The sequence below is a fragment of the Pseudomonas sp. BNK-7 genome (assembly GCF_048072025.1).
GTDB classification, from domain to species: Bacteria; Pseudomonadota; Gammaproteobacteria; order Pseudomonadales; family Pseudomonadaceae; genus Aquipseudomonas; species Aquipseudomonas danubii.
The window spans coordinates 6056830-6501615 of sequence record NZ_CP182252.1 but is presented as its reverse complement, the minus strand read 5'-3'; the positions used below and the strand labels follow the sequence as shown (position 1 = coordinate 6501615).

The 444786-nt window shown below is 61.4% G+C and carries 420 protein-coding genes, 9 tRNA genes, 8 pseudogenes and 2 riboswitches (2 of these 439 cut by a window edge); of the genes and pseudogenes, 232 read left to right on the top strand and 205 right to left on the bottom strand.

Annotation, left to right across the window (positions count from 1 at the left end; translation table 11 throughout):
- The 5 genes in view from ACMGF8_RS29340 to ACMGF8_RS29320 are tightly spaced (at most 14 nt apart) and all read right to left on the bottom strand, a layout consistent with a single transcriptional unit that may run on beyond the window.
- On the bottom strand, nt 1-71 hold the 5' end (the start) of the coding sequence (locus ACMGF8_RS29340) for a sensor histidine kinase (RefSeq protein WP_102860459.1). The gene continues 1702 nt to the left of window position 1, outside the view; only the first 71 of its 1773 coding nucleotides appear in the window; the start codon lies at nt 69-71; its stop codon lies off the left edge, out of view.
- Nucleotides 68-1195, bottom strand: a complete 1128-nt coding sequence (locus ACMGF8_RS29335) for a GNAT family N-acetyltransferase (RefSeq protein ID WP_102860460.1) — start codon at nt 1193-1195, stop codon at nt 68-70. The genes ACMGF8_RS29340 and ACMGF8_RS29335 overlap by 4 nt, the downstream gene beginning before the upstream one ends.
- Before the next feature lie 14 nt (nt 1196-1209).
- Nucleotides 1210-2076 (bottom strand): alpha/beta hydrolase, encoded by an 867-nt coding sequence (locus ACMGF8_RS29330; protein WP_102860461.1) that lies wholly within the window; start codon nt 2074-2076, stop codon nt 1210-1212.
- Nucleotides 2073-3467: an aspartate aminotransferase family protein gene (locus tag ACMGF8_RS29325; RefSeq protein ID WP_102860462.1), complete on the bottom strand. Its 1395-nt coding sequence runs from the start codon at nt 3465-3467 to the stop codon at nt 2073-2075. The genes ACMGF8_RS29330 and ACMGF8_RS29325 overlap by 4 nt, the downstream gene beginning before the upstream one ends.
- Complete coding sequence (locus tag ACMGF8_RS29320) at nt 3460-4155, bottom strand: HAD-IB family phosphatase (RefSeq protein WP_102860463.1); 696 nt, start codon at nt 4153-4155, stop codon at nt 3460-3462. The genes ACMGF8_RS29325 and ACMGF8_RS29320 overlap by 8 nt, the downstream gene beginning before the upstream one ends.
- Nucleotides 4156-4384: 229 nt before the next feature.
- Here ACMGF8_RS29320 and ACMGF8_RS29315 point away from each other — a divergent pair, with 229 nt between their 5' ends.
- Nucleotides 4385-5155, top strand: a complete 771-nt coding sequence (locus tag ACMGF8_RS29315) for a MipA/OmpV family protein (protein WP_416758099.1) — start codon at nt 4385-4387, stop codon at nt 5153-5155.
- Nucleotides 5156-5224: 69 nt separating this feature from the next.
- Here ACMGF8_RS29315 and ACMGF8_RS29310 read toward each other — a convergent pair whose 3' ends face one another.
- The 14 genes from ACMGF8_RS29310 to ACMGF8_RS29245 all read right to left on the bottom strand — a co-directional run bounded on the left by ACMGF8_RS29310 (nt 5225) and on the right by ACMGF8_RS29245 (nt 19565).
- Nucleotides 5225-5626 carry an EamA family transporter gene (locus tag ACMGF8_RS29310; RefSeq protein WP_025129629.1) on the bottom strand — a complete coding sequence of 134 codons (402 nt, stop codon included), beginning with the start codon at nt 5624-5626 and terminating at the stop codon, nt 5225-5227.
- Between the two features lie 31 nt (nt 5627-5657).
- On the bottom strand, nt 5658-6032 hold the full coding sequence (locus tag ACMGF8_RS29305; RefSeq protein WP_115580793.1) for a transporter: 375 nt from the start codon (nt 6030-6032) through the stop codon (nt 5658-5660).
- Complete coding sequence (locus tag ACMGF8_RS29300) at nt 6029-6949, bottom strand: arginase (RefSeq protein WP_102880757.1); 921 nt, start codon at nt 6947-6949, stop codon at nt 6029-6031. Before ACMGF8_RS29300 ends, ACMGF8_RS29305 begins: the two co-directional genes overlap by 4 nt.
- Nucleotides 6950-7126: 177 nt before the next feature.
- Nucleotides 7127-7456 carry a GlpM family protein gene (locus ACMGF8_RS29295; RefSeq protein ID WP_180988516.1) on the bottom strand — a complete coding sequence of 110 codons (330 nt, stop codon included), beginning with the start codon at nt 7454-7456 and terminating at the stop codon, nt 7127-7129.
- Between the two features lie 26 nt (nt 7457-7482).
- Nucleotides 7483-8808: a sigma-54-dependent transcriptional regulator gene (locus ACMGF8_RS29290; protein ID WP_102860468.1), complete on the bottom strand. Its 1326-nt coding sequence runs from the start codon at nt 8806-8808 to the stop codon at nt 7483-7485.
- Nucleotides 8805-10706 carry a sensor histidine kinase gene (locus ACMGF8_RS29285; RefSeq protein WP_102860469.1) on the bottom strand — a complete coding sequence of 634 codons (1902 nt, stop codon included), beginning with the start codon at nt 10704-10706 and terminating at the stop codon, nt 8805-8807. The genes ACMGF8_RS29290 and ACMGF8_RS29285 overlap by 4 nt, the downstream gene beginning before the upstream one ends.
- Nucleotides 10707-10838: 132 nt before the next feature.
- Entirely contained in the window at nt 10839-11573 is a 735-nt protein-coding gene (locus tag ACMGF8_RS29280; RefSeq protein WP_102860470.1) for an amino acid ABC transporter ATP-binding protein, read from the bottom strand.
- Complete coding sequence (locus ACMGF8_RS29275) at nt 11570-12241, bottom strand: amino acid ABC transporter permease (RefSeq protein WP_025129635.1); 672 nt, start codon at nt 12239-12241, stop codon at nt 11570-11572. The genes ACMGF8_RS29280 and ACMGF8_RS29275 overlap by 4 nt, the downstream gene beginning before the upstream one ends.
- On the bottom strand, nt 12241-12987 hold the full coding sequence (locus ACMGF8_RS29270) for an amino acid ABC transporter permease (RefSeq protein ID WP_102860471.1): 747 nt from the start codon (nt 12985-12987) through the stop codon (nt 12241-12243). The genes ACMGF8_RS29275 and ACMGF8_RS29270 overlap by 1 nt, the downstream gene beginning before the upstream one ends.
- Nucleotides 12988-13178: 191 nt before the next feature.
- Nucleotides 13179-14093 carry a glutamate/aspartate ABC transporter substrate-binding protein gene (locus ACMGF8_RS29265; protein ID WP_102860472.1) on the bottom strand — a complete coding sequence of 305 codons (915 nt, stop codon included), beginning with the start codon at nt 14091-14093 and terminating at the stop codon, nt 13179-13181.
- A 363-nt stretch (nt 14094-14456) separates the two neighbouring features.
- A complete protein-coding gene (glpD, locus tag ACMGF8_RS29260; protein ID WP_110594910.1) occupies nt 14457-15995 on the bottom strand; it encodes a glycerol-3-phosphate dehydrogenase in 1539 nt (512 codons plus the stop codon).
- Between the two features lie 288 nt (nt 15996-16283).
- Nucleotides 16284-17039 (bottom strand): DeoR/GlpR family transcriptional regulator, encoded by a 756-nt coding sequence (locus ACMGF8_RS29255; RefSeq protein ID WP_011063123.1) that lies wholly within the window; start codon nt 17037-17039, stop codon nt 16284-16286.
- Between the two features lie 95 nt (nt 17040-17134).
- Nucleotides 17135-18640 (bottom strand): glycerol kinase GlpK, encoded by a 1506-nt coding sequence (gene glpK / locus ACMGF8_RS29250; protein WP_102860474.1) that lies wholly within the window; start codon nt 18638-18640, stop codon nt 17135-17137.
- Nucleotides 18641-18716: 76 nt separating this feature from the next.
- Nucleotides 18717-19565 carry an MIP/aquaporin family protein gene (locus ACMGF8_RS29245; protein ID WP_102860475.1) on the bottom strand — a complete coding sequence of 283 codons (849 nt, stop codon included), beginning with the start codon at nt 19563-19565 and terminating at the stop codon, nt 18717-18719.
- A gap of 370 nt (nt 19566-19935) precedes the next feature.
- Here ACMGF8_RS29245 and ybaK point away from each other — a divergent pair, with 370 nt between their 5' ends.
- Nucleotides 19936-20406, top strand: a complete 471-nt coding sequence (gene ybaK, locus ACMGF8_RS29240) for a Cys-tRNA(Pro) deacylase (RefSeq protein ID WP_102860476.1) — start codon at nt 19936-19938, stop codon at nt 20404-20406.
- A 120-nt stretch (nt 20407-20526) separates the two neighbouring features.
- The gene (locus ACMGF8_RS29235) at nt 20527-21309 is read left to right on the top strand and encodes a PhzF family phenazine biosynthesis protein (RefSeq protein WP_102860477.1); all 783 of its coding nucleotides are present in this window, start codon (nt 20527-20529) and stop codon (nt 21307-21309) included.
- A gap of 82 nt (nt 21310-21391) precedes the next feature.
- Here the strand turns inward: ACMGF8_RS29235 and ACMGF8_RS29230 are convergent, their stop codons facing one another.
- Nucleotides 21392-22501 (bottom strand): ABC transporter ATP-binding protein, encoded by a 1110-nt coding sequence (locus tag ACMGF8_RS29230; protein WP_102860478.1) that lies wholly within the window; start codon nt 22499-22501, stop codon nt 21392-21394.
- Nucleotides 22498-23418 (bottom strand): ornithine carbamoyltransferase, encoded by a 921-nt coding sequence (gene argF / locus ACMGF8_RS29225; protein ID WP_102860479.1) that lies wholly within the window; start codon nt 23416-23418, stop codon nt 22498-22500. The genes ACMGF8_RS29230 and argF overlap by 4 nt, the downstream gene beginning before the upstream one ends.
- Nucleotides 23419-24112: 694 nt before the next feature.
- Between argF and ACMGF8_RS29220 the strand changes: the two genes are divergently transcribed.
- Both ACMGF8_RS29220 and grxD read left to right on the top strand, forming a co-directional pair.
- Nucleotides 24113-26221 carry a molybdopterin oxidoreductase family protein gene (locus tag ACMGF8_RS29220; RefSeq protein WP_416758091.1) on the top strand — a complete coding sequence of 703 codons (2109 nt, stop codon included), beginning with the start codon at nt 24113-24115 and terminating at the stop codon, nt 26219-26221.
- Nucleotides 26222-26317: 96 nt separating this feature from the next.
- On the top strand, nt 26318-26656 hold the full coding sequence (grxD, locus tag ACMGF8_RS29215; protein WP_075121425.1) for a Grx4 family monothiol glutaredoxin: 339 nt from the start codon (nt 26318-26320) through the stop codon (nt 26654-26656).
- A gap of 81 nt (nt 26657-26737) precedes the next feature.
- On the opposite strand, the gene bfr is transcribed toward grxD, so the two are convergent.
- Together bfr and ACMGF8_RS29205 are read right to left on the bottom strand one after the other, a co-directional pair.
- A complete protein-coding gene (gene bfr / locus ACMGF8_RS29210) occupies nt 26738-27211 on the bottom strand; it encodes a bacterioferritin (protein WP_025129649.1) in 474 nt (157 codons plus the stop codon).
- A 212-nt stretch (nt 27212-27423) separates the two neighbouring features.
- Entirely contained in the window at nt 27424-27642 is a 219-nt protein-coding gene (locus ACMGF8_RS29205; protein ID WP_102860481.1) for a bacterioferritin-associated ferredoxin, read from the bottom strand.
- 322 nt (nt 27643-27964) lie between these two features.
- Between ACMGF8_RS29205 and ACMGF8_RS29200 the strand changes: the two genes are divergently transcribed.
- Nucleotides 27965-28567: a peroxiredoxin gene (locus ACMGF8_RS29200; RefSeq protein WP_007922432.1), complete on the top strand. Its 603-nt coding sequence runs from the start codon at nt 27965-27967 to the stop codon at nt 28565-28567.
- 77 nt (nt 28568-28644) lie between these two features.
- On the opposite strand, the gene rnt is transcribed toward ACMGF8_RS29200, so the two are convergent.
- Together rnt and pyrC are read right to left on the bottom strand one after the other, a co-directional pair.
- Complete coding sequence (rnt, locus tag ACMGF8_RS29195; protein ID WP_102860482.1) at nt 28645-29316, bottom strand: ribonuclease T; 672 nt, start codon at nt 29314-29316, stop codon at nt 28645-28647.
- Nucleotides 29313-30359: a dihydroorotase gene (gene pyrC, locus ACMGF8_RS29190; protein ID WP_102860483.1), complete on the bottom strand. Its 1047-nt coding sequence runs from the start codon at nt 30357-30359 to the stop codon at nt 29313-29315. Before pyrC ends, rnt begins: the two co-directional genes overlap by 4 nt.
- A 157-nt stretch (nt 30360-30516) precedes the next feature.
- Here pyrC and ACMGF8_RS29185 point away from each other — a divergent pair, with 157 nt between their 5' ends.
- The 3 genes from ACMGF8_RS29185 to ACMGF8_RS29175 all read left to right on the top strand — a co-directional run bounded on the left by ACMGF8_RS29185 (nt 30517) and on the right by ACMGF8_RS29175 (nt 33784).
- Nucleotides 30517-31431 (top strand): flagellar protein MotY, encoded by a 915-nt coding sequence (locus tag ACMGF8_RS29185; RefSeq protein ID WP_102860484.1) that lies wholly within the window; start codon nt 30517-30519, stop codon nt 31429-31431.
- A 129-nt stretch (nt 31432-31560) separates the two neighbouring features.
- Nucleotides 31561-32778 carry an argininosuccinate synthase gene (locus ACMGF8_RS29180; RefSeq protein WP_102880745.1) on the top strand — a complete coding sequence of 406 codons (1218 nt, stop codon included), beginning with the start codon at nt 31561-31563 and terminating at the stop codon, nt 32776-32778.
- A gap of 379 nt (nt 32779-33157) precedes the next feature.
- Nucleotides 33158-33784, top strand: coding sequence for a response regulator transcription factor (locus ACMGF8_RS29175; protein ID WP_102860486.1), 627 nt, complete (start codon nt 33158-33160; stop codon nt 33782-33784).
- 138 nt (nt 33785-33922) lie between these two features.
- On the opposite strand, the gene ACMGF8_RS29170 is transcribed toward ACMGF8_RS29175, so the two are convergent.
- The 8 genes from ACMGF8_RS29170 to metG form a co-directional block, all read right to left on the bottom strand.
- The gene (locus ACMGF8_RS29170; protein WP_102860487.1) at nt 33923-34102 is read right to left on the bottom strand and encodes a PA3496 family putative envelope integrity protein; all 180 of its coding nucleotides are present in this window, start codon (nt 34100-34102) and stop codon (nt 33923-33925) included.
- 107 nt (nt 34103-34209) lie between these two features.
- Complete coding sequence (gene nth / locus ACMGF8_RS29165; RefSeq protein ID WP_416758085.1) at nt 34210-34848, bottom strand: endonuclease III; 639 nt, start codon at nt 34846-34848, stop codon at nt 34210-34212.
- Between the two features lie 7 nt (nt 34849-34855).
- Nucleotides 34856-35452 (bottom strand): Rnf-Nqr domain containing protein, encoded by a 597-nt coding sequence (locus tag ACMGF8_RS29160; protein ID WP_207166460.1) that lies wholly within the window; start codon nt 35450-35452, stop codon nt 34856-34858.
- Nucleotides 35445-36056: an RnfABCDGE type electron transport complex subunit G gene (locus ACMGF8_RS29155; protein WP_102860489.1), complete on the bottom strand. Its 612-nt coding sequence runs from the start codon at nt 36054-36056 to the stop codon at nt 35445-35447. The genes ACMGF8_RS29160 and ACMGF8_RS29155 overlap by 8 nt, the downstream gene beginning before the upstream one ends.
- Nucleotides 36057-36058: 2 nt before the next feature.
- The gene (locus ACMGF8_RS29150; RefSeq protein WP_416758083.1) at nt 36059-37045 is read right to left on the bottom strand and encodes an RnfABCDGE type electron transport complex subunit D; all 987 of its coding nucleotides are present in this window, start codon (nt 37043-37045) and stop codon (nt 36059-36061) included.
- A complete protein-coding gene (gene rsxB, locus ACMGF8_RS29145; RefSeq protein WP_102860491.1) occupies nt 37032-38237 on the bottom strand; it encodes an electron transport complex subunit RsxB in 1206 nt (401 codons plus the stop codon). The genes ACMGF8_RS29150 and rsxB overlap by 14 nt, the downstream gene beginning before the upstream one ends.
- The gene (locus ACMGF8_RS29140) at nt 38234-38815 is read right to left on the bottom strand and encodes an Rnf-Nqr domain containing protein (protein ID WP_102860492.1); all 582 of its coding nucleotides are present in this window, start codon (nt 38813-38815) and stop codon (nt 38234-38236) included. The genes rsxB and ACMGF8_RS29140 overlap by 4 nt, the downstream gene beginning before the upstream one ends.
- 128 nt (nt 38816-38943) lie before the next feature.
- Nucleotides 38944-40995, bottom strand: coding sequence for a methionine--tRNA ligase (gene metG, locus ACMGF8_RS29135; protein WP_102860493.1), 2052 nt, complete (start codon nt 40993-40995; stop codon nt 38944-38946).
- Nucleotides 40996-41157: 162 nt separating this feature from the next.
- Here metG and apbC point away from each other — a divergent pair, with 162 nt between their 5' ends.
- Nucleotides 41158-42252 (top strand): iron-sulfur cluster carrier protein ApbC, encoded by a 1095-nt coding sequence (apbC, locus tag ACMGF8_RS29130; protein WP_047305860.1) that lies wholly within the window; start codon nt 41158-41160, stop codon nt 42250-42252.
- Nucleotides 42253-42330: 78 nt separating this feature from the next.
- On the opposite strand, the gene ACMGF8_RS29125 is transcribed toward apbC, so the two are convergent.
- Nucleotides 42331-43089 carry an SDR family oxidoreductase gene (locus ACMGF8_RS29125; RefSeq protein WP_102860494.1) on the bottom strand — a complete coding sequence of 253 codons (759 nt, stop codon included), beginning with the start codon at nt 43087-43089 and terminating at the stop codon, nt 42331-42333.
- A 165-nt stretch (nt 43090-43254) separates the two neighbouring features.
- On the opposite strand from ACMGF8_RS29125, the gene ACMGF8_RS29120 reads away from it, so the two are divergent.
- The 9 genes from ACMGF8_RS29120 (at nt 43255) to ACMGF8_RS29080 (ending at nt 51069) form a co-directional block, all read left to right on the top strand.
- On the top strand, nt 43255-43986 hold the full coding sequence (locus tag ACMGF8_RS29120; RefSeq protein ID WP_102860495.1) for a HugZ family protein: 732 nt from the start codon (nt 43255-43257) through the stop codon (nt 43984-43986).
- Between the two features lie 66 nt (nt 43987-44052).
- A complete protein-coding gene (locus ACMGF8_RS29115) occupies nt 44053-44529 on the top strand; it encodes an FxsA family protein (protein ID WP_207166458.1) in 477 nt (158 codons plus the stop codon).
- 250 nt (nt 44530-44779) lie between these two features.
- Nucleotides 44780-45073, top strand: a complete 294-nt coding sequence (locus ACMGF8_RS29110; protein WP_011063093.1) for a co-chaperone GroES — start codon at nt 44780-44782, stop codon at nt 45071-45073.
- A 49-nt stretch (nt 45074-45122) separates the two neighbouring features.
- Entirely contained in the window at nt 45123-46766 is a 1644-nt protein-coding gene (gene groL, locus ACMGF8_RS29105; RefSeq protein ID WP_047288866.1) for a chaperonin GroEL, read from the top strand.
- A 528-nt stretch (nt 46767-47294) separates the two neighbouring features.
- Complete coding sequence (gene colR, locus ACMGF8_RS29100; RefSeq protein ID WP_102860496.1) at nt 47295-47978, top strand: two-component system response regulator ColR; 684 nt, start codon at nt 47295-47297, stop codon at nt 47976-47978.
- Nucleotides 47968-49248: a sensor histidine kinase gene (locus ACMGF8_RS29095; protein WP_207166457.1), complete on the top strand. Its 1281-nt coding sequence runs from the start codon at nt 47968-47970 to the stop codon at nt 49246-49248. The genes colR and ACMGF8_RS29095 overlap by 11 nt, the downstream gene beginning before the upstream one ends.
- Before the next feature lie 198 nt (nt 49249-49446).
- The gene (locus ACMGF8_RS29090) at nt 49447-50127 is read left to right on the top strand and encodes a class I SAM-dependent methyltransferase (protein WP_207166456.1); all 681 of its coding nucleotides are present in this window, start codon (nt 49447-49449) and stop codon (nt 50125-50127) included.
- A gap of 4 nt (nt 50128-50131) precedes the next feature.
- Nucleotides 50132-50842: a lipopolysaccharide kinase InaA family protein gene (locus tag ACMGF8_RS29085; protein WP_102860498.1), complete on the top strand. Its 711-nt coding sequence runs from the start codon at nt 50132-50134 to the stop codon at nt 50840-50842.
- 2 nt (nt 50843-50844) lie between these two features.
- Nucleotides 50845-51069 (top strand): hypothetical protein, encoded by a 225-nt coding sequence (locus ACMGF8_RS29080; protein ID WP_102860499.1) that lies wholly within the window; start codon nt 50845-50847, stop codon nt 51067-51069.
- Nucleotides 51070-51127: 58 nt separating this feature from the next.
- Here ACMGF8_RS29080 and ACMGF8_RS29075 read toward each other — a convergent pair whose 3' ends face one another.
- The 10 genes from ACMGF8_RS29075 to ACMGF8_RS29030 form a co-directional block, all read right to left on the bottom strand.
- Nucleotides 51128-54151, bottom strand: coding sequence for a multidrug efflux RND transporter permease subunit (locus ACMGF8_RS29075; protein ID WP_102860500.1), 3024 nt, complete (start codon nt 54149-54151; stop codon nt 51128-51130).
- Nucleotides 54152-54164: 13 nt separating this feature from the next.
- Nucleotides 54165-55316, bottom strand: a complete 1152-nt coding sequence (locus ACMGF8_RS29070) for an efflux RND transporter periplasmic adaptor subunit (protein ID WP_115580780.1) — start codon at nt 55314-55316, stop codon at nt 54165-54167.
- Between the two features lie 124 nt (nt 55317-55440).
- The gene (locus ACMGF8_RS29065) at nt 55441-56538 is read right to left on the bottom strand and encodes a DUF1513 domain-containing protein (RefSeq protein ID WP_416760399.1); all 1098 of its coding nucleotides are present in this window, start codon (nt 56536-56538) and stop codon (nt 55441-55443) included.
- Between the two features lie 2 nt (nt 56539-56540).
- Complete coding sequence (locus ACMGF8_RS29060) at nt 56541-57605, bottom strand: imelysin family protein (RefSeq protein ID WP_102860502.1); 1065 nt, start codon at nt 57603-57605, stop codon at nt 56541-56543.
- A 44-nt stretch (nt 57606-57649) separates the two neighbouring features.
- Nucleotides 57650-59074 (bottom strand): di-heme oxidoredictase family protein, encoded by a 1425-nt coding sequence (locus ACMGF8_RS29055; RefSeq protein WP_416758075.1) that lies wholly within the window; start codon nt 59072-59074, stop codon nt 57650-57652.
- 189 nt (nt 59075-59263) lie between these two features.
- Nucleotides 59264-60604 carry an imelysin family protein gene (locus ACMGF8_RS29050; RefSeq protein ID WP_102860504.1) on the bottom strand — a complete coding sequence of 447 codons (1341 nt, stop codon included), beginning with the start codon at nt 60602-60604 and terminating at the stop codon, nt 59264-59266.
- Between the two features lie 164 nt (nt 60605-60768).
- The gene (locus ACMGF8_RS29045; protein WP_102860505.1) at nt 60769-62820 is read right to left on the bottom strand and encodes a putative bifunctional diguanylate cyclase/phosphodiesterase; all 2052 of its coding nucleotides are present in this window, start codon (nt 62818-62820) and stop codon (nt 60769-60771) included.
- Nucleotides 62821-63123: 303 nt separating this feature from the next.
- Nucleotides 63124-63720, bottom strand: a complete 597-nt coding sequence (locus ACMGF8_RS29040; RefSeq protein ID WP_011063080.1) for a superoxide dismutase — start codon at nt 63718-63720, stop codon at nt 63124-63126.
- A 176-nt stretch (nt 63721-63896) separates the two neighbouring features.
- Nucleotides 63897-64499, bottom strand: a complete 603-nt coding sequence (locus ACMGF8_RS29035) for a LysE/ArgO family amino acid transporter (protein ID WP_102860506.1) — start codon at nt 64497-64499, stop codon at nt 63897-63899.
- A 2-nt stretch (nt 64500-64501) separates the two neighbouring features.
- Entirely contained in the window at nt 64502-64906 is a 405-nt protein-coding gene (locus ACMGF8_RS29030; RefSeq protein ID WP_416758072.1) for an ACT domain-containing protein, read from the bottom strand.
- A gap of 110 nt (nt 64907-65016) precedes the next feature.
- Between ACMGF8_RS29030 and ACMGF8_RS29025 the strand changes: the two genes are divergently transcribed.
- The 4 genes from ACMGF8_RS29025 to ACMGF8_RS29010 all read left to right on the top strand — a co-directional run bounded on the left by ACMGF8_RS29025 (nt 65017) and on the right by ACMGF8_RS29010 (nt 68918).
- Nucleotides 65017-65916, top strand: a complete 900-nt coding sequence (locus tag ACMGF8_RS29025; RefSeq protein ID WP_102860508.1) for a LysR family transcriptional regulator ArgP — start codon at nt 65017-65019, stop codon at nt 65914-65916.
- 97 nt (nt 65917-66013) lie between these two features.
- Nucleotides 66014-67006, top strand: a complete 993-nt coding sequence (locus ACMGF8_RS29020; protein ID WP_416758070.1) for an NAD-dependent epimerase/dehydratase family protein — start codon at nt 66014-66016, stop codon at nt 67004-67006.
- A 106-nt stretch (nt 67007-67112) separates the two neighbouring features.
- Nucleotides 67113-67949, top strand: coding sequence for an ATPase (locus ACMGF8_RS29015; protein WP_115580777.1), 837 nt, complete (start codon nt 67113-67115; stop codon nt 67947-67949).
- Nucleotides 67950-68069: 120 nt separating this feature from the next.
- Nucleotides 68070-68918: a cache domain-containing protein gene (locus ACMGF8_RS29010; protein ID WP_416758068.1), complete on the top strand. Its 849-nt coding sequence runs from the start codon at nt 68070-68072 to the stop codon at nt 68916-68918.
- Nucleotides 68919-68950: 32 nt separating this feature from the next.
- Here the strand turns inward: ACMGF8_RS29010 and ACMGF8_RS29005 are convergent, their stop codons facing one another.
- Nucleotides 68951-70405 (bottom strand): MDR family MFS transporter, encoded by a 1455-nt coding sequence (locus tag ACMGF8_RS29005; RefSeq protein ID WP_416760397.1) that lies wholly within the window; start codon nt 70403-70405, stop codon nt 68951-68953.
- 465 nt (nt 70406-70870) lie between these two features.
- On the opposite strand from ACMGF8_RS29005, the gene ACMGF8_RS29000 reads away from it, so the two are divergent.
- On the top strand, nt 70871-71785 hold the full coding sequence (locus ACMGF8_RS29000) for a helix-turn-helix domain-containing protein (RefSeq protein WP_207815862.1): 915 nt from the start codon (nt 70871-70873) through the stop codon (nt 71783-71785).
- Here the strand turns inward: ACMGF8_RS29000 and ACMGF8_RS28995 are convergent.
- Entirely contained in the window at nt 71778-71954 is a 177-nt protein-coding gene (locus ACMGF8_RS28995; RefSeq protein ID WP_162884084.1) for a hypothetical protein, read from the bottom strand. The two genes, ACMGF8_RS29000 and ACMGF8_RS28995, sit on opposite strands and share 8 nt — an antisense overlap.
- 125 nt (nt 71955-72079) lie before the next feature.
- Nucleotides 72080-72985 (bottom strand): LysR family transcriptional regulator, encoded by a 906-nt coding sequence (locus ACMGF8_RS28990; protein ID WP_102860515.1) that lies wholly within the window; start codon nt 72983-72985, stop codon nt 72080-72082.
- A 114-nt stretch (nt 72986-73099) separates the two neighbouring features.
- Between ACMGF8_RS28990 and ACMGF8_RS28985 the strand changes: the two genes are divergently transcribed.
- On the top strand, nt 73100-73984 hold the full coding sequence (locus tag ACMGF8_RS28985) for an MBL fold metallo-hydrolase (protein ID WP_416758064.1): 885 nt from the start codon (nt 73100-73102) through the stop codon (nt 73982-73984).
- Nucleotides 73985-74053: 69 nt separating this feature from the next.
- Nucleotides 74054-74668 (top strand): NAD(P)-dependent oxidoreductase, encoded by a 615-nt coding sequence (locus tag ACMGF8_RS28980; protein WP_416758062.1) that lies wholly within the window; start codon nt 74054-74056, stop codon nt 74666-74668.
- A 116-nt stretch (nt 74669-74784) separates the two neighbouring features.
- Here the strand turns inward: ACMGF8_RS28980 and ACMGF8_RS28975 are convergent, their stop codons facing one another.
- On the bottom strand, nt 74785-75666 hold the full coding sequence (locus ACMGF8_RS28975) for a LysR substrate-binding domain-containing protein (protein WP_416758060.1): 882 nt from the start codon (nt 75664-75666) through the stop codon (nt 74785-74787).
- Nucleotides 75667-75819: 153 nt separating this feature from the next.
- On the opposite strand from ACMGF8_RS28975, the gene ACMGF8_RS28970 reads away from it, so the two are divergent.
- Both ACMGF8_RS28970 and ACMGF8_RS28965 read left to right on the top strand, forming a co-directional pair.
- Nucleotides 75820-77457, top strand: a complete 1638-nt coding sequence (locus ACMGF8_RS28970) for a 5-guanidino-2-oxopentanoate decarboxylase (protein ID WP_102860518.1) — start codon at nt 75820-75822, stop codon at nt 77455-77457.
- Entirely contained in the window at nt 77454-78902 is a 1449-nt protein-coding gene (locus ACMGF8_RS28965) for an aldehyde dehydrogenase family protein (protein ID WP_102860519.1), read from the top strand. Before ACMGF8_RS28970 ends, ACMGF8_RS28965 begins: the two co-directional genes overlap by 4 nt.
- A 25-nt stretch (nt 78903-78927) precedes the next feature.
- Here ACMGF8_RS28965 and ACMGF8_RS28960 read toward each other — a convergent pair whose 3' ends face one another.
- Nucleotides 78928-79857 (bottom strand): AraC family transcriptional regulator, encoded by a 930-nt coding sequence (locus ACMGF8_RS28960; protein WP_102860520.1) that lies wholly within the window; start codon nt 79855-79857, stop codon nt 78928-78930.
- A 328-nt stretch (nt 79858-80185) separates the two neighbouring features.
- Between ACMGF8_RS28960 and ACMGF8_RS28955 the strand changes: the two genes are divergently transcribed.
- Both ACMGF8_RS28955 and ACMGF8_RS28950 read left to right on the top strand, forming a co-directional pair.
- Nucleotides 80186-80551 carry a putative quinol monooxygenase gene (locus tag ACMGF8_RS28955; RefSeq protein WP_060844457.1) on the top strand — a complete coding sequence of 122 codons (366 nt, stop codon included), beginning with the start codon at nt 80186-80188 and terminating at the stop codon, nt 80549-80551.
- A 9-nt stretch (nt 80552-80560) separates the two neighbouring features.
- Nucleotides 80561-80833 (top strand): hypothetical protein, encoded by a 273-nt coding sequence (locus ACMGF8_RS28950; protein ID WP_060840761.1) that lies wholly within the window; start codon nt 80561-80563, stop codon nt 80831-80833.
- A gap of 9 nt (nt 80834-80842) precedes the next feature.
- On the opposite strand, the gene ACMGF8_RS28945 is transcribed toward ACMGF8_RS28950, so the two are convergent.
- On the bottom strand, nt 80843-81472 hold the full coding sequence (locus ACMGF8_RS28945; RefSeq protein WP_060844456.1) for a flavin reductase family protein: 630 nt from the start codon (nt 81470-81472) through the stop codon (nt 80843-80845).
- Nucleotides 81473-81636: 164 nt separating this feature from the next.
- On the bottom strand, nt 81637-82089 hold the full coding sequence (locus ACMGF8_RS28940; RefSeq protein WP_250329549.1) for a heme utilization protein: 453 nt from the start codon (nt 82087-82089) through the stop codon (nt 81637-81639).
- A gap of 385 nt (nt 82090-82474) precedes the next feature.
- On the opposite strand from ACMGF8_RS28940, the gene ACMGF8_RS28935 reads away from it, so the two are divergent.
- Complete coding sequence (locus ACMGF8_RS28935) at nt 82475-83230, top strand: hypothetical protein (RefSeq protein ID WP_102860523.1); 756 nt, start codon at nt 82475-82477, stop codon at nt 83228-83230.
- A 98-nt stretch (nt 83231-83328) separates the two neighbouring features.
- On the opposite strand, the gene ACMGF8_RS28930 is transcribed toward ACMGF8_RS28935, so the two are convergent.
- From ACMGF8_RS28930 to ACMGF8_RS28915, 4 genes are all read right to left on the bottom strand, one after another.
- Entirely contained in the window at nt 83329-84651 is a 1323-nt protein-coding gene (locus ACMGF8_RS28930; RefSeq protein WP_047305837.1) for an MFS transporter, read from the bottom strand.
- A 286-nt stretch (nt 84652-84937) separates the two neighbouring features.
- Nucleotides 84938-86272, bottom strand: a complete 1335-nt coding sequence (locus ACMGF8_RS28925) for a sigma-54-dependent transcriptional regulator (RefSeq protein WP_110651394.1) — start codon at nt 86270-86272, stop codon at nt 84938-84940.
- Complete coding sequence (locus ACMGF8_RS28920; RefSeq protein WP_102860525.1) at nt 86266-88032, bottom strand: ATP-binding protein; 1767 nt, start codon at nt 88030-88032, stop codon at nt 86266-86268. The genes ACMGF8_RS28925 and ACMGF8_RS28920 overlap by 7 nt, the downstream gene beginning before the upstream one ends.
- A 153-nt stretch (nt 88033-88185) precedes the next feature.
- Nucleotides 88186-89709 (bottom strand): fumarate hydratase, encoded by a 1524-nt coding sequence (locus ACMGF8_RS28915; protein ID WP_102860526.1) that lies wholly within the window; start codon nt 89707-89709, stop codon nt 88186-88188.
- A 337-nt stretch (nt 89710-90046) separates the two neighbouring features.
- Here ACMGF8_RS28915 and ACMGF8_RS28910 point away from each other — a divergent pair, with 337 nt between their 5' ends.
- Genes ACMGF8_RS28910 through ACMGF8_RS28900 form a run of 3 tightly spaced genes read left to right on the top strand, consistent with a single transcriptional unit; the run spans nt 90047 to nt 92862 of the window.
- Nucleotides 90047-91153 carry a sensor domain-containing diguanylate cyclase gene (locus tag ACMGF8_RS28910; RefSeq protein WP_207166448.1) on the top strand — a complete coding sequence of 369 codons (1107 nt, stop codon included), beginning with the start codon at nt 90047-90049 and terminating at the stop codon, nt 91151-91153.
- Nucleotides 91146-92084 (top strand): iron-sulfur-binding ferredoxin reductase, encoded by a 939-nt coding sequence (locus tag ACMGF8_RS28905; protein WP_102860528.1) that lies wholly within the window; start codon nt 91146-91148, stop codon nt 92082-92084. The genes ACMGF8_RS28910 and ACMGF8_RS28905 overlap by 8 nt, the downstream gene beginning before the upstream one ends.
- 28 nt (nt 92085-92112) lie before the next feature.
- Complete coding sequence (locus ACMGF8_RS28900) at nt 92113-92862, top strand: enoyl-CoA hydratase-related protein (RefSeq protein WP_102880705.1); 750 nt, start codon at nt 92113-92115, stop codon at nt 92860-92862.
- 83 nt (nt 92863-92945) lie between these two features.
- Here the strand turns inward: ACMGF8_RS28900 and pyk are convergent, their stop codons facing one another.
- A complete protein-coding gene (gene pyk / locus ACMGF8_RS28895) occupies nt 92946-94397 on the bottom strand; it encodes a pyruvate kinase (protein ID WP_016963242.1) in 1452 nt (483 codons plus the stop codon).
- Between the two features lie 157 nt (nt 94398-94554).
- Here pyk and ACMGF8_RS28890 point away from each other — a divergent pair, with 157 nt between their 5' ends.
- On the top strand, nt 94555-94929 hold the full coding sequence (locus ACMGF8_RS28890) for a hypothetical protein (protein WP_102860530.1): 375 nt from the start codon (nt 94555-94557) through the stop codon (nt 94927-94929).
- 219 nt (nt 94930-95148) lie between these two features.
- Nucleotides 95149-95508, top strand: coding sequence for a PilZ domain-containing protein (locus ACMGF8_RS28885; protein ID WP_102860531.1), 360 nt, complete (start codon nt 95149-95151; stop codon nt 95506-95508).
- Between the two features lie 16 nt (nt 95509-95524).
- Here the strand turns inward: ACMGF8_RS28885 and ACMGF8_RS28880 are convergent, their stop codons facing one another.
- The 6 genes from ACMGF8_RS28880 to ACMGF8_RS28855 are packed head-to-tail and all read right to left on the bottom strand — an operon-like array spanning nt 95525 to nt 102291.
- A complete protein-coding gene (locus tag ACMGF8_RS28880) occupies nt 95525-96856 on the bottom strand; it encodes a DUF58 domain-containing protein (RefSeq protein ID WP_416758051.1) in 1332 nt (443 codons plus the stop codon).
- 13 nt (nt 96857-96869) lie between these two features.
- On the bottom strand, nt 96870-97895 hold the full coding sequence (locus ACMGF8_RS28875) for an AAA family ATPase (RefSeq protein WP_102860533.1): 1026 nt from the start codon (nt 97893-97895) through the stop codon (nt 96870-96872).
- The gene (locus tag ACMGF8_RS28870; protein ID WP_102860534.1) at nt 97892-99055 is read right to left on the bottom strand and encodes a DUF4350 domain-containing protein; all 1164 of its coding nucleotides are present in this window, start codon (nt 99053-99055) and stop codon (nt 97892-97894) included. Before ACMGF8_RS28870 ends, ACMGF8_RS28875 begins: the two co-directional genes overlap by 4 nt.
- The gene (locus ACMGF8_RS28865; protein WP_416758049.1) at nt 99052-100602 is read right to left on the bottom strand and encodes a DUF4129 domain-containing protein; all 1551 of its coding nucleotides are present in this window, start codon (nt 100600-100602) and stop codon (nt 99052-99054) included. Before ACMGF8_RS28865 ends, ACMGF8_RS28870 begins: the two co-directional genes overlap by 4 nt.
- A complete protein-coding gene (locus ACMGF8_RS28860; RefSeq protein ID WP_102860536.1) occupies nt 100589-101569 on the bottom strand; it encodes a stage II sporulation protein M in 981 nt (326 codons plus the stop codon). The genes ACMGF8_RS28865 and ACMGF8_RS28860 overlap by 14 nt, the downstream gene beginning before the upstream one ends.
- Nucleotides 101566-102291 carry an RDD family protein gene (locus tag ACMGF8_RS28855; protein ID WP_115580766.1) on the bottom strand — a complete coding sequence of 242 codons (726 nt, stop codon included), beginning with the start codon at nt 102289-102291 and terminating at the stop codon, nt 101566-101568. Before ACMGF8_RS28855 ends, ACMGF8_RS28860 begins: the two co-directional genes overlap by 4 nt.
- 185 nt (nt 102292-102476) lie before the next feature.
- On the opposite strand from ACMGF8_RS28855, the gene sbcB reads away from it, so the two are divergent.
- Nucleotides 102477-103904 carry an exodeoxyribonuclease I gene (sbcB, locus tag ACMGF8_RS28850; RefSeq protein ID WP_115580765.1) on the top strand — a complete coding sequence of 476 codons (1428 nt, stop codon included), beginning with the start codon at nt 102477-102479 and terminating at the stop codon, nt 103902-103904.
- Between the two features lie 104 nt (nt 103905-104008).
- Here sbcB and mvaT read toward each other — a convergent pair whose 3' ends face one another.
- Nucleotides 104009-104383, bottom strand: a complete 375-nt coding sequence (gene mvaT, locus ACMGF8_RS28845; protein WP_102860539.1) for a histone-like nucleoid-structuring protein MvaT — start codon at nt 104381-104383, stop codon at nt 104009-104011.
- Nucleotides 104384-104729: 346 nt separating this feature from the next.
- On the opposite strand from mvaT, the gene purU reads away from it, so the two are divergent.
- Complete coding sequence (purU, locus tag ACMGF8_RS28840) at nt 104730-105578, top strand: formyltetrahydrofolate deformylase (protein ID WP_102860540.1); 849 nt, start codon at nt 104730-104732, stop codon at nt 105576-105578.
- Between the two features lie 67 nt (nt 105579-105645).
- Nucleotides 105646-105816, top strand: coding sequence for a hypothetical protein (locus tag ACMGF8_RS28835; RefSeq protein ID WP_207166443.1), 171 nt, complete (start codon nt 105646-105648; stop codon nt 105814-105816).
- A gap of 95 nt (nt 105817-105911) precedes the next feature.
- Here ACMGF8_RS28835 and ACMGF8_RS28830 read toward each other — a convergent pair whose 3' ends face one another.
- Together ACMGF8_RS28830 and ACMGF8_RS28825 are read right to left on the bottom strand one after the other, a co-directional pair.
- Complete coding sequence (locus ACMGF8_RS28830) at nt 105912-106676, bottom strand: methyl-accepting chemotaxis protein (protein WP_371826169.1); 765 nt, start codon at nt 106674-106676, stop codon at nt 105912-105914.
- 93 nt (nt 106677-106769) lie between these two features.
- Nucleotides 106770-107801, bottom strand: a pseudogene (locus tag ACMGF8_RS28825) (cache domain-containing protein); the annotation flags it as partial.
- A gap of 194 nt (nt 107802-107995) precedes the next feature.
- Between ACMGF8_RS28825 and ACMGF8_RS28820 the strand changes: the two are divergent.
- Nucleotides 107996-109483: a helicase HerA-like domain-containing protein gene (locus ACMGF8_RS28820; RefSeq protein WP_102860542.1), complete on the top strand. Its 1488-nt coding sequence runs from the start codon at nt 107996-107998 to the stop codon at nt 109481-109483.
- Between the two features lie 15 nt (nt 109484-109498).
- Here the strand turns inward: ACMGF8_RS28820 and ACMGF8_RS28815 are convergent, their stop codons facing one another.
- The gene (locus tag ACMGF8_RS28815) at nt 109499-109954 is read right to left on the bottom strand and encodes a DUF721 domain-containing protein (protein ID WP_102860543.1); all 456 of its coding nucleotides are present in this window, start codon (nt 109952-109954) and stop codon (nt 109499-109501) included.
- Between the two features lie 322 nt (nt 109955-110276).
- Between ACMGF8_RS28815 and secA the strand changes: the two genes are divergently transcribed.
- The 3 genes from secA to ACMGF8_RS28800 all read left to right on the top strand — a co-directional run bounded on the left by secA (nt 110277) and on the right by ACMGF8_RS28800 (nt 115419).
- Complete coding sequence (gene secA / locus ACMGF8_RS28810) at nt 110277-113018, top strand: preprotein translocase subunit SecA (protein WP_102860544.1); 2742 nt, start codon at nt 110277-110279, stop codon at nt 113016-113018.
- Between the two features lie 120 nt (nt 113019-113138).
- Nucleotides 113139-114356: a bifunctional glutamate N-acetyltransferase/amino-acid acetyltransferase ArgJ gene (gene argJ, locus ACMGF8_RS28805; RefSeq protein WP_416758044.1), complete on the top strand. Its 1218-nt coding sequence runs from the start codon at nt 113139-113141 to the stop codon at nt 114354-114356.
- Nucleotides 114357-114474: 118 nt separating this feature from the next.
- Nucleotides 114475-115419: a Nudix family hydrolase gene (locus ACMGF8_RS28800; RefSeq protein ID WP_416758042.1), complete on the top strand. Its 945-nt coding sequence runs from the start codon at nt 114475-114477 to the stop codon at nt 115417-115419.
- A 110-nt stretch (nt 115420-115529) separates the two neighbouring features.
- On the opposite strand, the gene ACMGF8_RS28795 is transcribed toward ACMGF8_RS28800, so the two are convergent.
- The 3 genes from ACMGF8_RS28795 to ACMGF8_RS28785 are packed head-to-tail and all read right to left on the bottom strand — an operon-like array spanning nt 115530 to nt 119113.
- Nucleotides 115530-116111 carry a cob(I)yrinic acid a,c-diamide adenosyltransferase gene (locus tag ACMGF8_RS28795; RefSeq protein ID WP_416758040.1) on the bottom strand — a complete coding sequence of 194 codons (582 nt, stop codon included), beginning with the start codon at nt 116109-116111 and terminating at the stop codon, nt 115530-115532.
- 2 nt (nt 116112-116113) lie between these two features.
- Complete coding sequence (locus ACMGF8_RS28790; RefSeq protein ID WP_102860548.1) at nt 116114-118150, bottom strand: ATP-binding protein; 2037 nt, start codon at nt 118148-118150, stop codon at nt 116114-116116.
- 45 nt (nt 118151-118195) lie between these two features.
- A complete protein-coding gene (locus ACMGF8_RS28785; RefSeq protein WP_115580764.1) occupies nt 118196-119113 on the bottom strand; it encodes a putative 2-dehydropantoate 2-reductase in 918 nt (305 codons plus the stop codon).
- A 143-nt stretch (nt 119114-119256) separates the two neighbouring features.
- Here ACMGF8_RS28785 and ACMGF8_RS28780 point away from each other — a divergent pair, with 143 nt between their 5' ends.
- Both ACMGF8_RS28780 and ACMGF8_RS28775 read left to right on the top strand, forming a co-directional pair.
- The gene (locus ACMGF8_RS28780; protein ID WP_102860550.1) at nt 119257-119742 is read left to right on the top strand and encodes a YajQ family cyclic di-GMP-binding protein; all 486 of its coding nucleotides are present in this window, start codon (nt 119257-119259) and stop codon (nt 119740-119742) included.
- A gap of 136 nt (nt 119743-119878) precedes the next feature.
- Complete coding sequence (locus ACMGF8_RS28775; RefSeq protein ID WP_102860551.1) at nt 119879-120718, top strand: mechanosensitive ion channel family protein; 840 nt, start codon at nt 119879-119881, stop codon at nt 120716-120718.
- A 278-nt stretch (nt 120719-120996) separates the two neighbouring features.
- Here ACMGF8_RS28775 and ACMGF8_RS28770 read toward each other — a convergent pair whose 3' ends face one another.
- Nucleotides 120997-122337, bottom strand: coding sequence for an OprD family porin (locus ACMGF8_RS28770; protein ID WP_102860552.1), 1341 nt, complete (start codon nt 122335-122337; stop codon nt 120997-120999).
- Nucleotides 122338-123267: 930 nt separating this feature from the next.
- On the opposite strand from ACMGF8_RS28770, the gene ACMGF8_RS28765 reads away from it, so the two are divergent.
- Nucleotides 123268-123693: an HIT family protein gene (locus ACMGF8_RS28765; protein WP_102860553.1), complete on the top strand. Its 426-nt coding sequence runs from the start codon at nt 123268-123270 to the stop codon at nt 123691-123693.
- Nucleotides 123694-123696: 3 nt separating this feature from the next.
- Nucleotides 123697-123903 carry a SlyX family protein gene (locus ACMGF8_RS28760; protein WP_102860554.1) on the top strand — a complete coding sequence of 69 codons (207 nt, stop codon included), beginning with the start codon at nt 123697-123699 and terminating at the stop codon, nt 123901-123903.
- Between the two features lie 66 nt (nt 123904-123969).
- Here the strand turns inward: ACMGF8_RS28760 and ACMGF8_RS28755 are convergent, their stop codons facing one another.
- Nucleotides 123970-124575, bottom strand: a complete 606-nt coding sequence (locus ACMGF8_RS28755; protein ID WP_102860555.1) for a cold-shock protein — start codon at nt 124573-124575, stop codon at nt 123970-123972.
- 464 nt (nt 124576-125039) lie between these two features.
- Here ACMGF8_RS28755 and ACMGF8_RS28750 point away from each other — a divergent pair, with 464 nt between their 5' ends.
- The 27 genes from ACMGF8_RS28750 to nadA all read left to right on the top strand — a co-directional run bounded on the left by ACMGF8_RS28750 (nt 125040) and on the right by nadA (nt 153009).
- Nucleotides 125040-125513: a Dps family protein gene (locus ACMGF8_RS28750; RefSeq protein ID WP_011063023.1), complete on the top strand. Its 474-nt coding sequence runs from the start codon at nt 125040-125042 to the stop codon at nt 125511-125513.
- A 188-nt stretch (nt 125514-125701) separates the two neighbouring features.
- Nucleotides 125702-125923 carry an FmdB family zinc ribbon protein gene (locus ACMGF8_RS28745; RefSeq protein ID WP_010457489.1) on the top strand — a complete coding sequence of 74 codons (222 nt, stop codon included), beginning with the start codon at nt 125702-125704 and terminating at the stop codon, nt 125921-125923.
- 95 nt (nt 125924-126018) lie between these two features.
- Nucleotides 126019-127794 carry an aspartate--tRNA ligase gene (gene aspS, locus ACMGF8_RS28740; RefSeq protein WP_011063022.1) on the top strand — a complete coding sequence of 592 codons (1776 nt, stop codon included), beginning with the start codon at nt 126019-126021 and terminating at the stop codon, nt 127792-127794.
- 112 nt (nt 127795-127906) lie between these two features.
- A complete protein-coding gene (locus ACMGF8_RS28735) occupies nt 127907-128653 on the top strand; it encodes a YebC/PmpR family DNA-binding transcriptional regulator (RefSeq protein ID WP_102860556.1) in 747 nt (248 codons plus the stop codon).
- A gap of 129 nt (nt 128654-128782) precedes the next feature.
- The gene (gene ruvC, locus ACMGF8_RS28730) at nt 128783-129307 is read left to right on the top strand and encodes a crossover junction endodeoxyribonuclease RuvC (protein ID WP_416758035.1); all 525 of its coding nucleotides are present in this window, start codon (nt 128783-128785) and stop codon (nt 129305-129307) included.
- A 114-nt stretch (nt 129308-129421) separates the two neighbouring features.
- Nucleotides 129422-130030, top strand: coding sequence for a Holliday junction branch migration protein RuvA (ruvA, locus tag ACMGF8_RS28725; RefSeq protein ID WP_123726120.1), 609 nt, complete (start codon nt 129422-129424; stop codon nt 130028-130030).
- Complete coding sequence (ruvB, locus tag ACMGF8_RS28720; protein ID WP_011063018.1) at nt 130031-131089, top strand: Holliday junction branch migration DNA helicase RuvB; 1059 nt, start codon at nt 130031-130033, stop codon at nt 131087-131089. It abuts the gene before it with no gap.
- Between the two features lie 138 nt (nt 131090-131227).
- On the top strand, nt 131228-131695 hold the full coding sequence (ybgC, locus tag ACMGF8_RS28715; RefSeq protein WP_102860558.1) for a tol-pal system-associated acyl-CoA thioesterase: 468 nt from the start codon (nt 131228-131230) through the stop codon (nt 131693-131695).
- Complete coding sequence (gene tolQ, locus ACMGF8_RS28710) at nt 131685-132380, top strand: protein TolQ (RefSeq protein WP_011063016.1); 696 nt, start codon at nt 131685-131687, stop codon at nt 132378-132380. Before ybgC ends, tolQ begins: the two co-directional genes overlap by 11 nt.
- 13 nt (nt 132381-132393) lie before the next feature.
- Nucleotides 132394-132846 (top strand): protein TolR, encoded by a 453-nt coding sequence (gene tolR / locus ACMGF8_RS28705; protein ID WP_011063015.1) that lies wholly within the window; start codon nt 132394-132396, stop codon nt 132844-132846.
- Complete coding sequence (gene tolA / locus ACMGF8_RS28700; protein ID WP_102860559.1) at nt 132846-133907, top strand: cell envelope integrity protein TolA; 1062 nt, start codon at nt 132846-132848, stop codon at nt 133905-133907. Before tolR ends, tolA begins: the two co-directional genes overlap by 1 nt.
- 17 nt (nt 133908-133924) lie before the next feature.
- Complete coding sequence (gene tolB, locus ACMGF8_RS28695) at nt 133925-135205, top strand: Tol-Pal system beta propeller repeat protein TolB (RefSeq protein WP_170001676.1); 1281 nt, start codon at nt 133925-133927, stop codon at nt 135203-135205.
- Nucleotides 135206-135258: 53 nt separating this feature from the next.
- The gene (pal, locus tag ACMGF8_RS28690; RefSeq protein WP_003227510.1) at nt 135259-135756 is read left to right on the top strand and encodes a peptidoglycan-associated lipoprotein Pal; all 498 of its coding nucleotides are present in this window, start codon (nt 135259-135261) and stop codon (nt 135754-135756) included.
- Nucleotides 135757-135762: 6 nt separating this feature from the next.
- Complete coding sequence (ybgF, locus tag ACMGF8_RS28685; protein WP_115580762.1) at nt 135763-136584, top strand: tol-pal system protein YbgF; 822 nt, start codon at nt 135763-135765, stop codon at nt 136582-136584.
- Between the two features lie 167 nt (nt 136585-136751).
- Nucleotides 136752-137399, top strand: coding sequence for a 7-carboxy-7-deazaguanine synthase QueE (gene queE / locus ACMGF8_RS28680; RefSeq protein WP_102860562.1), 648 nt, complete (start codon nt 136752-136754; stop codon nt 137397-137399).
- 1 nt (nt 137400) lies between these two features.
- Nucleotides 137401-138102 (top strand): 7-cyano-7-deazaguanine synthase QueC, encoded by a 702-nt coding sequence (gene queC / locus ACMGF8_RS28675; protein WP_102860563.1) that lies wholly within the window; start codon nt 137401-137403, stop codon nt 138100-138102.
- Nucleotides 138103-138165: 63 nt separating this feature from the next.
- Nucleotides 138166-138241 (top strand) — tRNA-Lys (locus tag ACMGF8_RS28670).
- Between the two features lie 450 nt (nt 138242-138691).
- A complete protein-coding gene (locus ACMGF8_RS28665) occupies nt 138692-139930 on the top strand; it encodes an aspartate aminotransferase family protein (protein WP_416758029.1) in 1239 nt (412 codons plus the stop codon).
- A 21-nt stretch (nt 139931-139951) separates the two neighbouring features.
- Nucleotides 139952-142852: an AMP-binding protein gene (locus ACMGF8_RS28660; RefSeq protein WP_416758027.1), complete on the top strand. Its 2901-nt coding sequence runs from the start codon at nt 139952-139954 to the stop codon at nt 142850-142852.
- Nucleotides 142833-143768, top strand: a complete 936-nt coding sequence (locus tag ACMGF8_RS28655) for a DMT family transporter (protein WP_102860566.1) — start codon at nt 142833-142835, stop codon at nt 143766-143768. The genes ACMGF8_RS28660 and ACMGF8_RS28655 overlap by 20 nt, the downstream gene beginning before the upstream one ends.
- Nucleotides 143769-144236: a GNAT family N-acetyltransferase gene (locus tag ACMGF8_RS28650; protein ID WP_102860567.1), complete on the top strand. Its 468-nt coding sequence runs from the start codon at nt 143769-143771 to the stop codon at nt 144234-144236. It begins immediately after the preceding gene.
- A 113-nt stretch (nt 144237-144349) separates the two neighbouring features.
- Nucleotides 144350-145558 (top strand): Coenzyme F420 hydrogenase/dehydrogenase, beta subunit C-terminal domain, encoded by a 1209-nt coding sequence (locus ACMGF8_RS28645; RefSeq protein WP_243433818.1) that lies wholly within the window; start codon nt 144350-144352, stop codon nt 145556-145558.
- Nucleotides 145555-146898, top strand: coding sequence for a 3-phosphoshikimate 1-carboxyvinyltransferase (locus ACMGF8_RS28640; protein ID WP_102860569.1), 1344 nt, complete (start codon nt 145555-145557; stop codon nt 146896-146898). The genes ACMGF8_RS28645 and ACMGF8_RS28640 overlap by 4 nt, the downstream gene beginning before the upstream one ends.
- Nucleotides 146898-147908 (top strand): zinc-dependent alcohol dehydrogenase, encoded by a 1011-nt coding sequence (locus ACMGF8_RS28635; RefSeq protein ID WP_416758024.1) that lies wholly within the window; start codon nt 146898-146900, stop codon nt 147906-147908. The genes ACMGF8_RS28640 and ACMGF8_RS28635 overlap by 1 nt, the downstream gene beginning before the upstream one ends.
- Before the next feature lie 4 nt (nt 147909-147912).
- Nucleotides 147913-150981: an AMP-binding protein gene (locus ACMGF8_RS28630; protein WP_416758022.1), complete on the top strand. Its 3069-nt coding sequence runs from the start codon at nt 147913-147915 to the stop codon at nt 150979-150981.
- A complete protein-coding gene (locus tag ACMGF8_RS28625; RefSeq protein WP_416758020.1) occupies nt 150978-151619 on the top strand; it encodes a thioesterase domain-containing protein in 642 nt (213 codons plus the stop codon). Before ACMGF8_RS28630 ends, ACMGF8_RS28625 begins: the two co-directional genes overlap by 4 nt.
- A 331-nt stretch (nt 151620-151950) precedes the next feature.
- On the top strand, nt 151951-153009 hold the full coding sequence (gene nadA / locus ACMGF8_RS28620) for a quinolinate synthase NadA (RefSeq protein WP_102860573.1): 1059 nt from the start codon (nt 151951-151953) through the stop codon (nt 153007-153009).
- A 63-nt stretch (nt 153010-153072) separates the two neighbouring features.
- Here the strand turns inward: nadA and ACMGF8_RS28615 are convergent, their stop codons facing one another.
- The 12 genes from ACMGF8_RS28615 to arcD (ACMGF8_RS28560) form a co-directional block, all read right to left on the bottom strand.
- Entirely contained in the window at nt 153073-153558 is a 486-nt protein-coding gene (locus tag ACMGF8_RS28615) for an RDD family protein (protein WP_102860574.1), read from the bottom strand.
- A gap of 96 nt (nt 153559-153654) precedes the next feature.
- A complete protein-coding gene (locus tag ACMGF8_RS28610; protein ID WP_007977299.1) occupies nt 153655-153867 on the bottom strand; it encodes a cold-shock protein in 213 nt (70 codons plus the stop codon).
- A gap of 392 nt (nt 153868-154259) precedes the next feature.
- Entirely contained in the window at nt 154260-155384 is a 1125-nt protein-coding gene (gene gcvT, locus ACMGF8_RS28605) for a glycine cleavage system aminomethyltransferase GcvT (RefSeq protein WP_102860575.1), read from the bottom strand.
- A gap of 40 nt (nt 155385-155424) precedes the next feature.
- Complete coding sequence (locus ACMGF8_RS28600) at nt 155425-156801, bottom strand: L-serine ammonia-lyase (RefSeq protein ID WP_102860576.1); 1377 nt, start codon at nt 156799-156801, stop codon at nt 155425-155427.
- 180 nt (nt 156802-156981) lie between these two features.
- Nucleotides 156982-159837 (bottom strand): aminomethyl-transferring glycine dehydrogenase, encoded by a 2856-nt coding sequence (gene gcvP / locus ACMGF8_RS28595; RefSeq protein ID WP_416758017.1) that lies wholly within the window; start codon nt 159835-159837, stop codon nt 156982-156984.
- 10 nt (nt 159838-159847) lie between these two features.
- On the bottom strand, nt 159848-160231 hold the full coding sequence (gcvH, locus tag ACMGF8_RS28590; RefSeq protein ID WP_102860578.1) for a glycine cleavage system protein GcvH: 384 nt from the start codon (nt 160229-160231) through the stop codon (nt 159848-159850).
- A 433-nt stretch (nt 160232-160664) separates the two neighbouring features.
- A complete protein-coding gene (locus tag ACMGF8_RS28585) occupies nt 160665-162173 on the bottom strand; it encodes a sigma-54-dependent transcriptional regulator (RefSeq protein WP_416758015.1) in 1509 nt (502 codons plus the stop codon).
- A gap of 125 nt (nt 162174-162298) precedes the next feature.
- Entirely contained in the window at nt 162299-162658 is a 360-nt protein-coding gene (locus ACMGF8_RS28580; RefSeq protein WP_102860580.1) for a DUF5064 family protein, read from the bottom strand.
- A gap of 71 nt (nt 162659-162729) precedes the next feature.
- Nucleotides 162730-163659: a carbamate kinase gene (gene arcC / locus ACMGF8_RS28575; protein WP_102860581.1), complete on the bottom strand. Its 930-nt coding sequence runs from the start codon at nt 163657-163659 to the stop codon at nt 162730-162732.
- A gap of 88 nt (nt 163660-163747) precedes the next feature.
- On the bottom strand, nt 163748-164758 hold the full coding sequence (locus ACMGF8_RS28570) for an ornithine carbamoyltransferase (RefSeq protein ID WP_015636749.1): 1011 nt from the start codon (nt 164756-164758) through the stop codon (nt 163748-163750).
- Nucleotides 164759-164835: 77 nt separating this feature from the next.
- Entirely contained in the window at nt 164836-166092 is a 1257-nt protein-coding gene (arcA, locus tag ACMGF8_RS28565; protein WP_102860582.1) for an arginine deiminase, read from the bottom strand.
- 52 nt (nt 166093-166144) lie between these two features.
- On the bottom strand, nt 166145-167572 hold the full coding sequence (arcD, locus tag ACMGF8_RS28560; protein ID WP_102880672.1) for an arginine-ornithine antiporter: 1428 nt from the start codon (nt 167570-167572) through the stop codon (nt 166145-166147).
- Nucleotides 167573-168023: 451 nt separating this feature from the next.
- On the opposite strand from arcD (ACMGF8_RS28560), the gene arcD (ACMGF8_RS28555) reads away from it, so the two are divergent.
- Complete coding sequence (arcD, locus tag ACMGF8_RS28555; protein WP_115580750.1) at nt 168024-169451, top strand: arginine-ornithine antiporter; 1428 nt, start codon at nt 168024-168026, stop codon at nt 169449-169451.
- Nucleotides 169452-169459: 8 nt separating this feature from the next.
- On the opposite strand, the gene ACMGF8_RS28550 is transcribed toward arcD (ACMGF8_RS28555), so the two are convergent.
- From ACMGF8_RS28550 to gap, 9 genes are all read right to left on the bottom strand, one after another.
- Nucleotides 169460-170815 carry a CoA transferase gene (locus ACMGF8_RS28550; protein ID WP_416758010.1) on the bottom strand — a complete coding sequence of 452 codons (1356 nt, stop codon included), beginning with the start codon at nt 170813-170815 and terminating at the stop codon, nt 169460-169462.
- Between the two features lie 108 nt (nt 170816-170923).
- Nucleotides 170924-173068, bottom strand: a complete 2145-nt coding sequence (locus ACMGF8_RS28545) for a methyl-accepting chemotaxis protein (protein WP_115580748.1) — start codon at nt 173066-173068, stop codon at nt 170924-170926.
- Between the two features lie 225 nt (nt 173069-173293).
- Nucleotides 173294-173707, bottom strand: a complete 414-nt coding sequence (locus ACMGF8_RS28540) for a YbaN family protein (protein WP_416758007.1) — start codon at nt 173705-173707, stop codon at nt 173294-173296.
- Between the two features lie 117 nt (nt 173708-173824).
- Complete coding sequence (locus ACMGF8_RS28535; RefSeq protein ID WP_102860588.1) at nt 173825-174433, bottom strand: biliverdin-producing heme oxygenase; 609 nt, start codon at nt 174431-174433, stop codon at nt 173825-173827.
- Nucleotides 174434-174545: 112 nt separating this feature from the next.
- The gene (locus ACMGF8_RS28530; protein ID WP_416758005.1) at nt 174546-177164 is read right to left on the bottom strand and encodes a TonB-dependent receptor; all 2619 of its coding nucleotides are present in this window, start codon (nt 177162-177164) and stop codon (nt 174546-174548) included.
- A 119-nt stretch (nt 177165-177283) separates the two neighbouring features.
- Nucleotides 177284-178255 carry a FecR family protein gene (locus ACMGF8_RS28525; protein ID WP_102860590.1) on the bottom strand — a complete coding sequence of 324 codons (972 nt, stop codon included), beginning with the start codon at nt 178253-178255 and terminating at the stop codon, nt 177284-177286.
- A gap of 113 nt (nt 178256-178368) precedes the next feature.
- Nucleotides 178369-178887, bottom strand: a complete 519-nt coding sequence (locus ACMGF8_RS28520; RefSeq protein ID WP_102860591.1) for an RNA polymerase sigma factor — start codon at nt 178885-178887, stop codon at nt 178369-178371.
- Nucleotides 178888-178960: 73 nt separating this feature from the next.
- Nucleotides 178961-179425, bottom strand: a complete 465-nt coding sequence (locus ACMGF8_RS28515) for a methylglyoxal synthase (RefSeq protein ID WP_102860592.1) — start codon at nt 179423-179425, stop codon at nt 178961-178963.
- A gap of 15 nt (nt 179426-179440) precedes the next feature.
- Nucleotides 179441-180445, bottom strand: a complete 1005-nt coding sequence (gene gap / locus ACMGF8_RS28510; protein WP_102880664.1) for a type I glyceraldehyde-3-phosphate dehydrogenase — start codon at nt 180443-180445, stop codon at nt 179441-179443.
- A gap of 223 nt (nt 180446-180668) precedes the next feature.
- On the opposite strand from gap, the gene edd reads away from it, so the two are divergent.
- The 11 genes and pseudogenes from edd to ACMGF8_RS28455 all read left to right on the top strand — a co-directional run bounded on the left by edd (nt 180669) and on the right by ACMGF8_RS28455 (nt 194079).
- Nucleotides 180669-182495 (top strand): phosphogluconate dehydratase, encoded by a 1827-nt coding sequence (gene edd / locus ACMGF8_RS28505; RefSeq protein ID WP_102860594.1) that lies wholly within the window; start codon nt 180669-180671, stop codon nt 182493-182495.
- Nucleotides 182492-183450 (top strand): annotated as a pseudogene (locus ACMGF8_RS28500) (glucokinase). Before edd ends, ACMGF8_RS28500 begins: the two are co-directional and overlap by 4 nt.
- Nucleotides 183451-183537: 87 nt before the next feature.
- Nucleotides 183538-184269 (top strand): response regulator, encoded by a 732-nt coding sequence (locus ACMGF8_RS28495; protein ID WP_102860596.1) that lies wholly within the window; start codon nt 183538-183540, stop codon nt 184267-184269.
- Complete coding sequence (locus ACMGF8_RS28490) at nt 184259-185728, top strand: ATP-binding protein (RefSeq protein WP_102860597.1); 1470 nt, start codon at nt 184259-184261, stop codon at nt 185726-185728. Before ACMGF8_RS28495 ends, ACMGF8_RS28490 begins: the two co-directional genes overlap by 11 nt.
- A 226-nt stretch (nt 185729-185954) precedes the next feature.
- On the top strand, nt 185955-187214 hold the full coding sequence (locus ACMGF8_RS28485; protein ID WP_416758001.1) for an AGE family epimerase/isomerase: 1260 nt from the start codon (nt 185955-185957) through the stop codon (nt 187212-187214).
- Between the two features lie 116 nt (nt 187215-187330).
- Entirely contained in the window at nt 187331-188623 is a 1293-nt protein-coding gene (locus ACMGF8_RS28480) for an ABC transporter substrate-binding protein (RefSeq protein WP_416757999.1), read from the top strand.
- Between the two features lie 122 nt (nt 188624-188745).
- Nucleotides 188746-189654: a carbohydrate ABC transporter permease gene (locus ACMGF8_RS28475; RefSeq protein WP_102860601.1), complete on the top strand. Its 909-nt coding sequence runs from the start codon at nt 188746-188748 to the stop codon at nt 189652-189654.
- Nucleotides 189647-190492, top strand: coding sequence for a carbohydrate ABC transporter permease (locus tag ACMGF8_RS28470; RefSeq protein ID WP_102880657.1), 846 nt, complete (start codon nt 189647-189649; stop codon nt 190490-190492). The genes ACMGF8_RS28475 and ACMGF8_RS28470 overlap by 8 nt, the downstream gene beginning before the upstream one ends.
- 3 nt (nt 190493-190495) lie before the next feature.
- Complete coding sequence (locus ACMGF8_RS28465; protein WP_250329531.1) at nt 190496-191656, top strand: ABC transporter ATP-binding protein; 1161 nt, start codon at nt 190496-190498, stop codon at nt 191654-191656.
- An 88-nt stretch (nt 191657-191744) separates the two neighbouring features.
- Nucleotides 191745-193094, top strand: a complete 1350-nt coding sequence (locus ACMGF8_RS28460) for a carbohydrate porin (protein WP_250329530.1) — start codon at nt 191745-191747, stop codon at nt 193092-193094.
- Between the two features lie 130 nt (nt 193095-193224).
- Nucleotides 193225-194079, top strand: coding sequence for a D-hexose-6-phosphate mutarotase (locus tag ACMGF8_RS28455; RefSeq protein WP_115580741.1), 855 nt, complete (start codon nt 193225-193227; stop codon nt 194077-194079).
- Between the two features lie 29 nt (nt 194080-194108).
- Here the strand turns inward: ACMGF8_RS28455 and ACMGF8_RS28450 are convergent, their stop codons facing one another.
- The gene (locus ACMGF8_RS28450) at nt 194109-194969 is read right to left on the bottom strand and encodes a MurR/RpiR family transcriptional regulator (protein WP_170001736.1); all 861 of its coding nucleotides are present in this window, start codon (nt 194967-194969) and stop codon (nt 194109-194111) included.
- Between the two features lie 225 nt (nt 194970-195194).
- On the opposite strand from ACMGF8_RS28450, the gene zwf reads away from it, so the two are divergent.
- The 3 genes from zwf to ACMGF8_RS28435 are packed head-to-tail and all read left to right on the top strand — an operon-like array spanning nt 195195 to nt 198047.
- Nucleotides 195195-196664: a glucose-6-phosphate dehydrogenase gene (gene zwf / locus ACMGF8_RS28445; protein WP_102860606.1), complete on the top strand. Its 1470-nt coding sequence runs from the start codon at nt 195195-195197 to the stop codon at nt 196662-196664.
- Nucleotides 196651-197364 carry a 6-phosphogluconolactonase gene (gene pgl, locus ACMGF8_RS28440; protein WP_207166425.1) on the top strand — a complete coding sequence of 238 codons (714 nt, stop codon included), beginning with the start codon at nt 196651-196653 and terminating at the stop codon, nt 197362-197364. Before zwf ends, pgl begins: the two co-directional genes overlap by 14 nt.
- Before the next feature lie 17 nt (nt 197365-197381).
- On the top strand, nt 197382-198047 hold the full coding sequence (locus tag ACMGF8_RS28435) for a bifunctional 4-hydroxy-2-oxoglutarate aldolase/2-dehydro-3-deoxy-phosphogluconate aldolase (RefSeq protein ID WP_102860608.1): 666 nt from the start codon (nt 197382-197384) through the stop codon (nt 198045-198047).
- A 114-nt stretch (nt 198048-198161) separates the two neighbouring features.
- On the opposite strand, the gene ACMGF8_RS28430 is transcribed toward ACMGF8_RS28435, so the two are convergent.
- Together ACMGF8_RS28430 and ACMGF8_RS28425 are read right to left on the bottom strand one after the other, a co-directional pair.
- A complete protein-coding gene (locus tag ACMGF8_RS28430; protein WP_207166424.1) occupies nt 198162-199352 on the bottom strand; it encodes an aminotransferase class V-fold PLP-dependent enzyme in 1191 nt (396 codons plus the stop codon).
- Between the two features lie 13 nt (nt 199353-199365).
- Nucleotides 199366-199602 (bottom strand): DUF3820 family protein, encoded by a 237-nt coding sequence (locus tag ACMGF8_RS28425; protein WP_025126856.1) that lies wholly within the window; start codon nt 199600-199602, stop codon nt 199366-199368.
- Between the two features lie 229 nt (nt 199603-199831).
- Here ACMGF8_RS28425 and ACMGF8_RS28420 point away from each other — a divergent pair, with 229 nt between their 5' ends.
- The 4 genes from ACMGF8_RS28420 (at nt 199832) to ACMGF8_RS28405 (ending at nt 203514) form a co-directional block, all read left to right on the top strand.
- A complete protein-coding gene (locus tag ACMGF8_RS28420) occupies nt 199832-200299 on the top strand; it encodes a ferritin-like domain-containing protein (RefSeq protein ID WP_102860610.1) in 468 nt (155 codons plus the stop codon).
- Between the two features lie 156 nt (nt 200300-200455).
- Nucleotides 200456-202444, top strand: coding sequence for an FUSC family protein (locus ACMGF8_RS28415; RefSeq protein ID WP_416757993.1), 1989 nt, complete (start codon nt 200456-200458; stop codon nt 202442-202444).
- Entirely contained in the window at nt 202431-202637 is a 207-nt protein-coding gene (locus ACMGF8_RS28410) for a DUF1656 domain-containing protein (RefSeq protein ID WP_102860611.1), read from the top strand. The genes ACMGF8_RS28415 and ACMGF8_RS28410 overlap by 14 nt, the downstream gene beginning before the upstream one ends.
- Before the next feature lie 10 nt (nt 202638-202647).
- Nucleotides 202648-203514 (top strand): HlyD family secretion protein, encoded by an 867-nt coding sequence (locus tag ACMGF8_RS28405; protein ID WP_207166422.1) that lies wholly within the window; start codon nt 202648-202650, stop codon nt 203512-203514.
- Nucleotides 203515-203595: 81 nt separating this feature from the next.
- On the opposite strand, the gene ACMGF8_RS28400 is transcribed toward ACMGF8_RS28405, so the two are convergent.
- Together ACMGF8_RS28400 and ACMGF8_RS28395 are read right to left on the bottom strand one after the other, a co-directional pair.
- Nucleotides 203596-204066, bottom strand: a complete 471-nt coding sequence (locus ACMGF8_RS28400; protein ID WP_011062855.1) for a MaoC family dehydratase — start codon at nt 204064-204066, stop codon at nt 203596-203598.
- A 50-nt stretch (nt 204067-204116) separates the two neighbouring features.
- Nucleotides 204117-205061: an alpha/beta hydrolase gene (locus ACMGF8_RS28395; protein WP_102860613.1), complete on the bottom strand. Its 945-nt coding sequence runs from the start codon at nt 205059-205061 to the stop codon at nt 204117-204119.
- Nucleotides 205062-205274: 213 nt separating this feature from the next.
- Between ACMGF8_RS28395 and fadD2 the strand changes: the two genes are divergently transcribed.
- Together fadD2 and fadD1 are read left to right on the top strand one after the other, a co-directional pair.
- The gene (gene fadD2 / locus ACMGF8_RS28390) at nt 205275-206963 is read left to right on the top strand and encodes a long-chain-fatty-acid--CoA ligase FadD2 (RefSeq protein WP_102860614.1); all 1689 of its coding nucleotides are present in this window, start codon (nt 205275-205277) and stop codon (nt 206961-206963) included.
- Nucleotides 206964-207302: 339 nt separating this feature from the next.
- Entirely contained in the window at nt 207303-208991 is a 1689-nt protein-coding gene (gene fadD1, locus ACMGF8_RS28385) for a long-chain-fatty-acid--CoA ligase FadD1 (protein ID WP_102860615.1), read from the top strand.
- 67 nt (nt 208992-209058) lie between these two features.
- On the opposite strand, the gene ACMGF8_RS28380 is transcribed toward fadD1, so the two are convergent.
- Nucleotides 209059-209436 (bottom strand): hypothetical protein, encoded by a 378-nt coding sequence (locus ACMGF8_RS28380; RefSeq protein ID WP_102860616.1) that lies wholly within the window; start codon nt 209434-209436, stop codon nt 209059-209061.
- Between the two features lie 212 nt (nt 209437-209648).
- On the opposite strand from ACMGF8_RS28380, the gene ACMGF8_RS28375 reads away from it, so the two are divergent.
- From ACMGF8_RS28375 to def, 3 genes are all read left to right on the top strand, one after another.
- Complete coding sequence (locus tag ACMGF8_RS28375) at nt 209649-209840, top strand: CsbD family protein (protein ID WP_102860617.1); 192 nt, start codon at nt 209649-209651, stop codon at nt 209838-209840.
- Between the two features lie 186 nt (nt 209841-210026).
- Entirely contained in the window at nt 210027-210971 is a 945-nt protein-coding gene (locus ACMGF8_RS28370; protein ID WP_102860618.1) for a YihY/virulence factor BrkB family protein, read from the top strand.
- Nucleotides 210972-210973: 2 nt separating this feature from the next.
- Nucleotides 210974-211513 carry a peptide deformylase gene (gene def, locus ACMGF8_RS28365; protein WP_102860619.1) on the top strand — a complete coding sequence of 180 codons (540 nt, stop codon included), beginning with the start codon at nt 210974-210976 and terminating at the stop codon, nt 211511-211513.
- Nucleotides 211514-211522: 9 nt separating this feature from the next.
- Here def and ACMGF8_RS28360 read toward each other — a convergent pair whose 3' ends face one another.
- Both ACMGF8_RS28360 and gstA read right to left on the bottom strand, forming a co-directional pair.
- Nucleotides 211523-211948: a GNAT family N-acetyltransferase gene (locus tag ACMGF8_RS28360; RefSeq protein WP_102860620.1), complete on the bottom strand. Its 426-nt coding sequence runs from the start codon at nt 211946-211948 to the stop codon at nt 211523-211525.
- A 323-nt stretch (nt 211949-212271) separates the two neighbouring features.
- Nucleotides 212272-212874, bottom strand: a complete 603-nt coding sequence (gstA, locus tag ACMGF8_RS28355; protein WP_102880644.1) for a glutathione transferase GstA — start codon at nt 212872-212874, stop codon at nt 212272-212274.
- Nucleotides 212875-212971: 97 nt separating this feature from the next.
- Here gstA and ACMGF8_RS28350 point away from each other — a divergent pair, with 97 nt between their 5' ends.
- The 3 genes and pseudogenes from ACMGF8_RS28350 to ACMGF8_RS28340 all read left to right on the top strand — a co-directional run bounded on the left by ACMGF8_RS28350 (nt 212972) and on the right by ACMGF8_RS28340 (nt 215676).
- Nucleotides 212972-213832, top strand: coding sequence for a LysR family transcriptional regulator (locus ACMGF8_RS28350; protein WP_416757986.1), 861 nt, complete (start codon nt 212972-212974; stop codon nt 213830-213832).
- A gap of 527 nt (nt 213833-214359) precedes the next feature.
- Nucleotides 214360-215136, top strand: a pseudogene (locus ACMGF8_RS28345) (PAS domain-containing protein); the annotation flags it as partial.
- Between the two features lie 48 nt (nt 215137-215184).
- Nucleotides 215185-215676, top strand: coding sequence for a methyl-accepting chemotaxis protein (locus tag ACMGF8_RS28340; RefSeq protein ID WP_416760394.1), 492 nt, complete (start codon nt 215185-215187; stop codon nt 215674-215676).
- A gap of 63 nt (nt 215677-215739) precedes the next feature.
- Here the strand turns inward: ACMGF8_RS28340 and ACMGF8_RS28335 are convergent, their stop codons facing one another.
- From ACMGF8_RS28335 to ACMGF8_RS28320, 4 genes are all read right to left on the bottom strand, one after another.
- Nucleotides 215740-216246, bottom strand: coding sequence for a hypothetical protein (locus ACMGF8_RS28335; RefSeq protein ID WP_102860624.1), 507 nt, complete (start codon nt 216244-216246; stop codon nt 215740-215742).
- A 182-nt stretch (nt 216247-216428) separates the two neighbouring features.
- Nucleotides 216429-217172, bottom strand: a complete 744-nt coding sequence (locus ACMGF8_RS28330) for an NAD-dependent epimerase/dehydratase family protein (RefSeq protein ID WP_102860625.1) — start codon at nt 217170-217172, stop codon at nt 216429-216431.
- A gap of 32 nt (nt 217173-217204) precedes the next feature.
- A complete protein-coding gene (locus ACMGF8_RS28325; protein ID WP_305948649.1) occupies nt 217205-217837 on the bottom strand; it encodes a glutathione S-transferase family protein in 633 nt (210 codons plus the stop codon).
- A 100-nt stretch (nt 217838-217937) separates the two neighbouring features.
- Nucleotides 217938-218369 carry a PACE efflux transporter gene (locus ACMGF8_RS28320; protein ID WP_102860627.1) on the bottom strand — a complete coding sequence of 144 codons (432 nt, stop codon included), beginning with the start codon at nt 218367-218369 and terminating at the stop codon, nt 217938-217940.
- Between the two features lie 123 nt (nt 218370-218492).
- Here ACMGF8_RS28320 and ACMGF8_RS28315 point away from each other — a divergent pair, with 123 nt between their 5' ends.
- Nucleotides 218493-219410 (top strand): LysR family transcriptional regulator, encoded by a 918-nt coding sequence (locus ACMGF8_RS28315; RefSeq protein ID WP_416757982.1) that lies wholly within the window; start codon nt 218493-218495, stop codon nt 219408-219410.
- Here the strand turns inward: ACMGF8_RS28315 and ACMGF8_RS28310 are convergent.
- Nucleotides 219407-220336 (bottom strand): LysR family transcriptional regulator, encoded by a 930-nt coding sequence (locus ACMGF8_RS28310; protein WP_207166418.1) that lies wholly within the window; start codon nt 220334-220336, stop codon nt 219407-219409. The genes ACMGF8_RS28315 and ACMGF8_RS28310 overlap by 4 nt on opposite strands.
- 66 nt (nt 220337-220402) lie before the next feature.
- Here ACMGF8_RS28310 and ACMGF8_RS28305 point away from each other — a divergent pair, with 66 nt between their 5' ends.
- Entirely contained in the window at nt 220403-221023 is a 621-nt protein-coding gene (locus tag ACMGF8_RS28305; protein WP_250329520.1) for a LysE family transporter, read from the top strand.
- A 6-nt stretch (nt 221024-221029) separates the two neighbouring features.
- Here the strand turns inward: ACMGF8_RS28305 and ACMGF8_RS28300 are convergent, their stop codons facing one another.
- Complete coding sequence (locus ACMGF8_RS28300) at nt 221030-222061, bottom strand: LacI family DNA-binding transcriptional regulator (protein ID WP_102860631.1); 1032 nt, start codon at nt 222059-222061, stop codon at nt 221030-221032.
- Between the two features lie 215 nt (nt 222062-222276).
- On the opposite strand from ACMGF8_RS28300, the gene ACMGF8_RS28295 reads away from it, so the two are divergent.
- Together ACMGF8_RS28295 and ACMGF8_RS28290 are read left to right on the top strand one after the other, a co-directional pair.
- Nucleotides 222277-222810 (top strand): gluconokinase, encoded by a 534-nt coding sequence (locus ACMGF8_RS28295; protein ID WP_102860632.1) that lies wholly within the window; start codon nt 222277-222279, stop codon nt 222808-222810.
- A gap of 84 nt (nt 222811-222894) precedes the next feature.
- Complete coding sequence (locus tag ACMGF8_RS28290) at nt 222895-224247, top strand: GntP family permease (protein WP_047305702.1); 1353 nt, start codon at nt 222895-222897, stop codon at nt 224245-224247.
- A gap of 209 nt (nt 224248-224456) precedes the next feature.
- Here the strand turns inward: ACMGF8_RS28290 and alaC are convergent, their stop codons facing one another.
- Nucleotides 224457-225668, bottom strand: coding sequence for an alanine transaminase (gene alaC / locus ACMGF8_RS28285; RefSeq protein ID WP_047305701.1), 1212 nt, complete (start codon nt 225666-225668; stop codon nt 224457-224459).
- Nucleotides 225669-225947: 279 nt separating this feature from the next.
- On the opposite strand from alaC, the gene ACMGF8_RS28280 reads away from it, so the two are divergent.
- The 9 genes from ACMGF8_RS28280 (at nt 225948) to ACMGF8_RS28240 (ending at nt 235616) form a co-directional block, all read left to right on the top strand.
- Nucleotides 225948-226610, top strand: a complete 663-nt coding sequence (locus ACMGF8_RS28280; RefSeq protein ID WP_110594805.1) for a LysE family translocator — start codon at nt 225948-225950, stop codon at nt 226608-226610.
- A gap of 69 nt (nt 226611-226679) precedes the next feature.
- Nucleotides 226680-227168 carry a GyrI-like domain-containing protein gene (locus ACMGF8_RS28275; protein ID WP_102860634.1) on the top strand — a complete coding sequence of 163 codons (489 nt, stop codon included), beginning with the start codon at nt 226680-226682 and terminating at the stop codon, nt 227166-227168.
- A 254-nt stretch (nt 227169-227422) separates the two neighbouring features.
- Entirely contained in the window at nt 227423-227521 is a 99-nt protein-coding gene (gene kdpF, locus ACMGF8_RS28270; RefSeq protein ID WP_016968152.1) for a K(+)-transporting ATPase subunit F, read from the top strand.
- Nucleotides 227505-227675 (top strand): hypothetical protein, encoded by a 171-nt coding sequence (locus ACMGF8_RS28265; RefSeq protein ID WP_162884082.1) that lies wholly within the window; start codon nt 227505-227507, stop codon nt 227673-227675. The genes kdpF and ACMGF8_RS28265 overlap by 17 nt, the downstream gene beginning before the upstream one ends.
- 13 nt (nt 227676-227688) lie before the next feature.
- On the top strand, nt 227689-229395 hold the full coding sequence (gene kdpA, locus ACMGF8_RS28260; RefSeq protein ID WP_102860635.1) for a potassium-transporting ATPase subunit KdpA: 1707 nt from the start codon (nt 227689-227691) through the stop codon (nt 229393-229395).
- 9 nt (nt 229396-229404) lie between these two features.
- Nucleotides 229405-230088, top strand: coding sequence for a K(+)-transporting ATPase subunit C (gene kdpC, locus ACMGF8_RS28255; protein WP_250329519.1), 684 nt, complete (start codon nt 229405-229407; stop codon nt 230086-230088).
- 12 nt (nt 230089-230100) lie between these two features.
- Complete coding sequence (kdpB, locus tag ACMGF8_RS28250; RefSeq protein WP_102860637.1) at nt 230101-232173, top strand: potassium-transporting ATPase subunit KdpB; 2073 nt, start codon at nt 230101-230103, stop codon at nt 232171-232173.
- A gap of 60 nt (nt 232174-232233) precedes the next feature.
- Nucleotides 232234-234927, top strand: a complete 2694-nt coding sequence (locus tag ACMGF8_RS28245) for a sensor histidine kinase (protein WP_102860638.1) — start codon at nt 232234-232236, stop codon at nt 234925-234927.
- Nucleotides 234924-235616, top strand: a complete 693-nt coding sequence (locus ACMGF8_RS28240) for a response regulator (protein ID WP_102860639.1) — start codon at nt 234924-234926, stop codon at nt 235614-235616. Before ACMGF8_RS28245 ends, ACMGF8_RS28240 begins: the two co-directional genes overlap by 4 nt.
- On the opposite strand, the gene ACMGF8_RS28235 is transcribed toward ACMGF8_RS28240, so the two are convergent.
- Nucleotides 235595-235747, bottom strand: coding sequence for a hypothetical protein (locus tag ACMGF8_RS28235; RefSeq protein ID WP_162884081.1), 153 nt, complete (start codon nt 235745-235747; stop codon nt 235595-235597). The two genes, ACMGF8_RS28240 and ACMGF8_RS28235, sit on opposite strands and share 22 nt — an antisense overlap.
- A gap of 221 nt (nt 235748-235968) precedes the next feature.
- Between ACMGF8_RS28235 and ACMGF8_RS28230 the strand changes: the two genes are divergently transcribed.
- Nucleotides 235969-236466: a GNAT family N-acetyltransferase gene (locus ACMGF8_RS28230; RefSeq protein ID WP_115580727.1), complete on the top strand. Its 498-nt coding sequence runs from the start codon at nt 235969-235971 to the stop codon at nt 236464-236466.
- A gap of 94 nt (nt 236467-236560) precedes the next feature.
- Here ACMGF8_RS28230 and ACMGF8_RS28225 read toward each other — a convergent pair whose 3' ends face one another.
- A complete protein-coding gene (locus ACMGF8_RS28225) occupies nt 236561-237046 on the bottom strand; it encodes a GNAT family N-acetyltransferase (RefSeq protein WP_102860641.1) in 486 nt (161 codons plus the stop codon).
- A gap of 183 nt (nt 237047-237229) precedes the next feature.
- On the opposite strand from ACMGF8_RS28225, the gene ACMGF8_RS28220 reads away from it, so the two are divergent.
- The 4 genes from ACMGF8_RS28220 to ACMGF8_RS28205 all read left to right on the top strand — a co-directional run bounded on the left by ACMGF8_RS28220 (nt 237230) and on the right by ACMGF8_RS28205 (nt 239850).
- Nucleotides 237230-237664: a YybH family protein gene (locus ACMGF8_RS28220; protein WP_102860642.1), complete on the top strand. Its 435-nt coding sequence runs from the start codon at nt 237230-237232 to the stop codon at nt 237662-237664.
- Nucleotides 237665-237731: 67 nt separating this feature from the next.
- Nucleotides 237732-238076 (top strand): YciI family protein, encoded by a 345-nt coding sequence (locus tag ACMGF8_RS28215; protein ID WP_102860643.1) that lies wholly within the window; start codon nt 237732-237734, stop codon nt 238074-238076.
- A 26-nt stretch (nt 238077-238102) separates the two neighbouring features.
- A complete protein-coding gene (locus tag ACMGF8_RS28210) occupies nt 238103-238594 on the top strand; it encodes an SRPBCC family protein (RefSeq protein WP_416757973.1) in 492 nt (163 codons plus the stop codon).
- Nucleotides 238594-239850 (top strand): RNA polymerase sigma factor, encoded by a 1257-nt coding sequence (locus ACMGF8_RS28205; protein WP_102860645.1) that lies wholly within the window; start codon nt 238594-238596, stop codon nt 239848-239850. The genes ACMGF8_RS28210 and ACMGF8_RS28205 overlap by 1 nt, the downstream gene beginning before the upstream one ends.
- Before the next feature lie 42 nt (nt 239851-239892).
- On the opposite strand, the gene ACMGF8_RS28200 is transcribed toward ACMGF8_RS28205, so the two are convergent.
- Nucleotides 239893-240747, bottom strand: a complete 855-nt coding sequence (locus ACMGF8_RS28200) for a LysR family transcriptional regulator (protein WP_102880623.1) — start codon at nt 240745-240747, stop codon at nt 239893-239895.
- 89 nt (nt 240748-240836) lie between these two features.
- On the opposite strand from ACMGF8_RS28200, the gene ACMGF8_RS28195 reads away from it, so the two are divergent.
- The 5 genes from ACMGF8_RS28195 to ACMGF8_RS28175 all read left to right on the top strand — a co-directional run bounded on the left by ACMGF8_RS28195 (nt 240837) and on the right by ACMGF8_RS28175 (nt 244942).
- Complete coding sequence (locus ACMGF8_RS28195; protein WP_102860647.1) at nt 240837-241271, top strand: multidrug/biocide efflux PACE transporter; 435 nt, start codon at nt 240837-240839, stop codon at nt 241269-241271.
- A gap of 183 nt (nt 241272-241454) precedes the next feature.
- Complete coding sequence (locus tag ACMGF8_RS28190) at nt 241455-242063, top strand: paraquat-inducible protein A (RefSeq protein WP_102860648.1); 609 nt, start codon at nt 241455-241457, stop codon at nt 242061-242063.
- Entirely contained in the window at nt 242063-242677 is a 615-nt protein-coding gene (locus ACMGF8_RS28185; protein ID WP_110651437.1) for a paraquat-inducible protein A, read from the top strand. The genes ACMGF8_RS28190 and ACMGF8_RS28185 overlap by 1 nt, the downstream gene beginning before the upstream one ends.
- Nucleotides 242670-244361: an intermembrane transport protein PqiB gene (locus ACMGF8_RS28180; RefSeq protein WP_102860650.1), complete on the top strand. Its 1692-nt coding sequence runs from the start codon at nt 242670-242672 to the stop codon at nt 244359-244361. Before ACMGF8_RS28185 ends, ACMGF8_RS28180 begins: the two co-directional genes overlap by 8 nt.
- Nucleotides 244358-244942 (top strand): PqiC family protein, encoded by a 585-nt coding sequence (locus ACMGF8_RS28175; protein WP_102860651.1) that lies wholly within the window; start codon nt 244358-244360, stop codon nt 244940-244942. The genes ACMGF8_RS28180 and ACMGF8_RS28175 overlap by 4 nt, the downstream gene beginning before the upstream one ends.
- A gap of 247 nt (nt 244943-245189) precedes the next feature.
- Here the strand turns inward: ACMGF8_RS28175 and ACMGF8_RS28170 are convergent, their stop codons facing one another.
- Entirely contained in the window at nt 245190-246107 is a 918-nt protein-coding gene (locus ACMGF8_RS28170; protein ID WP_102860652.1) for a LysR family transcriptional regulator, read from the bottom strand.
- A 211-nt stretch (nt 246108-246318) separates the two neighbouring features.
- Here ACMGF8_RS28170 and ACMGF8_RS28165 point away from each other — a divergent pair, with 211 nt between their 5' ends.
- From ACMGF8_RS28165 to ACMGF8_RS28140, 6 genes are all read left to right on the top strand, one after another.
- Entirely contained in the window at nt 246319-247077 is a 759-nt protein-coding gene (locus tag ACMGF8_RS28165) for a 5-oxoprolinase subunit PxpA (protein WP_102860653.1), read from the top strand.
- A gap of 94 nt (nt 247078-247171) precedes the next feature.
- Complete coding sequence (locus ACMGF8_RS28160) at nt 247172-247414, top strand: acetyl-CoA carboxylase (protein ID WP_102860654.1); 243 nt, start codon at nt 247172-247174, stop codon at nt 247412-247414.
- Between the two features lie 10 nt (nt 247415-247424).
- Entirely contained in the window at nt 247425-248798 is a 1374-nt protein-coding gene (locus ACMGF8_RS28155) for an acetyl-CoA carboxylase biotin carboxylase subunit (RefSeq protein WP_250329514.1), read from the top strand.
- Complete coding sequence (locus ACMGF8_RS28150; protein WP_102860656.1) at nt 248795-249667, top strand: 5-oxoprolinase subunit B family protein; 873 nt, start codon at nt 248795-248797, stop codon at nt 249665-249667. The genes ACMGF8_RS28155 and ACMGF8_RS28150 overlap by 4 nt, the downstream gene beginning before the upstream one ends.
- Complete coding sequence (locus ACMGF8_RS28145) at nt 249664-250638, top strand: biotin-dependent carboxyltransferase family protein (RefSeq protein WP_102860657.1); 975 nt, start codon at nt 249664-249666, stop codon at nt 250636-250638. Before ACMGF8_RS28150 ends, ACMGF8_RS28145 begins: the two co-directional genes overlap by 4 nt.
- A gap of 111 nt (nt 250639-250749) precedes the next feature.
- A complete protein-coding gene (locus ACMGF8_RS28140) occupies nt 250750-252072 on the top strand; it encodes a purine-cytosine permease family protein (protein ID WP_102860658.1) in 1323 nt (440 codons plus the stop codon).
- A 21-nt stretch (nt 252073-252093) separates the two neighbouring features.
- Here the strand turns inward: ACMGF8_RS28140 and ACMGF8_RS28135 are convergent, their stop codons facing one another.
- The gene (locus tag ACMGF8_RS28135) at nt 252094-253701 is read right to left on the bottom strand and encodes an inorganic phosphate transporter (protein WP_102860659.1); all 1608 of its coding nucleotides are present in this window, start codon (nt 253699-253701) and stop codon (nt 252094-252096) included.
- Between the two features lie 241 nt (nt 253702-253942).
- Nucleotides 253943-254965: a transporter gene (locus tag ACMGF8_RS28130; RefSeq protein ID WP_115580721.1), complete on the bottom strand. Its 1023-nt coding sequence runs from the start codon at nt 254963-254965 to the stop codon at nt 253943-253945.
- 170 nt (nt 254966-255135) lie between these two features.
- On the opposite strand from ACMGF8_RS28130, the pseudogene ACMGF8_RS28125 reads away from it, so the two are divergent.
- Together ACMGF8_RS28125 and ACMGF8_RS28120 are read left to right on the top strand one after the other, a co-directional pair.
- Nucleotides 255136-255930, top strand: a pseudogene (locus tag ACMGF8_RS28125) (methyl-accepting chemotaxis protein); the annotation flags it as partial.
- A gap of 165 nt (nt 255931-256095) precedes the next feature.
- Nucleotides 256096-256863: a methyl-accepting chemotaxis protein gene (locus ACMGF8_RS28120; RefSeq protein WP_416760392.1), complete on the top strand. Its 768-nt coding sequence runs from the start codon at nt 256096-256098 to the stop codon at nt 256861-256863.
- 81 nt (nt 256864-256944) lie between these two features.
- Here the strand turns inward: ACMGF8_RS28120 and ACMGF8_RS28115 are convergent, their stop codons facing one another.
- On the bottom strand, nt 256945-257262 hold the full coding sequence (locus tag ACMGF8_RS28115; RefSeq protein WP_416757966.1) for a PepSY domain-containing protein: 318 nt from the start codon (nt 257260-257262) through the stop codon (nt 256945-256947).
- A gap of 155 nt (nt 257263-257417) precedes the next feature.
- Between ACMGF8_RS28115 and ACMGF8_RS28110 the strand changes: the two genes are divergently transcribed.
- Nucleotides 257418-258329 (top strand): sterol desaturase family protein, encoded by a 912-nt coding sequence (locus ACMGF8_RS28110; RefSeq protein WP_207166406.1) that lies wholly within the window; start codon nt 257418-257420, stop codon nt 258327-258329.
- On the opposite strand, the gene ACMGF8_RS28105 is transcribed toward ACMGF8_RS28110, so the two are convergent.
- Both ACMGF8_RS28105 and ACMGF8_RS28100 read right to left on the bottom strand, forming a co-directional pair.
- On the bottom strand, nt 258307-258987 hold the full coding sequence (locus ACMGF8_RS28105; protein WP_102860663.1) for a helix-turn-helix domain-containing protein: 681 nt from the start codon (nt 258985-258987) through the stop codon (nt 258307-258309). The two genes, ACMGF8_RS28110 and ACMGF8_RS28105, sit on opposite strands and share 23 nt — an antisense overlap.
- The gene (locus tag ACMGF8_RS28100; protein WP_207166405.1) at nt 258988-260115 is read right to left on the bottom strand and encodes a glycerophosphodiester phosphodiesterase; all 1128 of its coding nucleotides are present in this window, start codon (nt 260113-260115) and stop codon (nt 258988-258990) included.
- 245 nt (nt 260116-260360) lie between these two features.
- Here ACMGF8_RS28100 and ACMGF8_RS28095 point away from each other — a divergent pair, with 245 nt between their 5' ends.
- The gene (locus tag ACMGF8_RS28095) at nt 260361-260696 is read left to right on the top strand and encodes a DUF2025 family protein (RefSeq protein WP_102860665.1); all 336 of its coding nucleotides are present in this window, start codon (nt 260361-260363) and stop codon (nt 260694-260696) included.
- A 46-nt stretch (nt 260697-260742) separates the two neighbouring features.
- Here the strand turns inward: ACMGF8_RS28095 and ACMGF8_RS28090 are convergent, their stop codons facing one another.
- Together ACMGF8_RS28090 and ACMGF8_RS28085 are read right to left on the bottom strand one after the other, a co-directional pair.
- The gene (locus ACMGF8_RS28090; protein WP_115580718.1) at nt 260743-261066 is read right to left on the bottom strand and encodes an antibiotic biosynthesis monooxygenase family protein; all 324 of its coding nucleotides are present in this window, start codon (nt 261064-261066) and stop codon (nt 260743-260745) included.
- Nucleotides 261063-261782 (bottom strand): CTP synthase, encoded by a 720-nt coding sequence (locus ACMGF8_RS28085; RefSeq protein WP_416757962.1) that lies wholly within the window; start codon nt 261780-261782, stop codon nt 261063-261065. The genes ACMGF8_RS28090 and ACMGF8_RS28085 overlap by 4 nt, the downstream gene beginning before the upstream one ends.
- 62 nt (nt 261783-261844) lie before the next feature.
- Here ACMGF8_RS28085 and ACMGF8_RS28080 point away from each other — a divergent pair, with 62 nt between their 5' ends.
- Complete coding sequence (locus tag ACMGF8_RS28080; RefSeq protein WP_416757960.1) at nt 261845-262738, top strand: LysR family transcriptional regulator; 894 nt, start codon at nt 261845-261847, stop codon at nt 262736-262738.
- Nucleotides 262739-262745: 7 nt separating this feature from the next.
- Here the strand turns inward: ACMGF8_RS28080 and ACMGF8_RS28075 are convergent, their stop codons facing one another.
- The 5 genes and pseudogenes from ACMGF8_RS28075 to ACMGF8_RS28055 form a co-directional block, all read right to left on the bottom strand.
- Nucleotides 262746-263285 (bottom strand): DUF1003 domain-containing protein, encoded by a 540-nt coding sequence (locus ACMGF8_RS28075; protein ID WP_416757958.1) that lies wholly within the window; start codon nt 263283-263285, stop codon nt 262746-262748.
- A gap of 88 nt (nt 263286-263373) precedes the next feature.
- Nucleotides 263374-263814 (bottom strand): annotated as a pseudogene (locus ACMGF8_RS28070) (methyl-accepting chemotaxis protein); the annotation flags it as partial.
- A 105-nt stretch (nt 263815-263919) separates the two neighbouring features.
- Nucleotides 263920-264693, bottom strand: a pseudogene (locus tag ACMGF8_RS28065) (PAS domain-containing protein); the annotation flags it as partial.
- A gap of 357 nt (nt 264694-265050) precedes the next feature.
- Nucleotides 265051-266121 (bottom strand): diguanylate cyclase, encoded by a 1071-nt coding sequence (locus tag ACMGF8_RS28060; RefSeq protein ID WP_416757956.1) that lies wholly within the window; start codon nt 266119-266121, stop codon nt 265051-265053.
- A 172-nt stretch (nt 266122-266293) separates the two neighbouring features.
- Complete coding sequence (locus ACMGF8_RS28055) at nt 266294-266902, bottom strand: TetR/AcrR family transcriptional regulator (RefSeq protein WP_102860671.1); 609 nt, start codon at nt 266900-266902, stop codon at nt 266294-266296.
- A 203-nt stretch (nt 266903-267105) separates the two neighbouring features.
- Between ACMGF8_RS28055 and ACMGF8_RS28050 the strand changes: the two genes are divergently transcribed.
- Both ACMGF8_RS28050 and ACMGF8_RS28045 read left to right on the top strand, forming a co-directional pair.
- Nucleotides 267106-268164: an MBL fold metallo-hydrolase gene (locus ACMGF8_RS28050; RefSeq protein WP_207166402.1), complete on the top strand. Its 1059-nt coding sequence runs from the start codon at nt 267106-267108 to the stop codon at nt 268162-268164.
- An 87-nt stretch (nt 268165-268251) separates the two neighbouring features.
- On the top strand, nt 268252-268809 hold the full coding sequence (locus ACMGF8_RS28045) for an AAA family ATPase (protein ID WP_102860673.1): 558 nt from the start codon (nt 268252-268254) through the stop codon (nt 268807-268809).
- Here ACMGF8_RS28045 and ACMGF8_RS28040 read toward each other — a convergent pair.
- Both ACMGF8_RS28040 and ACMGF8_RS28035 read right to left on the bottom strand, forming a co-directional pair.
- The gene (locus tag ACMGF8_RS28040; protein ID WP_102860674.1) at nt 268791-269108 is read right to left on the bottom strand and encodes a transcriptional regulator; all 318 of its coding nucleotides are present in this window, start codon (nt 269106-269108) and stop codon (nt 268791-268793) included. The genes ACMGF8_RS28045 and ACMGF8_RS28040 overlap by 19 nt on opposite strands.
- A gap of 106 nt (nt 269109-269214) precedes the next feature.
- Nucleotides 269215-270006: an AraC family transcriptional regulator gene (locus tag ACMGF8_RS28035; RefSeq protein WP_102860675.1), complete on the bottom strand. Its 792-nt coding sequence runs from the start codon at nt 270004-270006 to the stop codon at nt 269215-269217.
- A 113-nt stretch (nt 270007-270119) separates the two neighbouring features.
- On the opposite strand from ACMGF8_RS28035, the gene ACMGF8_RS28030 reads away from it, so the two are divergent.
- A complete protein-coding gene (locus ACMGF8_RS28030; RefSeq protein ID WP_102860676.1) occupies nt 270120-270938 on the top strand; it encodes a sulfite exporter TauE/SafE family protein in 819 nt (272 codons plus the stop codon).
- A gap of 228 nt (nt 270939-271166) precedes the next feature.
- On the opposite strand, the gene ACMGF8_RS28025 is transcribed toward ACMGF8_RS28030, so the two are convergent.
- The 3 genes from ACMGF8_RS28025 to ACMGF8_RS28015 form a co-directional block, all read right to left on the bottom strand.
- Nucleotides 271167-272147 carry a hypothetical protein gene (locus ACMGF8_RS28025; RefSeq protein WP_416757952.1) on the bottom strand — a complete coding sequence of 327 codons (981 nt, stop codon included), beginning with the start codon at nt 272145-272147 and terminating at the stop codon, nt 271167-271169.
- Between the two features lie 169 nt (nt 272148-272316).
- Complete coding sequence (locus ACMGF8_RS28020; protein ID WP_011062780.1) at nt 272317-273564, bottom strand: ribonucleotide-diphosphate reductase subunit beta; 1248 nt, start codon at nt 273562-273564, stop codon at nt 272317-272319.
- A gap of 750 nt (nt 273565-274314) precedes the next feature.
- Complete coding sequence (locus tag ACMGF8_RS28015) at nt 274315-274578, bottom strand: DUF2790 domain-containing protein (protein ID WP_016968107.1); 264 nt, start codon at nt 274576-274578, stop codon at nt 274315-274317.
- 411 nt (nt 274579-274989) lie between these two features.
- Here ACMGF8_RS28015 and acs point away from each other — a divergent pair, with 411 nt between their 5' ends.
- The 14 genes from acs to astE all read left to right on the top strand — a co-directional run bounded on the left by acs (nt 274990) and on the right by astE (nt 291025).
- Nucleotides 274990-276945, top strand: a complete 1956-nt coding sequence (acs, locus tag ACMGF8_RS28010) for an acetate--CoA ligase (RefSeq protein WP_016968106.1) — start codon at nt 274990-274992, stop codon at nt 276943-276945.
- Between the two features lie 613 nt (nt 276946-277558).
- Nucleotides 277559-278335 carry an ABC transporter substrate-binding protein gene (locus ACMGF8_RS28005; RefSeq protein WP_102860678.1) on the top strand — a complete coding sequence of 259 codons (777 nt, stop codon included), beginning with the start codon at nt 277559-277561 and terminating at the stop codon, nt 278333-278335.
- A 92-nt stretch (nt 278336-278427) separates the two neighbouring features.
- Nucleotides 278428-279117, top strand: coding sequence for an ABC transporter permease (locus ACMGF8_RS28000; RefSeq protein ID WP_016968104.1), 690 nt, complete (start codon nt 278428-278430; stop codon nt 279115-279117).
- Complete coding sequence (locus ACMGF8_RS27995) at nt 279114-279812, top strand: ABC transporter permease (RefSeq protein ID WP_102860679.1); 699 nt, start codon at nt 279114-279116, stop codon at nt 279810-279812. The genes ACMGF8_RS28000 and ACMGF8_RS27995 overlap by 4 nt, the downstream gene beginning before the upstream one ends.
- A 1-nt stretch (nt 279813) precedes the next feature.
- Nucleotides 279814-280926, top strand: coding sequence for a succinylglutamate desuccinylase/aspartoacylase family protein (locus ACMGF8_RS27990; protein ID WP_110594762.1), 1113 nt, complete (start codon nt 279814-279816; stop codon nt 280924-280926).
- A gap of 23 nt (nt 280927-280949) precedes the next feature.
- Complete coding sequence (locus ACMGF8_RS27985) at nt 280950-281714, top strand: ABC transporter ATP-binding protein (RefSeq protein WP_011062773.1); 765 nt, start codon at nt 280950-280952, stop codon at nt 281712-281714.
- A gap of 112 nt (nt 281715-281826) precedes the next feature.
- Nucleotides 281827-282807, top strand: coding sequence for a transcriptional regulator ArgR (argR, locus tag ACMGF8_RS27980; RefSeq protein ID WP_102860681.1), 981 nt, complete (start codon nt 281827-281829; stop codon nt 282805-282807).
- A 411-nt stretch (nt 282808-283218) separates the two neighbouring features.
- The gene (locus ACMGF8_RS27975) at nt 283219-284439 is read left to right on the top strand and encodes an aspartate aminotransferase family protein (RefSeq protein WP_416757946.1); all 1221 of its coding nucleotides are present in this window, start codon (nt 283219-283221) and stop codon (nt 284437-284439) included.
- Between the two features lie 132 nt (nt 284440-284571).
- Entirely contained in the window at nt 284572-285591 is a 1020-nt protein-coding gene (aruF, locus tag ACMGF8_RS27970) for an arginine/ornithine succinyltransferase subunit alpha (protein ID WP_102860683.1), read from the top strand.
- Nucleotides 285592-285676: 85 nt separating this feature from the next.
- On the top strand, nt 285677-286702 hold the full coding sequence (gene astA, locus ACMGF8_RS27965; RefSeq protein WP_016968175.1) for an arginine N-succinyltransferase: 1026 nt from the start codon (nt 285677-285679) through the stop codon (nt 286700-286702).
- Nucleotides 286699-288168 (top strand): succinylglutamate-semialdehyde dehydrogenase, encoded by a 1470-nt coding sequence (astD, locus tag ACMGF8_RS27960; RefSeq protein WP_162884154.1) that lies wholly within the window; start codon nt 286699-286701, stop codon nt 288166-288168. Before astA ends, astD begins: the two co-directional genes overlap by 4 nt.
- 142 nt (nt 288169-288310) lie before the next feature.
- The gene (gene astB, locus ACMGF8_RS27955) at nt 288311-289657 is read left to right on the top strand and encodes an N-succinylarginine dihydrolase (RefSeq protein WP_416757943.1); all 1347 of its coding nucleotides are present in this window, start codon (nt 288311-288313) and stop codon (nt 289655-289657) included.
- Nucleotides 289658-289714: 57 nt separating this feature from the next.
- Nucleotides 289715-290002, top strand: coding sequence for a topoisomerase II (locus ACMGF8_RS27950; protein ID WP_102860686.1), 288 nt, complete (start codon nt 289715-289717; stop codon nt 290000-290002).
- Between the two features lie 12 nt (nt 290003-290014).
- Nucleotides 290015-291025, top strand: a complete 1011-nt coding sequence (gene astE / locus ACMGF8_RS27945; RefSeq protein ID WP_416757941.1) for a succinylglutamate desuccinylase — start codon at nt 290015-290017, stop codon at nt 291023-291025.
- Between the two features lie 63 nt (nt 291026-291088).
- On the opposite strand, the gene ACMGF8_RS27940 is transcribed toward astE, so the two are convergent.
- On the bottom strand, nt 291089-291598 hold the full coding sequence (locus ACMGF8_RS27940) for a 6,7-dimethyl-8-ribityllumazine synthase (RefSeq protein ID WP_102860688.1): 510 nt from the start codon (nt 291596-291598) through the stop codon (nt 291089-291091).
- Nucleotides 291599-291719: 121 nt separating this feature from the next.
- Nucleotides 291720-291890: riboswitch (FMN riboswitch) on the bottom strand.
- A gap of 221 nt (nt 291891-292111) precedes the next feature.
- Here ACMGF8_RS27940 and ltaE point away from each other — a divergent pair.
- From ltaE to mgtE, 8 genes are all read left to right on the top strand, one after another.
- A complete protein-coding gene (gene ltaE, locus ACMGF8_RS27935; protein WP_102860689.1) occupies nt 292112-293116 on the top strand; it encodes a low-specificity L-threonine aldolase in 1005 nt (334 codons plus the stop codon).
- Between the two features lie 146 nt (nt 293117-293262).
- Nucleotides 293263-295887 carry an alanine--tRNA ligase gene (gene alaS, locus ACMGF8_RS27930; RefSeq protein WP_416757939.1) on the top strand — a complete coding sequence of 875 codons (2625 nt, stop codon included), beginning with the start codon at nt 293263-293265 and terminating at the stop codon, nt 295885-295887.
- Nucleotides 295888-295984: 97 nt separating this feature from the next.
- Nucleotides 295985-297226 carry an aspartate kinase gene (locus tag ACMGF8_RS27925; protein ID WP_102860691.1) on the top strand — a complete coding sequence of 414 codons (1242 nt, stop codon included), beginning with the start codon at nt 295985-295987 and terminating at the stop codon, nt 297224-297226.
- A 188-nt stretch (nt 297227-297414) separates the two neighbouring features.
- On the top strand, nt 297415-297603 hold the full coding sequence (gene csrA / locus ACMGF8_RS27920) for a carbon storage regulator CsrA (protein ID WP_002554426.1): 189 nt from the start codon (nt 297415-297417) through the stop codon (nt 297601-297603).
- Nucleotides 297604-297665: 62 nt separating this feature from the next.
- Nucleotides 297666-297756 (top strand) — tRNA-Ser (locus tag ACMGF8_RS27915).
- A 107-nt stretch (nt 297757-297863) separates the two neighbouring features.
- A tRNA-Arg gene (locus ACMGF8_RS27910) sits at nt 297864-297940 on the top strand.
- A 72-nt stretch (nt 297941-298012) separates the two neighbouring features.
- Nucleotides 298013-298089 (top strand) — tRNA-Arg (locus tag ACMGF8_RS27905).
- Between the two features lie 405 nt (nt 298090-298494).
- Complete coding sequence (gene mgtE, locus ACMGF8_RS27900) at nt 298495-299937, top strand: magnesium transporter (protein WP_102860692.1); 1443 nt, start codon at nt 298495-298497, stop codon at nt 299935-299937.
- Between the two features lie 111 nt (nt 299938-300048).
- Here the strand turns inward: mgtE and ACMGF8_RS27895 are convergent, their stop codons facing one another.
- On the bottom strand, nt 300049-300375 hold the full coding sequence (locus tag ACMGF8_RS27895) for an Arc family DNA-binding protein (RefSeq protein ID WP_016968184.1): 327 nt from the start codon (nt 300373-300375) through the stop codon (nt 300049-300051).
- 378 nt (nt 300376-300753) lie between these two features.
- Here ACMGF8_RS27895 and phnN point away from each other — a divergent pair, with 378 nt between their 5' ends.
- Nucleotides 300754-301335 carry a phosphonate metabolism protein/1,5-bisphosphokinase (PRPP-forming) PhnN gene (gene phnN, locus ACMGF8_RS27890; RefSeq protein WP_250329504.1) on the top strand — a complete coding sequence of 194 codons (582 nt, stop codon included), beginning with the start codon at nt 300754-300756 and terminating at the stop codon, nt 301333-301335.
- Here the strand turns inward: phnN and ACMGF8_RS27885 are convergent.
- Together ACMGF8_RS27885 and ACMGF8_RS27880 are read right to left on the bottom strand one after the other, a co-directional pair.
- Entirely contained in the window at nt 301310-301489 is a 180-nt protein-coding gene (locus ACMGF8_RS27885; protein WP_102860694.1) for a PA3371 family protein, read from the bottom strand. The two genes, phnN and ACMGF8_RS27885, sit on opposite strands and share 26 nt — an antisense overlap.
- 23 nt (nt 301490-301512) lie before the next feature.
- On the bottom strand, nt 301513-301752 hold the full coding sequence (locus tag ACMGF8_RS27880) for a hypothetical protein (protein ID WP_305948674.1): 240 nt from the start codon (nt 301750-301752) through the stop codon (nt 301513-301515).
- Nucleotides 301753-302046: 294 nt separating this feature from the next.
- On the opposite strand from ACMGF8_RS27880, the gene ACMGF8_RS27875 reads away from it, so the two are divergent.
- A tRNA-Arg gene (locus tag ACMGF8_RS27875) sits at nt 302047-302123 on the top strand.
- A 15-nt stretch (nt 302124-302138) separates the two neighbouring features.
- On the opposite strand, the gene ACMGF8_RS27870 is transcribed toward ACMGF8_RS27875, so the two are convergent.
- Genes ACMGF8_RS27870 through ACMGF8_RS27860 form a run of 3 tightly spaced genes read right to left on the bottom strand, consistent with a single transcriptional unit; the run spans nt 302139 to nt 306365 of the window.
- Nucleotides 302139-302798, bottom strand: coding sequence for a DUF1266 domain-containing protein (locus ACMGF8_RS27870; protein ID WP_250329484.1), 660 nt, complete (start codon nt 302796-302798; stop codon nt 302139-302141).
- 7 nt (nt 302799-302805) lie between these two features.
- Nucleotides 302806-304047 carry a hypothetical protein gene (locus ACMGF8_RS27865; protein ID WP_416757934.1) on the bottom strand — a complete coding sequence of 414 codons (1242 nt, stop codon included), beginning with the start codon at nt 304045-304047 and terminating at the stop codon, nt 302806-302808.
- Nucleotides 304038-306365, bottom strand: a complete 2328-nt coding sequence (locus ACMGF8_RS27860) for a hypothetical protein (protein ID WP_416757932.1) — start codon at nt 306363-306365, stop codon at nt 304038-304040. The genes ACMGF8_RS27865 and ACMGF8_RS27860 overlap by 10 nt, the downstream gene beginning before the upstream one ends.
- A gap of 527 nt (nt 306366-306892) precedes the next feature.
- On the opposite strand from ACMGF8_RS27860, the gene ACMGF8_RS27855 reads away from it, so the two are divergent.
- The 4 genes from ACMGF8_RS27855 (at nt 306893) to ACMGF8_RS27840 (ending at nt 312204) form a co-directional block, all read left to right on the top strand.
- On the top strand, nt 306893-308497 hold the full coding sequence (locus ACMGF8_RS27855) for a tetratricopeptide repeat-containing response regulator (RefSeq protein ID WP_102860699.1): 1605 nt from the start codon (nt 306893-306895) through the stop codon (nt 308495-308497).
- On the top strand, nt 308494-309183 hold the full coding sequence (locus ACMGF8_RS27850; protein ID WP_416757930.1) for a sensor histidine kinase: 690 nt from the start codon (nt 308494-308496) through the stop codon (nt 309181-309183). Before ACMGF8_RS27855 ends, ACMGF8_RS27850 begins: the two co-directional genes overlap by 4 nt.
- 335 nt (nt 309184-309518) lie before the next feature.
- Nucleotides 309519-310760, top strand: coding sequence for a glutamine synthetase family protein (locus ACMGF8_RS27845; RefSeq protein WP_416760390.1), 1242 nt, complete (start codon nt 309519-309521; stop codon nt 310758-310760).
- A 73-nt stretch (nt 310761-310833) separates the two neighbouring features.
- Nucleotides 310834-312204, top strand: a complete 1371-nt coding sequence (locus tag ACMGF8_RS27840) for an MFS transporter (protein ID WP_102860702.1) — start codon at nt 310834-310836, stop codon at nt 312202-312204.
- A gap of 57 nt (nt 312205-312261) precedes the next feature.
- Here ACMGF8_RS27840 and ACMGF8_RS27835 read toward each other — a convergent pair whose 3' ends face one another.
- From ACMGF8_RS27835 to flgA, 4 genes are all read right to left on the bottom strand, one after another.
- Nucleotides 312262-313008, bottom strand: coding sequence for a flagellar brake protein (locus ACMGF8_RS27835; protein WP_102860703.1), 747 nt, complete (start codon nt 313006-313008; stop codon nt 312262-312264).
- 96 nt (nt 313009-313104) lie between these two features.
- Nucleotides 313105-313572 (bottom strand): flagella synthesis protein FlgN, encoded by a 468-nt coding sequence (locus ACMGF8_RS27830; protein WP_102860704.1) that lies wholly within the window; start codon nt 313570-313572, stop codon nt 313105-313107.
- A gap of 48 nt (nt 313573-313620) precedes the next feature.
- Nucleotides 313621-313938: a flagellar biosynthesis anti-sigma factor FlgM gene (gene flgM, locus ACMGF8_RS27825; RefSeq protein WP_102860705.1), complete on the bottom strand. Its 318-nt coding sequence runs from the start codon at nt 313936-313938 to the stop codon at nt 313621-313623.
- Between the two features lie 151 nt (nt 313939-314089).
- Nucleotides 314090-314851: a flagellar basal body P-ring formation chaperone FlgA gene (gene flgA, locus ACMGF8_RS27820; protein ID WP_102860706.1), complete on the bottom strand. Its 762-nt coding sequence runs from the start codon at nt 314849-314851 to the stop codon at nt 314090-314092.
- A 75-nt stretch (nt 314852-314926) separates the two neighbouring features.
- Between flgA and ACMGF8_RS27815 the strand changes: the two genes are divergently transcribed.
- From ACMGF8_RS27815 to flgE, 6 genes are all read left to right on the top strand, one after another.
- Nucleotides 314927-315859, top strand: coding sequence for a chemotaxis protein CheV (locus tag ACMGF8_RS27815; RefSeq protein WP_102860707.1), 933 nt, complete (start codon nt 314927-314929; stop codon nt 315857-315859).
- Nucleotides 315860-315903: 44 nt separating this feature from the next.
- The gene (cheR, locus tag ACMGF8_RS27810) at nt 315904-316731 is read left to right on the top strand and encodes a protein-glutamate O-methyltransferase CheR (protein ID WP_011062744.1); all 828 of its coding nucleotides are present in this window, start codon (nt 315904-315906) and stop codon (nt 316729-316731) included.
- A gap of 252 nt (nt 316732-316983) precedes the next feature.
- The gene (gene flgB, locus ACMGF8_RS27805) at nt 316984-317391 is read left to right on the top strand and encodes a flagellar basal body rod protein FlgB (RefSeq protein WP_102860708.1); all 408 of its coding nucleotides are present in this window, start codon (nt 316984-316986) and stop codon (nt 317389-317391) included.
- A 3-nt stretch (nt 317392-317394) separates the two neighbouring features.
- On the top strand, nt 317395-317838 hold the full coding sequence (flgC, locus tag ACMGF8_RS27800; RefSeq protein WP_102860709.1) for a flagellar basal body rod protein FlgC: 444 nt from the start codon (nt 317395-317397) through the stop codon (nt 317836-317838).
- A gap of 15 nt (nt 317839-317853) precedes the next feature.
- A complete protein-coding gene (gene flgD / locus ACMGF8_RS27795; RefSeq protein WP_102860710.1) occupies nt 317854-318585 on the top strand; it encodes a flagellar hook assembly protein FlgD in 732 nt (243 codons plus the stop codon).
- A gap of 29 nt (nt 318586-318614) precedes the next feature.
- Nucleotides 318615-319958: a flagellar hook protein FlgE gene (flgE, locus tag ACMGF8_RS27790; RefSeq protein ID WP_207166389.1), complete on the top strand. Its 1344-nt coding sequence runs from the start codon at nt 318615-318617 to the stop codon at nt 319956-319958.
- 340 nt (nt 319959-320298) lie between these two features.
- Here flgE and ACMGF8_RS27785 read toward each other — a convergent pair whose 3' ends face one another.
- Nucleotides 320299-323193 carry a ribonucleoside-diphosphate reductase subunit alpha gene (locus ACMGF8_RS27785; RefSeq protein WP_102860712.1) on the bottom strand — a complete coding sequence of 965 codons (2895 nt, stop codon included), beginning with the start codon at nt 323191-323193 and terminating at the stop codon, nt 320299-320301.
- Nucleotides 323194-323950: 757 nt separating this feature from the next.
- Between ACMGF8_RS27785 and ACMGF8_RS27780 the strand changes: the two genes are divergently transcribed.
- Nucleotides 323951-324673 carry a response regulator gene (locus tag ACMGF8_RS27780; protein ID WP_102860713.1) on the top strand — a complete coding sequence of 241 codons (723 nt, stop codon included), beginning with the start codon at nt 323951-323953 and terminating at the stop codon, nt 324671-324673.
- On the top strand, nt 324670-326280 hold the full coding sequence (locus ACMGF8_RS27775; protein WP_102860714.1) for an ATP-binding protein: 1611 nt from the start codon (nt 324670-324672) through the stop codon (nt 326278-326280). Before ACMGF8_RS27780 ends, ACMGF8_RS27775 begins: the two co-directional genes overlap by 4 nt.
- Here the strand turns inward: ACMGF8_RS27775 and ACMGF8_RS27770 are convergent.
- Complete coding sequence (locus tag ACMGF8_RS27770; RefSeq protein WP_102860715.1) at nt 326249-327019, bottom strand: 4'-phosphopantetheinyl transferase family protein; 771 nt, start codon at nt 327017-327019, stop codon at nt 326249-326251. The genes ACMGF8_RS27775 and ACMGF8_RS27770 overlap by 32 nt on opposite strands.
- A gap of 221 nt (nt 327020-327240) precedes the next feature.
- Between ACMGF8_RS27770 and ACMGF8_RS27765 the strand changes: the two genes are divergently transcribed.
- From ACMGF8_RS27765 to ACMGF8_RS27755, 3 genes are all read left to right on the top strand, one after another.
- The gene (locus ACMGF8_RS27765; protein WP_102860716.1) at nt 327241-327843 is read left to right on the top strand and encodes a hypothetical protein; all 603 of its coding nucleotides are present in this window, start codon (nt 327241-327243) and stop codon (nt 327841-327843) included.
- A gap of 119 nt (nt 327844-327962) precedes the next feature.
- Complete coding sequence (locus ACMGF8_RS27760; protein ID WP_102860717.1) at nt 327963-328640, top strand: response regulator; 678 nt, start codon at nt 327963-327965, stop codon at nt 328638-328640.
- Nucleotides 328637-329983, top strand: coding sequence for an ATP-binding protein (locus tag ACMGF8_RS27755; RefSeq protein WP_102860718.1), 1347 nt, complete (start codon nt 328637-328639; stop codon nt 329981-329983). Before ACMGF8_RS27760 ends, ACMGF8_RS27755 begins: the two co-directional genes overlap by 4 nt.
- 12 nt (nt 329984-329995) lie before the next feature.
- Here ACMGF8_RS27755 and ACMGF8_RS27750 read toward each other — a convergent pair whose 3' ends face one another.
- Nucleotides 329996-330994 carry an AraC family transcriptional regulator gene (locus ACMGF8_RS27750; protein ID WP_102860719.1) on the bottom strand — a complete coding sequence of 333 codons (999 nt, stop codon included), beginning with the start codon at nt 330992-330994 and terminating at the stop codon, nt 329996-329998.
- Nucleotides 330995-331327: 333 nt separating this feature from the next.
- Here ACMGF8_RS27750 and ACMGF8_RS27745 point away from each other — a divergent pair, with 333 nt between their 5' ends.
- Together ACMGF8_RS27745 and ACMGF8_RS27740 are read left to right on the top strand one after the other, a co-directional pair.
- Complete coding sequence (locus ACMGF8_RS27745; protein ID WP_115580697.1) at nt 331328-332659, top strand: dicarboxylate/amino acid:cation symporter; 1332 nt, start codon at nt 331328-331330, stop codon at nt 332657-332659.
- A 147-nt stretch (nt 332660-332806) separates the two neighbouring features.
- A complete protein-coding gene (locus ACMGF8_RS27740; protein WP_416757921.1) occupies nt 332807-333988 on the top strand; it encodes a CaiB/BaiF CoA transferase family protein in 1182 nt (393 codons plus the stop codon).
- 33 nt (nt 333989-334021) lie between these two features.
- Here the strand turns inward: ACMGF8_RS27740 and ACMGF8_RS27735 are convergent, their stop codons facing one another.
- On the bottom strand, nt 334022-334516 hold the full coding sequence (locus ACMGF8_RS27735) for a SprT family zinc-dependent metalloprotease (RefSeq protein ID WP_102880572.1): 495 nt from the start codon (nt 334514-334516) through the stop codon (nt 334022-334024).
- 149 nt (nt 334517-334665) lie between these two features.
- On the bottom strand, nt 334666-335268 hold the full coding sequence (locus ACMGF8_RS27730) for a Yip1 family protein (protein WP_102860723.1): 603 nt from the start codon (nt 335266-335268) through the stop codon (nt 334666-334668).
- 293 nt (nt 335269-335561) lie between these two features.
- Here ACMGF8_RS27730 and ttcA point away from each other — a divergent pair, with 293 nt between their 5' ends.
- Complete coding sequence (gene ttcA / locus ACMGF8_RS27725; RefSeq protein ID WP_416757918.1) at nt 335562-336386, top strand: tRNA 2-thiocytidine(32) synthetase TtcA; 825 nt, start codon at nt 335562-335564, stop codon at nt 336384-336386.
- Nucleotides 336387-336445: 59 nt separating this feature from the next.
- Here ttcA and ACMGF8_RS27720 read toward each other — a convergent pair whose 3' ends face one another.
- The 7 genes from ACMGF8_RS27720 to arsC form a co-directional block, all read right to left on the bottom strand.
- On the bottom strand, nt 336446-337981 hold the full coding sequence (locus ACMGF8_RS27720; protein WP_102860725.1) for an ArnT family glycosyltransferase: 1536 nt from the start codon (nt 337979-337981) through the stop codon (nt 336446-336448).
- Between the two features lie 103 nt (nt 337982-338084).
- On the bottom strand, nt 338085-339836 hold the full coding sequence (gene arnT / locus ACMGF8_RS27715) for a lipid IV(A) 4-amino-4-deoxy-L-arabinosyltransferase (protein WP_416757916.1): 1752 nt from the start codon (nt 339834-339836) through the stop codon (nt 338085-338087).
- Nucleotides 339837-340077: 241 nt separating this feature from the next.
- Nucleotides 340078-340743 (bottom strand): histidine phosphatase family protein, encoded by a 666-nt coding sequence (locus tag ACMGF8_RS27710; protein WP_115580694.1) that lies wholly within the window; start codon nt 340741-340743, stop codon nt 340078-340080.
- A 433-nt stretch (nt 340744-341176) separates the two neighbouring features.
- Entirely contained in the window at nt 341177-341848 is a 672-nt protein-coding gene (locus ACMGF8_RS27705) for a DNA-3-methyladenine glycosylase I (protein ID WP_102860728.1), read from the bottom strand.
- 125 nt (nt 341849-341973) lie between these two features.
- Nucleotides 341974-342396, bottom strand: coding sequence for a DUF2069 domain-containing protein (locus ACMGF8_RS27700; RefSeq protein ID WP_102860729.1), 423 nt, complete (start codon nt 342394-342396; stop codon nt 341974-341976).
- Nucleotides 342389-342994 carry an NAD(P)H:quinone oxidoreductase gene (gene wrbA / locus ACMGF8_RS27695; protein WP_416757913.1) on the bottom strand — a complete coding sequence of 202 codons (606 nt, stop codon included), beginning with the start codon at nt 342992-342994 and terminating at the stop codon, nt 342389-342391. The genes ACMGF8_RS27700 and wrbA overlap by 8 nt, the downstream gene beginning before the upstream one ends.
- On the bottom strand, nt 342991-343344 hold the full coding sequence (arsC, locus tag ACMGF8_RS27690) for an arsenate reductase (glutaredoxin) (RefSeq protein WP_102860731.1): 354 nt from the start codon (nt 343342-343344) through the stop codon (nt 342991-342993). Before arsC ends, wrbA begins: the two co-directional genes overlap by 4 nt.
- A gap of 139 nt (nt 343345-343483) precedes the next feature.
- Here arsC and ACMGF8_RS27685 point away from each other — a divergent pair, with 139 nt between their 5' ends.
- Entirely contained in the window at nt 343484-343948 is a 465-nt protein-coding gene (locus ACMGF8_RS27685; protein WP_115580693.1) for a TlpA disulfide reductase family protein, read from the top strand.
- Nucleotides 343949-344019: 71 nt separating this feature from the next.
- Here ACMGF8_RS27685 and ACMGF8_RS27680 read toward each other — a convergent pair whose 3' ends face one another.
- The 4 genes from ACMGF8_RS27680 to ACMGF8_RS27665 all read right to left on the bottom strand — a co-directional run bounded on the left by ACMGF8_RS27680 (nt 344020) and on the right by ACMGF8_RS27665 (nt 348755).
- On the bottom strand, nt 344020-344424 hold the full coding sequence (locus tag ACMGF8_RS27680; RefSeq protein WP_102860733.1) for an META domain-containing protein: 405 nt from the start codon (nt 344422-344424) through the stop codon (nt 344020-344022).
- Nucleotides 344421-344858 carry a hypothetical protein gene (locus ACMGF8_RS27675; protein WP_102860734.1) on the bottom strand — a complete coding sequence of 146 codons (438 nt, stop codon included), beginning with the start codon at nt 344856-344858 and terminating at the stop codon, nt 344421-344423. The genes ACMGF8_RS27680 and ACMGF8_RS27675 overlap by 4 nt, the downstream gene beginning before the upstream one ends.
- A gap of 90 nt (nt 344859-344948) precedes the next feature.
- Nucleotides 344949-345938, bottom strand: a complete 990-nt coding sequence (locus tag ACMGF8_RS27670; protein WP_102860735.1) for a 2-hydroxyacid dehydrogenase — start codon at nt 345936-345938, stop codon at nt 344949-344951.
- A 63-nt stretch (nt 345939-346001) separates the two neighbouring features.
- The gene (locus ACMGF8_RS27665) at nt 346002-348755 is read right to left on the bottom strand and encodes a response regulator (RefSeq protein WP_102860736.1); all 2754 of its coding nucleotides are present in this window, start codon (nt 348753-348755) and stop codon (nt 346002-346004) included.
- A gap of 218 nt (nt 348756-348973) precedes the next feature.
- Here ACMGF8_RS27665 and ACMGF8_RS27660 point away from each other — a divergent pair, with 218 nt between their 5' ends.
- From ACMGF8_RS27660 to ACMGF8_RS27630, 7 genes are all read left to right on the top strand, one after another.
- Entirely contained in the window at nt 348974-349696 is a 723-nt protein-coding gene (locus tag ACMGF8_RS27660; protein ID WP_102860737.1) for a response regulator transcription factor, read from the top strand.
- The gene (locus ACMGF8_RS27655; protein WP_102860738.1) at nt 349683-351038 is read left to right on the top strand and encodes a sensor histidine kinase; all 1356 of its coding nucleotides are present in this window, start codon (nt 349683-349685) and stop codon (nt 351036-351038) included. Before ACMGF8_RS27660 ends, ACMGF8_RS27655 begins: the two co-directional genes overlap by 14 nt.
- Before the next feature lie 116 nt (nt 351039-351154).
- Nucleotides 351155-352057, top strand: coding sequence for a cysteine synthase CysM (gene cysM / locus ACMGF8_RS27650; RefSeq protein ID WP_102880559.1), 903 nt, complete (start codon nt 351155-351157; stop codon nt 352055-352057).
- Nucleotides 352057-353409, top strand: a complete 1353-nt coding sequence (gene rlmD / locus ACMGF8_RS27645) for a 23S rRNA (uracil(1939)-C(5))-methyltransferase RlmD (protein ID WP_102860740.1) — start codon at nt 352057-352059, stop codon at nt 353407-353409. The genes cysM and rlmD overlap by 1 nt, the downstream gene beginning before the upstream one ends.
- Before the next feature lie 122 nt (nt 353410-353531).
- Nucleotides 353532-355775, top strand: coding sequence for a GTP diphosphokinase (gene relA / locus ACMGF8_RS27640; RefSeq protein WP_102860741.1), 2244 nt, complete (start codon nt 353532-353534; stop codon nt 355773-355775).
- Nucleotides 355776-355799: 24 nt separating this feature from the next.
- Entirely contained in the window at nt 355800-356633 is an 834-nt protein-coding gene (mazG, locus tag ACMGF8_RS27635) for a nucleoside triphosphate pyrophosphohydrolase (protein ID WP_102860999.1), read from the top strand.
- A gap of 26 nt (nt 356634-356659) precedes the next feature.
- A complete protein-coding gene (locus tag ACMGF8_RS27630; RefSeq protein ID WP_060840548.1) occupies nt 356660-357199 on the top strand; it encodes a DUF2058 domain-containing protein in 540 nt (179 codons plus the stop codon).
- A 102-nt stretch (nt 357200-357301) separates the two neighbouring features.
- On the opposite strand, the gene ACMGF8_RS27625 is transcribed toward ACMGF8_RS27630, so the two are convergent.
- The 4 genes from ACMGF8_RS27625 to purM form a co-directional block, all read right to left on the bottom strand.
- Entirely contained in the window at nt 357302-357490 is a 189-nt protein-coding gene (locus ACMGF8_RS27625) for a hypothetical protein (protein ID WP_011062706.1), read from the bottom strand.
- A gap of 284 nt (nt 357491-357774) precedes the next feature.
- Nucleotides 357775-358488, bottom strand: a complete 714-nt coding sequence (locus ACMGF8_RS27620) for a DUF3108 domain-containing protein (protein ID WP_102860742.1) — start codon at nt 358486-358488, stop codon at nt 357775-357777.
- Between the two features lie 8 nt (nt 358489-358496).
- Nucleotides 358497-359147 (bottom strand): phosphoribosylglycinamide formyltransferase, encoded by a 651-nt coding sequence (gene purN / locus ACMGF8_RS27615; protein WP_416760388.1) that lies wholly within the window; start codon nt 359145-359147, stop codon nt 358497-358499.
- A gap of 11 nt (nt 359148-359158) precedes the next feature.
- On the bottom strand, nt 359159-360217 hold the full coding sequence (gene purM, locus ACMGF8_RS27610) for a phosphoribosylformylglycinamidine cyclo-ligase (protein WP_102860743.1): 1059 nt from the start codon (nt 360215-360217) through the stop codon (nt 359159-359161).
- A gap of 370 nt (nt 360218-360587) precedes the next feature.
- Here purM and ACMGF8_RS27605 point away from each other — a divergent pair, with 370 nt between their 5' ends.
- The 6 genes from ACMGF8_RS27605 (at nt 360588) to ACMGF8_RS27580 (ending at nt 365896) form a co-directional block, all read left to right on the top strand.
- Nucleotides 360588-361637 carry a DUF2066 domain-containing protein gene (locus ACMGF8_RS27605; protein ID WP_102860744.1) on the top strand — a complete coding sequence of 350 codons (1050 nt, stop codon included), beginning with the start codon at nt 360588-360590 and terminating at the stop codon, nt 361635-361637.
- A gap of 38 nt (nt 361638-361675) precedes the next feature.
- Nucleotides 361676-362749, top strand: coding sequence for an AI-2E family transporter (locus ACMGF8_RS27600; RefSeq protein ID WP_102860745.1), 1074 nt, complete (start codon nt 361676-361678; stop codon nt 362747-362749).
- A 215-nt stretch (nt 362750-362964) separates the two neighbouring features.
- Entirely contained in the window at nt 362965-363669 is a 705-nt protein-coding gene (hda, locus tag ACMGF8_RS27595; RefSeq protein ID WP_007898944.1) for a DnaA regulatory inactivator Hda, read from the top strand.
- A gap of 223 nt (nt 363670-363892) precedes the next feature.
- Entirely contained in the window at nt 363893-364513 is a 621-nt protein-coding gene (locus tag ACMGF8_RS27590; protein WP_102860746.1) for a C40 family peptidase, read from the top strand.
- Between the two features lie 164 nt (nt 364514-364677).
- Nucleotides 364678-365211 carry a C40 family peptidase gene (locus tag ACMGF8_RS27585; protein ID WP_092311761.1) on the top strand — a complete coding sequence of 178 codons (534 nt, stop codon included), beginning with the start codon at nt 364678-364680 and terminating at the stop codon, nt 365209-365211.
- A gap of 22 nt (nt 365212-365233) precedes the next feature.
- The gene (locus ACMGF8_RS27580; protein WP_102860747.1) at nt 365234-365896 is read left to right on the top strand and encodes a class I SAM-dependent methyltransferase; all 663 of its coding nucleotides are present in this window, start codon (nt 365234-365236) and stop codon (nt 365894-365896) included.
- Nucleotides 365897-365898: 2 nt separating this feature from the next.
- On the opposite strand, the gene ACMGF8_RS27575 is transcribed toward ACMGF8_RS27580, so the two are convergent.
- Both ACMGF8_RS27575 and ACMGF8_RS27570 read right to left on the bottom strand, forming a co-directional pair.
- Nucleotides 365899-367218, bottom strand: a complete 1320-nt coding sequence (locus ACMGF8_RS27575; RefSeq protein ID WP_102860748.1) for a PQQ-dependent sugar dehydrogenase — start codon at nt 367216-367218, stop codon at nt 365899-365901.
- 70 nt (nt 367219-367288) lie between these two features.
- Nucleotides 367289-367870, bottom strand: a complete 582-nt coding sequence (locus ACMGF8_RS27570) for a hypothetical protein (protein WP_102860749.1) — start codon at nt 367868-367870, stop codon at nt 367289-367291.
- Between the two features lie 170 nt (nt 367871-368040).
- Nucleotides 368041-368274, top strand: a riboswitch (cobalamin riboswitch).
- A 79-nt stretch (nt 368275-368353) separates the two neighbouring features.
- Here ACMGF8_RS27570 and cobO point away from each other — a divergent pair.
- The 14 genes and pseudogenes from cobO to ACMGF8_RS27500 all read left to right on the top strand — a co-directional run bounded on the left by cobO (nt 368354) and on the right by ACMGF8_RS27500 (nt 379666).
- Nucleotides 368354-368965, top strand: a complete 612-nt coding sequence (cobO, locus tag ACMGF8_RS27565) for a cob(I)yrinic acid a,c-diamide adenosyltransferase (protein ID WP_102860750.1) — start codon at nt 368354-368356, stop codon at nt 368963-368965.
- Nucleotides 368966-368975: 10 nt separating this feature from the next.
- The gene (locus tag ACMGF8_RS27560) at nt 368976-370316 is read left to right on the top strand and encodes a cobyrinate a,c-diamide synthase (protein WP_207166377.1); all 1341 of its coding nucleotides are present in this window, start codon (nt 368976-368978) and stop codon (nt 370314-370316) included.
- Nucleotides 370309-370959 (top strand): 5,6-dimethylbenzimidazole synthase, encoded by a 651-nt coding sequence (bluB, locus tag ACMGF8_RS27555; protein WP_102860752.1) that lies wholly within the window; start codon nt 370309-370311, stop codon nt 370957-370959. The genes ACMGF8_RS27560 and bluB overlap by 8 nt, the downstream gene beginning before the upstream one ends.
- The gene (gene cbiB, locus ACMGF8_RS27550) at nt 370956-371864 is read left to right on the top strand and encodes an adenosylcobinamide-phosphate synthase CbiB (protein WP_102860753.1); all 909 of its coding nucleotides are present in this window, start codon (nt 370956-370958) and stop codon (nt 371862-371864) included. The genes bluB and cbiB overlap by 4 nt, the downstream gene beginning before the upstream one ends.
- Nucleotides 371857-372849: a threonine-phosphate decarboxylase CobD gene (gene cobD, locus ACMGF8_RS27545; RefSeq protein WP_416757901.1), complete on the top strand. Its 993-nt coding sequence runs from the start codon at nt 371857-371859 to the stop codon at nt 372847-372849. The genes cbiB and cobD overlap by 8 nt, the downstream gene beginning before the upstream one ends.
- A complete protein-coding gene (locus ACMGF8_RS27540) occupies nt 372846-374297 on the top strand; it encodes a cobyric acid synthase (RefSeq protein ID WP_207166374.1) in 1452 nt (483 codons plus the stop codon). The genes cobD and ACMGF8_RS27540 overlap by 4 nt, the downstream gene beginning before the upstream one ends.
- 35 nt (nt 374298-374332) lie before the next feature.
- Nucleotides 374333-374854, top strand: coding sequence for a bifunctional adenosylcobinamide kinase/adenosylcobinamide-phosphate guanylyltransferase (gene cobU, locus ACMGF8_RS27535; RefSeq protein WP_102880546.1), 522 nt, complete (start codon nt 374333-374335; stop codon nt 374852-374854).
- The gene (gene cobT / locus ACMGF8_RS27530; protein ID WP_207166373.1) at nt 374851-375906 is read left to right on the top strand and encodes a nicotinate-nucleotide--dimethylbenzimidazole phosphoribosyltransferase; all 1056 of its coding nucleotides are present in this window, start codon (nt 374851-374853) and stop codon (nt 375904-375906) included. The genes cobU and cobT overlap by 4 nt, the downstream gene beginning before the upstream one ends.
- Complete coding sequence (cobC, locus tag ACMGF8_RS27525; protein WP_102860758.1) at nt 375903-376478, top strand: alpha-ribazole phosphatase family protein; 576 nt, start codon at nt 375903-375905, stop codon at nt 376476-376478. Before cobT ends, cobC begins: the two co-directional genes overlap by 4 nt.
- Before the next feature lies 1 nt (nt 376479).
- Entirely contained in the window at nt 376480-377211 is a 732-nt protein-coding gene (locus ACMGF8_RS27520; protein ID WP_102860759.1) for an adenosylcobinamide-GDP ribazoletransferase, read from the top strand.
- Nucleotides 377212-377281: 70 nt separating this feature from the next.
- The gene (locus ACMGF8_RS27515; RefSeq protein ID WP_102860760.1) at nt 377282-377686 is read left to right on the top strand and encodes a MarR family winged helix-turn-helix transcriptional regulator; all 405 of its coding nucleotides are present in this window, start codon (nt 377282-377284) and stop codon (nt 377684-377686) included.
- Between the two features lie 52 nt (nt 377687-377738).
- Nucleotides 377739-378940: pseudogene (locus ACMGF8_RS27510) on the top strand (MFS transporter).
- On the top strand, nt 378937-379059 hold the full coding sequence (locus ACMGF8_RS27505) for a hypothetical protein (RefSeq protein WP_258008952.1): 123 nt from the start codon (nt 378937-378939) through the stop codon (nt 379057-379059). The pseudogene ACMGF8_RS27510 and the gene ACMGF8_RS27505 overlap by 4 nt, the downstream one beginning before the upstream one ends.
- Nucleotides 379060-379114: 55 nt before the next feature.
- Nucleotides 379115-379666: a glutathione peroxidase gene (locus ACMGF8_RS27500; protein WP_102860762.1), complete on the top strand. Its 552-nt coding sequence runs from the start codon at nt 379115-379117 to the stop codon at nt 379664-379666.
- An 88-nt stretch (nt 379667-379754) separates the two neighbouring features.
- On the opposite strand, the gene ACMGF8_RS27495 is transcribed toward ACMGF8_RS27500, so the two are convergent.
- From ACMGF8_RS27495 to ACMGF8_RS27485, 3 genes are all read right to left on the bottom strand, one after another.
- Entirely contained in the window at nt 379755-381041 is a 1287-nt protein-coding gene (locus ACMGF8_RS27495) for an OmpP1/FadL family transporter (protein WP_102860763.1), read from the bottom strand.
- A gap of 144 nt (nt 381042-381185) precedes the next feature.
- Complete coding sequence (locus ACMGF8_RS27490) at nt 381186-381668, bottom strand: hypothetical protein (RefSeq protein ID WP_102860764.1); 483 nt, start codon at nt 381666-381668, stop codon at nt 381186-381188.
- Between the two features lie 271 nt (nt 381669-381939).
- Nucleotides 381940-382164 carry a hypothetical protein gene (locus ACMGF8_RS27485; RefSeq protein WP_102860765.1) on the bottom strand — a complete coding sequence of 75 codons (225 nt, stop codon included), beginning with the start codon at nt 382162-382164 and terminating at the stop codon, nt 381940-381942.
- A gap of 880 nt (nt 382165-383044) precedes the next feature.
- On the opposite strand from ACMGF8_RS27485, the gene ACMGF8_RS27480 reads away from it, so the two are divergent.
- Together ACMGF8_RS27480 and rmuC are read left to right on the top strand one after the other, a co-directional pair.
- Complete coding sequence (locus tag ACMGF8_RS27480; RefSeq protein WP_102880537.1) at nt 383045-383368, top strand: sel1 repeat family protein; 324 nt, start codon at nt 383045-383047, stop codon at nt 383366-383368.
- Between the two features lie 176 nt (nt 383369-383544).
- Nucleotides 383545-384911, top strand: a pseudogene (gene rmuC, locus ACMGF8_RS27475) (DNA recombination protein RmuC).
- A gap of 12 nt (nt 384912-384923) precedes the next feature.
- Here the strand turns inward: rmuC and ACMGF8_RS27470 are convergent.
- Nucleotides 384924-388397 carry a PAS domain-containing hybrid sensor histidine kinase/response regulator gene (locus tag ACMGF8_RS27470; RefSeq protein WP_102860768.1) on the bottom strand — a complete coding sequence of 1158 codons (3474 nt, stop codon included), beginning with the start codon at nt 388395-388397 and terminating at the stop codon, nt 384924-384926.
- A gap of 133 nt (nt 388398-388530) precedes the next feature.
- A complete protein-coding gene (locus ACMGF8_RS27465; RefSeq protein ID WP_162884080.1) occupies nt 388531-388680 on the bottom strand; it encodes a hypothetical protein in 150 nt (49 codons plus the stop codon).
- 272 nt (nt 388681-388952) lie between these two features.
- On the opposite strand from ACMGF8_RS27465, the gene ACMGF8_RS27460 reads away from it, so the two are divergent.
- The 3 genes from ACMGF8_RS27460 to ACMGF8_RS27450 all read left to right on the top strand — a co-directional run bounded on the left by ACMGF8_RS27460 (nt 388953) and on the right by ACMGF8_RS27450 (nt 392480).
- Nucleotides 388953-389264: a cupin domain-containing protein gene (locus tag ACMGF8_RS27460; RefSeq protein ID WP_102860769.1), complete on the top strand. Its 312-nt coding sequence runs from the start codon at nt 388953-388955 to the stop codon at nt 389262-389264.
- Nucleotides 389265-389370: 106 nt separating this feature from the next.
- Nucleotides 389371-390522: a TDT family transporter gene (locus ACMGF8_RS27455; protein ID WP_207166372.1), complete on the top strand. Its 1152-nt coding sequence runs from the start codon at nt 389371-389373 to the stop codon at nt 390520-390522.
- Nucleotides 390523-390605: 83 nt separating this feature from the next.
- Nucleotides 390606-392480: an MFS transporter gene (locus tag ACMGF8_RS27450; protein ID WP_416757895.1), complete on the top strand. Its 1875-nt coding sequence runs from the start codon at nt 390606-390608 to the stop codon at nt 392478-392480.
- A gap of 63 nt (nt 392481-392543) precedes the next feature.
- Here the strand turns inward: ACMGF8_RS27450 and sugE are convergent, their stop codons facing one another.
- The 3 genes from sugE to rdgC form a co-directional block, all read right to left on the bottom strand.
- Nucleotides 392544-392861, bottom strand: coding sequence for a quaternary ammonium compound efflux SMR transporter SugE (sugE, locus tag ACMGF8_RS27445; protein WP_016967450.1), 318 nt, complete (start codon nt 392859-392861; stop codon nt 392544-392546).
- A gap of 106 nt (nt 392862-392967) precedes the next feature.
- A complete protein-coding gene (locus ACMGF8_RS27440) occupies nt 392968-393945 on the bottom strand; it encodes a bile acid:sodium symporter family protein (RefSeq protein WP_416757892.1) in 978 nt (325 codons plus the stop codon).
- Nucleotides 393946-394020: 75 nt separating this feature from the next.
- Nucleotides 394021-394941: a recombination-associated protein RdgC gene (rdgC, locus tag ACMGF8_RS27435; RefSeq protein ID WP_016967448.1), complete on the bottom strand. Its 921-nt coding sequence runs from the start codon at nt 394939-394941 to the stop codon at nt 394021-394023.
- 160 nt (nt 394942-395101) lie between these two features.
- Here rdgC and ACMGF8_RS27430 point away from each other — a divergent pair.
- The 4 genes from ACMGF8_RS27430 to ACMGF8_RS27415 all read left to right on the top strand — a co-directional run bounded on the left by ACMGF8_RS27430 (nt 395102) and on the right by ACMGF8_RS27415 (nt 395632).
- Nucleotides 395102-395177 (top strand) — tRNA-Val (locus ACMGF8_RS27430).
- A gap of 19 nt (nt 395178-395196) precedes the next feature.
- Nucleotides 395197-395273, top strand: a tRNA-Asp gene (locus ACMGF8_RS27425).
- A gap of 187 nt (nt 395274-395460) precedes the next feature.
- Nucleotides 395461-395536, top strand: a tRNA-Val gene (locus tag ACMGF8_RS27420).
- 19 nt (nt 395537-395555) lie between these two features.
- Nucleotides 395556-395632, top strand: a tRNA-Asp gene (locus ACMGF8_RS27415).
- Between the two features lie 140 nt (nt 395633-395772).
- Here the strand turns inward: ACMGF8_RS27415 and ACMGF8_RS27410 are convergent.
- Together ACMGF8_RS27410 and ACMGF8_RS27405 are read right to left on the bottom strand one after the other, a co-directional pair.
- A complete protein-coding gene (locus tag ACMGF8_RS27410) occupies nt 395773-396942 on the bottom strand; it encodes a catalase family protein (protein ID WP_102860773.1) in 1170 nt (389 codons plus the stop codon).
- Nucleotides 396939-398747, bottom strand: coding sequence for a di-heme-cytochrome C peroxidase (locus ACMGF8_RS27405; RefSeq protein ID WP_102860774.1), 1809 nt, complete (start codon nt 398745-398747; stop codon nt 396939-396941). Before ACMGF8_RS27405 ends, ACMGF8_RS27410 begins: the two co-directional genes overlap by 4 nt.
- Before the next feature lie 267 nt (nt 398748-399014).
- Here ACMGF8_RS27405 and ACMGF8_RS27400 point away from each other — a divergent pair, with 267 nt between their 5' ends.
- The 5 genes from ACMGF8_RS27400 (at nt 399015) to ACMGF8_RS27380 (ending at nt 401722) form a co-directional block, all read left to right on the top strand.
- Entirely contained in the window at nt 399015-399728 is a 714-nt protein-coding gene (locus ACMGF8_RS27400; protein WP_102860775.1) for an FKBP-type peptidyl-prolyl cis-trans isomerase, read from the top strand.
- Between the two features lie 291 nt (nt 399729-400019).
- On the top strand, nt 400020-400475 hold the full coding sequence (locus ACMGF8_RS27395) for a YkvA family protein (RefSeq protein ID WP_102880528.1): 456 nt from the start codon (nt 400020-400022) through the stop codon (nt 400473-400475).
- 114 nt (nt 400476-400589) lie between these two features.
- On the top strand, nt 400590-400931 hold the full coding sequence (locus tag ACMGF8_RS27390; protein WP_102860777.1) for a helix-turn-helix domain-containing protein: 342 nt from the start codon (nt 400590-400592) through the stop codon (nt 400929-400931).
- The gene (locus ACMGF8_RS27385) at nt 400928-401299 is read left to right on the top strand and encodes a hypothetical protein (protein WP_003179080.1); all 372 of its coding nucleotides are present in this window, start codon (nt 400928-400930) and stop codon (nt 401297-401299) included. The genes ACMGF8_RS27390 and ACMGF8_RS27385 overlap by 4 nt, the downstream gene beginning before the upstream one ends.
- Complete coding sequence (locus ACMGF8_RS27380) at nt 401300-401722, top strand: sel1 repeat family protein (protein ID WP_102860778.1); 423 nt, start codon at nt 401300-401302, stop codon at nt 401720-401722.
- Here ACMGF8_RS27380 and ACMGF8_RS27375 read toward each other — a convergent pair.
- Nucleotides 401667-403499 (bottom strand): bifunctional diguanylate cyclase/phosphodiesterase, encoded by a 1833-nt coding sequence (locus ACMGF8_RS27375; RefSeq protein WP_207166370.1) that lies wholly within the window; start codon nt 403497-403499, stop codon nt 401667-401669. The two genes, ACMGF8_RS27380 and ACMGF8_RS27375, sit on opposite strands and share 56 nt — an antisense overlap.
- A 135-nt stretch (nt 403500-403634) precedes the next feature.
- The gene (locus ACMGF8_RS27370; RefSeq protein WP_416757887.1) at nt 403635-405719 is read right to left on the bottom strand and encodes a carboxy terminal-processing peptidase; all 2085 of its coding nucleotides are present in this window, start codon (nt 405717-405719) and stop codon (nt 403635-403637) included.
- A 138-nt stretch (nt 405720-405857) separates the two neighbouring features.
- Here ACMGF8_RS27370 and ACMGF8_RS27365 point away from each other — a divergent pair, with 138 nt between their 5' ends.
- The gene (locus ACMGF8_RS27365; protein WP_102880524.1) at nt 405858-406820 is read left to right on the top strand and encodes a zinc-binding dehydrogenase; all 963 of its coding nucleotides are present in this window, start codon (nt 405858-405860) and stop codon (nt 406818-406820) included.
- A 122-nt stretch (nt 406821-406942) separates the two neighbouring features.
- Here the strand turns inward: ACMGF8_RS27365 and ACMGF8_RS27360 are convergent, their stop codons facing one another.
- The 6 genes from ACMGF8_RS27360 to ACMGF8_RS27335 all read right to left on the bottom strand — a co-directional run bounded on the left by ACMGF8_RS27360 (nt 406943) and on the right by ACMGF8_RS27335 (nt 412262).
- Nucleotides 406943-407596, bottom strand: a complete 654-nt coding sequence (locus ACMGF8_RS27360) for an HAD family hydrolase (RefSeq protein ID WP_416757885.1) — start codon at nt 407594-407596, stop codon at nt 406943-406945.
- Nucleotides 407597-407636: 40 nt separating this feature from the next.
- Nucleotides 407637-408626, bottom strand: a complete 990-nt coding sequence (locus ACMGF8_RS27355; protein ID WP_102860783.1) for an ABC transporter ATP-binding protein — start codon at nt 408624-408626, stop codon at nt 407637-407639.
- Nucleotides 408623-409423 (bottom strand): ABC transporter permease, encoded by an 801-nt coding sequence (locus ACMGF8_RS27350; protein ID WP_102860784.1) that lies wholly within the window; start codon nt 409421-409423, stop codon nt 408623-408625. The genes ACMGF8_RS27355 and ACMGF8_RS27350 overlap by 4 nt, the downstream gene beginning before the upstream one ends.
- Nucleotides 409410-410255, bottom strand: a complete 846-nt coding sequence (locus tag ACMGF8_RS27345) for an ABC transporter permease (RefSeq protein ID WP_110594666.1) — start codon at nt 410253-410255, stop codon at nt 409410-409412. Before ACMGF8_RS27345 ends, ACMGF8_RS27350 begins: the two co-directional genes overlap by 14 nt.
- Nucleotides 410252-411058 (bottom strand): alkaline phosphatase family protein, encoded by an 807-nt coding sequence (locus ACMGF8_RS27340; RefSeq protein WP_115580672.1) that lies wholly within the window; start codon nt 411056-411058, stop codon nt 410252-410254. The genes ACMGF8_RS27345 and ACMGF8_RS27340 overlap by 4 nt, the downstream gene beginning before the upstream one ends.
- Nucleotides 411059-411194: 136 nt before the next feature.
- Nucleotides 411195-412262: an ABC transporter substrate-binding protein gene (locus tag ACMGF8_RS27335; protein ID WP_102860787.1), complete on the bottom strand. Its 1068-nt coding sequence runs from the start codon at nt 412260-412262 to the stop codon at nt 411195-411197.
- 363 nt (nt 412263-412625) lie between these two features.
- Here ACMGF8_RS27335 and ACMGF8_RS27330 point away from each other — a divergent pair, with 363 nt between their 5' ends.
- Nucleotides 412626-413339 (top strand): UTRA domain-containing protein, encoded by a 714-nt coding sequence (locus tag ACMGF8_RS27330; protein WP_102860788.1) that lies wholly within the window; start codon nt 412626-412628, stop codon nt 413337-413339.
- A 39-nt stretch (nt 413340-413378) separates the two neighbouring features.
- On the opposite strand, the gene ACMGF8_RS27325 is transcribed toward ACMGF8_RS27330, so the two are convergent.
- The 7 genes from ACMGF8_RS27325 to minC all read right to left on the bottom strand — a co-directional run bounded on the left by ACMGF8_RS27325 (nt 413379) and on the right by minC (nt 420067).
- Nucleotides 413379-415535 carry a mechanosensitive ion channel family protein gene (locus ACMGF8_RS27325; protein ID WP_102860789.1) on the bottom strand — a complete coding sequence of 719 codons (2157 nt, stop codon included), beginning with the start codon at nt 415533-415535 and terminating at the stop codon, nt 413379-413381.
- Nucleotides 415536-415614: 79 nt separating this feature from the next.
- Nucleotides 415615-415821, bottom strand: a complete 207-nt coding sequence (locus ACMGF8_RS27320) for a hypothetical protein (RefSeq protein ID WP_102860790.1) — start codon at nt 415819-415821, stop codon at nt 415615-415617.
- 83 nt (nt 415822-415904) lie between these two features.
- Nucleotides 415905-417194 carry a M18 family aminopeptidase gene (locus ACMGF8_RS27315; protein WP_077934615.1) on the bottom strand — a complete coding sequence of 430 codons (1290 nt, stop codon included), beginning with the start codon at nt 417192-417194 and terminating at the stop codon, nt 415905-415907.
- A 140-nt stretch (nt 417195-417334) separates the two neighbouring features.
- On the bottom strand, nt 417335-417970 hold the full coding sequence (locus tag ACMGF8_RS27310; protein ID WP_102860792.1) for an RluA family pseudouridine synthase: 636 nt from the start codon (nt 417968-417970) through the stop codon (nt 417335-417337).
- 92 nt (nt 417971-418062) lie between these two features.
- A complete protein-coding gene (gene minE, locus ACMGF8_RS27305) occupies nt 418063-418317 on the bottom strand; it encodes a cell division topological specificity factor MinE (RefSeq protein ID WP_007898843.1) in 255 nt (84 codons plus the stop codon).
- Nucleotides 418317-419129, bottom strand: coding sequence for a septum site-determining protein MinD (minD, locus tag ACMGF8_RS27300; RefSeq protein ID WP_011062650.1), 813 nt, complete (start codon nt 419127-419129; stop codon nt 418317-418319). Before minD ends, minE begins: the two co-directional genes overlap by 1 nt.
- 200 nt (nt 419130-419329) lie before the next feature.
- Nucleotides 419330-420067, bottom strand: coding sequence for a septum site-determining protein MinC (gene minC, locus ACMGF8_RS27295; protein WP_102860793.1), 738 nt, complete (start codon nt 420065-420067; stop codon nt 419330-419332).
- A 122-nt stretch (nt 420068-420189) separates the two neighbouring features.
- On the opposite strand from minC, the gene ACMGF8_RS27290 reads away from it, so the two are divergent.
- Nucleotides 420190-421122, top strand: a complete 933-nt coding sequence (locus ACMGF8_RS27290) for a lipid A biosynthesis lauroyl acyltransferase (protein ID WP_102860794.1) — start codon at nt 420190-420192, stop codon at nt 421120-421122.
- Nucleotides 421123-421172: 50 nt separating this feature from the next.
- Nucleotides 421173-422330 (top strand): patatin-like phospholipase family protein, encoded by a 1158-nt coding sequence (locus ACMGF8_RS27285; protein WP_102860795.1) that lies wholly within the window; start codon nt 421173-421175, stop codon nt 422328-422330.
- Nucleotides 422331-422374: 44 nt separating this feature from the next.
- Here the strand turns inward: ACMGF8_RS27285 and denD are convergent, their stop codons facing one another.
- Together denD and ACMGF8_RS27275 are read right to left on the bottom strand one after the other, a co-directional pair.
- Complete coding sequence (gene denD / locus ACMGF8_RS27280; RefSeq protein ID WP_102860796.1) at nt 422375-423349, bottom strand: D-erythronate dehydrogenase; 975 nt, start codon at nt 423347-423349, stop codon at nt 422375-422377.
- 16 nt (nt 423350-423365) lie between these two features.
- Nucleotides 423366-424676 (bottom strand): MFS transporter, encoded by a 1311-nt coding sequence (locus ACMGF8_RS27275; RefSeq protein ID WP_102860797.1) that lies wholly within the window; start codon nt 424674-424676, stop codon nt 423366-423368.
- A 167-nt stretch (nt 424677-424843) separates the two neighbouring features.
- Between ACMGF8_RS27275 and ACMGF8_RS27270 the strand changes: the two genes are divergently transcribed.
- Nucleotides 424844-425623, top strand: coding sequence for a FadR/GntR family transcriptional regulator (locus ACMGF8_RS27270; protein WP_222933647.1), 780 nt, complete (start codon nt 424844-424846; stop codon nt 425621-425623).
- 78 nt (nt 425624-425701) lie between these two features.
- On the opposite strand, the gene ACMGF8_RS27265 is transcribed toward ACMGF8_RS27270, so the two are convergent.
- From ACMGF8_RS27265 to puuE, 7 genes are all read right to left on the bottom strand, one after another.
- Complete coding sequence (locus ACMGF8_RS27265) at nt 425702-426487, bottom strand: outer membrane protein OmpK (RefSeq protein ID WP_207166366.1); 786 nt, start codon at nt 426485-426487, stop codon at nt 425702-425704.
- Nucleotides 426488-427124: 637 nt separating this feature from the next.
- Nucleotides 427125-428483 carry a nucleobase:cation symporter-2 family protein gene (locus tag ACMGF8_RS27260; RefSeq protein WP_102860799.1) on the bottom strand — a complete coding sequence of 453 codons (1359 nt, stop codon included), beginning with the start codon at nt 428481-428483 and terminating at the stop codon, nt 427125-427127.
- Between the two features lie 172 nt (nt 428484-428655).
- The gene (locus ACMGF8_RS27255; RefSeq protein WP_110594654.1) at nt 428656-429969 is read right to left on the bottom strand and encodes a urate hydroxylase PuuD; all 1314 of its coding nucleotides are present in this window, start codon (nt 429967-429969) and stop codon (nt 428656-428658) included.
- Nucleotides 429970-430020: 51 nt separating this feature from the next.
- The gene (locus tag ACMGF8_RS27250; protein ID WP_102860801.1) at nt 430021-430524 is read right to left on the bottom strand and encodes an ureidoglycolate lyase; all 504 of its coding nucleotides are present in this window, start codon (nt 430522-430524) and stop codon (nt 430021-430023) included.
- Nucleotides 430525-430620: 96 nt separating this feature from the next.
- Nucleotides 430621-431616, bottom strand: coding sequence for an allantoicase (gene alc, locus ACMGF8_RS27245; RefSeq protein WP_102860802.1), 996 nt, complete (start codon nt 431614-431616; stop codon nt 430621-430623).
- A 100-nt stretch (nt 431617-431716) separates the two neighbouring features.
- Nucleotides 431717-432232 (bottom strand): 2-oxo-4-hydroxy-4-carboxy-5-ureidoimidazoline decarboxylase, encoded by a 516-nt coding sequence (uraD, locus tag ACMGF8_RS27240; protein WP_102860803.1) that lies wholly within the window; start codon nt 432230-432232, stop codon nt 431717-431719.
- Nucleotides 432229-433155, bottom strand: coding sequence for an allantoinase PuuE (gene puuE, locus ACMGF8_RS27235; RefSeq protein WP_110594650.1), 927 nt, complete (start codon nt 433153-433155; stop codon nt 432229-432231). Before puuE ends, uraD begins: the two co-directional genes overlap by 4 nt.
- Before the next feature lie 425 nt (nt 433156-433580).
- On the opposite strand from puuE, the gene uraH reads away from it, so the two are divergent.
- The gene (gene uraH / locus ACMGF8_RS27230; protein WP_102860805.1) at nt 433581-433934 is read left to right on the top strand and encodes a hydroxyisourate hydrolase; all 354 of its coding nucleotides are present in this window, start codon (nt 433581-433583) and stop codon (nt 433932-433934) included.
- 146 nt (nt 433935-434080) lie between these two features.
- On the opposite strand, the gene ACMGF8_RS27225 is transcribed toward uraH, so the two are convergent.
- The 3 genes from ACMGF8_RS27225 to ACMGF8_RS27215 all read right to left on the bottom strand — a co-directional run bounded on the left by ACMGF8_RS27225 (nt 434081) and on the right by ACMGF8_RS27215 (nt 436856).
- Nucleotides 434081-434707 (bottom strand): LysE family translocator, encoded by a 627-nt coding sequence (locus ACMGF8_RS27225; RefSeq protein ID WP_102860806.1) that lies wholly within the window; start codon nt 434705-434707, stop codon nt 434081-434083.
- Between the two features lie 63 nt (nt 434708-434770).
- Nucleotides 434771-436120, bottom strand: a complete 1350-nt coding sequence (locus tag ACMGF8_RS27220; RefSeq protein ID WP_102860807.1) for an NCS2 family permease — start codon at nt 436118-436120, stop codon at nt 434771-434773.
- Nucleotides 436121-436412: 292 nt separating this feature from the next.
- Nucleotides 436413-436856: a MarR family transcriptional regulator gene (locus tag ACMGF8_RS27215; RefSeq protein WP_102860808.1), complete on the bottom strand. Its 444-nt coding sequence runs from the start codon at nt 436854-436856 to the stop codon at nt 436413-436415.
- An 82-nt stretch (nt 436857-436938) separates the two neighbouring features.
- Between ACMGF8_RS27215 and ACMGF8_RS27210 the strand changes: the two genes are divergently transcribed.
- Together ACMGF8_RS27210 and ACMGF8_RS27205 are read left to right on the top strand one after the other, a co-directional pair.
- The gene (locus ACMGF8_RS27210) at nt 436939-438105 is read left to right on the top strand and encodes a PLP-dependent aminotransferase family protein (RefSeq protein WP_102860809.1); all 1167 of its coding nucleotides are present in this window, start codon (nt 436939-436941) and stop codon (nt 438103-438105) included.
- A 10-nt stretch (nt 438106-438115) separates the two neighbouring features.
- Nucleotides 438116-438718 (top strand): glutathione S-transferase family protein, encoded by a 603-nt coding sequence (locus tag ACMGF8_RS27205; RefSeq protein ID WP_102860810.1) that lies wholly within the window; start codon nt 438116-438118, stop codon nt 438716-438718.
- A gap of 55 nt (nt 438719-438773) precedes the next feature.
- On the opposite strand, the gene ACMGF8_RS27200 is transcribed toward ACMGF8_RS27205, so the two are convergent.
- From ACMGF8_RS27200 to ACMGF8_RS27180, 5 genes are all read right to left on the bottom strand, one after another.
- Nucleotides 438774-439145: a glutathione S-transferase N-terminal domain-containing protein gene (locus tag ACMGF8_RS27200; protein WP_102860811.1), complete on the bottom strand. Its 372-nt coding sequence runs from the start codon at nt 439143-439145 to the stop codon at nt 438774-438776.
- 101 nt (nt 439146-439246) lie between these two features.
- Complete coding sequence (gene folE / locus ACMGF8_RS27195; RefSeq protein WP_011062625.1) at nt 439247-439792, bottom strand: GTP cyclohydrolase I FolE; 546 nt, start codon at nt 439790-439792, stop codon at nt 439247-439249.
- 77 nt (nt 439793-439869) lie between these two features.
- Nucleotides 439870-440427: a Smr/MutS family protein gene (locus ACMGF8_RS27190; protein ID WP_060840489.1), complete on the bottom strand. Its 558-nt coding sequence runs from the start codon at nt 440425-440427 to the stop codon at nt 439870-439872.
- 74 nt (nt 440428-440501) lie between these two features.
- The gene (locus ACMGF8_RS27185; RefSeq protein ID WP_102860812.1) at nt 440502-440822 is read right to left on the bottom strand and encodes a hypothetical protein; all 321 of its coding nucleotides are present in this window, start codon (nt 440820-440822) and stop codon (nt 440502-440504) included.
- Nucleotides 440823-440951: 129 nt separating this feature from the next.
- Complete coding sequence (locus ACMGF8_RS27180) at nt 440952-441542, bottom strand: cysteine hydrolase family protein (RefSeq protein ID WP_016962781.1); 591 nt, start codon at nt 441540-441542, stop codon at nt 440952-440954.
- Nucleotides 441543-441783: 241 nt separating this feature from the next.
- Between ACMGF8_RS27180 and prmB the strand changes: the two genes are divergently transcribed.
- A complete protein-coding gene (prmB, locus tag ACMGF8_RS27175) occupies nt 441784-442692 on the top strand; it encodes a 50S ribosomal protein L3 N(5)-glutamine methyltransferase (protein ID WP_102860813.1) in 909 nt (302 codons plus the stop codon).
- Nucleotides 442693-442744: 52 nt separating this feature from the next.
- Here the strand turns inward: prmB and ACMGF8_RS27170 are convergent, their stop codons facing one another.
- Complete coding sequence (locus ACMGF8_RS27170; RefSeq protein ID WP_102860814.1) at nt 442745-443536, bottom strand: hypothetical protein; 792 nt, start codon at nt 443534-443536, stop codon at nt 442745-442747.
- Nucleotides 443537-443634: 98 nt separating this feature from the next.
- Nucleotides 443635-444588 (bottom strand): alpha/beta hydrolase, encoded by a 954-nt coding sequence (locus ACMGF8_RS27165; protein ID WP_102860815.1) that lies wholly within the window; start codon nt 444586-444588, stop codon nt 443635-443637.
- Nucleotides 444589-444730: 142 nt separating this feature from the next.
- Between ACMGF8_RS27165 and aroC the strand changes: the two genes are divergently transcribed.
- Nucleotides 444731-444786: the 5' end (the start) of a chorismate synthase gene (gene aroC / locus ACMGF8_RS27160; protein WP_102860816.1), read on the top strand. 1036 nt of this gene lie beyond the right edge of the window; only the first 56 of its 1092 coding nucleotides appear in the window; the start codon lies at nt 444731-444733; the stop codon falls past the right edge of the window.

Genomic DNA, 444786 nt, shown 5'->3' with positions numbered 1-444786 from the left:
ACCAGCTTGCGCTGCAGGCTCCAGCGGGAGATGGCAAAAGGGCGGGGCGGGCGACGATCTTTTCTGGTCATGTACTTTCGCTTATTGCAGCAGCCATGGCGGGGTCGGAGCGATCCGGACGGACAAAGCGTTTTATCACCTTGAGCAGGGCATTGAGCAAGGGATTGCGATGCCTGAAAAACAACATGTTACCGGTGAACTGGCAACCCAGGCGCAACTTGCTGGCGTAACCGGCCTGACCACACTCGTACAGGGGAATGTGCTGCTGGATACAGTAGTCGACGTTGGCCAGCCAACTGCGGAAGTACAGATTGTGCTCACGGGTGACGTTCAAGTCGTGGGCGAAGAATTTGTCGATCAGCCGATGCTGGTCGATGAGTACCAGGTTGAAGGCCACCAGTTGGTCCTGGACCCAGTACAGGACGCAGGCGGCGCGCTGGTCCAGTTGTTCGAGAATGCCGGTGAAATAGGCCGCCGGCAGGCGCTCGAACTGCAGGTCGCTGCGTTCCAGGGTGGCTTCGTAGAGGCGCATGATGTCGGGCAGCACGTCGTCGATCTGCCGCCGCCACTCGATGCGCGGCGCCGGGGCGCGCAGCTTGCGCCGCAGGTCCTTGCGAGTGGACTTGCCCAGGGTGCCAAGATAGGCGTCGATCGAGGCGAAGGGCACCGGCAGCAGCGCGCTGGGCAGGCTCGGCATCGCCTGCAGGCCGGCGGCCCGGCAACTGGCGGCCCATTGCGGGTCGCTGCTGGGGGCATCCTTGACCGCCATCAGGCCGATGCCGAAGTTGTCGGCGTCACGCCGGGCCAGTTGCAACAACTGCTCCAGCAACGCCTGACGACGTTCCAGGGGAACATGGCTGGCGGTGCCGGCACTGCACTGTTCGGCCACGGGCGAGCCGATGGCGTACAGGCGCAGTTCCAGGGCACCTGGCCACTGGCGTGCCAGGCGTTCGGTGAAGCGTTTGGCCAGGCCGGAGACCGTGGTGTCGAGCCGATACTGAGTCGTGAAGGCCGGCGCCACCGCCACCAGGGTCGAGCCCTCGTAGATCGCCAGGTAGCGCCAACGGAAATCGGCGATGGCGGCTTTTTCCACGGCCAGGTAGTAGTCCCAATCCTCCAGGGCGTCTGGAAAACAGTCATTCCAGGCGCTGCGTTCAATGGCCTGGATGGTGGAATAGGCTTGGGCGGTAATCACGTCTCTTCCTTAAGTCATGCCAGCTGGCGGTAGTCTTCGCGCACCGCAGGTGCAACCACTCGCTGCTCGATGAAGTCCACGCTCAACTCGATCACCCGCTGGTATTGCAGGTCCACGGTGATCATGTGATAGCAGTTGTCCAGGAGGATCTTGGTCACCGGGCCGCCGAGTTTGCGCTCCACGTAGTCGGCATTCCACGGACTGGTGATGTCGTCCTCGCTGGAGTGCAGTACCAGGGCCGGGGTCATGATCGAAGGCATGCGTTTCTTGACCACGGCGTTCATCCGGTGCAACTCGCGCACCGTCACGCCCTCCATGGTCAAGAGGCCCGCATCGCTGCTCTGGCCGGCTTTCATCTGTTTCTCGACAATGGCCCGCAGGCGTTCGTTCTTGATGCCGTAGGGCGGCTTTTCCTCGAAGCGGCAGATGTGCACGCCGAAGGGAATCTTCATCAGCAACGGGGTGAGGAACGCCAGCTTGTTGATGCTCCAACCGTCGTACTTGAGGGTGGTGGAATACATCAGCAGGCCGCTGATCTGCCCCGGATGCTCGGACGCCAGGTACATGGACATCACGGCGCCCATGGACAGACCGCCGACGAACACTTGCTCGTGACGCTGTTGCACGCCGACAAAGGTCTTGCGCACGCCCTCGTACCAGTCCTGCCAGCCGGTGGCCTGCAGGTCGCTGTTGTCCCCGCAGTGCCCGGGCAGGGTCGGAACGTACACCGTGCACGTTCCGTCCTTGGCCAGGCCCTGGGCCACCCGACGGAGTTCCGTCGGGGTGCCGGTCAGGCCGTGGATCAACAAGACCCCGACCGGACCCGTGCCGAGAACGAAGCCGGCGTCGCCTTCGCCCAGATCGATCTCAGCGGCGCTCATCGCTTCATGGCCCGATCCAGCAGGCGGTCCAGCAGTGCGATGCCCAGGTCGATTTCCGCGTAGCTGATTTCCAGCGACGGGGCCAGGGTGATGACGTTCTTGTAGTAGCCGCCCACGTCGAGGATCAGGCCCAGGCGCTGGCCGTCGATCTCGATGTCGCCCTTCATGCCTTCCTCGACCATGAAGTCCAGGGTCGCCTTGTCCGGGGTGAAACCGTCGGTGGTGCAGATTTCGCAGCGCAGCGCCAGGCCCAGGCCGTCGACATCGCCGATGATCGGGTAGCGCTTCTGCAGGTCTTGCAGGCCGGCCAGGAAGTACTTGCCCTTTTCCATGACCATCGCGCCGTAGTCGATCTCGCTGGTCATCTTGAACATTTCCAGGCCCACGGCGGTGCCCAGCGGGTTGGAGGCGAAGGTGGAGTGAGTCGAGCCTGGCGGGAATACGCCCGGGTTGATCAGCTCTTCACGGGCCCAGATGCCGCCCAGCGGGTTGAGGCCGTTGGTCAGCGCCTTGCCGAACACGATCACGTCGGGTTGGACGTCGAAGTGTTCGATGGACCACAGCTTGCCGGTGCGATAGAAGCCCATCTGGATTTCGTCCACCACCATCAGGATGCCGTGCTGGTCCAGCACCTGCTTGAGCTCGCTGTAGAAGTTCATCGGCGGGATCACGTAGCCGCCGGTGCCCTGGATCGGCTCGACGTAGAAGGCGGCGTATTCGCTCTGGCCGACTTTCGGGTCCCACACGCCGTTGTATTCGGTCTCGAACAGGCGGGCGAACTGCTGCACGCAGTGGCTGCCGTACTCTTCCTTGGTCATGCCTTTAGGGCCGCGGAAGTGGTACGGGAACGGGATGAACTGCGCGCGCTCGCCGAAGTGGCCGTAGCGGCGACGGTAGCGGTAGCTGGAGGTGATCGACGAGGCGCCCAGGGTACGACCGTGGTAGCCGCCTTCGAAGGCGAACATCAGGCTCTTGCCGTTGGTGGCGTTACGCACCACTTTCAGCGAGTCCTCGACCGACTGCGAACCGCCGACGTTGAAGTGCACGCGACCGTCGAGGCCGAACTTCTTCTTGGCGTCCACGGCAATCATTTCCGACAGCTCGATCTTGCCTTTGTGCAGGTACTGGCTGGCAATCTGCGGCAGGGTGTCGATCTGTTGCTTGAGGGCATTGTTCAGGCGCGGGTTGGCGTAGCCGAAGTTCACCGCCGAGTACCACATCTGCAGGTCGAGGTAGGCCTGGTCGCTGGTGTCCCAGACGTAGGAACCTTCGCAGCGGCTGAAGATGCGCGGGGGTTCGATGTAGTGAACGGTATCGCCGTAGGAGCAGTACTTGGCTTCTTTTTCCAGAAGGATCTGGTCTTCGGCGGTCGCGATGCGGATATCAGACATGGTGGAAGAGTTCCTGGGTTTCAAGGGAGAAATGGGTCGCGTTGGCCGCGTTGTTCGGCAGTTTTGCCAACAGCGCCGGCAGTTCGGCGAAGGAGTCGAACCGAGCGTGAGGAATCTTGTTGCGTTCGCAGTAGTCGGCCAGGCGATCCTTGGCGAAGACGAAGTCGGCGGTGGTTGCCACGCACATGTCAGACTGGCCATCACCGATCACCAGCACGCGTTTGCCCCGTGGCGTGGATTTGCACTTGCAGTTGCCGGAGGCGGCGCGGCAGGCGTCGCTGGCGTAGGGAAAGTCGATGCGCCAGCTGTTGTGGTCGACCTGGCGCAGGCGGTTGGCGAGGATCGGCAGCAGGGTCACGTAGTTGCGTGCCAGGATGCGGGCGATGCCTTGCTCGATGCCGTCACTGACCACTTCAATGGAGGCGCCCAGGCCGATCACGTGATCGACGAAGTCGGGGAAGTCCGGGTCGATTTCGACACTGTCGAAGTAGCCCAGCAGTTCGGCGGGCGAAGCCTTGACCAGGGCCAGTTGGCGACTGAGGCATTCTCGGGAGCCGATGTGACCGTCCAGCCATTCCTGTTCTATGCCTTCCCAGCTCGGGTCGGCGAAGCGTTGGAGAACGTTATCGATCACGTCGGCGCGGGAGATGGTCCCGTCGAAGTCACATACGATATGCCAGTGCATCATCTGCTGTTACCTGTTGAATAAGAGCGCTGTTTGCGCTTGCGACAGGGGTAGAGCAGGGACTGTGCCAAGTTGCGAAAACCCAGCAGGGCTGGGCCTCTGGCGAGGGCGGCGGGAGATTTGTAGCGTTCTTGCTACAAATTTTGTAGGTCGCTACAAACAACATCAGTGCTTGCGTTCCAGGGGCGCTCTGATGATTGATGCGCGCATGTTCAGACAAGGAAACTCATTCATGCCTCGGCTTTCTTCCCCTGCTTTGCTCGCCGGTCTGCTGTCGCTGACCGTTGCCTGTAGTGCCTTTGCCGATTCCGACATCACGGGCGAACTCGGTCTGGGTGTCGGCTACCAACCCCATGACCCCACGGGCAGCCGCTATGAGACTGTGCCGCTGCCGTACCTGGATCTGGACTGGGGCGATGTCAGCCTCAGTACCGACGACGGCCTGACCTGGGATGCGTTCAAGGGCAATGGTTTCAGCGCCGGCCCCTATCTCAACTACCTGCAGGGACGTAACGCCGATGGTGAGCTGCGCGGCTTGCGGGATGTGCGCGACATGGCCGATGTCGGGGCTTTCGTGCAATACGCCCCGGACGACTTCTGGCGGGTGTTCGCCGCCGTGGGCCAGGCCGTCGGCGGTGCCGGTGGCCAGGGCGGCATGCTGGGCAAGATCGGAGGGGAGATCGGCTATCCCTTGGGCATGGGCATCATCGGCAGCAATAACCTGACCCTGCACTTTGCCGACGCCCGCCAGAGCCAGACCTTCTTTGGCGTCAACGCCAAGGAAGCCCTGGCTTCGGGCATTGATCGCTACAGTGCCGGCGGTGGCCTGCAGAACTTCAGCCTGAGCCAGAACATCCAGGTGCCGCTGGGCAACAACTGGTCGCTGGTGGCCAGCGCCAGCTGGATCCGTCTGGTCAACTCCGCAGCGGACAGCTCCATTGTTCGTCAGCGGGGCGAAGTCAACCAGGGCCAGGTGCAGACCGCCGTCAGCTACAAGTTCTGAGGCGCGTTGCCGCAGGTCGCCCCCGGCCTGCGCAGCCCTCACCTCCCTGGGGCATTCGGCAGAGGGCCCTCAGGCCTCCTCGCCCTCGGCCAAGAGGGCAATCCCGCCGATGATCACCAAGACCCCGACCCAGTGCAGCAGGCTGATCTGTTCGCCCAGGCCCAGCCAGGAGCCCAGCAGCACCACGACAAAGACCAGGGAGCTCAAGGGGAAGGCCAGGGACAGGCTGCTGCGACGCAAGATCAGCATCCACACGAAAAACGCGCCGATATAGCAGGCAATTGCCAGCAACACGCCCGGATTGACGGCTACCGCCGCCAGCCATTGCAGGTTGAAATCCATCTGCCCCAATTGGTCGCCGCCAACTTTGGTAGCGATCTGGCCGGCGCTCTCGAAGCCGATCAGCAGGGCCCAGAGCACGATGGTGCCCAGACGCTCGTGCAGCCAGCCGTGGGAGGTGTTCGAACTCATGAAAGGTTTCCTTCTATTCGTTGAATAAGGCTCAGGTACTGGCCACGCACACCAGCATCACTCCGGCGGTGATCACCAGCGTGCCCATCCAGCGCCGACGGCTGACGGTCTCGCCCAGCACCACCTTGCCCGCCAGCACCACGCCGCAATAGGCCAGGGCCGCAGCCGGAAACAGCAGGCTCAGAGGGGCCCGGGACAGGGCTTCGAGCCAGACGAAAAACTCGATCACATAGGCCCCGATACCGCACCAGAGCAGGGGCGCGTTGAATACCTGGCCCCAGAAGGCATTCAGGCGAAAGCCGCCTTCCAGCTCCGGCAGGCGGTCCAGGCCGAGCTTGAAACAGAGCTGGCCGATGACGTCCAGCACAATGGAAAAAGCGACTAGCAGAACAACGGTCAAGGTCACGGGAACAGCTCCTCGAACAGCGAGATCAGGGCTTCATTGGTCACTGAGTTGCGCAGCAGGTCGTCCTGGCTCCAGCGCTCGGCCGGAGGTTGGTCCGACTTGGCTTCCCAGCGTTTGAAGGCATTGCTGAAGGCGGGTTTGGCGAACTCGCCGCAGACATCGATGCCCAGCACCCGCTTGCGCGCCGCCAGCTCGCGTATCGCTTGCAGCAAGTGGGTCAGGCGCATGCCGCCCTGGTCCCAGTTGGTGGCGGCGTCTTCGCTGGCCAGCACGTCCTTGTCGATGGTGATCCACACCGCTGCGGTGGGCAGGCTGTCGATCATTTGCGCGAGGAAGGCGGCCCAGTCCTGGTCCGCCAGATTGCGCCAGTGCAGGTGATTTTCCTGTTGCTGGTGCCCGGCGCCATCGCCGACCCGGCCCCAGACCTTGGACGGCGCGTGCTGCCAGGGAAACAGCTGCAGCTTGCCGTGCTTCAGGGCGCCGAGGTTGCCGCCTCGCAGTTGCGGGTTGTGCAGGTCTTCACTGCAGGGGCCCAGGGTGACAATGCGCTGGATATTGGGCAGCTGCAGCGCCCGGTTGACCCAGGAGCCGCAGTGCCGGCGGGGGGCGAAGCGCACCCAATCCGGGTGATTGTCGAAGTGGATCAGGCTGATCGGTTCGGGCAGATCGTAGAGAAAGGCCGGGGTCAGGTGGTGATAGTCGCCGGAGCCGACAAAGAAGATTTCCGGTTGCGGGCCGCTGTGCCGGGGGCGTTGGCCCAGGCGTTCGCGGAAATGACGGTAGGTGCGTTCGGTGGACCAGAGTCGCAGCTTGGGGCCCAGGTCCAGCAGGTCCAGGCGTCGCGCCTGGCCGCTTTTCAGGCGCCGGACTATGGGCTCCTGGGCGGTCAGGCTGTGGTCGAGATCTAAGATGTTCAAGGTGTTCTTTACCCATGGCAGCGCCCTCCAGAAAACTGCGTGATCAGGCGAAAACGCAGGCTGGGCGGGCTTTACAGGGTAAATGCAAGGGTCGGGCCAGGGTCGTGGCCAGGTTGCCGGCGAGAGACCGCGGCGCAGGCTTGGCGAGCAAGCTCGTTCCTACGGGAATGCTAGGGCTCAGGCGTGGAGGCGGACCCAGACGCTGACCAGCAGGGTGGCGGCAATCAACCAGGCCACGGCGGCCACCGCCAGGGAGGCTTCCAGGCGCAGGCGATCGACCATTACATAGAGCGTCGCCAGGTAGACGAAGTAGGGAATGATCGACCACATGCCGAACAGGATGGTGGTCTTCAGGTCATCCAGAGAACGGCCCTTGCCGACGATGTAGTGGGCAATCAGGGCAAAGGTCGGGAACAGCGGCACCAGGCCGGCGATGTAGTAGTTCCGGGTTTTGGCCAGGGCCGCCAGAATCACCACCACCGCCGCGCCCAGGGCGGCCTTCAACAATAGATCCATGAGTCCTCGCGCTTGGGTCAGTGGTTCAGGCCGTACTTCTTGACCTTGTCGAACAGGGTGGTCTTGGCCATGCCCAGTTCCTGGCTGGCCTGGGTCAGGTTGCCACCGCTGCGCTGCAAGGCATCGTTCAGCAGGTTGCGTTCAAAGGCTTCCACCGCTTCGGCGAAACCCAGGCCCTGGGCGTTGCTGCTGCCGGACTTCTTGAACGCCGGCAGACCGAGGGCAAAGCGCTCGGCGACGTTGCGCAACTCGCGCACGTTGCCCGGCCAGTCGTGGCTCATGAGGGTCGACAGGGTCTGGTTGTCCAGCTCTGGCACGGTGCGGTCGAAACGCAGGGACGACTGCTGCAGGAAGTGTTCGAACAGTTGCAGGATGTCCTCGCGGCGTTCGCGCAGGGGCGGTAGTTCCAGGGTCACCACGTTGAGGCGGTAATACAGGTCGCTGCGAAATGCCTTGGCCCGGCTCAGTTCGTCCAGGTCCGACTTGGTGGCCGCGATCACCCGGCAATCCACGGCCACGCTCTGGTTCGAACCGAGGCGCTCCAGGGTCCGCTCCTGCAGTACCCGCAGCAGCTTGATCTGCAGATTGATCGGCATGCTTTCCACTTCATCAAGGAACAGCGTGCCTTGGTGGGCGTGTTCGATCTTGCCGATACGGCGCTTGCCGGCGCCGGTGAAGGCGTTGGCCTCATGGCCGAAGATTTCACTTTCGAAGAGGTTTTCCGGCAGGCCGCCGCAGTTCAGGGCGACGAACTGTTGTTGGTGGCGGCGGCTGAAGTCGTGCAGGCAACGGGCGACCAGTTCCTTGCCGGTACCGGTTTCGCCCTCGATCAGCACGTTGGCCGAAGTGTCGGCGACGTTGGCGATCAGCTCCCGCAGGTTCTGCATGGCCGGCGAGCGGCCGATGATCCGTCCCTCCAGGGAAGTGCGTTCGGCCAACTGGCGGCGCAGGGCGGTCACTTCCCGGGCCAGTCCCCGTTGTTCCAGGGCGCGGCGGGCCACGTCCACCAGACGCTCGGGAGAAAAGGGTTTCTCCATGAAGTCGTAGGCGCCTTTCTGCATTGCCCCCACGGCCATGGAAATATCCCCGTGACCGGTGATCAGCACCACCGGCAGGCTGCGATCCCGGGCCTTGAGTTGGGTCAGCAGTTCCAGGCCATCGATGCCCGGCAGGCGGATATCACTGACCACGATGCCGGGAAAGTTCTCCCCGACCTGGGCCAGGGCTTCTTCGGCGCTGCCCACGCCGATGCAGGGAATGTCTTCCAGGGCCAGGGCCTGTTGGCAACCCAGCAGGACATGGGGGTCGTCTTCGACGATCAGCACGGTCAGCTCGTTGTTCATATCGGCTCGGCTTGATTGGGGCTTGCCAGGGGCAAGCTGAGGACAAAGGCGGTGCCGCCGCTTGCCGGATGTTCCACACCCAGGCTGCCGCCGGTGGCGGCGGCGAGGCTGGCGGACAGGGTCAGGCCCAGCCCCAGGCCCTGTTCGCCGGGTTTGGTGGTGAAGAAGGGTTCGAACAGGTGCTTGCGCGCCTCAAGATCGATGCCATGGCCGTTGTCGCGGACCCGCAGGCGATACTTGCCGTCGCCGGGTTCGCCTTCCAGCCACAGTTCCGGCGCCGGCTGCGCCTGCATGGCGTCCAGGGCATTGCCGATCAGGTTGACCAGGATCTGCTCCAGGCGGGTCTGGTCGATCTGCAGGGTCTGTTCGCTGAAGTCGCGGTGCAGTTGCAGGGGCAGGGGTTCGATGCGGGCGTTGAGAATCTGCAGGGCGGCGTCCACTGCCTTGTCCAGGCTGGCCTGGCCCTGGTCGTCGCCGCGGCGGGCGAAGGAGCGCAGGCTGGCGGTGATGCGGCCCATGCGGTCGATCAGTTCATTGATGGTCTTGAGGTTGGCGCTGGCGGTGTCCAGGGCGCCGCGCTCAAGAAAACGCACGGTGTTGCCGGACAAGGTGCGCAACGCCGCCAGCGGCTGGTTCAGCTCGTGGGCGATGCTGGTGGACATCTGGCCGATGGCCGCCAGCTTGCCGGCCTGGACCAGTTCGTCCTGGGCCCGGCGCAGGGTCTCTTCGGCCTGGCGGCGTTCGCGGATCTGCCCCTTGAGGCGCTCGTTGCTGGCCCGCAGGTCGGCGGTGCGTTCGGTGATCCGCCGCTCCAGCTGGCTGTTGGCTTCCTGCAGGGCTTCTCGGGCGGCCAGGCGGGTGGCGATGACCTTGCGCCGTTCATTCCAGGCGATCAGCAGGAAGGCCACCAGGGCAAACGCCACGGCCACTAGGATGCCCTGGTTGATGGCTTCCCGGCGCAGGTCCTGCAACGGGGTGAGCAGGGTGAAGTTCCACGGGGTGTCGCTCAGCGGCCGGGTCTGGGACAGGTAGCTGATGGCCTTGTCGTCGGATACCAGTTCGGTATTGGCGGGAAATGTCAGCTTCTCCACGCCTTCGGCCAGGCGTTCCCGGGCCAGGGGTTCCAGTTCGTTGAGGGGGAACCAGTAGTACTGCAGGCTGCGGGCCAGGCGTTCCTTGGTGTCGTCGCTGAGCGGGCGGACCGACTTGAGCCGGCGCGCCGGGTCGCTGGAGAGAATGATGATGCCGTTCTCGTCACTGACGAAGGCTTCCAGGCGGGCCCTTTGCCACCGTTCCTCCAGGGCCTCCAGGCGCACTTTGACCACCGCCACGCCAATGATCTTGCCGTGTTCTTCCAGGCCGTGGGCCAGGTAGTAGCCGGGCTCGCCGCTGGTGCTGCCGATGCCGTAGAAACGTCCGGGCTGGCCACGTACGGCGTTCTGGTAGTAGGCGCGGAAGGACAGGTCTTCACCCAGGTAGCTGTCGACATCGCGCCAGTTGCTGGTGGCCAGCACCCGGCCGGTGGTGTCCATGACATAGATGGCCCGGCTGCGGCTGCGCCGATTCAGGCCTTCGAGGTATTGGTTGACGGTTTGCCGGTGCTCCGGCGAGGGATCGGCCAGCAGCCTGGAGACACTGGACTCCAGTTCCAGGAGGCTGGGCAGATAGGTGTATTTGCTGATCTCGCTTTCTACGGCGCGGGCGTGCAGTTCCAGCTGGCGTTCGCCATTTTCACTGAGGCTGCGAATGCCATTGTGTTCGCTGATCCAGAAGCCGACGTAGCCCAGGCCGATCATCAGCAGGATGACCAGGGGCGGCAGGAACAGGTGACGGATCAGGCGGGGTTTCACGGCGAGTGATGGCGGCGCGGCGCGATAGAGAGTGGGGTCGCATTTCATCACAGATGCCTTGGGTCAACCACTGTGCGGTGTCCATAGGAGCCGGCCGGCCGGCAAAACGGGCGAACCTGGCGATAGGGGAGCCCGGTGCGTCCCCTTCGCCGGCCAGCCGGCTCCTACAGAAGCACAGGTTTAGTGCTGCAGGATCTTCTCGAGGAAGTGCTGGGCACGTTCGGAGCGGGCGCTGATGTCACCGAAGAATTCCTCTTTCTGGCAGTCTTCGATGATCTGGCCCTTGTCCATGAAGATCACCCGGTTCGCCACTTTGCGGGCAAAGCCCATTTCGTGGGTCACGCACATCATGGTCATGCCTTCCTGGGCCAGTTGCACCATCACGTCCAGCACCTCGTTGACCATTTCCGGGTCCAGGGCCGACGTAGGTTCGTCAAACAGCATGACGATCGGGTCCATGGCCAGGGCGCGGGCGATGGCCACACGCTGTTGCTGGCCGCCGGACAACTGGCCCGGGTGCTTGTGGGCATGGGCGGAGAGGCCGACGCGATCCAGCAGTTGCAGGCCTTTCTTGGTGGCCTCTTCCTTGCTGCGGCCCAGGACCTTGATCTGCGCGATGGTCAGGTTCTCGGTGATGGTCAGGTGCGGGAACAGCTCGAAATGCTGGAAAACCATGCCCACCCGAGAACGCAGTTTCGGCAGGTTGGTCTTCGGGTCGGCGATGGAGGTGCCATCGACCACGATGTCGCCCTTCTGGAAGGGTTCCAGGGCGTTGACGCATTTGATCAGGGTGGATTTGCCCGAGCCGGACGGCCCGCAGACCACCACCACTTCGCCTTTCTTGACCTCGGTGCTGCAATCAGTCAGCACCTGGAAGTCCCCATACCACTTGTTGATGTTCTTGATAGAGATCATACGGCGAACCTTTTTTGCAGACGCTTGACCAGCAGCGAGGCGGCAAAGCTGATTGTGAAATACACCAGACCGGCAACGATCAGGAATTCATTGGAGCGGCCGATGATGTCGCCGCTGGAACGCGAGGCGTTGAGGAAGTCCACCAGGCCCACGGTGTACACCAGGGAGGTGTCCTGGAACAGGATGATGCTCTGCTGCAGCAGCAGCGGAGTCATCTTGCGGAACGCCTGAGGCAGGATGATCAGGCGCATGGTCTGGCCGTAGCTCATGCCCAGTGCCTGGGCAGCGCCCATCTGGCCCTTGGGAATGGACTGCACGCCGGCACGGACGATTTCGCAGAAGTACGCCGCTTCGAACATCATGAAGGCCACGATGCAGGAGGTGAACGCACCGATCGGGGTGTCTTCGCCGGTGATCCAGCGCAGCACGAACGGCACCGCAAGGTAGAACCAGGTGATCACCAGCAGCAGCGGAATCGAGCGGAAGTAGTTGACGTAGGCACCGGCCAGGTTCGACAGCAGCTTGTTGTGGGACAAGCGCATCAGTGCCAGCAAGGTGCCGAGGATGATCCCGCCCACCACGCCCATGACCATCAGCTTGAGGGTCATCAGCATGCCGTTCCACAGGCCGGGAATGGCCGGGATGATGCCCGAGAAGTCGAATTCCATTATTTACCTCCCACGGAGATCAGGCCGGGGACCGATACTTTTTTCTCGACCAGGCGCATCAGCAGCATCAGGCTCATGTTCAAGGTGAAGTAGATCAGGGTAGCCAGGGTGAAGGCTTCGAACAGGTTGGCCGAGAACTCGGCGGTCTGCTTGGTCTGGGCCAGCAGTTCCATCAAGCCGATCAGCGACGCCACGGAGGAGTTCTTGAAGACGTTGAGGAATTCCGAGGTGAGCGGCGGAATGATGATCCGGTAGGCCTGGGGCAGCAGCACGTTCCAGTAGATCTGCGGCAGCGAGAAGCCCATGGCGCGAGCGGCGGATTCCTGGCCACGTGGCAGCGCCTGGATGCCGGTACGCACCTGCTCGCAAACCCGTGCGGCGGTGAACAGGCCCAGGCACACGACAACGCTCAGGTAGGCCGAGGTGGTCGGGTTGAGGTCCTGCTTGTACCACTCCTGGAGGTTGGCCGGCAGCAGATCCGGCACCAGGAAGTACCAGATGAACAGCTGCACCAGCAGCGGCACGTTACGGAAAATCTCCACGTAGACCGTGGCAATGCCCGACACCAGACGGTTCGGTATGGTGCGCATGACGCCCAGGATCGACCCCAGCAGCAGCGCGATGATCCAGGCCACCACGGCGATGGCGATGGTCCAGCCCAAACCGCTGATGAACCAGTCGAGATAGGTCTCGCTGCCCACACCGGTGGACTTGAAGAATACGCCCCAGTCCCAGTTGTAATTCATTAGGGTTACCCCTCAGATCGTTCGATGTACAAGCACCCGCCTGGGGACGTCCGTTCCCGCCTGATCATGACGATCAGGCACACACGAGCGGCTCGACAACCACCGGTTCGAGTGTTTCCAAAAAATGCCAGCAGGTAGTGACAGACTCCCGAAGGGGCGGCGCCCCTTCAGGAGATAAGGTTAGTCAGGAATCAGGACTTCTTGTCGTCAGCCGCTTTGTCGGTCGGGTTGGCGATCAGGGCCTTGAGCTCGTCGCTCATCGGGAACATCAGGTTCAGGCCTTTTGGCGGAATCGGCGATTGGAACCATTTGTCGTAGATCTTGTTGATTTCGCCCGACTTGTAGGTGGCGACGATGGCGTCATCCACGGCTTTCTTGAACGGGGCATCGCCCTTGCGCACCATGCAGCCGTAGATTTCGTAGGACTGAGGAGTACCGGTCACGGCCCAGTCGGCAGGCTTCTTGGCCTTGGCCATTTCACCGGCCAACAGCGCGTCGTCCATCATGAAGGCCACGGCGCGGCCCGATTCCAGCATCTGGAACGACTCACCGTGGTCCTTGGCGGAGATCACGTTCATGCCCATCTGCTTGTCGGCGTTCATCGCCTTGAGGATGCGCTCGGAAGTGGTGCCAGCGGTGGTCACCACGTTCTTGCCTTTGAGGTCAGCGAAATCTTTGTAGGTCGAGTCCTTTTTGGACAGCAGACGGGTACCGATTTCGAAGATGCCGACGGAGAAGTCGACCTGTTGCTGACGTTCCACGTTGTTGGTGGTGGAACCACACTCGACGTCGACGGTGCCGTTCTGCACCAGTGGGATACGGGTCTGGGAGGTCACCAGGTTGTACTTGACCTTGAGGTCAGGCATGTCGAGGTCTTTCTTGATCGCTTCGACGATTTTCAGCTGGATGTCGTGGGAGTAGCCCACTGGCACGCCGGAAGCGTCAGCGATGTAGGAAAACGGAATGGAAGCGTCGCGATGTCCGAGGGTGATGGTGCCGGATTCTTTGATTTTCTTCAGTGTGCCGGTGAGTTCGGCTGCGAAAACTGGAGTGCTAATCAGAGCGGCAGCGATAGCTGCGCCCAACAGATGGGGAACGATGCGCATCAATATTTCCTCGACATTTGTTTTTTTTATGAAGCCAGTTCGACGGCTCTTTTATACAGCGAATGCCTTGACGGCTCCTGTTGTGTTGGCACGACAGGCATTCGTCGCACAGTGTAGAGCATGAGTCGTGCCAGACCCATTGTTCATGGTCAACGTCTTGATTTTAAAGGCTATTAAATATTTGTTGCGAAGGTTTTAGCTGCGGATTATCCGGTTATCCGAATCATTTTCGGTGCTGCGTTCGGAAAACCGAATGCGCATCCGGCACTCGTAGGAGCCGGCGTGCTGGCGAAACGTTCAATGCGTCGCCCACAAAAAAGCCCCTGAACCTTAGGCAGCAGGGGCTTTGTCTGTCTTGGCTGCTCAGGCGGCCTTGATCTTGCCGCGGTTGTGCTCGACCTTCTGCAAGTAGTCTTCCAGTTGCTGCTGTTGCGCCACGGTGGTGAACAGGCCGAGTTTGCTCCGGCGCCAGAGGATGTCCTGGGCTTTCAGCGCCCATTCTTCCGCGCACAGATAATCCACTTCACGCGTATAGAGGCCGCCACCCAGGTGCTCGCCCAGGTCGCTGAGGCTGTGTACGCCCTCCAGCAGGCGCCAGGTGCGGCTGCCATAGGTGCTGGCCCAGCGCTGGGCGATCTGGCTGGGCACCCAGTCGAATTTCTTGCGGATGGCTTCTGCCAGGGCCTGTGGCGTGCTCATGTTCTCGCCGCCGGGCAGGGTGGCTGTGGCAGTCCAGCTGGGCTTGGCCTGCTTGAAGTAAGGCGCCAGTTGCGCCATGGCCGATTCCGCCAGCTTGCGATAGGTGGTCAGCTTGCCGCCGAACACCGAGAGCAGCGGAGCTTCCTCGCCAGTGCCGGAAAGGGCCAGGGTGTAGTCGCGAGTCACCGCCGAAGGGTTGTCGGATTCGTCGTTGCACAGTGGGCGAACCCCGGAGTAGCTGTGCTGGATGTCGCTGCGGCTCAGTTGCTTCTTGAAGTGCGCATTGACCACTTGCAGCAGGTAATCGGTTTCCGCTTCGGTAATCGCTACCTTGGCCGGATCACCGGTGTATTCACGGTCGGTGGTGCCGATCAGGGTGAACTGATCGAGGTAGGGAATGGTGAAGACGATGCGCTGGTCTTCGTTCTGCAGAATGTGTGCGTGCTCGCCTTCGTACAGCTTGGGCACGATCAGGTGGCTGCCCTGGATCAGGCGGATGCCGTAAGGCGACTCCAGTTTCAGGTCATCCTTGATGAACTTGGCGACCCAGGGGCCGGCTGCGTTCACCAGGGCTTTGGCGCTGATGGAGAACAGGCTGCCGTCGGCACGCTCCAGTTCCAGCTGCCACAGGCCCTTGCTGCGCCGGGCGCTGACGCAACGGGTCTGGGTATGCACGTGGGCGCCGTGCTCCCGAGCGGCCATGGCATTGAGCACCACCAGGCGGGCATCGTCGACCCAGCAATCGGAGTATTCGAAGCCTTTGGTGATCTCGGCCTTCAGGGCGCTGTCGGCGCCGAACTTCAGGCTGCGCGAGCCGGCGAGTTTTTCGCGCTTGCCCAGGTGGTCATACAGGAACAGGCCGGCACGAATCATCCAGGCCGGGCGCAGGTGCGGCCGGTGCGGCAGGACAAAGCGCATGGGCTTGACGATGTGCGGGGCCTTGGCCAGCAGCACTTCACGTTCGGCCAGGGCTTCGCGCACCAGGCGGAACTCGTAATGTTCGAGGTAGCGCAGACCGCCGTGGATCAGCTTGCTGCTGGCCGACGAGGTGTGGCTGGCCAGATCGTCTTTTTCGCAAAGGAACACGGACAAGCCGCGACCTGCCGCATCCGCGGCAATTCCAACACCATTGATCCCACCGCCGATGACGGCGATATCGTAAACCTCGGAGAGAGGGCGCGCGGGCAAGGTAGAAGTGGGCATCGACAGGCCTCGTGTTGCTTTGATATTTGAATTCGAACATTAATGTTCATTTTCGAAAATACTAGCGCATAAAGAAGGGCGTATCCAGCAAGTTTCGATTGAAAAAACTGATCGAAATGCCCTGAAAGGAAAGTTTACGAACATTAACGAGGGGTAACTGTAGTCGCTGCCGCGGGCTTTGACTGTGTGCGAGTGATCGGCCGTGTCGATTCCGAAAACGATGCAGCCCTTGCTGGGCGGCGTTCGGACACAGCCGGATCCGGGAGGGGGAGGAGGGGGAGGAGGGGGTCAGACCACTTCGAGGCGGATCTTGTGCTGGTTGAGCAGTTGGGTCAGGGCCGGTACCGGTTGCTGGTCGGTGACCAGGCAGTCGATCAGGCTGATGGGCCCCAGGCGGATCATGGCATTGCGCCCGAACTTGCTGGAGTCGGCGGCGAGGATCACTTGTCGGGCGTTGGCGATGATCGCCTGGGATACCCGTACTTCCTGATAGTCGAAGTCCAGCAGGCTACCGTCTTCGTCGATACCGCTGATGCCCACCAGGGCGAAATCCACTTTGAACTGATTGATGAAGTCGACGCTGGCCTGGCCGACCACGCCGCCGTCACGGCGCACATTGCCGCCAGTGAGCAGCACATCGAAATCGTCCTTGGCGCTGAGCATCGAGGCCACGTGCAGGTTGTTGGTGATGATCTTCAGGTGGCTGTGGTTGAGCAGGGCGCGGGCGATGGACTCGGTGGTGGTGCCGATGTTGATGAACAACGAGGCGTGATCGGGGATCTGCGCGGCAACGGCTTCACCGATGCGTTGCTTTTCGTCGCGCATCTGGTCGGCGCGCATGGCGTAGGCGGTGTTTTCGACGCTGGAATCATAGGCGGCGCCGCCGTGATAGCGGCGCAGCAGATTGGCTTCCGCCAGTTGGTTGATGTCGCGGCGGATGGTTTGCGGGGTAACAACGAACAGCTGGGCCAATTCCTCGATGCTGACGTACCCGCGTTCGCGGACCAGATCGAGGATTTGTTGCTGACGGGGAGGCAGATTCATGGGGCTTCCTTTGGGCTGCCGTGCAAAATTTGCCCATGATGCCGCAGGAATCCCCTCCCGACCAGTTACAAGCGGTTACCAATCCACGGCTTGGCTTATTTGGCCTCGTCGTGGGGTTCCCAGTCGCGGGTGCGGCTCACCGCTTTCTTCCAGCCTGCATACAGGCCTTCTTTTTCCTCTTGCGCCAGCTGTGGTTCGAACTCGCGCTCGATCACCGCTTTGCCTCGCAGCTCTTCCAGGCTGCCCCAGAAACCGCAGGCCAGGCCCGCCAGGTAGGCCGCGCCCAAGGCTGTGGTTTCGCGCATTTGCGGGCGCTCCACCTGAGTGCCGAGAATGTCCGCCTGGAATTGCATGAGGAAGTTGTTGGCCACTGCGCCGCCGTCAACCCGCAGGGCTTTCAGGCGTTCGCCGGAATCCTGCTGCATGGCGTCGAGCACGTCGCGGGTCTGATAGGCAATGGACTCCAGGGCGGCGCGGATGATGTGGTCCACGCGTACGCCACGGGTCAGGCCAAACAGCGCGCCGCGGGCGTAGGGGTCCCAGTAGGGAGCGCCCAGGCCGGTAAAGGCGGGTACCAGGTACACGCCGTTGCTGTCCTTGACCTTGCCGGCGAAGTATTCGGTGTCATGGGCGTCGTTGATGATTTTCAGTTCATCACGCAGCCACTGCACAGTGGAGCCGCCGTTGAACACTGCGCCTTCCAGGGCATAGGCCACTTCGCCGCGGGGGCCACAGGCGATGGTGGTGAGCATGCCGTGCTGGGACTTCACCGCCTTGTCGCCGGTGTTCATCAGCAAGAAGCAACCCGTACCGTAGGTGTTCTTGGCCTGGCCTGGTTCGACGCACATCTGGCCAAACAGCGCGGCTTGCTGGTCGCCGGCGATACCGCCGATGGCGATGCCACTCTTGGTACGGCCGTAGATTTCCGACGAGGACTTCACCTCCGGGAGCATCTCCCGCGGGATGTCCAGCACTTCCAGCATCTTCGCGTCCCACTCCAGAGTGTGGATGTTGAAGAGCATGGTGCGCGAGGCGTTGGTGTAGTCGGTGACGTGGGTCTTGCCGCCAGTGAATTTCCAGATCAGCCAGCTGTCGATGGTGCCGAACAGCAGTTCGCCGCTACGGGCGCGCTCACGGCTGCCTTCGACATTGTCGAGGATCCACTTGAGCTTGGTGCCGGAGAAGTAGGGGTCGGTGACCAGGCCGGTGGTGTCGCGGATGTAGTCTTCCAGGCCGTCGCGCTTGAGCTGCTGGCAGATCTCGGTGCTGCGGCGGCACTGCCAGACGATGGCGTTGTAGATCGGGCGGCCGGTGGTCTTGTCCCAGACCACTGTGGTTTCACGCTGGTTGGTGATGCCAATGGCAGCTACCTGATCGTGATGCAGGCCGGCCTGTGCCAGGGCCTCCACCATCACCGCGCTCTGGGTGGCGAAGATTTCCATCGGGTCATGTTCGACCCAGCCGGCCTGAGGGTAATGCTGGGCGAATTCACGCTGGGCAGTGCAGACCACGTTGGCATCGCGGTCGAAAATGATCGCCCGGGAGCTGGTCGTACCCTGATCAAGGGCAATGATGTAGTTCTTATTCTGAATGTCGGTCATGTCGATTGCCTTGGACGAAATAAGGGAGTGAGAACAGGCGCGTGATCGATTTGGGCAGGATCACGCGCCGCGAGAATCAAGAAACTTTGACTTTGCCCTCTATGGCCGGTTCGGCCTCGGAGGCAGCAACAGCGCTGGGCAGATGCCGGGCAATCAGCCCGCGATAGGCCGCAGCACCGAGGCAGGCCCCCAGAATCGGGGCAAAGATCGGTACCAGGAAATACGGAATGTCACGGCCGCCGGTGAAGGAGATTTCACCCCAGCCAGTCATGAACGTCATCAGTTTAGGGCCGAAGTCCCGTGCCGGGTTCATGGCGAAGCCGGTCAGGGGACCCATTGCGCTGCCGATCACGGCAATCAGCAGGCCGATCAGCAGCGGCGCCATCGGGCCGCGAGGCAGGCCGTTGTTGTCATCGGTCAGGGACATGATCACGCCCATGAGAATCGCTGTGATCACCACTTCCACCAGGAACGCCTGGGCAGTGGACAGTGCCGGGTTGGGGAAGGTGGAGAACACCGAGGCCAGTTCCAGGCTGGCCTGGGAGCCACGGATCATTTGGTGGGATTGTTCGAAATCGAAGAATAGGTTGCTGTACAGCGTGTAAACCAACAGCGCCGCGCAGAAGGCGCCGGCGACCTGGGCCAGGATATAGAAGGGCAGTTTGCGTTTATCAAAGTCGGCGAACAGCCACAGAGCGATACTCACGGCCGGATTCAGGTGCGCGCCGGAAACCCCGGCAGTCAGGTAGATCGCCATGCTCACGCCGATCCCCCAGATGATGCTGATTTCCCACAGACCGAAGCTGGCGCCCGCGACCTTGAGGGCGGCGACACAGCCGGTGCCGAAGAAGATCAATAGCGCAGTACCCAGGAACTCGGCCATGCATTGGCCCGATAGCGACGGTTGTTGCAGAGCAGTTGTCATTGTGAACCTCGATTTTTGTTGTTGTCTGGCGCTGCTGCAAAAGGCATGGAGCGCGACTTCCAACGAAGACGGAATCCCCATTCCGGCCTCGTCTTGCTACTGGGTGCAACCTTGGATCTACCGCAGGATATTCAGAAACGAAAAAATATAGACAAGAAACACCGCTGTCAAAGGTCGAAAGTGAACGATTGGTCATTTTATAGATATCAATCAGATGAATGATCCTGGGTGGCAGTCTCGGGAGTGACAGAGAACGTTGTGCTGGCAGCTCTCAGGGTGCGTTATCAAGGCTTGGAATAGAGCCTTTTGTTGATGAATGACCTAAAATTCAGCCGCTCGGTTTTGCCTTTTCGTCCCCCTTGGAGCTGCCATGACCCCTGCACTGGACCTGCTGAAAAAAGTTCGCGCCGAACATCGCATTCACAGTTACGAACATGACCCCAAGGCAGCGTCCTACGGCCTGGAGGCGGCGGAGAAGCTCAATCTCGATCCGGCGCAAGTGTTCAAGACCCTGCTGGCCAGCAGTGAAAAGGGCGAATTGCTGGTGGCGGTGGTGCCGGTCGTCGGAAGTCTTGACCTGAAGGCCCTGGCCCATGCTGCGGGGGTGAAGAAGGCTGAGATGGCTGATCCGGCTGCTGCCCAACGTGCCACCGGTTATCTGCTGGGGGGCATCAGTCCGCTGGGGCAGAAAAAACGACTGCGGACCTTTATCGACAACAGTGCCCAGCCGTTGGCCAGTATTTTCGTCAGTGCCGGTCGCCGTGGCCTGGAGGTGGAGTTGGCGGCGGCCGTGCTGGCCGAGCACACCCAGGCGAAGTTCGCCGACATCGGTCGCTCTTGAGCCCAGGCGTCGGCAGCGGCCCGGGCTGCTGCTGTATGCCGGAAAATCTTCCCTTCTGTGTCTGTCGGGTTCCTTGTTCCGGGCCTCATGCTGGCGGCCGACTATCCAAGGAGCACAGTTATGCCGCTTGAGTTCCAACAGATCGATGCCTTCAGTGATCGCCCCTTTGCCGGCAATCCGGCCATGGTTTACCGGCTTGATGCGTGGCTTGACGAGGCGCTGATGCAGCAGATCGCCGCCGAGCACAACCTGGCGGAAACCGCTTTTGTGGTGCGTGAGGCGCAAGGCTGGCGAATCCGCTGGTTTACTCCGACCACTGAAGTACCTCTGTGCGGGCATGCCACCCTGGCCAGTGCTTATGTGTTGTTCGAGGTCTACGACGAGCCGACGCAACGCATCGATTTTCAGAGCCGTTCCGGGCCCTTGAGTGTCACCCGCGAAGACGGGCTGCTATGGCTTGATTTCCCTTTGCGCAGCCCCAGCAGCCAGGCTGGGCTGGAAGACGTGGCGCAGATACTGGGTGCCCGAGTCATCGAGCTGCTGGGCGCCAATGAGCTGTTGGCGGTGCTGGAGTCGGAGCAGGCGGTGCGCGATTGCCAGCCGGATATGGCTGCGTTGGCGAAGCTGCCCTGGCCTGGAGTGATTGTCACGGCGCGTGGAGACCGGCATGACTTTGTCTCGCGGTATTTTGCCCCGGCCATTGGCATCGACGAGGACCCGGTGACCGGTTCGACCCATTGCTGCCTGACGCCTTACTGGGCACGGCAATTGGATAAACAGCAGTTGAGCGCTTATCAGTGTTCGGCGCGAGGTGGAGCCTTGTTCTGTCGGTTGGAGGGAGAGCGGGTGAAGATCGGTGGCCATGCGCGGCTGATTGCCAGCGGACATTTGCACCTGGAATGACTGTGCCGGGTGTTTCGCCGTCAAGCCGGCTCCTACAGTTCGTTGCGATCTTGTAGGGGCCGGTTGGCCAGGGGAAGCGTTATCAGTGCGCGCTGCTGTAGCGGCGTACCCCTGATTCACTGTGTGGAATCTGCGCGGCGGTGCTGCCCGAGGCTTGGAATAGCACCAGGTGTTCTGCGGCGACCCGAATCCCTACATCCGCTCCAACCTGATGATCGGCATGGCTGGGGAAGATCGACTCCAGCAGGCTGCCGGTTGGCAGTTGCAGGCGATACAGGGTCGAGGCACCGAGAAAGGTCTTGCCGACGATCCGCGCTTTCAGAGCGCTGTCCGGCGCATAGACGATATCGTCGGGGCGCAGCAGTACGTCCACCGCTCCACCGGACGGCCAGGTGTAGGCGCGGTTGCCCTGCAGCACACCCAGTTCGGTCTGCACCGATTCCGGGCTGCTCAACTGGCCGCGAATGAAATAGCCCTGGCCAATGAAACTGGCGACAAAGGGCGTCTGCGGCTCGTGATAGAGGTTGTAGGGGGTATCCCACTGTTCCAGGCGGCCTTCCTTGAACACCCCGACCTGATCGCTCACGGCAAAGGCTTCTTCCTGGTCGTGGGTGACCAGGATGGCACTGGTACCCCGAGCCTTGAGGATGTCGCGCACCTCATGGCTGAGCTTGCGGCGCAATTCACCATCAAGATTGGAGAAGGGCTCGTCCAGCAACAGCAATTGGGGTTCCGGTGCCAGGGCGCGGGCCAGAGCCACCCGTTGCTGTTGGCCGCCAGACAGTTCGTGGGGGAAGCGCTGACCGAGGTTCTTCAGGTTGACCAGTTCCAGCAATTCAGCGACCACACGGTCTTTCTGTGGGTGCTTGCGAATGCCAAAGGCAATGTTGTCCGCCACACACAGGTGTGGGAACAGGGCGTAGTCCTGGAACACCATGCCGATCCGGCGTTTCTCCGGCGCCAGGGTGAAGCCGGCGCTGGAGATGGTTTCGCCGGCCAACTGGATCTCGCCCTCGTGTACGGGCTCGAATCCGGCGATGGCCCGCAGGGTGGTGGTCTTGCCGCAGCCGGATGAACCCAGCAGGCAGCCGATATCACCGGCATTGAGGTGCAGATTGAGGTTCTGCACCACCCGTTGGTCCTGATAGCCGCATGCCAGATTGCGCAGGTTGAGCAGTAATGGCTGGCTCATGCGTGGTGGTACGCCGGCTCGACAAGAAACTCGAGCAGGGCCTTTTGCGCATGGAGACGGTTTTCCGCCTGGTCCCAAGCCACCGAACGTGGGTCGTCCAGCAGGTCGAGGCTGATTTCCTCGCCGCGGTGGGCGGGCAGGCAATGCATGAACAGTACGTCCGGCGCGGCCAGGTCGAGCAGGGCGCGGTTTACCTGGAATGGCGCGAACAGCTTGAGGCGCTTGGCGGTTTCCTCTTCCTGGCCCATGGAGGTCCAGACGTCGGTGCTCACCAGGTGGGCGCCGGTCACCGCTTCGCGAGGATCGCGGACGATGGTCACGCGATCGCCGGCCAGAGCGACAAACTCCGGGTTGGGCTCGTAGCCTTCAGGGCAAGCGACGCGCAGTTGGAAATCGAACTGCATGGCCGCTTCTATATAGCTGTTGCACATGTTGTTGCCATCGCCGATCCAGGCCACTGTCTTGCCTTGGATCGAGCCGCGATGTTCAAGGAAAGTCTGCATGTCCGCCAACAGTTGGCAGGGGTGCAGGTCATCGGACAGGCCGTTGATCACCGGTACCCGGGAGTTGGCCGCAAATTCGGTCAGGGTGCTATGGGCAAAGGTACGGATCATCACTGCGTCGAGCATGCGCGACATGACGATGGCGCAGTCGCCGATGGGCTCGCCGCGTCCCAGTTGGGTATCCCGTGGCGAAAGGAAGATGGCCTGGCCGCCCAGTTGGATCATGCCGGCTTCGAAAGACAGTCGGGTACGGGTCGACGACTTCTCGAAAATCATGCCGAGCACACGATTTTTCAAGGGCTCGAAGAGTACGCCGCGGTTACGCAGGTCCTTCAGCTCGATGCCTCGACGAATCACACTGACCAGCTCTTCGGGCGTGCAATCCATCAGGGAGAGAAAGTGCCTTGCGCTCATCATTAACTACCTTTTTGCAACGGACCGCAGATTCTCAAAGCCTTGTTTAATCGAACAACGGGCTGGACCTGCGGCGAAAGCCGCACGGGGCGACGAAATAGGGGAAGGCGCGATCTTATAATTAAATGTCGCGTCTTACCAATAGTGCTACGGCGATTACGGGCATGAGAGGTCAGGACGCGATTGCGCTGACGCTTTTGAGACCAGTTTCCAGACAGCAGCCGGGCATTTGTACACTGCCCTGGCGCGCCTTGGCAATCCAGCGGGGCGCCGGCTGTTCGCTTGCAGTCGTTTTCTGACCTGTGGGCCGAGGTCGCTGCCATGGGCATGCCGAGAGGGTGTCAGTCTGAAACATTTCCTAATGCAAAGTACTGCGGATACCCAGGCGAATCTGCGGCCGGGATAGATGCGCGATGGAATCCAAGGAGCAGCAACTGATGGCGCTTTTGGGGGAGGACATGGCCCGGACGCTCACTGACATGACCGCCTCAGTGACAGCCCTTTTTTGAATTGCTGCTCAATTGCTGCCGATGGCCTGCCGCGCTTGGCACCGAACTGACAGCTCTGATCATGGCTGGGGCTGATGGCCCTGAATTCATGGGGCGAACGTCGCTGGTGTCAACAGCGGTCAGCCGCCATAGTTTTTGCTTCCAGCGGCCCCCTATGGGTTGCCTTCAAACAATAGAGACTGGCCATGACCAAGACTCTCCATCACCGTGCCTGCCACTTGTGCGAAGCGATCTGCGGCCTGACCCTGGAAGTCACCGAGGAAGAGGGTGGCGCTCCGCGCATTACCTCGATCAAGGGGGACGCTCAGGACAGCTTCAGTCGCGGCCACATCTGCCCCAAGGCTGTGGCCCTGCAGGATATTCAGAATGACCCCGATCGCCTGCGTCAGCCGGTGCGGCGCGTGGGCAATGAATGGCAGCCGATCGAGTGGGACGAGGCTTTCGCCCTGGTAGCCGAAAGGCTGGCGAGCATCCAGCAGCATCATGGCAATAATGCGGTGGCGGTCTATCAGGGCAACCCCAGCGTTCACAACTACGGGCTGATGACCCACAGCAACTACTTCCTTGGCCAGCTCAAGACCCGTAACCGTTTCTCGGCCACGTCGGTCGACCAGTTGCCCCAGCACCTGACCAGCTACCTGATGTACGGCCACGGTCTGCTGCTGCCGATTCCGGACATCGACCACACCGACTTCATGCTGATCCTCGGCGGCAATCCCTTGGCGTCCAACGGCAGCATCATGACGGTGCCGGACGTGGAAAAGCGTTTGAGGGCAATCCAGGCTCGTGGTGGCAAGGTGGTGGTGATCGATCCTCGGCGCAGTGAAACGGCGGCCATGGCCGATCAGCATCTGTTCGTCCGTCCTGGAGGCGATGTGGCCTTGCTGTTTGGCCTGTTGAGCACGATTTTTGAGGAAGGGCCGATTCGCGACAGTCATCTGCAAGTCGATGGATTGGCAGAGGTGCGCCAGGCGATTTCCCCCTTCACCGCAGAGGCCATGAGCCCGCTGTGTGCGATTGCGGCGCAGCAGATTCGGCAGTTGGCCCGGGAGTTCGCCTCGGCGGAGCGAGCGGTCTGTTATGGACGCATGGGGGTTTCGACCCAAGCCTTCGGTACGTTGTGCCATTGGTTGCTGCAACTGCTCAATCTGATCACTGGCAACCTTGACCGGGTAGGTGGGGCCCTGTGTACCGAGCCGGCGGTGGATCTGGTAGCGGCGACTTCGGGGGGGCATTTCAACCTTTGGCAGAGTCGGGTTTCCGGGCTTCCGGAGTATGGCGGCGAGCTGCCTGTATCGGCCCTGGCCGAAGAGATGCTCACTGAGGGCGAGGGACAGGTTCGGGCATTGATCACCGTGGCAGGCAACCCGGTGTTGTCCACACCCAATGGCCGGCAGTTGGAGCAGGCACTGGACGGGTTGGAGTTCATGCTCAGCATCGACTTGTACATCAATGAAACGACCCGTTATGCCGACTTGATCCTGCCGTCCACCTCGGCTCTGGAGAACGATCACTACGACACCACGTTCAATCTTCTTGCAGTACGCAATGTCAGTCGCTTCAACCGGGCGATCCTGCCCAAGCCTGCGGGTGCGCTGCACGACTGGGAGATCTTTGTCGGCCTGGCCAAAGCGTTTGCCGCGAAAACCGAACAACCGCTGAAGCCGACCATCCCCCCTGCGCAGATGATTGACATGGGTTTGCGAGCCGGTGCCTACGGCGATGCATCGCCGCTCAAACTGTCCTTGGCAACACTGGACCAGTATCCCCACGGTATTGATCTGGGGGCGCTGCAGCCGAATCTGGCGGCCCGCTTGAAAACCGAGAATCGGCGGATTCAGGCGGCGCCAGCGCCGATCATGGCGGATCTGGCGCGATTTGCCGCCTTGAGCGTGCCGCCGTTGGATGAGTTGCTGCTGATTGGCCGTCGCCATGTACGCAGTAACAACTCGTGGATGCACAACTATCACCGCCTGGTGAAGGGCAAGCCCCGTCACCAGTTGCTGATGCACCCGGATGACCTGGCCAGTCGCGGGCTGAATGACGGTCAGCGGGTGCGAATCAGCTCTCGGGTCGGTGCGGTGGAGGTAGAGGTGCTGGCCAGCACTGAAATGATGCCGGGGGTGGTGAGCTTGCCCCATGGTTGGGGGCATGGGCGCCCAGGGGTGCAACTGAACATTGCCATGGAGCAGCCCGGTTGCAGCGCCAATGACCTGACCGATGAGCGTCAGCTTGATGCGTTGTCTGGGAATGCGGCGTTGAACGGGGTGCCAGTCAAGGTGGAAGCGGCCTGAGATGTCTGTCGGAGAGGCCGAGCAGGGCGCTCAGGTTTCCGTTACAATGCGCCACCGTGCCGACAACAGCGTCGGAAAGTTCAGCCGAGGTGTTCCATGGATATCATCGAAACTATTAAAGAGCAGATTGCCAACAACACCATTCTGCTTTACATGAAAGGCTCGCCGAATGCCCCGCAGTGTGGCTTCTCCGCGAAAGCCGCCCAGGCCGTAATGGGCTGTGGTGAGAAGTTCGCTTATGTGGACATCCTGCAGAACCCGGAAATTCGCGCCAACCTGCCCAAGTACGCCAACTGGCCGACCTTCCCACAGCTGTGGGTGGCAGGTGAGCTGGTCGGTGGTAGTGACATCATGGCTGAGATGTTTGCCAACGGTGAATTGCAGACTCTGATCAAGGACGCAGCCGAAAAAGCCGCGGCCAAGACTGAAGCCTGACGCGAATATATCCGCGTAATAAAAAGCCCCGCCTCTCTTTCGAGGGCGGGGCTTTTTATTGCTTGAGTATTACGAGTTAAGTTACTCGTCACCCATTTGCGATTGCAGATAGTTCTCGATGCCGACTTTATCGATCAGGCCCAATTGGGTTTCCAGCCAGTCGATGTGTTCTTCTTCGGATTCAAGAATATCTTCCAGCAGTTCACGGCTGCCGAAGTCGCTCACCGACTCACAATGGGCGATGGCTGCCTTGAGGTCTGCATGGCCAGTGCGTTCGATACGCAGGTCGCACTCGAGCATTTCCTTGGTGTGTTCGCCGATGTGCAGCTTGCCCAGGTCCTGAACGTTCGGCAGGCCTTCGAGGAAGAGAATGCGCTTGATTAGCTTGTCCGCATGCTTCATCTCGTCGATGGACTCGTGATACTCGTGCTTGCCCAGCTTGTTCAGGCCCCAATCTTCATACATGCGTGCATGCAAGAAGTACTGATTGATCGCGACCAGTTCATTGGCAAGGATTTTATTGAGATGCTGGATGACTGTAATGTCGCCTTTCATGATGGGGTCCTGCCCTTTAATTAGTGGAATAAGGACAGAGTCTGAGCCGCGCAAACATTACTGTCAAACCTAAGTTATTGAATAATATATGAAAATTAATCGGAATAAGAATGTTTGTGTTCCGCGTTTTGACCCTAAGCGATTGAATTACAGGCATAAAAAAACCGGACGCTAGGTCCGGTTGTTTAAAACAGTGCTATTTATCCGAGAAATCAGGCGACATTAAATTCCACTGGATAGGGAATTGCTGCCTGGCTGCTCTGCAGTTCGGTCAGGGTCTCGCGGACCACTTGCTTGGCCAGGCATGCGCATTTACCACATTGGCTGGCGACGCCGGTTGCCTGACGCACATCGCGGTAGCTGCAGCAACCTTCATAGATGGCTTCGCGAATTTGTCCGTCGGTGACACCGGTGCAGAGGCAGACATACATAGGATGAGAACCGTCGCTGGTTAGGGCTCAATTGCGATGGATCTTAATGTTAACGAGAATGATAGTCAAAGTGGTTTCGGCGACCTTTGTTGCAGTTTCCTACCAGGGTGACGAACGGTTTTGTTCGCGATAGTGACAGATGATTCGCATTTTTCGCTTTGTGAGCCGGGCTGATGAAAAACCGTTGAGGACAGCTCAAAGACGCGGTGTATGATGGCCGGTCCTTGCGAAGCGGGGTCAGGTCAAGGAGCTGTCGCATCCGCGTGGCAGACTCAAGGCCAATCCCCTTCTTCATTACTACGTCCACACCAGGAGATATCCAATGAGCGTACTCGTAGGCAAACAAGCCCCTGACTTCACCGTACCGGCCGTTCTCGGCAATGGCGAAATCGTTGACAGCTTCACCCTGTCCTCGGCCATCAAAGGCAAATACGGCCTGGTGTTCTTCTATCCACTGGACTTCACCTTCGTTTGCCCGTCCGAGCTGATCGCCCTGGACCACCGCATGGCTGACTTCAAGGCACGCAACGTGGAAGTGATCGCTGTTTCGATCGACTCGCACTTCACCCACAACGCCTGGCGTAACACCCCGATCAATGCCGGCGGCATCGGTCAGGTTCAATACATCATGGCGGCTGACATGAAGCACGACATCGCCAAGGCCTACGACGTTGAGTCCGAAGGCGGCGTGGCTTTCCGTGGCGCGTTCCTGATCGACGACAAAGGCGTTGTTCGTTCGCAGATCGTCAACGACCTGCCACTGGGCCGTAACATGGAAGAGCTGATCCGTCTGGTTGACGCTCTGCAATTCCACGAAGAGCACGGCGAAGTTTGCCCTGCCAACTGGAAAAAAGGTGACAAAGGCATGACCGCTTCGCCAGAAGGCGTTGCTGCTTACCTGAGCGAGAACGCTGGCAAGCTGTAAGCCAGGCGTCACGCATAAAAAAACCGGCCTCAGGGCCGGTTTTTTTATGCAGGCAATTCAACCCGACGAAGAATTGATCAGTCGTCGAAATCCTGCCAGCCGCCCATTTGTTTCCAGCGGTTGACGATGCCGCAGAACAGCTCGGCAGTCTTCTCGGTGTCGTAACGGGCCGAGTGAGCCTCGCGACCGTCGAAGTCGATATCCGCACTCTGACAGGCCTTGGCCAAAACGGTCTGTCCATAAGCCAGGCCAGCCAGGGTGGCGGTGTCGAAGCTGGAGAACGGGTGGAACGGGTTGCGCTTCATATCCAGGCGCGCCACAGCGGCGTTGAGGAAGCCCAGGTCGAAACTGCTGTTGTGGCCCACCAGGATGGCGCGTTTGCAGCCATTGGCTTTCAGCGCCTTGCGCACCCCACGGAAAATATCGGTCAGTGCAGTTTCCTCGCTGACGGCCATGCGCAGCGGGTGGTCGAGCTTGATCCCGGTGAACTCCAGGGCCGCGGCTTCGATGTTCGCGCCTTCAAAAGGCTCGACCCGGAAGAAATAGGTGTGTTCCGGGAACACGAAGCCTTTTTCATCCATGCCGATAGTGGTGGCGGCAATCTCCAGCAGGGCGTCGGTGGCCGAGTTGAAGCCGCCGGTTTCAACGTCGACGACTACCGGCAGGTAACCGCGAAAACGAGCGGCCATCGGGTGTCGAGGGCCGCCGCCGTTACCTTCTTGTTCGTCGTCGAAATGGTCGTCACTCACGAGTGATCCTCCAGCAGGCGCCAGCGCAGTTTTTCACCGGCGCGCAGCGGAATGACAGTCAGCTCACCGAACGGCAGGCTGGCGGGGGCGGTCCATTCTTCACGAACCAGGGTGATGCGATCGGTGTTGGTCGGTAGACCGTAGAAGCGCGGGCCGTTGAGGCTGGCAAAGGCTTCCAGTTTGTCCAGGGCATTGCGCTGTTCGAACGCTTCAGCATACAGCTCGATCGCGGCATAGGCGCTGTAGCAGCCGGCGCAACCGCAAGCGGCTTCCTTGGCGTGCTGGGCATGAGGCGCCGAGTCGGTGCCGAGGAAGAACTTCTCGCTGCCACTGGTGGCCGCATCCAGCAGAGCTTCCTGGTGGGTGTTGCGCTTGAGAATCGGCAGGCAATAGAAGTGCGGGCGAATACCGCCCACCAGCATGTGGTTGCGGTTGTACAGCAGGTGGTGCGCGGTGATGGTGGCGCCGACGTTGGCCGAAGCCTCCTTGACGAACTGCACGGCTTCGCCGGTGGTGATGTGTTCGAACACCACTTTCAGGCTGGGGAAGCGCTCGACCACGCGACGCATATGCTCGTCGATGAAGATTTTCTCGCGGTCGAAGACGTCGACGTCGCCGCGGGTCACTTCACCGTGAATCAGCAGCGGCAGGCCAACTTCGGCCATCGCTTCGAGCACCGGGAAGATCTTGTCGATGCTGGTCACGCCCGAGTCCGAGTTGGTGGTCGCGCCGGCCGGGTACAGCTTGGCGGCGTGCACGAAACCGCTGGCCTTGGCTGCGTGGATCTCGTCCGGCTGGGTGCGGTCGGTCAGGTAGAGCACCATCAGCGGCTCGAAGCGGCTGCCGGCCGGGCGCGCAGCTAGAATACGCTGGCGATAGGCGTCGGCTTCCACGGCGTTACGCACCGGAGGTACCAGGTTGGGCATGATGATGGCGCGGCCAAAGGTGCGCGCGACATCTGCGACTGTATTGGGCAACACGGCACCATCGCGAAGATGAATATGCCAGTCGTCGGGACGCAGCAGGGTCAGGCGGTCGGACATTGGAGGTTCCAGGCGGGTAAAACTCGGGGGGAATGCTACCGGAAAAGACTCTTCCAGGCACTCGCTATCAAGTTTTGCGACGAGCAACCGATATCCCGAAGGTATGGCGTATTAACGCCTGTCGATTTTTCTGTTGTACACGTCAGTGGAGCCTCCCGTGCGCCAGCGTTATCTAGCCTTGCTCAGTGTGTTTGCCAGCCTGCCCGCGATGGCTCTCACTTTCCAGACCCGTCTGGAGAGCATTGAGTGGACGGTCGAAGGTGACAAATTCGAGTGCCGCTTGATCCAGCCCGTCACCGATTTCGGTTCCGGCGAATTCGTTCGCCGCGCCGGTGAGCAGGCGATTTTTCGCCTCAAGAGTTTCAACCCGATGCAGGCAGGTGGCTCGGCGACGCTGCTTGCGGCCGCGGCGCCCTGGCAGCCGGGGCGTGGCGACATCAACCTCGGGGCGGTCAAGGCCGGCACGGATGGGGTGCTGTACAACAGCAATCAGATGCAGGCCGGTCGCCTGATCATCGGTTTGCTGGAAGGGCGTAGTCCGGTGGTCCGGCATTTTTCCCGCGAGGGTGGGGTTTCCGAGGTGCGCCTGCTTCCGGTGAAATTCAGCAAGGCCTACAGCGACTATCAAAGCTGCATGACCAAACTGCTGCCGATGAACTACGAACAGGTGAAACAGGGCGAGATCGGGTTCCCGGGAGGCGGTATCGAACTCGATGCTCGGGCCAAGGCGAAGTTGCAGGTGATGGTGGATTTCATCAAGGCCGATCCGACGGTCAATCACGTCGAACTGGATGGCCACTCTGACAATAGCGGCAATCGCTTGACCAACCGCGACCTGTCCCGCCGCCGGGCCTTGGCGGTGATGGAGTTCTTCAAGGCCAACGGTTTGGCGGAAAACCAGATTGTGGTGCGCTTCCATGGTGAGCGTTATCCCCTGGCTCCCAACACCAATCCTGCCAACCGAGCGAAGAATCGCCGGGTCAATGTGCATCTGGAACGGGTCGCCCCCACCGAAAAACCGGCTCCGGCGCCTCAGGCCACCTCCGGTTCCAGCGCTGCGGCGACTTCCTGATACGGCTGTCGTCGTCGCGCGCTCGACATAATCTGTCGCTTGGTCGTCATAAGCTGTCGCGCCTCTGTAAATTATCCTCGTGGATCGGTAGACTCGACGGCTTTCCGTACAACCCCGTGGAGTGATGGCATGGCGGACGTAAACAAGGTCGTTCTGGCGTATTCGGGCGGCCTGGACACTTCGGTGATCCTCAAGTGGCTGCAGGATACTTACAACTGTGAAGTAGTGACTTTCACTGCTGACCTGGGCCAAGGCGAAGAGGTCGAGCCGGCCCGCGCCAAGGCGCAAGCCATGGGCGTCAAAGAGATCTACATCGACGATCTGCGCGAAGAGTTCGTGCGTGATTTCGTTTTCCCGATGTTCCGCGCCAACACCGTCTACGAAGGCGAGTACCTGCTGGGTACTTCCATCGCTCGTCCGTTGATCGCCAAGCGTTTGATCGAAATCGCCAACGAGACTGGCGCGGATGCCATTTCCCATGGCGCCACCGGCAAGGGCAACGATCAGGTGCGTTTCGAGCTGGGCGCCTATGCCCTCAAGCCAGGGGTCAAAGTGATCGCCCCTTGGCGTGAGTGGGACCTGCTGTCCCGCGAGAAACTGATGGACTACGCCGAGAAGCACGGTATCCCGATCGAGCGTCACGGCAAGAAGAAATCGCCGTACTCGATGGATGCCAACCTGCTGCACATTTCCTATGAAGGCGGCGTGCTGGAAGACACCTGGACCGAGCACGAAGAAGACATGTGGCGCTGGACCGTCTCCCCGGAGAAGGCTCCTGACACCCCACAATACCTGGAGCTGACCTACCGCAACGGTGACATCGTCGCCATCGACGGCGTGGAAATGACTCCGGCTACCGTGCTGGCGACCCTGAACCGCATCGGTGGTGAACACGGCATCGGTCGTCTGGACATCGTCGAGAACCGTTACGTGGGCATGAAGTCCCGTGGCTGCTACGAGACCCCGGGTGGCACCATCATGCTGCGCGCCCACCGCGCCATCGAGTCCATTACCCTGGACCGCGAAGTGGCTCACCTCAAAGACGAGTTGATGCCCAAGTACGCCAGCCTGATCTACACCGGCTACTGGTGGAGCCCTGAGCGTCTGATGCTGCAACAGATGATCGACGCCTCCCAGGCCCATGTGAACGGTGTAGTGCGCCTGAAGCTGTACAAGGGCAACGTGATCGTTACCGGCCGCAAGTCCGATGAGTCGCTGTTCGACGCCAACATCGCCACCTTCGAAGAAGACGGTGGTGCTTACAACCAGGCGGACGCAGCAGGCTTTATCAAGCTCAACGCATTGCGCATGCGCATCGCTGCAAACAAGGGCCGGACCCTGGTCTGATACCTTGAGTTGCTAAAAGAACCCCGCGATAAGCGGGGTTTTTTTTTGCTTCTGATTAATGGTGCCTACGGGCAGAGGCTGAGTAGGGCAGTTGATTGAACGAAGAAGTGCTATTGAGTGCAGTTTGTTAATCACCCTCTCGCTGCTGAAAGTGCTGCCTGATGATGTGTCTTTTAGTACAAAAAGTAGCTGCTCTAGCGATTAATCTTAAGCACTTTTCCAGTTAAGCGACCTTTATCTAAATTTTTTTGTAAGGTAAATCGGTATTGTTTGTAAGGATCGTCCTCGTAGGGTCGTAGCCCCTGGTAGCACGGTGTCAGAGTCAATTCTCTGGGGTATTGTGCGGGCTCTAAAAAACTCTAAGGACTTGGATGGACCTATGAAAAGAGTATTGATCGTGGATGATCATCCTGTTATTCGCCTGGCTGTGCGCATGTTGATGGAACGCCATGGTTTTGAAGTAGTAGCAGAAGCAGATAACGGCACGGATGCTTTAAAGTTGGCTCTTGAATATGTTCCCGATATTTTGATTTTGGATATTGGTATCCCACAACTTGATGGGCTTGAAGTTATAACCCGCCTGATGTCCAGAGGCATGCCGATCAAGATTCTAGTGTTGACTCTGCAAGTTCCCGGACCCTTTTCCATGCGTTGCATGCAGGCCGGGGCCGCCGGCTACGTGTGCAAGCAGCAGGACATTACCGAACTGATCAGTGCGGTGCGGGCGGTGCTGGCAGGTTACAGCTACTTTCCCAACGAGGCGTTGCACACCTTTCGTTCCAGTCAGGGCATCAGCAGCGAGGAAGAAATGATCGAGCTTCTTTCAGGGCGTGAGTTGATCGTATTGAAGCAGCTCACCAATGGCATGAGTAACAAGGAAATCGCCGAGGGCTTGTGTTTGAGCAACAAGACCGTCAGCACTTACAAGCGGCGGTTGTTGGCCAAGCTCAATGCTCGTTCATTGGTTGACCTGATCGAATTTGCCCAGCGCCATCAGTTGGTATGAGTGTGGGTGACTGAAGCGACAGCCTTGAATGGAGCAATCTGCTAATTAGGAACGGACCGGTCATGCCGAGGGGCTGACCGGTCGAGTTTCAGGGCGAGAGAGGCACAAAAAAACCTCCGTCTGGAGGTTCTTTTGTGACTAGAGGTCAAAGTCGTAATCGGCCAGTTGTTTCTGCAGCCGTCGTTCTTCCAGAAGATTGTCGATGGTTCTGCGCTTGCTCAGATTGGTTTTCGCCACCTCGACCACCGGTTCAGCATCGTCTGTGTCTGCTGCGATGAAGTCTTCTTCCACGTCCAGTTGTTCTTTGCCAGTGCTCATAAGGTCAACTCCAGGCTAAGACTGCCATTGGCGCTCCTTATATCGATATTCTCCTGGCGGGTAAAAAAGATTTTTTCAATCGACTCATCAACAAAATCAATGCTGCCTCAATCGTCAGAAGTCTTTTGCTTGTACTCGCACAGGTCTTCGATTCGACAGCTACCGCAACGTGGCTTACGGGCCAGGCAGACGTAGCGACCGTGAAGGATCAGCCAGTGATGGGAGTCCAGCAGAAACTCCTTGGGTACAAACTTCAGCAGTTTTTTTTCCACTTCCACTACATTCTTGCCCGGGGCCAGCCCGGTGCGGTTGCTGACCCGGAAGATGTGGGTGTCCACAGCCATGGTCAATTGCCGGAAAGCGGTGTTGAGGACCACGTTGGCGGTCTTGCGGCCGACGCCGGGCAAGGCTTCCAGCTCCTCCCGGGTCTGTGGCACTTCACTGTTGTGGCGTTCCACCAGCAGGCGGCAGGCCTCGATGACGTTCTTGGCCTTGCTGTTGTACAGGCCAATGGTCTTGATGTATTCGGACAGTCCCTCGACCCCCAGTGCATGGATAGCTGCCGGTGTATTGGCCACGGGGAAGAGTTTGGCGGTCGCCTTGTTGACCCCGACGTCGGTCGATTGCGCCGAAAGAATCACCGCGATCAGCAACTCGAACGGCGAGGAGTAGGCCAGTTCGGTTTTTGGTTCGGGGTTGTCTTCGTGAAGTCGGCGAAATATTTCCAGGCGTTTGGCGGCATTCATCGGTGGTTCATTTCCTCGAAGACGGTCGGTTGAAGGATGAAGAGGTGGTCCAGGCCCGCTTTGCCGCCAGCAGCAGGCCAAGCAGGATAAAACCCCCAGGGGCCAGAGTCAGCAGGTGCAATCCGCCTTGGGGCAGCAACACCCAACCGGCGCTATTACCGGGCAGGCCGGCGAGCCAGCCTAGATGGCTGCCCAGGGCGCCGGTGCCCAGCAATTCGCGCAGCGCGCCCACCAGCGCCAGCGCGCCACAGAAACCTGCAGTTAGGCGTAGCCGGTCGCGGTGCTGGAAGAAGCCCGCCTGTTCCAATATCACGCATTGCAGGGGCAGCAGGCCCAGGTACAGGCTCAACTGCTGGTGTAACTCATAACTCCAGGCTTGCACCGCCAGCCACAGCCAACTGCCGAGAGTGGCGGCGAGCAACAGGCTGGCCAGCCACTGCTGACGGCTTTGCAAATGTGGCCGCAGCAGGCCCATGCCGGCCCCGAAGGTCCCGATCAGCAGCGTGGACGCCAGAGCCAGGCCCAGGGCCTTGACCCAGGAATCCGTGGCCCCGATCAACGGCGTCAGCATCAGCAGGCCCGGCAATGACAGTGGCTTACTCATCGGCGGCTCCCGAAAGCAGTTGCTGACGATGCTCATCGAAGTAGCGCAGGGCATCGTGCAGGGCGCTGATCACCGCGCGGGAGGTGATGGTGGCGCCGGCGATCTGATCGAACTGGCCATTGTCCTTTTTCAGGGCCCAGGCAGCATCGTCCGGGGACGTGCGGGATGTGCCGGAAAACCCCTGCAGCCAGGCGTTGGGCTGTTCGGCGATGCGGCCTCCCAGGCCTGGGGTTTCATCCTGCTTGAGCGTCTTGCTGCCCAGCAGGCGGCCATGGCTGTCGATGGCGATCAGCAGCTCGATGGGGCCTGCGTAACCGTTCACTCGAGTGCGTAGCAGCACGGCACTGGGCTGACCCGCGCGGGTGGCCAGGTAGCCATCCAGCAAGCGGCTGTTGTCCAGTTGCACATCCCTCAAGGGCAGTGGTTGCTCCAGTGGCTGGTTGTCGTAGCTTGCCGCAGGCAGCAGGTCGAGTAACTTGCGGGCCTGCAACGCCCGTTGCTCGGCGGCGATGCGCGGTGCGCCAGCGTATTGCAGCCACAGGGTGGCGCCCACGCCGAGAACGCCGAGCAGCACCAGCAGGAGCAGACCTCGCGCGCTCTTCATGCTCAAGCTTTCTCCTGTTCCGAGAGGCACAGGCGTTCCAGCCCCGGTACCGCCAGATTCATCAGCAGTACGGCGAAGGCAACGCCGTCGGGGCAGCCGCCCCAGGTGCGGATCAGGTAGGTCAGCAGGCCGACGCCGACGCCGAACAGCAGCCTGGCTTTCGCTGCCTTGGGGCCGGACACCGGTTCGGTGACGATAAAGAATGCGCCCAGCATGCTGGCGCCGCTGAGCAGGTGAAACAGCGGTGAGCCATGGGAGTCGGAGCCCGAGCCGTTCCAGCACAGCAGGCTGATGACAAAGAGGCTGCCCAGCATGCCCACGGGCGCCTGCCAACTGATGACCCGTTGCTGCAGCAGAAACAGCCCCCCGGCAAGAAACCCCAGGCTGATCCATTCGGCGCCACGGCCGCCGAAGTGACCGAAAGCGGGGTTGCCGGCAAAGAGTTCGTCGAGGGTCAGGCTCTTGTTGATCCGCAAGCTGTCCAGTGCCGTGGCTTGAGCCCAGGCGTCCGCATGCAGGCCGTCCGCGACACCGAATACCTGTTGCAGGCCGCCGAGCAAGTCCATGGCGTGGGGCGCAGGCCAATGGGTCATCGACTGGGGAAAACACAACAAGGCCAGGGCGTAGCCGAGCATGGCCGGATTGAACGGGTTCTGGCCCACACCGCCGTACAAGTGCTTGCCCAGGACAATGGCGGCGGCGGCCGCGCTCAGCGGCAGCCACCAGGGGCAGTAAGCTGGCAAGGCCAGGGCCAGTAGCGTGGCGCTGACCAAGGCACTGCCATCGCCTAGGTTGGGCGGCAGCGGGCGTCTTCTGAGGTACAGGACCAGGGCTTCCATGGCCAGGGCGCCGCTGACGGTCAGCAGCAGATTGAGCAGCACGCCCCATCCGTACAGCCACAGCATCACCAACAGGCCCGGCAGCGTGGCCAGCAGCACTCGCTGCATGGCCTGGCGCAGGCGTTGGTCGACGCCGTCAGCTATCAGCATGGGCCTTCACCTGGCGCTCGGCCTCGTGCAAGCGTGCCTGAGCCTGGGCCAGCTGTTCTGCTCGGGTGTCGGGCTGGCGCTGTAGTTTGTTCAGATCGGCGCGGGCGTAGGCCAGTTCGGTTTTCAATTGCCGCAGCTGTGGATCGATCGGGCGTTTTTCGATGCGAGTCAGTGTCGGCGCCGGTTTCGCACTGGCGTCCTCGGCCGCATGCAGGGCCTGTTCGGCCGCCGCCAGGGCTGCGCTCAGGGTTTCCAGTTCAGCACTGGACGCTTCAGCCGCCTGAGCTTTCTTCAGTTCGGCGCGGCGCGTCGCCAACTGGATCTTCGCGCGCTTGAGCTCAGCATCCTTGGCCTCTGGCGGCGGAGCAGGGGGCGCCTGGGACTCCAGCTGGGCCAAGGCCTGCTCGGCGGTTTCGAACTGACGCTGCAGGACGATCAATTGCATTTGCTGCTCGAAGGTCGGTGGATGGCCGAAAGCCTTGAGCGACTTGTGCAACTGGGCCCGGCTCATGGCCAGCTCGATCTTGGCTTTCTTCAGTGCTGCATCGGCCGCCGCGGCCTTCTGCGCACGGACCCGTTCGATGGCGGCCTGCACCGGGTTCTGGCTGTTGTCAGTGGTTTGCGCGGCTCGTTGTGCGCGGGCCTGGCGCTCGGCCAGGCGCCGGGCTTCTTCCCGTTGCAAGCGTTCGTTGCGTTGTTCGAAGCGTCGTCGCGCCTGCTCGCGCTTGCGGCTGCGGGCTTGCAGCTGCTCGGGGCTGGTGGCCTGGCCGCCGACGATCGGTACCACCTTGCTCTCGGGCAGCGGCAGCATATCGATACAGTCCACCGGACAGGGCGCCACGCACAGGTCACAGCCGGTGCATTCGTCGACCAGCACGGTATGCATCAATTTGGCCGCGCCGACGATGGCGTCCACTGGACAGGCCTGGATGCATTTGGTGCAGCCGATGCATTCGGCCTCGCGAATATAAGCGATCTGGGCCGGAGCTTCGCCGCGGCTGCGATCCAGCTCCAGCACCGGTAGCTGCAGGAGTTGCGCCAGGCCGGCGATGGTTTCCTCGCCGCCGGGTGGACACTTGTTGATGGCCTCGCCGTTGGCGATGCCCTGGGCGTAGGGTTTGCATCCGGGGTGGCCGCACTTGCCGCACTGGGTCTGGGGCAGGAGGGCATCGATGCGTTGAATCAGACTCATGTTTTGATCAGTCCGTTGAAGCCGAAAAACGCTACTGCCAGCAGGCCGGCGCTGATCAGGTCGATCGGCAGGCCGCGCCAGGGCAGGGGAATATCGTTGTTGGAGATACGCTGGCGCAGATCGCTGAACAGGCTCAGTACCAGCCAGAAGCCCAGTCCGGCCCCCAGGCTCATGGCGCTGAGGGTCGCCAGCCCGAGGTTTTCCCCAGTGGCGATCAGCAGCAGGCCGAGCGCACTGGCATTGCCCAGCAGTAGCGGCCAAAGGCCGTCGAATGGAACATTGGGCAAGGCCCGGGATAGCAACCGCAATAGCGGTTTGATCAGCAGCACGCTCAGGGGCAGCCAGAGAAACAACTGCAAGGATTCCAGCCCCCAAGGCAGCAGCACGCCACGATAAAGGACATGGCCGAGCACGCAACTGACCAGCATCAAGACCGTGGTCGCCAGGCCCAGCGCGTGGATCCGCTGCCGAGTGCTATCGGCTGGGGCCTGCAGCAGCGGATCGACGCCCAGCGGCCACTGCAACACGAAGTTGTTTATCAGGGCGGTGCTGACAAGGGCGAGGAGGAAGTGGGTCATGGTTGGGCCGGTACGGGCAGGCGGTCTCTCAAGAGTAGGCAAACTCCGGCGCGGGCGCAGGGCCGCCAGATATGCAAATCCCCCCGTTGCGCCGGGCACAACGGGGGGACGGGGTCCAGCCTGCAGCCTTACTTGATCCGCTGGCCCGGCTTGGCGCCGCTGTCCGGGCTCAGCAGGTAGATCTCTTCACCGCCAGGGCCGGCGGCCATCACCATGCCCTCGGAGATGCCGAATTTCATTTTCCGCGGCTTGAGGTTGGCGATCATCATGGTCAGGCGACCATCGAGCTTGGACGGATCCGGGTAGGCGCTCTTGATTCCGGAGAACACGTTGCGCTGCTCATCACCGATATCCAGGGTCAGGCGCAGCAGCTTGTCGGCACCTTCCACGGCTTCGGCCTTGACGATCAAGGCGACGCGCAGGTCGATGGCGGCGAAGGTGTCGAAGTCGATTTCCGGCGACAGCGGATCCTTGGCCAGTTCGCCGTTGCCTGCTGGCGCGGCTGCGCCGGTGTCGGTCTGGCTGGCGGTCAGGTCTTCTTTCGAGGCGTCGGTCATGGCTTGTACTTTTACCGGGTCGATCCGCGTCATCAGCGGCTTGAATTCGTTGAGTTGATGGTTGGCCAGCAGGTGCAGGTGATCGTTCCAGGTCAGCGGTGCAACGTTGAGGAACGCCTCGGCATCGGCGGCCAGCAGCGGCAGCACCGGCTTGAGGAAAATCACCAGCTGGCGGAACAGGTTGATACCGGTGGCGCAGATGGCCTGCACCTCGGCTTGCTTGCCTTCCTGCTTGTTCAGCGACCATGGGGCCTTGTCGGCGATCCAGGCGTTGGCGCGGTCGGCCAGGGCCATGATTTCGCGCATGGCACGGGCAAAGTCGCGGGCTTCATAGGCGTCGGCGATGCTTGGCGCGGCAGCCAGGAAGGCCTCGGTCAGCTCGGGGGCGGCATTGCTGTCGACCATCACCCCGGCATTGCCTTTGTGGATGAAGCCGGCGCAACGGCTGGCGATGTTGACCACCTTGCCCACCAGGTCGGAGTTGACCTTCTGCACGAAGTCTTCGAGGTTCAGGTCCAGGTCGTCGACGCCACGGCCCAGCTTGGAGGCGTAGTAGTAGCGCAGGTATTCCGGCGACAGGTGCTCCAGGTAGGTGCGGGCCTTGATGAAGGTGCCGCGGGACTTGGACATCTTCTGGCCATTGACCGTCAGGTAGCCGTGGACGTTGATGCCGCTCGGCTTGCGGTAGCCGGCGCCTTCAAGCATGGCGGGCCAGAACAGGGCGTGGAAGTTGACGATGTCCTTGCCGATGAAGTGGTACAGCTCGGCGGTGGAATCCTTGCCCCAGAACGCGTCGAAATCCAGCTCCGGACGACGGTTGCAGAGGTTCTTGAAGCTGGCCATGTAGCCGATTGGTGCGTCCAGCCACACGTAGAAGTATTTGCCCGGCTCGTCCGGGATCTCGAAGCCGAAGTACGGCGCGTCGCGGGAGATGTCCCACTGCTGCAGGCCGGCATCCAGCCATTCGGCGATCTTGTTGGCCACGGCGTCTTGCAGGGTGCCGCTGCGGGTCCAGCTTTGCAGCATCTGCTGGAAGTCCGGCAGCTTGAAGAAGAAGTGCTGGGAATCCTTGAGCACCGGGGTGGCGCCGGAGATCGCCGACTTTGGATCTTTCAGGTCGGTCGGGGCGTAGGTGGCGCCGCATTTTTCGCAGTTGTCGCCGTACTGGTCCTCAGTGCCGCACTTCGGGCAGGTGCCCTTGATGAAGCGGTCGGCCAGGAACATTTTCTTTTCCGGGTCGAAATACTGCGTGATGGAGCGCGTGGCGATGTGCCCGGCGTCCCGCAGCTTGAGGTAGATCTGGCTCGACAGCTCACGGTTTTCCTCGGCGTGGGTCGAGTGGAAGTTGTCGAAGTCCACCAGGAAGTCGGCAAAGTCGGCGCTGTGTTCGGCCTGGACGTTGGCGATCAGTTGCTCCGGGGTGATGCCTTCCTTTTCCGCGCGCAGCATGATGGCCGAGCCGTGTGCGTCGTCGGCGCAAACATAGATGCATTGGTTGCCGCGATGCTTCTGGAAGCGCACCCACATGTCGGTCTGGATGTACTCAAGCATGTGGCCAAGGTGGATGGAACCATTGGCATAGGGCAGGGCGCTGGTGACGAGGATCTTGCGTGGCTCGGACATGGGGCTCGGCTACTTGATGAAACGGAGGTCGGCCACTATAAAGCGCCAGCGCGGATTTTTCACCCTTCCGGGTACATTGTGCACAGCAAGCTTTCTCGCCACGAAGGAGTCGGCGGCGTAGGATAGCCGCCTGATTTTCCAGTCTTGTTATCGGAGTTGCCCATGAGCGCCGTCAATCGCGCAGCGGTGGAAGCCGTCCTTCGCCAATACACCGACCCTTACCTGAACCAGGACCCGGTCAGCGCCGGCTGCGTGCGCGACATCGACGTCCAGGGCGACCGGGTCACGGTCCGCATGGAACTGGGTTATGCCGCCGGCCTGTTCAAGAGCGGCTGGGCGCAGATGCTGCAACTGGCCATCGAGGGCCTGGACGGTGTGAGCTCGGCCAAGGTCGAGATCACCAGCGTGATCGCCGCGCACAAGGCCCAGGCGCAGATCCCGGGCCTGGCCAACGTCAAGAATGTGGTGGCGGTGGCGTCCGGCAAGGGCGGCGTGGGCAAGTCCACCACCGCGGCCAACCTGGCCCTGGCCCTGGCCCGGGAAGGCGCCAAGGTGGGGATTCTCGACGCTGATATCTATGGTCCGAGCCAGGGCATCATGTTCGGCATTGCCGAAGGCACCCGGCCGAAGATCAAGGACCAGAAGTGGTTCGTGCCCATCGAGTCCCATGGGGTCGAGGTCATGTCCATGGCTTTCCTCACCGACGACAACACGCCGATGGTCTGGCGCGGCCCGATGGTCTCCGGCGCCTTGCTGCAACTGGTGACCCAGACCGACTGGGGCAATCTCGATTACCTGGTGATCGACATGCCGCCGGGCACTGGCGATATCCAACTGACCCTGGCGCAGAAAGTCCCGGTGGCCGGTGCCGTGATCGTCACCACGCCGCAGGACCTGGCGTTGCTGGATGCGCGCAAGGGCGTGGAGATGTTCCGCAAGGTCAACATCCCGGTGCTGGGCGTGGTGGAGAACATGGCGGTGCACATCTGCTCGAACTGTGGCCATGCCGAGCATCTGTTTGGCGAAGGCGGTGGCGAAAAGCTGGCCAGTCAGTACGATGTTGAACTGCTGGCTTCGTTGCCGTTGTCGATGCTGATCCGCGAACAGGCCGATGGTGGCAAGCCGACGGTGATCGCCGAGCCTGAAAGCCAGATCGCCATGGTCTATCAGGAACTGGCGCGGCATGTCGGCGCGCGCATCGTGTTGCAGGAAGCCGCGGCGCCGGCGATGCCCAGCATCACTGTCAGCGATGACTGAATCGCCGCGCTTCTTATAGGTGCCGGCACCCCCCAAGAAAAAGCCCGATGTGCAAACATCGGGCTTTTTCTTGGGGGCTCAGACTCGCAGGCCGCCGTCCATTTCCAGGATGCGTCCGGTGTAATAGTCGTTCTCGAAGATGTACGCCGCCGAGTGGGCGATCTCTTCCGGCTTGCCCATGCGTTTGAGGGGAATCCCCGAGGTCATCTTCTCGAGGGCTTCAGGCTTCATGCCCAAGGTCATCTCGGTTTCGATAAAGCCCGGGGCAATACCGGCCACGCGGATGCCATAGCGCGCCAGTTCCTTGGCCCAGGTCACGGTGGCCGCCGCGACCCCGGCCTTGGCCGCGGAATAGTTGGTCTGGCCGATATTGCCAGCGCGCGAGATTGACGAGATGTTGATGATCGCGCCGCTGTTGTTCAGCTCGATCATTTTTGCCGCCACTTCACGGGTGCAGAGGAATACCCCGGTCAGGTTGACGTCGATCACTGCCTGCCACTGGGCCAGGCTCATCTTGGTCATCTCGCCGTCCTTGACCTTGACCAGCAGGCCGTCGCGCAGGATCCCGGCATTGTTGATCAGGCCGTGGATGGCGCCGAAGTCCTCGGCGACCTGGGCCACCATATGGTTGACCTGTTCTTCATTGGCGACGTTGCACAGATAGGCTCGGGCTTCTACGCCATGGGCCTTGCAGGCCGCGACCGCCTGGTCGAGTTTTTCCTGGTTCAGGTCCACCAGGGCCAGCCGTGCGCCCTTGGCGGCGAAATACTCGGCCATGGAGCGGCCCAGACCTTGGCAACCGCCGGTGATAATGATTACTTTGTCAGTGAGTTGCATTCGCATGTCCCGCTAGCAGGTCTTGAGGGGTGGTCCTTTTGGGGGAACCTCGGCTGGCTGCCGGACCTGGCCTGGCTGCAGAAGAGAATTGCCCCGTTGGCGTAGCTGGAACAATGCTCCAGGCGCCCGTCCGTTTTCGACGGATTCTAAAGAAGGAGTCATAAAGTGAGCGTTGAAGCTGCCAAGAATGCACGAGAATTGCTGCTCAAGGAATACCGCGGCGTGTTGTCGACGCACTCCAAGGCCATGCCGGGTTTTCCCTTTGGGTCCGTAGTGCCTTATTGCCTGGATGCCGAGGGGCGACCGCTGATTCTTATCAGCCGCATCGCCCAGCACACCCACAATCTGCAGAAGGATTCCAAGTGTTCGCTGCTGGTGGGCGAGCGCGATGCCGACGACGTGCAAGCAGTGGGGCGCCTGACCTACCTGGCCGAAGCCGAGAAGCTTGAGGACCAGGACGCCATCGAGGCCGCCGCCGAGCGCTACTACCGCTATTTCCCTGAATCCCAGAACTACCATAAGGCCCATGACTTCGATTTCTGGGTGCTCAAGCCCGTGCGTCACCGCTATATCGGCGGTTTCGGCGCCATTCACTGGGTGGATCAAGTGGCCCTGGCCAACCCGTTCGCCGGCAAGGCCGAGCTGAGCATGGTGGAACATATGAACAGCGACCACGCCAAAGCTATTGCCCACTATGTGGAGTTGGCCGGACTGCCGCACAGCGAGCCCGCGCAACTGGCCGGAATCGACAGTGAAGGCATGCACCTGCGCATTGGCCAGGCTCTTTACTGGCTGCCATTTCCAAGCCTTTGCAACACGCCGACACAAGTGCGCGAAGCCCTGGTTTTTCTGGCCCACGCCGATCAATGGCCGAAAAATCCGGCACCGGGTGCTTGAATTCACGAATTGGCGACGTCATTTACGGTCTACTGGAAGGCATTCTTCCGCAGAGGAAACCATTTGATGCGCCCTTTTCTGTTGCTCCTTTTACTGTTCCCGGTGCTGGAGCTGTTCGTCTTCGTCAAGGTCAGCGCGGCCATCGGGTTTTTCCCGGCACTGCTGCTGATCATTCTCGGTTCGATGCTCGGTGTGCTGGTGTTGCGCGTGGCCGGTCTGGCCACGGCACTGCGTGCTCGTGAAAGCCTCAATCGCGGCGAGCTGCCGGCTCAGCAGATGCTCGAAGGGCTGATGCTGGCCCTGGGTGGCGGCCTGCTGATCCTGCCGGGGTTCATCAGCGATGTATTCGGCCTGCTGATGCTGCTCCCTATCAGTCGTCGTCTGCTGGCCAATAAAATGCGCCAGCGTGCCGAGGAGCAGGCCCTGCGCCAACGCGCCTTTGCCGATGACATGCGTGCGGCCCGTGGCGGCCCGGCGCCGCAACAGCCGTTGGGCCGTGAGCCCAATGTCATTGAAGGTGAGTTCGAGCACCGAGATTCTTGATAACTGGCCTCAAACACACGGCACCTTCGGGTGCCGTGTTCGTTTTAACCCGGGTGATGTAAAAAATTTCATCAGCCAGCCCTTGTAATAACCTTATGCGCCCTTATGTAACGGTCACCGCAAGGTTTCTGGTGCTGACACCAGACAGACTTCCGCGGCTCGCTCGCGAGCCGCACCCGGCAAAGCCGGATTTGCTAACCCGCCGGTATCGACACCGGCCGTTGAAAACCACAATTAGGAGAGATCGACAATGAAGCTTCGTCCTCTGCATGACCGCGTCGTCATCCGTCGCAGCGAAGAAGAATCGAAAACTGCTGGCGGCATCGTTCTGCCTGGTTCGGCTGCTGAAAAACCTAACCGTGGCGAAATCGTCGCTGTAGGTACCGGCCGTGTGCTGGACAACGGTGAAGTACGTGCGCTGGCCGTGAAAGTGGGTGACAAAGTGGTGTTTGGCCCGTACTCCGGCAGCAACACCGTGAAAGTCGATGGCGAAGATCTGCTGGTAATGGCTGAGAACGAGATTCTCGCCGTTATCGAAGGCTGATTTCCCACGTATTTCCCCGCTACTACACAGTATTTAAGGAATATCGATCATGGCTGCTAAAGAAGTTAAATTCGGCGATTCCGCCCGCAAGAAAATGCTCACTGGTGTCAACGTTCTGGCTGACGCAGTAAAAGCGACCCTGGGCCCGAAAGGCCGTAACGTGATTATCGAGAAGAGCTTCGGCGCTCCGACCATCACCAAGGACGGCGTTTCCGTAGCCAAAGAAATCGAGCTGAAAGATCGCTTCGAAAACATGGGCGCGCAGCTGGTCAAAGACGTTGCCTCCCGTGCCAACGATGACGCTGGCGACGGCACCACCACCGCCACCGTTCTGGCTCAGTCGATTGTCAACGAAGGCCTGAAAGCCGTCGCTGCCGGCATGAACCCGATGGACCTGAAGCGCGGTATCGACAAGGCCACCATCGCCATCGTCAAAGAGCTGAAAGGTCTGTCCAAGCCATGCGCTGACTCCAAAGCCATCGCTCAGGTCGGCACCATCTCCGCCAACTCCGACAACTCCATCGGCGACATCATTGCCGAAGCCATGGAAAAAGTCGGTAAAGAAGGCGTGATCACCGTTGAAGAAGGCTCGGGCCTGGAAAACGAACTGTCGGTTGTAGAAGGCATGCAGTTCGACCGTGGCTACCTGTCGCCTTACTTCATCAACAAGCCGGACACCATGGTCGCCGAACTCGACGGCCCGCTGATCCTGCTGGTGGACAAGAAGATCTCCAACATCCGCGAAATGCTGCCAGTGCTGGAAGCCGTTGCCAAAGCCGGCCGCCCACTGCTGATCGTGGCTGAAGACGTTGAAGGCGAAGCCCTGGCGACTCTGGTTGTGAACAACATGCGTGGCATCGTCAAAGTCGCTGCCGTCAAGGCACCGGGCTTCGGCGACCGTCGCAAGGCCATGCTGCAGGACATCGCCGTTCTGACCGGCGGTACCGTGATCTCCGAAGAGATCGGCCTGAGCCTGGAAAGCACCACCCTAGAGCACCTGGGTAACGCCAAGCGCGTGATCCTGTCCAAAGAAAACACCACCATCATCGACGGTGCTGGCGTTGAAGCGGACATCCAGGCTCGTGTGACCCAGATCCGTCAACAAGTGGCCGACACTTCGTCCGACTACGACCGTGAAAAACTGCAAGAGCGTCTGGCCAAGCTGTCCGGCGGCGTTGCAGTGATCAAGGTTGGCGCTGGCTCCGAAGTTGAAATGAAAGAGAAGAAAGCCCGCGTTGAAGACGCCCTGCACGCGACCCGTGCAGCCGTCGAAGAAGGCGTGGTACCTGGCGGTGGCGTAGCCCTGATCCGTGCTCTGCAAGGCATCAAGGACCTCAAAGGCGACAACGCCGATCAGGACGTGGGTATCGCTGTTCTGCGTCGCGCTATCGAAGCCCCACTGCGTCAGATCGTTGCCAACTCCGGCGACGAGCCAAGCGTGGTGGTGGACAAGGTCAAGCAGGGCGCTGGTAACTTCGGTTACAACGCTGCCACCAGCGAATACGGCGACATGATCGAAATGGGCATCCTGGACCCAACCAAGGTGACCCGTTCCGCGCTGCAAGCTGCATCGTCCATCGGCGGTCTGATCCTGACCACCGAAGCCGCTGTTGCTGAAATCGTGGAAGACAAGCCGGCCGCTGGCGGTATGCCAGACATGGGCGGCATGGGTGGCATGGGCGGCATGATGTAAGCCAGCCTTACCCCCGCACTGAAAAAGCCCCGCCGGTGAAAACCGGCGGGGCTTTTTTGCGCCTGAAATTGAGGGGCGCCTGTCGGTGCCGCCTCTGGCATGGACTGAGAATGGCCAGGCCCTTGCTGTCGAACAGTCCCAGGTGTTGGTGGTTGCCCACCAGGACCGCAGTGGCCGTGGGGTGTCTTGCAACAGCTCCAGGACGCTCGATTCGTCGTTCAGGTTCAACAACCCAACAGCGCTGGCACGGCGAACATCCAGTGAGTTCTGGCCAATGAAACGCATTGGCTCTTTCTGCTCGGCGGGCAAGCCAGGAAGTGCTGTTCCTGTCTGTTTCTGGTCGGCAAACGGTCGGCAGTCTGGGCTTGCCCCTGTAGTCAGGTTGTGAGCCAGCGGTGAAAAATTTGTTAAGCCATTGAAGGGGGCAAAAGTGCCCCAGGATCGGTCAGACAAGGCTGGCGGCGAGTCGGACTTGGCCTTAAGCTGCGCGAGCCAAGACGGCCCTAACTGTGTGCGGAGAGAGTGCCGATGCGAATTCTACTGGTCGAAGACAACCGCGATATTCTCGCCAACCTGGCGGATTACTTGGGACTCAAGGGCTATACCGTGGACTGCGCCCAGGATGGTCTGTCGGGGTTGCACCTGGCTGCCACCGAGCATTACGACCTGATCGTGCTCGACATCATGCTGCCAGGGATCGACGGCTACACCCTGTGCAAGCGCCTGCGCGAAGATGCCCGGCGCGATACCCCAGTGATCATGCTCACGGCCCGCGACCAGTTGGATGACCGGCTTCAGGGCTTCAAGTCCGGGGCCGACGACTATCTGCTCAAGCCATTTGCCCTGTCCGAACTGGCCGCGAGGATCGAGGCGGTGATGCGCCGTGCCCAGGGCGGTGGTCGTCGAGCGCTGCAGGTCGGTGACCTCAGTTATGACCTCGATACCCTGGAAGTCACCCGCGAAGGGCGTCTGCTCAAGCTCAACCCGGTGGGCCTCAAGCTGCTGGCAGTGTTGATGCAAAAGAGCCCCCATGTGTTGCGCCGGGAAATCCTCGAAGAGGCCCTGTGGGGCGATGACTGTCCGGACAGTGACAGCCTGCGCAGCCATGTCCACCAACTGCGCCAGGTGATCGACAAGCCGTTCGCCAAGCCGTTGCTGCACACCGTGCACGGTGTCGGCTATCGGTTGGCCGAGGGCCGTGATGGAGTTTAAGCAGAGCCTTGCCCAGCGCATCATCATCGCCTTTGCCTTGATGAGCGCACTGGTGGCGGGGGCTTTCGCCATGGGCATCGTGGCGACCGTGCATCTGGTGGAGGAGAAACTCATCTCCGCCGGCCTTGGCGGCGATCTGCAACGCCTGTTGCTGATGGATAACGTTGCCGACTGGAATCACCGCCCCGAGCCCGACCAGCTGTTCTACTACAGTGGCGGGCGCGGCGACTTCGAGTTGCCCAAGGACCTGAGGCATCTGGACCCGGGCTTCCATGAAGTGTTTCGCGAGCAGCTGTCCTATCACGCCATGGTTGAAGTGGTGGATGGCCGGCGTTATGTGCTGCTGCAGGATCAGAGTGATTTCGAAGAGCGCGAGCGGGTGCTGTTCGCGGTGGTGCTGGTGGGCTTTGTCCTCAGCCTGGCGCTGGCGGTGTTCCTGGGTTGGGTCTTGGCGCGTAGGGTGATGGCACCGGTGGTTCGTCTGGCTCGCCAGGTCCGTCACCGCGATCAATTGCTGGGCCTGGCCCCGCCCCTGGCGCCGGATTATGCGGCGGATGAGGTGGGCGAGTTGGCGATCGCCTTCGATGCGACGCTGGGACGTTTGCGCCAGGCTTTGAGCCGTGAGCGCCTGTTCACCAGTGATGTCAGCCATGAACTGCGCACGCCGCTGATGGTCCTGGCCACGTCCTGCGAGCTGCTCCTGGAAAACCCTGGGCTTGATCCCCGTGGACGATCCCAGGTCGAACGTATTGCCCGGGCCTGCGAAGAAATGCGTGAGCTGGTGCAGACGTTCCTGATGCTGGCCCGGGCCCAGCGGGAAGATGCCAGTATGTCGCCGCAGCTGACGTTGACCCAGGTGGCCAATGACCTGATCGGAGTGTGGCGCGAATCCATCGAAGCCAAGGGTATCGAGCTGATCTTCGAACCGGGGCAACCGGGTGAAACTCGCTACAACGCCACCTTCCTGCATGCGGTGATGGGCAACCTGTTGCGCAATGCCTTGCACTACACCGAACAGGGATTCATTCGCTTGAGCCTGGCGGCGGATGGATTTGTCGTCGAGGACAGCGGCGTGGGCATTCCCGAGGAAAAGCGCGAGGCGATGTTCCAGCCCTTTGTCCGTGGCGATGAAAAACGCGGTGAGGGCCTGGGGCTGGGCTTGTCCCTGGTCCAGCGCATCTGCGAGAACCAGGGCTGGAGCGTCACTCTCAGTACCATGACCCCCAATGGCTGTCGTTTTCACGTTCAGCTCCCCCCTTCCAAGGCTTGAATACTCTTGCCAGGCCCTGTTTTGCAGGGCCACTCGCTTGTCGATTTTTCTTCTGAAGTGGCCCCAGGCCATTGCCTGCTGCCTGTAAAACTCTGAAATATTTCATCGTTGGACGGTACGAAGTTTTCACAAGGGGATGACCTGTCGCTGACACGTCGCTGCCTAAGGTGGCGTCATCAGTTGCAGGAGACTTTGATGATGGCGACACCGATCAAGCTGGAATTTTCCGACAAGTACGATGCCCAACATGCGCAGCAATACCTGCTCAAGCACCAGCAAGGACTGGCGCGACAGTTGTCCCACAAGCGTGATGAACAATTGGCTCGCGCTGCGCTGGCCCTGGCTGGAGAGCCGGGCCTGGTGCTGGACCTGCCCTGTGGCGCGGGCCGTTTCTGGCCGCTGCTGACCGAAAAGGCCAATCGAGTCATTGTTGGCGCTGACTATTCAGCGGCTATGCTCAGCACCGCTACGGTGGCGCAACCGGCCGACGTGGTGAAACGGGTACGAGCCTTGCAGACGTCAGCGTTTGCCATCGATTTACCGGACAACGCTGTGGACTGCATTTTTTCCATGCGGTTGCTGCACCACATCGGCGAGGTCGAGCATCGGATGGCGCTGCTACGGGAGTTTCAGCGGGTCACCCGTGACAGCGTGATTATCTCGCTATGGGTCGATGGCAATTTCAAGGCCTGGAAGCGCAAGCGTATGGAGCGCAAGCGGCTTTCCGAAGGTGGGCAGGAGGGTTACCAGAATCGTTTCGTGTTACCGGCGGCTACGGTCGAAGAAGAGTTCAGGCAAGCCGGTTTTCGTGTCCAGGAGCATCTGGACTTCTTTCCGCTCTACGCCATGTGGCGAGTCTACGTATTACGCAAGAGGTAAGAGGATGGCTGTTGAATGTGCTTCGGAAATGGATGCCGTGCCCACAGATTGCTTCGAATACTTCTGGGACCAACAAGGTGAATGGGTCGAGCAACCCAATAAGCGTCGAGGCGGTGAGAGCGGCGTGCAGCGCCTGATCAGCGGCGGTCGTCTGCTCTATGCCAAGCGACAGATCGGGCATATTCATCGCAGTTTTCTGCATCCTTTTGGTCGTCCGACCGTCCTGCGTGAGCGTGATGCCCTGCAAAGCCTGCGTTCGCTGGATATAGAGGTGCCAGAACTGGTGTTCTGCGGCGCCCGGCGCGGCCCCGAGCACCAGTGGCAGGCCCTGCTGGTGACCGCTGCGCTCGACGGTTTCGTGGAAATCGATAACTGGTATGCCGCAGGTGAGCGTGAACGCCACGGCGAAGTTTTGCACGAACGAGTGTTGCAGACACTGGCGCAGACGCTGGCGCGCATGCACAAGGGCCGTTGGCAGCATGGCTGCCTGTATTCCAAACATGTTTTCGTGCGAGTAGATGGCGAGGGCGAGCAGGCCCAGGTGAGGATTGCATTGCTGGATTTCGAGAAGTGCCGTCAGCGCCTGAGCAGCCGCCGGGCCGCGGCCCACGACCTCAAGCAACTGCGCCGCCATTCGTCGTGGAATGACACCGACTGGCAAAAGCTCTACTACCTTTATAGAACGGTGTTTGGCAGCCCCATCAAAGGTTTATAGCTATGAAGCTAGAAATTGCACGAGGTTTGTTCCTGGCAGGAGCCTTGGCAGTTGCTTCCTTGGCCATGGTTGTCTGGGAGCAGCCGCGAACGCAGGTTCTCAGCGCCGCTCAGGGTGAACATTGCCCATTGCCACGGGTGGCCAAGAGCTCGGTGGCGGTCAAGCCGGATCATGAACTGCTGCTGTTCATGTTCGGCATGAGCCAGGCGTTGAAACCCCAGAGTTGAAGACCTGAAACTGCCACCTGAAGGCCTCGCATTGCGAGGCCTTTTGTTTGTCCCCAGCTCAGGCGTCCGGCTTGGCCAGCAGGGTGTAGATGCAGGGGAGGACGAAGAGGGTGAACAGGGTGCCGATGGACATGCCTGTGGCAATCACCGTGCCGATATCGAAGCGGCTGACTGCTCCGGCACCGCTGGCCAGGATCAGTGGCACCATGCCGAACACCATCGCCGCTGTGGTCATCAGCACTGGGCGCAGGCGAATGGACGCGGCTTGCTCCACCGCCTGTCGGGCGCTGAGTCCCTGGTCCCGGCGCAGTTGGTTGGCGAATTCGACGATCAGGATCCCATGCTTGCTGATCAGGCCGATCAGCGTCACCAGGCCGACCTGGGTGTAGATGTTCATGCTCGACCAGCCGAGAAACAGCGGGATCAGGGCGCCGCAGATCGACAGCGGCACGGTCACCAGAATCACCACCGGGTCGCGGAAGCTTTCGAACTGCGCCGCCAATACCAGGAAAATGATCGCCAGGGCCAGGCCGAAGGTGACCCAGAGCGCGCTGCCTTCCTGGACGTACTGGCGGGCAGCGCTGGCATAGTCGAACGCATAGCCGGCGGGGGCCTCCTGCGTGGCGATCTGGCGCATGGTGTCGATGGCTTCGCCCATGCTGACCACGGGCACACCGGAAATGGTCGCGGCATTGAGTTGCTGGAACTGGTTCAACTGCCGAGGGCGGGCGCGGTCGCTGACTTTGATCAGGGTCGACAGCGGCAAGGCCTCCCCCTTGCTGTTCTTCACGTAGTAGTTGTTCAGCCAGTCAGGGTTGTCCCGATAGGCGCGCTCCACTTGGGCGATCACTTTATAGCTGCGGCCGTCGATGGTGAAACGGTTGATTTCCGCCTCGCCGAGCAAGGTCGCCAGCGTACCCCCCAGGTCCTGCATGGTAACGCCCATCTGCGCCGCCTTGGCCCGATCGATGTCGACCACTACCTCGGGCTTGTCGAAGGCCAGGTCAATGTCGACAAAGGCGAACTTCCCCGACTCCATGGCGCGTTTCTTTACCCGGTTGGCCACCTCCAACAGGGACTCGTAATCGTTGGGGGTGTTGATCACGAAGGCAAAGGGCAGGCCCTCGCCGGTGCCGGGCAAGGCTGGCAGGTTGAAACCGAAGACTTGCAGGCCGGCAATGCCTGCCAGTTTCTCCTGGACCTGAGGCAGGATTTGCATCTGGGTCTGTTGGCGCTGGTTCCAGGGCTTGAGCAGGAAGCCGCCGATCCCTGACTGCACTCCGTTGAAACCGTTGATCTGGAATGAGGAGTAGTACTCGGGGAACTCCTTGAAGATCGCCAGGAACTCATCGGTGTAGGCATTGAGGTACTCCAGGTTGGCCGGTTGCGGCGCCGTGGCCAGCATGAAAACGATGCCCTGGTCTTCGTCCGGTGCCAGCTCCGCCTTGGTGAACTTGAGCAGCAGGGGAATCAGGCACAGCACGATCAGTGCGAACACCAGTACGACGGGGCGGGTATCAAGGGTGCCGTGGAGCAGGCGCTGGTAGCGCTGCTTCAGGCTGTCGAAAATCCGGTCCAGGCGATGGGACAGGCCGCTGGGGTTTTCCTCGCGGCGCAGCAACAGTGCACACATCATCGGTGACAGGGTCAGGGCGACGATCCCGGAAATCACCACGGCCCCGGCCAGCGTCAGGGCGAACTCCTTGAACAGGGCCCCGGTGAGTCCTTGGAGAAAACCAATGGGGGCGTAAACCGCCGCCAGAGTGATGGTCATCGATACCACCGGCATGGCGATTTCCCGCGCTCCTTCGATGGCCGCGTCCAGGGGGGACTTGCCCTCTTCGATGTGCCGATGGATGTTCTCCACCACCACGATGGCGTCGTCCACCACCAGGCCAATGGCCAGGACCATGGCCAGCAAGGTCAGCAGGTTGATCGAGTAGCCCATCAACTGCATGAAGAACATCACGCCGATCATCGACAGTGGAATGGTCACCACCGGGATCACCACCGAACGCAAGGCGCCAAGAAACAGGAACACCACCACAATCACGATCAATACTGCCTCGAACAGGGTCTTGAGCACCTCGTCGATGGAGGCCTGGATAAACAGCGTGGCGTCATAGGCAATGTCTAACTTGAGGGTCGGGGGTAGTTGCGCTTCCAGTTCCGGGAGCAGCTTGCGCACCTCCTTGATCACGTCCAGAGGGTTGGCTCCGGGGGTGGCCTTGATGCCGATGTAGACCGAAGGGACGCCGCCGAAGGAGCTGATGGCGTTGTAGTTTTCCGCCCCCATTTCCACCCGCGCCACATCCTTGAGCAGGACCCGGCTGTCGCCATCGGTTTTCAACGGGATAGCGGCGAACGCCTCGGCGGATTTCAGTTCGGTGTTGGCATTGATACTGGTGACGACGTACTCGCCCTTGACCTCGCCGGCGGCGGACAGAAAATTGTATTGGCGCACGGCATTGCTCACGTCGCTGGCCGCCAGGCCATAGGCCGCCAGCTTCACCGGGTCCAGCCACAGGCGCATGGCAAACACCTGGTTACCGAGGATCTCCGCCTCGGCCATGCCCGGCAGGGTCGCCAGCTTGGGTTGGATCACGCGCGACAGGTAGTCGGTGATCTGTGGGTTGTTCAGTTGCGGGCTGGAGAAGCTGATGTACATCAGCACCGAGGCGTCGGCTGCTTCTTTGCTCAACACCGGGTCTTCGGCTTGCTGGGGCAGCTTGTTCTTGACCTCGTTGGCCTTGGCCAGCAGTTCGGTGAACAGGCGGTCGCTGTTAGAGCCGATCCGGGCGTAGATCGAGATCACCGAGAAGTTCTGCCGGCTCACCGAGGTCATGTAGTCGATGCCTTCGGCGCTAGCCAGGCTCTGCTGCATGGGTTGGGTGATATAGCCCTGGATGGTTTCGGCATTGGCCCCGGGGTAGGCGGTGGTCACCGTGATCAGGGCGTTCTCCATCTGCGGGTACTGGCGCAAGGGCAGCTTGCTCCAGGCCTGGAACCCCAACAGCACAATCAGCAGGCTGACCACGGTCGCGAGCACCGGGCGGCGAATGAACGGATCGGTAAAGGCCATGGGGATTCCTTGATCAGTCGGCGCGGGGCTGGCTGTTCGGCTGTTCCGGTTGCAGCTTGTCCGGAGTGATGCTGATGTCGGCGCCGTTATCCAGTTTGATCTGACCGGCACTGACCACCTGTTCGCCCTTTTTCACGCCCTTGTTGATCATCACCAGGCCGCCGCGATGCTCGCCCGTGTCGACGAAGCGCCGCTCGGCGACCAGCAGCGGCTGGCCCTTGGGGTCTTTCTCCAGGCTGCCGTCGGCGGCTTTCTTTTGCGTTACCACATACACCGAGTTGCCGTAGAGGGTGTAGGTGAGGGTGCTTTCCGGCACCACGACCTTGAGCTGCGGATCGGGGAGCAATACTTGCAGGTCGGCGAACATGCCTGGCAGCAAGCGGCCTCCGGGGTTGGCCAGGGTGGCGCGTACCAGCACGTTGCGGGTGCTGTTCTCGACCTTGGGGTTGATGGCGCTGATGCTGCCGGGGAACGACTCTCCGGGGAACGCCGCAACGCTGAGTTCCACGGTCTGTCCCAGGCGGATCTTGGGCACCGATTGTTCCGGGATGTAGAAGTCCACGTACAGGCTGCTCAGGTCCTGCAGGGTGGCGATCACCGTACCGCTGGCCAGGAAGTCGCCGATATCCACCTGGCGGATGCCGATCGTGCCGGCAAAGGGGGCGAGAATGCGTTTCTTGGCCAGGGAGGCCTTGAGCTGGTTGACCGTGGCCTTGTTTTTTTGCAGCTGTGCCGAGAGTCGGTCGTACTCGCCCTTGGAAATCGCCTGGCTGCCCACCAGTTGGCTGCCGCGTCCGAAATCCAGCTGGGCCAGGCCGAGGTCGGCCTGGGCGGTTTCCAGCAGGGCGCTTTCCACCGCGCTGTCCAGGGTCAGCAACGGCTGGCCGGCCTTGACCTGCTGCCCGGATTCGAACTGCAGGTCCTTGACCGTACCGGCGACTTCCAGGCTGAGGTTGACCCCTTGCAGGGCCTTGAGGCTGCCGACACTGGGCAGCCGGCTTTGCCAGGGGCGCTCGTCGGCGGTAATCACCGCCACGCTGATGGGCGGCTTGGGGGCCGAGTAGACCTGGACCATCTTGTAGATCGAAAACGCCTTGTAGCCGGCCAGCAACAGCACGACCAACAGGACCACACCCAGCATGATCAGCATGCGGCGACGCAGCATATTCCGCTTCCTTGGAAAGCCCGGTAAACAAGCCCGGTAGACATTACTCCGAGTCGCGTGCGGGTTCCAGATGAGCGTCCTGTCGTTCAGCGAAGCTCCCGGCGCCAAGGCCGGGGAGGTTTTTTCAGATCAGATGCAGATGGTTGTCCCAGAGCCCTGCGGGCAGATCCAGCGGCTTTGCCACAATCTGTGTCTGACGACAGTCGTAGAAGCGGCAACGGCCTTGTCCCGACGTCACCACGAAACCGTCGGCCACGGCGCCGACCCCGGCACAGTCTGGCAGGGGCGCATCGACCCGCACTGCGCCGCTGTCCAGGTCCCAGATGAAGAAACGGTTGCCCCGGGGGGCGGTCAGGGCCACCAGGCGCAGGTCGCTGTGCACCGCGACGCTGGCGGTGTAGTGCCCCATGGCTTGCAGCTGCTGTTCGGGCACCGGGAAGGCCGCGAAGGGCTGGCCCGGACGCTTGATTGCCAGGAGTTCCGAGGGCTCGTGGGCGGTGCCCATGAACTGCTGGCCGGTGACGATGGTGCCGTCGCTGGCGATGCCCATGTGGCGCACGCTGTTCATCTGCTGGGCCAGGGTTTCCTTGCTCAACAGGGTGCCGTCGCGCTGCATCAGCACCAGGCTGGGCTCCATGGCATCGAGGTTCATCTCCACCCGGCTCTCGGCTTCAGTGCGGATGCCGCCATTGGCTACCACCAGGGTTTCACCGTCGGGCATCCACGACACCTGGTGCGGGCCGATACCGTGGGTGGACAGCTCAGCGCTGTGCACCAGACGCTCGCCTTCGAAGCGATACACCCCGAGCAGGCCGCGGCCGGGGTCCCGGGTGTCGTTCTCGGTGGCGTACAACCACTGGCCATCCTTGTGGATCACCGCGTGACCGTAGAAGTGCCGGTCAGGTTGTGAGGTCACGGTCTGCAGCAGCGCGCCGTTGCGCAGGTCGATCAGGTAACTCTCGGTGCCCGGGCGCCGGGCCACGAACAGGGCGATCGGCAACTGCGGGTGATTGATGATGTCATGGCAACGCTGGCCGACCTGGGTGGCAAACACCTGTTTACCGTCCAGCTGATAACCGACGGCGTAATGCTTGCCGTCACCATCGTCCCTGGCCGAAAGCAGCAAGGGCTGTTTGCCCTTTTGCTTGAACAGCGTCCAGCCGCCCAAGGTCACCGCACTGAGCAGCAGGCTGCCCAGAACCAAAGCCTGACGTCGCAGCATCATCAGTCACCGTCGTTGGCGTTGAAGCCCAGTTGGATACCCAGCGCCTTGGCCAGTTCGCCTTCGTGCAGGCGGTGGACCACGTTGAGGCTGTCGTACAGATCATTGAGCTGCTGGCGCCCGGCGTCGTCACCGAGCATTTCGGTCAGCGAGCGCTGGGTGCTGGCGAAGAGTTTCAGCGAGGCGGCGTATGCAGCGTCGATCTTGTCGGCCAGGGGCTTCTGATCGGCTGGCAACAGGCCGCGCAGGCCCTTGTTGTCGACTCCGGCCCAGACCGTCTGAGCCGCGCTGAGGCTGGCCTCAAGGCCTTGCAGGGACGACTGGCTGCGCCAGGCGTCGGCCTGGAACGGCTGAGGAATGCCCTTGGTCTGGCGGCCCATCGGCGTGCCGAGCTTCTTCTTCAGGGTATCCAGGGCAGTGACCTGGACCCGCAGCAAATCAGCGATGGCTTCATGGGAGTCGGCGTAGCGCTGGTTGGGGAACTTGCTCATCTGCGCGAGCATGCCGTCGTTGGTATTCCAGCCCGCCAGGATTTCTTCCGCCAGTTGTTTCTGACGTTCACCGATGGCGGTCAACAGTGGGCAGTAGCGAGCTTTCTGTGCGCTGTCGGCCATGTCGATCTTGCTGTCGAACAGGATGTACTCGTAAGCCGACAGGCCTTGCACCACCACACTGGACTTGGCCAGGGCCGCGGCATCGATCTGCGCATTGGCGCTGACCAGTTGTTCGACCTGGCGGCCTACCAGGTTTTTCTTGTCCGGCCAGAACTGCACTTGCCAGGCGCGGTTGCCCTCGGCCAGCGGGCCGATCAGCAGCGGTTGTAGCTCGGCCCAGGCCTTTTGTGCGTGGAGGAAGTCGGCACGGGCAGTGTCCAGGCTTTCCTTGCCTTCGCAGAAGGCCAGGGCGCTGATGGCCAGTTGGCGGTCAGCGTCGACCCAACGGCTGTAGGTCGGCAGGATCACCTGCTTGGCGATAGCGGCCGAGGTCACGGCTTGTGGGTCCTGGGGCGAGCAGGCGCCCAGGGCGAGTGCGGCAAGGCTGGTGAACAGCAGTTTGGGGCGGAACATGTTCGGGCTCCCTTTGTTGTGGAGAAAGCAGATGAGACGAATGTTTATAGCGAATTCAAAAAGGCCAGCAGCGCGGTACGCTGCTCGGCATTGAAGGCGAGAACCTGTTGCTTCGCGCCCTCGGCTTCGCCGCCATGCCACAGCACCGCCTCCATCAGGTTGCGGGCGCGGCCGTCATGCAGGAACTGGGTGTGGCCACTGACGGTTTCCGTCAGGCCGATGCCCCACAGGGGCGCAGTGCGCCAGTCGCGGCCACTGGCCTTGAACTCGGTGCGGTGGTCCGCCAGGCCCTCCCCCATGTCGTGCAGCAGCAGGTCGCTGTAGGGGCGTATCACCTGATTGGCCAATTCGGGTTCGGCGGCGTTGGCCGCAGTGGTGAAGCTTGGGGTGTGGCAAGACTGGCAGCCGGCCTGGAAGAACAGGTTCTTGCCGGCCAGGACCTGGGGCGAATCGACATCGCGGCGCGCCGGTACCGCCAGGTTGCGAGTGTAGAACAGCACCAGGCGCAGGATGTTGTCGCTGACCTCCGGCTCACCGTCCGGACCATTGCCGTTGGGGGCCTGCTTGCAGGCGGTTTGCGCGTCGGTGCAGTCATCGAAGGGCCTCAGGCGGGTGGTCAGGCCCATATCACCAGAGAACGCGTGAACATTTTGTTGATTGAGGTTGGGTTGGCCGGCTTTCCAGCCAAAACGCCCGAGTACGGTCTTTTGCTGGGCGTCATCCCAGACCCAGTTGGGTCGTCCGGCAATGGCCTTATTGCCGGCAGCGGGCCGAGCGTTGGCCAGAATTGCCGCTTCGGGAATGGCCTCCAGCAACCCCAGGCCGATCATCGGCGGCGCCACTCGGGCGGAGAACTGCGTCTCGGGGTGCATTGGGCCGTAGCCCAGGTCCGTGATCTGCAGCCTGGGTTTGCGCAACTCCACCTGGGTGCCGTCCTTGAACCGTACGGGCAGCGGATCGTATTCGACCCGTACCCGGCCTTCGGGGGCGACTCCGGGAATCGCCATGTCTTGCAACTGGCCGCCATACACCGGTTCCGGCACCACGCCGACCTGCTCAATGACCTTGGCGTAGGCCGGGGTATCCGGAATCGACAGGCGCACCAGCATCGACACCGCGTTCAGCGCATCCGGCGCGGGCGGATGGCCGCGGCCGTCCTTGACGTGGCAGTTCTGGCAGGCATTGGTGTTGAACAGCGGGCCGAGGCCGTCACGGGCGGTGGTGGTGGAAGGGGCGATCACCCAGGGGTTGCGGAAAAAACTGTTGCCGACGCTGAAGTCCAGGCGTCGGGTCGGTGGCAGGTTGGCCGATGGCAGGGAGAAGGCATTGCGATCGGCCTTGTTGACCGTGGTCGCGCCGCCGGCCCGGGCTTCTCCTGGTTCGGCCTGGGTAAAGCGCGGAGCGTCATCGCAGGCACTCAGGCTCAAGGCCATGAGTAGAGCGGACCAGCGAAGCAGCGACGGGGGCATCGGACATCCTGCAAGACGAGCAAAACAAGGGCGCAAAGTCTAACAGGGCCGCCTGGATTGAATAAGAGGAATTATCGTTTGGTTTGATTCAGGACAAGCTTGCCAGGAAGCGTCCAGGCGCCTGAAACGGAGCGCCACGGGCACAAAAAAGGCGACCCGCAGGTCGCCTTTTGGCTGAAGCCGCGCTGATCAGAACTCGTGATCGGCGTTGTCCGGGTTCAGGTCGCTGATGCCCAGCTTGCCCGCAGCCTGTTCGATCGAGCCGGTCTGCTTGACCAGGGCGGCGATGGCGTCGCGCACGATCTGGTTGCCGGATTCGTTGCCCGCCGCGATCAGTTGGTCGTAGTGCTCACCCTTGTTGGCGTGGTCGACCATGACTTGGATCTTGGCTTCGGTGGCGGCCAGGTCGGCTTTCAGGGCGGCGTCGGCTGCCGGGTCGGCCTTGGCCACCAGGGACGACAGACTGGCGCCGGTCATCTTGCTGCCGTCGACACGGGTGTACTCGCCCAGATAGACGTTGCGGATGCCCTTGGCATCGTAGAAGTGCGAGTTGTGGGTGTTGTCGCTGAAGCAATCCTGCTCATCTTCAGGGGAGTTGGCTTCCAGGGATACCTTCATCCGCTCGCCCGCCAGTTCGCCCAGGGAAAGGCTGCCCATGCCGAACAGCATCTTGCGCAGGCCGGTCTCGGCCGGTTCGGCTTCCAGGGTGGCGCGGTAGTTGTCGGCCACATCCGGCTTCCAGTTGCCGACCATTTCTTCCAGGTCGTTGACCAGCAGTTGGGTCACGGCCTTCAGGTAGGCGCGACGACGCTCGTTGTGGCCGCCGGTGGCACCGGCACCTTCCAGGTAGTCGGAAGCAGGGCGGGCGCCGGCGCCAGGGCCGGTGCCGTTCAGGTCCTGGCCCCAGAGCAGGAATTCGATGGCGTGGTAGCCAGTGGCGACGTTGGCCTCGGCACCACCCAGTTCGTTCAGGCTGGCGAGGGTTTCCGGGGTGATGTCTTTCACGTCGACCTTGTCTTCGCCGACCTGGATCTGGGTGTTGGCGATGATGTTGGCGGTGGCGCCCGGGTTGCCCAGTGCGTGCTCGTAGCTCTTGTCGACGTAGTCGATCAGGCCTTCGTCCAGTGGCCAGGCGTTCACCTGACCTTCCCAGTCATCGATGATGGTGTTGCCGAAGCGGAACACTTCGCTCTGCAGGTAAGGCACGCGAGCGGCAACCCAGGCAGCCTTGGCGGCTTTCAGGGTTTCGTCGTTGGGCTTGGCGAGGAAGGCATCGATGGCGGTTTGCAGGGTTTTCGCGGTGGATTCGGAGTCGCTGTAAACGGCGAATACCATGTCGGCGTAATGTGCGACTACAGCCTTGGCCGCGGCTTCGTCGACCTTGCCGGCAGCGTCAGTGGCTGGGGTGGCAGTGCTGGCGGCCGGGGTCGGCGCTTGAGCGGCAGCCTTGTCGTCTTTGCCTTCGCCGCAGCCGGCGAGGGAAATAGCGATGGCCAACAGACTGGCGGTAGCCAGAGGCATACGAATCATGGCGAACATCCTGCTTCGAGAGGGGGAGTGGACGGCGCTGGGGGGCGCGCAAAACTGCAACATAATGCGAAAGATTTGCATTATGTGTAAAGGGTCGCGCTTGTAAATATTTCTTATTCAGAAGGGGACTGCGCCAGGTCAAGCCGGCCAGTGCTCTGTTTAGGTCAGAGGATCACCGCGTTGCTGCGCTGCGCCTGTTTCAGGTAGGCGCTCAACTCCCGCGCCGGCAGGGGTTTGCTGTAGTGATAGCCCTGACCCTCATGGCAGCCTTCGGAGATGATGTAAGCCTCCTGTTCAGCCGTTTCCACGCCCTCGGCGATCACCTGCATGCCCAGGCTTTTACCCAGCTGGATGATGGCGCGCACGATGGTCGCATCGTCGTCGTCATCCAGCAGATCCTGGACGAAGCTCTTGTCGATCTTGATCTTGTCCAGGGGCAGGCTTTTCAGGTAACTCAGGGACGAATAACCAGTGCCGAAATCGTCGATGGCGATCAGCGCTCCGGAGCGTCGCAGGCTCAGCAGATGCTGGGCGGCGGTGCTGATGTCTTCCATCAGGCCGGTTTCGGTGACTTCCAGTTCCAGGCTGCGCGGTGGCAGGCGGTAGATCTGCAGCAGGTTGTTGACCACCCGTGGCAGTTCGGCGTGGTGCAGTTGCACCGTGGACAGGTTGACCGCCATACGCAGGTCGCTGAAGCCCATGTCGTGCCATTCGCGCAGTTGACGGCAGGCCTGATCCAGGACCCATTCGCCGATGGCGATGATGGTGCCGTTCTGCTCCGCCAGGGGAATGAACAGGTCCGGCGGCACCAGGCCGTGTTCCGGGTGTTGCCAGCGAATCAGCGCCTCGACTCCCACCACCCGGTGGTCGCGATAGCTGATCTGTGGCTGATAGACGAGGAAGAACTGCTCCCGGGTCAGGCCTTCACGCAGGTCCTTCTCCAACTCCCGGCGCCGACGCATTTCGCTGTCGACGCTGGCGATATAGAACTGATAGCGATTGCGTGACCGGCTCTTGGCCAGTGTCATGGTCTGTTCGGCTTTTTGCAGGAGTTTTTCCGTGCTGTCGCCGTCTTCCGGGAACAGGGTGATGCCGATGGTGGCGCGCAGGCGGATTTCCTGATGATCGAGGGCGAAGGTGGCCTCCAGGTCGTCGAGGATGCTTTGTGCCAGCTCTGCGGCTTCATAGGGTTGTTCGATATCGGCCTGGACCAGGGCGAACTGATCGCCACCCAGGCGAGCCAGGGCGCCGAGGCGGCCACTGTGGCCACGCAGGCGATCGGCCAGGGCCAGCAGCAGTTGGTCGCCGGTCTGGTAGCTGAACTGTTCGTTGATGCCCTTGAAGTCATCCAGGCCGACACACAGTACTGCCACCCGGCGTTGCAGGCGTCCGGCGTCCACCAGGATCTTGTCCAGTTGCTGCTGCAGTTGCTGACGGTTCGGCAGGCCGGTCAGGAAGTCGTACTGGGCCATGCGCAGCAGGCTGTTTTCCGCTTCGTGGCGCAAGTGGGTGTTGCGCTCGATGGAGGCCAGCAACTGGTTGGCGGTGATGATCCAGATTCCCAGTTCGTTTTTTTCGTGCCCCTTGAGCAGTGGCAACTGGTGTTCGCTGGGGCGGTCGGGATTGATGGTAGTCAGGTGCTCGATGATTCGTGACAGCGGTTTGGTCAGCAACCAGTGATAGACCAGGTACAGCACCAGTGCCATGGCCAGGGCGCGCAGGACGCCGGAGATGAAGATGATCACCGAGTTGATGATGAAGCCCTGGCCGTAGGTAGCGGTGTCGAGGGTGATGCTCAGGTCGCCGTAATACTCGCTGTAGGGGCCGCGGCCCACCAACTGGGTGGTGAAGGTGCGTTCCTGGCCAAGAATCAGATCGGTGAGCCAGCGACTGGAAGAATGCTGCAGCTCGCGGGACTTTTCCGCGAGCATGGTTTCATTGGGGTGGCCAATGGAGGCCATGCGCACCGCATCATCCTGGAACAGGCCTTCAATGACTTGCATGCCCATTTCCCGGTCCAGGCTGTAGACCGCCTGTGTCGATGGGTCGCGAAACATGTCGAGAATGCGCTGGGCGTCGTTAGCTACCGCCTGCCGAGTCTTGTAGGCATCGAAGACGATCTGGGCACAGCTCAGGACTACGCCCACTATGAGTGCCGACAGCAGCACAACCCGGAGCAACTTCACCGACAAGCTGTTTTTGAGTTCCAGCTTCAAAGGGCTATTCCTTGTTCCGTGCGCGTAGCGTCAAGTTGCCATGAGTATTGGCAATCCCGTGTTGGCCGTCAAAGTGACATTAAGGCCGAGAACAGGACGTCTGCGGGCCAGGCCCGGGTGATCAGATTCAGGATTGCTCTTGCTGTGGATAGTGTGTCGGTAGCGACGCCTTGCAACTTGAGGGGCGGCGTTGATTTTTACATCAGATGAATCTTAGCGTCTCGGCTGGGTGGGACAAGATGCCGGCTTTGTCAGAGGCAAAAAAAACCCGGCCAGGCCGGGTTTTTTGCACTGCAAACGGACTTAAGCGACGAAGTTCTTGCCTTCGAACTGCTCAGCCACGAATTTCCAGTTGACCAGGTTCCAGAACGCTTCGACGTATTTAGGACGAACGTTGCGGTAGTCGATGTAGTAGGCGTGTTCCCAGACGTCGCAGGTCAGCAGCGGAGTGTCGCCGCTGGTCAGCGGGTTGCCGGCGCCGATGGTGCTGGCCAGGGCCAGGGAACCGTCAGCCTTCTTCACCAGCCAGCCCCAGCCGGAACCGAAGGTGCCAACGGAAGTCTTGGTGAATTCTTCTTTGAACTTGTCGAACGAACCGAAGGCTGCGTTGATGGCCTCGGCCAGAGCGCCGGTAGGTTGGCCGCCGGCGTTTGGCGCCAGGCAGTTCCAGTAGAAAGTGTGGTTCCAGACCTGGGCTGCGTTGTTGAAGATGCCGCCCGAAGAGGTTTTGACGATCTCTTCCAGAGTCTTGCCTTCGAACTCGGTGCCTGGCACCAGGTTGTTCAGGTTCACGACGTAGGTGTTGTGGTGCTTGTCGTGGTGGTATTCCAGGGTTTCCTTGGAAATGTGCGGCTGCAGGGCGTCGTGTGCATAGGGCAGCGGCGGCAATTCGAAAGCCATGATGATTCTCCTAATCAGGTCAGTTGCGGTGAGCGCAAGGCCGATCACGGGCGGCCAGACAAGCGCCGGGGAGTTTGTACTCTTTGCGGCGCAGGGTTCGGATCATAGCACCGGGGGTGCGGCTTAACCACGCAACAACTGTGTGGGATAGAGGTTCCAGAGCCTTTTGGAATAAGTCACGCAGCGCTGATCAGCTGGAACGCCACGCTGAACATCATCACCGCCACCAGCAGGTCGAGCATCCTCCAGGTACTGGGGCGAGCCAGCCACGGAGCCAGCCAGGCGGCGCCCAGGGCCAGGGTGAAGAACCACAGCAACGAAGCGCTGGCGGCCCCCACCACGTAAGCGCCGGGCTCGGTTTGTTGCGCCCCCAGTGAACCGATCAGCAGCACGGTATCCAGGTAGACGTGGGGGTTGAGCAGGGTGACCGCCAGGGCACTGAGCATGACAGCCCGCAGCGAACGCACGGTCTGGCCTTCGCCCTGTTGCAGGCTTTGTTTCGAGCAGGCCCGGCGCAGGGCCTGGGCGCCGTACCAGATCAGGAACGCCGCGCCGCCCCAGCGCGCCACGGCCAGCAGCATCGGGCTCTGGGTCAGGATGGTGGCCAGGCCGAACACCCCGGCCGCCACCAACAGGGCATCGCAGGTCACGCACAGTGCCGCCACCGGCAAGTGGTGTTCACGGCGCAGGCTCTGAGCCAGGACGAAGGCGTTTTGCGTGCCGATGGCCATGATCAGGCCGGCGGCCACCAAGAGACCGTTTACATAGCTTTGCCACATGATTACTGCTCCTCGCCGGCGGCCAGTTTTTGCAGAGCCTGCATGGCTCGCCGGGCATCCGCCTGACCGACAAACAGGTGGTCGTGGTAGTAGCCGGCGATCACGTTGCAACTGATTCCGGCCTGGCCCAGGGCGCCAGCGAAGGCCGCTGTCAGGCCCACGGCTTCAAGGGCCGAATGCACGTTGAGGGTGATCCAGGCCGCCACGTAATCGAAGGCCAGACCCAGGCGCTCGGCCTGTTGGCGCGGGAGGATAACCGTCAGTCCCTCGCGTTCGCGAAAGCTGCCCAGCACTTCGCAGTCCTGCAGCAGGCCGGGGTCAGTGAGGGAACAGAACACGTACTCGCCGTCGTTGAGCTGTGGGCTCATGCTGCGTAGCAGGGTAGCGAGGGAGGTTTCACCAGCCATGAACAAAATCCTTGAGCGAAGAAGCATTACAGAGGCTTTACGCTGGCTATTTTCTCGTTCCAGGCGGTATAAGAAAAACCAATAGTGCTGATCACTCATTAGGAAAAATGATGTTCGACTACAAGTTGCTCTCTGCCCTGGCCGCGGTGATCGAACAGGCAGGATTCGAACGGGCGGCCCAGGTGCTGGGATTGTCGCAGTCGGCCATTTCCCAGCGCATCAAGCTACTGGAGGCCCGGGTCGGGCAGCCGGTGCTGGTGCGGGTGACGCCACCTTCGCCCACGGAAATCGGGCGCCGCCTGCTCAACCATGTGCAGCAGGTACGCCTTCTGGAGCGGGACCTGCAAAGCCTGGTGCCGGCCCTGGACGAAGAAGGCTTGCCGGAGCGCCTGCGTATTGCCCTCAACGCCGACAGCCTGGCCACCTGGTGGGCCGAAGCGGTGGCTGACTTTTGCGCCGAACATCACTTGCTCCTGGACCTGGTGGTGGAGGACCAGACGGTGGGCCTCAAGCGCATGCGCGCCGGCGAAGTGGCGGCTTGTGTCTGCGCCAGCGAGCGTCCGGTGGCCGGGGCCCGCAGCCTGCTGCTGGGGGCCATGCGTTACCGCGCCCTGGCCAGCCCGGCGTTCATCGCCCGGCATTTTCCCCTGGGCGTGCGCGCCGAGCAGTTGGCTCGGACCCCGGCGTTGGTGTTCGGCCCCGACGATTTCCTGCAGCATCGCTATTTGGCGTCCCTGGGGGTCGATGGCGGTTTCGAACATCATTTGTGCCCATCTTCCGAGGGCTTCATCCGTCTTGCCGAAGCTGGGCTGGGCTGGGGGCTGGTGCCCGAACTGCAGGTTCGCGAGCAACTGCAGCGAGGCTTGCTGGTGGAGCTTTTACCGGATAAACCCATCGATGTGCCGCTGTACTGGCATCATTGGCGCAACGGCGGACAATTGCTGGGCTTGTTGACCGAGCACCTGGCACGTTTATCCGCACAATGGCTGGTGCCTTGGGAGCAGCCATAAGCGTCAAGCGACAAGCTGCCAGTGCACAGCTTGCGCTTCGACTTTCAATGCGCGGCTTGTAGTTCGTAGCTCGTCACTGCTTTGTTTAGGAATATTCATGAAAATTCTGGTTACCGGCGCAAGCGGCTTCATCGGCGGGCGCTTTGCTCGTTTTGCCCTTGAGCAGGGCCTGGAGGTCCGGGTCAACGGCCGTCGCGCCGAAGCGGTGGATCATCTGGTGCGCCGTGGCGCCGAGTTCGTCCAGGGCGATTTGAACGATGCGGGCCTGGTGCGCGAACTCTGTCGCGATGTCGATACCGTGGTGCATTGCGCCGGTGCGGTGGGCTTGTGGGGGCGTTATCAGGATTTCCATCAGGGCAACGTGCTGGTCACTGAGAATGTGGTCGAAGCCTGCCTCAAGCAACGGGTCCGGCGCCTGGTGCATCTGTCCTCGCCGTCGATCTATTTCGATGGCCGTGATCACCTGGGGCTGACCGAAGAGCAAGTGCCCAAGCGTTTCAAGCACCCCTACGCATCCACCAAGTACCTGGCCGAGCAGAAGGTTTTCGGTGCCCAGGAGTTCGGGCTGGAGGTCATTGCGTTGCGGCCGCGTTTTGTCACCGGTGCCGGCGACATGAGTATCTTCCCGCGGTTGTTGAAGATGCAGCGCAAAGGTCGCCTGGCCATCATCGGCAACGGCCTGAACAAGGTCGACTTCACCAGTGTGCACAACCTCAACGAGGCCCTGTTCAACAGCCTGCACGCCAGTGGCTCGGCCCTGGGCAAGGTCTACAACATCAGCAACGGTGCGCCGGTGCCGCTGTGGGACGTGGTCAACTATGTGATGCGCCAGATGCAGGTGCCGCAAGTCACCCGCTATCGCTCTTTTGGCCTGGCCTATAGCGTGGCGGCGCTCAACGAGGGGCTCTGCAAGCTCTGGCCCGGCCGTCCTGAACCGACCTTGTCGCGCTTGGGGATGCAGGTCATGAACAAGGACTTCACCCTGGATATCAGCCGGGCCCGGCATTACCTCGGCTATGAGCCCAAGGTCAGCTTGTGGGCCGCTCTGGATGAGTTCTGCAGTTGGTGGAAGGCTCAGGACATAAGCTGAAATCAAAGACTGAACCCGGTTTGCCCGGGCCGGTCCATTGGCCGGGTGAATTAGCGGTTTATACTCGCCGCATTCAGCCATCACCGCGGTTCACAAAGGTTGCCCCATGCGTAACGATGCACACGATGACTTCGATGACGTTCCAAGTCTGCGCGCCGATCCCCTCGATGACGATGTCTTTCCTACCACCAGCGCTGCCCGTGAGCGCACCACCGTGCATTCGCGCAGCGCTCCGGTGGCCAAGGTCAAGGGGCCCAGTACCGGACCATTGTGGGCATTGGTGGGGGCGTTGTTCTTTGCCTTCATCGGTCTTGCCTGGTGGAGCTTCCAGCAGATTTCGCTGATGGAGCAGCAACTGGTGGCGACCCAGGAAAGCTTCGCCAGGATCAGTGAAGAGGCCGCCGGCCGTCTGCAGGACATCTCCGGCAAGGTAGTGGCCAGCCAGACCAATGTCACCACTGACAGCGAAGCCTTGAAGCTGCAGATCAAACAGTTGGAAAGCCGGCTGCAGGATCAGAGCCGACAACAGCAGGGCGTGGCCGGGCAGGCGACTGACCTGGACAAGCGCCTGGCGCAGATGACAGCCCAGACTGCCGAGCAGCAGGCGGCCAACGTGCAGTTGCAGGCCCAGGTGAAAGCCTTGAGCGCTGAACTGGCGAGCCTCAAAGGCGTCCAGGCGGACGCCGGCAAGCTCGATAGCCAGCTCAAGAGCTTGAATGCCGACCTTGCCGCATTGAAAAAACAGGGCAACCCGAGCGCTGCCATCGAGCGACTGGAGCAGGAGCTGGTGGTACTCAAGAGTGAGCAGGACAATCGTCCCGCTGCCCAGAGCGGAGCCAGCACCGCCGAGTTCGATGCGTTCCGTGGCCAGGTCACCCGCAACATCAATACCCTGCAAAGCCAGATCCAGAACCTGCAGCAGCAGATCAATACCCGTCCTTGAGTGGTCAGGCCCTCCCCGCGCACGGCGTGGGGGGCTGTTCGGCCAAAGTGTGCTGAATGTTCACCCATATTGCGCAGCCGTCTACGCTCTTCAAACGTCATCAGGAACGAGGAGCGAGCGATGAGGCTGTTGCAGAAAAATACCTGGCTGGGATGGTTGTTATTGCTGTGCGTGGGTTCGTTGCATGCGGCGGTACCGGCGGCCGATGACGGTGTGGCGGCCCGGGCGCTGCTGGAAAAAGCCCTGCGCTATTACCACGACCAGGGTGACAAGGCGTTTGCGGCCTTCAGCCGCCAGGGTGAGTTTGTCGACCGTGATCGTTATGTGTTCGTGGTGGACACCCGGGGCGTGATGCTGGCCAGTGGCGGTCCTTCGTCGGCATTGATTGGCCGAGATGTTTCCGAAGTCCTGGGGCCGGATCTGCGCAAGGCGTTCAAGGACGCCCTGAGGATTCCCGAGGCCAATGGCATCCAGCAAGCCGAATACCGCTGGCAGAACTGGGCCGACGGCAAGATCGAACGCAAGCATGTGTACTTCCAGCGTATCGGCGAACGCATCCTGGCGGTGGGGTATTACCTGCCTCGGGCCTCGGCCGAGCAGGCCAAGGCGCTGCTGGATCGAGCGGCCACGGCCTTGGGCGGCGATCAGCCGGGTACGCTCAAAGCCATCAATGACTTGCGTGGCGGGTTTCTCGAAGACGATCTGTATGTGTTCGTGGTGGACCTCGACAGCCACCGCTATCTGGCCCATGGCACCAACCTGCGCCTGCTCAATACCGATTTTGGCAAGATCAAGGACCCAGAGGGCAAGCCGGTTGGGGAGCCGATCCTGGCGCTCATGGCAGGCCAGGATCAGGGGGAATACGAGTACCGCTGGAAGAACCCGGTGACGGGCAAGGTCGAGGACAAGCATGCCTACTTGCGCAAGGTCGGAAAGCTGCTGGTTGCCGTGGGGTACTACAGCCCTTGAATCCTGAGCGCTGGCCCCTGCCAGCATCAGGATCAATGCGCCTTGTCTTCACGGCCCCGTAACAGGCGATTGGGCATGGCAATCGCCGCCGCCAGCCCCAGCAGGGAAACCGCGGCACTGACCAGCAGCAGGTGCTGGAAGGTCAGCAGCAACTCGTTGCGCAATGCGTCGCGCGCAGGGCCAGGCGCGGCGTTCAGGCCTTGCAGCAAGGCATTGCCGGAATGCCCCTCGCTCATCAGCCCTGTGCCACTCAGATGCGCCAGGCTGGAATCCTGCAACAAGGCCAGCAGCAAGGCCGACATCAGCGCCACCCCCACCGCGCCGCCCAGGGCGCGAAACAGGTTGGTGGTGCTGGTGGCGACACCGATATCCCGTTGCTCCACCGAGTTCTGGGTGCCCACCAGGGAGGTAGGGAACTGCATGCCGCCGGCGATCCCGCAGAGCAACATGAACAGGCTGCTCAGCAGGACCTCCTGGGGCGGCACCAGGGCTATGCCGAGAATCGACACCGGCATCAATAGCGCGCCGCCCAGGATCATCGGCTTGTAGCGTCCGGTCACCGAGGTCAGGCGTCCGGCGCAATAAGCGCCCATGGGCAGGCCCATGGCCAAGGGCAGCAGGTGCAGGGCGGCACTGTCAGCCCCGGCCCCGGTGATGCTTTGGAAACGCAAGGGCATCAGCACGATCAGCGAGATGGCCTGGAAACTGGTGAAGAAAATCGTGCACCAGCACAGCAGCGCATTGCGATTGGCAAACAGGTGCATCGGCAGCAGGGGCTCCCGGGCCCGGCGCTCATGCCAGACGAACAGGGCCAGGACGATGCAGCCGATAGCCAGCAGGTCGAGCACTTCGGCGCTGCGCCAGGAGTGGCCCTGGCCCACTTGGGTGATGCCCAGCAGCAGGGCGCTCAGGCCGATGATCAGCAACACAGTGCCGAGGTAGTCGATGATCGGCTTGCGCTGGGGCACCGGCAGCCCTACCAGGGTGCGGTGTGCCACCCACCAGGCACCCAGTCCCAGGGGCAGGTTGACCAGGAATACCCAGCGCCACGACAGAAACTCGGTCATGTAGCCGCCCAGCACCGGGCCGGCGACACTGGCCACCGCGTACATGCTGCTGAAGTAGCCCTGATAGCGGCCGCGCTCCCTGGGCGGGACTATGTCGCCGATGATGGCCTGGCTCACCGAGATCATGCCGCCGGCGCCGATGCCCTGAAAGATCCGCGCCAGCACCAGTTGTTCCATGTTCTGCGCCAGGCCGCAGAACAGCGAGGCCAGGGTGAACAATCCCATGCCGAACAGCATCAGCCGACGCCGGCCATACAGATCGCCGAGCTTGCCGTAGATCGGCACTGCCACGGTCATCGCCACCATGTAGCCGGAGATGACCCAGGCCAGCAGGCTGACATCCTTGAACTGAGCGGAAATGGCCGGCATGGAGACCGCGACGATGGTCTGGTCCAGGGCGCCGAGAAAGATCGCCAGCATCAGGGCGATCAGCACGCTGCGGATGGCCGGTTTGGGCGGGCCAGGCTGTTGGCGGTGAGTCACGAAAAAACCTGCAGGCAGTGATTGATCCGTAGCGGCAAGGCTGGCGGGAATGGGCGTCAGTGTACTCGATAGGGTGCTATCGGATAGCGCTACAAGGAAGAGCACGGCGTTTTTTCATGAAGGTTTTCAAGGGGGGAGGTTGTGCCAAAGCGCCTTGGATTCACCGCTCTCGAAAAGCTTTGTGGCACTTGGTGTTGATGTGTAATGGGACGCATTCTGTATAGTGTGCGCTCGGTGCCGGCTCCCTGAATCCTGGCTGTACGAGTGTTTATTTGTGTTGCCGGTGCTTGCGTTTTTCCTGGCTGAACCCGTCAATGGGTCGATGAAATCTGGCGGTTACCTGAGCTTTTTTTCAGCGGTGCAATTCTCCCCCCCTGTTACTCTGAGGCCTGGACTGTAGTGATGAACAAGCCTGCCCTTGCTGCCATTCCCGTGTTCAAACTCTATGGCGAGAGCCTGGAGTGGCCCACCCCGGATCTGCTCCATTGCGAGTCCATCAGTCAACGCAGCCGTGAGCACCAGTGGGAAATAAAACCCCATCGGCATGCCGACCTCGGCCAATTGCTGTTTGTCTTCCGAGGGCAGGCCGAACTGGAGGTCGAAGGCCTGCGGACTTTGTTGAACGAACCGATGATCCAGGTGTTGCCGCCGTTATCGGTCCATGGCTTTCGATTTTCCGAGGATGTCGAAGGTTATGTCGTGACTCTGGCGGCGCCGCTGTTGAGCCATTTGCAAGCTCAGTTGGGGCGTTCGGAAAATACCCTGACCACGTCTTGCAGCTACCCGGCCCGGGAGGATGCGCAGTACCTGAACGGTTTGTTCAGTGCCTTGCAGAATGAGTATCAAGGGCAGCAGCCGGCTCGGGAAATGCTCATGCACGCCCTGGTGAGCATGATTGTGGTCTGGATTGGTCGTCAGGCACTGCAGCGCAGCAGTTCCAGTCAGCGTCCCCAGCGGGCCCGGGAATATTTCAACGGTTTTATCCAGTTGGTGGAGGCCCACTACCGCGAGCATGTGAAGGTCGAGGACCTGGCTCACAAGCTGGGCATCTCCGTATCGCACCTCAACGGCACCTGCCGCGAGCTGGCCGGGCAACCGGCGCTGCAGATCATGCACGAGCGTCAACTGCTGGAGGCCAAGCGCCTGCTGACCTACACCGGGATGACCATCTACGAGATTTCCGATGACCTGGGCTTTTCCGATCCCACCAATTTCACCCGGCTGTTCCGACGCCGCGAGGGGATTTCGCCCAAGGTGTTCCGCGACCGGCTCAAGGCCGATCAGGCGGGGGGGCCTGGGGCGTTGCCGCTCACCTGAGGGCGTTCAAGGTGGCGTTGTGGGGAATGCAGCGTTCCAGGTTGCAACTGGCGTAGTTGCGCTGTTGCATGCGGGCCTGCTCGACGCGATAAGCGGCGGTACCGTATAGCGCCAGGGTCATGGTGCAGGTCATGAAGATGGCCAGGTACCTTCTTGTCTTGACGTTCATGGCAACGACCTCTGAACCAATACCCCGTGTTTTCAGGGGCACTGATATCAGCATAGGTCAGTTGCGGGGGCTTGCCAGGCCGCTGCCCAGCCTGTTTGGCGAGGTATTGAACCGCTGGATCGTGTCTACAGCCCCACATCCCAGAGCGGTTCCTGGGGAAACCTGAGCACCAGGAAATCCAGCATGCTGCGCAAGGTCGCCGGCATGTGCTTGCGCGAGGCGTAGACCGCATACATGTTCATCGTGCGGGGTTCGGCATGGGGCAGCAGGCGCACCAGTTCTCCCCGCTTGATGTACTCCCCGGCCTGGTAGCTGGGCAGCATGGCGATGCCGGCGCCGGCCACTGTGGTGCGCAGCAGGGTACTGGCTTCGTTGGCGCTGATATTGCCCTGTACCGGTACTGACACCTGCTCGCCGTCTTGTTCGAAATGCCACAAGCTTTTGCCGAAGTAGGAGTGGGTCAGGCAGTTGTGCTGGCTCAAGTCCTCCACCCGTTGTGGCGCCGGGTGCTCCTGGAGGTAGATCGGTGAGGCGCAGATCACCGAGCGACAGACGGTCAGGCGTCGGGCGATCAGGTTCGGGTCCAGGTCGTTGCTGGTGCGGATCGCCAAATCGATACGCTCATCCACCAGGTTCACCGTGCGATCTAGCATCTGCAGATCGATGCTCACACCGGGGTAACGCTTGACGTAGTCGGCCATCGCCTCCGCCAGTTGTGACTGGCCGAAGGAGGTGCTGACGCTGATGCGCAGCAGCCCGCGGGGCGCATCGTCAGGCTCGCCCACCGCAGCCTGCATATCGTTGGACAGCTCCAGCATCTGCCGACAGCGGGGCAGGATCTCGCCGCCGGCCGCGGTCAGGCTGAGCTTGCGCGTGGTGCGGTGCATCAACCGGGCACCGACCCAATCCTCCAACTCCGCCAGATAACGTGAAACCACCGGCCGTGAAAGGTCCAGGTGGTCGGCGGCGGCCGACTGGCTGCCCAGGTCCACAACGGTGACAAAGACCCGCATTGCTTGGAGACGATCCATGATTTGCCCGCTTTCAGAAACAAACTATGTTCAAGCATCGCATTTTTTGTAACGAGTCTGGCAACTAAGCTTTGTCCACTTCCAACCAAGCCAACAGATGCTGGAGCTGCCCTCATGATCGGATTCACCTCTTTTAAACGCCTGCTGCTGGCCACCGCCACCCTGGGTTTTGCCGCCCATGCCGCAGCCGCCGAGCCCAGCCTGAAGCTGGATGTCTACAACCCGGGGGCCAATGCCATCTTCCCGGTGACCTCGGTACTGGTCAGCGGCAAGAAGGACGCGATCCTGGTGGATGCCCAGTTCGGCAAATCCCAGGCCCAGCAACTGGTGGAAAAGATTCGTGCCAGTGGCAAGCACTTGACCACCATCTACATCAGCCACGGTGATCCGGACTACTACTTCGGCCTCGACACCCTGACCAAGGCTTTCCCTGATGCCAAGGTTGTTGCCTCACAACCCACAGTGGATCACATCAAGGCCACGGTGGATGGCAAGCTGGCGTTCTGGGGCCCGAAAATGGGCGCTGACGTTCCGGCCAAGACCATCGTGCCCGGCGTACTCAAGGGCCACAGCCTGACCCTGGAAGGGCAGAAGCTCGAAGTCATCGGCCTGGACGGCAAGCAACCGGATCGCAGCTTTGTCTGGATTCCGTCGATCAAGGCGGTGGTCGGTGGCGTGGTGGTCGCGGAAAACATCCACGTATGGATGGCCGATACCCAGACCCCGCAGTCTCACCAGGACTGGCTGAGCACCCTGAAGACCATTGAGGGCCTGAACCCCAAGACCGTGATTCCCGGGCACTTCCTCGGCGACAGCGCACGCTCCCTGGCCCCGGTGCACTTCACTGCGGACTACATCAAGGCCTTCGATGAAGAGACGGCCAAGGCCAAGGACTCCGCTGCGCTGATCGCGGCCATGAAAAAGCGTTACCCGGACCTGGGCGAAGACAGTTCCCTGGAACTGAGCGCCAAGGTTGCCAAGGGCGAAATGAAGTGGTGAAACCGGTTTGACCCGCTCCCTTCGGGGAGTGGACGCCTCTGTACTCTCTTAGCCAACTGGAGACATGTCATGAGCAAAATCGCAATCATTGGTGCCACCGGCCGTGCCGGTAGCCAACTGTTGGAAGAGGCCCTGCGTCGCGGTCACGGCGTCACCGCCATCGCCCGCAACACGGCGAAGATCGGCCAGCGTGCCGGCGTACTCACCCGCGCAGTGGATGTGGCCGACAGTGCTGCATTGCAGGCGGCGGTAGCCGGCCACGACGTGGTGATCAGTGCCGCGCATTTTTCCACCATCCCGGCCAATGCCATCATCGACCCGGTGAAAAAGGCCGGGGTCAAGCGTCTGCTGGTGGTGGGCGGTGCCGGTTCGCTGCTGCTGCCCGGTGGCGGCAAGGTCATCGACAGCCCCGGTTTCCCGGAGGAGTACAAGGCCGAGGCCAGCGCCGGTGGCGTGTACCTGGATACCTTGCGCAAGGAGCAGGATCTGGACTGGACGTTCCTCTCGCCATCGGCGGAGTTCGTTGAGGGTGAGCGCACCGGGCAGTTCCGCCTGGGCCAGGACGATCTGCTGGTCAGTGCCCAAGGTCGCAGTTGGATCAGCTTCGCCGACTACGCCATCGCCATGCTCGATGAAGTGGAGAAGCCGGCCCACCGCCGCCAGCGCTTCACCGTCGGTTACTGATTAGCGGCCGATTGCCCCGGTAGCCGCCTGCCGTTGGCGGCTATCGGGGAGTTCCGATCAGTGTTGAAGGCCCTCGCGGGCCTTTTTGCTGTCTGCCGGCATCAGGGTTTTCTCATTCAGCGCTGTTTGGCCTGTTCCACCAGCCAGTCCAGCAGTTCCTGCAAGGCCGCCGCAGGCCCTGGGTGCTCCGGGTAGACCAGATAGTACGCCTGGCCCGTCGGGATCTTCAGTTCAAAAGGCATGACCAGCCGTCCGGCACTCAGGTCGTCGCCAATCAACGCCCAGTCGCCAATCGCCACGCCCGTTCCCTGGGACGCCACGGACATCGCCAGGTCCAGGGTCTCGAAATGCTGACCCTTGCCCAGGGTATTGAGTGGCGTGCCGGCGGCTTTCAACCAACTTTGCCAGTCCCGTTGATCGTGGGAGGGATGCAGCAGCAAGTGCTGTTGCAGGTCCGCCGGGTTCTTGAGGGGCACCGGGCCCTCCAGCAGCGGTCGCGAGCAGACCGGCGTCAGTTGTTCATTGAACAGGTGACGCGAACCCAGGGTCGGGGACGGCGGGGCTCCGTACATGACGGCGGCATCGAAGGGTTCGCGGCTGAAATCCACGCCGTGCTGAATGGTAGTGGTCAGTTGCACCGGTACATCCGGGCGCTCCCTCTGCCACTGCAGCAGCCGGGGCAGCAGCCAGCGCATCACACAGGTCGGAGCCTTGAGGCGCAGGTTGCGGCTCTGCCCACCGATGTCATCCACCGCGCCATTGATCAGTTCGAATACCTGCTGCATCCGCGGCAACCATTGCGCCCCTTCGTTAGTGAGGCTCAAGCCCCGGGCATGGCGCTGGAACAACGGATAACCCAGATGGCTTTCCAGGCCGGCAATTTGTCGGCTCACCGCTCCTTGGGTGATGTGCAACTGCTCGGCAGCGCGCGTGAAATTGCAGCACTGGGCGGTGACCAGAAAGGTGTGCAGCGCGGGCAGGGGAGGCAAGCGTTTCATGGGCAGCCAAGGCATGACGTGAGGACATGGCTAGTATGACTTTTTATCCATTGTTGCGGCTACAGCCTCACCGTTCCAATAGCCCTCCCGGCGTCTGCTGAGTTTTTCAGTCGGCAGTCAGTCGGGTTTTCCACCAATAAGAAGGGCGATGAGATGGCGACGTGCGGCGAAGTACTGGTCAAGTTACTTGAAGGTTATGGGGTTGAGCAGGTGTTCGGCATTCCCGGGGTGCATACCGTCGAGTTGTATCGCGGTCTGGCCCGCTCGCCCATCCAGCATGTCACCCCGCGCCATGAGCAAGGCGCCGGTTTCATGGCCGACGGCTACGCCCGCACCAGCGGCAAGCCCGGCGTGTGTTTCATCATCACCGGCCCCGGCATGACCAACATCACCACCGCCATGGGCCAGGCTTATGCGGACTCGATTCCCATGCTGGTGATCTCCAGCGTGCAGACCCGCAGCCAGCTGGGTGGCGGGCGCGGCAAGCTCCATGAGTTGCCGAACCAGAGTGCGCTGGCCAGCGGCGTGGCGGCGTTTTCCCATACCCTGATGAGCGCCGATGAATTGCCAGTGGTGCTGGCCCGGGCTTTTGCCCTGTTCCAGGCTGGACGCCCACGTCCGGTGCATATCGAGATTCCTCTCGATGTACTGGTTCAGGATGCCGATCATCTGCTGGCCAGCGAGCCGGTAACCGTTGCCCGTGCCGGTGCCGCCCCGGACGCTGTCGCCCGGATGAGTCAGCTGCTGGCGACGGCCAAGCGCCCGCTGATCCTGGCCGGTGGCGGCGCCATTGATGCGGCTGCTCCCCTGACCCGTCTGGCGGAACTGCTGCAGGCTCCGGTGGCCCTGACGATCAACGCCAAGGGCATGTTGCCGTCGGCCCACCCGCTGCTGATTGGCTCCACCCAGTCATTGGTGGCAACCCGTGCCCTGGTGGCCGAGGCCGATGTGGTGCTGGCCATCGGCACTGAACTGGCGGAAACCGATTACGACGTGACCTTTGCCGGTGGCTTTGAAATTCCCGGGGCCTTGCTGCGGATCGATATCGATGCCGATCAAACGGTGCGCAACTACCCACCGAAAGTGGCACTGGTGGCCGATGCCGGGAACGCAGCCCAAGCCCTGCTGGCAGAGCTGTCCCGGCACACCTTGAGCGAGCGCAGCAGCGACTGGGGCCAGGCCCGCGCCGCGGCCTTGCGCAGCGAACTCGAGAACCTGTGGGACACGCCGACCCGGGCCCAGACCCTGTTCCTGGAAACCGTGGTCCAGGAGTTGCCGGAGATCGTCCTGGTGGGCGATTCCACTCAGCCGGTGTACAGCGGCAACCTGACGTTCAATCCTGAGCAGCCGCGGCGCTGGTTCAACTCGTCCACCGGCTACGGCACCCTGGGTTATGCCTTGCCGGCCGCCATCGGCGCCTGGCTCGGGGGCGCTTCCCAGTCCAGCTCGCGGCGGCCGGTGGCTTGCCTGATCGGCGATGGCGGCTTGCAGTTCACCCTGGCGGAACTGGCCTGCGCCGTGGAAGCACGCACGCCGATCATCGTCCTGCTGTGGAACAACCAGGGTTATGAAGAGATCAAGAAATACATGGTCAATCGGGCCATCGAGCCAGTAGGCGTCGACATCTACACCCCGGATTTCATTGCCGTGGCCAAGGGCCTCGGGTGCGCAGCCGAGCGCATCGACAGTGTCGAACAATTGCGTGCGGCCCTGCGCATGGCCGTTGATCGCCAGGGACCGACCTTGATTGAAGTTGATCAGAATCGCTGGACTCAAGGAGCACAGGCATGAGTTCGCCGCACCTGTTGAACGGTGTGTACATCGACGGCCAATGGTCGGCAGGCAGTGAGCACCTGCAGGTGATCAACCCGTCCACCGAGGCGCCCTTGGCCTGGGTGGCGGGCGCCGGACCGCAAGCCGTGGATCAGGCGCTGCAAGCCGCTACGGCGGGGCTTGCCCGCTGGGCACAAAGCAGTGGCGTCGAACGTGCCGCCGTGCTGCGCAAGATCGCTGCCGGTGTGGCCGAACGCCGGGAGCGGCTGATGCACCTGCAGTCGAGCAACAACGGCAAGCCGCAGTTCGAGGCGGCGATGGATGTGGACGATGTCATTGCCACCTTTGAGTATTACGCCGGGCTGGCCGAGGAGCTGGACGCGACCCAGGATGCGAATGTGCCGCTGCCCAGTGAGGATTTCAGCGCGCGCCTGCGTCGTGAGCCTTGTGGCGTGGTCGGGCTGATCGTGCCGTGGAATTTCCCCATGGTCACCACGGCCTGGAAGTTGGCGCCAGCCCTGGCCGCCGGTTGCAGCGTGGTGCTCAAGCCCTCGGAAGTCACCCCGCTGCCGGAGCTGGAACTGGCGGCGATCATCGCCGAAAGCGGCTTGCCCAACGGGGTGTTCAACCTGGTCTGCGGGACGGGCCTGGCGGTCGGTGCGCCTTTGGCGGCGGACCCGCGAGTGGCGAAGATTTCCTTCACCGGCAGTAATGCGGTGGGCGTCCAGGTCATGCAGCGGGCAGCGGAAACCGTCAAGGGCGTGAGCCTGGAACTGGGGGGCAAGTCATCCTTGCTGGTGCTGGCGGATGCCGACCTTGACCTGGCGGTGGAGCTGGCCTGTGGCGGTGGCTTCTTCAATGCCGGGCAGATGTGCTCCGCCACCAGCCGGGTACTGGTCGCCGACGAGCTGGCCGATGAATTCCTCTTGCGGCTCAAGGCCCGGGCTGAAGGCATTCGGGTGGCCGACCCGTTCGACCCTGAGGTGGTCATGGGCGCCCTGGTGAACCAGGCGCAATACCACAGAGTGCTGGCGCACATCGATCGTGGTCTGAATGTCGGTGCCAAGCTGGTGTGTGGCGGCGGCCGCCCGGCCGGGCTGCAGCAGGGCTTTTTCATCCAGCCCACGGTGTTCACCGAGGTGCCGCTGGACAGTGCCCTGTGGCGTGACGAAATCTTTGGCCCGGTGCTCTGTGTGCGCAGTTTCAGCAGCGAGCAAGAGGCGATCGAACTGGCCAATGACAGCGAGTTCGGCCTGGTGGCCAGTGTGGTGGGGGCGGACGTGGACAATGCCGAGCGGGTGGCCAATGCCCTGCAGGCCGGCCTGGTGTGGATCAATGCACCCCAGGTGATCTTTCCCCAGACTGCCTGGGGCGGCTACAAGCAGAGCAGCATCGGCCGCGAGCTGGGCCCCTGGGGCTTGCAAGCCTTCCAGGAGCTCAAACACGTAATCCGCGCGCTGTAGCCGCCGGCTTGCCGGTGACCCCGGGTTACCCGCCAACCCGCAGGCGCGCCATGTCCCGCAAGGGCGGCGCGCCAAACAGTCGGCTGTACTCACGGCTGAACTGAGACGGGCTTTCATAGCCGACTCGATACCCCGCCGCCGAAGCTTCCAGACCTTCGGCCAGCATCAAGCGCCGGGCTTCCTGCAGACGCAGCTGTTTCTGGTACTGCAAGGGACTCATGGCGGTCATCGCCTTGAAGCGGTGGTGCAGGGTCGACACGCTCAGGTTCACTTCCCGGGCCAGGTCATCGATGCGCAACGGCTGCACGAAATTGCCGTTGAGCCACTTGATGGCCTGGTTGACCCGGTGCCCCTGGCTGTTGGCGGTGGCGATCTCGTACAGACGATGGCCCTGGGGGCTGCGCAGCAGGCGATAGAGAATTTCCCGACGCACCAGCGGCGCGAGCATGGCGATGTCTTTCGGGGTGTCCAGCAGGCGGGTCAGGCGCAGCACGGCGTCCAGCATCGCCGGGTCCAGGCGCTCTACGTACAGGCCCCGTCCAGTGGGCCGGGCAGGCACCCCCAGCGGTCCGGCGTCGGCGATCAGTGCATTGATTTCCCCGGGGTCGATGTCCAGGCGCAGGGCCAGGATCGGCTCTTGCGGCGAAACGATCGCCACCTTGCCGCTCAGTGGCACGGAAACCGACACCACCAGGTAATTCAGCGGGTCGTAGTTGTAGCTTTCATCGGCTAGGCGCACTTCCTTGCGGCCCTGGGCCATGATGCACAGCGCCGGTTGCGCCAGCACCGAGCCGAAGTGATGGGAAGTGCTGTGACGCGAGACGAACAGCGAGTCGATGGCGGTGGCGTAGCTGCCGTCTTCGGTGGTGTTGCGCGCAATGATCGCGGCCAGTTCCACGCGCTGGCGTTCCATCTCCGGAGCCAGGGGCGGCGGCAGGGTATCCAGTGATGACATGGGGCGCCTCGGGGTGTTTGCAGTCGGCACAGCTTAAGTTTGTGCAAGAGTCGCGGGTAGGCGAATCCTGCGTAAAACTTGCCTGATCCTGCTGCTTGCGCGCGGGATAGACAAGAGGCGCCGACGCCCGGGCGCGTCACTTGCTTGAAACGCCGCTGTAACGCTTTTGCCCCATGCCGCCGCCCAAGCGATGGAGAAAGCGGCTGGTCGCAGGATTGGGCAAATCAACGGCAGAAATCGACTAACGCGCGAAAGGGCCCGCCCCGTATCGTTGATCCTGTCGCAGCCCGTCCCCGGCTGCCTCGACAACACCCTGGGAGGGTCGCACATGTCCACGCATATTCCCGTCAGTCACATGGCCTTTGTCCGAGCCCGGGCCGGGCGTTCCAAGGAACTGGGTGCGCGCTTGAGCAGCCTGATCGAACCGTCGCGCCAGGCCAGCGGTTGCCTGCACTTCGCCCTGCAGCATTCGCAGTGCGATGCCGACCTGTGGCTGGTGTCCGGTTTCTGGAGCAGCCAGCAGGCGATGACCGCCTATTTCAGCTCGCCGGCCATGGCGATCTTTGCCGAGCTGGTGCAGGACCTGGTGGTCAACAGCCTGGATTTTCATACCTTCAGTACGGTGTCGGCGCTGCAAGCCCATGGCGAATACCCCCAACTGCAGCGTGCACCGCTGCACAAGCTGGCCAGTTGAAGGTTTAGAATGGCCGACTTTTCATTGGCCAGGACTTGCAACATGGCACGCAAAGAGTTTGCACATTACGAAGCCGTTTCCGCGGTGGTTCCGGGGGAGGGCGGATACAGCGCCGCCATCGCCGTCAAAGCCCTCGGAGCATCGGGCGCCCCGCGCTTTCACAAAGTCCTGGATGAGCAGAGGTTCAAGACTGCCCATGACGCCGACCAGGCTGCCGCACAACAACTCGAACAACTGGCCGATGTCGATCAGGACGGCGAATTGAGCTGGAAAGCCGACTGATTCGCCGCGCTACTTGACCGCCCCCGGGCGGTGCATCTTGAACAACGCCTCCGGCCCCAGTTGGAAGTAATCCGCCGGTCCGCCGCCGCGCAGAATCGGTTCTGCCGCGGCGGTGTCGTAGATCCCGTCCTTGAGCAGCCACTTGGCGATATGCACGGCGACCACCTCGCCGAGGATCAGCCAGCTCGGCACCAGCTCTTTGTCCGCCCGTTGCAATTGAATGATCTGGGTGACCTTGCACTCGAAGGACACCGGGCTCTCGGCGACCCGCGGCACACTGATGACCTTCGACGCCACGGGCGTCAGGCCGGCCAGGGCGAACTCGTCGACCTCGGGCGCAACCGCGGCGCAGCTCTGGTTCATCTGCTCGGCCAGTGGCCGGGTGGCCAGGTTCCAGGCGAATTCTCCGGTGGCCTCGATGTTGTTCAGGCTGTCTTTGCGCCCGACGCTGGAGAACCCAATGATCGGCGGAATGTAGTTGAAGGCATTGAAGAAGCTGTAAGGCGCCAGGTTCAGCCGGCCTTGTGCATCCTGGGAAGAGATCCAGCCGATGGGACGCGGGCCGACGATGGCATTGAACGGGTCATGGGGCAGACCGTGGCCCAGGGCGGGTTGGTAGAAGTGGATATCGTCGGACATGGCTCAAGGTTCCTGCTGTGGGGCGAGTGAAGGGCGCCATAGTGCAGTGCGCTCTGGTCGAATTCCAGCGTCCGGGCCTCGGTTGATCCAGGAGGCGCACGATTTTCCCCGGCTAGAAAAGACTAAGCCCGGCCGAAGCCGGGCTGTGGTGTCAGGTGAGTCGATCAACTGATGGTGGCGGAACCGGTGCGGTCGTAACCGTCGGCAGCGAAGGTAGCGGAGCCGGTGCGGTCGTAGCCGTCTTCAGCAAGGGTGGCTGAACCGGTGCGGTCATAGCCATCGGCAGCGAAGGTGGCGGAGCCGGTGCGGTCGTAGCCGTCTTCAGCAAGGGTGGCGGAACCGGTGCGATCGTAACCGTCGGCGGCGAGGGTGGCGGAACCGGTGCGGTCATAGCCGTCGGCAGCGAAAGTAGCGGAACCGGTGCGGTCGTAGCCATCGGCAGCGAAGGTGGCGGAACCGGTGCGGTCGTAGCCATCGGCAGCGAAGGTGGCGGAACCGGTGCGGTCGTAGCCATCGGCGGCGAGGGTGGCGGAACCGGTGCGGTCGTAACCGTCGGCAGCGAAGGTATTGGCAGCCAGTACCGACAGGGTCAGGGCGAGGATCAGTTTGGTTTTCATGGCGGTGTCTCCGGGTTCGTTGAGGTGTTTGCGTTGGGCTTGATGTGAATCCTACTCCGATAAAGTTGATTAAAAAGCGCAAATAAATGCTTATTAAAATCGAATTTATCGATGTGTATAGGGGCGTCACTCACCGCCGATCAGCGCATTCAGGCCTCATTACAGATACGCACCAAGTCGCAACTTGGATTCAGTAGCAGCCTAAGGAGCCGGCATTAACTGACCGTTAATGGCTCAGTCCATGGGGCAGGAAAGGATTAAAAAACCATCAACGGTTTTTTCATTCGGCCCCGACCTATTTTTCACCCCCGAGCCTTCAGCCTTCGCGCAGGCCTGCAACCCACGACAGGCCATTTTGAATGCGACCCTTGGAGCTCCTTGATCAATGAACAAACTTCCCCAGATCACCCTGGCCTTCTGGGTCATGAAAATCTGCGCGACAACCTTGGGGGAAACCGCCGGTGATCTGCTGTCGATGACCCTCAATGTCGGTTACGCCATCAGCTCGATGATCCTGATCAGCGTGTTCCTGCTGATCCTGGTCACCCAGCTGTGGTCCAAGACCTACAACCCGGTGCTGTACTGGATGGTGATTCTCTCCACCAGTACCGCCGGCACCACCCTGTCGGACTTCATGGACCGCACCCTGGGCCTGGGCTATGCCAGTGGCTCGCTGATCCTGATCGGGATGCTGCTGGCGATCTTCGCCGCCTGGCGCCTGAGTGGCGACTCGCTGAACGTCAACAGGATCCAGACCTTTCGCGGCGAGCTGTTCTATTGGATGGCGATCCTGTTTTCCAACACCCTGGGCACCGCCCTGGGCGATTACCTGGCGGACGATTCGGGGCTGGGTTTTGCCGGCGGCGCGTTGCTGATCGGCTCGACCATTGCCGTGGTGGTCCTGCTCAAGTACCTCACCCGGCTCTCGTCGGTGCTGCTGTTCTGGGTGGCCTTCGTGCTGACTCGGCCGTTCGGCGCCACCCTGGGCGATTTCCTCACCAAGCCCCATGAAAAGGGCGGGTTGGATTTCGGCACCATCGGCTCGTCAGCGGTACTGGCGGGGATTCTGCTGGTGATGATTGTCGGCGCGGCCTGGGCCCAGAACCGCTACGCGCGCCAGGGCGCCGCCGAACTCTCCTGAGCCACACCCACTTTCTGTAGGCGCCGGCTGGCCGGCGAAAGCCTCCCCCACAGATCGCGAAAAAAGCGCCCGGGCCTTGCACCCGGGCGCTGTGGTTTTCAGTCGGTCTCGATCCGCGAATGCTTGCGGGTGTCCTTCATGGTCGCGTAGACCAGCAGCGAACAGGCAATACAGGCGGTGACGTACCAGTAGTAGCCGGTTTCCATGCCGATGCTCTTGAACCACAGGGCGATGTATTCCGCAGTGCCGCCGAAGATCGATACGGTCAGCGCGTAGGGCAGGCCCACGCCCAGGGCACGGATTTCAGTGGGGAACAGCTCGGCCTTCACCACCGCGTTGATCGAGGTGTAGCCACTGACGATGATCAGTGCCGCCATGATCAGGAAGAACGCGCCCCACCAGGTCTGGATGGTGTGCAGGGTGGTGAGGATCGGCACGGTGAACAGGGTGCCGAGGATGCCGAAGGCGATCAGGATCGGCCGCCGGCCCACCTTGTCCGAGAGTGCACCGATCACCGGCTGCAGGCACATGAACAGGAACAGCGTGGCGGCAGAAATGGTGGTGGAGTCGGAAATGCTCATGCCGACGGTGTTCACCAGGTATTTCTGCATGTAGGTGGTGTAGGTGTAGAAGGCCAGGGTGCCGCCCATGGTCAGGCCGACCACGGTCATCAGTTCCTTGGGATGACGCATCAGGGTGCGCATCAGGCTTTCTTTGGGCTTCTCTTTCTTCTTGGTGAAGGACTCGGTTTCTTCCATGCCGCGACGCAGGTACAGGGCCACGACCGCACACAGGGCGCCGATGCCGAACGGAATCCGCCAGCCCCAGGATTGCAGCTCCTCGGTGGTCAGAATGTTCTGCAGCACGATCAGTACTCCCAGGGCGATGAGCTGACCGGAGATCAGGGTCACGTACTGGAAGCTGGAGAAGAAGCCGCGACGTTCCTTGGTCGCCATCTCGCTGAGGTAGGTGGCCGAGGTGCCGTATTCACCGCCCACCGACAGGCCCTGCATCAGGCGCGCCAGCACCAGCAGGATGGGGGCGCCGACGCCGATGGTTTCGTAACCCGGGGTCAGGGCGATGATCAGCGAGCCGAAGCACATCAGCAGCACCGAAGCCATCAGCGCGGCTTTACGGCCTTTGCGGTCGGCGTACAGGCCCATCAGCCAGCCACCGATCGGGCGCATCAGGAAGCCCACGGCGAAGATCGCGGCGGTGTTCAGCAGTTGCGCGGTGGTGTCGCCCTTGGGGAAGAAGACTTTGGCGAAGTACAGCGAGAATGCCGCGTAGACGTACCAGTCGTACCACTCGACCATGTTGCCCACGGAACCGCTGAAGATCGACTTCAGGCGGCTGGCGGTGGTCTTTTCGGTGGCGGATGCAGCCGCCGACCCGGCAGGCAGGGTATTAGAGATATCCATGACGGACCCTTCTATTCATTGTTTTTGTGGAGCGCGCGCAAGCGCAGCCTGCTGGGGCTGTAGCAGGACCTGTGCCAAGGACAAGAGGCCCGGGCTAGAGGGGTTTGATCGGTGGTGATGAGCGGAAATCCGCCTATGGGTGCCTGTGGGGTAGGCGGGAAATTGCCGAAAGGTGCGCGGCACCTGGGAGGCGTGTTCGGGCGGCTTGCCGTTTGCGGGTATGGGTGGGGCTACACCTGGCTTGAGGGCCTGTTCGCCGGCAAGCCGGCTTCTACAGGGACGAGGGTTATGGGTCTTTGAGGAACATTTCCCGGGTCAGGCCGTGACGCTGCATTTTTTCATTCAGGGTCCGGCGCGGCAGTTGCAGTTCGTTGAGCACGGCCTTGATCTCGCCCTTGTGGCGAGTCAGGGCAGCGCGCAGGCACTGGGCTTCGAAGGCTTCTTGCTGCGCGGCCAGGGATTGGCCGGCTTCGAGGACTTCGGCCTCCGGCTCCCCGAGGCCCAGCACCTGACGCTCGGCGGCGTTGGCCAGTTCGCGCACGTTGCCCGGCCAGTCGTGACTGAGCAGGCGGCTCAACTGGGCGCCACTCAAGGGCGCGACGCTGCGCCCCAGGCGCTCGGCGGCGGCCTGGGCGAAGTGTTCGTAGAGCTGTGGAATATCCTCGCGGCGCTCACGCAGTGGCGGCAGGCGCAGTTCGGCCACGGTCAGGCGATAGGCCAGGTCTTCGCGAAAGCGTCCGGCCCGGGCCTCCTCCAGCAGGTCGGGCTTGGTGGCGGCGATCACCCGCAGGTCGACCTTGATGCTCTGGTTGGAGCCCAGGCGTTCCAGTTTCTGCTCCTGCAGCACCCGCAGCAGCTTGACCTGCTGGGCCAGGGGCATGCTTTCGATCTCGTCGAGAAACAGCGTGCCGCCATGGGCGTACTCCAGCTTGCCGATGCGCTTGCCCTGGGCGCCGGTGAAGGCGCCGCTTTCATGGCCGAACAACTCGGCCTCGAACAACTGCTCGGGTATCGCTGCGCAGTTCAGGGCGACAAAGGGCTTGCCGGCCCGGGGACCGAAGTCGTGCAGGCAGCGGGCGATCAATTCCTTGCCGCTGCCGGTTTCACCTCGGATCAGCACATTCACGGGCAAGGCGGCCAGATCCAGTACCTGGCGGCGCAGGGTCTGCAGGGCCCGGGACATGCCGAGCAGGGTGGCGTCGAGCTTGGCCCGGCTGTCAGCCTGCTGGTGCAGGCGACGGTTTTCCAGGACCAGGCGGCGTTTGTCCAGGGCCCGGCGCAGGCTGCTGAGCAGGGTGTCGGGGCTGAAGGGTTTTTCCAGGAAGTCATAGGCACCGTCGCGCATGGCCTCGACCGCCATGGGCACGTCACCGTGACCGGTCAGCAGGATGATCGGCAGGTCGGGGTCCAGGCGCTGGACCTGGGCCAGCAGCTCCAGGCCGCTGATACCGGGCATGCGCACATCGCTGAGGATCACCCCGGGGAAGTTCTTCGGCAGTTGCGCCAGGCAATCCTCGGCGCGACTGAACAGCTGGACCTCGAATCCCGACAGGCTCAGCCATTGTTCGACGGCGGTACGGATGCTGGCCTCGTCATCCACCACGATTACCGAGTTCAGCATTGGATGTGCGCTTCCAGATCGATGGGCAGGCTGAGGGTGAACACCGCGCCCTGATTCTGGTTGGCGGCGCTCAAGCGTCCCCCCAGTTCATGGACGATGGCGTAGGACACGGCCAGCCCCAGGCCCAGGCCATCACCCACCGGCTTGGTGGTGAAGAACGGGTCGAACACGCTCAGCAGGTGCTCTTCGGCGATCCCGCCGCCGTTGTCGGCGACCCGCAGTTGCCACAATTGGTCCTCGGCCTCGAGGCTGATCTGCAGGTGCTTTTCAGGCTTGTTGTGCATGGCGTCGAGGGCATTGCGCAGCAGGTTGATCAGCACCTGCTCCAGGCGGATGGCATCACCGCGAACCCAGGCCGGGCGGGTCAGGTGCAGCTCGATCTGGATGTCTTCGGCACGCAGCCGGGTTTCCAGCAGCTGCAGCGACTGGTCCACCACCGCGGCCAGATCCAGGCGTTCGCGCAGGCCGCTGGGGCTCTTGCGGGCGAAGGTCTTGAGGTGGCTGGTAAGGGCGGCCATGCGGGTCAGCATGTCGTCCAATGGTCGCAGGGCTTTGTAAGCCTCATCCACCCGGCCGTGATCCAGCAGCAGCCGCAGCGTGGCAAGCTGCATGCGCTGGGCGGTCAGGGGTTGGTTGATTTCATGGGCCAGGGCCGCGGACATCTGCCCCAGGGCGGCCAGCTTGGCCGATTGCACCAGGCCTTCCTGGGCGGTGCGCAGATCCCGAGTGCGTTCCTGGACCAACTGTTCCAGCTCTTCACGGTTGCGCTGGCGGATTTTCCCCAAGCGCCAGCGTTGGCTGAGGAACAGCAACAGGAACACCAGGGTCAGCCAGGCACCGGCGGCCGCCAGCCCGGCATTGCGGCTTTCCTCGAAAGCGCTGGCCGGCTTGCGCAGCAGGTGCAGGGTCCAGCCTTCGGCGGTCAGCGGCAGGGATTCCCAGAGATAGTTGGCCACGCCCTCGGGGCCTTCGACCTGGACCAGTCTGCTGTTGTCGTCGAATGTTTGCAGGGTCGTATGTTGCAGCGCCGTCAGCGGTTGCTTGTCGTACTGGCGGGTCAGCTTGATCTCCGCCAGGTCGTTTGCGGACAGCGGTTGCAACTGCCGGTAACGCCAGCCGGGCTGGTTGGCGATAAAGATGATGCCTCGGGCGTCGCTCACCAGCAGGGTGTCGTTGCCCTGGCTCCATTCATGCTCCAGTTCGGGGAACTCCAGCTTGACCACCATGGCCCCGAGGAAGTCCTCGTTGTCGGCCTTGACCGCGCTGGAGAGGAAATACCCCGGAATGCCGCTGGTGACGCCCACGGCGTAGAAACGCCCGCTGCCCTGGCTGCGGGTCTGCTTGAAGTAGGGGCGAAAACCATAGTTGTGGCCGACATAGCTGCTGGGCAGTCGCCAGTTGCTGGCCGCCACGGCCAGGCCTTCATGGTTCAGCAGTTCCAGGGTCGAGGAGCGGGCGGCGCCATTGATCTTTTCCAGTTTGCGGTTCAGTGCATCCTGGGTGTCTGCCGTCACCGGGCCCTGAAGTGCCGAACGCAGTTCCGGGTCCAGGGCCAGCACCGCTGGCAGGGCGCGATAGCGTTCGATCAGGGTGTGCAGCGAGTTGGCGTACAGCCCTAGCTGTTCATTGGCTCGTGCGGCATCCTCTACCAGCGTCTGGCGTTCGGCGTGGCGCATGGCCAGGCCGGCGCTGATGACGGTGCCAGCGAGAATAACCAGGATATAGAACGTCAAGCGGATAGGGCGAGAGATCTGGGCCATGAGTCGGGGCAGGCTGCAATGGGGGCGGGAACGATAGCATGAGCGACGGGTGGAACGTTGATCGCCGACAGTGTCGCGAAAGGGCGCGGCATAAAAAAAGCGACGGGCTGTTGTCTCAACAGCACCGCCGCTTTGGCCAAACGTTAGAAGGGCTTACTGCACTTCTACCGCCAGGCTGTCACTGATCTTTTTCTGCCAGATGGCGGGACCGGTGATGTGGACCGACTCGCCCTTGCTGTCGACGGCGACAGTCACTGGCATGTCCTTGACCTCGAACTCGTAGATCGCTTCCATGCCCAGTTCGGCGAAGGCCAGGACCTTGGACTTCTTGATCGCCTGGGCCACCAGGTAGGCGGCGCCGCCGACGGCCATCAGGTACACGGCCTTGTTGTCCTTGATCGCGTCGATGGCGGTCGGGCCACGCTCGGACTTGCCGATCATGCCCAGCAGGCCGGTCTGCTCGAGGATCTGCCGGGTGAACTTGTCCATCCGCGTGGCAGTGGTCGGGCCGGCCGGGCCCACCACTTCGTCGCCCACCGGATCAACCGGGCCGACGTAGTAGATGAAGCGACCCTTGAGGTCTACCGGCAGGGTTTCACCCTTGTTCAGCATCTCCACCATGCGCTTGTGCGCCGCGTCGCGGCCGGTGAGCATCTTGCCGTTGAGCAGCACGGTCTCGCCCGGCTTCCAGCTTTGCACGTCTTCCGGGGTCAGGGTGTCGAGGTTGACCCGACGTGCCGACGGACCGGCTTCCCAGACGATTTCCGGGTAGGCGTCCAGAGGTGGCGCTTCCAGTGCGGCCGGGCCGGAACCGTCGAGCACGAAGTGCGCGTGACGGGTGGCGGCGCAGTTGGGGATCATGCACACCGGCAGGGAGGCGGCGTGGGTCGGGTAGTCCATGATCTTCACGTCGAGCACCGTGGTCAGGCCACCCAGGCCCTGGGCGCCGATGCCCAGCTGGTTGACCTTCTCGAACAGCTCCAGGCGCATTTCTTCGATGCGGTTGGACGGGCCGCGAGCCTTGAGCTCGTGGATGTCGATGGACTCCATCAACACTTCCTTGGCCATCACCGCAGCCTTCTCGGCGGTGCCGCCGATGCCGATGCCCAGCATGCCCGGTGGGCACCAGCCGGCACCCATGGTCGGTACGGTCTTGAGGACCCAGTCGACGATGGAGTCGGACGGGTTGAGCATGGCCATCTTCGATTTGTTCTCGGAGCCGCCGCCCTTGGCCGCCACGTCCACTTCCACGGTGTTGCCGGGAACGATGGAGTAGTGGATCACCGCCGGGGTGTTGTCCTTGGTGTTTTTCCGAGCGCCTGCCGGGTCGGCCAGGATGGAAGCGCGCAGGACGTTTTCCGGCAGGTTGTAGGCGCGACGCACGCCTTCGTTGATCATGTCGTCCAGGCTCATGGTGGCGCCGTCCCAGCGCACGTCCATGCCCACGCGAACGAACACGGTGACGATCCCGGTGTCCTGGCAGATCGGCCGGTGGCCGGTGGCGCACATGCGCGAGTTGATCAGGATCTGTGCCATGGAGTCACGAGCGGCCGGCGATTCCTCGCGCAGGTAGGCCTCGTGCATCGCCTGGATGAAGTCCACGGGGTGGTAGTAGGAAATGAACTGCAGGGCGTCGGCAACGCTCTGAATCAGGTCGTCTTGCTTGATCACGGTCATGAGTCGCGCTCCTCTAAAAGACGGGAACATTTAATAAGGTGGCTGCAGCAGGGTGTATCGGTCGGTTGCAGACACCTTCTAAGGCACGCCGGACAGACAACTGGCGCGACGCTAAAAAGGCGCGGCAGTATACCGCGCCTGGGGGCCCGGCACACCCGCCAGCCGGGCAAACGAAAGTCGCCCATCGGGTGGGCACTGTTCTTGCGTGAATCAGCGGCAAAACCGCAGAACACGGCTTAAAATTTGGATAGTCATTTGCCGGGCGCAGCACTAAAGTTGCAACTGGCCTGCAGGGTAGGAAACTCTTTAAGCCTCCTTTCTCACGGTGAGTCAACGATTGACCCATAAAGCCATCCAGAGCTTGTTATTCAAGCGCTTCACCATTGCTGCGGGCACCTACGGACTGATCCTGCTGCTGTTCTGGCTGGCGGTTCTCGCGGGGCACTATCGCGCCTCCACCAGCAGTGCGCTGTTGGCCTCGGGGTTGGTGTTGGCCACTCAGGGCCTGCTGTGCTGGGTGTTCATCAGCGGGCGCAACCTGCGCTTTGCCGATCCCAGCCTGACTGAAGTCCAAGTGGTCCTGGGCATTGCCTGGCAGACTTGGCTGATCGCCCACCTGGATCAGGCCCGGGGCGCTTTCCTGGTGTTCTATATCCTGCCGCTGCTGTTCGGCCTGTTTCATTTATCCCGTCGGGCCTACCTGCGTTGCGCGGCGCTGATCTTCTTCTGTTTTGCCGGGGTCAACCTGTGGGACGGCTATCGCTTTGTCCTCGAGGATCCCCAACTGGCGGCGCTGCAACTCTGTGTGCTGCTGGTGATGCTGGTGTGGATGTGCCTGTACGCTGCCTATGTCCAGGCGTCGCGTTCGCGCATGCGGCAACGGCGTTTTGCCTTGCAGGCCCATCAGGACACCCTGCGGGGGATGATGCGGCAACTGGAAGATCTGGTGGCTACCGATGAGTTGACCGGGCTGTTCAATCGCCGGCACTTCCTGCGTATCGCCAGCCGTGAGTTGCAGGCCATGGACCAGGAACAGATGCATGGGCTGGCGCTGATCGACCTGGATCATTTCAAGCGCATCAACGATCTTCACGGCCATGCGGCAGGCGATCAGGTGCTGCAGGCGTTCGCCGCGGTGGCCACGGCCTGCCTGCGGGACGGTGATGTACTGGCCCGCTACGGCGGTGAGGAGTTTGTGGTGCTACTGCCCGACTGTGATGCCGAGCGCCTGACCTCTTGTTGCGAGCGTCTGCGCCTGGCCTTCATGGAGGTGCAATTGGTGGGCCTGAATGTGCGTGACCTGAGCCTGTCGGCAGGGATGACCCTGCTGCAGGCCGGCGATGATCTGGACAATGCCCTGCAACGCGCCGATCAGGCGCTGTACCGGGCCAAGCGCGACGGCCGCAATCGTTGTTCCGCCGCCTGGGAAAACCTCGATGCCTGAATTGACCGTGGGCAGCCGGCGCTGGACAGTGGCACCGGCAAGCAACCTGCTGGATGCCTTGAATCAGGCCGGTGTGGCGGTGCCCTACAGTTGTCGCGCCGGCAGTTGTCATGCCTGCCTGGTGCATTGCGTCCAGGGCCTGCCCAACGACAGTCGGCCGGATGCCCTGAGCGATGAACAGCGCCGCCGTGGCTGGCGCCTGGCCTGCCAGTGCCAGGTGGTGGAGGACCTGCAGGTCGAGACGTTCGATCCGTTGCGCGATGGCCGGCCGGCCCAAGTGGTCGGGCTCGACTGGCTATCGCCCACAGTCCTGCGCTTGCGTCTGCAGCCTGAGCGGCCATTGCGTTATCGCGCCGGCCAGCACCTGGTGCTGTGGACCACCAGCCAGATCGCCCGGCCGTATTCCCTGGCCAGTCTGCCGGAAGAGGACCGCTTCCTGGAGTTTCATCTGGACTGCCGGCATCCGGGACAATTCAGCGACGCCGCACGCCAGTTGCAACTGGGCGACCCGATCCGCCTGGGCGAGTTGCGCGGCGGCGCCTTGCACTACGATCCGGACTGGCAGCAGCGACCGCTCTGGCTGCTGGCCTCGGGAACCGGCCTGGCGCCCTTGTTCGGGGTGTTGCGCGAAGCCCTGCGTCAGGATCACCAAGGCCCTATCCGCATCATTCACCTGGCCCATGACGCCACCGAACATTACCTGGCCAAACCCTTGGCAGCCCTGGCAGCGAACCGTCCCCAGCTGAGTGTGGAGCTGTGGCAGGGCGCGCAGCTGGCGACGGCCCTGGCGCAACTGCGACTTGTTTCCCGGCAAACCCAGGCCTTACTCTGCGGGCACCCCGACAGTGTCGAGGCCTTTGCCCGACGCCTGTACCTGGCGGGGCTGCCGCGCAATCAACTGCTGGCCGATGTGTTCCTGCCCCGTGGTTGAGCGCTGATTTTTCCAGAGCGAGATCTTCATGACCGATGCCATCGAGCTGCAACGCGAGGGCGGGCTGCTGACCCTGCGCCTGAACCGCCCCGACAAGAAAAACGCCCTGACCCGTGCCATGTACAGTCGTCTGGCGCAAGCCCTGGCCGAGGCGGACGCCGATCCGCAAATCAATGCCCTGCTGATCTGCGGCAGCAGTGAATGCTTTACCGCCGGCAACGACATCGCCGACTTCCTGCAACAGCCGCCCAGGGACCTCGACAGCCCGGTGTTCCAGTTCATGCGCAACCTGCTCGATTGCCGCAAGCCGGTGGTGGCTGCGGTGGCCGGCGCGGCCGTGGGCATTGGCACCACCTTGTTGCTGCATTGCGATCTGGTCTATGTCAGCCGTGATGCACGATTGCGCATGCCGTTCGTCAACCTCGGGCTGTGCCCGGAATTTGGCTCGAGCCTGATCCTGCCGCGCTTGCTGGGACAGGCCAAGGCCGCTGAGTTGTTGCTGCTCGGCGAAGGCTTCAGTGGTGAACAGGCGGCGGCCTGGGGCATTGCCACTGCGGCCCTGGGAGATGGCGCGGCAGCCCTGGCCAAAGCCAGGGAGGCGGCATTGCGTTTCAGCCAACTGGCGCCGGAGGCGGTGCAGGTGAGCAAGCGCCTGATGAAGGCTCCCTATCGTGAGCAACTGCGCCAGGTAATAGAAGAAGAGGGCGCGCAGTTCACTCAGCGCCTGCGTTCACCAGAAGCCATCGCCGCCTTGTCGGGTTTTTTCGCCAAAGGCTAACACCTGTCGCTACAGGGAAGGACGGACACAAAAAAGCCCCGGGGTTTCCACCTCCGGGGCTTTTGCGTTCAGCAAGCCAGGGCTCAGACCATCGGGTCGCCAACGTGCAGGATCTTCATGCCATTGGTGCCGCCGGTGGTGTGGTAGCTGTCGCCCTTGGTGAGAATCACCCAGTCGCCTTTCTCTACTACGCCGCGCTTGAGCAACTCGTCGATCGCAGCCTGGCTGACTTGCTCAGGCGGCAGGGAAGCCGGGTCGAACGGGATGGTGTAGACGCCGCGGAACATGGCTGCACGCGCCTGGGTTTCACGGTGCGGGGAGTAGGCATAGATCGGCACCGAGGAACGGATGCGCGACATGATCAACGGGGTGTAGCCGCTTTCGGTCAGGGCGATGATCGCCTTGACGCCAGGGAAGTGGTTGGCGGTGTACATAGCGGCCAGGGCGATGCTCTGGTCGCAGCTTTCGAACACCTTGCCCATGCGGTGGCTGGAGGTCTTGCTGGTGGGGTGCTTTTCCGCACCGACACAGATCCGCGCCATGGCCTGGACCGCTTCCAGCGGGTAGGCACCGGCGGCGCTTTCTGCCGAGAGCATGACCGCGTCGGTGTAGTCGAGCACGGCGTTGGCCACGTCGGACACTTCGGCACGGGTCGGCATCGGGTTCTGGATCATCGACTCCATCATCTGGGTCGCGACGATCACTGCCTTGTTGTGGCGGCGCGCGTGAAGAATGATTTTCTTCTGGATGCCCACCAGCTCGGCGTCGCCGATTTCCACACCCAGGTCGCCACGGGCCACCATCACGGCGTCACTGGCGTTGATCAGGCCGTCGAGGGTTTCGTCGTCGGCCACGGCTTCGGCGCGTTCGATCTTGGCCACCAGCCAGGCCGTACCACCGGATTCGTCACGCAGTTTGCGCGCGTATTCCATATCGGCGGCGTCGCGAGGGAAGGACACGGCCAGGTAGTCGACCTGCATTTCGGCCGCCAGCTTGATGTCGGCCTTGTCTTTCTCGGTCAGGGCCGGAGCGGTCAGGCCGCCGCCACGACGGTTGATGCCTTTGTGGTCGGACAGCGGGCCGCCCACGGTCACCACGCAATGCAGCTCGGTGGCGGTGGCGGTTTCCACGCGCATCACCACGCGGCCATCGTCCAGCAGCAGTTCGTCATTGACGCCGCAGTCCTTGACCAGGTCCGGGTAGTCGATGCCGACGATGTCCTGGTTGCCTTCGGTCAGCGGGTGCACGGTGGAGAAGGTGAACTTGTCACCGATCTTCAGTTCGATACGCTTGTTGGCGAATTTGGCGATACGGATTTTCGGGCCTTGCAGGTCGCCGAGGATGGCCACGAAGCGGCCGTGCTTGGCGGCCAGGTCGCGGACCAGTTGGGCGCGAGCCTTGTGCTCGTCCGGAGTGCCGTGGGAGAAGTTCAGACGGGCAACATCCAGGCCCGCGAGAATCAACTGTTCGAGAACTTCCGGCGAGTTACTGGCCGGGCCAAGGGTGGCAACGATTTTGGTACGACGAACGGACATGCACGGACTCCTGAGTTCAAGCGCAACGAGAGGCTACTATGCTCCGAAGTTGTAGTCATTGTTCGTTTGCACTACTTATTGCTTTGTTTGTTTACCGCAACAACCTTGAAGATTTTTGCCGATGAGTCGATACACTGCACAAGACAGGAGATACCCCATGCGATTCGTACTCATTGCTATCTTGGCCGTCAGTGTTGTCGGCTGCACCCGCTGGTCCATGAACCATCATTTGAATAACGCCTACCGCGCTTATGACCGCGGCAACTGCGAGAGCGTGATGCTCGAGTTGAGCCAGGTCGACCGCAACAGTCGTGCGCGGCCTTACATCCAGCCGGAAGTGTCGATGCTGCGCGGGCAATGCCTGGAGCGGCAGAAGTTGTTCGTCGATGCGGCGCAGACTTATCAGTTCATCATTACCCAGTACCCCAGCAGCGAATACGCCTACCGTGCCCGTGCGCGCCTGGACACCTTGCAGCAACTGGGGCATTACCCGGCAAACGGTGCAGCACAAGTTCGCCGTACAGCGTTGTAAGCGATACCGGTCAGGGGCAGTGTAATTGCCCCTCGCGCTTGAGCTAACATTTGTACAGGTTGTTCGAACACTGCACGGTTCCTGCCTGGCGCAGTGGCGTTGAAATCCTTGTGAAGATTTTCCTCGCACCTCGAATCCGGGAGAACGAGCCGCTACTCAAGGCCCGTTCCGAAGCACTAGTGCGGTCATGCTTAATGACCTTTCATAGCGATACCCAGCATGTTCACGGAACCTCGGATCGAGCGGCATCAACTGCCGTCTTACTTGAAAGTCTTCAACCGGTTTACCGACAAGCCTGTCGGTTACCTGGGCAATATTTCCGCTGACGGGCTGATGTTGATCAGCCAGTTGCCGATGCTGATCGGTGCCGAGTTCGAGCTGCGGGTGAAAGTCCCCGGCAGTGATGGACAGACGCAGTTCATCGATTTCAGCGCCTGTTGCCTGTGGTGCCATGAGGACCTGACCCCTCACCAGTACGACAGCGGTTTCAGCCTGCTGCGGGCGACCGCCGAATTCGCTGAACTGGAGCAGGCCTTGCGGCACTACTTCAGCTTCCATCCGTTGCAGACATCGGCCTGAATGTCGCGGTAGCCCACTACAGGCTGCCGGCTTTCTTCCAGCTCAGATACCGGCTGACCAGCTCCGCCCCCAGCTCGCCTGGACGGGCGTCGAGCAGGGCGATGCCGTGGGCGCTCAGGCGTTCATGCAGTTCGGCCCGGCTATTGAGGTAGTTCACGGCGGCACTGTAGATCAGCGCCTCGGGCAAGGTCTGCACTGGGCTTTGGCGCAACTGATCGAGCACTTCCTCGCGCAGGCTGGCCACCAGTACCCGGTGCTGGCGGCTGATGCGTTTGACCGCAGTCAGCAACTCCTGGTCGTCTTCATCCCGCAGGTTGGTGACCAGTACCACCAGCGCCCGACGCTTCTGCCGCGCCAGCAATTCACTGGCTGCAGCCTGGTAGTCGGCTGGACGCTGGCTGGTGTCCAGGTCGTAGACGCCGTTAAGCAGCACACTCAGTTGGGCCGAGCCCTTGACTGGCGCAAGGTAGCGCGAGCGCTCTCCGGCAAAACTGTAGAGGCCCACGGCATCCCCCTGGCGCAGCGCGACATAGCTGAGCAGCAGGCAAGCGTTGAGGGCATGGTCGAAGTGCGCCAGCTCACCGTCCTGGCTGCGCATGCGGCGTCCGCAGTCGAGCATGAAGATGATCTGCTGGTCGCGTTCGTCCTGATACTCCCGGGCGATGGGTGTGCGCTGGCGGGCGGTGGCTTTCCAGTCGATCTGCCGCAGGCTGTCGCCTTCGCGAAACTCCCGCAGTTGATTGAACTCCAGGCCCAGCCCGCGGCGTTGCAACTGGCGCACCCCGAGTTGGCTGAGCCAGTTGTCCACTGCCAGCAACTGCGCGCCATAGAGGCGGGCGAAGTCCGGGTAGACCCGGGAGCTGTCGTGGACCTTCAACCGTCGTCTGGCGCTCCACAGACCCAAGGGGCTGGGCAGGCTGACTTCACACTGGTGGAAGTTGAAATGCCCTCGTTGCAGCGGTCGCACGCTATACCCCACTCGGCTGACCTGGCCCGGCTCCAGGCTCACCGATTGTGGCAGGTGCTCAAAGCTCAAGCCCTGGGGCGGATGGTCGAACAGTTGCACCTCAAGCGCTTGCCGATAAGGGTGGCGGATCTCCAGTTGCACTTCGCTCCAGCGTCCCAGGGGCAGGCTGCCGGGCAACTGACGCTGTATATCGGGCGAGGCCAGGCGCGACAAGCGCAGGACATCCAGCAGCGCCAGCAGCAACAGCGCCAGCAACAGGCCCCAGGCGATCGAGTCCAGGCGCGGCAGCGCCTCGATACCCAGGGCTCGCACCGCTCCCAGGAGGATGTACAGGCCGGTCAGGGTGCCCAGCCAGATCAGCAACAGACGAGTCGGCTTCATCAGTGTGGGCGGCTCATAGGCGCGGTGCCGGAATCTGCTCGAGCATCTGCTTGAGCACCTGTTCCACCGACAGCCCTTCGATATCCAGCTCCGGAGCGACCCGTACCCGATGCCTTAGCACGGCCAGGGCGCAGCCCTTGATGTCATCCGGGATCACGAATTCGCCGCCCCGCAGCAGGGCCCGGGCCCGGGCTCCGCGCACCAGGGCAATGGAGGCACGCGGGCCAGCGCCCAGCGTCAGTCCCGGCCAGCTGCGGGTGGCCCGGGCCAGGCGCACGGCATAGTCGAGCACCTGTTCGTCCAGGGGCAGTTCACTGGCGATGCGCTGCAGGGCCAGCACGTCCTTGGCCTGGAGCACGGTACGCAGGGGCTGTACATCAAGCATGTCGGCGCGGGTCGAGCGAGCCACCTGGCGAACCATGTTCAGTTCCTCCTCGGCGTCCGGGTAGTCCATCCGCAACTTGAGCATGAAACGGTCCAGTTCGGCTTCCGGCAGCGGGTAGGTGCCTTCCTGCTCGATGGGGTTCTGGGTCGCCAGGACCATGAATGGCTGGGCGATGGGCAGGGCCCGGCCTTCCAGGGTCACTTGGCGTTCCTGCATGGCTTCCAGCAGCGCGGCCTGGGTCTTGGCTGGGGCGCGGTTGATTTCGTCCGCCAACAGCAGATTGGTGAACAGCGGACCCTTGCGCAGTTTGAACTGTTCGGTCTGCAGGTCGTACACCGCGTGGCCGGTGACATCGCTGGGCATCAGGTCCGGGGTGAACTGGATTCGTGCAAACTCTCCGCCAAAGCAGCGGGCCAGGGCCCGTACCAGCAGCGTCTTGCCCAGACCAGGGACGCCTTCGAGCAACACGTGGCCACCGGCGATCAGCGCCGTCAGCACATCATCGATCACGGCCTCCTGGCCGATCACCACCTTCTGCAGTTCCTGGCGCACCGCCTGCGCCAGCTGGCTGGCCCGCTGGCGCTGCTGGGCCGCATGGACCTGGGGCTGAGGCGCCTCGGAGGAGTCAAGGGATTCGACGGGTTGTTCGCTCATAGGGCATTCCTGAGAGTTTGCAGGTGGGCGACCTGGTGGCTGAAATCAGCACCGGAAAGGCGCTGCCCGGACACCGGTTGCAGGGCTTGGCGCACAGCATCGACAGGCTGCTGGCTGAGCAGGGCGAGCACGTCCCACTGGGCTTCGGGTTCCAGTTGTTCGAAACCCGGATGGCGACGTCGTGCCCGGCGCCGGATATCCAGTTGCAGGGCCTGCAGCAGTGGGCCCTGGCCGCCATGGCGCAGGATGAAGTCGGCACTGGCGCGCAGGTGCTCCCGCAGTTGACGCCGGGCCTTGGGCGGCGGTGCCAGCAACGGCCCCTGGCGGCTACCGGCCTGCCACAGCCACAGGCCGATCAACAGGGCCAGGGCTACCAACGCTTGGGGAAAATAGCGCCAGAGCAATTGCCACAGGCTCGGGTGGTCGGTGTTGAACAGCAGGGTCACGGCCGTATCGGTATTGAGGTACCACAGCAGCCAGGCGTTGTCGTACAGGCCGATGGCCGGGGTTTTCCAGATGTCGGCGTCGGTCAGCACGGTGACCGAGCCCTGGCCGTAGTCGAGCTGGATCATGTGGGTGGCCACGCCGCTGTTGGCCCAGGACTGGGCCAGGCTGTCCGGGTCGTCCAGGTGGAAGGCGGTGTCGAAGCCGATGTAGGCCGGGGCCTGTTCGTCTTCCAGATAGACTTTGGTCAGCTTTGGAAAGGCGTCGTTGGCTTCCTGTTCCGGCGGCTCCTCGAGGTCTTCACTGAGCTGTTGATGGATCTGCACCCGATCCAGCAGCAAGTCACCGCTTTGCTGAGTGTCATCGTCCCACAGGGCTTCGGCGACAAAGATCAGTCGGCCACCGGCACGGGCCCAATCCAGCACCTGGTCGGCCTGGCGCGGGCTCATGTTGGAGCGCTCCCCCAGCAACAGCAGGCTGTTGCCGGCGGGCTTCAAGGTGGCCAGTACTTCCAGGCCGTTGGCGTGATCGACCTTGAGGCCGCGTTCGCGCATAAACAGCTCGGCGGCCAGGTAGGGATTGGCGCGGGCTTCGGGCGACGGGCCGTGATCGACGAGTTCCTGATAGGGCGTGGCGTGGCGGTACAGGTAGTAGCCGGCGGCTCCCAGTACCAGGATCAGCAACAGGGCCAGGCTGCCCCATAGATAGCGCTTCATGCTGGAGCTCCTGGGCCGAACAGACTGCGCCAGGCGTCGCACAGTTGCGGCTGCAGATCGGCGCCGGGAACCCGGTGACCGTAGGCCATGTTCTGCCAATGCTCCGTCAGTTCGCGGCTGAAGGCCTCCAGGGGCGGTTGTTGCAAGGCCTTGATCCGCTCCAGTACCTGGCCTTCGGTATCGGCCACGCTCAGGGGCAGATGAAAGTCTTCCAGCAGGCGACTGAGCAGTGCCCTGTAAAGCAGGCCCAGGGCCTCCCGGGGCTGGCTGGACCAGAGTTCCTCGGCGCGGGCGGCCACATCGGCAGGCAAGGTTTCGCTGCTGACATCCAGGCCGAACAGTTGCTGTGGGATCGCGGCGGGGCGTTTCTTGCGCGTTAGCGGACGGCGGCTGACAAAGGCTCGCAGCCAATCGCGGTAGCGCCAGATCAGCCAGCCCAGGGCCCCTAGCAGCAAGGCCCAGAGGAGGATTTCCAGGCCCTTGGCGAGGCTGCCGAAACTGTTGTTGTCGAGGTTCTCAAGCAGGCTCTTGAGCCAGCCCGGCGGCTTGCCCTTGGCGTCTTTCTTCTGTGCCTGCTCTTCGCCGAAGCGGTAGCGGGTGACCGACTCCTGGTTCTTGAACGGCGGCTTTTCCAGGATGCCCTGGATGCTGTCCTTCGAGGCTTTGCTGGTCAGCGGTTGCTGCAGCAGTCGTGGCGCTTCGGGGCCGGCCACGGAAGTGCTGGGGGTGGCTGCCCAGATCGATGCGCCCGGCATCGCCAGCATCAGGCCGGTCACCAGCAGCAGCGCCGTGACGCCCGCCAGACGCTGGCGCAGGCGACGGAAAACCAGTTCGATGTCCCAGGCCTCGAGCTCGGTGCGGCGGTTGAGGTACAGGCTGAAGCCACAGGCCACGTAGATGGGCTCCCAGATCACCAGGACCAGAGCGTAGAAGGCGTTGGTCAGGTGTTCCAGCCAGAACCAGTCCTGCTGGGCGGCGATGACCAGGCTCTGCCAGTTCCAGTCCAGTTCGATCTGTTGTGGCAGCAGCAGGTAGAACAGCACCATCAACCCGATCCACAAGGCGCCTTCCAGGTGCATGCCGATCAGGGTCAACCAGCGTGCGGCCCCGGCATTGCGCTGCAGCAGGACCGCCAGGCGTTGTTGCCGGGCATCGCCACTCAGGCCTTCAAGTTGCACCACCGGCATGACAAAGCTGCGGCTCATGCTGAAGCGGCGCCAGGTCAGGCTGGCCAGCAATTGTGGCTTGAGCAGGCGTGGCCACTGCCTCAACGCCTCTGCCAGGCTTGGGGTTTCACCGAACAGGGCTTTGGAGAGGATGAACAGTGGCAGGCGTTCGAAGGCCGGTTTCAGCCACCAGAACAACAGCACTGCCAAGGATGGGGATTGCCACAGCAGCAGGCTCAGCAGGGCAAACACCGGCAGGCTGACGATGGCCCAACTGGTCATCAGCAGGCGCCGGTGACGCTGGCTCAGCAGTATCCCCAGGTCCATGGCTTCCCAGGGGTTGCGTGGGCGGATCGTCACGCTGGCGTCACTCAGGCGCATGGGATTCACGTCCGGCCAGGGTCAGGTACGCCACCACCAGGCTCCACAGGGCGGCGCCGACGCTGTATTTGATCCAGGGCGCAGGCCAGGTCATGGAGGACCAGTAGGCTTCGATAAAGGCCGCGATCAGCAGGAATACGATGACCCCGTAGACCAATTGCACGCTTATCCGCGCTGCCTGCAACAGGGCTTCGCCGCGGCTCAGGCGACCGGGGGCGATCAGGGCCCAGCCCAGTTTCAACCCGGCCGCACCGGACAGGGCAATGGCGCTCAGCTCGAAGGCGCCATGGCCGATGACGAAGGGCCAGAAGGTCTGGCCGAAGCCGATCTGGGTCAGGTGGCCAGCGATGGCGCCGATCATCAGGCCGTTGAAAAACAGGAAGAACACACTACCCAGGCCAAACAGCAGGCCGCTGGCGAAGGTCTGAAAGGCGATGCCGATGTTGTGCATGATGTAGTAGCCGAACATCACCCAGTCCTGGCTAGAGGCGCGTTCGGCGACCCGTCCCAGGCGTCCGTCGGTGGGCTCGTACATGCTCTGCATTTCCGACACCTGCTCCGGGCTCACCAGGCTATAGACCAGTTCGGGGTAGAGGTACACCAACAGGCCGATACCCAGCAGGCTGCCGAAGAACAGCAGGCTGGCGATCAGCACCAGGCGCCACTCCTGGCGCACCAGACGCGGAAAACCGGCCAGTATGAAGCCCAGGACGTTGGCGCTGATGGCGGTGCGCTGTCGGTACAACTGCTGATGGCCGCGCAATGCCAACTGCTGCAATGGATCGATCAGGTAACTGCTGTAACCGCGCTCCTGGGCCAGGGCCAGGTGCTGGCACAGGCGGCGGTAGTCCTGGATGAAGTTCTGGCAGTCCTCGGCTTTGACCCGGCGTCGCTCCAACTGGTCCAGCAGATGCTCGAACTGTTGCCATTGCGCCTGATGACGGTTCTCAAAAAGGCTTTGTTTCATGTCGTTCCCAGAAAACCGCGGGCGATGCCGTTGAGTTCGGCAGTGGCCTGGGCGGTGGGTACATGCAGCGGTTGCGCGAGGATCGCCGCCAGTTCCCGGGTGCGCTCGGCCGACAGTTGATTCTGACGTTCGGCAAACTCGAGAATCGCCCGTTGTTCGTTCAGGCTCAGGGCAAAAGGCGCGGAGCGGGGGACGGCAGGTGGCAGTTCCGGTCGCTTGACCGACTGCTCGCGATAGATCACCAGGGTGCCGGCGGCCAGGTCGCCCAGGCGCTTGAAGGTCGGATGCTGCAGGCAACTGATCGCGCCAAGGAAGTAGCCGAACGGCAACATGTCGGCAAAACGCAGCAGGTTGCGGGTCAGGGAGGCGCTCCAGCCAATGGGGGTGCCATCGTCCTGAACCACTCGCAGTCCCATTATTTGCTTGCCGGGAGAGCGGCCCTGGTTCAGCACCTCGAACAGCACCATGTACCACCAGCTGATCAGGAAAAGCAGGATCGAACCGAGACCGATGCCGATTTCGCCGAAAAAGCCCAGCACAATGAACAGCAGGCCCAACACCAGCCCGCGGATGCCCAGATCGAGGGCAAACGCCAGGGTGCGGACCAGCAATCCCGCCGGTCGCAGCGGCAGATCGATGCCCTCGGGGGTTTCGACCTGATACCGCGTATCCAGTGGCGGGTGCAGCGATGCGTTCCTTGGCGTTGCTGTCGTCTCAAGCATGGGCAACTTAGGGGCTTGGCCTGGTAGAGAAAAATCCAGCGCAGATGCTAGCAGTGTCCGAGGGGCAAACGACATCATTAACTGCGAATTCAACGTGGCGCTCTGTGTGCCGCCGGTTCGCGCGGCTGGCCCTGGGGATGCTTGAGCGCCTAGACTGCGGCGGTCTTTCAGTTCAGGAACAGGCCGTGACTTCCCTCTTTTGGTACGACTACGAAACCACCGGCATCAATCCTCGCAGCGATCGCCCGTTGCAAGTGGCCGGTATTCGCACCGATCTGGCGCTCAATGAGATCGACGAACCGGTCAACCTCTACTGCCAGCCCAGCGACGATATCCTGCCGCACCCGGTGGCCTGCATGATCACCGGCATCACCCCGAGCCGGCTGGCGGCGCAGGGTTTGAGCGAGGCGGATTTCATGACCCGGGTGCACGGGCAACTGGCGCGCCCTGGGACTTGCGGCGTTGGCTACAACACCTTGCGTTTCGACGATGAAGTGACCCGCTACAGCCTGTACCGCAATTTCTTCGATCCCTATGCCCGTGAATGGCAGGGTGGCAACAGCCGCTGGGACCTGATCGATGTGGTGCGTACGGCCTACGCTCTGCGTCCTGAGGGGATCGTCTGGCCGCAGGAGCAGGGGCAGGTGACCCTCAAGCTGGAACGCCTGACCGCTGCCAATGGTATCGATCACGGCCAGGCCCACGATGCACTGTCCGATGTCCGCGCCACCATTGCCTTGGCGCGTCTGATTCGCGACAAGCAACCCAAGCTCTATGACTGGCTGTTTCAACTGCGCAGCAAGCAGCGGGTGATGGATCAGATCCGCCTGCTGCAGCCTCTGGTGCATATTTCCGGGCGTTTCTCTGCGGCCCGGCACTACATCGGGGTGGTGCTGCCCCTGGCCTGGCACCCACGCAACCGCAATGCGCTGATCGTTTGTGATCTGCATCTGGATCCGCAGGGGCTGCTGGATCTGGATGCCGAAACCTTGCGTCAGCGTTTATATACGCGGCGCGAAGATCTTCTGGACGGTGAGCTGCCAGTGCCGTTGAAACTCATCCATATCAATCGCTGCCCGGTAGTGGCGCCCTTGAATGTCTTGCGTGTGGAGGATCAACAACGGCTGCACTTGGACATGGAGCAGTACCAGCGCCGTGGCGTGCTTTTGACTGAGGCCCAGGAAGTTTGGCGGGATAAACTTTCGGTAATTTATGGTCCTGATGAGTTCGCGGCCAGCGAGGACCCGGAGCAACAGTTGTACGACGGCTTTATTGGTGATCGCGACCGGCGTTTGTGTGAGCAAGTGCGTGAGGCTGATCCGTTGCATTTGGCCCAGCAACAGTGGCCATTTGATGATGAGCGCTTGCCTGAATTGCTCTTTCGCTACCGTGCCCGCAACTTTCCAGAGACATTGGATAAAACTGAGCAAGAGCGTTGGCGCGGGTTCTGTCAGCAGCGTTTGCTTGACCCGAAACTCGGCGCGCCCAATACCCTGGAAAGTTTTGCTCAGGGACTTGAGCAATCGTTGTTAAGTGCTGATCCGAAGCAGCGCCAGGTGCTGGATGAGTGGCGTGAGCATGTTCGGGCCCTGGCTGGGCGCCTGGCTCTTTGAAGGATGGCTCCGGCTCTGGAACAGGTTGCCTGGGCATAAAAAAACGCCAGCGGGCTGGCGTTTTTTAATCGGACTGCAGGAGCCCGGGCGCTCACTGGCAAGGCTTAGCCCAGCAGGGTTGCCCAGCCTTCAACCACATCGCCGCCCCACTTGGCTTTCCACTCTTTCAGAGTTTTGTGGTTGCCACCTTTGGTTTCGATGACTTCACCGTTGTGCGGGTTTTTGTACTGTTTAACTTTACGAGCACGCTTGGTGCCGGTGGTTTTTACTGCGGCGCGTGGTGCTTTAACTTTCGAGTCCGGATCCAGCAGGGCGATGATGTCGCGCAGGGACTTGGAGTACTCGCCCATCAGGCTGCGCAGTTTGCCTTCGAATTCCAGTTCGGTTTTCAGTTTGTCGTCTTGGGACAGGTTTTTCAAACGTGCTTGCAGTTCTTTAATGGCTTCTTCTGTAGCACGGTATTCGTTGATCAGGGACATGTGGACTACCTTATTGAGCGCTGAGTGGCTGGGTGACAATGTCGCAATAATAGTCAGAGAGTATGTGCAAGTAAACATAATACCGCTGTTTTATTTGTCTCTCTTAGTGTGTTTAGACGTAAAAATCATTTCGGTATTTAATAGGTCGAAGGGTTCAACTGCGCTATTCACAAACTAGTTGTGCGCTATTGGCAAGTGTCGGTATCTGTCGTTGCAGTGGCTGTGGATTAGGCTTTTCAAGCGGCGATTGCCAATCTAATCAAGGCCCGGCGCGCAATGGATACTGCAGTTTTTTCGCGCAGTGGCTAGAATGGCGACCTTTGCGAAGTTCTGGAGTTTCCCCCTCATGCGCACCTTTCGGTTGGTGATTTCTTGCCCTGACCGCGTTGGCATCGTTGCCAAAGTCAGTAACTTTCTGGCCTCCCATAACGGTTGGATCACCGAAGCGAGCCATCACTCGGACAACCTCAGTGGCTGGTTCTTCATGCGCCACGAGATTCGTGCCGATTCCCTGCCTTTTGGCCTGGAGGCTTTTCGCGAGGCATTCGCGCCGATCGCCGAAGAGTTCTCGATGGACTGGCGAATCACTGATACCGCCGAGAAAAAGCGTGTGGTGCTCATGGCCAGTCGCGAGTCCCATTGCCTGGCCGACTTGTTGCACCGCTGGCACAGCGATGAGCTGGACTGTGAGATCGTCTGTGTGATCTCCAACCACGATGACCTGCGCAGCATGGTCGAGTGGCACGGTATTCCTTATCACCACGTACCGGTCAATCCCCAGGACAAGGAGCCGGCTTTCGCCGAGGTCTCGCGTCTGGTCAAACAGCACGACGCCGAAGTGGTGGTGCTGGCGCGCTACATGCAGATCCTGCCGCCGGCGTTGTGCAGCGAATATGCGCACAAGGTGATCAACATCCACCACAGCTTCCTGCCGTCCTTCGTCGGTGCCAAGCCTTACCACCAGGCTTCCCTGCGTGGGGTGAAGCTGATTGGCGCCACCTGCCACTACGTCACCGAAGAACTGGACGCCGGTCCTATCATCGAGCAGGACGTGGTACGGGTCAGCCACAGCGACAGCATCGAGGACATGGTGCGTTTCGGTCGTGATGTGGAGAAGATGGTCCTGGCCCGCGGCCTGCGCTACCACCTGGAAGACCGTGTGCTGGTGCACGGCAACAAGACCGTGGTGTTCTGATTGAAAAAAACCAGGAGCGGGGGTTCAATATCCCGCTCCTGGTTCTGTAAATCACGAGGTCAGCCCGATGACCGATCCACTGGATAAAGCCACTTCCCAGGCCCCCGCCACCCTCGGCGAGGGGTGCTTGAGCCGCTATGACCCCGATGAACTTGATGCCGATGACGGCACCGAGTTTCCGGGGGCCGCCCAACTGTGGGAAGAGTTGCAGCAGGAGCCAGCGCCGCAGCCGCAGTGAGTGGTTCGCCGGCAAGCCGGCTTCTATTCAAAGCTTGGCAATCGGCTCCCCGCGTAGGAGCCAACTCGCCGGTGAAAGGGCCCTGAGGCCCGTCATCAAATCCTGAAACTGCCTACCAGATGCTTCAAGCGCGCTGCTTGCTGTTCCAGATCGGAGCAGGCCCGCAGTGTCGCCTGGAGGTTTTCCACGCCTTCCTGGTTCAGCGTATTGATTTCGGTGATGTCCATGTTGATGGACTCCACCACCGAAGTCTGTTCTTCGGTGGCGGTGGCCACCGACTGGTTCATGCCGTCGATTTCACCAATGCGCTGGGTCACGCTGTTCAGGCGTTCTCCTGCCTGGTTGGCGATCTCCACGCTGTCCTGGCTGTGACGCTGGCTGTTGCTCATGGTGCTCACCGACTCGCGGGCGCCCACTTGCAGTTCCTCGATCATGGTCTGTACCTGCTGCGCCGACTCTTGGGTGCGGTGCGCCAGGTTGCGCACTTCGTCGGCAACCACGGCAAATCCGCGGCCGGCCTCACCTGCACGGGCGGCTTCAATGGCGGCGTTGAGTGCCAGCAAGTTGGTCTGTTGGGAAATGCTGGTGATGACTTCGAGAATCTGCCCGATGTTCACGGTCTTGCTGTTCAGGGTCTCGATGTTGCTGCTGGAGGCGCTGATCATGTCCGACAGCTGGTTCATCGCCTGGATGCTGCGATCCACCACCTGCTGGCCGTCTTCAGCCAGGTTGCGGGCGTCGCTGGCCTGTTGCGAGGCCTGGGCGGCATTACGGGCGATTTCCTGGGCCGCGGCCCCCAGTTGATTGATCGCAGCGGCGACACTGTTGGTGCGACTGGCCTGCTCATCGGAGTTGAGCATCGATGAGTTGGAGGCGCTGACCACCCGCAGGGCTACTTCGTTGACATGTTCGGTGGCCGAGGAGACTTCGCGGATCGAACCGTGGATACGTTCGACAAAACGGTTGAAGGCGGTACCGAGGATGCCGAATTCGTCCTGGTTGTGGATGTTCAGGCGGCGGGTCAGGTCGCCTTCGCCATCGGCAATGTCTTGCATGGCGCGGGTCATCACATGCAGGGGCTGCATGAGCAGGCGAATCAGCAGGCCCAGCAGGGCGATGGTCAGGGCCACGGCGGTCAGGGTGGCGATCAGGGCCGAGGTACGGAATTCGCTGAGCATGGCGAAGGCCTTGTCCTTGTCCACCGACAGGCCGATGTACCAGTTCACCGAAGACAGGCCCTTGATCGGGGTGAAGGTGACGATGCGGGTTTTGCCGTCGACGCTGACCTCACTGAGCTCGCTGCTGATGCGCGGGGTGTCCTGGGGATAGACGTCCTTGAGATTCTTCATCACCAGGTTCTTGTCCGGGTGCACCAGGATCTTGCCGTCGGCGCTGATCAGGAAGGCGTAGCCCATGCCGTCGAAGTCCAGGGCGTTGATGCTGTCGGCAATCACCTGCAGGCTGAGGTCGCCGCCCACTACACCAACACGCTGGCCGGCCTTGATCACGCTGTCGACAATGGAAATCACCAGTTGGCCGGAGGCCAGGTCGATGTAGGGTTCGGTCAGGGCCGAGCCATTGGTGCTCTCCGCACTCTTGTACCAAGGGCGTGCGCGAGGGTCGTAGCCGTCGGGCATCTTGCTGTTGGGGCGGATGATGAAGGTGCCATCCTTGTTACCCAGGTAAGCCCCCATGAAGGTTGAGCTCACGGACTTCTGTTCCAGCAGATTGCTGACATTGGTCGGGTCGGGGTTCAGCGCTACCGATTGCGAGATGTTCTCGATCAGCAAGGCGCGACCGGCGAGCCAGGTCTGAATATTTTTTGCCGTAACGTCGCCCATTTCCTGAAGATAGTTGTCCAGATCATCACGAATGGCGTTGCGTTGCAGGTAATCGTTGTAGAGCGTGAATAGCGCAAATGCAGCTATGACGATCAGCGAGGCGGCAAGCAGGATCTTGTGGCTGAAGCGCAGATTTTTGTTCATGGCTTGGTGTGTCCGCTAAGGTCTTTGAGTCCAGGGCATCGGGTTGGAAAAGCGCGCAGAATGGGCGGTGTTATAAGTAAGCTGATATCTCCATCTATCCCAAAGGAATTACCTGACCTTTATTTCAGATACTTCTGATCCATCATTTCTTCATATCGACCGTGTAAGGCCAAAGCTTAACCAGGGGTGACAAAATGCCTGATTTATCGCAACTCGTTATCGGTGCCGACCTTGGTGGTCAGCCGATCGCTCAGGCCATGCGCCTGGCCAACCGCCATGGCCTGGTGGCGGGCGCCACCGGCACTGGCAAGACCGTGACCTTGCAACGCCTGGCCGAGGCCTTCAGTGACGCCGGGGTGGCGGTGTTCGCTGCGGATATCAAAGGCGATTTGTGCGGGCTGGGGGCGGCGGGCAATCCACAGGGCAAGATTGCCGAACGGATCGCCGGTATGCCGTGGCTTGAGCATAAGCCTCAGGCGTATCCGGTAACGCTGTGGGATATCCAGGGGCAGTCCGGTCATCCCTTGCGTACCACCTTGAGCGAAATGGGCCCATTGTTGCTGGGCAGCCTGCTTGAACTCACCGACAGCCAGCAGTCTGCGCTGTATGCCGCGTTCAAGGTGGCGGACCGTGAAGGGCTCTTGTTGCTGGATTTGAAGGATCTCAAGGCGCTGCTCAATCACCTCAAGGACAACCCTCAACTGCTGGGAGATGACGCGGCGCTGATGACCACAGGTTCCAGTCAGGCGCTGTTACGGCGCTTGGCGACCCTGGAGCAGCAAGGGGCGGAAGCTCTGTTCGGCGAGCCTGCGTTGCAACTGGAAGACATTCTGCAACCGGCGGCCGATGGCCGTGGGCGGATTCATCTGCTCGATGCCAGCCGTCTGGTGCACGAGGCACCGAAAGTCTATGCGACCTTCCTTTTATGGCTGCTGGCTGAGTTGTTCGAGCAACTGCCGGAACGCGGTGATGCGGACAAGCCTGTGCTGGCCCTGTTTTTCGACGAGGCCCACTTGCTGTTCGCGGGCACTCCCAAGGCTTTGCAGGATCGACTGGAACAGGTGGTGCGACTGATTCGTTCCAAGGGGGTGGGGGTTTATTTCGTAACCCAATCGCCAGGGGATCTGCCGGACGATGTGCTGGCTCAACTGGGCCTGCGTATTCAGCATGGCTTGCGGGCGTTCACCGCCAAGGAGCAGAAGTCGTTGCGGGCTGTGGCCGATGGTTTCCGTCCGAACCCGGACTTTGATGCACTGGCGGTGCTCACTGAGCTGGGTATCGGCGAGGCGCTGGTGGGTACTCTGCAAGACAAGGGCACGCCGGAGATGGTCCAGCGCGTGTTGGTGGCGCCTCCGCAATCGCGAGTCGGACCTTTGACCGAGGCTGAGCGCAAGGCCCTGATCGCCAGTTCGCCGTTACAGGGGCGTTATGACAAGCCTATCGATCGTGAGTCTGCCTATGAGGTGTTGATGGGGCGCAAGGACCTGGCGCCTGAAGCGCAGGCGACACCCGACAAGCCTGGCGCTGAAGAACCGAGCCTGGCTGATCGGGCGGGTGAGTTCCTTGGCACGGCGGCCGGGCAGGCGTTGAAGTCAGCCATGCGTCAGGCGGCCAATCAGTTGGGCCGGCAATTGGTCAGGGGGCTGATGGGGTCGTTGCTGGGTGGCAGCAAGCGCCGCTGAAGCCTGGCGTCTGGGTCAGCCCCGTGGTTTGGCGTGGCTGGCCAGGCGCTCCAAGGCGGCACGCAGATTGGGATCAGTGATGCCTTCGGCTGTGGCCTGGATGGTTTCGGCGGCGTTGTTCGACAGATCCATGGTGTGCCCCACTGCGCCCTGTTGAACCGTGGGTGGCTGGACCTTGAACAGGATGCGCGTGAGGTTGCTGAACTCGTTGAACTCCTGCAATTGGCGCTGCAGGCGTTTTTGCTGATAGCGCAGGCGCGTAGCCCAGTGGCCATCGGTGACGATCAGCAGCAAGCTGCCTTCTCGCCAGGAGGCAACGTGGCAATGTTCGCGAGCAGCCGGTTGCAACTGGCTCTCCAGCAGGCGCTGCAGATGCGCCAGGCGCTGGGCGTGGCCGAGTATGGCTTTGAGTGGCTTGGCTTCGCGAAGAAGAACGGCAGGCGCGCGTGCCGTAAGAGGGCGAAATGCCATGATCAGAAACCTGAAGTTACAGAGGCGTCATGGTAGCAGAAAGCGCCCGGGGCACCGCTCTCATTGCTTTTTCGTACTTTGACTACTTTCTGGCGCTTTGCTGATCGTAATCATTAAGTTCTGTGGTCAATGGGCTTGAAGTTCGGCAAAAAGCCCTTATTTTAGGTGAGCCCCGTCACAGCGCTGTGCCAGCATCGTGGAATAACGCCACTTTCCTCACCATCGTTTCCGGGTAGAATGCTCGTTCGCATGCGGCCATGAGGGCTGCTCGGGCGACTCACGGGGCCGCCCTCCAACCCTATGTGTGGAAGATCCTGCCGATATGTTTGCGCCTTTGTTAAAGAAACTTTTTGGAAGCAAGAACGAGCGTGAAGTCAAACGCATGCTCAAGACGGTACAAATCGTCAATGCCTTCGAAGAGCAAATGGTGGCCCTTTCGGACGATCAATTGCGTGCCAAGACTGCCGAGTTCAAGGCCCGTATCGCCAAGGGTGAAACCCTCGACAAACTGCTTCCCGAAGCCTTTGCGGTCGCCCGTGAAGCCGGAAAGCGCGTCATGGGCATGCGTCACTTCGATGTGCAGTTGATCGGTGGCATGACCTTGCATGAAGGCAAGATCGCCGAGATGCGTACCGGTGAAGGCAAGACCCTGGTGGCAACCCTGGGCGTCTACCTCAACGCACTGTCCGGCAAAGGCGTGCACGTAGTGACGGTGAACGACTACCTGGCTCGCCGTGACGCCAACTGGATGCGTCCGCTTTATGAATTCCTCGGCCTGACTGTTGGCGTGGTCACGCCGTTCCAGCCGCCGGAAGAAAAGCGCGCCGCCTACGCCGCCGACATCACCTACGGCACCAACAACGAATTCGGTTTCGACTACTTGCGCGACAACATGGCTTTCAGCATGGAAGACAAGTTCCAGCGCGAGCTCAATTTTGCCGTGATCGACGAAGTCGACTCGATCCTTATCGACGAAGCCCGTACCCCGTTGATCATCTCCGGTCAGGCTGAAGACAGTTCCCGCCTGTACACCGAGATCAACAAGCTGATCCCGCGTCTCGAGCAGCACATCGAGGAAGTGGAAGGCCAGGTCACCAAGGCTGGTCACTTTACTGTCGACGAGAAGACCCGTCAGGTCGAACTCAACGAAGCCGGTCACCAGTTCATCGAAGAAATGCTGACCCAGGTCGGCCTGCTGGCGGAAGGCGAAAGCCTGTACTCGGCGCACAACCTGGGCTTGTTGACTCACGTCTATGCCGGCCTGCGTGCCCACAAGCTGTTCAATCGCAACGTCGAATACATCGTCCAGGATGGCCAAGTGGTCCTGGTGGACGAGCACACCGGCCGGACCATGCCGGGGCGTCGCCTGTCCGAAGGCCTGCACCAGGCCATCGAAGCCAAGGAAAACCTCAACATCCAGGCCGAGAGCCAGACCCTGGCCTCGACCACTTTCCAGAACTACTTCCGTCTGTACACCAAGCTGTCCGGCATGACCGGCACCGCCGACACCGAAGCCTTCGAGTTCCATCAGATCTACGGCCTGCAGGTGATGGTGATTCCGCCGAACAAGCCGCTGGCTCGTAAGGACTACAACGACCTGGTGTTCCTGACCGCGGACGAGAAATACGCCGCGATCATCAATGACATCAAGGAGTGCATGGCCCAGGGCCGTCCGGTGCTGGTGGGTACTGCGACCATCGAAACTTCCGAGCACATGTCCAACCTGCTCAACAAGGAAGGCATCGAGCACAAGGTCCTGAACGCCAAGTTCCACGAGAAGGAAGCGGAAATCATCGCCCAGGCCGGTCGCCCGGGGGCCTTGACCATCGCCACCAACATGGCCGGTCGTGGTACCGACATCCTGCTGGGTGGTAACTGGGAAGTGGAGGTCGCCTCTCTGGAGAACCCGACGCCTGAGCAGATCGCCCAGATCAAGGCCGATTGGCAGAAGCGCCACCAGCAAGTGCTGGAGTCCGGTGGCCTGCAGGTAATCGCTTCCGAGCGTCACGAGTCGCGCCGTATCGACAACCAGCTGCGTGGTCGTGCCGGTCGTCAGGGTGACGCCGGTTCCAGCCGTTTCTACCTGTCCCTGGAAGACAGCCTGATGCGTATCTTTGCCTCTGACCGGGTGAAGAACTTCATGAAAGCGTTGGGCATGCAATCCGGCGAGGCGATCGAGCACCGCATGGTGACCAACGCCATCGAGAAGGCTCAGCGCAAGGTGGAAGGCCGTAACTTCGACATCCGTAAGCAATTGCTGGAGTTCGACGACGTCAACAACGAACAGCGTAAAGTGATCTATCACATGCGCAATACCTTGTTGGCTGCAGACAACATTGGCGAAACCATCGCCGATTTCCGCCAGGACGTGCTCAACGCCACCGTCAGCGCGCATATTCCGCCGCAATCGCTGCCCGAGCAGTGGGACGTGGCCGGTCTGGAAGAGTCGATCCAAAGCGGTTTCGGTGTAAGCCTGCCGATCCAGCAGTGGCTCGACGAAGACGATCACCTGTACGAAGAAACCCTGCGCGAGAAGCTGCTCAACGAGTTGATCGCCGCGTACAACGAGAAAGAAGACCAGGCCGGTGCCGAAGCGCTGCGTTCTTTCGAGAAGCAGATCGTACTGCGGGTACTGGATGACTTGTGGAAAGACCACCTGTCCACCATGGACCACCTGCGCCACGGTATTCACCTGCGCGGTTATGCGCAGAAGAACCCGAAGCAGGAGTACAAGCGCGAGTCCTTCACCCTGTTCTCCGAGTTGCTGGATTCCATCAAGCGCGACTCGATCCGCGTCCTGTCCCATGTGCAGGTTCGTCGCGAAGATCCGGCAGAGGAAGAGGCACGCCTGCGTCAGGAAGCCGAGGCACTGGCTCAGCGCCTGCAGTTCGAACACGCCGAGGCTCCGGGTCTGGATCAGCCGCAAGCGCAGGAAGAAGGGGTTGATGTCGATGTCGCCCTGGCTACCGCGCCGGTGCGCAACGAACAGAAACTGGGACGCAACGAACTGTGCTACTGCGGTTCGGGCAAGAAGTACAAACACTGTCACGGCCAGATCAACTAAGATCCTCGCCAGACACTGAAACACCCGCGCCGTGACGGCATCCGCCGTCGCGGCGTTTTTCCATTTGCAACACCGTCTTTTGAGACGACGGTGCAGACACCTGATAAGAGGAGCGCATTCATGGCTGTTGGTCTTGGTCCTTTGCCTACGTTGCACCCGGTTGCCGGTTTTGAGCTCGGTATCGCTTCGGCCGGCATCAAGCGCCCCGGGCGCAAGGATGTGGTGGTCATGCGCTGTGCCGAAGGCTCTACCGTAGCCGGTGTGTTCACGCTCAACGCGTTCTGCGCCGCGCCGGTGATTCTGGCCAAGCAGCGTGTGCAGGGGGCGGTGCGTTATCTGCTGACCAACACCGGTAATGCCAACGCCGGTACCGGCGAGCCGGGCCTGGCTGCTGCCACCCGCACTTGCGCCAAGCTGGCGGAGCTGGCCGGCGTCGATGCCAGCGCTGTGCTGCCGTACTCCACTGGGGTGATTGGCGAACCGCTGCCGGTAGAGAAAATCGAGGGGGCTCTGCAAGCCGCACTGGATGACCTGTCCGTGGACAACTGGGCGGCTGCGGCCACCGGGATCATGACCACTGACACCTTGCCCAAGGGCGCCAGCCGCCAGTTCCAGCACGATGGCGTGACCATCACCGTGACCGGTATCAGCAAGGGGGCGGGGATGATCCGTCCGAACATGGCCACCATGCTCGGCTACATCGCCACCGATGCCAAAGTCTCCCGGGAAGTGCTGCAGAACCTGTTGCTCGACGGTGCCAACAAGTCTTTCAACCGCATCACCATCGACGGCGATACCTCCACCAACGATTGTTGCATGCTGATCGCTACCGGTCAGGCCAAGCTGCCGGAAATCACTAAGGCCGAGGGCCCGCTGTTCGCTGCCCTGAAGCAGGCGGTGTTCGAGGTGTGCATGGAGGTGGCCCAGGCCATCGTCCGTGATGGCGAAGGTGCAACCAAGTTCGTCACCGTTGAAGTCAACGGCGGTGGCACTCACCAGGAATGCCTGGACGTGGGCTACACCGTGGCTCACTCGCCGCTGATCAAGACCGCCCTGTTCGCCTCCGATCCGAACTGGGGCCGCATTCTCGCCGCCGTCGGCCGTGCTGGCGTAGCGGATCTGGATGTCAGCAAGATCGATGTGTTCCTCGGTGAAGTCTGCATTGCCAGCCGTGGTGCGCGTGCTGCCAGCTACACCGAGGCCCTGGGCGCGGCCGTGATGCAGCAGGAAGAAATCACCATTCGCATCGAATTGGGACGTGGTGCGTGCAGCGAAACCATCTGGACCACTGATCTGTCTCACGAGTACGTGAAGATCAACGCGGAATACCGCACTTAAGCACCTCTCCGGCGACGCTGCTCCAGCCACTGTGGGAGCCGGCTTGCCGGCGAAGCGCGCATCTCAACGCCTGGTCCGTAAGGGCCAGGCCCAATGCCTGATCAGAGGAAACAGTGCGGTGAAACGAGTACATGTGGCTGCGGCCGTCATCCGGGATGCCAGCGGCAAGATCCTGATTGCCCGGCGTGCCGATACTCAGCATCAAGGTGGCCTGTGGGAGTTTCCCGGAGGCAAGGTCGAGGCTGGCGAAGCGGTACAAACCGCGCTGGCCCGCGAGCTGCAGGAAGAGTTGGGTATCGTCGTACAGACGGCGCGCCCACTGATCAAGGTGCAGCACGATTACCCGGATAAACAGGTGTTGCTGGATGTCTGGGAGGTTTCGGCATTCAGCGGCGAGCCTCACGGCGCCGAAGGCCAGCCCTTGGCCTGGGTCAGCCCTCGTGAGCTGGCCGATTATGAGTTCCCCGCGGCCAATCAGCCGATTGTCGCTGCAGCGCGTTTACCCGCTCACTACCTGATTACCCCAGAAGGCCTGGAAACTCCGACCTTGCTGCGAGGCATGCAGAAGGCCATTGCCCAGGGCAGCAAGCTGATTCAGTTGCGCGCCCCTGGTGGCTACGATCCGCGGTACCGCGATCTGGCGGTGGACGCAGTGGGCCTGTGTGCGGGCAAGGCACAGTTGATGCTCAAGGGGCCTTTCGAGTGGCTGGGGGATTTTCCCTCCGCCGGCTGGCACATTACTGCGGCGCAATTGCGCAAGTACGCCAGCGCGGGGCGGCCTTTTGGCAAGGATCGCTGGCTGGCCGCCTCCTGCCATAACGCTGAGGAGCTGTCCCTGGCGCAGCAGATGGATGTGGATTTCGTGACCTTGTCCCCGGTGCAGCCGACCCAGACTCACCCCGATGCCCAACCCCTGGGCTGGGAGCAGGCGCAGCAGTTGCTCAGTGGTTTCAACAGGCCTGCCTATCTGCTGGGAGGCGTGGGGCCTGCCGAGTGCCGGCAAGCCTGGGAAGCCGGTGCTCAAGGTGTTGCCGGTATCCGTGCCTTCTGGCCCCAGGACTGAAGGCACCCTCTGTGGCAGTGTTGGCTAGCGGCTGTCTATGGCGCTGGCTTGCCAGCGCATCGTCGGCCGTTGCCCAAGGCCCGTGGTCCTGATCGCCGGCAAGCCTGCTCCTACGCGGAGGGTTTGGCGGCGGCCTGCCAGAGGATTTCGGCGATGCCCTGGCGCTTGGCAATCAGGCGCGCCGCGACAAACAGCAAGTCCGACAGGCGATTGATGTAGGCCAGTCCCACTCCCTGCAAGGGTTCCACGGCATTCAGGTGTTGGCAGCGACGCTCGGCGCTGCGAGCCAGGCTGCGGCAAACATGGGCCTGGGCGATCAGTGACGAACCACCGGGGAGGATGAAGTTCTCCAGGGGGCCCAGCTCTTCATTCCAGATATCGATGGCCGCCTCAAGACGCTCCACCTCGGCTTCATTGAGGGCTTGATACACCGGCATTGCCAGTTCGCCCCCCAGATCGAACAGCCGGTGCTGACAGGGGGCCAACACCTCGATGATTTCCTTGAAGCCCTGGCAGGTATCAGCCTGCTCTTCCAGGCCGGCCAGGAGCAGTCCCAACTGGCTGTTCAAGGTGTCGACTTCACCGATGGCTTCCACTCGAGGATGATCCTTGGCAACCCGGCGGCCGTCTCCGAGTCCGGTTTCGCCTTTGTCGCCGGTGCGGGTGTAAATCTTCGACAAGCGAAAACCCATGCTTAATTCTCCAGTGGTAGGGGTTCTTGAATCTGGGGCTGGCTGCTGGCCAGGGGCAGGCGCAAGGTAAAGCAGGTGCCTTGGCCCCGGGTCGATTGCACTTCCATTTGCCCCTTGTGATTGTTGGTGATGATGAAGTACGACACCGACAGTCCGAGTCCGGTGCCCTGGCCGATCTCCTTGGTGGTGAAGAAGGGCTCGAAGGTGCGTTTGCGCACGCTTTCGCTCATGCCGACACCGTTGTCTTCCACCTGGATTTCCGCCCAGGGCGGATTCAGCTTGGTGCGCAGGATGATACGACCGGGTTCGCTGTCGTCCTCACGCTGGTGAATGGCCTGGGCGGCGTTCTTCAGCAGGTTGAGCAACACTTGCTCCAGCTCGTTGGCGGTGCCGGGCACGGGCCCCAGGTTCGGGTCGAACTGACGGATAATCGCCTGCCCCTTGAAGTCGAAGCCTATGGCCAGGTCAAAGTCATTGCTGGCGATTTCCACCGCCTGATCAATCAGTGCCGGCAGATCGCAGGGGGCCATCTGGCGATTGCTGCGCCGGCTGAAACTGAGCATGTGAGTGACGATCTTGGCGGCGCGGGCCCCGGCTTGTTGAATACCATCGAGCAACTGCGGCACTTCGCGGCTTTCCAGATAGTGGTTGACGGTTTGCAGTTCGACGCCGATCTGCTGCGCGTGTTCCAGGTTCTTGGGCAGATCGGGAGACAGCCGGCGACGAATGTTCTGCACGTTGTGCAGGATCGCTCCCAAAGGGTTGTTGATCTCGTGGGCCATGCCGGCCGCAAGACCACCCACCGACAGCATCTTCTCTGATTGCACCATCATTTCTTCCAGGGACAGGCGCTGGGTGATGTCGTCGATCCGAATCACCACGCCGCGACCGGCGCCGCCCATCAGTGGGTAGAAGGTCAGGGCGTAGTGCTTGGCTTCCTCATCCTTGAACCAGGTCACCCGCTCGACCTTGGTGACGGTGTGCTGCTCGACGGTTTCCTTGAGTTGCGGCAGGAACGGCTTGAGGGGTTCGAAGGCGAGGAAGATCGGCTGGTTCAGGGCTTCGTCCAGGCGAGTGCCGGACAGGGCACTGGCTTCCTGGTTCCATTGGGTGACGTACAACTGCTCATCCAGGGCGATCAGCGCCGAGGGCATGGAGTCGATGATGCTGTTGAGATAGTTCTGGAAGCCGGTGAGTTTCTTCTCGATCTTGCTGCGCACCTGTACTTCCAGTTCCAGCTTGCGGTTGGTATGGCGGGTTTCCTCCGCCAGCCCCTGGGCTTGATCGTAGGCGGCCTGGGAGTCGTCCCGGGCACGTTTGAGCTGTTGTTCCCGGGCTTCGATGCGCGACAGCATGGTGTTGAAGGCTTCCGCCAGGCTGCCGATTTCATCGTGGTTGCCTCGGGAGGCGCGCAGAGAGTAGTTCTCTTCGCGAGTCACCTGGCGCGAAAGCACCTCGAGCTGGTGAATGGGCTGGGTGATCAGGCGCTTGATCTGCCGGGCGATGATCAGCCACAGCAACACGCTGAAAATCAGGATCCCCAGGCTTGCGGTGAGGGTGCCGGTGTAGAACGCCATCGGCAGTTCGCTGGTGGCCACCAGCAGCAGATGGCCAGGCGCCTGGCCCGGGCGGGGCAGGGCAATCACTTGGTTGCTGCGAAATTCGGTCAGTTGCCAGGCTTCGATGTGCCGGTAACGTTCGGGCAGCTTGAGGTGTTCACCGTGTTGCAGTTGGGCCAGGCGCATGCCCTTGCCGTCATAGAGAGCGGCCGCCCGCAGGGGGGTATAGCTGTCCAGCTCGCTGAGCAGCTTTTGCGCGTCCTCGGGAGAGTTCAGGGCCTGTGCCGCCAGGGCCGGGTTGGACACCAGCCGACCGATGGTCTGTAGCGCCTGGGGCGCCATGCTTTCCTGGGATATCCAGTAAGCGGCGCTGATAAAGGTCAGGTTGGCGACCAACAGCACGGTGGTCAGCAGGACAAGCAGGGCAGCCAGGAGCTTTTGGCCCACGGGCAGGTTTTCAAGACGCTGGCGCAATGGCATCGGCTGTATCGCTGGAAATGAGCAAGTGGGCAGCGTAGCCGCTGCTCAGTCGCTGGGCAATCCGAGTAAACGCAGGTGACTCACCAGACGTTGCTGCAACTGTTGCAGATGAGGCAGTTGCAAGCGGTGACGGGCGGCGGCCTGGCAGGCGTAGCCCAGTAAATAGCTGATTTCGGTCCGCCGTTGACTGGCCACATCCTGATGCATCGAGGAGTAGTTGGCAGCGGTGGCCTGGATGACCCGCTCCACCTCCTGCTGCAGGTTCTGCGCCGCAGTAGGTTGGCCGCAGCATTGCAGCAACTCGCTCAGCTCGGCGCACAAGGTTGCCACTTCGCATTGGTGTTGCTGCAGGCCGCCGTTGCGACAGTCGTGCAGCACCGTCAAAGGATTGATCGCACAATTGAGCGCCAGCTTGCGCCAGAGTCGGGTCAGTATCTGGGTGCTCCATTCGTGGGGGATGCCACTGCTGCTCAACTCATCCAGCCAGATCGGCGGGGTAGGGTGGCCTGAGTCGCCCAGCCAGGTGTAGCCATGGCCGGCGAAGACTACTCGCCAGTCACCGTCGCGAAATGCGCCTTCGGTGCTGGAGGCGGCAATGCAGCGCGCTTGGGGCACTCTGGCGGCCACTGCGTCCTGGCTGCCCAGGCCATTTTGCAGCAGGATCAATTCGGCTCCCTGGGCCAGGCGGGGGGCGATGCTTGCTACCGCGGCTTCGGCGTCGTAGGCCTTGCACGCCAGCAGCAGGCGATGGATGGGGGCGGTGCCATCGCAGGTTTCCCCGGGTATGGCCTGCAAGCTGCTTTGGCCCTGCTCCACCAGGGTCAGGCCGCCTGCCGCCTGATAGGCCTGCAGGCGTGACTGATCGCGCAGGATCAGGCGCACGGGCAAGCCGGCGCGGGCCAGGCGGGTGGCCCACAAGGTGCCGAGGCTGCCGGCGCCGAGAACATGCCAGGTCGTGGACATCAAGTTTTCGCTCTGTTTCGCAGCCCCGCAAAGGGCGCGCGGTGAAGGAGTGGAAAGACCCGTTATAATGAGCGCGGATTTTAACCGCAAGCCGGGCGTGTTCGATGTTTTGAACAGCGCCCCTTTTTATTTGGAGAGATTACATGCCGTCGTTTGACGTGGTATCCGAACTGGACAAGCACGAAGTCACCAACGCGGTGGAAAACGCCGTCAAGGAACTGGATCGCCGTTATGACCTCAAGGGCAAGGGCAGCTTCGAGTTCAAGGACAAGGAACTGACTGTCAACCTGACCGCCGAAGCTGAATTCCAGCTTGAGGCCATGATCGAGATCCTCAAGCTGGCCCTGGTCAAGCGCAAGATCGACGTGCAGTGCCTGGAGGTCAAGGACGCTTTTGCCTCGGGCAAGGTGATGAAGCAGGAAGCCGTATTAAAGGAAGGCATCGATAAAGAGCTGGCGAAGAAGATCGTCGCCCATATCAAGGATGCCAAGCTGAAAGTGCAGGCGGCGATTCAAGGCGAGCAGGTACGGGTTACCGGCAAGAAGCGCGACGACCTGCAAGAGGCCATCGCTGCTCTGCGTGCCAAGGAATTCGGCATGCCGCTGCAGTTCAACAACTTCCGCGACTGACCCACTTCTCCGGGAACCTCTAGAGCTTTTTGGCGTCCGAGGCCGGAGCTATGGCAGAAACGATTGAGCTCCAGGTGAGCCGGTCGTTCTGCCGGTCAGTCATGCACGCCGCAACCCCGGGAATCTGGAGAGATAGATGGATTTGAACGCTGAAGTAGACAACCTGGTCCGGGCTTCCCAAGCCTGGATTCCCATGATCATGGAATACGGCAGCCGGGTGCTGCTGGCGGTCATCACCCTGGCCATCGGCTGGTGGCTGATCAACAAACTGACTCATAAAGTGGGCAAGCTGCTGGCGCTGCGCAATGCTGACCTGGCGTTGCAGGGTTTTATCAGCAGCTTGGCCAACATCATTCTCAAAGTGCTGCTGATCGTCAGCGTGGCCTCGATGATTGGTGTCGAAACCACCTCTTTCGTTGCCGCGATCGGTGCTGCCGGTCTGGCGATCGGCCTGGCCTTGCAAGGCAGCCTGGCGAACTTCGCCGGCGGGGTGCTGATCCTGCTGTTCCGCCCATTTCGTATTGGCGACTTCATTGAAGCCCAGGGCATCAGTGGTAGCGTGGACAGCATTCAGATCTTCCATACCGTGTTGCGTACCGGTGACAACAAGACGGTGATCGTGCCTAACGGCAACCTGTCCAACGGCATTATTACCAACTACAACCGTCAGCCGACCCGCAAGGTAGTGTTCGACGTGGGTGTGGACTACGACGCGGATCTGCAGAAAGCCCGCGAGGTGCTGCTGGAGTTGGCGAAAGACGAACGTGTGCTGGCCGATCCTGCACCGGTAGCTGTGGTGTCCACTCTTGGAGACAGCGCGATTACCCTGTCGCTGCGGGTTTGGGTCAAGACTGAGGACTACTGGGACGTAATGTTCCAGTTCAATGAACTGTCCCGTGATCGCTTGAAGGCAGCTGGAATCGATATTCCCTTCCCGCAGCGAGTGATTCGTGTGGTTCAGGAAGCCGCTGTGTAGTAAGTCAGTTTCAAAAGTTGGCCGTACAGTCAACTAATGCTGTTCAAGACAGGGGGCTATCGGCCCCTTGTTGGTTTCAGGGGGCGGCCATTGATAGCTATCAAGTTGTAACCAGTATCAGCGAACATCAACTATTGATGTCTGTTTTCTTAGTTAGCTTGCTATTAAGTTTGCTGTTCGTCGTCAGTGCTTTTGCAAGCATAAAAAACCGCCGCCCTGATTCAGGACGGCGGTCTTTATTTTAACTGCGTGTTAGCGTACTCAGCTGAGCACTGAAATTACAAGATGCTCAGTGGGTACTCAACGATCAGGCGCAGGTCGTTCAGGTTGTCGTAGTTAGTCGCGCGGTAGTCGCTGTTGGTGCCACGATAGATCGCGTTACGCAGACGGAAGGACAGGTCCTTGGCCGGGCCTTCCTGAAGTACGTACTTGGCTTCTACGTCCCATTCGTGCTCTTTACCATCGCTGGAGTCAGCAACGGTAACGTTGCTGCCACGAATGTAGCGGGTCATGAAGCTCAGGCCTGGTACACCAAAGGAGGCCATGTTCAGGTCGTAGCGCGCCTGCCAGGATTTCTCATCTTCACCAACGAAGTCGGAGATCTGCACGGAGTTGGCTACGTAAACGGTACCGCCACCGTCGACGCCGTAGTTGTAGCCGGTTTTACCAGCGGACTGCTGGAAGGCCAGGGTGAACTTGTGGGCTTCGATGCTATAGGCGGCTGCCAGGCTCCAGACGCGGTTGTCCAGGTCGCCGGCCAGCTTCTTGCCGTCGTCCTTGCTGCGGTAGCCGTTGAAGTCGAAGTTCAGCGACTGTTTGTCGCTCAGCGGCAGGGTGTAGTTGACGTTGACGTACTGCTTCTTCCAGTAGTCTTCAACGTCGGAGGCGTGCACGGCGAAAATGAAGTTCTCAAGACCCGAGTAGGTGAAACCAGCGATGTTCGCTGCGCTCAGCCCTGGGTTTTGCTTGCCTGTGACACGGCTGCGACCGTTGATGCTGTCACGGCCCATGCCAGTTTGCGCGCTTAGAGCGGTGAAGCGACCGGCGCTCAGTTCCAGACCTTTGATCTCGTTGCTGGTGATCAGGGTACCGGTGGCGACTTCAGGCAGCAGGCGGCCGTCGTCGGTGGTGAAGACTGGGCTGGATACGAACTGGTTGCCGTATTTCAGAACGGTGTCGGAGATGCGGAATTTCGCTGCTGCGCCCAGTTTGGACTGGGTGTTTTCCGGTTCGCCGGAACCATTGGTGGCGAACAGACCGTTACCGGCACGACCTGCGCCGCCGTCGAGTTTCACGCTGCCCATGGCCATGGCATCGACACCAACACCGACGGTGCCTTGGGTGAAGCCGGATTGATAGTTGAGCAACTCGCTGATGCCGGTGTCTTGACGGTAGCCGCTGGTTTTATCGTCCGTGCCAGTGGTGTAAGTACCGTTACCACGACGTACGTTGCCCACGCCGTCTTTATAGTCACGGTTCATGTACATCGCACGGGTTTTCGCGGTCAGGGTGCTGTCTTCGATAAAGCCCTTTGCGTCGTCCTGGGAGGACGCGATTGCGAACTGCGAGGTGCCTGCTGATACAGCCAGGGCGATCATGCTCCACTTCATCACGCGCATCGTGATTTGCTCCTTTGGTTTTAGAAGAGTACTGCCGTCCCACCTGTTTTATTATCTGGGCGGCTCTTTCTTTTTGTGTCGGCGCAAACTTATATCACGCTGACAATGTTGGCGATACTTGCCTATCTATCCTTTCAGCTTCTTTACGACCCTGTCGCAAATTGCTCGATTGGTGTCGCAATTCTGCAGCCAGTCTGTATTCGGACCAACAACTTATGCAGTGTTCTTCGAAGCAATATCACGAGGAATTGAGCCCCCCATGTACACACTCTACAAAGCACCGCGGGGCAACCCTGCCACTATTATTATGAGTCTGTGACGGGCCACTTCGGGTGGTCCGCCGCAGACAATGTCGGGTTGAATGCAACAAGCGTGCACAAACCGATTTTGCCCCGTGTTTTTTCTGCTGGGCGGCATGCTGACCTGTAAAAACCGCATAAAATCGCTCTTCCAAGCGTCTTTTTGTTTGGCTTGACGCCATGCTCTTCCTGGTGCAGGGCTGTGCAATAAGTTGCACAGCGTGCCAAAACGTTACCGCCGCACACTGCAAAGTGAGTAGACGGCGGATGCTTGAGGATTCCAGCGTAGACCGTCTGTACGATTCTGGTGCAAAACTTTTGCAACGCTGTGCACGGTTCATACAGTCATGGGCAAGTAGGGTGAGGAACATCAATGGCTTGGCCAGTCACTTTTCGGGTGTTTCCTGTGCCTTGTACGCAAATGGTGCGAAGCGCCGGAAAGTGTCCTGCTGTGGGGCGTGGCTCTTGCATTGAGGTGGCTCCTTGCCAAGTGGTGCGGGGGCGCTATCCGGGCTCAGGCTCATTGATCATGAAGCCCGATGCATTCGCAGGTATGCTGCGCGTCTGTCGCCTGGCCAGTGCCGTTGATGCTGAAAACCAGGCTGGAATGAGTTGAGCGGGAGTAAGCGCGGTGTTCACTTTAGATTCACGGCTGCAACAAGACACATTGCCCATCGGGGATTTCCCCCTCTGCCGGTTGTTGCTGTCCAATGATGCAAACTATCCCTGGTTCATCCTGGTACCACGTCGGGAAGATATCAGTGAGTTGTTTCAGCTGGATGTCACCGACCAGCAGCAACTGTGGCGGGAAACCACGGCTCTGGCTGAAGTGCTCAAGGACGCCTTCGACGCCGACAAGATGAATGTGGCGACCCTGGGTAATGTGGTCAGCCAGTTGCATATGCATGTGATCGTGCGTAAGCGTGATGATGCCGCCTGGCCCGCGCCGGTTTGGGGCAAGCATCCGGCCAAGCCTTATAGTGCGCAGCAGGTTGAGGCGATCCGTGATCGGTTGCGGGTGGTGTTGGCCGATGATTTCCAGTTTCTGGAGGACTGAGCTATGAGTCTGGAAGAACGTGTAACCGATCTGGAGAGCCGTCTGGCGTTCCAGGATGACACCATTCAAGCCTTGAACGATGTGCTGGTATCGCAACAGAAGGTTGTGGAACGCCTGCAGCTGCAGATGAGTGCCTTGCTCAAGCGTCAGGAAGAAATGGTCGGGCAGTTCGAATCTTTCGAGGAGGAGGCGCCGCCGCCACATTATTGAGGGAGAGCAGGTGTCTTTGATGCATAAAAAAACCGCGCCTTGGCGCGGTTTTTTTGTGGGCGTGGATCAGCGGCGTGGCAATGCGGCGATGACATCTTCGGCTTGCAGGCCCTTGTCGCGGTTCATCACCGAAAACTCTACGCGCTGGCCTTCTACTAGGACACGGTGGCCTTCTCCGCGAATGGCGCGAAAGTGCACGAAGATATCGTCCCCGGAGTCCCGGGAGATAAAGCCGAAACCCTTGGAGGTGTTGAACCACTTCACGGTGCCGGTATCGCGATTGCTCATGTCGTAAGTAGGCGCGGTGGAGGCCGCCGGTGAGGACTTGTAAAAGCTGATGGCCAGATGCAGGGCCACGGCGAGCACGGCGATCAACAAACTGGCCAGGACTGCCGGTTGGCCGCCAATGACAGGCATGGGTGCCAGCAGTGTGAGGGTTTGCAGGACCACAACCAGCACCAGCAGGGCACTGACCAGGTTCTGCAGATGATGGCGCGAGCCTTTGTTCCAGTAAGGGATAACTGGAGCGAGGATCAGGTTGAGCAGGCCGAAAAGGGCCAGGTAAATAGCATCGGGTTGTTGCAGGTAGGGAATTGCGTCGGATCTAAGGCTCGGAATCAAGGACAGCAGCAGAGCTGCAATGCCTGTCAGCAGGTGGACTATTTTCAACATTTTGATTAACTCACGTTAAGAAGGAAGCACAAGGAAGAGCTGATTACGCACGGTTCGCTTCTGAACAAATAGGTGAGGCGGTGGTTACGTACGCGGTGTCAGCCTATGCGCGCTGGCCGAAGAAATAGGCAACAGCGACACGGGCTCTATTTAACAGCAAAGCCCAGGCCTTCTCAAATCAGCAGCGGCACGTTGGCGGGGGGCGCAAATGCCGTGGCTCAGGCGGTGGGTTCGCAGTATTGGGCAAAGGCCTGTTCTAGACGGATGGCAGAGGGTTTTCCAAGGAACGTCGGTTTTTCCCCGCTGTCGAAATCGGCTCGAACTCAAGGCTTAAACGCCTTGGCTGGGCCGCGAGACAATCCACCGCAGGCTGATCGACGATCCTGGTCGGCGAGCGAGCAGTACTCTTGCTAGAGTGGTCCGGCAGCTGATTGGGTGAATCCATCCCGTTAACGGAGAGAAACATGGCAATTGATATCGGTATCAGCGAAGAAGATCGTAAATCCATCGTCGACGGCCTTTCCCGTCTGCTTTCGGATACCTACGTGTTGTACCTGAAAACCCATAACTTCCATTGGAACGTCACCGGTCCACAGTTTCGTACTCTGCACCTGATGTTCGAGGAGCAATACAACGAACTGGCCCTGGCCGTCGACCTGATTGCCGAACGTATCCGTGCCTTGGGCTTCCCGGCTCCGGGTGCCTATTCCATTTATGCCCGACTGTCCTCGATCAAGGAGGAGGAGGGCGTGCCGGCGGCTGAAGAAATGATCAAGCAGCTGGTGGCCGGTCAGGAAGCGGTAACCCGCACCGCCCGCGGCATCTTTCCGTTGCTGGACAAGGTCAGTGATGAACCGACAGCGGATCTGCTGACCCAACGTATGCAGGTGCATGAAAAAACCGCATGGATGCTGCGTTCTCTGCTGGAAAATCGTTAAGCCTGTAATCGCGAATGGCGCCCCGGGCGTCATTCGCGCCTTTTCACAGCGTCCGCTATCTATATGGTCATACGGCTGCACAGGGCCGATTTAATGGATATAATCCCGCTCTTTGCTAAGTAGCCCGAGCTTTGGCGTGGGCTCTGGCTGTAGTTCAAGCAGTAATCTGGATCGCCGAGACGCCCCCCATGCCCATGTACGACTACCAATGCGCTTCCTGTGGTCATCAGTTGGAAGCCATTCAAAAGATCAGCGCCGCGCCGCTGGTCGACTGCCCTGCCTGCCAGGCGCCTGAGCTGAAAAAGATGCTGTCCATGCCTGGTTTCCGCCTCAGCGGTACCGGCTGGTATGAAACCGACTTCAAGACCGGCTCCAAGAAGAATCTGGCCGGTGGCGACAAAGCTGACTAAGTTGAACGACACGCGCGAGTTCTTGCACTATCCGGCACCTTGAGGTGCGCAAGGCCTCCATCGAATTTCGAATTACGAGAAGTGAAACCACTACCATGATGCGCAGCCATTATTGCGGCCAACTGAACGAAAGCCTGGAAGGTCAGGAAGTAACCCTTTGCGGATGGGTCCACCGTCGCCGTGACCATGGCGGAGTGATTTTCCTCGATATCCGTGATCGTGAAGGTCTGGCCCAGGTGGTGTTCGACCCGGACCGCGCTGAAACCTTCGCCGCCGCCGACCGCGTGCGCAGTGAATACGTAGTCAAGATCACCGGCAAGGTGCGTCTGCGCCCGGCCGGTGCCGGCAACGCCAACATGGCTTCGGGCATGATCGAAGTCCTGGGCTACGAGCTGGAAGTGCTGAACGAAGCGGAAACCCCGCCGTTCCCGCTCAACGAATACTCCGACGTGGGTGAAGAAACCCGTCTGCGCTATCGCTTTATCGACCTGCGCCGTCCGGAAATGGCCGAGAAGCTGCGTCTGCGTTCGCGCATGACCACCAGCATCCGTCGCTACCTGGACGAGAACGGTTTCCTCGACGTGGAAACCCCGATCCTGACTCGCGCCACTCCGGAAGGCGCCCGCGACTATCTGGTGCCGAGCCGTACCCATGCCGGCAGCTTCTTCGCCTTGCCGCAATCGCCACAGCTGTTCAAGCAACTGCTGATGGTGGCTGGCTTCGACCGCTACTACCAGATCGCCAAGTGCTTCCGTGACGAAGACCTGCGTGCCGACCGTCAGCCTGAGTTCACTCAGATCGACATCGAGACCAGCTTCCTCGACGAAAAAGACATCATGGGCCTGACCGAAGGCATGATCCGCAACCTGTTCAAGGAAGTGCTGGGTCTGGAGTTCGGCGAATTCCCGCACATGACCTTTGAAGAAGCCATGCGTCGCTACGGTTCCGACAAGCCGGACCTGCGCAACCCGCTGGAACTGGTGGACGTTGCCGACCAGCTCAAGGAAGTGGAATTCAAGGTGTTCAGCGGCCCGGCCAACGATCCGAAATGCCGTATTGCCGCCCTGCGCGTTCCTGGCGGAGCGAGCATGCCGCGCAAGCAGATCGACGATTACACCAAGTTTGTCGGCATCTACGGTGCCAAGGGCCTGGCGTACATCAAGGTCAACGAGCGCGCCAAGGGCGTTGAAGGCCTGCAGTCGCCGATCGTCAAGAACATTCCGGAAGCCAACCTGAACGTGATCCTCGATCGCGTGGGTGCGGTCGACGGCGACATCGTGTTCTTCGGTGCCGACAAGGCCAAGATCGTCAGCGAAGCCCTGGGCGCGCTGCGCATCAAGCTCGGTCACGACCTGAACCTGCTGACCTGCGAATGGGCACCGATGTGGGTGGTCGACTTCCCGATGTTCGAAGAGAACGACGACGGCAGCTTCACCGCCTTGCACCACCCGTTCACCGCGCCGAAGTGCTCGCCTGAAGAGCTGGAAGCCAACCCGGCTACCGCTCTGTCGCGCGCCTACGACATGGTCCTGAACGGCACCGAGCTGGGGGGCGGTTCGATCCGTATCCACCGCAAGGAAATGCAGCAAGCGGTATTCCGCCTGTTGGGCATCAGCGAAGCGGAACAGGAAGAGAAGTTCGGCTTCCTGCTGGACGCCCTCAAGTACGGCGCGCCGCCGCACGGTGGCCTGGCCTTCGGTCTGGACCGTCTGGTGATGCTGATGACCGGCGCCCAGTCGATCCGTGAAGTGATCGCCTTCCCGAAAACCCAGAGCGCGGCCTGCGTCATGACTCAGGCACCGGGTCTGGTGGATGCCAAGGCTCTGCGCGAGCTGCACATCCGTCTGCGTGAACAGCCTAAGGCTGAATAAGCCGGCCCGATAAGGCGCACCTTCGGGTGCGCTTTTTCTATGGGTCGAGTTTTTGTTGCCCGTACCCGCCAAGTGGCACGGGCGATGTTTCAAAGAGAATTTGGAGCAAGTTATGGCAGGTCATTCCAAGTGGGCGAACATCAAGCACCGCAAAGAGCGTCAGGATGCCAAGAGAGGCAAGATCTTCACCAAGTGGATTCGTGAGCTGACTGTTGCCGCCCGCCAGGGCGGTGGCGATCCGAACTCCAATCCACGCCTGCGCCTGGCCCTGGACAAGGCCCTGGGCGCCAACATGAGTCGCGACATCATCGATCGTGCCATCGCCCGTGGCACCGGCGCTGCCGGCAGCGACGACGTGGTCGAGCTGACTTATGAAGGTTACGGCCCCAACGGCGTGGCGGTGATGGTCGAATGCATGACCGACAACCGCAACCGTACAGCGGCTGCTGTTCGTCATGCCTTCAGCAAATGCGGCGGCAATCTGGGCACCGACGGTTCGGTGGCCTATCTGTTCGAGCGCAAGGGGCAGATCACCTTCGCCGAAGGTGTCGATGAAGACGCGCTGATGGAAGCGGCGATGGAAGCCGACGCCGACGACGTGGTCACCAACGAAGACGGTTCCATCGACGTGTTCACCTCGTTCGCCGGTTTCTATGGCGTGCGCAATGCCCTGGAAGCAGCAGGTTTCACTGCTGCGGACGCAGAAATCGTCATGCTGCCCACCACCAGTGCCGAACTGGATCTGGAAGGTGCGGAAAAGGTTCTCAAGCTGATCGACATGCTGGAAGACCTGGATGACGTGCAGAACGTCTATTCCAACGCCGATATTCCTGAGTCGGTTGCCGAGCAGCTCGGCTGATTCAACTGCACTAACCTTGAGGCCGGATGTGCGAAGCCGCGAGTGTTACGCGGCGGGGTGCCTCCGGCTTCTGCCTTTTCGCTGTTCCGGTCGTGGCCGGCAAGCCTCTTTATTCAAGCAGCAGGCGTTATGACTCTTATTCTTGGCATCGACCCCGGTTCGCGCATTACCGGCTATGGCGTGGTTCGAGACACGGGGCGCGGCTGTGTGTACGTGGCCTCCGGTTGCATCCGTACCGGCGCCGGCGAATTGCCCGAACGGCTGCAGATCGTCTATCGCGGTGTTCGTGAGGTCATCCAGACCCACGGTCCGGTGACCATGGGGATCGAGAAGGTGTTCATGGCGCGCAATGCCGACTCGGCGCTGAAGCTCGGTCAGGCACGTGGCGCGGCGATTGTCGCCGGCGCCGAAGAAGGACTGGAGATTGCCGAGTACACCGCCACCCAGGTCAAGCAGGCCGTGGCCGGTACCGGCGGCGCCAATAAGGAACAGGTGCAAATGATGGTCATGCACCTGCTCAAATTGACCACCAAGCCGCAGATCGATGCCTCGGACGCCCTGGCCATCGCCATCTGTCACGCCCACACCCGTTCCAGTCTGCTGCCTCATGGGCTGGGAACGGCACGCAGTCGTGGCGGTCGCTTGCGTCTCTGATAGCATCAGCGCAGTCATTTTAGGAGTGGAGCGTTGCGCGGCCGAGTCCCCGGCCCGCACGCTTGCTCTGTGAGTCGCCAGCTGCGGGCTGGCCATCGCCTAAGGATCTGAAACGTGATTGGACGCTTGCGCGGCACTCTGGCTGAGAAACAGCCGCCGCACCTGATTCTTGATGTAAATGGGCTGGGGTATGAAGTCGAAGTGCCGATGACCACCCTGTATCGCCTGCCGTCGGTCGGCGAACCCCTGACCTTGCACACCCATTTGGTCGTCCGCGAGGATGCGCAGTTACTCTACGGCTTCGCCAGCAAGCGCGAGCGAGACTTTTTCCGCGAGTTGATCCGTCTCAACGGTGTGGGCCCGAAACTGGCCCTGGCCTTGATGTCCAGCCTTGAGGTGGATGAGCTGGTGCGTTGCGTGCAGGCCCAGGACACCTCGGCCTTGACCAAGGTGCCCGGGGTCGGCAAGAAAACCGCCGAGCGCTTGCTGGTGGAGCTCAAGGACCGCTTCAAAGCCTGGGAAGCCGTACCGAGCATGTTTGCCCTGGTGCCGAACCAGCCGGATGCGCCGGTGCCGGTGGCCAGCGCCGAGTCGGATGCGGTCAGTGCGCTGATCTCCCTGGGCTACAAGCCGCAGGAAGCCAGCAAGGCGGTCTCCGCGATCAAAGACAAAGGCTTGAGCAGTGAAGACATGATCCGCCGAGCCCTGAAGGGAATGATTTAAGTGATTGAAGCTGACCGTCTGATCGCCGCCACGGGCCCCCGTGAGCGCGAGGAAATCCAGGACCGGGCGATTCGTCCAGTCAGTCTGGCCGACTATATTGGCCAGCCTAGCGTGCGCGAGCAGATGGAGCTGTTCATCCAGGCGGCCCGCGGGCGCAACGAATCTTTGGATCACACCTTGATCTTTGGCCCTCCGGGGCTGGGCAAGACCACCCTGGCCAACATCATCGCCGAGGAAATGGGGGTATCGATCAAGAGCACTTCCGGCCCGGTGCTGGAGCGCCCCGGTGATCTGGCGGCGCTGCTGACCAATCTTGAACCCCATGACGTACTGTTTATCGACGAGATTCATCGGCTGTCGCCGATCGTCGAGGAAGTGCTGTACCCGGCCATGGAGGACTTCCAGCTCGACATCATGATCGGCGAAGGCCCTGCGGCGCGCTCGATCAAACTGGACCTGCCGCCGTTCACTCTGGTGGGGGCGACCACGCGTGCGGGGATGCTGACCAACCCGTTGCGCGATCGTTTCGGTATCGTCCAGCGCCTGGAGTTCTACAGCACGGCGGATCTGGCGACCATTGTCAGTCGTTCCGCCGGCATTCTCGGCTTGCCGTTGGACCCGGAGGGCGCCTTCGAGGTGGCTCGGCGTGCCCGGGGTACTCCGCGGATCGCCAATCGGCTATTGCGCCGGGTGCGGGATTTTGCCGAAGTGCGAGCCAAGGGCCATATCACCAAGCCGATCGCTGATCTGGCACTGAACCTGCTGGACGTTGATGAGCGTGGCTTCGACCACCAGGACCGGCGTCTACTGCTGACCATGATCGAGAAGTTCGACGGTGGCCCGGTAGGGGTCGACAGCCTGGCTGCGGCCATCAGCGAAGAGCGTCATACCATCGAGGATGTGCTGGAACCGTACCTGATCCAGCAGGGCTACATCATGCGTACCCCTCGTGGTCGTGTGGTGACCCGGCATGCGTACCTGCACTTCGGTCTAAACATTCCGTCACGAATGGGGGACATGCCCGTGGTAGACGAATTCCTCGATGCCGTGGACGATTAGTAACCCGCGCCTTGTCGATTTATTCGGGGTTTGTGCTGTCCTAGGGACTGGCGTCGTTAAAACTTCACGAAAAGTCGTTCAAGAATGAAAAAACAGTTGCCTGGCCGGATTGGCAACCTGAGGAGTAAGCACTAGAGTATGCGCGCGCAAAACGGGCTTGAGCCGTTCGCACATCGTTGTCGCGTTTATTACGAGGACACCGATGCTGGCGGCATCGTGTATTACGTTAATTACCTTAAGTTTATGGAGCGGGCTCGAACCGAGCGGCTACGACACTTGGGCTTTGCCCAATCGCAGCTGGCAGGGGAGAACCTGTTATTCGTCGTGCATTCCAGCGAAGCGCGTTATCACGCGCCGGCGCGACTGGACGACGAGCTTCTGGTCAGTGCCCAAGTCACCGAATTGAACCGGGTCAGCCTGCGCTTCACTCAGCAGGTCAGGCGATCCACGGATAATGCGCTGCTCTGTGAAGGGCAGTTTTTGGTGGCCTGTGTGCGCGCCGACACTTTCAAACCCCGCGCCATTCCAGACGCTCTGCGTACGGCCTTTGCCGACGAGAGCAGCGCGGGTACACACTCAGAGCAGGAGATAAAGCGTGGAAGCTAACGTCGTCGACCATTCCTCCATGTGGAGCCTGGTCAGCAATGCCAGCGTTGTAGTGCAGTTGGTAATGCTGACCCTGGTTGCCGCATCGGTGACTTCATGGATCATGATCTTTCAGCGCAGCAACCTGCTGCGCGCCGGTCGACGTGCCCTGGAGAGCTTCGAAGAGCGCTTCTGGTCCGGTATCGACCTGTCCAAGCTGTACCGTCAGGCGGGCAGCAACCCTGACCCGGATTCGGGCGTAGAGCAGATCTTCCGTGCCGGTTTCAAGGAGTTCTCCCGTCTGCGCCAGCAACCAGGCGTCGATCCTGAAGCGGTCATGGAAGGCGTGGCCCGCGCCATGCGTGTAGCGATTTCCCGCGAAGAAGAAAAGCTCGAACAGAGCCTGCCGTTCCTCGCCACCGTCGGTTCGGTCAGCCCGTACATCGGTCTGTTCGGTACTGTCTGGGGGATCATGAACTCCTTCCGCGGCCTGGCTCAGGCACAGCAAGCGACCCTGGCCACTGTGGCCCCGGGTATCGCCGAAGCCCTGATCGCTACGGCCATCGGCCTGTTCGCGGCCATCCCGGCGGTGATCGCCTACAACCGTTTCGCCGCTCGTGGCGAGACGCTGATCAGCCGCTACTACACCTTCGCCGACGAGTTCCAGGCGATCCTGCACCGTAAAGTGCACACCAGCGAAGAGTGAGCAGGTAAACCCAATGGCCCGAGTTCGCCACAAACGCAAGCCGGTTGCCGAGATGAACGTGGTGCCCTACATCGACGTGATGTTGGTACTGCTGGTTATCTTCATGGTGACCGCGCCGATGCTCAACCAGGGCGTGAAAGTTGATCTGCCCAAGGTTTCCAGTGAAGCCTTGCCCCAGGACAACAACACCCAGGTACTGACCATTTCGATCAAGGCTGACAAGACCTACTACTGGAACCTTGGCAGTGAAGTCGACACCGAAAAGCAACAGGACAAGGCGATGACCTTGCCGCAGATGACCGACGCGGTGACCAAGATCATCCGTGCCGGCAACGAAGGCGGCAAACACACCCAGGTGTTCATTCGCGGTGATAAATCCGTCGACTACGGCGCCGTGATGGGTGCCATGGGCGGCCTGCAGAAAGCCGGAGTCGGTAACGTTGGCTTGATTACCGAGGCGCCCTGATGCACCAACAGCGAGAGCCGTCCGCCTCGGAAAGCTACTTCTGGCCTAGTGTCTGGGCAATCGCCCTGCACGTGCTGGTGTTTGGCATGCTGTTCGTCAGCTTCGCCATGACCCCGGAATTGCCCCCGGCCAAGCCGATCGTCCAGGCGACCCTGTATCAGCTGAAATCCAAGAGCCCGGCGACCACCCAGACCAATCAAAAAATTGCGGGTGAGGCGAAGAAATCCGCCGCGCGTCAGACCGAAGCCGAGCAGTTGGAGCAGAAGAAGGTCGAGCAGGAAGAGATCAAGGCTGCGGAACAAAAGAAAGAAGAGGCTGCTCAAAAGGCCGCGGAAGCGAAAAAGGCCGATGAAGCCAAGAAAGCTGACGAGGCGAAGAAGGCTGATGAAGCCAAGAAAGCTGCGGAAGCCAAGAAGGCTGAAGAGAAGCAATTGGCTGATGTAGCCAAGAAGAAAGCCGAAGAAGAAGCCAAGAAAGCCGCGGAAGAAGAGGCCAAGAAAAAGGCCGCTGAAGAAGCGAAGAAGAAAATCGTCGAAGACGCGAAGAAGAAAGCCGCGGAAGACGCGAAGAAAAAAGCTGAAGCTGACGAGGCGAAGAAAAAGATCGCTGAGGATGCGAAGAAAAAAGCTGCTGCCGACGCCGCGAAGAAAAAGGCCCAGGAAGCAGCGCGCAAATCTGCCGAAGAGAAAAAGGCTCAGGCCCTGGCAGACTTGCTATCCGATACGCCGGAGCGTGAAGCCACGAAGTCGGATGAGGTGGGGGACAGTGTCGCGGGCAGTTTCGATGACCTGATTCGTATCCGTGCAGCGGAAGGCTGGGCTCGTCCTCCTTCGGCGCGCAAGGGCATGACGGTGGAACTGCGGATCGGCATGTTGCCTGATGGCACGGTGACTACGGTTAGCGTGATCAAGTCCAGTGGTGATGGTCCGTTCGACGCTTCGGCGGTGGCGGCAGTCAAGAATATTGGGCGTTTGACAGAAATGCAGGGTTTGAGTCCGAAGGACTTCGCTCCCTATCGTTCATTCAAGATGACATTCACACCTGAGGATCTAGCCTTGTGAGAAACCTTCTTCGAGGAATGCTTGTCGTTATTTGCTGTATGGCAGGGATAGCGGCAGCGGATGAAAAAAACATTCTGGTCACCAGCGGCAGTGATCGGGCCACTCCGATCGCGGTAGTGCCGTTTGGCTGGCAGGGCGGTAGCGTGCTGCCGGACGACATGGCGCAGATCATCGGTGACGACCTGCGCAACTCGGGTTACTACGCACCTATCCCCAAGCAGAACATGATCAGCCTGCCGACCCAGGCCAGCGAAGTCATCTTCCGTGACTGGAAAGCCCTGGGCGCGCAGTACGTGATGGTCGGCAGCATTGTTCCAGCGGGTGGTCGCCTGCAGGTGCAATACGCACTGTTCAACGTCGCCACCGAGCAGCAAGTGCTGACCGGTAGCGTGTCGGGCAGCGTCGATCAGTTGCGTGACATGTCGCACTACATTTCCGATCAGTCCTTTGAAAAGCTCACCGGCATCAAGGGCGCGTTCTCGACGCGCCTGCTGTATGTGACGGCTGAGCGCTTTTCGGTGAACAACACCCGTTACACCCTGCAGCGTTCGGACTACGACGGTGCGCGGGCCGTGACTCTGTTGCAGTCCCGCGAGCCGATTCTGTCGCCGCGTTTTGCTCCGGATGGCAAGCGCATTGCGTACGTGTCGTTCGAGCAGAAGCGTCCGCGCATCTTCGTCCAGCACATCGATACCGGGCGTCGTGAGCAGATCACCAACTTCGAAGGCTTGAACGGTGCACCTGCCTGGTCGCCTGATGGCAGCCGCCTGGCATTCGTGCTGTCCAAGGATGGCAACCCGGATATCTATGTGATGAACATGGCATCCCGGCAAATCAGCCGTGTCACCAGTGGCCCGGGCATCAATACCGAGCCGTTCTGGGGCAAGGATGGTTCCACCATCTATTTCACATCCGACCGTGGCGGCAAGCCGCAGGTCTATAAAAGCAATATCAACGGTGGTGGCGCCGAGCGTGTGACCTTTATTGGTAACTACAACGCCAACCCGAAACTTTCTGCTGACGAAAAGACCCTGGTAATGATTCACCGCCAGGATGGTTTCACCAACTTCCGGGTGGCGGCTCAGGATTTGCAGCGCGGTAGCGTAAAAATCCTTACAGACACCAACCTTGATGAGTCAGCTACTGTTGCGCCCAACGGCACCATGGTAATCTACGCCACCCGCCAGCAGGGCCGGGGAGTCTTGATGCTCGTGTCCATTAATGGACGTGTGAGGCTCCCGCTTCCTACCGCTCAAGGCGAAGTCAGAGAACCGTCCTGGTCCCCTTACCTGAACTGACGCGGCGCTACAATGTTTCACTTAACACACTGGGGTTCATTAGGAGTTTCACGATGGAAATGTTGAAGTTTGGTAAGTTTGCTGCGCTGGCTCTGGCCATGGCTGTGGCTGTAGGTTGCTCCTCCAAAGGTGGCGACAACGCCGGCGAAGGCGCTGTTGATCCAAACGCTGGTTACGGCGCTAACACTGGTGCTGTTGATGGCTCCCTGAGCGAAGAAGCTGCTCTGCGCGCAATCACCACCTTCTACTTCGAATACGACAGCTCGGACCTGAAGCCAGAAGCCATGCGCGCTCTGGACGTTCACGCCAAAGACCTGAAAGCAAACGGCGCTCGCGTTGTTCTGGAAGGCAACACCGACGAACGTGGTACTCGTGAGTACAACATGGCTCTGGGCGAGCGTCGTGCGAAAGCCGTTCAGCGCTACCTGGTTCTGCAGGGCGTTTCCCCTGCACAGCTGGAGCTGGTTTCCTACGGTAAAGAGCGTCCAGTTGCTACTGGCCACGACGAGCAGTCCTGGGCTCAAAACCGTCGCGTCGAACTGCGTAAGTAATTCGTCATGCGAACGTGCCGTCGTGCTGTAACTATTTTGGCTCTCAGTCTCACGCCGCTTGTGGCGTGGTCTGCGGTTCCTGTGGTCGATAACAACTCCGGCTATAACAATAGCGGGAGCAGTTATCCGCCAGCGGGTTATGGCACGAACGGCGCCTATGCCGGGGGAGGGGTTTCGACCCCTGTCTCGGCACAGGGCGAGCTGTTCCAGCAACTGCAGCAAATGCAGGAGCAGATTGCACGGCAGCAAGGTGTGATCGAAGTTCTGCAAAATGATGTAGCGCGCATGAAGCAAGAAAGCCTGGAGCGATACCAGGATCTTGATCGGCGCATAGGAAGCGGTGTTGCACCTGCCGCGACTCCTGAGAATTCTTCTACCGGTGGCGATAGCAATGCCGCCGGTGCCGCCGGCGCTGCTGCCCAGGCACCAGCTGCCAGCAGCGAACCCGGTGATCCGGCCAAGGAAAAGCTCTATTACGATGCTGCCTTCGACCTGATCAAAGCCAAGGATTTCGACAAGGCGAGCCAAGCTTTCTCGGCATTCCTGCGCAAGTACCCCAACAGTCAGTACGCCGGCAATGCCCAGTACTGGCTGGGTGAAGTGAACCTGGCCAAGGGCGATCTGCAAGGCGCAGGTCAGGCGTTCGCCAAGGTTTCCCAGCTGTATCCCAAGCACGCCAAGGTGCCGGACTCGCTGTACAAGCTGGCTGATGTAGAGCGCCGCCTGGGTCATACCGACCGGGTCAAAGGCATTCTGCAGCAGGTGGTAGCCCAGTATCCGGGCACTTCCGCCGCTCAGTTGGCACAACGGGATCTGCAACGCATGTAAATGCGTTGGCGGCCGTTACAAGAAACCCGCGCTTGCCGCGGGTTTTTTCGTTAGAATCCATGCCCTTTTTTCTGAAACACGCTTCCTGGGATCTGCGCGATGGCGGGGTTCCTTGAAGTGCCTGACGGAGGCGGACAGCCTGTTTAGCTGTTACGCCCGTGGCGACTATGCAAGACACATTGAGAATCACCGAAGTTTTCTACTCGTTGCAGGGGGAAACTCGGACTGCCGGGCTGCCCACGGTTTTTGTGCGCCTGACCGGTTGTCCGTTGCGTTGCCAATACTGCGACAGTGCCTACGCCTTCAGCGGCGGCACCCTGCGTACTCTCGACAGCCTGCTGGAGCAGGTTGCCGATTTCCGTCCGCGTTACGTCTGCGTCACCGGCGGCGAGCCGTTGGCCCAACCCAATGCCATTCCCTTGCTCAAGCAGCTGTGCGATGCCGGTTATGAAGTGTCGCTGGAAACCAGCGGCGCCCTGGATATCTCGGCCGTGGATCAGCGCGTCAGTCGGATCCTTGATCTGAAGACGCCGGGCTCCAAGGAAGCTCATCGCAATCGCTACGAGAACATCGAGCTGCTGACCGCCAACGATCAGGTCAAGTTTGTCATCTGTTCCCGCGAGGACTATGACTGGGCCGTGTCCAAGCTGATCCAGTACGGCCTTGAGCGACGTGCCGGCGAAGTGCTGTTTTCGCCGAGCCATCACGACCTGAATGCACGGGACCTGGCGGACTGGATCGTCGCTGACAACCTGCCGGTACGCCTGCAATTGCAGCTGCACAAATACCTTTGGAATGATGAGCCGGGGCGCTGACATGACTGAGCAAGCACAGAACCAAACCTTGACCGAAAAGCGTGCAGTGATCCTGCTCTCCGGTGGCCTGGACTCGGCCACCGTGGTGGCCATGGCCCGCGCCGAAGGCTACCGCTGCTACACCATGAGTTTCGATTACGGCCAGCGCCATCGTGCCGAGTTGCACGCTGCCGAGCGCGTGGCGCGGGATCTGGGCGTGGTGGAGCACAAGGTGATTGGCCTGAACCTCAACGGTATTGGCGGCTCGGCACTGACTGACAGTTCCATTGATGTGCCGGAAACTCCCGGTGAAGGTATTCCGGTGACTTATGTGCCGGCACGTAACACTGTATTCCTGTCCCTGGCCCTGGGCTGGGCGGAAGTCCTGGAGGCGCGGGATATCTTCATTGGCGTCAACGCCGTGGATTACTCCGGCTACCCGGATTGCCGTCCCGAGTTCGTCGAAGCGTTCGAGCGCATGGCCAATCTGGCGACCAAGGCCGGTGTCGAAGGGCAGGGCTTCCGTATCCAGGCGCCTCTGCAGAACCTCAGCAAGGCCGAGATCATCAAGGCCGGGGTGCGCCTGGGAGTGGATTACGGGCTGACGGTTTCCTGCTACCAGGCGGACGACAGGGGGCATGCGTGCGGTAAATGTGACAGCTGCCGTCTGCGTGCGGAGGGCTTCAATGCAGCCGGTATCAGCGATCCAACACCTTATTTTTGATTTTTTTCACATAGGGTGTTGAATTCCCGTTAGAAATCAGTATTATACGCGCCACCACACAGCGGGTCGTTAGCTCAGTTGGTAGAGCAGTTGGCTTTTAACCAATTGGTCGTAGGTTCGAATCCCACACGACCCACCATATTTGGCGGTTTAGAAAATCCGGAAGGCCCACGCAAGTGAGGATTTCCGGGTTTTTTTTTGCCTTGCAAAAATGTCCCTGCCGCGCTGCGATGGTTCAACTCACCAGCTCCCCCCACGACTCAAAGCCCCGTGTTTCTATAAAGACTGGCCTTTTGCCGGTAGCCCCACTCCTCCCTAAAAACCTTGATAAATTCAGGGGCTTTATCTGAATTCCCACTTTTTTTCAGTGGTTATCGCTTTAAATTCGAAATAAGTGCGGGTCTCGTTGACAGTGCAAATGCCTCCCGCGTAAATCTTGCCGCCATTGCCGACAGGGGTTGCGTCCCTGGCAAGGAGAACACGTACCAGGGTCGGTAACTTCGCAACCAGCAGGGCTTTGCCCTGCCTGCACGAATCTGCCCCTGAGTATGTGTGTGAGTCACAAGCCCGGCTTACTCAAGGTGACAGGATGTTCACAGAAGCGGTTGCAATATCCGTTAAGCGCAGCGCCCCCTCCAGCCCTTCCGTTGTTCGTGGCAAGGGATGCTTTCTTTACGATGAGCAGGGCAAATCCTTTCTCGACATGTCCGGTGGCAGCGGCGCCGCCAACCTGGGTTATCAGCGCGATGACCTGGTCGAGGCCCTCAAGCGTCAATCCGAACTGCTGATTCATACCGGCTGGAATATCGACAACCCGCAGCGCCATGAAGTGGTGGCCAAGCTGGAGGGCCTGGTGCCCTACGCGCAAGCTTCGGTGTTTGCCGCGGTCACCGGTGCCGAGGCGATCGAGGTAGCGCTGAAAATCGCCCGCGCCGCTACCGGACGCCCGGGTGTGATGTATTTCCATAATTCCTTCCATGGCAAGACCCAGGGCGCCTTGTCGGTGACCTCCAACCGCGGTTTTCGCAAGCACCTGGCCGGTAGCGACAGCCTGCAACTGACCGCCCTGGCCCTGGATTATGACGCCGACCAGGATCCGGCCCGAGCCGCCTTGTGGCGCGAGCAACTGGCCGAGGATCTGCGCCAGGCGCAGCAGGCCAATCGCTTGCCGGCGGCGCTGATCATCGAACCGATCCAGGCGGCGGAAGGCATGTACCCGGTGCCCCTGGCGTTGCTCGAAGCGATTGTCGAACTGGGCAAGACCTTCGGCGTGATCACCATCTTCGATGAGATCTACACCGGTTTCGGTCGCACCGGGACCCCATTTTTCAGCAACCCGCAGCTACTGCCGGACTTGCTGGTCCTGGGCAAGGCCCTGGGCAACGGCCTGCCGATTTCTGCAGTGGTGGGCCGCCCGGAGTTGGTGGACTGCCTGGGGTATGCCGAGCATTCCTCCACCTTCACCCTGATGCCCCTGGCCTGCGCCGTGGCCTCCAAGGTGCTGGACATCTATCACCAGGAACAACCCTGGGAGTGGGCGGCGAGCAACGGCGCCTATCTGCGCCAGGCCCTCGAGGAACAGGGGGCGCAGGATGCGCGTTTGGTCAATGTGCGCGGTCGCGGCCTGATGCTCGCCTTCGATTTCGAGGGCCAGGGTCAGGGCGGTGATGTACTGGCCCTGCGCAACCGCCTGCTGGAGCACGGCGTGATCGTGCGCACCGGCGGACGCAATCCGGCGACGGTCAAGCTGACCCCGCCACTGAGCATCTCCCGGCAGGAAATCCAGGCATTCATGCAGACGCTGCAGGGCGTTTGCCGCTCCCTCTAATAACAACAAGGCAGGGATATCATGTTGCAGGCTTTTGCTCGCATGGCGGGTACCGATGTTGCAGGAATCATTGATGTCCAGGGCAGCCTTGGTTTTGCCGAGCTAGACCGGTTGCGCGAGGCCGTCAGTGCCGAATTGGAAGGGTTGCAGCAGCCGGTGGTGGCGTTGTATGCCAGCCATGGCCGGGCCATGTATGCGGCGCTGATCGCGGCCCTGTCCAGCGCCCGGCGCGTGGTGTTCATTGACCCGGCGAGCAACCTGGACGAACTGGCGCCGGTGCTTGAGCGCCTGGGCGTGAACCTGGTCCTCAATGGCACGACGCGGCCCGGCGCGCAACTGAGCGCCTCCTTGCCGGTGCTCGACCTGCAGCAGCTGCAGCCCCGGCCCGTAGCCCCTGGCCGTGCATACCCGCTGCGCTGCCAGGAGTACGTGATCTTCACCAGCGGCTCCACCGGTGAGCCCAAGGCCATAGTGCAGCGCATCGAGGCCCTGGGTCGGCACATCGACAACTACATCGGCTATGTCGGTATCGGCCCTGGGCAGCGTGTCCTGCAACTGGCTTCCGCTGGTTGGGATGCCGGCCTGATGGACATCTTTGCCAGCCTGAAGACCGGCTCCACCCTGTGCAGCCTCAATCCCCGGGAACATGACTTCGCCGCCGTCGAGGCGATGATCGCCGAGCACGACATCGACGTGCTGCACATGACCGTGCCCTACCTGCGAGCCTTCTACAGCGACGCCAGCGCCACTTACGCCCGGCCCAAGCGGTTGGTGATCGGTGGCGAGATCATCCACCCCTCGGACATCCAGCGTTTCAACCAGGCCTTTGCGCCAGGTTCGCAATTGTTCAACGCCTACGGACCGACCGAGTGCACCACCGCGCTCTACGCCAGGATCGATCAGGGGCAGCCCCTGCAGGACCCGACCTGGGCCCTGGATCGTCCGGTGGAGGGTGTAACCCTGGAGATTGCCCAGGAGCCGGGGCAGCCCTATGGCGAGGGCGTGGGTGAATTGCTGCTCTATTCCTCCCTGATTGCCCGGCGCCTGGACCCGGCCAGCGGGTTGATCGTCGAGCTGACCCAGCCCAGCCCCACGGACCCGCAGCGCTCGTGCTACGCCACCGGCGATCTGGCGTGCCGCCTGCCTGATGGCGCCATTCGCCTGCTGGGGCGCAAGGACTCCATCGTCAAGGTCAACGGGCAGAAGGTCAGCCTGGTTCAGGTGGAGTCGGAGCTCAAGGCCCTGGCCCAGGTGCAGGAAGCCTGTGTGATCGCCCATCAGGCGGGGGATAACGTGGCCCTGGTGGCCTTTGTCATTGCCCGCGACGCCAGCCTCGACGAAGACCTGCTGCGTCAGGCCGCCAGGGCCGCGCTACCGGCGCACAGGGTGCCGGCGCGGTTCATGCTGGTGGAGCGTTTCGCCCTGAACCGCAATAACAAGATCGACCGGCAGGCGCTCGCGCAACTGGCCGCCAGTGCCATGGCACCAACGTCAACAGAGGCCGCATCGGAGCCTTTGTGGCAGGCCATCGGCCAGGTGCTCGGCGGGCAGAGTGCGGACCCGGCCAGGAGTTTTATCGACAATGGCGGTGATTCGCTGCGGGCCTTGCAGGTGGTCGCCACGCTGAAGAGAAAAGGTCTGGTGCTGGACCTGGAAGAGCTGCTGTCGGATCAGGCGCTGGGGCAGTTGCAGCTTCAACCGGCGAAGGCCAAGGCCCGTCCCGGGGTTTCCCGAGCACAGGCCATCGGCTTGCCCAATCGACGTTTTCTGCTCAGCCGCGGGATCAGCGACCTGGACCACTGGAACCAGGCCCTGGTGCTGGATATCGCCGCGGGCGAGGAGCCAGGGCGGGTCAGCCAGGCGTTGCGGGCGATATTCAGCCATCACTTCATCGAGCACGGCGTGCAGGACCTCGGCTTGCTGCCCGCCACGACGGACCTGCAACAGGCCGTGGCCCAGACCTGCGCGACCATCTCCCTGAGTCAGGGGCAGCACTTGTGTTTCAGTCAGCAACAGGACGCCGATGGCCACCACCTGATCATTGCCGGGCATCAGTTCCAGGTCGATCGGTACTCCTGGATGCTATTGGTTTCCGAGCTGGACGAATGCTTGGTACGGGGCCTGGAGTGCATGCAGCGCTGGGCTCGGCCAACGGCTTTCGAGGAGTGGCAGCAGACCTACCAGCGTGAGCATGCCGCTGCTACCCATGAGGCGTTCTGGGAGGCGCTGCCGTGGAGCCGCTGCGGGCCGTTGACGGCGCAGCAGCCCGAGTTTCCCCGGCGCGAGGCCTTTGGGCGGGTAGAACTGTCTTTGGGCCCGGTCCGCGACCTGCCGCAGTGGGCCCAGGGCGTTGCCGAGACCAGCCAGCTGTTGCTGGCGGCGATCCTTCGCGTCATGAGCCAGGGCGACGACAACCCGTTCCAGAAAGTCCATGTGCTGGATCACGGCCGGGCCCTGGACAAGAGTGGCGCCGAGCTCAACAGCGTGTTCGGTTGGCTGACGGTGATCTACCCCCTGGTGTTGCAGATCACCAGCCTGGACCTGCAGGCGATTGCTGGCGTAATCAAGGCCAGCCAACAGGCCAGCCAGGGGATCGCCCACAGTTTCGGCAACCGCTATTTCGCCACGCCCGAGGCCGAGCGGCTCAAGGGGCTGTTCGATTGTGGCTACAGCTACAACTTCCTCGGCGCCGTGGAGAACGAACCCGGGGCCCGGGTCGGCGTGCATCCCTTGAGCCTGCAGTTGATGCAGGGCAGCCCCAGCCATCACCTGGAGTTCACCGGCTACCTGGCTGCGGGCGAGCTGTTGCTGAAAATCGATTACGACCCGCAGGTCTTCGGCGCCGAGCGCCTGGAGTCGTTGTTGAGCGGGATCGTCACTGCCTTGAACGAGAGAAACCTCCATGAACGCCATGCTCGATAACAACAAGAAACCTCGTTCACTGGTTGCCGTGCTGATGTTTCTCGGTTGCCTGCTGATCTGGTCCACCAACTGGATCGCCATCTCACTGCAGGTGGAGCGCAGCGACGTCGGCTCGTCGCTGATGCTGCGCTTCCTGATCGCCTATGGCGTGCTGTGGTTGTGGCAACGGCTGTTCGCCGGCCCCCGGCAACCGGTGGCACGCAAGGCCTACCTGCTGATGGCCACGGTGGGGGCGGTGTACTTCTATGCCGGCATTGGCCTGGCCTACCTGGCCACTGCCTACCTGGGCGCTGCGCAGATGGCCTGCCTCAGCGCCTTCGTGATTTTCTTCATCATCGGTCTCAAACGGGTGTTCCTGCATGTGCCGGTTGCCTTGCACAACCTGCTCGGCGCAGTGGTGTGCATTGCCGGGCTGGGGGTGTTCATGCTTGGCGATCCGGGACGGCCGCTGTCGCTGGCTGGGGTGGCTCTGGGGCTGACGTCCTTTCTGGCGGTGGCCATCGCCTCGGTGCTTTCCGAACATATCCAGAAGACCTTCCAGCTCGGCACCTTGCACATCAACAAGGTCGCGTCCGGCTGGGCCTGCGCCCTGTACGCCATCAGCCTGCTGCTCAGCGGCCACAGGCTGCAGCTGCCCGCAACCCTGGTCGACCTCGGCATCCTGCTGTACCTGGGGGTGGTGTGCTCGGCATTGGTGTTCGTGCTGTTCATCGACCTGATCAAGCGCATGGGCGCCGAGAACGCCGGCTACGTCGGCGTGCTGTACCCGATCGGTGCCAGCTACCTGTCGGCGTGGCTGGGGGAGACGCCCCTGAGCCTGCACCTGATGCTCGGCAGTGCCCTGGTGATGTTGGGCAGCCTGATCAACTTCAAGTTTCGCTACCACCCCGCCCCCAAGAAAGTGGAGTTCAGCTGAATGAGCAATGTACGGATACGCCAGGCAACCACGGACGATCTGATCGGTATTTTCGAGGCCCACCGCAACTCGGTAGAGCGCCTGTGCACCTCTGAATACAGCGATCAGCAGATCCGCATGTGGCTCGATGGGCGCTCGCCGGAAACCTACCGCGAAGCCGTGGAAAAGGGCTTGTTGTGGCTGGCCGAGGGCGAGCAGATCGAAGGTTTCGTCGAGCTCGACGGCAACGAGATCAGCAAGTTGTTCATGCGTGGCGACGGTGCCAGGCGCGGTATCGGCAGCCGCCTGCTGGAGGTGGCACTCGCTCGACTGCGGGCCAGCGGTGCCCGCTCCGCTTACCTGGAGGCGACTCTGACGGCCGAAGGCTTCTATGCCCATCACGGCTTCCAGAAGATCGGCGAAGGTACTTTCAGCCGGGGCAACAGCCCGGTCTCCATCGAAATCATCAAGATGGAACGCCCGCTTTGAGCTGACCGTCAGCGGCCCCTTCAGCACTGCAGGTTCTGCCCGCCCCTGATTCGCAGGGGCGCGGCCGGCTGCACCCGGAAAACGGCACACGAGGCTTGTCCAAGATGACAGGGATGTTATTGAAACTAACGGTGCTCGATCAGAATCTGTGTGCCGGTTGCGGCGCTTGTGCCCTGGTGTGTCCAGAGCAGGTGATCAGCTTCGACCCGGATCGGGTGGTGCCCTTGCTGGAGGGCATCGGCGACAGTTGTGGAACTTGCACCGAGTGCCTGGCGGTGTGTCCGGGGTTGCAGCCGGATACCGATCGCGCCGAGCTGGAGTTGTTCGGTCGTACCCGCCGCGCTGATGAGCGCTGGCTGGGAATCAGTCGCCACGCCATCGGCGCGCGCTCCACCGATCCGCAGATTGTCCGGCGCTCGGCCAGCGGCGGCACCGCCACCACCTTGTTGCTGACTGCTCGGGACCACTTCGGCGTGGACCTGACCCTGACCATGGGCCGTCACCCCGAGCAGGGCTGGCGCAGTGCCCCGCAGCTGGGCAGCGCCGCACAGGCGATCATCAACAATGCCCAGTCCACCTACCAGTTGGCGCCTTACCTGAATGCCCTGCGTGAAGTTTACGAACAGCAGCCCAAGGCACGCATCGCCCTGGTGGGGCTGGCTTGCCACGTGCAGGCGATCCGCAAGTTGCAGCGTCGGGACACGGCCATCGGCCACTGGGCCCGCAGCCAGATCGTTTGCGTGATCGAGACCGCCTGTTCCTCCAACACCTTGCCGGCCGGCACCCGCAGCATCATCAGCGAAGTGCTGGGGCAGGACCCGCAACAGGTCCGCGGCATCAAGTACCGCGAAGGCGATTACCCCGGGCGCCTGCAAGTCACCCTGCTGGACAGCCAGACCTTCGGCATCGATTTCTGGGAAATCCTCGGCAAGCTCAAGGACAACAAGACCTTTCGCTGCCTCAGTTGCGGTGACTGGATGAGCGGGCTGGCCGACGTCAGCGTCTGTGACGGCGACCCGAACATTTTTGAAGCCAGCCTCAACGGCTCCCAGGAGCAGAAACACGGCCGTGCGCTGATCCGTACCGAAAGGGGCCAGGCCCTGGTGGACAGTGCGATCGCCCACGGCCGGCTGGAAAGCTGGGGCGTCGACCTGAGTGGCTTCAACCTCGGCCTTGAACGCAAGAAGAATCGCCGACGCTTCTACGAAACCCAGCCGCTGGTGCTGCCCGCCGGCCCCGGCGTGGGCGACTCCTTCGACGACGAAGCGCTGGTGGACGACGCCGAACTGATCAACCCCGCCAAGTACAGGAGTACCCCATGATCGATTATCCGGACCGGCCCATCGATTTCACCCTGGACCGTGAACAGCAGGTCTGGGCCAACATCGACGACTACTTGCCGTCGGACAAGTCCATCAGCCACCGGATGATCCTGTTCGCTGCACTGGCTCGGCACCCGGTGCGCCTGCGGGACCTGAACCGGGGCAAGGCGGTGACCCTGTTGCTCGATGCCCTGCAGCAACTGGGCCTTGAGGTCACGCCGGGGCAAGCGCCACAGAGCCTGGAGATCAGCGGTGAGTTCGCCCAGGCAACCCATGATCGGCGGGTCGACCTGGGGCCCTCCAGCGCTGCGGCGCGGCTATTGATCGGGATGCTGGTGGGGCTCAATGTGCCGTGCATCGTCGACGGCGACGAGACCCTGCGCAATCGTCCCTTCGACTGGATCGTCGAGCCCTTGAACCAGATGGGTGCCCACCTGGAGTACCTGGGCCGGCCGGGAGCGCTGCCAATCCGCATTCATCAGGCGTCGTTCCAGGGCGGTGCGGCGCAGATCCGGATTGGCAGCGCCCAGGCCATCAGCACCTTGCTGTTTGCCGGGGTCGCGGCACGCAAGCCGATGTCGATCCGTTACCCGGTGGTGGCCCGGGATCACACCCAGCGCATCATCAACAGTTTTGGCGACTGGCTGCAGGACGAGCAACTGCAGATCCACTATCAGCCCCGTGACTGTGCAATCCCCACCGAGATCAGCGTGCCCCGCGACCCATCGGCCATTGCCTATCCCGCGGCGTTGTTCCTGCTGTGCAACCGCCACCAGGAGCAGCAGTGCCTGAGCTTCGACAACCTGTGCCTGAACCCGACGCGCCTGGGCTTCTTCAACTGGCTGCTGGCCTGCGGCTTCAACCTGACGCTGGAAGTGGACAGCATTCGCCATGGCGAGCCGGTGGGGCGTCTGCTGCTGCGCGGCGGTGGCCGACCCAGGGCCCACGACTTGCGCGACAAGCATCAGTTCCACGCGATGATCGACGAGGTGCCGCTGGCCCTGGCCATCAGTTGCGTGCTGCCGGGAAGTGCGACCTTCAGTGACCTTTACGAACTGACCTTCAAGGAGTCGGATCGGATCGCCGCCACCCGCAGCATGCTCAACGCCCTGGGCCTGGACTATCGGGTCGAGGGCTACGACGTGCAGGTGTCGGGCGGGCAGACACCGCGAGTGCAGGGGGCGATCCCGACCTTCGGCGATCATCGCCTGTCGATGACTGCCCATGTGCTACTGCTGGCCCACGGGCTCAAGGCCACCATCCTCGAAGGGCATTGCTACCAGACTTCCTTTCCAGGGTTCGCCCAATGCCTGGATCGCCTGACCGGACGGGAGGCCTGATGCGCGCCGATTGCTACACACTCACCGCCTGTGGCGCCAATGGCGTGATCGCCCTTGAGGCGCCGCTCGCCGCACTGGCGGCCACCGAAGTGCGGGTGGCGGTGGACTATTCCATGGTCAGTCCGGGGACCGAGCGCCACTACCTGCAGCAGGTTCGCGAGACGGGCGAGCAGTTGCCACTGGGCTATTGCGCGGTCGGGCTGGTTCACGCAGTGGGGGCCAAGGTTGCAGGCTTGCAACCGGGGGACCGGGTGGTGGCCATGGGCTGGAAGATCGCCACCCATTCCAACTGGATCCAGGTGCCGCAGCGCCTGGTGTGCAAGGTGCCGCCGTCACTGACTCAGGACCAGGCGATTCTCGCCACCCTGGGCGCCACGGCCGTGCATGCGGTGGACCGTGCGCAATTGCAGGCGGGGGAACAGATCCTGGTGGTGGGCATGGGCCTGGTGGGCAAGATGCTCGGCCTGGTGGCGGCCTGTCATGACGCGCGGATCTGGGTGGCCGACCTGAACCCGGCCGCCATCGATCCGGGCCTGCCGGTGCGGGTGCTCGACCTGCTGGCCGAGCCTGGGGTGATGGCCGGGCGCTTCACCCGGATCTTCCTGTGCATCGACGGCGATATCAGCGCCCTGTTCCCGCGCTTGCTGGCGCTGCTCGATCCGCAGGGCAACGGGCAAACCCGTTCGCGGCTGGTGAATGTCGGGCGAGTCAGCCTGACCCTGGAGCTCTCGCCGCAAATGGGCAACATCGACATCGTCAACGTTTCCCGCTGCGGTAACGGTTATCGCGACGACGCCTACCATCATGGCCTCAAGAATGTGCAGTGTCCGGCGGGGGAGGCCAGTGTGGAGCGCAACATCGCGCGCTGCCTCGACTACCTGGTGGCCGGCAAGGCCTGGTTGGAGCACTTGCAACGTGTCGAGATGAATCTGGACAAGGCGTTGCAGACCTACAACTCAGAGGCGTTCTTCGCCCCTGGAATCAACCTGATCAAGCACAGGGACGATTAACGGCATGGGCCATCTATCTATTGCTTCGCGCCTGGATGAAGTCTTCGCTCGCCACGCCACGGACACCGCACTGAGCTGCAACGGCGCACGGCTCAGCTACCGAGAGCTGGAGCAGCGCTCGGCCGCTGTGGCGGCGCGGCTGCTGGGCCTCGGCCTGTCGCCGGGCAGCACCCTGGGCCTGGAAGTGGAGCGTTCGATCGAGCAACTGGTGCTGCTGGTGGGCATGGTCCGGGCAGGCCTGTCGTACTGCTATCTGGACCGCAGCAATCCGCCCCAGTGGAACCAGTCGGTCTGTGAGCGCAGCGGCGTGCATTGGCGCATCACTCAGGAGGCTGCCGGTGGCCCCGGGTATCTGGCATTGGGGCCATTGCTGGCGCCGCCGGACGAGCGGCCGTGCTGGCCACAGCTAACCGGTGCCGAGCCGGTGTACGTGAACTTTTCCAGCGGCACTACCGGCGCACCGAAGATCATTCCCTGCACCCATCGCGGGGTGTTGGGCTTTTGCGACCGCCCGCGACACTTTCCGTTGCAGCCGGGTTTTCGCATGCTCTATGCCTCGAACCTGACCTTCGATGCCTCGCAGTTCGAGATCTGGACTGCGCTGCTCAATGGCGGCGAGCTGCATATTCATGTCCCCGGTCCGCTGACCCTCGGGCACCTGCGGCGTTACATCCATGACGCCGGGGTCGACAGCCTGTGGCTGACCTCGACCCTGTTCAACACCTTCATCGACATCGATCGCGACTGGCTGCGGGGTGTCCAGCGGCTGATGGTCGGCGGTGAGGTGCTGTCCGCGGGGCATATCCAGCAGGCCTATGCCGCCGCCGACGGGCTGACGCTGTACAACGGTTATGGCCCCACGGAAAACACCATGGGCACCTGTGTCTATGCCATTCCCCGGGACTTTGACAGCACCCAGGAGATTCCCATCGGCCATGGCGTGGACGATGCTGTCTTGCTGCTGGTGCGGGCCGACGGGCAGGAATGCGATGTGGATGAGCCCGGTGAATTGCTGATTGCCGGAGATGGGCTGTCCCCCGGTTATCTTGGGGACGCCGCGCTGACCCGGGAGCGCTTCATCGAACGGCCGTGGCAGGGCCAGACGCTGCGTTGCTACCGCAGCGGTGATCTGGTTTCCCGCGATGGCCAGGGGCTGTATCACTTTCACGGCCGCAGCGATGACCAGATCAAGTTGCGTGGCCAGCGCCTGTCGTTGACTGAGGTGGCTGCGGCCTTCAAGCGTTATCCGGGAATGCTCGACTGTGCGGTGCTGCTGGATGATCTGGGGAGCGAGGCGCAGTTGCTGCTGGTGTACCTGCAAGCCCCCGGTGTCGAGCCTGGGGCGCTGGCCGAGTATGGTCGGCAACGCCTGCCGCCGTTCATGCTGCCGCAGCGCTTTGTCGGGCTTGAACGCTTTCCCCTGCGGGCGTCCGGCAAGCTGGATATCGCTGAACTGAAGCAGCGCCTGTGCGGCGAGCATCGGCCCCGGGACGTGGACGATTCGGCAGCGGGGCGTTTTCTCGCGTGCTTTGGCGTGTTGGCTCATGACCGTCAGCGCAGTTTCTTCGACAACGGAGGCAACTCACTGGGGGCAATCAAGCTGGTGGATACGGTGAACCGGCACCTGGGCCGGGAGGGCCTGGGCCTGGAGCAGTTCTACCGCATGAGCAGCCTGCAGCAGTTGCTGGACTGGCTGCAGGCGCAGCCCATTTTGGCGTCGTTGCTGGAAAGGGGCACCGAGCAGTACTACGTCACGCCACTGCAGCAGGAGTCGCTGTCCGAAGCCCATGCAGGGTTTTCGATCAACAGCCACCTGGGGCGTTTTGCCGTGCTCCGCGCCACCTCCGCCAGCCAGGCCCGGGAGGTGTTGCGCAACGTTCCCGAGCCGTTGCAGGCGGCTGGCGACAGTCGCTGGATCGGCCTGAACAAGAGCCAGCTGTCGATGGTGTATGCCGAGCTGTTGCACAAGGACCTGCGGGCCAACAACGTGCTCTATCTGTTCCGGCCCGAGCAGTTGCCGGCCGCCGGGCTGGACCTGGCGACGCTGGCCCAGGGGCTGAAGCAGCGTTATCCGCTAGCGGGCTGTCGAGTGGCCCGGGTCGAGGGCGAGTACTGTTTCGACCTGGCTCCCGAGCCGCCGGCGCGCCTGTGGCTAGACGCCGTGGCGGAGTTCCCCAGCCAGGAGGCCTGCGTGGAACACTTCCTCCAGCGGCCGCTGTCGTTGTTCGAACAGGACCTGTGCAGCCTGTTCAAGGTGCGCATCGACGGCGTCCTGCACCTGGGGCTGTGGCTGCATCACATTCTCGGCAACCACGTTGGACAACTGAGCCTGCTGCGCAGCGTTGAGCAGTTGGCGCAGGACCCGCAGTTGACAGCGGAGGGGGCGGATTTTTCCTTTATCGGCAACAACCTGATGCAGGTCGAGGACTATGAACGCCTGGCGGATGGCGGCACCGAGGCCTGGGAGCAGGAGGCCGAGGAGTATGCGCCGCTGGCCGATGTCGCGGCGCCGGCGGCCACCGCCCAGCCGGTACAGATGCGGGCGCGGTTGGCCATGGCCCCGTTGAAGCTGGCCTCGCCGCAACGTCTGTTCCACCTGTTGCAGGCGTTTCGCCAGGGCTGTGCCGGGGGATTGGGGATCGAAGCGCCTATCGTCAATCTGCTGTTCGCCTGGGCCGAGCAGGCGGTGATCAGCGGTTTCTCCACTTACACCGTGCCGGTGCCGCTGACACCGGAGCGATTTGCCCAGGGTTGCGAGCCGCAAGCCACCATGGACTACCTGAATGCCAAGCTGGCCCGAGCGGCGCTCGGCTATGAGGAGATACTCGCCGCGCTGGGCTTGTATGGCTTTGCCCCGGCGTTCCTGTGCAACTTCGTCGAGCTGCCGGCCAGTGATGCACAGTGGCTGCACACCCGGATCGCCAACCCGGTCACGGAGTGGCCCAAGACCCTGCTTGACCTGACAGTGGTCAAGTCGGCCCAGGGCTGCGAGGTGCTGCTCAACAGCTATTTGCCAGAGCCGCAGGCCCGGGCCTTCCTTGAGTCTTTTGTTGCGGCAGGGGAACGGCGATGAAGCTGATCTGCTTTCCCGACTTTGTCGGCCATCCGATCTGTTTCTCCGCCCTGGGGCGGGCGCTCAAGGGGCGGGTGTCGCTGGTGCAGGTCAACTACAGCGACTACTGGCCCTATTCCAGTGTCGGCGCCCTGGCCCGAAACATTGCCCAGGAGCACGACCTGAATACAGTGGACGCGGTGCTGGGTTACTCATTCGGCGCCTATGTGGCCGCTTGTTGCGTGGCACAGCGGGGCCCGGCGAGTGCGCCGCAGCCGGTATTGCTGGTGGACCCGCCACGGCTGGCGGAGCTACGGGGACTGGCCCCGGCCGCCATTGCCCAGCGCCTGGAAGCCGACCCGCAGTACGCCTATATCGACGACTTGGTGGATGCACAGTTGGTCAGCCGTGACTGCGTTCACGGCAATATCCTGCTGCTCTCTGAGTGGCAGGCTGTGTCGCTGAAGGGGCGCTCGGTGGATGTGCTGCTGTCTGCTGACCGCAGCGCCGAGGCGCTGGCCCAGGGCTTGGGCCTCGATCCGGCCCAGGACAATCGCTACTGGCGGGATGAGCGGAGTCACCATGCTTCAGTGATCAACAGCCCTGATGTGGCGACCTGGCTTCTGGATCGCAGCGCCCTGCCGCGAATCGCTTGGTGAGCGGTTGTGGGTTGTTCGAGGCGAGTGAAGTTCCCGTCGGGTCGTTCCTTGTACCTCCTGCTGGTGCATGCCGGACCGGGGCAGGGTAGTGTTCGGCCCGACCGACGGTCCAGGCGCGTCTTGAACGCGCCCGGGGCAGATACGGAGCCGGCGGGGCGGGGCGTGGCTGTTGGGCAGAATAGGCTTTTGAATACCCTGGATATTCTGTAGCCTTGCGCGGCTCCAATGCTGTCCGTACCTGATGAACTCACTCTCCCGGCGGGGCCCTAAGCGGTCCGGAGCCGGTGGTATACTCGACTTTCGCGCCCAAGCGCCTGCAGGTCTTGCGAACATGACGCAAATTTCTGAACGCCTTCTGGTTCAAGCCCACCTCGACGCCAAGCAGCCCAAACCCTTGAGCGCTGAGCAAGAGGCCCATCTGCGTACCGCCATCGCTGCCGAGCTCAAGGCTCAGGATGCGGTGCTGGTTGCACATTTCTATTGTGATCCGGTGATTCAGGCCCTGGCCGAAGAAACCGGTGGCTGTGTTTCCGACTCCCTGGAAATGGCGCGCTTCGGCAATGCCCATCCGGCCAAGACCGTCGTGGTTGCCGGTGTCCGCTTCATGGGGGAAACGGCGAAGATTCTCAATCCTGAAAAACGCGTGCTGATGCCGACGCTGGAAGCCACTTGCTCTCTCGATCTGGGTTGCCCGGTGGATGAGTTCTCGGCTTTTTGCGATCAGCATCCCGAGCGTACCGTGGTGGTGTATGCCAACACCTCGGCTGCGGTCAAAGCCCGCGCCGATTGGGTGGTCACCTCCAGCTGCGCCCTGGAGATCGTCGAAAGCCTGATGGATAACGGCGAGAAGATCATCTGGGGTCCGGACAAGCACCTGGGGACTTACATCCAGCGCCAGACCGGTGCCGACATGCTGCTCTGGGACGGTGCATGCATCGTTCATGAAGAGTTCAAGTCCAAGCAACTGGAAGACATGAAGGCGCTGTACCCAGAGGCGGCGATCCTGGTGCACCCGGAGTCCCCCAGTTCGGTGATCGATCTGGCTGACGCGGTTGGCTCCACCAGCCAGTTGATCGCGGCCGCGCAGCGCTTGCCGAACAAGACCTTCATCGTCGCTACCGACCGCGGCATCTTCTACAAGATGCAGCAGCTGTGCCCGGACAAGGTGTTCATCGAGGCGCCTACTGCCGGTAACGGCGCGGCATGCCGCAGTTGCGCCCATTGCCCGTGGATGGCCATGAATACCCTTGAGCGCACCTTGCAGTGCCTGCAGCAGGGCAGCAACGAGATCCATGTGGACCCGGCGCTGATCCCTAATGCGGTTCGGCCGCTCAAGCGCATGCTGGACTTCACCCAGGCGGCGCGGATGAAACTGGCGGGTAACGCCTGATCGGTTTTCTCCCGTGGTCATGAAAACGCCCCGATCTGTCGGGGCGTTTTGGTGAGTGGCGGGCTATTTCTTCTTGGGGATACGCACCAGCTGGGTATTGGAATAGATGTCGTGCCAGCTGCGTTTCTGCTTGTCCACCAGCACCCAGAAGAAGCCCAGGCCGGCGCACAGCCAGGACGCGATCGATACCATGAAGCGCAGCAATGCCTGCCACAGGCTGATGCGGCTGCCATCGGCGTTCTGTACGCGGATGCCCCAGACCTGCATGCCCAGGGTCTGCCCTGAATGGGTCCAAAATTTGGCGAAGAAGCCGAACAGCACAAACAGCAGGACGGTGGAGTACAGCGGGTCGCCATCCAGAGCGCCGGATTCGGTCAAGGCACGCATCCGCGCTTCGCCGATGATCTGCATCTGGATAAATTTGTAGATGCCGCCGGTGACGATCAGCAGGGCGACGCACAGTAGAAAATCATAGAACATCGCTGCCAGGCGACGTCCCAGGCCGACAGTAGGGAAATCGCCTTGGGGGCTTAGCAGATGCTTCGACATGACAGGCTCTCGACTGAAAAAAGAAGCCATTTTACGGAATTGCGCGCACAAAAAAGCCCCTGATGTCAGCATCAGGGGCTTTTTCGTTACAGACGATTAAGCTTCTGCTTGTACTTCGTCAGCCTGCATGCCTTTCTGGCCTTGCACAGCGATGAAGGTCACTTTTTGGCCTTCTTTCAGGCTCTTGAAGCCGTTGCCCTGAATGGCGCGGAAGTGTACGAACAGATCCGGACCGCTTTCTGGAGTGATAAAACCAAAACCTTTCTCGTCGTTAAACCACTTGACGGTACCGCTCTGACGTTGGGACATTTCTTATTTCCTTTGACGCTAAAAAATTAATGACAGTCTCTTCCTCATGAAAGAGTACTGGGCTGGGTTGCAGGAAAGTAAGAGACGTCGAACGGGTTGTAGCAAACTTGTTAGCTACTGCCCAGGTCACGATTCCAAGCGACCCATGCAAACACAGTGGGGAAACTCTACGCCAACTATGGGAGAAAAAACAAGCCCCGCGAAGCCCCGGTTTTACTCAGCTTTCCGAGGTTTGGCGGAACTAGCGTGCAGGGCTTATTCGATAGAGTTGTTCAATTGTTTTCGGGCGTTATAAGTAGCGTTCAGTATCGAAAATATGCACTGTTTTATGGCGGTTGCGTTACAGATTAGTGCACTTCTAACGCAACCGCGTTACTTATAGAAACAGTCCTTTAGCCACGGTAGTAGCGTTGTGGCACGAATGGCATTTTGCTTACAAGCATTGGCACCTTTTTCCCACGAACTATTGCAGCAACCGGCGTATCAAGTGCGCTGTGCTTCACATCGAGGTAACCCATGGCCAATGGACCGCCCAAGGTGGGGCCGAAGCCGCCGCTGCAGACGCTACCGATGATGTTGCCTTCGGCGTCGACGATTTCCGCGCCTTCTCGTACCGGTGTCCGTTCCTGGGGCAGCAGGCCGACGCGTTTGCGACTGACGCCATCTTGCTGTTGGGCAAAGATCGCCTGGGCGCCTGGGAAACCCCCAGCCCTGGCACCATCGGCACGGCGGACCTTGGAGATAGCCCACAGCAGGCTGGCCTGGATCGGCGTGGTGTCGCTGTTCATATCGTGGCCATACAGGCACAGGCCGGCTTCCAGGCGCAGGGAGTCACGGGCGCCCAGCCCAATGGCCGCCACTTCTGGCTCGGCCAACAGCGCCCGGGCAAGTTTTTCCGCCTGATCAGCCGGTACCGAGATTTCGAAGCCGTCCTCTCCGGTGTAACCCGAACGGCTGACAAAACAGTCGGCGCCCAGCACCTGCACCGGCTTGAACTGCATGAAGGTCATCTGCGCCACTTCCGGCGCCAGGCGTGCCAGTACGGTGACTGCTGCCGGTCCTTGCAGTGCCAGCAGGGCGCGTTCTTCGAACAGGGGTTGGATGTCGCATTGATCGCCGATGTGCTGGCGCAGATGGGCCAGGTCCTGCTCCTTGCACGCGGCGTTGACCACCAGGAACAGTTGCCCGTCGCCCAGGTTGGCGACCATCAGGTCGTCGAGGATGCCGCCCTGTTCGTTGGTGAACATGGCGTAGCGCTGCATGCCCACCGGCAAGTCGATGATGTCTACCGGCACCAGGGTTTCCAGGGCCTGGGCGGCATTGGCGCCGCTCAAGCGGATCTGCCCCATGTGGGACACATCGAACAGACCGGCGTGCTCACGGGTGTGCTGATGCTCTTTCATCACCCCAAGCGGGTACTGCACCGGCATGTCGTAGCCGGCGAACGGCACCATGCGGGCGCCGAGTTCCAGGTGCAGGCTGTGCAATGGGGTTTTCAACAGTGTTTCGGTGGACATGGGCAACTCCTGAAAAATGTGCGGATGCGTCGCTTGGGCATCAGCACTCGATAATGTTCACGGCCAGACCGCCACGGGCGGTTTCCTTGTATTTGCTTTTCATGTCGGCGCCGGTCTGGCGCATGGTGCGAATGACCTTGTCCAGGGAGACGAAATGCTGCCCGTCGCCGCGCAGAGCCATGCGCACCGCGTTGATGGCTTTGACCGAACCCATGGCGTTGCGCTCGATGCAGGGCACTTGCACCAGGCCGCCAATCGGGTCGCAGGTCAAACCCAGATTGTGTTCCATGCCGATTTCCGCGGCGTTCTCCACCTGCTGCACGCTGCCTCCGAGGACTTCGCACAAGGCCCCGGCCGCCATTGAGCAGGCCACGCCCACTTCGCCCTGGCAGCCGACTTCGGCGCCGGAGATCGAGGCGTTTTCCTTGTACAGAATGCCGATGGCCGCAGCCGTGAGGAGAAAGCGCACCACCCCGTCTTCGTTGGCCCCGGGGATGAAGCGCATGTAGTAATGCAGCACCGCCGGAATGATTCCGGCCGCGCCATTGGTAGGGGCGGTGACCACTCGCCCGCCGTTGGCGTTTTCTTCATTCACCGCCAGGGCGTAGAGGTTGACCCAGTCCAGTACTGACAGGGCATCGCGCAGTGCCGCTTCCGGGTGTTTGCACAGTTGGCGATGCAAGGCGGCGGCGCGGCGCTTGACCTTGAGTCCGCCGGGCAGAATCCCTTCATTGCGACAACCGGCGTCCACGCAGTCCTGCATCACCTGCCAGATTTTCAGCAGCCCGGCACGGGTTTCCGCTTCCGGGCGCCAGGCGCTTTCGTTGGTCAGCATCACCTGGCTGATGGACAAGCCGTAAGTGCTGCAGTGCTGCAGCAGTTCCTTGGCGTTCCTGAAAGGAAAGGTCAAACGGGTGGTGTCTTCGACGATACGGTCGGCGCCGGCGGCGTCTTCATCGACCACGAAACCGCCGCCAACGGAATAGTACTCACGGCTGCGGATCTGCAGACCGGCGCTATCGAAGGCACGGAAAATCATGCCATTGGGGTGATAGGCCAGGGGTTTGCGGATCATTGCCAGGTGTTCTTTCTCGTTGAACGCAATGCTGTGTTCGCCGAGCAGATCGATACGTCCGCTGCTGCGTATTTGCTGCAGGCGTGCGGAGATGTTTTCGGTGTTCACGGTGTCCGGGTGTTCACCTTCCAGGCCCAGCAGCACCGCCTTGTCGCTGCCATGGCCTTTACCGGTGGCGCCCAGCGAGCCGTACAGCTCGACTTTGACGCAGGTGGTGCTGGCCAGCAGCTGATCGCGCCGCAGGCCTTCGACAAAACGCGCGGCGGCGCGCATCGGGCCGACGGTGTGGGAGCTGGAGGGGCCGATGCCAATCTTGAACAGGTCGAACACGCTCAGGGACATGTTGGTTCTCCGGTTTCTTATTGTATTGATCGGCAAGCAGGCACTTGCAGGAGCGGGCTTGCCCGCGATTCAGGCGCCGCTGCTCTGCCCGATTGATGCGTTATCGCTCATCGCCGGCGAGCCGGCTCCTACAGGTATACGCGGTATCTGCAGGGGCACGGCTCTCCTGTGATGGACGGCTTAGGCGTCCTGGTAGCTTTCGATCGACGGGCAGGCGCACACCAGGTTGCGGTCGCCAAACACGTTGTCGACCCGACCAACCGGCGGCCAGTACTTGCCTTCGATCAGCGATGCCACTGGGTACACGGCCTGCTCGCGGCTGTACGGATGGGACCATTCGCCCACCAGTTCTGCTGCTGTGTGCGGAGCGTTCTTCAGCGGGTTGTCGTCCTTGTCCAGAGTGCCGTTTTCCACGGCGCGGATTTCCTCGCGGATGCGGATCATGGCGTCGCAGAAGCGGTCCAGTTCTTCCTTGGATTCGCTTTCGGTCGGTTCGATCATCAGGGTACCGGCCACCGGGAACGACATGGTCGGCGCGTGGAAGCCAAAATCGATCAGGCGCTTGGCCACGTCATCGACGCTGATGCCGCTGCTGTCTTTCAAAGGACGCAGGTCGAGGATGCATTCGTGGGCCACCAGGCCGTTGCTGCCGGTGTAGAGCACGGGGTAGTGCTCTTCCAGGCGCCGGGAAATGTAGTTGGCATTGAGGATCGCCAGCTGCGATGCGCGCTTGAGGCCGGCGCCGCCCATCATGCGGATGTACATCCAGGTGATCGGCAGGATGCTGGCGCTGCCGAACGGTGCTGCACACACCGCGCCTGTCTTGTTTTCCAGCGCCGCGTGGCCCGGCAGGAAAGGCGCCAGGTGCGATTTGACGCCGATCGGGCCAACGCCCGGGCCGCCACCGCCGTGGGGAATGCAGAAGGTCTTGTGCAGGTTCAGGTGGGACACATCGCCACCGAATTTGCCCGGCGCGCAGAGGCCGACCATGGCGTTCATGTTGGCGCCGTCGATGTACACCTGGCCGCCGTTGTCATGAATGATGCCGCAGATTTCGCGGATGCCTTCTTCGAACACACCGTGGGTCGACGGGTAAGTGATCATCAGCGCGGCGAGGTGTTCGCGGTGCTCGATGGCCTTGGCCCGCAGGTCTTCAATATCGACGTTGCCGCGGGCGTCGCAGGCGGTGACCACCACGCGCATGCCGGCCATGTTGGCGGTGGCCGGGTTGGTGCCGTGGGCCGAGGAAGGAATCAGGCAGATGTCGCGACGGTCATCGCCACGACTCTGGTGATAGGCGCGGATGGCCAGGAGACCGGCGTACTCACCCTGGGAGCCGGCGTTGGGCTGCAGGGAGACGGCGTCGTAGCCGGTGGCGGCGCAGAGCATGGCTTCCAGCTCGGTGGTCAGTTGCTGGTAGCCAGCACTCTGCTCGGCCGGAGCGAAGGGGTGCAGAGCACCGAACTCGGCCCAGGTGATCGGGATCATCTCGCTGGCGGCGTTGAGCTTCATGGTGCAGGAACCCAGCGGGATCATGGTGCGATCCAGGGCCAGGTCCTTGTCCGCCAATTTGCGCAGGTAGCGCATCAGCTCGGTTTCCGAGTGATAGCGGTTGAACACCGGGTGGCTGAGGATTGCCGACTGACGGACCAGGGCCGCGGGGATGCTGCTGGTGACTGCAGCCGCCAGGGCAGCGAAGTCCGGTGCGGTCTTGCCTTCGCCCAGCAGGTTCCACAGGCCTTCAACGTCGGCCTGGGTGGTGGTTTCGTCCAGGGACAGGCCCAGGCGCTCGGCGTCGATCACCCGCAGGTTGATGCCTCGGGCATGAGCCTTGTCGTGCAGCGCGGCGGTGTCGGCACCGGTGCGCAGGCTCAGGGTGTCGAAGAAGTTGTCCTGCTCCACGGCCAGCCCCAGATCCTTCAGGCCCTTGGCCAGGATCGCGGTCAGTTGGTGGATGCGCTGGGCAATCTGGATCAGGCCTTTGGGGCCGTGGTACACGGCGTACATGCTGGCGATGTTGGCCAGCAGTACCTGGGCGGTGCAGATGTTGCTGGTGGCCTTTTCACGGCGGATATGCTGCTCGCGGGTCTGCATGGCCAGGCGCAGGGCCGGCTTGCCGAAACGGTCTACCGAGACACCGACCAGACGGCCCGGCATGTCGCGCTTGAACGCATCGCGAGTGGAGAAGTAAGCCGCGTGCGGGCCACCGAAGCCCAGCGGTACACCAAAGCGCTGGGCGCTGCCGATGGCCACGTCGGCACCGAATTCGCCCGGCGGGGTCAGCAGGGTCAGGGCCAGCAGGTCGGCGGCCACGGCCACCAGGGCGTTGGCGTTGTGGAAGCGCTCGGCTAGTTCGCGGTAGTCGAACAGGTCGCCGTTGCTCGCCGGATATTGCAGCAGAGCACCGAAGAACGGGCTGACATCGGTCAGTTTGCGCTCATCGCCAACCACCACGTTGATCCCCAGGGGCTCGGCACGAGTGCGCAGTACGTCCAGGGTTTGCGGGTGGCAATGCACGGAAGCGAAGAAGGCGTGGCTGCCCTTGTTCTTGCTCAGGCGCTTGCAGAAGGTCATGGCTTCGGCGGCGGCAGTGCCTTCGTCCAGCAGCGAGGCGTTGGCGATGGGCAGGCCGGTCAGGTCGCTGATCAGGGTCTGGAAGTTCAGCAGGGCTTCCAGGCGACCTTGGGAGATTTCTGGCTGGTAGGGGGTGTAGGCGGTGTACCAGGCCGGGTTTTCCAGCAGGTTGCGCAGGATTGGCGAGGGTGTGTGACAGCTGTAGTAGCCCTGGCCGATGTAGGTCTTGAACAGCTGGTTCTTGGCAGCGATGGCCTTGATCGAGGCCAGGGCCTGGGCTTCGCTCTGGCCCTGACCCAGGTCCAGCACGCTGGTGCCCTTGATGCTGTCGGGAATCACGCTGGCGCTCAGGGCTTCCAGGGAGTCGAAGCCCAGGCTGTTGAGCATGGCTTGCTCATCGCTCTGGCGCGGGCCGATGTGGCGCGCGATGAATTCGTTGGCGGTAGTCAGGTTGACGGTCATGACGGGCTCCTCAGGCTTCGGCGCTGGCTTTGATCAGGCGGTCGTAGGCGTCCTGATCCAGCAGTTGGCCGACAGCGGCGGCATCGGCGGGAATGAAGCGGAAGAACCAGCCTTCACCCAGCGGATCTTCGTTGACCAGTTCCGGGCTGTCTTCCAGGGCCGGGTTGGTGGCGACCACTTCACCGTCCAGTGGCATGTACACGCCGCTGGCGGCCTTTACCGATTCCACGGTGGCGGCTTCGGCGCCCTTGTCGTAGCTCTGCAGCTCCGGCAGTTGCACAAACACCACATCACCCAGAGCGTTCTGGGCGAAAGCCGTGATGCCGACGGTGACACTGCCATCCGCTTCGCTACGCAGCCATTCGTGATCTTCAGTAAAACGCAACTCGCTCATGGAAACTCCTCAAGGGCCAGACTCGTCTGGTGGACGCGATTGAATGCTCGTGCAGGGCCGAGCCGAATGACAATGTCCATAGCAAGAACACGGCCAATAAATATTTAGTCCTTTAAAAACAATGGCTTGAGTGATTTTCTCTTTGGCCTGAAATTTTCGCGTGTAGCGAAATCGCTACACCTGATGCTGTAGAAAAAAGGCTTTGAGGATCAAAGCCTTGCACGGCAGCGATTACAAGGCTGTGTAGCGAAATCGTTCCGCTGTAGCGCTTTCAGTACAGTTGCAGGTCGCTTTCAGACCTGTATCGGCGACTGGCTCTGACAGGGAGGGGCTGGTGTGGGGGCGGGTTTGTCAGCGAAGGCACCCTGATGAACTACACAGGGCTTGAGGGCCTCTTCGCCGGCGAGCCGGCTCCTACGGGTGAGGGGGCAGGTCAGGCCTTGTTGGGAATGCCGTACTTGCGCAGGCGATGGGCGATGGCGGTGTGGGAGGTCTGCAGGCGGTTGGCCAGTTGCCGGGTCGAGGGGTAGTGCACGTAGAGGTTTTCCAGCAGCTCTTTCTCGAAGCTTTCCACGGCCTGTTCCAGGCTTTCGATTTCGGTGTCGTTCTGCCGTGCCACCGAGGTGCCGGCGATGTCCAGGTCGCCGATATCCACCAGGTTGCTTTCGCAGATGGCCGCCGCGCGAAAGATCACGTTCTGCAACTGCCGCACGTTGCCCGGCCAGCGGTTGCCCAGCAGGGCGGGGTAGGTGCCCGGGGTCAGGCGACACACCGGGCGCTGGATCTGCGCGCAGGCCTGCTGCATGAAGTAGCGGGCCAGCAGCAGGATGTCCTGGCCACGTTCGCGCAGCGGCGGCACTTCGACATTCAATACGTTGAGGCGGTAGAACAGGTCTTCGCGGAAGCTGCCTTCGCCGACCATCTTTTCCAGGTCACGATGGGTGGCGCTGAGGATGCGCACATTGACCTTGATCTCGCGATCGCCACCGACCCGGCGAAAACTGCCGTCGTTGAGAAAACGCAGCAGCTTGGCTTGCAGGTAAGGCGACATCTCGCCGATCTCATCGAGAAACACCGTGCCCTGGTTGGCCAGCTCCATCAGCCCCGGCTTGCCGCCGCGCCGGGCCCCGGTGAAGGCCCCGGGGGCGTAGCCGAACAGTTCGCTCTCGGCGAGGTTTTCCGGTAGTGCTGCGCAGTTCAAGGCCAGGAAGGGCGCACTGTGCCGAGCGCTGATGGCGTGGCAGGCGCGGGCCACCAGCTCCTTGCCGGTGCCGGTTTCCCCTTGGATCAACAGCGGTGCATCCAGGGCCGCGACCCGTTGGGCCCGGGCCTTGAGCGTGCGGATCGCCGGGGATTCGCCGAGCAGGGCATCGAAGCCTTCGGCGTGATCATGGTGCAGGGCCGAGAGACGCTCGCCGATGCGGTTGGGTTGATACAGGGTCAGCAGCGCGCCGGCATCGGTAATGGGCGTGGCATCCAGCAGCAGCGTCTGTCCGTTGACCATGATTTCCCGCAGCGGCAGGCGAAAGCCGTTTTCCAGCAGGGCCTCCAGCAGTGCGGCATCGGCAAACAGTTCGGCGACGCTTTCTCCCGCCGGTTCACGACCATACAGGGCGATCAGCGCCGGGTTGGCCAGCAATACCTTGCCGGCGCTGTCCAGGGCCAGTACCGGATCGGTCATGGCCGCCAGCAAGGCGTCCAACTGCAAGTGGCGACGCTGGCCGGGCAGGATATCGACCACCGTTACCGCCTGCACGCCCTGTACGTTGAACAGCGCATCACGCAGCTCTTCCAGTACCTGGGGGCTCAGGGTCGGGGCATCGATATAGACGTTGGGCGGCACCATCTCCACCGCATCCAGGTTGAGATTGCGTCCGCCCAGCAGGGCCAGGACTTCCTGGGTAATGCCGACGCGGTCGATGAAACTGACGTGGATACGCATGGGATGACAGAAGATTCTGGGACACTGAAGTGCGCCAGTATGCCTTGGGCGAGGGCCTTAGTCGAAATCGATGGGGGCGTTGTAGGAGCCGGCGTGCCGGCAAGCCGGCTCCTACAGAAGGGGGGTCATGCCAGGTGTTCGGGGTTGATCGGGTCGCCGGGCTTGACGTTCAGTTGTTTGCGTACGTCTTCGAACATCTCGTCGTAGTACTTGTGCATGGAGGCAATGCTGGCGCTCTTGGGCAAGCCGTACTGTTGGGCGATGCGGGTGGCGTGACGGGCGAAGTCAAAGGCCAGGTCCTTGGCCAGGAAGAACTGCTCTTTCAAGGATTTGTCTTCAATGGTGCCGTGCAGGGTGAACAGCATGCCATGACCCTCCTTGGGGTCCTGGGCCAGTTCATAGTCGATGCACAGGTTGTAGCTGAAGTCGTCCTTGCTCAGCGCATGGCGCTCTATATGCAGGTGACCGGGCTCAAACATGGCCATAGGCGTCTCTCCTCCAGGGCTTTGAATGAGGGCAGGCAGCGGGCCTGCCCCGTGTTCTCACAGCAAGCGTCTTACAGGTAGCTGATGCCGGTTTTCGCTGTGCTGATGCGGGTGCCGGCCTTGCCCTGGACGATCGCTTCGATGTCCGAGAGTGAACCGATCACCGCGACTTTGCCAGTGTGCCGGGCAAATTCGCAGGCAGCCTGGACCTTGGGCCCCATGGAGCCGGCGGCAAAGCCCAGCTTGTCCATTTCATCCGGGTGGGCCTGGGCGATGGCCTTCTGGGTCGGCTTGCCGAAGTCGATGAATGCCGCGTTGACGTCGGTGGCGATCACTAGCAGATCGGCTTCGAGTTGCTCGGCCAGCAGCGCCGAACACAGGTCCTTGTCGATCACCGCCTCGATACCCTTGAGCTTGCCGTCCTCGCCGTACATGGTCGGAATGCCGCCACCGCCGGCGCAGATCACGATGCTGCTCTTTTCCAGCAGCCACTTGATCGGGCGGATCTCGAAGATGCGCTTGGGTTTCGGGCTGGCCACCACCCGGCGGTACTTGTCGCCGTCCGGGGCGATGGCCCAGCCTTTCTCCTTGGCCAGCTTCTCGGCTTCTTCCTGGCTGTAGACCGGGCCGATGGGCTTGGTCGGGTTCTTGAAGGCCGGGTCCTTGGCGTCCACTTCCACCTGGGTCAGCAAGGTGGCGAAGGGCACCTCGAAGTCCAGCAGGTTGCCCAGTTCCTGTTCGATGATGTAGCCGATCATGCCTTCGGTCTCGGCACCGAGCACGTCCAGCGGGTAGGGCGAAACCTGGGTATAGGCCGCCGCCTGCAGCGACAGCAGGCCCACCTGCGGACCATTGCCGTGAGCGATCACCAGCTGGTTGCCGGGATGGATCTTGGCGATCTGTTCGGTGGCGATGCGGATATTGGCGCGTTGGTTGTCCGCGGTCATGGGTTCACCACGGCGGAGCAGGGCGTTACCGCCCAGTGCAACGACGATACGCATAATGCAGTCCTTCTAGAGGCTCTGTAGGAGCCGGCTTGCCGGCGAACAGCGGTTCGCTGGCAAGCCGGCCCCGGCAGGGGGAGGCGGGTTAGAGGTCGGCCAGGGTCGAAACCAGGATCGCCTTGATGGTGTGCATGCGGTTTTCCGCTTGCTCGAAGGCGATGCAGGCCGGGGACTCAAATACGTCGTCGGTGACTTCGATGCCGTTGGCCAGGTGCGGATACTGCTCGGCGATCTGCTTGCCCACCTTGGTGTCGCTGTTGTGGAAGGCCGGCAGGCAGTGCATGAACTTGGTCCGAGGGTTGCCGGTGGCTTTCATCAACTGGGCGTTGACCTGATACGGCAGCAGTTGTTCGATACGTTCGGCCCAGGCTTCCACTGGCTCGCCCATGGAGACCCAGACGTCGGTGTGGATGAAGTCCACGCCCTTGACCGCAGCCTTCGGGTCTTCGGTGAGGGTGATGCGGGCACCGCTTTCCTCGGCGTATTGCTTGCAGCGCTGCACCAGGTCGTCATGGGGCCACAGGGCCTTGGGCGCGCAGATGCGCACGTCCATGCCGAGCTTGGCGCCCACCAGCAGCAGCGAGTTGCCCATGTTGTTGCGGGCGTCGCCCAGGTAGGCGTAGCTGATCTCGTGGATCGGCTTGTCGGCGTGTTCACGCATGGTCAGCACGTCGGCGATCATCTGGGTTGGGTGGTATTCGTCGGTCAGGCCGTTGAACACCGGCACCCCGGCGAACTTCGCCAGTTCTTCGACGATTTCCTGCTTGAAGCCGCGGTACTCGATGGCGTCGTACATGCGCCCCAGCACCCGGGCGGTGTCCTTCATGCTTTCCTTGTGGCCGATCTGCGACGAGTTGGGGTCGATGTAGGTGACGTTGGCGCCCTGGTCATAGGCGGCCACTTCGAAGGCACAGCGGGTACGGGTGGAGGTCTTTTCGAAGATCAGGGCGATGTTGTTGCCCTTGAGGTGCTGCTGCTCGGTGCCGGTGTACTTGGCGCGCTTGAGGTCACGGGACAGGTCCAGCAGGTAGCGCAGTTCGCGTGGGGTGTGGTGTTCCAGGCTCAGCAGGTTACGGTTGTGGATGTTGAACGCCATGATTGTTTTCCTCGGATTCGGTAATCGGTCCGACCGGCGCCGGGTAGGCGCGGTCGGAGAGGGTGTCGTCTAAAGGCTTAGTAGTCGATCGGATCGCGGATGATCGGGCAGGTCATGCAGTGGCCACCGCCACGGCCGCGACCCAGTTCGCCGGCGCTGATGGTGATGACCTCGACCCCGGCCTTGCGCAGCAGGGTGTTGGTGTAGGTGTTGCGGTCGTAGCCGATGACCACGCCCGGCTCCACGGCCACCACGTTGTTGCCGTCGTCCCATTGCTCGCGCTCGGCGGCGAAGCTGTTGCCACCGGTTTCCACCACGCGCAGGGCCTTGAGGTTGAGGGCCTTGGCCACGGTGTCGAGGAAGCTGGTTTCCTCGCGGCGCACGTCGATGCCACCCGGCTTGCTTTCGTCAGGGCGCAGGCTGAAGGCGACGATCTGGCTCACCACTTCCGGGAAGACCGTGACCAGGTCGCGGTCGCAGAAGCTGAACACGGTATCCAGGTGCATGGCCGCGCGGGATTTGGGCAGGCCGGCAACGATCACGCGCTCCACGGCCTTGTGCTTGAACAGGCTCAGTGCCAGTTGGCCGATGGCCTGGCGCGATGAGCGTTCGCCCATGCCGATCAGGACCACGCCATTGCCGATCGGCATCACGTCGCCGCCTTCCAGGGTGGCATTGCCGTGTTCCTGGTCCGGGTCGCCGTACCAGATCTGGAAGTCGGCGTGGGTGAACTCGGGGTGGAATTTGTAGATGGCGGTGGTCAGCAGGGTTTCCTGACGTCGCGCCGGCCAGTACATCGGGTTCAGGGTCACGCCGCCATAAATCCAGCAAGTGGTGTCGCGGGTGAACTGAGTGTTGGGCAGCGGCGGCAGGATGAAGCTGGAGTGGCCGAGGAAGTCGCGGAACATCTCGATGGTCTTGCCGCCGAAGCTGCTGGGCAGGTCGTCGGCGGAGACGCCGCCGATGAGGAACTCGGCGACCTTGCGTGGTTCCAGGCTGCGCAGCCACGAGCCGACTTCGTTGACCAGGCCCAGGCCGACCTGATTGGCGGTGATCTTGCGCTCCAGAATCCAGTCCAGGGCTTCGGGGATGGCGACGATGTCGGTCAGCAGGTTGTGCATTTCCAGCACATCAATGTCCCGCTCGCGCATCTTGGTGACGAAGTCGAAATGGTCGCGTTTGGCCTGGGCCACCCACAGCACATCATCGAACAGCAGTTCGTCGCAGTTGTTCGGGGTCAGCCGCTGGTGGGCCAGGCCTGGGGAGCAAACCATGACTTTGCGCAGTTTACCGGCTTCGGAATGGACGCCGTACTTAACTTTTTCCGTGGTCATTACTGTGATCCTCCAGAGACAAAACAATCGGGGTGTTGCTTGAAAGGCGGTGTTACAGGGTCAGGAAGCCGTCGTAGAGCCCGTAGGCCGCCACCAGGGCGCCTATGACCACCGCGGCAAAAATCAGCTTCTCGACGTTGGTGAAAATCGGTTTGTGCAGTTCCATCTTGGCCTTGGCGAACAGCACCACGCCGGGGGCGTAGAGCAGGGCCGAGAGCAGCAGGTACTTGACCCCGCCGGCATACAGCAGCCACATCGCGTAGAGCAGGGCGATGCCGCCGATGATCAGGTCCTTCTTGCGCTCGGCCAGGGCCTGTTCGTAGCTTTCGCCGCGCACCGCCAGCAGCACTGCGTAGGCCGCGGACCACAGGTAGGGCACCAGGATCATCGAGGTGGCGAGGTAGATCAGCGATAGGTAGGTGCTGGCCGAGAACAGAGTGATGACCAGGAAGATCTGCACCATGGCATTGGTCAGCCACAGGGCGTTGGCCGGTACATGGTTGGCGTTCTCGCGGCGCAGGAACTCCGGCATGGTGTGGTCCTTGGCCGCGGCGAACATGATCTCCGCACACAGCAGCACCCAGGACAGCAGCGCTCCCAGCAGCGAGATGATCAGGCCGACGCTGATCAGCACCGCGCCCCAGTGGCCCACCACATGCTCCAGCACCGCAGCCATGGACGGGTTCTGCAGCTTGGCCAGTTCCGGCTGGGTCATGATCCCCAGGGACAGCACGTTCACCAGCACCAGGAACAGCAGCACGGTGATGAAGCCGATGACAGTGGCCTTGCCCACGTCCGAGCGTTTTTCCGCCCGGGACGAGAAGATGCTCGCGCCCTCGATGCCGATGAACACCCAGACGGTGACCAGCATCATGTTGCGCACCTGGTTCATCACGCTGCCCAGGTCCGGGTTCTTCACGCCCCAGATATCAGCGGTGAAGATGTCCAGCTTGAAGGCGAACAGGGCAATCAGCACGAACAGCAGCAGCGGCACTACTTTGGCCACCGTGGTCACCAGGTTGATGAAGGCCGCTTCCTTGATCCCGCGTAGCACCAGAAAATGCACGGCCCAGAGCAGCACCGAGGCGCCGATCACCGCGGCCGGGGTGTTGCCCTCGCCGAAGATCGGGAAGAAATAGCCCAGGGTGCTGAACAGCAGGACGAAATAGCCGACGTTGCCCAGCCAGGCACTGATCCAGTAGCCCCAGGCGGACGAGAAACCCATGTAGTCGCCGAATCCGGCCTTGGCGTAGGCATATACACCACCGTCCAGATCAGGTTTGCGATTGGCCAGGGTCTGGAAGACAAATGCCAGGGTCAACATGCCGACAGCGGTAATTGCCCAACCAATAAGAACTGCACCGACATCGGCGCTGGCTGCCATATTTTGCGGTAAGGAGAAGATCCCGCCGCCAATCATGGAACCCACTACCAAGGCGACTAAGGCGCCCAGTCTTAGTTTACCGGGGGATTCAGACATTGCGTGACTCCAATGCAGGAGAAGAGAGACTTCAGAGTAAATCTGCTGGCAATCCGAACAGCTGACTTAGATCAGTTCATCGCTACATTCCGTTGTGAATGAATGACTTAAGATTTATTACGGGAGGTAGAATGCTGCCCTGAAAGGGCCATTCCAGACGCTTTATGATCTCCTAATCAGTAGGAGTTCTCATTGCCGACGATGTTTGAAACTAGACCCTTTTGCAGAATGTGCAAATCTTTACCGGTGTTTAATAATCACTGGCTGATGATGGCACTTAGTACATATACAGAACAAAACACTCGGTTATTCAGTGTCTTCTGTAGGGTATCTAAAGCCAGTGCGGATAAAAGATGATTAATTGACTGTTACTGTTAGACGCACGTTTGTATACGTTATTTAATAAACTTCAGGTTTATCGCCAGATCGACTCACTGAGGCAGAGGTAGGGATGACACAACCGGCGCAGAAGCTTCAACTCGGTGCACTGATCGCTCTGGTCGTGGGTTCCATGATTGGCGGTGGGATCTTTTCCCTGCCGCAGAACATGGCCGCCCGGGCCGATGCCGGTGCGGTGCTGATCGGCTGGGGAATTACCGCTGTGGGCATGCTGACCCTGGCGTTCGTTTTCCAGACCCTGGCCAACCGCAAGCCTGAGCTGGATTCCGGAGTCTATGCCTATGCCAAGGCCGGATTCGGCGACTACATGGGCTTCTCGTCCGCCTGGGGTTACTGGATCAGTGCCTGGCTGGGCAACGTCGGCTACTTCGTCCTGCTGTTCAGCACCCTGGGCTATTTCTTTCCGGTGTTCGGCCAGGGCAATACCCCGGTGGCCATCGGTTGTGCGTCATTGCTGCTGTGGGCCGTGCACTTTCTGGTGCTGCGTGGGATCAAGGAGGCGGCGTTCATCAACCAATTGACCACGGTGGCGAAGATTGTGCCGCTGGTGATGTTCATCGTCATTGCGGCCGTGGCGTTCAAGGCCGACATCTTCACCCGCGATATCTGGGGCCGCAGCAATCCGAATTTTGGCGGGGTGATGGACCAGGTGCGCAACATGATGCTGGTCACGGTATTCGTGTTCATCGGCATCGAGGGCGCCAGCGTCTACTCGGCCCGGGCGCAGAAACGCGCGGACGTCGGGCGGGCCACGGTGATCGGCTTCCTGGGGGTGCTGGCGCTGCTGGTGCTGGTGAATGTGCTGTCCCTGGGGATCATGAGCCAGCCGGAGCTGGCCAAGCTGCAGAACCCTTCCCTGGCAGCAGTGCTGGAACATATCGTCGGCCCCTGGGGCGCCTTGCTGATCAGCATTGGCCTGGCGATTTCCCTGCTGGGGGCGCTGTTGTCCTGGGCCCTGCTGTGCGCGGAGATTCTCTACGCGACCGCCCGGGACCGGACCATGCCGGCGTTCCTGAAGAAGGAGAACGCCAACCATGTGCCGGTCAATGCCCTGTGGCTGACCAACGTGATGATCCAGATCTTCCTGTTGATCACCCTGTTTTCCGCCGGCACCTATACCAGCCTGATCTATCTGGCATCGTCGATGATCCTGGTGCCCTACCTGTGGTCGGCGGCCTACGCGGTGTTGCTCAGCGGCCGTGGGGAGACCTACGAGCAAGCCTCCCGGGAGCGGATGAAGGACCTGTTCATCGCCGTCGTGGCCCTGAGCTACGCCATCTGGCTGTTGTACGCCGGCGGCTTGAAGTACCTGCTGCTGTCGGCGCTGCTCTATGCCCCCGGCGTGGTGCTGTTCGCCAAGGCCAAGCGTGAGCAGGGCCAACCGCTGTTCACCACGCTGGAAAAGCTGATCTTCAGTGCTGTGATCATCGGCGCTTCGCTGGCGGCTTATGGCCTGTACAGCGGTCTGCTGGCGCTGTGATTGAGGGCTCACCACCATCGGGGGCGATGGGCGCCCAGGGTGCCGGCGGGGCAATCCCACTGCACGGGAGCTCCTGCGATATGCAACGGCACCCGCAGGCGCCGGGCCGGTCCCCAAGGGGTCTGTTCCTGAACCAGCCCCTGATCGTCAGCGTCTTCCGAGCGTAGCGGCGTTGCGTTTTCCGCTGACGGGCAATGCTCAACCAGAAGCTTGGCGGTGCGCGCCAGGGACAGGCGCGCCGAGCGGCCCTGGCCGCCGCTCAAGGACAGGTTCAGGGCCCGCAGAGCGCTGGCGGCCATCAGGTAGCCGGTGGAGTGATCCAGGGCCTGGACCGGCAGCGGCAGCGGTTGGTCCGCAGCTTTCCAGTCCATTCCGGCTGCGGCGATGCCGGCGCTCATCTGTACCAGGCTGTCGAAGCCCCGGCGGTTGCGCCAGGGGCCGCTCCAGCCATAGGCGTTGAGGCTGACCTCGATCAGCCTCGGGGCGATGCGCTGGCGTGCCTCGGCGTGGTAACCCAGGTGTTCCAGGGCATCGGCGCGATAGCCGTGCAGCAGCAGGTCGGCGTCGGCCAGCAGGCCCTCGAATACCGCGCGCTGTTCAAGGTCGTGCAGGTCCAGGCGTGCGCAGCGCTTGCCCAGGGTCACCTCCGGCTCCAGGGCCGGTTCGTTCCAGCCCGGCGGGTCGATGCGCAGTACCTCGGCGCCCAGCCCCGCCAGCAGGCGGCTGGCCACGGGGCCGGCCAGGACCCGGGTCAGGTCCAGCACCTTCAGTCCGGCCAGGGGCCGGGCGCTGGAACCGCTCCAGGTGCTCGGCCGCGAGCCGCGGTGCGGCAGCCAGTGCACCAGGGGTTCGGCGTTGACCGCCTGACCCTGCGGGTGCGCCTGCCACTGCGCCCAACTGCGCATCTGCGCGGCGCAACCGCCTTGATCGACGATGGCCTGTTCCAGCTCCAGCGCGTCCCAGGTGGCCACTCGGGCGGCCATGGCGTCGCGCCCGGTCACCGCGCCCAGCACCCGTTCGGCGGCGGCGCGGTGGTGGGGCGCGTTGGTGTGCAGGCGAATCCAGCCGTCGCGGCTGGGGTAATCCCCAGCAATCGGGTCCCAGGGAGAGGGCAGGCTCCAGCCTTGCGGGCGGATTGAACCGGCGAACCAGAACGAGGCCAGGCGCCGGTCGACGCTGACCTCTGGCCGGCGTCCGGTCTGGCTGTACAGCAGTTCGGCCAGGGCTTGCCCGGCGGCGGCGATGCTGGCGCAGGCCAGGTCGGTCACGGCGAAGGCCGAGGGCAGGGCGCCCTGGCCGGTTTGTCGGACGCTTGCGGGCGCCAGGCCCAGCGCGGCCTGGAGGGTGGCCAGTAGTTCGGTCATGACGCACTCCCCGGTTCAGAGGAGGGCATTGCACCCTGAAACCGCCGCCCCTGTCGATCACCTTAGGTCATCGGCCGCGGGGGGCGGCCGGGGGGCGAGAACCTGCGCTTATACCCGGAATTGATCCATCAGCTTCATCTGCTGGGTCGCCAGGGCATTGAGCTGGCTGCTGACCTGGGCTGACTCGCTGGCTTGCTCGGTCAGGGTTTCGGTCACGCTGCGAATCGCCGAGACGTTGCGGTTGACCTCTTCGGCCACAGCGCTCTGCTCCTCGGCGGCGCTGGCGATCTGCAGGTTCATGTCGCTGATCACGGTGACCGCGTCGCTGATCTTGCCCAGGGCCTGGACCGCTTGCTGGATCTGTCCGGCGTTGTTCTGCGCCTGGCTCTGGCTGGCGTGCATGGTGCTGACCACATCGCGGGTGCCGCTCTGGATGCGTTCGATCACCACGCGGATTTCCTCCACCGAGTCCTGGGTGCGCTTGGCCAGGTTGCGCACTTCATCGGCGACCACCGCGAAGCCGCGACCGCTTTCTCCGGCACGGGCCGCCTCGATGGCGGCGTTGAGGGCCAGAAGGTTGGTCTGCTCGGCGATGCTGCGGATCACCTCCAGCACCGAGCCGATCTGCTCGCTGCTCACCGCCAGGGCTTCGACTTCACCCACCGCCTTGCTCACCTCGTCGGCCAGCAGGCTGATGTCCCGGGTGCTGCGTTCGATGATGCTCATGCCTTCCTTGGCCGACTGGTCGGCGCCACGGGCGGCCTGGGCGGCGTTGGACGCACTGCTGGCGACTTCGTGGGCGGTGGCGCTCATTTCGTTGGAGGCGGTGGCCACCTGGTCGATCTCGCGGAACTGCACTTGCATGCCTTCGCTGGTCTGGCGGGCGATTTCCGAAGACTGGTCGGCGGTGCCGCGGGCCTCGATGATGCTTTGCTTGATCTGGGCAATGGTCGGTTGCAGCTTGTCGAGGAAACGGTTGAACCAACTCACCAGCTCGCCCAGTTCGTCTTTCTTGCTGTAGTTCAGGCGCTGGGTCAGGTCGCCGTCGCCGCTGGCGATGGCCTGGAGCATCTGCGCCACGCTGTTGATCGGCCGGGTCACGCCGGAGGCGCTGAGCCACATCAACAGCAGGCCCAGCAGGCCGGCACCGACGGCGACCAGCAGGGTTTTCAGGGTGCCGCTGGTCTGGGCTTGATCCAGCAGGTTTTGCAGCTTGACCGAGTCCGCCAGCAGTACCTGTTGTGGCAGGTCGATGGTCACGCCCCAGGCCTTGGCATCGGCAATCGGGCTGAAGGGATAGACCGCGCGGATCAGGTCGCCTTGCTGGAAGATTTTCGATGGGCTGCCGCTGAGTGTTGCGAGGATGTCCTTGCCCTGGGCGCCAAAGGTTTCATTGATGTTCTTGCCGACCTGGCCGGCATCGGCGCCGACAGCGGCCAGCAGCCCACTACCGGCGAGGATCATCATGTGCCCGGCTCCGTCGAACAGGTCCCGCTGCGCCTCGACAGCGGCGGCTTGCAGGGAGTCCAGGGCGATGTCGACGCCAATCACGCCCAGCACCTTGCCGTCCACCAGCAGGGGCAGGGAGATGGTGGTCATCAGCACTTGTTTCTTGTCCTGGCCGATGGTGTCGGCATAGGGATCGAGCAAGCAGGTGCGTCGGGTGTCCCGGGGGCAGGTGTACCAGATGTTGTAGGGTGTGCCGCTGAGGTTGAGGGTGGTCTTGGTCATGTCCTCCTCAGCCATCACGGTATTGAGTTGCTGGCCACCTGCGCGACTCCAATAGCTGGCAAAACGTCCGCGCTCGTTGGAGGCCCGGGTGGCATCGTTGGCGAACTCGCTGTCCTTGCCGTCCAGGGCATTGGGCTCATAGGCGAGCCAGATGCCGAGCACCTTGGGGTTGCGCTCGAAGGCGGTTTTCAGGCTGCGGTTGAGTTCTTCGCGCAGCGCTGCAGCATCCAGGCCGCGCTGGTTGGCCAGGTCTCGCAAGTCCCGGACCTGATCCGCCAGGGCGGTGATCACCAGCTGGCTTTCGCCGAAGGTCTTCTGAATGTGTGCCGCTTGTTCGGCTGCCTTGGCCTGTAGCAGGTCCTCGACACCGGCCGTCAGCATCTGCGTGCTGGAGGTGTTGACCAGTTGGTTGTTCTGCTGGCTTTGATAGATGTTCATGCCGACGATCAGCGCCACCACGCCCAACAGGCACAGTCCGGACAACAGCACGATTTTCAGGCGGATGGAGAGAGAGTCGAGCATGAGGCGATCTCGCGAAAGGACGGATGGTAAGCACGGAATCGATTGATTGCGGTCGCCAAGTCCTTTCAGCGCCATGTTTGGAACATCGGCTTGGCCAGCTTTTGCGTGAGGTTTAGCCGACGAACGGTAGGTATGAGGCCTTCGCCGCGTAAGCCTGGCTTACCCGCAAAAAGGTCCGTGAAGCTCATGCCAATGCTGAGGGCGCTCTGCCCGGCAAGCGGGCTGTTACAGAGGCGGGGTGCAGGTTTGCGGCAGGGCTTCGGGGCGCGACCAGATCCACAGGTTGCCCAGGGTCATGCCGGCGATGGCGGCGTACATCGTCCAGTGATGATTGAGCAGGGTCAGCATCAGGCCGGCGCACAGCAGCATGCTGAGGGTGGCGCTGACTTTGGTCTTGCGGCTGACAATCCGGCCGTTGCGCCAGTTGCAGAGGATCGGGCCCAACAGCCGGTGGTTCTCCATCCAGGCACTCAGGCGTGGCGAACTCTTGGTAGCGGCCCAGGCGGCCAGGAGGATGAATTCGGTGGTCGGCAGGCCCGGTACGACGATGGCGATCAGGCCGATAGCCAGGCTGATATAGGCCAGCACGCCAAACAGCAGGCGGGATATTTTCGACGAGGAGGGGCGAGTGGGGGTCATGGCTTCGATGATGAGGTAACGCGTCGTGTGGCTCAATCCGGGGAAGATGCCGGCCGACAGAATACCGCTGTGGGCAGGGCAGAGGGGTCAGCCGCCACCGTGCCCACAACGTCGGGGTCAGGCCGGTTGCGCGGCGCTGGAGTAAGCCTGCTCCAGCAGTACGGTGAAGCGGTTGAAGGCATCCAGGGCACCTTTTTCCGCAGCGGCTTCTTCTTCGGCGGTGAACTCCAGGCCGTCGAGGATGCGGGTGAAGGTCTTCCAGCCTTCGGCACGGCCACCGGCCGGTTCGCCCAGGTGCCGGGCGCCGAAGGTTTCGCTCAGGCCCAGGCCCACGGCGCGCTTGATCAGGAACGCGGCGCCGAGCTTGGAACCCTCGGAAACGAAGATCCAGCCCAGGGCTTCGGCCTTGCTCGGGTTGCGCACAGCGCCGGCTACCGGTGCTGGCACTTCAGTGTCCAGGTCCGCCAGGTCGGCCTTGGCCGCTTCGGCGCGGCAGCGCTCGGCCAGGTCAGGCACGATGCGGTTCAGTTCGGCATCGTTGTACAGGTCCACCAGTTCCGACTGGAACAGGTATTGGGCGACCACGAAGCGGGCGAAGGCGCCCTGGGTTTCAAACGGTGCGTGGGCCTTGACCAGGGCGTCGAGCTTGGAATGGGGCTCGTGGGTGATCTGGTTCAGACGCTGGGAGCGCAGGTGATGACGCTGGGAGGAATCCTGGGAGGTCATGCAGATGTCCTTGAGAATGAGAGGCACTTAGTGACTAGACGAACAAGAAGACGCGACACAGTAAAAAATCCTCACTGCCCCGGATGAAAAAGGGCAGTGAGGCGGTCTGGGGTCAGATGTCCCACACCAGGTTGACCGAGAAGTTGCGGCCGGGCTGGGTCAGGCGGTCGAGGTTGGCGGGTGCGGTTTGTCCGGCCTCACCGACACTGTCGTAGCCGCGCACGTCGTCCCAGTTCCAGTATTTCTTGTCGGTCAGGTTGTACAGGCCGGCGTTCAGGGTCAGGTCATCGGTGACCTTGTAGAAGCCGCTGAGGTCGAGGATGCCGTAGCCCGGTGTCTTGAACTGACCGCTGGTGGCGCGGCCATCCGGGGCCTTGAAGGTGCTGTTGTCGACCCGGTCCTTGCGTTTGACCAGGGTCCAGCTCAGCAGCGCGCCATAGTTGTCCTGGTCGTAGCCGAGGCCAAACACGCCCTTGAGCGGGTTGACGCTGTTGATCGGCTCGCCGTTGTCATTGTTGCGACCGTAGGCGTAGGCCACCGAGCCGAGGCTGTACAGGCCCTGTGGTGCACCGAAGGCGTCGAGGTTGAGACGGCCCCTGGCTTCGGCGCCCTTGATGGTGGCGTGCTTGATGTTGTTACTCTGGATCACCGACTGCAGCGCGCCGGCGGTGATGGCGTCTTCGTTGATGAAGTCGCGGTACTGGTTGTAGAACACTGAGACATCGAAGGAGCCCGCGTCGAAATTGCCCCGCAGGCCGGTCTCATAACCTTTGCTGGTTTCCGGCTTGAGGTTGGAGTTGGGCTCGACGACATAGCCGGTGGCGAGGTTTTCAAAGCGGCCGTAGAGCGCCTTGGCCGACGGCGTGCGGAAGCCCTCGGAGTATTGGCCATAGGCGGTGTAGTGCTCGTCGAAGGCGTAGGTCAGGCCGAACTTGGGCGAAACCCGATGCCAGGTCTTCTTCTCACTGCTGACCGGATAGTTGCCGGTGGGGTTGGCGACATTGAGGAACTCCTGGGTCAGTTTCGGCTTGAGCTGGGTGTAGTCGTAGCGCAGGCCAGGGGTGAAGGTCCAGGCGTTCCAGCTGATCTGGTCCTGGGCGAACAGGCTGTAGGTGCTGACGGTGGGATCCGGGAAGTCGCTGGATTTTTTCACGCTGTCGCTGGCGCTCGGGCTTGGCGCGCCGATGGCGGTGCAACCTGCACCGACCTTCAGGCAGGTGGCGGTGCCATAGCGTGAGCCGGTGACTTTCTGTTGCTTGAGGGTGGTGCCGTAGGTCAGTTGATGCTCGGTTTCACCGAGGGTGAAAGCCTTGTCCAGTTGCGCGTCCAGTACCCACTGTTTTTCCTGGTACAGGGTTTGCCGCTCCCGCAGCACGTCACGGGCGTTGGGGGAGAACGCCGAGACCGGGTTGTAGCGCTCGGAAGTGCTCTGGTCGGTCTTGGCGATCTGGTAGTTCAGGCTCCACTTGATCTGGTCGGCGATCGGCGATTGCACGGCGAAGCTGTTTTCCAGGCCGAAGCGCTCACGGGTGATGGTGTCGTTGCCGACCCGCGAGCGATACCAGTTCTGACCGACGCCGTTGAGAAACAGGCCGCCTACTGCGCTTTTCTGGTTGGTGTCGCGGTCATCCTTGTACTTTTCGTAGGTCAGGCCCAGGCGAGCATCCGGAGCATAGTTCCAGCCGAGCTTGGCCAGGACGTTGGTGGTGCGGGCGTCTTCCGGGTTGGCGGCGGTGCGGTTCAGGCCGGTGCCGTTGTTGCTGCCATAGGACTCGGTTTCGTGGCCATCACGCCGGCTCAGGTGCAGCAGGGCGTCGAAGTCGCTGGCCCGGCCGGCGACGGTGGCGGATTTCAGCCAGCTTTCATCAGCCGAGCTATAGCCGGTTTTCAGGCGCGCACCGAAGTCCTGGCCGGGTTTGATGATGTCGTCGGCGTCCAGGGTGTAGTAGCTGACGGCGCCGCCGATGGCGCTGCTGCCGTAGAGCACCGAGGCCGGGCCACGGAGGATTTCCACGCGCTTGACGATTTCCGGGTCGACATAGTTGCGGTTGGTCTTGGCGTAGGGACCGCTGAAGAAGTGATCCGGCACTTCCACGCCATCGACTTGGGTGAGAATCCGGTCGCTGTCGATGCCGCGGATGTTGTAGCCACTGAGTCCTGCGCGCTGACCTGCACCACCGACGGAAACCCCAGGCTCGTAGCGCACCAGCTCCTTGATGGTGTTGACGTTCTGGCGGTCCAGTTCTTCCCGGGTCTGCACACTCACGGTGCTCGGCACCGAGTTGATGTCCTGCTCCTGGCGGGTAGCGCTAATGGTCACTTGCTGCAGGTTCACCACGTTGGCGCCGCTGCGCTTCTCCAGGACGATGCTGTTGTTGCCCAGTTTGCGGTAGCTCAGGCTGGTGCCGCCGAGCAGCCGATCCAGGGCCTTTTCCGGCGGCAGCGAGCCGCGTACGCCAGGGGAGGCAACGCCGGAACCCAGCTCGGCGGGCAGGCCCACTTGCCAGCCGGTGACCGCGGTAAAGGCATTGAGCGCCGAGACCAGCGGTTGCTCGGCAATGGCGAAGTTGTAGTTGCCCATGCGCTGGCTGGAAGGCGCCGGGGCATCGGCGGCCATGACAGGCGTGGCGTGAGCGCCGGCCAGCAGGATCGCTGCGGTGAGCAGCGACAGCGTGCAGTTCTGCAGTCGGGTACAGGGAACAGAGGATCGGCTGTTGAGGCGAGGGGACATCGAGAGCGCTCCGGGTCGCACGAATCTTATAGGTGCAGACGCGCATTAAAAATGCGAATCAGTTGCATTGGCTATAACGAGACGTATGACCCACGGCTATCGCGTAAAAATAATTATTCTCAGTTGAGAATCACCAGCGCCGGGAATTCCGAGAGTCGCGCCGAGGTGATATGGGCCAGGGATCGCAACACATCCAGGGGCTGGTCCAGGCGGTAGTTGCCGGTGACCGCAACACTTGCCAACTGTTCGTTGTTGTTGACGATCCAGCCCGGGTAATAACGCCGCAGTTCCGCCAGCACCTGATTGAGGGGGCAGTTCTCGAACACCAGGCGCCCTTCGACCCAGGCCAGGTCCTTGCCAGCATCGAGCTTGGCCGGGCGCTCAAACCCCTGAGGGCCGACGCGTACGCTTTCTCCGGCCCTCAAGCGAATGCGCTGGTCGGCGTGGGTCGCCCGCAGGTCGATATCGCCGCGTTGCACCTGGACCTGGGCGATGCCGTCCAGATAGCGCACGGCGAAGGCGGTGTCGCCCACGCTGGCCTTGACCGGACCGGCGTCCAGTTCCAGGGGCCGGCCGAGAGTGGCGGGGATCTCGAAGAAGGCTTCGCCCTGGTACAGCCGAGCCACGCGCTGGTGATCGTTGATCTGGCTGGAAAACGCCGAGTTGGTGTTGAGCAGGACTTTCGAGCCGTCTTCCAGTTGCAGGCGCTGGCGTTCACCCACCAGGGTCAGGTGGTCGGCCTGCAGGCGCAGGGGCAGGTTGCTGAAGCTGAACAGCCCAAGCACCAGCACTGCGGCGGTGGCCAGGGGCTTCCAGTGGGGGCGCAGGCGAGCCAGGCGTGAAACCTTCGGTGCAGGGGCGGCCAGGGCCTGGGCACAGAGCGCCACTTGCGGTCCGTTCCAGATGGCCTGGGCCTTTTCGAAGGCCTGGGCATTGAGCGGTGAAGCCGCCAGCCACTGATGAAACTGGCGCACCTGTTCCTCGTTCGGATGTTCCAGCTCGATCAGCCAATCCAGCGCCTGATCCATGGCAAGGGTGCTTGAGTGCGAGCCGGCAGGGGTGGGCGGCTCGGCGCTGTGAAAATCCGTCACGGGTGTTCCTCGGCGGCGTCTGTGCGCAGCTGTTTTTTCAAGAGAGAGCGAAAGCCGGCCAAGGTTAACAAAGGCCTGGGGCTGACGCAGTCATTGTGCTCAGCGGTTGAGACTCACTGGCCGTCGAGACGTTCGGCGACGCCGATGCAGATGGCCATGATCAATTTCAGTTCCTTTTGCACGGTGCTCAGCGACACCCCGAGTGCGTCGGCGATCTCCTGATAGCTGTGGCCATGCAGGCGGCTGAGGATGAAGATCTGCTGCTGGCGCGGGCTGAGCTGACCGAGGCTGAGGTTCAGGCGTTCGAGCAATTGCTCGGCGTGGGCTGCGTCCTCGGCGCTGCTGAGGGGAGCGGCGACGCTCTCCACCACCTCCGGTGGCACATCTTCCAGCAGGGTGCGGCCCTGGATGCGCCGGGCCCGCAGGTGGTCCAGCGCCAGGTTGCGTGCAGTCTGGAACACGAAGGGCTCAAGGTGGGTGATCGGCCGCTCGCTGAGGGCGCGGGTCACCCGCAGATAGGTTTCCTGCAGCAGGTCTTCGGCGGTGCTGTGGTTGTTGACCATCCGCTCCAGCGTTCGCAGCAGAGAAATTCGTTGAGTGAGGAAGACGTGGTTGAAGTGCGATTGACTCACAGCAAGGCCTGATCCATTTTTGCAGCAGATGATAATGATTGTCATCTGCGCCAATGGTCAAGCCTTGTGTGATTTATCCCCGAGCGGCCAGGTACGCCTGGTAGTCGGGAATCCGGTGTTCATGGGCCTGGCTCATCAGTGGGCTGCTGAGCAGATAGTCGGCGCTGCACTCGTTGCAGGCCACGGGAATGTTCCACACCGCCGCCACGCGCAGCAGGGCCTTGATATCCGGATCGTGGGGCTGGGGTTCGAAGGGGTCCCAGAAGAACACCAGCAGGTCGACCCGCTGTTCGGCAATCTGCGCGCCCAGTTGCTGATCGCCGCCCAGAGGGCCGCTGATCATGCTGTGCACCGGCAGTCCCAGGCGTTTGCTCAGCAGCAGCCCGGTGGTGCCGGTGGCCAGCAGTTCATGTTCGGCCAGGCGTGACTTCTGTCGTTCGGCCCAGTCCAGCAGAAAGACCTTGCAGTGGTCATGCGCGACCAGGGCGATGCGCTTGCGCGCCGCCATGGTCTTTTGGGTAAAACTGATACCGATCATCGACGAATATCCGTTTTATTCCGCGTTGCACAGGGCCAGGCAGTTATCCAGCATGCGGTTGGAAAAGCCCCACTCGTTGTCGTACCAGGCCAGCACCTTGAGCAAGCGACCGCCGCTGACCTTGGTGTGGTTGGCGTCGAAGATCGACGACAGCGGGTTGTGATTGAAGTCGCTGGAGACCAGCGGCAGGGTGTTGTAGCCGAGGATCTTCGAATGCTGGCTGGCACTCTTGAGCAGGGCGTTGACCTCTTCGGCGGTGGTGTCGCGCTTGAGGGTCACGGTCAGGTCCACCAGCGATACGTTGATCACCGGTACCCGCACTGCCATGCCGGTCAGCTTGCCCGCCAGCTCCGGCAGCACCAGGCCCACGGCTTCAGCGGCGCCGGTCTTGCTCGGGATCATGTTCTGGGTAGCCGAGCGGGCGCGGTAGGGGTCGCTGTGGTAGACGTCGGTGAGGTTCTGGTCGTTGGTGTAGGCGTGGATGGTGGTCATCAGGCCGTTGTCGATGCCCAGCTCGCGGTGCAGCACCTGGGCCACCGGGGCCAGGCAGTTGGTGGTGCACGAAGCGTTGGAAATGACCTGGTGCGACTGGCGCAGGATGTCGTGGTTGACCCCGTAGACCACGGTGGCGTCGGCGCCTTTGGCCGGGGCCGAGATGATCACTTTGCGGGCGCCGGCAGTAAGATGGGCAGCGGCCTTGGCGCGGTCGGTGAACAGGCCGGTGCATTCGAAGACCACGTCGATCTTTTCCGCGGCCCAGGGCAGTTCGGCCGGGTTGCGGATGGCACTGACGGCAATCCGGTCGCCGTTGACGGTCAGGCTTTCCTGGTCGTGCTGGACTTCGGCGTCGAAAGTGCCGTGGACGGTGTCGTACTTCAGCAGGTGGGCATTGATCGCGCTGTCCCCCAGATCGTTGATGGCGACGATCTGCAGATCCTGACGATAGCCTTGGGTATAGAGTGCGCGCAGGACGTTACGGCCAATACGGCCAAAACCGTTGATTGCGATTCGAAGAGTCATGTGCAAACGCCTGTCGTTAAATTTGTTGTTGGAATTACAAGATTATTCGCATAGAAATAGAAAACAAGCCTTTTTAGTGGCAATATTTTGTCTTATCTACAACGAGTGACCTGAATCAACTGGTCCAAATGGTCAGAAATGTCCTCCACTGTCCCTCGGTGGCGGGGCTTCTGATCAGCATAGACAAACAGGTCGCCACATCCGTTAGCCTGGAGTTCTACATATGCATCCCCGCGTTCTTGAGGTCACCGAACGGCTTATCGCTCGCAGTCGCGCCACTCGCCAGGCCTATCTGGCGTTGATTCGCGGTGCCGCCAGCGATGGTCCGCAGCGCGGCAAGCTGCAGTGTGCGAACTTCGCCCACGGCGTGGCCGGTTGTGGCGCCGACGACAAACACAGCCTGCGGATGATGAATGCGGCCAACGTGGCAATTGTTTCGTCATATAACGACATGTTGTCGGCTCACCAGCCTTACGAGCGTTTTCCCGAGCAGATCAAGAAAGCCCTGCGCGAGATCGGTTCGGTGGGCCAGTTCGCTGGCGGCACCCCGGCCATGTGCGATGGCGTGACCCAGGGCGAGGCCGGCATGGAGTTGAGCCTGCCGAGCCGCGAGGTGATTGCGCTGTCCACGGCCGTGGCCCTGTCGCACAACATGTTCGACGCGGCGCTGATGCTGGGGATCTGCGACAAGATTGTCCCGGGCCTGATGATGGGCGCCCTGCGCTTCGGTCATCTGCCGATGGTCTTCGTCCCGGGCGGGCCGATGGTGTCGGGGATTTCCAACAAGCAGAAAGCCGATGTGCGCCAGCGTTACGCTGAAGGCAAGGCCAGCCGCGAGGAACTGCTGGAGTCGGAAATGAAGTCCTACCACAGCCCGGGCACCTGCACCTTCTACGGCACCGCCAACACCAACCAGTTGCTGATGGAAGTCATGGGCCTGCACCTGCCGGGCGCCTCGTTCGTCAACCCCAACACGCCGCTGCGCGACGCCCTGACCCATGAGGCGGCGCAGCAGGTCACGCGCCTGACCAAGCAGAGCGGCAGCTTCACGCCCATTGGCGAAATCGTCGACGAGCGTTGCCTGGTCAACTCCATCGTCGCTCTGCACGCCACCGGCGGCTCCACCAACCACACCCTGCACATGCCGGCCATTGCCCAGGCGGCAGGCATCCAGTTGACCTGGCAGGACATGGCCGATCTGTCCGAGGTGGTGCCGACCCTGTCCCACGTCTATCCCAACGGCAAGGCCGATATCAACCACTTCCAGGCAGCGGGCGGCATGTCGTTCCTGATCCGTGAACTGCTGGAAGCCGGCCTGCTTCACGAGGACGTCAATACCGTGGCCGGCCGCGGCCTGAGCCGCTACACCCAGGAGCCGTTCCTCGATAACGGCAAGCTGGTATGGCGCGAAGGCCCGATCGAAAGCCTCGATGAAAACATCCTGCGGCCGGTGGCCCGGGCCTTCTCTCCGGAAGGCGGCTTGCGGGTCATGGAAGGCAATCTCGGCCGCGGGGTGATGAAAGTGTCCGCCGTGGCCCCCGAGCATCAGGTCGTCGAAGCCCCGGCCGTGGTATTCCAGGACCAGCAGGACCTGGCCGACGCCTTCAAGGCCGGCCTGCTGGAGAAGGACTTCGTCGCGGTGATGCGCTTCCAGGGCCCGCGCTCCAACGGCATGCCCGAGCTGCACAAGATGACCCCGTTCCTCGGGGTGCTGCAGGACCGTGGCTTCAAGGTGGCGCTGGTGACCGATGGACGTATGTCGGGTGCCTCGGGCAAGATTCCGGCGGCGATTCATGTCAGCCCCGAAGCCCAGGTCGGCGGTGCGCTGGCTCGGGTGCTGGACGGTGACATCATTCGCGTTGACGGGGTCAAGGGCACCTTGGAACTCAAGGTCGACGCCGCCGAATTCGCCGCCCGGGAACCGGCCAAGGGCCTGTTGGGCAACAACGTCGGCACCGGTCGTGAACTCTTCGCTTTCATGCGCATGGCCTTCAGCTCGGCAGAGCAGGGCGCCAGCGCCTTTACCTCTGCTCTGGAGACGCTTAATTGAAACTGGCCCTGGTCGGTGACATCGGTGGCACCAACGCGCGCTTCGCGTTGTGGAAAGACCAACAACTGGACGCGATCCAGGTCCATGCAACGGCGGACTATCGCTGCCCGGAAGACGCCATCAAGGCGTACCTGCAAGACCAGGGCCTGGCCCTGGGTTCCATCGGTTCGGTATGCCTGTCGGTGGCCGGTCCGGTCAGCGGCGACGAGTTCCGTTTTACCAACAACCACTGGCGCCTGAGCCGCCAGGCGTTCTGCCAGGCCTTGCAGGTGGAGCAGTTGCTGCTGGTCAACGACTTCTCGGCCATGGCCCTGGGCATGACCCGCTTGCAGCCCGATGAGTTTCGCGTGGTCTGCGAAGGCGTTGCCGAGCCCTTGCGTCCGGCGGTGGTGATCGGTCCGGGCACTGGTCTCGGCGTCGGTACCCTGTTGAATTTCGGCGACGGCCGCTACATGGCCTTGCCGGGGGAGGGGGGGCATGTCGACCTGCCCTTGAGCAGCCCGCGGGAAACCCAGCTGTGGCAGCACATCCACGATGAAATTGGCCATGTCAGCGCCGAGACTGCTTTGAGCGGCAGTGGATTGCCGCGGGTGTACCGGGCGATCTGTGCGGTGGACGGCCATGAGCCGCGCCTCGATACCCCGGAAGCCATCACCGCTGCCGGGCTTGCTGGCGACCCGATTGCCCGGGAAGTGCTGGAGCAGTTCAGCTGCTGGCTGGGGCGAGTGGCGGGCAACAACGTGCTGACCACGGGCGCGAGCGGGGCGGGGTGTATATCGTCGGCGGGGTGATTCCCCGTTTCGCCGACTTCTTCATCCACAGCGGCTTTGCCAGAAGTTTTGCCGACAAGGGCTGCATGAGCGACTACTTCAAGGGCATTCCGGTGTGGTTGGTGACGGCGCCCTATTCCGGGCTGACCGGTGCCGGCGTAGCGCTGGAGCAGGCCCAGGGTTGACCTTGAGCCGCACGGCGAAGAGGCGGTAACACGCCTCCCTGCATCAGGCATAATCGCGCTCCCTGCCTAACAATAAGGACGGCCCCGGTGAGTTCAGTCAGTAAGTCGATTTTGTTGGTTGACGACGATCAGGAAATTCGCGAGCTGCTGGAAACCTACCTCAGCCGCTGCGGCTTCCAGGTGCGCACGACCGCCGATGGCGCCGGCTTTCGTCAGGCCCTGAGCGAGGCACCCAGCGACCTGGTGATTCTCGACGTGATGCTGCCCGACGAAGACGGCTTCAGCCTGTGCCGCTGGATTCGCCAGCACCCACGGTGCAGTCAGGTGCCGATCATCATGCTCACCGCCAGCTCCGACGAGGCCGACCGGGTGATCGGTCTGGAGCTGGGGGCCGACGACTACCTGGGCAAGCCCTTCAGCCCCCGGGAGTTGCAGGCGCGGATCAAGGCGCTGTTGCGCCGGGTGCAGTTCGCCCAGGAGCGGGTCGCAGGTGACGTGCTGTGCTTCGACGAGTGGCGCCTGGATGTGATCAGTCACCGCTTGTTTCATAACGACGGCGAGGAGGTGATCCTCTCCGGCGCCGACTTTGCCCTGCTCAAGCTGTTCCTCGACCACCCCCAGGAAATCCTCGACCGTGACACCATCGGCAATGCCACTCGCGGGCGCGACCTGATGCCCCTGGACCGCATCGTCGACATGGCTGTCAGCCGCCTGCGCCAGCGTCTGCGGGACACGGAAAAGCCACCGCGGCTGATCCGTACCGTGCGTGGCAGCGGGTATCAATTGGCAGCCAATGTGGTTGCCGGCAATGGTCACTGAGGCACTGCGCAGAGTATTGCGGCGGGTGCCGATGCCTCGCTCGCTGCTGGGGCGCATGCTGCTGCTGACCTTGCTGGCGGTGTTGTTCGCCCAGGCCCTGTCCAGCGTGATCTGGGTTTCGCAGTTGCGCGCTACCCAGCTCGAAGGCCTGGTGACCAGCGCCCGCAGCCTGGCTCACTCGATGACCGCCAGCGTCAGTTACCTGCGTTCGCTGCCGGTGGCTTATCGCCCCCTGGTGCTCGACCAGTTGCGCAGCATGGGCGGTACCCGTTTTGTCGTGACCCTCAATGACAAGCCCCTGGGCATGCAGGTGCTGCCCGCTACACCGCGCAAAGAGGCGGTATTGCAGGCGGTGGAGCAAGTGCTGCGCCAGTCCCTGGGCAACGACGCGGATCTATCCGTGACCTTTGTCAGCCCCGATGATCTGCGGATTTTCAATGGCGGCCTCAAGCTCGACGAGTTGCCCCGCTCCTGGGCCCATTACGCCTTGACCCTGGAGCCGGTGAACCCACCAGTGCTGGTAACCCAGATCCAGATGGCCCCGGGAGAATGGCTGTACATTGCCTCGCTGCTGCCCGAGCCCTATACCAGCCTCGAAGAACAGGGGCTGCCGGCGCAGCAGGTGTGGTTCATCCTGCTCACCAGCGGTTTTCTGCTGCTGTTCATTGGCCTGCTGGTGCATTGGCAGAGCCGGCCCCTCAAGCGTCTGGCCCGGGCGGCGCGGGACATGTCCCTGGGCGCCGATGTCGAGCCGGTGGCGCAGGGCGGCGGCAGTGAAGTGGTGGAAGTGGGGCGGGCCTTCAACAGCATGCGCGAACGCATCAGCCGCTACCTGACTGAGCGCAGCCAGCTGTTCAGCGCCATCTCCCACGATCTGCGTACTCCCATCACCCGCCTGCGCCTGCGGGTCGAACTGTTGGAGGACGAACAACTGCAAGCCAAGTTCGGCCGCGACCTGGACGAGCTGGAACTGCTGGTCAAAGGTGCGTTGCAATGCGTCAAGGACACCGACATCCACGAGAACATCGAGCCGGTGGACCTCAACCAGGTGCTCGACTGCCTGGTGGAGCCTTACCTGGCACCCAACGGTAATGGCCGTGTGACCCAGCAGGGTCGGGCGCTGGCCAGCTACCCGGGCAAGCCCCTGGCGCTCAAGCGCTGCATGGGCAACCTGATCGACAACGCCCTGAAGTACGGCCAGAACGCCCATCTGCACATCGAAGACGACGACAGCGGTTTTGTCCTGCATGTCGACGACGAAGGCCCGGGCGTACCGGAGCAGCGCCTGGAGCAGGTGTTCGAGCCGCATTTCCGTCTGGCCGGCCAGCAGCAGGGCTACGGCCTGGGCCTGGGGATTGCCCGCAACATTGCCCACAGCCATGGCGGCGAAGTCAGCCTGCAGAACCTGCGCGAAGGCGGCCTGCGGGTGACCCTGTATCTGCCCCGGACCTTCGACTGATGCCGGCGTGTACACCGCGGCTGGCACACACTGGCTGGTGAAGGCGCTGGCTGCTCGGTGAAGGCGCCTTCAACGTTAATACAGGGCTCCTGGACCACTACAAGCCAGCTTCTGCGGTGGAGTGCAATGTCACGGTTTGGTGACATTGTGCTGGCCCTTCGTTACCTGCGGTTGCGAACGGCTTGATTAGACTCAAGCCTTCGATAAAAACAACAACAGGCCACTCATGGACTCTCTCCCCCTGCCGCTGCGCAGTTGGCTGAACGCGCCCGCTCACCATTCCTGGCTCGCCGCCGAAGGCCTGCGCCTGCTTGATTTCGCCAAGGCTTCACGACTCGCCGAAGGCTTCGGCAACCTCGATGCCCGGGGCTGCCTGCCCGCCGGTGCCCAGGCCGAAACCATGAACACCGCGCGCATGACCCACAGCTTCGCCATGGCGCACATCCAGGGTCTGCCGGGTTATGCCGGGCTGGTGGACCACGGTATCGCCGCGCTCATGGGGCCGTTGCGCGATGCCGAGCACGGCGGCTGGTTCGCCGTGGCCGGTCAGGCCGATGGCAACAGCACCAAGGCGGCCTATCTGCATGCCTTTGTCGCCCTGGCCGCCAGCTCTGCGGTGGTGGCGCAGCGGCCGGGTGCCCAGGCCCTGCTTGAGGAGGCGATCCGGATCATTGACGGGCATTTCTGGAGCGAGGAGGAGGGCGCCATGCTCGAGTCCTTCAACCGTGACTGGCGCGAGCCGGAAGCCTATCGCGGCGCCAACAGCAACATGCACGCCACCGAGGCTTTCCTGGCCCTGGCCGATGTCACCCAGGACCCGCGCTGGCTCAACCGCGCCCTGCGCATCGTCGAGCGGGTGATCCATCAGCACGCCGCCGCCAACGACTTCATGGTGATCGAGCATTTCGACGCTGACTGGCAGCCCCTGCGCGACTACAACCGGGCCTTTCCCGCCGACGGTTTCCGGCCCTTCGGCACCACGCCGGGCCACGGTTTCGAATGGGCGCGCCTGCTGTTGCACCTGGAGGCGTCGCGCGGCCTGGCCGGGATGCTGACCCCGGGCTGGCTGGCGCTGGATGCGCAGCACCTGTTCGCGAGCAACTGCCGCCACGGCTGGGACGTGGACGGTGCCCCGGGCATTGTCTACACCCTGGATTGGGACAACCGGCCGGTGGTGCACCAACGCCTGCACTGGACCCATGCCGAGGCCAGCGCCGCCGCCAGCGCTTTGCTCAGGCGCACCGGCCAGGAGCAGTACGAGGCCTGGTACCGGCGTTTCTGGGAGTTCTGCGAAGCCCATTTCATCGATCATCAGCAGGGCAGCTGGCATCACGAACTGGGCCGCGACAACCGCCCGGCCGCCGAGATCTGGGGCGGCAAGCCGGACCTCTATCACGCCTGGCAAGCCGTGCTGATTCCGCGTCTGCCCCTGGCGCCGAGCATGGCTTCGGCTTTGGCCCAAGCGTCTGTTCCGGGCCCTGTGTAACCATGTCGTGACATTTCCCCGTCGCTTCGTTACCCGAACGTTCGACTAGGCTGTTTAGACTCGTATGCAGCGCAAGCACCAGACTTGCATGCATAACAACAAGAAAGGTACTTCAAATGAATGCGATTTCTCGCCTCGCCACTGTCATTTCCCTTGCCTCTCTGTTTCCCCTGAGTGCCCTCGCCGCCGACTCCAAAGGTTCCGTGGAAGTCGTCCACTGGTGGACTTCGGGTGGTGAAAAAGCTGCCGTCGATGTGCTCAAGGCCCAAGTGGAAAAAGACGGTTTCACCTGGAAGGACGGCGCCGTGGCCGGTGGTGGCGGTTCCACTGCGATGACCGTGCTGAAAAGCCGCGCCGTGGCCGGCAACCCGCCGGGCGTAGCCCAGATCAAGGGCCCGGATATCCAGGAGTGGGGCAGCACCGGCCTGCTCAGCACCGACACCCTCAAGGACGTGGCCAAGGCGGAAAACTGGGACGGCCTGCTCTCGTCCAAGGTGGCCAATACCGTCAAGTACGAAGGTGATTACGTAGCAGTGCCGGTGAATATCCACCGGGTCAACTGGCTGTGGATCAACCCTGAAGTGTTCAAGAAAGCCGGGATCGACAAGGCCCCGACCACCCTCGAAGAGTTCTATGCCGCCGGCGACAAGCTCAAGGCTGCGGGCTTCATTGCCCTGGCCCATGGCGGCCAGCCGTGGCAGGACAGCACCGTGTTTGAAGACGTGGTGCTCTCGGTCATGGGCCCTGAAGGCTACAAGAAAGCCCTGGTGGACCTGGACCAGAAAACCCTCTCCGGCCCGGAAATGACCAAGGCCTTTGCCGAGCTGAAGAAAATCACCGGCTACATGGACCCCAACCGTGCCGGGCGTGACTGGAACATTGCGGCTGCCGACGTGATCGGCGGCAAGGCCGGCATGCAGATGATGGGCGACTGGGCCAAGAGCGAATGGACGGCGGCGAAGAAAGTTGCCGGCAAGGACTACCAGTGCGTGCCGTTCCCGGGCACCGACAAGGCCTTCACCTACAACATCGACTCCCTGGCGGTGTTCAAGCTCAAGGCCGATCGCAAAGGTGATATCGCCGCTCAGCAGGACCTGGCCAAGGTGGCCCTGGGCAAGGACTTCCAGAAGGTCTTCAGCATCAACAAGGGCTCGATCCCGGTGCGCACCGACATGCTCAACGAGATGAGCGCCGAGGGCTTCGACTCCTGCGCCCAGGCAGCGGCCAAGGACTTCCTGGCCGACGAGAAGACCGGCGGCCTGCAGCCGAGCATGGCGCACAACATGGCCACTTCCCTGGCGGTGCAGGGCGCGATCTTCGATGTGGTGACCAACTTCATGAACGACAAGGATGCGGACCCGGCCAAGGCCAGTGCGCAACTGGCCTCGGCGGTCAAAGCCGCGCAGTAATCCTTGACCCCGCCGCCGGTACGCCGGCGGCTGACCTGTGACTGTGTTGCCGCCCTGCAGGGCTTACGCCCATGCAGCGGCGGCGTGCATCCCGGATTCACTTCAATAACTGGGTTTTTGCGATGAGCTCTGTGGCGGTTTTCAGCAAGGCCTCACCCCTGGACGCACTGCAGCGCTGGCTACCCAAGCTGGTGCTGGCGCCGAGCATGGTGATCGTGCTCGTGGGGTTTTATGGCTACATCATCTGGACGTTCATTCTGTCCTTTACCAATTCCAGCTTCATGCCGAGCTACAAGTGGGTCGGCCTGCAGCAATACCTGCGCTTGATGGACAACGACCGCTGGTGGGTGGCGAGCAAGAACCTCGCGCTCTTCGGCGGCATGTTCATTGCCATCAGCCTGGTGCTGGGGGTGTTCCTGGCGGTGCTGCTGGACCAGCGCATCCGCAAGGAAGGCTTCATCCGTACCGTGTACCTGTACCCCATGGCACTGTCGATGATCGTCACCGGTACTGCCTGGAAGTGGCTGCTCAACCCTGGCCTGGGCCTGGACAAGATGCTCCGTGACTGGGGCTGGGAAGGCTTTCGCCTGGACTGGCTGGTGGATCAGGACCGGGTGGTCTACTGCCTGGTGATCGCCGCTGTATGGCAGGCCTCGGGCTTTGTCATGGCGATGTTCCTCGCCGGTCTGCGCGGTGTTGACCAGTCGATCATCCGCGCCGCCCAGGTCGACGGCGCGAGCCTGCCGACCATCTACCTGCGGATCGTCCTGCCGAGCCTGCGGCCGGTGTTCTTCAGTGCCTTCATGATCCTCGCCCACATCGCCATCAAGAGCTTCGACCTGGTGGCGGCGATGACCGCGGGCGGCCCGGGCTACTCCTCCGACCTGCCGGCGATGTTCATGTACTCCTTCACCTTCAGCCGGGGCCAGATGGGCATCGGCTCGGCCAGCGCCATGCTGATGCTCGGTGCCGTACTGACCATCCTGGTGCCGTACCTGTACTCCGAACTGCGAGGCAAGCGCCATGACTAACTCCCTCGCCAAGCCGACCCTGAACTTCAGCCGGATCGCCATCTACGCCACCTTGCTGCTGGCGGCGGCGGTGTATCTGATTCCATTGGTGGTGATGCTGCTGACCAGCTTCAAGACCCCTGAAGACATCCGCACCGGCAACCTGCTGAGCTGGCCCCAGGTGGTGGACGGCATTGGCTGGATCAAAGCCTGGGACGCTGTGGGCGGCTACTTCTGGAACTCGGTGAAGATCACCGTGCCGGCGGTACTGATCTCCACCTTCATCGGTGCAATGAACGGCTACGTGCTGTCGATGTGGCGCTTTCGCGGCTCCCAGCTGTTCTTCGGCCTGCTGCTGTTCGGCTGCTTCCTGCCGTTCCAGACCGTGCTGCTGCCGGCCTCGTTCACCCTTGGCAAGTTCGGCCTGGCCAACACCACCACCGGTCTGGTGCTGGTGCACGTGGTCTACGGCCTGGCCTTCACCACGCTGTTTTTCCGCAACTACTACGTGAGCATCCCCGATGCCCTGGTCAAGGCCGCGCGTTTGGATGGCGCCGGGTTCTTCACCATCTTCGGCAAGATCCTGCTGCCGATGTCGGTGCCGATCATCATGGTCTGCCTGATCTGGCAGTTCACCCAGATCTGGAACGATTTCCTGTTCGGCGTGGTGTTTGCCAGCGGCGATGCGCAACCGATCACCGTGGCCCTGAACAACCTGGTCAACACCAGCACCGGGGCCAAGGAATACAACGTTGATATGGCGGCGGCGATGATCGCCGGGCTGCCGACACTGCTGGTCTACATCTTCGCCGGCAAGTATTTCCTGCGCGGGCTGACGTCCGGCGCAGTCAAGGGGTAAAGCATGGCCACTCTCGAATTACGCAACGTCAACAAGACCTACGGTGCCGGCCTGCCGGACACCCTGAAGAACATCGAACTGAAGATCGACGACGGTGAGTTCCTGATCCTCGTCGGCCCGTCCGGCTGCGGCAAATCCACCCTGATGAACTGCATCGCCGGGCTGGAGAACATCAGCGGCGGGGCGATCCTGGTGGACGACGCCGACATCAGCGGCATGAGCCCCAAGGATCGTGACATCGCCATGGTGTTTCAGTCCTACGCGCTGTACCCGACCATGAGCGTGCGCGACAACATCGCCTTCGGCCTGAAGATCCGCAAGATGCCCACTGCCGAGATCGACGCGGAAGTGGCGCGGGTGGCCAAGTTGCTGCAGATCGAGCACCTGCTGACCCGCAAGCCGGGCCAGCTCTCCGGTGGCCAGCAGCAGCGGGTGGCCATGGGCCGGGCGTTGGCGCGGCGACCGAAGATCTACCTGTTCGACGAACCGCTGTCCAACCTCGACGCCAAGCTGCGGGTCGAGATGCGCACCGAAATGAAACTGATGCACCAGCGCCTCAAGACCACCACGGTCTATGTCACCCACGACCAGATCGAAGCCATGACCCTGGGCGACAAAGTGGCGGTGATGAAGGACGGGATCATCCAGCAGTTCGGCACCCCGAAGCAGATCTACAACGCCCCGGCCAACCTGTTCGTGGCGAGCTTCATCGGATCGCCGCCGATGAACTTCATCCCCCTGCGCCTGCAACGCAAGGACGGCCGCCTGCTGGCGCTACTGGACAGTGGCCAGGCCCGTTGCGAGCTGCCTCTGGGCATGCAGGACACGGGGCTCGAAGACCGCGAGGTGATCCTCGGCATTCGTCCGGAGCAGATTGCCCTGGCCGCCACCGAAGCCAACGGCTTGCCGACCTTGCGCGCCGAGGTCCAGGTGGTCGAGCCCACCGGTCCCGACACCCTGGTGTTCGTCACCCTCAATGGCACCAAGGTCTGCTGCCGCCTGGCTCCGGATCAGGCGCCCGATGCCGGGGAAACCCTGACCCTGCAGTTCGATCCGGCCCGAGTGCTGCTGTTCGATGCCCAGAGTGGCGAGCGCCTGGGAGCGGCCGGCGCGCCTGTGTCCGAGCCCCGTAGCGGCAACGTGGCGCAGTTCAAGGGGCGTTGAATCCGTGGCGGATGGCCTGTCATCCGTCGCACCCGCTGTAAACCGCGTTGGATAAATCGTTAATAACAATAAAGACGAGGATGTAGGGATGAAAAAGCAACACAGCAATACCCGGCTGCTTTGCCAGTTGTCAGCGGCTGCGGCATTGGTCCTGTCCGCCAATGTCATGGCGGACGAGGCGTTCAGCGCCGACTCCAAGTGGATGACCGGCGACTGGGGTGGTGAGCGTACCAAGCTGATCGAGCAGGGGATCGACATCAAGGCCGACTACGTCGGTGAAATGGGCGCCAACCTGCATGGCGGCTACAACGACGACAAGACCGGGCGCTACAGCGATCAGTTCGGTCTCGGCGTGGCCTTCGATCTGCAGAAGCTGCTGGGCTGGGACAATACCCAGGCCAAGATCCAGCTGACCAACCGTAACGGCCAGAACATTTCCAACGATCGTATCGGCGACCCGCGTGCCGGCACCCTGAGTTCTTCCCAGGAGGTGTACGGTCGTGGCCATATGGTGCGTCTGACTCAGCTGTGGATTCAGCACCAGTTCCTCGACGGCAAGCTGGACGTCAAGGCCGGTTACTTCGGCGAAGGCGAAGACTTCAACACCTTCCCCTGCGAGTTCCAGAACCTGGCCTTCTGCGGCTCCCAGGTGGGCAACTGGGCCACCGGCATCTGGTACAACTGGCCGGTCAGCCAGGCGGCGCTGCGGGTCAAATACCACATCACCCCCGAGCTGTATGCGCAGATCGGCGCTTACAACCAGAACCCGTCGCAGCTGGAGCACGGCAACGGCTTCAAGCTCAGCGGCAGCGGCACCAAGGGCACGGTATTGCCGGTGGAACTGGTCTGGTCGCCCAAGCTCAATAGCCTGCCGGGTGAGTACCGCGTGGGTTACTACAAGAGCACGGCCGACGCCAATGATGTGCGCAAGGACGCCAACGGCCAGGACGCCGCGGACACAGGCGACGCCTATCGCGTGCACAACAGCAAGCACGGCTACTGGTTCGTCGGGCAGCAGCAACTCACCACCCACAACGGTGACGCTTCCCGTGGCTTGAACATCGCCGCCAACGCCACCTTCCATGACAAGGACACCAACGTCGTCGACAACTACCAGTCGCTGATGTTCGTGTACAAGGGGCCGTTCGATGCGCGTCCGAAAGATGACGTGGGCATCGGTTTTGCGCGGATCCACGTCAACGACGATGTGCGCAAGAACGCCCAGCTGATCAATGAGGACAACGGCATCAGCAACTACGACAACCCGCTGTACATGCCGCTGCGCGACACGGAATACAACTACGAGATCAACTACGGTTTCCACGTCACCAACTGGCTGACCGTACGCCCCAACCTGCAATACATCACCCATCCGGGCGGAGTGGATGAAGTGGATAACGCGTTGGTGGCCGGTCTGAAAATTCAGTCGGTGTTCTAGAGCTGTTGCGATAAGCTCCTCCTCCATGTGCGCATTTTGCGGATGGCCCAGGCCGTCCGCTTTTTTTTGTGGGGATTGCAAGTCCCCCTGATGAGTATCGAGACAGCAGTGAATGTCAGGACCGCGGCCCATGCATGAGCATCCGCTACAACGCTTTTTCAAATCCCTGCGCGAACGCCCGGTGTTCGCCTGGGAGCGCTATCAGATGCGCGATGTGCTGGTGATCGATCACCCGCTGTGTCAGGCGGTGTTCAGTCGCCAGGGCGCTCAACTGCTGCACTTTCAGCCGGCCGGGCAGAAGCCCTGGCTGTGGTGTGCCTCGAAGTGGCCGCAAGTAGGGGCGATCCGCGGCGGTGTGCCGGTGTGCTGGCCCTGGTACGGTCGCCATCCCAGTGAAAATGCCTGGCCGTCCCACGGTTGGGCGCGGCTGCTGGACTGGAAACTGCTGGACAGCAGCAGCGACGAGGACGGCGTGCGCCTGCACTGGCAATTGCAGTTGTGCGACTGGAAGGTCGACCTGCATGCGCACCTGGGGCAAAGCATGGATCTGCGCCTGAGCACCGAGCACCAGGACAGTGAACCTTGTCAGTTGAGCCAGGCTTTGCACGCCTACTGGCGTATTGGCGACGTCGGCGAGGTAGCGCTGTCCGGGCTTGATGGCGCCCAGGGTTACGACCAGTTGAACCGCCAGGTCTGTCAGCAGCAGGGCGAGTTGCGGGTCGAGGGCGGGTGCCAGCGGGTGTTCCAGCACGAAGGCGAATTGCAGCTCAAGGACCACGCCTGGCAACGGGAGTTGTGCATCGATACTGGTGACGATGCCGACACCGTGGTCTGGCACCCCGGCACCCGGCCCTTGCTGGGGGTGAGCTGGAATGAGGTGTCGCGGTTTGTCTGTGTCGAAGCGGCTGCCGGCGGCACCGACAGCCTGTGCCTGGCGCCGGGGGAGCAGGCGCACCTGAGCTTGCAGGCGCGGGCTGCGGTGTAGGAGTCGGCAGGCCGGCGAACCGGCCAGCCTCAGTTGAACTCGTCGCCCACCGGATAGCGGCTGGCGTTGAGGCTTTCCTTGATCTTGCGCAGGTGCGGCTGGAAGTCCACGCCACGGCGCAGGGTCATGCCGGTGGCCAGCACGTCGAGCACGGTGAGCTGGATGATCCGCGAGGTCATCGGCATGTAGATGTCGGTGTCTTCGGGCAGAGGGATGTTCAGGCTCAAGGTACTGGCCTTGGCCAGGGGCGAGTTCTCTGCGGTCAGCCCCAGCACCGAAGCGCCGTTTTCTCGGGCAATGCGCGCCACTTCCACCAGTTCGCGGGTCCGGCCGGTGTAGGAAATGATCACGAACAATTCGCCGGTGTGGGCCACCGAGGCGATCATGCGCTGCATCAGTACATCGGCATGGGCCGTCACTGCCAGGTTGAAGCGGAAAAACTTGTGCAGTGCATCCATGGCCACCGGGGCCGAGGCACCGAGGCCGAAGAAGTGGATCTGCCGAGCCTGAATCAACAGGTCAACGGCCTTGCTGATCAGGTTCGGGTCCAGGGCCTGGCAGGCACTGTCCAGGGAGGCGATGGCGCTGCCGAAGATCTTTTGTGTGTAGGCCTCGGGGTTGTCGTCGGCCTCTACGGCGCGGCTGACGTAGGCGGCGCCGCTGGCCAGGCTCTGGGCCAGTTGCAGCTTGAGTTCCGGGTAGCCGCTGACACCGAACGAGCGGCAGAAGCGATTGACCGTCGGTTCGCTGACCGAAGCGGCCTGGGCCAGCGCAGCGATGCTGAAGCGAGTCGCCTGCTGTGGGTTGAGCAGGATGACTTCGGCGACTTTACGTTCCGCCTTGTTCAGTTCTTCAAGGCGGTTCTGGATCTGCTCCAGAAGATTTCGCACTCGGTCCATTCAGGTTTCCTAGATCGGCTAGACAGGCGCCGCGGCAGAGCCGCTAGAGCGCCCGCAATGCGAAGTTGAGAGGTGGCCTATCCTACTGATGGCCTGGATCGACCACCACCTGGAATCTGTATTTTGTAAAAATGTTGTGTTTATTACTACATTTTTCCTTGAGTGATGCCTTGAAAAAAGGTATTTGTAGCTTAACTTGATAAAAGAACAAACATCATGCCTTCGATAACGGTTGAACCCTGCACTTTTGCCTTGTTCGGCGCGCTGGGCGATCTGGCGCTGCGTAAGCTGTTTCCTGCCTTGTACCAACTCGATGCCGCCGGTCTGTTGCATGAAGACACGCGGATTCTGGCCCTGGCTCGTGAGCCGGGCAGCGAGCAAGAGCACCTGGCGAATATCGAAACCGAGCTGCGCAAGTACGTCGGCGACAAGGACATCGACACTGAGGTCCTGCAGACTTTTCTCGCTCGCCTGAGCTACCTGCATGTGGACTTCCTCAAGGCCGAGGACTATGTGGCCCTGGCTGAGCGCGCCGGCGGCGAACAACGCTTGATCGCCTACTTCGCCACACCGGCGGCGGTGTATGGCGCGATTTGCGAGAACCTGTCCCGGGTCGGACTCAACCAGCACACTCGCGTGGTCCTGGAAAAACCCATTGGCTCGGACCTGGAATCGTCGCGCAAGGTCAACGACGCGGTGGCCCAGTTCTTCCCGGAAAACCGCATCTACCGGATCGACCATTACCTGGGCAAGGAGACGGTGCAGAACCTGATCGCCTTGCGCTTCGCCAACAGCCTGTTCGAAACCCAGTGGAACCAGAACTACATCTCCCACGTGGAAATCACCGTGGCCGAGAAGGTTGGCATCGAAGGCCGCTGGGGCTATTTCGACAAGGCCGGTCAACTGCGGGACATGATCCAGAACCACTTGCTGCAGTTGCTGTGCCTGATCGCCATGGACCCACCGGCCGACCTCTCCGCCGACAGCATCCGTGACGAGAAGGTCAAGGTGCTCAAGGCCCTGGCGCCCATCAGCCCGGAAGGCCTGACCACCCAGGTGGTGCGTGGCCAGTACATTGCCGGTCACAGCGAGGGCCAATCGGTGCCGGGTTACCTGGAGGAAGAAAACTCCAACACCCAGAGCGACACCGAAACCTTCGTCGCCCTGCGTGCCGATATCCGCAACTGGCGTTGGGCCGGGGTGCCGTTCTACCTGCGTACCGGCAAGCGCATGCCGCAAAAACTGTCGCAGATCGTCATCCACTTCAAAGAGCCGTCGCACTATATCTTTGCCCCCGAGCAGCGCCTGCAGATCAGCAACAAGCTGATCATTCGCCTGCAGCCGGATGAAGGCATCTCGTTGCGGGTGATGACCAAGGAACAAGGCCTGGACAAGGGCATGCAGCTGCGCAGCGGTCCGTTGCAGCTGAATTTTTCCGATACCTATCGCAGTGCACGGATTCCCGATGCCTACGAGCGGTTGTTGCTGGAAGTGATGCGCGGCAATCAGAACCTGTTTGTCCGCAAAGATGAAATCGAAGCCGCGTGGAAGTGGTGTGACCAGTTGATCGCCGGGTGGAAAAAATCCGGTGATGCGCCCAAGCCGTATGCGGCCGGGTCCTGGGGGCCGATGAGCTCCATTGCACTGATCACGCGGGACGGGAGGTCTTGGTATGGCGATATCTGATTTGCAACTGCCGGCGGGGCTAGCAGCCCACGAATTCCGCAGTCCTACCTTGTTGGCTGAAGGCCAGGCGCTGAGAGTGGCCGAGCTGCTGCGCGAGGCCATTGCCGCCCGCGGCAACGCGACCCTGGTAGTGTCCGGTGGCCGTAGCCCGGTGGCGTTTTTCCAGGCCCTGGTGAAGCAGGAGCTGGATTGGTCCAAGGTGCTGATCACCCTGGCGGACGAGCGTTGGGTGCCGGTGGAGCATGCCGACAGCAATGCCGGCCTGCTCAAGCGCTATCTGCTCCAGGGGCCGGTGGCCAAGGCCAGCTTCCTCAGCCTCTATAGCGCGGCGGCCAACCTGGAAGAAGCGGCCCAGCAGGCCGATCGTCTGTTGTCCGAGTTGCCGGGAATTGATGTGCTGGTGCTGGGCATGGGTGATGACGGTCATACCGCCTCGCTGTTCCCCAACAGCCCGAACCTGGCCGAGGCGCTTCGGGTCGATGGCAGCCGTCGCTGCTGGCCAATGCTGGCGCCCACCGTGCCCCATCAGCGCCTGAGCATGAGCCGGGCCTTGCTGGCCTCGGCCCGCCATCAGCTGTTGTCGATTTCCGGTCAGTCCAAGCTGACCACCCTGAGTGCCGCACTGGCCGGTGACGCTGTTGCCGAAATGCCGATTCGCGCCTTCCTGCAAACCCCGTTAGAGATTTACTGGTGCCCATGAGCCAAGGATCAGCCGCTATGACAAACCTACCCCCGACCGTTTCCATGGCGGACAAAGTTGCCCTGATCGACAGCCTCTGTGCCAAGGCGCGGATTCTGCCGGTGATCACCATTGCCCGTGAGCAGGATGTGCTGCCACTAGCAGACGCCCTGGCGGCAGGTGGCCTGACGGCCCTGGAAGTGACCCTGCGTTCGCAGTTCGGCCTCAAGGCCATCCAGATCCTGCGCGAGCAGCGTCCGGAACTGGTGACCGGTGCCGGCACCGTGCTTGATCCGCACATGCTCACCGCGGCGCAAGCGGCAGGCTCGCAGTTCATCGTCACCCCGGGTATCACCCGTGACCTGTTGCAGGCCAGTGTCGCCAGTCCGATCCCGCTGTTGCCGGGGATCAGCAATGCTTCCGGGATCATGGAGGGTTATGCCCTGGGTTATCGTCGCTTCAAGCTGTTCCCGGCTGAAGTCAGCGGTGGTGTGGCGGCGATCAAGGCCCTGGGCGGTCCGTTCGGTGAGGTGAAATTCTGCCCGACTGGCGGCGTTGGCCCGGCCAATATCAAGAGCTACATGGCCTTGAAGAATGTGATGTGCGTGGGCGGTAGCTGGATGCTCGATCCCGAGTGGATCAAGAACGGCGACTGGGCGCGGATTCAAGAGTGCACAGCCGAGGCCCTGTCTCTGCTGGACTGAAATTTTTACCTGATTCGTTGGTGTGTTCTACGGCTTTACGGTGCGCTTGGTCGGTGCACCGTTTTTTTTTGCCTGGAGAAAAAGCCTCGCCCCTCGCTTGAAGAGAGGGAGGCGTCACTGGTTGGCCAATTCGCCAAGGGCCCCGATCAAGCACTGGATGTGCTCCAGAGGCGTCACCAGCCCCGGGGTGATGCGGATGCAGGGGCCAAAACCGGCGCCGGTACGGGTTACGGCGAACAGGTTGTAGTCGCGCAGCAGGCGCTCCACCAGGGCTTGCTGGTCGGCGTGGCGGGTAAAGCGCAGGGCGCTGATGGCGCAGCACAGGCGCGGGTCTTTCGGGGTCAGGATTTCGATCCCTGGCGTCTCGCGCACGGCTTCGGTCCAGGTCGCGCGCAGGTAGTTCAGGCGTGCGCCCTTGGCCGCCGAACCGCCCATGGCTCGATGCTCTTCGAACACCAGGGGCAAGGTCATCAGCGCCGGGATGTTCGGTGTGCTGTAGGGCGTTCGGGCCCTGATGTCGTCGGTGGGGAAGTGGAACTCGCCCATGTCCGGGTCGATATCCTCCAGGCGTTCCGGGTGGATATAGATAAAGCCCAGGCTCAGCGGCGCGCCGATCCATTTGTGCAGGTTGAAACCAGCGAAGGCGATCCCCAGCTGGGGCAGGTCGAAGTCGATCTGGCCCAGGGCGTGGGCGCCGTCGAGAATGATGTCGACTTGGTGTCCCCGGGCGGCGGCGGCAATGGCCTGGACTGGCATGACCAGTCCGCTGCGATGGGTGACGTAGGTCAGCGGCATCAGCTTGAGTCGCGGGTAACGCTCGAACGCGCTTGTATAGGTGTCGAGCAGGCTGTCAAAACTGGCAGGGTGCTGGTGCTCGATTTCTATCACCTCCACACCCCGGTGACGGGCCAGCCAGCGCATCGCGCTTTTCACCGTGTCGTACTCCAGGTCGCTGAGCAGCACCTGGTCGCCGGGTTGCAGGCGGTTGTAGTTGCGGATCAAGGATTGCAGGGCGTCGGAAGCACAGCGAGTCAGGGCCACGGCATTCTCCGGGGCCTCCAGCAGTGCTGCCAGCTGGCCACGGATCTGCAGGGCCTCGATCTGTTCGAAGCGCTGGCGCACATGCACCGAGTTGCTGCGGTTCACCCACTGGATATTGTGTTGGTACTCCTCGGCCACCTTGCGCGTCATGCGCCCGAAATAGCCGTTCTCCAGATTGATCGGCCCAGGTTCGATGTCGAACTGCCGGGCGATTGCACGCCAATGGTCTTCGTCCTGGGCAAGGGTTGCTGCAGTCCTTGGCATGGTGGGCTCTTTTTCAGTGACGGGGCTTGGGTTTGCCGTGTTTGGCGCGCAGCGGGTCCAGCAGGTCGGACAGGCCGTTGTGATCGATCTCCTGCATCAGGGCCAGCAGGCCGCCGAGCTCACCCTTGGGAAAGCCCTCGCGGGCGAACCAATTCAGGTAGGGGCCGGGCAGGTCGGCCAGGATGCGGCCCTTGTACTTGCCGAAGGGCATTTCCCGGGTGATCAGCAGTTCAAGTGTCTCGGGGGTCATGGCGCAACTTTCGTGTGATTCGAACGCCATGGAAAATACAGGCATTCTGCATGCAGGCCAAATGACAGATCATGCAAATAACGCGGATACAGATTTTTAGTTAAAAGATAAATTATTGAAAATTAAGTAAAAAATATAAATTCAAAGTCTGGCATGGCGGGTGCAAAGGTTAATCCAGCAGTTAACCCAGCAGTTGACTCAACTCTCTCAACCCGCAAGGAACCAGAAAATGACTGACTTGAATAAAGAAGCAATTTCGGTGCTCAACAGCCTGATCGAGACCAGCAAGGATGGTCAGGAAGGGTTCAAGACCTGTGCTGAAGACATCAAGCACCCAGAACTCAAGGCGCTGTTCATCAAGCGCTCCACCGATTGCGCTACCGCCGCCGCCGAACTGCAGTCCGTGGTGCGCTCCATGGGTGGCGAACCGGAAACCTCCACCAGCGTCAGTGGCGATCTGCACCGTCGTTGGGTCGACCTCAAGTCACTGGTGACCGGCAAGGATGAGGAATCGGTGCTCAACGAGGCCGAGCGTGGCGAAGACCATGCCTTGAAGTCCTACAAGGAGGCGCTGGATAAAATCAGCAAGCACAACCTGGTGGGTATTCGTGATGTGGTAGAGCGCCAGTACCACGGCGTGCAACGCAATCACGATCAGGTCAAAGCGTTGCGCAACCAGGCTCGTGCCCGTTCGTAACGGCTAAAACCTGTCAAAAACGCCAGCCAGTCTGGCGTTTTTTTATGCCTGTGATTTAGTGCTGGACGGGAATTAGTTAGCTAGCTAATAATTAGCTCGCGCCCACTCGTGGCGATCCCGACTATGGTTATTCAGTCCTTCCGAGAGTCCTTGTTCGTGCCCATTACCTTGCAGGCCTTGCTTGCTCCCAGCCTTCCTGCCGTGCAGTTCGCGATCAAGACGCTGCTGGGTGGTGGCCTGGCGCTGTGGCTGGCGTTGCGTTGGGGCCTGGAGCAGCCGGCCTGGGCCCTGATGACCGCGTTCATCGTCGCTCAGCCGTTGTCCGGAATGGTGCTGCAAAAGGGGCTGGCCCGGCTGCTGGGGACCTTGGTTGGCACCCTTATGTCGGTGCTGTTCATGGGCCTGTTCGCCCAGACGCCCTGGTTGTTCCTGCTGGCCCTGGCCCTGTGGCTGGGGTTGTGCACCGCCAGTTCCACGCTGCTGCGCAGTGCCTGGTCCTATTCCTTCGTGCTGGCGGGCTACACCGTGGCGATCATCGCCTTGCCCGCCATCAGTCACCCGTTGACCGTGTTCGATCAGGCCGTGGCCCGTTGCACGGAGATCTCCCTGGGGATCATTTGCGCCACCGCCAGCAGTGCCCTGATCTGGCCGATGCGGGTAGAGCGACAATTGGCGGATCAGGCCCGCAGCGCCTGGCACAGTGGCATGCAGGCCGCTCGCGCCACCCTGGCCGGCGATGCCCTGGCGCGCAAGGGCCTGCTGGAAATTCTCGGGCGCATCGTCGCCGTGGACTCCCAGCGCGAACACGCCTGGTTCGAAGGGCCATCGGGGCGCCAGCGGGCCCGGGCTATCAGTGGCCTGAGCCAGAAGCTGCTGATGCTGTTGCGGATCTCCCGTTCGGTGCGGCGCCAGTGGAAACAATTGGACGCCGACGAAGCCCGGCAACTGCAGCCCTGGATGGATCGGGTTCAGGAAGCCCTGGCGGCGGCCGACAAGGCTGGTCTGCAAGCGCTGCGGCCGCGCCTGCAGGAAGCGTCCCATGAGCTTCAGATCAGCCCGGCGCAGAGCTTTTGCCTGGCGCGTTTTGCGTTGTTGCTGGATACCGCCCTGGCGGCAACCCAGGCCCTGGACGCGGTGCAGAAGGGGCGGGCGCCGGTGGAGCAACCGGCAACCCTGACTCCCCATCGTGATCTGTCGCTGGCCCTGGTATTCGGTGCCCGCAGTGCCTTGGCGTTTCTCACGGTGGCCAGCTTCTGGCTGGCCACTGCCTGGCCTGCTGCTTCCGGGGCCATGCTCCTGACCTGTGTGGTCTGCAGTCTGTTTGCCAGCCGTGAGAACGGCGCGCAGATTGGCATGAGCTTCATGCGCGGAATCTTCCTGGCGATTCCGGCGGCGTTCCTGGTGGGGCAGATCCTCCTGCCCCAATGGAGCGGCTTTGCGATGTTGGCCATGGCCATGGGCGTGCCGCTGTTCTTCGGCGCCCTGGGCATGGCCAAGCCACAGATAGGCGCCACTGCCACTTCGTTCTGCCTGCATTTCATCGTGTTGATTTCGCCGATGAACCGCATGAATTTCGATGTCGCCAGCTTCTTCAACAATGCCCAGGCCATGGTGCTGGGGGTGGGCGCTGCGGTACTGGCCTTCCATCTGCTGATTCTGCGTAACCCGGCCTGGCATGGCCGGCGCCTGCTGGCGGCGACCTTGAGTGATCTGGTGCGTTTGACTCGGCGCAACCTGCGGGGCGCGGAAAGCTGGTTCGGCGGGCGCATGGCTGATCGCCTGCTGCAACTGGCCCGGCATTATCCGGAGCTGCCGGAACAGGCCCGCAGTCGCTGGGACGATGGCCTGTTGGGCCTGGACGTCGGCGATGAACTGATGCACCTGCGCCTGAGCCTGGCGGTGGCCCAGGTGCCGGTGAGTGCGGCGCAGCGTGAGTATTTCGAGCAGTTGCAACGCATCCTTGAACAGGGCCCGGCCGGTCATCGCCAGGAAGCGCTGGTGGCGCCCAGTGCGGCCTTGCTCGACGCTTTGGACCAGCAGCCACCCAGTGACGCGTTGAAACTGGCCAAGGGGGCGGTGCTGCAATTGCAAAACAGCTGGCGCAGTTGGTGCCGGCAGCAGGAGGACAGTCATGGGGCTGCGTGAGTGGTCGTTGGGCGGGGTGCTGCTCAGCCCGTTTCTGATTTACGTGGTGCTGGCGCTGGTGGTCACCGGCGTGCTGCGAGTGCTGGTGCGAGTCACCGGATTGGGGCGCTGGATCTGGCATGAAGCCCTGTTCGATTGTGCCCTGTACGTCTGTGTATTGACGGTGATCACTGTGGTCCTGGGACCTTTATAAGGAGTTGATTATGCGTACACCCGTACGTGTCGTATTTACCCTGTGCCTGGTGGCGGTGGCGATCTTCGCCGGTTATCACCTGTGGCAGTACTACATGCTGACGCCCTGGACCCGGGACGCGCGGATTCGCGCCGACGTGGTGATCGTGGCCCCGGACGTATCCGGCTGGGTGCGCGAGCTCAAGGTGGCGGACAACCAGCCCGTGAAGGCCGGAGACTTGTTGCTGAGCATCGACCGTGACCGGTTCGAGGCGGCCCTGGAAAAGGCCCAGGCCGTGGTTCAGACCCGTCAGCAGCAATTGAGTCTGCGCGAGCACGAGGCCAGTCGCCGTGCGGCCCTGGGTCCCCAGGCCATCAGTGCCGAGCTGCGCGAGAACGCCCAGATCAACGCCGGCATAGCCCGGGGCGAACTGCGTCAGGCCCAGGCCGAGGCCAAGGTCGCGGAGCTCAACCTGGCCCGCAGTCAGGTGCGCGCGCCCCGTAACGGGCATATCACCAACCTGCGCCTGGCCGAGGGTAACTACGTCAATGCCGGGCAGCCAGTGATGGCGCTGATCGATGATTCGACGTTCTACGTCCAGGCTTATTTCGAGGAAACCAAGCTGCCGCGAATCCAGGTCGGCGACCCGGTAAAGGTCTGGCTGATGAGTGCCGGCGATGCCCTGCCGGGCCATGTGCAAAGCGTCAGCCGGGGGATCACCGACCGCAACGCCACCCCTGACGGGCAATTGCTGGCGGAGGTGGAGCCGACCTTCAACTGGGTTCGTCTGGCCCAGCGGATTCCGGTGCGGATCAAGCTGGACAAGGTGCCTGAAGGCATCAATCTGAGCGCCGGGATGACCGCCAGCGTGCAGGTCGAGGAGGGCAGTGGACGGTAGGAGACGGCTTGCTGGCGCAAGCCATGACGAGCAAAGCCTTCGCCGACAAGCCGGCTCCTGGAGGATTACGTGGGGCGCGGTTTAGCCAATGGTGATGGCCGGCAGGGTCGGCAGGGTCACGGTCTGTTGCTTGCGTGGGGCGAGGATCTCGGCTTCGCCGTCCACCACCAGCTCGTCGCGCTGGTTGAACACGCGAGTGGCGATGCGGACGCGGAATTTCGGCAGTTTTTCGAGGATTTCCAGGCGTACGGTCAGGGTGTCGCCAATCTTCACCGGCTTCTGGAAGCTCATCTGCTGACCGATGTAGATGGTGCCCGGCCCAGGCAATTCGCAGGCCACGGCGGCGCTGATCAGGGCGCCGCTGAACATGCCGTGGGCAATGCGCTCCTTGAACATGGTGGCGGCGGCGAACTCGGGATCCAGGTGCACCGGGTTGTGATCGCCGGACATGGCGGCGAACAGCTGGATGTCACGCTCCTCGACGGTCTTGCTGTACTGGGCGGTCTGACCGACTTCCAGGGCTTCGTAAGGGGTGTTGGTAACCTGGGTCATGTTGCTGAAATCCTCTGACAGGTAAATGAGCGCACTGACCGCGCCGTCGCTTACTCCGACCGTGGAGGCCGGCGGTGTTGCAGCGCTTGGTCCAGCCAGGCCAGTACGTCGTGGGTCACTTGATCACGGTTGCTTTCGTTGAACAGCTCATGACGTGCCTGCGGGTAGATATTGAGTTGCAGGCACTGGCTGCCGGCCTCGCGCAATGCGTTGGCCAGATCCTTGAGACGCTTGCCATCACTCACCGGATCACATTCTCCGCCCATGACCAACAACGGCAGGCCGGGATCGATCTGCGCCAGGTTGGAAATCTTGCTGATTTGTTGCAGGCCACCGAGCAGGTCGATCCACAGCTGGTTGGTGCAGCGATAGCCACACAGCGGGTCGTTCACGTACTTGTCGACTTCGGCCGGATCGCGGCTGAGCCAGTCGAAGGCGGTGCGATTGGGCTTGAAAGCCTTGTTGAAGGAGCCGAACGACAGCCACTCGATCAGTGCGCTGCGTCCCTGGCCGCCCTGGCGCCAGCGTTCGAACCGCGCGATCAGGCTGGCGGCGCGGTACAGGGCCACTGGCTGGAAGTTCGAGCCGCTGAGAATCGCCCCGTGGAGGCTGGCGCTGTGATGTTGCAGGTAGGCCTGGGCGATGTAGCTGCCCATGCTGTGGCCCAACAGCACGATGGGCGTGCCGGGGTGTTGCTGGCCGATGTGCTGGTTGAGGCTGGCCAGGTCGCCGACGACCTTGTTCCAGCCACCCTGGTCTGCGTAGTGGCCGAGGACCCCGTGTTCCGCGGTTTTACCGTGGCCGCGCTGATCCGGGGCATAGATTCCATAACCCTCGGCGCACAGGGCCTCGGCCAGGCGAGCGTAACGCCCGCTGTGCTCGGCCATGCCGTGGGACAGCAGGATGAGTGCCTTGAGCGGGCGCTCGGGCAGCCACAGGTTGACGAAGAGGCGTTGGTGATCACTCGTGGTCAACCAGAACGTGTCGTGGGTCATGGCGATTCCTTTGCACGAAGACGCTGCACTTTATAGCGTATCGCCGCGTGTGCGTCTGATGCGCACGCCTGTTGGAAGCAAGATTCATAAAATTAATGACACACTTGCGCATATTTGCCTGATTCACCATAGCTGCTAACGTCCGATGAGCCCCGCCGCTGATAGCGTTACAGAGGCGGCCCGGACCGTTCAGGTAATGAGAGGACAAGAATAATGCAACCTGATTTCTGGAATGATAAGCGCCCCGCCGGCGTCCCCAACGAGATTGACCTGGGGGCCTTCAAGTCGGTGATCGAGGTGTTTGAGCGTTCCTGCAAGAAATTTGCTGATCGCCCGGCCTTCAGCAATATGGGGGTGACCCTCACCTACGCCGAGCTGGAACGCTACAGCGCGGCCTTTGCCGGTTATCTGCAAAGCCATACCGATCTGGTTCCGGGGGATCGTATTGCGGTGCAGATGCCCAACGTCCTGCAGTACCCGATCGCGGTCTTCGGTGCGCTGCGGGCCGGTCTGGTGGTGGTCAACACCAATCCGCTGTACACCGCCAGGGAGATGCGTCATCAGTTCAAGGACTCAGGAGCCCGGGCCCTGGTCTACCTGAATGTCTTCGGGCAGAAGGTCCAGGAAGTTTTAGGGGATACCGATATCCAGTTCCTGATCGAGGCCAAGATGGGCGACCTGATGCCCACCGCCAAGGGCTGGTTGGTCAACATGGTGGTGGACAAGGTCAAGAAGATGGTCCCGGCCTATCACCTGCCCCAGGCCATTTCCTTCAAGAGTGCCCTGCGCCTGGGGCGTGGCCAGGGGATCAAGCCGCTGCAGGTGGGGCTCGATGATGTTGCCGTGTTGCAGTACACCGGCGGTACCACCGGCCTGGCCAAGGGCGCGATGCTGACCCACGGCAACCTGGTGGCCAACATGCAGCAGGCCCGGGCCTGCCTCGGCCAGCACGGGCCCGACGGTCATAGCCAGTGGCGTGAAGGGCAGGAAGTGATGATCGCGCCGCTGCCGCTGTACCACATCTATGCCTTCACCGCGAACTGCATGTGCATGATGGTCACGGGCAACCACAACGTGCTGATCAGCAATCCGCGGGATATCGGCGCCTTTATCAAGGAGCTGAAGAACTGGCGTTTTTCCGCCTTGCTGGGGCTCAACACGCTGTTCGTGGCCCTGATGGATCACCCGGAATTCAAGAACCTGGATTTTTCCAACCTCAAGCTGACCAACTCCGGTGGCACGGCCCTGGTCAAGGCTACGGCTGAGCGCTGGCAGAAACTCACCGGCTGCCGGATCACCGAAGGTTATGGCCTCACCGAAACCTCGCCGGTGGCCTGCACCAACCCCTATGGCGACCGCTCGCGATTGGGTACGGTCGGTCTGCCAGTGCCGGGCACCACCTTGAAGGTCATCGATGACCAGGGCACCGAGCTGCCGCTGGGCGAGCGTGGCGAGCTGTGCATCAAGGGACCACAGATCATGAAGGGCTACTGGAACAAGCCGGAAGCCACGGCCGAAGTGCTGGATGCCGAGGGTTGGTTCAAGTCCGGCGATATTGCAGTGATCGATCCCGATGGTTTCGTGCGCATCGTTGATCGTAAGAAGGACATGATCATCGTCTCGGGTTTCAACGTTTACCCCAACGAGATCGAAGATGTGGTCATGGCTCACCCCAAGGTCGCCAACTGCGCGGTGATCGGGGTGCCGGACGAACGTTCCGGCGAGGCGGTGAAGCTGTTTGTGGTGCCTCGTGAGGCGGGGGTCAGCCTTGAAGAGCTCAAGGCCTACTGCAAGGAGAATTTCACGGGGTACAAAGTGCCCAAGCACATCGTGCTGCGTGAGTCTCTGCCGATGACGCCTGTGGGCAAGATCCTGCGTCGCGAGCTGCGCGACATCGCCTGATCCCTGGCTTTTTCCATCGCGGGCAAGCCTGTTGGCTCAACGGGCTTGCCCGCGATGCATTCTGGGGGCGCAAAGGCCCGTGCCAGAGCGGAATTCAGGGTTGTAGAATTTTTACTCTAAAAATGACTATTAGAATGTCTTGAGTCATAAATGTGACTATTGAGGCCTTTTTTGGCTCTAGGCGGCCTTTTCCAAAGCTGCTACTCTCGGCGCGCTTTGTGACTTCTCGGCCTAAGTAAAAGCCAGACTCACCAACAATAGACACCAATAAAAAACACAGACAAATAATAATCGCATCAAATGCGGTGATGAATTCGCGTTGCTGAGGAGTGGGCTTCCATGATCGAAGACTTTTGGAAGGATAAGTACCCAGCTGGGATTGCTGCCGATATCAATCCTGACGAGTATCCGAATATTCAGGCGGTGTTGAAGCAGTCCTGCCAACGTTTTGCTAACAAACCGGCCTTTAGCAACCTCGGCAAGACAATCACTTACGGTGAACTGTACGAACTGTCTGGGGCCTTCGCCGCGTACCTGCAGCAGCATACCGATTTGCAGCCTGGCGATCGAATCGCCCTGCAGTTGCCCAACCTGTTGCAATACCCGATTGCGGTGTTCGGTGCTATTCGCGCCGGCCTGATCGTGGTCAACACCAACCCGCTGTACACCGCGCGGGAGATGGAGCACCAGTTCAACGACTCTGGAGCCAAGGCTCTGGTTTGCCTGGCCAACATGGCCCACCTGGCAGAGACCGTGGTCCCCAAAACTTCGGTCAAGCACGTGATCATCACTGAAGTGGCGGACCTTTTGCCCACCTTCAAGCGTGTGCTGATCAACAGTGTGGTCAAGTACGTGAAGAAGATGGTGCCGGCTTATCACTTGCCCCAGGCCGTCAAGTTCAATGAGGTGCTGAGCAAGGGCCACGGCCAGCCAGTACAGGAAGCCAACCCTGCCAGCGGCGACGTGGCGGTACTGCAATACACCGGCGGTACCACCGGCGTGGCCAAGGGGGCGATGCTGACCCATCGCAATCTGGTGGCCAACATGCTGCAGTGCAAGGCGCTGATGGGCTCCAACCTCAATGAAGGTTGCGAGATCCTCATCACTCCGCTGCCGCTGTACCACATCTATGCGTTCACCTTCCATTGCATGGCCATCATGCTCATGGGCAACCACAACATCCTGATCAGTAACCCGCGGGATCTGCCGGCGATGGTCAAGGAACTGTCGAAGTGGAAGTTCAGCGGTTTTGTTGGTCTCAACACCCTGTTCGTTGCCCTGTGCAACAACGAAGCGTTCCGCAAACTGGATTTTTCCGCGCTCAAAGTCACGTTGTCCGGGGGCATGGCCCTGCAACTGGCGGCCGCCGAGCGTTGGAAGTCGGTCACCAATTGCTCGATCTGTGAAGGCTACGGCATGACCGAGACCAGTCCGGTGGCCACGGTCAACCCGATCCAGAACATCCAGATCGGCACCATCGGCATTCCAGTGCCTTCGACCTTGTGTCGGGTGATCAACGACGCGGGCGACGAACTGCCCCTGGGGGAAGTGGGTGAACTGTGCGTGAAGGGCCCGCAGGTGATGAAGGGCTACTGGCAGCGTCAGGACGCTACTGACGAAGTCCTCAGCGACGGTTGGTTGAAGACCGGTGACATCGCCCTGATTCAGCCGGACGGCTATATCCGCATCGTCGACCGCAAGAAGGACATGATCCTGGTCTCGGGTTTCAACGTGTATCCCAACGAACTGGAAGACGTCCTGGCTTCCCTGCCGGGGGTCCTGCAGTGCGCAGCGATCGGCGTACCGGACGAGAAGTCTGGCGAGATCATCAAGATCTTCATCGTCGCCAAGCCAGGCGTGACCCTGACCAAGGAGCAGGTGATGGAACACATGCGCGCCAATGTCACCGGCTACAAGGTGCCCAAGGCCGTGGAGTTCCGCGATGCGCTGCCGACCACCAACGTCGGCAAGATCCTGCGCCGTGAACTGCGTGACGAAGAGTTGAAGAAGCTCGGCGTGAAGAAGTAAGCCGCAGCGTCCACAAAAAAGCCCCGCCAGTGCGGGGCTTTTTCATGGGCTGGTAACTTGTGCCGGCTTACTGCTGGAACTGGGCAAAGCTCACGCCGGTGCCGGCCGGGCGCACGTCCTTGAGGAAGGAGTCCTTGTCGGCACTCAACTCCAGGCTCAGGGCGGCCTTGCGCTTGCCTTCATTGCGGATCACCAGGCCTTCCATATTTTCCCGCAGGAACACGGTCGGCACTTTCAGGTGCAGCAACTGGTTGGTGTCCGGGGTGTGCAGCAGCAGGTGCACCCATTCGTACTGACCAATGGCCAGACGGGTCACCAGGATATCGAACCACCAGATATTGCGGTTGCGGTTCAGCTCCGCGAAATGGCAGTTGTTGACGCCCAGCACCGCACCGCCCAGTTCCTGGTTTCTACGGGCAATGGCCTGCTTTTTATCGAGTTTCATAACATTCCTACGGGGATTGGATCTTCAGTGCTTGGCCTGAACAGGTCGAGCATTCTCCCGGGTTGCCCGACAAACATAAAGGGCAACCTCGGGCCTGCGATGAAATGCCTGACGAAAAATAATTGAAACTCTGCGCAACGGCCACGAGTCAACCTTGGGTAACGACGCAAATCCTCTTTGTTTGATCAATGAATGTTCTACGGAGAAATACCATGGGCAGCACAGCAGATAAGGCAAAAGGTCTGGCCAACGAAGCCATCGGCAACGTCAAGCAGGGTGTCGGCAAGGCCACCGACAACACCAAACTGCAGGCAGAGGGCAAGTTGCAGGAGAAGAAAGGCGAAGCCCAGCAAGCCCTTGGCAAGACCAAGGATGCAGTGAAAAAGACCATCGACAAGGCCTGAATACGGGGCCCTCGATGATTCAACGCAGCGGCCATCCACGGATGGCCGTTTTCATGTGTGTTGCTGCGGAGCAACGGTAATCAGCCCGTGCGAATGGTTGCGGTTCGCCAACTAGGCTAATTTGTTGTAGAAAACGCCCCCTGAGTCGCCATCGACTTCAACCTTTTTGCGGCGAAAGGAGACGCTATGATTTTTCCGGACCTCAAAGGTTTGCCCCTGCACCGTGTGCTGATCCGCACGGTCAATGAATTCATCGCGGACGAGATGTCCACCTATGCCTCGGCGCTGGCCTACCAGATGCTGTTCTCGCTGTTCCCCTTCATCCTGTTTCTCATTGCCCTGATCGGTTTCCTGCATCTGCCGGACTTCTTTACCTGGCTGCGCCTGCAATCGGAATTGGTGCTGCCGCCCCAGGCCCTGGAGCAGGTGAATCCGGTGATCGATCAATTGCAACAGTCCAAGGGCGGATTGCTCTCCGTGGGTATCGTCATCGCCCTGTGGACCGCCTCGGCGGGCGTGCGCCTGATGATGAGCGCAATGAACGCAGCCTACGATGTGGTCGAGGGCCGGCCGATCTGGAAGCGCTTTCCGCTGTCGGTGTTCTATACCGTGGGCATTGCCGGCATGCTCCTGGCCGCGGCAGCCCTGATGGTACTGGGGCCCCAGGTGATGACCTGGCTGGCTGGTCAGGTGGGCCTGGAAGAGTTCATCGTCACCCTGTGGACCATCCTGCGCTGGCCGGTGATCGTGCTGCTGATGATGGTGGCCGTGGCCTTGATGTACTACGTGATGCCCGATGTGAAGCAGAAGTTTCGCTTCATCACGCCGGGCTCGGTGCTGGCGGTGGTGGTCTGGATTGTCGCGTCCCTGGGCTTTGCCTACTACGTGAAAACCTTCGCTAACTACAACGCCATGTATGGCAGTATCGGCGCGATCATCGTGTTGCTGCTGTACTTCTACATCTCTGCTGCAGTGCTGTTGCTGGGGGCGGAGATGAACGCGGTGATCGAACACATGTCGGCCGAAGGCAAGGAACCTGGCGAAAAGGACTTTGACGGGCCCGGCGATAAACAACACGTATCGGGACTGGGCCGGGATCACTCGCGCCATCCGACCACTGACGAAGCCTGAACATGATCCGTGAAATCCTCAAAATGGGCGATGAACGCCTGCTGCGTATTGCGCCTCCGGTGGCGCCCGAGATGTTCGACAGCCCCGAGCTGTGGCAACTGATCGACGATATGTTCCAGACCATGGAAAGTGTCGGTGGCGTTGGCCTGGCAGCACCGCAGATCGGTGTCGATCTGCAACTGGTGATCTTCGGCTTCGAGCACAGCGAACGTTATCCGGAGGCAGAGGCCGTGCCTCAGACCATCCTCATCAACCCCTTGATCACGCCCTTGAGTCCGCAACTGGAAGAGGGCTGGGAAGGTTGTCTCTCGGTGCCAGGGCTGCGGGGCGCGGTGCAGCGCTACCAGCACATTCGCTATGAAGGTTTCAGCCCCAAGGGCGAGCCTATCGTGCGTGTGGCCTCGGGCTTTCATGCCCGTGTGGTGCAGCATGAGTGCGATCACTTGATCGGGCGGCTGTACCCATCGCGGATCAGTGATTTCAGCAAGTTCGGTTTCACCGAGGTGCTGTTTCCCGACCTCGATCCCAACGCTGACGCGTAACGCCCAAGCCTACGGACCCGGGCGAACGCTGTCGGTCCCCATGGCCAGCAGCGGCTTGCTGCGTTGATAGCGAGCCAGCCGTTCGGCCAGCGGCTGGGGTAATTGGGTAGCGGTGGAAAAACTCATGCGCTGATACAAAGTTTCCAGGTCCGGGTGACAGAACAGCCAGACTGGCCCTTCGACCTGCATCAGCGCCCGCTCCACCAACTGTCCGGCCAGCCCCTGGCCGCGGTGCTCGGGGGCAACGAACAAACCCGTCAGCCAATGCCCCTGGGCCACCGGGGTCAGGCTCATCCCGGCGACGATCCCCTCGTTCCTGGCCACCCAGAGCTGGCCTGCGGACGAGGCCCGCATGGGCGACTGGTGCTGGCGATAGAACTTGTTCAGCAAGGGACGCGCGGCCTCGGCAAGGAGGCAGATCTGGAGGCTGGACATGGCTTTCCGGGATTGCAACAGGGAGCGGCGGATTATAAAGGAACCCCCGACCGCTATAGGTGCTATACCTGAGTCCTATCCCGCAGCAGTGGAGTAAAGATCATGTCCAAAGGTATGAACGCCAAGAAGAATGCCAAGAAGAAACCGGCAAAGAGCGCAGACGAGAAGCGCGCCGAGAAAAAGGCCAAGAAAACCGAAGTGAACATCTTCGGCCATTGATCAATTTGACGAAGCCCGCAACGCGGGCTTCGTTTTATCCCTTCTGAAAAGGCAGGCGCGGGTTCTGCCTGTTCAGCGCGACTTCTCCATTTGCTGTTTCGAACCTAAGCCAGCTCCACCGCCAATGCCTCCCGCACCGCCGGCCGCTGCTCGACCCGGGCCTGGAACTTCGCCAATGCCGGCCAGGCTCCCAGATCGATGGCAAACAGCGCAGTCCAGCGCAGCACGGTGAACAGATAGGCATCGGCGATGCCGAACTGCCCGCCTTGCAGATAATCCTGGCGCTCCAAGGTCTGCTCCAACAGGGCAAAGCGTTTGAACAGCTTCTGCCGGAACACCTCCTTCACACTGTCATCGAGCCCTGGGTTGAACAGCCAACCCATGATCCCGTGAACTTCGCTGGTGATGAAGTTCAGGGTTTCCTGCAGCCTTACCCGTTGCCAACTGCCATTGGCCGCCGCCAATCCGGCCTCGGGCTTGAGGTCTGCCAGATATTGCAGGATCGCCGGGCCTTCGGTGAGTACTTCGCCGTTGTCCAGTTGCAGGGCGGCCACGTAGCCCTTGGGGTTGAGGGTGAGGAAGTCCTGGCCGTCGGCGGTGCGCTTGCTGCGATTGTCGACGCGGATGGCGTCGAACGGCAGTTGCAGTTCCCGCAGCACGATATGGGAGGCCAGGGAGCAGGCTTGAGGGGCGTAGTAGAGTTTCATCGGCAGGTCTCTGGTTGATGTTCGAGCCAGTGTCGGGGCAGCACTGGCATGGGTAAAATTAATCTTTCAGAAAATGGCCATAAGGATAGCTACTGCCATGATGAACCTGATGCATTGGCGCTTGCTGGTGGCAATCGCCGAGTGCGGCACCATCACCCGGGCCGCCGAACAGGTGGGCATGACCCAGTCCGGGGCCAGTCAGGCCTTGGCCCAGATGGAAGACATGCTGGGCGTGCAACTGTTCATCCGGGAAAGCCGCCAGGCTTTGCCCACGGCAATCGGTCTACAGGTGCTGGAGCAGGCGCGGGTGATGCTCGGAGCCCTGGCCCAGGTTCGCCGGCAAGTGGACACGGCCCGGGGCATCCTCCAGGGCAGTTTGCGCCTGGCGGGCTTTCCCATGGTCCTGGCGAGCTTCCTGCCACCGGTGCTGCGACGTTTCAAGCAACTGCACCCGGGGATCGAGGTGGTGCAGCTGGAGGTCAGCGATGATGAGGTCGAAGCCCTGCTGGAGGCGCAACTGGTGGATCTGGGAGTGGTACTGAATCCGCCTCCCGAGCGTCGTTCGTGGTTGCTGGGTGTCGATTCGTGGGTGGCCGTGCTGCCCCAGGATCACCCCTGGCAAGCCCCGACCATCGAGCTTGAAGTCTTGCTGGCGCAGCCTTTTGTCCTGGCCACTGGCGGCTGCTCGGTGAATGCCCGCAGCCTGGCGCTTGAAGCTGGAGTGTCGTTGGCGGATGTGCGGATCGAAGTGCGCGAGTGGAAGAGCGCATTCAGCCTGGTGCGTGAACGTTTGGGGGTGACCCTGGTGCCCGAGAGCACCTTGCCTGAACAGCGCCAGGGATTGCGGGTGCTGCCTCTGAGTTGCGCGATCGAGCGCCAGTTCGCCCTGGTGGCGGCGCCGGGGCGGGGGTCGAACGGACTGGTTCAGGCCTTTGTGCAGATGCTCGCTCGGGCCTAGTCGGCGGGCGGTTCCTGGCGAGTCATGTTTATGCCTTGATTGAGACTTTTCGCGAAGGCTTGAGAGGCATTTAAAAGTTGTGAAAACAGAATGACTGGTGACCTTGCATAGAGTCGGCGTCTGTCTATGCTTAATTGTGAAAAAGCGTATCGGTCGCTTTTTGAACCACTGTCTCGTGATGTTTCAGCCTTATAACGGCTGTTTGTGGAATGTTCATCCGGGCACGAAATTGACTTCATGAATAAAGACGAGAGTGCGCATTTAGAGGCACCGCAGGATCAGGAGTAATTAATTAGATGGAATTTCTTTTCTTTGTTAGGTCCGACCCGACAGCGGGTCCTCAAGAAAAGGATGGCTTGATAAGAGCGTTGCAACATGGACTCTCCGATTAAACATCATTTGTCACCTGACACTTCCTTTCTCATATGGAGAGAGGCGCTTGCCCTGTTAATGGAACGTTGTGGTGGATCAGTTGAAAGACTAGAAACTTCCGTCAATCAAAAGACAGCGTTGAAGGTGATACAACTATGTTTAACCTACATCACAAGGCAGACCTTCTGGAGATCGAGCGCTTTAATTGTGCGTTGACCGAGGCCAATGCCAAGTTGGCGGCGATCAGCCATTCCATGGCGATGATCGAGTTCTCTCCCGATGGCATCGTGCTCGACGCCAACGAAAACTTTTGCAAGGCAATGGGCTATTCCGCGGAAGAGATACGCGGCAAGCATCACCGGATCTTCTGCGAGGAAGCGTTCTACCGCAGTGAGGAGTACGCCAAGTTGTGGCGTGATCTGGCCCGGGGTGAACCTGTCAGCGGCACCTTCCTGCGGCTGAACAAGCGCGGCCAGGAGATCTGGCTCGAAGCCAGCTACATGCCGGTGTTCGATGCCGAGCGTCAGGTCAAGAGTGTGATCAAGGTGGCTTCGGACATCTCCGAGCGCATCCATCTGGAACATGAAAACCAGAGTCTGTTGAACGCCATTGGCCGCTCCATGGCAATCATCGAATTCACCCCCGATGGCAAGATAGTTGCCGCCAACGACAACTTCCTCAAGACCATGCAGTACTCCCTGAATGAAATACTCGGTCAGCACCACAGCATGTTCTGTCATCGCTCTGAAGCCGAGTCTGCCGAGTACAAGCAGTTCTGGGCCTCGTTGAACCGTGGTGAATACCATTCCCACCGTTTCGAGCGGGAAAACAAGTACGGCCAGACCGTGTTCCTCGAGGCTTCCTACAACCCGCTGTTCGACACCAAGGGGCGCTTGTACAAGGTGGTCAAGTTCGCCAGCGATATCACCCAGCAAGTAACCACCCTGCAATCTGCCGCCGAATCGGCCCACAGTACCTCGGTGCAGAATGATGCCTGCGCCCAGAAAGGCTCGGAGGTGGTGCAACAGACGGTGGAGATCATTCAGCAGATTTCCCACGACCTGAACGAAGCCGCCCGCAGCATTGATGCGGTCAGCAAACAATCGGAGATCATCGGCAGCATAGTCCAGACCATTCGCGGGATTGCCGACCAGACCAACCTGCTGGCGCTCAATGCGGCCATCGAGGCGGCCCGGGCCGGCGAGCATGGACGGGGGTTCGCGGTGGTGGCGGACGAGGTACGCAGCCTGGCGGCACGCACCAGCCAGGCGACGGTGGAGATCGTCGAGGTGGTGCGCAAGAACCACGACCTGTCCATGAGCGCGGTCACCAGCATGCAGTCGAGCCTGAGTCGTACCGGACTGGGGGTCGAGCTGGCCAATGAGGCGGGGGAGGTGATCCTGGAGATTCAGCAGGGCTCAAGGCATGTGGTGGATGCCATCAGCCAGTTCAACTCGACCTTGCAGCTGTAGCCGCGGTTTTCCTTCGGATACAAAAAAGGGTTCCCGTGCAGGGAACCCTTTTTGTTGGCGCTGTTACAACGCAGCGAGGAACTTCTCGTCGATCGGCTTGGCGCTGTTCTTGGCCTCTTTCTCTTCCTTGGCCAACTGCATCTTGTCTTGCAGGCGCTGGGCGATTTCCTGGTTGATCGTCAGTTGCCGTTCAGGTGGCAGGTTCCTCAGGTCTTCTTCGGTCAGCCCCATATCCTTGAGGATGCTGTCGCGCAGGCGCTGTTCGGGCGTCTTGCTCATGTAGTCCTTGAACTCGCTCAGGGCACCGGTTTCCGTGGCGCTGGTGGCCTGTGGCGTGCTGGTGGCGGGCGGCGTGGCCTGGAGCAGTACACGGGTCTTGGCGAACGCTGCATTGACGTTGTCGTCCACGGTATTGCCTTGCAGGCTGGACTGGGACGTCGGCACGGTCACGGAGTTCTGGGCCTGCTGCAGCATGCCGCTGTACAGCGCGCTGGCGGCAGCGGTGGTCGGGTCCATATCGGTGCGCGAGGTGGGCTGCACCGAAACGGATTTCTGGGCGTTGACCAACATGATCGGGAACCTGTGTGAGAGAACTAGGCTGAAGTTCCAGCAAGTTCCATGCCGATACTTTAGTCATTGAATATCAATAGGTTAGGGCAATTGTTCTCGGCGGGTGGCCAGTAAGCGGACAAGTCTTGCCGCTTCCTGGCAATTGCCGCCCGCCTGTTTGCCGAGGGGCGGCGATCAGCGTCTCAGTAAGTGATGGGAATGCCGAAATGCTCCTGGAAGGCATCGTCCACAGGCTCGTACCCCAGGACCTTGGTGGTTTCGCTGAGATCCAGGCGCTTGAAGCGGTTGTTGGATATGCCATGGCCGATCAGGAACTGCACCCCAGGGGTTTCGACCGCTCGCTGCAGCAGTTGCACAGCGTCCCGAGGGCTGAGCCAGGCGCTCAGGTCGCGGGTGGTGGTCAGTTCGTGGTGTTGCGGGTCCTCGAATGCCCCGATGCGCAGGGCGATGCAGGACAGCCCGCGCCGGGCTGCATAAAAGGCACACAGGGCTTCGCCATAGCATTTGCTCACACCGTACAGGTTGGCTGGCATCACCGGCATGCCCGGGGTGATCTGCCGGTCCACCGGGTAGCCTTCGATGGTCTGGGCGCTGCTGGCGAACACCAGGCGCCGGCAACCGGCGTTCACTGCGGCCTCGAACAGGTAGGTGGTGGCGAGGATGTTGTTGGGCAGCAGTTCGTCGAAGCCGGCAGTGGCGTGGGGGATGCCGGCCAGGTGCACGATGACGTCGATCCCCGGCAGCAGGCGGCTGATGGCTTGCGGGTCATCAAGGTCCAGGCGCACGAAACGGTGGGGCGCCGGGATGTCGAAGTCCGGTTCGACGCGGTCGGTGAGGGTGAAGCGATGGCGCTCCTGGGAGCCCTGGAAAAACACTTTGCCGATCCTGCCGCAGGCGCCGGTCAGTAGTACGTTGAGTCCATCCATGTCGAATCTCCGGTGGGCTGAGAAGGGGCAGGCTAGGGCGTGCCGTTACGTCCATGCAGCACAAAGCCCGGACGCAGGCTGAGGCGTTCGTAGTAGGCGGCCACGGCGGGGAAGTCCGGGTGTTCCATCGGGGTCATCTTCCAGCGATTGACCGAGAGGCCAAGGACGATATCCGCCAGGCTGAAGTCTTCACCGAGCACATAGTTCCCGGTGCTCTCAAGCTGCCGTTCAAGGATCGCCATCTTGCCGTTCCAGGCCAGCAGGCTGGCGCCGATGCGCTGGCTGTCCTGGCAATCCGGATGCTGGCGCACCAGGCCCATGAAGGCGTAGCTCCAGGCCGGATTGAGTTCGGTGGCCTGCCAGTCCATCCACTGTTCCACCAGGGCCCGGGCTCGCGGGGCGATGGGCAGCAGGCCGCTGCCGGGGTGCAGGTTGGCCAGGTAGCGGCAGATGCTGTTGGACTCCCACAGGGCACCGGCATCATCGATCAGCACCGGGACCTGGGCGTTGGGGTTGAGGGCGAGAAATTCGGGACTGTGGGTCGACTGGAAGCCGCTGCCCCAATCTTCCTGCTGGTAGGAAAGGTCCAGCTCTTCACAGGTCCACAAGACTTTCCTGACGTTGATGGACGAGGCTTTACCGAGAATTCTGCAGGGGGTTCCCATGACGTTTCCTTGTTCGTGGCACAGGTTGGCGATGGGAATCTATCAGCGAGCCAGGTTCTCGGCGACGGCCAAATTGCCTCCAGGGGTGTTTTGCCCAGCTTCAGGCCGGATCGGGCAGGGCCGAAGCCGGCAGACCGAAGACCCGGTCGAACAGCCAGTTGAAGGCGAAGGTGTAGCAGGGGATGAACAGGATCAGCGCCAGGTCCAGGAGGAAGGCCTGCACCAGGCTGATGTTCATCCACCAGGCGATGAGCGGGATCAGGAACACGATCAGGGTCAACTGGAAGCCCACGGCATGGGCGATGCGCCGCTTGACGGTGCGGGTGCGCGAGGGCTGACGGCTTTCCCAGCGCTCGAACAGCGTGGTGTAGATGAAGTTCCAGGTCACCGCGATGCTGGTGATGACCACGGCCAGCGGCCCGGTGCTGCTGGGGGACGTGCCGGACAGCAGGGCCAGGCCGAGGGCCGAGAACGTCATGCCGAACACCTCGAACAGGGATACGTAGACCAGTTTGCGTTTCACGCCTTGCATGGAAATTCCTCGGTATTGAATGGCAATGGCCAGAGCTGGACTGGCGCAGGGCGCGAAAGGTAGCTTCAATAGTGGTGACAGAAAAAGTCGGAAGCTTTCAGTTTTATTGATAGGTTGCCCTCCATGAATTTCTCCAGTGACAGCATCCAGTTGTTTCTCGCCGTGCTCGAGCGCGGTTCCTTTTCTGCGGCGGCCCGCTTCCTGGGCAAGGTGCCCTCGGCGGTCAGCATGGGCATTGCCAACCTTGAGGCTGAACTGGGTTACGCCCTGTTCGATCGCCGCCATCGCGAGCCGGTGCCGACGCCCCTGGCCCTGTCCCTGGCGCCCCATGCGCGGTTGATCGCCGACCAGCTCAAGCAGTTGCAGGTGCACGCCATCGAGCTGTCCCTGGGCCTGGAGAGCAAGCTGTCGATCGCCGTGGTGGACGACATCGACAAGCAGCGAGTGCTGGCCGCCATCAAGCTGATTGCCGAGCGCTATCCGCTGCTGGAGGTGGAGGTGCTCAGTGCCCCCCAAGATGATGTGCTGCAACTGCTGCACAGTGGGCGAGTGAGTGTGGGCGTGGCCTTTGCCGGCTTGAGCGTGAATGCCCTGGAGTATTTCCAGTACATCGGCAGTGAGCGGGTGATTGCCTGTATCTCGCCGCGACATCCGGTGTTTGTGGCCAGCGATGGCTCGTTGTACCTGGAGGAGCTGATCCGGTTCCGCCAGGTCGTGGTGGCCAGCCGCGACTTGCCCATCAGCGATACGCGGCCCTTGGTGGGCGAGTCGTTGTGGCGCACCGACAGCCTGGCCATGGCCCTGCACATGGTGGAAGCCGGCATCGGCTGGGGCAATTTCCCCTTGTCGGTGATCCAGCCGCTGCTGGTGGCAGGGCGCCTGCAGAGGCTGAAGTTCAAGAACCTCGACAACGGCTTGTCGTTGCCGGTGCATGCGGTGTGGCTGAAGAACCGGCCGCTGCAGAAGGGCGCCCTGGCCCTGGTGCAGTTGCTCAGTGGCGAAGACCCGGCGCTGGGGCCGCCGCCCGCCCCCGGGGTTTAGCCCAGGGCCTGTTCACGCAACCAGCGCAGCAAATGACCGGCCGCCGAAGCGTCGCTGATCGCCTGGGCGGACAACAGGTAATAGGCGCTGCCGTCGGCGACGAAGCCGAAAGGGGCGCAAAGCAATCCTCCAGCCAGATCATCGCGCACCAGTTGCCGGGGGGCGATGGCCAGCCCGAGTCCCGCCACCGCCGCTTGCAGGCTGAAGTAGAAATGCTCGAAGACTTGCTCCTGTAGAGCCAGGGAGGCGGGCAGCTGCTGCTGTTGCAGCCAGTGCTCCCAGGCTTGCGGCCGGGTAGCACTGTGCAAGCGCGGGGCGTGTTCCGCCAGGGTCGGCTGGCCGTCTGGCGAAGGGGTCCAGTCAGCCTGTTTGTCCGGCCGGCACACGGGGCCAATGGCTTCGTCGAACAGCCAGTGGGCCTGAGTTTCATCGTTCCAGGCGAAATCGTTGCGGCGGATCGCCAGGTCGATGCCGGCGTTGAACGAGAAAGGCCCGCCGCCGGCCAGCAACTGGATCGATATTTCCGGGTGAGCGGCCTGGAACGCCGGCAGGCGTGGAATCAGCCAGCGCATCAGCAGGGTCGGTTCACAGGACAGCACCAGCGGCGCCTCGGGGTCCGGTGCCCGCAGGCGGCTGGCGGTGTTCTCGATCAGGTCCAGGGCCTGGGTCACGCTGTGCAGCAGTTCGGCTCCGGCCGGCGTCAGAAATACCCGGTGGCTGCGGCGTTCGAACAGCGCCGTGCCCAGGTCCTCTTCCAGGGCGCGCACGGCGCGGCTGATGGCGCCGTGGGTCAGGTGCAGGGCGGCGCCGGCCTGGGTGAAGCTTTCCAGGCGTGCCGCTGCTTCGAAGCAGCGCAAGGCGCCGAGGGGCGGCAGGCGTCGGCGTAATGTCTGTGAGTTTTTATCACTGAGAGTGTCAGTTTTCATCGTTGGCTGTCCCCGTGCCGATCCCCATACAGTAGCGCCTGATTCTATATCCAAGGCGTATGTAACGTGACTGAACTGTTAGTCGTAATCACCATTACCATTCTTGCTGTACTCAGCCCCGGAGCCGATTTTGCCTTGGTAACGCGCAATAGCCTGATGCTCTCTCGCCGCCACGGTGTGTGCACTGCCCTGGGTATCGGGCTCGGGGTCATGCTGCATATCGGCTACAGCCTGCTGGGGGTGGGGGTGCTGTTGCAGCAGTCGCTGCTGTGGTTCACCGGGCTGAAGATTGCCGGGGCGCTTTATCTGATCTATCTGGGGATCAAGCTGTTGCGCGGTTCGGACCAGGGGCCGCACGAGGAGGCGGCGGCGAATGTCGAGACTTCGTCATGGGCGGCTCTGCGCAGCGGCTTTCTGACCAATGCGCTGAACCCCAAGACGATGATTTTCGTTCTCAGCCTGTTTATGCAGGTGATCCGGCCGGGCACGGCATTGCCGGTGCAGATCGGCTACGGGGGGATCATTGTCCTGGCTCACGTGTTGTGGTTCGTGGCGGTGGCGCTGTTTTTCTCGGCTCCGGCGATTGCCAGTCGACTGCAGGGGTACAAGCGCCGTATCGATCAGGTATTTGGTGTGGTGCTGGTGGGGTTCGGGCTGCTGCTCAGCGTGCTGAGCCTGCAGCCCTGAAACACCTCAGGTGCTTTCCCGCACCCGCAGCTCGAAGCCCATGTCCACCACGGGCTCGGCCACGCTGTTGCCGGCCAGCAGGGTCAGCATCTGCTCGGCTGCACGGCGGCCGATGGCTTCCCTTGGGGTGCTGATACTGCTCAGGCGCGGCACCATGTGTTCCGAGGAGGGCAGGTCGTTGAACCCCAGCACCGCCACTTGCTCCGGAACCTTGATCCCGCAGCGCATGGCTTCCAGCAGTGCGCCCTGGGCCAGGTCGTCGTTGCCGAAGAAGATGGCGTCCACTTGCGGCTGGCTCTGCATCAGTTGCAGGAACAGTTCGCCGCCCAGGCCCACGGAGGATGGGCGTGGGGTCAGCAGTTCCAGATCGGGGTTGTACAGCCCGGCCTCTTGCAGGGCACGACGGAAACCTTCGCCCCGCAGCAGAGTGCGTTGATCCAGTTGTGCACCGACGTAGGCCAGGTGCTTGCGCCCACGGGAAATCAGGTGCCGGGCGGCGGTCTCGCCCGCGTTCAACTGGGAGAAACCCACGCAGTTGAGCCCGGCGCCGGGGTCCAGGTCCATCATGTAGACGCAGGGGATGTTGTTGGCCTCGATCATCCGCCGGGCGCTTTCGGTACGGTCAAAACCGGTCAGCAACAGACCCCGGGGCTGGTAGGTCATGTAGTTGCGCAGCAGGTTCTCTTCTTCGTCCCGGGAGTAGTGGTAGTTGCCGATCAGCACTTCGAAGCCCTTGGGCCGCAGGACCTGATGAATGGCTTCCAGGGTTTCGATGAACAGCAGGTTGGACAGCGACGGCACCAGCACCACCACCGACTGGCTCTGGGCCGAGGCCAGGGCACGGGCGGCGGAGTTGACCACGTAGTTCAGCTCCTGCGCGGCCTTCTGCACCTTTTCCACCAGCTCGGTGGCCACGCTGCTGACGCCGCGCAGGGCCCGAGAGGCGGTGATCGGACTGACACCGGCCAGTCGCGCCACTTCGTTGAGGGTAGGGCGCCCCGTGGTACGGGAGCTTTTATCGTTTTTATGAGGGGTCATCAGACGGCTTGCCAAACAAAATTCAAGTCACTAAGGTAGCGCTGTCCTGAAACAGCTGCAATGCGTGAGCGAGGTGTGCCTGACCCTCGCTCTTTGGTTTGGCGGACTATATACGCGGCAACCCACAAAAATGACAAGAAGGCGTCGGCAGACACTGTTTTTGTACTAGAACTAGAACTAGCGAAGGTAGCGCTGTCTGCGCGCTGAGGTGTTACATGAGTCAATCTATTACCGCCCTGGTCATCATGGGTGTTGCCGGCTGTGGCAAATCCAGCGTCAGCCAGGCGCTGTGCCAACGCAGCGGCGCCACGGCCATTGAAGGCGATACGTTCCACCCTGCCGCCAATATCGCCAAGATGAGCGCCGGCATTCCCCTCGACGACGACGACCGTGCCGGCTGGCTCGACAGCCTCTGCGATGAATTGCGTCGGACCCTGGCCGCCGGTCAGCGTCCGGTACTGACCTGCTCGGCCTTGAAGCGCAAATACCGTGAACGCCTGCGCGCAGCGACCCCCGGCCTGGGCTTTATCTTCCTCGAACTGACACCGGCAGTGGCCGCCGATCGCGTGGCACACCGGCCAGGGCATTTCATGCCTTCGACCCTGATCGACAGTCAGTTCGCCACCCTCGAATCCCCCGTGGGGGAGCCGCTCACCCTGGCCCTGGATGCCAGCACCCTGAGCGTCCAGCGCCTGGCCGAACTGGCCAACCAATGGTGGCTGGAGCATGGCCTTGAACCTTCACATTAAGTGCTGGCTCGAAATAGGTAGCGCTATCCCACTCGGCCCTTGTTTTTAACGCTTAAATAAAAACAACAAACCGGAGGCAATCCCATGTTTGGCATGTCCCAAGAGACCTATCTGCTGGTTGATGCAGTGGTCACTATCATCGGCCTGATCGTCTTGATCACCCGATTCAAGCTGCATCCCTTTATTGCTCTGACCATTGCCGCGGGGTTCCTCGGCCTGACCTCGGGCATGCCGGTAGACAAGATCATCAAGGCGTTCCAGGACGGTTTTGGTGGCGTGCTCGGTTTTGTCGGCATCATCCTGGCCCTGGGCACCATGCTCGGAAAAATGATGGCCGAGTCCGGCGGCGCCGATCAGATTGCCCAGACGCTGATCCGTTCGTTCGGCAAGGAACGGGTGCAGTGGGCGATGATGTTCGCCGCGTTCCTGGTGGGCATCCCGCTGTTCTTCGAGATCGGCTTCGTGCTGCTGATCCCGCTGGTGTTCATCGTCGCCCGACGCACCGGGGTGTCGCTGATCAAGATCGGCATTCCACTGCTGGCTGGCCTGTCGGCGGTGCACGGCCTGGTGCCGCCGCATCCGGGGCCGCTGCTGGCCATCGGGGTGTTTGGTGCCGACATTGGCAAGACCATTCTCTACGGCCTGATCGTTGCTCTGCCGACGGCCATCATTGCCGGTCCGATCTACGGCACCTTCATCGCCAAATACATCCCGGGTCACCCGTCCCAGGAGCTGGTGGACCAGCTGGCCCGTGAAAACACCTCGCAGAACCTGCCCAGCTTCAGCGTGACTTTGCTGACTGTGCTGCTGCCGGTGTTCCTGATGCTGCTCAAGACCTTCGCCGACGTGGCGTTGCCGGATGGGCACTTCTTCCGCATCTGGATGGACATGATCGGCCACCCGATCAGTGCCTTGCTCCTGGCCCTGCTGCTGTCGCTCTACACCTTTGGCTACAAGCAGGGCATCGGCTCCAAGCAGATCCTCGGTTTGCTCGACGCCAGCCTGGCGCCTACCGCGGCGATCATCCTGATCATTGGTGCCGGCGGTGGTTTCAAGCAGATGCTGGTGACCAGCGGCGTGGGTGATGTGATCGGCCACATGGCGGTCAATGCGCAGATCTCGCCGATCCTCCTGGCCTGGCTGGTGGCGGCGGTGATTCGTATCGCCACCGGTTCGGCCACCGTGGCCACCATCACCGGCGCGGGCATCGTGGTGCCGGTGGTGGGGATGATCCCCGGGGTCAACCGCGAACTGCTGGTGCTGGCCACCGGTGCCGGCTCCTTGATCCTGTCTCACGTCAACGACGCGGGCTTCTGGCTGGTCAAGCAGTACTTCAACATGACTGTGGCCGAGACCTTCAAGACCTGGACGGCGATGGAAACCATCCTCTCGGTGGTGGGCCTGATCTTCATCCTGTTGTTGTCGTTGGTGGTTTAAACGGCGGGGCTGACCCCTGTAGCTGCTGTCGAGCCTGGGGCGAGGCAGGGCAAAGGCCCGAAGGGCCTTGCCCGGTGATCTAACGTCAGCCCTTGATAGGCATCTGAATCGCCGCGAGTGCTACGCACTCGTTCGCAGCCTGCGGCAGCGGCTACAGTACAGGCACAAAAAAACCGCATCGCTGCGGTTTTTTTGTGGCTGAAGGAGTCTCAGCTTTTCTGCACCAGGCCATCGGCGCGGAACATCCCGCGAATGCCGCGCACCGCCTGGCGAATCCGGTCCTGGTTCTCGATCAGGGCGAAGCGCACGTGATCGTCGCCGTATTCACCGAAACCCACCCCGGGCGACACGCAGACCTTGGCCTCGGCCAGCAGCTTCTTGGCGAACTCCAGGGAGCCCAGGTGCGCGTAGGCCTCGGGAATCTTGGCCCAGACGTACATCGAGGCCTTGGGGTTCTCCACCATCCAGCCCAGCTCATGCAGGCCCTTGACCAGCACATTGCGCCGTTGCCGGTATTGCTCGGCAATGTCCTTGACGCACTGTTGGTCGCCTTCAAGTGCCGCGATTGCTGCTACCTGCAGCGGGGTGAAGGTGCCGTAGTCGTGGTAGCTCTTGATCCGCGCCAGGGCGTTGACCAGCTCCGGGTTGCCGACCATGAAGCCGATGCGCCAGCCGGCCATGTTGTAGCTCTTGGACAGGGTGAAGAACTCCACCGCGATGTCCTTGGCCCCGGGCACCTGCATGATCGACGGGGCTTTCCAGCCGTCGTAGACGATGTCGGCGTAGGCCAGGTCGTGGATCACCAGCACGTCGTACTGCTTGGCCAGGGCGATCACCCGCTCGAAGAAATCCAGCTCCACGCACTGCGCGGTGGGGTTGGAGGGGAAGCCCAGGATCATCATTTTCGGCTTGGGGATCGAACCGCGAATGGCCCGCTCCAGCTCGGCAAAGAAGTCCACGCCGGGCACCAGTGGCACCGAGCGCACCTGGGCGCCGGCGATCACCGCGCCGTAGATGTGGATCGGGTAGCTGGGGTTGGGCACCAGCACCGTGTCGCCCTGGTCCAGAGTGGCCAGCATCAGGTGCGCCAGGCCTTCCTTGGAACCGATGGTGACGATGGCTTCGCTTTCCGGGTCGATATCGACCTCGTAGCGATCCTTGTACCAGCGGGAAATCGCCCGGCGCAGCCGTGGAATGCCTTTGGAGGTGGAGTAGCCGTGGGTGTCCTCACGCTGGGCAACGGTCACCAGTTTTTCGACGATGTGCGGCGGAGTCGCGCCGTCGGGGTTGCCCATGCTCAAGTCGATGATGTCTTCGCCGCGCCGACGCGCAGCCATCTTCAGCTCGGCAGTGATATTGAAAACGTAAGGGGGGAGACGATCGATGCGCGCAAAGCGGCGCGGCGAACCTTGTTCGGCCATTGTTGCCTCGAAAAGACGTAAGCGCCCGGAACCGTCCGAGCGACGTTGGCCACTGCGGTGGCCTGCGGGGGCAGACGATAAAGGCGCTGGCGCCGGCTTGTCCAGAGCAGCGGAAAATTATTTTTGCGCTGCCGGCGGTTTGCCCGGCTGGCGGGTTTGCCGCTATAACGTGCACGCTTTTTGCCTGCAAGGACGGCGCCCGGCCTGTGCCTGATCCGTTCGGGCGGATCTGATGCCGCTCGGCAGCTCTTCGAACAACAGCGTCAAACGGGATGAATGATGGAGTTTACCAGCGGCTTTTTGCTGAGTCTTTCGCTGTGCCTGGACATCGGCGTGGCCAATATCGCGATGATCACCCTGGCCATGCAGCGCGGCTATTTCCAGGGCTTCTGCCTGGGCCTCGGAACTTGCGTGGGTGACCTGATCTACGCGCTGTTGGCCCTGGCCGGGATGACCGTACTGTTGCAGTACGAAACTGTGCGTTGGGTGCTGTGGATCGGCGGTTCGGCGCTGCTGGTGTATTTCGCGGCGAAGATGATCTACGCCGCCATTCATCACAGTGCGCTGCTGGCCACGGCGGGGGAGGCGGACCGCGGTTCGCCGCGCAAGGAGTTCCTGCGCGGGATCTTCCTGGCCATGTCTTCCCCCAGCGCGATCCTCTGGTTTGCCGCCGTGGGGGGCACCCTGATTGCCCGATCCGGTGGCGGCACGATTGCCGACTCCGGGTTGTTCCTGGCCGGCTTCTTTTGCGCCGGGCTGGTCTGGACCATGGGCCTGTGCCTGGCCGCGACCCAGGGCGGCAAGTTGCTGGGCGACAAGCTGTTGCGCTACTCCTACCTGGCATCTGCGGCGATCTTCTGCTATTTCGCGGTTTACGTGATCCTATCCGGTTATCAGGAGTTCATCGTCGGCGCTGGGGTGGTCGACCTTCCGGCGCTCTGATCCTGGCCCTGGCGATTGGCTTCTATACTTGCTGCCGTACCCATCTTTTCTGCGGCAGGAGTGGCATTCATGGATGAGCAAAAACAGGGCGCAGGTCCAGAACCGCGCTTCGAAAGAGAGCGTTTTCTGCTGATCGCCGGCTTCAGCGAGCGGTTTACCCCTGGCGCCAGCCAGGACATCGGGCAGCTCTGGCAGCGCTTCATCCCCCACATCGGCAAGGTGCCGGGGCAAGTGGATGAGGTGACCTACGGCATCTGTTGCAACCCCGATGGCCAGGGCGGTTTCGAATACCTGGCCGGGGTCGAGATCAGCAAGCTCGACGATTTGCCCGAGCGCTATCGCTGGATCGAGGTGCAGCCGCAGAACTATGCGGTGTTCGAGCACGGTGGCTCCTTGCAGGAACTGCCACAGACCTTCAACTACATCTGGAAGACCTGGCTGCCCCAGTCCGGTCGCGAGGCAGCCGATGCCCCGGAATTCGAGCGCTACAGCGCCGACTTCAACCCCGATACCGGCAGCGGCGTGGTGGAGGTCTGGCTACCGCTGAAAAGTGAATGATCCCCTCGGGGGGCGCTGGCCGGCCCCCGATTCCCCCGGCCTTGGCCGCAATCTATACGCCGTCTTAATACCGCCCCCCGCAATCAGTGTCCGACCTTGATACGCCCTCACCTAACCTGCGTGGCGCAGAGGAGAGCGGCGGACGGCTCGTTCCCGACTCCCTGCCGGTGCCCGTTGCCGGGTGCCTGACCGGTTGCGCCCCGGGCCGCTGTCTGCGGTTGCGGCGCCGCCTCAATGGATTAAGGGGAAAAGCCTTGCTGACACTGGAATTCATCTACGGCGCCAGCGGTTTTTGCGCCGTGCTGCTGTTTGTCTACCTGGGTTACGCGCTGATCCGTGCCGAGAAATTCTGATGACCGCACCCAACGCTACCCCGGCATTTTCATTCGCCCGTCCGGGCATTCTCGAGAAAGGAAACCAGCCATGTACGACCTGATCTTCGTGGGCCTGTCCCTGGGGTTCTTTGTACTGACGGCCCTGGTCATCGTCGCCATGGGCAAGATTTGAACGGAGCATCGACATGTTGAGTACTGTGCTGGAATACGCGGTGATCCTCGGGGTAATGACCGGGCTCGCCGTACTCATGGGCAAATGGCTGGCCCGGGTCTTCAGCGGCCGCGGCCACGCCTTGCCCGAGCGGGCCACCTACCGCCTGCTGGGGATCGACCCCGGCGAAACCATGGGCTGGGCGCGCTATGGCTCGGCGCTGTTGCTGTCCAACGCAGCGATGATGCTCCTGGGCTACCTGGTGCTGCGCCTGCAAACCGTCATGCCCCTCAACCCCCTGGGGTTGGCGGCGCAGACCCCGGACCTGGCGTTCAACACCGCCGCGTCCTTTATCACCAACACCAACTGGCAGGCGTACTCAGGTGAAAGCAGCCTGTCGAACTTCAGCCAGATGGCGGTGATCACCTTCCTGATGTTCGTCGGCTCCACCGCCGGTGTGGTGGCAGCGGCCGGTTTCATTCGTGGCCTGAGCCGCTCCAGCTCCGCCGATATCGGCAACTACTGGGTCGACTTCACCCGCACCCTGTACCGGGTGATGCTGCCTTTGTGCCTGGTCATGGCCCTGGTCTATGTCTGGCAGGGCATGCCCCAGACCCTCGACTCCCAGGCCCTGGCCACCACCTTGGAAGGCGCCCAGCAGCAGCTGATCGTCGGCGCCGTGGCCAGCTTCGAGTCGATCAAGCACATCGGCACCAACGGTGGCGGCTTCTTCAGCATGAACGCCGCCCACCCGTTCGAGAACCCGACTCCGCTGACCAACGTGCTGCACATCCTCAGCATGTTGCTGATCCCTTCGGCGCTGACCTACACCTTCGGCAGCATGCTGCTGCGGCGGCGTCAGGGCTGGGTGTTCTTCGGCACCTTCCTGGTGATGTTCGTCGGCTTCCTGGCCATTGTCTTCACCGCGGAGCAGGGCGGTAATCCGCTGCTGACCCAGGTCGGTGCCGACCAGCAACTGTCGGCAACCCAGAGTGGCGGCAACATGGAAGGCAAGGAACTGCGCTTCGGCATCGCCGACACCGCGCTGTTCGTCACCACCACCACGGGCGCCACCACCGGTTCGGTGAACGCCATGCATGACTCGCTGACCCCCATGGGCGGTTTCGTGCCCCTGGCGCAGATGATGCTCAACTGCGTGTTTGGCGGTGACGGCGTGGGCTTTATCAACCTGATCCAGTACGCCCTGCTGACGGTGTTCCTGGTGGGCATGATGATCGGCCGCAGCCCGGAATTCCTCGGCAAGAAGATCGAGGCCCGGGAGATCAAGCTGGTGATGCTCTCGGTGCTCGCGCACCCGATCTGCATCCTCGGTTTCACCGCCCTGGCAGCGTTGTGGCCGGACACCTTGAACAGCCTCAACAACCTTGGCCCCCATGGTTTCAGCGAAGTGCTCTACGCCTACGCCTCGGGTACCGCCAACAACGGTTCGGCGTTTGCCGGGCTCAATGCCAACACGCCGTTCTTCAACACCACCATCGGTCTGGCGATGCTCATGGGACGTTTCTTCACCATGCTGCCGATGCTGGCCGTGGCCGGTTCGCTGGCGGCGAAAAAGAACATCCCGGCCGGTGCCGGCACCATTCCCACTGCCACGCCGCTGTTCATGTTCCTGGTGGTGTTCGTGGTGCTGGTGGTTGGTGGCCTGACTTTCCTGCCGGCCCTCGCGCTCGGCCCGCTGGTGGAGCAACTGCAGTTGCTGGCCGGCCAGACTTACAAGTAAGGGGTTGTGATGACGACGCAAATGCAAACCCAAGGCACCACTGCGGTGCTGTTCAAGGGCCTGTTGCGCCCGGTGCTGGTGGCGGCGGTGTTCTTCATGCTGCTGACCGGGCTGGCCTATCCGTTGGCGGCCACCGTGCTGGCCAACCTGCTGTTCCCGTTTCAGGCCCAGGGCAGCCTGGTGCAGCGTGACGGGGTGGTGGTGGGCTCGGCACTGATCGGTCAGTCCTTCAGTCGCCCGGAGTATTTCCAGGGCCGCCCGAGCATGACCCTGGGCAGCGATCCGCTGGACCCGAGCAAGAGCGTGCCCCAGCCCTACAACGCCGGGGCCAGTGGTGCCAGCAACCTGGGCCCCACCAACCAGAAACTGATGGACAGCGTGGCGGCGCGGGTCAGCGCCTATCGCCAGCTCAACGGCCTGGCGGCGGACATGCCGGTACCGGTGGACGCGGTGACCGCTTCGGCTTCCGGCCTGGACCCGCACATCTCCCTGGCCAACGCCCAACTGCAACTGAACCGGGTGGCCCGCTTGCGCAACCTGCCGCTGGCCGAGCTGCAGGCGCTACTGCAGGACCACAGCGAAAGCCGCACCTTCGGCCTGCTGGGCGAGCCCCGGGTCAATGTGCTGCAACTCAATCTCGCGCTGGATGCCCTGGCACCCGTGCATGCCTCGCCCCTTGCGGTCAGTGAGTAAGAGATACCGATCATGAGTAATAACCCTCGTATAGCGTTGTTCGACCGTGGGCTGCTGTTCACGGCGTGCCTGGATGCGGTGAAGAAGCTGCTGCCACAGGCGCAGTGGAAGAACCCGGTGATGTTCGTGGTCTATCTGGGCAGCATTCTCACCACTCTGCTGTGGTTCCAGTCCCTGGGCGGTGAAGGCGAGGCCTCCAGCGGCTTCATCCTCAGCATCACCCTGTGGCTGTGGTTCACCGTGCTGTTCGCCAACTTCGCCGAGGCCCTGGCCGAGGGCCGCAGCCGGGCCCAGGCTGCGAGCCTCAAGGGCATGAAGCGCCAGACCCTGGCCAAGCTGTTGCAGCAGCCCAGGCATGGCGCCGCCTGGCTGCCGATGGCCGCCAGCGAGCTGCGCAAGGACATGGTGGTGCTGATCGAAGCCGGCGACCTGGTGCCGCTGGATGGCGAGGTCATCGAAGGCGTGGCCACGGTGGACGAGAGCGCCATTACCGGTGAATCGGCGCCGGTGATCCGCGAGGCCGGGGGCGACTTTTCCTCGGTCACCGGCGGCACCAAGGTGCTGTCCGACTGGCTGGTGGTGCGCATCAGCGTCAACCCCGGCGAGTCGTTCCTGGACCGCATGATCTCCATGGTGGAATCGGCCAAGCGCCAGAAAACCCCCAACGAGGTGGCCCTGACCATTCTCCTGGTGGGGCTGACCCTGCTGTTCCTGCTGGTGATCGTGACCCTGAGCCCGTACTCGATCTTCGCCGTGGCCATGAGCGGCACCGGCAGCGTGATCAGCGCCACGGTGATGGTGGCGTTGCTGGTGTGCCTGATCCCCACCACCATCGGCGGCCTGCTCTCGGCCATCGGCGTGGCGGGCATGAGCCGGATGATGTCGGCCAATGTCATCGCCACTTCCGGGCGCGCTGTGGAAGCCGCTGGTGACGTCGACGTGCTGCTGCTGGACAAGACCGGCACCATCACCCTGGGCAACCGTCAGGCCAGCGCCTTCCTGCCGGCCCCGGGAATCAAGGACAGCGAACTGGCGGACGCCGCGCAACTGGCTTCCCTGGCGGACGAAACCCCGGAAGGCCGCAGCATCGTGGTGCTGGCCAAGCAGAAGTTCGACATCCGTGGCCGCGATATCGAGGCCCTGGGCGCCAGCTTCGTGCAGTTCAGCGCGCAGACCCGCATGAGCGGCGTCGACCTGCCGGAGGGGCGCAGCATCCGCAAGGGCGCGGCCGATGCCATTCGCCGGCACATCGAAGCCCTGGGTGGCAGCTTCCCGCCGGCCTTGCAGGCCAAGGTCGACGAAGTCTCCCGGCGCGGCAGCACGCCGCTGGTGGTCAGCGACGGCGCCCAGGCCCTGGGCGTGGTGGAACTCAAGGACGTGGTCAAGGGCGGGATGAAGGAGCGCTTTGCCGAACTGCGGCGCATGGGCATCAAGACCGTGATGATCACCGGCGACAACCGCCTGACCGCGGCGGCGATTGCCGTGGAGGCCGGGGTCGATGACTTCCTCGCCGAGGCCCGCCCCGAGGACAAGCTGCAACTGATCCGCGACTACCAGGCCAAGGGCAAGCTGGTGGCCATGACCGGCGACGGCACCAACGACGCCCCGGCCCTGGCCCAGGCCGACGTTGCGGTGGCGATGAACAGCGGCACCCAGGCGGCAAAGGAAGCCGGCAACATGGTCGACCTGGACAGCAACCCGACCAAGCTGATCGAAGTGGTGGAAGTCGGCAAGCAGATGCTCATGACCCGCGGCGCCCTGACCACCTTCAGCGTGGCCAACGACGTGGCCAAGTATTTTGCTATCGTACCGGCCGCGTTCGTCGCCACTTACCCGCAGTTGGGCGCGTTGAACGTGATGCAATTGACCAGCCCGAACTCGGCGATTCTCAGTGCGGTGATCTTCAACGCGCTGATCATCGTGTTCCTCATCCCCCTGGCGCTCAAGGGGGTGAAGTATCGGTCCATCGGCGCGGCGGCCTTGCTTAACCGCAACCTGCTGATCTACGGACTGGGCGGGGTGCTGGTACCCTTTGCCGGGATCAAGCTGATTGACATGCTGCTGGCCGGGCTTGGCCTGGTTTGACGCAAGGACAGGCAATGCGGCGCTCCCTGGGGGCGCCGCATTGTTCATTTAAGGAAGCTCATGACTGTGCTTGATGCAAGTCCTGCGCCCCGCGACGGGCGCCCCGATCCCGATGCGCTGCTGGAAAAGCTGCAACAGGACGAACAAGCCGCCCAGCGCGGCAAGCTGCGGATCTATTTCGGTTCCAACGCCGGGGTCGGCAAGACCTGCGCCATGCTCACCGCCGCCCGCAACGAAGTGGCCCTGGGCCGCGACGTGGTGGCCGGGGTGGTGGAAACCCACGGCCGGCGGGAAACCGCCGAGCTGCTGCAAGGCCTGGAGGTGCTGGAGCGTCACAGCCTGATGCACCGCGACTATGCCTTGCCCGAATTCGACCTGGACGCGGCCCTGGCGCGACGTCCCTCGGTGTTGCTGGTGGACGAGTTGGCCCACAGCAACGTCCCCGGTTCCCGGCATCCCAAACGCTGGCAGGATGTGGAAGAACTGCTGCGGGCCGGGATCGATGTCTGGACCACCCTCAACGTCCAGCACCTTGAAAGCCTCAACGACATCGTCAGCGGCATCATCGGCATCCGCGTGCGCGAGACGGTGCCTGATCACCTGTTTGATGAGGCCCACGAAGTGCTGGTGATCGACCTGCCACCGGACGACCTGCTGCGTCGACTCAAGGACGGCAAGGTCTACATGGGGCCCCAGGCCGAGCGCGCTTCACGCAATTTTTTCCGCAAGGGCAACCTGTTGGCCCTGCGCGAGCTGACCCTGCGCCGTACCGCCGACCGGGTCGATGCGCAAATGCGCGACTATCGCCGCGAGCGCTCGATCAATGCCCTGTGGCCGGCCCGGGAGCGCTTGCTGGTGGGGATCGCCGGCGACCCGGCGGACGAACGCCTGGTGCGCGAGGCCGCGCGCCTGGCGCAGAAACTCGAAGCCGACTGGATCGTCGTGCACGTGGCCTCGGCGCAACGTCGTGGCCACGGTGCCAGCCGTTATGCAGCAGCGATGAAGACCCTGGCCCTGGCCGCCGAGTTCGGTGCCGAGACCGCGACCCTGCCCGGCCTGGACGTGGCCGAGGCGCTGGTGGCCTGTGCCCGTGAGCACAATGCCAATCGCCTGGTGCTGGGCCATTACCCGCGCAAGGTCTGGCAGTTCTGGCATCAGTCGGTGAGTGATCGCATCAGCCGCCAGCATCCGGAAATCGATCAGATCGTGATCGCCAACGGGCCCTTGAGCCGGCGCCCGGCCGCTGCGGACAAGCCAGAGGCCGGATTGTCGCCGAGTCGAGCGCCGGCCTATCTGTGGGCCAGCCTGGCCTGTTTTGCCGCCACAGCAGTGGCAGCGCTGCTGCTGAAGGTGTTCGACCCGGCCAACGTGGTGATGTTGTTCCTGCTCACTGTGGTTCTGGTGGCTTTGCGTTTCGGGCGGGGGCCGGGTGTCTGGGCGGCCATGCTGGCGGTGCTGTGTTTCGACTTCTTCTTCGTTCAGCCGGTGTTGTCGTTCACCGTCAACGACACCCAGTATTTCTTCACCTTCGCCTTGATGCTTGGCATTGCCCTGATCACCGGCCAGCTCACCGCGCGGCTGCGCCACCAGGCCCGCACCGCCGCCGAAGGCGAACGCCGCGCCACCTCCCTGGCCGGGCTGGCTCGGGAGTTGTCGGCGGCACTGACCGAGGAGCAGATCTGCGCCGTGGCCCTGCGCACCTTCAGCGGGGTGTTCGAGGCCCGGGTCGGATTGGCGCTGCCGGATGCGGACAATCGCGTGCGAGCCTTGAATGCCAATACCCTGGCGGTCGATGAAAGCATTGCCCAGTGGGCCTATGACCACGACCAGCCGGCAGGCAGCGGCACCGACACCCTGGCGGCGGCCAAGGGCTGCTACCTGCCGCTCAAGGCACCGATGCGCGTGCGTGGGGTGCTGGTGCTGGAGCTGACGGACGCCGAACGCCTCAACGAACCCGAGGAGCAGCGCCTGCTGGAGGCCTGCATGAGCCAGCTGGCAATCGCCCTGGAGCGGGTGCATTACGTCGAAGTGGCGCAGAGCACCGTGGTGCAGATGGAAGGCGAGCGCATGCGCAACACTTTGCTCGCCGCTATTTCCCATGACTTGCGCACTCCGCTGACCACCATCATCGGGGCTGCCGATGCCGCGTTGCCCCATGCCCCCAGTGGCCCGCTGCCCGAGCTGTTGCATGGCATCCATGATCAAGCCACGTCGATGCAGCGCCTGATCGAGAACCTGTTGGACATGGCGCGCATGCAGGAGCGCGGGGTGCGCCTCAAGCGTCAGTGGAATTCCCTGGAGGAGATTGTCGGCAGCGCCCTGCGCCAGTTGCGCGAGCCCCTGGCCAGACATGAACTGCGGGTGACCATGGCGCCCCATCTGCCCCTGGTGGAGGTGGATGCGCTGCTGCTGGAACGGGTGCTGGTGAACCTGCTGGACAACGCCGCCAAGTACACCCCTGCCGGCACCCTGGTGCAGATCACGGCCCGCCAGGTGGACCAGCAGATCATCCTGCAGGTCAGCGACTCCGGCCCCGGCTGTCCCAAGGGCAGTTCCCCGGACAGCCTGTTCGAGGCCTTCAGCCGTGGCCAGCAGGAGTCCGCGGTGGCCGGGATCGGCCTGGGGCTGGCCCTGGCCAAACGGATTGTCGAAGCCCATGGCGGGCGTATCGAGGCCCAGCCTCACGCCGACGCCGGGCTGAGTTTTGTCATCACCTTGCCGGCGGGACAACCGCCATCCATGGAAGCCCTATGAGCAACCCACGCATCCTGATTGTCGAGGACGAAGCCAACATCCGGCGTTTTGTCGGCATTGCCCTGGAGGACGAAGGTTTCCAGGTGTTCGAGGCCGACAGCGTCAAGCGCGCCCTGATCCATGCCGCCAGCCGCCAGCCGGATCTGGTGATCGTCGACCTGGGCCTGCCGGATGGCGACGGCAAGCAATTGATCAGCGAGCTGCGCGGCTGGCTGGCGGTGCCGATCCTGGTGCTGTCGGCCAGGGACCGCGAAGACGAGAAAGTCGCCGCCCTGGATGCCGGCGCTGATGATTATCTGGTCAAACCCTTCGGTGTGCCGGAGTTGCTGGCGCGCATTCGTGCGCAACTGCGGCGCCACGGCCAGAGCGGCGCGGTGGCGGCCACCAGCAAGGTGGCCTTCGGTGCCATCGAGGTCGACCTGGCCACCCATGAGGTGCGCCGCGAAGGGCAGTTGGTGCACCTGACTCCCATCGAATACCGTCTGCTCTGCGCCCTGATCCGCGGCCAGAGCCGGGTCCTGACCCATCGCCAACTGCTGCTGGAGGTCTGGGGCCTGGACTATGTCGACCGCGCCCATTACTTGCGGGTGCACATGGCCCATCTGCGGCAGAAGCTGGAGGCTGATCCGGCTCAGCCCCAGCACCTGATCACCGAGTTGCAGGTGGGTTATCGCCTGGTGGGGCTCTGATCCTGCCTGGTGGCGCCGCTCAGGGCTTTTTTGCCGCGACGCCGCTCATGTACAAAATCGATGTACAAGGTGATGCAGCCGAAGGCGGTGATGCTGAACAGCACAAGAAGGCCGATCTGGATGTTGCTCATGGGGAAAGTCCTGTGGGCAAGACGCGGCAGGGCCGGCTTGATGGGGCCGGCCAGGAGGCGTCGGGGATCAGATAGATAATCCCTGGGCGCCGCCCTTGCCAGGGTTTATATGAAAGCTTTACGGCGGCCCCGACTATCCCTATGCCCTGCATACGCCAGGCTCCCCATAACGCCACTCTTGCTAGAATCGGCCATCCTTCACCGTCTTCAGGTTGCCGCCCATGACTGCTTCGACCCCGCTGATCCGTACCGTCCTGCCCACCGACCTGGATGCCTGCTTTGCCATCGAGACCCTGGCCTACGAAGGCGACGAAGCCGCGACTCGGGAAAAGATCGCTACCCGCATCGCTACCTGGCCCGAGGGCTTTATCGTTGCCGAGGTGGAGGGGGCAGTGGCCGGCTTCATCAACTCCGGTGCCACCTTCGAGGTGCAGATGGCCGACGAAGCCTTCAAGGAACTGATCGGCCACGACCCGGCCGGTTCCGAAGTGGTGATCATGTCGGTGGTGGTGCATCCGGATTTCCAGGGCCAGGGTCTGTCCCGGCAACTGTTGCAAGCCTTCATTGCACGCATGACCGAGCTGGGCAAGGCGCGCATCCACTTGATGTGCAAGGAACGCCATGTACCGCTCTACGAGCGCTTTGGCTTCGTCTATGTCAAGGCGTCGGCGTCGGACCACGGCGGCATGGCCTGGCATGAGATGGTGCGGGGGGTGTAAGTCCCAGGCATGCCCCTGATGCACAAGGGGCGCCGGCGTAGGGGCTTTTCAGGGGGCTGCTAAGCAGGAGTGCCCTTGAGTTGAAGTGCTGAACTCAAAACGCCAGGACCATCCTGCGTTCATAACCCATCCGGCCTTTGCAGGCTTCGCCATTCTCGACCCAGCCCAGCTTGAGATAGAGCTGGAGTGCGGCGTGGTTGTCGGCATCCACCGCCAGCATCAGGCCCTTGAGCTGCGGCCATTCCTGGAGCGCGGCGCCGGGCAGGGCTTGCAGGCAGGCGGTGCCCAGTCCCTGGCCCTGGAATGGCAGGTCCACTTGCAGGGCGTGCAGGGTGGCGTGGTCGGCCTCGGCCCAGGCTGGCAGGCAAGGCGCGTGCTTGAGCAGCAGGAACGCCACCGGCCGTTCGTCGCTGAGCAGGGCAAAGCCCTTGATGGCGCCGGCCGGTGCATTGCCCAGGGTGTACAGCGCGCCATGGATATCCCCGGAAAACGCTCTCTGTTCAGGCCGTACTTCAAGGCTCAGCAGTTGGGCACGCTGATGGCTGTCGAGCTGTTCATAAGGCACGAGACGAGTGGTCACTGGCGGGACTGTCCAGGGGAGGGAAGGGGGCGGATTCTAGCGATTTTGCCCGAGCGGTAAAATTTTTTATCGAGGTTGTCGATTGTCTGGCTGGCCAGACGACTAAGGGTGAACCGAGCATTCAAGTGCGCTCTTGCAGGGGCTGCCCGGTGCCGGTTGATTCCACTCTTGAGGAGTTTTGCCATGCACAACCCATCCAGCGAAGCACAGATCCGCAGCCTGATCGGCCATTGGCAGCAGGCGGTGGTCGCCAGGGACATCGAGCGTATCGTCAGCTTTTACGCCGATGACATCGTCTCTTTCGACGCCGTCGGCGCCCTGCAGTATTCGGGCAAGGCGGCCTACCGTGAACATTGGCAGGCCTGCATGCAGGAGTGCCCGGGGCCGGGCATCTTCGAGTTCCACCAGCTGCGGGTGCGGGCCGCCGAGGAACTGGCGTTCGCCCATTGGCTGGCCCATTGCGGGGGCACGGATGCCCAAGGGCAGACCAAGGCCTGCTGGATGCGGGTGAGCGCCGCCTATGAGCTGCGCGACGGGCAGTGGCAAGTGGTGCATGAGCACTGGTCGGCGCCGTTCGACATGCAGACCGGGACCACTCAGTTCGATCTGCAACCTTGATGAGCGGGTGGTTCGCCAAAGGACAAAACAGCAACCATAGTTGATCAGCCCGAACCCGGAGACACCCATGAAATACCTCTGTCTGGTCTACAGCGATGAACAGTTGTTGCACAGCTTGCCCGAGAGCCCCAAGGACGCCGAGTGCCAGGCCTATGCCGAGTCGGTCCAGGGCAGCGGACGGATGCTTGCCGCCGAGGCGTTGCAATCGATACAGACCGCCACCACGGTGCGCATGCGTGGCGGCAAGCTTTCCATCACCGATGGTCCGTTCGCCGAAACCAAGGAGCAACTGGCCGGTTTCTACCTGATCGAGGCCAGGGATTTGAATGAAGCGATCCAGGTGGCGGGGAACATTCCGGCGGCCCGGGTCGGCAGTGTCGAAGTGCGTCCTGTGCGTGAACTCAATCCCTGATAACAAGCATAAGCAGGAGTTTGCCAATGACCTTTTCAACAGTCGGCCGCCAGGCCGCCGAGCATGAACTGTCCATCAGCCGCTTGATCGATGCGCCGCGGGCCAGGGTGTTTCGCGCCTGGACCGAGCCGGCGTTGCTGGCGCAATGGTGGGGGCCGCACGGCATGACCACCCCGGAGTGTGAAATGGATCTGTGGGTCGGTGGTCAATTTCGCACGTTGATGCGGGCTGCGGATGGTGCCGAATACCCGACCATGGGGGTGTTTCTGGAGATCCACGCGCCGTCGCGCCTGGTGTTCACCGATGCCTATGTGCCGGGCTGGATTCCTTCGGGCAAGCCGTTCATGACCGCTGAAGTGACCTTCGAGGAGCAGAACGGCAAGACGCTCTACACCGCCCGCGCCATGCATTGGAGCGAAGCCGATCGGCAAGCCCACGAAGCCATGGGATTTCACCAGGGTTGGGGAGAGAGCCTGGAGCGTCTGGTGGCCCTGGTCACCCAAGGCATGGCGGACTGATGCCGGGTCAATCCGGTGAGGCCCTACAGGTCCTGGTGGCGCGGGTCTACCGCGAGCAATCGCGGCGCATTCTCGCCACCCTGATCCGCCTGCTGGGGGATTTCGACCTGGCTGAAGAGGCCTTGCACGAGGCCTTCTTTGTCGCCGTGGAGCGTTGGCAAAAGGACGGCGTCCCGGACAATCCTCGGGCCTGGCTGGTGTCCGTTGGACGCTTCAAGGCCATCGATGCCTTGCGCCGGCGGGCGCGCTTCGCCGCTTCCCAGGCGGCGCTGGTCAGCCAGCTGGAGCACCTGGAACAGCACGACTGGGAGGGTGAGGACGTGCAGGACGATCGCCTGCGGCTGATCTTCACCTGTTGCCACCCGGCGCTGGCGGCAGACGCCCAGGTGCCACTGACCCTGCGGGAAATCTGCGACCTGAGCACCGAGGAAATCGCCCGGGCCTTTCTTGTCTCTCCGGCCACCATCGCTCAGCGTATCGTGCGGGCCAAGGCGAAGATCCGCGACGCCGGAATTCCCTATCAGGTGCCGACGCTGGACGAGTTGCCCGAGCGCCTGGACAGTGTCTTGCGAGTGATCTACCTGGTGTTCAACGAAGGTTATTCGGCGTCCATGGGGGCCGAGTTGACCCGTGAGGACCTGACCCGTGAAGCGATACGCCTGGGGCGCCTGCTGCTGGAGCTGTTACCGGAAGCGGAGGTATTGGGCCTGCTGGCCCTGATGCTGTTGCACGAGTCGCGACGTGGGGCGCGACTCTCCAGCACGGGCGAGTTGATCCTGCTGGATGAGCAGGACCGTTCCCTGTGGCAGCGGGCCTTGATGGACGAAGGTTGCGCCCTGGTGGAGCGCGGGTTGCGCAGCGGACGCGGCGGAGCCTATTGCCTGCAGGCGGCGATTGCCGCGGTGCATGCCGAGGCTCCCAGCGCCGAACAGACCGATTGGCCGCAGATCGTCGGCCTGTATGAGGTGTTGCTGCGGCTGCAGCCTTCGCCGGTGATCGAGCTCAACCGTGCCGTGGCCCTGGCCAAGCGTGACGGCCCCGCGGCCGGCCTGGAGCAAGTGGAGGCCATCCTGCAGCGCGGCGACTTGCAGGATTACCACCTGATCCACGCTGCCCGTGCCGACTTCTGCCGGCAGTTGGGGCGAGTCGAGGCGGCGCGGGAGTCCTACCAAAGAGCCTTGGCCCTGACCCGGCAAGCTCCGGAACGGCGTTTTCTCGAAGCGCGCCTGGCCCAACTGGTCTCCAGCTCTGCGTAGCTTTACAGGACGCGCTCTACAGGGGCGGATACCCGAGCTGCCTCACTCCAGCATCCGCCCCAACAGCCAGCTCCCGGCCGGCCCTGGCGGGTGCAGGCGCGACCAGAGGGCATCCACCACCACCTTGCGCGGCCAGCCGCGTACGTTCAGTTCCTGCAATTTGCCGGCGCCGAAGCCTTCCACCAGCCAGCTCGGCAACGGCGCCCAGCCAAAACCGCCCTGGGCCATTTCCAGCAGCATCAGGTAGCTGGGCGCCGACCAGACCCGTCCCTGGGGACGGCTGTCGTAGGGGTTGAGCACTGTCGCCAAGCGCAGTTCCCGGTGCTGGCGCAGGGCTTCCTGATCGACGTGCTCGAGCCGGGCCAGGGGATGCTTGCGGGAGACGTACAGGGACATTTCACCCTGTTCATCCAGGGTCTGGTGATCCAGGTCCGCCGGGTAATCGGCCTGCATCTCGGCGAAGGCGATGTGCGCCCGGCCACTTTGCACCAGGGCAATCAGGTCTTCGCATTCGGCAATCAGGCATTCCAGTTCCAGGTCCGGGTAACGCTGCTCGAAGGCGCTCAGGCAGCTTTCAAAGCGATCCGACTGATAGGTGTCGGACAGGGCAACGGTGAGTTTCGCCTCGACTCCCTGGGACAGTTGGCTGGCGGCCATTTCCAGGCGGCTGGTGGCCGCGAGGATTTCCTCCGCGTGCTGCAGCATCACCTGCCCGGCGGGGGTCAGGCCGGGCTTGCGGCTGGCCCGATCGAACAATTGCACGTTGAGGTCGATTTCCAGGCTGGCCACTGCCGCGCTGATGGTGGACTGGCTCTTGCCCAGTTTGCGGGCTGCGGCGGAAAAGGAACCCTGGGTCGCTGCCTGGACGAACGCCAGCAGCACTTCGTGTGAGGCCATGAACTATCGCCTTGGTCGATGGTTATTGATTATTAAGTATCGACCTGATCCTGGAAGATCGCCAACACATTCACTCAAGGAGCACGGCAATGAGCCTGCAAAAATCCCTTACCGAACGTATTTTCCAGGCTGTAGGTTTTGAGCTGCTGGCCGTGCTGATCTGCACGCCGCTGCTGTCCTGGATCATGGATAAACCCATGGCTGACATGGGCCTGGTAACCATCGGCATCGGCCTTTTGGCGCTGATCTGGAACGTGGTGTTCAACGGTCTGTTCGATCGTCTGCTCAAGCGCCTGCAACTTGCACGCAATGGTTGGACCCGGGTCCTGCATGCCCTGCTGTTCGAAGGCGGTCTGGTGGCGATGGGGGTACCGCTGATTGCCTGGTGGTTGAATGTCAGCCTGTTGCAGGCGTTCATCCTCGATATCGGCGTGCTGTTGTTCTTTCTGCCCTACACCTACCTCTACCACTGGGCCTACGACGTACTGCGGGACAAGTGGTTGCAACAGCGTCTGGCTCATTGAGCCGCAGGCCTTTGTGATAGTCGCCGGTTTCGGCCGGCGAAAACCCACGGGGGGCCTATTATGGCGTAGAGGTCTGCGAGCTGATTTCAGACAGAACTGGACACCGTCCTCGGGTTTTTCTGAAAATGTGCGTCCGCTGGAGGCCGTCACTGAACCAGCAGCCCTCCCGACTATCTGAAGACCATGACTATTTCCCGCAACTGGATCATCTGCGAACACTGCGATTCGCTGTACGAATCCGTGCCGCTCGGCAAAGGCCAGGCCGCTCAGTGCTCGCGCTGTGGCGCGTTGCTGGCCCGTGCCCGCTACATGAACGTGCAGCAGCTGTTCGCCTTGTCGATTACCGCCGGGTTGTTGTTCGTCTTCGCCAATCTGTTTCCGGTGATCAAGATCAGCCTCGAAGGCCTGAGCAACGAAGCCACGCTCTGGCAATCGGTAGAAGCCCTGGCCCAGGGCCGCATCAGCCTGATTGCGGCGATCACCGGCCTGACCATCATTCTGGCGCCGTGCCTGCAGATCATCCTGCTGTGCTGGGTGCTGGGGTTCGCCAATTTCGATCGTGCCGCGCCAGGCTTCAAGGCCTGCATGCGGGCCCTGGAGCACCTGCGGCCGTGGAGCATGCTGGAGGTGTGCCTGCTGGGCATTCTGGTGGCCATCGTCAAGCTCGCTGGCATGCTCGATGTGCACCCCGGCCTCGGGCTCTGGGCCCTGGCCATGCTGACGGTGCTGATCATCCTGATTTCCGGCAAGGACATCCGCTATCTGTGGGATGACCTGGAGGGTCGCTACTGATGAATACGCCCCCTTACGCCCGGGACTATCAACTGATGCTCTGCCACACCTGTGGCCAGGTCTGCGAGCAATCCGAGCACCAGTGCCCCCGATGCGACTCCGTGGTCCATGCGCGCAAGCCCAACAGCCTGGCGCGGACCTGGGCCTTTCTCGTGGCCAGCCTGATCTTCTACATTCCGGCCAACCTGCTGCCGGTGATGCACACCAGTATTTTTGGCAGCGCCAGTGAAAACACCATCATGAGCGGCGTGGTGGAGTTCTGGAGACACGGCTCCTGGGACATCGCCCTGTTGATCTTCATCGCCAGCGTGGTGGTGCCCTGCATCAAGTTCTTTGTCCTTGGCACCTTGCTGGTGACCTGCCAGCGCCGCAGCCTCTGGGCCCAGCGCGAGCGTGCCAGGCTGTACCGTTTTATCGAGGTGATCGGCTATTGGTCGATGCTCGATGTGCTGGTGGTGGCCCTGGTGGCGGCCCTGGTGCAGTTTCGGGCCCTGAGTTCCATCGATCCGCGGATGGGCATTCTGTTTTTTGGTTTGGTGGTGGTGCTGACGATGTTGGCGGCCATGAGTTTCGATCCCCGGCTTATCTGGGATGTAGAGGTTGAAGATGTCTGATCATCCAGGTTCCAAGGCGGCAGGTTCCCAGCCGGCTCCCGGCGCTCCGGCGCTGCGTACGCGGCGTTTCAATGTCTCGCTGGTGTGGTTGGTGCCCATTGTCGCGGCCTTGGTGGGGCTGTCGATGGTGGTCCACAACTCGCTGTCGGCCGGGCCGGAAATCACCATCAGTTTCCAGACTGCCGAGGGCCTGGAAGCCAACAAGACCCAGGTCAAGTACAAGAACGTGGTGATCGGCAAGGTGACCTCCATCGCCTTGAGCGACGATCGCCGCAAGGTGCTGGCCAAGGTCGAGCTGGATCAGTCCGCCGAACCGTTCACCGCCGACGACTCGATGTTCTGGGTGGTGCGTCCGCGGATTGGCGCCAACGGCGTTTCCGGGGTCGATACCTTGCTCTCCGGGGCCTTTATCGGCGCCGATGCCGGCAAGTCGGAGAAGCGCAAGAACAGCTTCAAGGGCCTGGAAACCCCGCCGCTCATTACCTACGGGCAGAAGGGCAAGCGCTTCACCCTGCACACCGACGACCTGGGCTCCCTGGACATCGGTTCGCCGGTCTACTACCGGCGCATCGAAGTGGGGCAGGTGGTGTCCTATCAGTTGGCCAACAGCGGCAAGGGCGTGGACGTGAAGATCTTCGTCAACGCGCCCAATGATAAGTACGTCACCACCGACAGCCGATTCTGGAACGCCAGCGGTGTGGATGTGACCCTGGGCGCCAACGGCTTGAAGGTCAACACCGAGTCGGTGTCCTCGATCCTTGCCGGCGGCATCGCCTTCGTCGAACCCAAGTACAGCCCCAACGCCAAGCCGGCCGAGGAGAATGCCGAATACACCCTGTTCGGCGATCAGGATACGGCGCTGGCTCCGCCGGACGGCGCGCCGTATTACATCCGCATGCGCTTCGATCAGGCCCTGCGCGGCCTGTCGCTCAATGCCCCGGTGGAGTTCCTCGGGGTGAACATCGGCAAGGTGGTGTCCATGGACCTGGACTACGACGAACAGCGCAAGTATTTCCCCACCCTGGTAGGGGCGGTGATCTATCCCGAGCGCCTGGGCAAGGCCCATGAAAAACTGGTGAAGCAGACCGGCGGCGAAGACGACGCCCGCTCCGCGCAACTGATCGGCGCCTTCGTCAAGAACGGCCTGCGGGCCCAGCCCCGCAGCGGCAACCTGCTGACCGGCCAGCTGTACATCTCCCTGGATTTTGTCGCCAATGCCAAGCCGGTGGCCTACAACCCCGCCGCACGGCCGCTGGAGATCCCCACCATCCCGGGCAGCATGGACAAGTTGCAGGAACAACTGCAGGCCGTGGTGGACAAGATCAGCAAGCTGCCGATCGACTCCATCGCCGCCAACCTCGATGGCAGCCTGGCGGAGATGCAGAAGACCCTGAAACAGGTCAACGGCCAAGTGCTGCCGCAGATGCGCGACACCCTGGAGCAGTCGAAGAAGACCCTGGCCAGCGCCAACGAGAGCTTCTCCGAGGATTCGCCGCAGCGACAGAAACTCAGCCAGGCCATGGAGGAAGTGCAGCGCACCGCCCGCTCGGTACGGGTGCTCAGCGACTTCCTCGGTCGTCATCCTGAAGCGTTGATTCGCGGTCGTCTCAAAGACAACCAACCGGATGCCTACCAGTCGCCATCCTCCTCTGTCCGCGAATCCGCACCGGAAGCCCAGCCATGAAAAAAATCGCCTTGTTGTTGAGCCTGACCCTGGGACTTGCCGCTTGCAGCTCTGCGCCGACCCGTTACTACACCCTGATGCCGCCGGTGACTGAAGGCAGCGCTGCGGCCCGCAACGCGAATCTGCAGTTCGAGATGTCCACGGTGCGCATCCCGGTCCAGGTGGATCAGCCGCAACTGGTGGTGCGCCAGGACAGCGGCACCCTGGCGATCCTGGAAACCCAGCGCTGGAGCGCGCCCTTGGTGGATGAGTTCCACGACGCCCTGGCCAGCCAGATGGAGCACAAGCTCGGCACCCGCAACCTTGAAGGCTTGCCCAAGCAGCCCGGGCTCCCGGTGCTGTCGTTGCAGACCGATGTACGGCGTTTCGAATCCCTGCCCGGGCGTTACGCGCTGATCGATGTGGTCTGGAGCCTGCGCTTGCGGGGCGAGGGCGGCCCGGCCCGCAGCTTGACCTGCAGCAGCCAGATCCGCCAGCCGGCGGGTGTTGAACTGAGCAGCCTAGTGCAGGCTCATCAACAGGCCATTGCCCAGTTGGCCGCACAGATCGCCAGCACCGCACAGCGCTGGACCTGCCCCTGAATCAGCCCTGTAGCCGCTGCCGCAGGCTGCGAACGGCTGCGCAGGAGACGCAGGTTTTTCCGGCCGCCACAGGTTTGGCTCAGGATCGCCAGGCAAGGCCCTGCGGGCCTTTTCGCAGCCTCGCGGGCTCGGCAGCGGCTACAGGTGTCGGGTTGTAGCCGCTGCCGCAGGCTGCGAACGGCTCCGTAGGAGACGCGTGGATCTTGAGGCCGCTGGAGGTTCGGCAAGAGATCGCCAAGCAAGGTGTTCAGCGCCGGGCGCTGAGTTGCTGGGGCGCGAGGAAGGCGTCGTGGAAGTAGTCACGCAAGGCCTGCATCGCCGGGGTGAAAGTCCGTTCGCGGTGCCAGGCCAGGCCTACGCTCATCGGGGTCACTGCGTCGCTCAGGCTCAGGGTCTCGATGCGCTTGCCCTCCAGGGACCAGGGTCGATGCACCAGGTCCGAAAGAATCGCCACGCCGCTGCCGTTGGCCACCATGCTGCGCACCGCCTCCACCGAGCTGGTGCGCACCCGGACATTGGGCTGCTGGCCGGCCTGTTCCCAGTAGCGCATGGCACTCTGCTCGGCTTCGTCGACGGTGAGCAGGATGAACGGCTCCTGGGCCACGTCCGCCAGGCTGACGCTGGCTCGTTCGCAGAGCCGATGGTGGGCCGGCAGCCATAGCCGGCGCTCGGAGTTGAACAGGGTTTCCGAAACGATGTCCGGGTGGGTCAGGTTGGCGGTGAGCACCACCGCCATGTCGAAACGCCCCTCCAGCAACCCTTGCTCGATGGCCTGGCGCTCCTGCTCGTGGAGTTCGATGGTGACGTCCGGGTGCCAGTGCTCCAGGCGTTGCAGGTGGTGCGGCAAGAAGTAGCCGATCACCGTGTAGCTGGCCGCCAGGTGCAGCACACCACTGGCCCGATAGTCCGGCAGCGGACTGTTCAGCGCATCCTCGACACTGCGCAAGATCACATAGGCGCGGTTGAGAAAATGCCGCCCGGCGTCGGTCAGGTTCATGCCCTGGGCCGAGCGCACGAACAACTGCACGGCGAGCATGGCTTCAAGCTCCTTGATCGCCGTGGTCACCGCCGATTGGGAGATATTCAAGTGGATCGCCGCCTGGGAGATCTGCCCGATCTCTGCGGTCGCCACGAAGTAGCGCACCTGGCGCAAGGTCAACGACATGTTCCATTCCCCATCACCTCTGCAGGAGCCGGTTTGCCGGCCAAAGCCATCTCACGCCGGTCTTCGCCGATACGTGGATCACCGCCTGCCTACTCCTAGCAGAGCTTTATCTGTTTTTCAGAAGATGGTCTATCTGATAATAGATCTTCCCAAGGGGTCAAGGCCGCTCTAATTTTCACCGCACGAAGTCACAAGAGTTGGAGCAACAGTGATGCAGGCAGTGGATTTCAATTCGGACATGGGCGAAAGCTTCGGCCCCTGGACCATTGGCGACGGCGTCGACAACGAGCTCATGGGCTTTATCAGTTCGGCCAATATCGCCACCGGCTTTCACGCCGGCGACCCCGGCACCATGCGCCGCACCATCGAACAGGCCAAGCGCCTGGGGGTGGCTATCGGTGCGCATCCGGGGTTCCGCGACCTGGTGGGCTTCGGCCGCCGGCACATCAACGCACCGGCCCAGGAGCTGGTGGACGACATGCTTTATCAGCTCGGCGCCCTGCGGGAAATGGCCCGGGTGCAAGGCGTGAAGTTGCAACACATCAAGCCCCACGGCGCGCTCTACATGCACTTGGCCCGGGACGAGGAAGCGGCGCGGCTGCTGGTGCAAAACCTGCGCAAGCTGGAGCCCGAGCTGCTGCTGTATTGCATGCCCAATTCGGTGATCTGGCACGTCGCCCAGGAGCTGGGCCAGCCGGTGATCCGCGAGTTCTACGCCGACCGCGATTACGACCTCAGCGGCTCCATCGTCTTCACCCGCCAGGTGCGCGCCCTGGACCCGGCTGCCGTCGCCGCCAAGGTGTTACGCGCTTGCCAGACCGGCCTGGTACGTACGGTTGAAGGCGAGGACCTGGCCATCGAGTTCGATTCCATCTGCCTGCACAGCGACACCCCCGGCGCCCTGGATCTGGTGGAGGCCACCCGCACGGCGCTGGATCAGGCCGGCATCGAGGTGCGCGCACCGCGCTGAGGCGCATCGATACGAAGCACCGCGCACAGACGCGGGGTTCATCTGGTTTTGATTTTTTGCCTGCCTTTCTACAACTATTCCAAAAGGAACAGACATGGCCGAATACAGTGTTATCACCCCCTTGCCGGGCACTTTCTATCGCAAGGCCACCCCGGAGTCGGCGCCTTTCGTCGAGGTCGGCGACAGCGTCAGCGCCGATACCGTGATCGGCCTGATCGAAGTCATGAAGCAGTTTTCCGAACTGACCGCCGGGAGCGCGGGTCAAGTCAGCGCCTTTGTGGTGCAAGACGGTGATCCGGTGGAACCGGGTCAGGTCGTCGCGACGCTCGAACAGTGAGGGCCAGGGCATGACTCAAGCAATCAAGAAGTTGCTGGTGGCCAACCGCGGCGAGATCGCCGTGCGCATCATCCGTGCGGCCAAGGCCCTGGGGATTCCCACCGTTGCCGCCTGCAGTGAGGCGGATGCCGACTCCATGGCTGCACGTATGGCCGATGAAGTGCAGATCATCGGCCCGGCGCGGGCCGACAAGAGCTACCTGAATGTCCAGGCCCTGCTCGGTGCCTTGCAGGCCAGTGGTGCCAATGCGGTGCATCCGGGCTATGGCTTTCTTTCCGAGAATGCCGACTTCGCCGAGGCGGTGGTCGAGGCCGGGGCGATCTTCGTCGGTCCCAGCGCCGAAACCATCCGCCGCATGGGCGACAAGGCCGAAGCCCGGCGCACGGCGCAGGCGGCGGGAGTGCCGGTGGTACCGGGCTCCCCAGGTGAGCTCTTCGACCTGGACGCGGCGCTCAAGGCCGCTGAAAGCGTGGGCTTTCCGCTGTTGATCAAGGCCAGTGCCGGCGGTGGCGGACGCGGGATTCGCCTGGCTCAGGATGCGGCGCAATTGGCCGAGGAGTTCCCTCGGGCGCAACGCGAAGCCCAGACCGCCTTCGGCAATGGTGCGCTGTACCTGGAGCGTTTCATTGGCCGTGCGCGGCACATCGAAGTCCAGGTCTTGGGCGATGGCCAACACGCGGTGCATCTGTTTGAACGCGAGTGCTCGCTGCAACGGCGGCGGCAGAAGATCTTCGAAGAAGCGCCGTCGCCGGTGCTCAGTGCCGAGCAGCGTGAGCAGTTGTGCAGCAGCGCCGTGCGCCTCACCGAAGCCTTGGGTTACCAAGGTGCTGGCACTCTGGAATACCTCTATGACGACAGCACCGGCGAGTTCTTCTTTATCGAGATGAACACGCGGATTCAGGTGGAGCACCCGATCAGTGAACTGATCACCGGCATCGATCTGGTCCAGGCCATGTTGCGCATCGCCGGGGGCGAGCCCCTGGGGTTGCGCCAGAGCGATATCCAGCTCAATGGCGCGGCCTTGCAGATGCGCCTGAATGCCGAAGACCCAGCGCGGGATTTCTTCCCCAGTCCGGGCAAGGTCGAGCAACTGATCTGGCCGCAAGGGGCGGGGGTGCGGGTCGATAGTCACTTGTACCCGGGCTATGCTGTGCCGCCTTATTACGACTCGCTGCTGGCCAAACTGATCGTCCACGGGCGTGACCGTGGCGAGGCCCTGGCCCGGGCGCGGCTGGCCGTGGAACACACCACCTTGACCGGCATGGCCAGCACCTTGGCGTTGCACCGTGAACTGCTGGCTGAGCCCTGGTTGCAGCAGGCCGATTTTCACACCGCAACCCTGGAAACCTGGCTGGCCGAGCGCCGCGCCGGAGGTGTCGCATGAACCAGCCGATCCGCTACAGCTTTGGTGCCGACGAGCACCTGTTCGCCGAAGTCAGCGACAGCATGTCCCTGGAAGCCTTCTTCAAGGGCATGGCGGTGACCCGTGCCGTGGAGCGCCTGGAGTTGGATGGGGTGCTGGATGTGTGCCTGGCCAATGCCTCGTTCCAGATTCGTTTCGACCCGGATCGCATCGCTCCGCAGGTTCTGCTGGAGGCGGTGCAGCAGGCCGAGGCCGGGGCGGTGGCCGAGCGCAGCCTGCACACTCGGATCATCGAGATCCCCGTGCTCTACAACGATCCCTGGACCCACGAAACCCTGATGCGCTTTCGCGACCGGCACCAGGACCCCAGCGCCACGGACCTGGAGTACGCGGCGCGGATCAATGGCCTGGCGGACGTCGAGGCGTTCATCGCCGCCCACAGCGGTGCGCCCTGGTTTGTCTCCATGGTGGGCTTCGTCGCCGGGTTGCCGTTCATGTTCCAGATGGTCGAACGTGAACGGCAGTTGCAGGTGCCCAAGTACCTGCGACCACGCACCGATACGCCAAAACTGACCCTGGGTCATGGCGGCTGTTTCGGCTGCATCTACTCGGTGCGCGGTGCCGGCGGCTACCAGATGTTCGGCGTCACCCCGGCCCCCATCTACGACCCGCAGCAGCAACTGGCCTACCTCAAGGCGCACATGGTGTTCTTCCGTCCGGGGGACATCGTGCAGTTCAAGCCCATCGATCGTGAGGCTTATGACCAGGCGGTGGCCGAAGTCGAGGCCGGGCGCTTCGACCTGCGTATCCGCGAGGTGGAGTTTTCCCTGGATGCCTTTCTCGCCGACCCGGTCGGCTATCCCAAGTCGCTGCAGGAGGTGCTGGCATGATCAAGGTCATCAAACCGGGCCTGGCCACATCGGTGCAGGACCTGGGTCGCGAAGGTTTCTATCACCTGGGGATTCCGCCGTCCGGGGCCCTGGACCAGTACGCCCTGAGCGCGGCCAACCAGCTGGTGGGCAACCCGGCAGGCGCGGCGGGGCTGGAGTGCACGCTGCTCGGGCCGGAGCTTGAGTTCAGCGCCGACGCCCTGGTGGCGGTTTGCGGCGCGCACATGACGCCCAAGCTCGATGGCGTGGACATGCACCTGGACACCGCCTTTGCGGTCAAGGCCGGGCAAGTGCTGCGTTTCGACTTTCCCAAGGCCGGGGCCCGGGCCTATCTGGCGGTGGCCGGTGGCATCGATGTGCCGCTGGTGCTGGGCAGTCGTTCGACCTACGCCCTGGGCGCCCTGGGTGGTTTCCAGGGCCGGCGCCTGGCGGCCGGGGATGAGCTGCCGGTGGGTGTCGCCAGCGGCAAGAGCCGTCCCGGTGCCAGCTTGCCCATGGCGCTGCGCCAATCCCTGGGCGGCGAAATCACTCTGCGGGTGGTGCCGGGGCTGTACTACGAACGCTTGAGCGAGGCGGCCAAGGCCAGCTTCTTCGCCGAACCCTGGACCGTGGGCTCGGAGGCGGACCGCATCGGCTATCGCTTCAAGGGCGGCAGCGCCTTGAGCTTCCAGCCCCGGGAGCAGCCATTCGGCGCCGGTTCCGATCCGTCGAACATCGTCGACAGCTGCTACCCGATTGGCTCGATCCAGGTGCCGGCGGGGCTGGAACCCATCGTCCTGCACCGGGACGCGGTGTCCGGTGGCGGCTACGCCATGATCGGCACAGTGATCAGCGCCGATCTTGACCTGATCGGCCAGATGCAGCCCAACCAGAAGGCCCGCTTTGTTGCGGTGACCCTCGAAGAAGCGCTGGAGGCCCGGCGCTCCTACAAGAAAAAGCTCAGCTGTCTGAGCAAACTGTTTCCTTCCTGATTCTGCCCGCCGCATCGCGCGGGCCATGCCAAACGGTAGGCCAACGCCGCACTTCGGTGCGGTGACGGCTGCCCGCGCTTCAATCCTTGATCGGTTCTGGAGTTCACGCACATGGCAGCTTTATCGCAAGCGAATCAAACCGGGCAGACCCCGGCCGATGTGGCCCTTCCCAGCGATGCACGCATGGGCCGACTGTCCCTGACCATGGCCTGGTGGGCGGTGTGCAGCGCGATGTTCTATATCGTCGTCGGCGCTTCCCTGGCCCTGTCCTACGGCACCCGCAATGCCTTGATCGGCATGCTCTTGTCGGTGCTCAGCTATGGCCTGGTGAACAGCGTCCTCAGCCGCTTCGCCATGCGCAGCGGGCTCTCGGTGGCGCTGTTTTCACGGTTGTTGTTCGGCAGCACCGGGGCTTGCCTGGCGACCCTGATCTTCTTCTCCACGGCCATCTACTACGCGGTGTTCGAGGGTTCGGTGATCGCCGTGGCGCTCAACCACCTGTACCCGCAACTGCTGTACCCGCTGGCGGCGCTGGTGGTGGTGCTGTACAGCGTGCCGTTGATTCTGGGCAGCGTGCAGCACTGGCTGGACAAGCTCAACGGTGTGCTGTTGCCGGTGTACCTGGGGGGCTTGCTGTTCGCCGTGGGCCTGTCCATCAGCCGTTATGGCTACCAGCCGCAATGGCTGGATTTCGGCCCGGCCAATCCCAGTAGCACGGGCTGGTGGGATTGCTTTGTGGCCTACATGGGGGTGTGGATCCTGATGCTGTTCACCTTCGACTATGCACGCTTCGGCAAGCCCGAAGACGCCGGCTATCACGGTCGCTGGAACTTCGGCATGCCGTTCTACGCGGTGACGTTCTTGCTCAACGGTGCGGCAGGGATCTATCTGGTGAGCAGCATTCCCCATGACGGTGCACTCAACGAAGTTTCGGTGGTGATGGCGATCCTGCAATTGATGGGGCTGTGGGGGCTGTTGTTCGTCTGGGCCACGCAAACCCGGATCAACACCGCCAACTACTACCTGGCGACCTTGAACATGCAGGCGTTCTTCGGCCGCTTCGGCCTGCGCGGTTCCTACCTGATGTGGGCGGTGGCCGTGGGGATCATCGTCTACGGCCTGATGCTGGCGGATGTGTTCGCCTACCTGCTCAAGGCCCTGGCCTATCAGGGGATCTTCGTGGTGGCCTGGGTCGGTGTGGCCCTGGCGCAGATTCTGCTGGGGCGTACCGACGTGGCGGCGATTGAGCGCGTGGCGGCCTTCAACCCGGTGGGGCTGACGGCCTGGTTCGGCGGCACGGCCCTGGGCCTGATGCTGATGTGGGCGGGGGGTGGCTTGGCCAGTTTTTCGGCACCACTGACCGGGGTCCTGGCGTTTGCCTTGCAGGCCGGGCTGGCCAGTCGTTTGCACAGCCGCTTGCCCGCCGCCGGCTGACGGGGCGGGGCCAGCGGCGGTTCAGAACAGTTGGGTGAACAGCCAGTACAGGCTGCCCGACAGCAGGATCGCCGCCGGCAAGGTCAGGACCCAGGCCATGGCCAGGTTGCGGATGGTGCGCATCTGCAACCCGCCGCCATTGGCCACCATGGTCCCGGCCACCCCCGAGGACAGGACGTGAGTGGTGGATACCGGCAGGCCGAACATGTCCGCCGCGCCGATGGTCAGCATGGCCACGGTCTCCGCCGAGGCGCCCTGGGCATAGGTCAGGTGGGTCTTGCCGATTTTCTCGCCGACGGTCACCACGATGCGCTTCCAGCCCACCATGGTGCCCAGGCCGAGGGCGATGGCCACGGCGATCTTCACCCACAACGGGATAAAGCGCGTGGCGTTGTCGATCTGCTGTTTGAACAGTTGCAACTTGTCCCGGGTGTCCTGATCGAAGTGACCCACTTGGTTCTTGTCCATCAGGCGGATGGTTTCGCTGGTCAGGTACATGTCGTTGCGTACGTTGCTCATGGCTTCGGCGGGCACCTTGGCCAGCGAGCCGTAGCCCTTGACCTCGGCACCGATGGCACCGGTCAGGGCCGCCAGGGCAGGGATCAGTTCAGGCGTTGCCTCCTTGCTGCGCATGTAGTCCGAGAGCACCGCGCGAGGATCGGCGGGGGCCACTTGCGGGGCGCTTTTCACCAGGGCTTGCTGGGTGACCTCGGCCACTGCTGCAAATTGCAGTGACTGGTCGGCGGGCATGGTGCGGTTCAGGGCATAGGCCATGGGCAGGGTGCCCACCAGGATCAGCATGATCAGGCCCATGCCTTTCTGGCCGTCGTTGGAGCCGTGGGCGAAGGACACCCCGGTACAGGTCAGGATCAGCAAGCCGCGAATCCACCACGGCGGCGGGGCGTCGCCCTTGGGCGCCTTGTACAGCGCGCGATTCTTGACGAACAGGCGCAGGGCCAACAGCAGCAGGGCGGCAAACACGAAACCGATCAATGGCGAGAACAGCAGCGCGTAGCCGACCTTGGTGGCCTGGCTCCAGTCCACGCCGCTGGTGCCGTCGCGGCCGTGCATCAGTGCGTTGGCCACGCCGACGCCGATGATCGAGCCGATCAGGGTGTGGGACGAAGAGGCCGGCAGCCCCAGCCACCAGGTGCCGAGGTTCCACAGGATGGCGGCAATCAAAAGGGCAAAGATCATCGCAAAGCCGGCGGAGGAGCCCACTTGCAGGATCAACTCCACCGGCAGCAGGGCGATGATGCCGAACGCCACCGCGCCGCTGGACAGCAGCACCCCGAGGAAGTTGAACAGGCCGGACCAGACCACCGCGAACTGCGGCGGCAGCGAGTGGGTGTAGATCACGGTGGCCACGGCGTTGGCGGTGTCGTGGAAGCCGTTGACGAACTCGAAGCCCAGGGCGATCAGCAGGGCCACGCCCAGCAACAGGAAGGGCGTCCAGGTGGTGACCGTGGTGCCCAGTTCGTGCATGTCGTGCACCAGGCTGTAGGCGGTGAACAGCAAGCCCATGGCCAGCACCGCGAAAAACACCACCAGGGTGAAGGGGCCGGGTTTTTTATCCAGTTGCGGTTGGTGATCGAGGCTGGAGGCGGCAGTCAGGGACGGGGTGGCCATTGCTGGACAATCCTGTTGCTGGAAAGGAATGGTGTCCATGATCGTTGCCAAATGTTACAGGGAGACTGCCTCAGGTCATGGTTTAGGCGATTGAGCCGTTCCGTTGATCAAATCAAGCCCGCGTGGCCATCCCGTTATCCCGCTTATCGCATAGGAGCCGGTTTGCCGGCGAAGAGACCCTCAAGCCTGGCACCTGCCTTGGGGGAGCCTTCGCCGGCAAGCCGGCTCCTACAAGGTGGGGTCAGTAGTCCTGGCGCTTGCGGAAGGCCCAGCGCCCGGCGATCAGGGTGAAGGTGGCCACCAGCGCCACCAGGATCCAGAAGCCCTCCGGGTCGCCGGAAAAGGGAATACCGCCGACGTTCATGCCGAAGAAGCCGGCAATGATGTTGATCGGCAGCGCCAGCACCGTGACCACGGTCAGGGTGAACAGGGTGCGGTTGGTCTGTTCATTGAGGTTGGCGGCAATCTCTTCCTGCAGCAGTTTGATCCGTTCGCCCAGGGCGGTGAGGTCGTTGATGATCAGGGCGAACTCTTCGGTGGATTTGCGCAGTTCCTTGACGTCGTCCTTCTGCAGCCATTGTGGCGGCCGATTGAGCAGGCGCAGCAGCGAGCCCGGTTCCAGGGCCAGCAGGCGTTGCAGGCGCACCAGCACCCGGCGCATGGCTCCCAGTTCGGCACGGTTGCTGGAGACTCGGGACGCCAGCAACTGGTCTTCGATCTGGTCGACGCTGAGGCTGGTCTTGCGCACGATCTGGGTCAGCACTTCACCCTGGTCGCGCAGCAGGTGCACCAGCAGTTCCAGGGGCGAGCGAAAGCGTTCGCCGGCCTTGACCGAGGAGCGCAGCTTGTCCACCGAATGCAGGGGCTGCAGGCGGGCGCTGATGATCAGGTTGCTGCGCACGCAGACCCACAGGGTGGAAATGTCCGAGGACACCATGCTGCTGAAGTTGAATACCACATCGTTGACCACCGCCAGCAGCGCCGAGTCCACGTGTTCGATGCGAGTCGAGCGCGAGCCTTCGTGCAGGGCTTCGAAGAACTCCTCGGGCAATTGCAGGTGGGCTTTCATCCAGCGCTCGCAGGCGGCGTGGGCCAGGTTCAGGTGCAACCAGAGGAATTGGTCGTCGTTGTGCGGCTGTTGCAGGGCTTGCAGGGCCTTGGCTGAGTCCAGTTCATGACCCCGTTCGCCGGGCCGAAAGTTGAAACCGTAGAGCAGGCCAAACAGATCGGAATCGCGGTGACTCTGGTCGATGCTGTGGTTCATGGGGTCTCGCAGGAGGGACAGTGCCTGGCGCGGGCGTTACAGGTTCACTTGGGCCTCATCATGGCAAGGCTTTTTGACAGTTTTGTGACGTTTCAAAGTGCACAGTACGCGTTGCCATACCAGTGGTCGGCAGCGCTCAAGAATGGATCGCGGATGCCGATCACGCTCACATGCAATGCGCATTCGATTTTCCTCGAATGCTCCTGACAGGGAAGTTCGGACCTACGCATGCCTTTAGTGGCTTGCTCCATCCCTGCCATGAGATCTTCTCGATGTTTTTGCAAAAATCCCTGAGAGCGCAAATTCTTGCCCTGCTGAGCGGTAGCCTGTTTGCGGTGTTGTTGATCGCCCTGGCGTGTTTTCACTTGCTGTCCGGTGGCGTGCAGAGCTACCGCGAGCTGATCGAAGGTCCGCTGCGCAGTTCGCAGCTGATCGACGAGGCCAACCTGCAGTTCAAGAGCCAGGTGCAGGAGTGGAAGAACGTGTTGCTGCGGGGCAAGCAGCCCCAGGAGCTGAACAAGTACTGGCAGCAGTTCGAAGATCGTCAGCGGGATGTGCAGAACATCCTCGGCCAGTTGGCCCAGAAGCCGGGCCTGGACTCGGGCTTCAAGAGCCGGGTGCAGCGCCTGGCCGAGGAGCACCGTGCGCTGGGGGCGGCCTATCAGAAGGGCCGTGACGCCTATGTGGCCGCAGGCGCCGATCCGAGTGCCGGTGACGCGGCGGTCAAGGGCGTGGACCGTGCCACCAGCGAACAGATGAGCGAGTTGGTGACCGAGCTGCGCAAGCACAGTGACCAGCAGTCCCGGGACATCAGCTCGGCGGCTGATCGTACGGTGTGGCTGGGCATCCTGGTGATGCTGGTTTCCGGTTTGCTGATCGGCCTGCTCAGCCTGTGGCTGGTGAACCGCAGCCTGGTGCAGCCGATCCGCCAGTTGATCGACTACGTCGCCCAGCTCAGCCGTGGCCAGTTCGCCGACCGGGTGGCCAGCGATCGTCAGGACGAGCTGGGCAGGCTGGCGGGGGCCGCCAACACCCTGCGTGACTTCCTGGCCCAGACCTTCAGCAGCCTGCAGCGCAGTGCTGCGGACCTGGACAGCTCCAGCGGCGAGCTCAATTCCATTGCTACCCTCATGTCCCAGGGCACCAACGAGCAGTTCAACCGCACCGATCAGGTGGCGACGGCGATGAACGAGATGTCCGCCACTGCCCAGGAAGTGGCGCGCCACGCTGCCGATGCTGCCCGCGCCGCAGATGATGCCGACCAGTCGGCGCAGCAGGGCGAGCAGGTGATGCAGAGCACGATCCACAGCATCACCCAGATGCGCGGCGAGATCGCCAACACCGCCACGGTGATCCGCCGCCTGGAGGCTGACAGCGGGCGTATCGGCAAGGTCCTGGAAGTGATCCAGGGGATCGCCGAGCAGACCAACCTGCTGGCGCTCAACGCCGCCATCGAAGCGGCCCGGGCCGGTGAGGCGGGGCGCGGGTTTGCCGTGGTCGCCGATGAGGTGCGCAGCCTGGCCCAGCGAACTGCGGCGTCCATCATCGAGATCAACCAGATCATCCAGAGCGTGCAGACCGGTGCGGTGGATGCGGCCCAGGCCATCGAGAGCGGTCAGTCACGCAGCGAGCAGAGTGTGCAGCAGGTGACCGAGGCCGGTGCAATGCTGGAGCGCATCACCGAAGCGGTGGAAGCGATTCGCGACATGAATCGGCAGATCGCCACCGCCGCCGAGGAGCAGACATCGGTGGCCGAAGACATCTCGCGCAACCTGACCGAGATCACTTCGATTGCCAGTACCAACCTCGATAACGTCCAGCGCACAGAAGCGGCGAGCCGCAACTTGCACGGTCTGTCGGGACAGTTGAACGCAGTCACGGCGCGTCTGGGCGCCTGATACCGCTCACCCTCTATGCGGGCCCAAAAGCACAAGGCCGCGCTCCGGTAACGGGGCGCGGCCTTGTGCTGTGTGCGGGGCTTACTGGTCTTGCTTGTTGCTCAGGACCTTGCCGGTCTTGGCGTCCAGGTCCACGTCCCACTCGATGCCTTTGCTGTCACGCAGTTCTACCTGGTAGACGTAGGTGCCTGTCGCGGTCTGCTCCAGCTCGGTGTCGGTGATGCTGGCGGCGGTGGTGCCCGGGTGCTGGGCCAAGGCTGCCTGGTTGAGTTTTTCCAGGTCCATGATGGCGCCGGATTTGAGCAGGCCCGGGATCAGGTCCGGACGGACATCGGCCTGGGCCAGGCCGGCGGTCAGGGCCAGGGCGGCAGCGGCGAACAGAGCGGAGAACTTGGTCATGGGTTGATTCCTTGGGGTGATGGGTTTCGATGGACACAGGTTAGCCAGTGCAACTTAACTCACCCTTAATTCAGGTCAGTGGTTGCGCCGTTTGTTCAAGCCAGGGGGCTGGGGCGGGGCCCAAGCTGGTGTCTCCCTTCTAGGAGACTCAGTGAATGAAACGATGGCTTGCGTGGTTGTATGCCCCCTTGTTCTTTGGTGGATTCATCGGTGGTGCATTGTGCTGGATGAGCGCGGCAGAGGCGTCTGCGAGCGGGTTGCTGGTGTTGTTTGCGGCCGCGCTCCTGGTGTCGTTCCTGGTGGAGTGGGTCCTGCCTTATGAGCCGGCATGGAATCGCTCCCAGGGTGACCGCCTGCGGGACAGTCTGCATGCTCTGGTCAATGAGGGCCTGAATGCCCTGGGCCTGCTCGCATTGCCGGGACTGGTGGCGCTGCTGGCCCATGACGGTCTGTGGCCTCGGGACTGGCCGCTCTGGGGCCAATTGCTGCTGGCGATCGTGATCGCCGATTGCGGGATCACCCTGGCTCATTACGCCAGCCATCGCTGGGCCTGGCTCTGGCGCCTGCATGCGGTGCACCACAGTGTGCTGCGCATGTACGGTTTCAACGGTCTGCTCAAGCATCCCCTGCACCAACTGCTGGAAGCGTCGGCGGGGTTGCTGCCGTTGTTGGTGCTGGGCATCCCGCTGCCGGTGGCACAGTTGCTGGCCCTGGCCATTGCCATTCAATTGCTGTTGCAGCATTCCAATGTCGATATGCGCCTGGGGTTGCTGCGCCTGGTGTTTGCCTGGGCGCCGGTGCATCGCTTTCACCATATGAAGTACGGCCGTGCCGGTGATGTGAATTTCGGTCTGTTCTTCAATGTATGGGACTGGCTGTTGGGAACCGCGTTCTATCGGCATGACTACGCGATGCGCCAGGGCGACCTGGGCATCGGTAGCCGTCCGGACTATCCGGTGGATTACTGGCCGCAGTTACTGGAGCCATTCAAGGCCCAACACTATGCCGCCGAGCCCAAGGTGCCCGAGGCGTTGCGGCGCCCGGTCAATCCAGCAGGCGGGGCCTGAGGGATTTCAGGGCCTGGCCGGCGGTGACGCCGAACAGCGCCTTCAAGGTCCGGGAGAAGTGCGCGGTGTCGGCGAACCCGGCGCCATGGGCCGCCAGGGCCATGGCCTGCCCCTCCAGCAACAGGGCCATGGCCAGGCGCAGCCGTCGCCACAGCACCAGGCGCCGGACGGGCAGGCCGACATCACGGGCGAACAGCCGTTCCAGCTGGCTCAGGGACAGATGGGCCTGGGCTGCCAGTTGCGTCGCTGCCACCTTGCCCTCCAGGGCAGCGTCCAGAGCCAGCAGCGCCCGTGCCACGCGACGGTCGGCAATGGGCTGGCGCGGACAACTGCGCAGCGCCGCTTCCAGGCCGGGCAGTGAGGGCTCGACACGGCTGACGCTGAGCTGCAGGTCCTGAGCCGTGATTCGCAGTGGCTCGGCGAAGACCGTGAAGGCCCGGTCGGGGGCCTGGATAATGGCGTGGCGACGCAGCGCCTGGATCAGCAGGAAGCGGCCACTGAGTCGGACTCCGTCCAGTTCCACGGTGACCGGCTGTTCGGGGGCAATGATCAGTTGATGGGCGTAGTGGGCATGGGGCGTGGTGCGCCCCATCGCCCCGTGGATCAGACCAAAGTCATGACCCAGCCAGAGTTCGCCGCTCCAGTGTGAGGCGGACATTCAGTAACCGCTGGCCTCCAGCAGTTGGGCCACGCTGGCGCTGGCCGGCCGCTTGAAATACTTGAGCAGATCGGCGCTGCGGTTGGTGAAGATGCCATCGACCCCGGCCGCCATGACCTTCTTGAAGTCCACCGGTTCATCGACGGTGTAGACGTGCACCAGCAGGCCCTGGTCGTGGGTGTACTGATTCATCCAGGGTTGCACCAGATCCGCATAGCTCTGATCGCCGCCAGCCGTCAGTGCTGCCGAGGGACCGGTACCGATGGCTCCCTGGGTCTTGGCGAAGTCGACCCAGCGCTTGAACTCGGCCTGGTCCTTGGGTTGCTGCTTGGCATAAAAAGCGGCTTTGTCGGTCTCGCCGCTGTTGGCGAACGTCTGCCCGGAGGCTGGCTCGATGCTGCCGGGAGCCACCCACAGCAACAGGACTTTCGGCACCTTGGGCATTGCCTTGTGCAGCAGCTCCAGGCTGTGTTTGTCGAAGGTCTGCAGCACGACCTTGCCTTTGCCCTGGCCCACGGCCAGTTCGCTTTTCGCCAGCTTGGAGCCCGCCGGGCTCAGCCAGCCGCGGTCCTGGAGTTTTTCCTTGAGATCGTGCTCGATGCCGGGAAACAGCTGGGGCTCCTTGGTCTCGATGTAGAGCCCGGGTTTGTGCTGTGGATTGCCCTGGGCGATGTCGATGATCTCGTCCAGGGTAAGGATCTTCAGGCCGACGAAACCCGGACGGGCGCGGTCCGGATGGGCCTGGTTGAACCAGCTGCCGGCGTCGAGGGTTTTCAGCTCGGCCATGGTGAAGGCGTTGGCCGGGCTGTCCTTGCGTTCGGGGAATTTCTGCGCCACGTCGGTGGTACGTTGCAGGTTGTTGTCGTGCAGGGCGAAGAGCACACCATCCTTGCTGCGCTGCAGGTCCATCTCCAGGTAGTCGGCCCCCAGGTCCCGGGCCAACCTGTAGGACGCGGCGGTGGACTCGGGGGCATCGAAAGAGGCTCCACGGTGGGCGATCACTGCCGGGTGCGGAATGCCCTGGCGAGCGGCAAGTGCATTCGGATCAGGCTGTTCAGCGGCCTGGGCCAGGCCGCAACCGAGCATCAGGGCCAACATCAGGGCACAAGGGGGGAAGGTCGCTGGCATGCTCGAAATCCTTTCGTGGAGGCGGGGGCAAGGACCTATCTTTTAGCAACACAATGACGCTTGTGCTATCTCCAGAGCGACATAAATCCTTCTCATGCGCATCTTTCGCGGTTTTTTCCGGTGCTTTGCAGTACTCTTGGGCGCTGCAGTTTCCCCATCAGAGGGAAGCCTGAAAACAGCTCCTTCCTTGCCTCGCGTGTAGACCATCGATCACCCGTCCCATGGGACTTACAGTGAGGTTTACCATGAGCATCACCTCCGAACTCATCTGTCAGGCTGCCGATCAGCTCAAGGGCTTTGTCGGCTTCAATCGCAAGACCGGTCGCTACATCGTGCGTTTCAGCGAAGACTCCTTCGGCATGGATGTGGCGGATGACGCCATAGTGCCGGCCAATGAATTTGTCTGGGCACCGGTTTCCGATCAGGCCATGAGCCTCAAGCGCGAGCAGATCCAGTTGCTGCTGGATCAGAACATCGACGACCGGATCAACATCAGCGAACCGCTGCGGGTCTACATGCGTCGCAGCGATCTACCGGAAATCCAGGCGGTGCGCAGCCTGCTGTCGACCGCCCAGGGATGATCCGCGCTTGCCCTGAACCGCATCCGGAGCGGTTCAGGGCCTTGCTTCAAATGCCGAAGCTGTAGGCCCGCTCCACCTTGCTCACCCGGGTATGAAAGTAGCGGTACCAGTCGTTGCGACCACGCTCGCGGATGGCGCGGTGTTCGGCCTGTTGTTTCCAGGCCAGGATCGCCGCCTCGCAGCTCCAGTAGGACACGGTAATGCCGAAGCCATCCTCGCCCCGGGCCGATTCGACCCCAAGGAATCCCGGTTGTTGGCGAGCCAGCTCGACCATGCGTTCGGCCGCCCGGTCGTAGGCGGGATCGGTTTGGCGGCGCTGGGAACTGAAGATCACTGCGTAATAGGGTGGGGCGGGCGTCTGGTCGATCATCCTTGTGCCTCCAGGCAGGCGTTGAGCAGGGCTGTGACCAGGGGCGGTGTGCGGCCTTGGAGGGCCGCGCGCTCGGGCTGGAACAGTGTGGCGACGAAGAATGGATGGCCGTCCAGTTCCACGGCGCGCAAGTCGCCGTCACTCTCGTGGCCAGCAGGGCGCAAGGCGCCGCTGAGCAAGGGGCCGGCAAAGTCCGGATTGACCCCATAGCGGCAGCGATAACCTTCCTCGATGCTCTGGGTGCCGTAGGCCTGGGCAATCCGGCTGCCGCTGTGCAGCTGGATTCGGTCGCGGGCTTCCACCAGGGCGCAATTCAAGGGAGTGAGCACCGCGCGCTGGGCATGGGGGTTGATCTCGCCGTGCTCGGCGTCGTTCCAGCCCAGTACGTTGCGGGCATATTCCAGCACCGCGTGCTGAAAGCCGCCGCAGGTGCCGAGGAAGGGCCGTTGCTGTTCCCGGGCGACGCGTATCGCCAAGAGGGCACCGTCGATGTGGCGGTAGGGACTGCCAGGCACGCACCAGATTCCGTCGAAGCCTTTGAGCTGTTGCTCGTGGATCAGTCCCGGCGTGGCCAGCCACTGGTAGTCCACCCTGACCCCGCTATCGGTCGCGGCGCGTTCCAGGGCCAGGGGAATGGCCTGGTGTGCGGTGATCTGTGGGTCGTGATCCCCCACCAGGGCGATGCGGATGGTGACGGTAGATCGGGCTGTGTGCATGTGGCCTCTCTGACTTGTCGACTGCCTGGAGCCACTATAGATTGGCGATCACGCAATCAATATTGGCGTTTGCCCAAGTGATCAATGCAGCCGCGCACTATCAGCTGGACTATCCCGACCTGTCACTGATTCTCGCCCTGGTCCGTGGCGGCTCCCTGGCTCGCGCCGCGGCTCTGCTCAAGGTGGATGTTTCCACGGTGTTTCGTGCCGTGCGCCGGCTGGAGGCCGGGCTCGGGCAGCAACTGTTCGACAAGAGCCGCGCCGGCTATCTGCCCACCAGCCTGGCCCAGGCTCTGGCACAGCAGGCCGAACAGGCGGAGCAGGCCCTGGAGGCCGCGCGGATCGGCGTGGCCCAGGGAGGAGAGGTGATCAGCGGCACAGTGCGCCTGACCTGCACCGATTCGGTGTTGCAGGGCCTGCTGCTGCCGGCCCTGGCGCAATTCATGCCGAACTACCCGGCGCTGGTGATCGAACTCTGTACGTCCAATGATTTCGCCAACCTCAACCGGCGTGATGCGGACATTGCCCTGCGTCTGACCGCGACACCGCCGGAACATCTGGTGGGGCGCTGCCTGGGGGCGGTGTCGTATCGGCTGTGCGCGAGCCCGGAGTACAAGCTACGGGTGGATTGCAGCGACCTGTCGAAGGTGGCCTGGATCGCCCCGGATGATTTTCTCCCCGACCATCCCACCGTGGCCTGGCGCCGTCAGCGCTGGCCTGGCGTGCAGCCCAGCTACCGCTGCAACAGCATGCTCGCGGTGAGCGAGCTGGTAAGGGCCGGCCTCGGCGTTGCAGCCTTGCCGGATTTTCTCATGGGCGCTGGTGGTCTGGAGGCGTTGAGTGAACCTCTGGGGCATGACACAGCGCTGTGGCTGCTGACCCGTCCGGATTGCCGGGCCCTGCGTTCGGTGGTGACCCTGTTCGATGAACTGGCGCGCCATCTGCGCTGGCCATGAGCAAGGGTCAAGGGTGGGGCTGATCCTTGCGCACAAAGTGTGCGTGCATCTCGCTGGTGAGGTTCTCGATGCGTTCGGTCAGTTGCTTGGTCATCTCCGTGAGCCGGGTGTTCTGCTCCAGCAACTCCAGCAGTTGGCTGGCGGTCTGCGCGGCCTGGGCCTGGCGTTCGCTGTTGGCGATAGCCAGGGCTTCGCGGTGTTGGGCGTCGGCGTCCGATTGGGCCTTGTCCCGCGCTGCCTGGCGGGTCTGGGCCAGGAGGATCAGCGGTGCGGCGTAGGCTGCCTGCAGGCTAAAAGCCAGGTTCAGAAGGATGAAGGGGTAGACGTCGAACTGGGTCACGCCAGTGAGGTTGAGGGCAATCCAGATCACTACGATCAGGGTCTGTGCACCGAGAAAGGTCGGGGTACCAAAGAACCGGGCAAAGGCTTCGGCCTTCAGGGCAAAGGCGTCGTTGCCAAAGGTCGGTGCCAGGTGGGCGTGGGCGCGGTGAAAGCGCAGGTGGTCGACGATTGGGGTGGTTTTTTCCGGGGTGTCGCTGGAACTCATGATGGCCTCCGCCAAGCGCTGGAACGTCAGGCCACTATAGCCACCCTGGCCGGGCCCGACGTCGTTATCGACGCCGGGAAAACCACCCTCAGAGCACGTTGCGCTCGTTGGCAAACATGCTGACGGCTTGTACCGCGTCACTGGCGCCATCGCGAATCTGCAGGATCACCGTCCCGGCCTGATCCGCCAGTTGCACGCCCTTGGCAGCTCGTTCACGAGTGCCGTCCATGCTCTTGATCGCTTGCTGCGTTTCGTTCTGGATCATGTCGATCATGCTGGAGATTTCCGCCGTCGAGCCGCTGGTGCGCGCCGCCAGTTGCCGGACCTCGTCGGCCACCACGGCAAAACCTCGTCCCTGCTCCCCGGCACGGGCGGCTTCGATGGCCGCGTTGAGGGCTAGCAGGTTGGTCTGATCGGCAATCGCGCGAATGGTATTGACGATGGCGGTGATCTGCTCGGAACGTTCGCCGAGGTGGGCAATCAGCGAGGAGGAGTCCTCGATGTTATGGGCGATCTGGCGCATTTCGCTGGCCGCCTGCTGGATCACTTCTGTTCCTTGTTCGGCGACTTTCCGGGTCTGCACCGAGATGTGATAAGCCTGGCTCGCACTCTGGGCATCCTGCTCGTGCTTCTCCACCTGCTGAGTCACGTCGGCGGCGTACTTGACCACCTTGCACAGGCGTCCGCTGGCGTCATAGACCGGGTTGTAGTTGGCTTCCAGCCACAGCGTGCGCCCGTGCTTGTCGATCCGCTCGAAGCGGCCGTTGAAGAACTCCCCCCTGTTCAGGCGATTCCAGAAGTCCTGGTAGGCGCTGCTGTTGACCAGCTCGGGTTTGCAGAACATCCGGTGATGCTTGCCCTGGATCTGGGCCAGGCTGTAGCCCATGCGGCTGAGGAAGTTGGCATTGGCACCGATGATGCTGCCGTCCAGGTTGAACTCGATGACCGCCATGGCCCGGTCGATGGCCTCCAGTTTGTTCCGGGCCTCGACTTCCTCTTGCACCCTGGCGGTGACGTCAAGGGCATATTTGACCACTTTGTACACCGTACCGGAGGCATCGCGGATCGGGTTGTAGCTGGCCTCCAGCCAGAGGCTCTGGCCGGTGGCGCCGACCCGCTCAAAGGTGCCGGACTCGAACTGGCCGTTGTTCAGGCGGGTCCACAATTGCTGGTAATCGGCGCTGCGAGCGTATTCCGGGAGGCAGAACAGTCGGTGAGACTGGCCGATCACCTGGTCTTGCCGATAGCCCAGGGTCTTCAGGAAGTTGTCGTTGGCTCGGAGCACCGTGCCCTGGAGGTCAAACTCGATCACCGCCATGGAGCGGTCGATGGCCTCCAGCAGACGGGATTGTTCGACGATGGTCTGGTTCAGGGAATCGATGGTCTTGTTGTGACGGTTGAATAGCATGTTGGCAGGTGCTCTGTGGGAGAAACGTCGCGTCGATCCCTATGGAGTGCGCCGGTATGCCGAAAGCTCCCCGGCGATCGGCATTATCTGCTCAATGTCAGCGTTCCATGACTGACAGATAATTTCGCAGCGGTGAAGCGGGCGACATTTCGGGCGAACGTCGCTGGCCGCATCAAGAGGAGACGTAACGGCTGCGAATCGATTTAGTTGGGTTGGATGACTTTGCTGGCAGCGGTGCCGAAGGCGTTATCCGCTGCTGCAAAGTGGCGGCATTATGATGTCAACCACGAAGAAAAATCCAAATAAACTTATACAAAAGTGTTTTTTACTTTCTTTTTGTATAAGTTTTAACGGTTTTTATGCCATTTGCGCGTGTGAGAAATGGGCTTCGCTGTCATTGCTGGCGGTGCGGTTGCGCCCGTTGTTCTTGGCCAGATACAGGGCCTTGTCCGCCGCATCGAGCCAGCTGGCAGGGTCGGGGAAACTTGAGTTGAAAGCCGCCAGACCGATACTCAGGCTGACTTTCAGCTCCTGTACCTCTGGATGCTGGTACTGGTTGAACACCTGGCGCAGGCGCTCCATTACATCCAGGGCCTGTTGCCGGCTCATGCGTGGCAGGATCACGCAGAACTCGTCGCCACCGTAGCGGCCGGCGAGATCGTCATGGCGCAGGTTGCGCCGCAGTTCATTGCTCAAATGGCGCAGCACCGTATCGCCGACAATATGCCCGTAGGTGTCGTTGATCGCTTTGAAGTGGTCGATGTCGATCAGGGCGATGCTGGCTTCCATCTGCTGTTGCTGGCACTTGTGGAACTTGATGTGCAACAGGTCTTTCCACGAGCCGTGGTTGAGCAGGCCAGTGAGGCTGTCGGTGCGGCTCAGGGCGCTGAGGGCACGCTTGTGTTCGGACAGTTTGATCGCCAGTCGATAGCAGACCATGCCCACTGCGAGGGGGTAGAGGGTCAGCATGGGCAGGCAGGCATAGATTTGCAGCGGGCTGATCTGGGTACTGAAGGTGGCCCCGAACAGCGCCCAGGACAGCAGTATCCCTGCACATTGGGCCAGGCCGCCACGAATGAACAGGCGCAAGCCACCTGCGGCGACATTGTTCATGCACATCATCGAGAGGATGGTGACTGCCGGCAGGGGATTGAATTGCATGGTTGCCGCCCAGAATCCCCCCAGCAGCGAGTCATATAACAGGTTGCGGCGTTCTGCCCGGTAGGGAAAACCAGAACGGGTCGAGAGCTGATACGCCAGGTGGGGCCAGATCAGGCCATTGAACAGCAGCAGGGCCCATACCCAGTCAGGCGGGGCCAGGGGGTAAATTGCAGCCAGGACACTGATGCCGCCGATACTCAGGCCGATGATCCTTGGCCAATAGATGCGCCGGGCAAATGACAGCCCCTTGCCGCGTTGGTTTTCCATAAATTCGTGCACCGGATTCTGTACTGAAACACTTTGTGGTGTTTTTTGCGGCTTGGCCGTTTATCGGATCAGTCTGGTGAATATTGTCATTTATTCCAGTGGGAATAATCAGTGTCCTTCGAAGCCATTTAACAGTGGCCGGGAACGTTGCACGACGGGAGCGCAAGCTGGCTCAGGCTTGGTAGTGGGCCAGGAACATGTCCAGTGCCGATTCGATGACCCGGGTCTGCATGTCTGCTGTCAGGGGCGGCTGGCCCATGGTGATCTGCGGCCAGAAGGCAAAGCTCTTGATCAGCCCGTGCATCTGTTGCGCGGCGAACTCCGGGTCCAGGGGCTTGAGACGGCCATCCGCCAGGGCCCCGCGGATCCACAGGGTCAGGCCTTCTTCCCGTTCGCCGAGTCGTTCCACCATGTTCTGTGCCCGCTCGGGGGAGTGAATGGTTGCGGCGATGGCGACTCGGGCCAGGTCGAGGAAGTTGTTGTCGGCTAGCAGTTGCAGCTTGGCGCGCAGAACGTTTTGCAACTGCTCGCGCAATGGCTGGTCGCTGCGGTAGCTGACTTCCGATTGGGCGCTGGTGCTGTTCCAGAGCTTATGCAGAATTTCGGCGAATAACTCTTCCTTGCTGGGGAAGTGGTTGTACACCGTGCGCTTGGAAACCCCGGCTGTCGCGGCAATCTTGTCCATGCTGGTGATCTCGAAACCGCTGGCGCGGAATTCGCTGATCGCCGCCTGGATGATGGCGTCGCGTTTAAGGTCGGTGAGGCGCTTCGGAGCTGTCATAAGTCGGGTTCGGTCAGGGTCGGCGTAGAAATCAGTCGGCAGTCTACTTCGTCTTAATTCTGTTGCAATGCAGAAACTACACTGTGTAGTGTAGCTTTTCTTGAAAACGATGATTGGCGGCTGATGCTTGCGTGCCTTGGCCAGTAGATCGTCCCGCAGAACAACGTCGGAACCTGCCGCGTTCCAATGGAGTCATTTCAATCATGGCCACTGTTTCGTCCAGCGTCACCCGCGCTCCCCGCCAGGAAACCTCCCGCCAGGAGCAGGGCGCCTTTCGTAACCATGCTCCGGTACGTCGCGCCGGTTTCGGTAAAACCCTGCAGATTTTCTGGAACATGCTGTTCCACAAACCGCGCAATACCCGTCCGGCCGGTGCCATACCCGTCCAGCCGCTGACCCGTGAGCAACTGCAGGCGGCTCCCAATCACAGTGTGTTTCGTCTTGGGCACTCCACGGTGCTGTTGAAGATGCGCGACAAGTTCTGGATCACTGACCCGGTGTTTGCCGAACGTGCATCCCCGGTGCAATGGGCTGGTCCGAAGCGTTTTCACCAGCCCCCCATCAGTCTGGAGGCGCTGCCCGAGATCGAGGCGGTGATCCTCTCCCATGACCATTACGATCACCTGGACCACCAGACAGTACTGGCCCTGGCAGGCAAGACCCGGCACTTTCTCACCCCGCTGGGAGTGGGAGACACCCTGATCAAATGGGGGGTACCAGCGGCCAAGGTCCGGCAGCTGGATTGGTGGCAGGGCTGCGAAGTCGAGGGCATCCGCTTTATCGCTACGCCGTCGCAGCACTTTTCCGGTCGCGGGTTGTTCGATGGCAATCACACCTTGTGGGCGTCCTGGGTGATGATCGACGCAGCGACGCGGATCTTCTTCAGCGGCGATACCGGTTACTTCGACGGCTTCAAGCGCATTGGCCAGCAATACGGGCCCTTTGACCTGACGCTGATGGAAACCGGTGCCTACAACGTCGAATGGCCCCATGTACACATGCAGCCGGAGCAAACCCTGCAAGCTCACATCGACCTGCAAGGTCGCTGGTTGCTGCCGATCCATAACGGCACCTTTGACCTGGCCATGCATGCCTGGCATGAGCCCTTCGACCGTATCCTGGCCCTGGCTTGGGAGCGCAGCATCACTATCACTACGCCGCAGATGGGTGAGGCCTTCAACCTCGCACAACCTCAGCGGGGCGGAGCCTGGTGGCTGGAGGTGGAAGGCGCCTCGGAACAGGCGGCTGTCGAGTCTGCGTAATCCTGCCTTGATCCATGTGTGTCAGGTCGGCAAAGACAGGCCGAGGCTGTGAAACCTGTTGGATGTCCGCTCTGAGGGAGCAGTGTCATGGCTTACAGAATTCATATCTTCGGCGCATCCGGTTCCGGGACTACAACTTTGGGTCGGGCCCTGGCCGAGCGCTTGTGCTGCAAACACTTCGATTCCGATGATTTCTTCTGGCAACCCGGCGCCAAGCCTTTTAGTTGTCGGCGTCCCCGTGACGCACGTATCCATATGCTGCAAACCCAGGTGTTGACGGAGCCGGACTGGGTCCTGTCCGGCTCCCTTTGTGGTTGGGGAGATGTGCTGATCCCCAGTTTCACTCTGGCGGTCTTCGTGCAATTGGACCCTGAGGTTCGCTTGCAGCGCTTGCGTGCCCGGGAATTCCAGCGCTACGGCGAGCAGATTTTCGAGGGTGGCGAACGCTACGTCGCGACCCAGACTTTTCTCGCCTGGGCCGCCGGCTACGATGAGGGTGGCCACGGAACCCGCAGTCTGCGGCGCCATGAAAGCTGGATCAAAAACCTCGACTGTCCGCTCGTTCGCCTGGATTCGACCCAGCTTTCAGTAGCGGACTTGTGCGGGCAACTGCTCAAGGCACTGGATCACTCGATCATTGCGTAGTCAGGGCGTTCCATGGGGTTGGGAGTCGCGCCCTTGATATTCATGCCGCGGCCCGGAGCGAAGCCGGGAAAGAACACCAACCCTTGAGCTTCAAGGCAGAACGCCAGTGCCAGGCGGGTCACGTCACGCACCTCGTAGCCGGCTTCGAAGCGCTGGATAGCTTGCACCGAGACCGCGGATTCACGGGACAGTTGATCCATGTCCCAATCCAGCATGTCCCGGGCCTGGGCACAGTGCTGCGGAGTGAATTGATAAAGGGCGATACGTTCCAGGGTGATTTTCATCGCTAGAGAGGCCATGGTTTTCTCCGGGAGGTTAGGCTGGAAGTTGGCTTGGTACTGGTTATTTGTACAGTTGTTTAATTCCCGGATCAAACTGATTTTTGCTCTCTGCCCGCGGCTTTGGTCACAAGGTTTTTCCCGGGATCGGGTCCGTCCTGTTCAGGTAGGTACTGGGGGACTGTCCCAGCACCCGGCGGAACATGGTGGAGAATGCCCCGGGGCTGTCATAGCCGAAATCCAGGGCGATGCGTGTCACTGACTCCGCGGCTGCCAACCGCGCCAGGGCCAGGATCACGCAGGCTCGTTGTCGCCATTGAATGAAGCTCATACCCGTTTGCTGGCGGAAGACGCGATTAAACGTGCGCAGGCTGACGTGCAACCGATCCGCCCAGTGCTCCGGGGATTGGTGAATATCGGGTTGCCCGAGAAAGGCCTGGCACAACTCCAGTAGCGGGCCATCAGCCGGCAGAGGGATATGCAGCGGTAGCGCCGTGCTGCGTCGCAGTTCATGCAGCAGCAGGTCGACCAGCAATCCGTCACGCCCGCCCTGATCGTATTGCAGGGGAATCTCTACGGCCTCCAGGAGCAGTTGGCGTAACAGCGGCGAGACGCTGACGACTCGACAGCCGCTGTTATCCAGGGGCGCCGCGGCAGGTTCGATATACAGGCTGCGGGTGCTGACCCCGAGCATCAGCACCTCATGTTCCACCTCGGGTGGAATCCACACCGCATGTTGCGGTGGCACTACCCAGTTGCCCTGATCGGTGCCCACCTGCATGACTCCGGTAGCGCCATACAGCAGTTGTGCCCGCCGATGACGGTGACGAGGCAGGCGTTGGCCGTCGGCGTAGTCGGTGCCGATGGCCAGTACCGGACGCGGTGTCTGATCCAGTTGATCGATGGAGATATTGCGCATGCCGAGTCGTTCCGTGTTTGGCGTAAACGCAAATATTATTGGCTGACTTGCTGAAGTCGGCCAAGCGCTGAAGCTCTATCGTCCAGCTCTTGTGCAAAGACGAGCGTGGTCCGATGTTCTATCTACTGCTGGCACTTTTTGGTTGCATGACGGGTATCAGCGCCGTGCTGTTCGGCTTTGGCGGCGGATTTGTAGTGGTGCCGCTGCTGTACTGGATGCTGCTGGGCAGCCAGGGGGCGGACTCGGCGGCAGGGCAGTCGGCGATGCATGTCGCGGTGGCTACCTCGACTTGCGTGATGATCGTCAATGCCCTGGTCGCTAGCCGTCGACACCATCAGGCGGGCAATCTTGTTCGCCACTACCTGTGGCCGCTGGGGGGCTATATAGGGCTGGGGGCTATCTTGGGTGCGGCAGCGGCCATGTGGGTCAGTGGCGAAGTGCTTCGCTATGCCTTTATCGCTTACCTGGGAATCACCGTTGCTGACTGCCTGCTGCGACGTGGTTTTCTTGAACCGTCTCAAGGGCAGGAGGCGCGTCTTCTTGGAGTCCGCGAAACGCTCTTTGGCGGTGTAGGAATAGGTGTAGTCGCCACCTTTCTCGGCGTAGGCGGCAGTGTCATGACGGTGCCCCTATTGCGCCGTTGCGGTTTGTCCATGACCCAGGCCACCGCAATGGCCAATCCTCTGAGCGTGCCTGTGGCGTTGGCGGGAACGGTCACCTACATGGCCCTGGCCCGTTTCAGCTCGTTCGATCTCGGCCCCTGGTTTGTCGGTTATGTCGACCTGCTGGCGTTCTCGGTACTGACCCTCGGCTCGTTGCTGGGCATCCGCCTGGCCACTTCCTGGATTGGCAGAATTCCCGACCGCGTACATGCAAGGGTGTACATCGGTCTGTTGTTGCTGGTGTTGTTCAGCATGTGTGTGAAGGGCTAGGAGCGTCACGCTTGGTGGCTCGATTGTCCTTGTCCGCAGATCCATAATTGCCCGCTGCTGAATGCTGGCTCTGGCTTGGCTGACCGTGTTTTCGGCTTTTTCATACAAGGGAGCTTCCATGTTCAACGGATTGATCCTATGCACAGCCGACGGCTGGCAGGGGCGGTGGTCAGGAAGCATCCGGGGGCCGTGGCCCTGGAGTTGCCCAAGCGGTGAAACCGTAGGCGGCTATTTTGCTTCCAGGCCCGGTGCCTCGCGAATCACGAAATGGTCCAGGTTCTCGATATTGGCGCTGAACACCCCGAAGGTCGCTTCGGGGTTTTTCTTGCTCGGCACCTGCTTGAGTGTCGGGGTGACACCGTAGAAGAAACAGTACAACTCGCGCTGGCTGTCGATGGCGCTCTTGATCTCTTCGAGGAAGGCTTTGCGCTTGCGATAGTTGTCGATCAGTTTCTTGCTCAGGTAAACGTTGACTGAATAAGGCTTCTTCTTGGCTTCTCCCTCTTCCTTGAACCAGACCTTGTGCTCGAAGTCGATGCGAAAGCTCTGGGTGTAGTCCTTGATTTCCTTGATCTTGCCCCAGTAGATCAGCCCCTTGTTATCCAGCAGGTACTCGATCTTCTTGAAGAACGAGGCGTAGGACGCGGTGTGTTCGCCAATCTTCAACGGCATGCGCTTGAGCAGTTCCTTGTCGTCGATATTCGACACGAAGCATTCCACCGGGTGAGCGAAGACACAGGTCTTGTCCGGGGTTGTATCGCGCCCGGCGTGGGGCATTTGCAAGCTGGCAGGCGTCACTGGCGAGTTGTTTCCAGGTGTCTGCGGCGCTGCTGTCGGGTTGGCCTGTCGCCGCAGGTATTCGCGGCGGGTCAGCAGCAGCTCCGAAGGGAAGTGTTCCTCGCGATCATCCTCGACTGCAGCCCCTTCGATGCTGCCGGGGCTTTTGCTGATCCCGTAAGGGCAGCCTTCTATATGAAGAGTGCTGGGCAGGTTCTTGAAATGCGGAGTGCGGATGTAATTGACGTTCTTGGCATTGAAGGTACCCAGCTGATTGGCGGCATCGAACGCTGTGCGACAGTCGTCATTGGGGCACTGGAAGCTTTCCTTGGCCGAGTCGAAGACCAGGGTTTCATCGAAGTTCAGATCCCGCACGTCATAGATCGACAACTTTTCGTCGAGGCTGATGCAGTAGGCGGTATCGAATTTCATGAGCGCTTTGATCCTTAAGCGGGGGAGTGGACTTTATAAAGGCAGGTCTTGGAGCCTGCACGCACTTTAATGAGCCGGGCCTTGTAGATGAAGCAGGTGCGGATTTGCGCGGCCAATAAAAAAGCCCTGACCAAGTCAGGGCTTCTTGTTTGTTTCGTCGATCCGGGAATCAATCCCAGCTCAATGCGCCGCCAGTCTGATACTCGATCACGCGGGTCTCGAAGAAGTTCTTCTCTTTCTTCAAGTCCATGATCTCGCTCATCCATGGGAACGGGTTGGTGGTACCTGGGTACTCTTCCTTCAAACCGATCTGCGACAGGCGACGGTTGGCGATGAACTTGAGGTAGTCCTCCATCATCGCCGCGTTCATGCCCAGTACGCCGCGCGGCATGGTATCGCGAGCGTATTCGATTTCCAGTTGGGTGCCCTGGAGAATCATCTGGGTGGCTTCTTCCTTCATCTCGGCATCCCACAGGTGCGGGTTTTCGATCTTGATCTGGTTGATCACGTCGATGCCGAAATTCAGGTGCATGGATTCGTCGCGCAGGATGTATTGGAACTGCTCGGCGACACCGGTCATCTTGTTGCGTCGGCCCATGGACAGGATCTGGGTGAAGCCGCAGTAGAAGAAGATGCCTTCCAGGACGCAGTAGTAGGCGATCAGGTTGCGCAGCAGTTCCTTGTCGGTGTCGACGGTGCCGGTTTCGAACTTCGGATCGGAGATCGAACGGGTGTACTTCAGGCCCCAGGCAGCTTTCTTCGCGACCGAAGGAATCTCGTGGTACATGTTGAAGATCTCGCCTTCATCCATGGCCAACGATTCGATGCAGTACTGATAGGCGTGGGTGTGGATCGCCTCTTCGAACGCCTGGCGCAGGATGTACTGGCGGCATTCCGGGTTGGTGATCAGGCGGTACACGGCCAATACCAGGTTGTTGGCAACCAGGGAGTCGGCGGTGGAGAAGAAGCCCAGGTTGCGCATGACGATGCGACGCTCGTCGTCGGTCAGGCCTTCCGGGTTTTTCCACAGGGCGATGTCGGCGGTCATGTTGACCTCTTGCGGCATCCAGTGGTTGGCGCAGCCGTCAAGGTACTTCTGCCAGGCCCAGTCGTACTTGAACGGTACCAGCTGGTTGAGGTCGGCGCGGCAGTTGATCATGCGCTTTTCGTCAACGGCGACACGAGCGGAAGAGCCTTCCAGCTCAGCCAGGCCTTCGGCGATATCGAGCTGGTCCAGGGACGCCTTGGCGCGGGCCACGGCAGCGGAGTCGCTGGCAGTTACGGCGCGGGCTTCAAGAGCGGCGGCACCACCGGCGCTGTCGAGGCGGTCCATGTTGGCTTCGGTAGCGTGGCCGGCGTTAGCGCCTTTGACTGCAACTTCGCCTTCTTCTTTGTCGAATTCGTCCCAGCTCAGCATGACGTGTCGTCTCCTGCTTGAGGGCCAGATGCCCGTGTGAAAACAAAAGGGTTGGCTTTTCACACGGCGCTACTGGCCGCGTTAAATCATTGGAAATCGTTTGTTGCAGCAGTGAACGCAGGCAATAAACAGAAATACGTGTTCGGGTGCCTTGAAGCTGCTGTCGGGCGGAACTGAGGGTGTCGGCTCCGGCGCGGGATTCAGCAGGTCGTTTTCATCCGGTAAGGGAATGTTGCGGGCCCGTTTTGAGGACGCATTATAAGGATATTTTCAGGGCCGTGGGGCGACCGATGGGCGCAGGCGGGCCCAAGAAGGAGGGGGACTGAGAGCAAAGCGCGGGTTTACAAGGCTTTGGCCGTTGAAGATTTTTTTTCAGGCTCGAAAAAAATATCTTCAAGTGGCCAAAAAATAGCCAATTTTACTAGATGTTGTGTTTTTGCAAGCCTTTTTCAGGTTTTGAACACAACTCGAATTGTCCGGTTTTGTCGCTGAAAATCTCCTGGCAGAGGTCTTCAAGGTCGGCGGGATTGCCCTCGCCGAAGTCGTCAGCCAAGAGGCTTAGAAGGTCGTTGGCAGTGCCATGAGCAGGCCATCAATCACGGCAGGAAAAGTGCGTGCGATTGCCGTACTCGCACGTCGTCAAGGTGAAGCCTTTCACTACCCTTGGGTGGGTCGTTGTCGGGCATCTTTGCCGCAAGAGGGATTTCTTGCGGCCGGCAGTCATCAAGGTCTATGCAATGAACTTGGCTATTAACCGTTAGAACAACCGTTGCCCATTACGCGGTATTGAAGAATATGCCGCTGACCGTGGGAGTCTTCATATTCCATGCGCGCTGGTACAACTTCGCATACTTCTGGAACTTCGCTCATGGAGATAACTTTGGCGATATCCAGGTCAGTGGAGTAAGTGTATTCCTCTACCGGTACTTGCTGCTGGGCGACATCAGTCGGGATCTCATCAGCCATCGCGGTAACGCACAGACTGCTGAGGGCCAGAACTAATAAAGCTTTCATTTGCGTTTTACCTTTCTAAGGTCGTGTGGGGTCACGCAGCCTTTGTGGGGCTGCGTGTGGAACTTGAGTAGAAGTTTGATTAACTGCCTTCGTGGGGGCTGCAACTTGGTTAATCAGATTGCCTGTTTGGCGAGACGGATTTTAGGCCCGGGGCCGGCGGCCATATAGGCGTACTTTTGATAAACACCTTTGACAGTTTTTGTAACAATCCCCGAAAAAGGCCTGTCTGCTGGTCTGTTTGAACATTTTTATCCGCGGTGAATATCGCTGTAAGCAGCGTTCTTGAAGGGTTGCGGCAAATATCGGGGTATTTCGCAGGGGGTTGTTACTACCATCGTCGAATGGTTCTATAGGCGCCCCCCGGCTACAACGGGGTCATACAAAAACAACTATGTCACCGAGGTAAGAAAGATGAGTGCGGCTTCTCTGTATCCCGTTCGTCCCGAGGTTTTGGCCAATACGCTGACTGACGAGGCGACCTACAAGGCCATGTACCAGCAGTCGGTCGTGAACCCGGACGGTTTCTGGCGCGAACAGGCCAAGCGTCTCGACTGGATCAAGCCTTTTACCACGGTGAAGCAGACCTCCTTCGACGACCACCACGTGGATATCAAGTGGTTCGCCGATGGCACCTTGAACGTCTCCTACAACTGTCTGGATCGCCATCTCGCCGAACGTGGCGATCAGATCGCGATCATCTGGGAAGGCGACGATCCTTCCGAAAGCCGCAACATCACCTACCGCGAACTGCATGAAGAAGTCTGCAAGTTCGCCAATGCCCTGCGCGGCCAGGACGTGCACCGCGGCGACGTGGTGACTATTTATATGCCAATGATCCCCGAAGCGGTGGTGGCCATGCTGGCCTGTACCCGTATCGGCGCGATCCATTCGGTGGTGTTCGGTGGCTTCTCGCCTGAGGCGCTGGCCGGTCGCATTATCGACTGCCGTTCGAAAGTGGTGATCACTGCCGACGAAGGCATCCGGGCCGGCAAGAAGGTGCCGCTCAAGGCCAATGTCGACGACGCCCTGACCAACCCGGAAACCAGCAGCATCCAGAAAGTCATCGTGTGCAAGCGCACCGGTGGCGACATCAAGTGGAACCAGCACCGCGACATCTGGTACGAAGACCTGATGAAAGTGGCCGGCAGCGTCTGTGCTCCGAAAGAGATGGGTGCCGAAGAAGCGCTGTTCATCCTTTACACCTCTGGCTCCACCGGCAAGCCCAAGGGCGTGCAGCACACCACTGGCGGTTACTTGCTCTATGCGTCGCTGACCCATGAGCGGGTGTTCGACTACCGTCCGGGCGAAGTCTACTGGTGCACCGCCGACGTCGGCTGGGTCACCGGCCACACCTATATTGTCTATGGTCCCTTGGCCAACGGCGCCACTACTGTGCTGTTCGAAGGTGTGCCCAACTACCCGGACGTGACCCGGGTGGCGAAGATCGTCGACAAGCACAAGGTCAATATCCTCTACACCGCTCCGACCGCGATCCGCGCCATGATGGCTTCGGGCACCGCTGCCTGTGAAGGCGCCGACGGCAGCAGCCTGCGCCTGCTGGGGTCGGTGGGCGAGCCGATCAACCCGGAAGCCTGGGATTGGTACTACAAGAACGTCGGCCAATCCCGTTGCCCGATCGTCGACACCTGGTGGCAGACCGAAACCGGCGCCACCCTGATGAGCCCGCTGCCGGGGGCGCATGCCCTGAAGCCGGGTTCTGCAGCACGTCCGTTCTTCGGCGTGGTCCCGGCCCTGGTAGACAACCTGGGCAACATCATCGAAGGCGCGGCCGAGGGCAATCTGGTGATCCTCGACTCCTGGCCGGGCCAGGCGCGGACCCTGTACCGCGATCATGATCGTTTCGTCGATACCTACTTCAAGACCTTCCGTGGCATGTACTTCACGGGTGACGGCGCGCGTCGCGATGAAGACGGCTACTACTGGATTACCGGCCGCGTGGACGATGTACTCAACGTGTCCGGGCACCGCATGGGGACCGCCGAGATCGAAAGTGCCATGGTCGCTCACCCTAAAGTTGCCGAAGCGGCGGTGGTGGGCGTGCCTCACGACATCAAGGGTCAGGGCATCTATGTCTATGTGACCCTCAATGGCGGCGAAGAACCGAGCGAAGCCCTGCGTCTGGAGCTGAAGAATTGGGTGCGCAAGGAGATCGGTCCGATCGCCTCGCCGGATGTCATCCAATGGGCGCCGGGCCTGCCGAAAACCCGATCCGGGAAGATCATGCGGCGAATCCTGCGCAAGATTGCCACGGCGGAGTACGACGGTCTGGGCGATATCTCCACCTTGGCCGACCCAAGTGTGGTGCAGCATCTGATTGATACCCACAAGACCATGAACGTCGCCTGAGGCGGGTTCCGAGTCATCCAGCCCCGTCCGGCCTTGTGCCGGGCGGGGCTTTTTTGTGGCCACGTGATGCGCCGGCAAGCTGATTGCTGCAGGGCTGCGTGGTTGTTGCAGGGGGTTGGCTTGTCAGCGAAAAGGGGCGAATAAATATCGGATATTTCCGGCGAGCGCATACGAATGTTACCGATGTTGCCGGAGATGTAACCCCGCGCTCACTTTCGGGGCAAAGGGAAACGCCCGGCCCTATTCCGGGGCCTTTTATACCCTTACAAAAAATAAGTCATCACGCTGCGCTTGCCGGAATAGAAGGCTTTGCGAATAATAGGCCCGCAATTTGCAACATAGATCGGTTTACTGTCTTTTGCTCTTGCATAGATTTGAAGAGCTGTCAATGTGCTGCCCCGGCATTCTCAATGCTTCTGTAATTTGTTGTCGCATTGAGGAAATATCGGCTTCCAGCCTGTCGTTAGAATGCCGGTCACTCGCTCGTCGCTGCCTGTGTGTGAGTCCTCTGCGGAGTTCCCGGGACGCAGCGCGGCAATTCAGGTTTCACCCATTCGCATATTGGGCTGTCGCTCACTCTGCCGTTTTCGCCCTTTACCGATGGAGTTCTAAGATGAAGAAACTCGTGCTTCTTGGCGCCCTGGCACTGTCCGTGCTGTCCTTGCCGACTTTCGCCGATGAAAAGCCGCTGAAAATTGGTATCGAAGCGGCTTACCCTCCGTTTGCCTCCAAGGCGCCGGATGGCAGCATCGTCGGTTTCGACTACGACATCGGCAATGCCCTGTGCGAAGAGATGAAGGTCAAGTGCGTATGGGTCGAGCAAGAGTTCGATGGCCTGATCCCGGCGCTGAAAGTGCGCAAGATCGACGCCATTCTCTCGTCCATGTCGATCACTGACGATCGCAAGAAGTCCGTGGACTTCACTAACAAGTACTACAACACTCCGGCCCGTCTGGTGATGAAGGCCGGTACCCAGGTCAGCGATGGCCTGGCTGAGCTCAAAGGCAAGAATATCGGCGTACAGCGTGGCTCGATCCACGAGCGTTTCGCTCGTGAAGTCCTGGCGCCGCTGGGTGCACAGATCAAGCCTTACGGCTCGCAGAACGAAATCTACCTGGATGTGGCGGCCGGTCGCCTCGACGGCACCGTGGCGGACGCTACGCTGTTGAATGACGGTTTCCTGAAAACCGACGCCGGCAAAGGCTTCGCCTTCGTCGGTCCGGCTTTCACTGATGTCAAATACTTCGGCGATGGCGTAGGGATCGCTGTGCGCAAGGGTGACAAGGCCGATCTGGACAAGATCAACGCTGCCATCGCTGCCATTCGTGAGAATGGCAAGTACAAGCAAATCCAGGACAAGTACTTCGACTTCGACATTTACGGCAAGTAAGACCGTCGAAACAGTCAGTCCGAGATGGCGCAAGCAGCAGAATCTCTGAAGTTTGCGCCATTTTTTCATCCCAATTTTCGAGGACCTGAATCATGTTGAAAGGCTACGGGGCTGTCATCCTCGATGGCGCTTGGCTGACGCTTCAGCTCGCCTTGTCGTCCATGGCCCTGGCCATTGTTCTGGGTCTGATCGGGGTCGCGTTGCGCCTCTCGCCGGTGCGCTGGCTGGCCTGGCTCGGCGATCTGTATTCCACGGTGATCCGTGGCATTCCCGATCTGGTGCTGATCCTGCTGATCTTCTACGGCGGCCAGGACCTGCTGAACCGTGTGGCGCCGCTGCTGGGCTACGACGATTACATCGACCTCAATCCGCTGGCCGCCGGTATCGGCACCCTGGGTTTCATCTTCGGTGCCTACCTGTCGGAAACCTTCCGTGGCGCCTTCATGGCGATTCCCAAGGGGCAGGCCGAAGCGGGCATGGCTTACGGCATGAGCAGCTTCCAGGTGTTCTTCCGGGTGATGGTGCCGCAGATGATTCGCCTGGCGATTCCCGGCTTCACCAACAACTGGCTGGTGCTGACCAAGGCTACCGCGCTGATTTCGGTGGTGGGCCTGCAAGACATGATGTTCAAGGCCAAGCAGGCGGCAGACGCCACTCGCGAGCCTTTCACCTTCTTCCTCGCAGTGGCGGCCATGTACCTGGTGATCACCAGTGTTTCGTTGCTGGCATTGCGTCACCTTGAGAAGCGCTACTCGGTAGGCGTAAGGGCGGCTGATCTATGATCTTCGACTACAACGTCATCTATGACGCCTTGCCGCTGTACTTCAGCGGCTTGCTGACCACTCTGAAGCTGTTGGCACTGTCGCTGTTCTTCGGTTTGCTGGTGGCCTTGCCCTTGGGGCTGATGCGGGTGTCCAAACAGCCATTGGTGAACATGAGCGCCTGGCTCTACACCTATGTAATCCGTGGCACGCCGATGCTGGTGCAGTTGTTCCTGATCTACTACGGCCTGGCCCAGTTTGAAGCGGTGCGTGAGAGTTTCCTCTGGCCCTGGCTGTCCAGTGCGACCTTCTGTGCCTGCCTGGCCTTTGCCGTCAACACCAGCGCCTACACCGCAGAAATCATCGCCGGCAGCCTCAAGGCCACGCCTAACGGTGAGATCGAGGCGGCCAAGGCCATGGGCATGTCGCGCTACAAGATGTATCGCCGCATTCTCCTGCCATCGGCCCTGCGCCGGGCTCTGCCGCAGTACAGCAACGAAGTGATCATGATGCTGCAGACCACCAGTCTGGCCTCCATCGTGACCCTGATCGACATCACCGGCGCGGCGCGCACGGTCAACGCGCAGTACTACCTGCCGTTCGAGGCCTATATCACTGCGGGTGTGTTCTATCTGTGCCTGACGTTCATCCTGGTGCGCCTGTTCAAGCTGGCCGAAGGCCGCTGGCTGCGCTACCTGGCACCGCGGAAGCACTGATATGCAGCGTATCGATCATCCATTGCCCTGGAGCCACCTGGGCAGCGAACGCAGCATCTCGGTGTTCCGTTTCGGCAGTGGCGAGCGCAAGGCCTATATCCAGGCCAGTCTGCATGCCGACGAGTTGCCCGGCATGCGCACCGCCTGGGAGCTGAAGAAGCGCCTGGCCGAACTGGAAGCCGAGGGTGCCCTCAACGGTGTTATCGAGCTGGTGCCCGTGGCCAATCCGCTGGGGCTGGGGCAGTTGCTGCAAGGCAATCATCAGGGGCGTTTCGAGGCTGGCAGCGGCAAGAACTTCAATCGCGACTTCGTCGAGTTGAGCGGGCCTGTGGCCCAGCGCCTGGAAGGGCGCCTGGGGGATGATCCTCACGCCAATGTGCGCTTGATCCGTCAGGCCATGAGCGAAGTGCTGTCCGAATTACCGCCGGCCGCCAGCCAGTTGCAGGGCATGCAGCGGGTGCTCCTGAGTCATGCCTGCACGGCGGATGTGGTGCTGGACCTGCATTGCGATACCGAGGCGGCGCTGCATATGTACGCCTTGCCGCAGCATTGGCCGCAGTGGCGCTCCCTGGCGGCGCACCTGGATGTGAAGGTCGGGTTGCTGGCGGAAGATTCCGGTGGCAGCTCGTTCGATGAAGCCTGCTCGCTGCCCTGGTTGCGTCTGTCGCAACAGTTTCCCGAGGCGCAGATCCCCCTGGCCTGCCTGGCCACCACTCTGGAACTGGGCGGTCAGGCCGACACCGGGCGGCCTCAGGCCGAGGCGCATGCCGCTGGCATCCTGGCGTTTCTCGCCGAGCAGGGGCTGATCGCTGGTGAATGGCCGGCGCCCGGGCGTGAAGCCTGTGAAGCCATGCCGTTCGAAGGCACCGAATTGCTGTATGCGCCGCACCCCGGCGTGGTGAGCTTTCTGCGTCCGGCCGGTAGCTGGGTGGAAGTGGGCGAACCGATTTTTGAAGTGATTGATCCCCTATCCGATCGGGTCAGTACGGTGTGTGCTGGCACCAGCGGCGTGTTGTTCGCCGTTGAGCGGCTGCGTTATGCCCAACCCGGTTTCTGGCTGGCCAAGGTGGCGGGGCGCGAAGCGCTGCGTCACGGGCGCTTGCTCAACGACTGACTGTTTTTGTGAGAACCGACCGCATGTACAAACTTGAAGTCCAAGACCTGCATAAGCGCTATGGCAGTCACGAAGTGCTCAAGGGTGTGTCCCTGAAGGCCGCAGCTGGCGATGTGATCAGCATCATCGGCTCCAGTGGCTCGGGCAAAAGTACCTTTTTGCGCTGCATCAACCTGCTGGAGCAGCCCCATGCCGGCAAGATCCTGCTGAACAACGAAGAGTTGAAGCTGGTGGCCAACAAGGATGGCGCGCTGAAGGCCGCCGATCCCAAGCAGTTGCAGCGCATGCGTTCGCGCCTGTCGATGGTGTTCCAGCACTTCAACCTGTGGTCGCACATGACCGCCATTGAAAACATCATGGAAGCACCGGTGCATGTGCTGGGTGTGTCCAAGGCTGAGGCTCGCGAGAAGGCCGAGCATTATCTGGCCAAGGTGGGTGTGGCGCACCGCAAGGATGCTTACCCGGGGCACATGTCCGGTGGTGAGCAGCAGCGCGTGGCTATCGCCCGGGCTCTGGCCATGGAGCCGGAAGTCATGCTGTTCGACGAGCCGACCTCGGCCCTGGACCCTGAGCTGGTGGGTGACGTGTTGAAGGTCATGCAGGCCCTGGCCCAGGAAGGCCGGACCATGGTGGTGGTGACTCACGAGATGGGCTTTGCCCGTGAAGTCTCCAACCAGCTGGTGTTCCTGCACAAAGGCGTGGTGGAAGAAAGCGGCAACCCGCGGGAAGTGCTGGTGAACCCGCAATCAGAACGTTTGCAACAATTCCTCTCCGGCAGCCTCAAGTAATAGCTGCCGTTATGCACCAAATTAGGTCATGCTGCGCACCGCGCGCCAGATGGTCTAACTTGGTGCTGCCGCCCTTGGCTTCTAACACTGTTTTCGTTTCGGATTGCCCGCCATGACTGCCCATCGAATTGGTTTCCTGATTTGGCCCAGCACTAAAGCCTTGACGCTGGCGCTGGCCGAGGAGGCCTTGCGTGTTGCCCAGCGGGTGCACCCGGACGTGGTCTATGAGCTGGCATTCCTGCAGGCCGAAGCGCCAGTCGAAGGCGCCTGGCAACTGCCGGGGGAGCCTTGGGCGGGCAAGCTTGAAGGTTGTCAGAAGTTGTTCCTGCTGGCCGATGAGCCGCCGGCACCGATGAGTTCGACCCTCAGTAGCGCCCTCAAGCAGTTGGTGCGTGCCGGCTGTGTGATTGGGGGGTTGTCCGCCGGGGTTTACCCGCTGGCCCAACTGGGTCTGCTCGATGGTTATCGGGCGGCGGTGCACTGGCGCTGGCAGGACGATTTTGCCGAACGTTTCCCCAAGGTCATTGCCACCAGCCATCTGTTCGATTGGGATCGTGATCGCCTGACGGCCTGTGGCGGCATGTCGGTGCTGGATCTGTTGCTGGCGGTGCTGGCGCGCGATCACGGTGCCGAGCTGGCCGGCGCGGTGTCGGAAGAACTGGTGGTGGAGCGCATCCGCGAGGGCGGCGAGCGTCAGCGGATTCCGCTGCAGAACCGTCTGGGCTCCAGCCATCCGAAGCTGACTCAGGCCGTGCTGCTGATGGAGGCCAATATCGAAGAACCGCTGACCACCGACGAAATTGCCCAGCATGTCTGTGTGTCCCGACGTCAGTTGGAGCGGATCTTCAAGCAATACCTGAATCGGGTGCCCAGCCAGTATTACCTGGAACTGCGCCTGAACAAGGCCCGACAGATGCTGATGCAGACCAGCAAGTCGATCATTCAGATCGGCCTGTCCTGCGGCTTCTCCTCCGGTCCGCACTTCTCCAGTGCCTACCGCAATTTCTTTGGCGCCACCCCCCGTGAAGATCGCAATCAACGGCGCAGCAGCAGCCCGTTCGAACTCTCCTCCGTACCAGCCGAGCGCGGCTGACCCCGTCCGTTAGGCGTCGGCTTGCCGGCCAATCCCACGGGCAACCCGCTCACCGCGCAACATCCCGATCGACGCCTTGTGGTCGCAGTGCCGATAACCGTTTCGAGGTTTGGGGCCGCTCGCCACGTAACTATCTGAATAGCAATCTGAATAGCAACCTGGATAACTATCTGGATAACTACCTGGGTAATTACCTTGGGCAAATTGCCCGGCGAATCTGCCGCTAGAGCCTTGCGCAGTTTAAACTGCGCCTTTGCGACGCTATTTGTCGCATTGCCATAAACCCGCGTAAAACCTGGGTTGGCGCTATAAGAAGTTGTCGCTTGGCGACAAGGCCGGGCACAAAACTGTCCTTACAATCCCTCCATCGCTCGCCAGTTTCAGGCGGGTGTTCCTCTTCAGGAGACTCCGATGTCCGTTGAGCAAGCTCCGGTGCAACGCGCCGATTTCGACCAGGTGATGGTTCCCAACTACGCACCTGCGGCTTTCATTCCTGTGCGCGGCGCGGGGTCTCGAGTCTGGGATCAGTCGGGACGGGAGCTGATCGACTTCGCCGGCGGCATTGCGGTCAACGTACTGGGCCACGTCCATCCGGCGCTGGTGGGGGCTCTGACCGAGCAGGCCAATAAACTGTGGCATGTGTCCAACGTGTTCACCAACGAGCCGGCCCTGCGTCTGGCCCACAAGCTGATCGACGCCACCTTCGCTGAGCGCGCGTTCTTCTGTAACTCCGGTGCAGAAGCCAACGAGGCCGCCTTCAAGCTGGCCCGTCGCGTGGCTCACGATCGTTTCGGTGCCGAGAAGTACGAAATCATCGCCGCGCTGAACAGCTTCCACGGGCGCACCCTGTTCACGGTGAACGTCGGTGGCCAGTCGAAGTATTCCGATGGCTTCGGTCCGAAAATCACCGGCATCACCCATGTGCCGTACAACGACCTGGCTGCTCTGAAGGCCGCGGTTTCCGACAAGACCTGCGCCGTGGTGCTGGAGCCGATCCAGGGCGAAGGCGGCGTGCTGCCGGCCGAACTGGCCTATCTGCAGGGCGCTCGCGAGCTGTGCGATCAGCACAACGCGCTGTTGGTGTTCGACGAAGTACAAACCGGCATGGGCCGCAGCGGTGAGCTGTTTGCCTACCAGTATTACGGCGTGACTCCGGACATCCTCACCAGCGCCAAGAGCCTGGGCGGCGGCTTCCCGATCGCGGCGATGCTGACCACCGAAGCGTTGGCCAAGCACCTGGTGGTTGGCACCCACGGCACCACCTACGGCGGCAACCCGCTGGCGTGTGCCGTGGCCGAGGCGGTGATCGATGTGATCAATACCCCCGAGGTACTCAATGGCGTGAAGGCCAAGCACGATCGCTTCAAGACCCGTCTGCTGCAGATCGGCGAGAAGTACGGCCTGTTCACTGAAGTCCGCGGCCTGGGCCTGTTGCTCGGTTGCGTGCTCAGCGAAGCCTGGAAAGGCAAGGCCAAGGACGTGTTCAACGCTGCCGAGAAAGAAGGCCTGATGATTCTGCAAGCAGGTCCCGACGTGGTGCGCTTTGCCCCGAGCCTGGTGATCGATGATGCCGATATCGACGCCGGCCTGGACCGCTTCGAGCGCGCCGTGGCGAAACTGACTCAAGCCTGATCCAGGTAGCAGTACTTCTCGGCGTCGGCTTTAGTGGCCGGCGTCGAGCCTAATTCCTGTGCCGGGCTGTCCCGGCATTTTTTTCCCTGAGTCGGACGGTTTCCGACCTGTTTTAGAGTAAGGAGTGACACCATGCTGGTGATGCGCCCCGCGCAAATGGCTGATCTGGGCGAGGTACAGCGTCTGGCTGCAGACAGCCCGATTGGTGTCACCTCCTTGCCGGACGATGTGGACCGATTGAGCGACAAGATCGCTGCAAGCGAGGCTTCGTTCGCTGCTGAAGTGAGCTTCAACGGTGAGGAAAGCTACTTTTTCGTCCTGGAAGACACCGACAGCGGCAAGCTGGTGGGGTGTTCGGCCATCGTCGCGTCCGCCGGTTATTCCGAGCCGTTCTACAGCTTCCGTAATGAAACCTTTGTCCATGCGTCCCGCGAGCTGAAGATCCATAACAAGATTCACGTCCTGTCCCAGTGCCACGACCTGACCGGCAACAGTCTGTTGACCAGTTTCTATGTGGTGCCGGAGCTGGTGGGATCGCCCTGGTCGGAGCTCAACTCCCGGGGCCGCCTGCTGTTCGTTGCCAGCCACCCGGAGCGTTTCGCCGATTCGGTGGTGACCGAGATCGTCGGCTACAGCGATGAGCACGGTGATTCGCCGTTCTGGGACGCCATCGGGCGTAATTTCTTCGACCTCAACTACGCTGAGGCCGAGCGCCTGTGCGGCCTGAAGAGCCGGACCTTCCTTGCCGAGCTGATGCCTCATTACCCGATCTACGTGCCGCTGCTGCCGGACGCCGCCCAGGAAGCCATGGGCCAGGTGCACCCGCGGGCGCAGATCACCTTCGACATCCTGATGCGCGAAGGTTTTGAGACCGATCACTACATCGACATTTTCGACGGCGGTCCGACCTTGCATGCACGGGTTTCGGGAATCCGCTCCATTGCTCAGAGTCGCGTGGTGCCAGTGAAGATTGGCGAAGCGCTCAAGGGCGGTGGTCGTCAGTACCTGGTGTCCAACGGTCAGTTGCAGGATTACCGCGCGGTGTTGTTGGAGCTGGATTACGCCCCGGGCAAACCGGTCACCCTGGATCTGCAAGCCGCCGAAGCCCTGGGCGTCGGCGAAGGTGCCAGCGTGCGTCTGGTGGCGGTTTAAAGCCTGCTTCCATTACCTGGAAAGCATGCCTGGAAAGCAGCGAGTTTCGCGCAGGCCATCAGCGGCCTGCGTCTGAGGAGATAGCATGATCGTTCGTCCCGTACGCAGCAGCGATTTACCCGCGCTGATCGACCTGGCCCGCAGCACCGGCACCGGCCTCACCACCTTGCCGGCCAACGAAGAGCGCCTGACTCACAGGGTTGGCTGGGCGGAAAAGACCTTTCGCGGCGAAGCCGAGCGTGGCGATGCGGACTACCTGTTTGTGCTGGAAGACGACAACGGCCGGGTGGTGGGGATTTCCGCCATCGCCGGCGCCGTCGGCTTGCGCGAGCCCTGGTACAACTTCCGGGTCGGCCTGACGGTCAGCGCCTCCCAGGAGCTGAACATCTACCGCGAGATCCCCACGCTGTTCCTGGCCAACGACCTGACCGGCAACTCCGAGCTGTGCTCGCTGTTCCTGCATGCCGATTACCGCACCGGCCTCAACGGCCGCATGCTGGCCAAGGCGCGGATGCTGTTCATTGCCGAGTTCCCGCAGCTGTTCGGCAACAAGATCATTGCCGAGATGCGCGGCATGTCTGATGAGAATGGTCGTTCGCCATTCTGGGAGAGCCTGGGCCGGCACTTCTTCAAGATGGAGTTCAGCCAGGCGGATTACCTGACCGGGGTCGGCAACAAGGCGTTCATCGCCGAGCTGATGCCCAAGTTTCCGCTGTACACCTGCTTCCTGTCCGAGGATGCACGCAACGTGATCGGCAAGGTCCACACCGACACCGAGCCGGCCCTGGCCATGCTCAAGAGTGAAGGTTTCAGCTACCAGGGCTATGTCGACATCTTCGACGCCGGCCCGGCGGTGGAGTGCGAGACCAGCAAGATCCGCGCGGTACGTGACAGCCAGGCATTGGTGCTGGCCATCGGCACCCCAGGCGACGACGCCACGCCGTTCCTGATCCACAACCGTAAACGCGAGGACTGCCGCATCACTGCGGCGCCTGCACGCTTCGCCGCGGGCACCTTGGTGGTTGATCCTCTGACCGCCAAACGCCTGCAACTCAACGCCGGCGACCAGGTCCGCGCGGTTCCGCTGTCTGCTTCTCGGGAGTCGAAATAATGAGCACGCTGTACATCGCTGGCCAATGGCTGGCCGGCCAGGGCGAAGCCTTCACCTCGGTCAATCCGGTGACCCAGGCGGTTATCTGGTCCGGTAACGGCGCCACGGCCGCGCAAGTGGAAAGCGCCGTGCAGGCCGCCCGCCAGGCGTTTCCGGCCTGGGCCAAGCGCTCTCTGGAAGAGCGCATCAGCGTGCTCGAGGCCTTTGCCGCCAGCCTGAAGGCGCGGGCCGACGAACTGGCCCGCTGCATCGGTGAGGAAACCGGCAAGCCGCTGTGGGAAGCCGCCACCGAAGTCACCAGCATGGTCAACAAGATCGCCATCTCGGTGCAAAGCTACCGCGAGCGCACCGGCGAGAAGAGCGGCCCCTTGGGCGACGCCACCGCTGTGCTGCGACACAAGCCCCACGGCGTGGTGGCGGTGTTCGGCCCTTACAACTTCCCGGGGCACTTGCCTAACGGGCACATCGTTCCCGCGCTGCTGGCGGGCAACAGCGTGCTGTTCAAACCCAGCGAGCTGACGCCGAAAGTCGCCGAGCTGACGGTGCAGTGCTGGATCGAAGCCGGCTTGCCGGCAGGCGTCCTCAACCTGCTGCAAGGCGCCCGGGAAACCGGTATCGCCCTGGCCGCCAATCCGGGTATCGATGGTTTGTTCTTCACCGGTTCCAGCCGCACCGGCAATCATCTGCACCAGCAATTTGCCGGGCGTCCGGACAAGATCCTGGCGCTGGAAATGGGCGGCAACAACCCGCTGGTGGTGGATCAGGTCGCTGATCTGGATGCGGCGGTGTACACCATCATCCAGTCGGCCTTCATTTCGGCCGGCCAGCGCTGCACCTGCGCCCGCCGCCTGCTGGTGCCACAAGGCGCCTGGGGTGATGGGTTGCTGGCGCGCCTGGTGGCGGTCAGCGCAAGCATTGATGTCGGTGCCTATGACCAGCAGCCGGCGCCGTTCATGGGTTCGGTGATTTCCCTGGGCGCGGCTCGCGCGCTGATGGATGCGCAGCAGCAACTTTTGGCCAATGGCGCCGTGGCCTTGCTGGAAATGACCCAGCCCCAGGCTCAGGCCGCTTTGCTGACCCCAGGCATTCTGGATGTGACGGCAGTGGCTGAGCGTCCCGATGAAGAGCTGTTCGGGCCCTTGCTGCAAGTGATCCGCTACGCTGATTTCGATGGGGCCATTGCCGAGGCCAACAACACTCAGTACGGCCTGGCTGCCGGTCTGTTGTCGGATTCTGCCGAGCGTTACCAGCAGTTCTGGCTGCAGAGCCGTGCCGGGATCGTCAACTGGAACAAACAGTTGACCGGTGCCGCCAGCAGCGCGCCGTTTGGTGGTGTTGGGGCTTCGGGCAACCATCGGGCCAGTGCCTATTACGCGGCGGATTACTGCGCGTATCCGGTGGCTTCCCTGGAAACCCCGAGCCTGGTGCTGCCGAGCGCGTTGACGCCGGGTGTGCGCTTGTCCTGATTCGAGAGGCCTTTATGGTCTCTTCGCCGGCCAGCCGGCTCTTGCAGATATGTAGGAGCCGGCTGGCTGGCGAACGAGCGCGAAACGCGCGCCCTGTGTAGATACCGATGCCTATAACAAACAGATTCGTGGAGCCTCGCTGATGAAATCCTATGAAGTCAATTTTGACGGTCTAGTGGGGCCGACCCATAACTACGGCGGTTTGTCCTACGGCAACGTCGCCTCCCAGAGCAACAGCCAGCAGGGCTCCAATCCCAAGGAAGCGGCGCTGCAGGGCCTGGCGAAAATGAAAGCGCTGATGGAAATGGGCTTCCAGCAAGGCGTGCTCGCCCCGCAGGAGCGGCCTGATGTTGCGGCCTTGCGCAAACTGGGTTTTGCCGGGACTGATGCGCAAGTCATCCAGCAAGCGGCCCAGCAGGCGATGCCCTTGCTGGTCGCCAGTTGCTCGGCATCGAGCATGTGGGTGGCCAACGCCGCCACCGTCAGCCCGAGTGCCGACACCGCCGATGGCCGCGTGCATTTCACCGCCGCCAACTTGAACTGCAAATACCACCGCAGCATCGAGCATCCGACCACCAGCCGCGTGCTGGGGGCGATGTTCGCCGACCAGAAACACTTTGCCCATCACGCCGCGTTGCCGGCGGTGGCGCAGTTCGGTGATGAAGGCGCGGCCAACCACACCCGCTTCTGCCGTGATTACGGCCAGGCCGGTGTCGAGTTCTTCGTTTTCGGTCGCAGCGCGTTCGACAACCGCTACCCGGCACCGCAGAAGTACCCGGCACGTCAGACCCTGGAAGCCTCGCAAGCCGTGGCGCGTCTGCATGGCCTGAGCGAGGAGGGTGTGGTCTATGCCCAGCAGAATCCCTCGGTGATCGACCAGGGCGTGTTCCACAACGACGTGATCGCCGTGGGCAATGGCGAGGTGCTGTTCTATCACGAGGACGCCTTCCTCGAGACCGAGAAGATACTCGCTGAACTGCAGGGCAAACTGGGCAAGCGCGGCGGCAACTTCCAGTCGATTTGTGTGCCGCGCTCGCAGGTGACGGTGGAAGATGCCGTGCGCTCCTACCTGTTCAACAGCCAACTGCTGTCCCGTGCCGATGGTTCGATGCTGCTGATCGTGCCGGAAGAATGCCGCAGCAACGAGCGGGTCTGGCAGTACCTGCAAAGCCTCACCAGCTCGGGTGGCCTGATCCGCGAAGTGAAGGTTTTCGATCTCAAGCAGAGCATGCAGAACGGCGGTGGCCCCGCTTGTCTGCGTCTGCGAGTGGCGCTGAATGAAACCGAGCTGGCGGCAGTCAATCCTGGGGTTATCATGACCGCGCCGTTGTACGACACCCTGACCCAGTGGGTCGGCAAGCACTACCGCGACCGCCTCAGTGAAAGTGATCTGGCGGACCCGCAGCTGTTGCTTGAATGCCGGACGGCACTGGATGAACTGACGCAAATCCTTAAACTGGGCGCGGTTTATCCCTTCCAGATCAATTGAAAGCCCGCGCCCGGCGATCCCGGGCGCGCCGCTTCACCCCAGATGAGAACGACCCCCATGAGCGATACCCTGCAACTGATCCTTGAAGACACCGACGGCACCCAACTGCAAACCTCCTGCACCCGCTTCGCGGTGCTGTGGCAGGGCAAGGAAGTGTGGATCCAGCAGGACGGCCGTGGCCAATTGCTGATCGGCGTGGACGTGGAAGAGGGCGATGCCGAATACGCCAGCCTGTTGCTGCGTCCGCTGGCAACCAACCTGGTCAGCCTGCAACTGGAAATGGAACCGGCCGACGCTGGTGAAGATGATCACGTGCATGGCCCTGACTGCGGTCACGCTCACTAAGGAAGCCGCTTTATGCTCGCCCTCGGCAAACTGCTTGAACTGACCCTCGCCGGCCGTGAACCGGCAGAGAAGACTCAACTGACTGTCGACGGCGTGCGCATGCGCTGGCTGAGCGAGGGCGCCCTGGAAGTACGGCCGCCTGAAGCTCGGGATAACGGTCTGGACCTGTTGCTGTCCGCCGGTATCCACGGCAACGAGACAGCCCCCATCGAGCTGCTCGACCGTTTGTTGCATGACATTGCCCGGGGCGATTTGAAGCCCAGGGCGCGCATTCTGTTCCTGTTCGGCAACCCCGAGGCCATGCGCCGTGGCGAGCGATTCGTCGAGCAGGACGTCAATCGGCTGTTCAACGGTCGGCATGAATTGAGCAGTGGTTTCGAAGCCCTGCGGGCTTGCGAGCTGGAACGTCTGGCGGCGAGCTTCTTCAACCTGCCGGGGCGTGAACGCTTGCACTACGATCTGCACACGGCGATCCGTGGCTCGAAGATCGAGCAGTTTGCCCTCTATCCGTGGAAGGATGGGCGTCAGCATTCGCGCCGTGAACTGGCGCGCCTGCGGGCGGGGGGTATGGAGGCGGTGCTGCTGCAGAACAAGCCTTCCATTGTCTTCAGCGCCTACACCTACGATCAACTGGGTGCCGAGTCCTTCACCCTGGAGTTGGGCAAGGCACGGCCGTTCGGGCAGAACCAGGGGGTCAATGTCGAGCGCCTGGAAACCCGTCTCAAGCACATCATCGAAGGCACCGAGCCAGAGCCCGAACAGGACACCCTCGATGGCTTGAAACTGTTCAGCGTGGCGCGGGAAATCATCAAGCACAGCGACAGCTTCCACCTGCATTTGCCGGCGGACGTCGAGAACTTTTCCGAGTTGGAAGTGGGTTACCTGCTGGCCGAGGATATCGCCCAGACCCGTTGGGTCATCGAGGAAGAGGGCGCGCGGATCATTTTTCCCAATCCCAAGGTCAAGAACGGCCTGCGTGCGGGGATTCTGATTGTGCCGGCATCGGCTGACGGCCTGGCCTGAAGGAGCGTTCGCCGGCAAGCCGAGCCCCCACAGGAGCCAGCTTGCCGGCGATATCGCTAACGTTTAAACCGCTACCGCACGCTGCTCGTTACGGCGCAGGGCGCGAACTTTCTGCAGGGTATCGGCGCAGGTCTTTGCCGCTTCCTGGCCCTTGTGCACGAAGTGCTCGAAGAAGAACTTCTGATGCTCTTCGCCTGCGTGGAAGTGATGCGGGGTCAGCACCACGGAGAATACCGGCACTTCGGTTTCCAACTGCACCTGCATCAGGCCGCTGATCACCGACTGGGCGACGAACTCATGGCGGTAGATGCCGCCGTCCACCACCAGCCCCGCAGCGACGATCCCGGTGTAGCGACCGGACTTGGCCAGCAGTTTGGCGTGCAGAGGAATCTCGAAGGCGCCGCCGACTTCGAAGAAGTCGATATCGCTTTCCTGATAACCCTGGGCGAGCATTTCCGCGACGAAACCCTGGCGGCTCTGATCGACGATTTCCTTGTGCCAGCAGGCCTGGATAAAGGCGATACGCTCGTTGGGGTGGTGTTTGCTTTTGCTATCGATTGCGGTGGGTTGCATCTGTTCTGACTCCTGTTTGTATGAAAAACAGGGCGTATATGAATCGAATGGGATTTAAGGGGGCGCGCAGAACGGCCGTGGATTTCCCACGAGCTGCCCGGCAGCGGCCCTTTGGCGCCAATCCCGTTCTCTCTTCATCCGGACTATGACCGTCGGCCCCGGAATCACACCGGGTCTGCTGACCTTGTTGGCACCTGTGGACTTGCCACGGGCATCGCCAAGCGCTCGCGGGCTATGCACATTGCGCGCAATTACCGCCGGTGGGGAATTACACCCCGCCCTGAGAACGATTGCCCGCGAGTTTTTCGCGGGCGGTGAGTTTTTAACACAGATTTGGCGGGGAAGCATTGTGCCTTTTGGATAATGTTCATCAGATTTTTCACCCTGTGGCACAAGGTTTTCTACAGTTGCTGCTTGATTAATCGGCCGTGGGGCCGCAGTAATTCGTTTCGAAAGGGAATTCCCCCTGTTCAGCGCGGACCTTGCGGTCCCCCGTAGTTGGAGCCAGATGTGATGAGCGTGATCGATCTTCGTAGTGACACCGTGACCCAGCCGACTCCCGGCATGCTCGAGGCCATGGCTTGCGCCCGTACCGGAGACGATGTCTACGGCGAAGACCCGACGGTCAATCAGTTGGAGGCGGAACTGGCACAACGCCTGGGATTTGCCGCGGCCCTGTTTGTACCTTCCGGCACCATGAGCAATCTGCTGGCCTTGATGGCCCACTGCGAGCGAGGCGATGAGTACATCGTCGGCCAGCAGGCCCACACCTATAAATATGAAGGAGGTGGTGCCGCGGTGCTGGGATCGATCCAGCCTCAGCCGCTGGAGCTACAGGCCGACGGTTCCCTGGACCTGGATCAGGTGGCGGCCGCGATCAAGCCTGATGACTTTCATTTTGCCCGCACACGCTTGCTGGCCCTGGAAAACACCATGCAGGGCAAGGTGCTGCCCCTGGCTTACCTGGCCCAGGCCCGGGCCTTTACCCGTGAGCGGGGGCTGGCCCTGCACCTGGATGGTGCGCGCTTGTATAACGCGGCGGTGAAGCTGGGGGTGGATGCCCGGGTGATCACCGAACACTTCGATTCGGTATCGGTGTGCCTGTCCAAGGGACTCGGTGCGCCAGTGGGCTCGGTGTTGTGCGGCTCCCGTGAACTGATCGGCAAGGCGCGGCGCCTGCGCAAGATGGTCGGTGGTGGCATGCGCCAGGCCGGTGGGCTGGCGGCAGCGGGGCTGTATGCCCTGGAGCATCAGGTACAGCGTCTGGCGGATGACCATGCCAATGCGCAACTGCTGGCCCAGGGGCTGAGCCAGGCGGGCTTCAGTGTCGAGCCGGTGCAGACCAATATGGTGTATGTGCAGATGGGGGATAGGGCCGAAGCCCTCAAGGCGTTCGCCGCCGAGCGAGGGATCAGCCTCAGTGCCGCGTCACGGCTGCGTCTGGTGACCCATTTGGATGTCAGTTCCGGGCAAATCGAACAAGTGGTGCGCACTTTTGCCGAGTTTTCCCGTAACTGACAGTGTTCTCCGTCCAATTGACTGTTTGTATCGTACAAACACGCTGTACCAAGTGATTAACGCCGATATAATGCGGCCCTTTGCCGTCGTTTCGTCTGTTGACGTTGCGCACAGGCCTTTGGCCGCAGTCTCCGTGGAAGAACCTAATGAAAAGCGCAGAAATCCGTGAAGCCTTCCTCCGCTTCTTCGAAGAGCAAGGCCACACCCGTGTAGCCTCCAGCTCCTTGATCCCAGGCAACGACCCCACCCTGCTGTTCACCAACGCGGGGATGAACCAATTCAAGGATTGCTTCCTGGGCCAGGAAAAGCGCGCTTATACCCGCGCTGTGAGCAGCCAGAAGTGCGTCCGCGCCGGCGGCAAGCACAACGACCTGGAAAACGTCGGTTATACCGCTCGTCACCACACCTTCTTCGAAATGCTGGGCAACTTCAGCTTCGGCGACTACTTCAAGCGTGACGCCATCACGTTCGCCTGGACCTTCCTGACCTCCGACAAGTGGCTGAACCTGCCGAAGGAAAAGCTCTGGGTCACGGTTTACGCCAGCGACGATGAGGCTTACGACATCTGGACCAACGAGGTCGGGGTGCCGGCCGAGCGCATGGTGCGCATCGGTGACAACAAGGGCGCGCCCTACGCTTCCGACAACTTCTGGACCATGGGCGATACTGGCCCTTGCGGCCCTTGCACCGAGATTTTCTACGATCACGGCGCCGATATCTGGGGCGGCCCACCCGGTTCGCCTGAAGAGGACGGTGACCGTTACATCGAAATCTGGAACAACGTGTTCATGCAGTTCAACCGCACCGCCGATGGCGTGCTGCACCCCCTGCCAGCACCGTCGGTGGACACCGGCATGGGCCTGGAGCGGATCAGCGCGGTGCTGCAGCATGTGCATTCGAACTATGAAATCGACCTGTTCCAGAGCCTGCTGGACGCAGCGGCCAAGGCCATCGGTTGCACCAACGATGCCCAGGCTTCGCTTAAAGTCGTGGCTGACCACATCCGTTCCTGTGGCTTCCTGATTGCCGATGGCGTACTGCCATCCAACGAAGGCCGTGGCTACGTACTGCGCCGGATCATTCGTCGCGCTTGCCGTCACGGCAACAAGCTGGGGGCCAAGGGCAGCTTCTTCTACCTGATCGTCGCGGCCCTGGTGGCCGAAATGGGCGAAGCCTTCCCAGAGCTGAAATCCCAGCAGGCGCATATCGAACGTGTGCTGAAAGCTGAAGAAGAGCAGTTCGCCAAGACCCTGGAGCAGGGTCTGAAGATCCTCGAGCAGGACCTGGCGGCACTCGAAGGCTCGGTAGTGCCGGGCGACGTGGTGTTCAAGCTCTACGACACCTACGGTTTCCCCATGGACCTGACCGGTGACATCGCCCGTGAGCGCAGCCTGACCCTCGATGAGGAAGGTTTCGAGCGCGAGATGGAAGCCCAGCGGGTACGTGCCCGTTCCGCCAGTTCCTTCGGCATGGACTACAACAGCCTGGTCAAGGTCGATGTGGCCACCGAGTTCACCGGCTATCACGCCACCAGCGGTTCGGCCAAAGTGGTCGCTCTCTATAAAGAAGGGCAATCGGTCGACGTACTGAATGAAGGCGAAGAGGGGGTTGTGGTTCTCGACCAGACTCCGTTCTACGCCGAGTCCGGCGGACAGATCGGTGACTGCGGTTACCTGCAGGCCGGCAATGCGCGCTTTGATGTGCGCGACACCACCAAGACCGGCGGTGCGTTCCTGCACCACGGCGTACTCGCGTCGGGCAGTCTGATCGTGGGGGCTGCAGTCGATGCTCAGGTCGACGCCGACGTGCGTCACGCCACTTCGCTGAACCATTCGGCCACCCACTTGCTGCACGCCGCACTGCGCCAGGTACTGGGCGAGCACGTACAGCAGAAAGGCTCTCTGGTGGACAGTCAGCGCCTGCGTTTCGACTTCAGCCACTTTGAAGCGATCAAGCCTGAGCAGATCAAGGCGCTGGAGGACATCGTAAACGCCGAGATTCGCAAGAACACTGCGGTGGAAACCGAAGAAACCGACATCGACACCGCCAAGAAGAAGGGCGCTATGGCGCTGTTCGGCGAGAAGTACGGCGACAGCGTGCGCGTACTGAGCATGGGCGGTGATTTCTCGGTGGAGCTGTGCGGTGGCATTCACGCCAACCGTACCGGCGACATCGGCTTGCTGAAGATCACCAGCGAAGGCGGCGTGGCTTCCGGTGTGCGGCGTATTGAAGCGGTCACCGGTGCTGCGGCCCTGGCGTACCTGAACGCTGCGGAAGAACAACTCAAGGAAGCGGCGACCCTGGTCAAGGGCAGTCGCGACAACCTGATCGACAAGCTGTCGGCGGTGCTGGAGCGCAATCGTCTGCTGGAGAAGCAGCTCGAGCAGTTGCAGGCCAAGGCTGCCAGCGCTGCGGGTGACGATCTGTCCGCCCAGGCGGCAGACGTCAAGGGCGTGAAAGTGTTGGCTGCGCGTCTTGATGGCCAGGACGGCAAGGCGCTGTTGGCGCTAGTGGATCAGTTGAAAAACAAACTCGGTCGCGCAGTGATCCTGCTCGGCAGTGTCTATGAGGAAAAGGTCGTACTGGTTGCAGGTGTAACCAAGGACCTGACTGGCCAACTCAAAGCCGGTGATTTGATGAAGCAAGCCGCTGCGGCAGTGGGCGGGAAGGGTGGTGGTCGTCCAGACATGGCTCAAGGCGGTGGTGTTGATGCTGCTGCGCTGGATGCGGCACTGGCCCTGACCGTGCCATTTGTCGAACAGGGTATTTAAGGCGCCGAGCCGGGCCCGTCGTCTAGTGGCGGGTCCATGCGCTGTGCAGTTTGATTGATTAACGGGCGCCCCTTTACGGGCTGAGGCGGCTTAGAAAATGGCTTTGATCGTACAGAAATTTGGAGGCACTTCGGTCGGCTCTGTCGAGCGGATCGAGCAGGTCGCCGACAAGGTGAAGAAGTTCCGCGAAGCCGGCGATGACCTGGTGATTGTGCTGTCGGCGATGAGTGGCGAAACCAACCGCCTGATCGATCTGGCCAAGCAGATCAGTGGCGAAGCTAAACCGGTTCCCCGTGAGCTGGATGTGATCGTCTCCACCGGCGAGCAAGTGACCATTGCGTTGCTGGCCATGGCGTTGATCAAGCGTGGTATTCCTGCGGTGTCCTACACCGGCAACCAGGTACGTATTCTTACCGATAGTGCTCACAATAAAGCGCGAATCCTGCAGATCGATGATCAGAAGATTCGTGGTGATCTGAAGGCCGGCCGTGTGGTTGTGGTTGCCGGTTTCCAGGGCGTTGACGAGCACGGCAACATCACCACGCTGGGCCGTGGCGGCTCCGACACTACTGGTGTGGCGCTGGCAGCGGCCCTGAAGGCTGATGAGTGTCAGATCTATACCGACGTAGATGGCGTCTATACCACTGATCCACGTGTGGTACCCAAGGCTCAGCGTCTGGACAAGATCACCTTCGAAGAAATGCTGGAAATGGCCAGCCTCGGTTCCAAGGTGCTGCAGATCCGCGCGGTCGAGTTTGCTGGCAAGTACAACGTTCCGCTGCGCGTGTTGCACAGCTTTCAGGAGGGTCCGGGCACCCTCATTACTATTGATGAAGAGGAATCCATGGAACAGCCGATCATTTCCGGCATCGCCTTTAACCGCGATGAAGCCAAGCTGACTATCCGTGGCGTGCCAGACAATCCTGGCGTGGCCTTCAAGATTCTCGGCCCGATCAGTGCGGCGAACATTGAAGTCGACATGATCGTGCAGAACGTCTCGCACGATAACACCACCGACTTCACCTTCACCGTGCACCGCAATGACTACCTGGCGGCCCAGACTGTGCTGGAAAACACCGCTCGTGAGATCGGTGCCCGTGAAGTGGTCGGTGATACCAATATTGCCAAGGTCTCGATCGTGGGTGTCGGCATGCGCTCCCACGCGGGTGTGGCCAGCCGCATGTTTGAAGCCCTGGCCAAGGAAAGCATCAACATCCAGATGATCTCCACTTCCGAAATCAAGGTTTCGGTAGTGATCGAAGAGAAGTACCTGGAACTGGCAGTGCGTGCGCTGCACACCGCGTTTGAGCTTGACGCTCCAGCCCGCCAGGGCGAGTGATAAGTGTTTGAAAGGGGCGCGGTCTGACCGCGCCCTTTGTGTTTTTGATCGGCACGGGAGAAAACTGTTCTTTTGCCCGTGCTAGTCAATACTTAGGCGTGTAGGACTGCAGCCGACCAGGTTGTAGGCCGACACCCTTTTTTTTGCAGACTGTAGTCCCTGAAAATGTAATGCGTGAGGAGATAGGTATGCTGATTCTGACTCGTCGGTGCGCAGAAAGCCTGATCATTGGTGATGGCGAGATCACTGTGACCGTGCTCGGCGTCAAAGGTAATCAAGTGCGTATTGGTGTCAACGCCCCCAAAGAAGTGGCGGTTCACCGTGAGGAAATTTACCTGCGGATAAAGAAAGAGAAGGACGAAGAACCAAGCCATTAATTTTTATCGTTTTTTTTGTTTGCAAACGGGGAGAAAGCTGGTTAATATACGCCCCGTGTTGCGGAGAGCTGGCCGAGTGGCCGAAGGCGCTCCCCTGCTAAGGGAGTACACCTCAAAAGGGTGTCGGGGGTTCGAATCCCCCGTTCTCCGCCATTATTTGTTTAGTACGTTGTAATCTGGCTTTTTCTGTAAGTTGTTGAAATTACTAGAAAAAGTGCTTTACAAAAAGATTTAACGGCCTATAATGCGCGGCAACAAATGCACTCGTAGCTCAGCTGGATAGAGTACTCGGCTACGAACCGAGCGGTCACAGGTTCGAATCCTGTCGAGTGCACCATTTAAGAGTTAGTTGCAGTAATGTAGTTAACTTGGTTTCAACCAGTTGTGGTCTGGTCTAAAAACACAAAATGCACTCGTAGCTCAGCTGGATAGAGTACTCGGCTACGAACCGAGCGGTCACAGGTTCGAATCCTGTCGAGTGCACCATACATCAGAAAGCCCGCATCGAAAGATGCGGGCTTTTTGCTTTCTGCGTTTTATTTGTCGCTCTTTTGCTCGTCCGGCTGGAACAGCTCTGATCTTCGGAAGTCGAATGCCCTGTCTGTCGCCGAACTTTTTTCTCTGCGTGTGTGTTTTCTTTTTCTGCCGGGGCGTCGCAATCTCATAGATTCGGACGCTACTCAGGTTTATGCCGCAAGCGCTTGTTCTTGCCGCGATTTTTTAACATTTAAAACTGCCAAGCGGTGTATCATTGCGCCCGTCAGCCCCGCCGGGGCTTGTGGAATACCTCCATGGACTTACCCAGTAGTTACTCAGTATCCCGTTTTCACAATCATGAACTGACTGATTGATCCTTCCGGCGTGCTCCTCTGCTGGGAGTGGAGTTCGCCTATGACCGAAGTAGAAGTAAAGAAAACGCAGGAAAGCCTGCAAGACCGCCTCGCTCAAGTCGTTGAGCTGCTGCAGCGCCAGCGGGTGGTTGAAGACCTGACACACCGTCAGGAAGGTCACCATCACGATCGGGTCGAGAACCTGGTCCATCGGCAAAATCTCGTCGAATTGCAGCGCAAGCTTGATGATCTGCACTCTGCCGACGTTGCCTATATCCTTGAAGCCCTGCCTCTGGAAGAGCGCCTGACTGTCTGGCAGTTGGTCAAGGCTGAGCGTGACGGCGACATTCTTCTCGAAGTATCCGACTCCGTGCGTGAAACCCTGATCGCCGACATGGACGATCACGAGCTCCTGGCTGCAGCCAAGGAGATGGACGCCGACGAACTTGCTGACTTGGCTCCCGAGCTGCCGCGAGACGTAGTCCATGAGTTGATGGAGGCCCTTGACGGCCAGCAGCGTGAACGCGTTCGCTCCGCGTTGTCCTATGACGAGGAGCAGGTCGGTGCGCTGATGGACTTCGAGATGGTGACGATTCGAGAGGACGTCAGTCTTGAAGTGGTTTTGCGCTACCTGCGTCGTCTCAAGGAACTGCCGGGCCATACCGACAAGCTGTTTGTGGTGGATTACGACGGCGTGCTCAAGGGGGTGCTGCCGATCAAGCGCCTACTGGTCAATGATCCGGACAAGCAGGTCGCGGAAGTCATGGCCAGCGACCCGGTGAGCTTTCATCCGGATGAAGATGCCTACGATGCGGCTCAGGCATTTGAGCGTTATGACTTGATCTCGGCTCCGGTGGTCGACAAGAACGACAAGCTGATTGGTCGTTTGACCATTGACGAAATGGTCGACCTGATTCGTGAAGAAAGCGAGACCGAAGTCCTCAATATGGCCGGTCTGCGGGAAGAGGAGGATATCTTCGCCTCGGTCTGGAAGTCTTTGCGCAACCGTTGGGCCTGGCTGGCAATCAATCTGATCACGGCGTTTGTCGCATCCCGAGTGATTGGTCTGTTCGAAGGTTCTATCGAAAAGTTGGTAGCACTGGCGGCCTTGATGCCGATTGTTGCCGGTATCGGCGGCAATTCGGGTAATCAGACCATCACCATGATTGTCAGGGCCATGGCCCTGGACCAGGTGAGTACCGGCAATACTTCACGCTTGATGCGCAAGGAACTGGCTGTAGCCCTGATCAATGGTCTGGTCTGGGGGGGAGTGATCGGTGTTGTTGCTTACATGCTTTACGGGAGTTGGTCGTTGGGAGTGGTGATGACCGCCGCGATGACCTTGAACCTGCTGTTGGCAGCCCTGATGGGGGTCCTGATCCCCATGACACTGGCGCGCTTGGGGCGTGACCCGGCAATGGGCGCCAGCGTAATGATTACTGCCATGACCGACAGCGGCGGCTTCTTCATCTTCCTTGGTTTGGCGACGATCTTCCTGCTCTGAGACAGCCTTGCACATCGGTTTATTCGCGAAGCGCCTTTATGGCGCTTCGTTGCTTTTATCGCAGGCAAAAAAAAGCCAGCAACTAGGCTGGCTTGAGCTTTCAGGGTGAAATCAGTTGGCGTCTGCGGCCATTTCGGCGTCATGGGCGATCAGCGAAACCAAAGCGTTCTGCTGGCGATGTGAAAGTTGGCGGAAGCGTTGAAGCAGTTCGCGTTCATGCAAGGATAGCTCAGGGCTGTCCAGACGCATGCTCAACTCTTCACCCAAGGCACCTTCCTGAATAAGACTCTGCTCCAGGCGCGCGATGATTTCGGAGTTCATGCTGCGGTGATGATTGCGAGCCACCTCGGCAATGCGTTCACGCATCCCGTCGGGTAGACGTACGACGAACTTGTCAGCCGTACGGCTGGAATAAATTGCCTGTTTCAATGGGCGCATATATTTAACCGGTTAGTTCAGGGGAGCGGTTCTCGGAATTGGCCGCGAGCTGTCTTTTAGGACAAGCCTGATTGCCAAATGTTCAACCTGAATTGTTAAGAGGCCCGCATCATGCCTCAAAATTGCCAGATCCTTGGCGTCAATTCTGTGACAAATATTGAACTGGATAAAGGCGTTATGCCAGCACCAATTATCAGAAATGCGGACTGGTTTGAAAAGATCACCGGGCCCGCGTTGTTGGCCGCATTCTCCCATCCGACGGGAGTGTCAGTGCACTTGTGAAGGTGCATGCTATGCGGATGAAAGCGTAATCCCTACCTGTTAGAGGATAGTGGCAAATGGCCGATTTACTAGTTGTGCTGTCCGGAGCGGCAGCCCATGCCGGGTAGACTGATTTATTTGATGGGGCCTTCAGGGGCCGGCAAGGATAGCCTGATTGATGCGGCCAGGCAGCCTTTAAGTGTCTTGGGGTGTGAGGTTGTAAGAAGGGTGATCACGCGCTCGGCCGAGTCGGTGGGTGAGGAGGCGCAAGAGGTCACTGTCGAGGAGTTCGAGCGGCGGGTGGCCCGGGGCGATTTTGCCTTGTTTTGGCGAGCTAATGGTCTGGGTTATGGCATTCCCGTGCAAATCGATACTTGGTTGGCGCAGGGGCGGAACGTGTTGATCAACGGCTCTAGAGGCCATTTGCCACAGGCACGGGAACGTTATCCTGATTTACTTCCGATAGTTCTGATGGTTGATACCGAGGTATTGCGCCGTCGCCTGCTGCGTAGAGGTAGGGAAAACCTGCCGGAGATAGAGCGTCGCCTACAGCGCAACGAACAGTTTGCCTCTTCTGCCTGGCTGGATGACGAGCAGGTTGTGCGCCTAGACAATTCCTGTGAGTTGACGACAACCCTGGAACATCTGCTGGCCATACTGAGTGAGCACGGGATCAGCGCAATATCGGGTCGAACTTGATCTTGCGTCCGGCCAACAGCGCCAAAAGGAATAGGCTGAACATTGAGCCGCAGATGATCAGAGCAGCTTTGCCCAAGGGGGCTTCAGGCAGCAGCAAGGCGGCGATAGCGCTGATTAACGTCAGAATAAGCAGGCTTTTGGCTGCGGTGGACATTGGAGACTCCTGAAGTCTTGGTCTTAAAAAATCCAGCGTTCGGTTGGCGTGGCGGCAAGTTGCTGCGGGGTCTTTTCCTGGTTGACCCGAGCCACTCTGCGAGGCTCGACCTGGGTGTTCATGACTGCCAGCTGCGGTACCGGGTGCTGGTTGTAACGAGCGGTAGACAGTCCGGTAGGGTCAGCGTTGTCTACAGGTTGAAAGTGAAAAGCCATCAGTACGGCAATGGCGATCGCATTCAAGAGAAACAGGGCGCTGTTCATGGTCGTCATCTCCGCAGTTTTTTACCCACTGATAAAGCAGCCTGCGTGCCAAGAGTTTAACTGCAGATAAACTCTTTAAAAACAATAACTTGAGATGGGCTCTAGGGATTGTTGAATTGCATTTTGCAATGATGGCTTTTTGCAGTGATGCAATGTGCACGACGAGGCCATGAGCGAGCGGAGCGCTCCTGGCGGCTCGTGCAAAAAGCCCTATGGATAACATGACAAATGCGGCCTTGGCCGTTAACATGCACGCCGTCCCACGCGCCATGAAATATCAGGCGCTTGCCGTTTGTCTCAGTAGCTCAATTGGATAGAGCATCCCCCTCCTAAGGGGAAGGTTGGCAGTTCGAACCTGCCCTGGGACACCATCCCCCTTCGCGGTCTCAATCCGCTACAGGCAACAACGCCGGCAGCCCCTGCCAGGCAACCCCAGCCCAGATGCCGCTACCGGGCATCAGCAGTCGGCTCAGGCTTGTTTCATTGAACACCTCACCCAGAGAGTCGGCCCTGAACGCTGCGATCCATTGGCTGCGCCCGAGCATGAAGGCTCTGCCGAAGTCCTCCCAGTCGCTGAAGCAATCCTGAGCGCGTTGGGCATTGAGGAGCATGATCCGCCATCCGCTCTCGGTGTCTATCCAGCCCATCAACATTGCGCAACGGACAAAGAAGGCGCTGCGTACGCAGGCGAAGGCCATTGCTGCTCGCGGGTCGTCGCTGGCGTTCAGGCTGTGCAGGTCAACTCGGAACCACTGGCGTTCCAGGGTGCTGTCCAAGTGCTCGCGGACTTCGTCGTCCGTGGCGTTGCTGCGAAAGCCGATCTGGTGCAGCAGCGGGGCCCTGAGGGAGGCTTTCGCCTGATCTATGAAATGAGTGGTCTCGGGATCGAAGAAGCCGGTCATTCCGGTGGCATCCACCATGGGTTGGGCCAGGCTCAGTGCCCAGCGTTTGCGCGGCGTGAACACCACCAGAGAGGTGGGCGACTGGCGGCGAAAGTAGCGCCATACCAGCCAGGCGCCGAAGGCTACGGCAATTATCGTCATCATGTGCGTTTCACCGGTTCCTGGCCTGCCAGGCCACGATTTCCTCGGCCAGGGGCGCAGACATGTCCGTCCAGGGCACGCCTTCGGTCCGATACAGCGGGGCGTCGGGGTGGCATTGTGGCCGGGGGCTTTTCTTGAAGATATGGCGGGTGGCGTACTTGACCGATGGCGCCTGGGGGGCAACCTCTAGCAGCAAGTCGGACTGACGGGCCGCCACCAGCCATTCGACCATGGCCGACGGTGCGTCCAGTCGGTAGAACAGTTGCGGGTAGCGAGCCACCAGGCGGGTCTGGGCTTGCGCATCGCTGACTTCCTCGATGCGCAACCAGCCGGCATCGGTGCGGACGATGCCGATGGCAATGCAGTCGGCTGGCGTCTGCAGGTCGGTGCCCAGGCTGTTGAGGAGGCGCAGCAGGTCCTGGAAGTAGCGCTCGATGGGCGGGCGGTTCTGCTTGCCTTTGACTTGCTCCACGGTCAGTGCGCCGTCGTCCTGGATGATCAGGCTGACGGTGATGTGGGGCTGGCCCTGGGCATCACGCAGACTGAACACGCGCATGCCCTGTTGCTCCACGGCTTCGGCATAGCGTTCACCGTAGCCGCCGGTCAAGGCCCGGCGGTTGGCGAATTGCCCCAGACAGTGACGCATCACATAGCTTTCAAAGGCCATTTCAGCCCGTAGCAACGGGCTTTTCGGACGCAGTTCGACCCAGGTGTGTTCGGCGCAGGAGACCGTCACATTGAGGGCGTCGGGAGAGCTCTGGCGCCAGCCCTGATCGACCCGGGCGGCCATCTGCGCGTGCTCTTTTTCCCATAGCGCCAGGGCCTGCGGGCAAGTGATGCGTTCCAGCTTGCCCTCCAGTGCCGTGCCTTTGCGCGAGGTCAGGAACTCCACCAGTTGCGCTTCCTGCTGCAACAGCAATGGCTCCTGCGGGTCGACCCATACCAGCGTCGCCACGGCCTTTGCGGCGTCTTCGGGCTGTGCCTTGGCAGCGCTGTCGAAGTACCCGCTCACCCAGGCTGGCGGCGTATCGGTACCCAGCGCTGCACAGGCGTCCTCCAGGGTCTGGATGCGCCGTGCGGGTTCGAAGTTGCCCACCAGGTGTCGATAGAAGTGATTCAGCAACCAACCCTGTACCGCGTCTTCGTCTCCGCGCCCCTGGCTGCGCTGAGTGATGCCGCGTTTGAGTTCATCGGCATTCAGCAGGTTGCGCGGGGCGTAGCTGGGGCTGCGCTTGTCGGCGCTTACTTCCATATCTGCCACCAGTTTTTCTTGGCGGTCGGTTGAGTCGGGGCTTGCAACTCGCTCAGGATTTCTTCGATCCGGGCGCGGCACCTGATGTCGTAGTCATCGTCCGGGGCGCACAGGGCCAGGGTTCGTGCGCAGTAGTCAATGGCTTCGGCGGTGCGGCCGCGGGCCTTGAGGAAGTCCACCGAGCTTGACATGACCGAGACTTCGTTCAAGGACAGCACTGCTGGCTCGTAACGTTGCCAGAGGCTGTCGGCGTTGTCGGGATGGGCATGGGCCAGGTAGCGCGCGACCTGAATCCGGGCGAACAGCGCGGAGCTGTCCAATTGCTGATCGCTGACGCCTTGCTCTTCCTGCCACTTGAGCAAGCGTTCAAGCCAGATGAGGATTTCATTGTCGCGATCGAGCTTGTACAAGGCGTACGCCACCGAGGCGACGTACTCATTCGGGTCGTGGCGGCTATAGCCGAACTCCGCCGAGTAATGCCAAAGCTGTTCTGCGGCATCAATGATGCCAGGCAGATCTTCCAGGCAGATACGCGCACTGAGCAGGCCGTTGTAGTGCTCGGCGAACGGGCTGGCGGCGATGCCGCGCGCGTGCAACTCGATGGCGTCTTCGTAGCGGATCTGGTTGTAGTAGCGATAGTTGATCGCCAGGTTGTTGCAGAGCATGGAGTACAGGTGCGCGCAGGCATCGTAGGGGTGGCCGCTGCCGCTGGCGAAATAGCGTTCCATGTGGGCCTGGCCCTGCTCGTAGGCGTCTTTCTGCGCTTCGCGCAGCAACGAATAGGCCTGGTCCCGGGCGTCCTTGGGCAGCTTGTCGGCTTCAGTCTCTGCCAGGTCTTCGATGCTCAACGCATAGTTGTAGGCGTATTTGCCGCAGGACAGCACCGGCTTCGGCGCTTTCAGTGCCTCGATCACCCCCAGGCTGTTGACCCGAGCGGCAAACAGCGAGAACGCGCTGCGGTTGTCCTGCATACGGCCTGCCTGGATGGCGTTTTGCAGCAGGCTGGCTTCGGTGGTTGCGTCGATCAGGCCGCGCTCTGCGTCATGCACGGCGGCCAGGCGGGTGATCCAGGGCTGCTCGGGGGCACGCCGCAGGGCTTCGGCGCGGGCTTCGGCAAACAGGGAGTCGCGTGTCTCCAGATCTTCCATGGCCTGGTGCAGGGCGGCCAGGAGTGGGGTGGTATCGGACTCGGTGGTTTCGATGTTCGGCAGCGCCTCGAGAAAACTCTGCAGTGCTTCTTCGGTAATACAGGCGCGCATCACGCAGATCGGCCACCAGGCACTGTGCTCTTGGGGATCTTGCAGGCGGTCGAGAACCAGGCGGGCGGTGGCCGGCCAGAGCTCGGTTTGTCTGTCATAAACGTCGATGAAGGCTCGAAACCCCGCTTCGTCGATACGCCCGGCTTCCATCAGCCAAGGCAGTTCGTACTCGATGAAATTGTTGCCGCCGTCAGAATCCAGGCTCAGGGCTGCGGCATTGCAGACCTTCAACGCTCCGGCCAGATCACCCTGGGCGTGCAGGGCGCGGGCGGCCAGGCGTGCGGTGCGCACTTCCCATTCGCGGCGCTGGGGCAGCGAGCGACCAGCAGTCAGCTGGGCGATGGGTTGTTCGAACAGCGCCAGGCGTAACGGGATGATCTCGATCAGGGAGTTGCCCAGCCACAGCCAGTCGCCTTCATCGATGTCCTGGTCGGGGCCGGCCGTGCGTAAGGCGTTGACGGCTTCCAGCGCGGCGCTCCGGGCTTCTTCGTCGCGGTCGTGGAAGGCCAGGACGCGGGCGCGGCGTTGATACTGGTCGGCGGCGTCCCAGGCACGCAGCGCCGCACGGGCAGGATTGCTCAAGGTCAGGGCGTAGCGCACTTCGATGGTTTTCAGCGCAACTTCGAGGCGACCCTGTTCCAGCTCGTCGAAGATTCGGTAGCGACGATAGTGCTCGACATTGAAGTCCAGGGTTTGCGCGGCCATCTGGTTGAGCTGTTCGAGCACCTCAAGCAAGGTTGCGTCGTCGTCCAGATAACTGGCGACGCGCAAACGCAGGATGGCCAGGTTCATCGTCAACTCAGCGCGGGCAGGCTCATGCACGGCTTGCAGCAGGGCATTGCCATCCTCTGCGATAACGGCGCGAGCCGCGGCTGAATCACCGGCCTGCATCCATAGCGTGTGCAGGCGGTCGATCGAGGCCAGGGAGTCGGCCCGCAGCGGCTGTGCTTGCAACTGGGCCAGCAGGGTATCGGTTTCCTGGTCCTGCTGTTGCGCCTCAAGGCGGTCCATGAACTGTTCCAGTTCAATCCCGGTTATCGCACTGCTGTCATGCGCCATCGTTAACTCCATTTGATAATGACCTGCGCATCCCTTGATGCACTGCCTGGCAGACCGGCATTTGCTCGTCGATGATACCGCCGTCGGGCGTCATGCCGATCCTTCGACACCCGGATTGCAAGCCTGTGGGGCTTGCGACTGATGGAACCTTTGCCGGCTGGCCGATCCTGCATGCAGGGCCAGCATTGCGGAGCAAAAACGATCGAGGCTTTGAGGCGCTGCACGCTATCAGGTGATGTTTCAGAATCCAAGGTTTGAGCACGCCGCCTAAGTGTTTTTCAGCGAAGGGCCAGGACTTTTTTCATCAGGCGGCAAATGCTGTCTGGCCTCTATAAGGGAATGGCGAATCCGGCCGATAACTTCAGTGGACAATTGTGTTCCCAAGTGGCGATCTGCATCACAGGTCGACTTGAAAGTGCTTGATAGCCCGTGGCCAGCAGCTATTATCTGCGCGCCAAAAACAGGCTGCGAAGCCGGGCGGGTCCTGCTGTCCCTGGATTGATCTTCTTACTTGCCTGGAATCTTCGATGCTGGCGTACCACCAAAAGAGCTTTTTGATCGTCGATGATTTCTCGGACTTCCGCAGTTCGGTGCGTTCGATGTTGCGTGAGCTGGGCGTCAAGGACGTGGACACCGCCGACACTGGCGAACAGGCCCTGCGCATGTGCGCGCAGAAGCGCTATGACTTCATCCTCCAGGACTATCATCTGGGCGACGGCAAGAAAAACGGCCAGCAGGTGCTGGAAGACCTGATGCTGGAAAAGCTCATCAGTCATGAGAGCGTGTTCCTCATGGTCACTGCCGAGAGCAGTCAGGCCATGGTACTCAGTGCTCTGGAGCACGAGCCCGATGCCTATCTGACCAAGCCCTTCAACCGTTCCGGTCTGGCCCAGCGCCTGGAGCGGCTGCAGCAGCGCAAGACCCTGCTCAAGCCTATTCTTCAAGCCCTTGATCGGGGCAAGCCGGTGGAAGTGCTCAACGCCTGCATCGCCCTGTGCAAGCAGGACCCGCGTTACGCGCCGTTGTGCCTGCGCTATCGGGCAGATGCCCTGCGCGACATGCATCAGAACGAGCCTTTGGAGCGCCTGTATAACAGTATTCTCGCGGACCGGCCTTTGCCCTGGGCCTACGTCGGCCTGGGGCGCCTGCTGTTCAAGCGCGGGCAGGTCGGCGAAGCCAAGGCCGTCTATGAAAAGGCCCTCAAGGCTTTCCCGATGATGCCCGGGCTTTACGACGGACTGGCGGATGTGCTGGTGGCTGAAGGCGACACCAAGCGTGCCCAGCATGTGCTGGAAGAGGCAGTGCGCCTGTCACCACTGGCGGTGCGTCGTCAGGCGCTGCTGGGCAAGCTGGCGATGGCCAACGAAGACTTCGACAGCGCTTCCAGGGCTTATCGGCAGGCTGTATCTCAGGGCGCGCAGTCGCGCTTCAAGGACCCGGAAAGCAATCTTGGCTTGGCCCATGCCTTGATCAGCAAGGGCAGTGAAAAGGGCCTGGACACCCGCACCCGCCTGGAGATCAACCAGACCCTGAGTGCCGTGGCCAAGGAAAACCCCACCGACCCCGGACTGCAGATTCGTGCGCGCTTGATGAAGGCCACCAGCCTGCTGCTCAATGATGCGGAAACCGCAGAGAAGCTCACCGAGCAGGCGTTGATGCGCCTGGACGGCATGGAGCAGTTCATGAGTCCCGAAGCGGCATTGCTGGTGGCCAAGCAGCTGCAGATGTTGGGGCAGGCCAGTGCCGGTGCGTCGATGTTGAAAAACTGTGCGGAAATCTACGGCGACGATCCGAAGGTCATGCAGAACATCGCCAAGCTCACCGATGATCCGACTATTCTCAGTTCGTCCAATGCGGCGGCCGACATCAACCGCCAGGGGGTGCGCAGCTACAAGGCGGGCAATCTGAGTGAGGCTCGGGAGCTGTTCCGCAAGGCTTTGGCCATGCAGCCGAAGAACATCAGTATTGCCCTGAACATGGCGCAGTCGCTGTTGCACGGCACAGACCCCAAGACAGACGCGGCGCTCCTGGAAGAATGCCAGGCGTGCCTGAAAATGGTGGGCATGATGCCCGATACCGATGCGCGTTATGCGCGCTACCAGAAGCTGCGAAGCAAGGCGTTTGGCGAATGAACGAAGAGCAACAGGCGCTCGATTTTTCCACGGTGATTGCCTCCACCGTCCATGACATGAAAAATTCCCTGGCCATGCTGATGCAGGCCCATGCCCAGTGGCAGGCCCGTCAGCCCGAGACGCAACTGGCGCCGGAACAGGGGGTGATCGATTACCACTTCGCTCACCTCAACGGCATGCTGGTGCAGCTCTTGGGGCTGTACAAGCTGGGGGTCAACCAGTTGCCGCTGCAACCGGCTTACCACGAGTTGGATGATTTCATCGAAGCGCAACTGGTGAGCCATCAGGATGTGTTCAAGAGTCGTGGAATCTCTGCCACCTATGAGGTCGATCCCTTGAGTCCCCTGGGCTTCTTCGATCGAGAGCTGATTGCTTCGGTGTTGGCCAATTGCATCAACAATGCGCTGCGTTATGCCCGCCATGCGCTGTTGATCACGGTCAGTGATGAAGAGGGGCAGGTGGTGCTGTCCGTCAACGATGACGGCGACGGCTACCCGCCAGCGATGATCGAGCGTCAGGCCGATTATGTGCAGGGCATCAATCAGAGCAGCGGCAGCACCGGACTGGGGCTGTATTTCGCCGGGCGCATTGCCGAGTTGCATCAGCGCAATGGCGTATGCGGACACACCCGCATCAGCAACGGCGGCCCATTAGGCGGCGGGCTGTTCAAGCTGTACTTGCCTTGAGTGTCTGATCGGCGTGCTCGGCTGCGGCCAGGTGTTATCAGGCTGGCCGGGCCCTGGCAGGGGCTGTTCCCTTCTTCTTTTTCAAAGTCGGTGCTGGCCATGACGTGCGGGTTGCTCATCGGGAGTTCGCGCCTTCCCGGGATTTTATTCTTGCCTGCTTGAAATCCTGAACGGGTGATGCGTATTTTGTACGGGTCGCCGTTCGCGGCTCGTATAACAACAAGGATTGAGTCATGACAACCGATGGCCACAGTTCACTCGCCGAGCGATTGACGGGCATTGATGAGATTGAATGCGTCACTGCGGATCTCAATGGCGTGCCGCGGGGCAAGGTGATGACAGCCGAGGGCTTCCTCGAAGGGCGGCGTTTGCAGATGGCTCGCGGGGTGCTGCTGCAATGCATCATGGGCGGGTATCCGCCGGCACGGTTTTACGGCAGCGACGACGGCGACCTGGCGCTCAATGCCGACCCTCGGCAGATTCATCGTCTGCCCTGGAGCCAGACGCCGCGGGCGCTGGCCATTTGTGATGCGGATGAGCTCAGTGGCGAAAGTTCGCGACTCTCCACCCGCGGCCAACTCAAGCAGGTGATCGCACGTTATGCGGCCCAGGGGCTGGCGCCGGTGGTGGCTACGGAACTGGAGTTTTTCGTGTTCGCCGCCAATGACGATCCGGCACAGGCTTTTCGGCCACCGGTAGGCCTGGACGGTCGACGGGAGGAGGGCTACTCGGCATTCAGTGTCAGCTCCAACAACGGCCTGCGGCCGTTCTTCAAGGAAGTCTACGAGTGCATGGCGGCCCTGGGTCTGCCTCGCGATACCTTCATGCATGAAATGGGTGTCAGCCAGTTCGAGATCAACCTGCTGCACGGCGATCCGCTGTTGCTGGCAGACCAGACCTTCCTGTTCAAGCACCTGCTCAAGGAAGTGGCCCTCAAGCACGGACTGATCGTGGTTTGCATGGCCAAACCTCTGGCGCATACACCGGGCAGTTCGATGCATATTCACCAGAGCCTGGTGGAGATCGGCAGTGGGCGAAATGTCTTCAGCGACGATGCCGGGCAGCCGACGGCGATGTTCCGCCATTTCATCGGCGGGCTGCAGGCCGGGCTGGCGGACTTCACCGCATTGTTCGCGCCCAACGTGAACTCCTATCAGCGCTTGTGCCATCCTTACGCTTCGCCGAACAATGCCTGCTGGTCCCATGACAATCGGGCTGCGGGGCTGCGTATTCCGGCCAGTTCGCCGGTGGCGCGACGGGTAGAGAATCGCCTGCCGGGCGCGGACGCCAATCCGTACCTGGCGATTGCCGCGAGCCTGGCAGCGGGCTTGCACGGGATCGAGAATGAGCTGGAACCCACGGCGGCGATCCAGGGCGAGTTCGAGGTTCCGGACAATCTGTCGCTGCCTTGTACCTTGCATGCGGCGCTGGAGCGTCTGAAGCGTAGTCAGTTGGCAAGGGAACTGTTCGGCACTGAGTTCATCGAAGGCTACATCGCTTCGAAGACCATGGAGTTGACCAGCTTCTTTGATGAAATCACTCCCTGGGAGCGGCGTGTGCTAGCGGCCCAGGCATAACCGAACCGTCGCTGGTCGGGCCCTTGTTTGCCAAGGGTCCGACACCTCATTCAAGGAGCCGCTCGGAACGCCGATGCGCCAAATCTGGAAATCCTTTCGAGCGCTTTATTTCGCCTCGCTGATGATGTTGATCGGCTCGGGTCTGCTCAGCACTTATCTGGCTCTTCGCCTGGCCGCCGACCATGTCGATGGCCTGTGGGTGGGGGCCTTGATGGCGGCCAACTATTTCGGCCTGGTATTGGGGGGCAAGCTGGGGCACCGGTTGATTGCCCGGGTCGGGCATATCCGCGCCTACGCTACCTGTGCCGGGATCGTCGGGGCGGCGGTGCTCGGGCACGGATTGGTGGACTGGCTGCCGGCCTGGCTGGTGCTGCGGATGATCGTCGGCCTGGGGATGATGTGCCAGTACATGGTCATCGAAAGCTGGCTCAACGAGCAGGCCGACGCCAATCAGCGCGGGCTGGTGTTCAGCGGCTACATGATTGCCTCTTACCTGGGCCTGGTTCTGGGTCAGCTGATTCTGGTCATGCACCCGGCCCTGGGGTTGGAACTGTTGATGCTGGTGGCCCTGTGCTTTGCCCTGTGCCTGGTGCCGGTGGCCATGACCCGGCGTATTCACCCGGCGCCTCTGCATCCGGCGCCGATGGAGCCGCGCTTCTTTATCAAGCGAGTTCCCCAGTCCCTGAGTACCGTGCTGGGATCGGGGTTGATCGTGGGTTCCTTCTATGGCCTTGCGCCGCTCTATGCGTCGCAGCAGGGCTTGAGTACCGAGCAGGTCGGTCTGTTCATGGGGAGCTGCATTTTTGCCGGTCTGGTGGTGCAGTGGCCATTGGGCTGGTTGTCCGATCGCTATGATCGGGCGTTGCTGATTCGCTGTTTTGCGCTGTTCCTGGCGGTGGTGGCCCTGCCTCTGGCGATCCTGCCGTCGGTCCCTCTGGAGATGCTGTTTGTCCTCGGGTTCCTTTGTTCCCTGGTGCAGTTCTGTCTCTATCCGTTGGCGGTGGCTTTCTCCAATGACCACGTGGAAAGTGATCGTCGGGTGTCGCTGACGGCGATGCTGCTGGTGACCTATGGCGTGGGGGCGAGCATCGGTCCGTTGGCGGCTGGGGTGCTGATGAAGTTGTTCGGCAGTCAGATGCTGTATGCCTTCTTCAGTTTCTTTGCTCTGGTCCTGGTCTGGAGGATTCGGCCGAAGGCGGTGACCAATCTGCATCAGGTGGATGATGCGCCGCTGCATCACGTCGCCATGCCGGACAGCATGTCCAGCTCACCTCTGGTGGCGGCCCTCGATCCACGAGTGGATGAGCAGGTGGTGCAGGATCAGATGCAGACCGCGCCCGCGCCGGACGCCGCGCCTGCAGCGGAGCCTGAGACGCCGCAAGCGTCGGATGAGGCGTCGCCCGATGAATGCGCTCGGGATCATTTAAGCGGGGCTCGGCCCTAGAAACGAGAAACGGGCAGTTGCCGCAAGGCACTGCCCGTTTTCATTGGTGCGTGGGGCTCAGAGATCGTCTTTGTCGAAGCGCCGCGCTTCACGCTGCAACTGATAGACGAAGCGCTCTACCTGACGCTGCACCAGGCCGCTCATGTTGTGGAAACGCACGCCGGCAAAGGTGGTGTCGATACGTTCCTCGTGATGCAGGTAACGCAGTTCGACCGGGGCGGTCATGCTGCCGAAGGGCAGGGCGGCAATAAAGCGCTCGTACACCTGGCCCAGTTGCAGGCGCGAAGAGATATCGCCGTCGAAGCGCAACTTGCAGCCGGTAGCGGAAATATCCAGCAGCTTGCCGGTCAGAGGGGACTTGAGTTTTTCGCCGCTGAGTTCGATGTCGACCAGTTGCGCCAGCTTGAGTGCGGCGCGGAAGGCGTTGCGGCGCTGGTGGTAAACCACTTCGTCCGGCAGGGTGGCCCGGTAGCAGCGACCGCCATTGGACTCGTCGAGGGTCGGCAGGCCGTTGCTTTCCCAGGCGATGCGCACGCCTTCATGAAAGCCTTCAACACGAAATGGCTCGCCCGCCAGCATGAATCGCTCACCGTCGCGGGGGATCATTTCATCGAGGGCAATCATGTTGCTATCGCGGTCCACTTCCACCAGATAGCTCTGGAAGCGCTGGCTGCGCTCATGGAAAGTGATGATCAGCGGGTCGTGGCTCTCTTGCAGCAGCCGCAGGTTGGAGGAAATTTCCAACGCAGTGGTGAACACCTTAGGTGGCTGCGGAGCATCTTCCGCGTTTGAGGCGTTGAACACGGTTCATCAATCTCCAGACAAAATACAACTACACGCAGGGTCTGGCATTTTGCCAGTATGTTTCACGGCTTGATAGCACGCGCTCATTTTTGGGGCTTAAGCCTGACTGAGTGGGCGGGGCTTCGCAAGCATAGAGGTAGAGCCGCGGGCGTCATAAAGAGCTGGGGGTTCGCCGCCGTTGAGGATTTTCAACTGGTTGGCGGTGGTGGCCTGTTGAATCTGGATCGAGCGGCCGTTGAGTTCGTTGGTGGCCTGGCAGTCGGCGAGCAACTGAGTCAGCAGGTTGCCCTGCTCGAGCAGTTGATCGCCCAGGCTGGAGTGACTGGCCAGTTGTTCGAGGCCTGCACGATTGCTCGGCAGGTTCAGGCTGGCAAGGATCTCTGTGCGCTTACGGCCATGCTGTTCCAGCAATATGACCAGGGCCTGCTTCTGCGCCAGGATATCCTCCAGCAGCGGCATGTCGCGGCCGTGCAGGGCAATGGATTCGGCTCTGAGCAGCTCCAGCAGTTGTTGAGCTGGAGCAAGGTCGTCATTGATCAGTTGCAGTAGATTGATGTCGTGCATGGCTGGCCTTGGGGATTAAGCGTCCAAAAGCCTGGCGCAAGCCTGTGGCTAGCGCTGGGCTTCGAAGTTGAGCAGTTTGCTGGCTACACGGTTGCTGTCGACCTTATAGCTGCCATCGGCAATGGCTTGCTTCAACTCGGCCACGCGGGCCTTGTCGACAGCAGGCTGATCGCGCAGCTTGTCGGTGATTTTCTGCAACTGTTGAGCCTCATTGCTGAGGTGTACCGATTCCCCGCTTTTGCTGGTCTCGGCTGCAGTCGTCAGCGGAGCGGATTTGCCGGCATCACCGGTTTCCTTGCTGGCGCTGGTACGCGTACTGCCTGTCAGTGAGGGGGAGCTGTTTAAACGGCTGAAGTCGATGACCATGATGAAGAAAACCTCTGGGTATTTGGACGCTTGCCATGTTTTCGGCCATACCCTGAAAAACTTTAGGCTCGATTGTCGACGAGCCAGCGCAGGTATCTGCGACCCTTTATCGGCCACAGTTTAGGGAACGAGCGAGTCGAGCGCCAGTTATCTACATGGCCACTTCCACCTGCCCCGGCGCGGTGACGCGAGCCTTGATCACGCGTTGCGAGTTCAGGTTCTTGACCCTGATCTGCTCGCTCATGCCGCCGTTGGACAGTGCTTCCCCCGGCATGCGCACGTTCAAGGTGCCGCTACGTGCCGAAATCACTACCTGATCGCCCTTGCGTACTACTTCAGCCTGTTCCAGGTGACCCAGAGTAATAAGCTGGTCGGCGACCATTGGTCGGACAAGTTTCTGACCAATGGCCTGGTCCACGGAAGTCAGGTAGCCCTGATTGTTCAGGCTGATATCTCTCTCGCGCAATACCACGTCTCCTGGCTCGATGATCCCGGCGCGCTTGAGTGGGCGCGAAGTGGTGACCACTTCGCGAAACAGTTTGACCTGGGCTGGCACGAACACCGTCCAGGGTGAGCCTCCCTCGCAGCGGACCTTGACCGTTACCCGCCCCAGTGGCTGTGCCGGACTTTCCAGGCTCGCTGTCAATTCCTTGTCGCAAGCAGGCATGCGCATGCGCGGATCCAGCTGGTTGACTTGGATTTCGTAGCGTCCTTCCGTTTGACTGGTAGCCAGATAGTCTTCTACCGTGAATTCAAGAAACCCTTGAGTGACGCCGATAAGTAGATCAGGCAGGGTGACCGAATCAGCAACGGCAGGGCCGCCAGGGTTTAGGATACATAGCGCCGACATCCCGCAAAGCAATGCGCGGTAGGGGGATGTCAGGCGTCGGAAAAATGTCGTTTTGGCGTTCATAACAGTTAAAAAGCAAGCGCCGTGCCGTTTAGTGATGAGCGTGCGTCGGATCTTAAAGCTTTGGGGAGTCTGGGCATGGCTGGTGTAATGGATTCGGTAAACCAGCGCACGCAATTGGTTGGGCAGAATCGTCTGGAGTTGCTGCTGTTCCGTCTGGACGGTGAGCAACTCTACGGGATCAACGTATTCAAGGTTCGCGAGGTGCTGCAATGCCCCAAGTTGACCCTGATGCCCAAATCCAACCCTGTGGTGTGCGGTGTCGCGAATATTCGAGGGGCGACCATTCCGATCCTGGATCTGGCAATGGCCACAGGTTCGGGGGGGTTGCAGGATCAGAGCAATCCGTTCGTCATTATCACTGAGTACAACACCAAGACTCAGGGGTTTTTGGTGCGCTCGGTGGAGCGTATCGTCAATATGAACTGGGAAGAGATCCATCCGCCGCCCAAGGGCACGGGGCGCGATCACTACCTGACGGCGGTGACTCGGGTGGACAACCAGTTGGTCGAGATCATCGACGTTGAAAAGGTTCTGGCGGAAGTCGCCCCCACCTCCGAGTCTATTTCGGTGGGCGTGGTTGACGTCGAGACTCAGCACAAGGCGGTTTCCTTGCGGGTGTTGACCGTTGACGACTCGTCAGTGGCGCGCAAGCAGGTGACTCGCTGCCTGCAGACTGTGGGTGTCGAGGTGGTGGCGCTGAACGATGGCCGGCAGGCGCTGGACTACCTGCGCAAGCTGGTGGATGAGGGCAAGAAGCCGGAAGAGGAATTCCTCATGATGATTTCCGACATCGAGATGCCCGAAATGGACGGTTACACCCTCACGGCCGAGATACGTAGCGATCCACGCATGCAAAAGCTGCATATCATCCTGCATACTTCGTTGTCAGGGGTGTTCAATCAGGCGATGGTGAAGAAGGTCGGTGCCGATGACTTCCTTGCCAAGTTCCGTCCTGACGACCTGGCATCCCGGGTAGTAGACCGGATCAAAGCAGCAGACCACAGCTGAGGGCATCAGCCCCCGGCGAACATAAGATTTAAGAGGCGGCAGCATTGTCTACGGGTAATTTGGATTTTGAACAGTTCCGGGTCTTCCTGGAAAAAGCCTGTGGTATTTTGCTCGGGGAAAACAAGCAATATCTTGTCTCGAGCCGTCTCAACAAACTGATGGAACAGCAAGGCATCAAAACCTTGGGTGAGCTGGTTCAGCGGATTCAGACCCAGCCGCGCAGCGGATTGCGCGAGATGGTGGTGGATGCGATGACGACCAACGAAACCTTGTGGTTTCGTGACACCTATCCCTTCGAAGTATTGAAGAACAAGGTGCTTCCCGAAGCCATCAAGGCCAGCCCCAATCAGCGCTTGCGGATCTGGTCGGCGGCATGCTCGTCGGGGCAGGAGCCCTATTCCTTGTCGATGTCCATCGATGAGTTCGAGCGCAGCAACATGGGCCAGTTGAAGATGGGGGTGCAGATTGTTGCTACCGATCTGTCCGGGACCATGCTCAATAACTGCAAGACCGGCGAATACGACAGCTTGGCCATCGGCCGTGGTTTGTCGGCCGAGCGCCTGCAGCGCTACTTCGACCCTAAAGGGCCGGGGCGCTGGGTGGTCAAGGCGCCGATCAAGAGCCGGGTGGAGTTTCGCTCGTTCAACCTGCTGGACAGTTACGCCAGCCTTGGCAAGTTCGACATCGTGTTCTGTCGCAATGTGCTGATCTACTTCTCGGCTGAGGTCAAGAAGGACATCCTGATGCGCATTCACAGCACGCTGAAGCCTGGTGGCTACCTGTTCCTGGGCGCTTCCGAAGCGCTCAATGGTCTGCCGGATCATTATCAGATGGTGCAATGCAGCCCTGGAATCATCTACCAGGCGAAATGATGGGCGGTTGCAGCAATAGAAAAGGAGGCCTCAGGGCCTCCTTTTTTGTGGGTGCCATTTTATCGGGTGGCCGGGCTAAAAGCGGCAGGTCGATTGCCGCTTTGCCGGCGTTTCGCGGAAATCCATTGCCGCTTTTCTGGCATTGCCGCCTTGCCGCTGCCGTAGAACCCTTGATTTACGGGGGTCTTTGACTTGGCACGTAGCTTGCTAAGTCAAGGTTACGAAAAATCAGGTCACCCAAAGGTTTCCGACATGAGCATCAGCTTCGATAAAGCGCTCGGTATTCACGAACAAGCGCTTGGCTTTCGCGCCAAGCGTGCCGAAGTGCTGGCCAACAACATCGCCAACGCCGACACCCCGAACTACAAGGCTCGGGATCTGGATTTCTCCGCTGTGCTTGCCGAGCAGAACGAAAAGGTCAAGAGCGGCACCTTCGCGTTGAACATGACCAACACCCGGCATATCGAAGCCCAGGGCCTGAGCAGTGGCGCCGAATCGCTGCTGTATCGCACGCCGATGCAACCCTCGATCGACCAGAACACCGTGGATGCCCAGTTGGAGCAATCGAGCTACGCACAGAACTCGGTGGACTTCCAAGCCAGCTTCACGCTGCTCAACAGCAAATTCAAAGGGCTGGTTGCAGCCCTGCGCGGAGAGTAATCCATGTCCCTTGCCAGTGTTTTCAATATTGCCGGTAGTGGCATGAGCGCTCAGACCACTCGTCTGAACACCGTCGCCAGTAACATCGCCAACGCCGAGAGCGTGTCGTCGAGCATCGACCAGACCTACCGCGCTCGTCATCCGGTGTTTGCCACCATGTTCCAGGGCGCCCAGAGCGGTGGCAGCGATTCGCTGTTCCAGAACCAGGATGCTGCAGGCCAAGGCGTTCAGGTGCTGGGCGTGGTGGAAGACCAGAGCAATCTGGAAGCTCGCTACGAACCGAATCATCCGGCTGCAGATGCCAAGGGCTACGTCTTCTACCCCAATGTCAACGTGGTGGAAGAAATGGCCGACATGATTTCCGCCAGTCGCTCGTTCCAGACCAACGCTGAAATGATGAATACCGCCAAAACCATGATGCAGAAGGTCCTGACCCTGGGTCAGTGATAAGGGGCGAAGCCAATGAGCGTTACTGATACCACCAGCGGTCCGTCCCTCAAGGATGTACTGGCCAACTCGTCGAAGAAGACCGCGAACACCACCAGCGCCGATGGCCTGGCGGCAGCGACGAACAGCGCCACCGGCAAGCAGGCCCTGGGCAAGGACGCGTTCCTCAAGTTGCTGGTGACCCAGCTGAACAACCAGAACCCGCTGGATCCACAGGACAACAGTGCGTTCGTTGCCCAGTTGGCGCAGTTCTCCACCCTGGAAGGGATCACGACCCTTAATACCTCGGTGAACTCCATCACTGGCAATTACAAGTCGTCTCAGGCTCTGCAGGCTTCGTCCCTGGTAGGTCGCTCGGTGATCGTCCAGTCCGGCACCACACAGGTTGACACCAGCAAGAGCATGACCGGTTCGGTGACCGTTCCGTCCAGCGTCAGCTCGGTCAAGGTGACCATCACCGACAAGGATGGCAACACCGTCAAGACCATCGACATGGGCAGCCAGAAGGCCGGCAACGCCAGCTTTGTCTGGGATGGCACCATGACCGATGGCACCAAGGCGGCCCCGGGTAACTACACCTTCAAGGCCAGCACCACCATTGATGGCAAGGGCACTGACCTGATCACCTACCTGCCGGCGACGGTCAACAGCGTCACCATCAGCCAGACCGGCGGAGAGTTGATGCTGAACCTGGCAGGGATGAGCAGCCCGATTGCCCTGTCCAAAGTACAAACCATTGGTATCTAGAGCCGACTAACCGGCACAAGGAGTGGAATATGTCTTTCAATATCGGCCTTAGCGGTCTCTACGCTGCCAACAAACAGCTGGACGTCACCGGTAACAACATCGCCAACGTCGCGACCACTGGTTTCAAGTCTTCCCGCGCTGAATTCTCCGACGTTTACTCGGCCACCAAGCTGGGCAGCGGTACTCAGGTGATTGGTAACGGCGTACGCCTGTCCAACGTTTCTCAGCAGTTCACTAACGGTGATATCAACAACACCGGCAACGTGCTGGACATGGGCATTCAGGGGCAGGGCTTCTTCGTGCTCAGCACCAATGGCTCGCTGACCTACACCCGTGCCGGTACCTTCAAGACCGACAAGGAAGGCTTCATCACCAACAGTGATGGCACTGCGCGCCTGCAAGGTTATGCCGTAGACGCCAACGGCAAGATCATCAACGGTGTACTGACCGACCTGCGGATCGATACCTCGAACCTGGCGCCCAAGCCAACCGACTCGATCTCCTCGACGATCAACCTGAACTCCGATTCGACTCCGATCAATGTGGCCTCGACCGCTCCGGTCTATGTGTTCAATCCGACCGACAACACCACCTACACCAAGTCGTTCAGTACCCCGGTGTATGACTCTCAGGGCAACAAGCACGTCATGGATCAGTACATGATCAAGACGCCGAACCCCAATGAGTGGCAAACCTACACGCTGATTGATGGTCGCAACCCGGACGGTACTGCATTCACCATGGCCAACCAGTCGCCGATCACCATGAAGTTCGACTCGTCGGGCAAGCTCAGCACCATTACCCCGCCAGCTGCGCCAGGGACTACGCCGTACACTATAGCCGGCAACAAAATTGTCATGTCGGCTACCGCCTGGACTCCGGGTACCGTCACCAATGGCGTATTCGCCCCTAACGGTGCCAAGCCTGCGGCGAACGGTGTCAGCATCGACATGACCAAAACCGGTTCGGTGTTCGGCGAAAGCACCCGCTCGATCATCGCGCAGAACGGCTATTCCACTGGCCAGATCAGCAGCCTGACCATCGATGGCACCGGTGTGATGCTGGCCAACTTCAGCAACGAGCAGACCAAGGCGATCGGTCAGATTTCCCTGGCCAGCTTCACCAACGAGCAAGGTCTGCAGCCGGTAGGCGGCACTCAGTGGAAAGAGACTTACTCGTCCGGTATTCCAGGTTATGACGCACCGAAGACCGGCACCCTGGGAGCGATCCAGTCCAACTCCCTGGAAGAGTCCAACGTCAACCTGACCAACGAGCTGGTGAACCTGATCAAGGCGCAGAGCAACTATCAGGCGAACGCCAAGACCATCTCCACTCAGAGCACCATCATGCAGACCATCATCCAGATGACCTGATACCGGTTCGCTTGAGCGCTACACAAAAAGCCCCTCGATGAGGGGCTTTTTCATGCCTGTTTGCTGCCACCCAGTTTCTTTATTGGTGGTGGGTTCGTAGGCGTGCGCTGGCGGGGCGGGGCTTTACAGGCGTGCAAGCTTGTATCGCAGGTGGCTGGCTTGTTGTCGGGGCTGGCTTGCCAGTGAAGGCGTCCTTGAGGCTTGCGCAACGCTTGGATGGGGAGGCTTGTTCATCGCTAAGCCGGCTTCTACAGCTTTGTTGCGGGCAAAAGAAAACCCCCGATAAGCCGCAGGCCTATCGGGGGTTGGCACAGGCGCCATGGGCGCCTGTCAGCTCAGCTTATTGGCAAGCTTCGCAATCCGGCTCGTCGATGGCGCAAGCCTTCGGCACTGGAGCAGGGCCGGCAGGCGCTGCCAGGACCGAGTCGTCACCGTGGTTGCCGCCGCTGGAGACAGCGTTCAGCTTGCCGGTGTTGATGGTCGACTTCTCGGTGCTGGTGGCGGCCAGGGCGCGGAGGTAGTAAGTGGTTTTCAGGCCACGGTACCAGGCCATGCGGTAGGTCACGTCCAGCTTCTTGCCCGAGGCGCCGGCGATGTACAGGTTCAGCGACTGAGCCTGGTCGATCCACTTCTGGCGACGGCTGGCAGCGTCGACGATCCACTTGGTTTCCACTTCGAAGGCGGTCGCGTAGAGCTCTTTGAGTTCTTGCGGGATGCGCTCGATCTGTTGCACCGAACCGTCGTAGTACTTCAGGTCGTTGATCATCACCGAGTCCCACAGACCGCGAGCCTTGAGGTCGCGAACCAGGTACGGGTTGATCACGGTGAATTCGCCCGACAGGTTCGATTTCACGTAGAGGTTCTGGTAGGTCGGTTCGATCGACTGCGACACGCCGGTGATGTTGGCGATGGTCGCGGTCGGTGCGATGGCCATGATGTTGGAGTTACGAATGCCTTTCTGCACGCGGGCACGAACCGGTGCCCAGTCCAGGGTTTCGTTGAGGTCCACATCGATGTACTTCTGGCCGCGAGCCTCGATCAGGATCTGTTGCGAGTCCAGTGGCAGGATGCCTTTTGACCACAGCGAGCCCTGGAACGTCTCATAGGCGCCGCGCTCGTCGGCCAGGTCGCAGGAAGCCTGGATCGCGTAGTAGCTGACCGCTTCCATGGACTTGTCGGCGAACTCGACCGCAGCGTCGGAACCGTAGGCGATGTGCTGCAGGTACAAAGCGTCCTGGAAGCCCATGATGCCCAGGCCCACTGGACGGTGCTTGAAGTTGGAGTTCTTCGCTTGCGGCACCGAGTAGTAGTTGATGTCGATCACGTTATCGAGCATGCGCACGGCGGTGTTCACGGTGCGTTCCAGCTTGGCGGTGTCCAGCTTGCCGTTGACGATGTGGTTCGGCAGGTTGATCGAGCCCAGGTTGCAGACGGCGATCTCGTCCTTGTTGGTGTTCAAGGTGATCTCGGTGCACAGGTTCGAGCTGTGGACCACGCCCACGTGCTGCTGCGGGCTGCGCAGGTTGCACGGGTCTTTGAAAGTCAGCCATGGGTGGCCGGTTTCAAACAGCATGGAGAGCATTTTGCGCCACAGGTCTTTGGCCTGGATGGTCTTGAACAGCTTGATCTTGCCTGGGTACTCGGTCAGGGCTTCGTAGTACTCGTAGCGCTCTTCGAAGGCCTTGCCGGTCAGGTCGTGCAGGTCCGGTACTTCGGATGGCGAGAACAGGGTCCACTTGCCGTCATCGAAGACACGCTTCATGAACAGGTCCGGGATCCAGTTGGCGGTGTTCATGTCGTGGGTACGACGACGATCATCACCGGTGTTCTTGCGCAGCTCGATGAACTCTTCGATGTCCATGTGCCAGGTTTCCAGGTAGGCACAGACAGCGCCCTTGCGCTTGCCGCCCTGGTTGACTGCTACTGCGGTGTCGTTGACCACTTTCAGGAAGGGGACGACGCCCTGGGACTTGCCGTTGGTGCCCTTGATGTAGGAACCCAGCGCACGTACCGGAGTCCAGTCGTTGCCCAGGCCACCGGCGAATTTCGACAGCATGGCGTTGTCGTGGATGGCGCCGTAGATGCCCGACAGATCGTCCGGGACGGTGGTCAGGTAGCAGCTCGACAGCTGTGGACGCAGGGTACCGGCGTTGAACAGGGTCGGGGTCGAGGCCATGTAGTCGAAGGACGACAGCAGGTTGTAGAACTCGATGGCACGGTCTTCGCGTTGCTTCTCTTCGATTGCCAGGCCCATGGCCACGCGCATGAAGAAGATCTGCGGCAGTTCGAAACGCACGCCATCCTTGTGGATGAAGTAACGGTCGTACAGGGTTTGCAGGCCCAGGTAGGTGAACTGCTGGTCGCGCTCGTGGTTGATCGCCTTGCCGAGTTTCTCCAGGTCGAACTCAGCCAGCACCGGGTTCAGCAATTCGAACTCGATACCCTTGGCGACGTAGGCCGGCAGTGCCTTGGCGTACAGGTCGGCCATTTCGTGATGGGTGGCGCTCTCGGCGACCTCGAGGAAACCCAGGCCTTCGGCGCGCAGGGTGTCCATCAGCAGGCGGGCGGTGACGAACGAGTAGTTCGGCTCGCGCTCGACCAGGGTGCGGGCGGTCATCACCAGGGCGGTGTTGACGTCTTTCAGGGCCACGCCGTCGTAGAGGTTCTTCAGGGTTTCGCGCTGGATCAGGTCGCCATCGACTTCTTCCAGGCCTTCGCAGGCTTCGCTGACGATGGTGTTCAGGCGGCCCATGTCCAGGGGAGCGAAGCTGCCATCGGCGCGGGTGATGCGGATCGAAGGGTGGGCTTGTACCGTCTCTTCGCCGCTGGAGCGAGTGGCACGTTCCTTGGCGCGGGAGTCACGGTAGATCACGTAGTCGCGGGCAACTTTCTGCTCGCCGGCGCGCATCAGGGCCAGTTCGACCTGGTCCTGGATCTCTTCGATGTGGATGGTGCCGCCCGAAGGCATGCGACGCTTGAAGGTCGCGGTGACCTGTTCGGTCAGGCGCGCCACGGTGTCGTGGATTCGCGACGAGGCAGCGGCAGTGCCGCCTTCAACTGCGAGGAACGCTTTGGTGATAGCGACGGTGATCTTGTCATCGGTGTAAGCAACGACAGTGCCGTTTCGCTTGATCACGCGCAATTGGCCAGGGGCGGTAGCAGACAGATCCAGGTTGGAATCGGCGGCCTGCGGCGCATTGGCCTGCGGGTTCTCGCGAGTTGTGTCGGTTTGCATGGGTGTCTCCACGTTCTCTATGTTTGTTTGGGCACCAATGAGGTGCCCACCGTTCCGTCCTGAAGCACTACAGCCGGCAGAGGCCGGGCATAACGACTTCGGGACAGTTCAGGAAGGGGGCTATTGGCGCCGCTTCCATGCCGAAGTCATGGTGTCGAGCCTGGGCTCGGCACCTTATTCCTGGTGGGTGACAGTCTTGTTGCTGCAACACCCGTACCGCTTTCTCCTGGACAGGGTGGAAAACGATGCCATCCGCACGCGCGGTCTTGGTCTTCTGAAACAGCGATTGGTTCCACCAAACGGGGCAAGAAAAGGGCTTGAGTTTCTTGTCTGAAGTGTGTTTGGTTTTTTGCGTAAAACCCTAGATATAGGTGTTTTTGGCCGGCGGGCTACAAGATAATGCGTTTTGGGGGCTGATTGCAACGTGCTGCCTGTGGATAAGGTTGTGCGTAAATTGTGTATGGGCTGGGTAAAACTCGCGCAGGCCGCAGTCCTAGTGCATGGAACCGTTTGTCACTGTTTTTTACCGCCTGAAATTGCCTTGGGCGGATTTTTGCGGGCGCGAACCCTATCACAAAAAATCCCCCTGACCGAGTCGTTTTAGTCGCTTGTGTGGGGGCTGATCCCGGTTGCTACAATCCGTCGCGGTCCATGAGTTGCTGGCGACGTTTTCCATGGCCGGTTATCCGTCTTTTTCATGACAAAAAGACGGGTGCTTTCTTTCCAGTGAATGCTGGCAATAAAAAAGAGGTCGAGCGTGGAGCAAGAAGCCTGGCAGGTACTGATTGTCGAGGATGACCAGCGTCTGGCTGAGTTGACCCGTGAATATCTCGAAAGCAACGGCCTGCTGGTGGCCATCGAGGGCAACGGCGCCCGGGCTGCTGCCAGGATCATTGCCGAGCAGCCAGACCTGGTGATTCTCGACCTGATGCTGCCCGGTGAAGACGGCCTGAGTATCTGTCGCAAAGTCCGGGGTCGCTATGACGGGCCAATCCTCATGCTCACCGCCCGCACCGATGACATGGATCAGGTCATGGGCCTGGACCTGGGGGCCGATGACTACGTCTGCAAGCCGGTACGCCCACGGTTATTGCTGGCGCGGATCCAGGCCTTGCTGCGGCGTAGCGAAGCAGCGGAGCCTGCCCAGGAGAAAACCCGGCGCCTGCAATTCGGTCCTCTGGTGGTGGACAACGCCCTGCGTGAGGCATGGCTGAGCGATGTCGGCATCGAGCTGACCAGTGCCGAGTTCGATCTGTTGTGGCTGCTGGTGGTGAATGCGGGGCGGATACTGTCCCGTGAGGAGATCTTCACCGCTCTGCGCGGCATAGGTTATGACGGCCAGGACCGTTCCATCGATGTGCGCATCTCGCGCATCCGGCCCAAGATCGGCGACGACCCGGAGCACCCGCGACTGATCAAGACCATTCGCAGCAAGGGCTATCTGTTCGTTCCTGAAGCCGCCGCCGAATTGCCCTCGTGAACTCCATCTTCCTGCGGATCTATGGCGGTATGTGCGCCGCGCTGATCCTGGTGGCGCTGCTGGGGGTGCTGGCTCTGCACCTGCTCAACGAGGTGCGCAGCGAGCAGTACCGCGAACGACTGGCCCACGGCACCTTCTCGCTGATGGCGGATAACCTCAAGCCCATGAGCGAGATCGAGCGTCGCCGCGCCTTGGCCGTGTGGGAGCGGCTGTTGGGGATTCCCCTGAGCCTGAAGACCTTCAACCAGACCGACCTGGACAGCAGCCAGCGTGGCCGGGTGCTGCGCGGACAGGCGCTGGTGGAGCAGATCGGGCCCTATGCCGCCCGGGTCTATCGCCTGGTCAGCGAGAAGGAGCAGTTGCTGCTCAGTGCCGAAGTGCAACAGATCAGCGAGCAACTGGCCCGGGCAACCATCTATCTGTTGGCGGACGAGTTGGTACGGTATCCGGTGGCGGAGCAGCCTGAGCGCCTGGCGGCATTGAAGAAGGCCAAGGGGTTTGGTTTCGATATGCACCTGTCCACCCTGGATGCCGCCGATATGGATGAGGACCAGCGCCGACGGGTGGCCGAGGGCGATACGGTGATGGCCCTGGGCAAGGGCGGTGATTCGATCCGGGTATTTGCGGGGTTGGTGGGTACGCCCTGGGTGCTGGAAATCGGCCCTCTGTATCAGATGAACCCTTATCCGCCGCAATGGCTGGTGCTGATTGCCGTGCTCGGCCTGAGCTTGATCGGCCTGATCGTCTATTTATTGGTACGCCAACTGGAGCGACGTCTCAGCGGCCTGGAATCGGCGGCCACGAAAATTGCCAAGGGCAGCCTGGAAACCCGTGTGCCGGCTCGTGGTGTGGATTCGGTGGGGCGCCTGGCGGCTGCATTCAACGGCATGGCCGAGCATTTGCAACGCTTGTTGGCGATCCAGCGCGAACTGGTGCGGGCGGTCTCTCATGAGTTGCGTACACCAGTGGCTCGGTTGCGTTTTGGTCTGGAGATGATTGCTTCGGCAAATACCGATCAGGCGCGACAGAAGTACCTGGATGGCATGGATCACGATATTCAGGACCTGGATCGTCTGGTGGACGAGATGCTCACCTATGCCCGCCTGGAACAGGGCTCGCCGGCCTTGAACTTCCAGCGTATCGACCTGGATGCCCTGATTAACCAAGTGATCAGCGAACTGGCACCCTTGCGGGCCAACCTCAAGGTCCAGCGTGGGCTGTGCCTGTCCGACGCCGAGTGCGACGGGGCCTGGGTCGAGGCCGAGCCGCGCTATCTGCACCGGGCGCTGCAGAATCTGGTGAGCAATGCCATGCGCCATGCGGAATCCCAGGTCACTGTCAGTTATCAGGTGGGCCAGTTGCGCTGTCGGGTGGATGTGGAGGATGACGGTCCCGGCGTGCCGGAAAGTGCCTGGGAAAAGATCTTCACGCCTTTTCTGCGCCTGGATGACAGTCGTACCCGGGCTTCCGGCGGTCATGGGCTGGGGCTGTCGATCGTGCGGCGAATCATCCACTGGCACGACGGTCGGGCCCTGATTAGCCAGAGCAAGAGCCTCGGGGGCGCCTGCTTCAGCCTCAGCTGGCCCCGGCAGCAGGAGCCCCGCTGAGGATTGTCGGCGGGGCGGCCTTGATGGCGATCAGACTGAGCAACTGGTTGTCCTCGACCACGAACTGCCCCTGTAGCTCACTGCCGTGGTGCCATTCATCGCTCAGGTCTGTCAGTAGGCGCACTCGGACCTGGCCCTCGAGAGACCACTCCAGTACTTCGGCGTGTTCGAAGTAGAAGTTTTTGTGCACCAATGGATACAGGGTCTTGTACAGGCTTTCCTTGATCGAGAAGGTCAGGGTCACCGCCAGGGCGTGCAACGCGGGGGGCAACAGGTCCCGGCGTTGCAGTTCCGCCGGCGTGAGGATCTGCTCAGCCAGATTGGCCGCGCGTTCATTGCTCAGCAGCTTTTCCAGGTCTATTCCCAAGGCTCGCCAGTGCTGTTTGTCGGCGACGATGGCGGCGGCGCGGCCGGTGCCGTGGGTAATGGAACCGCAGATATGCTCGGGCCAGATCGGCGCCCGGTCGGCGCCGATCGGAGGAACCCAATCCACATTCTGCAGTTGCCACAGGGCGGCCCGGGCGCACAGGCGTCCGGCCAGGAATTCGGCCTGGCGCTTGGCCACCGAGCGCTGGATGTTGGGCGGCGCTTCAATGCCGCTGCGCTGGAAATCGTCCGCGGCCAATTGCCCGGGATCGAACCGAGTGCTCAGCCAAAGGGTATGGGGCAAGGCCTCCGGCAGGGGCCAGGAGGCATCTAGAGAGGTACAGCAAGCGGGGAGAGGGGGGAGTGCATTCATGGCCGCTAGTTTGCCGGGTTGAAGAGTTCGAGGGTAGCGGTGTGTGCTGCAGAGAGGGGACTCAGAAAGCTGGGCGAGAGCGTTGTGCAGGTTGAAATGCCTCAAGACAGCTAGATGGATCTGGTTCAGGCGAGGTTAAGAGTGTGTTCAGGGGGAGTTCAGGGCGGGCTGTTTACTCTAGCCCCGTACCCAAAAAGCCAATAGCGCAAAGGAAACTTCCTATGACTTCATTGAAAAAACTGATCCTGGCCTTTACCGTTCTCGGCGCCAGCGCCGCCGTCCAAGCCGCTGACAGTAACTTCGCCAGCCTGACCTACGGCCAGACCAGCGACAAGGTTAAAAAATCCAGCCAGCTCAACAGCAATCTCGGGCATCCGAACGCCGATGGTGTGATCGGCAAGGACAACACTTGGGGTGTGCGTTTCGGCCAACAGAATGACCAGGGCCGTTACTACGCCACTTACGATTACGTTTCCGGCTCTCACAATGGCATTAAACTGCGTCAGCAAAATCTGCTGGGCAGTTACGATATGTTCCTGCCGGTGACCAGCAGCACCAAGCTGTTTGGCGGTGCTACCGCCGGCTTGACCAAGCTGACCCAGGAATCCCCGGGCTTCAGCCGCGATAGCGACATCGGTTACGCGGTGGGAGTGCAGGCGGGTGTCCTGCAGCAGGTTTCACAAAATACCTCGGTAGAGCTCGGCTACCGTTACCTGCGCAGCAATGCCGGGACCGAGATGAGCGAGCGGGGCGGCAGCAAGCAAGGTTCCTTGAGCCTTACCAGCAGTGCCCAGACTTATCTGTCGGCCAACTACGCTTTCTGATAAGCGGCCTGGCCTGAACCGCGCCGGACTGTGCCTTGGGCACGGTCCGGCGCTGGCGCATTGATCGTCAGGGCGCAGGGGCGCCCTCGGAGATGTCGAATTTTGCCTGGGAGAGCGTTATGAAGTTGCTGGTCGTCGAAGATGAGGCGCTGTTGCGCCATCACCTGCAAACCCGCCTCACCGACAGTGGCCATGTGGTCGAGTCCGTGGCGAACGCCGAGGAGGCGTTGTATCAGACCGAGCAGTTCAATCACGACCTGGCGGTGATCGACCTGGGATTGCCCGGCATGGGCGGACTGGACCTGATCCGTCAGTTACGTGCCCGTGGCAAGACGTTTCCGATCCTCATCCTCACCGCCCGCGGCAATTGGCAGGACAAGGTCGAAGGCCTGGCCGCCGGTGCCGACGACTATGTGGTCAAGCCGTTTCAGTTCGAAGAGCTGGATGCACGGCTCAATGCGTTGCTGCGGCGTTCCAGCGGTTTTACCCAGTCCACCATCATTGCCGGCCCTTTGCTGCTGGACCTGAATCGCAAGCAGGCGTCCATGGATGATCAACCCCTGGCCCTGACCGCCTACGAATACCGGATCCTCGAGTACCTGATGCTCCATCACCAGCAGGTGGTGGCCAAGGACCGGCTGATGGAGCAGTTGTACCCGGACGATGACGAGCGTGATCCGAACGTCATCGAGGTGCTGGTGGGGCGGCTGCGGCGCAAGCTGGAGGGGCCGTCGGGCTTCAAGCCGATTGATACGGTGCGCGGCCTGGGCTATCTGTTCAACGAGCGCTGCCGATGATTCGATCGCTGCGGCTGCGGCTGATGCTGGCGGCGACCACCTTGGCGGTGCTGTTCATGCTGGCGTTGCTGCCGGCCATGCAGGGGGCCTTCAGCCTGGCGCTGCAGGACTCCATCGAGCAGCGCCTGGCTTCCGACGTCACCACCCTGATTTCGGCGGCGCGGATTGAAAACAACCGCCTGCAGATGCCCGCACAACTGCCGGACGAGCGCTTCAATCTCGCCGACAGTCGCTTGCTGGGCTACATCTATGACCGAGAGGGGCACCTGGTCTGGCGCTCCCGGGCCACCCAGGAAGAGAACATCAATTACCGGCCGCGGTACGACGGGCGCGGTAACGAGTTCGCCAGAATCCGTGAAGCCAATGGCCAGGAGTTCTTCGTCTACGACGTCGAGATCAAGTTGTTGGGGGGCAAGAACGCGGCTTTCAGTATCGTTGCACTGCAACCGGTGCGTGAGTACCAGCAGACTCTGGAAGGGGTCAGGGAAAACCTCTATCTAGGCTTTGGTGCGGCGTTGCTGGTGCTGCTGGCATTGCTCTGGCTGGGGTTGACCTGGGGTTTGCAGGCCCTACGACGCTTGAGCCAGGAGTTGGACCAGATCGAGAGCGGTACCCGCCAAAGCCTCAGTGAGGAGCATCCGCGAGAGCTGTTGCGCCTGACCGGCTCCTTGAACCGTCTGCTGCAAAGCGAGCGCGAGCAGCGTAGCCGCTACCGCGACTCCCTGGATGACCTGGCCCACAGCCTGAAAACCCCGTTGACGGTGTTGCAAGGGGTCAGCGAGGACATGGCGCAACGGCCTCAGGATCGGGAGCAGGCCTGGGTCCTGCAGGCGCAGATCGAGCGCATGAGTCAGCAGATCAGCTACCAGTTGCAGCGTGCCAGCCTGCGCAAAAGTGGCCTGGTGCGCCATCAGGTGCGTCTGCGGCCGGTGCTGCAAAGCCTGTGCGACACCCTGGACAAGGTCTATCGCGACAAGCAGGTGCGCGTGTCCTTCGATTTGCCCGAGCGCTGCTATGTGCCGATCGAGCACGGGGCCTTGCTGGAATTGCTTGGCAACCTGCTGGAGAACGCCTACCGCCTGTGCCTGAGCTCGGTACGCATCAGTGTGCGCGAGACTCTGGATGGCTCAGAGCTGTGTGTGGAGGACGATGGCCCTGGTGTGCCACCCGATCAGCGGGCGCGGATTCTCCAACGTGGCGAGCGTCTTGATCGCCAGCACCCAGGGCAGGGCATAGGCCTGGCGGTGGTCAAGGACATCATCGAGAGTTATGGCGCGCAGTTGACCCTGGGGGATTCAGCCTTGGGCGGTGCGGCCTTCAGGATTCACTTCCCGGCCCTGTAAAGGGCGCTTTGGCTACTGCTCCCGGGCGCGATAGGCGCCTGGGGTCAGGCCAGTCCATTTCTTGAATGCCCGATGAAAGGCCGAGGGTTCGGAAAAGCCCAATTGCTCGGCGATCTGTTGCAATGAGAGGTCAGCCCGCCCCAGGTGGTAGATGGCGATGTCACGGCGCAGTTCGTCCTTGAGTGCCTGAAAGCTCGAACCTTCTTCGCGCAAATGGCGACGCAATGTCTGCGGGCTGACGTGCAGGTGCTGGGCAACGCTTTCCAGGTCGGGCCAGCGCTCCCGGTCACGGCTGAGCAGACGCCGCAACTGGCTGCTGAGGCTGTCGCCCTGGTCCGGGCGTGACAGCAGATCGGCGGGGGAGCGCTCAAGAAAGTGCTTGAGGGTACGTTCATCCTGTAGCAGCGGCATGCCCAGGTAGCGACTGTGGAACAACAGGCTGCTGTGCTCCTGGCTGAACAGCAGTGGGCAGGGGAACAGCAAATCGTATTCTGCGCCGTGTTCGGGTTTCGGGTAGCTGAAGCAGGCTTGTTCAAGGCGTATGCGCTGGCCGATCAGCCAACTGCCCAGGCGATGCCAGATCACCAGCAGGCTTTCGCTAAGAAAGTGCTCCGGGTCCCATAACTCAGCATCATCCAGGCTCAGACGGGCCATTTCTCCTTCGTGCGTCAGACGAAGGCGCGGTGCTTGCGCAAACAGGCTGTAAAACAACAAGCCGCGATTGAGCGCTTTTTCCAAGGTGCGGCAGTGGATCAGTGCGTGGCACATCATGGCGAAGGTTCCGCGTTTGCTGGGGCCATGGCCGAAACCCAGGTACTCGTCGTCCAACGCCAGCCACAGTTGCTGCAGCAGACGGGTGAATTGTTCGGGGGCGATGCGTGCCTTGGGCTGGCTCAGCAGCTCTGGACTGATGCCCAACTGCTGCAGAAGCGGCCCGTAATCGTAGCCGCGACGACGTGCACCGCCCAAGGCGGCACGGGCAAAGTGGCTGGCGATGGTGCGTTCGCGCATGAAGGCTGGTCCGTCCATTGAGTGGCGGATGTTAGCCAGCCCCCTATGAGGGAACAAGGCGGATATCCGCCAAATTGTAGGACGAGACTCGGTGAATGGGCGGAAATCCGCCAGCGGCGCCGGGTGCAGTGGAAGTCAAGATCGGCCTGTCCCCCTGATGTCTAAAGGCCTGTAGGGCTTTTTTACAAGGTGGCACGGGCTTTGCGATAGAGCCGGAAGATCTGCCAGCACGCAGTTCGACACAACAAATCCCTCCAGCGCAGGAGGGTTCGCACTTTAGGCACCGCATGCATCGACGGAAGCTGTATGCCGGGGCTCTTGAGGAACTTTGCAATGACGACTCGTCAGCCACTGTACAAATCCCTGTATTTCCAGGTGATCGTTGCCATCGCCATCGGCATCCTGCTCGGTCACTTCTATCCTCAGACCGGCGTGGCCCTCAAGCCCCTGGGTGATGGGTTCATCAAACTGATCAAGATGGTCATTGCGCCGATCATTTTCTGCACCGTGGTGAGTGGTATCGCCGGCATGCAGAACATGAAATCGGTGGGCAAGACTGGCGGCTACGCGCTGCTGTACTTCGAAATCGTCTCCACCATTGCCCTGCTCATCGGCCTGATCGTGGTCAATGTGGTGCAGCCGGGTGCTGGCATGCACATCGACGCCTCGACCCTGGATGCTTCAAAAGTCGCTGCCTATGTGACTGCGGGCAATGACCAGAGCATTGTCGGCTTTATCCTCAACGTGATCCCGTCGACCATCGTGGGTGCCTTCGCCACCGGCGACATCCTGCAAGTGCTGATGTTCTCGGTGATCTTCGGTTTCGCCCTGCATCGCCTGGGTGCCTACGGCAAGCCGGTGCTGGACTTCATCGACCGCTTCGCCCACGTGATGTTCAACATCATCAACATGATCATGAAGCTGGCGCCCCTGGGTGCGCTGGGTGCCATGGCCTTCACCATCGGTGCCTACGGCGTCGGCTCCCTGGTGCAACTGGGCCAGTTGATGATCTGCTTCTACATCACTTGCGTGGTATTCGTGCTGGTGATCCTGGGGGGCATCTGCCGCGCCCACGGCTTCAGCGTGATCAAACTGATCCGCTACATCCGCGAAGAGCTGCTGATCGTGCTGGGTACCTCGTCCTCGGAATCGGCCCTGCCACGCATGCTGATCAAGATGGAGCGCCTGGGTGCCAAGAAGTCGGTGGTCGGCCTGGTGATTCCTACCGGTTACTCCTTCAACCTGGACGGTACCTCGATCTACCTGACCATGGCGGCGGTGTTCATTGCCCAGGCAACTGACACCCACATGGACATCACTCACCAGATCACCCTGCTGCTGGTGCTGCTGCTGTCCTCCAAAGGTGCTGCTGGTGTGACTGGCAGTGGCTTCATCGTTCTGGCCGCCACCCTGTCGGCTGTGGGGCACCTGCCGGTGGCCGGTCTGGCGCTGATTCTGGGTATCGACCGCTTCATGTCCGAAGCCCGTGCCCTGACCAACCTGGTGGGCAACGCCGTGGCTACCCTGGTCGTTGCCAAGTGGGTCAAGGAACTGGACGAAGACAAACTGCAGGTCGAGCTGGCGTCTGGTGGTCGTGCGATCATCGACACCCGTGAAACCGACGATCTGGGTGTGGCTGAAGGCCCGGCACCGAGCATCAAGTAAGTCTTGCTGAATATAAGAAACCCGCTACGGCGGGTTTTTTATTGCCTGGAGGTTGAGCACAACGGTCAGTCCGGCTGACCGTTGTGGTAATTGTTGCGCTGCTCGCGGCTGCCTACTCTGAAGCAATCGATCAAGTGGAGAGGGCACATGCAAGGGCCGTTGGCGTCACTCAAGGTACTGGATTTCTCCACCCTGTTGCCGGGGCCGTTCGCCTCGCTGCTGCTGGCGGACATGGGGGCCGAGGTATTGCGCATCGAGTCGCCAACCCGCATGGACCTGCTGCGGGTGCTGCCACCCCACGACCACGGTGTATCCGCCAGTCACGCCTATCTCAACCGCAACAAGCGCAGCCTGGCCCTGGACCTCAAGCGGCCCGAGGCGCTGGAGGTGATCCAGCAACTGCTGCAGGACCACGACATCGTTCTCGAACAGTTTCGCCCAGGCGTGATGGAGCGCCTGGGGTTGGGGTACGAGGCCTTGAAGGCGATCAACCCGCGGCTGATCTACGTGTCCATTACCGGTTATGGCCAGACCGGACCCTACAAGGACCGCGCCGGGCACGATATCAACTACCTGGCCCTGGCCGGGCTCGCCAGCCAGACTGGACGCCGCGACCAGGGCCCGCTGCCTCTGGGCATCCAGGCAGCGGATATCGCCGGGGGCTCGCTGCACGGCGTGATCGGCCTGCTGGCGGCAGTGATCGCCCGGCAGCATAGCGGTCAGGGCCAGCACCTGGATATCAGCATGACCGATTGCGTGTTCAGCCTGAACGCCATGGCCGGAGCCGGTTACCTGGCCTGCGGGGTAGAGCCAGGGATGGAACAGCAGGTGCTCAATGGCGGCAGCTTCTACGACTACTACCGCAGCCGGGATGGTCGTTGGCTATCGGTGGGCAGCCTGGAGCCGGTGTTCATGCAGCAGCTGTGTCAGGCCCTGGGGCGGCCGGAACTGGCGGTCCAGGGCTTGTCTCCCATGCCCGAGCAGCAAAGGGCCCTCAAGCAGGCCTTGCAGATCGAGTTCGAGAAACATGACTTTGCCGAGCTGTGCCAGTTGTTCGCCGGGCTCGACGCTTGTGTCGAACCAGTGCTCAGCCTGGCTGAGGCGGTGGAGCACCCCCAATTGCAGGCTCGGCAACTGCTGAGCCAGGTCCCCCGGGAAGACGGTAGCCCCCAGACCCAGATGGCATGTCCGCTGAAATTCTCCGACGGTTTGCCCGAACCGCGGCATATCGGCGCCAGGCTGGGCGCCCATTCCGATCAGGTGCTGGCGGAGCTTGGCTACAGCGCTGAACGTATCGAGGAACTGCGACGCAGCCAGGTCATTGCCTAGGCGTCGGCTTGCCGGCGAAGCGCGTTGACGCCATCACTCGACCCGGGTTTCGCCGCTGTACACCAGGGTGTGCCGACAGCGTCGGCACAGGTAGCGACGTCCTTGGGCCACCAGCTTGTGGCGTTGTGCCGAAAACGGAAAATCGCTCTCGGCGCAGGGGCAGCGGTAGATGTAGCGGGTCACGCTGCGGCGTTTGACTTCATAAGTGTGGCAACGATTGGGCGGCAGTTCATACACCCCGCGCATGATCAGTTGCCACTCCTCGCCGTGGGGCTGAATGCGTTCGCCAAACAACTGATGAGCGATCAGGTGCGCGACTTCGTGGGCCACGGTCTGCTTGAGAAAGTCTTCGCTGTTTTCCCGGTACAGCTGGGGATTGAAGCGCAGCAGGTTTTCGTGCAAGTGGGCAACGCCGGCTTTCTGGCCTCGTAATTTGAGGCTGACCACCGGGCGTTTGAAAGGACGTTTGAAAAAGGATTCAGCGAGTAGGAAACAGTCTTCGACGCGGGTATTGAGTTGCTCGGGCATGCTTAACGGCTCTCCAGAGCGGCTGAGTATGCCGCAAAGAGCGGCTAATCCGAATCGCCCAGGCGCCGAATGGTCGCAGGAGCGCCCATTAAGAAGGCCGCCTTGCGGCGGCCTGTGTTGGCAGATGGAGGATTATTATTGGTGCGGCATCAGTTGGTGTACACGGGGCCGACGCCCAGGCCCCAGACAATCACGGTGAAGGCCATGATCGCTACCAGCACCACCAGTCCTACCGCCAGGACCGAGCTGGAAAACAGGAATCCTTCGTCCGATGGGATGTTCATGAAGGTCGGTAGCCCGACGTAGAGCAGGTACACCGTGTAGCAGATCGCCGCCGTGCCGACGATCATCCCCAGCCACATATGCGGATACAGCGCCGCCAGGCCGCCGACGAACAGCGGTGTCGCGGTGTAGGTGGCAAAGGCGACGCAGCGCGCCAGGCTCGGGTTGGCGTCATAGGTCCGGGCCATCCAGTGGATGAAAGCACCCATCACCGCCACGCCGCCAAGCATGGCCAGGTACGACATGATGGTCATCCACAGGGCGCTTTCCATGGTCAGCATCACCGGCGCGCGGTTGCCAATGACCCAGCCGACCTGGGTGGTGCCGATAAAGGCCGAGATCGCGGGGATCGCCGCCAGAATCAGCGTGTGGGTCAGGTACATGTGGCTGATGCTTTCTTCTGCATCGCCACGGATTTCTCGCCATTCCTGATCGGGGTGGGTGAAGAGTCCTACGACATGATGAATCATGGTCAGTCACTCCTTTCATTGTTGCCATCGCCCCCCAACGGAGCGCTTACAGCCAAGTGGCACAGTCAGTATAGGTCTATATATGCATGCGACCTTATGTCGCAGTATAGGGAGGAGTTTTCGTCAGATGTGCGCACCTTTAGAGCAAATCGCGCTGTAAAAGCCCAGGGTAATCGCTGTCCTGTCTGTCAGCGCGGCCCCGGGGGGCGCTACGTTTCGACGCTTTCAAGGGGGCGGGGTTTTTGCGTAAAATGTCCGGCTTTTCGTCACATACCTCGCGGATTCCAAGCGCCATGGGCACTCTTACGGTCAACCAGAACAAACTGCAGAAACGCCTTCGCCGACTGGCGGGCGAAGCGGTCGCCGACTTCAACATGATCGAAGAGGGCGACAAGGTCATGGTCTGCCTGTCCGGCGGCAAGGACAGCTACACCATGCTCGACGTGCTGTTGCACCTGCAGAAGGTGGCGCCGATCAAGTTCGAGCTCGTCGCGGTGAACATGGACCAGAAGCAACCCGGTTTTCCCGAGCATGTACTGCCGGCCTACCTCAAGGAATTAGGGATCGAGTACCACATCGTCGAGAAGGACACTTACTCGGTGGTCAAGGAGCTGATCCCGGAAGGCAAGACCACCTGCTCGCTGTGCTCGCGCCTGCGTCGTGGCACCCTGTACACCTTCGCCGACGAGATCGGCGCCACCAAGATGGCCCTCGGTCACCATCGTGACGACATCGTCGAGACCTTCTTCCTCAACATGTTCTACAACGGTTCGCTCAAGGCCATGCCGCCCAAGCTGCTGGCCGATGACGGGCGCAATGTGGTGATCCGCCCGCTGGCCTACTGCAGCGAGAAGGACATTCAGGCCTACTCCGATCTCAAGCAATTCCCGATCATTCCCTGCAACCTCTGCGGTTCCCAGGAGAACCTGCAGCGTCAGGTGGTCAAGGAGATGCTCCAGGACTGGGAGCGCAAGAGCCCGGGGCGTACTGAGAGCATTTTCCGCGGCCTGCAGAACGTGATCCCTTCGCAACTGGCGGATCGCAATCTGTTCGACTTCGCCAGCCTGCGCATCGACGACAGTGCCACGCCGCGTTTCGTCAACGTGGTCAATCTCTGATCCGCTCTCGCTGAGTCTATATCGCCATGCCGGTTGCTATCCGGCGTGGCGAGGGGGCTTCAGTCCCCGAGAGCCTGAGGAATGAAAGCAACACTGCCCTCGGCTTTTCTTTTCGCCAGCCGTTCACCGTTGGTCGGCAGGGTGCGCACCAGTTGATGATCCTTGCCCAGGTAGCCGAGCATCGACGGTTCATTCTCATGCTGTTGCACCAGGATCAGCGTGCGCTGGGGGTCCCAATGCTGGCCGCTGGTCCTGTCCAGCCAGGCCATGAAGTCTGCGCTGGTGCCGGAGCGTGGGAAGTCCTGGGTTTCGGCGACGTAGTAGAAGGGCGCTCCCTGATTCTGCAGGTACAGCGGCACTTTGTTATCCACCTCGACCATCACCATGCGCCATTGATGCCAGGGGGCAATCCGGCTTGCCTCGGCTCTGACCTGCGTGCCGAACTGGATGACACCGCCCGCGCCATTGCTCCAAGGGTAGGCCACCCCCAGCACCAGCAGCAGAATCACCGCTGCGCTGGCAAAGCCTATGGCCCAGCTGCGTTCGCCGGGCTTGCCGCTGGCGCGTCGTTGGAGCAGGTGGCGGTTCAGCCACCAGGCCCCTAACAGCTGGGCGAAGGGCACCAGAGGCAGGACGTAATAGCTGCGCCGACTGCCACTGGCAGTGAAGAACAGGAACAACAAACCCAGGGCCCAGACCAGCCAGCGCTCATTGGGTTGTAGCTGGCGCCAGTGACGCGCCGCTACCCAGAGGCCGAGTACCCAGCAGGGCGCCCAGGGCAAGGTGTAGGCCGGCAGGTAGATCAGGTAGGTATAGATCGGTCCGATATGGTCGAAAGGATCGAAGAAGCGTTGCACATTCTCCCGGAATACCAGGCTCAGCCCGCTTTCAGCGTAGGTCGGGGCGCCATACAGGTGCGAGAGCACGAACGGCACCATGTACAGCAGGGCAGCCGTCAGTAACGCCAGGCACAGGCGCGGATTGAGGTGACGCTTCCAGCGTCCTTGGCTCAGCAGGTGTGGCAGCAGGATCAGCCCCGGCAGGACGAAACCGATCAGTCCCTTGAGCAGCGAGGTCGCCGCCAACAGCAGGAAGAACAGGCAATAGCGACTCAAGCGAGTGTCTTCTGGCCCTCGCCAGTACCACCACACTGCTGCCAAGACCCCGCACACGGTGAGAATGTCCGCGGTGGCCACCCGGGCCCAAAATGCAAAGTAGAAGGTGGTGGCCAGCATCCAGCCGGCGATCAGCCCTGTGCCCTTGTGAAACAGCTGCTCGCCAAGCAGGTATACCAGCCAGATGCTCAGCCACCCGGCGAGCACCGAGGACAGCCGCAGCGACCAGTGCCCCAGGCCCCCGGTCAGCCAGGCGCTGGCGGTGATCAACCAGTAGGACGGCAGGGGTTTGTCGTAATAGGGAGCGCCCTTGAGGTAGGGGTCGAAGTAGTCGCCACTCTGCAGCATCTGCAAGGCAATGTTGGCCCAGCGGGTTTCCGCCCCCCACAGCTCACGGGAGCCCAGGCCGAGGAGCAGGATCAGGGCGCTGACGCCCAGAAGCAGGATCAGATCCTTGCGTTCGCTATTGCAGATTTTCATGGGTGGGTTTGCGCAGGCCGGGTGGTGGAAGGAAAGGGCCAGGAATGCCAGCGCCGATGGTGGTCGACGCTGACGCTCTCAGGCAGGCGTTTGGGCAGCTTGGTCAGGGTTGAGTAGCCGGCAGGATCAGGATCAGCATATTGCCTTGCTCGTAGCGCTTGCCGCCCGGCGGCAGCAGGGCGACTTCTTCGTTCTCCAGTACGTCCTTGACCCGCATCACCACACCCACCGATCCCTGTTTGCGTGCGTCGCTGATCCATTGGCCAACGTCGGCCATGCTGACCTTGCGCTGGGCCGATTCAGGGTAGGCCAGGCCGTATTTCAGTTCGCCCTCGGTGTTGTACAGCGCCACGTCCGGGCGTTGTAGGCGCCAGGCCAGTGCTGAGGCCGCTCCCAGGTCATTGCTCAACAGGCTGTGGGTCTGCTGGAGTTGCGCAAGGTGTTCCTTGATGAACTGGTCCGGCATCTTGTTGTGCACGATCAGGCCGGGCATTCCCGCAGGCAGCAGCGCTACCAGCAGCCAGATGCCCAGGGCCGGCGTTGCCCAGTAGTTGAGCGGCCTGGAGGCCGGCAGCAGGTTGGCGATGATCCAGCCCATGAGCATGATGAACACCAGGGACAGGCTGAGCATTTCGTCGTGGCCGTACACCGGCCGGGTGATCTGGATCACCACCAGCGCCACTAATGCAGCGACGCCGATCAGTAGGTTGAGCAGACTGTTGAGGCGAACAGTTCGAGTCTTGCCTGCGCTGATCCACTGGATCAGTGCATGGCCCATGAGCACGGCCAAGGGCAGCAGGCAGGGCATGATGTAGGTCGGCAGCTTGCCGCGGCTCAGGCTGAAGAACGCCAGCGGCAGTAGCAACCACAACAGCAGGTAACCGGTGGCTGCCTGGTGCTTGTCCTTCCAGGCCTGAATCAGGGTGCCTGGCAGCAAGGCCGCCCAGGGCAGGCTCGAAACCACCAGCAACGGCAGGTAGAACCACCAGGGGCGAGTGTGCTGCGCATTGTCGGCGGCAAAGCGGCGGATATGCTCATGCCAGAAGAAAAACCGCCAGAAATCGGGTTCATGGGCATGAATGCTCAAGACCCAGGGCAGGCTGATGGCAATCGCCACCAGCACGGCCACCAGGCCAAAGCGCAGCAACTCGCCGAAACGCCGTTGCCAGAGCATGTAGGGCAGGGCGATCAGTACCGGCAGCAGCCAGGCCAGGAACCCCTTGGTCATGAAACCCATGCCGCAGGCGGCGCCCAAGGTGCCCCAGGCCAGCAAGCGGCCGCCTGGTGTCTGGCTGTCCAGGGCGAACCAGAGCGCCACCAGGCTGAGGTTGACCCATAAGGTGAATTGGGGATCGAGATTGGAGTACCCGGCTTGCCCGGCGATCAGACCGAAGCTCATGTAAAGCAGGGCGGCGGCAAAACTCTTGCGCGGGTCGTTCCAGATCCGGCGAGTGATCAGGTAAGCCAGCAGTACGCTCAGGCCGGTGCTCAGGGCTGAGGCAACACGCACGCCGAACAGGTTGTCACCGAACAGTGCCTGGCCGATGGCGATCATCCAGTAGCCGGCAATGGGCTTTTCAAAATAGCGGATGCCCATGAAGTGCGGAGACACCCAATCCCCGCGAAGCAGCATCTCCTGGCTGATCTGTGCATAGCGGGTTTCATCCGGAATCCACAGGCCGTGGCTGGTCAGTGGCAGCAGGTAGAACAGGGCGAAGGCCAGCAGCAAAAAGGGTAGTGCCCAGCGCTGGATGCCGCTGGTTGTGCTCCCGCCCACGGTATAGCCGGTAGGCGTGGCGCTTGTTCCATAAGCCTGGGGCGGTAAAGTGCGCTGCATTTGTGTCCTCTGAGTCATGTGTTGAAAACGGTACTTCGCTGCATTCATCAGGTACGACTGATGAACTGTAAATTGTTATCGAGTGCTCGGGGTTCTCTAGTTTTAAAAATATACTTGGCTTCGCCTGTTTGATAGACCTTGTTGTAAGTGAGAGGGGCGCTCTATTGGTTTAGGGGCTTATAAGCTAAATTAGTTGGCGAGTGAGTGTGTCCGCTTTTTGAGTGAAGTCTGTTGGGAAGTTGTTAAAAATAGTTGAAAGTTACTCGAGAGGGCCCTTAAGAGTTTGTCGCCAGCTTTCAGCATTGATAATGCCCAGTACTTCCATGGTTCCGTTCACGTTCAGGGTGACAAATAGCGAACTGGCGTAATGACTGGCCAGTGCATGTTCAAAGCCCAGCTGGCTTTCCAGGTCACTGATGCAATCGCTGTGGGTAACCAGGATCAGGTTGCGCTTGAACAACTTGTGCGTCTTGATCTGGTCTTCGAAGTGTTTGCCGCAGTTGCTCAGCCAGTCCTGGGTCTGCACCGGCCGCTTGAACATGAACTCCGAGGTTTGCCGGGTCCGGGTTGCCGGGCTGCTGATGACGTCGGTGGAGGCCATGCCCAGAGTACGGAATGCCTGGCCCACGTCGCTTGCCATGCGGCTTCCAGGCAGGGTGATGCCATCGGCAGGCCCCAGGCAGGGATTGGCGGAGCGGTCGCAGCGCTCGGCATGTCGCACCAGGGCAATCACCTCGCCGTCTTGCCAGTGGCGATAGAAGCCGGCTTGCTGCATCTGGTTGTCGACACCCAGGTCCAGTGGTGTGGCTGGCCACAGGACAAAGCCGCAGACGAGGATTGCCAGGGCTGCCCCACAGACGCCAGCCAGGATGCGCACGCTGCGGGTTGTCTTGCCGCCAGTACCGGATTCAGCAGTATTGAGCACGTCGTTTACCTGATTAGGTTTTTGCCAGGAGTTCTGAAAAGAACGGCATGCGCTCACCGCCGCCCTCGCCGCAACTGGGGCCAATTTAGGTCGGGCCAGGTGGGCGGAGAGTGAAAGCAATGTGAAAAAAACGAATGAATGGCGACAGTTCTTTTAAACCTGACAGCCTGGGTTCAGGTTGTTGGCCTGATCAGTGCTTTGCGGTCAGGCCTTATTCATCTATTGGCCCGCAGAATGTGGCTGCAGTTAACTGTCTATCTATCGCTCTTATCGTTGAGGCAAGTGCGAAGTGAACTTTATCCGATAATAAACAGCGGAAGAAAAAACCTAGGTTTAGTTCAGCTTATTGTCAGCTTGAGCTGGAGGAGGAGTTTGAGAGCGGATGTTTCCCTGCCCGTTGTGCCGGGCAGAGAGCCATGTTGGTGACGGGGGATCAGTGATTGACGGTGTAGGCCAGCATCGCCGACAGCTGGCACAGTGGTCGACCACTTTCTTGCTGCCACTGGTTGAATACTTCCTGAACCAGGGCCTGGTCACGCTTGCTGCTGGGCACCTTGTCGATGATGTTCTGGGCATTGAGGGCCGCCACGACGTCCCACGTGGGGATGAACGTGTCCTTGCCCACCATGCGCAGGAAACGTGGGGCGGAAAGCCCCCCCATCTGGTTGCCGTGCTTGGCCAGGTATTGCCAGAGCCCAGTGATGTCCTGGACCGGCCAGTCGGCAATGAAGGCGCCGAAACTGCCGTGCTGCTTTTCGACATCCAGGATCATCTGGGCATTGCGCGGCACACTCTTGAGCTTGCCCAGATGGCGAATGATCCGTGTGTCCTGCATCAGTCGCTCCAGATGCTCGGCGCCCATGAGCACCACTTTGTCTGGATCGAAGCCAAAGAACACTTGTTCGAACGCCGGCCATTTGGCGTCCACCAGGCTGTGTTTCAACCCGGCGCGAAAAACCCGCAACGCCAGGGTCGACAAGTAGCGATCAGCGCTCAATGAACGCAGGTAGTCGTTGTTCGCTGGCGTCGGCAACTGGGCTTCCAGGGCTGCGGCGCAACCGAAGCGATTAAGACAGTATTCGTTCAACCATTTGTAATCGTGCATGCCTGCTCCGGGTTGGTTCGGGAGTATGGGTCAAGAAGTCTGCTGACCAAGGTGGGGGCGCCGAAACGGCGATGCAAGGTCCCCGGGCGATGTCATGCCCGGGGAAACCAGAGGGGAGCGGGGCGTCAGGCCGGGTTGGCACCTTCGCCAGCGAGCCGGCGATTGAGCTGGAAGCGCCAGCGTACGTAGAGCAGTGCCGAGGTGAATACCGCCAGGCTGGCGAACATTTCCAGCAGGCCGAACAGCTGGCGATTCGGGTCGTAGGCCGCCAGAGCCCCCTTGATGAAGTACAGGTTGACCACAAAGCACATCCACGCGTGTCCGCGAGCACTGCCGCTGAGCATGCCCGGTGCCATCAACAGCAGGGGCACCAGTTCGATCAGCAGGATCACCCAGGGCCGGGCACCGTGGAGGTCGGCTAGTAGCAGGTAGTAAACGCATAGCAGGCCTATCAGGCCGAAAAAACAGATCAGGCTGAGGATTCGGGCTATCCGGACCCGAGGTTCCAGCCATTCCACCGGGGGCAGGATCTTCGGCTTTTTAGCCACGGCCGTTCTCCAATTGCTGAGCGGTTTTCGCCAGGCGCAGGCCCAAGGCCCGGCACAGGGCGATTTCATGTTCGTCCAGCGGGCTCTTGCCGTCCGCCCTGGCATGATGGCTTGCGCCATAAGGCGTACCACCGCCGCGGGTTTCCAGCAACGCCGACTCACTGTAGGGCAGGCCGGTGATCAGCATGCCGTGATGCAACAGCGGCAGCATCATCGACAGCAGGGTGGCTTCCTGGCCGCCATGCAGGCTGGCGGTGGAGGTGAAGACACCGGCGGGCTTGCCCACCAGGGCGCCGGTCAGCCAGAGGTTGCTGGTGCCGTCGAGAAAGTACTTCAGCGGGGCTGCCATGTTGCCGAAGCGAGTCGGGCTGCCCAGGGCCAGGCCCGAGCAGTGCTTCAGGTCGTCGAGACTGGCGTACAGCGCGCCGCTTTCGGGAATGCTCGGTGCCACGGCTTCGCACTCGGTGGAAACTCCCGGCACGGTGCGCAGGCGCGCTTCCAGGCCGGCCTGTTCGACGCCCCGGGCGATCTGCCGGGCCATCTCGTTGGTCGAACCGTTGCGGCTGTAGTAGAGGATCAGGATGTACGGCGCGCTCAAGGCAGGATCTCCAGCACATTTTCCGGTGGGCGCCCGATGATGGCCTTGTCGGCGGTTTCGAGAATCGGCCGCTCCATGAGTTTCGGGTGTTGGGCGATAGCAGCGATCAGTTGTTCTTCGCTGAGGCGGGTGTCCGCCAGGTTGAGCTCTTTGTACTCATCCTCGCCGGTGCGCAACAGTTGGCGCGCACTGAGGCCGAGCTTGCCCAGCAGGCGGTGCAACTGGGTGGCGTCCAGTGGGGTTTCCAGGTAGCGGACCACGGTCGGCGCCAGGCCGCGTTGTTCCAGGAGTTCCAGCGCACCGCGGGATTTCGAGCAGCGCGGGTTGTGATAAAGCGTCAGATCGGTCATGTGCGGGTCGCATCTTGCGTAAGGTGGCGGCTATTCTACCCGCGCGACGGACTCTCCTGAACCTTGGGAGTCGATAGGTCGCAGCGATTATCGGTCATCGATCATTTTTCAAGGCACCCTTCAACACAGGAAGCACGGCATGGCAAGGCAATTGGCAGCAGCATTGGCGATATTCACCACCCTATTGCTGGGCGGCTGCGGGAATGACTACGGGGTCGACCAATACGGCCAGAAAGTCGCCGCCGAGCGCCTCGACAAGCAATGGCTGGTGCTCAACTACTGGGCGGAGTGGTGCGGGCCTTGCCGCACAGAAGTGCCGGAATTGAATGCCCTGAACGAGCAGCTCAAAGGGCAGTCGGCCACCGTGCTGGGGGTCAATTTTGACAATGTGCAGGGCGAGGAGCTCAAGAACGCCAGTGAGAAGCTGGGGATCAAGTTCACGGTGCTGGCGCAGAATCCCGAGCAACTCTTCGATTTGCCACGCAGCGAGGCGCTGCCGGTGACCTACATCATTGACGACAAGGGCAAGGTGCGTGAGCAACTGCTGGGCGAGCAGACCGCCGCGGGTGTGCTGGCAAAATTGCAGGCCCTGCGCGGTCATTGATGGGGGACTGCCTGCAGTCGCTGATAGCGTCGGCGGCCGCAGGCGTTGGGGTCAACCTGCCCCGGTTCGGATCAGCCTTCTTCCAGCCACCAGCGCAGCGGCTTGCCTTCGGCAGGCCAGAAGCGCACTTGCTCGATCGGCGAAACATCCCAGCGCTCCACGCTTTCCAAGGCCTGGAGGAAGCGCCGTTCCTGCTCCATCAAGGCTGGAGCACAGAGTTTGCGGGTGCTGCCTACCTTGCCGAAACGGAGCTTTTCGCCGTCCAGAGTGTAAGGCGCGAACCAGTGGTTGCATCCGCCATTGCCATAGGCGCGACCGTCTTCACCCAAGGTGATGGTCAGGTGGCTGTAATCGATCAGTGGCCGTTCGCCGATCCACTCCAGAACGTAACTGCGATCCTGCTGCAGCTTCAGCGGCTCGGCGGCGCAGCCCATCAGGCCGGCCCCCAGTGCCGCAGTCAGCGCCAGGCGTTTCATTGGCCGGCCTGCTGGCATTTCGGGCAGAGGTGGCGTTCACCCTCACTGGCCCAGCCCAGCTCGGCAATGCGTGCGCTGGCGGCAGGTTTCTGGGCCTTGGTGCCGAGCTTGGCGTCCACTGCGAACTCGAAGTTCAGCTCTGCTGTGCAGCTGTCGCAGTTGACTTGCCATTGATGAATCGCCAGTTCGCCGAATACCGGGCCACGGGCCACGGCGACCCATTGGCCGACCGGATTGATCAGGTGGCGGACGGTGTCCACTGTCAGGCGCATGGACAGGTCCTTGCTGCCCTTGAGTGTGACCAGCAGCACGTCGTCGGTACGGATCGAACCACCGTTGCCGGTGACTTGATAACGACCCGGTACCAGGGCGCGGCATTCGATCAGGGTGTGTTGCGGGTTCATCAGGTTGTAGCGGAAATCGTGTTCGACCATGGGTCCTCCAAATCTGCCGCGTATGCTAGCACGGGCCCCTGCGCCGCAGGTTGCGGGCAGGCGACCTTCGATCAGGCCGTGACCGGGATTTCAGCCTCGGACCTGATTTTGCGGCTGGCCCGCAGCCCAGCTGGCGATGTTGTGCAACGTGGTGTCGGCGATGGCCGCCAGGGCCTCATGGGTCAGGAAGGCCTGGTGCGCGGTGACTATCACATTGGGGAAGGTCAGCAGCCGGGCCAGCACGTCATCCTGCAGGGGCAGGTCGGAACGGTCCTCGAAGAACAGCTGGGCTTCCTCTTCATAGACGTCCAGCCCCAGGTAACCCAGTTGGCCGCTCTTGAGCGCGTCGATCAGCGCCGGTGTATCCACCAGGCCGCCACGCCCGGTATTGATCAGCATGGCCCCGGGCTGCATGTGCGCCAGGCTGTCCTGATTGATCAGGTAGCGACTGTCGTTGGTGAGTGGGCAGTGCAGGCTGATGATCTGCGCCTGGGCCAGTAGCTCCGGCAGGCTCAGGTAGCGGGCCCCCAGGGCCTCGACGGCAGGGTTGGGGAAGGGGTCGTAAGCCAGCAATTGGCAGCCGAAGCCGGCCATGATGCGAGCGAAGGTGGCGCCGATCTGCCCGGTGCCGACAATGCCCACGGTCTTGCCCACCAGATCGAAGCCGGTCAGGCCGTGAAGGGTGAAGTCGCCTTCACGGGTGCGATTGTAGGCTCGATGCAGGCGTCGGTTCAGCGCCAGGATCAGGGCCACCGCATGTTCCGCCACGGCATGGGGCGAGTAGGCCGGGACCCGGACCACATCCAGGCCCAGGCGCTTGGCGGCGGGCAGGTCGACATGGTTGTAGCCGGCTGAACGCAGGGCGATCAGCCGGGTACCGCCGGCGGCCAGTTGCTCCAGCACCGGAGCGCTCAGGTCGTCGTTGATAAAGGCACAGACCACTTCATGGCGCTCGGCCAGGGCCGCGGTGTCCAGGCTCAGGCGGGCGGCCTGGAATTGCAGTTCGATACCCGTGGGCAGGCTGGCGCCGAGAAAACTTTCACGGTCGTAGGTCTGGCTGCTGAAAAGAATCGTACGCATGCTTGCATCCTTGGTCGGGACGCCCAGCATGCAGGCCGGGCGCCGGGCAGGTCTTGTCCTGGATCAGGCGTTGATCCGCGCTTCGGCGGCGAGACGGCTGATGGCGTGGTCCAGCTCATCCAGAGCGGCAAAGGCTTTGACGTCTTCCTGCTTGAGCAGGGTTTCGCTGCGCTGGCAGGCGGCGCGCAACTGCGGCACTCCGCAATATCGGGTGGCTCCGTGCAGGCGGTGGACCCGTTCGATCAGGGCGCTGTGGTCGTTGGCTGCACGAGCGGCGTTGATCGCCTCGCGATCGGCCTCCAGTGAGGCCAGCAACATGGCCAGCATGTCCGCCGCCAGATCAGCCTTGCCGGCCGCCAGGCGCAGGCCTTCGTCCTGATCCAGCACTTGCAGCTCCAGGTTCAGTTCCGAGCGTTCATTGGCTCGCTCCGGGCCTTGATTGCGCAAGGCCAGCCCAGTCCATTTCAGTACCACCTGGGCCAGCTGCCGTTCACTGATGGGCTTGGTCAGGTAATCGTCCATGCCGCTTTGCAGCAGGGCGCGTTTTTCGTTGGCCATGGCATGGGCGGTCAGGGCCACGATGGGCAGTGGCGTGCCATGGCGCTCGCTTTCCCATTGGCGGATCGCCTCGGTACTTTGTCGGCCGTCCATGCCCGGCATTTGCACGTCCATCATCACCAGGTCGAAAGGTTCGTTCTGGATCGCGTTCAGGGCTGCGTAACCGTTGTCCACCGCCAGCACCTTGGCGCCCATGTCCTCCAGCAAGGTCTGGATCAGCAGCAGGTTGGCCGGGTTGTCGTCGACACACAGGACCCGTGGCGCACGGCTGGAGAGGCTTTCCTCCGGCTCGCTGCGGGCCCGGCGCGGGGTGACCAGGTCAGACAGGGCGCGGCGCAGTTTGCGGGTGCAGGCCGGCTTGGCCTGCAACTGGCTGTGGGGGTTGGGGACCGACAGGTGGAACAGCGTCTGTTCGGTGGTCGGGCACAGCACCAGGACTTTGCAGCCCAGGTGTTCCAGGTCCCAGATGTGCTGGCTCAGGCGTTCGGGAGACATGTCGTTGGTGGTGATGCCGAGCACGGCCAGGTCAATGGCCTGGTCGCTTTGGTGTACGCCGGTAATGCCATTGGTCAGGGCGTCCAGGGTGTTGAACGGGGTCACTTCCAGGCCGCAGTCTTCCAGTTGATGCTGCAGGGCCTGACGGGCCAGTTCGTGATTCTCCAGCACCGCTACGCGGCGCCCCAGCAATGGTGGACCCGGCAGGTCCTCGGCGTCATCGCGGGTTTTCGGCAGGTTCAGGCTGATCCAGAATTCCGAGCCTTCGCCCGGGGTGCTGTCGACTCCGATTTCGCCACCCATCTGTTCGATCAGGCGTTTGGAGATCACCAGCCCCAGCCCGGTGCCGCCGGGTTGCCGCGACAGCGAGTTGTCGGCCTGGCTGAAGGCCTGGAACAGAGCGCGAACATCCTGGTTGGACAGGCCGATGCCGGTGTCTTGAATGCTGATGCGCAGTTGCACGCTGTCTTCGTGTTCTTCTTCCAGCATCGCCCGGGCGACGATGGTGCCTTCGCGGGTGAACTTGATGGCGTTGCTCACCAGATTGGTGAGGATCTGCTTGAGCCGCAGTGGATCGCCCACCAGGGACAAAGGCGTATCCCGATAGACCAGGCTCACCAGTTCCAGCTGCTTGGCGTGGGCTGCCGGCGCGAGGATGGTCAAGGTGTCCTGCAGCAAGTCCCGCAGGTTGAACGGAATGCTGTCGAGCACCAGCTTGCCGGCTTCGATTTTCGAGAAGTCGAGGATCTCGTTGATGATCCCCAACAGGCTGTCGGCGGATTTTTCGATGGTGCCCAGGTAGTCCAGCTGGCGCGGTGTCAGCTCGCTTTTCTGCAGCAGGTGGGTGAAACCGAGAATGCCATTGAGGGGCGTGCGGATCTCATGGCTCATGTTGGCCAGGAACTCCGACTTGATGCGGCTGGCTTCCAGGGCTTCCTTGCGCGCCAGGTCCAGCTCGATGTTCTGGATCTCGATGGTTTCCAGGTTCTGGCGCACGTCTTCGGTGGCCTGATCGATGCTGTGCTGCAGTTCTTCCTGGGCATTCTGCAGGGTGCTGGCCATGCGATTGATGCCCGAGGCCAGCTCATCCAGCTCCTGGCTGCCCAAGGGCGGCAAGCGGGTTTCCAGGTTGCCGTCCTTGAGTTGCGCCACGGCCTGCTTGATCTGGGTCAGCGGGTTGTTGATGGTCCGCCCCATGCGCACTGCCAGCAGGGCAGCACCGGCCAGGCCGGCGGCAATCAACAGCAGACTGGCGAACAGGCTGCGGTAACCGCGCAACAGCATGCCGCTGTGGGACAGCTCCAGTTCCACCCAGCCCAGCAAACGGTCTGATTCATCGGGGATCAGGTCACCGGCCAGATTGCGGTGGCGGCCGAAGACCGGCAGTTGGTAGCGGGTCGCGTCATTCCCACTGCGTTGCATGATGTGGGTGCTGTTATCGCTGGGCGGTGGATTGAGCATGCTGGGGCCGGCGTGGGCCATGAGCGTGCGATCGGGGGCAAGGAATGACACCGCGCGTACGTCCTGCTGTTCCAGGGCTTGGGTGGCGATGCGTTCGAGCATCGGCGAGTTGCGGTTGCCCATCGCCGGCGCCACCAGGGAGGCCAGTTGTTCGGCGATCATTTCGCCGCGCTGCAGCAGTTGGGTCTGCAGGTCGGAGAGCTGCATCCAGGTGAAGTAGCCGCCCAGTACCAAAGCCATCAGGCTGGTGGGCAGTAAGGTCAGCAACAGTACGCGGCCTTTGATTCCCAGTTTCTTGAGCACGCAACTCTCCTGCTTCCACGCTGTTTTGAAAGGTCGACGGGCACGTCCGTGATGCGCCACCTGCGCAGTGTAACGATTTGCCAGGGGCTGATCTTGGCAAATTGCAGACCGTTAGCCGACAGCCGGAGGGCGGATAGGGGGCTACGACCAAGGCGCTGGTTGCCGCAAACCGGGCAATCTTGAATAATCGCCCAACTGAGAATGACTTGCAGAAGCTAATGACTCCCGTAGCTGTTGAGCCTCCCCGTATCCTGGCAATTGAAGACGACCCGGTGCTCGGTGCCTATGTGCATGAGCAGCTGGGGCGCTGCGGCTTTGCCGTGACCTGGTGCCAGAACGGCCAGGAAGGTCTGGGGATCGCGCGTCGGCAAGCCTTCGATGTGGTGTTGATGGACATCCTGTTACCGGGCATGGACGGCCTGGAGGTGCTGACCCACTTTCGCCGGAGTCACTCCACGCCGGTGCTGCTGATGTCGGCCCTGGGAGCAGAGGCCGATCGCATCAGTGGATTCCGCCTGGGCGCAGACGACTACTTGCCCAAGCCCTTCAGCATGGCCGAGCTGCGGGTACGCATCGAAGCCATCCTGCGGCGAGTGGCCCTGGACCGGCGGCCGACACCACCGAAACTCAGCAGCAGCGTGCAGAGCCTGCGTTTTGATGACGAGCTGTGTGACGTGTTCTTTGCCGAGCGCCCGGCGGGCCTTACCCGTAGCGAATACCGCCTGCTGGAAACCCTGCACCGCAACGTCGATGAGGTGCTGAGCAAGGCCTTCCTTTATCAGCATGTCCTGCAACGCGGGTATGCGGCCCACGATCGCAGTCTGGACATGCATGTCAGTCAGATACGTCGCAAGCTCAAGGCGCTGGGCTACAGCGAACGTGAAGTGCGTACGGTGTGGGGCAAGGGCTATGTGCTGAGTGCCTTCGATGAGCTGGTCTGATCTGCCGGGCCGGCACTCCCTGTTCTGGAAGCTGGCCTGCCTGCTGGTGGCGTTCTGTCTGTTGATGATCTGGTTGAGCTGGTCCTGGGGGCGCTATGTTGAGCAGAAGAACCTGTACCTCGCCGATGAAGCCCGGGCTACCTTGCGCAGTTACGCGCAGGAAGCGGAACAGGCCTGGAAGACCGGCCAGCATGCCGGCGTGGATGTCTGGATCCAGGCAATGGCAGGCCGTGAGAGCACCTGGGTCGGCGTCATCGGCAGTGATCTGCAAGCGCTGAGCAGCTACCCGCTGACAGCGGCCGAGGCTCAGCGCCTGACGTTCCTGCGGGGGGCGGATTGGCCGGTGAGCCGGCACAGTCGCGGGTTGCCCTGGCTGAAAATTCCGTTCCCCGATGATCCGTCTCTCGGCAGTCTGGTCATCGAGCTGCCGCAGCGTTTCATGCCCGGGCGATACCGTGTGTTCTGGCGCGTGATCACCAACGGCGTGATCCCCGGACTGTTCACGCTGCTGCTGTGCGTGGGCTTGTACCGCTTGTTGGTGGTGCCGCTCAATCAGTTGCGGGAGCAGGCCAATGCCTGGCGTGCGGAGCAGTTGAATGTGCGGCTGTGCACCGAGACCACTCAGCGCAAGGACGAGTTGGGGGAGTTGGGGCGAGCGTTCGATCAGATGTCCGAGCGGCTGCAAAGCACCGTGGCTGTGCAGCAGCAGTTGCTGCGGGACCTGTCCCACGAGTTGCGCACTCCCTTGAGTCGTCTGCGGGTGGCTTGCGACAGCGAGCAGAGCCTGGGGGCATTGCGTGAGCGCTTGTCCCGGGAAGTCGACGCCATGCAGCGCCTGGTGGAGGACAGCCTGCAACTGGCCTGGCTGGACACCGAGCGGGCGCCGCTGCCGGAGGAGCAGATTCAGGTCCAGGCCTTGTGGGAAATGCTCAGCGAGAACGCCTGCTTCGAGAGCGGCTGGTCGCCAGCGCAGTTGCGCTGTGATCTGCCGGCGGATTGCTGGGTGCGCGGGCATCTCAATACCCTGGCCCAGGCTCTGGAAAACATCCTGCGCAATGCCATCCGGCATTCGCCACCCGGGGCTCTGGTCATCCTCGATGGTCGACGTGACGCTGAATATTGGCATCTGTGGCTGGACGACCAAGGGCCGGGGGTAGCGGAAGAGGCGTTGGAGCGCATGTTCGATCCGTTTATCCGTCTGGACGGTTCACGGCCGGGAGATGGAGGTTTCGGCCTCGGCCTGAGCATTGCGCGCAATGCGGTGGAGCGCCAGGGAGGTCGTTTGTGGGCGCAGAACACGGCCCATGGCTTGCGTGTTCACATGCGCTTGCCGGAGGCTTGAGACGACCCTGTGCCGCCTTATATCAATAAGCCATAAGCCCCGCACTTTGCGTGATATGGCGCTTGGGCGTTTGCCGGTATGATAGGCGCCCCCGCAGTCTGGATTGCGAATACGCCATGACCTTGCAGTACCCAACCATCGCCGATTGCGTCGGCAACACCCCGCTGGTTCGTTTGCAGCGCCTGCCTGGCGCCACCAGCAATACCCTGCTGCTCAAGCTCGAGGGCAATAACCCGGCGGGTTCGGTCAAGGACCGCCCGGCACTGTCGATGATCACCCGCGCCGAGTTGCGTGGGCAGATCCAGGCCGGGGATACCCTGATCGAAGCGACGTCGGGCAACACCGGGATCGCCCTGGCCATGGCTGCCGCGATCAAGGGTTACAAGATGATCCTGATCATGCCCGACAACTCCAGCGCCGAGCGCAAGGCGGCAATGACCGCCTATGGTGCCGAGCTGATCCTGGTGAGCCAGGAAGAGGGCATGGAAGGCGCCCGTGACCTGGCCGAGCGGATGCAGGCCGAAGGCCGTGGCAAGGTGCTCGATCAGTTCGCCAACGGCGACAACCCGGAGGCCCACTACACTGGCACCGGTCCCGAAATCTGGCGCCAGACCCAGGGCAGCATCACCCACTTCATCAGCTCGATGGGCACCACCGGCACCATCATGGGCACTTCGCGCTATCTCAAAGAACAGAATCCCCAGGTGCAGATCGTGGGTCTGCAGCCGATGGAAGGCTCGGCGATTCCCGGCATTCGCCGCTGGCCCGAGGAGTACCTGCCGAAGATCTATCAGGCCAGCCGGGTCGATCGCATCGTCGATATGGCCCAGAGCGAAGCTGAAGACGTGACCCGGCGCCTGGCTCGGGAAGAGGGCATCTTCTGCGGCGTGTCTTCCGGTGGTGCGGTGGCGGCGATGCTGCGCCTGTCCCGGGAAGTGGAAAACGCGGTCATGGTCGCGATCATCTGTGACCGTGGCGATCGTTACCTGTCGACCGGCATTTTCGATGCGCCCAACTGATGGCTAAGCACGAGAGAGGCCTGCGCTTCCAGCCTGCGGGCGGTAGCCGGGCCCCACAGATTCCGGTGGGCAAGAAGCAGCGGTTGGCTATCCAGCGTCTGGCCAATGATGGCCGTGGCATTGCCTTTGTCGAAGGGCGTACCTGGTTCGTCAGCGGTGCCCTGGCCGGTGAAGAAGTCGAAGCTCGGGTGTTGGGCAGCCATGGCAAAGTGGTGGAGGCCCGTGCCGAGCGCATCTTCAACGCCAGTGATCTGCGTCGCCCGGCGGCCTGCGCCCACGCCGGGCGTTGCGGCGGTTGCAGTGTCCAGCACCTGCCCCATGCCGAACAGCTTGCCCTGAAACAGCGCATGCTCGCCGAGCAGTTGTCCAAGGTCGCGGGTGTCGAGCCCGAGGCCTGGGCCGCTCCCTTGAGCGGTCCCGAGTTCGGCTATCGGCGTCGCGCCCGGGTGGCGGTGCGCTGGGACGCCAAGGGCAAGCAACTTGAGGTGGGTTTCCGTGCTGCCGGTAGCCAGGACATTGTCGCCATCGACGATTGCCCGGTGCTGGTACAGGCTTTGCAACCTGTCATGAACCGTTTGCCCGCTATGCTGCGACGCTTGAGCAAGCCTCAGGCACTGGGGCATGTGGAGTTGTTCAGTGGTTCGGCGCTAGCGGTGCTGTTGCGCCATATGGCGCCGTTGTCCGAGAGCGACCTGACGATCCTCAAGGACTTCTGCGATTTCCATCAGGCGCAATTGTGGCTGCACGGTGAAGGTGAGCCGCAACCCTTTGATCCATCGCAGTCACTGGGTTATCGCCTGGAGACCTGGGATCTGCACCTGGCGTATCGGCCGGGTGACTTCGTCCAGGTCAATGCGGGGGTCAATGAAGCGATGGTGGCCCAGGCTCTGGAGTGGCTCGCGCCGCAAGCTCAGGAGCGGGTGCTGGATTTGTTCTGCGGCCTGGGCAACTTCGCCTTGCCGCTGGCTCGGCAGGTGCGGGAAGTGGTGGCAGTGGAAGGCGTGGCGACCATGGTGGCGCGGGCCGCTGAAAATGCTGCCAGCAACAATTTGCATAACACGCGCTTTTTTCAAGCCGATTTATCCCAACCTCTGAGTGCTGCCGAGTGGGCTGATGAAGGCTTTTCTGCGGTACTCTTGGACCCACCCCGCGACGGTGCTTTCGAGGTGGTCCGCCACTTGGCGAGCCTGGGTGCCAAGCGGTTGGTGTACGTGTCATGCAATCCGGCAACTTTGGCTCGTGACACGGTCGAACTGATCAAGCAGGGCTATAGGTTAAAACGTGCCGGGATCCTCGATATGTTTCCTCAGACGGCGCATGTCGAGGCCATGGCGTTATTCGAAGCGAGCTAGGATGGCTTGTCTAATCCGACTGATCTTTCTGGTGTGGTTCGCTGGCCCTGCGAGCTGTGCCCGAGCGTTGAAGATCAGCGATTTGACGCATTGAATGTGCGTCGTAGGGAAGGTAAAGCAAGATGGTACAGGTGAGAGCGCACCAGCCGATCAACACCGACGGCAGTATCAATCTCGAGGCATGGCTTGATCATACGGTCAGCGTCGACATGGTACTGGACCGTGAAGCCTTGAAAGAGGCCTGCGAGTTCGCTCGTGAGGCCGAGCTACAACACATTGCCGCCAAAGGCCTGAGCTCCGAGGGCGTGTCGAGTTTCAGCACGGGCCTGGAGATCGCCGAGATTCTTGCTGATCTCAAACTGGACCAGGATTCCCTGGTCGCCGCGGTACTGTACCGCGGCGTCCGCGAGGGCCAGATCCAGTTGCCGGCGGTCAGCCAGCGTTTTGGTCCGGTGGTGGCCAAGCTGATCGATGGTGTGCTGCGCATGGCAGCCATCACCGCCAGTCTCAGTCCTCGCCAGTCCCTGGTACTCGGCACTCAGGCGCAGGTTGAAAACCTGCGCAAGATGCTGGTGGCCATGGTCGATGACGTGCGGGTGGCGCTGATCAAGCTGGCGGAGCGAACCTGTGCCATTCGTGCGGTGAAAAGCGCCGACGAAGAGAAGCGCAATCGAGTGGCCCGGGAAGTCTTTGACATCTACGCGCCCCTGGCTCATCGCCTGGGCATCGGCCATATCAAGTGGGAGCTGGAGGACCTGTCCTTCCGGTACCTGGAGCCCGAGCAATACAAGCAGATCGCCAAGCTCCTGCATGAGCGGCGCCTGGATCGCGAACGCTTCATCAGCGACGTGATGAACCAGCTGCAGAACGAACTGAAGGCCACTGGGGTCAACGCCGACATCAGTGGGCGGGCCAAACACATCTACTCCATCTGGCGCAAAATGCAGCGCAAGGGTCTGGAGTTCAGCCAGATCTACGATGTGCGCGCCGTGCGGGTGCTGGTGCCGGAAATGCGCGACTGCTACACCGCACTGGGCATCGTGCATACCTTGTGGCGGCATATTCCCAAGGAATTCGACGACTACATCGCCAACCCCAAGGAAAACGGCTATCGCTCGCTGCACACCGCGGTGATCGGCCCCGAGGGCAAGGTGCTGGAAGTGCAGATCCGCACCCACGCGATGCACGAGGAAGCGGAGCTGGGGGTGTGTGCCCACTGGAAGTACAAGGGCACCGACGTCAAGTCTGGCTCCAACCATTACGAAGAGAAAATCTCCTGGCTGCGTCAGGTGCTGGAATGGCACGAGGAGCTGGGGGACATCGGCGGCCTGGCCGAACAGCTGCGGGTGGATATCGAGCCGGATCGGGTGTACATCTTCACCCCCGACGGCCACGCCATCGACCTGCCCAAGGGCGCCACGCCGCTGGACTTCGCTTATCGGGTGCACACCGAGATCGGCCACAACTGCCGTGGCGCGAAGATCAACGGGCGCATCGTGCCCCTCAACTACAGCCTGCAGACCGGCGAGCAGGTGGAGATCATCACCAGCAAGCACGGCACCCCGAGTCGCGATTGGCTGAACCCGAACCTGGGTTACGTCACCACGTCCCGGGCGCGGGCGAAGATCGTCCACTGGTTCAAGCTGCAGGCTCGCGATCAGAACGTCGCCGCCGGCAAGACCCTGCTGGAACGCGAGCTGAATCGTCTCGACCTGCCTCAGGTGGACTTCGACAAGTTGGCCGACAAGGCCAACATGAAGACTGCCGAGGACATGTTCGCGGCTCTGGGTGCGGGCGATTTGCGCCTGGCGCAACTGGTCAACCTGGCCCAGCAACTGGTGGAGCCCGAGCGCGGCAACGAGCAGTTGGAGCTGATCCCGCGCAAGGCCGCCGGCTACAAGCCGGGCAAGCGTGGCGACATCCAGATCCAGGGGGTGGGCAACCTGATGACCCAGATGGCGGGTTGCTGCCAGCCGCTGCCGGGGGATGCGATCGTCGGTTACATCACCCAGGGCCGTGGCGTGAGCATTCACCGCCAGGACTGTGCCTCGGTGCTGCAACTGGCCGGGCGCGAGCCGGAGCGGATCATCCAGGTCAGCTGGGGGCCGGTGCCGGTGCTCACCTATCCGGTGGACATCATCATTCGCGCCTACGACCGTTCCGGCCTGCTGCGTGACGTGTCCCAGGTGCTGCTCAATGAGCGCATCAACGTATTGGCGGTCAACACTCGTTCGAACAAGGAGGACAACACTGCGTTGATGTCCTTGACCATCGAAATTCCGGGCCTGGATGCATTGGGACGTTTGCTGGGGCGCATCTCCCAGCTGCCGAACATCATCGAGACCCGGCGCAATCGAACCCCGTGATGCCCGCATGAAATGGATGAACTGATGTACAGCCTTGAAGACCTGCGCCACCTGATGGCGCGCCTGCGGGACCCGCAATACGGTTGCCCGTGGGACATCAAGCAGAACTACGCCAGTATCGTTCCCCATACCTTGGAGGAGGCCTATGAGGTCGCCGACGCCATCGAGCGCGGCGACTTCGACCACTTGCAGGGTGAGCTGGGCGATCTGCTGTTCCAGGTGGTGTATTACAGCCAGCTGGCCCGGGAGGAGGGGCGCTTCGAATTCGATGGGGTGGTGGACAGCATCACCCGCAAGCTGATTCGCCGGCATCCCCATGTATTCCCTACTGGCGACTTGTACGCGCCGCTGGATATCCCGCGGCTCAACGAGGAGCAGGTCAAGGAGCGCTGGGAGCAGATCAAGGCCGAGGAACGGGCAGAGAAGTCCGACGCTCCGCAGCAGCTGTCCCTGCTCGATGATGTGCCGGTGGCCCTGCCGGCCCTGTCCCGCGCGGCCAAGTTGCAAAAGCGCGCGGCGCAGGTCGGCTTCGACTGGCCGGACGCCCTGCCGGTGGTGGACAAGGTTCGTGAGGAACTGGACGAGGTGCTGGAGGCCATGGCCGACAACGACCCGGCAGCCATCACTGATGAAATCGGTGACTTGCTGTTTGTCGTGGTCAACCTGGCCAGGCACCTGAAGGTCGACCCGGAAACCGCCTTGCGCGGTGCCAATGCCAAGTTCGATCGGCGCTTCCGATTTATCGAGCAGGCATTGCGCGACACCGGCCGTCCCGTGGAAGATTGCACCCTCGAAGACTTGGACGCCCTGTGGGGTGAAGCCAAGCGTCAGGAAAAGAATTTGCCCAGCTGTGGCTGAGGCCGTTGCCTAAGTGAGTAAGCACCATGAGCCTTTCCCTTCGCGACCAGTTGCTCAAAGCAGGGCTGGTCAACCAAAAGCAGGCCAAGCAGGTCAGCAAAGACAAGCAGAAGCAGCAGCGCCTGGCCCATAAAGGCCAGATCGAACTCGATGACTCCCAGCAGCGCGCAGCCCAGGAAGCCATGGCCGAGAAGGTCAAGCGTGACCAGGAGCTCAATCGTCAGCAGCAGGAGAAGGCCGAGCAGAAGGCCCGTGCAGCGCAGATCAAGCAACTGATCGAAGTCTCGCGTCTGCCCAAGCTGAACACCGAGGATTACTACAACTTCGTCGACGACAAGAAGGTCAAGCGTCTGTCGGTGAACACCCTGATGCGCAACAAGCTCAGCAGTGGCTCCCTGGCCATCGTTCACCACGGTGGTGGTTACGAGGTGATTCCGCGGGAGGCGGCGCTGAAGATTCAGGAGCGCGATCCGCGGCGTATCGTACAGCTCAATACTCCCACCGAGGCGCCGGATGAGGATGATCCATACGCGGCCTATCAGATCCCTGATGATCTGATGTGGTAAGCATCAGGTAACGACCAACCCCGCTCATGGCGGGGTTGGTCGTTTATGGGGAGCAGGTAGGAATCCGCGTGGAGATCCCGGTGCTCCTGCGCTGACGTTGAGTCAGGAACTCTGAGGCGCGCGGTTCTGCTCGAGTTTTTCCAGTTCAGCCTTGTAGCTGTGGGCGTCGCTCTCAGAGTGGAACATGCCCACCAGCATGTCTTGTTGATGTACATCCCAGATCCGTACACCCGCGGCTACGCCTTCATGGGACATATGTGAATCGTCGCGTTCAGTTACTTTTACAGTCATCTGCTAGCTCCAATCTCGGTTGATCTGCAGCAAGGCGTGTGCAGGGCTCTTTTATATATTTTGTTAGCTTGCTAAGTAAATTGCCTGGATCTGCAACAGACCTTTGCAGGATCGGCGACAATCCCGCAGGCCGCGAAAACCGTGACATTTCGCCGCAGTCGGCGAAGTTTCATGACAAAAGTTTCATCTAGGAGGGCTTGCCCCGGCGTCTGGCAGGCGGACATGGAGTGACATTTCAAGCAAAAAAAAGCCCCGCTTTCGCGAGGCTTTGATCGTGCTGCGGCTTAACTGCCTTTGACTGTCTTGCCGTTGACGGTGCCGTTGAGGAGCATGATGTTGTACTCCTTGCCGTCGGTTTCCACCTGTTGCAGGCGTACCAGCAGGTAATCCCAGTCCTTGGCGAACCACATCACGGTGATGCGTTTGCTCTGTGTCGGGTCGCGCACGCGCTCGACCTTGATCGCATCGATCTGGCCGGCCTTGGTGTCGACCTTCTCCGAGCCCAGGACGCGGAAGTCATAGGTGTCGACTTCACCGCCATCGACCACTTGATAGCTCATGGTCTTCTTGCCGGCGGCTACGTCATGCTGCAGGGCCAGCTGGTAGGTGGATTTGTCCACCATGCCGGTATTCAGAGGCAGCTTGACCGCATCGCCGCGGTCGGTGCCGGTGACCATCTTCGCGCTCCAGTCGAAGTCCAGGTCGGCTTTCTTGGCCTTGCCCAGACCACCGCGTTCGAAGTGATAGGACTGGGGCACCAGGGTGTCCTTGTCCAGGGTCAGGGTGCTTTCTTCACTCAGGCTGGCGATCATCATCGATGCCTTGAAGCTGAGTTTCCACGTGCCGTTGGCGGTTTTTTCCAGGCTGCGTTCAGCTGTGCCGCTCATGGGCAACTGCTTCCAGTCGGCGGTATAGCTGGCGGAGAACGGTTGAAGGTCTGCCGCCTGCACAACCGGCAGGGCGAACAGAGCACAAGCGAAGAGCAGGGCGCGACGCATAAAATCTCCTAGGTTCGAATCAAATAGCCGCTGGCGGCCAGTAATTGACCATCCAGTAAAGTACCCTGATCGCCGAGCGTCAGCCGACCTTCGGCAAACCAGCGTACGGCCATGGGGTAAATCCGGTGTTCCTGGACGTGCACTCGCTGCGCCAGGCTTTGCGGCGAGTCGTGCAACTCTACCGGGATCACAGCCTGTACGACCAGAGGCCCGCCATCGAGTTCCTCGGTGACGAAGTGCACACTGCAACCGTGCTCGGTATCTCCGGCCTCCAGCGCCCGCTGATGAGTGTGTAACCCTTTATATTTGGGTAGCAGCGAGGGATGGATATTCAACAGGCGGCCCTGGTAGTGGCGGACGAATCCAGCGCTGAGAATGCGCATGAACCCGGCCAGTACCACCAGTTTTGGTTGGAAGGTATCGATCAGCTCGATCAACCCCTGGTCGAAGGCCTCGCGGCCTTCGAAGGTGGTGTGATCAAGGAAGCGGGTAGCGATACCCGCTTCCTTGGCGCGCTGCAGGCCATAGGCGTCAGCGCGGTTGGAGATCACGGCAGCGATGCGAAACGGACTGTCGTCGGTCCGCGCGTTGTCGATCAGGGCTTGCAGGTTACTGCCGGTGCCGGACAGCAGCACCACAACATCACAGGTCGGCGACATCCGCTCTTGCATCAGTGGGCCTTGAGGTTCTTCAGCTCAACCTGGGCCGCGCCTTCGGCTGCGGTGGCGATTTGGCCAATGACCCAAGGCTGCTCGCCAGCTTCGCGCAGAACGTTCAGGGCGTTTTCGACCTGGTCCTGGGCGACGCAGATGACCATGCCCACGCCACAGTTCAGTACGCGGTGCATTTCGTGTTCGTCGACGTTGCCTTGCTCTTGCAGCCAGTCGAAGACCGCCGGACGCTTCCAGCTCGCCACATCGACCACCGCCTGGGCGCCTTTTGGCAGCACGCGCGGGATGTTGTCCAGCAGGCCGCCGCCGGTAATGTGGGCCATGGCCTTGACCGCGCCGGTGTCCTTGATCAGCTTGAGCAGCGGCTTGACGTAGATGCGGGTCGGGGCCATCAGCAGGTCGGTCAGTGGCTTGCCGTCCAGCTGGATGCTTTCGATGTCGGCACCGGATACTTCGATGATCTTGCGGATCAGCGAGTAGCCGTTGGAGTGCGGGCCGGAAGACGGCAGGGCCAGCAGGGCGTCACCGGCGGCGACTTTCGAGCCGTCGATGATTTCGGCTTTTTCCACCACGCCGACGCAGAAACCGGCCAGGTCGTAGTCTTCGCCCTCGTACATGCCTGGCATTTCAGCGGTTTCGCCGCCCACCAGGGAGCAGCCGGACAGTTCGCAGCCGGCGCCGATGCCGGTCACTACCTGGGCTGCGGTGTCGACGTTGAGCTTGCCGGTGGCGTAGTAGTCGAGGAAGAACAGCGGTTCGGCGCCGCAGACCACCAGATCGTTGACACACATGGCCACCAGGTCGATGCCGATGCTGTCGTGCTTGTTCAGGTTCAGGGCCAGGCGCAGCTTGGTGCCGACGCCGTCAGTACCGGAAACCAGTACAGGCTGCTTGTAGCCAGCCGGGATTTCGCAGAGGGCGCCGAAACCGCCCAGGCCGCCCATGACTTCCGGGCGCGCAGTGCGCTTGGCGACGCTCTTGATGCGTTCGACCAATGCTTCACCGGCGTCGATGTCTACACCGGCGTCTTTGTAGCTCAGGGAGGGTTGCTTGCTCATGATCCAGGCCTTTAGGGGGGATTCAGGGGGTATCGACCGAACCAGAGAGCCTGCTGAAACACTGCAAAAGGGTTTCAGGGTGCCCAGCTGATGCCGGTCTGCGAAGGCGCGCGATTTTATCAGGCTTGAGGGGCAGCGGCCATCCTCGGGCCGACGGGTAGAGGCATATCCGGTTAAAAAAACTGCGATTGGCCGTGTTGGTGCCCCTGCCCATGCCTGTATAAGGTATAGCGCTCAAGTGGCTATCGTTATGACAGTGCGAAAACAATCGGGCGACGGGTGAATGTTTTGCCGGGGCTTGTGGTCACAGCCTTGCTCGCAGCGGTTCATGGGTACTGTTTCAATCGTTTTTTGTCGTCGGGAATCTTCCATGCGTCTGGGTAAATTTCTATTTGTGGGCTGTTTGTCATTGGTCAGCCTGGCGAGTCATGCCGAAACCCTCAATGGCTTGTATCAGGTGCGTGAGCCGGTGAGCAGCCAGTCGCCCGAAGAGCGCAACCAGGCCACCCAGCGAGCACTGGAAACCCTGGTGCTGCGTCTCACTGGTGACGCCAAGGCTGCGCAGGGTCCCGGTCTGGCAGCGATCCGCAAGGACCCGCAGCAGATCATCAGTCAGTACGGTTATGACGCCGGGCCGCCGGAAAGCTTGCAGGTGGACTTCGATCCGGTCAGTACCGATCGTGCCCTGCGTCAGGCGGGGTTGCCATTGTGGGGAAGCAATCGGCCGTCGATCCTCGGTTGGTGGCTGAGTGACTCAACCGAAGGCTCGAGCCTGGTCGGGGATGGCCAGGCCAGTGCCGCGCCCCTGCGGCGAGCCGCTCAGCATCGTGGCCTGCCTCTGCGTTTGCCTCTTGGCGACCTGGATGAGCAGATCGTCGCGACGGCGCCGAATCTCGAAGGCGCCGATCCGACTCCGCTGCGTGAAGCTTCCGAGCGCTACGGCGCAGATGCGCTGTTGGCGGTACATGCTCGTGAAGAGGGCGGCCAATGGCAGGCCAAGTGGCGGTTGTGGCTTGGCGATCAGAAAGAGCAAGGCACTGTTCAGGGGGCTGATACCGCCGCCCTGGCAGATGGCGTGTTGCTTGCGGTGAGTCAGCGTCTGGCACCGCGTTTCGTTACCCGTCCCGGTGTTTCCAGTGAGCAGTTGCTGGAAGTGCAGGGCATGACCCTGGAGCACTATGCCGCCTTGGGGCACCTTTTGGAGCCTTTCGGTGCGCAGTTGCAGAGTATCGACGGTGACCGGGTCGTCTATCGGGTCAATGGCAGCGCGGAGCAACTGCGGGCGCAGTTGTCCCTGGCCAAGCTGCAAGAGATCCCGGCTGATGAGGTGCCGGCTCCCCAGGTGTCTGTGCAAGGCGGGCAAGGCACCGCGCCGGTCGCAGCGCCTGCGACACCGGCACAGTTGCGTTTTCGTTGGTAGCAGGTTGATTTCCTTCTATATAGAAGCAGGAGTGGTTTATGGCTGATACGCGTCGTTGGGTCTGGTTGGGTGGAGTGCTCCTGGTTTGTGGGTTGGTTTACCTGCTGCACCCGATCCTGAGTCCGTTCCTGGTGGCGCTGTTGCTGGCCTATCTGTTCGACCCCTTGGTGGATCGCCTGGAAAAATGGGGGCTATCCCGAACCTGGGGTGTGGTGGCTGTGTTTGCGCTGTTCACCCTGATCGTGATGACGCTGCTGCTGGTATTGGTGCCGATGCTGGCCAAGCAGTTGCTGCGATTGTATGAATTGGCGCCGCAAATGCTCGACTGGATGCAGCACTCGGCAATGCCCTGGGTGCAGTCCCGGCTGGGGTTGGCGGATGGCTTCTGGAAGTTCGACAAGGTCAAGGCTGCCATCAGCGAGCATATGGGGCAGACCACGGACATCGTGGGTGTGGTGCTGAGCCAGGCCACGGCTTCGGGGTTGGCGCTGATCGGCTGGCTGGCCAACCTGGTGCTGATCCCGGTGGTCAGCTTCTACCTGCTGCGGGACTGGGATCTGATGATGGCCAAGATCCGGAGCCTGTTGCCGCGCAATCGCGAGGAGCGGGTGATGTCCCTGGCGGGTGAGTGTCATGAGGTGCTGGGGGCATTTGTCCGCGGGCAATTGCTGGTGATGCTGGCTCTCGGAGTGATCTATGCGGCAGGGCTGATGTTGGTAGGGCTCGAGCTGGGCTTGTTGATCGGCCTGATTGCCGGTTTGGCAGCGATCGTGCCGTACATGGGCTTTGTCATAGGCATTGGAGCTGCGCTGATAGCCGGTCTGTTCCAGTTTGGTGGCGACCTGTACCCGATGCTCGGCATCGTTGCGGTATTCATGGTCGGGCAGGCGCTGGAGGGGATGGTGCTGACGCCGTTGCTGGTAGGTGATCGCATTGGTCTGCATCCGGTGGCGGTAATCTTTGCCATTCTTGCGGGTGGCGAGCTGTTCGGGTTTACCGGGGTGCTGCTGGCTCTGCCGGTGGCGGCGGTGATCATGGTGCTCGTACGCCATGTGCATGACCTGTACAAGGACTCGGACATCTACAGTGGTGCTGAAGACCCCGAACTGTAGGCGGGCAAAAGGCTCGACGAGCAGGGGCGCCCATTCATGACTGTCCATCTGTTGCTGTCCGGGCTGTCAAAGAATCCCCTTTGCCCCGCTTCGGCTGACGCAAACCTTTGATTTTGCTTGTGGTCTGCTGCATTGTGCGCTCGGCGTCACGGGTATAAACTTTGCAAACTTTACACAGAGGCCACTAACGGTTCCTTTGGAACTGTTCAGTCAGCATGAAACCGATTCAGCTGCCCCTAGGTGTGCGTCTGCGTGATGACGCCACCTTCATCAACTACTATCCAGGCGCCAATGCCGCTGCACTCGGCTACGTCGAGCGCCTATGCGAAGCCGACGCCGGTTGGACCGAAAGCCTGATCTACCTCTGGGGCAAGGACGGCGTAGGCCGTACGCATTTGCTGCAGGCGGCGTGTTTGCGTTTCGAGCAGTTGGGGGAGCCGGCAGTTTACCTGCCGCTGGCAGAGTTGCTGGATCGTGGTATCGAGATTCTCGACAATCTTGAGCAGTACGAATTGGTTTGCCTGGATGATCTGCAGGCGGTGGCCGGCAAGGCCGATTGGGAAGAGGCGCTGTTCCATCTGTTCAATCGCTTGCGTGACAGTGGTCGACGCTTGCTGATCGCGGCCTCGACCTCACCCCGGGAGTTGCCGGTGAAACTGGCGGACTTGAAGTCCCGTCTGACCCTGGCGCTGATATTCCAGATGCGTCCGCTCTCTGATGAAGATAAATTGCGTGCCCTGCAACTGCGTGCGTCCCGTCGTGGGCTGCATCTGACCGATGAAGTCGGGCATTTTATTCTGACTCGCGGGACTCGCAGCATGAGTGCACTTTTCGAGTTGCTCGAGCGCCTTGATCAGGCCTCATTGCAAGCTCAGCGCAAGCTGACCATTCCTTTCCTGAAAGAGACTCTGGGCTGGTAAAACCAAGGCCTGCAGCGCTTTGCTGGAAGGCGTTCGGCATATTTCAGGCGTCAGAAAACGCACCTTTGGAAGGGTTTCCAGAGGCGGGCGGACTTAAAATGGGCTTAAAGCCTTAGATGTACGGAAGAAACTCATAAGTCACATTCTGATCGATTGAATTTGCAAATGAGGGCGATAGAAGGCATAGTCGCGTCTTCTTTTATTTCAAGCCACGGTCGTGCCCATGCTAAATCGCTTCGCACCCCTCGTGCCTCTCGCACTCGTTACCCTGTTGTTTGGTTGCGCTTCTCACACCCCTGTGTCTCAGCAGCAACCCGTGCAACAGGCTCAAGTCTCCGCAAAAAACCAGTCTTCCGCTGTTTACCAGGAAGAGCTGGCAACTGAAAAGGAACTGGCAGAGTTCTCTGACAGCAAGCCTTACCAGTTGCCAGTTCTGGCTGACAGCATCCTTGAGCGCGGCATGTCCCTGATCGGTACCCGTTACCGTTTCGGCGGTACCTCGGAAGCCGGCTTCGATTGCAGCGGTTTCATTGGTTATCTGTTTCGCGAAGAGGCGGGCATGAACCTGCCGCGCTCCACTCGCGAAATGATCAACGTCAAGGCTCCTCTGGTAGCGCGTAACAACCTCAAGCCGGGCGATCTGCTGTTCTTCAGCACCAACGGTCGCGGGCGCGTCAGCCACGCCGGTATCTATCTGGGGGATGATCAGTTCATCCACTCCAGCAGCCGTCGCAGTGGCGGCGTGCGAGTAGACAGCCTGGGTGACAGCTATTGGAGCAAGACCTTCATCGAAGCCAAGCGAGCCCTCGCCATGGCACCGACTGTGGTCACTGCACGTAAATAAGCTGACTGTTTGTAGGGCGAAGTTAAAGTCTTACTTGAAGTTTGGCGTGTAGGCGCTAGAATCCTGATCTATTGTTGAAACTAACCGCGTAAGCCCTGCTTACGCGGTTTTGTTTTCAGTACCACGGCAGAGAAAGCCGCATCCCGATCAGGATTGTTCAGCTTATGTCGACCTCGGCCCGTTTCGCGCTTATTGCCCTCGCTGCACTGCTCAGTGCTTGCGCCAGTCGTACACCGCCTCCGGCGCCTGTGGTACGTGCTCCTGTATTCAATTCCTCCCAGGCCTTTTCTCCGGTTGCCGAAGACGTACTGTTTCGCGCCTTGGGTCTGGTAGGCACGCCCTATCGCTGGGGTGGCAATACACCGGACTCCGGATTCGATTGCAGCGGTTTGATTGGTTATGTCTACCGTGATGCGGCGGGTATTTCCTTGCCGCGCTCGACTCGGGAAATGATCGGCATGCAGGCGCCGGATGTGGGCAAGAATGCCTTGCAGACCGGTGACCTGATCTTCTTCGCCACCAATGGCGGTTCTCAGGTCAGCCATGCCGGGATCTATGTTGGCGAAGGGCGTTTCGTGCATGCCCCGGCCACAGGTGGCACCGTGAAGCTCGACAGTCTGTCCAAAGCCTATTGGCAGAAGGCCTACCTGAGCGCCAAGCGTGTACTGCAGCCGGAACATCTGGCGCACAACCCATAACACTTCTCCGGTCGAGGTGCTCGTGACTGCTCGTACCCTCAACCTCGACGATGCCCTTTATCAGTACCTGCTGGACGTTTCACTGCGTGAGACGCCCTTATTGCGTCGTTTGCGTGACGAAACCCAGGCGCTGCCCAATGCGCGCTGGCAGGTGGCGCCGGAGCAGGGGCAGTTCCTCGCGCTGCTGATCAAGCTGACCGGTGCTCGCCGCATCCTCGAGGTCGGGACCTTCACCGGCTATAGCGCCTTGTGCATGGCCCAGGCGCTGCCCGACGATGGTTTGTTGATCTGTTGTGATATTCCCGGCGATTACAATGCCACCGCCTGTCGTTACTGGAAGGACGCCGGAGTCGACCAGCGTATTGACCTGCGCCTGGCGCCCGCGCTGCAGACTCTGGCTGGCCTGGAGCAGGCGGGCCAGCTTGAGTCTTTCGATCTGATCTTTATCGATGCGGACAAGGCCAATTATCCAGCCTATCTGGAGTTTGCCCTGCGTTTGCTGCGAGTTGGGGGCCTGGCGGTGTTCGACAACACGCTATGGAGCGGGCGAGTGCTGGAGGCGAATGCCGCCAGTGAGGATACCCGAGCCATCCAGACGCTCAATCGCGCCTTGAAGGATGACTCGCGTATCGACCTGTCGCTGCTTCCCTTGGGGGATGGCCTGACCCTGTGCCGCAAGCGTTGAACTCAGGGCGCTTTGGCGGCGGATACCCGCCAGATCTTGTTGCCGACGTCATCGGCGACCAATAGCCCCCCTTGCTGATCGATGACTACCCCGACCGGGCGTCCCAGGGCTTTTTCATCGGCATTGAGAAAGCCGCTGAGTACGTCGATCGGTTGTCCCTGGGGTTTGCCTGCACGGAAAGGCACGAATATCACCTTGTAGCCGCTGTGGGGCTTGCGGTTCCAGGAGCCGTGCTGGCCGATGAAGGCTCCTTCGGTAAAGGGCGCGGGAAGTTTGCTGCCTTCGGCGAAGGTCAGGCCCAGTGAGGCTGTATGCGGGCCCACGGCATAATCCGGGGCGATTGCCTTGCTCACCTGTTCGAGGTTTTGTGGCTTGACCCGCACGTCCACGTGTTGCCCGTAGTAACTGAAGGGCCAGCCATAAAAAGCCCCGTCCTTGACCGAGGTGATGTAGTCCGGAACCAGGTCGCTGCCTATTTCGTCGCGCTCATTGACAGCGGTCCATAGCGCTCCACTGACCGGCTCCCAGGCCAGGCCGTTGGGGTTGCGCAGGCCGGTGGCGAACAGGCGATGCTTGCCGCTGGCTCGATCCACTTCCCAGATGGCTGCACGGCCTTCTTCTTTATCCAGGCCGTTTTCCCCAACGTTACTGTTCGAGCCGACGGTGACATACAGCTTGCTTGCGTCCTTGCTGGCGATGACGTTCTTGGTCCAGTGGTGGTTGAGTGTGCCGCCGGGGAGGTCGAGCACCTTGGTGGGGGCTGCGCTGATGTGGGTGTCACCGGCCTGATAGGGGAAGCGCAGCAGCTTGTCGGTGTCCGCTACATACAGATCATTGCCCACCAGGGTCATGCCGAATGGGGAGTTGAGGTTCTCCAGGAACAAGCTGCGGGTTTCGGCTACGCCGTCGTGATCCTGGTCTCGCAACAGGGTAATGCGATTGGCGCTGGGGACGGTTGCGCCGGCGCGGCCCATCACTTTTCCGGCGATCCAGCCGCGAATGCCCTGGCTGTCATCCGGCTTGGGCGGTGCATTGGTTTCAGCTACCAATACATCGCCATTGGGTAATACATACAGCCAGCGTGGGTGGTCGAGGTTTTCGGCGAAGGCGGCAACCTGTGTGCCGGCTGCTGCCGTGGGTTTTGCGCCCTCGGGCCAGCCGATGGCGGGGGCAATATTGACCGTGGGGATCAGCGTGGGATTGGGCTGCGGCAGTTTGGGGTTCGGTCCGGTGCCGTCCGAGACTTGCAGGCTTGAGGTTTCGCCGCAGGCGGTGAGGCCGGCGGCGATAGCGATAAGCAAGGTGTGTTGAAGCTTGAGCATGCTGATTTCCCTATGAGTGCACGAACGTCGTAGTCATAGAGGAGCATAGCCAGTCGATGGTTCCGCCTGATCAGCGGGCCTCCTTGAACAGTACGGCAATCCCCGGATGGTAGTGGCCGCTTTCGTTGTGCAGCTTGCGGTAGGCGTAGGGGAAGTACCAGGCTACGGCGCAGCAGTGCTCCTTTTGCAGTTCGTCCAGCATGTCCTGAAGTTCTTCGGGAGAGGCGCTGTGCTGGGCTTTTTGCGGGGCGACAAACAGGCAGCCAAGCCTCAGGTCGCTGGGGTAGCTGATCTTTCTGGCGTCACTGGCAATGTCCAGCAATGGCTGGGTCAGGTGCAGGCTGTTGACCCGCGGCCAGCGCTGGGTGCTCTGGATATAGGCGCGTTCGTCCTTGGTGGCCAGGTACAGGTCGGTACGAGCGTTGCGGGCGCCGTCTTCCTGTTGCTTCTTGCTGGGGCTGTGTTCCAGGCTGATCATCTCCGCCATCCAGGCCGCCGCAGAAAGCAATCCCAGGTTGGCCTTTTCATCGAACCAGTACGGGGTTTCGCTATCGCCGCGGACTGCGTTGTAGCGGTCAATGCAATCGAACCAGCGTTCCAGCATCGGGCGCAGGAATTCCAGCTTTGGATTGCTGATGATCATGCCTTGCATCGAGCTCACTCCTTATTGTTGTGCGGCAGGACCTTGGGTCCTGAGTTATGGCTTTTTGATATCACCGCTCTGAGTGTGGCACAAGATTGGCGTCAGTTTGTTGATGCAGTGCAGTTTTGTGTGATGTGCGACGGCTGGCTTTAATTGACGCTCCACCCCCAACCCTCTAACCTTCGCGACTTGTTTCAGGTGCTCTGTGGCCCATGGTCGACAGAGTGAAACAGGGAAGCCGGTCAGGGCCTGTTCCAGCGATGGACACGGCAACGATTCCGGCGCTGCCCCCGCAACGGTAGATGAGTCAAGGCTGTGCCACATGCCACTGTGTCGATGACATGGGAAGGCGCGCAGCCCGGCAGCGATGCCCCTCATGAGCCCGGAGACCGGCCTGATCCATCCAACGGCATCACGGTGGGCGATGCCAGGCTAGCGCCGTCTCTTTTTTTTCCTGCCCGCCGTTCCCCAGCCCCAACGGAGAGCTGCCCCATGAGTGAATCCCCCGATCGTGACGAGCGCCATCTGGCGCGCATGTTGCGCAAGAAAGCCGTGATCGACGAGCGCATCGCCAACTCGCCCAACGAATGTGGTCTGTTGCTGGTGCTGACTGGCAATGGCAAGGGCAAGAGCAGTTCGGCCTTCGGCATGCTGGCGCGGTCCATGGGCCACGGTATGCAGTGCGGGGTGGTGCAGTTCATCAAGGGCCGTAACAGCACCGGGGAAGAGTTGTTCTTCCGGCGTTTTCCAGAGCAGGTGCGGTTTCACGTGATGGGTGAGGGCTTCACCTGGGAGACCCAGGATCGCCAGCGCGACATTGCTGCGGCCGAAGCGGCCTGGGCGGTATCCAGGGAGCTGTTGAGCGACCCGGAGATTGGTCTTGTCGTACTCGACGAGTTGAACATCGCGCTCAAGCACGGCTACCTGGATCTGGACCAGGTGCTCAGTGATCTGCAGGCTCGGCCACCCATGCAGCATGTGGTGGTGACCGGCCGCGGCGCCAAGCCGGAGATGATCGAGCTGGCAGATACCGTCACTGAAATGGGCATGGTCAAGCATGCGTTCCAGGCCGGTATCAAGGCGCAGAAAGGTGTTGAGCTGTGAGTGTGAATTCATGACCGATGTTCGTCATTGCCCGGCGGTATTGATCGCCGCACCGGCTTCCGGCCAGGGCAAGACCACCGTGACCGCGGCACTGGCCCGCCTGCACCGCAACCAGGGGCGCAAGGTGCGGGTATTCAAGTGTGGTCCGGATTTTCTCGACCCAATGATTCTTGAGCGAGCCAGCGGTGCTCCGGTGTACCAGCTGGACATGTGGATGGTCGGGGAGCAGGAAAGCCGTCGCTTGTTGTGGGAGGCTGCGGGCGAAGCAGACCTGATCCTGATCGAAGGGGTCATGGGGCTGTTCGATGGCACGCCCTCCAGTGCCGATCTGGCGCGGCATTTCGGCGTCCCGGTGTTGGGGGTGATCGATGGCACCGCCATGGCCCAGACCTTTGGTGCGCTGGCCCTGGGACTGGCCCGCTATCAGCCGGACCTGCCGTTCGCCGGGGTGCTGGCCAATCGGGTAGGCACCTTGCGCCACGCGCAGTTGCTCGAAGGAAGCCTCACCGAGGGATTGCGCTGGTACGGTGCCTTGTCCCGAGAGACTGACATCGAACTGCCCAGTCGCCACCTGGGGCTGGTACAGGCCAGCGAGCTGAATGATCTTGACCTGCGCCTTGATGCTGCCGCTGAAGCCCTGGCCAGCAGTTGCCAAGTGGCACTGCCGCCGGCAGTGAGCTTTGCCGCACCAACGCCGGTACCCTGCGAGCCTTTGCTTGCCGGTGTGCGAATCGCCGTGGCGCGGGATGAGGCGTTTGCCTTTACCTACGGTGCCAGCCTGGATCTGTTGCGGGCCATGGGCGCGCAGTTGAGCTTCTTCTCGCCGATTCATGACACTGAGCTGCCGGAGGCGGACAGTCTGTATCTGCCCGGTGGATACCCTGAATTGCACCACCAGGCGCTGGCGCAAAACACCGCGATGCTGGGTGCCATTCGTGCCCATCATGGTGCGGGCAAGCCGTTGCTCGCGGAGTGTGGCGGCATGTTGTACTTGCTGGACTCCCTGACCGACGTCGAAGGCCAGCGTGCCAATCTCTTGGGGCTGCTGCCCGGTGATGCCGTGATGCAAAAGCGCCTCGCGGCCCTGGCCTTGCAAGCGGTGGAGTTACCGGAAGGCAGCTTGCGTGGTCACACCTATCATCATTCCCTGACCAGCACGCAACTCGAGCCGATTGCCCGCGGCATCAGCCCCAATGGTGGCCGTGGTGCGGAAGCGGTGTATCGCGATGGGCGGATGACGGCCTCCTATGTGCACTTTTACTTTCCGTCCAACCCGGCGGCGGTGGCGGCTTTGTTCGTGCCAGCTCGCGCTGGCAAGCCAACGCCTGTAGAGGATGCGGTAGGTGAGTGAGCAGGATTTTTCTACGGCGGAGCGTGAGGCGGTTTATCGCGCCATTGCCGAGCGCCGGGATATGCGTCACTTCGCCGGTGGCAGTGTCGCGCCCGAGCTGCTGCGGCGTTTGCTGGAGGCGGCGCATCAGGCACCCAGCGTGGGGTTGATGCAACCCTGGCGTTTTATCCGTATCAGCGATCGCCCGTTACGTGGACGAATCCAGCAGTTGGTGGAGGAGGAGCGGGTGCGCACTGCCGAGGCCTTGGGAGAGCGTTCCGACGAGTTCATGAAACTCAAGGTTGAAGGCATCAATGACTGTGCCGAGGTGCTGGTGGCGGCGTTGATGGATGGGCGTGAGCGGCATGTCTTTGGTCGGCGCACTCTGCCGGAAATGGACCTGGCTTCGCTGTCCTGTGCCATTCAGAACCTCTGGCTGGCGGCGCGCAGCGAAGGCCTGGGCCTGGGCTGGGTTTCGCTGTTCGAGCCCCAGGCCCTGGCCGACCTGCTGGGATTGCCCGCCGGTGCCAAACCCTTGGCCGTGTTGTGCCTGGGCCCGGTTACCGAGTTCTATCCGGCGCCGATGCTGGCGCTGCAGGGTTGGGCGCAACCCCGGCCATTGAGTGAGTTGCTGTATGAGAATTACTGGGGAGTGAGTCAATGAGTGTGGCGTTGCTGAGTGTCGCCGGGGTGGCGCTGGATGCGCTGCTGGGCGAACCCAAGCGCAGGCATCCGCTGGTGGCCTTTGGCCGTATGGCGGATCGTATCGAGCAACGTTTCAACGCCGCCGGCCGAGGCTGGCGCAGTCATGGGGTCACCGCCTGGGTACTGGCGGTGCTGCCCTTGACCCTGCTAGCCACGGCCCTGTCCTGGCTGCCCTACATTGGTTGGGTGGTGGAGATCATTGCACTGTATTGCGCCCTGGGCCTGCGCAGCCTCGGCGAGCACGTCGCGCCGGTGGCTCAGGCTTTGCGTAGTGAAGACCTGGATGAAGCCCGGCGTCGGGTCGGTTTTCTGGTGAGCCGTCAGACCAGTGAACTGGATGCCACCGAAGTGGCGCGGGCAGCCACTGAATCGGTGCTGGAAAACGGCAGCGATGCCGTGTTTGCCGCCTTGTTCTGGTTTGCCGTGGCCGGTGCGCCGGGGGTGGTGCTCTATCGCCTGAGCAACACCCTGGATGCAATGTGGGGCTATCGCAACGAGCGTTTTGAGCGTTTCGGCTGGGCGGCGGCGCGAATCGACGACCTGCTCAACTATATTCCTGCGCGCCTGGTGGCCCTGACCTATGCCTTGCTGGGCAAGACCCGCCTGGCGCTCAAATGCTGGTGGCGCCAGGGGCCGACCTGGGACAGCCCCAATGCCGGTCCGGTGATGGCGGCTGGAGCGGGCGCCCTGGGGGTCGAGTTGGGCGGCGCAGCGATTTATCACGGTGAGTTGCACCAGCGTCCGCAACTGGGCGAAGGCGAGCCGGCGAGTGCCGACTCCATCGATCGCGGTTGGCTGTTGGTGCAGCGGGGTGTCTGGCTGTGGTTGTTGATTTTGTGCCTGGGGGCTGAATTCTATGCTTGAGCACGGCGGAAGGTTGCGCAAGGCGGCCCAGGAATACGGGATCGCCGAAGAGGCCTGGCTGGATCTGTCCAGCGGATTGGCGCCCTGGCCATTTCCCTTGCCGACCATTCCCCTGCGTGCCTGGGCACGTCTGCCGGAAACCGATGATGGTCTGGAACAGGCGGCCTGCGCCTACTACGGCGCGACTGAGGTGCTGCCGGTGGCCGGTTCCCAGGCGGCGATCCAATTACTGCCGCGGCTGCGGCGGGCGGGCAAGGTCGGGGTCTTGTCACCCTGTTATGCCGAACACGCCGAGGCCTGGCGGCGCAGTGGCTACCGGGTGCGCGAGGTACTGGAGCAGGAAGTGGATTTCTTTCTCGACAGCCTCGATGTGCTGGTGGTGGTCAACCCCAACAACCCCACCGGTTTGAGCCTCACGCCCGAGCGCCTGCTGGATTGGCATGCCCGCTTGGCCCAGCGCGGTGGTTGGTTGGTGGTGGATGAAGCCTTCATGGATAACACCCCGCAACTGAGTCTGGCCCGGCATGCCCATCAGGTGGGGCTGATTGTCCTGCGTTCATTCGGCAAGTTCTTCGGGCTGGCTGGCGTACGCCTGGGCTTTGTCCTGGCCGAGCGCCGGTTGCTCAGGCTGTTGGCGGAGCAGGTTGGCCCTTGGGCGGTCAGCGGGCCGACCCGGGTGCTGGGGCAGGCTTGCCTGCGGGATGTCGAGGGGCATGCCCGGCAACGTCTGCGCAGTGAAGAGGCTAGCGAGCGCTTGAGTGAAGTTCTTGCGCGCTACGGCTTCAAGCCTCAGGGCGGCTGTGCGCTGTTCCAGTGGCTGATCACCGCCGAGGCCGAGCGGCTTTATCAATTCATGGCGCGGCGCGGCATTCTCCTGCGGCTGTTCGCCCACAACAGCAGTCTGCGCTTCGGCCTGCCCGCCGACGATGCCGATTGGGCGCGCCTGGAACAGGCGCTGCAGGCTTATCGCAAGGACTATTCATGAGCACGCTGATGGTACAGGGCACCACCTCGGATGCCGGCAAGAGCACGCTGGTGACCGCGCTGTGTCGCTGGTTGCTGCGCCGGGGCGTCAGCGTGGTGCCGTTCAAGCCGCAGAACATGGCGCTCAACAGTGCGGTGACCGCCGACGGTGGCGAGATCGGACGGGCTCAGGCGGTCCAGGCCCAGGCGGCCAACCTGGCACCCCACACCGATATGAACCCGGTGCTGCTCAAGCCCAACAGCGACACCGGCTCCCAGGTGATCATTCACGGACGGGCCGTCACCACCATGAATGCCGTGGCCTATCACGACTACAAGGCCATCGCCATGCAGGCGGTTCTGGCTTCTCATGAGCGTCTGCGAGGCGCTTATGACGTGGTGATGGTGGAAGGGGCCGGCTCTCCGGCAGAGATCAATCTACGGGCTGGCGACATTGCCAACATGGGGTTTGCCGAAGCGGTGGACTGTCCGGTGCTGCTGATTGCCGATATCAATCGTGGCGGGGTGTTCGCCCATCTGGTTGGGACTCTGGAGCTGCTTTCGCCCAGCGAGCAGGCGCGGGTCAAGGGCTTCATCATCAATCGTTTTCGTGGTGACCTGGCGCTTTTGCAGCCGGGCCTGGACTGGCTGGAGGCCCGTACCGGCAAGCCGGTGATTGGTGTGCTGCCCTATGTCATGGACCTGCATCTGGAGGCGGAGGACGGCATCGACCAGCGCCAGTCCGGCAAGGTCGAGCAAGTGCTGAAGGTGGTGGTGCCGGTGCTGCCGCGCATCAGCAATCACACGGATTTCGATCCGTTGCGCCTGCATCCTCAGGTGGACTTGCAGTTCATCGGCCCCGGGCAGGTGATTCCCGCCGCCGACCTGATCATTCTTCCCGGCTCGAAAAGCGTACGCGGCGATCTGGCCTATCTGCGAGCCAACGGCTGGGATCGGGCCATCGACCGGCACCTGCGTTATGGCGGCAAGCTGTTGGGGATCTGTGGTGGTCTGCAGATGCTCGGCAAGCAGTTGCACGACCCACTGGGCTTGGAAGGCGCGGCGGGCTCCAGCCCGGGCCTGGGCTTGCTGGATTTTGAGACCGTGCTCGAAGCAGAGAAACAGCTGCGTAACGTCAGCGGCAACCTGACCCTGGAGAATGCGCCGGTCAGTGGCTATGAAATTCACGCTGGGGTCACTCGCGGCCCGGCCCTGGAGCAGCCTGCGGTGCAGTTGGAGGACGGTCGCTGCGATGGCGCTTGCAGCGTCGATGAGCTGATCCTCGGCACCTATCTGCATGGTCTGTTCGAGACTCCGGCAGCCTGTGGTGCGCTGTTGCGCTGGGCGGGACTGCAGGATGTGCAGGAGGTGGATTACCACGCCTTGCGCGAACGCGATATCGAGCGTCTGGCGGATCTGGTGGAGCGTCATCTGGATACCGCCGCGCTGCTCAAGCTCTGTGGCCTGTAAGCCGCGGTGGACTTACTTTTCAAAGGTGCTCAAGCATGCTGCAACTGATTCTCGGCGGTGCCCGCTCCGGCAAGAGTCGCCTGGCGGAAAAACTGGCCACCGACAGCGCCCTTGAGGTGACCTACATCGCCACCAGCCAGCCTCTGGATGGCGAGATGAATCAACGTATTGCCCATCATCGTCAGCGTCGCCCGTCCCATTGGGGGTTGATCGAAGAACCGCTGGAGCTGGCCCGGGTGCTGCAGCAGGCCGCTGGCACCGGGCGTTGTCTGCTGGTGGATTGCCTGACCCTGTGGTTGACCAATCTGTTGATGCTCGAGGACGAGCAGCGCCTGGTGCTCGAGCGCGAGGCCTTGTTGCAGTGTGTGGCGACGCTGCCGGGGGAGATCATCTTTGTCAGCAACGAAACTGGAATGGGTGTCGTGCCCCTGGGCGAATTGACTCGCCGCTACGTGGATGAAGCCGGTTGGCTGCATCAAGCCCTGGCCGAACGTTGTCAGCGTGTGGTGCTGACGGTGGCCGGCCTGCCCCTGACTTTGAAAGGAACTGCGTTATGAGTAACTCCTGGTGGCTGAACCCGTGCAAGGCGGTCGATGCCCGGATGGTCGAGCAAGCCCTGGCGCGTCAACAGCAATTGACCAAGCCGGCCGGGTCCCTTGGCCAACTGGAGCCCTTGGCGGTACGTCTGGCCGGTTTGCAAGGTCAGCTCAAGCCAGGCCTTGAGCGGTTATGGATTTCGATTTTCGCCGGGGATCACGGGGTGGTTGCCGAGGGCGTATCCGCCTACCCACAGGAAGTGACTGGGCAGATGCTGCTGAACTTTGTCAGCGGCGGCGCGGCTATCAGCGTGCTGGCACGGCAACTGGGTGCGCAACTGGAGGTGGTGGACCTGGGCACAGTGGCCCCAGGATTGAGCCTGCCGGGGGTGCGCCACCTTAACCTGGGTGCCGGTACGCAGAACTTTGTCCAGGGGCCGGCCATGACCCCGGCTCAGGGGGAGCTGGCCCTGCAAGCAGGCCGCGACAGTGCCTTGCGCGCCCGAGCCGAGGGTGCCCAACTGTTTATCGGCGGTGAGATGGGCATTGGCAACACCACTGCCGCCAGTGCCATTGCCTGTGCCTTGCTGGACATTCCGGTGGCGCAGTTGGCCGGACCGGGCACCGGCTTGAATGCCGAAGGGGTCAACCACAAGGCCGAGGTCATCGAGCGGGCCTTGGCCCTGCATGCGCTGTCCCGCGACGATGCCTTGCAGACGCTGTTCAATCTCGGTGGTTTTGAAGTGGCTGCGTTGGTGGGGGCCTATCTGGCCTGCGCTCAGGAAGGAGTCGCAGTACTGGTTGATGGGTTTATCTGCAGTGTCGCGGCCCTGGTGGCGGTGCGCCTGAATCCGGCGTGCCGTCCATGGCTGCTGTTTGCGCATCAAGGGGCCGAGCCGGGGCACCGGCATGTGCTGGGCGCTCTGCAAGCCGACCCGTTGCTGGATCTGGGCTTGCGTCTGGGGGAGGGCAGCGGTGCCGCGCTGGCGGTGCCATTGCTGCGCCTGGCCTGTGATCTGCACGGGCAGATGGCGACCTTCGCCGAGGCGGCCGTGGCGGACCGCCCGGCATGACCCTGTATCTGGACCTGTTGCGCCACGGTGAAACCGAACTGGGCGGTGGTTTGCGCGGCAGTCTGGACGACGCCCTGACAGAGCGGGGCTGGCAACAGATGCGTGACGGGGTTCAGGGGCACGGGAGTTGGGATCTGATCGTCAGTTCACCCTTGCAGCGGTGCTCGCGTTTTGCCGAGCAACTGGCTGCGCAGTTGCAGTTGCCCCTGCTGCTGCAGCCTGATGTGCAGGAGTTGCATTTTGGGGCCTGGGAGGGGCAGAGCGCAGCGGCGCTGATGGAAACCAATGCCGATGACCTGGGCCGATTCTGGGCCGATCCCTATAGCTTTACTCCGCCCCAGGGAGAGCCCGTGGCGGACTTTTCCCAGCGGGTGCTGGGGGCGATCGAGGGCTTGTACCGGGACTGTGCCGGGCAGCGGGTGCTGTTGATCAGTCATGGTGGGGTGATGCGCCTGTTGCTGGCCCGGGCGCGGGGGCTGCCCCGGGAGCAGTTGCTGAATGTGGAAGTCAGCCACGGTGCGTTGTTCAGCTTGAAAGTCGCCTCTACGGGGCAATTGAGCGAGGAGGGCTGAGATGCTGCCATTCTGGATTGCCCTGCAGTTTCTCAGCAGCCTGCCCATTCGCCTGCCGGGCATGCCTCAGCCTGAAGAGCTGGGGCGCTCATTGCTGTTCTATCCGCTGGTGGGGCTGTTGTTCGGTGTGCTGTTGTGGTTGCTGGACGCCGTGCTCGCTGGCACCCCCTTGCTGCTACACGCGGCGTTGCTGCTGAGCGCCTGGGTATTGCTCAGCGGGGGATTGCACCTGGATGGATTGGCAGACAGTGCCGATGCCTGGCTGGGGGGCTTCGGTGATCGAGAGCGCACCTTGAGCATCATGAAAGACCCCCGGAGCGGGCCCATCGCTGTGGTGACGTTGGTGCTGGTGCTGTTGCTCAAGTTCGTTGCACTGGTGGCGCTGATCGAACAGCAGCAGGGCGTTGCCTTGTTGCTGGCACCTCTGATTGGGCGCGCCTCATTGCTGGGGTTGTTCCTTTGCACGCCATATGTGCGTGCGGGAGGCCTGGGTCAGGCGCTGGCCGATCATCTGCCTCCACTGGCAGGGCGACAGGTACTGGGCTTGAGTGTCCTGGTCTGTTTGCTGCTGGGGGGCTACAGCGGACTTTGGGTGGTGCTGCTGGCGGTGTTGCTGTTCTTCTGGTTGCGCCAGTTGATGATCCGGCGCCTGGGTGGCACTACCGGCGATACGGCGGGGGCTCTGCTGGAGTTGCTGGAGACGGCGGTATTGCTGGTGATGGTGCTTCTTTGAGCAAGCTCTGCAGTAGCTGCTTTTTCTGAAATTTCTTGCCTTGGATTAATAGCGGGTATATACACGCATCATGCTTCCCTCTCAATGTTTGTGCACCAATCTGCGTCGTGCCGCTCGTGGCGTCAGCAGGTATTACGACGGCGCCCTCGACGGCTTCGGGATTAACGTTGCCCAGTACTCTTTGCTGAACAATCTGCTGCGTCTCGATCAGCCGAGCATTTCCAGCCTGGCGGAGGCCATGGGCCTGGACCGCAGTACGCTGGGGCGTAATGTGCGAGTCCTGGAGGCTGCGGGCCTGGTCCGGTTGATGGAAGGTGACGACCAGCGCAATCGTCTGGTGCAACTGACCGAGGCGGGGCATGAGCGCTTGGTGGCAGCTTTGCCGGCCTGGGAAGCAGCCCAGCAGCGGCTGATCGATCGGCTTGGGGTGGAGAAGCGTGAAACCTTGTTGGCCTTGCTGAACGAACTCGCCTGAAGGCGTTTCGTTCGACTACAAGCGGGTATATACCCGCAACTGGAGAATAAAAATGTCATCGATGTGGCGCACCTGCGGCTGGGTACTTCTCGGCAGCGCATTGATCCTGGCGCTGTCGCTGGGGGTTAGGCATGGTTTCGGCCTGTTTCTGCCACCCATGAGCGCGCAGTTCGGCTGGGGCCGTGAAGTCTTCGCCTTTGCCATTGCCTTGCAGAACCTGATCTGGGGCCTGGCACAGCCGTTTACCGGTGCCCTGGCCGACCGTTTTGGTGCGGCCAAGGTGGTGCTGGTCGGTGGCGTACTGTACGCGGTCGGGCTGGTGTTCATGGGGCTTTCGGATTCGGCGCTGAGCCTGTCCCTGAGTGCCGGGTTGCTGATTGGCATCGGTTTGTCCGGAACTTCCTTCTCGGTGATTCTCGGGGTGGTCGGTCGTGCCTTGCCGCCGGAAAAGCGCAGCATGGGCATGGGGATCGCCAGTGCCGCAGGTTCCTTCGGCCAATTCGCCATGCTCCCGGGAACCTTGGGGCTGATCGGCTGGCTGGGCTGGTCGACGGCATTGCTGGTGCTGGGCCTGCTGGTGGCGCTGATCGTGCCGCTGGTCAGCATGCTCAAGGACAAGCCGCTGCCGGTGCTGGGGCATGAACAGAGCCTGGGCGAGGCCCTGCGTGAAGCCTGTTCTCACTCGGGGTTCTGGTTGCTGGCGTTCGGCTTCTTTGTCTGTGGTTTCCAGGTGGTGTTCATCGGCGTGCATCTGCCGGCCTATCTGGTGGATCAGCATCTACCGGCGACAGTCGGAACCACGGTGCTGGCGCTGATCGGCTTATTCAACATCTTTGGCACTTACACAGCGGGCTGGTTGGGCGGGCGGATGTCCAAGCCACGGCTGTTGACCGGTCTGTACCTGTTGCGTGCGGTGGTGATCGGCCTGTTCCTGTGGCTGCCGGTGACCCAGGCCAGTGCCTACCTGTTCGGCATGGCCATGGGCTTTCTCTGGCTGTCCACCGTGCCTTTGACCAACGGCACGGTCGCGACCTTGTTCGGGGTCAGGAACCTGTCCATGCTTGGCGGCATCGTGTTTCTGTTCCATCAGTTGGGCTCGTTCCTTGGCGGGTGGCTGGGGGGGGGGTGTATGACCGTACCGGGAGTTATGACTTGATCTGGCAGGTGGCGATTCTTCTCAGTCTGTTGGCCGCGGCTCTCAATTGGCCGGTGCGTGAGCGGCCGGTGGCGCGCTTGCAGGCGAGTGCAGCGTGAAGTCATGGCTGGGTTGGAGTGTCGGCCTGGGCGTCGGCATTGTGCTGTTGTGGCTGGCCTGGTGGGGATGGCATCGCGGCGGGCTGGCGCTGATGCAGTTGGGCATGGGTGCTTGCTAGGTGGCCAGAGGGGCGAGTAACGTCGATATCCGACGACTATTGAAGGACGCTGAACATGGCTAAGCGCTGGTTTGTGGTTCCGGCATTACTCACATTGTTTGCAGGTTCGGTCTGGGCGGCGGATTGTCCGGCGTTACTGCAGGGGTCTGTACCCAAGTTGCACGCCAAGGAATCCATCGATCTGTGCCAGCGCTTTGCCGGCAAGCCGCTGGTGGTGGTCAATACCGCGAGCTTCTGTGGGTTTGCTCCGCAATTCAAAGGCCTTGAGGCGCTGTATCAGCGTTATAAGGAGCAGGGGTTGGAAGTGGTGGGTGTTCCGTCCAATGACTTCAAGCAGGAGTCCAAGGATGGCGCTGAGACTGCCAAGGTCTGTTACGTCAACTACGGCGTGACGTTCACCATGACCGAGCCGCAAAAGGTTCGAGGGGCCGATGCGGTGCATCTGTTCAAGGTCCTGGCGCAGCAGAGCAATGCGCCGAAGTGGAATTTCTACAAGTACGTGGTGGATCGCCAGGGCAATGTTATTGCCAGCTTTTCCAGCCTGACCAAGCCGGATAACCCGGAGTTTATTGAGGCGGTAGAGAAGGCGTTGGCGTCCAAATCCTGAGTTTTGCGGATCAGCACATGAAAAAGCCCCGCCTCTTGAGAGGCGGGGCTTTTTCTTTCGGCTCTAGAGGCACAGGCCTCTTAACGATTTAGAAGCGGTAGGTTGCACCTACGCCGAAACCGTTCGCGCTGTTGTCGTACTGGGCGTTGTAAGTCTGGCCAAGGGCATTGCTGCGGTTGACGTTGACTTTCTCTTCCTTGAGGTAGGAGTAGGCAACGTCGATGGTCAGGTCTTCGGTTGGGCTCCAGCCGGCACCCAGGCTGAAGATGGTCCGGTCGCCGGTAGGGATGCGTGGTGAACGGTCAGTGTTGTTGGTTGGCGCCTGGTCAAAGGTCAGGCCGGTACGCAAGACCCACTGTTTGTTCAACTGGTAGGACGTACCGATGGCGTAAGCCCAGGTGTCATGCCAGTTCTGCTCTTCCTTGATGCTGCCCAGTTTCAGCGTCGGGGCCAGTGCGCCACCTGTTGCAGCAGTGACACCCTCGTTGTTGACGGTGATGTCTTTCAGGCGGCTCCAGCGGGTCCAGGTGGTACCGGCATAGAGTTTCCAGGCATCGTTCAGTTCCTGGGTGACCGAGAGGTCGTAGGACTCTGGAGTGTCGATTTTCAGGGAGGCGTCGTAGCGGTTGCTTTTCAGGAAGCCTGGGTTGGTGCCGGCACCGGCGGTGACATCAGTGTGGCCTTCCAGTTTGTATTTCACTTTCGAGTGGTAGGTCAGGCCCACGCGGGTGGTGTCGGTAGCCTGGACCAGCACGCCGATGTTGTAGCCATAACCAACGTCGTCACCCTTGATTTTGACTTTGCCGTCATTGGGCGAAAAAGGGGTAGTTAAGGCTGATTCCAATACACCGGAAATACGGTTGATGGTCGGGCCAAAACCGATCGAAACCTTATCGTTGAAGGCGTAGCTTACGGTTGGCTGGAACGTTACGACCTTGACTTCGCTTTTGCTGCCGAAGTTACGTCCCTGGAAGCTGCTTTCATAGTCGGTGACCAAACCAAATGGAGCATAGACCCCCAGGCCGAACGCCCATTGGTCATCGATTGGTTTGACGTAGAAGCCCATAGGCACAGCAGTTAAGGGCACCATATCGCCCTTGTTGGTGCCCTGGCGGCTGCCACTGGTGTTCCTGAGGTCAGTGGACGCATCGATAGCCGCCATACCGCCAGTGACTTGCTGGCGTTTCAGGCGCGACATACCGGCAGGGTTACCAAATACAGTACTTGCATCATCGGCAGCGGAAGAGCGGCCAGCAAAGCCAGTACCCATGCCGCTGATGCTTTGTTCGTTAAGAGCAAAACCGCTGGCGAAGAGTTGGGTAGAGGCAAGTGCAACCGCGAGACTGATGGTGGATTTGAGCATGAATTTTTTCATTATTAGAACTCCTGGTGATCACCGAGGCGAAAACTACCAACATTTCGGCTACGGCGCTATAGGCTGTAACAGTTGATTTAGAGCGGTTTTGTAGGACAATCCGACCAAAATCGGGGTTTTTCTCCGATTTTGTAAAGGTCGGTGTCAGCAGGCGAGCTGGCTCAACGGTGAAACGCAGGTTTGCCAGGCGCAGGCGAAATCTCTCAAACGTCCTTGTGGTTGAAAGGTCTTCCTCCAGATACGGGCCATGCCGAGCAGATCGTCGGCTGCGGGGAGCGGGGTGTGTTGTTGTTCCACCAGCAACCAGGCGATGGCGGTGGCATAACGCAGATTGACGGTCAGTTCCAGGTGCGGTCCGGCGAGGAACGCATGTTGGCTGGCCAGTCCTCTCACCAGGCTGGCCCGTTCCGGGTCCAGCGCCAGGTAGTGATCCCAGAGGTCCTGGTGGCGCACTTCAGTGATGCGGTACAGGCCGTGGCCGCGGCGATCGTGCAGTGCCGAGCCCAGCGCCGACTGACTGGCGGCAATGCCCAGCAACAAGGCTTCAGCGGTTTTGCTATGACTGCCCAGGTACATCAGCGTCGGGCGAATGACATAGCGGCACAACTCGCTGGCGGCGATACCCATAATGCCCTCGAGGGGGGGAGGTGGCCGGCGAAACCCGAAGGTGCTTGGCAGCAATGAAAGGATCAGGTTTGCCGGAAGCGGCGCGGGCCGCCTGACTTGAAGTGTAGTGTCATATCTATGTTGTAAAGGCCTGTTTTTAAAACATTTCCGAGCTCTTGTTATAAGCCTTATACCTATTGGTACTTTGGTTGGAGGAGTGGATTGGTAAATCACAGGCAATAAAAAGCCCCGCGATCAGGCGAGGCTCTTGGGTTTTCAGCACTCTGGCGTATCAGGCCACCAAGGCCTGGCGTGTACGCTCGATCACTGCCTGCAGCGGTTCGGCGCTGGAGTATTGATCGGGATACAGGCGTTCGCTGTGACGGGCGATGCCGTGTTCATTGACCAGGGTGAAGCTGAAGCAGCCTTTGCGAGTGGCCATGATCAGGCAGTTCAACGGCGCAAAAGCGTGGGTTAGGGTGCGAATGGCATCCTGAGTATGGATTTGAGTAGACATAATTATTAGGTGTTCCTACAAATGACACGGTTAAGAACCGTGCAACGTTAAAACGTTCCAGTAACGTCGACCACTATTGGTCAGACGAAGAACCCGACTGGAACAAAGCAGCCAGTTGCAGCGCTTTAATAAGGTTGCGCTAGGGGCTGGCAGGTAGGTACTTAGGAGGGCAGGCAACACAGCAAGGGCAAAGGTTCTGGGCCCAGGGTGGAGATCCTGATCAATTTGCAGGTTGGTTCGGTCAGAGTAAGTAACTTGGGCACTGCCTTTGATTTCGTTTCAAGGGCGGTGTCAGTTTGAGAATTACCTGGAAACCAGCGAGGTGGTCGGTCCTTGATGTTCGACGTTGTTCTCGTTAGGAGAGGTGTCGGCGGGACTTGTTCGACCAGAATTGACTTTCAGCTTGGTACTAACGGGGCGGAGTTTATCGGGTTGAAGGTAGGAATGCAAGTGTGCTAGGAAAAATGTTCCCTGGGCAACGACGTCACGGGGTGACGATTGTGTCACCTCCGACACGGCGGGGTGTAAGAAAGTGGTGCATTGTCGACGTCAGTTTCCGCCCAGTTGTGCACACTTGTTGTGCCACATGTCACCGGGTTGTCACCTTCCCCAAGGCTTGCTCCATAGCCTGTCTCGAGAATTTAAGTCAATGATAAACATCGTCTTTTTTTACTGGTGAAAAAATCGTCAGTTTGACTGCAGAGCCCGTCTCATGGGGCTTTGAGAGGGTTGTAGAGGGGTTGTCCACTGACTTATCCACAGCTTCTGTGGATTGTCCCAAGCGCTTGCTCTAGGACGGGCGTGCTGGCTCTTTTTTGACTTTACCCGAGCGAAAAAAGGAGTAGAGTGGCGCGCCTTCCGATCTGCCCCACAGTGCTTTATGAAGTTTCGCTCAGTATCACCTTCTGTTACCGCCCTCCCTGACAGTGTTACCGAACCCAAGCGTTTCTCCTTGCGTGTGGCTCTGTGGTTACTGGACAGCCCGCGCCTGGGACACAACCCTAACGTCAAGCACTTTGCCGGACGTTTACTCAAGCAGCCGGCCCGGGAAGGGGTGGTCGCGGCGCAAAGTCGCCTGGGTCAGTTGATGTGCCGCGAGTGTGGCAACGCCCGGGACCGCCGTATCGGTCACGACTTGTTGCGCCAGGCAGCCCGCGCCGGTGACCGTCGTGCTCAACTGGAGCTGGGCCGTATCGAAGACTGAGGCTGTCCAACGCCCGGTGGCTTGGTTAACCTTCGTTCCTTATTTCGCTGACAGGAATTGCTATGGCTATGGACTTGACCAGCCTGCTGCTCGGCCTGGCGGGAGCGGCGCTGCCGTTACTGGTGCTGGCCTGGCAACTGCAGCGTCGCGCCAGTTCCAGCCAGTCCGAGCTATCACTGCTGGAAGAACGTCTGGCTACGGCCCTATTGGCCCAGGAAGGACTCATGGCACAGCTGGATGCCACTCGTGATGAAGTCAGCGACCTGAGTCAGGCCAATGCTCTGAAGCAGGCGGACCTGGCGGCTGTGCGTCGAGAGGTCGAGTTGCTGCAGATTGAGCGGGACAACGCCCGTGACGCTGCTCACGCCTGGAACCTGGAGCGTGCCGCCAAAGAGAACGAGTTGCGACGTCTGGATGCCCAGGCCGCCTCGTTACAGGCGGAACTACGAGAACAGCAGGAAAGCCACCAGCAGCGCCTTACCGATCTGCAAGGGTCCAGGGACGAGCTTCGGGCCCAGTTCGCCGAGCTGGCGGGCAAGATCTTCGATGAGCGCGAACAGCGTTTCGCCGAGACCAGCCAGCAGCGGCTTGGGCAGTTGCTGGACCCGCTCAAGGAACGCATCCAGTCGTTCGAAAAAAGGGTCGAAGAGAGTTATCAGGCCGAGGCCCGCGAGCGTTTTTCCCTGGCCAAGGAGCTGGAGCGTTTGCAGCAACTGAATCTGCGCTTGAGTGATGAAGCCACTAATCTGACCCGCGCCCTCAAGGGGCAGAAGACCCAGGGCAATTGGGGGAGCTGATTCTTGAGCGGGTGCTGGAGCACGCAGGCCTGGAGAAGGGACGCGAGTACCAGACCCAGGTCAGCCTCAAAGGGCCGGACGGTGAGCGCTTCCAGCCCGATGTTCTGATCATGCTGCCGGGTGACAAGCAGGTGGTGGTGGACTCCAAGGTCAGCCTCACGGCCTACCAGCAGTATGTCGGCAGCGACGATCCACAGATTGCCCAGGCGGCCCTGAAGCAACATGTGCTGTCTCTGCGCAATCACGTCAAAGGCTTGGCCGGCAAGGATTACAAACGTCTGGAAGGTTTGCACAGCCTCGACTTCGTACTGCTGTTCGTGCCCATCGAAGCCGCATTCTCGGCAGCCCTGCAAGCCGAGCCCAACCTGTTTCAGGAAGCGTTCGACCGGCATATCGTCATTGTCAGCCCAACCACCTTGCTCGCTACTTTGCGGGTAATCGACAGCCTGTGGAAGCAGGAGCGCCAGAGTCAGAATGCCCGTGAAATCGCCGAACGGGCGGGCTGGCTCTATGACAAGTTCGTGCTGTTTATCCAGGATCTGGATGAAGTCGGCAACCGCCTGCAGCAACTGGACAAGGCATATGCCGCCGCGCGCAACAAGCTCACCGAAGGCCGGGGCAATCTGGTCAGCCGCAGTGAGCAGCTCAAGTTGCTGGGGGCCCGGGCCAGCAAGAGTTTGCCGGCAGATTTGCTGGAGCGGGCCATGACCGATGCCGACGGGCGAGAGTTGGAGTTGCCGGAGTAGCCCGGCACTGGCTCAGCCCAGAGGCAGATGACGACTCAATAGGGCGCGCAAGGCTGCCGGTTTTACGGGCTTGGCCAGATAGTCCAACCCTGCCGCGTGCACCTGGGCGATCATCTCCGGACGCCCATCAGCACTGATCACCACGCCCGGCACCGGCTCCCCCAACTGAGTGCGTAGCCAGGCCATGACGTCGGTGCCGGTTTCGCCATCGTCCAGGTGGTAGTCCACCAGCGCCAATTGCGGGCGGATGCCTTCCTTGAGCAGCGCCGCGCACTCTTCGCGGTTCCGGGCAGTCCAGACTTGGCAACCCCAGCGTGTAAGCAGGCTGTTCATGCCGATCAGGATGCTGTCTTCATTGTCCACACAGAGCACCTGCCCGCCGTTGAGGGACTGCCCGTTGAGTTCCACCGCTTTGCCCGGCGCGACCACGCTACTGCGGGCCAAGGGAACGTTGACACTGAAAACGCTGCCCTTGCCGGGCCAGGAGCGTACCTGCAACGGATGGCCGAGGACCCGGCACAGGCCGTCGGCGATGGCCAGGCCCAGTCCCAGGCCTTTTTCGGCGCGGGTCTGGTGGCTGTCCAGGCGCTTGAACTCTTCGAAGATCACCTGCTGCTTGTCCCGGGGGATACCCGGTCCCCGATCCCAGACTTCAAGGCTCAATGAGTCGCCCCGACGACGCACTCCCAGCAAGACCGGGCCCTTGGCATAGCGGAAGGCGTTAGTCAGGAAATTCTGCAGCACCCGCCGCAGTAACTTGCTGTCACTGTCGACCCGCAGACGGCTACCGCGCACCCGGAATTGCAGGCCCTGCTCATGGGCCAGGGCCTTGAATTCCGCCCCCAGGGTGTCGAACAGCTCGTTGAGGGCAAAGGGTTTGCGATCGGGGGTGATCTTGCCGTTTTCCAGGCGCGAGATATCCAGCAGGTCGCTGATCAGGTCTTCGGCAGAGCGCAGTGAGCTGTCCAGGTGCTGCACCAGCTGCTGGGCTTCGACAGAGAGTCCGTCATTCTGGTGTGAAAGGGCGGCGGAGAACAGCCGTGCAGCGTTCAGGGGTTGCATCAGGTCGTGACTGACGGCCGCCAGGAAGCGCGTCTTGGATTGGTTGGCCGCTTCCGCCGTGCCCTTGGCTTCGGTCAGCGCAGCATTGAGTTGCGACAGTTCATGGGTGCGTTCCGCCACCCGTTGTTCCAGGCCCTCGTTGGCCTCGGTCAGGGCCTGCTCGGCCTCGCGGAACGGGGTGATGTCAGTGAAGCTCATGACGAAGCCGCCGCCGGGCATCGGGTTGCCGATCAGTTCGATGACCCGGCCGTTGGGGAACAGCCGCTCGGAAGTATGGGCTCGTCCCTGGCGCATCCAGTGCAGGCGTCGGGCGACGTGGACCTCCGCTTCGCCGGGGCCGCACAGGCCGCGCTCGGCGTTATGGCGAATGATGTCGGCAATCGGCCGGCCAACGCTGATCAGGCCTTCGGGGTAATTGAACAGCTCCAGATAACGACGGTTCCAGGCCACCAGTTTCAACGACTGGTCCACCACACTGATGCCCTGGGTGATGTTTTCGATTGCGCCTTGCAGCAGTGCGCGGTTGAACTGCAGCACTTCAGAGGCTTCGTCAGCGATGCGCACCACGTCTTCGAGTTGCATCTCCCGGCCTTCGATGGCGGCCTTGACCACGGCACGGGTCGAGGAGGCGCCAAGGACACCGGCCAGCAGGCGTTCGGTATGGGCGATCCATTCGCCGTCGGCGTTCTGATTCGGGTTGAAGCCTTTGCCCTGACGATAGGCGAAGCGGATGAAGCTCTGGCGGGCGCGCTCTTCACCGACAAAGCGCGCGGCCAGTTTCAGCAGGTCGTCGATCTGCACTGCCAGCATCGAGCGTGAGCTGAGGCGACCGCTGATTTCCTGGCCGATGAAGCGTCCGGCCTGCCAGTGTTCGGAAACCCGGGTGCGCGACAGCACCGAGACCCAGGCGAACAGGGTGAAGTTACCGGCCAGTGACAGCACCACGCCCTGGGTCAGTGGTGTGATGGGCAGGTCCAGCGGATTGCCGTGCAGCCAGGCCAGGCCGGGGAAGCTGCTCAGGGACCAGCCCAGGCTGTGGGCAGCGATGGGCAGGACCAGGGTGTAAAACCAGATAAAGGTGCCGGCGGCGAGTCCGGCAAACACCCCTCGACGGTTGGCCTGTTTCCAGTACAACGCGCCAAGCATGGCCGGCGCCAGTTGAGTCACGGCGGCGAACGCAATCTGGCCGATGGTGGCCAGACTGGCGGTGGAGCCCAGCAGGCGATAGCTGACATAGGCCAGCAACAGGATGACCACGATGCTGACTCGGCGCACCGAAAGCATCCAGTGACGGAACACTTCGAAGGGGCGTTCGGCGTTTTTATGTCGCAGCAGCCAGGGCAGCAACATGTCGTTGGAGACCATGGTCGACAGTGCCACGCTGGCCACGATCACCATGCCGGTGGCGGCCGAGGCGCCACCGATGAACGCAAGCAAGGCCAGGGCGGGATGAGCCTGGGCCAGGGGCAGGCTGATAACGAAGGAGTCCGGCAATACGCTGCTGGGCAGGAGCATCTGTCCGGCCAGGGCGATGGGCACCACGAATAGTGCGGCCAGAGCCAGGTAAGCGGGGAACACCCATTTGGCCAGGCGCAGGTCCTGGGGCTCGATGTTCTCGACCACGGTGACGTGGAATTGCCGCGGCAGGCAGATGATCGCCATCATCGCCACTCCGGTCTGCACCACCATCGACGGCCAGTTGATGGTTTCCTTCCAGTACTGCTCCAGGCGGGGCGCGAGCATGGCCTGGTTGAACAGATCGTCGAAACCGTCATAGAGGCCAAACGTGACGAAGGCGCCGACGGCCAGGAAGGCAAACAGCTTGACCAGGGATTCGAAGGCAATCGCCAGCACCATGCCCCGGTGGTGCTCGGTGGCGTCGAGGTTGCGGGTGCCGAAGACAATGGTAAACAGCGCCAGGATCAGCGACACGATCAGTGCCGTGTCCTGGGCGCGGGTACCCATGGCGTCGGCTCCGGCGCCGATCAGCAGGTTCACTCCGAGCACGATGCCCTTGAGTTGCAGGGCGATGTAGGGCAGCACCCCCACCAGGCAGATCAGGGCTACGACCACCGCCAGGGACTGGGACTTGCCGTAGCGGGCGGCAATGAAGTCGGCAATGGAGGTGATGTTCTCCTGCTTGCTGATCATCACCATCTTCTGCAGCACCCAGGGGGCGAACACCAGCAGCAGGATGGGGCCCAGATAGATCGGCAGGAAAGCCCAGAGTTGTTCGGCCGCCTGGCCCACGGCGCCAAAGAAGGTCCAGCTGGTGCAATAGACGGCCAGCGACAGGCTGTACACCCAGGCCCGCACCCGCGGCGGAAGGGGCGCGCTGCGACGGTCGCCATAGAAGGCGATGGCAAACATGATGGCCATATAGGCCAGGGCAACGGCGGCAATCAGCCCGCTGGACAACGACATGGAAACTCCGAAGCAAAGACGCCGGGCACGTCAGCCCGGCCAGACAGTCTGGCACGATGTTGAGTTGGCGTCAGTGTCGACCAAGGTATCAGCGTGGCCTGATGTCGCAGGGCCGGACGGTCGTTCGGGCGGGCTAGGTTGGCAGGGCAAGCTCGATCATTTCATGGAGTTCCAGCATCACCACCGGCTCCACTTCGAACCTGATTGGCGGTGCCATGGTGGCAGTGCTGACCCTTAGTGGCGCGTTGATGTTCTTTTCCTTGCGCCAGCGTTTGGCCGACAAGGTCCTGCGCTCGGGAGGCTGAGCAGTTGCTTGATTGCGAGGCGCAGCGGTCGACGCTCAGGGAAACCAAGGGCAATTCTGTCGGTTGGCGAGAGTGCCGCTCACGTTCACTATGGGCACCTGTTCCCTGCTGCCATGGAGTGCCTTATGTTTCCTGGGTCTGGTCATCGGTTGCTCGACAAGCAGTCGCGTCAGTCGTGTTTCAGCGACCATTCAGCGCTAACGGGCGGCCAGTCGGGCCGCTCAAAACCTTTTGTGTCAGGGAGGGCGGTATGAAGGTCATTCGCAGTGCTGACTTTACCGGCGAGCGGGCCTGGGCAGCCCTGGATATCGCCAACATGAACGGCATCACCACGCGCCTGCACTGGACTGACCAGCCGTACCGATGGCACGTCAATGATGGTCAGGAGGTGTTCGTGGTGCTGGGTGGCCAGGTGCAGATGCGCTATCGCGTTGAGGGGGTGGAGCAGTCGGTGCTGCTGGAAGTGGGCGACATTTTTTATGCCGATCTGGGAACCGAGCATGTGGCTCATCCCCAGGGTGTTGCCAGGGTGTTGGTGATCGAATCCGAAGGCAGTGTCTAGGTTTATATCTGCAAAATAGATAACAGATAGAGAAATTACCCGTTATATAGATATTCGATTAGGTTCTACCATGGGCTCCACCTCATCAGAGGACAGGAGACACGTCATGCCATGCACCCACAGCGTCAAAGCCGGCCGCCGGCCCTTGAGTCATCTACAGCACCCCCGTGAAGCCATTCGCCATTTCACTCCCAACTGGTTCGCCGCCACCATGGGCACCGGTGTTCTGGCCCTGGCGCTGGCCCAATGGCCGGCGCCGGTGCCAGGCCTGCATCAGGTGGCTGAAGGCTTCTGGTGGTTGACCATCGTCCTGTTCCTGCTCTTTACCGCGATGTACACCGCGCGCTGGGTGCTGTTCTTCGATGAGGCGCGGCGAATCTTTGCTCACTCAACGGTATCGATGTTTTTCGGCACCATTCCCATGGGGCTGGCGACCATCATCAACGGCTTGCTGCTGTTCGGCATTCCGCGCTGGGGCGAGGCGGTGGTGCATCTGGCGCAAGTGTTGTGGTGGCTGGACGTGGCCATGTCCCTGGCTTGCGGGGTGTTGATCCCCTACATGATGTTCACCCGGCAGGAGCACAGCATCGATCAGATGACCGCCGTCTGGTTGCTGCCGGTGGTGGCGGCTGAAGTGGCGGCGGCCAGCGGCGGCTTGCTGGCGCCGCATCTGGCGGATGCTCACGCCCAACTGGTGATGCTCAGTACCAGCTATGTGTTGTGGGCTTTTTCGCTGCCGGTGGCTTTCAGCATCCTGACGATCCTGCTGCTGCGCATGGCCTTGCACAAATTGCCCCACGAAAGCATGGCGGCCTCGAGCTGGCTGGCCCTGGGCCCGATCGGTACCGGCGCCCTGGGCATGCTGGTGCTGGGGGGCGATGCGCCGGCGATCTTTGCCGCCAATGGCCTGTCCGGCGTCGGCGAGATTGCCGCCGGCCTGGGGCTGGTGGCGGGCCTGACCTTATGGGGCTTCGGCCTGTGGTGGATGTTGATGGCGGTGCTGATCACCCGCCGTTACTTGCGCGAGGGCATTCCCTTCAACCTCGGTTGGTGGGGCTTTACCTTCCCGCTGGGTGTGTATTCGCTGGCCACCTTGAAGCTGGGTAGCACTTTGCACCTGGGATTCTTCAGCGTATTTGGTGCGGTGTTGGTAGCGGCCCTGGCGTTGATGTGGCTGATCGTGGCCAGGCGTACGGTCCAGGGGGCCTATAAAGGAGAGCTGTTTGTTTCGCCGTGCATTGCGGGCTTACGGAAATAATCGCCAAAGATAGGTAAGGTTGTGGCCTGGATCGATATTCGACATTCCAATAACAGTATCCACGCCACTCAGGGACATGGAAGATGAGTCACCCTTCGCAGTTCACTTTGCTCCGCAAGCGGCGGTTCCTGCCGTTCTTCATCACGCAATCCCTCGGCGCCTTCAACGACAACATCTTCAAGCAGTCGTTGATCCTGGCCATTCTCTACAAGCTGAGCATCGAGGGTGATCGCTCGATCTGGGTCAACCTCTGTGCCTTGCTGTTCATCCTGCCGTTCTTTCTGTTCTCGGCCCTGGCCGGGCAGTTCGGTGAGAAGTTCGCCAAGGATGCGCTGATTCGCCTGATCAAGCTGGGGGAGATCGCGATCATGGCCGTGGGAGCGGTGGGCTTCGTCTTCGACCATCTCTGGCTGATGCTGTTGGCGCTATTTGCCATGGGGACCCATTCGGCACTGTTCGGCCCGGTGAAATATTCGATCCTGCCCCAGGCCCTGCGTGAAGAGGAACTGGTGGGCGGCAATGGCCTGGTGGAAATGGGGACTTTCCTGGCAATTCTGGCCGGGACCATCGGCGCGGGGATCATGATGTCCTCGGCTCATTACGCCTCTATTGTCTCGGTTGCCATCCTGGGCGTCGCGGTGTCGGGGTACCTGGCAAGTCGGGCCATTCCACGGGCGGCTGCTGCAACCCCGGACATGCGCCTGAACTGGAACATCTTCAGTCAGTCCTGGGCCACCTTGCGTCTGGGCTTGGGGCAGACACCGGCGGTGTCGCGGTCAATTGTCGGCAACTCCTGGTTCTGGTTTGTCGGGGCAATCTACCTGACTCAGATTCCCGCCTATGCCAAGGAGTGGATGCACGGCGACGAGACGGTGGTGACCCTGATCCTCACTGTGTTCTCGGTGGGTATCGCGGTGGGCTCGATGCTGTGCGAGAAGCTTTCGGGGCGCAAGGTTGAGATCGGCCTGGTGCCGTTTGGCTCCTTTGGCCTGACGGTATTCGGCCTGCTGCTGTGGTGGCATTCCGGTGGTATCCCGGAGAGTGTCAATGGTCATGGCTGGCTTGAAGTGCTGGGCTTCGGGCATGCCTGGTGGGTGTTGTTCGACGTGCTGGGACTGGGGGTATTCGGTGGCTTCTATATAGTGCCGTTGTATGCGCTGATCCAGTCGCGTACTCCGGAGAATGAACGGGCCCGGGTAATTGCTGCCAACAATATTCTCAATGCTCTGTTCATGGTGGTATCGGCGATTGTTTCCATCGTCATGCTGAGCATGGTCAAGCTGACCATTCCCCACCTGTTCCTGGTGGTGTCGCTGCTCAACATCGCGGTCAACGTCTATATCTTCAAAGTGGTGCCCGAGTTCAGCATGCGGTTCATGATCTGGCTGCTCAGCCATTCCATGTACCGCGTCGAGCATCGCAATCTGGAGCAGATCCCCGATGAAGGAGCGGCGTTGCTGGTGTGCAACCACGTGTCGTTCGTCGATGCCTTGTTGATTGGCGGCGCGGTGCGCCGGCCGATTCGCTTCGTGATGTACTACAAGATCTACAACCTGCCAGTGCTGAACTTTATCTTCCGCACCGCCGGTACCATTCCTATCGCTGCAAGGCATGAAGATCTGGAAATCTACGAAAAGGCCTTTAAGCGTATTGCCCAGTATCTGCGTGACGGTGAGTTGGTGTGCATTTTTCCCGAGGGCAAGCTGACTGCCGATGGTGAGATTAATGAGTTCAAGGGCGGCCTGACACGGATTCTCGAAGAAACCCCGGTGCCGGTGATTCCCCTGGCACTGCAGGGCTTGTGGGGCAGCTTCTTCAGTCGCGACCCGAACAAAGGGTTCTTCCATCGCTTCTGGTCACGAGTGACTTTGGTGGCCGGGCCAGTCGTAAGTGTGGAGGCCGCCGAACCCGCGCAGTTGCAGGCGGTGGTGGGGCAGTTGCGCGGCAGTCGTCGCTAGGATTGCAGTGAATACAAAAACGCCCGCAGCATTGCGGGCGTTTTCATTTCTGTGCGGCGGCGGTCAGCTGGCGCTGACTTTCAAGCCCACCAGGCCGGCGATGATCAGCGCCACGCTGGCCAGGCGCACCAGGGCCATGGATTCGCCGAACAGGATGATCCCTGCGATCACCGTGCCAATAGCACCGACCCCGGTCCAGATGGCGTAGGCTGTGCCCAGGGGCAGCTCCTTCATGGCCAGACCGAGCAGGCCCAGGCTGATGGCCATGGCGAGGATGGTCAGGGCGGTGGGCAGCGGACGGCTGAAACCGTCGGTGTACTTCAGGCCGACAGCCCAGCCCACTTCAAACAAGCCGGCAAACAACAAAATGATCCAGGACATGCTGACCTCATCGGTTGATGGGGTCGTCCCCACAAATAAGTCACTCGATTGAGTCGCGAGGTCGTCCTCGCGCTGCGCAGTATACTGCTCAATGCGGCTCGGTCGATCAGTTTTCAGCTCGGTTGCCGACTCGTTGTGTTTCCAGTTTTTGCTCGCTTTTGTCCCTCATGCCGCGGAAGTAGGTCGAGAGCAAGGCCCCGGAGATGTTATGCCAGACGCTGAACAGTGCGCTGGGTACTGCCGCCAGTGGAGAGAAGTGGGCGCTGGCCAGGGCGGCCCCCAGGCCGGAGTTCTGCATGCCGACTTCCAGGGCCAGGGATTTGCGTTGTGCCAGTGGCAGTTTGAAGAGCCGGCCGGTGAAATAGCCCAACAGGTAGCCGAAGCTGTTGTGCAGCATCACCACCGCCAGGATCAGCAGTCCGGACTCGGCGATTTTTGCCTGGCTGGCCGCCACCACGGCGGTGACGATGATGACGATGCTCACCACCGAAACCAGCGGCAGTACCTCTACCGCATGTTGTACCCGATGGTCCAGCAAGCGCTGGGCCAGCACGCCCAGCACGATCGGTAGCAGCACTACTTGCAGGATCGACCAGAACAGCTCCATGAAAGACACCGGCAGCCAGGCCGAAGCCAGCAGCCAGATCAGCGCAGGGGTCAAGAGTGGCGCGAGCAGGGTGGTGACTGCAGCAATTGCCACCGACAGGGCGAGGTCGCCCCGGGCCAGCCAGGTCATGACGTTGGACGAGGTGCCGCTGGGGCAGCAACCCACGAGAATCACGCCGACGGCAATTTCCGGCGGCAGATGGAAGGCCTGGCAGAGTAGCCAGGCCACCCCGGGCATGATCACGAAGTGCGCGACCACTCCCAGTGCGACGCGCCAAGGATGACGGGCCACTTCGGCGAAGTCTTCGAGTTTCAGGGTCAGGCCCATGCCGAACATCACCAGGCCCAGCAGCGGCACGATGGCGCCTTTGAGGCCGATGAACCAACCGGGTTGGAAGAATGCCAGGACGGCGAAGATCAGTACCCAGTAGGCGAAGGTGTTGCCGACAAAGCGGCTCAGTGCAGCCAGTGCTCGCATGACCTGTTCCTTATTATGTGAAAACGCCACCGAAGGCGGTGGCGTCTATAGCGGGGCGGCTATTGGAGCAAGGCGTCAGATGCCTTGCGGAATCTCCTCGCCACCCAGGGCCTCGAACAGCGCCGGCAGGAAGTCGCCGAAAGTCAGCATCATCAGGGTGAAGCTGGCGTCCTGCTGGCCGAGGGCTTCATCGCCGCCGTCCTGTTCCGCCTGATCCTGCAGCAGGTCTTCGAACTTCAGGCGCTTGACCACCATCTTGTCGTCGAGCATGAAGGACAGTTTGTCCTGCCAAGCCAGGGACAGTTGGGTGACCACCTTGCCGGTGCTCAGGTGCAGCTGGATTTCCTCGCCGGTCAGGTCCTGGCGCTTGCAGCGCACGATGCCGCCGTCTTCGTGGGTGTCGCGCAGTTCGCATTCGTCGAGCACGAAGAAGTCGTCGGCGGCTTTTTGCGTCTTGACCCAGTCGGTCATGATTGCGCTCGGGGCGATCTTCACGGTCAGTGGACGTACTGGCAGGGTGCCGAGGACTTCGCGCAGGGTGGAGAGCAGGTCTTCGGCGCGCTTGGGGCTGGCGGAGTTGACCAGAATCAGCCCTTGTTTCGGGGCGATGGCGGCGAAGGTCGAGGAGCGGCGGATAAAGGCCCGGGGCAGGAACGCCTGGATGATTTCATCTTTGATCTGGTCGCGCTCCTTCTTATAGACCTTGCGCATCTGTTCGGCTTCGATCTCTTCGACCTTTTCCTTCACCGCGTCGCGCACCACGCTGCCAGGCAGGATGCGTTCTTCTTTGCGCGCTGCCACCAGCATGAAGTCCTGGCTGACGTGCACCAGCGGGGCGTCTTCACCTTTGCCGAAAGGGGCGACGAAACCGTAAGTGGTCAACTCCTGGCTTGCACAGGGGCGCGCCAGTTTGGTCGCCAGTGCAGTTTCCAGCGCCTCAGCATCAAAAGGCAGATCTTGGGTCAGGCGATAGATCAGCAGGTTTTTGAACCACATGGGGTGAATCTCTCCTTTATACAAAGGAGGGCATTATTCTCTTCGCTGCTGCTCAGGCCAACCCTTCGCTAAGCCTTTGGAAGGCCTGAAAAAATTATTATAAAAAGTGCTTGCCAGAGTGGGGGCTGCTCCGTAGAATGCGCGCCACACCGAACGTGAAGGGTGATTAGCTCAGCTGGGAGAGCGTCTGCCTTACAAGCAGAATGTCGGCGGTTCGATCCCGTCATCACCCACCATTCGCATTCAGTGTTACGCGCAGCGGTAGTTCAGTCGGTTAGAATACCGGCCTGTCACGCCGGGGGTCGCGGGTTCGAGTCCCGTCCGCTGCGCCATATTCGGTAACCTGGAACACTGAACGCCAGGTCACCACAGAAAGCCCGCTAGCGCGGGCTTTTTGCTGTAAAGAGTTTGTGGGTAGTGCGGCATTTCATGGGAATTCAGATTTTTTTGATAAAATTATCAATTAAATCAACACTTTAAGAATTTCTGTGGCATAATGCGCCCCGCAACGAAGGTAAAGGGTGATTAGCTCAGCTGGGAGAGCGTCTGCCTTACAAGCAGAATGTCGGCGGTTCGATCCCGTCATCACCCACCACTTACTTTCAACGCTACGCGCAGCGGTAGTTCAGTCGGTTAGAATACCGGCCTGTCACGCCGGGGGTCGCGGGTTCGAGTCCCGTCCGCTGCGCCATATTCGATAACCTGGAACACTGAACGCCAGGTCATCACGGAAAGCCCGCTAACGCGGGCTTTTTGCTGTCTGGGGTTTGGCTTTAGGCAAATCCGGCACCCCAAAAAGCGGCCCGCAGGCCGCTTTTCTTGTTTCAGGGCTTACTGCTCGGCGTTACGGCTGTGCCGGTAGTCACTGACAGCTTCGTAGACCGCTTTGCGCAAGCGGTTGATACCACCGATAGGGCGATGGGCCTCAATGCCGAACCAGGGATTGAAGGATTGATTGTCGCAGGCGAGGTTTTGCGCAGGAGTGTCGAAGTCCTGGGCGGGGATCGTCAATCGGGCCACGGTTTCAAACGGTGCGTCGCTTTCTTTCCACTCGATGCTGGTGTCTTCGATCGGCATGAACCGGCTCGGATCCTGGCGCTGGATCTGCAGCACGAAGCAGGCTGGCATCCGATCGGTGGAGAGCTGCTGGGTCAGTGCACTGCGCAAGAAGTTGGGCAGGTCCTGGTTCTGCGCTGGCAAGCTGTAGGCCGGGCAGCTGTCCGGGTCTGGCATGACCCGGAACTTGGCGTTGGCGTTACCGAACTTGTAGGGCGAGACCGAAAAGTAGGTCGTCTGGGTCGGGCTGGCTGGTGCTGGTGACAACGTGGCCAAGGCGATGAACAGATGGCGGATCTGCCAGCTGCGAGGATCCCAGCCAGGGAAGAAGGCGCCGACTTTCTTGCCATCCGCCTGGGCGGCAATGTTTTGTTGATACTCCGCCACATCGCTGACGAAGAAGTTCGGATGATTGAACATCACGAAGTCCTGCTCGCGTCGCGCCGATTCCGCGGGGATCAGCTGTTGCCCAGGAACATCCAGCAGTTTGATCGCCATGCCGCGGGCATCGCGAATGCTGTCGAACTGCGGATAGGCATTGCCGTTGGACAAACGCACGGTCGCTTGCCAGGTCTGGCCGGGGTTGGCGAATACACCCTGGCGCAGTTCCGAATTCAGGTCCTTGAGCACCTGGACCTCGGCTTTCACGCAGCCATGAGCCTTGGCGTGGGCATCGCGCAGGTAGCGCGTGCCTTCGCGGTGTTGATCGACGATGCGTACGGCGGTCTGGATGATGTCCTGGGTGCGTGCGGCTTCATCGGCGGGAATCTGCTCCTGCACTGCCACCGGACCACGGTGCTGCCAGGCGAACCAGGCGCTGCCCAGGGCCCAACCCAGCAGGCCGATGCCAGCCAGCAATAACAGAGTCTTGCCCAGCAATGCACTGAGGCTTAGCCAGAGCCTGGCCAGCAGTGACGGTCGTTTTCTTGCGAGATCGAGTTTCATGGCAGTTGTGACTCCAGCGGTCCGCCTAGCACTTTCAAGTATTCCAGCAGCGCCCAGCGCTCTTCGGGTTGCAGCAGAGGGCCGATGACGCCGTTGCCACGCTGGCCGGCACGGAATTCGTGGCCGCTGTTGTGGTTGCCGCTGATGCGGGTATCGAATTCAAAGCCATTCTTGAAGGCTTCCGGGCGATAGCCCAGGTGCTTGGGATCGTATTCGAAGGTGCCTCGATAGAAGGTGGTGGAGCGTTCGGATTGGGGCGAAAGCAGTTGATACAGGTTGGGCACCGAGCCGTTATGCAGGTAAGGCGGTGTCGCCCAGACCCCAGCCAGTGGCCGGGCCTTGTAGGCACGCAGCTCCCGTACGCCGATCGGCAGGCCATAGCCATCCAGCCGTGGCCGTTCCTCGGGAGTGACCTTGGCATCGCGGTAGGCACGTTCCTCGACGAAGGCGGTGATATAGGCCAGGCCCTTCGCGGCCGAGAGTTGGCGCAGGTCAAGTGGTTCAGTGGGCGTCGGATGCAGTTCGACGTTGGACTTGGCCAGTTCGGCGGTGTCCCATTGCAGGGCGCTCAGGTCATAGCGCAAGTCGGCGATGTTGCTGGCGGAGTTCGGGTCGGTACCAATCACCGAAACCGGGAGCATCTTCAGTTGCTGCACTGGGCGGCCGTTGCTCTCGCTCACTGTCGGTAGGTGACAGCCGGCGCAGTGGCTGGCGAACAGGTCGCGGCCCTTGGCAGCCAGAGGTTTATCGACAGTGCCCAGCAGTGCCTCAGGCCATGTGGGAGGCTTCAGGCGCTGCAAGGTTTCTTCTATATGGTTAAGGTCGCGAACCCGCACGCTGGACGGGTAGCGGGCATCGCCGGTGAGGGGCTGGCCGTTGCTGTCGAACAGATTGAGGGTGGCACCGACCCCCAGGGCCTCGCCAATGTTGCGGGCCATGGGTTGCTGTGCGGAACCGTTCCACTGCACCCAATCGAAGGTCCAGATGTCCCACAGTTGTGGGTAATCCACCGGGGCGTTGGCGATCCGATAGTTCTGCGCAGAAATGGCATCGCCGAAACTGGCGTTGGCTATGCGGCCGAAGGCATCGGTACGGCCCGGGCCTTCCTCGGTGGGATAGAGGCCACGATGGGTGTCGTTCCAGGCGACTCGGAGGAAGGTGTCCAGCGAGGCCTTGAAATCCTTGCGCAGTTGTTCATGTTGCGCGTCATAGTCTGCGCCCAGCACTTTGCGGGCGAAACGCTCGAATTTCCATGGGTTGTAATAGGTGGTGGCCAGACTGGCTACCAGCGCCTGGCCGAAGCTGCCGCCGCGCAGGGTTGGCACGCTGGAGGGCAGGACGTGTTGCGCCGATCCGCCATCGATTCGCAATGCCTGATGGTTGAAGCGCAGTTCCCCGGTGTGGCAGGCGGCGCAGGTGATGTCCAGGTACTGTTCCGGGCTGCCTGGGTTCTGGTGTCGGGCGAACCCTACTGGCAGGTTGCCGGGATTCTGCGCGGTGGCTTTCTGTCCGGGCTGAACCAGGAACCCGAAGCGTGCCAGGTACTCCGGCGCTGCAAAGGACTGCTTGGAGAAGGGCAGCTCCAGGGCGGTGAACCATTCATAGCGCAGGCCTTTGACTTGAGTGCCTTGGGGGGTGAAATAGTACGTCTGGCGATCGGCGGCGTCCCACTGGTCCAGATAGTGCACCTGCTCGACGGGCACATAGTCGGGAAGCTTGGGGTTGGCGATGTAGTACACAACCACGGCCAGGGCTATGCCGATCAACACGGCAATCAACAGCAATACACGGTAGATGAGGCGCAAGATGTACGTCCTTGTCGAATTTGCTTTCCTTATGCCTGAGCGTCTCTGACGCGGCAAGTAGCCATTACTTGCGCTATGGTTATTCGCGCTCGTTCCAGCGCCTCACCGAGCCGCCTGAGCGGGCGTTCCCCAAAGCATAAAACGTGTTTAAAGACGTGAACTTATCGGACATTTACTACTCTTACGCCGGTAGCCATTGGTCGTGGTCGCCTGATAAGCTCGCGGCTTTATTCGATTGCCCTTTAGGCGCATGAACAAGGAAATAGCATGAAACAGCATCGGTTGGCGGCGGCGGTGGCCCTGGTTAGCCTGGTACTTGCGGGGTGTGACTCGCAGACCAGCGTAGAGCTGAAAACCCCGGCGCAAAAAGCTTCCTACGGTATCGGCCTGAACATGGGCAAGAGTCTCGCCCAAGAAGGCATGGATGACCTGGATTCCAAAGCGGTAGCCCAGGGCATCGAAGATGCCGTCGGCAAGAAAGAACAGAAGCTGAAGGATGAGGAACTGGTTGAAGCCTTTGCCGCGCTGCAAAAGCGTGCCGAAGAGCGCATGGCCAAGATGAGTGAAGAGTCGGCTGCTGCCGGCAAGAAATTCCTCGAGGAAAACGGTAAGAAAACCGGCGTGACTACCACTGCTTCCGGCCTGCAGTACGAAGTGCTGAAGAAGGCTGATGGTCCTCAGCCCAAGTCGACTGACGTGGTCACGGTTCACTACACCGGTACTTTGACCAACGGTACTGTATTCGACAGCTCGGTAGAGCGTGGCAGCCCGATCGATCTGCCTGTCAGTGGCGTCATCCCGGGTTGGGTTGAAGGTCTGCAACTGATGCACGTGGGTGAGAAGTACAAGCTGTACATCCCTAGCGATCTGGCCTACGGCGCACAAAGCCCAAGCCCGTCGATCCCGGCCAACTCGGTTCTGGTGTTCGAACTGGAGCTGCTGGGTATCAAGGATCCAGCCAAGCAGGACGCCGCCAAGTAACCTGTCTCTGCGCCTGAAGCAACGCCCCGTTTTTACGGGGCGTTGTCGTTTCTGCGGGCCACTGCTGGTAAATATTCCGAACCGGCGCCATCGTAGGTGGTCAGAACTGGGTATCGGCGGTGGGTAGTCTGTGAAGGCCGCCAAGTCAATGAAATTATGGGTTTTTTTATGTGAGTAAAAAACGCCCGATCTGAGCTAAGCCCTTATGAAACGGGGCTTTCAGCTGTGAAAAATAGCTCTGTTCACAAGGTTATCCACAATTTGTGTGGATAACATTTCAGTGGAGTGATGATGAAAGCACCCTGGAGTTTTGCTCGCTTCCTGCCCCTGGCTGGTCGGTTGCTGAGCCGCGGTCGTTTACCGACGCTGTTGTTTGCCGTGGCCAGCAAGGGGGCCAGCCAGGGTGGCCGTCTGGGCAAGGTCAAGGAGGATCTGCGCCTGCTCCAGGCACTGTGTCTGGCTTACTGGCGAGGTGAGTATCGCGCTGTCAGCCCCAAGGCTTTGCTATCGGTAGTGGCAGGGTTGATGTATTTCCTCAGCCCGGTGGACGCGATCCCCGATTTTCTCCCGGTATTCGGCATGCTCGACGACATCGCCGTGCTGGCGTGGTTGATGAAGACCCTGGATGACGAACTTGGTGCCTTCCGCGCCTGGCGCAACCGCCAGATGCCGGAAAAACTGGCAGTGGTTGAACGCCTGCCGGATACACCGGAACAGCTGCAGCTGGAGGGGCCGCGGAAAAACTGAGGCGATTGACTGGCTCTCTCAACAATCATGCTCCCCGCGACCGCCGCCGCTGTTAGGATTACACTTCAAGGGAAAAGTCCGACTCGGTAAGAGTCGTTGTCCTACGGGGTAGTAATGGATATTCAGATTATTGAACGCGATGGCGAGCCCGAATATGCGGTTCTGCCGTGGGCTCAGTATCAAGCTTTATTGACAGCCGCAGGCCTCACCAAACAACAACCACACGCCGCTGCAACCTCTCAGGCGGCACCACCAGCCCAGAGTCTTCCGGGCCTGGATCAACTACGCAATCTGCGCGAAGGGAAGGGCATCGCCATCGAGGCGCTGGCCCGCAAAGTAGGTATCAGTCCGTCTTACCTGGCCCTGATTGAAAGTGGCGAGCGTCAACCCGACGCTGCGATTCGCCGCAGCCTGGCCTGGGAGTTGACGGTGCCGGGGTGGAGGGAGCAATCGTGAGTGTAAGGATCAGTCGTCAGCACTGGGATGGGCTGTTGGGCGAATTGGATCAAGCCCGTCGCCAACGCCATCTTTTAACCTACCGGGCATTGCTGGAGCGATTGCAGCTGCCTAGCCCAGCCATGCAAACCCTGACGGCCGCGCTGGAGCATCTGGCGGCCCTGGATGCCCGGGCCGAACAGCCATTGCGCAGTTCATTGGTGATCAGCCAAGGCGCTAGCCGTTTACCTCGTACCGGGTTCTTTGAGTGTGTGGAGCGCTTGGGACGTTTTTCCGGGCCATCCGATGGCGTGGCCGCTGCGTCATGGCACGCATCGGAAGTGGTGCGCGTGTTCGAGTATGAATACCCCGAATCAGCGGAGGCTTGAATGTTCTGGCGACTCAAGGCACGACTCAGCTATTGGCTGGCGCGCCGGTTGTTTCATTGGCCGTGGTTTATCCGCGAACCTCGCAGTTGGCGGTGGATGGAGGGGCAATTCGCACGCATGGCCAATCTGGGGGATGTCGACGCGCAAAGTTTCTACGGGCACATCCTGACTTTTCGTGGGCATGGGCTTGGGGCGCGGGAGGAGGGCATTCGCCTGCTGCGCCTGGCGGCTCTGGCCGGTGACGGTAAAGCCGCCTATCAATTGGGGGTGATCAGCCTCGCCGGCTCCGCCAGCAAGGCTCCTGATGCTGCCGAGGCAAGCCGTTGGTGGACGCTCTCGGCCAAGGCCGGGCATCCACTGGCGGAGCTCAAGCTGATGCAGCTGAATCAGGCGGCTGATTCCGATCCCGCATCGGTTCGTTGAGCGCCTCGCTTCCCATGCGGGCTGCAGCGTCCAAACTGTCGATTACGTGGATGCTGTAGCCCTGAACATTCTTGGCATGATGCTTGGCCTGGGATGCCAGCTCTGCCAATTGGCTGGAATCCAGTAGTCCACAAGCCTGTGGATACAAGTGCACGACGCCGATGGACAGTGACAGCAAGGGGAACTCCTGACGCACTCCTTGACGGTTGGGGGCGACAAAGCAACCGGCCTCCAGGTGTTCGCTGCGGTAGAAGCGTCGGCACTGACTGTGAAAGTCGTCCAGCAACTGGTTCAGGCGTCTTTGCCAGTCTTCAGGTCCGAGCACCAGCAAGAAATCATCCCCGCCAATATGCCCGACGAAGTCACGACTCGGGTCGACCCGATCATTCAGGCATTGGGCCAGGCACAGCAGCACTTCATCGCCACGGCCATAGCCGTAGATATCGTTGAAGGGCTTGAAGCTGTCGATGTCCACGTAACAGATCACTGACTCTTGCCCTTGTTGCAGCAGGCGGGTCAGGCATTGCTGGATGGGCACGTTGCCCGGTAACAGGGTCAGGGGATTGGCATAGCGCGCCTGCTGGATTTTCAGTTCGGTGATCAGCTTGAGAACATCTATTACCCGTCCCAGTCCCAGGTAGTGACCGTTGAGGGTGATGATGAAGTCTTCCTCGATGCGTTGCCGGGCGCGACTGGTGATCAGGCGGCTCACCTGCTGCAGGGACTGGCTGAGTTCGACGGCAAGGAAGTCGTCATTCATCAGGCGGCTGATGGGTTTGCGGGCAAAAAGATCGGTAGCAAATGGCTTGAGCAGGGCATCTGAAAGCGAATGCCGGTGGACGATCCCGCAGGGGTGGCCCTGTTCGTCGAGGACTGCCAGAGAGTTGAGGTTGGCTTGCCGGCGAAAGGCTTCCAGCACGTTGGCTGTCGGGGTATTACGGGCCACGGCGGGCTGTTCGTTGAGCAGCGCGCTGAGGTCACTGCCTTCATCGTTGAGTGCCACGCTGGTTTGGTCATGCTTGGGCATCATTGCCCGGGCATCCCGAGGCGGCTGTTCCTGCGGCCGGCACAGCAAGTAGCCCTGGACTAGATCCACTCCCATTTCGCTGAGCACCACCAATTCCTCGAGCATCTCTATCCCTTCGGCTATCACTTGGGCGCGAGACGCCTTGGCGATCTGCAGAATTGAACCGACGAATTCGCGCTTTAGGGCGTCCTGATGGATACCATCGATAAAGTGCCGGTCGATCTTTACATAGTCCGGTCGCAGCTCGGACCACAGGCGCAGGCTGGAGTAACCGGCGCCGAGGTCATCCAGGGCGATGGAAAATCCCATGTCCCGGTAGTGATGCAGGGCATTGTGCAACAGCTGAAAGTCGTCGATGGGGGTCTGTTCGGTGAGTTCGATCACCACCTGGCTTGGAGGAATGCCGACGTCCTGTAGCAGTTGCAGGGTCCGGCCAGGTTGATGGGTCGCTTCCAGCAGGGATTCCGGCGATACGTTGAGGAACAGTTTGCCGGGTAATTGCTGCTCGCTGAAGCGTTTGCAGGCGCTGTGGCGGCAAGCGAACTCCAGTTCGCTCAGGCGCCCGGCCTGGCGGGCCACCGCGAACAGGGCGACCGGGGAGTGCAGGGGGCTGTTGGAAGGGCCACGGCTCAAGGCTTCGTATCCGAGGATACGTCGCTGCGAGAGAGAAATGATCGGCTGGAACAGGCTGTGCAAACCGCTTTGAGCCAGGATTGAACTCAATGCACTCAGCTGTTCGGTCGTGGTCATGGCGATCTCTGTCGATAAAAAAAGGACCGGGCGCCGCTCCTGATTCAAGAGCGGCGCCCGGTCCTTTATTTCACGACAGAATGATGACTGTTTAATGACGCTCCGAGGAGCGATCGAATTAAATTGCCATCATCTTCAGTGCTTGGCTACCGAGGTGTTGAGCTTCAGATAGTCCAGCAGAATGCGCCCTGTTTCGCTCAGGTAGGCGTCGTCTTCCGGCTTGGTCTTGTCTGGCTCGGCAGCTGCTAGTGTATCTTCGTCTTCTTTCTTCAGCTCTTTGAGCGGCTCTTCACCCTTGGCCTTGCGACGAGCATTTTCCAGAGCCAGTTGCTTGGCTTCGATGTCGGCATGCTGTGCCCGACGATCCGCTTCGTTGAGGCTGACGGTTTTTTCCGCCATCAGTTTCTGTGCCAGGGCCAACTTGTCGCGGATGAACACGAACTCCGCATCTTTCGCTGAACGGCTTTCATGTTCGGCCTTGAGCTGGGCCAGGAATGGCTTGAACGGATCCACAGCCGGTTTGATGGCCGGGCGAATGGTGTCCCAGGGCATGGCTTCAGGCAGAGCGCTTTCACCGATTTCCTTGGTGTCGATGATCGACGGGTAACCGATGTCCGGAAGAACGCCCTGATGCTGGGTGCTCTGGCCGGAAACCCGATAGAACTTGGCCAGGGTCAGTTTCAGCTCGCCATGGTTCAGTGGCTGAATGGTTTGCACCGTACCTTTACCGAAGGTCTGTCCACCAATGATCAGCGCTCGGTGGTAGTCCTGCATGGCGCCAGCGAAAATCTCCGAGGCCGAGGCCGAGAGACGGTTTACCAGCAGTGCCATCGGGCCTTTATAGAAGGCGCCGGGGTTTTCATCCTCCAGCACATCCACACGACCGTCGGCGTTGCGTACCAGTACTGTCGGCCCTTTGTCGATGAACAGGCTGGTCAGTTCGGTGGCTTCCTGGAGGGAGCCACCGCCATTGTTGCGCAGGTCGATGACCACGCCATCGACCTTGTCTTTCTGCAGCTCGGTCAGCAGTTTTTTCACATCGCGGGTGGTGCTCTTGTAGTCCGGATCACCAGCGCGGAACGCCTTGAAGTCAAGGTAGAAGGCCGGGATCTCGATCACTCCGAGCTTGTAATCCTTACCATCCTGCTTGAGGTTGAGGATCGACTTCTTCACTGCCTGGTCTTCGAGCTTCACCGCTTCGCGGGTGATAGGCACGATCTTGCTGGTCTGGTCGTTTGGCGCATTGCTGGCCGGAATCACTTCCAGGCGGACCAGGGTGCCTTTCGGACCACGGATTAGCTTGACCACTTCGTCCAGGCGCCAGCCCACTACGTCGACCATTTCCTTGTTGCCTTGGGCGACACCGATGATCTTGTCTGCGGGAGCTATCTGCTTGGTCTTGTCTGCCGGGCCTGCCGGCACCAGGCGCACGACCTTGACCTGGTCGTTGTCGCTCTGCAACACGGCGCCGATGCCTTCCAGCGACAGGCTCATGTTGATGTCGAAGTTTTCCGCGTTATCCGGCGACAGATAATTGGTGTGCGGGTCGTAAGACATGGCGAAGGTGTTGATGTAGGCCTGGAAGATGTCTTCGGCCCGGGTCTGGTCCAGGCGCGCCAGCTGATTCTTGTAGCGCTTGGTCAGCGTCTCCTGAATCTGCTTGGGCTCCTTGCCGGCGATCTTCATGCGCAGCACTTCGTCCTTGACGCGTTTGCGCCACAGGTCGTCAAGCTCTGCGGTGGTCTTGAGCCAAGGGGCGTCCTTGCGGTCGATCAGCAAGGTCTCCTTGGCGTTGAAGTCGATCTTGTCGACGCCTTTGTTGAGCTCCGCCAAGGCGAAGTCCAGACGCGCTTTGACCCGGTCCAGATAACGCTTGTAGATGGTGAAGCCGGCATTCAAGTCGCCGCTCTTGAGGAAGTCGTCAAACTGGGTTTTCCATTTGTCGAATTCCGCGATATCGCTGGCCATGAAGTAGCTGCGCGATGGGTCCAACAGCTTCAGGTAGCTGTCATAGATGATCACCGAGCGCGCATCATCCAGCGGCGGTTTGCTGTAGTGGTGGCGTTTGAGCAGTTCTACAACATTGAGGCTGGCAATTACCTCATCGCGATCGGGCTGAAGTTGATCCCAGCTATTGGCTGCGAACGTATTGGTCGACATCGGCAGAAGGCCGAAACCAATGAAAAGGGCGAGGGCGGTGCTGGGGAACAAATGCTTCATGCTGATTCGACGCGGGGGCAATTGATAACGCATATTAGGCCGTCTTTGAAGTCGCCGGTTCCATAAGGACCGGTCGCATAATGCAAAAAGCCCGGTGCTACCGCTCCGGGCTCAGTCCAGACTCACTATGGAGGCACTGTGAAAGCATTGCAAGGCGTTGAAGGTCATGTGGAGTGGGTTGAAGAGCCAAGCCCTGCCTGTGATGTAGGGCAGGTTCGCATTCGGGTGGCGGCTGCGGGTCTCAATCGGGCCGACCTGTTACAGCGTGCAGGGCTCTATCCGCCCCCTCCGGGAGCCAGCCCGATCCTGGGCCTGGAGTGTTCCGGGATTATCAGCGAAGTGGGGCCGGGTTCTTCCTGGCAGATCGGTGACCGGGTGTGCGCGCTGCTGGCCGGTGGCGGCATGGCCGAGGAAGTGGTGGTTGATGCACGTCATGTGCTGCCGGTGCCCGAGGGGTTGTCCTTGGCCGAAGCTGCGGCGTTGCCCGAGGTCTACAGCACGGCCTGGCTCAATCTGTTCCAACTGGCGGCGCTCAAGCCTGGCGAGAAGGTGCTGTTGCACGCGGGAGCCAGTGGTGTCGGTTCGGCCGCGATCCAGCTGTGCAAGGCGTTTGGCAATCCATGCTGGGTGAGTGTCGGCTCCGCCGATCGCCTGGCCTATTGCGAAAGTCTCGGCGCCCAAGGCGGTGTGGTGCGGACTGAGGGGCTGGAAGCGCTGCGGGACTTCGGTCCATTTGACGTGATCCTCGATCCTGTAGGGGCCAATTACGCGGTCAGCAACCTCAAGCTGCTGGCCGTTGATGGGCGCTGGGTGCTGATTGGTCTGATGGGCGGGCGTGAAGCGCAACTGGACCTGGCTCAGGTGCTGGCCAAGCGTATCCAGCTGTTGGGCTCGACCCTGCGTAGCCGCGACGAACAGTTCAAGGCTGACCTTTTCCGTGACCTCGGGCAGAACGTCTGGCCGCTGTTCGCTGAAGGACGCCTGAGCCCACAGTTGGCCAAAACCTTTGCGATCAGGGACGCCGAAGCGGCATTTGCCGAGCTGGCGACCAATCAGGTCTCGGGCAAGCTGGTGCTGGTGATCGACTCCAGCCTGACGTGATTGCTGGCGTAGGAGCCGGCTGGCCGGCGAAAGGGTGTTGCAATCCGCTTGGCTGGCAAGTCGGCTCCTACACCAGCCAGCTTCTATAGAAGCTGGCTGTCCGGGCATTTCAGGGCCAAGGGTTACTTCCAGTGGTGGATCGGCCAACCGGACTTCTCTGCATGTTCGCGCAGTATCGGGTCCGGGTTCACCACCTGGGGATGGTCTACCCGCAGTAGCAGCGGCAGGTCATTGCGCGAGTCGGAGTAGAACGTCGCGCCTTCCAGGTTTTCTTCCTCGGCGTCCAGCCATTCCAGCAGGCGGGTGATCTTGCCTTCGCGGTAGGTCAGAGTGCCAAGGGTATTGCCGCTATATACGCCGTGCAGTACTTCCAGCTCAATGCCCAGCACTTCGTCGATGCCCAGGCGGGCGGCAATCGGCTTCACCAGATGGGTGCCCGAGGCGGAAATCACCAGGATCCGGTCGCCGGCCTGGCGGTGAGCGGCGATAGTCTTGCAGGCGTCGCTGAAAATGATCGGCTCGATCACCTCTTCCACCCAAGGCTCCACCAGGTGCGCCACCTCCTCCGGGGTACGCCCTGCCATGGGTTTCAGGCTGAAGCTCATGAACTCTTCCATGGCCAGCTTGCCGTGACTGTAAGCGTCCATCAGTTCGTTGTTGCGACGCATGAACGACTCGCTGTCGACCCAGCCAAGGCGGCCCATCTGTGCGCTCCAGAGGGTGGCGCAGTCGCCGTGGATCAGGGTTTCGTCCAGATCAAAAATTGCCAAGGCCATCAGTACAGCTCTCTCTTCAGGATCAATTGCGTGAAAGCCATCAGGCTACCTCACACAGGGCGGCAGGATCGATGGTCAGCGCCAGACGTTGGCCGTCAGCGTGCAGGTCATCGGCCGAACGGTTGAGAACATCCACCACCAGCTCCACGCCGCGAGCCTCGACCCGGTAGCGAATCACATTGCCCAGCAGGCTGTGGCTGCGGACCAGCGCATCAAGCTGGCCCTCTCTGCCGAGTTCGATGGCTTCCGGGCGAATGGCGATACGCCCGCTGACCGGGCGCTGCAGCAGCTTGCTGGCGCTTTCGGCGTCCAGCAGGTTGTAGTTGCCGATAAAACCCGCCGCGAATACATCCACCGGCGCGGTGTAGAGCGTTTCGGCATCGCCGCTCTGGACGATCCTGCCCTGGTTCATCAGGAAGATCCGGTCGGACATGGTCAGCGCTTCTTCCTGGTCGTGGGTGACGAAGATGGTAGTCAGGCCCAGTTCCCGCTGGATGTTGCGGATCTGTTCACGCAGGTGCTTGCGGATACGTGCATCCAGGGCCGACAACGGCTCGTCCAGCAACAGCAAGCGCGGCCGGGTCACCAGGGAGCGGGCCAGAGCCACCCGCTGGCACTGGCCGCCGGACAGTTGGTGTGGATAACGACTGGCAAAGTCATTGAGCTCCACCAGTTGCAAGGCTTCAAGGACCCGCTTGCGGCTGTCGTCGGCGTTGACCTTCTGCATACGCAGGCCGAAGGCGACGTTCTGTTCCACGGTCATGTTGGGAAACAACGCATAGCTCTGGAACACCATGCCGATCCCGCGTTTTTGTGGGCTCAAGGGCACGATGTCCTGGCCATCGAGAAGGATCTTGCCACCGTCCACGGGGGTCAGTCCGGCGATGCAGCGCAGCAGGGTGGACTTGCCGCAGCCGGACGGGCCCAGCAGGGTGACGAACTCGCCTTTCTGGATTTCGCAATTGATATCGCTGAACACCGTGGTGCCTGCGTAGTTCTTTTGCAGGTGTTGGACGCTGACGAAGCTCATTGGCTTTTGTCCTTGTTCAAGATGTTGGCGGCCCAGGTCAGAACCAGCACAAAGAAGAAGTAGGAGATCACCAGGGCGCTGGTGAAGTGGCCGCTGCTGTTGCGCATGTTGTTCAGGTAGACCTGCAGGGTTTCATAGCGGGTGCCCACCAGGATGTTGGCGAACACGAACTCGCCGAACAGGAACGAGAAGGACAGCAGCAACGCCACCATCAGGCCTTTGCGCAGGTTGGGCAGGACCACCAGGAAGGCTGCCTGCCAGGTGCTGGCGCCGAGCAGTTGGGCGGCGTCCATCAGGTCGCGCAGGTTGATCGCTTGCAGGTTGTTGGTGATGGCCCGGTACATGAACGGCAGCGCCACGGTGAAGTAGCAGCCGATGAGGATCCAGGGCGTGCCAACCATGGCGAAGGGCCCTGAGCCATAGAGCTGCAGCAGGCCCACCGAGGACACCACTGGCGGCACCGCGAAGGGCAGCAGGATCAGGATGTTCATCAAGGCGTCGAGCTTGGGAAAGTGGTAGTGCACCACAAACAGCAGCGGCAGGATCAGCACCACCGACAGCACCAGCGCGCCGACGCAGACCAGCAGCGACTGGCCGAAAGCATTGAGGAAGCGCGGGTCGCTCCACAGCTGCAGGTACCACTTGAAGGTGAAACCGCTGGGCAGGATGGTGGCCGACCAACTGCTGGCGATGGAGTAGACAAGGGTCCCCAGCAGCGGCAGCAACAGGATGGCGAACAGCAGGTAGACCACCACCCGGTGGTACAGGGCGGCGGAGCCGGGTTCAGCGCGAGACATGGTAGCTCCTCTTCAACAGCAACTGATGGACGATGGTGACCAGGGTCATCAGGGCCACCAGCACCACCGCCAGGGCGCTGGCCATGTTCGGGTCCAGGGAGATGTCCCCGGAAACCATGGCGGCGATGCGGATCGGCAGCACGTTGAAGTTGCCGGTGGTCAGGGCATAGACCGTGGCGTAGGCGCCCAGGGCGTTGGCCAGCAGGATGACGAAGGTGCCCAGCAATGCCGGGGTCAGCACGGGCAGCCCGATGTGGCGCCAGAACTGCCAGCCGTTGGCGCCCAGCAGCGCGGCGGATTCACGCCAGTCTTCGCGCAGGGCGTCGAAGGCCGGGTACAGCAACAGCACCCCCAGGGGAATCTGGAAGTAGGTATAGAGAATGATCAGCCCAGTCTTGGAGTACAGGTTGAAGTCCTGAATGATCCCCGACTGCTTGAGCATGATGGTGATGGTGCCGTTGAAGCCCAGGAGGATGATGAAGGCAAAGGCCAGGGGCACGCCGGAGAAATTGCTGGTCATGTTGGCGAAGGCGTTGACGAAGTTGCGCAGTTTGGAGTCCACCCTGCGCAAGGAGTAACTGCCCAGCACCGCAATGATGATGCCGAACACGCTGGACCAGAAACTGATCTCCAGGCTGTGCTGGATGGCCTGCAAGTAGAACTTCGAGCTGAAGATCTTGCTGAAGTTGGCCAGGCCCCAGCCGAACTCTTCCGACTGCAGGCTGTTGATCAGCACCCACACCAGCGGGGCGATCTGGAACACGATGAAGAACAGGGCAAAAGGCACCAGACAGAGTGCCGCCAGCCATTTGCCGCGGGTGACTGAATTCACTGCAACAGCTCCCGGCAGAAGGGTTTGTCATGGGCCACGCCCAGTAATTGGCAGATGGTGCCGCACAGTTCGGTCTGCTTTGGCGTGGCACCTGGGTCGAGACTGAAGGCATTGCCGAGAACGAACAACGGAACTTCCCGCTCCTCGGCCAAGAGACCGTTGTGGGAGCGGTCGTTGTTCATGCCGTGGTCGGCGGTCACCAACACCTGGTAGCCAGCATCGAGCCAGCCTTGCAGATAGTCGGCGAGGATGATGTCTGCCGAACGCGCGCTGTTGCGGTACTGGGTGCTGTCGAGGCCGTGCTTGTGCCCGGCGTCATCGATGTTCATCGGGTGCACCAGGAGAAAATCCGGTTGGTGCCGCAGGCGCAGGCTCTCCGCATCGGCGAAGAGATGGGAGTCGGGATAGTGATCGTTCCAATAGAAATGGCCGTACTGGATCGGCAGCTCGGGATTGGCGGTGTGCCGGTCCCGTGGTGCATTGAAGGGACTGCGGTTGTACAGCTCGCTGACCCAATGATAGGCCGCGGCGGCAGTGGAGCGGCCGGCCTCGCGGGCGTAGTGGAAAATGCTGCGCTGGGTGGACAGGCGCGAGACCTGGTTGTGGACGATACCGCTGTCGATCGGCGCGACACCGGTGAGGATGCACTCGTACAGCGGCCGGGACAGGGCCGGCAATTCGCATTGCAGCTTGTACAGGGCGCTGCGGCCTGCGCCGACGTAGGCTTGCAGGTGGCCCATGGCGTGTCGGGCAACTTCGTGGTTGAGGCCGTCGAGCACCACAAGGATGACGTTGTGCTTCATGAACGGGGGAACTCCGGGATCAGGCAACGCATGGAACCTGTAGGAGCGGCCGGACGGCATTGCCCTTGCCGGCGAAGGTGCCTGCACGCTCGTACAGGCCTTCGCCGGCAAGCCGACTCCTACGACTGATGCAGTATTACGGCATGTTGATGATCACTTCTTCCTGCCACTTCTGCGGCAGGGACTTGGAGGTTTTCTCCCAGGCATCGGCGTCCTTGATCGGGGTTACGTGCTTGTATTGCTCGTTGGGCAGCAGGTTGGCCTGGACGTCCGCCGGCAGAGTCAGATGCTCGGCCCGGATCGGGCGCGCATTGCCGCGAGCCAGGTTGGTCTGGCCGGCATCGCTGAAGATGTACTCGCGGGTCAGCTTGGCGGCGTTGGGATGCTTGGCGTATTTGTTGATGATGGTGGTGTAGCCGGAGATGACCGAGCCGTCGGATGGGATCAGCACTTCGTAGTCATCCTTGTTGACCATCTTGTTGCGGTAGCTCAGGCCGTTGAAATCCCAGACCACGCCCACTTCCACTTCACCTTTCTCCATGGTGGCGATGGTCGGGTTGGCCAGGGACAGGCGCCCCTGCTTGGCGATCTCGGCGAACATCAGCAGCGCCGGCTGGATGTTCTTTTCGTCGCCGCCCTTGGCGATGGCCGCGGCCAGCACGCCGTTGGCGGCTTGGGCTGCGGTGCTCACGTCACCGATGGAGACTTTGTACTTGCCTTTCTCCAGATCTGCCCAGCTCTTCGGCGCCTCAGACCCGTGCAGCAGCTTTTTATTGATGATGAAGGCGATGGTGCCGGTATAGGCCAGCGCCCAGTTGCCGTCTTTGTCCTTGGCCCAGTCCGGGACCTGGGCCCAGGTGCTGGGTTTGTAGGGTTGGGCCACACCCTGCTTGACTGCGATGGGGCCGAAGGCGGCGCCGACGTCGCCGATGTCGGCGCTGGCGTTGTCTTTTTCCGCAGCGAACTTGGCGATCTCCTGGGCCGAACTCATGTCGGTGTCGATGTGCTTGAGGCCATAGATTTTCGCCAGGTCCTCCCAGGTGCCTTTCCAGTTGGCCCAGTCGTCGGGCATGCCGACGCTGTTCACCGCGCCTTCTGCTTTCGCAGCGGCTTCCAGGGTTTTCAAATCGTTGTCAGCAGCCATGGCGGCGGTGCACAGGGCAATGGTCGAACCTAACAGTGATGCCAGGAAAAGCTGTTTCATCCGAAGCTCCTTTGGGCGTGTTCAACGCTGCGTTGTTATCGACGGTCTTGCGGTGGGTTGGTCTAGGTCAGCAATACCTGAGCCAATTTAGGCGTGTTGGATGACACTTTGATGTCGGTGCCAACGGTCGGCGCATGGATTCGGGCGCAGGTTCGGCGCTGCGAAATAAGCGTAGACCATGCCCAAACACCCGTTCTGCAAGGTTCTGGCGGGCAATTTGCAGGTTCACCAGAGGCTCGCTCAGCGGCGTTGTCATCTATCAGTCATATGCATTGCCTAGGCTTTGGACACGGCTGCAGAGCGCTGTCCCGACCACTGCGCTGCCCTGAAATAGTGCTGGTCTAGTCCAGATAGGTAACGTTGATGCGTATTGATGCAACCAAAGCGGTGACAGCCATCGGCCAGGTCCTGCAGGAGCAGATCGCCCATGGTCTGTTGGCACCCGGCAGCAAGCTGCCGGCCGAGCGCAAGCTCAGCGAGTTGTTCGCCACCACCCGTATCACCGTGCGTGAGGCCCTGCTGCAATTGGAGGCCCAGGGGCAGATCTACCGCGAGGAGCGCCGGGGCTGGTTCGTTTCGCCGCCGCGGCTGGCCTACAACCTGATGCAGCGCAGTCACTTCCACGCCATGGTCAGCGCCCAGGGGCGAGTGCCTTCCACTGAGGTGATCTCGGCGCGCCTGCAACCGGCGTCGGCGGCGGTCTGCGCCTGGCTGCAATTACCGGCACTGTCCAGCGTGATCCAGATCTGTCGAGCGCGGCGCATCGATGACCGGCTGGTGCTGTATGTGGAGCACTACCTGAACCCCAAGTACTTTCCACACATTCTCGACCTGGATTTGAACCAGTCGATCACCGAGCTCTATGCCCGGCATTACGACCTGCATTACGGGCGGGTGCGCTTCGAGATCGTGCCCACCTCATTGCAGCCGGAAGCGGCGGCGGCCCTGAAGGTGTCGGTGGGCAGCCCCGGGCTGCGCATCGCCCGGGTCAACTATGACCAGCACGAGCGGCTGATCGACTGTGATCTGGAATTCTGGCGGCATGACGCAATTCACGTGGGCGTTGACGTTCTTTAGACGCCAGTGCCGTTGGCCGGCAAGACGGCGCCTACGGGGTCATTGCTTTTCCGGGGCGCTGCCGGGGGTGATCACCTGGATGCTCATGCGCGGGGTGGCCAGGTCCAGTCCGGCTTCGTCCAGGTGACGCTTGAGGGACAGGTTGAACGCCCGGGACACTTCCCATTGCTTGATCGGCGCGGTCTTGAAACGGGCCCGTAGGATGGCGCTGCCGGACTCGAAACTCTCCACTCCCTGGATCTCCAGAGGCGACCAGATGTTGCGTCGTTGCAAGGGATCGGTACGCATCTTCTGGCCCACATCGCGCATCAGCTTGATTGCGTCGTCGATCTCCATGTTGTAGGGAATCGCCACGCGAAAGATCGCGTAGCCGAACTCCCGGGAGTAGTTCTTGATGCTCTTGATTTCGCTGAACGGGATGGTGTGCACGATGCCGTCGATGTCCCGCAGGCGCACGGTGCGGATGGTCAGGCCCTCGACGGTGCCCAGGTGACCGCCGACATCCACGTAATCGTCGATGGCCAGGGAGTCCTCGATGATGATGAACAGACCGGTAATCAAGTCTGCCACCAGCGACTGGGCGCCGAAACCGATGGCCAGACCGATGACACCGGCACCGGCCAGCAGCGGTGTGACGTTCATGCCCATGTTGGCCAGGGCGACGATGGTGGCGATGATGAAAATCGCCACGAACAGTACGTTGCGGATCAACGGCATCATGGTCTGTGCGCGGGCGTTGGCCAGGCCCTTGCGCGAGCGGGTCAGGGCGTGATGCACCGCGGTGTCGCTCAAGATCCAGATCAGCCAGGCGAAGATCAGGGTGCCTGCGAGGCTGAACAGCTTGACGCTGACTTCATGGCCGTCGCCTTCGGTGAAGCGGATCAGCGACATGCCCCACACCCGCAGGCCCAGTTCGATGAACGCCAGCCACACCGCCAGATGGGCCAGGGTATAGAAGAAGCTTTTCAACCGTTCGGAATACAGCGCATGGCGCTTGTGCCCACGCTGGGGCTTGAGGGCGTGGCGCCGCACCAGGCCGTTGATCACCATGCACAGCACCAGCAGCACCGTGCACAACAGTGACTGGCGCAGGGCCGTGCTGGTGTCGCCGGCGGAAACGAAGGTGGCGAACAGCGAAATGCCCACCAGCACCAGGGCGGGGAGATACCAGAAGGTGCCAATGATTTCGATGGTGTCGCTCAAGGCGCGGCGGGTCAGGCGCCGGGACAACGGTTGGTTGCGGATCAGGTGCGCGATCGGCCGGCGAAAGCGCAGGATGAATACCCCGGTGGACAGCGCCGCCATGACATTGGCGAAAGTCGCTGCGGTATGGGCCAGGTGTTGGCCGAGGCTGGCCACCATCCGAGGGTCGCTCAGGGCCTCGCCGAACGCGGCGAAGCTGCCGATCCACCACAGTGGTCGGAACGCCTGGCGGCGCAGGATATACAGGGCACGATGACGATGCGGACCATCGAGGACGGAAAACGCCACCACACAGATCGCCGAAAAACAGGTGCCCACCACCAGGGCGTAGGCCAGGACCATGGCCAGGTCCTTGCCCAATGACGAGGGCAGGGAGTAGGTCATGTAGACGGTGATCAGCAGAGCGATCAGCCAGGGGCCGAGCTTGCGCAGGGCGAAGCGCAGCAAGTCCCAGGTCTTGGGGTGCTGGGGCAGTTCCTCGGTGAGACCGAAACGCAGGCGCACCCGGTGGCTGAGCCAGATCAGCGCCGCCGCCAGCAGACTCCAGACCATGAGAATCAGGGCAAAGGCAAAAATGATCGGTAGCCATTGGCTGGCTGGCAGCATCAACGCCGATAGTTCTTCCTGGGCTTGATCGAACTCGTCGGTCCAGCGGTTCAAGGGGCTATCAGCGCCGGAGAACTGTTTCTCCAGGCTCGACAGAGTGCCGCCGATCAGGCCGAGCACGCCTTCTTCAGTGGCGGGCTGGGCTTTTTTCGTGGCGTCCCGGAGCTTTTTCAGATCAGCCAGCAGCTTGGCGCGTTGCTGGTCGTTTTCCAGGGACTTGATCACCTCGTCCAAAGACTGCCCCAGGGGCTCTTCGGCCTGTGGTTGCGGTTTGCTCTGGTTGCCCAGCAGGCCCGGCAGGCCAACCGCCTGCGCACTGCTCAGGGGCAGGAGGGTCAGCAGGCAGACAAGCGCAAAGCAGGGCAGGGCGAAAAGACGAGCGAACACTGGGCGGTCAACCTCGGAGAAAATCGGATCAACCGAGTGTACGAGGCCGCCAAATTCAATGCGAGGGCGAGCGCGGCATTTATTCCGCCAGTTTGGCGAGGATTTTGTAAACCACAGTGCCGAGAATCAGCAGCATGCCGATCCACATGCTGAACACACCGAGGTTCTTGTCCCGGAAGTTGAAGCCGATGGCCAGGAGAATCATGCCCGTGAGAATCGGGATGAGCATGGAGTGGAACGCAGACATCGAGATCATGGCGACGGCCTTGTCAGGAAGAGTACTCATAAGTCTAGGTCGCTTTACCGCGCCCCGGGTTGATGTGTATCAGAAACCGGCGGGGCCCCCTGAGGGGCGCCCGCGGTGACAACTCAGGGCAGTTCGTGGCTGGCGTAGAAGGCGCTCAGCACCTTTACCAGGTGGGCCAGGTCATGGCTGCCACAGAGTTCACGGATCGAGTGCATGGCGAAGGTCGGCAAGCCGATGTCGACAGTGCGCACGCCCAGGTGGCTGGCGGTGATCGGGCCGATGGTCGAGCCGCAACCCATATCGCTACGCACCACGAAGCTCTGCACCGGGACTTCCTCGGCCATGCACAGATGGCGGAAGAAACCGGCGGTTTCGCTGTTGGTGGCGTAGCGCTGGTTGCTGTTGACCTTGATCACCGGGCCGGCATTGAGTTTCGGGCCGTGATTGGCGTCGTGCTTGTCAGCGTAGTTGGGGTGCACGCCGTGAGCGTTGTCTGCGGAAATCAGCAGCGATTTCTGGATGGTACGGACGAACTCGTCGCCTTCGGGCAGCAGGCGGCGCAGGGTCTGTTCGAGCATCGGGCCATCGGCGCCGCAAGCCGAGCAGGAGCCGACTTCTTCATGGTCGTTGCACACCAGTACGCAGGTTTCCTCGCTGTCGGCTGTCAACAGGGCCTGCAGCCCGGCGTAGCAGGACAGCAGGTTGTCCAGGCGTGCGCCGGCAATGAAGTCACCGTGCAGGCCGATCACCGCGGCGCTCTGGGTGTCGTAGAAACTCAGCTCGTAGTCCAGCACCACATCTGCGTTCAGACCGTGTTCGCGGGCCAGTTGGTCGGTCAGGACCGCGCGGAAATCCACACGTTCGTCACCGGCAAACTGGGCAAGGATCGGCGGCAATTCGTTCTGCGCGTTGATCGCCCAGCCCTGATTGGCTTCACGGTTGAGGTGGATGGCCAGGTTGGGAATGATCGCGATGGGGGCCTTGAAGTCGATCAGTTGGCTTTCCACCTTGCCATCGCGGCGGAAGGTTACGCGGCCGGCCAGTGACAGGTCACGGTCGAACCAGGGAGCCAGCAGTGCGCCGCCATAGACTTCCACACCCAGTTGCCAGAAACCCTGGCGCTGCAGTTCAGGCTGAGGCTTGACCCGCAGGCAGGGGCTGTCGGTGTGGGCGCCCACCAGGCGGATGCCGCCTTGCAGGGGCGAATGCCGGCCCAGCTTGAAGGCGACGATGGAGGAGTCGTTGCGGGTGACGTAGTAGCGGCCGTTGGCTTCGGTGGTCCACGGCTCGCGCTCGTCGAGGCGCTGGTAACCTGCCGCTTCCAGACGTTGAACAAGGCTGGCAGTGGCATGGAAAGGGGTAGGGGAGGCCTTGAGGAAGTCGATCAGGCCTTGGTTCAACTCTTCGCGCATAAGTAGCTCCAGACAGCAGTGGCGCGAGTTTAACGTATAGCAGGGCACTATAGGAGCCGGCTTGCCGGCGAAGCGGTTGTCGACCTGGGGGATGGTCGTCAGGGGGCCTTCGCCGGAAAACCCGCTCCTGCAGAACGCTGTCAGAAGGGCGCGGGGCAATCGAAGCGCAGGCGCTCGCCGGTCTGGGGATGAGTGAAGCTGAGCATGCTGGCATGCAGGCACAGCCTTGGCCAGGCGGCCAAGGCCTGCGGGTGGGCGTAGAGGCCATCGCCCAGTAGTGGGTGCCCGATGGACAGCATGTGTACCCGCAACTGATGAGAGCGGCCGGTGATGGGGGTCAGCTCGACCCGGCACCAGTCGCCGCAGCGCTCCAGCACTCGCCAGAAGGTCAGGGCGTGCTTGCCGAATTCGTGGTCCACCACATGCCGGGGTTTGGTTGGCGGGTCATAGCGCAAGGGCAGATCGATGCTGCCGCTGTCCAGTTCCGGCTGGCCCCAGCACAGGGCGGTGTAGGCTTTTTCGGTTTCGCGGTCATGAAACTGTCGCGACAGTTCGCGATGGGTGTCTGCGTCCCGGGCCAGGAGAATGATCCCTGAGGTTTCCCAATCCAGTCGGTGGACGATACGGGCTTCGGGGTAGCCGTTTTCCTGCAGGCGAGTGATCAGGCAGTCCTTGTTGTCGTCGGCGCGACCGGGGACTGAAAGCAGCAGGGTGGGTTTGTTCACCACCAGGACGGCGGGGTCCTGATGCAGGATGTGGATATTCGACAACGGCATTAAAACAGCCTCGTAACAAACGCCAACGGCGGCTCGCCGACCTCAATGCTATGCATGAAGTCAGCGAGCCGCCGTGGCTCCCGTCGGATCAATCAGCGATCAGGCAGGGTGATATTGAGTTCCAGGATCGAGCAACTGCCCTGGTTTTCCAGAGCGACGTGCACGTCGTCGGACCCGATATTGACGTACTTGCGGATCACTTCCACCAGTTCCTTCTGCAAGGCGGGCAAGTAATCAGGGGTGCTGCGCTGGCCGCGTTCATGCGCCACGATGATCTGTAGACGCTCTTTCGCTACCGACGCGGTGCTGACCTTTTTGCTGGCACGAAAGAAGTCAAAAAGATTCATTATCTACCTCCAAACAGGCGCTCGAAGAATCCCTTCTTCTCGACATCAAGGAACCGGTGTTCCACGGTTTTGCCCAGCAAACGATCGACCGCGTCGCTGTAGGCCTGGCCCGCATCGCTCTGGTCGTCGAGAATCACCGGCACGCCCTGGTTGGAAGCCTTGAGCACGGCCTGGGATTCCGGAATCACGCCCAGCAGGGTCACTGCGAGAATTTCTTTGACGTCTTCAACGCCAAGCATTTCGCCATTGCTGACGCGCTCCGGGTTGTAACGGGTCAACAGCAGGTGCTCCTTGATCGCGTCTTCGCCTTTTTCGGCGCGGCGGGATTTGCTGGCCAGCAGGCCGAGCATACGGTCGGAGTCGCGGACCGAGGAGACTTCAGGGTTGGTCACGACAATCGCTTCGTCGGCGAAGTACATGGCCAAGTGGGCGCCTTTCTCGATACCGGCTGGGGAGTCGCAGACCACGAACTCGAAAGTTTCCTTGAGTTCCATCAGGACTTTTTCCACGCCTTCCAGGGTCAGCGCGTCTTTGTCGCGGGTCTGGCTGGCGGCCAGTACGTAGAGGTTTTCCAGGCGCTTGTCTTTGATCAGGGCTTGCTGCAGGTTGGCTTCGCCATTGACCACGTTGACGAAGTCATACACCACGCGACGCTCGCAACCCATGATCAGGTCGAGGTTACGCAGGCCGACGTCGAAGTCGACGATGACTGTTTTGTGACCACGCAGAGCGAGGCCGGTACCGATAGCGGCGCTGGTGGTGGTTTTACCCACACCACCCTTGCCGGATGTAACCACGAGAATCTTGGCCAAGGTGTTTCACCCCTAAGGAAAAAGGACTTTTAGCCCCTGAAAAACATCTCTTGAAAACTACTGCAGTCGGACAGCCTTGGCTGGAGCTCGGTCAGCGGCAGGGTTTATCGTCGATAAACTCTGCTGATTGCCAATTTCCTACTTCGTTTGAGCCGTAATCGCTACGTTTTAGAGATGCTTGGAAAATGCGGCAGTATCCGTTAAAGACGTGTGATGTTCAACACGTCACCCGACAGGCTGACCTGGACTCCAGAGCCCCACAAAGGGTCGCGCCGCAGGTCTTCGGAAACCTTGTACTGACCGGCGATGGAGATCAGTTCAGCGCTCAATTGCTGACAGAAAATCCGTGCCTTGGTGTCACCTTTGACGCCAGCCAGCGCCCGACCACGCATTGGGCCGTATACATGGATATTGCCATCGGCGAGAAGTTCCGCGCCGGGGCTGACCGAGGACACCACCACCAGATCGCCACCTTGGGCATAGATCTGCTGTCCGCCGCGTACTGGCGAAGTGATGATGCGGGTCGGTTTGACGGTTGGTTCAGGCGGCTTTTCCGGTACTTTCTTGACCTCGCTTTCCGGCGGATCGAGTGGGCGCTCCCGAGCACCGGAAGGTGGCAGTACTGGCAGATCGACGGCGATGGCCGCTGCAATGTCTTCAATCCGGCTGGCGCGGATTGCCAGGGTACGCAGACCGTGCTGGCGGCAGACACGCATGAGCCCGGGCAGATCCACCGAGCCCTCGGCAGCAGGCAGCTTGTCCAGCGCCAGTACCAGTGGCGCGTTGCTGAAGAAGTTTGGCGCCTGGGCGACCTTCGCGGCCAGTTGGCGATCGAGGCCTTCAAGGTCGTTGCGGGCCAGTTCCAGCACCGTGATGGCGAGCATGCTGCCCTTTAACTGGAACACAGGATCTTGGTCTAGCGATTCGGTTTGGCTCATGGTCTGCAGAAGGCGGCTTGTCACTAAAAGTGCCGAGACTTATAACGAGATCGCCCGCGCCCCGCAAGCCAGGTCGAACCGATGTAGAATGCGCGACCTTGTTGTCTGTCCCGGAATCTGTAATGGATCGCCCGCGTTTTCGAGCTGCATTCTTGTCTCCACGTTTCTGGCCGCTGTGGCTGGGACTTGGCGTGTTATGGCTGATCGTCCAGCTGCCTTATCCCGTGCTCCTGCAAATCGGTCGCGCCCTGGGGGCGTTGATGTACCGAGTAGCTGGCGATCGACGGTCTATCGCCCGACGCAATCTGGAACTGTGTTTCCCGGAAAAAACCGCCGCAGAGCGCAAGCGCCTGCTCAAGGAAAACTTCGCCTCCACCGGGATCGCCTTCTTCGAAATGGCCATGAGCTGGTGGTGGTCCAGGCAGCGTCTGGCGCGCCTGGCCCATGTTGAAGGCCTGGAACACCTCAAGCAGGCCCAGCGCGAAGGTCACGGGGTGATTCTCATGGCCCTGCACTTCACCACCCTGGAAATTGGCGCGGCGCTGCTGGGGCAGCAGCACACCATCGATGGCATGTACCGCGAGCACAAGAACCCGCTGTTCGATTTCATTCAGCGTCGTGGCCGCGAGCGACACAACTTGGATTCCCTGGCCGTGGAACGAGAGGACGTGCGCGGCATGCTCAAGCTGCTGCGTTCCGGTCGGGCCATCTGGTATGCACCGGACCAGGACTATGGCGCCAAGCAGAGCCTGTTCGTGCCGTTGTTCGGCATCCAGGCGGCTACCGTGACCGCCACCAGCAAGTTCGCCCGTCTGGGCAAGGCGCTGGTCGTGCCTTTCACCCAGGAGCGCCTGGCCGATGGCAGTGGGTATCGCCTGGTGATTCATGCACCCCTGACGGATTTTCCCGGTGCCACTGAAGAAGAGGATTGCCTGCGGATCAATCAGTGGGTGGAAAGTGCGTTGCGCGCCTGTCCCGAGCAGTACCTCTGGGCCCATCGACGCTTCAAGAGCCGGCCGCCGGGCGAGCCCAAGCTTTACAAGAAGCGCGGTTGACCACCTGGCATTGATTGCCGGACCTTGTGCGCCACGGATGGAGTGAGTTGATGAGTGTTGCGCAACCGATCACAGGTTTGATTCTTTCCGGCGGTGGTGCCCGGGCCGCCTATCAGGTGGGCGTGCTGGCGGCGATTGCCGAGCTGTTGGGGCCTGGGGCGCGCAATCCGTTTCCGGTGATCGTTGGTACCTCTGCCGGGGCTATCAATGCGGTCAGCCTGGCCAGTGGGGCCACGGATTTTCCCGCGGCAATCGAACGCCTCACGGCATTCTGGCGCAGCTTTCGCAGCGATCAGGTGATGCGCAGCGATTGGCCAGGAGTGATTCGCCAAGCCAGTCGTTTTGTCGGCCACAGCCTGTTGGGGCTCGGTGCACAGGTGCCGGTGGCGCTGATCAACAACTCGCCGCTACGCGACCTGCTCAATCAGCACATGCATCTTTCGGGCATCAACCAGGCCATTTCCCAAGGCCAACTGCATGCGGTAGCGGTGACGGCCTTCGGCTACGAATCCGGACAGGCGGTGACCTTTTATCAAGGTGGTGGGGTCATCGATCCCTGGTTGCGTCATCGGCGCATCGGCGTTCCCACGCAGCTGACGGTGGACCACCTGCTGGCCAGCGCGGCGATCCCCTTGCTGTTCGCGCCAGTGAAGCTTGACCAGGAGTATTTCGGCGACGGTGCCGTGCGCCAGTCGGCGCCCATCAGCCCGGCGTTGCACCTGGGGGCCAGCCGCGTGCTGGTGGTGGGGGTCAGTGGCAACCCGCGGGGCAATGATCCAGACGCTACCCGGCAGCGTTCTTACACCGGGCAGCAGCCGACTCTGGCGCAGATTGGTGGCCATATGCTCAACAGCACCTTCATTGACAGCCTGGAAAGCGATATCGAACTGCTGGAGCGGCTCAATCATTTCAGTCGACTGTTACCTGGCAGTGCGGCGGATCGCGGCTTGGGTATTGCGCCGGTGGAAGTGCTGGTGATTGCCCCGAGTCAGCCGATCGACGAAATAGCGGCGCGGCACCGGCAGGAGTTGCCAGCGGCACTGCGCTTGTTCCTGCGCGGACCGGGGGCAACCCGGACCAGTGGTGCCGGGGTCCTGAGCTATTTGCTGTTCGAGGCGTCGTATTGCAGCGAGTTGATCGAACTGGGGCGCAGTGACGCCCTGGCCAAGGGCGAGGAGTTGGCGCGGTTTCTGGGCCTTAAGGGTTGAAGCCCGGGCTCAGCCGATGAGCCCGGGATTTTCCCAGCCTGAGGTCAGTGAGGCAGGTAGTCCTGGATGAACTGGCGGATCACACCGATAAAATCCTCGTCCGCGGTAAAACCCAGCTCGCTGGCATATCTGGCACTGAAGGCTCCCGGCCAGGAGCCGACGATGCGTTCGATCCTGGCGTCCGGGCGTAGCTGAATACGCTGGGCAACTTCGTCTCCGGCCACTTCCCGCAGCGCGTCGATCATCTGCGCCACGGTCAGCGACAGACCGGGCATGTTGATCACTCGGCCCTGACTCAAGCGCTCTGCGGCCAGCTCATGACCATGGATCAGGTTGGCAATGGCCCGGGCTGGAGACATCAACCAGAGTCGGGTATCCGGGGCCACCGGGCAGACACTGGCCTGGCCATTGAGGGGTTCGCGGATGATACCGCTGGCGAAGCTGGACGCCGCCAGGTTCGGTTTGCCTGGTCGCACCACGATGGTGGGCATGCGCAGGCTGCGACCATCGACGAAGCCGCGTCGGCTGTAATCGGCGAGCAGCAGGTCATTCATGGCTTTCTGGGTCCCGTAGGAGCTTTGCGGAGCCCAGACCTGATCATCGTCGACGTTCTCCGGCAGTTGCCCACCGAAGACGGCCACAGAACTGGTCATCACCCACTTTGGGCAGGAGCCCAGCTGACGCACCCGCTCCAGCAGACCTTGGGTCGCACTGAAGTTGACCCGCATGCCCAGTTCGAAATCGCCTTCCGCCTGGCTGGAGACCACGGCGGCCAGGTGAAAGATGCTATCGGTGTCGGCGTCGATCAGTTTGGCCAGCACCTGTTCATCGCTAATGTCTCCTTCCTTGACCTGCACCCGTGGGTCATCGAGGCCCTGCACGGGCTCGCGGTCAAATGCGGTAATGCGCTTGATGGGCTGCAATTGGCCGTGACGGTCGGTGAGTGTGCCCCGTTGCAGCAAGGCTTCGATCAACCGCCGTCCGAGAAAGCCGGCCGCGCCGGTGACAAGAATATTCATGAGTGGCTCCAAGTGTTCAGCGATTGACGAGTTTTCCGGGAATCTTGAAGACCAGCAGGGCGCCGATGAACAACGCGCTGGCCATGACGTACATGCCGATGGTGGTGCTTTGGGTCAGGTCTTTGAGAAAGCCCATCAGGTAGGGCGAGACAAAGCCGGCGAGGTTGCCCCAGGAGTTGATCAGGGCAATGCCGGCGGCGGCCGCGGTGCCGCCGAGAAAGGCCGTGGGCAGGCTCCAGAACAGCGGCAGGGTGCTGAAGGCGCCCATGGCCCCCAGGGTCAGGCCGATCATCGATACCGTGAAGTTGTCACTCCAGGTGGCGGAAATCATCAGGCCGATACCGCCAAGCACGGCGGTCAGCGCCAGATGCCAACGGCGTTCGCGCAAGCGGTCGGCGCTGCGGGAGATCAGCACCATGGTCAGCGCTGCCGCGGCATAGGGAATCGCCGTGAGCATGCCGACCTCGAACACGTCGCTGACGCCGGCCTGGCGAATCAGCGAGGGCAGCCAGAAGCCAACGGTGTAGAAGCCGGCGATCATGCAGAAATAGATGGCGGTCAGCAGCCAGATCCGGGGTTGCCCGAACACTTGCCTGACGCTGTGAACCTGATGGCCGTCGGCCTCGGCCTCGATTCGGGCCTGCAGCAGGTTTTTTTCTTGGCGGGTCAACCAGCCCGCGTCGGCGATACGGTCGCTGAGGCAGTAGATCACCAGGCCGCCCACCAGGATCGACGGCAAGCCTTCGAGGAAGAACATCCATTGCCAGCCTGCAAAGCCCTGGTGGCCATTGAGGGCACTCATGATCCAACCGGACAGCGGCGCGCCAATCAACCCCGAAAGCGGTACTGCGGTAGCGAACAGGGCGTACATCTTGCCGCGGCGGTTGGAAGGGAACCAGTACGACAGATAGAGGATGACCCCCGGATAGAACCCGGCCTCGGCGATGCCCAACAGAAAGCGCATCACATAGAAAGAGGTAGGGGTGCTGACGAAAGCCATGCACGAGGAAATGATGCCCCAACTGATCATGATGCGAGCGATCCACAGGCGCGCACCGACCCGATGCAGGATCAGGTTGCTGGGAATTTCCACCAGAAAGTAGGCGATGAAGAAAATCCCCGCGCCCAGCCCGTAGACCGCTTCGGAAAATTGCAGGTCTTCGGACATCTGCAACTTGGCGAAGCCGACGTTGACTCGATCCAGGTAGGCCACCAGGTAGCACAGCAGCAGCAACGGCAGGATGCGCCAGGCGACTTTGCGATAGGCCAGGTCTTCAAAGGAAGCGGTGGGGGAGCGGGCGGCAGTTTGCGACAGTGATTCAGTCATGTCTTTACCCATCCTTTTTTCTTGTATTTGGGTGATTTTGTTTTTATCGGACTTGATGAGGTGTCTTAGATATCATAATACATCATACGAATTCAACGGCCGGATACCGAGCGGGACGGCGTGCATGAAATGCAGTACCGTTAGCCACTTTGAATACAGAGATACCCATGTCCAAGCCTGACAACTCTTCCCTCGCTGTCGACTCCCTGGCGACGCTCAAGGATGCGGCCAAGGGCACCCTGGCGGATCAAGTGACTGCGGCACTCAAGGCGCATATCGCCAGTGGCGAGGCCCTGCCGGGTTCGCGGCTGCCCACCGAGCCGGTCATGTGCGAGCGTTTCGGGGTCAGCCGTACGGTCATCCGCGAGGCGATTTCGCGCTTGAAGTCGGCCGGGCTGGTGGAGGTGCGCCAAGGTAGCGGCACCGTGGTCAGCGAGGGCGCGCATATCAAGGCCTTCACTATCGATCTGGATGTACGCGGGTCGATCGAGGCGGTTCTGCGGGTGACTGAACTGCGACGTGGTATCGAGGGCGAGGCGGCGGCGCTGGCGGCGCAGCGGCACACCCCCGAGCAACTGCAGGCGATCCATCAGGCATTGCTGGCCATCGATGTGGCCGAGCAGGCCGGCCAGGACGGCGTGGAGCAGGACCTGGCGTTTCACTTGTCGATTTCCCAGGCCACCGGCAATCCGCTGTATCCCTCATTGCATGAGTTCATTGCCCAGTTCATCAAAGAGGCGATCCGCATTACCCGTTCCAATGAGGAGCGGCGCCGGGATCTGGCGCACTCGGTGCGCGATGAGCATTTCGCGGTCTATGGGGCCATCGCCGCGCGTGATGTCGAAGGGGCGCGGCAAGCAGCGCTGAGCCACATCCACAATGCGGTGGAGCGGCTCAAGAGTGCCGATCCGGGATTCTGGCGGGACTCCGGATCACGTCTTGCCTGATAGGCAGCGTCGCGCTGGCCCATCAGTCTGAGTGGCCGGCTCTCATCGGAACATGAGGGCCGGCCGTCTCAGGGGGTATCAGAAGTGGTATTTGACCAACAGGCTGGCGGTGTCCTGGTTGGTCTCGAAGTTACGCGAATCCTTGATGCCGTATTTGTTCTTCCAGTAGTCGTACTCGAAACCGACGTACAGCTGCTTGGCGCCCCAGTTCAGTGCCTTGCCCAGGTCATATTTGATCTGTGGGTTGAAGTGCAGGTTGGCGTGGTAGGTGCCTTTGGCGTTCTGGTCGTTGTCCACCACCCAGTCCATGAAACCGTCGATCAGGATGTCCGAGCGGCCCACGGGAATGGTGTAGGACCACACCGGAGTGATCTGCCAGACGTTGTCACCCGCGCGGCTGCCTTCGGTGTGGCGCTGGTAGAAGTTCAGCTGGAAGTAGTCGAAGCCCGGTACTGCCAGGTCGAAGCCCGGGCCGATCAGGTAGGACTCATTGTCGCCTTCGCCGAATTCGTAAGTGAACGCCAGGAGCACGTCCTTGATCGGGCCGAATTCCAGTTTCTGGTCGAAGATCTTGCCGAACGACAAGCGTGGCGAGAACTCGCCGTAGTAGGTGTCCGGGCCGACATTGCCGTCTTCCTTGCCGTTGTAGAAGATGCGGTCGAGGAAAAAGAAGTTGTCCCCGTACTTCCAGGCGTCGGCGTGTTCGAAGGTGACCGTCTGTTGAGTCTGCGGGTTGACTTCGAAGTTCTTGCCATACAAGTAAGTCAGGCTGTTGTTCTGCCATTGCAACAGGTCGCCAGCCACGGCCTGCCCCCCGGCCAGCAGACTGGTGGCCAACATCAGGCTCTTGCACATCGATTTCATTCGGTTGCTCCCAAGTAGGTAGTTCCACGTTTTTTTTGGCTTGACGCTCTGGTGTGGCGCCTTTTTTCTTTGCTGTAAAAAAACCATCCGATCGGTCAGCTTTGTTGCTTTTAGCAAGAGCTGAGCCAAGGCCGAAAAAAAGCAAAAAACTCCCGTCCAGCTGTAGCGATACAGCCGGGCGAGAGTGTTTTCGCGATATTTTCGGGCGCCTTGTTACCTGTCCAGGCCGGGATAAGTTGGCTCTTGGGTCAGGTTTTTCATCCGGGCTTTTTTTTAGACCAGATTTGCGCGGCCGCGGAGAATACTGGCTCTCACGGCAGGGCTCAAGTGCGCCGCAACGGCGCACTTGCAACCACTTTGGGGCAGGCAGGCCGGCCATATCAGGCAGGTATCCGTAATGAAGGGCAATAGCCGGGCAATGATCGCTGGCCATCGGGGCGATGGGCCGGCGCCAATGGCCATGGAGCGGCCACCGCCAGAGGGGCCTGGGCAGGCTGCATAGGAGTGCTCCCTGTTTGTTTTTATTGTCAAGGCGCGGCGTCTGTGGGCGGCGCTCGGTCCTGGGGGCCGAGCGCTGCATTCAAGCGTGAACGGTGTAGCAGCCCCCGGGCGTCGAACCGGCGCCCGGGGGGGCGACTCAATGCTGATGAGCGTGGTGTGCGCTGTTGGCCGCGCGCTCGCTGCCGCCGAGGATGTTGAACAGCAGGTTCAGCACCAGGGCGCTCAAGGTCGCCATGGCAATGCCGCTGTGGGTGATGGGGCTCATCCACAGCGGCAGGTGGGCAAAGAACTCCGGGCGGACCACGGGAATTAGGCCCATTCCGATGCTCACAGCCACCAGCAACTGATTGCGGCGGTCAGCGATGTCGGCTTCCTGGAGGATCTTGATCCCGGTGGCGGCCACCATGCCGAACATGGCGATGGCTGCGCCGCCCAGTACCGCTGGAGGAATCGAGGCTACCAGGAACGCTGCTTTGGGCAGCAGGCTGAGGATGATCAGCAGGCCACCGGCGACGATGGTCACGGAACGGCAGCGCACCCCGGTCATCTGCACCAGGCCGATGTTCTGGGCGAAGGAAGAGTGGGTGAAGGTGTTGAGGAAACCGGCGAAGAACGACGCCCCGGCATCACACAGCAGGCCGCGGCGCAGCATGCGCGGGGTGACCTCCTGGCCGGTGATCTTGCCCAGGGCCAGGAACATCCCGGTGGACTCGACGAAGATGATCACCACCACCAGGCACATGGACAGGATGGGGGCAAGATGGAACTGCGGCATGCCGAAGTGCAGCGGCGTGACCACCTGCAGCCAGGGCGCCTGGGCCATGCCACTGAGGTCAACCATGCCGATCAGGCCGCAGAGGATGTAGCCCAGGCCCATGCCGATCAGCACGGAAATATTGACCCAGAAGCCACGCATGAAGCGATGGATCAACAGGATAGTGCCCAGCACCAGCGCGGCGATAGCCAGGTAGATGGGTGACCCGAATTGCGCGGCAGCACTGCCGCCGCCGGCCCAGTTCACCGCCACTGGAAACAGTGACAAACCGATCGAGGTGATGACCGTCCCAGTGACCAGGGGCGGGAAGAAACGCACCACCTTGGACATGAACGGCGCAATCAGCATGCCGAAGAACCCTGCGGCGATGGTCGCACCGAAAATCCCCTGCATGCCGATCCCGGGCATGCCGGCCATGGCCACCATGCTGCCGACGGCGGCGAAGCTGGCCCCCATCATCACCGGCATGCGAATGCCCATGGGGCCAATGCCCAGTGACTGGACGATGGTGGCGATCCCCGCTACCAGCAGGTCGGCATTGATCAGGAAGGCGATTTCTTCACGACTCAGGCCCGCGGCCTGTCCGATGATCAGCGGCACCGCAATTGCACCGCCGTACATCAGCAGAACGTGTTGCAGACCGACCAGGATCAGTTGCAAGAAGGGCAGACGCTGAATGGCGGGCGCATCGGGGACGCACTGTTCGGATGAATCGGACATGCAACACCTCGGATCTTTTTATTCTTGTGATTTAACCGCTGCGTCTTTACGCGCAGCGTGTCTGCAACGGGTGAAGCTTGAGCGGCTGATGGCAATCAAGCCCGCCCCTACAGATGAGTCCGGTTCTGTAGGGGCGAGCTTGCTCGCGAATCGGCCCTGCTACAGGCGCTGATCAGTTGGTCTGGGCGCCCTGGGCAATCCAGGCACCGATCAGTTCACGTTCCTGTTGGGTCATCTGCGTGATGTTGCCCAATGGCATGATCTGACTGGCGACGGACTGGGCCTGGATACGTGCGGCTTGCAGGCGGATCTGTTCCGGGGTATCGAACATCACCCCGGCCGGTGCCGTGCTGAACAGGGGGCTGGTGGGCTTGGCCGAATGGCAAACCGTGCAGCGCTCCTGGATCACGTTATGCACCTTGTCAAAGGATGGCCCGGCACTGGATGCCTGTGCCGGACTTGCCGCTGGAGCCGCCGGGGCTTCTGCGCTGGCTGGCGCCGCGGGTTTGGCGCCACCGCCCAGTGCAGTTTCCGGCAGGGGCTGGTACTCGATCTGGCCGGCGGCCTTGGCTACTTCGGGGGCGCTGGGAGCTGGCGTCGGACCAGTCACGTAAGCCAGGCAGATCATGCCCAGTGCAGCAACGGGCAGGGTCCAGGCGAACTTGTGGCTGTCATGCCGGGTGTTGAAGTAGTGACGTACCAGCACCGCCAGGACCGCGATCCCGGCCAGGATCAACCAGTTGTACTGGCTACCGTAGGTGCTCGGGAAGTGGTTGCTGATCATGATGAACAGCACAGGCAGGGTGAAGTAGTTGTTGTGACGCGAACGCAGCAGGCCCTTGGCCGGCAGGGTCGGGTCCGGTGTGCGGTTTTCCGCGATCGCCGCCACCAGTGCGCGCTGGGCCGGCATGATGATGCGGAATACGTTGCCCACCATGATGGTGCCGATGATGGCGCCCACATGCAGGTATGCGCCACGGCCGCTGAACACTTTGCTGAAGCCGTAAGCGGCGGCAATCAGCAGAACGAACAGGATGAAGCCGAGCAGGGCAGGTTTCTTGCCCAATGGCGAATCGCAGAGGAAGTCGTAGACGAACCAGCCGGCAATCAACGCGCCGATACCGATGGCCACGCCTTCAGGGCCGGTCAGGCCGCTGCCGGGGGCAACCAGGTAGAGCATCGGGTTGTAGTAGAACACCAGGCACAGCAGGGCAATCCCCGACAGCCAGGTGAAGTAGGCTTCCCACTTGAACCAGTGCAGGTTCTCCGGCATCGAGGGCGGGGCCAGTTTGTATTTTTCCAGGTGATAGATACCGCCACCGTGAATCGCCCAGAGGTCGCCGGACAGGCCGTCCTTGGGGTTGACGCGATTGAGGTTGTTCTCCAGCCAGACGAAATAGAACGATGCGCCGATCCAGGCCACACCAGTGATCATATGTACCCAACGCACGCTCAGGTTGAGCCATTCCAACAGATGTGCTTCCACAGTCTTTACCTCTTGCCTGTCACCCTTGTTGTCGGGTGATCAGACCTTCTCTTATTGGTGGGGGGCGAGGATCAAACACTCATCCTCTTTGAAGAAATGCTCATCGCAGTTATTGCCTTTGCCACTGCGATCAACCACCAGGAAGTCATCCCGCTTTTCGATCGTCAGCACCGGGTGGTGCCAGACGCCGCGATGGTAATTGATGCCCTGCCTGCCATTACTGACGAAGGCGCGGACCAAGCCTGATACAGGTTCATCGCCAAGTGGCGCGACCACGATCAGAAAGGGGTTGCCGAGCAGCGGAATGAAGGCCTGGCTGCCCAGCGGATGGCGTTCCAGCATGCGGACGGTCAACGGCATTTCCAGCGCGTCGGCGCGGAAGATGCTGATGATCGCCTGGTCCTCCGGCTGGGCGGTTTCAACCGTTGCCAGGCGGTGGAAGCGCATGGTCGAACCATTGTTGATCATGAAGTGATCACTGCCGTCGGTTTCGATCACGTCACCGAAAGGGGCGAAGGCTTCTTTGCTCAGGGGTTCAATCATCAATGTGCGCATGCTGTTCTTCTTATCTTGAGTGTGTTTTGTCTGTTTTGCGGTCATCGCGAGCCAGTTTGCTCCAACAGGTGCGGGCTGGCCTGCGATGGGGGACGTCTATTTCGCGACCTTGCCCAGGAGACGCAAGCGGCTGACGCCACCGTCCGGAAACACGTTCAGGCGGATATGGGTGATCGGCCCCAGGGCTTTGATCTGCTCGACAAAGCTGTGCTCGGCATGCATTTCCAGCTTTTGGCTGGGTAGCAGTTCACGCCAGAACAGGCTCTGGGTTTCGATCTGGCTGTCGGTGCCACCCTTGACGAATGCGCCCTGGATCGAGCAGCTGTCCGGGTAGTTGCCCTTGAAGTGCAGGGTGTCGACGATGATCTTCTCGATTTCGCCGGCATGGCCCAGGGCGACGATCACCCAGTCATTGCCGGGAGTGCGACGGCGGGCCGTTTCCCAGCCGTCGCCCATGTTGATGCCGCGGCCCGGGTTGAGGAGGTTGCCCATGCGTCCGAAGTGTTCGTCGGAGCAGGCCAGGGCACGACCGCCGTTTAGGGCCGCAGCCAGGTCGACTTGTTCGTTGTCAGCGATGGCCGACCAGTCGCGGTACGGCGTACCGTAGACCCGCAGGCGCGCTACACCGCCATCCGGATAGATATTGAAGCGCAGGTGACTGAAGGGCTGATCGTTGTTGATCTCGTGGTAGTGATGGCTGTTGCCTTGCAGCTCGACAGCAGACAGCACTTCGACCCACTGGGTGTCTTCGCCAGGTTCGCCTTCGCTGAGGAAGCAGGCTTCCAGGGACGCCGATGGCGGGAAGTTGCCGGTGAAGAACGAGGTGTCGATGTCCACGCCCTTGATCGAGCCTGGCACGCCCAGGCGGATCACTGCGCTGTCGTAGCCTTCGAAGCGCTTGCGACGGGATTCCCAGCCATCCATCCACTTGCCGTTGTCATCGAACACGCCTTCCTTCCAGACAGCCGGGGTTGGCTGGAACAGCCGGTTCGCGTCAGCGAACCAGTCATCGGTGACCGAGATGATCTTGGTGCCCAGGCGCGCGTCGGCCAGGTTGACGAACTTCTCGAAAGGGGCGGCGTAAGCTTTCATTCTTCTTGTCTGCCTTGAAATAGGTGGCTTGGGATGCACGTAGAACCGGGAGTGGCGCGGGGGCATCCAGGTTCTCGGGGCTATCCTCAGGAGCGGGTCGCTACAGGGTCAGCAATCTGAACAATGCAATCTTGTTGATCTCCGCCAGTGCGCACTTGAACTCAGTGTCCACTGAGTTGTGGATGCGGGTTTCGAACGCGGCGAGAATCTGGTGCCGGTTGCTGCCTTTCACCGCCATGATGAAGGGAAACTTGAACTTGGCCTTGTAGGCATCGTTCAGCTCGGTGAACCGTTGGAACTCTTCGGCTGTGCATTGGTGAATACCGGCGCCAGCCTGTTCGTTGGTGCTGGCTTCGGTCAACTGGCCCTGGACGGCGGCTTTGCCGGCCAGATCCGGGTGAGCGTTGATCAGTGCCAACTGGCTGGCGTGATCGGCGCTCAGCAGGATATCGCTCATGCGCTGGTGCAGGCCTTCAATCTGGTCGACGGAGGCGTCAACACCCAGGTCGTAGGCTCTTTCAGCCACCCATGGCGAATGTTCATAGATATCGGCGAAAGCCTCGACGAAGGCTTCACGGCTCAGGGTCGATGGCTTGAGGCTCTGGAAAGCAGTCATTTCGCCGCTCCCTGGTAAGGATGGGTCTGTTGCCAGTGGCGGGCGATATCGACACGACGGGTGAACCACACCTGTTCATGGCCTTTGACGTATTCGATGAAGCGCTTGAGGGATGCCAGGCGGGCCGGGCGACCGATCAGTCGACAGTGCAGGCCGATGGACAGCATCTTCGGGGCTTCGGCACCTTCGGCGTAGAGCACATCGAAGGCATCTTTGAGGTAATGGAAGAAGTCGTCGCCCTTGTTGAAGCCCTGGACCTGAGTGAAACGCATGTCGTTGGTATCCAGGGTGTAGGGGATGACCAGATGCGCCTTGCCGGTGGGGTTGTTGGGTTCCCAGTAGGGCAGGTCGTCGTCGTAGGTATCGCAGTCATAGAGGAAGCCGCCTTCCTCCATTACCAGGCGTCGGGTGTTCGGGCCGGTACGGCCGGTATACCAGCCCAGTGGGCGTTCACCGGTGATTTCGGTAAGGATGCGGATCGCCTCGAGCATGTGCTCGCGTTCCTGGGCTTCGTCCATGTACTGGTAGTCGATCCAGCGGTAGCCGTGGCTGCAGATCTCATGGCCGGCCTCGACCATGGCGCGGATCACGTCCGGATGGCGCTGAGCAGCCATGGCTACGGCAAAGATGGTCAGCGGAATGTCGAATTCCTTGAACAGCTTGAGGATCCGCCAGACGCCGGCGCGGCTGCCATATTCGTACAGCGACTCCATGCTCATGTTGCGCTCGCCCTGCAGCGGCTGCGCCGAAACCATTTCCGAGAGGAAAGCTTCCGATTCCTTATCGCCATGAAGGATGTTGCGTTCGCCGCCTTCTTCGTAATTGAGCACGAAGGACAGGGCGACACGAGCATTGCCTGGCCAGTGAGGATGAGGGGGGGTAGAGCCATAACCGATCAGGTCGCGAGGGTAGTCAGCGCTCACTGCAGTCTTCCTTCTTGTTCGTGATAACGGTGGCGTGGCGGAACCTGAAGCCGGAAAGCCAGGTGAGCGTCACTGCGATGGGCTGATTGTATACAAGTTTATATTCACTTTGTAAGCCTGATTTTTTGCATTTTTCTGCTTTTGTCGCTATGGCCTGCACCTGCAAGAAACTTGCCTATATGGTCAGCTAATGGATCGCAAGTCGTCTGCTGCTGTGGTGTTGAGGTCAATCCACAGGCTTGTGGGTACAGCGCTGCCGGAGTGAATATTTGTGATTATTATTGTGTACAATTTTTTTGAAAAGTGTCTTAATCGTGACCTCGCCGCAGCTTTTCACCCGCCGAAATGCTGTGGCCCCCTTTCAATCACTGACTCCGGGAGGCGCGAGGCCTGGGCGCACCAGTTGTGACAGGCACGCAGAATCAATGGGACGTTTGACTACACACGTTTTGGACGCCGCACATGGCTGCCCTGGCAGCGCTATCAAGGTTGAGCTGTATCGGGTTGACGGGGCGCAGATGGAATTGGTCGCCAGCACCCTGACCAACAGCGATGGCCGTTGCGATGCGCCGCTGCTGCAGGGCGATGACTACCGTTCCGGGGTTTACCAACTGCATTTCCACGCTGGCGATTACTACCGCGCCCGGGGTGTACAACTGCCACAGCCGGCGTTCCTTGATGTAGTCGTGCTGCGGTTCGGTATCAGTGCCGAGCAGGAGCATTACCACGTGCCGCTGCTGATCTCGCCGTACAGCTATTCGACCTACAGAGGAAGCTAGGACTTTCCCCCCAAGAATCCTGCGCAAATAGCTTCTTTGGTCCTTGCCCGCTCACACTGCGGGCTTTTTTTCGCCGGTTATAAAGTCGTCGCTGGCAAGTCGGTTCCTGGCTGAGTGCTGCAGGAGCCGGCTTGTCGGCGAAGCGCTTAACGGCTCAACAGGGATGCGGCTCCAGCCCCTGTGAACAGCCCGGCACTGATGCGATTGAACCAGCTTTGGCCCTTGCCGCTGCGCAAGTAACGCGCGGCGCCATGGGCACTGAAGCCGTAGGCCAACTTGCAGCTCAGGTCCAGCAGGGTCCAGGTAGCGATCATGGTCAGCAGTTGGGGCAGGAAAGGCTGCTGGGCATTGAGAAACTGCGGCAGGAACGCGGCGAAGAACAGAATGTCCTTCGGGTTGCTGGCCCCCAGGACAAAAGCGCGTCCGAACAGTGCACGAAAGCGCGGTTTCAGTGCGACTTCCGGTACCACCGCGCCGTGGGAAAGCTGCCGCGATTGCTGCCAGCTCTGCCAGGCGAGGTAGAACAGATAGAGGGCGCCGACGATCTTCAGGGCGCTGAACAGTTGCTTCGAAGCCAGTAGCAGTGCGCCCAGGCCCAGCGCGGATGCGCTCAACAGGCAGATCGAGGCCAGGACCCCGCCGAGAAAAGCCGGGTATGAGCGGCGCAGGCCATAGTTCAGGCTGTTGCTGATCATCAGCAACGACAAGGGACCCGGAATCAGGATCACTACCAAGGTAGCGCCACTGAACAGCAGCCAGGTTTCCAGACTCATTGCATTCTCCCAATACACAAAAACCCCATCCGAAGGGATGGGGCGGGTGAGAGCAGGTGTGGCTTACAAGAAAATGAACTTGGCGATGAAGATCGCGCACAGCACATACAGGCTGATGGAAATTTCCTTGTGCTTGCCCGTTCCTGCCTTCAGTACCACGTAGGTGATGAAACCCAGGGCAATGCCATCGGCGACGGAAAAGGTCAGGGGCATCATGATTGCCGTGACAATCGCCGGAATGCTGTCGGTGGCTTCGTCCCAGTTGATATGGGCCATGCCGCCCATCATCAGCATCGCAACATAGATCAAGGCACCTGCTGTGGCGTAAGCAGGGATCATGCCTGCCAGCGGCGCAAAAAACATGGCGGCAACAAATAGCACACCTACGGTGACGGCGGTAAGGCCAGTCCGCCCGCCCGCGGCCACACCGGCGGCACTTTCCACGTAGCTGGTCACCGGCGGCACCCCGACTACTGCGCCGAAGACGCTTGAAGCACTGTCGGCCTTGAGGGCGCGCGAGAGATTCTCGATCTTGCCGTCGGCCTTCACCAGGCCGGCACGCTGGGCCACGCCCATCAGGGTGCCGGCGGTGTCGAACATGTGCACGAAGAGGAAGGCCAGTACCACGCTGATCATGCTGATGTTGAACACCCCGGCAACATCCATGGCCATCCAGGTGGGCGCCAGGCTCGGCGGGGTGGACAGGATGCCGTTGTAGTGCACCAGCCCCAGGCCCCAGCCGGCCAGGGTCACGGCGATGATGCTGATGAGGATTGCGCCGAACACTCGGTGGTAGCTGAGTACTGCGATCATCAGAAAGCAGATGGCCGCCAGCAGCGGACCCGGTTCACGCAGGGAGCCGAGCTTGAGCAGGGTGGCCGGGCTGTCGACGATGATGCCCGCCGTTTTCAACCCGATCAGTCCGAGAAACAGCCCGACACCCGCTCCCATGGCGAAGCGCAAGCTCACCGGAATGCTGTTGAGCAGCCATTCACGAATCCGCGACAAGGTCAGGATCATGAACAGCACACCGGAGATGAATACCGCGCCGAGGGCGGTTTCCCAGTTGTAGCCCATGGTGCCGACCACGGTGTAGGTGAAGAAGGCGTTGAGACCCATGCCCGGGGCCAGGCCCACTGGCCAGTTGGCGTACAGGCCCATTAGCAGGCAGCCCAGGGCAGCAGCGATGCAGGTGGCAACGAAGGCGGCGCCGTGGTCGATGCCGGCGTCGGCCATGATGTTGGGATTGACGAAGATGATGTAAGCCATGGTGATGAAGGTTGTCACACCGGCAATCAGCTCGGTCTTCACCGTGGTGCCATGCAACCTGAGTTTGAAGATGCGCTCCAGCCAGCCGCTGTTCAGCGAGGGCGAGAGGTCCAGCGGAGAGGCTTCGGATTTGCGGCTTTCCACAGCGAGTACTCCTCAAGAGTTTTATTGTTTTTTCCAGAACCGGGCACGGGAGGGTGGGCAGCGGCTCTTTGAGGCAGGCAGGGCTTGTGGGGTTTGTTGACCTTTGGGTCAAGAACTCACACGTGGCGAATTATGCTTTTGTATACAAAGAAAGCAAATAATGTTTTTGGTTTTGTGTGCGAAAAATCTGAGGACTTGGCTATATCACCATCGCCCTTTATGCCGGGCAGTGCGGAGGGTTGGTCAGAGTCTGTTCGGCGGTCTGGGAGGGCGCGCCGAGAGGAAGGGGCTATCAGTCGTCTGCAGGTTTTCCCGCCAGGGCCTGGTTTACGGCCAGCCAGCCATTGACCGCACTTTCTCCGGCTTCGGCGAAGGCCCGTTGCAGCAGTTTTACCTGTTCGCGACGCAGGGAGTGTTCAAAGCGCGCGCCATCGTCGGTCAGTTGCAACAGGCGTTTTCGTTTGTCGCTGGCTGGGGCGATGCTGTCTACCAGGTGCATTTCCATGAGTTGGCGCAAAGGCGTATTCAGTGCCTGCTTGCTCACCCCCAGCAGCGTGAGCAGTTCTTTCACACTCAGGCCGGGGTAACGGGCAATGAAAAACACGATGCGCTGGTGCACGCGACTCAAGCCTCGGCGTTCGAGCATTTCGTCGGCCTTGGCGGTAAAGGCCTGATAGCCAAAGAAGAAGGCTTCCATGGCGGCTTGTTGCGAGGTCTGGTTTTTAAGGTCAAGCATATTGACGTATCTGCGAGAGTCGGCGTAATTTCGGTCAAGCAGTTTGACGTATTTCCTCCGACCTTTGCTAGCGGTGACCTCCATGGCCTTCTCCGAACGTGTATCGCGCCTCAAAAGCTCCTTGATCCGTGAAATCCTTGCCGCGGCCCAGCGCCCGGAAGTGATGTCGTTCGCAGGCGGGCTGCCGGCCGAGGTGATGCTGCCCAAGGTGCAGTGGCAAGACATGCCCTTGTCCATGGGGCAATACGGCATGAGTGAAGGCGAGCCGTCGTTGCGTGAAGCCCTGGCTGCCGAGGCGCGCAAGCTCGGCGTGCCTTGCGAGGCGAGCCAGGTCCTGGTGGTCAGCGGCTCCCAGCAGACCCTTGACCTGGCGGCCAAGCTGTACATCGACAAGGGCACCCAGATCCTGTTGGAGGCTCCGACCTATCTGGCTGCCCTGCAGATCTTCCAGTTGTTCGGTGCCGACTGCCTGACTGTGCCATTGGAGGCGGACGGTCCGGATCTGGCGCAGATGCGCGCTCGCCTGGAACAGCATCGTCCAGCCTTCGTCTACCTGATTCCGACCTTCCAGAATCCTTCGGCGGTGCGCTACAGCGAAGCCAAGCGCGAGGCGGTGGCGGCCCTTCTGGACGAGTTCGGCGTGACCCTGATCGAGGACGAGCCCTATCGCGAGCTGACCTTCGACGGTGGCAGCGCGACCCCCATTGTCAGCCGCCTGAAAAAGGCCAGTTGGATCTACACCGGCACCGTGTCGAAAACCCTGCTCCCGGGATTGCGGGTTGGCTACTTGATCGCCAGTCCGGACCTGTTCCCTCATCTGCTGCGCCTGAAACAGTCCGCGGACTTGCACACCAACCGCGTCGGCCAGTGGCAGGCCATGCAATGGATCGGCAGCGATCAGTTCCAGCAGCACCTGGGTGAACTGCGCAGTTTCTACCGTCTGCGCCGTGATGCCTTTCAGATCGCGCTGCAGACTCATTTCGCCGATCTGGCGGACTGGCAGGTGCCCCAGGGAGGTCTGTTTTTCTGGTTGAGCTTGAAACAACCCCTGGATACCCGCACTTTGCTCAAGTCCGCGTTGGAACAAGACGTGACTTTTATGCCCGGCGAACCGTTCTTCTCTGAACCGGAGCGCAATCATGGGCATCTGCGGTTGAATTTCAGCCATATCGATCCGGCACGGCTGGACGAAGGCCTCAAGCGGCTGGCCACCGTGATACGTCAAGCACAGGCTGCACAGGCAGCCTAAGGGGAGGGCCATGTACAAGGTTTATGGCGATTACCGTTCGGGCAACTGCTACAAGATCAAGCTGATGCTCAGTCTTCTGGGGCTGCCTTATGAGTGGCAGGCGGTGGACATTCTTGGAGGCGATACCCAGACCGAAGCCTTCCTGGCAAAGAATCCCAACGGCAAGATACCGGTACTGGAACTGGAAGACGGCACCTGCCTGTGGGAGTCCAACGCGATTCTCAACTTTCTGGCCGACGGCAGCGAATTCCTGCCCAGCGAACCGCGCCTGCGCACCCAGGTCCTGCAATGGCAGTTCTTCGAACAGTACAGTCACGAGCCTTACATCGCGGTGGCGCGCTTCATTGAACAGTACGAGGGCTTGCCCGAAGAGCGCCGGGACGAATACCTGAAGCTGCACAAGCGTGGCTACAAGGCGCTGGATGTGATGGAAAAACAATTGAGCCGCACGCCGTATCTGGTGGGCGAGCACTATTCCATTGCCGATATCGCGCTGTATGCCTACACCCATGTGGCCCATGAAGGCGGTTTCGATCTGACCCGCTATCCGGGTATCCAGGCCTGGGTCCAGCGCGTACAGAGCCATCCGCGGCATGTCGGGATGTTCGATTGAGCGGATTTTCCGAGGGGGCAACTGACCCGGGACAGCATCGTCCCGGGGAGAGGCTTCAGGCCGCCGAGAAGCGCTGGTTCAGGTAATCGATGATCACCTTGGATTCATACATCCAGGTGGTCTGGCCGTTCTCTTCGATACGCAGGCATGGCACCTTGATCTTGCCGCCCTGCTCCAGCAGGGTCTGGCGATCCTGCTCGTTGTTCTTGGCGTCGCGCAGGGCCACCGGTACGTTCAGGCGGTGCAGGGTACGGCGCGTCTTCACGCAGAACGGGCAGGCGTGGAACTGATACAGGGTCAGGCCCTTGGCGGCCTGCTCGACCTGCGCTTGAGCGGCGGCAGCGCGCTTCTGCTTGCGCGGGCGGGTGATGAAGTCGATGAAAATGATGAGTTGGCCCAGGCCGACTCGCAGCGCTTTGACGATCACGGTATTGCCTCTTGCCCATGAATGAAGGGGCGGCAGCTTACCTGATTTTTGCCGGACGAAAAAAACCGGCGATCAACGCCGGTTTTTTCACTCAGGGCCTGTTACTTGATCAGGCTGAGGAACTCGCTGCGAGTCGCGGCATTTTCGCGGAACTCGCCCAGCATCACTGAAGTGATCATCGACGAATTCTGCTTTTCCACACCGCGCATCATCATGCACATGTGCTTGGCCTCGATCACCACTGCAACCCCCAGAGCGCCGGTCACTTGCTGAACGGCGTCGGCGATTTGCCGGCTGAGGTTTTCCTGGATCTGCAGGCGACGGGCATACATGTCGACGATGCGCGCGACTTTCGACAGCCCCAGGACCTTGCCGCTGGGAATGTAGGCAACGTGAGCCTTGCCGATGAATGGCAGCAGATGGTGTTCGCACAGCGAGTAGAGCTCGATGTCCTTGACCAGCACCATTTCGCTGTTGTCAGAGCTGAACAAGGCACCGTTGGTGACTTCTTCCAGGGTTTGGGCATAACCGCGGCAAAGGTACTGCATGGCTTTGGCGGCACGCTTGGGCGTATCGAGCAGGCCCTCGCGGGAGACGTCCTCGCCCAGTTGGCCGAGGATCGCGGTGTAATTCTGTTCCAGGGACATGAAACTACCTGTGGGATTTTACGCAAAGGGCAAGGGTACGGTGGCAGACACGGCGCTGCAAGCTTAGTGCAGCGGCTTTATTCGTCGCGGCCTTCCATCATGGTGCGTTTGAGCATTACGTACAGCGCGCCAGTGCCGCCATGTTTAGCCTGGCAGGAGGTGAAGCCCAGCACTTGTGGATGCTGGCGCAGCCAGGTGTTGACGTGGCTTTTGATCATGGGGCGCTTGCCGTCCAGGCGCACGGCCTTGCCGTGGGTGACGCGTACACAGCGGATCTCGAATCGGGTGGCTTCGGCGAGAAACGCCCAGAGGGTTTCGCGGGCCTTTTCCACGGTCATGCCATGCAGGTCAAGGCTGCCTTCAAAGGGAATCTGGCCGATTTTCAGCTTGCGCATCTGGCTTTCCTGAACCCCGTCGCGGGCCCACATCAGCTCATCTTCAGGTCCCACATCGATGACGAACTGATCGGACAGCCCGTCCACCGTCGTGGTCTCGCTACGCACTGTGGCAGCCTGGCGCAGCTTGGCGATCTGTGCGCGGTCGGCCTTGGGTTTGCCTGTGTCGGCCCGATCGTGCTTGATCGGCTTGACGCCGCGGATCTCGTTTTTGAACAGGGAAAAATCGTCGTCTTGCATGTCAGCCTCCGCGAAGGGCGGCTAGTTTACCCAACTCGGAACACCTTAAGGCGCGCAAATCGCGCCCAGGGTCGTCAGTCGTGTTTTTTCATCAGGTGTGGCGCCATGTTCAGTGCCAGGGGCTGGCGCATTCGGCGCCGGCAACGCCGCCACAGGCGCACACCGATGTACAGCAGTAGCAGGCCGATCAGCAGGATCAGCGCCGAGCCCAGTGGGCTGGCGTTGAGTTCTCCTAGCGCCGGAGCGCGTCCCAGCAGGCTTGCGGTCCCAGCCAGGGCCAGCAGCACGCCGAAGGTCGCCAGCAATGCAGAGAATCCAGCCCCCAGGCGCAGGCGCCAGTTTCGCGGGCTTTTGGGCCGCAATCGGCGTGCGTCAAAACCATCGGATATCTTCATTCCGACCTTCCTCAATGGGTATCGGCCCTTCGACCGGGAGTTGACCGGGTGGTTCCTGAGGCTAAGGCAATTGCTGCAAATGCGAGGCGTTTATGGATGAGCGGCCCGCCAGCCGCTCACCAAGGCTGGTCAGATCAGGCTTGCGGTCTGGGCGAGAGTGGCAAAGTTGTCGGCCATGATCGCCATTTCAGTCTGCTGAACATGCTCGGCGCTGAGAATGCCGCCCTTGTAGGGCAGGTCACGGGTGGCGCAGGCGTCCTCTACCAGGGTGCAACGGAATCCCAGGTTCTTCGCTGCTCGCACGGTGGTGCTGACGCTGGAGTGGCTCATGAAACCGGCGACGATCAGGTCCAGGGAGCCCAGATCCTGCAGGCGCTTTTCCAGTTCGGTGCCGTGGAAGGCACTGGGCAGCAGCTTGCCGATGATGGTCTCGTCGCCTTGGGGCTCAAGGCCGGGGATGAATTCGCCGCGCTCGCCCTGAGGGTCGAACAGGCCGCCGACGGTGCCAAGATGGCGCACATGCACAATGGGCCGGCCGGCAGCCCGGGCTGCGGCCAGCAGTTGGCCGATGTTGGCCACTGCTTTGTCCATGCCGGACAGGGCCAGGGGGCCGCTGAGGTACTCTTTCTGGGCGTCGATGATCACAAGGGTCGCGTGGCTCAAATTGGCCGCGGCATAACCACGACCGCTGAGTTGAAACATCGTCTTTGGAACGGACATTCTGGGGCTCCTGTGAGTGGGGCTTTTGCGACATTGTCCTCTGGCGGAGCGCTTCTGTGAATCGCTACTAACGTAAGGTGCGCCGTTGTTGGCCTGCAGCCTTGTCAAGAGGGGCAAGGTATTTGGCTTGCCGGGCAAAAAGCGGTCGGTCAGGCGATTGTACGGCGGTGGTTTTTCATTCGTCGTCGGCAGGCGCTTTGGCTGTTAGAATTGCCGGTCGTTTTTTCAGGAGTTCTGTCCCGTGATCACTTCCCGCCTTCGCACCTTGCGTGACCATATCCGCTGGGCTGTCAGCCGCTTTCATGGGGAGGATCTGTTCTTCGGCCATGGTACCGACAACGCCTGGGACGAGGCCCGCCAATTGGTGCTCGGAGCCTTGCATCTGCCCTGGGAAATCGCCGACAGCTACCTGGACTGCGCGTTGGAAGACGACGAGTTGGTCCACCTTCAGCACTTGCTCAAGCGCCGAATCGAAGAACGCGTGCCCACAGCCTATCTGTTGGGCGAGGCCTGGTTCTGCGGCATGTCGTTCATCGTTGACGAGCGTGTGCTGATTCCCCGCTCGCCCATCGGCGAGTTGATCGAGAAACGCTTCGAACCCTGGCTGGGCACTGAGCCTGCGCGGATTCTCGATCTGTGCACCGGCTCCGGTTGCATCGGCATTGCCTGTGCCTATGAGTTCCGCGAGGCCGAAGTGGTGCTGGCCGACCTGTCCTTCGAAGCCTTGGAAGTGGCCAACCAGAACATTGAGCGCCACGGTGTCGATGAGCGAGTGTTCACCGTGCAGGGCGATGGTTTCGATGGCTTGCCGGGGCAGCGTTTCGACCTGATCGTTTCCAACCCGCCTTATGTCGATGCCGAAGATTTTGCCGACATGCCGGACGAGTACCAGCATGAGCCCGAGCTGGGCCTGGCCTGTGGCGATGATGGCCTGAATCTGGTGCGGCGCATGCTGGCCCAGGCCGCTGATCACCTGACCGAGAAAGGCTTGCTGATTGTCGAAGTGGGCAATAGCCAGGTGCACGTCGAAGCGCTGTACCCCGAAGTCGACTTCGCCTGGCTGGACTTCGAGCGCGGCGGTCACGGTGTGTTCATGCTCACTGCGGAGCAGTGCCGCGAGCATCAGGCGCTGTTCGCCGCCCGCGCCTGAGCCATGTGCCGGCCCGCGCAAGGCGGGCCTTGATCCCTGAAGAGGTTGCGACTCAGCGGTGAGTCGCAATCCAGATCAGCAGACCCGCCTGGAAGACCGCAAAGGCTACCAGGCAGGTGATGGTGAAGCGCAGACCGGTGTCTTCACGTTTGTACTTGGTGACTTTCTCTTCCTGCTTGCGCAGTTTGACTTCCAGCTCCTCCAGGTTCTGCTCGGCCTGCTGGAGCATCTGTGCGGCTTCCAGTATCTCCACGAACTGCAGTTTCTCGGTGTTCCACTGGCTCAGCAGCTCGCCCACTTGAACATCCTTGACGCTGCCCTTGAGATGCTGGGCATCGGCATACACCACGTCGAAGCCCAGGGTACGCAGCACATGATCGCGGCGCAGGCGAGTGTCCTCATTGAGGGCGTCCTTGTTAGCGAGCTCGAAGCCGTCGACCCGGTAGTGCGGCCACTTCTTCTGCGCCCATTGCGCGGCCTGGGCCAGCAGGAAGCGTCCGATGCCACGGTTCAGTGGTTCGATCTGCAGCCCGCCTTCGGGCTCGAAGTGCACCCGGTGGGTGTCGTGCTCGACCCAGACATCCAGGTGATTCTGTTCCTTGCGCACCCGCTGGCCGGGCAGGCTGATGGTCATGCGCAGCAGGCTGTGCTCTTTGTTGTTGCGTTCGGCATAACCGAACTCGACAAAACGCAAAGGGCGCCCGCCGGTGGCGCGATCGGTCTGCAGGGGCGCCAGGCGCAGCATCTTGTGATGTTCAGCCTGGACGTCCGCCCACGGCAACGGCGCCGCTTCCGGTACGGCGGCTTCCTGCTCGGTGGCGGGTGAATTCGAGGTATCAGTCATAACGGCAAGTCCTGTCCAATCGCTGCGCGCCGACAGCAATCGAACGGCCGGCAAAGGCTTATCGGCCGTTTTTTTCAGGACTGGAGGGTAAAAACAGCCTAACGGGTGTGAAGTCCGTCAATAAAACTGATGATGGATCGGCCCAGTTCCGCCGCCAGGGGCAATTGCGGGTCCTTGTAGGACGCCAATTGGCGCTTGAGATCGTTGGGTACGATACGCAGAACATGGTTCATGCCGTCGATCAAGGTCAGTTGAGCATCCGGTTTTGCCGCCTTGAGCACCCGGGCGTCGTCAACGCTGACCTGGATATCATTGCTGCCCTGAATGATCAGCGCCGGCATTTTCAGGCGGGCGAAAGCGGCGGCCGGGTCCTCGCGGAACAGGGTGATCAGATAGGGTTGTACGCTGGGGCGGAAGATCACTTGCAGGGCTGGTGGCACATCGTTGTCGACCTGACCGGCCTTGAGGCTGTCCAGCAGTTCGTTGCTGCGCACCATCAGCGCCGGCGGCAGGCGATAACTCAGTTGCTGGCGCAGCACCTGATCCACGGGGCGGGCGGTGCCGGAGATGGAAATCACGCCGGCGGCGTCCAGTTGGGCGGCGGCGAGGCTGGCGATCAGCGCGCCTTCGCTATGGCCCAGCACGATCAGTTGGCCCAGACGCGGGTCGGCCTTGAGCTGCTTGCCCCAGGCCACGGCGTCGGCCACATAGGCGTCGAGGGTCAGGTTGCGTTCATCCGGGGTCGCCGCGAGGCTGGCCGCCACACCGCGCTTGTCGTAGCGCACGCTGGCGATGTTGTGCTTGGCCAGCACCCAGGCCAGGCGCTTGAGGCTATCGTTGCGCCCGCCGTCGGGGTTGTTGCCGTCGCGGTCGGTGGGGCCGGAGCCTGAGATGATTAGCACCACCGGCACCGGCTGCGCGGATTTGGGCAGCAGCATCGAGCCATACAGCTCGCCGTGGCCGGTGTCCAGGCTTACGGGGCGTTGCAGGACGGCCGCGTTGACCAGGCCGGTGAACAGGGAAAGGCTCAAGAGAAGGACTCGCAGCATCATGACGCCATCATGTATAAGGTGCCGGTTGGACTCGGGCAGGGGCAGAAGGTTCGAGGATGAACTAGTTGGGTAGCCTGCGTATACTTGCGCCCTTCAGTAATCCTGATTGAGTTATTTCGGCTGATTTCACGGAGCTCCCCGCATGTCCGGCAATACCTACGGCAAGCTGTTCACTGTCACCACCGCGGGCGAAAGCCA

What these genes read in the sequence shown, in the direction of transcription:
- ACMGF8_RS29330 (WP_102860461.1), bottom strand. Translation starts at nt 2,076, where the DNA reads ATGAGCGCCGCTGAGATCGATCTGGGCGAAGGCGACGCCGGCTTCGTT.
- ACMGF8_RS29325 (WP_102860462.1), bottom strand. Translation starts at nt 3,467, where the DNA reads ATGTCTGATATCCGCATCGCGACCGCCGAAGACCAGATCCTTCTGGAA.
- ACMGF8_RS29320 (WP_102860463.1), bottom strand. Translation starts at nt 4,155, where the DNA reads ATGATGCACTGGCATATCGTATGTGACTTCGACGGGACCATCTCCCGC.
- ACMGF8_RS29315 (WP_416758099.1), top strand. Translation starts at nt 4,385, where the DNA reads ATGCCTCGGCTTTCTTCCCCTGCTTTGCTCGCCGGTCTGCTGTCGCTG.
- ACMGF8_RS29310 (WP_025129629.1), bottom strand. Translation starts at nt 5,626, where the DNA reads ATGAGTTCGAACACCTCCCACGGCTGGCTGCACGAGCGTCTGGGCACC.
- ACMGF8_RS29290 (WP_102860468.1), bottom strand. Translation starts at nt 8,808, where the DNA reads ATGAACAACGAGCTGACCGTGCTGATCGTCGAAGACGACCCCCATGTC.
- ACMGF8_RS29285 (WP_102860469.1), bottom strand. Translation starts at nt 10,706, where the DNA reads ATGAAATGCGACCCCACTCTCTATCGCGCCGCGCCGCCATCACTCGCC.
- ACMGF8_RS29280 (WP_102860470.1), bottom strand. Translation starts at nt 11,573, where the DNA reads ATGATCTCTATCAAGAACATCAACAAGTGGTATGGGGACTTCCAGGTG.
- ACMGF8_RS29275 (WP_025129635.1), bottom strand. Translation starts at nt 12,241, where the DNA reads ATGGAATTCGACTTCTCGGGCATCATCCCGGCCATTCCCGGCCTGTGG.
- ACMGF8_RS29270 (WP_102860471.1), bottom strand. Translation starts at nt 12,987, where the DNA reads ATGAATTACAACTGGGACTGGGGCGTATTCTTCAAGTCCACCGGTGTG.
- ACMGF8_RS29265 (WP_102860472.1), bottom strand. Translation starts at nt 14,093, where the DNA reads ATGCGCATCGTTCCCCATCTGTTGGGCGCAGCTATCGCTGCCGCTCTG.
- glpD (WP_110594910.1), bottom strand. Translation starts at nt 15,995, where the DNA reads ATGCCCACTTCTACCTTGCCCGCGCGCCCTCTCTCCGAGGTTTACGAT.
- ACMGF8_RS29255 (WP_011063123.1), bottom strand. Translation starts at nt 17,039, where the DNA reads ATGAATCTGCCTCCCCGTCAGCAACAAATCCTCGATCTGGTCCGCGAA.
- glpK (WP_102860474.1), bottom strand. Translation starts at nt 18,640, where the DNA reads ATGACCGACATTCAGAATAAGAACTACATCATTGCCCTTGATCAGGGT.
- ACMGF8_RS29245 (WP_102860475.1), bottom strand. Translation starts at nt 19,565, where the DNA reads ATGACAACTGCTCTGCAACAACCGTCGCTATCGGGCCAATGCATGGCC.
- ybaK (WP_102860476.1), top strand. Translation starts at nt 19,936, where the DNA reads ATGACCCCTGCACTGGACCTGCTGAAAAAAGTTCGCGCCGAACATCGC.
- ACMGF8_RS29235 (WP_102860477.1), top strand. Translation starts at nt 20,527, where the DNA reads ATGCCGCTTGAGTTCCAACAGATCGATGCCTTCAGTGATCGCCCCTTT.
- ACMGF8_RS29230 (WP_102860478.1), bottom strand. Translation starts at nt 22,501, where the DNA reads ATGAGCCAGCCATTACTGCTCAACCTGCGCAATCTGGCATGCGGCTAT.
- argF (WP_102860479.1), bottom strand. Translation starts at nt 23,418, where the DNA reads ATGAGCGCAAGGCACTTTCTCTCCCTGATGGATTGCACGCCCGAAGAG.
- ACMGF8_RS29220 (WP_416758091.1), top strand. Translation starts at nt 24,113, where the DNA reads ATGACCAAGACTCTCCATCACCGTGCCTGCCACTTGTGCGAAGCGATC.
- grxD (WP_075121425.1), top strand. Translation starts at nt 26,318, where the DNA reads ATGGATATCATCGAAACTATTAAAGAGCAGATTGCCAACAACACCATT.
- bfr (WP_025129649.1), bottom strand. Translation starts at nt 27,211, where the DNA reads ATGAAAGGCGACATTACAGTCATCCAGCATCTCAATAAAATCCTTGCC.
- ACMGF8_RS29205 (WP_102860481.1), bottom strand. Translation starts at nt 27,642, where the DNA reads ATGTATGTCTGCCTCTGCACCGGTGTCACCGACGGACAAATTCGCGAA.
- ACMGF8_RS29200 (WP_007922432.1), top strand. Translation starts at nt 27,965, where the DNA reads ATGAGCGTACTCGTAGGCAAACAAGCCCCTGACTTCACCGTACCGGCC.
- pyrC (WP_102860483.1), bottom strand. Translation starts at nt 30,359, where the DNA reads ATGTCCGACCGCCTGACCCTGCTGCGTCCCGACGACTGGCATATTCAT.
- ACMGF8_RS29180 (WP_102880745.1), top strand. Translation starts at nt 31,561, where the DNA reads ATGGCGGACGTAAACAAGGTCGTTCTGGCGTATTCGGGCGGCCTGGAC.
- ACMGF8_RS29175 (WP_102860486.1), top strand. Translation starts at nt 33,158, where the DNA reads ATGAAAAGAGTATTGATCGTGGATGATCATCCTGTTATTCGCCTGGCT.
- ACMGF8_RS29170 (WP_102860487.1), bottom strand. Translation starts at nt 34,102, where the DNA reads ATGAGCACTGGCAAAGAACAACTGGACGTGGAAGAAGACTTCATCGCA.
- nth (WP_416758085.1), bottom strand. Translation starts at nt 34,848, where the DNA reads ATGAATGCCGCCAAACGCCTGGAAATATTTCGCCGACTTCACGAAGAC.
- ACMGF8_RS29160 (WP_207166460.1), bottom strand. Translation starts at nt 35,452, where the DNA reads ATGAGTAAGCCACTGTCATTGCCGGGCCTGCTGATGCTGACGCCGTTG.
- ACMGF8_RS29155 (WP_102860489.1), bottom strand. Translation starts at nt 36,056, where the DNA reads ATGAAGAGCGCGCGAGGTCTGCTCCTGCTGGTGCTGCTCGGCGTTCTC.
- ACMGF8_RS29150 (WP_416758083.1), bottom strand. Translation starts at nt 37,045, where the DNA reads ATGCTGATAGCTGACGGCGTCGACCAACGCCTGCGCCAGGCCATGCAG.
- rsxB (WP_102860491.1), bottom strand. Translation starts at nt 38,237, where the DNA reads ATGAGTCTGATTCAACGCATCGATGCCCTCCTGCCCCAGACCCAGTGC.
- ACMGF8_RS29140 (WP_102860492.1), bottom strand. Translation starts at nt 38,815, where the DNA reads ATGACCCACTTCCTCCTCGCCCTTGTCAGCACCGCCCTGATAAACAAC.
- metG (WP_102860493.1), bottom strand. Translation starts at nt 40,995, where the DNA reads ATGTCCGAGCCACGCAAGATCCTCGTCACCAGCGCCCTGCCCTATGCC.
- apbC (WP_047305860.1), top strand. Translation starts at nt 41,158, where the DNA reads ATGAGCGCCGTCAATCGCGCAGCGGTGGAAGCCGTCCTTCGCCAATAC.
- ACMGF8_RS29125 (WP_102860494.1), bottom strand. Translation starts at nt 43,089, where the DNA reads ATGCAACTCACTGACAAAGTAATCATTATCACCGGCGGTTGCCAAGGT.
- ACMGF8_RS29115 (WP_207166458.1), top strand. Translation starts at nt 44,053, where the DNA reads ATGCGCCCTTTTCTGTTGCTCCTTTTACTGTTCCCGGTGCTGGAGCTG.
- ACMGF8_RS29110 (WP_011063093.1), top strand. Translation starts at nt 44,780, where the DNA reads ATGAAGCTTCGTCCTCTGCATGACCGCGTCGTCATCCGTCGCAGCGAA.
- groL (WP_047288866.1), top strand. Translation starts at nt 45,123, where the DNA reads ATGGCTGCTAAAGAAGTTAAATTCGGCGATTCCGCCCGCAAGAAAATG.
- colR (WP_102860496.1), top strand. Translation starts at nt 47,295, where the DNA reads ATGCGAATTCTACTGGTCGAAGACAACCGCGATATTCTCGCCAACCTG.
- ACMGF8_RS29095 (WP_207166457.1), top strand. Translation starts at nt 47,968, where the DNA reads ATGGAGTTTAAGCAGAGCCTTGCCCAGCGCATCATCATCGCCTTTGCC.
- ACMGF8_RS29090 (WP_207166456.1), top strand. Translation starts at nt 49,447, where the DNA reads ATGGCGACACCGATCAAGCTGGAATTTTCCGACAAGTACGATGCCCAA.
- ACMGF8_RS29085 (WP_102860498.1), top strand. Translation starts at nt 50,132, where the DNA reads ATGGCTGTTGAATGTGCTTCGGAAATGGATGCCGTGCCCACAGATTGC.
- ACMGF8_RS29080 (WP_102860499.1), top strand. Translation starts at nt 50,845, where the DNA reads ATGAAGCTAGAAATTGCACGAGGTTTGTTCCTGGCAGGAGCCTTGGCA.
- ACMGF8_RS29075 (WP_102860500.1), bottom strand. Translation starts at nt 54,151, where the DNA reads ATGGCCTTTACCGATCCGTTCATTCGCCGCCCGGTGCTCGCGACCGTG.
- ACMGF8_RS29070 (WP_115580780.1), bottom strand. Translation starts at nt 55,316, where the DNA reads ATGCTGCGTCGCCGCATGCTGATCATGCTGGGTGTGGTCCTGTTGGTC.
- ACMGF8_RS29065 (WP_416760399.1), bottom strand. Translation starts at nt 56,538, where the DNA reads ATGCTGCGACGTCAGGCTTTGGTTCTGGGCAGCCTGCTGCTCAGTGCG.
- ACMGF8_RS29060 (WP_102860502.1), bottom strand. Translation starts at nt 57,605, where the DNA reads ATGTTCCGCCCCAAACTGCTGTTCACCAGCCTTGCCGCACTCGCCCTG.
- ACMGF8_RS29055 (WP_416758075.1), bottom strand. Translation starts at nt 59,074, where the DNA reads ATGCCCCCGTCGCTGCTTCGCTGGTCCGCTCTACTCATGGCCTTGAGC.
- ACMGF8_RS29050 (WP_102860504.1), bottom strand. Translation starts at nt 60,604, where the DNA reads ATGATTCGTATGCCTCTGGCTACCGCCAGTCTGTTGGCCATCGCTATT.
- ACMGF8_RS29040 (WP_011063080.1), bottom strand. Translation starts at nt 63,720, where the DNA reads ATGGCTTTCGAATTGCCGCCGCTGCCCTATGCACACGACGCCCTGCAG.
- ACMGF8_RS29035 (WP_102860506.1), bottom strand. Translation starts at nt 64,499, where the DNA reads ATGTGGCAAAGCTATGTAAACGGTCTCTTGGTGGCCGCCGGCCTGATC.
- ACMGF8_RS29030 (WP_416758072.1), bottom strand. Translation starts at nt 64,906, where the DNA reads ATGGCTGGTGAAACCTCCCTCGCTACCCTGCTACGCAGCATGAGCCCA.
- ACMGF8_RS29025 (WP_102860508.1), top strand. Translation starts at nt 65,017, where the DNA reads ATGTTCGACTACAAGTTGCTCTCTGCCCTGGCCGCGGTGATCGAACAG.
- ACMGF8_RS29020 (WP_416758070.1), top strand. Translation starts at nt 66,014, where the DNA reads ATGAAAATTCTGGTTACCGGCGCAAGCGGCTTCATCGGCGGGCGCTTT.
- ACMGF8_RS29015 (WP_115580777.1), top strand. Translation starts at nt 67,113, where the DNA reads ATGCGTAACGATGCACACGATGACTTCGATGACGTTCCAAGTCTGCGC.
- ACMGF8_RS29010 (WP_416758068.1), top strand. Translation starts at nt 68,070, where the DNA reads ATGAGGCTGTTGCAGAAAAATACCTGGCTGGGATGGTTGTTATTGCTG.
- ACMGF8_RS29005 (WP_416760397.1), bottom strand. Translation starts at nt 70,405, where the DNA reads ATGCTGGCGATCTTTCTCGGCGCCCTGGACCAGACCATCGTCGCGGTC.
- ACMGF8_RS29000 (WP_207815862.1), top strand. Translation starts at nt 70,871, where the DNA reads ATGAACAAGCCTGCCCTTGCTGCCATTCCCGTGTTCAAACTCTATGGC.
- ACMGF8_RS28995 (WP_162884084.1), bottom strand. Translation starts at nt 71,954, where the DNA reads ATGAACGTCAAGACAAGAAGGTACCTGGCCATCTTCATGACCTGCACC.
- ACMGF8_RS28990 (WP_102860515.1), bottom strand. Translation starts at nt 72,985, where the DNA reads ATGGATCGTCTCCAAGCAATGCGGGTCTTTGTCACCGTTGTGGACCTG.
- ACMGF8_RS28985 (WP_416758064.1), top strand. Translation starts at nt 73,100, where the DNA reads ATGATCGGATTCACCTCTTTTAAACGCCTGCTGCTGGCCACCGCCACC.
- ACMGF8_RS28980 (WP_416758062.1), top strand. Translation starts at nt 74,054, where the DNA reads ATGAGCAAAATCGCAATCATTGGTGCCACCGGCCGTGCCGGTAGCCAA.
- ACMGF8_RS28975 (WP_416758060.1), bottom strand. Translation starts at nt 75,666, where the DNA reads ATGAAACGCTTGCCTCCCCTGCCCGCGCTGCACACCTTTCTGGTCACC.
- ACMGF8_RS28970 (WP_102860518.1), top strand. Translation starts at nt 75,820, where the DNA reads ATGGCGACGTGCGGCGAAGTACTGGTCAAGTTACTTGAAGGTTATGGG.
- ACMGF8_RS28965 (WP_102860519.1), top strand. Translation starts at nt 77,454, where the DNA reads ATGAGTTCGCCGCACCTGTTGAACGGTGTGTACATCGACGGCCAATGG.
- ACMGF8_RS28960 (WP_102860520.1), bottom strand. Translation starts at nt 79,857, where the DNA reads ATGTCATCACTGGATACCCTGCCGCCGCCCCTGGCTCCGGAGATGGAA.
- ACMGF8_RS28955 (WP_060844457.1), top strand. Translation starts at nt 80,186, where the DNA reads ATGTCCACGCATATTCCCGTCAGTCACATGGCCTTTGTCCGAGCCCGG.
- ACMGF8_RS28950 (WP_060840761.1), top strand. Translation starts at nt 80,561, where the DNA reads ATGGCCGACTTTTCATTGGCCAGGACTTGCAACATGGCACGCAAAGAG.
- ACMGF8_RS28945 (WP_060844456.1), bottom strand. Translation starts at nt 81,472, where the DNA reads ATGTCCGACGATATCCACTTCTACCAACCCGCCCTGGGCCACGGTCTG.
- ACMGF8_RS28940 (WP_250329549.1), bottom strand. Translation starts at nt 82,089, where the DNA reads ATGAAAACCAAACTGATCCTCGCCCTGACCCTGTCGGTACTGGCTGCC.
- ACMGF8_RS28935 (WP_102860523.1), top strand. Translation starts at nt 82,475, where the DNA reads ATGAACAAACTTCCCCAGATCACCCTGGCCTTCTGGGTCATGAAAATC.
- ACMGF8_RS28930 (WP_047305837.1), bottom strand. Translation starts at nt 84,651, where the DNA reads ATGGATATCTCTAATACCCTGCCTGCCGGGTCGGCGGCTGCATCCGCC.
- ACMGF8_RS28925 (WP_110651394.1), bottom strand. Translation starts at nt 86,272, where the DNA reads ATGCTGAACTCGGTAATCGTGGTGGATGACGAGGCCAGCATCCGTACC.
- ACMGF8_RS28920 (WP_102860525.1), bottom strand. Translation starts at nt 88,032, where the DNA reads ATGGCCCAGATCTCTCGCCCTATCCGCTTGACGTTCTATATCCTGGTT.
- ACMGF8_RS28915 (WP_102860526.1), bottom strand. Translation starts at nt 89,709, where the DNA reads ATGACCGTGATCAAGCAAGACGACCTGATTCAGAGCGTTGCCGACGCC.
- ACMGF8_RS28905 (WP_102860528.1), top strand. Translation starts at nt 91,146, where the DNA reads ATGCCTGAATTGACCGTGGGCAGCCGGCGCTGGACAGTGGCACCGGCA.
- ACMGF8_RS28900 (WP_102880705.1), top strand. Translation starts at nt 92,113, where the DNA reads ATGACCGATGCCATCGAGCTGCAACGCGAGGGCGGGCTGCTGACCCTG.
- pyk (WP_016963242.1), bottom strand. Translation starts at nt 94,397, where the DNA reads ATGTCCGTTCGTCGTACCAAAATCGTTGCCACCCTTGGCCCGGCCAGT.
- ACMGF8_RS28890 (WP_102860530.1), top strand. Translation starts at nt 94,555, where the DNA reads ATGCGATTCGTACTCATTGCTATCTTGGCCGTCAGTGTTGTCGGCTGC.
- ACMGF8_RS28885 (WP_102860531.1), top strand. Translation starts at nt 95,149, where the DNA reads ATGTTCACGGAACCTCGGATCGAGCGGCATCAACTGCCGTCTTACTTG.
- ACMGF8_RS28880 (WP_416758051.1), bottom strand. Translation starts at nt 96,856, where the DNA reads ATGAAGCCGACTCGTCTGTTGCTGATCTGGCTGGGCACCCTGACCGGC.
- ACMGF8_RS28875 (WP_102860533.1), bottom strand. Translation starts at nt 97,895, where the DNA reads ATGAGCGAACAACCCGTCGAATCCCTTGACTCCTCCGAGGCGCCTCAG.
- ACMGF8_RS28870 (WP_102860534.1), bottom strand. Translation starts at nt 99,055, where the DNA reads ATGAAGCGCTATCTATGGGGCAGCCTGGCCCTGTTGCTGATCCTGGTA.
- ACMGF8_RS28865 (WP_416758049.1), bottom strand. Translation starts at nt 100,602, where the DNA reads ATGCGCCTGAGTGACGCCAGCGTGACGATCCGCCCACGCAACCCCTGG.
- ACMGF8_RS28860 (WP_102860536.1), bottom strand. Translation starts at nt 101,569, where the DNA reads ATGAAACAAAGCCTTTTTGAGAACCGTCATCAGGCGCAATGGCAACAG.
- ACMGF8_RS28855 (WP_115580766.1), bottom strand. Translation starts at nt 102,291, where the DNA reads ATGCTTGAGACGACAGCAACGCCAAGGAACGCATCGCTGCACCCGCCA.
- mvaT (WP_102860539.1), bottom strand. Translation starts at nt 104,383, where the DNA reads ATGTCCCTGATCAACGAATACCGTGCTACAGAAGAAGCCATTAAAGAA.
- purU (WP_102860540.1), top strand. Translation starts at nt 104,730, where the DNA reads ATGCGCACCTTTCGGTTGGTGATTTCTTGCCCTGACCGCGTTGGCATC.
- ACMGF8_RS28835 (WP_207166443.1), top strand. Translation starts at nt 105,646, where the DNA reads ATGACCGATCCACTGGATAAAGCCACTTCCCAGGCCCCCGCCACCCTC.
- ACMGF8_RS28830 (WP_371826169.1), bottom strand. Translation starts at nt 106,676, where the DNA reads ATGCTCAACTCCGATGAGCAGGCCAGTCGCACCAACAGTGTCGCCGCT.
- ACMGF8_RS28820 (WP_102860542.1), top strand. Translation starts at nt 107,996, where the DNA reads ATGCCTGATTTATCGCAACTCGTTATCGGTGCCGACCTTGGTGGTCAG.
- ACMGF8_RS28815 (WP_102860543.1), bottom strand. Translation starts at nt 109,954, where the DNA reads ATGGCATTTCGCCCTCTTACGGCACGCGCGCCTGCCGTTCTTCTTCGC.
- secA (WP_102860544.1), top strand. Translation starts at nt 110,277, where the DNA reads ATGTTTGCGCCTTTGTTAAAGAAACTTTTTGGAAGCAAGAACGAGCGT.
- argJ (WP_416758044.1), top strand. Translation starts at nt 113,139, where the DNA reads ATGGCTGTTGGTCTTGGTCCTTTGCCTACGTTGCACCCGGTTGCCGGT.
- ACMGF8_RS28795 (WP_416758040.1), bottom strand. Translation starts at nt 116,111, where the DNA reads ATGGGTTTTCGCTTGTCGAAGATTTACACCCGCACCGGCGACAAAGGC.
- ACMGF8_RS28790 (WP_102860548.1), bottom strand. Translation starts at nt 118,150, where the DNA reads ATGCCATTGCGCCAGCGTCTTGAAAACCTGCCCGTGGGCCAAAAGCTC.
- ACMGF8_RS28785 (WP_115580764.1), bottom strand. Translation starts at nt 119,113, where the DNA reads ATGTCCACGACCTGGCATGTTCTCGGCGCCGGCAGCCTCGGCACCTTG.
- ACMGF8_RS28780 (WP_102860550.1), top strand. Translation starts at nt 119,257, where the DNA reads ATGCCGTCGTTTGACGTGGTATCCGAACTGGACAAGCACGAAGTCACC.
- ACMGF8_RS28775 (WP_102860551.1), top strand. Translation starts at nt 119,879, where the DNA reads ATGGATTTGAACGCTGAAGTAGACAACCTGGTCCGGGCTTCCCAAGCC.
- ACMGF8_RS28770 (WP_102860552.1), bottom strand. Translation starts at nt 122,337, where the DNA reads ATGCGCGTGATGAAGTGGAGCATGATCGCCCTGGCTGTATCAGCAGGC.
- ACMGF8_RS28760 (WP_102860554.1), top strand. Translation starts at nt 123,697, where the DNA reads ATGAGTCTGGAAGAACGTGTAACCGATCTGGAGAGCCGTCTGGCGTTC.
- ACMGF8_RS28755 (WP_102860555.1), bottom strand. Translation starts at nt 124,575, where the DNA reads ATGTTGAAAATAGTCCACCTGCTGACAGGCATTGCAGCTCTGCTGCTG.
- ACMGF8_RS28750 (WP_011063023.1), top strand. Translation starts at nt 125,040, where the DNA reads ATGGCAATTGATATCGGTATCAGCGAAGAAGATCGTAAATCCATCGTC.
- ACMGF8_RS28745 (WP_010457489.1), top strand. Translation starts at nt 125,702, where the DNA reads ATGCCCATGTACGACTACCAATGCGCTTCCTGTGGTCATCAGTTGGAA.
- aspS (WP_011063022.1), top strand. Translation starts at nt 126,019, where the DNA reads ATGATGCGCAGCCATTATTGCGGCCAACTGAACGAAAGCCTGGAAGGT.
- ACMGF8_RS28735 (WP_102860556.1), top strand. Translation starts at nt 127,907, where the DNA reads ATGGCAGGTCATTCCAAGTGGGCGAACATCAAGCACCGCAAAGAGCGT.
- ruvC (WP_416758035.1), top strand. Translation starts at nt 128,783, where the DNA reads ATGACTCTTATTCTTGGCATCGACCCCGGTTCGCGCATTACCGGCTAT.
- ybgC (WP_102860558.1), top strand. Translation starts at nt 131,228, where the DNA reads ATGCGCGCGCAAAACGGGCTTGAGCCGTTCGCACATCGTTGTCGCGTT.
- tolR (WP_011063015.1), top strand. Translation starts at nt 132,394, where the DNA reads ATGGCCCGAGTTCGCCACAAACGCAAGCCGGTTGCCGAGATGAACGTG.
- tolA (WP_102860559.1), top strand. Translation starts at nt 132,846, where the DNA reads ATGCACCAACAGCGAGAGCCGTCCGCCTCGGAAAGCTACTTCTGGCCT.
- tolB (WP_170001676.1), top strand. Translation starts at nt 133,925, where the DNA reads ATGCTTGTCGTTATTTGCTGTATGGCAGGGATAGCGGCAGCGGATGAA.
- pal (WP_003227510.1), top strand. Translation starts at nt 135,259, where the DNA reads ATGGAAATGTTGAAGTTTGGTAAGTTTGCTGCGCTGGCTCTGGCCATG.
- ybgF (WP_115580762.1), top strand. Translation starts at nt 135,763, where the DNA reads ATGCGAACGTGCCGTCGTGCTGTAACTATTTTGGCTCTCAGTCTCACG.
- queE (WP_102860562.1), top strand. Translation starts at nt 136,752, where the DNA reads ATGCAAGACACATTGAGAATCACCGAAGTTTTCTACTCGTTGCAGGGG.
- queC (WP_102860563.1), top strand. Translation starts at nt 137,401, where the DNA reads ATGACTGAGCAAGCACAGAACCAAACCTTGACCGAAAAGCGTGCAGTG.
- ACMGF8_RS28665 (WP_416758029.1), top strand. Translation starts at nt 138,692, where the DNA reads ATGTTCACAGAAGCGGTTGCAATATCCGTTAAGCGCAGCGCCCCCTCC.
- ACMGF8_RS28660 (WP_416758027.1), top strand. Translation starts at nt 139,952, where the DNA reads ATGTTGCAGGCTTTTGCTCGCATGGCGGGTACCGATGTTGCAGGAATC.
- ACMGF8_RS28655 (WP_102860566.1), top strand. Translation starts at nt 142,833, where the DNA reads ATGAACGCCATGCTCGATAACAACAAGAAACCTCGTTCACTGGTTGCC.
- ACMGF8_RS28650 (WP_102860567.1), top strand. Translation starts at nt 143,769, where the DNA reads ATGAGCAATGTACGGATACGCCAGGCAACCACGGACGATCTGATCGGT.
- ACMGF8_RS28645 (WP_243433818.1), top strand. Translation starts at nt 144,350, where the DNA reads ATGTTATTGAAACTAACGGTGCTCGATCAGAATCTGTGTGCCGGTTGC.
- ACMGF8_RS28640 (WP_102860569.1), top strand. Translation starts at nt 145,555, where the DNA reads ATGATCGATTATCCGGACCGGCCCATCGATTTCACCCTGGACCGTGAA.
- ACMGF8_RS28635 (WP_416758024.1), top strand. Translation starts at nt 146,898, where the DNA reads ATGCGCGCCGATTGCTACACACTCACCGCCTGTGGCGCCAATGGCGTG.
- ACMGF8_RS28630 (WP_416758022.1), top strand. Translation starts at nt 147,913, where the DNA reads ATGGGCCATCTATCTATTGCTTCGCGCCTGGATGAAGTCTTCGCTCGC.
- ACMGF8_RS28625 (WP_416758020.1), top strand. Translation starts at nt 150,978, where the DNA reads ATGAAGCTGATCTGCTTTCCCGACTTTGTCGGCCATCCGATCTGTTTC.
- nadA (WP_102860573.1), top strand. Translation starts at nt 151,951, where the DNA reads ATGACGCAAATTTCTGAACGCCTTCTGGTTCAAGCCCACCTCGACGCC.
- ACMGF8_RS28615 (WP_102860574.1), bottom strand. Translation starts at nt 153,558, where the DNA reads ATGTCGAAGCATCTGCTAAGCCCCCAAGGCGATTTCCCTACTGTCGGC.
- ACMGF8_RS28610 (WP_007977299.1), bottom strand. Translation starts at nt 153,867, where the DNA reads ATGTCCCAACGTCAGAGCGGTACCGTCAAGTGGTTTAACGACGAGAAA.
- gcvT (WP_102860575.1), bottom strand. Translation starts at nt 155,384, where the DNA reads ATGTCCACCGAAACACTGTTGAAAACCCCATTGCACAGCCTGCACCTG.
- ACMGF8_RS28600 (WP_102860576.1), bottom strand. Translation starts at nt 156,801, where the DNA reads ATGTCCCTGAGCGTGTTCGACCTGTTCAAGATTGGCATCGGCCCCTCC.
- gcvP (WP_416758017.1), bottom strand. Translation starts at nt 159,837, where the DNA reads ATGACCGTCAACCTGACTACCGCCAACGAATTCATCGCGCGCCACATC.
- gcvH (WP_102860578.1), bottom strand. Translation starts at nt 160,231, where the DNA reads ATGAGCGAGTTGCGTTTTACTGAAGATCACGAATGGCTGCGTAGCGAA.
- ACMGF8_RS28585 (WP_416758015.1), bottom strand. Translation starts at nt 162,173, where the DNA reads ATGCGTATCCACGTCAGTTTCATCGACCGCGTCGGCATTACCCAGGAA.
- ACMGF8_RS28580 (WP_102860580.1), bottom strand. Translation starts at nt 162,658, where the DNA reads ATGGCCATGTTTGAGCCCGGTCACCTGCATATAGAGCGCCATGCGCTG.
- arcC (WP_102860581.1), bottom strand. Translation starts at nt 163,659, where the DNA reads ATGCGTATCGTCGTTGCACTGGGCGGTAACGCCCTGCTCCGCCGTGGT.
- ACMGF8_RS28570 (WP_015636749.1), bottom strand. Translation starts at nt 164,758, where the DNA reads ATGGCGTTCAACATCCACAACCGTAACCTGCTGAGCCTGGAACACCAC.
- arcA (WP_102860582.1), bottom strand. Translation starts at nt 166,092, where the DNA reads ATGACCACGGAAAAAGTTAAGTACGGCGTCCATTCCGAAGCCGGTAAA.
- arcD (WP_102880672.1), bottom strand. Translation starts at nt 167,572, where the DNA reads ATGTCTGAATCCCCCGGTAAACTAAGACTGGGCGCCTTAGTCGCCTTG.
- arcD (WP_115580750.1), top strand. Translation starts at nt 168,024, where the DNA reads ATGACACAACCGGCGCAGAAGCTTCAACTCGGTGCACTGATCGCTCTG.
- ACMGF8_RS28550 (WP_416758010.1), bottom strand. Translation starts at nt 170,815, where the DNA reads ATGACCGAACTACTGGCCACCCTCCAGGCCGCGCTGGGCCTGGCGCCC.
- ACMGF8_RS28545 (WP_115580748.1), bottom strand. Translation starts at nt 173,068, where the DNA reads ATGCTCGACTCTCTCTCCATCCGCCTGAAAATCGTGCTGTTGTCCGGA.
- ACMGF8_RS28540 (WP_416758007.1), bottom strand. Translation starts at nt 173,707, where the DNA reads ATGACCCCCACTCGCCCCTCCTCGTCGAAAATATCCCGCCTGCTGTTT.
- ACMGF8_RS28535 (WP_102860588.1), bottom strand. Translation starts at nt 174,433, where the DNA reads ATGACCTCCCAGGATTCCTCCCAGCGTCATCACCTGCGCTCCCAGCGT.
- ACMGF8_RS28530 (WP_416758005.1), bottom strand. Translation starts at nt 177,164, where the DNA reads ATGTCCCCTCGCCTCAACAGCCGATCCTCTGTTCCCTGTACCCGACTG.
- ACMGF8_RS28515 (WP_102860592.1), bottom strand. Translation starts at nt 179,425, where the DNA reads ATGATCGGTATCAGTTTTACCCAAAAGACCATGGCGGCGCGCAAGCGC.
- gap (WP_102880664.1), bottom strand. Translation starts at nt 180,445, where the DNA reads ATGACTCTTCGAATCGCAATCAACGGTTTTGGCCGTATTGGCCGTAAC.
- edd (WP_102860594.1), top strand. Translation starts at nt 180,669, where the DNA reads ATGCATCCCCGCGTTCTTGAGGTCACCGAACGGCTTATCGCTCGCAGT.
- ACMGF8_RS28490 (WP_102860597.1), top strand. Translation starts at nt 184,259, where the DNA reads ATGGTCACTGAGGCACTGCGCAGAGTATTGCGGCGGGTGCCGATGCCT.
- ACMGF8_RS28485 (WP_416758001.1), top strand. Translation starts at nt 185,955, where the DNA reads ATGGACTCTCTCCCCCTGCCGCTGCGCAGTTGGCTGAACGCGCCCGCT.
- ACMGF8_RS28480 (WP_416757999.1), top strand. Translation starts at nt 187,331, where the DNA reads ATGAATGCGATTTCTCGCCTCGCCACTGTCATTTCCCTTGCCTCTCTG.
- ACMGF8_RS28475 (WP_102860601.1), top strand. Translation starts at nt 188,746, where the DNA reads ATGAGCTCTGTGGCGGTTTTCAGCAAGGCCTCACCCCTGGACGCACTG.
- ACMGF8_RS28470 (WP_102880657.1), top strand. Translation starts at nt 189,647, where the DNA reads ATGACTAACTCCCTCGCCAAGCCGACCCTGAACTTCAGCCGGATCGCC.
- ACMGF8_RS28465 (WP_250329531.1), top strand. Translation starts at nt 190,496, where the DNA reads ATGGCCACTCTCGAATTACGCAACGTCAACAAGACCTACGGTGCCGGC.
- ACMGF8_RS28460 (WP_250329530.1), top strand. Translation starts at nt 191,745, where the DNA reads ATGAAAAAGCAACACAGCAATACCCGGCTGCTTTGCCAGTTGTCAGCG.
- ACMGF8_RS28455 (WP_115580741.1), top strand. Translation starts at nt 193,225, where the DNA reads ATGCATGAGCATCCGCTACAACGCTTTTTCAAATCCCTGCGCGAACGC.
- zwf (WP_102860606.1), top strand. Translation starts at nt 195,195, where the DNA reads ATGCCTTCGATAACGGTTGAACCCTGCACTTTTGCCTTGTTCGGCGCG.
- pgl (WP_207166425.1), top strand. Translation starts at nt 196,651, where the DNA reads ATGGCGATATCTGATTTGCAACTGCCGGCGGGGCTAGCAGCCCACGAA.
- ACMGF8_RS28435 (WP_102860608.1), top strand. Translation starts at nt 197,382, where the DNA reads ATGACAAACCTACCCCCGACCGTTTCCATGGCGGACAAAGTTGCCCTG.
- ACMGF8_RS28430 (WP_207166424.1), bottom strand. Translation starts at nt 199,352, where the DNA reads ATGCCAAGGACTGCAGCAACCCTTGCCCAGGACGAAGACCATTGGCGT.
- ACMGF8_RS28425 (WP_025126856.1), bottom strand. Translation starts at nt 199,602, where the DNA reads ATGACCCCCGAGACACTTGAACTGCTGATCACCCGGGAAATGCCCTTC.
- ACMGF8_RS28420 (WP_102860610.1), top strand. Translation starts at nt 199,832, where the DNA reads ATGACTGACTTGAATAAAGAAGCAATTTCGGTGCTCAACAGCCTGATC.
- ACMGF8_RS28410 (WP_102860611.1), top strand. Translation starts at nt 202,431, where the DNA reads ATGGGGCTGCGTGAGTGGTCGTTGGGCGGGGTGCTGCTCAGCCCGTTT.
- ACMGF8_RS28405 (WP_207166422.1), top strand. Translation starts at nt 202,648, where the DNA reads ATGCGTACACCCGTACGTGTCGTATTTACCCTGTGCCTGGTGGCGGTG.
- ACMGF8_RS28400 (WP_011062855.1), bottom strand. Translation starts at nt 204,066, where the DNA reads ATGACCCAGGTTACCAACACCCCTTACGAAGCCCTGGAAGTCGGTCAG.
- ACMGF8_RS28395 (WP_102860613.1), bottom strand. Translation starts at nt 205,061, where the DNA reads ATGACCCACGACACGTTCTGGTTGACCACGAGTGATCACCAACGCCTC.
- fadD2 (WP_102860614.1), top strand. Translation starts at nt 205,275, where the DNA reads ATGCAACCTGATTTCTGGAATGATAAGCGCCCCGCCGGCGTCCCCAAC.
- fadD1 (WP_102860615.1), top strand. Translation starts at nt 207,303, where the DNA reads ATGATCGAAGACTTTTGGAAGGATAAGTACCCAGCTGGGATTGCTGCC.
- ACMGF8_RS28380 (WP_102860616.1), bottom strand. Translation starts at nt 209,436, where the DNA reads ATGAAACTCGATAAAAAGCAGGCCATTGCCCGTAGAAACCAGGAACTG.
- ACMGF8_RS28375 (WP_102860617.1), top strand. Translation starts at nt 209,649, where the DNA reads ATGGGCAGCACAGCAGATAAGGCAAAAGGTCTGGCCAACGAAGCCATC.
- ACMGF8_RS28370 (WP_102860618.1), top strand. Translation starts at nt 210,027, where the DNA reads ATGATTTTTCCGGACCTCAAAGGTTTGCCCCTGCACCGTGTGCTGATC.
- def (WP_102860619.1), top strand. Translation starts at nt 210,974, where the DNA reads ATGATCCGTGAAATCCTCAAAATGGGCGATGAACGCCTGCTGCGTATT.
- ACMGF8_RS28360 (WP_102860620.1), bottom strand. Translation starts at nt 211,948, where the DNA reads ATGTCCAGCCTCCAGATCTGCCTCCTTGCCGAGGCCGCGCGTCCCTTG.
- gstA (WP_102880644.1), bottom strand. Translation starts at nt 212,874, where the DNA reads ATGAAACTCTACTACGCCCCTCAAGCCTGCTCCCTGGCCTCCCATATC.
- ACMGF8_RS28350 (WP_416757986.1), top strand. Translation starts at nt 212,972, where the DNA reads ATGATGAACCTGATGCATTGGCGCTTGCTGGTGGCAATCGCCGAGTGC.
- ACMGF8_RS28335 (WP_102860624.1), bottom strand. Translation starts at nt 216,246, where the DNA reads ATGTTGGTCAACGCCCAGAAATCCGTTTCGGTGCAGCCCACCTCGCGC.
- ACMGF8_RS28330 (WP_102860625.1), bottom strand. Translation starts at nt 217,172, where the DNA reads ATGGATGGACTCAACGTACTACTGACCGGCGCCTGCGGCAGGATCGGC.
- ACMGF8_RS28325 (WP_305948649.1), bottom strand. Translation starts at nt 217,837, where the DNA reads ATGGGAACCCCCTGCAGAATTCTCGGTAAAGCCTCGTCCATCAACGTC.
- ACMGF8_RS28320 (WP_102860627.1), bottom strand. Translation starts at nt 218,369, where the DNA reads ATGCAAGGCGTGAAACGCAAACTGGTCTACGTATCCCTGTTCGAGGTG.
- ACMGF8_RS28315 (WP_416757982.1), top strand. Translation starts at nt 218,493, where the DNA reads ATGAATTTCTCCAGTGACAGCATCCAGTTGTTTCTCGCCGTGCTCGAG.
- ACMGF8_RS28310 (WP_207166418.1), bottom strand. Translation starts at nt 220,336, where the DNA reads ATGAAAACTGACACTCTCAGTGATAAAAACTCACAGACATTACGCCGA.
- ACMGF8_RS28300 (WP_102860631.1), bottom strand. Translation starts at nt 222,061, where the DNA reads ATGACCCCTCATAAAAACGATAAAAGCTCCCGTACCACGGGGCGCCCT.
- ACMGF8_RS28295 (WP_102860632.1), top strand. Translation starts at nt 222,277, where the DNA reads ATGAGTCAATCTATTACCGCCCTGGTCATCATGGGTGTTGCCGGCTGT.
- ACMGF8_RS28290 (WP_047305702.1), top strand. Translation starts at nt 222,895, where the DNA reads ATGTTTGGCATGTCCCAAGAGACCTATCTGCTGGTTGATGCAGTGGTC.
- alaC (WP_047305701.1), bottom strand. Translation starts at nt 225,668, where the DNA reads ATGGCCGAACAAGGTTCGCCGCGCCGCTTTGCGCGCATCGATCGTCTC.
- ACMGF8_RS28280 (WP_110594805.1), top strand. Translation starts at nt 225,948, where the DNA reads ATGGAGTTTACCAGCGGCTTTTTGCTGAGTCTTTCGCTGTGCCTGGAC.
- ACMGF8_RS28275 (WP_102860634.1), top strand. Translation starts at nt 226,680, where the DNA reads ATGGATGAGCAAAAACAGGGCGCAGGTCCAGAACCGCGCTTCGAAAGA.
- kdpA (WP_102860635.1), top strand. Translation starts at nt 227,689, where the DNA reads ATGTTGAGTACTGTGCTGGAATACGCGGTGATCCTCGGGGTAATGACC.
- kdpC (WP_250329519.1), top strand. Translation starts at nt 229,405, where the DNA reads ATGACGACGCAAATGCAAACCCAAGGCACCACTGCGGTGCTGTTCAAG.
- kdpB (WP_102860637.1), top strand. Translation starts at nt 230,101, where the DNA reads ATGAGTAATAACCCTCGTATAGCGTTGTTCGACCGTGGGCTGCTGTTC.
- ACMGF8_RS28245 (WP_102860638.1), top strand. Translation starts at nt 232,234, where the DNA reads ATGACTGTGCTTGATGCAAGTCCTGCGCCCCGCGACGGGCGCCCCGAT.
- ACMGF8_RS28240 (WP_102860639.1), top strand. Translation starts at nt 234,924, where the DNA reads ATGAGCAACCCACGCATCCTGATTGTCGAGGACGAAGCCAACATCCGG.
- ACMGF8_RS28235 (WP_162884081.1), bottom strand. Translation starts at nt 235,747, where the DNA reads ATGAGCAACATCCAGATCGGCCTTCTTGTGCTGTTCAGCATCACCGCC.
- ACMGF8_RS28230 (WP_115580727.1), top strand. Translation starts at nt 235,969, where the DNA reads ATGACTGCTTCGACCCCGCTGATCCGTACCGTCCTGCCCACCGACCTG.
- ACMGF8_RS28220 (WP_102860642.1), top strand. Translation starts at nt 237,230, where the DNA reads ATGCACAACCCATCCAGCGAAGCACAGATCCGCAGCCTGATCGGCCAT.
- ACMGF8_RS28215 (WP_102860643.1), top strand. Translation starts at nt 237,732, where the DNA reads ATGAAATACCTCTGTCTGGTCTACAGCGATGAACAGTTGTTGCACAGC.
- ACMGF8_RS28210 (WP_416757973.1), top strand. Translation starts at nt 238,103, where the DNA reads ATGACCTTTTCAACAGTCGGCCGCCAGGCCGCCGAGCATGAACTGTCC.
- ACMGF8_RS28205 (WP_102860645.1), top strand. Translation starts at nt 238,594, where the DNA reads ATGCCGGGTCAATCCGGTGAGGCCCTACAGGTCCTGGTGGCGCGGGTC.
- ACMGF8_RS28200 (WP_102880623.1), bottom strand. Translation starts at nt 240,747, where the DNA reads ATGGCCTCACACGAAGTGCTGCTGGCGTTCGTCCAGGCAGCGACCCAG.
- ACMGF8_RS28195 (WP_102860647.1), top strand. Translation starts at nt 240,837, where the DNA reads ATGAGCCTGCAAAAATCCCTTACCGAACGTATTTTCCAGGCTGTAGGT.
- ACMGF8_RS28190 (WP_102860648.1), top strand. Translation starts at nt 241,455, where the DNA reads ATGACTATTTCCCGCAACTGGATCATCTGCGAACACTGCGATTCGCTG.
- ACMGF8_RS28185 (WP_110651437.1), top strand. Translation starts at nt 242,063, where the DNA reads ATGAATACGCCCCCTTACGCCCGGGACTATCAACTGATGCTCTGCCAC.
- ACMGF8_RS28180 (WP_102860650.1), top strand. Translation starts at nt 242,670, where the DNA reads ATGTCTGATCATCCAGGTTCCAAGGCGGCAGGTTCCCAGCCGGCTCCC.
- ACMGF8_RS28175 (WP_102860651.1), top strand. Translation starts at nt 244,358, where the DNA reads ATGAAAAAAATCGCCTTGTTGTTGAGCCTGACCCTGGGACTTGCCGCT.
- ACMGF8_RS28170 (WP_102860652.1), bottom strand. Translation starts at nt 246,107, where the DNA reads ATGTCGTTGACCTTGCGCCAGGTGCGCTACTTCGTGGCGACCGCAGAG.
- ACMGF8_RS28165 (WP_102860653.1), top strand. Translation starts at nt 246,319, where the DNA reads ATGCAGGCAGTGGATTTCAATTCGGACATGGGCGAAAGCTTCGGCCCC.
- ACMGF8_RS28160 (WP_102860654.1), top strand. Translation starts at nt 247,172, where the DNA reads ATGGCCGAATACAGTGTTATCACCCCCTTGCCGGGCACTTTCTATCGC.
- ACMGF8_RS28155 (WP_250329514.1), top strand. Translation starts at nt 247,425, where the DNA reads ATGACTCAAGCAATCAAGAAGTTGCTGGTGGCCAACCGCGGCGAGATC.
- ACMGF8_RS28150 (WP_102860656.1), top strand. Translation starts at nt 248,795, where the DNA reads ATGAACCAGCCGATCCGCTACAGCTTTGGTGCCGACGAGCACCTGTTC.
- ACMGF8_RS28145 (WP_102860657.1), top strand. Translation starts at nt 249,664, where the DNA reads ATGATCAAGGTCATCAAACCGGGCCTGGCCACATCGGTGCAGGACCTG.
- ACMGF8_RS28140 (WP_102860658.1), top strand. Translation starts at nt 250,750, where the DNA reads ATGGCAGCTTTATCGCAAGCGAATCAAACCGGGCAGACCCCGGCCGAT.
- ACMGF8_RS28135 (WP_102860659.1), bottom strand. Translation starts at nt 253,701, where the DNA reads ATGGCCACCCCGTCCCTGACTGCCGCCTCCAGCCTCGATCACCAACCG.
- ACMGF8_RS28130 (WP_115580721.1), bottom strand. Translation starts at nt 254,965, where the DNA reads ATGAACCACAGCATCGACCAGAGTCACCGCGATTCCGATCTGTTTGGC.
- ACMGF8_RS28120 (WP_416760392.1), top strand. Translation starts at nt 256,096, where the DNA reads ATGTCCCAGGGCACCAACGAGCAGTTCAACCGCACCGATCAGGTGGCG.
- ACMGF8_RS28115 (WP_416757966.1), bottom strand. Translation starts at nt 257,262, where the DNA reads ATGACCAAGTTCTCCGCTCTGTTCGCCGCTGCCGCCCTGGCCCTGACC.
- ACMGF8_RS28110 (WP_207166406.1), top strand. Translation starts at nt 257,418, where the DNA reads ATGAAACGATGGCTTGCGTGGTTGTATGCCCCCTTGTTCTTTGGTGGA.
- ACMGF8_RS28105 (WP_102860663.1), bottom strand. Translation starts at nt 258,987, where the DNA reads ATGTCCGCCTCACACTGGAGCGGCGAACTCTGGCTGGGTCATGACTTT.
- ACMGF8_RS28100 (WP_207166405.1), bottom strand. Translation starts at nt 260,115, where the DNA reads ATGCCAGCGACCTTCCCCCCTTGTGCCCTGATGTTGGCCCTGATGCTC.
- ACMGF8_RS28095 (WP_102860665.1), top strand. Translation starts at nt 260,361, where the DNA reads ATGAGCATCACCTCCGAACTCATCTGTCAGGCTGCCGATCAGCTCAAG.
- ACMGF8_RS28090 (WP_115580718.1), bottom strand. Translation starts at nt 261,066, where the DNA reads ATGATCGACCAGACGCCCGCCCCACCCTATTACGCAGTGATCTTCAGT.
- ACMGF8_RS28085 (WP_416757962.1), bottom strand. Translation starts at nt 261,782, where the DNA reads ATGCACACAGCCCGATCTACCGTCACCATCCGCATCGCCCTGGTGGGG.
- ACMGF8_RS28075 (WP_416757958.1), bottom strand. Translation starts at nt 263,285, where the DNA reads ATGAGTTCCAGCGACACCCCGGAAAAAACCACCCCAATCGTCGACCAC.
- ACMGF8_RS28060 (WP_416757956.1), bottom strand. Translation starts at nt 266,121, where the DNA reads ATGGAAAACCAACGCGGCAAGGGGCTGTCATTTGCCCGGCGCATCTAT.
- ACMGF8_RS28055 (WP_102860671.1), bottom strand. Translation starts at nt 266,902, where the DNA reads ATGACAGCTCCGAAGCGCCTCACCGACCTTAAACGCGACGCCATCATC.
- ACMGF8_RS28050 (WP_207166402.1), top strand. Translation starts at nt 267,106, where the DNA reads ATGGCCACTGTTTCGTCCAGCGTCACCCGCGCTCCCCGCCAGGAAACC.
- ACMGF8_RS28045 (WP_102860673.1), top strand. Translation starts at nt 268,252, where the DNA reads ATGGCTTACAGAATTCATATCTTCGGCGCATCCGGTTCCGGGACTACA.
- ACMGF8_RS28040 (WP_102860674.1), bottom strand. Translation starts at nt 269,108, where the DNA reads ATGGCCTCTCTAGCGATGAAAATCACCCTGGAACGTATCGCCCTTTAT.
- ACMGF8_RS28035 (WP_102860675.1), bottom strand. Translation starts at nt 270,006, where the DNA reads ATGCGCAATATCTCCATCGATCAACTGGATCAGACACCGCGTCCGGTA.
- ACMGF8_RS28030 (WP_102860676.1), top strand. Translation starts at nt 270,120, where the DNA reads ATGTTCTATCTACTGCTGGCACTTTTTGGTTGCATGACGGGTATCAGC.
- ACMGF8_RS28025 (WP_416757952.1), bottom strand. Translation starts at nt 272,147, where the DNA reads ATGAAATTCGATACCGCCTACTGCATCAGCCTCGACGAAAAGTTGTCG.
- ACMGF8_RS28020 (WP_011062780.1), bottom strand. Translation starts at nt 273,564, where the DNA reads ATGCTGAGCTGGGACGAATTCGACAAAGAAGAAGGCGAAGTTGCAGTC.
- ACMGF8_RS28015 (WP_016968107.1), bottom strand. Translation starts at nt 274,578, where the DNA reads ATGAAAGCTTTATTAGTTCTGGCCCTCAGCAGTCTGTGCGTTACCGCG.
- acs (WP_016968106.1), top strand. Translation starts at nt 274,990, where the DNA reads ATGAGTGCGGCTTCTCTGTATCCCGTTCGTCCCGAGGTTTTGGCCAAT.
- ACMGF8_RS28005 (WP_102860678.1), top strand. Translation starts at nt 277,559, where the DNA reads ATGAAGAAACTCGTGCTTCTTGGCGCCCTGGCACTGTCCGTGCTGTCC.
- ACMGF8_RS28000 (WP_016968104.1), top strand. Translation starts at nt 278,428, where the DNA reads ATGTTGAAAGGCTACGGGGCTGTCATCCTCGATGGCGCTTGGCTGACG.
- ACMGF8_RS27995 (WP_102860679.1), top strand. Translation starts at nt 279,114, where the DNA reads ATGATCTTCGACTACAACGTCATCTATGACGCCTTGCCGCTGTACTTC.
- ACMGF8_RS27990 (WP_110594762.1), top strand. Translation starts at nt 279,814, where the DNA reads ATGCAGCGTATCGATCATCCATTGCCCTGGAGCCACCTGGGCAGCGAA.
- ACMGF8_RS27985 (WP_011062773.1), top strand. Translation starts at nt 280,950, where the DNA reads ATGTACAAACTTGAAGTCCAAGACCTGCATAAGCGCTATGGCAGTCAC.
- argR (WP_102860681.1), top strand. Translation starts at nt 281,827, where the DNA reads ATGACTGCCCATCGAATTGGTTTCCTGATTTGGCCCAGCACTAAAGCC.
- ACMGF8_RS27975 (WP_416757946.1), top strand. Translation starts at nt 283,219, where the DNA reads ATGTCCGTTGAGCAAGCTCCGGTGCAACGCGCCGATTTCGACCAGGTG.
- aruF (WP_102860683.1), top strand. Translation starts at nt 284,572, where the DNA reads ATGCTGGTGATGCGCCCCGCGCAAATGGCTGATCTGGGCGAGGTACAG.
- astA (WP_016968175.1), top strand. Translation starts at nt 285,677, where the DNA reads ATGATCGTTCGTCCCGTACGCAGCAGCGATTTACCCGCGCTGATCGAC.
- astB (WP_416757943.1), top strand. Translation starts at nt 288,311, where the DNA reads ATGAAATCCTATGAAGTCAATTTTGACGGTCTAGTGGGGCCGACCCAT.
- ACMGF8_RS27950 (WP_102860686.1), top strand. Translation starts at nt 289,715, where the DNA reads ATGAGCGATACCCTGCAACTGATCCTTGAAGACACCGACGGCACCCAA.
- astE (WP_416757941.1), top strand. Translation starts at nt 290,015, where the DNA reads ATGCTCGCCCTCGGCAAACTGCTTGAACTGACCCTCGCCGGCCGTGAA.
- ACMGF8_RS27940 (WP_102860688.1), bottom strand. Translation starts at nt 291,598, where the DNA reads ATGCAACCCACCGCAATCGATAGCAAAAGCAAACACCACCCCAACGAG.
- ltaE (WP_102860689.1), top strand. Translation starts at nt 292,112, where the DNA reads ATGAGCGTGATCGATCTTCGTAGTGACACCGTGACCCAGCCGACTCCC.
- alaS (WP_416757939.1), top strand. Translation starts at nt 293,263, where the DNA reads ATGAAAAGCGCAGAAATCCGTGAAGCCTTCCTCCGCTTCTTCGAAGAG.
- ACMGF8_RS27925 (WP_102860691.1), top strand. Translation starts at nt 295,985, where the DNA reads ATGGCTTTGATCGTACAGAAATTTGGAGGCACTTCGGTCGGCTCTGTC.
- csrA (WP_002554426.1), top strand. Translation starts at nt 297,415, where the DNA reads ATGCTGATTCTGACTCGTCGGTGCGCAGAAAGCCTGATCATTGGTGAT.
- mgtE (WP_102860692.1), top strand. Translation starts at nt 298,495, where the DNA reads ATGACCGAAGTAGAAGTAAAGAAAACGCAGGAAAGCCTGCAAGACCGC.
- ACMGF8_RS27895 (WP_016968184.1), bottom strand. Translation starts at nt 300,375, where the DNA reads ATGCGCCCATTGAAACAGGCAATTTATTCCAGCCGTACGGCTGACAAG.
- phnN (WP_250329504.1), top strand. Translation starts at nt 300,754, where the DNA reads ATGCCGGGTAGACTGATTTATTTGATGGGGCCTTCAGGGGCCGGCAAG.
- ACMGF8_RS27885 (WP_102860694.1), bottom strand. Translation starts at nt 301,489, where the DNA reads ATGTCCACCGCAGCCAAAAGCCTGCTTATTCTGACGTTAATCAGCGCT.
- ACMGF8_RS27880 (WP_305948674.1), bottom strand. Translation starts at nt 301,752, where the DNA reads ATGAACAGCGCCCTGTTTCTCTTGAATGCGATCGCCATTGCCGTACTG.
- ACMGF8_RS27870 (WP_250329484.1), bottom strand. Translation starts at nt 302,798, where the DNA reads ATGATGACGATAATTGCCGTAGCCTTCGGCGCCTGGCTGGTATGGCGC.
- ACMGF8_RS27865 (WP_416757934.1), bottom strand. Translation starts at nt 304,047, where the DNA reads ATGGAAGTAAGCGCCGACAAGCGCAGCCCCAGCTACGCCCCGCGCAAC.
- ACMGF8_RS27860 (WP_416757932.1), bottom strand. Translation starts at nt 306,365, where the DNA reads ATGGCGCATGACAGCAGTGCGATAACCGGGATTGAACTGGAACAGTTC.
- ACMGF8_RS27855 (WP_102860699.1), top strand. Translation starts at nt 306,893, where the DNA reads ATGCTGGCGTACCACCAAAAGAGCTTTTTGATCGTCGATGATTTCTCG.
- ACMGF8_RS27850 (WP_416757930.1), top strand. Translation starts at nt 308,494, where the DNA reads ATGAACGAAGAGCAACAGGCGCTCGATTTTTCCACGGTGATTGCCTCC.
- ACMGF8_RS27845 (WP_416760390.1), top strand. Translation starts at nt 309,519, where the DNA reads ATGACAGCCGAGGGCTTCCTCGAAGGGCGGCGTTTGCAGATGGCTCGC.
- ACMGF8_RS27840 (WP_102860702.1), top strand. Translation starts at nt 310,834, where the DNA reads ATGCGCCAAATCTGGAAATCCTTTCGAGCGCTTTATTTCGCCTCGCTG.
- ACMGF8_RS27830 (WP_102860704.1), bottom strand. Translation starts at nt 313,572, where the DNA reads ATGCACGACATCAATCTACTGCAACTGATCAATGACGACCTTGCTCCA.
- flgM (WP_102860705.1), bottom strand. Translation starts at nt 313,938, where the DNA reads ATGGTCATCGACTTCAGCCGTTTAAACAGCTCCCCCTCACTGACAGGC.
- flgA (WP_102860706.1), bottom strand. Translation starts at nt 314,851, where the DNA reads ATGAACGCCAAAACGACATTTTTCCGACGCCTGACATCCCCCTACCGC.
- ACMGF8_RS27815 (WP_102860707.1), top strand. Translation starts at nt 314,927, where the DNA reads ATGGCTGGTGTAATGGATTCGGTAAACCAGCGCACGCAATTGGTTGGG.
- flgB (WP_102860708.1), top strand. Translation starts at nt 316,984, where the DNA reads ATGAGCATCAGCTTCGATAAAGCGCTCGGTATTCACGAACAAGCGCTT.
- flgC (WP_102860709.1), top strand. Translation starts at nt 317,395, where the DNA reads ATGTCCCTTGCCAGTGTTTTCAATATTGCCGGTAGTGGCATGAGCGCT.
- flgD (WP_102860710.1), top strand. Translation starts at nt 317,854, where the DNA reads ATGAGCGTTACTGATACCACCAGCGGTCCGTCCCTCAAGGATGTACTG.
- flgE (WP_207166389.1), top strand. Translation starts at nt 318,615, where the DNA reads ATGTCTTTCAATATCGGCCTTAGCGGTCTCTACGCTGCCAACAAACAG.
- ACMGF8_RS27785 (WP_102860712.1), bottom strand. Translation starts at nt 323,193, where the DNA reads ATGCAAACCGACACAACTCGCGAGAACCCGCAGGCCAATGCGCCGCAG.
- ACMGF8_RS27770 (WP_102860715.1), bottom strand. Translation starts at nt 327,019, where the DNA reads ATGAATGCACTCCCCCCTCTCCCCGCTTGCTGTACCTCTCTAGATGCC.
- ACMGF8_RS27765 (WP_102860716.1), top strand. Translation starts at nt 327,241, where the DNA reads ATGACTTCATTGAAAAAACTGATCCTGGCCTTTACCGTTCTCGGCGCC.
- ACMGF8_RS27760 (WP_102860717.1), top strand. Translation starts at nt 327,963, where the DNA reads ATGAAGTTGCTGGTCGTCGAAGATGAGGCGCTGTTGCGCCATCACCTG.
- ACMGF8_RS27755 (WP_102860718.1), top strand. Translation starts at nt 328,637, where the DNA reads ATGATTCGATCGCTGCGGCTGCGGCTGATGCTGGCGGCGACCACCTTG.
- ACMGF8_RS27750 (WP_102860719.1), bottom strand. Translation starts at nt 330,994, where the DNA reads ATGCGCGAACGCACCATCGCCAGCCACTTTGCCCGTGCCGCCTTGGGC.
- ACMGF8_RS27745 (WP_115580697.1), top strand. Translation starts at nt 331,328, where the DNA reads ATGACGACTCGTCAGCCACTGTACAAATCCCTGTATTTCCAGGTGATC.
- ACMGF8_RS27740 (WP_416757921.1), top strand. Translation starts at nt 332,807, where the DNA reads ATGCAAGGGCCGTTGGCGTCACTCAAGGTACTGGATTTCTCCACCCTG.
- ACMGF8_RS27735 (WP_102880572.1), bottom strand. Translation starts at nt 334,516, where the DNA reads ATGCCCGAGCAACTCAATACCCGCGTCGAAGACTGTTTCCTACTCGCT.
- ACMGF8_RS27730 (WP_102860723.1), bottom strand. Translation starts at nt 335,268, where the DNA reads ATGATTCATCATGTCGTAGGACTCTTCACCCACCCCGATCAGGAATGG.
- ttcA (WP_416757918.1), top strand. Translation starts at nt 335,562, where the DNA reads ATGGGCACTCTTACGGTCAACCAGAACAAACTGCAGAAACGCCTTCGC.
- ACMGF8_RS27720 (WP_102860725.1), bottom strand. Translation starts at nt 337,981, where the DNA reads ATGAAAATCTGCAATAGCGAACGCAAGGATCTGATCCTGCTTCTGGGC.
- arnT (WP_416757916.1), bottom strand. Translation starts at nt 339,836, where the DNA reads ATGACTCAGAGGACACAAATGCAGCGCACTTTACCGCCCCAGGCTTAT.
- ACMGF8_RS27705 (WP_102860728.1), bottom strand. Translation starts at nt 341,848, where the DNA reads ATGCACGATTACAAATGGTTGAACGAATACTGTCTTAATCGCTTCGGT.
- arsC (WP_102860731.1), bottom strand. Translation starts at nt 343,344, where the DNA reads ATGACCGATCTGACGCTTTATCACAACCCGCGCTGCTCGAAATCCCGC.
- ACMGF8_RS27685 (WP_115580693.1), top strand. Translation starts at nt 343,484, where the DNA reads ATGGCAAGGCAATTGGCAGCAGCATTGGCGATATTCACCACCCTATTG.
- ACMGF8_RS27680 (WP_102860733.1), bottom strand. Translation starts at nt 344,424, where the DNA reads ATGAAACGCCTGGCGCTGACTGCGGCACTGGGGGCCGGCCTGATGGGC.
- ACMGF8_RS27675 (WP_102860734.1), bottom strand. Translation starts at nt 344,858, where the DNA reads ATGGTCGAACACGATTTCCGCTACAACCTGATGAACCCGCAACACACC.
- ACMGF8_RS27670 (WP_102860735.1), bottom strand. Translation starts at nt 345,938, where the DNA reads ATGCGTACGATTCTTTTCAGCAGCCAGACCTACGACCGTGAAAGTTTT.
- ACMGF8_RS27660 (WP_102860737.1), top strand. Translation starts at nt 348,974, where the DNA reads ATGACTCCCGTAGCTGTTGAGCCTCCCCGTATCCTGGCAATTGAAGAC.
- ACMGF8_RS27655 (WP_102860738.1), top strand. Translation starts at nt 349,683, where the DNA reads ATGAGCTGGTCTGATCTGCCGGGCCGGCACTCCCTGTTCTGGAAGCTG.
- cysM (WP_102880559.1), top strand. Translation starts at nt 351,155, where the DNA reads ATGACCTTGCAGTACCCAACCATCGCCGATTGCGTCGGCAACACCCCG.
- rlmD (WP_102860740.1), top strand. Translation starts at nt 352,057, where the DNA reads ATGGCTAAGCACGAGAGAGGCCTGCGCTTCCAGCCTGCGGGCGGTAGC.
- relA (WP_102860741.1), top strand. Translation starts at nt 353,532, where the DNA reads ATGGTACAGGTGAGAGCGCACCAGCCGATCAACACCGACGGCAGTATC.
- mazG (WP_102860999.1), top strand. Translation starts at nt 355,800, where the DNA reads ATGTACAGCCTTGAAGACCTGCGCCACCTGATGGCGCGCCTGCGGGAC.
- ACMGF8_RS27630 (WP_060840548.1), top strand. Translation starts at nt 356,660, where the DNA reads ATGAGCCTTTCCCTTCGCGACCAGTTGCTCAAAGCAGGGCTGGTCAAC.
- ACMGF8_RS27625 (WP_011062706.1), bottom strand. Translation starts at nt 357,490, where the DNA reads ATGACTGTAAAAGTAACTGAACGCGACGATTCACATATGTCCCATGAA.
- ACMGF8_RS27620 (WP_102860742.1), bottom strand. Translation starts at nt 358,488, where the DNA reads ATGCGTCGCGCCCTGCTCTTCGCTTGTGCTCTGTTCGCCCTGCCGGTT.
- purN (WP_416760388.1), bottom strand. Translation starts at nt 359,147, where the DNA reads ATGTCGCCGACCTGTGATGTTGTGGTGCTGCTGTCCGGCACCGGCAGT.
- purM (WP_102860743.1), bottom strand. Translation starts at nt 360,217, where the DNA reads ATGAGCAAGCAACCCTCCCTGAGCTACAAAGACGCCGGTGTAGACATC.
- ACMGF8_RS27605 (WP_102860744.1), top strand. Translation starts at nt 360,588, where the DNA reads ATGCGTCTGGGTAAATTTCTATTTGTGGGCTGTTTGTCATTGGTCAGC.
- ACMGF8_RS27600 (WP_102860745.1), top strand. Translation starts at nt 361,676, where the DNA reads ATGGCTGATACGCGTCGTTGGGTCTGGTTGGGTGGAGTGCTCCTGGTT.
- hda (WP_007898944.1), top strand. Translation starts at nt 362,965, where the DNA reads ATGAAACCGATTCAGCTGCCCCTAGGTGTGCGTCTGCGTGATGACGCC.
- ACMGF8_RS27590 (WP_102860746.1), top strand. Translation starts at nt 363,893, where the DNA reads ATGCTAAATCGCTTCGCACCCCTCGTGCCTCTCGCACTCGTTACCCTG.
- ACMGF8_RS27585 (WP_092311761.1), top strand. Translation starts at nt 364,678, where the DNA reads ATGTCGACCTCGGCCCGTTTCGCGCTTATTGCCCTCGCTGCACTGCTC.
- ACMGF8_RS27575 (WP_102860748.1), bottom strand. Translation starts at nt 367,218, where the DNA reads ATGCTCAAGCTTCAACACACCTTGCTTATCGCTATCGCCGCCGGCCTC.
- ACMGF8_RS27570 (WP_102860749.1), bottom strand. Translation starts at nt 367,870, where the DNA reads ATGCAAGGCATGATCATCAGCAATCCAAAGCTGGAATTCCTGCGCCCG.
- cobO (WP_102860750.1), top strand. Translation starts at nt 368,354, where the DNA reads ATGAGTGAATCCCCCGATCGTGACGAGCGCCATCTGGCGCGCATGTTG.
- ACMGF8_RS27560 (WP_207166377.1), top strand. Translation starts at nt 368,976, where the DNA reads ATGACCGATGTTCGTCATTGCCCGGCGGTATTGATCGCCGCACCGGCT.
- cbiB (WP_102860753.1), top strand. Translation starts at nt 370,956, where the DNA reads ATGAGTGTGGCGTTGCTGAGTGTCGCCGGGGTGGCGCTGGATGCGCTG.
- cobD (WP_416757901.1), top strand. Translation starts at nt 371,857, where the DNA reads ATGCTTGAGCACGGCGGAAGGTTGCGCAAGGCGGCCCAGGAATACGGG.
- ACMGF8_RS27540 (WP_207166374.1), top strand. Translation starts at nt 372,846, where the DNA reads ATGAGCACGCTGATGGTACAGGGCACCACCTCGGATGCCGGCAAGAGC.
- cobU (WP_102880546.1), top strand. Translation starts at nt 374,333, where the DNA reads ATGCTGCAACTGATTCTCGGCGGTGCCCGCTCCGGCAAGAGTCGCCTG.
- cobT (WP_207166373.1), top strand. Translation starts at nt 374,851, where the DNA reads ATGAGTAACTCCTGGTGGCTGAACCCGTGCAAGGCGGTCGATGCCCGG.
- cobC (WP_102860758.1), top strand. Translation starts at nt 375,903, where the DNA reads ATGACCCTGTATCTGGACCTGTTGCGCCACGGTGAAACCGAACTGGGC.
- ACMGF8_RS27520 (WP_102860759.1), top strand. Translation starts at nt 376,480, where the DNA reads ATGCTGCCATTCTGGATTGCCCTGCAGTTTCTCAGCAGCCTGCCCATT.
- ACMGF8_RS27515 (WP_102860760.1), top strand. Translation starts at nt 377,282, where the DNA reads ATGCTTCCCTCTCAATGTTTGTGCACCAATCTGCGTCGTGCCGCTCGT.
- ACMGF8_RS27500 (WP_102860762.1), top strand. Translation starts at nt 379,115, where the DNA reads ATGGCTAAGCGCTGGTTTGTGGTTCCGGCATTACTCACATTGTTTGCA.
- ACMGF8_RS27495 (WP_102860763.1), bottom strand. Translation starts at nt 381,041, where the DNA reads ATGAAAAAATTCATGCTCAAATCCACCATCAGTCTCGCGGTTGCACTT.
- ACMGF8_RS27490 (WP_102860764.1), bottom strand. Translation starts at nt 381,668, where the DNA reads ATGGGTATCGCCGCCAGCGAGTTGTGCCGCTATGTCATTCGCCCGACG.
- ACMGF8_RS27485 (WP_102860765.1), bottom strand. Translation starts at nt 382,164, where the DNA reads ATGTCTACTCAAATCCATACTCAGGATGCCATTCGCACCCTAACCCAC.
- ACMGF8_RS27480 (WP_102880537.1), top strand. Translation starts at nt 383,045, where the DNA reads ATGAAGTTTCGCTCAGTATCACCTTCTGTTACCGCCCTCCCTGACAGT.
- ACMGF8_RS27470 (WP_102860768.1), bottom strand. Translation starts at nt 388,397, where the DNA reads ATGTCGTTGTCCAGCGGGCTGATTGCCGCCGTTGCCCTGGCCTATATG.
- ACMGF8_RS27460 (WP_102860769.1), top strand. Translation starts at nt 388,953, where the DNA reads ATGAAGGTCATTCGCAGTGCTGACTTTACCGGCGAGCGGGCCTGGGCA.
- ACMGF8_RS27455 (WP_207166372.1), top strand. Translation starts at nt 389,371, where the DNA reads ATGCCATGCACCCACAGCGTCAAAGCCGGCCGCCGGCCCTTGAGTCAT.
- ACMGF8_RS27450 (WP_416757895.1), top strand. Translation starts at nt 390,606, where the DNA reads ATGAGTCACCCTTCGCAGTTCACTTTGCTCCGCAAGCGGCGGTTCCTG.
- sugE (WP_016967450.1), bottom strand. Translation starts at nt 392,861, where the DNA reads ATGTCCTGGATCATTTTGTTGTTTGCCGGCTTGTTTGAAGTGGGCTGG.
- ACMGF8_RS27440 (WP_416757892.1), bottom strand. Translation starts at nt 393,945, where the DNA reads ATGCGAGCACTGGCTGCACTGAGCCGCTTTGTCGGCAACACCTTCGCC.
- rdgC (WP_016967448.1), bottom strand. Translation starts at nt 394,941, where the DNA reads ATGTGGTTCAAAAACCTGCTGATCTATCGCCTGACCCAAGATCTGCCT.
- ACMGF8_RS27410 (WP_102860773.1), bottom strand. Translation starts at nt 396,942, where the DNA reads ATGAAACTCGATCTCGCAAGAAAACGACCGTCACTGCTGGCCAGGCTC.
- ACMGF8_RS27400 (WP_102860775.1), top strand. Translation starts at nt 399,015, where the DNA reads ATGAAACAGCATCGGTTGGCGGCGGCGGTGGCCCTGGTTAGCCTGGTA.
- ACMGF8_RS27395 (WP_102880528.1), top strand. Translation starts at nt 400,020, where the DNA reads ATGAAAGCACCCTGGAGTTTTGCTCGCTTCCTGCCCCTGGCTGGTCGG.
- ACMGF8_RS27390 (WP_102860777.1), top strand. Translation starts at nt 400,590, where the DNA reads ATGGATATTCAGATTATTGAACGCGATGGCGAGCCCGAATATGCGGTT.
- ACMGF8_RS27380 (WP_102860778.1), top strand. Translation starts at nt 401,300, where the DNA reads ATGTTCTGGCGACTCAAGGCACGACTCAGCTATTGGCTGGCGCGCCGG.
- ACMGF8_RS27375 (WP_207166370.1), bottom strand. Translation starts at nt 403,499, where the DNA reads ATGACCACGACCGAACAGCTGAGTGCATTGAGTTCAATCCTGGCTCAA.
- ACMGF8_RS27370 (WP_416757887.1), bottom strand. Translation starts at nt 405,719, where the DNA reads ATGAAGCATTTGTTCCCCAGCACCGCCCTCGCCCTTTTCATTGGTTTC.
- ACMGF8_RS27360 (WP_416757885.1), bottom strand. Translation starts at nt 407,596, where the DNA reads ATGGCCTTGGCAATTTTTGATCTGGACGAAACCCTGATCCACGGCGAC.
- ACMGF8_RS27355 (WP_102860783.1), bottom strand. Translation starts at nt 408,626, where the DNA reads ATGAGCTTCGTCAGCGTCCAACACCTGCAAAAGAACTACGCAGGCACC.
- ACMGF8_RS27350 (WP_102860784.1), bottom strand. Translation starts at nt 409,423, where the DNA reads ATGTCTCGCGCTGAACCCGGCTCCGCCGCCCTGTACCACCGGGTGGTG.
- ACMGF8_RS27340 (WP_115580672.1), bottom strand. Translation starts at nt 411,058, where the DNA reads ATGAAGCACAACGTCATCCTTGTGGTGCTCGACGGCCTCAACCACGAA.
- ACMGF8_RS27335 (WP_102860787.1), bottom strand. Translation starts at nt 412,262, where the DNA reads ATGAAACAGCTTTTCCTGGCATCACTGTTAGGTTCGACCATTGCCCTG.
- ACMGF8_RS27330 (WP_102860788.1), top strand. Translation starts at nt 412,626, where the DNA reads ATGCGTATTGATGCAACCAAAGCGGTGACAGCCATCGGCCAGGTCCTG.
- ACMGF8_RS27320 (WP_102860790.1), bottom strand. Translation starts at nt 415,821, where the DNA reads ATGAGTACTCTTCCTGACAAGGCCGTCGCCATGATCTCGATGTCTGCG.
- ACMGF8_RS27315 (WP_077934615.1), bottom strand. Translation starts at nt 417,194, where the DNA reads ATGCGCGAAGAGTTGAACCAAGGCCTGATCGACTTCCTCAAGGCCTCC.
- ACMGF8_RS27310 (WP_102860792.1), bottom strand. Translation starts at nt 417,970, where the DNA reads ATGCCGTTGTCGAATATCCACATCCTGCATCAGGACCCCGCCGTCCTG.
- minE (WP_007898843.1), bottom strand. Translation starts at nt 418,317, where the DNA reads ATGAATCTTTTTGACTTCTTTCGTGCCAGCAAAAAGGTCAGCACCGCG.
- minC (WP_102860793.1), bottom strand. Translation starts at nt 420,067, where the DNA reads ATGAGCCAAACCGAATCGCTAGACCAAGATCCTGTGTTCCAGTTAAAG.
- ACMGF8_RS27290 (WP_102860794.1), top strand. Translation starts at nt 420,190, where the DNA reads ATGGATCGCCCGCGTTTTCGAGCTGCATTCTTGTCTCCACGTTTCTGG.
- ACMGF8_RS27285 (WP_102860795.1), top strand. Translation starts at nt 421,173, where the DNA reads ATGAGTGTTGCGCAACCGATCACAGGTTTGATTCTTTCCGGCGGTGGT.
- denD (WP_102860796.1), bottom strand. Translation starts at nt 423,349, where the DNA reads ATGAATATTCTTGTCACCGGCGCGGCCGGCTTTCTCGGACGGCGGTTG.
- ACMGF8_RS27275 (WP_102860797.1), bottom strand. Translation starts at nt 424,676, where the DNA reads ATGACTGAATCACTGTCGCAAACTGCCGCCCGCTCCCCCACCGCTTCC.
- ACMGF8_RS27270 (WP_222933647.1), top strand. Translation starts at nt 424,844, where the DNA reads ATGTCCAAGCCTGACAACTCTTCCCTCGCTGTCGACTCCCTGGCGACG.
- ACMGF8_RS27265 (WP_207166366.1), bottom strand. Translation starts at nt 426,487, where the DNA reads ATGAAATCGATGTGCAAGAGCCTGATGTTGGCCACCAGTCTGCTGGCC.
- ACMGF8_RS27260 (WP_102860799.1), bottom strand. Translation starts at nt 428,483, where the DNA reads ATGTCCGATTCATCCGAACAGTGCGTCCCCGATGCGCCCGCCATTCAG.
- ACMGF8_RS27250 (WP_102860801.1), bottom strand. Translation starts at nt 430,524, where the DNA reads ATGCGCACATTGATGATTGAACCCCTGAGCAAAGAAGCCTTCGCCCCT.
- alc (WP_102860802.1), bottom strand. Translation starts at nt 431,616, where the DNA reads ATGAAAGCTTACGCCGCCCCTTTCGAGAAGTTCGTCAACCTGGCCGAC.
- uraD (WP_102860803.1), bottom strand. Translation starts at nt 432,232, where the DNA reads ATGACTGCTTTCCAGAGCCTCAAGCCATCGACCCTGAGCCGTGAAGCC.
- uraH (WP_102860805.1), top strand. Translation starts at nt 433,581, where the DNA reads ATGGGACGTTTGACTACACACGTTTTGGACGCCGCACATGGCTGCCCT.
- ACMGF8_RS27225 (WP_102860806.1), bottom strand. Translation starts at nt 434,707, where the DNA reads ATGAGTCTGGAAACCTGGCTGCTGTTCAGTGGCGCTACCTTGGTAGTG.
- ACMGF8_RS27215 (WP_102860808.1), bottom strand. Translation starts at nt 436,856, where the DNA reads ATGCTTGACCTTAAAAACCAGACCTCGCAACAAGCCGCCATGGAAGCC.
- ACMGF8_RS27210 (WP_102860809.1), top strand. Translation starts at nt 436,939, where the DNA reads ATGGCCTTCTCCGAACGTGTATCGCGCCTCAAAAGCTCCTTGATCCGT.
- ACMGF8_RS27205 (WP_102860810.1), top strand. Translation starts at nt 438,116, where the DNA reads ATGTACAAGGTTTATGGCGATTACCGTTCGGGCAACTGCTACAAGATC.
- folE (WP_011062625.1), bottom strand. Translation starts at nt 439,792, where the DNA reads ATGTCCCTGGAACAGAATTACACCGCGATCCTCGGCCAACTGGGCGAG.
- ACMGF8_RS27190 (WP_060840489.1), bottom strand. Translation starts at nt 440,427, where the DNA reads ATGCAAGACGACGATTTTTCCCTGTTCAAAAACGAGATCCGCGGCGTC.
- ACMGF8_RS27185 (WP_102860812.1), bottom strand. Translation starts at nt 440,822, where the DNA reads ATGAAGATATCCGATGGTTTTGACGCACGCCGATTGCGGCCCAAAAGC.
- ACMGF8_RS27180 (WP_016962781.1), bottom strand. Translation starts at nt 441,542, where the DNA reads ATGTCCGTTCCAAAGACGATGTTTCAACTCAGCGGTCGTGGTTATGCC.
- ACMGF8_RS27170 (WP_102860814.1), bottom strand. Translation starts at nt 443,536, where the DNA reads ATGACTGATACCTCGAATTCACCCGCCACCGAGCAGGAAGCCGCCGTA.
- ACMGF8_RS27165 (WP_102860815.1), bottom strand. Translation starts at nt 444,588, where the DNA reads ATGATGCTGCGAGTCCTTCTCTTGAGCCTTTCCCTGTTCACCGGCCTG.